Annotated in this window: 415 protein-coding genes, 10 tRNA genes, 3 rRNA genes, 2 other RNA genes and 1 pseudogene (2 of these 431 only partly in view); 198 read left to right on the top strand and 233 right to left on the bottom strand. The window is 64.8% G+C overall.

Annotation, left to right across the window (positions count from 1 at the left end; translation table 11 throughout):
- On the bottom strand, positions 1–200 hold the beginning of the coding sequence (pdhA, locus tag J1N60_RS03830; RefSeq protein WP_312910837.1) for a pyruvate dehydrogenase (acetyl-transferring) E1 component subunit alpha. 910 nt of this gene lie to the left of the window's left edge; 200 of the gene's 1,110 nt are visible here — the first part of the coding sequence; its start codon is at positions 198–200; its stop codon lies beyond the left edge, outside the window.
- 310 nt (positions 201–510) lie between these two features.
- On the bottom strand, positions 511–1,467 hold the full coding sequence (gene lipA, locus J1N60_RS03825) for a lipoyl synthase (protein WP_312910835.1): 957 nt from the start codon (positions 1,465–1,467) through the stop codon (positions 511–513).
- 137 nt (positions 1,468–1,604) lie between these two features.
- On the opposite strand from lipA, the gene J1N60_RS03820 reads away from it, so the two are divergent.
- Positions 1,605–3,002: an MATE family efflux transporter gene (locus J1N60_RS03820; protein ID WP_312910834.1), complete on the top strand. Its 1,398-nt coding sequence runs from the start codon at positions 1,605–1,607 to the stop codon at positions 3,000–3,002.
- A gap of 113 nt (positions 3,003–3,115) precedes the next feature.
- Here J1N60_RS03820 and J1N60_RS03815 read toward each other — a convergent pair whose 3' ends face one another.
- Together J1N60_RS03815 and J1N60_RS03810 are read right to left on the bottom strand one after the other, a co-directional pair.
- Positions 3,116–3,724 (bottom strand): DJ-1/PfpI family protein, encoded by a 609-nt coding sequence (locus J1N60_RS03815; RefSeq protein WP_312912529.1) that lies wholly within the window; start codon positions 3,722–3,724, stop codon positions 3,116–3,118.
- A gap of 164 nt (positions 3,725–3,888) precedes the next feature.
- The gene (locus J1N60_RS03810; protein WP_312910833.1) at positions 3,889–4,056 is read right to left on the bottom strand and encodes a DUF1059 domain-containing protein; all 168 of its coding nucleotides are present in this window, start codon (positions 4,054–4,056) and stop codon (positions 3,889–3,891) included.
- Between the two features lie 180 nt (positions 4,057–4,236).
- Between J1N60_RS03810 and J1N60_RS03805 the strand changes: the two genes are divergently transcribed.
- The 5 genes from J1N60_RS03805 to J1N60_RS03785 all read left to right on the top strand — a co-directional run bounded on the left by J1N60_RS03805 (position 4,237) and on the right by J1N60_RS03785 (position 8,791).
- Positions 4,237–5,988, top strand: a complete 1,752-nt coding sequence (locus J1N60_RS03805) for an excinuclease ABC subunit C (protein ID WP_312910831.1) — start codon at positions 4,237–4,239, stop codon at positions 5,986–5,988.
- Positions 5,989–6,083: 95 nt separating this feature from the next.
- The gene (locus tag J1N60_RS03800; RefSeq protein ID WP_312910829.1) at positions 6,084–6,578 is read left to right on the top strand and encodes a GNAT family N-acetyltransferase; all 495 of its coding nucleotides are present in this window, start codon (positions 6,084–6,086) and stop codon (positions 6,576–6,578) included.
- A gap of 76 nt (positions 6,579–6,654) precedes the next feature.
- Positions 6,655–6,948, top strand: coding sequence for an SUI1 family translation initiation factor (locus J1N60_RS03795; RefSeq protein WP_254158939.1), 294 nt, complete (start codon positions 6,655–6,657; stop codon positions 6,946–6,948).
- Between the two features lie 124 nt (positions 6,949–7,072).
- The gene (locus tag J1N60_RS03790; protein WP_312910826.1) at positions 7,073–7,342 is read left to right on the top strand and encodes a hypothetical protein; all 270 of its coding nucleotides are present in this window, start codon (positions 7,073–7,075) and stop codon (positions 7,340–7,342) included.
- Between the two features lie 264 nt (positions 7,343–7,606).
- Positions 7,607–8,791, top strand: a complete 1,185-nt coding sequence (locus J1N60_RS03785; RefSeq protein ID WP_312910825.1) for an MFS transporter — start codon at positions 7,607–7,609, stop codon at positions 8,789–8,791.
- Positions 8,792–8,895: 104 nt separating this feature from the next.
- Here J1N60_RS03785 and J1N60_RS03780 read toward each other — a convergent pair whose 3' ends face one another.
- Positions 8,896–9,360: a hypothetical protein gene (locus tag J1N60_RS03780; RefSeq protein WP_312910823.1), complete on the bottom strand. Its 465-nt coding sequence runs from the start codon at positions 9,358–9,360 to the stop codon at positions 8,896–8,898.
- Between the two features lie 134 nt (positions 9,361–9,494).
- On the opposite strand from J1N60_RS03780, the gene J1N60_RS03775 reads away from it, so the two are divergent.
- Positions 9,495–10,433 (top strand): DUF7983 family protein, encoded by a 939-nt coding sequence (locus J1N60_RS03775; protein ID WP_312910821.1) that lies wholly within the window; start codon positions 9,495–9,497, stop codon positions 10,431–10,433.
- Between the two features lie 58 nt (positions 10,434–10,491).
- Here the strand turns inward: J1N60_RS03775 and J1N60_RS03770 are convergent, their stop codons facing one another.
- The 4 genes from J1N60_RS03770 to J1N60_RS03755 form a co-directional block, all read right to left on the bottom strand.
- Positions 10,492–11,337, bottom strand: a complete 846-nt coding sequence (locus J1N60_RS03770; protein ID WP_312910820.1) for a hypothetical protein — start codon at positions 11,335–11,337, stop codon at positions 10,492–10,494.
- Between the two features lie 159 nt (positions 11,338–11,496).
- A complete protein-coding gene (locus J1N60_RS03765) occupies positions 11,497–12,072 on the bottom strand; it encodes a uracil-DNA glycosylase (protein ID WP_312910819.1) in 576 nt (191 codons plus the stop codon).
- A 67-nt stretch (positions 12,073–12,139) separates the two neighbouring features.
- Complete coding sequence (locus J1N60_RS03760; RefSeq protein WP_312910817.1) at positions 12,140–13,057, bottom strand: hypothetical protein; 918 nt, start codon at positions 13,055–13,057, stop codon at positions 12,140–12,142.
- Between the two features lie 67 nt (positions 13,058–13,124).
- Positions 13,125–14,213, bottom strand: a complete 1,089-nt coding sequence (locus J1N60_RS03755) for a saccharopine dehydrogenase family protein (protein ID WP_312910815.1) — start codon at positions 14,211–14,213, stop codon at positions 13,125–13,127.
- A 127-nt stretch (positions 14,214–14,340) separates the two neighbouring features.
- On the opposite strand from J1N60_RS03755, the gene hjc reads away from it, so the two are divergent.
- Complete coding sequence (gene hjc / locus J1N60_RS03750; protein ID WP_312910814.1) at positions 14,341–14,862, top strand: Holliday junction resolvase Hjc; 522 nt, start codon at positions 14,341–14,343, stop codon at positions 14,860–14,862.
- A 103-nt stretch (positions 14,863–14,965) separates the two neighbouring features.
- Here hjc and J1N60_RS03745 read toward each other — a convergent pair whose 3' ends face one another.
- The gene (locus tag J1N60_RS03745) at positions 14,966–15,172 is read right to left on the bottom strand and encodes a zinc ribbon domain-containing protein (RefSeq protein WP_312910813.1); all 207 of its coding nucleotides are present in this window, start codon (positions 15,170–15,172) and stop codon (positions 14,966–14,968) included.
- A gap of 60 nt (positions 15,173–15,232) precedes the next feature.
- On the opposite strand from J1N60_RS03745, the gene J1N60_RS03740 reads away from it, so the two are divergent.
- Positions 15,233–15,493: a DUF8143 family protein gene (locus tag J1N60_RS03740; RefSeq protein ID WP_312910812.1), complete on the top strand. Its 261-nt coding sequence runs from the start codon at positions 15,233–15,235 to the stop codon at positions 15,491–15,493.
- Between the two features lie 28 nt (positions 15,494–15,521).
- On the opposite strand, the gene J1N60_RS03735 is transcribed toward J1N60_RS03740, so the two are convergent.
- The 6 genes from J1N60_RS03735 to J1N60_RS03710 all read right to left on the bottom strand — a co-directional run bounded on the left by J1N60_RS03735 (position 15,522) and on the right by J1N60_RS03710 (position 20,861).
- A complete protein-coding gene (locus tag J1N60_RS03735; RefSeq protein WP_312910811.1) occupies positions 15,522–17,357 on the bottom strand; it encodes an acyl-CoA dehydrogenase family protein in 1,836 nt (611 codons plus the stop codon).
- 144 nt (positions 17,358–17,501) lie between these two features.
- Positions 17,502–18,131, bottom strand: a complete 630-nt coding sequence (locus J1N60_RS03730; protein ID WP_312910810.1) for an SWIM zinc finger family protein — start codon at positions 18,129–18,131, stop codon at positions 17,502–17,504.
- Between the two features lie 93 nt (positions 18,132–18,224).
- Positions 18,225–19,226: a M48 family metalloprotease gene (locus tag J1N60_RS03725; protein WP_312910809.1), complete on the bottom strand. Its 1,002-nt coding sequence runs from the start codon at positions 19,224–19,226 to the stop codon at positions 18,225–18,227.
- Between the two features lie 43 nt (positions 19,227–19,269).
- Complete coding sequence (locus J1N60_RS03720) at positions 19,270–19,989, bottom strand: rhodanese-like domain-containing protein (RefSeq protein ID WP_312910807.1); 720 nt, start codon at positions 19,987–19,989, stop codon at positions 19,270–19,272.
- 143 nt (positions 19,990–20,132) lie between these two features.
- A tRNA-Gln gene (locus tag J1N60_RS03715) sits at positions 20,133–20,205 on the bottom strand.
- A 65-nt stretch (positions 20,206–20,270) separates the two neighbouring features.
- Entirely contained in the window at positions 20,271–20,861 is a 591-nt protein-coding gene (locus J1N60_RS03710; RefSeq protein WP_312910805.1) for a cupin, read from the bottom strand.
- 151 nt (positions 20,862–21,012) lie between these two features.
- Between J1N60_RS03710 and J1N60_RS03705 the strand changes: the two genes are divergently transcribed.
- Positions 21,013–21,606, top strand: a complete 594-nt coding sequence (locus J1N60_RS03705) for an IMP cyclohydrolase (protein WP_312910803.1) — start codon at positions 21,013–21,015, stop codon at positions 21,604–21,606.
- Positions 21,607–21,685: 79 nt separating this feature from the next.
- Here the strand turns inward: J1N60_RS03705 and J1N60_RS03700 are convergent, their stop codons facing one another.
- Positions 21,686–22,279 (bottom strand): NAD(P)/FAD-dependent oxidoreductase, encoded by a 594-nt coding sequence (locus tag J1N60_RS03700; RefSeq protein ID WP_312910801.1) that lies wholly within the window; start codon positions 22,277–22,279, stop codon positions 21,686–21,688.
- A 234-nt stretch (positions 22,280–22,513) separates the two neighbouring features.
- Between J1N60_RS03700 and J1N60_RS03695 the strand changes: the two genes are divergently transcribed.
- Positions 22,514–22,975 (top strand): hypothetical protein, encoded by a 462-nt coding sequence (locus tag J1N60_RS03695; protein WP_312910799.1) that lies wholly within the window; start codon positions 22,514–22,516, stop codon positions 22,973–22,975.
- A gap of 228 nt (positions 22,976–23,203) precedes the next feature.
- Here the strand turns inward: J1N60_RS03695 and J1N60_RS03690 are convergent, their stop codons facing one another.
- From J1N60_RS03690 to J1N60_RS03640, 11 genes are all read right to left on the bottom strand, one after another.
- Positions 23,204–25,264, bottom strand: coding sequence for a DEAD/DEAH box helicase (locus J1N60_RS03690; RefSeq protein ID WP_312910797.1), 2,061 nt, complete (start codon positions 25,262–25,264; stop codon positions 23,204–23,206).
- A 233-nt stretch (positions 25,265–25,497) separates the two neighbouring features.
- A complete protein-coding gene (locus tag J1N60_RS03685) occupies positions 25,498–26,172 on the bottom strand; it encodes a hypothetical protein (RefSeq protein ID WP_312910795.1) in 675 nt (224 codons plus the stop codon).
- A 179-nt stretch (positions 26,173–26,351) separates the two neighbouring features.
- Entirely contained in the window at positions 26,352–27,671 is a 1,320-nt protein-coding gene (locus J1N60_RS03680; protein WP_312910793.1) for a DUF7345 domain-containing protein, read from the bottom strand.
- A 286-nt stretch (positions 27,672–27,957) separates the two neighbouring features.
- Positions 27,958–28,566 carry a hypothetical protein gene (locus tag J1N60_RS03675; RefSeq protein ID WP_312910791.1) on the bottom strand — a complete coding sequence of 203 codons (609 nt, stop codon included), beginning with the start codon at positions 28,564–28,566 and terminating at the stop codon, positions 27,958–27,960.
- 198 nt (positions 28,567–28,764) lie between these two features.
- Positions 28,765–29,838: an ABC transporter ATP-binding protein gene (locus J1N60_RS03670; protein WP_312910789.1), complete on the bottom strand. Its 1,074-nt coding sequence runs from the start codon at positions 29,836–29,838 to the stop codon at positions 28,765–28,767.
- Positions 29,839–29,840: 2 nt separating this feature from the next.
- The gene (locus J1N60_RS03665) at positions 29,841–31,004 is read right to left on the bottom strand and encodes a FecCD family ABC transporter permease (protein WP_312910787.1); all 1,164 of its coding nucleotides are present in this window, start codon (positions 31,002–31,004) and stop codon (positions 29,841–29,843) included.
- A 1-nt stretch (position 31,005) separates the two neighbouring features.
- Positions 31,006–32,190: an ABC transporter substrate-binding protein gene (locus J1N60_RS03660; RefSeq protein ID WP_312910785.1), complete on the bottom strand. Its 1,185-nt coding sequence runs from the start codon at positions 32,188–32,190 to the stop codon at positions 31,006–31,008.
- 67 nt (positions 32,191–32,257) lie between these two features.
- The gene (locus tag J1N60_RS03655) at positions 32,258–32,656 is read right to left on the bottom strand and encodes a cupin domain-containing protein (protein WP_312910783.1); all 399 of its coding nucleotides are present in this window, start codon (positions 32,654–32,656) and stop codon (positions 32,258–32,260) included.
- Between the two features lie 294 nt (positions 32,657–32,950).
- A complete protein-coding gene (locus tag J1N60_RS03650; protein ID WP_252701219.1) occupies positions 32,951–33,145 on the bottom strand; it encodes a cold-shock protein in 195 nt (64 codons plus the stop codon).
- 123 nt (positions 33,146–33,268) lie between these two features.
- The gene (locus J1N60_RS03645; RefSeq protein WP_312910782.1) at positions 33,269–33,508 is read right to left on the bottom strand and encodes a hypothetical protein; all 240 of its coding nucleotides are present in this window, start codon (positions 33,506–33,508) and stop codon (positions 33,269–33,271) included.
- Positions 33,509–33,675: 167 nt separating this feature from the next.
- Positions 33,676–34,437, bottom strand: coding sequence for a carbonic anhydrase (locus J1N60_RS03640; RefSeq protein WP_312910780.1), 762 nt, complete (start codon positions 34,435–34,437; stop codon positions 33,676–33,678).
- Positions 34,438–35,435: 998 nt separating this feature from the next.
- On the opposite strand from J1N60_RS03640, the gene hemL reads away from it, so the two are divergent.
- Positions 35,436–36,788, top strand: a complete 1,353-nt coding sequence (gene hemL / locus J1N60_RS03635) for a glutamate-1-semialdehyde 2,1-aminomutase (protein WP_312910778.1) — start codon at positions 35,436–35,438, stop codon at positions 36,786–36,788.
- 520 nt (positions 36,789–37,308) lie between these two features.
- Positions 37,309–39,786, top strand: a complete 2,478-nt coding sequence (locus J1N60_RS03630; RefSeq protein ID WP_312912528.1) for an ATP-dependent DNA helicase — start codon at positions 37,309–37,311, stop codon at positions 39,784–39,786.
- Between the two features lie 175 nt (positions 39,787–39,961).
- On the opposite strand, the gene J1N60_RS03625 is transcribed toward J1N60_RS03630, so the two are convergent.
- Positions 39,962–41,323: an extracellular solute-binding protein gene (locus tag J1N60_RS03625; protein ID WP_312910776.1), complete on the bottom strand. Its 1,362-nt coding sequence runs from the start codon at positions 41,321–41,323 to the stop codon at positions 39,962–39,964.
- A gap of 217 nt (positions 41,324–41,540) precedes the next feature.
- Here J1N60_RS03625 and J1N60_RS03620 point away from each other — a divergent pair, with 217 nt between their 5' ends.
- Positions 41,541–42,077 carry a DUF5518 domain-containing protein gene (locus J1N60_RS03620; protein ID WP_312910775.1) on the top strand — a complete coding sequence of 179 codons (537 nt, stop codon included), beginning with the start codon at positions 41,541–41,543 and terminating at the stop codon, positions 42,075–42,077.
- A 90-nt stretch (positions 42,078–42,167) separates the two neighbouring features.
- On the opposite strand, the gene J1N60_RS03615 is transcribed toward J1N60_RS03620, so the two are convergent.
- Entirely contained in the window at positions 42,168–43,481 is a 1,314-nt protein-coding gene (locus J1N60_RS03615) for an ABC transporter permease (protein ID WP_312910774.1), read from the bottom strand.
- Positions 43,481–44,398 carry an ABC transporter ATP-binding protein gene (locus J1N60_RS03610; protein WP_312910773.1) on the bottom strand — a complete coding sequence of 306 codons (918 nt, stop codon included), beginning with the start codon at positions 44,396–44,398 and terminating at the stop codon, positions 43,481–43,483. Before J1N60_RS03610 ends, J1N60_RS03615 begins: the two co-directional genes overlap by 1 nt.
- 150 nt (positions 44,399–44,548) lie before the next feature.
- Between J1N60_RS03610 and rpiA the strand changes: the two genes are divergently transcribed.
- Positions 44,549–45,262: a ribose-5-phosphate isomerase RpiA gene (gene rpiA, locus J1N60_RS03605; protein ID WP_312910772.1), complete on the top strand. Its 714-nt coding sequence runs from the start codon at positions 44,549–44,551 to the stop codon at positions 45,260–45,262.
- A 45-nt stretch (positions 45,263–45,307) separates the two neighbouring features.
- Here rpiA and J1N60_RS03600 read toward each other — a convergent pair whose 3' ends face one another.
- The 4 genes from J1N60_RS03600 to J1N60_RS03585 form a co-directional block, all read right to left on the bottom strand.
- The gene (locus J1N60_RS03600) at positions 45,308–45,736 is read right to left on the bottom strand and encodes a hypothetical protein (protein ID WP_312910770.1); all 429 of its coding nucleotides are present in this window, start codon (positions 45,734–45,736) and stop codon (positions 45,308–45,310) included.
- Between the two features lie 203 nt (positions 45,737–45,939).
- Positions 45,940–46,722 carry a methyltransferase domain-containing protein gene (locus J1N60_RS03595; protein WP_312910768.1) on the bottom strand — a complete coding sequence of 261 codons (783 nt, stop codon included), beginning with the start codon at positions 46,720–46,722 and terminating at the stop codon, positions 45,940–45,942.
- The gene (locus J1N60_RS03590; RefSeq protein WP_312910766.1) at positions 46,719–47,276 is read right to left on the bottom strand and encodes an OsmC family protein; all 558 of its coding nucleotides are present in this window, start codon (positions 47,274–47,276) and stop codon (positions 46,719–46,721) included. Before J1N60_RS03590 ends, J1N60_RS03595 begins: the two co-directional genes overlap by 4 nt.
- Before the next feature lie 298 nt (positions 47,277–47,574).
- The gene (locus J1N60_RS03585; protein ID WP_312910765.1) at positions 47,575–48,402 is read right to left on the bottom strand and encodes a helix-turn-helix transcriptional regulator; all 828 of its coding nucleotides are present in this window, start codon (positions 48,400–48,402) and stop codon (positions 47,575–47,577) included.
- Between the two features lie 167 nt (positions 48,403–48,569).
- Here J1N60_RS03585 and fni point away from each other — a divergent pair, with 167 nt between their 5' ends.
- Positions 48,570–49,637, top strand: a complete 1,068-nt coding sequence (fni, locus tag J1N60_RS03580; protein WP_312910764.1) for a type 2 isopentenyl-diphosphate Delta-isomerase — start codon at positions 48,570–48,572, stop codon at positions 49,635–49,637.
- Between the two features lie 153 nt (positions 49,638–49,790).
- On the opposite strand, the gene J1N60_RS03575 is transcribed toward fni, so the two are convergent.
- Positions 49,791–50,510 carry a DUF547 domain-containing protein gene (locus J1N60_RS03575; RefSeq protein WP_312910763.1) on the bottom strand — a complete coding sequence of 240 codons (720 nt, stop codon included), beginning with the start codon at positions 50,508–50,510 and terminating at the stop codon, positions 49,791–49,793.
- A 298-nt stretch (positions 50,511–50,808) separates the two neighbouring features.
- On the opposite strand from J1N60_RS03575, the gene J1N60_RS03570 reads away from it, so the two are divergent.
- From J1N60_RS03570 to J1N60_RS03560, 3 genes are all read left to right on the top strand, one after another.
- The gene (locus J1N60_RS03570) at positions 50,809–51,798 is read left to right on the top strand and encodes an AI-2E family transporter (RefSeq protein ID WP_312910761.1); all 990 of its coding nucleotides are present in this window, start codon (positions 50,809–50,811) and stop codon (positions 51,796–51,798) included.
- 90 nt (positions 51,799–51,888) lie between these two features.
- Positions 51,889–52,695: a prephenate dehydratase gene (gene pheA, locus J1N60_RS03565; RefSeq protein ID WP_312910759.1), complete on the top strand. Its 807-nt coding sequence runs from the start codon at positions 51,889–51,891 to the stop codon at positions 52,693–52,695.
- A gap of 122 nt (positions 52,696–52,817) precedes the next feature.
- Positions 52,818–53,237 carry an Hsp20/alpha crystallin family protein gene (locus J1N60_RS03560; protein ID WP_312910757.1) on the top strand — a complete coding sequence of 140 codons (420 nt, stop codon included), beginning with the start codon at positions 52,818–52,820 and terminating at the stop codon, positions 53,235–53,237.
- A gap of 73 nt (positions 53,238–53,310) precedes the next feature.
- Here J1N60_RS03560 and J1N60_RS03555 read toward each other — a convergent pair whose 3' ends face one another.
- Entirely contained in the window at positions 53,311–53,769 is a 459-nt protein-coding gene (locus J1N60_RS03555) for a hypothetical protein (protein WP_312910755.1), read from the bottom strand.
- Positions 53,770–53,855: 86 nt separating this feature from the next.
- On the bottom strand, positions 53,856–54,203 hold the full coding sequence (locus J1N60_RS03550; protein WP_312910754.1) for a hypothetical protein: 348 nt from the start codon (positions 54,201–54,203) through the stop codon (positions 53,856–53,858).
- A 267-nt stretch (positions 54,204–54,470) separates the two neighbouring features.
- Between J1N60_RS03550 and leuS (J1N60_RS03545) the strand changes: the two genes are divergently transcribed.
- The 5 genes from leuS (J1N60_RS03545) to lpdA (J1N60_RS03525) all read left to right on the top strand — a co-directional run bounded on the left by leuS (J1N60_RS03545) (position 54,471) and on the right by lpdA (J1N60_RS03525) (position 64,241).
- Complete coding sequence (leuS, locus tag J1N60_RS03545) at positions 54,471–57,134, top strand: leucine--tRNA ligase (protein WP_312910752.1); 2,664 nt, start codon at positions 54,471–54,473, stop codon at positions 57,132–57,134.
- A gap of 196 nt (positions 57,135–57,330) precedes the next feature.
- Positions 57,331–60,309 (top strand): leucine--tRNA ligase, encoded by a 2,979-nt coding sequence (gene leuS, locus J1N60_RS03540; RefSeq protein WP_312910750.1) that lies wholly within the window; start codon positions 57,331–57,333, stop codon positions 60,307–60,309.
- 292 nt (positions 60,310–60,601) lie between these two features.
- Positions 60,602–61,357, top strand: a complete 756-nt coding sequence (locus J1N60_RS03535) for a YqjF family protein (RefSeq protein WP_312910748.1) — start codon at positions 60,602–60,604, stop codon at positions 61,355–61,357.
- Between the two features lie 126 nt (positions 61,358–61,483).
- Positions 61,484–62,704: a threonine ammonia-lyase gene (ilvA, locus tag J1N60_RS03530; protein WP_312910746.1), complete on the top strand. Its 1,221-nt coding sequence runs from the start codon at positions 61,484–61,486 to the stop codon at positions 62,702–62,704.
- Between the two features lie 109 nt (positions 62,705–62,813).
- A complete protein-coding gene (gene lpdA / locus J1N60_RS03525; protein WP_312910744.1) occupies positions 62,814–64,241 on the top strand; it encodes a dihydrolipoyl dehydrogenase in 1,428 nt (475 codons plus the stop codon).
- Between the two features lie 126 nt (positions 64,242–64,367).
- Here lpdA (J1N60_RS03525) and J1N60_RS03520 read toward each other — a convergent pair whose 3' ends face one another.
- On the bottom strand, positions 64,368–64,850 hold the full coding sequence (locus J1N60_RS03520) for a halocyanin domain-containing protein (RefSeq protein ID WP_312910742.1): 483 nt from the start codon (positions 64,848–64,850) through the stop codon (positions 64,368–64,370).
- A gap of 985 nt (positions 64,851–65,835) precedes the next feature.
- Here J1N60_RS03520 and J1N60_RS03515 point away from each other — a divergent pair.
- The 6 genes from J1N60_RS03515 to J1N60_RS03490 all read left to right on the top strand — a co-directional run bounded on the left by J1N60_RS03515 (position 65,836) and on the right by J1N60_RS03490 (position 72,280).
- Positions 65,836–67,310: ribosomal RNA gene (locus J1N60_RS03515) — 16S ribosomal RNA — on the top strand.
- A gap of 117 nt (positions 67,311–67,427) precedes the next feature.
- Positions 67,428–67,499: transfer RNA gene (locus J1N60_RS03510), tRNA-Ala, on the top strand.
- A 211-nt stretch (positions 67,500–67,710) separates the two neighbouring features.
- Positions 67,711–70,629, top strand: a 23S ribosomal RNA gene (locus tag J1N60_RS03505).
- 137 nt (positions 70,630–70,766) lie between these two features.
- Positions 70,767–70,888, top strand: a 5S ribosomal RNA gene (gene rrf / locus J1N60_RS03500).
- The 16S, 23S and 5S rRNA genes sit together here with 2 tRNA genes alongside, the layout of an rRNA operon.
- 115 nt (positions 70,889–71,003) lie before the next feature.
- Positions 71,004–71,079, top strand: a tRNA-Cys gene (locus tag J1N60_RS03495).
- 217 nt (positions 71,080–71,296) lie between these two features.
- A complete protein-coding gene (locus J1N60_RS03490; RefSeq protein WP_312910740.1) occupies positions 71,297–72,280 on the top strand; it encodes an ICP22 family protein in 984 nt (327 codons plus the stop codon).
- Positions 72,281–72,637: 357 nt separating this feature from the next.
- Here J1N60_RS03490 and J1N60_RS03485 read toward each other — a convergent pair.
- Positions 72,638–72,711 (bottom strand) — tRNA-Lys (locus J1N60_RS03485).
- Positions 72,712–72,793: 82 nt separating this feature from the next.
- Here J1N60_RS03485 and J1N60_RS03480 point away from each other — a divergent pair.
- A complete protein-coding gene (locus J1N60_RS03480; protein WP_312910738.1) occupies positions 72,794–74,068 on the top strand; it encodes a M20/M25/M40 family metallo-hydrolase in 1,275 nt (424 codons plus the stop codon).
- A gap of 76 nt (positions 74,069–74,144) precedes the next feature.
- On the opposite strand, the gene J1N60_RS03475 is transcribed toward J1N60_RS03480, so the two are convergent.
- The 3 genes from J1N60_RS03475 to J1N60_RS03465 form a co-directional block, all read right to left on the bottom strand.
- A complete protein-coding gene (locus tag J1N60_RS03475) occupies positions 74,145–74,864 on the bottom strand; it encodes a DUF7119 family protein (protein ID WP_312910736.1) in 720 nt (239 codons plus the stop codon).
- Positions 74,865–74,948: 84 nt separating this feature from the next.
- Positions 74,949–75,140, bottom strand: coding sequence for a hypothetical protein (locus J1N60_RS03470; RefSeq protein ID WP_312912641.1), 192 nt, complete (start codon positions 75,138–75,140; stop codon positions 74,949–74,951).
- Entirely contained in the window at positions 75,137–75,316 is a 180-nt protein-coding gene (locus tag J1N60_RS03465; RefSeq protein WP_312910734.1) for a hypothetical protein, read from the bottom strand. The genes J1N60_RS03470 and J1N60_RS03465 overlap by 4 nt, the downstream gene beginning before the upstream one ends.
- A 214-nt stretch (positions 75,317–75,530) precedes the next feature.
- Here J1N60_RS03465 and J1N60_RS03460 point away from each other — a divergent pair, with 214 nt between their 5' ends.
- The 8 genes from J1N60_RS03460 to J1N60_RS03430 all read left to right on the top strand — a co-directional run bounded on the left by J1N60_RS03460 (position 75,531) and on the right by J1N60_RS03430 (position 82,741).
- Positions 75,531–75,905: a DUF8134 family protein gene (locus J1N60_RS03460; protein ID WP_312910732.1), complete on the top strand. Its 375-nt coding sequence runs from the start codon at positions 75,531–75,533 to the stop codon at positions 75,903–75,905.
- A gap of 45 nt (positions 75,906–75,950) precedes the next feature.
- Entirely contained in the window at positions 75,951–77,726 is a 1,776-nt protein-coding gene (locus J1N60_RS03455; protein WP_312912527.1) for a nitrite/sulfite reductase, read from the top strand.
- A gap of 4 nt (positions 77,727–77,730) precedes the next feature.
- Positions 77,731–78,033, top strand: a complete 303-nt coding sequence (locus tag J1N60_RS03450) for a DUF6360 family protein (protein ID WP_312910731.1) — start codon at positions 77,731–77,733, stop codon at positions 78,031–78,033.
- Between the two features lie 64 nt (positions 78,034–78,097).
- Positions 78,098–78,586, top strand: coding sequence for a DUF892 family protein (locus J1N60_RS03445; RefSeq protein WP_312910730.1), 489 nt, complete (start codon positions 78,098–78,100; stop codon positions 78,584–78,586).
- 5 nt (positions 78,587–78,591) lie between these two features.
- Positions 78,592–78,795 (top strand): hypothetical protein, encoded by a 204-nt coding sequence (locus tag J1N60_RS03440; RefSeq protein ID WP_312910729.1) that lies wholly within the window; start codon positions 78,592–78,594, stop codon positions 78,793–78,795.
- A gap of 43 nt (positions 78,796–78,838) precedes the next feature.
- Complete coding sequence (gene rimI / locus J1N60_RS03435) at positions 78,839–79,321, top strand: ribosomal protein S18-alanine N-acetyltransferase (RefSeq protein ID WP_312910728.1); 483 nt, start codon at positions 78,839–78,841, stop codon at positions 79,319–79,321.
- Positions 79,322–79,424: 103 nt separating this feature from the next.
- A complete protein-coding gene (locus tag J1N60_RS20580) occupies positions 79,425–79,553 on the top strand; it encodes a DUF7563 family protein (RefSeq protein WP_425499322.1) in 129 nt (42 codons plus the stop codon).
- Between the two features lie 101 nt (positions 79,554–79,654).
- A complete protein-coding gene (locus J1N60_RS03430) occupies positions 79,655–82,741 on the top strand; it encodes an MEDS domain-containing protein (RefSeq protein ID WP_312910726.1) in 3,087 nt (1,028 codons plus the stop codon).
- Between the two features lie 218 nt (positions 82,742–82,959).
- Here the strand turns inward: J1N60_RS03430 and J1N60_RS03425 are convergent, their stop codons facing one another.
- The gene (locus tag J1N60_RS03425; RefSeq protein ID WP_312910724.1) at positions 82,960–84,552 is read right to left on the bottom strand and encodes a preprotein translocase subunit SecD; all 1,593 of its coding nucleotides are present in this window, start codon (positions 84,550–84,552) and stop codon (positions 82,960–82,962) included.
- Entirely contained in the window at positions 84,549–85,427 is an 879-nt protein-coding gene (gene secF / locus J1N60_RS03420; protein WP_312910722.1) for a protein translocase subunit SecF, read from the bottom strand. Before secF ends, J1N60_RS03425 begins: the two co-directional genes overlap by 4 nt.
- Before the next feature lie 118 nt (positions 85,428–85,545).
- Here secF and J1N60_RS03415 point away from each other — a divergent pair, with 118 nt between their 5' ends.
- The gene (locus tag J1N60_RS03415; protein ID WP_312910721.1) at positions 85,546–85,947 is read left to right on the top strand and encodes a DUF7968 family protein; all 402 of its coding nucleotides are present in this window, start codon (positions 85,546–85,548) and stop codon (positions 85,945–85,947) included.
- Positions 85,948–86,100: 153 nt separating this feature from the next.
- Here J1N60_RS03415 and ddfA read toward each other — a convergent pair whose 3' ends face one another.
- The 3 genes from ddfA to J1N60_RS03400 all read right to left on the bottom strand — a co-directional run bounded on the left by ddfA (position 86,101) and on the right by J1N60_RS03400 (position 87,489).
- Positions 86,101–86,373, bottom strand: a complete 273-nt coding sequence (gene ddfA, locus J1N60_RS03410) for a DdfA family disk-determining factor (protein ID WP_312910719.1) — start codon at positions 86,371–86,373, stop codon at positions 86,101–86,103.
- A 121-nt stretch (positions 86,374–86,494) separates the two neighbouring features.
- Positions 86,495–86,980, bottom strand: coding sequence for an Lrp/AsnC family transcriptional regulator (locus J1N60_RS03405; protein WP_312910717.1), 486 nt, complete (start codon positions 86,978–86,980; stop codon positions 86,495–86,497).
- A 227-nt stretch (positions 86,981–87,207) separates the two neighbouring features.
- On the bottom strand, positions 87,208–87,489 hold the full coding sequence (locus tag J1N60_RS03400) for a WNWW family protein (protein ID WP_312910715.1): 282 nt from the start codon (positions 87,487–87,489) through the stop codon (positions 87,208–87,210).
- Positions 87,490–87,805: 316 nt separating this feature from the next.
- On the opposite strand from J1N60_RS03400, the gene J1N60_RS03395 reads away from it, so the two are divergent.
- A complete protein-coding gene (locus J1N60_RS03395) occupies positions 87,806–88,807 on the top strand; it encodes a lipid II:glycine glycyltransferase FemX (RefSeq protein ID WP_312910713.1) in 1,002 nt (333 codons plus the stop codon).
- A 102-nt stretch (positions 88,808–88,909) separates the two neighbouring features.
- Here the strand turns inward: J1N60_RS03395 and J1N60_RS03390 are convergent, their stop codons facing one another.
- Entirely contained in the window at positions 88,910–92,485 is a 3,576-nt protein-coding gene (locus J1N60_RS03390; protein WP_312910711.1) for a DNA polymerase II large subunit, read from the bottom strand.
- A gap of 1 nt (position 92,486) precedes the next feature.
- Positions 92,487–92,906, bottom strand: coding sequence for a PPC domain-containing DNA-binding protein (locus J1N60_RS03385; RefSeq protein ID WP_312910709.1), 420 nt, complete (start codon positions 92,904–92,906; stop codon positions 92,487–92,489).
- Between the two features lie 148 nt (positions 92,907–93,054).
- On the opposite strand from J1N60_RS03385, the gene yciH reads away from it, so the two are divergent.
- Positions 93,055–93,348 (top strand): stress response translation initiation inhibitor YciH, encoded by a 294-nt coding sequence (yciH, locus tag J1N60_RS03380; protein WP_253431440.1) that lies wholly within the window; start codon positions 93,055–93,057, stop codon positions 93,346–93,348.
- Between the two features lie 491 nt (positions 93,349–93,839).
- On the opposite strand, the gene J1N60_RS03375 is transcribed toward yciH, so the two are convergent.
- The 8 genes from J1N60_RS03375 to J1N60_RS03340 all read right to left on the bottom strand — a co-directional run bounded on the left by J1N60_RS03375 (position 93,840) and on the right by J1N60_RS03340 (position 99,425).
- Positions 93,840–94,253 carry a rhodanese-like domain-containing protein gene (locus J1N60_RS03375; RefSeq protein ID WP_312910706.1) on the bottom strand — a complete coding sequence of 138 codons (414 nt, stop codon included), beginning with the start codon at positions 94,251–94,253 and terminating at the stop codon, positions 93,840–93,842.
- Positions 94,254–94,304: 51 nt separating this feature from the next.
- Positions 94,305–94,892 (bottom strand): NUDIX hydrolase, encoded by a 588-nt coding sequence (locus tag J1N60_RS03370; RefSeq protein WP_312912526.1) that lies wholly within the window; start codon positions 94,890–94,892, stop codon positions 94,305–94,307.
- A complete protein-coding gene (locus J1N60_RS03365) occupies positions 94,882–95,313 on the bottom strand; it encodes a hypothetical protein (protein ID WP_312910704.1) in 432 nt (143 codons plus the stop codon). The genes J1N60_RS03370 and J1N60_RS03365 overlap by 11 nt, the downstream gene beginning before the upstream one ends.
- A gap of 668 nt (positions 95,314–95,981) precedes the next feature.
- Positions 95,982–96,392: a DUF5809 family protein gene (locus J1N60_RS03360; RefSeq protein WP_312910702.1), complete on the bottom strand. Its 411-nt coding sequence runs from the start codon at positions 96,390–96,392 to the stop codon at positions 95,982–95,984.
- A 25-nt stretch (positions 96,393–96,417) separates the two neighbouring features.
- Positions 96,418–96,906 (bottom strand): DUF5810 domain-containing protein, encoded by a 489-nt coding sequence (locus tag J1N60_RS03355; protein ID WP_312910700.1) that lies wholly within the window; start codon positions 96,904–96,906, stop codon positions 96,418–96,420.
- Positions 96,907–96,942: 36 nt separating this feature from the next.
- A complete protein-coding gene (locus tag J1N60_RS03350; RefSeq protein WP_312910698.1) occupies positions 96,943–97,539 on the bottom strand; it encodes a class I SAM-dependent methyltransferase in 597 nt (198 codons plus the stop codon).
- Positions 97,540–97,564: 25 nt separating this feature from the next.
- The gene (rnhB, locus tag J1N60_RS03345; protein ID WP_312910696.1) at positions 97,565–98,227 is read right to left on the bottom strand and encodes a ribonuclease HII; all 663 of its coding nucleotides are present in this window, start codon (positions 98,225–98,227) and stop codon (positions 97,565–97,567) included.
- A gap of 25 nt (positions 98,228–98,252) precedes the next feature.
- Entirely contained in the window at positions 98,253–99,425 is a 1,173-nt protein-coding gene (locus tag J1N60_RS03340) for an ATPase domain-containing protein (RefSeq protein ID WP_312910694.1), read from the bottom strand.
- Positions 99,426–99,535: 110 nt separating this feature from the next.
- On the opposite strand from J1N60_RS03340, the gene J1N60_RS03335 reads away from it, so the two are divergent.
- From J1N60_RS03335 to J1N60_RS03325, 3 genes are all read left to right on the top strand, one after another.
- A complete protein-coding gene (locus J1N60_RS03335; RefSeq protein ID WP_312910692.1) occupies positions 99,536–100,000 on the top strand; it encodes a hypothetical protein in 465 nt (154 codons plus the stop codon).
- 175 nt (positions 100,001–100,175) lie between these two features.
- Positions 100,176–101,522: a tryptophanase gene (locus J1N60_RS03330; protein WP_312910690.1), complete on the top strand. Its 1,347-nt coding sequence runs from the start codon at positions 100,176–100,178 to the stop codon at positions 101,520–101,522.
- Positions 101,523–102,038: 516 nt separating this feature from the next.
- Positions 102,039–103,373 carry an outer membrane protein assembly factor BamB family protein gene (locus J1N60_RS03325; protein ID WP_312910688.1) on the top strand — a complete coding sequence of 445 codons (1,335 nt, stop codon included), beginning with the start codon at positions 102,039–102,041 and terminating at the stop codon, positions 103,371–103,373.
- Positions 103,374–103,433: 60 nt separating this feature from the next.
- Here J1N60_RS03325 and J1N60_RS03320 read toward each other — a convergent pair whose 3' ends face one another.
- Both J1N60_RS03320 and J1N60_RS03315 read right to left on the bottom strand, forming a co-directional pair.
- Positions 103,434–103,799, bottom strand: a complete 366-nt coding sequence (locus tag J1N60_RS03320) for a hypothetical protein (RefSeq protein ID WP_312910687.1) — start codon at positions 103,797–103,799, stop codon at positions 103,434–103,436.
- 197 nt (positions 103,800–103,996) lie between these two features.
- Positions 103,997–104,440, bottom strand: coding sequence for a GNAT family N-acetyltransferase (locus J1N60_RS03315; RefSeq protein WP_312910686.1), 444 nt, complete (start codon positions 104,438–104,440; stop codon positions 103,997–103,999).
- Between the two features lie 182 nt (positions 104,441–104,622).
- Between J1N60_RS03315 and J1N60_RS03310 the strand changes: the two genes are divergently transcribed.
- The gene (locus tag J1N60_RS03310; protein WP_312910685.1) at positions 104,623–106,800 is read left to right on the top strand and encodes a CARDB domain-containing protein; all 2,178 of its coding nucleotides are present in this window, start codon (positions 104,623–104,625) and stop codon (positions 106,798–106,800) included.
- Positions 106,801–106,831: 31 nt separating this feature from the next.
- Here J1N60_RS03310 and J1N60_RS03305 read toward each other — a convergent pair whose 3' ends face one another.
- Together J1N60_RS03305 and J1N60_RS03300 are read right to left on the bottom strand one after the other, a co-directional pair.
- On the bottom strand, positions 106,832–107,155 hold the full coding sequence (locus J1N60_RS03305; RefSeq protein WP_312910684.1) for a DUF7521 family protein: 324 nt from the start codon (positions 107,153–107,155) through the stop codon (positions 106,832–106,834).
- Between the two features lies 1 nt (position 107,156).
- Positions 107,157–107,519 (bottom strand): helix-turn-helix domain-containing protein, encoded by a 363-nt coding sequence (locus J1N60_RS03300; RefSeq protein WP_312910682.1) that lies wholly within the window; start codon positions 107,517–107,519, stop codon positions 107,157–107,159.
- 105 nt (positions 107,520–107,624) lie between these two features.
- Between J1N60_RS03300 and J1N60_RS03295 the strand changes: the two genes are divergently transcribed.
- A complete protein-coding gene (locus J1N60_RS03295; RefSeq protein WP_312910680.1) occupies positions 107,625–108,008 on the top strand; it encodes a hypothetical protein in 384 nt (127 codons plus the stop codon).
- Positions 108,009–108,030: 22 nt separating this feature from the next.
- On the opposite strand, the gene J1N60_RS03290 is transcribed toward J1N60_RS03295, so the two are convergent.
- Together J1N60_RS03290 and J1N60_RS03285 are read right to left on the bottom strand one after the other, a co-directional pair.
- Complete coding sequence (locus tag J1N60_RS03290) at positions 108,031–109,020, bottom strand: YeiH family protein (RefSeq protein ID WP_312910678.1); 990 nt, start codon at positions 109,018–109,020, stop codon at positions 108,031–108,033.
- Positions 109,014–109,154: a hypothetical protein gene (locus J1N60_RS03285; protein WP_312910676.1), complete on the bottom strand. Its 141-nt coding sequence runs from the start codon at positions 109,152–109,154 to the stop codon at positions 109,014–109,016. Before J1N60_RS03285 ends, J1N60_RS03290 begins: the two co-directional genes overlap by 7 nt.
- 269 nt (positions 109,155–109,423) lie before the next feature.
- Between J1N60_RS03285 and J1N60_RS03280 the strand changes: the two genes are divergently transcribed.
- Positions 109,424–111,397, top strand: coding sequence for an aconitate hydratase (locus J1N60_RS03280; RefSeq protein ID WP_312910674.1), 1,974 nt, complete (start codon positions 109,424–109,426; stop codon positions 111,395–111,397).
- Positions 111,398–111,507: 110 nt separating this feature from the next.
- On the opposite strand, the gene J1N60_RS03275 is transcribed toward J1N60_RS03280, so the two are convergent.
- Together J1N60_RS03275 and J1N60_RS03270 are read right to left on the bottom strand one after the other, a co-directional pair.
- Positions 111,508–111,939 carry a hypothetical protein gene (locus J1N60_RS03275; RefSeq protein WP_312910672.1) on the bottom strand — a complete coding sequence of 144 codons (432 nt, stop codon included), beginning with the start codon at positions 111,937–111,939 and terminating at the stop codon, positions 111,508–111,510.
- 901 nt (positions 111,940–112,840) lie between these two features.
- Positions 112,841–113,401 (bottom strand): flavodoxin domain-containing protein, encoded by a 561-nt coding sequence (locus tag J1N60_RS03270; protein WP_312910670.1) that lies wholly within the window; start codon positions 113,399–113,401, stop codon positions 112,841–112,843.
- A gap of 445 nt (positions 113,402–113,846) precedes the next feature.
- Here J1N60_RS03270 and J1N60_RS03265 point away from each other — a divergent pair, with 445 nt between their 5' ends.
- Genes J1N60_RS03265 through J1N60_RS03250 form a run of 4 tightly spaced genes read left to right on the top strand, consistent with a single transcriptional unit; the run spans position 113,847 to position 118,809 of the window.
- Positions 113,847–114,956 (top strand): BMP family lipoprotein, encoded by a 1,110-nt coding sequence (locus tag J1N60_RS03265; RefSeq protein WP_425499321.1) that lies wholly within the window; start codon positions 113,847–113,849, stop codon positions 114,954–114,956.
- Between the two features lie 54 nt (positions 114,957–115,010).
- On the top strand, positions 115,011–116,591 hold the full coding sequence (locus J1N60_RS03260) for an ABC transporter ATP-binding protein (RefSeq protein ID WP_312910666.1): 1,581 nt from the start codon (positions 115,011–115,013) through the stop codon (positions 116,589–116,591).
- Positions 116,588–117,721 carry an ABC transporter permease gene (locus J1N60_RS03255; RefSeq protein WP_312910665.1) on the top strand — a complete coding sequence of 378 codons (1,134 nt, stop codon included), beginning with the start codon at positions 116,588–116,590 and terminating at the stop codon, positions 117,719–117,721. Before J1N60_RS03260 ends, J1N60_RS03255 begins: the two co-directional genes overlap by 4 nt.
- Positions 117,718–118,809 (top strand): ABC transporter permease, encoded by a 1,092-nt coding sequence (locus J1N60_RS03250; RefSeq protein ID WP_312910663.1) that lies wholly within the window; start codon positions 117,718–117,720, stop codon positions 118,807–118,809. The genes J1N60_RS03255 and J1N60_RS03250 overlap by 4 nt, the downstream gene beginning before the upstream one ends.
- Before the next feature lie 39 nt (positions 118,810–118,848).
- Here the strand turns inward: J1N60_RS03250 and J1N60_RS03245 are convergent, their stop codons facing one another.
- The 8 genes from J1N60_RS03245 to J1N60_RS03210 form a co-directional block, all read right to left on the bottom strand.
- Positions 118,849–120,096, bottom strand: coding sequence for an MBL fold metallo-hydrolase (locus J1N60_RS03245; protein ID WP_312910662.1), 1,248 nt, complete (start codon positions 120,094–120,096; stop codon positions 118,849–118,851).
- Between the two features lie 69 nt (positions 120,097–120,165).
- A complete protein-coding gene (locus J1N60_RS03240) occupies positions 120,166–120,564 on the bottom strand; it encodes a hypothetical protein (RefSeq protein ID WP_312910661.1) in 399 nt (132 codons plus the stop codon).
- A 230-nt stretch (positions 120,565–120,794) separates the two neighbouring features.
- Complete coding sequence (locus J1N60_RS03235) at positions 120,795–121,268, bottom strand: hypothetical protein (RefSeq protein ID WP_312910659.1); 474 nt, start codon at positions 121,266–121,268, stop codon at positions 120,795–120,797.
- A 298-nt stretch (positions 121,269–121,566) separates the two neighbouring features.
- Positions 121,567–122,532 (bottom strand): hypothetical protein, encoded by a 966-nt coding sequence (locus tag J1N60_RS03230; protein ID WP_312910657.1) that lies wholly within the window; start codon positions 122,530–122,532, stop codon positions 121,567–121,569.
- Position 122,533: 1 nt separating this feature from the next.
- On the bottom strand, positions 122,534–124,006 hold the full coding sequence (locus tag J1N60_RS03225; protein ID WP_312910655.1) for an MATE family efflux transporter: 1,473 nt from the start codon (positions 124,004–124,006) through the stop codon (positions 122,534–122,536).
- Positions 124,003–124,659, bottom strand: coding sequence for a TetR/AcrR family transcriptional regulator (locus tag J1N60_RS03220; RefSeq protein WP_312910653.1), 657 nt, complete (start codon positions 124,657–124,659; stop codon positions 124,003–124,005). The genes J1N60_RS03225 and J1N60_RS03220 overlap by 4 nt, the downstream gene beginning before the upstream one ends.
- A gap of 117 nt (positions 124,660–124,776) precedes the next feature.
- Positions 124,777–125,220 carry a DUF7112 family protein gene (locus tag J1N60_RS03215; RefSeq protein WP_312910651.1) on the bottom strand — a complete coding sequence of 148 codons (444 nt, stop codon included), beginning with the start codon at positions 125,218–125,220 and terminating at the stop codon, positions 124,777–124,779.
- 14 nt (positions 125,221–125,234) lie between these two features.
- On the bottom strand, positions 125,235–125,645 hold the full coding sequence (locus J1N60_RS03210; RefSeq protein ID WP_312910649.1) for a 30S ribosomal protein S6e: 411 nt from the start codon (positions 125,643–125,645) through the stop codon (positions 125,235–125,237).
- A gap of 127 nt (positions 125,646–125,772) precedes the next feature.
- On the opposite strand from J1N60_RS03210, the gene J1N60_RS03205 reads away from it, so the two are divergent.
- Positions 125,773–126,102 (top strand): DUF7130 family rubredoxin-like protein, encoded by a 330-nt coding sequence (locus J1N60_RS03205; protein WP_312910648.1) that lies wholly within the window; start codon positions 125,773–125,775, stop codon positions 126,100–126,102.
- Between the two features lie 209 nt (positions 126,103–126,311).
- Here the strand turns inward: J1N60_RS03205 and J1N60_RS03200 are convergent, their stop codons facing one another.
- The 4 genes from J1N60_RS03200 to J1N60_RS03185 form a co-directional block, all read right to left on the bottom strand.
- Positions 126,312–127,307 (bottom strand): ribonucleotide-diphosphate reductase subunit beta, encoded by a 996-nt coding sequence (locus J1N60_RS03200; RefSeq protein ID WP_312910646.1) that lies wholly within the window; start codon positions 127,305–127,307, stop codon positions 126,312–126,314.
- A 16-nt stretch (positions 127,308–127,323) separates the two neighbouring features.
- Positions 127,324–129,756: a ribonucleoside-diphosphate reductase subunit alpha gene (locus tag J1N60_RS03195; protein WP_312910645.1), complete on the bottom strand. Its 2,433-nt coding sequence runs from the start codon at positions 129,754–129,756 to the stop codon at positions 127,324–127,326.
- Between the two features lie 171 nt (positions 129,757–129,927).
- Positions 129,928–130,458, bottom strand: a complete 531-nt coding sequence (locus J1N60_RS03190; protein ID WP_425499320.1) for an acyl-CoA thioesterase — start codon at positions 130,456–130,458, stop codon at positions 129,928–129,930.
- A 510-nt stretch (positions 130,459–130,968) separates the two neighbouring features.
- A complete protein-coding gene (locus J1N60_RS03185; protein ID WP_312910643.1) occupies positions 130,969–131,448 on the bottom strand; it encodes an Lrp/AsnC family transcriptional regulator in 480 nt (159 codons plus the stop codon).
- 351 nt (positions 131,449–131,799) lie between these two features.
- Here J1N60_RS03185 and J1N60_RS03180 point away from each other — a divergent pair, with 351 nt between their 5' ends.
- Positions 131,800–132,702 (top strand): ketopantoate reductase family protein, encoded by a 903-nt coding sequence (locus J1N60_RS03180; protein ID WP_312910642.1) that lies wholly within the window; start codon positions 131,800–131,802, stop codon positions 132,700–132,702.
- Positions 132,703–132,718: 16 nt separating this feature from the next.
- On the opposite strand, the gene J1N60_RS03175 is transcribed toward J1N60_RS03180, so the two are convergent.
- Both J1N60_RS03175 and J1N60_RS03170 read right to left on the bottom strand, forming a co-directional pair.
- Positions 132,719–133,069, bottom strand: coding sequence for a NifU family protein (locus tag J1N60_RS03175; RefSeq protein WP_253431339.1), 351 nt, complete (start codon positions 133,067–133,069; stop codon positions 132,719–132,721).
- Between the two features lie 76 nt (positions 133,070–133,145).
- Positions 133,146–133,460: a DUF5783 family protein gene (locus J1N60_RS03170; protein ID WP_312910641.1), complete on the bottom strand. Its 315-nt coding sequence runs from the start codon at positions 133,458–133,460 to the stop codon at positions 133,146–133,148.
- A gap of 290 nt (positions 133,461–133,750) precedes the next feature.
- Here J1N60_RS03170 and J1N60_RS03165 point away from each other — a divergent pair, with 290 nt between their 5' ends.
- Both J1N60_RS03165 and J1N60_RS03160 read left to right on the top strand, forming a co-directional pair.
- Positions 133,751–134,128, top strand: a complete 378-nt coding sequence (locus J1N60_RS03165) for a hypothetical protein (RefSeq protein ID WP_312910640.1) — start codon at positions 133,751–133,753, stop codon at positions 134,126–134,128.
- Between the two features lie 1,093 nt (positions 134,129–135,221).
- The gene (locus tag J1N60_RS03160) at positions 135,222–135,977 is read left to right on the top strand and encodes a CehA/McbA family metallohydrolase (RefSeq protein ID WP_312910638.1); all 756 of its coding nucleotides are present in this window, start codon (positions 135,222–135,224) and stop codon (positions 135,975–135,977) included.
- 55 nt (positions 135,978–136,032) lie between these two features.
- Here the strand turns inward: J1N60_RS03160 and recJ are convergent, their stop codons facing one another.
- Positions 136,033–137,529 carry a RecJ family nuclease gene (gene recJ, locus J1N60_RS03155; protein ID WP_312910637.1) on the bottom strand — a complete coding sequence of 499 codons (1,497 nt, stop codon included), beginning with the start codon at positions 137,527–137,529 and terminating at the stop codon, positions 136,033–136,035.
- Between the two features lie 143 nt (positions 137,530–137,672).
- Here recJ and J1N60_RS03150 point away from each other — a divergent pair, with 143 nt between their 5' ends.
- On the top strand, positions 137,673–138,005 hold the full coding sequence (locus J1N60_RS03150) for a hypothetical protein (protein ID WP_312910636.1): 333 nt from the start codon (positions 137,673–137,675) through the stop codon (positions 138,003–138,005).
- A 74-nt stretch (positions 138,006–138,079) separates the two neighbouring features.
- Positions 138,080–139,873 (top strand): oligoendopeptidase F, encoded by a 1,794-nt coding sequence (gene pepF, locus J1N60_RS03145; RefSeq protein ID WP_312910635.1) that lies wholly within the window; start codon positions 138,080–138,082, stop codon positions 139,871–139,873.
- Positions 139,874–140,008: 135 nt separating this feature from the next.
- Here pepF and J1N60_RS03140 read toward each other — a convergent pair whose 3' ends face one another.
- From J1N60_RS03140 to J1N60_RS03130, 3 genes are all read right to left on the bottom strand, one after another.
- A complete protein-coding gene (locus tag J1N60_RS03140; protein WP_312910634.1) occupies positions 140,009–140,527 on the bottom strand; it encodes a GNAT family N-acetyltransferase in 519 nt (172 codons plus the stop codon).
- An 81-nt stretch (positions 140,528–140,608) separates the two neighbouring features.
- Positions 140,609–142,144, bottom strand: a complete 1,536-nt coding sequence (gene gpmI / locus J1N60_RS03135) for a 2,3-bisphosphoglycerate-independent phosphoglycerate mutase (RefSeq protein ID WP_312910633.1) — start codon at positions 142,142–142,144, stop codon at positions 140,609–140,611.
- A gap of 162 nt (positions 142,145–142,306) precedes the next feature.
- Positions 142,307–142,879: a cysteine hydrolase family protein gene (locus tag J1N60_RS03130; protein WP_312910632.1), complete on the bottom strand. Its 573-nt coding sequence runs from the start codon at positions 142,877–142,879 to the stop codon at positions 142,307–142,309.
- Between the two features lie 133 nt (positions 142,880–143,012).
- On the opposite strand from J1N60_RS03130, the gene J1N60_RS03125 reads away from it, so the two are divergent.
- The gene (locus tag J1N60_RS03125; protein ID WP_312910631.1) at positions 143,013–144,032 is read left to right on the top strand and encodes a DUF7972 family membrane protein; all 1,020 of its coding nucleotides are present in this window, start codon (positions 143,013–143,015) and stop codon (positions 144,030–144,032) included.
- Between the two features lie 67 nt (positions 144,033–144,099).
- Here the strand turns inward: J1N60_RS03125 and J1N60_RS03120 are convergent, their stop codons facing one another.
- Complete coding sequence (locus J1N60_RS03120; RefSeq protein WP_312910630.1) at positions 144,100–145,257, bottom strand: nicotinate phosphoribosyltransferase; 1,158 nt, start codon at positions 145,255–145,257, stop codon at positions 144,100–144,102.
- Between the two features lie 143 nt (positions 145,258–145,400).
- Here J1N60_RS03120 and J1N60_RS03115 point away from each other — a divergent pair, with 143 nt between their 5' ends.
- On the top strand, positions 145,401–146,204 hold the full coding sequence (locus J1N60_RS03115; protein ID WP_312910629.1) for a hypothetical protein: 804 nt from the start codon (positions 145,401–145,403) through the stop codon (positions 146,202–146,204).
- 4 nt (positions 146,205–146,208) lie between these two features.
- On the opposite strand, the gene rnpB is transcribed toward J1N60_RS03115, so the two are convergent.
- Positions 146,209–146,634, bottom strand: an RNA gene (gene rnpB / locus J1N60_RS03110) — RNase P RNA component.
- 200 nt (positions 146,635–146,834) lie between these two features.
- On the opposite strand from rnpB, the gene J1N60_RS03105 reads away from it, so the two are divergent.
- A complete protein-coding gene (locus J1N60_RS03105; RefSeq protein ID WP_253431304.1) occupies positions 146,835–147,014 on the top strand; it encodes a DUF7470 family protein in 180 nt (59 codons plus the stop codon).
- Between the two features lie 27 nt (positions 147,015–147,041).
- Here J1N60_RS03105 and J1N60_RS03100 read toward each other — a convergent pair whose 3' ends face one another.
- The 4 genes from J1N60_RS03100 to rnz form a co-directional block, all read right to left on the bottom strand.
- Positions 147,042–149,003, bottom strand: a complete 1,962-nt coding sequence (locus tag J1N60_RS03100; RefSeq protein ID WP_312910628.1) for a DUF460 domain-containing protein — start codon at positions 149,001–149,003, stop codon at positions 147,042–147,044.
- Between the two features lie 55 nt (positions 149,004–149,058).
- Positions 149,059–150,315, bottom strand: coding sequence for a thiol-disulfide oxidoreductase DCC family protein (locus J1N60_RS03095; RefSeq protein ID WP_312910627.1), 1,257 nt, complete (start codon positions 150,313–150,315; stop codon positions 149,059–149,061).
- Positions 150,312–150,977 (bottom strand): hypothetical protein, encoded by a 666-nt coding sequence (locus tag J1N60_RS03090; protein ID WP_312910626.1) that lies wholly within the window; start codon positions 150,975–150,977, stop codon positions 150,312–150,314. The genes J1N60_RS03095 and J1N60_RS03090 overlap by 4 nt, the downstream gene beginning before the upstream one ends.
- Before the next feature lie 228 nt (positions 150,978–151,205).
- A complete protein-coding gene (gene rnz / locus J1N60_RS03085; protein WP_312910625.1) occupies positions 151,206–152,141 on the bottom strand; it encodes a ribonuclease Z in 936 nt (311 codons plus the stop codon).
- 198 nt (positions 152,142–152,339) lie between these two features.
- Here rnz and J1N60_RS03080 point away from each other — a divergent pair, with 198 nt between their 5' ends.
- Both J1N60_RS03080 and J1N60_RS03075 read left to right on the top strand, forming a co-directional pair.
- A complete protein-coding gene (locus tag J1N60_RS03080) occupies positions 152,340–153,443 on the top strand; it encodes a DUF7282 domain-containing protein (RefSeq protein WP_312910624.1) in 1,104 nt (367 codons plus the stop codon).
- Between the two features lie 95 nt (positions 153,444–153,538).
- Entirely contained in the window at positions 153,539–154,543 is a 1,005-nt protein-coding gene (locus J1N60_RS03075; RefSeq protein ID WP_312910623.1) for an AAA family ATPase, read from the top strand.
- A 172-nt stretch (positions 154,544–154,715) separates the two neighbouring features.
- Here J1N60_RS03075 and J1N60_RS03070 read toward each other — a convergent pair whose 3' ends face one another.
- The 3 genes from J1N60_RS03070 to J1N60_RS03060 all read right to left on the bottom strand — a co-directional run bounded on the left by J1N60_RS03070 (position 154,716) and on the right by J1N60_RS03060 (position 159,034).
- Positions 154,716–155,642, bottom strand: coding sequence for a carboxypeptidase-like regulatory domain-containing protein (locus J1N60_RS03070; protein ID WP_312910622.1), 927 nt, complete (start codon positions 155,640–155,642; stop codon positions 154,716–154,718).
- A gap of 236 nt (positions 155,643–155,878) precedes the next feature.
- Positions 155,879–157,687 (bottom strand): glutamine--fructose-6-phosphate transaminase (isomerizing), encoded by a 1,809-nt coding sequence (gene glmS / locus J1N60_RS03065; protein ID WP_312910621.1) that lies wholly within the window; start codon positions 157,685–157,687, stop codon positions 155,879–155,881.
- 942 nt (positions 157,688–158,629) lie between these two features.
- Entirely contained in the window at positions 158,630–159,034 is a 405-nt protein-coding gene (locus J1N60_RS03060) for a helix-turn-helix transcriptional regulator (protein ID WP_312910620.1), read from the bottom strand.
- Between the two features lie 735 nt (positions 159,035–159,769).
- Here J1N60_RS03060 and J1N60_RS03055 point away from each other — a divergent pair.
- Genes J1N60_RS03055 through J1N60_RS03035 form a run of 5 tightly spaced genes read left to right on the top strand, consistent with a single transcriptional unit; the run spans position 159,770 to position 166,234 of the window.
- A complete protein-coding gene (locus tag J1N60_RS03055; RefSeq protein ID WP_312910618.1) occupies positions 159,770–161,176 on the top strand; it encodes a nucleotide sugar dehydrogenase in 1,407 nt (468 codons plus the stop codon).
- Positions 161,176–162,219, top strand: coding sequence for a glycosyltransferase family 2 protein (locus J1N60_RS03050; RefSeq protein ID WP_312910616.1), 1,044 nt, complete (start codon positions 161,176–161,178; stop codon positions 162,217–162,219). Before J1N60_RS03055 ends, J1N60_RS03050 begins: the two co-directional genes overlap by 1 nt.
- Positions 162,220–163,287 carry a DUF354 domain-containing protein gene (locus J1N60_RS03045; RefSeq protein ID WP_312910614.1) on the top strand — a complete coding sequence of 356 codons (1,068 nt, stop codon included), beginning with the start codon at positions 162,220–162,222 and terminating at the stop codon, positions 163,285–163,287.
- 6 nt (positions 163,288–163,293) lie between these two features.
- Positions 163,294–164,265, top strand: a complete 972-nt coding sequence (locus tag J1N60_RS03040) for a glycosyltransferase family 4 protein (RefSeq protein WP_312910612.1) — start codon at positions 163,294–163,296, stop codon at positions 164,263–164,265.
- Positions 164,258–166,234 carry a hypothetical protein gene (locus J1N60_RS03035; RefSeq protein ID WP_312910610.1) on the top strand — a complete coding sequence of 659 codons (1,977 nt, stop codon included), beginning with the start codon at positions 164,258–164,260 and terminating at the stop codon, positions 166,232–166,234. The genes J1N60_RS03040 and J1N60_RS03035 overlap by 8 nt, the downstream gene beginning before the upstream one ends.
- Before the next feature lie 566 nt (positions 166,235–166,800).
- On the opposite strand, the gene J1N60_RS03030 is transcribed toward J1N60_RS03035, so the two are convergent.
- Positions 166,801–167,379 carry a metal-dependent hydrolase gene (locus J1N60_RS03030; RefSeq protein ID WP_312910608.1) on the bottom strand — a complete coding sequence of 193 codons (579 nt, stop codon included), beginning with the start codon at positions 167,377–167,379 and terminating at the stop codon, positions 166,801–166,803.
- Positions 167,380–168,363 (bottom strand): DUF1616 domain-containing protein, encoded by a 984-nt coding sequence (locus J1N60_RS03025; RefSeq protein WP_312910606.1) that lies wholly within the window; start codon positions 168,361–168,363, stop codon positions 167,380–167,382.
- Between the two features lie 391 nt (positions 168,364–168,754).
- On the opposite strand from J1N60_RS03025, the gene J1N60_RS03020 reads away from it, so the two are divergent.
- Positions 168,755–169,345, top strand: coding sequence for a DUF7344 domain-containing protein (locus J1N60_RS03020; protein ID WP_312910604.1), 591 nt, complete (start codon positions 168,755–168,757; stop codon positions 169,343–169,345).
- Positions 169,346–169,476: 131 nt separating this feature from the next.
- Here J1N60_RS03020 and J1N60_RS03015 read toward each other — a convergent pair whose 3' ends face one another.
- Both J1N60_RS03015 and J1N60_RS03010 read right to left on the bottom strand, forming a co-directional pair.
- Positions 169,477–169,821, bottom strand: coding sequence for a hypothetical protein (locus J1N60_RS03015; RefSeq protein ID WP_312910602.1), 345 nt, complete (start codon positions 169,819–169,821; stop codon positions 169,477–169,479).
- 432 nt (positions 169,822–170,253) lie between these two features.
- A complete protein-coding gene (locus J1N60_RS03010) occupies positions 170,254–171,987 on the bottom strand; it encodes an asparagine synthetase B family protein (RefSeq protein WP_312910600.1) in 1,734 nt (577 codons plus the stop codon).
- A gap of 279 nt (positions 171,988–172,266) precedes the next feature.
- Here J1N60_RS03010 and J1N60_RS03005 point away from each other — a divergent pair, with 279 nt between their 5' ends.
- Positions 172,267–173,634 carry a polysaccharide deacetylase family protein gene (locus tag J1N60_RS03005; protein ID WP_312910598.1) on the top strand — a complete coding sequence of 456 codons (1,368 nt, stop codon included), beginning with the start codon at positions 172,267–172,269 and terminating at the stop codon, positions 173,632–173,634.
- A 216-nt stretch (positions 173,635–173,850) separates the two neighbouring features.
- Here J1N60_RS03005 and J1N60_RS03000 read toward each other — a convergent pair whose 3' ends face one another.
- Both J1N60_RS03000 and J1N60_RS02995 read right to left on the bottom strand, forming a co-directional pair.
- Positions 173,851–175,077, bottom strand: coding sequence for a PKD domain-containing protein (locus J1N60_RS03000; RefSeq protein WP_312910596.1), 1,227 nt, complete (start codon positions 175,075–175,077; stop codon positions 173,851–173,853).
- A gap of 153 nt (positions 175,078–175,230) precedes the next feature.
- Complete coding sequence (locus J1N60_RS02995) at positions 175,231–176,238, bottom strand: glycosyltransferase family 2 protein (RefSeq protein WP_312910594.1); 1,008 nt, start codon at positions 176,236–176,238, stop codon at positions 175,231–175,233.
- 140 nt (positions 176,239–176,378) lie between these two features.
- On the opposite strand from J1N60_RS02995, the gene J1N60_RS02990 reads away from it, so the two are divergent.
- Positions 176,379–177,671: a polysaccharide deacetylase family protein gene (locus J1N60_RS02990; protein WP_312910592.1), complete on the top strand. Its 1,293-nt coding sequence runs from the start codon at positions 176,379–176,381 to the stop codon at positions 177,669–177,671.
- Between the two features lie 229 nt (positions 177,672–177,900).
- Here J1N60_RS02990 and J1N60_RS02985 read toward each other — a convergent pair whose 3' ends face one another.
- From J1N60_RS02985 to J1N60_RS02950, 8 genes are all read right to left on the bottom strand, one after another.
- On the bottom strand, positions 177,901–178,350 hold the full coding sequence (locus tag J1N60_RS02985; protein WP_312910591.1) for a response regulator: 450 nt from the start codon (positions 178,348–178,350) through the stop codon (positions 177,901–177,903).
- A gap of 236 nt (positions 178,351–178,586) precedes the next feature.
- Entirely contained in the window at positions 178,587–180,221 is a 1,635-nt protein-coding gene (locus tag J1N60_RS02980) for a flippase (protein WP_312910590.1), read from the bottom strand.
- A 259-nt stretch (positions 180,222–180,480) separates the two neighbouring features.
- Positions 180,481–182,241 (bottom strand): asparagine synthase-related protein, encoded by a 1,761-nt coding sequence (locus J1N60_RS02975; protein WP_312910589.1) that lies wholly within the window; start codon positions 182,239–182,241, stop codon positions 180,481–180,483.
- A 123-nt stretch (positions 182,242–182,364) separates the two neighbouring features.
- Positions 182,365–183,996 carry a right-handed parallel beta-helix repeat-containing protein gene (locus tag J1N60_RS02970; protein ID WP_312910588.1) on the bottom strand — a complete coding sequence of 544 codons (1,632 nt, stop codon included), beginning with the start codon at positions 183,994–183,996 and terminating at the stop codon, positions 182,365–182,367.
- Positions 183,997–184,278: 282 nt separating this feature from the next.
- Entirely contained in the window at positions 184,279–184,938 is a 660-nt protein-coding gene (locus tag J1N60_RS02965; RefSeq protein ID WP_312910587.1) for a helix-turn-helix domain-containing protein, read from the bottom strand.
- Between the two features lie 85 nt (positions 184,939–185,023).
- Positions 185,024–186,712, bottom strand: a complete 1,689-nt coding sequence (locus J1N60_RS02960; RefSeq protein WP_312910586.1) for an alkaline phosphatase family protein — start codon at positions 186,710–186,712, stop codon at positions 185,024–185,026.
- Between the two features lie 333 nt (positions 186,713–187,045).
- Positions 187,046–188,548: a sulfatase gene (locus tag J1N60_RS02955; protein WP_312910585.1), complete on the bottom strand. Its 1,503-nt coding sequence runs from the start codon at positions 188,546–188,548 to the stop codon at positions 187,046–187,048.
- A 70-nt stretch (positions 188,549–188,618) separates the two neighbouring features.
- Positions 188,619–189,284 carry an HVO_2922 family protein gene (locus tag J1N60_RS02950; RefSeq protein WP_312910584.1) on the bottom strand — a complete coding sequence of 222 codons (666 nt, stop codon included), beginning with the start codon at positions 189,282–189,284 and terminating at the stop codon, positions 188,619–188,621.
- 115 nt (positions 189,285–189,399) lie between these two features.
- On the opposite strand from J1N60_RS02950, the gene J1N60_RS02945 reads away from it, so the two are divergent.
- From J1N60_RS02945 to J1N60_RS02920, 6 genes are all read left to right on the top strand, one after another.
- Positions 189,400–190,110 carry a DUF2270 domain-containing protein gene (locus tag J1N60_RS02945; protein ID WP_312910583.1) on the top strand — a complete coding sequence of 237 codons (711 nt, stop codon included), beginning with the start codon at positions 189,400–189,402 and terminating at the stop codon, positions 190,108–190,110.
- 116 nt (positions 190,111–190,226) lie between these two features.
- Positions 190,227–191,141, top strand: a complete 915-nt coding sequence (gene truA / locus J1N60_RS02940) for a tRNA pseudouridine(38-40) synthase TruA (RefSeq protein ID WP_312910582.1) — start codon at positions 190,227–190,229, stop codon at positions 191,139–191,141.
- 76 nt (positions 191,142–191,217) lie between these two features.
- Positions 191,218–191,457 (top strand): hypothetical protein, encoded by a 240-nt coding sequence (locus tag J1N60_RS02935; RefSeq protein ID WP_312910581.1) that lies wholly within the window; start codon positions 191,218–191,220, stop codon positions 191,455–191,457.
- A gap of 43 nt (positions 191,458–191,500) precedes the next feature.
- A complete protein-coding gene (gene eif1A, locus J1N60_RS02930) occupies positions 191,501–191,788 on the top strand; it encodes a translation initiation factor eIF-1A (RefSeq protein WP_253431206.1) in 288 nt (95 codons plus the stop codon).
- A 359-nt stretch (positions 191,789–192,147) separates the two neighbouring features.
- On the top strand, positions 192,148–193,725 hold the full coding sequence (locus J1N60_RS02925; protein ID WP_312910579.1) for a Na+/H+ antiporter NhaC family protein: 1,578 nt from the start codon (positions 192,148–192,150) through the stop codon (positions 193,723–193,725).
- Positions 193,722–193,997 carry a DUF7513 family protein gene (locus tag J1N60_RS02920; protein WP_312910577.1) on the top strand — a complete coding sequence of 92 codons (276 nt, stop codon included), beginning with the start codon at positions 193,722–193,724 and terminating at the stop codon, positions 193,995–193,997. The genes J1N60_RS02925 and J1N60_RS02920 overlap by 4 nt, the downstream gene beginning before the upstream one ends.
- 49 nt (positions 193,998–194,046) lie before the next feature.
- On the opposite strand, the gene J1N60_RS02915 is transcribed toward J1N60_RS02920, so the two are convergent.
- The 4 genes from J1N60_RS02915 to J1N60_RS02900 form a co-directional block, all read right to left on the bottom strand.
- Entirely contained in the window at positions 194,047–195,159 is a 1,113-nt protein-coding gene (locus J1N60_RS02915) for a pyridoxal-phosphate-dependent aminotransferase family protein (RefSeq protein ID WP_312910575.1), read from the bottom strand.
- 126 nt (positions 195,160–195,285) lie between these two features.
- Positions 195,286–196,314, bottom strand: a complete 1,029-nt coding sequence (locus J1N60_RS02910) for a DMT family transporter (RefSeq protein ID WP_312910573.1) — start codon at positions 196,312–196,314, stop codon at positions 195,286–195,288.
- Between the two features lie 268 nt (positions 196,315–196,582).
- Entirely contained in the window at positions 196,583–196,942 is a 360-nt protein-coding gene (locus J1N60_RS02905; protein WP_312910571.1) for a hypothetical protein, read from the bottom strand.
- A 180-nt stretch (positions 196,943–197,122) separates the two neighbouring features.
- Positions 197,123–198,349: an MFS transporter gene (locus J1N60_RS02900; RefSeq protein WP_312910569.1), complete on the bottom strand. Its 1,227-nt coding sequence runs from the start codon at positions 198,347–198,349 to the stop codon at positions 197,123–197,125.
- A gap of 161 nt (positions 198,350–198,510) precedes the next feature.
- Between J1N60_RS02900 and J1N60_RS02895 the strand changes: the two genes are divergently transcribed.
- From J1N60_RS02895 to J1N60_RS02880, 4 genes are all read left to right on the top strand, one after another.
- The gene (locus J1N60_RS02895) at positions 198,511–199,860 is read left to right on the top strand and encodes an O-acetylhomoserine aminocarboxypropyltransferase/cysteine synthase family protein (RefSeq protein WP_312910568.1); all 1,350 of its coding nucleotides are present in this window, start codon (positions 198,511–198,513) and stop codon (positions 199,858–199,860) included.
- A 4-nt stretch (positions 199,861–199,864) separates the two neighbouring features.
- Positions 199,865–201,106, top strand: a complete 1,242-nt coding sequence (gene metX / locus J1N60_RS02890) for a homoserine O-acetyltransferase MetX (RefSeq protein ID WP_312910567.1) — start codon at positions 199,865–199,867, stop codon at positions 201,104–201,106.
- 150 nt (positions 201,107–201,256) lie between these two features.
- A complete protein-coding gene (locus J1N60_RS02885) occupies positions 201,257–201,895 on the top strand; it encodes a DUF7978 family protein (protein ID WP_312910565.1) in 639 nt (212 codons plus the stop codon).
- Positions 201,896–201,976: 81 nt separating this feature from the next.
- Positions 201,977–202,987: a hypothetical protein gene (locus J1N60_RS02880; RefSeq protein WP_312910563.1), complete on the top strand. Its 1,011-nt coding sequence runs from the start codon at positions 201,977–201,979 to the stop codon at positions 202,985–202,987.
- On the opposite strand, the gene J1N60_RS02875 is transcribed toward J1N60_RS02880, so the two are convergent.
- On the bottom strand, positions 202,984–203,433 hold the full coding sequence (locus J1N60_RS02875) for a hypothetical protein (protein WP_312910562.1): 450 nt from the start codon (positions 203,431–203,433) through the stop codon (positions 202,984–202,986). The two genes, J1N60_RS02880 and J1N60_RS02875, sit on opposite strands and share 4 nt — an antisense overlap.
- 170 nt (positions 203,434–203,603) lie before the next feature.
- Positions 203,604–204,254, bottom strand: a complete 651-nt coding sequence (gene serB, locus J1N60_RS02870; protein ID WP_312910560.1) for a phosphoserine phosphatase SerB — start codon at positions 204,252–204,254, stop codon at positions 203,604–203,606.
- A gap of 323 nt (positions 204,255–204,577) precedes the next feature.
- Between serB and J1N60_RS02865 the strand changes: the two genes are divergently transcribed.
- The 4 genes from J1N60_RS02865 to J1N60_RS02850 all read left to right on the top strand — a co-directional run bounded on the left by J1N60_RS02865 (position 204,578) and on the right by J1N60_RS02850 (position 208,750).
- A complete protein-coding gene (locus J1N60_RS02865) occupies positions 204,578–205,438 on the top strand; it encodes a ParB N-terminal domain-containing protein (RefSeq protein WP_312910558.1) in 861 nt (286 codons plus the stop codon).
- A gap of 61 nt (positions 205,439–205,499) precedes the next feature.
- Positions 205,500–205,603 (top strand) — tRNA-Arg (locus J1N60_RS02860).
- A gap of 191 nt (positions 205,604–205,794) precedes the next feature.
- Complete coding sequence (locus J1N60_RS02855) at positions 205,795–207,402, top strand: hypothetical protein (protein ID WP_312910556.1); 1,608 nt, start codon at positions 205,795–205,797, stop codon at positions 207,400–207,402.
- A 256-nt stretch (positions 207,403–207,658) separates the two neighbouring features.
- A complete protein-coding gene (locus J1N60_RS02850) occupies positions 207,659–208,750 on the top strand; it encodes a putative sulfate/molybdate transporter (RefSeq protein WP_312910554.1) in 1,092 nt (363 codons plus the stop codon).
- A 79-nt stretch (positions 208,751–208,829) separates the two neighbouring features.
- On the opposite strand, the gene J1N60_RS02845 is transcribed toward J1N60_RS02850, so the two are convergent.
- Positions 208,830–209,948 (bottom strand): aminopeptidase, encoded by a 1,119-nt coding sequence (locus J1N60_RS02845; protein ID WP_312910552.1) that lies wholly within the window; start codon positions 209,946–209,948, stop codon positions 208,830–208,832.
- 184 nt (positions 209,949–210,132) lie between these two features.
- Here J1N60_RS02845 and ltaE point away from each other — a divergent pair, with 184 nt between their 5' ends.
- Entirely contained in the window at positions 210,133–211,149 is a 1,017-nt protein-coding gene (ltaE, locus tag J1N60_RS02840) for a low-specificity L-threonine aldolase (RefSeq protein ID WP_312910550.1), read from the top strand.
- 127 nt (positions 211,150–211,276) lie between these two features.
- On the opposite strand, the gene J1N60_RS02835 is transcribed toward ltaE, so the two are convergent.
- Positions 211,277–211,408 (bottom strand): DUF7859 family protein, encoded by a 132-nt coding sequence (locus tag J1N60_RS02835; RefSeq protein WP_256498863.1) that lies wholly within the window; start codon positions 211,406–211,408, stop codon positions 211,277–211,279.
- A gap of 534 nt (positions 211,409–211,942) precedes the next feature.
- Positions 211,943–212,458 carry a metallophosphoesterase gene (locus J1N60_RS02830; protein WP_312912525.1) on the bottom strand — a complete coding sequence of 172 codons (516 nt, stop codon included), beginning with the start codon at positions 212,456–212,458 and terminating at the stop codon, positions 211,943–211,945.
- Positions 212,459–212,562: 104 nt separating this feature from the next.
- Here J1N60_RS02830 and J1N60_RS02825 point away from each other — a divergent pair, with 104 nt between their 5' ends.
- From J1N60_RS02825 to J1N60_RS02805, 5 genes are all read left to right on the top strand, one after another.
- Entirely contained in the window at positions 212,563–213,126 is a 564-nt protein-coding gene (locus tag J1N60_RS02825) for a metal-dependent hydrolase (RefSeq protein ID WP_312910546.1), read from the top strand.
- Between the two features lie 67 nt (positions 213,127–213,193).
- Positions 213,194–213,562, top strand: a complete 369-nt coding sequence (locus tag J1N60_RS02820) for a universal stress protein (RefSeq protein WP_312910544.1) — start codon at positions 213,194–213,196, stop codon at positions 213,560–213,562.
- 2 nt (positions 213,563–213,564) lie between these two features.
- Positions 213,565–214,179: a GNAT family N-acetyltransferase gene (locus J1N60_RS02815; protein ID WP_312910542.1), complete on the top strand. Its 615-nt coding sequence runs from the start codon at positions 213,565–213,567 to the stop codon at positions 214,177–214,179.
- Between the two features lie 81 nt (positions 214,180–214,260).
- Positions 214,261–215,157 carry a phosphogluconate dehydrogenase (NAD(+)-dependent, decarboxylating) gene (gene gnd / locus J1N60_RS02810; RefSeq protein ID WP_312910540.1) on the top strand — a complete coding sequence of 299 codons (897 nt, stop codon included), beginning with the start codon at positions 214,261–214,263 and terminating at the stop codon, positions 215,155–215,157.
- A gap of 167 nt (positions 215,158–215,324) precedes the next feature.
- Entirely contained in the window at positions 215,325–216,086 is a 762-nt protein-coding gene (locus J1N60_RS02805; RefSeq protein WP_312910533.1) for a hypothetical protein, read from the top strand.
- Here J1N60_RS02805 and J1N60_RS02800 read toward each other — a convergent pair.
- Complete coding sequence (locus J1N60_RS02800) at positions 216,080–216,490, bottom strand: DUF7344 domain-containing protein (RefSeq protein WP_312910531.1); 411 nt, start codon at positions 216,488–216,490, stop codon at positions 216,080–216,082. The two genes, J1N60_RS02805 and J1N60_RS02800, sit on opposite strands and share 7 nt — an antisense overlap.
- Positions 216,491–216,869: 379 nt before the next feature.
- Here J1N60_RS02800 and J1N60_RS02795 point away from each other — a divergent pair, with 379 nt between their 5' ends.
- Together J1N60_RS02795 and J1N60_RS02790 are read left to right on the top strand one after the other, a co-directional pair.
- Positions 216,870–217,355: an Lrp/AsnC family transcriptional regulator gene (locus J1N60_RS02795; RefSeq protein WP_312910524.1), complete on the top strand. Its 486-nt coding sequence runs from the start codon at positions 216,870–216,872 to the stop codon at positions 217,353–217,355.
- Positions 217,352–218,557: a pyridoxal phosphate-dependent aminotransferase gene (locus tag J1N60_RS02790; protein WP_312910522.1), complete on the top strand. Its 1,206-nt coding sequence runs from the start codon at positions 217,352–217,354 to the stop codon at positions 218,555–218,557. The genes J1N60_RS02795 and J1N60_RS02790 overlap by 4 nt, the downstream gene beginning before the upstream one ends.
- A gap of 102 nt (positions 218,558–218,659) precedes the next feature.
- Here the strand turns inward: J1N60_RS02790 and J1N60_RS02785 are convergent, their stop codons facing one another.
- Positions 218,660–219,115 carry a DUF1467 domain-containing protein gene (locus J1N60_RS02785; protein WP_312910520.1) on the bottom strand — a complete coding sequence of 152 codons (456 nt, stop codon included), beginning with the start codon at positions 219,113–219,115 and terminating at the stop codon, positions 218,660–218,662.
- 200 nt (positions 219,116–219,315) lie between these two features.
- Here J1N60_RS02785 and J1N60_RS02780 point away from each other — a divergent pair, with 200 nt between their 5' ends.
- The gene (locus tag J1N60_RS02780; RefSeq protein WP_312910518.1) at positions 219,316–219,717 is read left to right on the top strand and encodes a hypothetical protein; all 402 of its coding nucleotides are present in this window, start codon (positions 219,316–219,318) and stop codon (positions 219,715–219,717) included.
- A gap of 13 nt (positions 219,718–219,730) precedes the next feature.
- Here J1N60_RS02780 and J1N60_RS02775 read toward each other — a convergent pair whose 3' ends face one another.
- Complete coding sequence (locus tag J1N60_RS02775) at positions 219,731–220,549, bottom strand: mechanosensitive ion channel family protein (protein ID WP_312910516.1); 819 nt, start codon at positions 220,547–220,549, stop codon at positions 219,731–219,733.
- A gap of 433 nt (positions 220,550–220,982) precedes the next feature.
- Between J1N60_RS02775 and J1N60_RS02770 the strand changes: the two genes are divergently transcribed.
- Complete coding sequence (locus J1N60_RS02770) at positions 220,983–222,200, top strand: GNAT family N-acetyltransferase (RefSeq protein ID WP_312910514.1); 1,218 nt, start codon at positions 220,983–220,985, stop codon at positions 222,198–222,200.
- Between the two features lie 45 nt (positions 222,201–222,245).
- Here the strand turns inward: J1N60_RS02770 and J1N60_RS02765 are convergent, their stop codons facing one another.
- The 5 genes from J1N60_RS02765 to J1N60_RS02745 form a co-directional block, all read right to left on the bottom strand.
- Complete coding sequence (locus J1N60_RS02765; RefSeq protein WP_312910512.1) at positions 222,246–223,310, bottom strand: ABC transporter permease; 1,065 nt, start codon at positions 223,308–223,310, stop codon at positions 222,246–222,248.
- Positions 223,307–224,575: an ABC transporter permease gene (locus tag J1N60_RS02760; protein WP_312910511.1), complete on the bottom strand. Its 1,269-nt coding sequence runs from the start codon at positions 224,573–224,575 to the stop codon at positions 223,307–223,309. Before J1N60_RS02760 ends, J1N60_RS02765 begins: the two co-directional genes overlap by 4 nt.
- Positions 224,572–226,164, bottom strand: coding sequence for an ABC transporter ATP-binding protein (locus tag J1N60_RS02755; RefSeq protein WP_312910508.1), 1,593 nt, complete (start codon positions 226,162–226,164; stop codon positions 224,572–224,574). Before J1N60_RS02755 ends, J1N60_RS02760 begins: the two co-directional genes overlap by 4 nt.
- Positions 226,165–226,169: 5 nt before the next feature.
- A complete protein-coding gene (locus tag J1N60_RS02750) occupies positions 226,170–227,294 on the bottom strand; it encodes a BMP family lipoprotein (protein ID WP_312910506.1) in 1,125 nt (374 codons plus the stop codon).
- A gap of 104 nt (positions 227,295–227,398) precedes the next feature.
- Positions 227,399–228,394 (bottom strand): nucleoside hydrolase, encoded by a 996-nt coding sequence (locus J1N60_RS02745; RefSeq protein ID WP_312910501.1) that lies wholly within the window; start codon positions 228,392–228,394, stop codon positions 227,399–227,401.
- An 854-nt stretch (positions 228,395–229,248) separates the two neighbouring features.
- Between J1N60_RS02745 and J1N60_RS02740 the strand changes: the two genes are divergently transcribed.
- A complete protein-coding gene (locus J1N60_RS02740) occupies positions 229,249–229,731 on the top strand; it encodes an Lrp/AsnC family transcriptional regulator (RefSeq protein WP_312910500.1) in 483 nt (160 codons plus the stop codon).
- A gap of 337 nt (positions 229,732–230,068) precedes the next feature.
- Positions 230,069–231,946 (top strand): sensor histidine kinase, encoded by a 1,878-nt coding sequence (locus tag J1N60_RS02735; RefSeq protein ID WP_312912524.1) that lies wholly within the window; start codon positions 230,069–230,071, stop codon positions 231,944–231,946.
- Between the two features lies 1 nt (position 231,947).
- On the opposite strand, the gene J1N60_RS02730 is transcribed toward J1N60_RS02735, so the two are convergent.
- Together J1N60_RS02730 and J1N60_RS02725 are read right to left on the bottom strand one after the other, a co-directional pair.
- Entirely contained in the window at positions 231,948–233,105 is a 1,158-nt protein-coding gene (locus J1N60_RS02730; RefSeq protein WP_312910495.1) for an MFS transporter, read from the bottom strand.
- Between the two features lie 135 nt (positions 233,106–233,240).
- Positions 233,241–234,422, bottom strand: coding sequence for a methyltransferase domain-containing protein (locus J1N60_RS02725; RefSeq protein WP_312912523.1), 1,182 nt, complete (start codon positions 234,420–234,422; stop codon positions 233,241–233,243).
- 163 nt (positions 234,423–234,585) lie between these two features.
- Between J1N60_RS02725 and J1N60_RS02720 the strand changes: the two genes are divergently transcribed.
- The 4 genes from J1N60_RS02720 to J1N60_RS02705 all read left to right on the top strand — a co-directional run bounded on the left by J1N60_RS02720 (position 234,586) and on the right by J1N60_RS02705 (position 236,730).
- Positions 234,586–235,146 (top strand): TATA-box-binding protein, encoded by a 561-nt coding sequence (locus tag J1N60_RS02720; RefSeq protein ID WP_252700267.1) that lies wholly within the window; start codon positions 234,586–234,588, stop codon positions 235,144–235,146.
- Positions 235,147–235,239: 93 nt separating this feature from the next.
- Positions 235,240–235,632: a DUF7473 family protein gene (locus J1N60_RS02715; RefSeq protein ID WP_312910492.1), complete on the top strand. Its 393-nt coding sequence runs from the start codon at positions 235,240–235,242 to the stop codon at positions 235,630–235,632.
- A gap of 279 nt (positions 235,633–235,911) precedes the next feature.
- Positions 235,912–236,316 (top strand): DUF7344 domain-containing protein, encoded by a 405-nt coding sequence (locus J1N60_RS02710; protein ID WP_312910490.1) that lies wholly within the window; start codon positions 235,912–235,914, stop codon positions 236,314–236,316.
- 165 nt (positions 236,317–236,481) lie between these two features.
- Positions 236,482–236,730 carry a hypothetical protein gene (locus J1N60_RS02705; RefSeq protein ID WP_312910489.1) on the top strand — a complete coding sequence of 83 codons (249 nt, stop codon included), beginning with the start codon at positions 236,482–236,484 and terminating at the stop codon, positions 236,728–236,730.
- 120 nt (positions 236,731–236,850) lie between these two features.
- Here J1N60_RS02705 and guaA read toward each other — a convergent pair whose 3' ends face one another.
- The 6 genes from guaA to J1N60_RS02675 form a co-directional block, all read right to left on the bottom strand.
- Positions 236,851–237,768, bottom strand: coding sequence for a glutamine-hydrolyzing GMP synthase (guaA, locus tag J1N60_RS02700; RefSeq protein WP_312910488.1), 918 nt, complete (start codon positions 237,766–237,768; stop codon positions 236,851–236,853).
- Positions 237,768–239,462 carry a CTP synthase gene (gene pyrG, locus J1N60_RS02695; RefSeq protein ID WP_312910487.1) on the bottom strand — a complete coding sequence of 565 codons (1,695 nt, stop codon included), beginning with the start codon at positions 239,460–239,462 and terminating at the stop codon, positions 237,768–237,770. The genes guaA and pyrG overlap by 1 nt, the downstream gene beginning before the upstream one ends.
- Before the next feature lie 79 nt (positions 239,463–239,541).
- On the bottom strand, positions 239,542–239,754 hold the full coding sequence (locus J1N60_RS02690) for a DUF8149 family protein (RefSeq protein WP_253431094.1): 213 nt from the start codon (positions 239,752–239,754) through the stop codon (positions 239,542–239,544).
- A 91-nt stretch (positions 239,755–239,845) separates the two neighbouring features.
- On the bottom strand, positions 239,846–240,082 hold the full coding sequence (locus tag J1N60_RS02685) for a HalOD1 output domain-containing protein (RefSeq protein WP_312910485.1): 237 nt from the start codon (positions 240,080–240,082) through the stop codon (positions 239,846–239,848).
- A gap of 144 nt (positions 240,083–240,226) precedes the next feature.
- Complete coding sequence (locus J1N60_RS02680; protein WP_312910484.1) at positions 240,227–241,336, bottom strand: pyridoxal-phosphate dependent enzyme; 1,110 nt, start codon at positions 241,334–241,336, stop codon at positions 240,227–240,229.
- A 1-nt stretch (position 241,337) separates the two neighbouring features.
- Positions 241,338–242,303 carry a succinylglutamate desuccinylase/aspartoacylase family protein gene (locus J1N60_RS02675; protein ID WP_312910483.1) on the bottom strand — a complete coding sequence of 322 codons (966 nt, stop codon included), beginning with the start codon at positions 242,301–242,303 and terminating at the stop codon, positions 241,338–241,340.
- A gap of 139 nt (positions 242,304–242,442) precedes the next feature.
- Between J1N60_RS02675 and J1N60_RS02670 the strand changes: the two genes are divergently transcribed.
- Both J1N60_RS02670 and J1N60_RS02665 read left to right on the top strand, forming a co-directional pair.
- Positions 242,443–243,840: an MFS transporter gene (locus tag J1N60_RS02670; protein ID WP_312910481.1), complete on the top strand. Its 1,398-nt coding sequence runs from the start codon at positions 242,443–242,445 to the stop codon at positions 243,838–243,840.
- Positions 243,841–243,952: 112 nt separating this feature from the next.
- On the top strand, positions 243,953–244,723 hold the full coding sequence (locus J1N60_RS02665) for a hypothetical protein (RefSeq protein ID WP_312910480.1): 771 nt from the start codon (positions 243,953–243,955) through the stop codon (positions 244,721–244,723).
- Positions 244,724–244,738: 15 nt separating this feature from the next.
- On the opposite strand, the gene J1N60_RS02660 is transcribed toward J1N60_RS02665, so the two are convergent.
- On the bottom strand, positions 244,739–244,987 hold the full coding sequence (locus tag J1N60_RS02660; protein WP_312910479.1) for a hypothetical protein: 249 nt from the start codon (positions 244,985–244,987) through the stop codon (positions 244,739–244,741).
- Between the two features lie 171 nt (positions 244,988–245,158).
- Entirely contained in the window at positions 245,159–246,397 is a 1,239-nt protein-coding gene (hmgA, locus tag J1N60_RS02655; protein ID WP_312910478.1) for a hydroxymethylglutaryl-CoA reductase (NADPH), read from the bottom strand.
- A gap of 232 nt (positions 246,398–246,629) precedes the next feature.
- On the opposite strand from hmgA, the gene J1N60_RS02650 reads away from it, so the two are divergent.
- A complete protein-coding gene (locus J1N60_RS02650; protein ID WP_312910476.1) occupies positions 246,630–248,234 on the top strand; it encodes an amidohydrolase in 1,605 nt (534 codons plus the stop codon).
- An 11-nt stretch (positions 248,235–248,245) separates the two neighbouring features.
- Here the strand turns inward: J1N60_RS02650 and J1N60_RS02645 are convergent, their stop codons facing one another.
- Positions 248,246–249,586, bottom strand: coding sequence for an outer membrane protein assembly factor BamB family protein (locus J1N60_RS02645; protein ID WP_312910475.1), 1,341 nt, complete (start codon positions 249,584–249,586; stop codon positions 248,246–248,248).
- Between the two features lie 223 nt (positions 249,587–249,809).
- Positions 249,810–250,499, bottom strand: coding sequence for a class I SAM-dependent methyltransferase (locus J1N60_RS02640; protein WP_312910474.1), 690 nt, complete (start codon positions 250,497–250,499; stop codon positions 249,810–249,812).
- Between the two features lie 120 nt (positions 250,500–250,619).
- Here J1N60_RS02640 and ygfZ point away from each other — a divergent pair, with 120 nt between their 5' ends.
- Positions 250,620–251,783, top strand: coding sequence for a CAF17-like 4Fe-4S cluster assembly/insertion protein YgfZ (ygfZ, locus tag J1N60_RS02635; RefSeq protein ID WP_312910473.1), 1,164 nt, complete (start codon positions 250,620–250,622; stop codon positions 251,781–251,783).
- Positions 251,784–251,905: 122 nt separating this feature from the next.
- Here ygfZ and J1N60_RS02630 read toward each other — a convergent pair whose 3' ends face one another.
- Entirely contained in the window at positions 251,906–252,298 is a 393-nt protein-coding gene (locus J1N60_RS02630; protein WP_425499318.1) for a nuclear transport factor 2 family protein, read from the bottom strand.
- 114 nt (positions 252,299–252,412) lie between these two features.
- Here J1N60_RS02630 and J1N60_RS02625 point away from each other — a divergent pair, with 114 nt between their 5' ends.
- Positions 252,413–252,808, top strand: coding sequence for a hypothetical protein (locus J1N60_RS02625; RefSeq protein WP_312910472.1), 396 nt, complete (start codon positions 252,413–252,415; stop codon positions 252,806–252,808).
- A gap of 228 nt (positions 252,809–253,036) precedes the next feature.
- Here the strand turns inward: J1N60_RS02625 and gfo6 are convergent, their stop codons facing one another.
- On the bottom strand, positions 253,037–254,116 hold the full coding sequence (gene gfo6 / locus J1N60_RS02620) for a D-xylose 1-dehydrogenase Gfo6 (protein ID WP_312910471.1): 1,080 nt from the start codon (positions 254,114–254,116) through the stop codon (positions 253,037–253,039).
- A gap of 174 nt (positions 254,117–254,290) precedes the next feature.
- Here gfo6 and nadA point away from each other — a divergent pair, with 174 nt between their 5' ends.
- Positions 254,291–255,424: a quinolinate synthase NadA gene (gene nadA, locus J1N60_RS02615; protein WP_312910469.1), complete on the top strand. Its 1,134-nt coding sequence runs from the start codon at positions 254,291–254,293 to the stop codon at positions 255,422–255,424.
- A 3-nt stretch (positions 255,425–255,427) separates the two neighbouring features.
- Positions 255,428–256,960 carry an L-aspartate oxidase gene (locus J1N60_RS02610; protein ID WP_312910467.1) on the top strand — a complete coding sequence of 511 codons (1,533 nt, stop codon included), beginning with the start codon at positions 255,428–255,430 and terminating at the stop codon, positions 256,958–256,960.
- Between the two features lie 39 nt (positions 256,961–256,999).
- Here the strand turns inward: J1N60_RS02610 and J1N60_RS02605 are convergent, their stop codons facing one another.
- Positions 257,000–258,148, bottom strand: a complete 1,149-nt coding sequence (locus J1N60_RS02605) for a mechanosensitive ion channel family protein (protein ID WP_312910465.1) — start codon at positions 258,146–258,148, stop codon at positions 257,000–257,002.
- Between the two features lie 192 nt (positions 258,149–258,340).
- On the opposite strand from J1N60_RS02605, the gene nadC reads away from it, so the two are divergent.
- Positions 258,341–259,210, top strand: coding sequence for a carboxylating nicotinate-nucleotide diphosphorylase (gene nadC, locus J1N60_RS02600; protein WP_312910463.1), 870 nt, complete (start codon positions 258,341–258,343; stop codon positions 259,208–259,210).
- Between the two features lie 14 nt (positions 259,211–259,224).
- Here nadC and J1N60_RS02595 read toward each other — a convergent pair whose 3' ends face one another.
- Both J1N60_RS02595 and J1N60_RS02590 read right to left on the bottom strand, forming a co-directional pair.
- Positions 259,225–259,755 (bottom strand): GNAT family N-acetyltransferase, encoded by a 531-nt coding sequence (locus tag J1N60_RS02595; RefSeq protein WP_312910461.1) that lies wholly within the window; start codon positions 259,753–259,755, stop codon positions 259,225–259,227.
- Between the two features lie 53 nt (positions 259,756–259,808).
- On the bottom strand, positions 259,809–260,072 hold the full coding sequence (locus J1N60_RS02590) for a hypothetical protein (protein ID WP_312910460.1): 264 nt from the start codon (positions 260,070–260,072) through the stop codon (positions 259,809–259,811).
- Positions 260,073–260,254: 182 nt separating this feature from the next.
- Between J1N60_RS02590 and J1N60_RS02585 the strand changes: the two genes are divergently transcribed.
- Positions 260,255–262,213 carry an ATP-binding protein gene (locus J1N60_RS02585; protein ID WP_312910459.1) on the top strand — a complete coding sequence of 653 codons (1,959 nt, stop codon included), beginning with the start codon at positions 260,255–260,257 and terminating at the stop codon, positions 262,211–262,213.
- Between the two features lie 117 nt (positions 262,214–262,330).
- Here J1N60_RS02585 and asnB read toward each other — a convergent pair whose 3' ends face one another.
- Positions 262,331–264,199 (bottom strand): asparagine synthase (glutamine-hydrolyzing), encoded by a 1,869-nt coding sequence (gene asnB / locus J1N60_RS02580; RefSeq protein ID WP_312910458.1) that lies wholly within the window; start codon positions 264,197–264,199, stop codon positions 262,331–262,333.
- A 310-nt stretch (positions 264,200–264,509) separates the two neighbouring features.
- Between asnB and ggt the strand changes: the two genes are divergently transcribed.
- Entirely contained in the window at positions 264,510–266,339 is a 1,830-nt protein-coding gene (ggt, locus tag J1N60_RS02575) for a gamma-glutamyltransferase (RefSeq protein WP_312910457.1), read from the top strand.
- Between the two features lie 535 nt (positions 266,340–266,874).
- On the opposite strand, the gene J1N60_RS02570 is transcribed toward ggt, so the two are convergent.
- Positions 266,875–266,958, bottom strand: a tRNA-Leu gene (locus J1N60_RS02570).
- A 396-nt stretch (positions 266,959–267,354) separates the two neighbouring features.
- Between J1N60_RS02570 and J1N60_RS02565 the strand changes: the two genes are divergently transcribed.
- The 3 genes from J1N60_RS02565 (at position 267,355) to J1N60_RS02555 (ending at position 270,804) form a co-directional block, all read left to right on the top strand.
- Positions 267,355–269,052, top strand: a complete 1,698-nt coding sequence (locus J1N60_RS02565) for a DUF255 domain-containing protein (protein ID WP_312910456.1) — start codon at positions 267,355–267,357, stop codon at positions 269,050–269,052.
- 79 nt (positions 269,053–269,131) lie between these two features.
- The gene (locus tag J1N60_RS02560; protein WP_312910455.1) at positions 269,132–269,935 is read left to right on the top strand and encodes a TrmB family transcriptional regulator; all 804 of its coding nucleotides are present in this window, start codon (positions 269,132–269,134) and stop codon (positions 269,933–269,935) included.
- A gap of 62 nt (positions 269,936–269,997) precedes the next feature.
- Positions 269,998–270,804 (top strand): ABC transporter ATP-binding protein, encoded by an 807-nt coding sequence (locus J1N60_RS02555; RefSeq protein WP_312910453.1) that lies wholly within the window; start codon positions 269,998–270,000, stop codon positions 270,802–270,804.
- Positions 270,805–270,833: 29 nt separating this feature from the next.
- Here J1N60_RS02555 and J1N60_RS02550 read toward each other — a convergent pair whose 3' ends face one another.
- Complete coding sequence (locus J1N60_RS02550) at positions 270,834–272,498, bottom strand: hypothetical protein (RefSeq protein ID WP_312910451.1); 1,665 nt, start codon at positions 272,496–272,498, stop codon at positions 270,834–270,836.
- 193 nt (positions 272,499–272,691) lie between these two features.
- A complete protein-coding gene (mptA, locus tag J1N60_RS02545) occupies positions 272,692–273,627 on the bottom strand; it encodes a GTP cyclohydrolase MptA (protein WP_312910449.1) in 936 nt (311 codons plus the stop codon).
- 422 nt (positions 273,628–274,049) lie between these two features.
- On the opposite strand from mptA, the gene J1N60_RS02540 reads away from it, so the two are divergent.
- The 3 genes from J1N60_RS02540 to J1N60_RS02530 all read left to right on the top strand — a co-directional run bounded on the left by J1N60_RS02540 (position 274,050) and on the right by J1N60_RS02530 (position 278,816).
- Positions 274,050–275,498 carry an ATP-binding protein gene (locus J1N60_RS02540; protein ID WP_425499316.1) on the top strand — a complete coding sequence of 483 codons (1,449 nt, stop codon included), beginning with the start codon at positions 274,050–274,052 and terminating at the stop codon, positions 275,496–275,498.
- Positions 275,499–275,731: 233 nt separating this feature from the next.
- Positions 275,732–277,822: a CocE/NonD family hydrolase gene (locus J1N60_RS02535; RefSeq protein WP_312910442.1), complete on the top strand. Its 2,091-nt coding sequence runs from the start codon at positions 275,732–275,734 to the stop codon at positions 277,820–277,822.
- A gap of 169 nt (positions 277,823–277,991) precedes the next feature.
- Positions 277,992–278,816 (top strand): MBL fold metallo-hydrolase, encoded by an 825-nt coding sequence (locus tag J1N60_RS02530; RefSeq protein WP_312910441.1) that lies wholly within the window; start codon positions 277,992–277,994, stop codon positions 278,814–278,816.
- A 62-nt stretch (positions 278,817–278,878) separates the two neighbouring features.
- Here the strand turns inward: J1N60_RS02530 and J1N60_RS02525 are convergent, their stop codons facing one another.
- The 3 genes from J1N60_RS02525 to J1N60_RS02515 all read right to left on the bottom strand — a co-directional run bounded on the left by J1N60_RS02525 (position 278,879) and on the right by J1N60_RS02515 (position 281,339).
- Positions 278,879–279,898 carry a DUF5787 family protein gene (locus tag J1N60_RS02525; RefSeq protein ID WP_312910435.1) on the bottom strand — a complete coding sequence of 340 codons (1,020 nt, stop codon included), beginning with the start codon at positions 279,896–279,898 and terminating at the stop codon, positions 278,879–278,881.
- Positions 279,899–279,923: 25 nt separating this feature from the next.
- On the bottom strand, positions 279,924–280,802 hold the full coding sequence (locus tag J1N60_RS02520) for a hypothetical protein (protein ID WP_312910433.1): 879 nt from the start codon (positions 280,800–280,802) through the stop codon (positions 279,924–279,926).
- A 204-nt stretch (positions 280,803–281,006) separates the two neighbouring features.
- Positions 281,007–281,339, bottom strand: a complete 333-nt coding sequence (locus J1N60_RS02515) for a BsuPI-related putative proteinase inhibitor (RefSeq protein WP_312910427.1) — start codon at positions 281,337–281,339, stop codon at positions 281,007–281,009.
- Between the two features lie 149 nt (positions 281,340–281,488).
- Between J1N60_RS02515 and J1N60_RS02510 the strand changes: the two genes are divergently transcribed.
- From J1N60_RS02510 to J1N60_RS02500, 3 genes are all read left to right on the top strand, one after another.
- The gene (locus J1N60_RS02510) at positions 281,489–281,665 is read left to right on the top strand and encodes a hypothetical protein (protein ID WP_312910425.1); all 177 of its coding nucleotides are present in this window, start codon (positions 281,489–281,491) and stop codon (positions 281,663–281,665) included.
- 45 nt (positions 281,666–281,710) lie between these two features.
- Positions 281,711–282,589 (top strand): DUF2797 domain-containing protein, encoded by an 879-nt coding sequence (locus J1N60_RS02505; RefSeq protein ID WP_425499315.1) that lies wholly within the window; start codon positions 281,711–281,713, stop codon positions 282,587–282,589.
- Positions 282,590–282,680: 91 nt separating this feature from the next.
- Entirely contained in the window at positions 282,681–283,100 is a 420-nt protein-coding gene (locus tag J1N60_RS02500) for a hypothetical protein (protein WP_312910423.1), read from the top strand.
- 150 nt (positions 283,101–283,250) lie between these two features.
- On the opposite strand, the gene J1N60_RS02495 is transcribed toward J1N60_RS02500, so the two are convergent.
- The gene (locus J1N60_RS02495; RefSeq protein ID WP_312910422.1) at positions 283,251–284,087 is read right to left on the bottom strand and encodes a phosphatase PAP2 family protein; all 837 of its coding nucleotides are present in this window, start codon (positions 284,085–284,087) and stop codon (positions 283,251–283,253) included.
- Complete coding sequence (locus J1N60_RS02490; RefSeq protein WP_312910421.1) at positions 284,087–285,883, bottom strand: ABC transporter substrate-binding protein; 1,797 nt, start codon at positions 285,881–285,883, stop codon at positions 284,087–284,089. The genes J1N60_RS02495 and J1N60_RS02490 overlap by 1 nt, the downstream gene beginning before the upstream one ends.
- 240 nt (positions 285,884–286,123) lie before the next feature.
- On the opposite strand from J1N60_RS02490, the gene J1N60_RS02485 reads away from it, so the two are divergent.
- The 3 genes from J1N60_RS02485 (at position 286,124) to J1N60_RS02475 (ending at position 287,651) form a co-directional block, all read left to right on the top strand.
- Entirely contained in the window at positions 286,124–286,399 is a 276-nt protein-coding gene (locus tag J1N60_RS02485) for a ribonuclease P protein component 4 (RefSeq protein ID WP_312910419.1), read from the top strand.
- 71 nt (positions 286,400–286,470) lie between these two features.
- Positions 286,471–286,725, top strand: a complete 255-nt coding sequence (locus J1N60_RS02480; protein WP_312910418.1) for a YhbY family RNA-binding protein — start codon at positions 286,471–286,473, stop codon at positions 286,723–286,725.
- On the top strand, positions 286,722–287,651 hold the full coding sequence (locus J1N60_RS02475; protein WP_312910417.1) for a mechanosensitive ion channel family protein: 930 nt from the start codon (positions 286,722–286,724) through the stop codon (positions 287,649–287,651). Before J1N60_RS02480 ends, J1N60_RS02475 begins: the two co-directional genes overlap by 4 nt.
- Positions 287,652–287,999: 348 nt before the next feature.
- Here J1N60_RS02475 and ffs read toward each other — a convergent pair.
- Positions 288,000–288,310, bottom strand: an RNA gene (gene ffs / locus J1N60_RS02470) — signal recognition particle sRNA.
- A 335-nt stretch (positions 288,311–288,645) separates the two neighbouring features.
- Here ffs and J1N60_RS02465 point away from each other — a divergent pair.
- The 8 genes from J1N60_RS02465 to J1N60_RS02430 all read left to right on the top strand — a co-directional run bounded on the left by J1N60_RS02465 (position 288,646) and on the right by J1N60_RS02430 (position 298,271).
- Positions 288,646–289,473 (top strand): chemotaxis protein CheW, encoded by an 828-nt coding sequence (locus J1N60_RS02465; RefSeq protein ID WP_312910416.1) that lies wholly within the window; start codon positions 288,646–288,648, stop codon positions 289,471–289,473.
- Positions 289,474–289,620: 147 nt separating this feature from the next.
- Entirely contained in the window at positions 289,621–289,983 is a 363-nt protein-coding gene (cheY, locus tag J1N60_RS02460; protein WP_253430991.1) for a chemotaxis protein CheY, read from the top strand.
- Positions 289,980–291,218 carry a chemotaxis-specific protein-glutamate methyltransferase CheB gene (cheB, locus tag J1N60_RS02455; RefSeq protein WP_312910415.1) on the top strand — a complete coding sequence of 413 codons (1,239 nt, stop codon included), beginning with the start codon at positions 289,980–289,982 and terminating at the stop codon, positions 291,216–291,218. Before cheY ends, cheB begins: the two co-directional genes overlap by 4 nt.
- Positions 291,211–294,957: an ATP-binding protein gene (locus J1N60_RS02450; protein ID WP_312910409.1), complete on the top strand. Its 3,747-nt coding sequence runs from the start codon at positions 291,211–291,213 to the stop codon at positions 294,955–294,957. Before cheB ends, J1N60_RS02450 begins: the two co-directional genes overlap by 8 nt.
- A gap of 122 nt (positions 294,958–295,079) precedes the next feature.
- Positions 295,080–295,685, top strand: coding sequence for a chemotaxis protein CheC (locus tag J1N60_RS02445; RefSeq protein ID WP_253430985.1), 606 nt, complete (start codon positions 295,080–295,082; stop codon positions 295,683–295,685).
- Positions 295,682–296,914 carry a chemotaxis protein CheC gene (locus J1N60_RS02440; protein WP_312910405.1) on the top strand — a complete coding sequence of 411 codons (1,233 nt, stop codon included), beginning with the start codon at positions 295,682–295,684 and terminating at the stop codon, positions 296,912–296,914. The genes J1N60_RS02445 and J1N60_RS02440 overlap by 4 nt, the downstream gene beginning before the upstream one ends.
- Positions 296,911–297,426 (top strand): chemotaxis protein CheD, encoded by a 516-nt coding sequence (locus J1N60_RS02435; RefSeq protein ID WP_312910402.1) that lies wholly within the window; start codon positions 296,911–296,913, stop codon positions 297,424–297,426. The genes J1N60_RS02440 and J1N60_RS02435 overlap by 4 nt, the downstream gene beginning before the upstream one ends.
- Entirely contained in the window at positions 297,423–298,271 is an 849-nt protein-coding gene (locus J1N60_RS02430; RefSeq protein WP_312910401.1) for a CheR family methyltransferase, read from the top strand. Before J1N60_RS02435 ends, J1N60_RS02430 begins: the two co-directional genes overlap by 4 nt.
- 259 nt (positions 298,272–298,530) lie before the next feature.
- Here J1N60_RS02430 and J1N60_RS02425 read toward each other — a convergent pair whose 3' ends face one another.
- Complete coding sequence (locus J1N60_RS02425; protein WP_312910400.1) at positions 298,531–301,092, bottom strand: methyl-accepting chemotaxis protein; 2,562 nt, start codon at positions 301,090–301,092, stop codon at positions 298,531–298,533.
- A 193-nt stretch (positions 301,093–301,285) separates the two neighbouring features.
- Entirely contained in the window at positions 301,286–303,844 is a 2,559-nt protein-coding gene (locus tag J1N60_RS02420; RefSeq protein WP_312910399.1) for a methyl-accepting chemotaxis protein, read from the bottom strand.
- Positions 303,845–304,128: 284 nt separating this feature from the next.
- On the opposite strand from J1N60_RS02420, the gene J1N60_RS02415 reads away from it, so the two are divergent.
- Positions 304,129–305,394 (top strand): hypothetical protein, encoded by a 1,266-nt coding sequence (locus J1N60_RS02415; protein WP_312910398.1) that lies wholly within the window; start codon positions 304,129–304,131, stop codon positions 305,392–305,394.
- A 49-nt stretch (positions 305,395–305,443) separates the two neighbouring features.
- On the opposite strand, the gene J1N60_RS02410 is transcribed toward J1N60_RS02415, so the two are convergent.
- The 7 genes from J1N60_RS02410 to J1N60_RS02380 are packed head-to-tail and all read right to left on the bottom strand — an operon-like array spanning position 305,444 to position 314,487.
- Entirely contained in the window at positions 305,444–306,190 is a 747-nt protein-coding gene (locus tag J1N60_RS02410; protein WP_312910397.1) for a DUF7289 family protein, read from the bottom strand.
- Positions 306,190–306,666 carry a DUF7266 family protein gene (locus J1N60_RS02405; RefSeq protein WP_312910396.1) on the bottom strand — a complete coding sequence of 159 codons (477 nt, stop codon included), beginning with the start codon at positions 306,664–306,666 and terminating at the stop codon, positions 306,190–306,192. The genes J1N60_RS02410 and J1N60_RS02405 overlap by 1 nt, the downstream gene beginning before the upstream one ends.
- A complete protein-coding gene (locus tag J1N60_RS02400; RefSeq protein WP_312910395.1) occupies positions 306,663–307,511 on the bottom strand; it encodes a DUF7261 family protein in 849 nt (282 codons plus the stop codon). Before J1N60_RS02400 ends, J1N60_RS02405 begins: the two co-directional genes overlap by 4 nt.
- Positions 307,511–308,149 carry a DUF7288 family protein gene (locus tag J1N60_RS02395; RefSeq protein ID WP_312910394.1) on the bottom strand — a complete coding sequence of 213 codons (639 nt, stop codon included), beginning with the start codon at positions 308,147–308,149 and terminating at the stop codon, positions 307,511–307,513. The genes J1N60_RS02400 and J1N60_RS02395 overlap by 1 nt, the downstream gene beginning before the upstream one ends.
- Before the next feature lie 2 nt (positions 308,150–308,151).
- Complete coding sequence (locus J1N60_RS02390) at positions 308,152–308,649, bottom strand: DUF7287 family protein (protein WP_312910393.1); 498 nt, start codon at positions 308,647–308,649, stop codon at positions 308,152–308,154.
- A 1-nt stretch (position 308,650) separates the two neighbouring features.
- Positions 308,651–310,705, bottom strand: a complete 2,055-nt coding sequence (locus J1N60_RS02385) for a type II secretion system F family protein (protein WP_312910391.1) — start codon at positions 310,703–310,705, stop codon at positions 308,651–308,653.
- Positions 310,702–314,487 carry an ATPase, T2SS/T4P/T4SS family gene (locus J1N60_RS02380; RefSeq protein WP_312910389.1) on the bottom strand — a complete coding sequence of 1,262 codons (3,786 nt, stop codon included), beginning with the start codon at positions 314,485–314,487 and terminating at the stop codon, positions 310,702–310,704. The genes J1N60_RS02385 and J1N60_RS02380 overlap by 4 nt, the downstream gene beginning before the upstream one ends.
- Positions 314,488–314,841: 354 nt before the next feature.
- Between J1N60_RS02380 and J1N60_RS02375 the strand changes: the two genes are divergently transcribed.
- Together J1N60_RS02375 and J1N60_RS02370 are read left to right on the top strand one after the other, a co-directional pair.
- The gene (locus J1N60_RS02375) at positions 314,842–314,973 is read left to right on the top strand and encodes a hypothetical protein (RefSeq protein ID WP_312910387.1); all 132 of its coding nucleotides are present in this window, start codon (positions 314,842–314,844) and stop codon (positions 314,971–314,973) included.
- A gap of 5 nt (positions 314,974–314,978) precedes the next feature.
- On the top strand, positions 314,979–315,224 hold the full coding sequence (locus J1N60_RS02370; protein ID WP_312910385.1) for a hypothetical protein: 246 nt from the start codon (positions 314,979–314,981) through the stop codon (positions 315,222–315,224).
- A gap of 610 nt (positions 315,225–315,834) precedes the next feature.
- Here J1N60_RS02370 and J1N60_RS02365 read toward each other — a convergent pair.
- Both J1N60_RS02365 and J1N60_RS02360 read right to left on the bottom strand, forming a co-directional pair.
- Positions 315,835–316,323: a DUF411 domain-containing protein gene (locus tag J1N60_RS02365; protein WP_312910383.1), complete on the bottom strand. Its 489-nt coding sequence runs from the start codon at positions 316,321–316,323 to the stop codon at positions 315,835–315,837.
- 140 nt (positions 316,324–316,463) lie between these two features.
- Entirely contained in the window at positions 316,464–316,709 is a 246-nt protein-coding gene (locus J1N60_RS02360) for a hypothetical protein (protein WP_312910381.1), read from the bottom strand.
- 110 nt (positions 316,710–316,819) lie between these two features.
- Between J1N60_RS02360 and J1N60_RS02355 the strand changes: the two genes are divergently transcribed.
- The 3 genes from J1N60_RS02355 to J1N60_RS02345 all read left to right on the top strand — a co-directional run bounded on the left by J1N60_RS02355 (position 316,820) and on the right by J1N60_RS02345 (position 319,533).
- Positions 316,820–318,073, top strand: a complete 1,254-nt coding sequence (locus J1N60_RS02355; protein ID WP_312910379.1) for a sulfatase-like hydrolase/transferase — start codon at positions 316,820–316,822, stop codon at positions 318,071–318,073.
- Between the two features lie 549 nt (positions 318,074–318,622).
- A complete protein-coding gene (locus tag J1N60_RS02350; protein ID WP_312910377.1) occupies positions 318,623–319,042 on the top strand; it encodes a type IV pilin domain-containing protein in 420 nt (139 codons plus the stop codon).
- A 2-nt stretch (positions 319,043–319,044) separates the two neighbouring features.
- The gene (locus J1N60_RS02345; protein ID WP_312910375.1) at positions 319,045–319,533 is read left to right on the top strand and encodes a type IV pilin domain-containing protein; all 489 of its coding nucleotides are present in this window, start codon (positions 319,045–319,047) and stop codon (positions 319,531–319,533) included.
- A gap of 154 nt (positions 319,534–319,687) precedes the next feature.
- Here J1N60_RS02345 and J1N60_RS02340 read toward each other — a convergent pair whose 3' ends face one another.
- The 5 genes from J1N60_RS02340 to J1N60_RS02320 all read right to left on the bottom strand — a co-directional run bounded on the left by J1N60_RS02340 (position 319,688) and on the right by J1N60_RS02320 (position 321,519).
- Positions 319,688–320,083, bottom strand: a complete 396-nt coding sequence (locus J1N60_RS02340; protein ID WP_312910373.1) for a hypothetical protein — start codon at positions 320,081–320,083, stop codon at positions 319,688–319,690.
- On the bottom strand, positions 320,080–320,334 hold the full coding sequence (locus J1N60_RS02335) for a DUF7563 family protein (protein WP_312910371.1): 255 nt from the start codon (positions 320,332–320,334) through the stop codon (positions 320,080–320,082). Before J1N60_RS02335 ends, J1N60_RS02340 begins: the two co-directional genes overlap by 4 nt.
- Before the next feature lie 246 nt (positions 320,335–320,580).
- Positions 320,581–320,655, bottom strand: a tRNA-Ile gene (locus J1N60_RS02330).
- 74 nt (positions 320,656–320,729) lie between these two features.
- Entirely contained in the window at positions 320,730–321,317 is a 588-nt protein-coding gene (locus J1N60_RS02325; protein WP_312910370.1) for a MogA/MoaB family molybdenum cofactor biosynthesis protein, read from the bottom strand.
- Positions 321,318–321,446: 129 nt separating this feature from the next.
- Positions 321,447–321,519: transfer RNA gene (locus J1N60_RS02320), tRNA-Asn, on the bottom strand.
- A 242-nt stretch (positions 321,520–321,761) separates the two neighbouring features.
- On the opposite strand from J1N60_RS02320, the gene cca reads away from it, so the two are divergent.
- Complete coding sequence (gene cca / locus J1N60_RS02315; RefSeq protein WP_312910368.1) at positions 321,762–323,192, top strand: CCA tRNA nucleotidyltransferase; 1,431 nt, start codon at positions 321,762–321,764, stop codon at positions 323,190–323,192.
- A 46-nt stretch (positions 323,193–323,238) separates the two neighbouring features.
- Here cca and J1N60_RS02310 read toward each other — a convergent pair whose 3' ends face one another.
- The 4 genes from J1N60_RS02310 to J1N60_RS02295 form a co-directional block, all read right to left on the bottom strand.
- The gene (locus J1N60_RS02310; RefSeq protein WP_312910366.1) at positions 323,239–323,892 is read right to left on the bottom strand and encodes a DUF6517 family protein; all 654 of its coding nucleotides are present in this window, start codon (positions 323,890–323,892) and stop codon (positions 323,239–323,241) included.
- Positions 323,893–323,998: 106 nt separating this feature from the next.
- Entirely contained in the window at positions 323,999–325,012 is a 1,014-nt protein-coding gene (locus J1N60_RS02305) for a histone deacetylase family protein (RefSeq protein WP_312910364.1), read from the bottom strand.
- Positions 325,013–325,016: 4 nt separating this feature from the next.
- Entirely contained in the window at positions 325,017–325,448 is a 432-nt protein-coding gene (locus J1N60_RS02300) for a histone (RefSeq protein ID WP_312910362.1), read from the bottom strand.
- A 60-nt stretch (positions 325,449–325,508) separates the two neighbouring features.
- Positions 325,509–326,954 (bottom strand): single-stranded DNA binding protein, encoded by a 1,446-nt coding sequence (locus J1N60_RS02295; protein WP_312910360.1) that lies wholly within the window; start codon positions 326,952–326,954, stop codon positions 325,509–325,511.
- A gap of 290 nt (positions 326,955–327,244) precedes the next feature.
- On the opposite strand from J1N60_RS02295, the gene J1N60_RS02290 reads away from it, so the two are divergent.
- Positions 327,245–327,317, top strand: a tRNA-Arg gene (locus J1N60_RS02290).
- A gap of 300 nt (positions 327,318–327,617) precedes the next feature.
- On the opposite strand, the gene J1N60_RS02285 is transcribed toward J1N60_RS02290, so the two are convergent.
- Entirely contained in the window at positions 327,618–329,117 is a 1,500-nt protein-coding gene (locus J1N60_RS02285; protein ID WP_312910358.1) for a hypothetical protein, read from the bottom strand.
- A gap of 340 nt (positions 329,118–329,457) precedes the next feature.
- On the opposite strand from J1N60_RS02285, the gene J1N60_RS02280 reads away from it, so the two are divergent.
- Positions 329,458–329,928 (top strand): carotenoid biosynthesis protein, encoded by a 471-nt coding sequence (locus J1N60_RS02280; RefSeq protein ID WP_312910357.1) that lies wholly within the window; start codon positions 329,458–329,460, stop codon positions 329,926–329,928.
- 28 nt (positions 329,929–329,956) lie between these two features.
- Here J1N60_RS02280 and thrC read toward each other — a convergent pair whose 3' ends face one another.
- From thrC to J1N60_RS02265, 3 genes are all read right to left on the bottom strand, one after another.
- Positions 329,957–331,237: a threonine synthase gene (thrC, locus tag J1N60_RS02275; RefSeq protein ID WP_312910355.1), complete on the bottom strand. Its 1,281-nt coding sequence runs from the start codon at positions 331,235–331,237 to the stop codon at positions 329,957–329,959.
- A 75-nt stretch (positions 331,238–331,312) separates the two neighbouring features.
- Positions 331,313–331,699: a helix-turn-helix domain-containing protein gene (locus J1N60_RS02270; RefSeq protein WP_312910354.1), complete on the bottom strand. Its 387-nt coding sequence runs from the start codon at positions 331,697–331,699 to the stop codon at positions 331,313–331,315.
- Between the two features lie 74 nt (positions 331,700–331,773).
- Positions 331,774–332,079 carry a DUF8001 family protein gene (locus J1N60_RS02265; RefSeq protein WP_312910352.1) on the bottom strand — a complete coding sequence of 102 codons (306 nt, stop codon included), beginning with the start codon at positions 332,077–332,079 and terminating at the stop codon, positions 331,774–331,776.
- Between the two features lie 139 nt (positions 332,080–332,218).
- On the opposite strand from J1N60_RS02265, the gene J1N60_RS02260 reads away from it, so the two are divergent.
- Both J1N60_RS02260 and J1N60_RS02255 read left to right on the top strand, forming a co-directional pair.
- Positions 332,219–332,716, top strand: coding sequence for a DUF6789 family protein (locus J1N60_RS02260; RefSeq protein WP_312910348.1), 498 nt, complete (start codon positions 332,219–332,221; stop codon positions 332,714–332,716).
- Between the two features lie 78 nt (positions 332,717–332,794).
- Positions 332,795–333,127, top strand: coding sequence for a DUF7126 family protein (locus J1N60_RS02255; protein WP_312910344.1), 333 nt, complete (start codon positions 332,795–332,797; stop codon positions 333,125–333,127).
- Between the two features lie 439 nt (positions 333,128–333,566).
- Here the strand turns inward: J1N60_RS02255 and J1N60_RS02250 are convergent, their stop codons facing one another.
- Positions 333,567–334,277: a 5-formyltetrahydrofolate cyclo-ligase gene (locus tag J1N60_RS02250; protein ID WP_312910342.1), complete on the bottom strand. Its 711-nt coding sequence runs from the start codon at positions 334,275–334,277 to the stop codon at positions 333,567–333,569.
- A gap of 231 nt (positions 334,278–334,508) precedes the next feature.
- Between J1N60_RS02250 and J1N60_RS02245 the strand changes: the two genes are divergently transcribed.
- The gene (locus tag J1N60_RS02245; protein ID WP_253430898.1) at positions 334,509–334,778 is read left to right on the top strand and encodes a thioredoxin family protein; all 270 of its coding nucleotides are present in this window, start codon (positions 334,509–334,511) and stop codon (positions 334,776–334,778) included.
- 179 nt (positions 334,779–334,957) lie between these two features.
- Here J1N60_RS02245 and npdG read toward each other — a convergent pair whose 3' ends face one another.
- The 3 genes from npdG to J1N60_RS02230 all read right to left on the bottom strand — a co-directional run bounded on the left by npdG (position 334,958) and on the right by J1N60_RS02230 (position 337,837).
- The gene (gene npdG, locus J1N60_RS02240; RefSeq protein WP_312910341.1) at positions 334,958–335,632 is read right to left on the bottom strand and encodes an NADPH-dependent F420 reductase; all 675 of its coding nucleotides are present in this window, start codon (positions 335,630–335,632) and stop codon (positions 334,958–334,960) included.
- A 178-nt stretch (positions 335,633–335,810) separates the two neighbouring features.
- Positions 335,811–336,098 carry a hypothetical protein gene (locus tag J1N60_RS02235; RefSeq protein ID WP_312910340.1) on the bottom strand — a complete coding sequence of 96 codons (288 nt, stop codon included), beginning with the start codon at positions 336,096–336,098 and terminating at the stop codon, positions 335,811–335,813.
- A gap of 176 nt (positions 336,099–336,274) precedes the next feature.
- A complete protein-coding gene (locus tag J1N60_RS02230) occupies positions 336,275–337,837 on the bottom strand; it encodes a midas domain-containing protein (RefSeq protein ID WP_312910339.1) in 1,563 nt (520 codons plus the stop codon).
- 249 nt (positions 337,838–338,086) lie between these two features.
- Here J1N60_RS02230 and tgtA point away from each other — a divergent pair, with 249 nt between their 5' ends.
- Both tgtA and J1N60_RS02220 read left to right on the top strand, forming a co-directional pair.
- Positions 338,087–339,574, top strand: a complete 1,488-nt coding sequence (tgtA, locus tag J1N60_RS02225) for a tRNA guanosine(15) transglycosylase TgtA (protein ID WP_312910338.1) — start codon at positions 338,087–338,089, stop codon at positions 339,572–339,574.
- Between the two features lie 82 nt (positions 339,575–339,656).
- Complete coding sequence (locus J1N60_RS02220; protein WP_253430884.1) at positions 339,657–340,238, top strand: 2Fe-2S iron-sulfur cluster-binding protein; 582 nt, start codon at positions 339,657–339,659, stop codon at positions 340,236–340,238.
- Between the two features lie 230 nt (positions 340,239–340,468).
- Here J1N60_RS02220 and J1N60_RS02215 read toward each other — a convergent pair whose 3' ends face one another.
- Together J1N60_RS02215 and J1N60_RS02210 are read right to left on the bottom strand one after the other, a co-directional pair.
- Positions 340,469–340,906: an SPW repeat protein gene (locus J1N60_RS02215; protein WP_312910337.1), complete on the bottom strand. Its 438-nt coding sequence runs from the start codon at positions 340,904–340,906 to the stop codon at positions 340,469–340,471.
- Positions 340,907–341,107: 201 nt separating this feature from the next.
- On the bottom strand, positions 341,108–341,929 hold the full coding sequence (locus tag J1N60_RS02210; RefSeq protein WP_312910336.1) for a manganese catalase: 822 nt from the start codon (positions 341,927–341,929) through the stop codon (positions 341,108–341,110).
- Between the two features lie 180 nt (positions 341,930–342,109).
- On the opposite strand from J1N60_RS02210, the gene J1N60_RS02205 reads away from it, so the two are divergent.
- Positions 342,110–342,565, top strand: coding sequence for a hypothetical protein (locus tag J1N60_RS02205; protein WP_312910334.1), 456 nt, complete (start codon positions 342,110–342,112; stop codon positions 342,563–342,565).
- A 90-nt stretch (positions 342,566–342,655) separates the two neighbouring features.
- On the opposite strand, the gene J1N60_RS02200 is transcribed toward J1N60_RS02205, so the two are convergent.
- Together J1N60_RS02200 and J1N60_RS02195 are read right to left on the bottom strand one after the other, a co-directional pair.
- The gene (locus J1N60_RS02200) at positions 342,656–343,879 is read right to left on the bottom strand and encodes a DHH family phosphoesterase (RefSeq protein WP_312910332.1); all 1,224 of its coding nucleotides are present in this window, start codon (positions 343,877–343,879) and stop codon (positions 342,656–342,658) included.
- Positions 343,880–343,933: 54 nt separating this feature from the next.
- On the bottom strand, positions 343,934–344,404 hold the full coding sequence (locus J1N60_RS02195) for a universal stress protein (protein ID WP_312910330.1): 471 nt from the start codon (positions 344,402–344,404) through the stop codon (positions 343,934–343,936).
- 238 nt (positions 344,405–344,642) lie between these two features.
- Here J1N60_RS02195 and J1N60_RS02190 point away from each other — a divergent pair, with 238 nt between their 5' ends.
- Both J1N60_RS02190 and J1N60_RS02185 read left to right on the top strand, forming a co-directional pair.
- Positions 344,643–345,101, top strand: coding sequence for a universal stress protein (locus J1N60_RS02190; protein WP_312910328.1), 459 nt, complete (start codon positions 344,643–344,645; stop codon positions 345,099–345,101).
- Between the two features lie 72 nt (positions 345,102–345,173).
- On the top strand, positions 345,174–345,617 hold the full coding sequence (locus tag J1N60_RS02185; RefSeq protein WP_312910326.1) for a hypothetical protein: 444 nt from the start codon (positions 345,174–345,176) through the stop codon (positions 345,615–345,617).
- Between the two features lie 61 nt (positions 345,618–345,678).
- Here J1N60_RS02185 and J1N60_RS02180 read toward each other — a convergent pair whose 3' ends face one another.
- Entirely contained in the window at positions 345,679–346,506 is an 828-nt protein-coding gene (locus tag J1N60_RS02180; protein WP_312910324.1) for a stage II sporulation protein M, read from the bottom strand.
- A gap of 307 nt (positions 346,507–346,813) precedes the next feature.
- Between J1N60_RS02180 and J1N60_RS02175 the strand changes: the two genes are divergently transcribed.
- The 6 genes from J1N60_RS02175 to J1N60_RS02150 all read left to right on the top strand — a co-directional run bounded on the left by J1N60_RS02175 (position 346,814) and on the right by J1N60_RS02150 (position 354,497).
- On the top strand, positions 346,814–348,286 hold the full coding sequence (locus J1N60_RS02175; RefSeq protein WP_312910322.1) for an ATPase domain-containing protein: 1,473 nt from the start codon (positions 346,814–346,816) through the stop codon (positions 348,284–348,286).
- A gap of 73 nt (positions 348,287–348,359) precedes the next feature.
- Complete coding sequence (locus J1N60_RS02170) at positions 348,360–349,511, top strand: sensor histidine kinase (protein WP_312910320.1); 1,152 nt, start codon at positions 348,360–348,362, stop codon at positions 349,509–349,511.
- A gap of 26 nt (positions 349,512–349,537) precedes the next feature.
- On the top strand, positions 349,538–350,827 hold the full coding sequence (locus J1N60_RS02165) for an amidohydrolase (RefSeq protein WP_312910319.1): 1,290 nt from the start codon (positions 349,538–349,540) through the stop codon (positions 350,825–350,827).
- A gap of 187 nt (positions 350,828–351,014) precedes the next feature.
- Entirely contained in the window at positions 351,015–351,836 is an 822-nt protein-coding gene (locus tag J1N60_RS02160; protein WP_312910317.1) for a hypothetical protein, read from the top strand.
- 334 nt (positions 351,837–352,170) lie between these two features.
- Positions 352,171–353,487 (top strand): adenosylhomocysteinase, encoded by a 1,317-nt coding sequence (locus J1N60_RS02155; RefSeq protein ID WP_312910315.1) that lies wholly within the window; start codon positions 352,171–352,173, stop codon positions 353,485–353,487.
- 218 nt (positions 353,488–353,705) lie between these two features.
- Positions 353,706–354,497, top strand: a complete 792-nt coding sequence (locus J1N60_RS02150; protein WP_312910314.1) for a DUF7089 family protein — start codon at positions 353,706–353,708, stop codon at positions 354,495–354,497.
- A 58-nt stretch (positions 354,498–354,555) separates the two neighbouring features.
- On the opposite strand, the gene J1N60_RS02145 is transcribed toward J1N60_RS02150, so the two are convergent.
- Positions 354,556–355,134: a DUF7090 family protein gene (locus tag J1N60_RS02145; RefSeq protein ID WP_312910312.1), complete on the bottom strand. Its 579-nt coding sequence runs from the start codon at positions 355,132–355,134 to the stop codon at positions 354,556–354,558.
- Between the two features lie 284 nt (positions 355,135–355,418).
- On the opposite strand from J1N60_RS02145, the gene J1N60_RS02140 reads away from it, so the two are divergent.
- On the top strand, positions 355,419–356,099 hold the full coding sequence (locus tag J1N60_RS02140; protein WP_312910310.1) for a class I SAM-dependent methyltransferase: 681 nt from the start codon (positions 355,419–355,421) through the stop codon (positions 356,097–356,099).
- A gap of 60 nt (positions 356,100–356,159) precedes the next feature.
- Here the strand turns inward: J1N60_RS02140 and J1N60_RS02135 are convergent, their stop codons facing one another.
- Together J1N60_RS02135 and J1N60_RS02130 are read right to left on the bottom strand one after the other, a co-directional pair.
- Positions 356,160–356,771, bottom strand: coding sequence for a DUF1684 domain-containing protein (locus J1N60_RS02135; RefSeq protein WP_312910309.1), 612 nt, complete (start codon positions 356,769–356,771; stop codon positions 356,160–356,162).
- 40 nt (positions 356,772–356,811) lie between these two features.
- Entirely contained in the window at positions 356,812–357,285 is a 474-nt protein-coding gene (locus tag J1N60_RS02130; protein ID WP_312910307.1) for a hypothetical protein, read from the bottom strand.
- 77 nt (positions 357,286–357,362) lie between these two features.
- Between J1N60_RS02130 and J1N60_RS02125 the strand changes: the two genes are divergently transcribed.
- The 10 genes from J1N60_RS02125 (at position 357,363) to J1N60_RS02080 (ending at position 366,550) form a co-directional block, all read left to right on the top strand.
- Positions 357,363–358,685 (top strand): MFS transporter, encoded by a 1,323-nt coding sequence (locus tag J1N60_RS02125; RefSeq protein WP_312910306.1) that lies wholly within the window; start codon positions 357,363–357,365, stop codon positions 358,683–358,685.
- Positions 358,686–359,041: 356 nt separating this feature from the next.
- Positions 359,042–359,920, top strand: a complete 879-nt coding sequence (locus J1N60_RS02120) for a homoserine kinase (RefSeq protein WP_312910305.1) — start codon at positions 359,042–359,044, stop codon at positions 359,918–359,920.
- Between the two features lie 110 nt (positions 359,921–360,030).
- Positions 360,031–360,639, top strand: a complete 609-nt coding sequence (gene trmY, locus J1N60_RS02115) for a tRNA (pseudouridine(54)-N(1))-methyltransferase TrmY (protein ID WP_312912640.1) — start codon at positions 360,031–360,033, stop codon at positions 360,637–360,639.
- A gap of 97 nt (positions 360,640–360,736) precedes the next feature.
- Complete coding sequence (locus J1N60_RS02110; protein ID WP_343233345.1) at positions 360,737–361,261, top strand: P-loop nucleotide/nucleoside kinase family protein; 525 nt, start codon at positions 360,737–360,739, stop codon at positions 361,259–361,261.
- A 58-nt stretch (positions 361,262–361,319) separates the two neighbouring features.
- Positions 361,320–361,392: transfer RNA gene (locus J1N60_RS02105), tRNA-Pro, on the top strand.
- Positions 361,393–361,629: 237 nt separating this feature from the next.
- A complete protein-coding gene (locus tag J1N60_RS02100; protein WP_312910304.1) occupies positions 361,630–362,994 on the top strand; it encodes an ABC transporter substrate-binding protein in 1,365 nt (454 codons plus the stop codon).
- 18 nt (positions 362,995–363,012) lie between these two features.
- Positions 363,013–363,897 (top strand): branched-chain amino acid ABC transporter permease, encoded by an 885-nt coding sequence (locus J1N60_RS02095; RefSeq protein ID WP_312910303.1) that lies wholly within the window; start codon positions 363,013–363,015, stop codon positions 363,895–363,897.
- Complete coding sequence (locus J1N60_RS02090; protein ID WP_312910301.1) at positions 363,894–364,943, top strand: branched-chain amino acid ABC transporter permease; 1,050 nt, start codon at positions 363,894–363,896, stop codon at positions 364,941–364,943. Before J1N60_RS02095 ends, J1N60_RS02090 begins: the two co-directional genes overlap by 4 nt.
- Positions 364,940–365,695, top strand: coding sequence for an ABC transporter ATP-binding protein (locus J1N60_RS02085; RefSeq protein ID WP_312910299.1), 756 nt, complete (start codon positions 364,940–364,942; stop codon positions 365,693–365,695). The genes J1N60_RS02090 and J1N60_RS02085 overlap by 4 nt, the downstream gene beginning before the upstream one ends.
- Before the next feature lie 150 nt (positions 365,696–365,845).
- Entirely contained in the window at positions 365,846–366,550 is a 705-nt protein-coding gene (locus J1N60_RS02080) for an ABC transporter ATP-binding protein (RefSeq protein ID WP_312910298.1), read from the top strand.
- 115 nt (positions 366,551–366,665) lie between these two features.
- Here J1N60_RS02080 and J1N60_RS02075 read toward each other — a convergent pair whose 3' ends face one another.
- Complete coding sequence (locus tag J1N60_RS02075) at positions 366,666–367,637, bottom strand: ornithine cyclodeaminase family protein (protein ID WP_312910297.1); 972 nt, start codon at positions 367,635–367,637, stop codon at positions 366,666–366,668.
- A gap of 107 nt (positions 367,638–367,744) precedes the next feature.
- Between J1N60_RS02075 and J1N60_RS02070 the strand changes: the two genes are divergently transcribed.
- On the top strand, positions 367,745–368,908 hold the full coding sequence (locus J1N60_RS02070) for an NAD(P)/FAD-dependent oxidoreductase (RefSeq protein WP_312910296.1): 1,164 nt from the start codon (positions 367,745–367,747) through the stop codon (positions 368,906–368,908).
- Positions 368,909–369,031: 123 nt separating this feature from the next.
- On the opposite strand, the gene J1N60_RS02065 is transcribed toward J1N60_RS02070, so the two are convergent.
- The 5 genes from J1N60_RS02065 to J1N60_RS02045 all read right to left on the bottom strand — a co-directional run bounded on the left by J1N60_RS02065 (position 369,032) and on the right by J1N60_RS02045 (position 373,096).
- Positions 369,032–369,301 (bottom strand): hypothetical protein, encoded by a 270-nt coding sequence (locus J1N60_RS02065; RefSeq protein WP_312910295.1) that lies wholly within the window; start codon positions 369,299–369,301, stop codon positions 369,032–369,034.
- Positions 369,302–369,444: 143 nt separating this feature from the next.
- On the bottom strand, positions 369,445–370,722 hold the full coding sequence (locus J1N60_RS02060) for a DUF2238 domain-containing protein (protein WP_312910294.1): 1,278 nt from the start codon (positions 370,720–370,722) through the stop codon (positions 369,445–369,447).
- A gap of 131 nt (positions 370,723–370,853) precedes the next feature.
- Positions 370,854–371,642, bottom strand: a complete 789-nt coding sequence (locus tag J1N60_RS02055) for a formate/nitrite transporter family protein (RefSeq protein WP_312910293.1) — start codon at positions 371,640–371,642, stop codon at positions 370,854–370,856.
- Positions 371,643–371,815: 173 nt separating this feature from the next.
- Positions 371,816–372,211 (bottom strand): HalOD1 output domain-containing protein, encoded by a 396-nt coding sequence (locus tag J1N60_RS02050; protein WP_312910291.1) that lies wholly within the window; start codon positions 372,209–372,211, stop codon positions 371,816–371,818.
- Positions 372,212–372,403: 192 nt separating this feature from the next.
- Positions 372,404–373,096 (bottom strand): helix-turn-helix domain-containing protein, encoded by a 693-nt coding sequence (locus J1N60_RS02045; RefSeq protein ID WP_312910290.1) that lies wholly within the window; start codon positions 373,094–373,096, stop codon positions 372,404–372,406.
- Positions 373,097–373,468: 372 nt separating this feature from the next.
- Between J1N60_RS02045 and J1N60_RS02040 the strand changes: the two genes are divergently transcribed.
- Positions 373,469–374,452 carry a DUF4397 domain-containing protein gene (locus J1N60_RS02040; RefSeq protein WP_312910289.1) on the top strand — a complete coding sequence of 328 codons (984 nt, stop codon included), beginning with the start codon at positions 373,469–373,471 and terminating at the stop codon, positions 374,450–374,452.
- Between the two features lie 108 nt (positions 374,453–374,560).
- Here the strand turns inward: J1N60_RS02040 and J1N60_RS02035 are convergent, their stop codons facing one another.
- Positions 374,561–374,836, bottom strand: coding sequence for a PadR family transcriptional regulator (locus tag J1N60_RS02035; protein WP_253430794.1), 276 nt, complete (start codon positions 374,834–374,836; stop codon positions 374,561–374,563).
- A gap of 181 nt (positions 374,837–375,017) precedes the next feature.
- On the opposite strand from J1N60_RS02035, the gene J1N60_RS02030 reads away from it, so the two are divergent.
- From J1N60_RS02030 to J1N60_RS02020, 3 genes are all read left to right on the top strand, one after another.
- Positions 375,018–375,584, top strand: coding sequence for an NUDIX hydrolase (locus J1N60_RS02030; protein WP_312910288.1), 567 nt, complete (start codon positions 375,018–375,020; stop codon positions 375,582–375,584).
- A gap of 150 nt (positions 375,585–375,734) precedes the next feature.
- Positions 375,735–376,691: an ABC transporter substrate-binding protein gene (locus J1N60_RS02025; protein WP_312910286.1), complete on the top strand. Its 957-nt coding sequence runs from the start codon at positions 375,735–375,737 to the stop codon at positions 376,689–376,691.
- A 107-nt stretch (positions 376,692–376,798) separates the two neighbouring features.
- Positions 376,799–377,224 (top strand): desampylase, encoded by a 426-nt coding sequence (locus J1N60_RS02020; RefSeq protein WP_312912638.1) that lies wholly within the window; start codon positions 376,799–376,801, stop codon positions 377,222–377,224.
- A gap of 415 nt (positions 377,225–377,639) precedes the next feature.
- Here J1N60_RS02020 and J1N60_RS02015 read toward each other — a convergent pair whose 3' ends face one another.
- The gene (locus tag J1N60_RS02015) at positions 377,640–378,827 is read right to left on the bottom strand and encodes an MFS transporter (protein ID WP_312910284.1); all 1,188 of its coding nucleotides are present in this window, start codon (positions 378,825–378,827) and stop codon (positions 377,640–377,642) included.
- Positions 378,828–379,037: 210 nt separating this feature from the next.
- Here J1N60_RS02015 and lpdA (J1N60_RS02010) point away from each other — a divergent pair, with 210 nt between their 5' ends.
- From lpdA (J1N60_RS02010) to J1N60_RS02000, 3 genes are all read left to right on the top strand, one after another.
- Positions 379,038–380,453 (top strand): dihydrolipoyl dehydrogenase, encoded by a 1,416-nt coding sequence (gene lpdA, locus J1N60_RS02010; RefSeq protein ID WP_312910282.1) that lies wholly within the window; start codon positions 379,038–379,040, stop codon positions 380,451–380,453.
- Positions 380,454–380,521: 68 nt separating this feature from the next.
- Entirely contained in the window at positions 380,522–381,166 is a 645-nt protein-coding gene (gene rdfA / locus J1N60_RS02005; protein ID WP_312910280.1) for a rod-determining factor RdfA, read from the top strand.
- A gap of 122 nt (positions 381,167–381,288) precedes the next feature.
- Entirely contained in the window at positions 381,289–383,076 is a 1,788-nt protein-coding gene (locus J1N60_RS02000; RefSeq protein ID WP_312910278.1) for an archaea-specific SMC-related protein, read from the top strand.
- 25 nt (positions 383,077–383,101) lie between these two features.
- Here J1N60_RS02000 and J1N60_RS01995 read toward each other — a convergent pair whose 3' ends face one another.
- Positions 383,102–383,578, bottom strand: coding sequence for an Lrp/AsnC family transcriptional regulator (locus J1N60_RS01995; RefSeq protein ID WP_312910277.1), 477 nt, complete (start codon positions 383,576–383,578; stop codon positions 383,102–383,104).
- A 301-nt stretch (positions 383,579–383,879) separates the two neighbouring features.
- Positions 383,880–384,962, bottom strand: a complete 1,083-nt coding sequence (locus J1N60_RS01990; RefSeq protein WP_312910275.1) for a zinc-dependent alcohol dehydrogenase — start codon at positions 384,960–384,962, stop codon at positions 383,880–383,882.
- A 162-nt stretch (positions 384,963–385,124) separates the two neighbouring features.
- Here J1N60_RS01990 and J1N60_RS01985 point away from each other — a divergent pair, with 162 nt between their 5' ends.
- On the top strand, positions 385,125–386,840 hold the full coding sequence (locus J1N60_RS01985) for a 2-oxo acid dehydrogenase subunit E2 (RefSeq protein ID WP_312910274.1): 1,716 nt from the start codon (positions 385,125–385,127) through the stop codon (positions 386,838–386,840).
- A gap of 64 nt (positions 386,841–386,904) precedes the next feature.
- Positions 386,905–387,387: a cupin domain-containing protein gene (locus J1N60_RS01980; RefSeq protein ID WP_312910273.1), complete on the top strand. Its 483-nt coding sequence runs from the start codon at positions 386,905–386,907 to the stop codon at positions 387,385–387,387.
- Positions 387,388–387,411: 24 nt separating this feature from the next.
- On the opposite strand, the gene J1N60_RS01975 is transcribed toward J1N60_RS01980, so the two are convergent.
- Together J1N60_RS01975 and J1N60_RS01970 are read right to left on the bottom strand one after the other, a co-directional pair.
- Positions 387,412–388,875, bottom strand: a complete 1,464-nt coding sequence (locus J1N60_RS01975) for an aldehyde dehydrogenase family protein (protein WP_312910272.1) — start codon at positions 388,873–388,875, stop codon at positions 387,412–387,414.
- A 129-nt stretch (positions 388,876–389,004) separates the two neighbouring features.
- Positions 389,005–389,259, bottom strand: coding sequence for a HalOD1 output domain-containing protein (locus J1N60_RS01970; protein WP_312910271.1), 255 nt, complete (start codon positions 389,257–389,259; stop codon positions 389,005–389,007).
- Between the two features lie 180 nt (positions 389,260–389,439).
- Between J1N60_RS01970 and J1N60_RS01965 the strand changes: the two genes are divergently transcribed.
- Positions 389,440–390,549, top strand: coding sequence for a zinc-dependent alcohol dehydrogenase (locus tag J1N60_RS01965; protein WP_312910270.1), 1,110 nt, complete (start codon positions 389,440–389,442; stop codon positions 390,547–390,549).
- Between the two features lie 109 nt (positions 390,550–390,658).
- A complete protein-coding gene (locus J1N60_RS01960) occupies positions 390,659–391,441 on the top strand; it encodes a cyclase family protein (protein WP_312910268.1) in 783 nt (260 codons plus the stop codon).
- A 52-nt stretch (positions 391,442–391,493) separates the two neighbouring features.
- On the opposite strand, the gene J1N60_RS01955 is transcribed toward J1N60_RS01960, so the two are convergent.
- The 6 genes from J1N60_RS01955 to J1N60_RS01930 all read right to left on the bottom strand — a co-directional run bounded on the left by J1N60_RS01955 (position 391,494) and on the right by J1N60_RS01930 (position 396,948).
- Positions 391,494–392,027: an OsmC family protein gene (locus J1N60_RS01955; protein ID WP_312910266.1), complete on the bottom strand. Its 534-nt coding sequence runs from the start codon at positions 392,025–392,027 to the stop codon at positions 391,494–391,496.
- A 127-nt stretch (positions 392,028–392,154) separates the two neighbouring features.
- Positions 392,155–392,772: a VOC family protein gene (locus J1N60_RS01950; protein WP_312910264.1), complete on the bottom strand. Its 618-nt coding sequence runs from the start codon at positions 392,770–392,772 to the stop codon at positions 392,155–392,157.
- A 66-nt stretch (positions 392,773–392,838) separates the two neighbouring features.
- The gene (locus J1N60_RS01945) at positions 392,839–393,723 is read right to left on the bottom strand and encodes a DMT family transporter (protein ID WP_312910262.1); all 885 of its coding nucleotides are present in this window, start codon (positions 393,721–393,723) and stop codon (positions 392,839–392,841) included.
- Positions 393,724–393,980: 257 nt separating this feature from the next.
- Positions 393,981–394,964: an amidohydrolase family protein gene (locus J1N60_RS01940; RefSeq protein ID WP_312910260.1), complete on the bottom strand. Its 984-nt coding sequence runs from the start codon at positions 394,962–394,964 to the stop codon at positions 393,981–393,983.
- Positions 394,965–394,967: 3 nt separating this feature from the next.
- The gene (locus J1N60_RS01935) at positions 394,968–395,972 is read right to left on the bottom strand and encodes an alpha-ketoacid dehydrogenase subunit beta (RefSeq protein ID WP_312910259.1); all 1,005 of its coding nucleotides are present in this window, start codon (positions 395,970–395,972) and stop codon (positions 394,968–394,970) included.
- A gap of 1 nt (position 395,973) precedes the next feature.
- Entirely contained in the window at positions 395,974–396,948 is a 975-nt protein-coding gene (locus tag J1N60_RS01930; protein WP_312910258.1) for a thiamine pyrophosphate-dependent dehydrogenase E1 component subunit alpha, read from the bottom strand.
- Positions 396,949–397,068: 120 nt separating this feature from the next.
- Here J1N60_RS01930 and J1N60_RS01925 point away from each other — a divergent pair, with 120 nt between their 5' ends.
- The gene (locus J1N60_RS01925; protein WP_312910257.1) at positions 397,069–398,646 is read left to right on the top strand and encodes a phytoene desaturase family protein; all 1,578 of its coding nucleotides are present in this window, start codon (positions 397,069–397,071) and stop codon (positions 398,644–398,646) included.
- An 11-nt stretch (positions 398,647–398,657) separates the two neighbouring features.
- On the opposite strand, the gene J1N60_RS01920 is transcribed toward J1N60_RS01925, so the two are convergent.
- A complete protein-coding gene (locus tag J1N60_RS01920; protein WP_312910256.1) occupies positions 398,658–399,056 on the bottom strand; it encodes a cupin domain-containing protein in 399 nt (132 codons plus the stop codon).
- 52 nt (positions 399,057–399,108) lie between these two features.
- A complete protein-coding gene (locus tag J1N60_RS01915; RefSeq protein ID WP_312910255.1) occupies positions 399,109–400,188 on the bottom strand; it encodes a zinc-dependent alcohol dehydrogenase in 1,080 nt (359 codons plus the stop codon).
- Positions 400,189–400,281: 93 nt separating this feature from the next.
- On the opposite strand from J1N60_RS01915, the gene J1N60_RS01910 reads away from it, so the two are divergent.
- Complete coding sequence (locus tag J1N60_RS01910) at positions 400,282–401,058, top strand: SDR family NAD(P)-dependent oxidoreductase (protein ID WP_312910253.1); 777 nt, start codon at positions 400,282–400,284, stop codon at positions 401,056–401,058.
- Between the two features lie 84 nt (positions 401,059–401,142).
- Positions 401,143–402,204 carry a zinc-dependent alcohol dehydrogenase gene (locus tag J1N60_RS01905; protein WP_312910252.1) on the top strand — a complete coding sequence of 354 codons (1,062 nt, stop codon included), beginning with the start codon at positions 401,143–401,145 and terminating at the stop codon, positions 402,202–402,204.
- On the opposite strand, the pseudogene J1N60_RS20570 reads toward J1N60_RS01905, so the two are convergent.
- From J1N60_RS20570 to J1N60_RS01895, 3 genes and pseudogenes are all read right to left on the bottom strand, one after another.
- Positions 402,201–402,365, bottom strand: a pseudogene (locus J1N60_RS20570) (hypothetical protein); the annotation flags it as partial. The gene J1N60_RS01905 and the pseudogene J1N60_RS20570 sit on opposite strands and share 4 nt — an antisense overlap.
- Positions 402,366–402,582: 217 nt before the next feature.
- A complete protein-coding gene (locus tag J1N60_RS01900; RefSeq protein ID WP_312912637.1) occupies positions 402,583–403,578 on the bottom strand; it encodes an NADPH:quinone reductase in 996 nt (331 codons plus the stop codon).
- Complete coding sequence (locus J1N60_RS01895) at positions 403,575–404,381, bottom strand: aldo/keto reductase (RefSeq protein ID WP_312910250.1); 807 nt, start codon at positions 404,379–404,381, stop codon at positions 403,575–403,577. Before J1N60_RS01895 ends, J1N60_RS01900 begins: the two co-directional genes overlap by 4 nt.
- 147 nt (positions 404,382–404,528) lie before the next feature.
- On the opposite strand from J1N60_RS01895, the gene J1N60_RS01890 reads away from it, so the two are divergent.
- The gene (locus J1N60_RS01890) at positions 404,529–405,761 is read left to right on the top strand and encodes a M24 family metallopeptidase (protein WP_312910248.1); all 1,233 of its coding nucleotides are present in this window, start codon (positions 404,529–404,531) and stop codon (positions 405,759–405,761) included.
- A gap of 11 nt (positions 405,762–405,772) precedes the next feature.
- On the opposite strand, the gene J1N60_RS01885 is transcribed toward J1N60_RS01890, so the two are convergent.
- The 3 genes from J1N60_RS01885 to J1N60_RS01875 form a co-directional block, all read right to left on the bottom strand.
- A complete protein-coding gene (locus J1N60_RS01885; protein WP_312910246.1) occupies positions 405,773–406,228 on the bottom strand; it encodes a universal stress protein in 456 nt (151 codons plus the stop codon).
- Between the two features lie 75 nt (positions 406,229–406,303).
- On the bottom strand, positions 406,304–407,665 hold the full coding sequence (locus J1N60_RS01880) for an ABC transporter ATP-binding protein (RefSeq protein ID WP_312910244.1): 1,362 nt from the start codon (positions 407,663–407,665) through the stop codon (positions 406,304–406,306).
- The gene (locus J1N60_RS01875; RefSeq protein WP_312910242.1) at positions 407,655–408,947 is read right to left on the bottom strand and encodes an ABC transporter ATP-binding protein; all 1,293 of its coding nucleotides are present in this window, start codon (positions 408,945–408,947) and stop codon (positions 407,655–407,657) included. The genes J1N60_RS01880 and J1N60_RS01875 overlap by 11 nt, the downstream gene beginning before the upstream one ends.
- Positions 408,948–409,277: 330 nt before the next feature.
- Here J1N60_RS01875 and J1N60_RS01870 point away from each other — a divergent pair, with 330 nt between their 5' ends.
- The 8 genes from J1N60_RS01870 (at position 409,278) to J1N60_RS01835 (ending at position 420,041) form a co-directional block, all read left to right on the top strand.
- Positions 409,278–410,291 (top strand): ABC transporter permease, encoded by a 1,014-nt coding sequence (locus J1N60_RS01870; protein ID WP_312910240.1) that lies wholly within the window; start codon positions 409,278–409,280, stop codon positions 410,289–410,291.
- Between the two features lie 65 nt (positions 410,292–410,356).
- Entirely contained in the window at positions 410,357–411,217 is an 861-nt protein-coding gene (locus J1N60_RS01865) for an ABC transporter permease (RefSeq protein ID WP_312910238.1), read from the top strand.
- Positions 411,218–411,326: 109 nt separating this feature from the next.
- Complete coding sequence (locus tag J1N60_RS01860; protein ID WP_312910236.1) at positions 411,327–413,039, top strand: ABC transporter substrate-binding protein; 1,713 nt, start codon at positions 411,327–411,329, stop codon at positions 413,037–413,039.
- A gap of 94 nt (positions 413,040–413,133) precedes the next feature.
- Positions 413,134–414,438 (top strand): MFS transporter, encoded by a 1,305-nt coding sequence (locus tag J1N60_RS01855; RefSeq protein WP_312910234.1) that lies wholly within the window; start codon positions 413,134–413,136, stop codon positions 414,436–414,438.
- Between the two features lie 60 nt (positions 414,439–414,498).
- Positions 414,499–415,587 carry an alpha/beta hydrolase family protein gene (locus J1N60_RS01850; protein ID WP_312910232.1) on the top strand — a complete coding sequence of 363 codons (1,089 nt, stop codon included), beginning with the start codon at positions 414,499–414,501 and terminating at the stop codon, positions 415,585–415,587.
- A 220-nt stretch (positions 415,588–415,807) separates the two neighbouring features.
- A complete protein-coding gene (locus tag J1N60_RS01845; protein WP_312910231.1) occupies positions 415,808–417,238 on the top strand; it encodes an aldehyde dehydrogenase family protein in 1,431 nt (476 codons plus the stop codon).
- A 190-nt stretch (positions 417,239–417,428) separates the two neighbouring features.
- Entirely contained in the window at positions 417,429–419,681 is a 2,253-nt protein-coding gene (locus J1N60_RS01840) for an NADP-dependent malic enzyme (protein WP_312910229.1), read from the top strand.
- Positions 419,682–419,774: 93 nt separating this feature from the next.
- The gene (locus J1N60_RS01835; RefSeq protein ID WP_312910227.1) at positions 419,775–420,041 is read left to right on the top strand and encodes a hypothetical protein; all 267 of its coding nucleotides are present in this window, start codon (positions 419,775–419,777) and stop codon (positions 420,039–420,041) included.
- A 475-nt stretch (positions 420,042–420,516) separates the two neighbouring features.
- Here J1N60_RS01835 and purB read toward each other — a convergent pair whose 3' ends face one another.
- Positions 420,517–421,905 (bottom strand): adenylosuccinate lyase, encoded by a 1,389-nt coding sequence (gene purB, locus J1N60_RS01830; protein ID WP_312910225.1) that lies wholly within the window; start codon positions 421,903–421,905, stop codon positions 420,517–420,519.
- 167 nt (positions 421,906–422,072) lie between these two features.
- Here purB and purH point away from each other — a divergent pair, with 167 nt between their 5' ends.
- The 3 genes from purH to J1N60_RS01815 all read left to right on the top strand — a co-directional run bounded on the left by purH (position 422,073) and on the right by J1N60_RS01815 (position 427,469).
- On the top strand, positions 422,073–423,698 hold the full coding sequence (purH, locus tag J1N60_RS01825; RefSeq protein WP_312910224.1) for a bifunctional phosphoribosylaminoimidazolecarboxamide formyltransferase/IMP cyclohydrolase: 1,626 nt from the start codon (positions 422,073–422,075) through the stop codon (positions 423,696–423,698).
- A 546-nt stretch (positions 423,699–424,244) separates the two neighbouring features.
- Entirely contained in the window at positions 424,245–425,381 is a 1,137-nt protein-coding gene (locus tag J1N60_RS01820) for a sensor histidine kinase (protein WP_312910222.1), read from the top strand.
- Between the two features lie 492 nt (positions 425,382–425,873).
- Positions 425,874–427,469, top strand: a complete 1,596-nt coding sequence (locus J1N60_RS01815) for a histidine kinase N-terminal 7TM domain-containing protein (RefSeq protein WP_312910221.1) — start codon at positions 425,874–425,876, stop codon at positions 427,467–427,469.
- Between the two features lie 28 nt (positions 427,470–427,497).
- Here the strand turns inward: J1N60_RS01815 and J1N60_RS01810 are convergent, their stop codons facing one another.
- From J1N60_RS01810 to J1N60_RS01775, 8 genes are all read right to left on the bottom strand, one after another.
- Positions 427,498–428,025 (bottom strand): PadR family transcriptional regulator, encoded by a 528-nt coding sequence (locus J1N60_RS01810; RefSeq protein WP_312910220.1) that lies wholly within the window; start codon positions 428,023–428,025, stop codon positions 427,498–427,500.
- Positions 428,026–428,082: 57 nt separating this feature from the next.
- A complete protein-coding gene (locus J1N60_RS01805; protein WP_312910219.1) occupies positions 428,083–429,369 on the bottom strand; it encodes a M48 family metallopeptidase in 1,287 nt (428 codons plus the stop codon).
- Between the two features lie 141 nt (positions 429,370–429,510).
- A complete protein-coding gene (gene lwrS, locus J1N60_RS01800) occupies positions 429,511–429,927 on the bottom strand; it encodes an LWR-salt protein (RefSeq protein WP_312910217.1) in 417 nt (138 codons plus the stop codon).
- 26 nt (positions 429,928–429,953) lie between these two features.
- Entirely contained in the window at positions 429,954–430,235 is a 282-nt protein-coding gene (locus J1N60_RS01795) for a 4a-hydroxytetrahydrobiopterin dehydratase (protein ID WP_312910216.1), read from the bottom strand.
- A 50-nt stretch (positions 430,236–430,285) separates the two neighbouring features.
- Entirely contained in the window at positions 430,286–431,626 is a 1,341-nt protein-coding gene (hemA, locus tag J1N60_RS01790) for a glutamyl-tRNA reductase (protein WP_312910215.1), read from the bottom strand.
- A complete protein-coding gene (locus tag J1N60_RS01785) occupies positions 431,623–432,276 on the bottom strand; it encodes a precorrin-2 dehydrogenase/sirohydrochlorin ferrochelatase family protein (RefSeq protein WP_312910213.1) in 654 nt (217 codons plus the stop codon). The genes hemA and J1N60_RS01785 overlap by 4 nt, the downstream gene beginning before the upstream one ends.
- 19 nt (positions 432,277–432,295) lie before the next feature.
- The gene (gene ahbB, locus J1N60_RS01780) at positions 432,296–433,414 is read right to left on the bottom strand and encodes a siroheme decarboxylase subunit beta (protein ID WP_312910212.1); all 1,119 of its coding nucleotides are present in this window, start codon (positions 433,412–433,414) and stop codon (positions 432,296–432,298) included.
- Positions 433,415–433,638: 224 nt separating this feature from the next.
- A complete protein-coding gene (locus tag J1N60_RS01775) occupies positions 433,639–434,040 on the bottom strand; it encodes a DUF5778 family protein (RefSeq protein WP_312910210.1) in 402 nt (133 codons plus the stop codon).
- A 168-nt stretch (positions 434,041–434,208) separates the two neighbouring features.
- Here J1N60_RS01775 and uppS point away from each other — a divergent pair, with 168 nt between their 5' ends.
- Positions 434,209–435,174, top strand: coding sequence for a polyprenyl diphosphate synthase (gene uppS, locus J1N60_RS01770; RefSeq protein WP_312910208.1), 966 nt, complete (start codon positions 434,209–434,211; stop codon positions 435,172–435,174).
- 119 nt (positions 435,175–435,293) lie between these two features.
- Here uppS and J1N60_RS01765 read toward each other — a convergent pair whose 3' ends face one another.
- From J1N60_RS01765 to J1N60_RS01740, 6 genes are all read right to left on the bottom strand, one after another.
- Positions 435,294–435,938 carry a DUF7344 domain-containing protein gene (locus tag J1N60_RS01765; protein WP_312910207.1) on the bottom strand — a complete coding sequence of 215 codons (645 nt, stop codon included), beginning with the start codon at positions 435,936–435,938 and terminating at the stop codon, positions 435,294–435,296.
- 573 nt (positions 435,939–436,511) lie between these two features.
- Positions 436,512–437,945 (bottom strand): ATP-binding protein, encoded by a 1,434-nt coding sequence (locus J1N60_RS01760; RefSeq protein ID WP_312910205.1) that lies wholly within the window; start codon positions 437,943–437,945, stop codon positions 436,512–436,514.
- Complete coding sequence (locus J1N60_RS01755; RefSeq protein WP_312910203.1) at positions 437,942–439,432, bottom strand: ATPase domain-containing protein; 1,491 nt, start codon at positions 439,430–439,432, stop codon at positions 437,942–437,944. Before J1N60_RS01755 ends, J1N60_RS01760 begins: the two co-directional genes overlap by 4 nt.
- 108 nt (positions 439,433–439,540) lie before the next feature.
- Positions 439,541–440,128, bottom strand: a complete 588-nt coding sequence (locus J1N60_RS01750; protein ID WP_312910201.1) for a response regulator transcription factor — start codon at positions 440,126–440,128, stop codon at positions 439,541–439,543.
- A gap of 179 nt (positions 440,129–440,307) precedes the next feature.
- Positions 440,308–441,615: a helix-turn-helix transcriptional regulator gene (locus J1N60_RS01745; protein WP_312910199.1), complete on the bottom strand. Its 1,308-nt coding sequence runs from the start codon at positions 441,613–441,615 to the stop codon at positions 440,308–440,310.
- A gap of 526 nt (positions 441,616–442,141) precedes the next feature.
- The gene (locus J1N60_RS01740; RefSeq protein WP_312910197.1) at positions 442,142–442,747 is read right to left on the bottom strand and encodes an undecaprenyl diphosphate synthase family protein; all 606 of its coding nucleotides are present in this window, start codon (positions 442,745–442,747) and stop codon (positions 442,142–442,144) included.
- 280 nt (positions 442,748–443,027) lie between these two features.
- Here J1N60_RS01740 and J1N60_RS01735 point away from each other — a divergent pair, with 280 nt between their 5' ends.
- Positions 443,028–444,341 carry a DUF92 domain-containing protein gene (locus tag J1N60_RS01735; protein WP_312910196.1) on the top strand — a complete coding sequence of 438 codons (1,314 nt, stop codon included), beginning with the start codon at positions 443,028–443,030 and terminating at the stop codon, positions 444,339–444,341.
- A gap of 27 nt (positions 444,342–444,368) precedes the next feature.
- On the opposite strand, the gene cgi121 is transcribed toward J1N60_RS01735, so the two are convergent.
- Positions 444,369–444,938, bottom strand: a complete 570-nt coding sequence (cgi121, locus tag J1N60_RS01730; protein WP_312910194.1) for a KEOPS complex subunit Cgi121 — start codon at positions 444,936–444,938, stop codon at positions 444,369–444,371.
- The gene (locus tag J1N60_RS01725; RefSeq protein ID WP_312910193.1) at positions 444,938–447,328 is read right to left on the bottom strand and encodes an ATP-dependent DNA helicase; all 2,391 of its coding nucleotides are present in this window, start codon (positions 447,326–447,328) and stop codon (positions 444,938–444,940) included. Before J1N60_RS01725 ends, cgi121 begins: the two co-directional genes overlap by 1 nt.
- Positions 447,329–447,473: 145 nt before the next feature.
- On the opposite strand from J1N60_RS01725, the gene J1N60_RS01720 reads away from it, so the two are divergent.
- The 3 genes from J1N60_RS01720 to J1N60_RS01710 all read left to right on the top strand — a co-directional run bounded on the left by J1N60_RS01720 (position 447,474) and on the right by J1N60_RS01710 (position 450,647).
- Positions 447,474–448,346: a TIGR01548 family HAD-type hydrolase gene (locus tag J1N60_RS01720; protein ID WP_312910191.1), complete on the top strand. Its 873-nt coding sequence runs from the start codon at positions 447,474–447,476 to the stop codon at positions 448,344–448,346.
- Between the two features lie 76 nt (positions 448,347–448,422).
- On the top strand, positions 448,423–449,973 hold the full coding sequence (locus tag J1N60_RS01715) for an FAD-dependent oxidoreductase (RefSeq protein WP_312910189.1): 1,551 nt from the start codon (positions 448,423–448,425) through the stop codon (positions 449,971–449,973).
- A gap of 89 nt (positions 449,974–450,062) precedes the next feature.
- Positions 450,063–450,647 carry an L-threonylcarbamoyladenylate synthase gene (locus J1N60_RS01710; RefSeq protein ID WP_312910187.1) on the top strand — a complete coding sequence of 195 codons (585 nt, stop codon included), beginning with the start codon at positions 450,063–450,065 and terminating at the stop codon, positions 450,645–450,647.
- 30 nt (positions 450,648–450,677) lie between these two features.
- On the opposite strand, the gene J1N60_RS01705 is transcribed toward J1N60_RS01710, so the two are convergent.
- Positions 450,678–451,415 (bottom strand): CRISPR-associated protein Cas4, encoded by a 738-nt coding sequence (locus J1N60_RS01705; RefSeq protein ID WP_312910185.1) that lies wholly within the window; start codon positions 451,413–451,415, stop codon positions 450,678–450,680.
- Positions 451,416–451,552: 137 nt separating this feature from the next.
- Positions 451,553–452,143 carry a conditioned medium-induced protein 4 gene (locus J1N60_RS01700; RefSeq protein ID WP_312910183.1) on the bottom strand — a complete coding sequence of 197 codons (591 nt, stop codon included), beginning with the start codon at positions 452,141–452,143 and terminating at the stop codon, positions 451,553–451,555.
- Between the two features lie 177 nt (positions 452,144–452,320).
- On the opposite strand from J1N60_RS01700, the gene J1N60_RS01695 reads away from it, so the two are divergent.
- Positions 452,321–454,468 (top strand): heterodisulfide reductase-related iron-sulfur binding cluster, encoded by a 2,148-nt coding sequence (locus J1N60_RS01695; protein ID WP_312910181.1) that lies wholly within the window; start codon positions 452,321–452,323, stop codon positions 454,466–454,468.
- A gap of 30 nt (positions 454,469–454,498) precedes the next feature.
- Here the strand turns inward: J1N60_RS01695 and J1N60_RS01690 are convergent, their stop codons facing one another.
- Positions 454,499–455,697, bottom strand: partial view of a multicopper oxidase domain-containing protein gene (locus tag J1N60_RS01690; protein WP_312910179.1) — the 3' portion only. 4 nt of this gene lie beyond the right edge of the window; 1,199 of the gene's 1,203 nt are visible here — the last part of the coding sequence; its start codon lies beyond the right edge, outside the window; it ends in the stop codon at positions 454,499–454,501.

Raw genomic sequence — 455,697 nt, 5'->3', positions numbered from 1 at the left:
AGCGGCGGATACGTCCCCATGCGACCCTGTCGCTGGAGACTCACCGCCCGCTGGTCGAAGTGGCGGGCGAGTTTCATCTGCTCGTAGAGCTCGAGGAACTCGGATTCGTCGAGATCCGGAACCTCGACGCCCTCGAGGACGCGACCGTCGTCGTCGAGTACCTGTACTCGATCGCTGGGGTCGTGCTGTAGCGTGCTCACGGGTATACCCACCTTCGCATACCCTAATGGTCTATCGCTCACGTTAAAGGAGTTTCGTAAATAATTTACTATCAGCACGATTCTTGCCATTGATTACCAAAGTTCGCCGTTGTTTTCGGGTAAGAGCGACCGACCGTCCAAATAAACCCGAGTATTCGCAAGAATAGTTTGGAGTATCGCGGATTATGTCCACGTTACTGGACGGATGTTGGTCGCTCGAGCGAGTTCCAGGAGCGAACCGCTCGTGCGGCGGCCCGGTACGATATCGAAACGCGTCGAAAGGTGATGGAATCGCGGGAAGAGAGACCGCTCAGTTCGACGCGGGGCTCTGACGAGCGCTCGCTCGAGCATCCTCGACGCTCTTGCCCTCCCGAAGCACGGCGTCGACGAACAGTTCCCCGGCCTTGTACGACGAGCGAACCATCGGCCCGCTGGCACAGTAAAGAAATCCGAGTTCCTCCTCGGCGACCCGTCGCCAGGTCTCGTACTTGTCCGGGTGGTCGTAGCGCTTGACCTCGAGGTGACTCAACGACGGCTGGAGGTACTGACCCAGCGTGACGATATCGACGCCGCGCTCGCGGAGGTCGGCCAGCGTCTGGTAGACCTCGTGGTCGTACTCGCCGTGGCCGAGCATGATCGACGTCTTCGTGTAGATGTCCGACTCGCGCTCGACCTGCTCGAGCACGCCCAGGCTCTGTTCGTAGCCGGCCCGGCGGTCCCGGACAGGGAACTGCAGGCGCTCGACGGTCTCGACGTTGTGGGCGATGACGTCCGGCTGGGCGTCGATGATCTTTCGGACGAGGCGTTCCTCGCCCTGGAAGTCGGGGATGAGGACCTCGACGAGGATGCCCGGGTGGCGCTTCTTGATTTCGCGAATCGTTCGCGCGAAGTGGCCAGCGCCCTGGTCGGGAAGGTCGTCCCGGTCTACGCTCGTCAGGACGACGTAGTCGAGGCCTATTTCAGCGATCGCCTTCCCAACGTTTTCGGGTTCGTCCGGGTCGAGCGGTTCCATCCCGCCGGTCTCGACGTCACAGAAGTTACACCCGCGCGAGCAGCGATGGCCCATCAGCATGAACGTCGCCGTGCCACCGCTATCTGATTCGTCTGCTCCGTTTCGGCCGCTCCAGCACTCGCCCAGATTCGGGCAGTTCGCCTCCTCACAGACGGTGTTGAGGTCGTGCTCGCGCAGCGTCTCCTTGATCCCGGTGAACTCCCGGCCCGACGGCGGCCGCATCTTCAGCCAGTCGGGCTTTCGCGAGCGACTCATACCTGATCCTGGACGGCGATGGTGAAAAGTCGTGGTGGTTCCGGGCGAAATTCGCCCGCCGTTCCGTTGAGACAAAGGGTCAACGTGAATGAACAGTTATATTACGACCCGTGTGCCAATGTAACAGGTCACTGACGATGCTATCCGCTTCGCGTGAGGAAATTTCGAACGGCTCTCTCCCGAAAGTCCTCCTCGTACTCGCCGCACCGCTGCTCGTCCAGAACCTCGTGCACGTCGCCAATCAGGTGATCGACGTCTTCTGGCTCGGTCGATTAGGTGGCAACGCCATCGCGGCCGTCGGGTTGAACTTTCCGATCATCGCCCTGCTGTTCACCGTCGCCATCGGCATCTCGGTGGGTACGCAGGTCGTCGTCGCCCAGCGCGTCGGAAGCGAGAACCTCGAGGGAGCCCGTCGCGTCGCCGTCACCGGCACCGTCGTCGGCCTGATCGGCGGAACGATCCTCGGCATCGTCGCGTTCGTCTTCGCGCGAGACGTGATGGGGCTGTTCGCGGCCGAACCACAGGTCATCGAAGCCGCCGCCGCCTACCTCGCGGTCATCGCGCTCGGCATTCCACTCGCGACCGCCAGCGACGCCCTCGAGTCGGGCTTCGTCGGCTGGGGCGACGCCCGTGCAGCGCTCTACATCAACGTCGCCACCGTGGTCGTCAACGTCGCTCTCGATCCGTTCCTCATCTTCGGCTGGTGGGTGTTCCCAGAACTCGGCGTCGAGGGAGCGGCCGCCGCGACCGCCATCGGCTACACGGCGGGCTTTTTCTTCGCGATCGGCCTCGCCGTCTACGGCCGGGACGGCTTCCGGATCGGGCTTCGTGATATCGGCTTCGACCTCGAGGACGCCCGCGAGATCGTCGACGTCGGCTGGCCGAACGCCGGCCAGTACGTCGCGAGCCAGTCCGTCCGCGTGCTGATGGTTGCCATCATCGCCGTCGCGGGCGGATCGGCCGCCGTCGCTGCCTACACCATCGGCGCCCGAGTCGCTTCCATCGCCTTCATCCCCGCCCAGGGCCTCCAGCAGGCCGCTCAGAGCGTCATCGGGCAGAACCTCGGCGCCGAGAATCCAGGCCGGGCAACCAGGACGACATGGGTCGGCGTCGCCATCGCCGCGGGTGCCCTCACCGTCGTCGGTGCCGTCCAGTGGCTCGTTCCCGAGACGCTGACGACAGTCTTCGTGCCCGACGCGACGCCCGACGAGGTCGCCCACACCGTCGCGTACCTCGAGATCCTCGCCTACGGCTACTGGGCCATCGGTGCGAACTACCTGCTGATGGCTGGGTTCAACGGCGCCCGCCGAACGCGGACGAGTTTCGTCGCCACGCTCTGTCAGTACTGGGCCGTTCGCCTCCCGGTCGCCGCGCTCGGGATCTACGTCCTCGGCATGGACGCGACCGCCGCCTTCTGGGCCGTCACGATCTCGAACGTCGCCGTGGCCGTCGGTCTAGGTCTGTACTACTGGTACGAGACCGGCTCCGGGATGAATCAACGTGCGGTCGACGTCGCGGCCTCGAGTACCGATTGATCGGATTTTATTCCCGGGTCGCTCGATGTTGGCCCCTCGAGTGGGCCCTCAGGCAGTTCAGCTGTTCAGGCCCGTTCAATCACTTCAGTTCCGTGTAGTCGCCCTATCTCCGTTCAACGGAAAACCACCTCGCCCCGACGCTCGTGTTCCATCTCCTCCGTGACCGCCGTCGCAATCCCCTCGCCGAACTCGCGCTCGAGGAACCATAGCGCCAGGTCGATGCCCGACGTGACGCCGCCCGCGGTCAACACGTCGCCGTCGTCGACGACACGCGCCGAGCGCACGTCCGCGACCGGCTCGAGGGCCTCGAGGGCGACCTGGTGGGTGACAGCGGGCCGACCGTCCAGCAGGCCCGCGTCGGCGAGTACCATCGCGCCCGTACAGATCGACGCGACGACGGTTCCGCTCGCATGACGGGTGGCGACGGCCTCCGGAAGCCGACCCTCGTCGATTACACGGCTAACGCCCCCGTCGTCGCTCGTCCAGCCCCCGCCCGGGACGACGAGTACGTCCGGGTCGCCCAGGACCCCGTCGGGCTCGACGCGCAGGCCGTGGCTCGCTCGAACCCGGTCCACGGACTCGAGGGTGACGAGTGTCGTCTCGAGGGGCGCACCGGCACGAGCACCGTTCTGGAAGACCTCGAAAGGGCCGATGGCGTCGAGTTCGTCGAAACCGGGAAAGAGGACGATTTCGACAGTGGTCGTGGATTCGGCGTCGGACATGTGCTCGAGGAGGGTCCTCGAGACGAAGCGTGTTTCGCGTTCGTCGGCGAGGTTTCGGTGTCGGCCCTCGCCCGTCGCTGGCCGGAGCGTTCGTCGCCGGGCGGGATGTTCGTCGCCGAACGGGCACGGGGTATCACCCCGACAAAAATGAGACCGTAGTCGTCTCAAACCTCGTGGATCAGCCCCTGGACGTCGTCTCGAGACACGGATTTGTCGTGGGTCCGCTCGGCGTGTTGCTGGACGAGGTCGACCATCTCGTCCTCGTTTTCGTCCCGGATGACGAAGTCACAGTCCTCGAACCCCGCGTCTTTGCATTGTACCTCTTTGACCATTGGAATCACTCGCCACGTACGGGCAGCGGTTTCCACACCATCGACCGGTATAACGGTTGTCGGACCGTGTGGTGACAGTCACACAGAGCGAAGACTCCAGAATCTTCTGGCGACGTGGCGGCACCGCCGTCCGAGGACGGTACACTGAAACCCCTCGCCCGACTAGGGGCGTCGATAGCGATGGACGTCGGGACGCTTCGCGAGCGAGCCAGCGACCTGCCCAGGGAGCCCGGCGTCTACCAGTTTCGAAACGGCGAGGCGACGCTGTACGTCGGTAAGGCCGTCGACCTCCGCTCGCGGGTGCGCTCGTACGCGGACCCGCGGAGCGCCCGCATCAGGCGAATGGTCGACCGCGCCGACGACCTCGAGATCGCCGTCACCGACACCGAGACCCAGGCGCTGTTGCTCGAGGCCAACCTGATCAAGCGCCACCAGCCCCGGTACAACGTCCGGCTGAAGGACGACAAGTCCTACCCGATGGTGCAATTGACAGCCCACGAGGCCCCGCAGATCGAAATCACCCGCGACCCGGCCGAGGCCGCGACCGTCTTCGGCCCGTTCACGAACAAGGGACGGCTCGAAACCGTCGTGAAGGCCCTGCGGGAGACCCACGGCCTGCGCGGCTGCTCGGACAACAAGTACGCGGGCCGCGACCGCCCCTGCCTCGACTACGAGATGGGGCTCTGCAGCGCCCCCTGCACCCGCGAGATCGACCTCGAGAGCTACCGCGAGGACGTGCAGTCGGCCGTCCGGTTCTTCGAGGGCGAGACGGGCGTGCTCACGGACCCCCTCCGGCGGGGGATGGAGACCGCCGCCGAGAGCAAGCAGTTCGAGCGCGCCGCTCACCTCCGGGACCGCCTCGAGACCGTCGAGGCGTTCCACGGGGACGCCGACGACGCCGTCCAGTCGATGGGCGAGGGACAGGAACACCTCGTCGACGTCGTCGGCGTCGCGATTCGCGGCGAGGACGCGACCGTCGCCCGCCTGCGATCCGACCGCGGCAAACTGGTCGACCGCGACCGCCACACGCTCGAGGTACCTGCGACCGACGACGAGGCGGAGAGCGCTGTCCCAGCCGTCCTTGCGGCCTTCCTGGTCCAGTACTACGCCGAGCGACAGCTGCCGGACGCGCTGTTGCTCCCCGAGCGCCACGGCGACCCGGAAGTAGCCGCCTGGCTCGAGGCCGAGGGCGTGGCCGTCCGCGTGCCGGGCGCCGGCCGCGAGGCGAAACTCGTCGAACTGGCGCTGAAGAACGCTCGCCAGAACGTCGGCCGGCGGGACGAGTGCGGCATGCTCGCCGACTCGCTGGGCCTCGAGCGCGCCAGGCGCCTCGAGGGGTTCGACGTGAGCCACGCCCAGGGCTCGTCGGCGGTCGGCAGCAACGTCGCGTTCGACGACGGAAGCGCCGACAAGTCGGGCTACCGCCGAAAGAAGCTCACCGACGAGAACGACGACTACGCCAACATGCGTCGGCTCGTCACCTGGCGCGCCGAGCGAGCCCTCGACGGGCGGGACGACCGGCCCGACCCGGACCTGCTGGTGATCGACGGGGGTCGAGGACAGCTGGAAGCGGCGCTCGAGGCCCTGGAGGACGTGGGCTGGGACGTCCCCGCCATCGGGCTGGCGAAAGCCGAAGAGCGCGTCGTCACGCCCGATCGAGAGTACGACTGGCCGCGGGACGCCCCGCACCTCCACCTGCTCCAGCGCGTGCGCGACGAGGCCCACCGCTTCGCCGTCCAGTACCACCAGACGCTACGCGACGAGGTCTCGACGGTGCTCGACGACGTCCCGGGAATCGGGCCGGAGACGCGAAAGCGGCTGCTGGGACGCTTCGGCAGCGTCGAGAACGTCCGGGCGGCGAGCCTCGAGGACCTGCAGAGCGTTCCTGGCGTGGGCGAGCGAACGGCGCAAACGGTCAAGGAGCGGCTGTGAGCGGTCGTCACTGTGAACGGTTGGTCAGCAGGTCGATTCCGACCGTCGATACGAACCCCGACCACCTCTTTGGTACTCGATAACGTAGACCGCGTATGGACGCCGACATCCGCCCGGCCACGGCCGACGACCGCGAGGCCATCCGCGAACTCGCCCGCGAAACCTGGCACGATACGTATACGGAACTCGATCCCGACGAGATCGACGAGACCGTCGACGCCTGGTACAGCGACGAGGATCTCGAGCGCGCGCTCTCGACGCCCGGCACGACGATGCTGGTCGCCGAAGCGGGTGAAGGTGGAATCGTGGGGGTCGCCCACGGCGTCGTCCAGGAGGACGAGGGCGACGTCCTCCGGCTGTACGTCCACCCCGACCACCAGCGCGAGGGCATCGGGACGGCCCTCCACGAGCGCCTCCGCGAGAACCTCGAGGACTTCAACATGCGCCGTATGCGGGCGATCGACCTCGCGTCGAACGCCGACGGGCGGGCGTTCTACGAGGACCTGGGGTTCGAGAAAACCGGCGAGGGCACGGTCGACATCGGTGGCGAGTCCCGTCGGGAGGTCGTCTACACGCTCAATCTCGAGTGACGTCTCGTTCCCTCGAGTGACAGTCAATTCGGGCGAGAGACAACGCTTTGGCACTCGAAGACGTAGCACACCTACCGTGTCAAACGACGACCTCGACGACCTGCTCGACGAACTCGACTCCCACGACGACCTCACCGTCGCCGAACAGGTGCTCACGATTCGCCTCGAGAAGCGCCGGTACGGGAAACCCGTCACGATTCTCGAGGGGTTCGACCTCTCGACGGCGGACCTGAAATCGACCGCGTCTGAACTCAAACAGGCGCTCGGGACCGGTGGCACCGTCGAAGAGGGCCGAATCGAGCTTCAGGGAGATCATCGCAGTCGGCTGCCGCCACTCCTTCGCGAGCGCGGGTTCCAGGTCCAAGAGTAGCGGTCGTATCGAATCCGCCTCGACAGCGTCGTCGAGCGTATATTTTCGAACGTGCACGTGGAAGTACCACTCGGTATCGGAAAATCCCGTTGAATTTTTGATGCTATCGGGAGTGGGTACCGGCATGGTAACCGACGAAGAATCGGCCAATTCTGACGTATCGTTCAGGACGCGCCTCGCAAGGGTGGTCGTCTCGGTCGTCGTCCTGACCGGCGTGACCGTCGTTCTCGGATACGGCGGTTGGCTCCTCTTAACGCTCACTGCCAGGGTCAGCGGATTCGATCCGAAGACGGCCGATGGCGAGTTACTCCGCGATCGGTTGCTGGCGTGGCCCGACCGCAACAGAGAGGTCATGCGCTCAGATGGCAGAACGAGGCTCCCGTGGAAACCGTAGGTGACGGCGTCGACGGCGATTCACGACGTGGTAGAACGGAGCCTCCCCCGGGTAGTTCAGTGGTAGGTATTCGTTCACCGTCTCGGCCCCGACGACCAGCCGGCGGATCACGGTCTGCCGCAACCGACCGTACTTTGTCGCGCGATTCAGTAGAGGTACACGACCTCGACCTCGAGCGACGGCGGAACAGACGTTGGAAGCTGCGACGCAGTCACCCGTGCTGCCTCGAGGGACCACTGACGACAAGAGACGAAACCGACGACGATGAATCTGCTGAATCGATGGCGCTACCGGGAGACCGTCCTCGCACTCTGTACGCTCGCGTTCTTCGCGACGATGGTCGCCCGCCTGGTGATCAGCCCGGTCGTCACCGACGTCACCGACGCCTTCGGCGTCTCGAACTTCGTCGTCGGCATCGCGCTCACCGGCCTCTGGATGACCTACTTCCTCGCGCAGTTTCCCAGCGGCATCCTGGCCGACCGCTTCGGCGAACGACCCGTCATCCTGGTCGCCGTCGGCGGCACGGCCGTCTCGAGCCTCCTCATCGCCGTCTCCCCGGCGTTTCCGATCTTCCTGCTCGCGACGCTCGTACTCGGCGCCGTCGCAGGCCTCCACTACAGCGTCGCGACGACGCTCCTGACCCGAACCTACGACAACATCGGCTCCGCCATCGGTGTCCACAACGGTGGCGGCCCGCTCGCCGGCCTCGTCGCCCCGGCCCTGGCCGCCTGGGTCGCCGTCGTCCTCGGCTGGCGCTACGCCATCGCCCTCGGCGTCGTCGCCGCCGTCCCGATATTCGTCCTGTTCTCCCGCTACGTCGAACCGACCGAGCCGCGCCGCCCCGACCAGCCGATGCGCGACCGGTTCGAACTCGAGCCCCTGCTCGAGGTGCTCTCGCGTCCGCCCATCGCGTTCACCGTCTGTCTGGCGATCCTCTCGGCGTTCGTCTGGCAGGCGCTGTCGTCGTTTCTCCCCACCTTCCTGATCGAACACCGCGGTCACTCCCAGACCCTCGCCGGCATCGTCTTCTCGGCGTACTTCGTCGTGCAGGCGATCACCCAGGTCGGCGTCGGCGCCGTCTCCGACCGCTACGGCCGCGACCTCGCCGCCGCCGGCTGTATGGTGCTCGGCTCGAGCGGTCTCCTGCTGTTCGTCTTCGGCCCCGGCTTTCCCTCGATCGTCCTCGCCGTTTTGCTCGTCGGGACGGGCCTGGGCTGGGGTGCAGCCCTGCTCCCTCGGATCATGGACAATCTCACGGACGAGGAGCGCGGGGCCGGCTTCGGCCTCGTCCGGACCGTCTACGGCGTCGTCGGCTCGCTCGGCTCCGTCGCGACCGGCCTCTTCGCCGACGTCCTCGGCTGGAACGTCGCCTTCACGATCCTGGCCGGTCTCCTGGTCGTCGTCCTCCTCGCGCTGGTCACGAATCGGGCCCTCGGCCTGGGTTACTGATCTGCCAGATCCCTCGAGAAGATCTCTTCGGGGATTCTATCGATTCGGGTTATTACTATAGAAATGTAGTTTCGTCGACCCATGGAGCCGAAGCGACGGAACCGTCAGTGCTCCTCGTTCAATTCCCGTTCCTTCGTGACCGTCTGGTCGCCCTCCGGCGGGGCGTCCTCGATGTCCGCGGGACGAGACGCGCCCGAATCCTCGGTTTTCGCCGTATCAGTACCAGCTCCGCCCCCGCGTGCGGCGTCGCCCGCCTCCCGCTCGTCCCAGGACGGCCCCTCGCTCGAGGGGAACGCCTCGAGTCGAATCGTCTCGTCGACCGCACGGACGTCGCTCTCGTGGAGCGGGACGGCGTCCTGGGGGTCGGACGACCAGCCGAGGGCTGCCCTGAGCGAATCCACGATTCCCGGGTCCGGTTCGACGAACGCGGTGTCGTCCTCGACCGAAACGACGACGCCGACCGCCGTTCCCTCGTCGTTTTCGACCGTCTTGCCGACGTCGTCAGCCGTGAAGGTGGCGCACATACACTGGGCTAGCCCCGCCTCGAGCGAATAGTGTGGTGCCTGCATCGGCTGGCAGGGCCGGGGAGGGGCGTCCCGTAGACGCCGTCCGTCGTCGGCGTCGCCATCCCATCGTCGGAAGCGGGTCGCCACCCGGCACACACGCGGCAATGGCTTTTCGAGGTGGCCGTCGACCGTTCCCTATGGACTGGAATGCCCTTCGCGACGCGTGTAGAAGCCTCGAGCCAGGAGCCGAACTCGTGACGCCGGTCTCCGAGCGTGCGTTCCGGATCACCGACGCCCTCGAGGATCGACTCGTGATCCAGTTCGTCGACAGCGGCGAGGAGCGCCCGCTCCACCGCGAGCAGTTCGACGTGCTGGCCGAGCAACTCGAGGGCGGCCCGATCCCGCTCGCGGAACTCCCACCGGGCGTCGAGCCGTACGCGAGCGTCCTGAGTCTCTCGGTCGAGCACGTCTCCGACGGCCAGACCCTCGAGCGTGCCCCGGAGGAGGCCGTCGCGGGCGAGAGCCCGCACCTCGTCCCGCCCGAAGACGCCCGGACGAGCCTCGAGCGGGTGCACGACGACGCCACCCTGCTCGCCGATCAGCTCGAGCGCCTCGAGCGGGATGGTCGCGAAGAGCCGTCGACGCTCGACACGGAGACCCTGACCGACCTGTACGTCCTGCTCTCGGACGTCCAGCGAGGGTCCGACCGGGTGCGGCGAACGACCAGTGGGACGCTCCTCGAGCGACTCGGCCCCGATCAACAACTCCACGGTCGCTTCGGGACGGTCCGGCGAACGACCCGCGACCGGCGCCAGCCGAAGGACGAGGACGTCGTCCTGGACGCCCTCGACGAGCACGGCATCCCCCACGAGTGGGTGCTCGGGGTCGACTCCGACAAACTGGACGTCGTCCTGGCGGTCACCGACCTCGAGCCCGACGCCGTTTACGACGTCGAGCAACAGGTGTACGTCCAGAAGACCGGCGTCGACGAGGGCGAGAAGTACTCCCGGCTGCAGGGGCTGGCCGAGCGCCTCGAGGACGTCGACGCGGAAACCGCCGGCCAGATCGACGAGTCGCTCTACGACGACCTCAGCGACCTCGAGCAACGGCTCGAGGAGGCGCTCTCGTCGGGGTGATCGGGTGGCGGTGCGACTGGTACCTCCTACCCCGGGCTAGAACGACGGAGGGTGTCTCCTACCGGTTCGATTCGTCGTCCTGCTCGTCGGTACCGCGTTCCGTTCGGCGCTCGTCCTCGTCGCCGCGTTCCGCCTCGGCGTCTTCGGAGCCCGAACGCTCCGAGCCCTCGAGTCCCTCGCGAACCGCGTCCGGTTCGACCGCCGCGTCGGTCCGCTGGCCGACGTCCTCGCCCGGACGAACCTCGGCTTCCGGGTCGCTGTCCGTGAGTTCCGTCGGATCCACCTCGAGTTCCCGGCGCTGGGCTTCCTCGATCTCCTCGAGTTCCTCGAGGTCCGCGGCCGGATCGACCGACCCGCTCGAGTCCCCGTCGGCGAGCGGATCCGTCTCGTCTGCGGCGTCGATTTCGCCGACGGGGTCCGTGACGTCCGCCGGATTGCCGGCTGGGTCCCCCCGTCGTTCCTCGTCGCCGTCGATTCGTTCGCCCGCGCCCGCCCCCGGGTCCGGATCCTCCTCTCCGGGCGGCGGCGACGGCTCCTCCTGGTCGCCTGTGACCGGTTCCCCCGGCGTGTACTCCTCGTCCGGAGCGGGGGTGTTCTTCCCCGAGGCTTCCGACGATGGCAACTCCGAGTCGGCCGGGTTCGCGTCGCTCGTCAGGTCCTCTCCGGGGAACGACGGGTCGAGTCGAACCGCGTCCTCCGTAACCCGGTCGACGGCGTCGTCCGCGAGGGGGACGGCGTCTTCCCGGCCGCCCCACCCGAGCGCGGCCCTGGTGGAGTCGGCCATCTCCGGGTCCGGTTCGACGTAGGCCGTTCCGGGGTCGACGGCGGTGACGATACCGACCGTGTCTCCCGAGGCGGTCTCGACCGACTTGCCGACGTCGTCCGCGGTGAATACTGGACTCATACGAGTCGGTCTAACACAGCCCGTTCGAAGTGGTTCGTGCCTGCATGGTCTTGCCTCGACCATCCCCTCTATTCGCGTTGTAATCGCCCTTCACGAACCGCCCTCAACGTTCCCCACGAACCGCCGTTCGTACCCCTCTCGAACCGCCATTCGCATCCCTCACGACTGCTCGAGCACCTGTGAGAACGCCCGCGAGAGCGCCGACTCGATTTCGTCGACCTTGCTGCGGTCATAGAGCGCCGCGGCCGGGTGAAACGCGGGGACGACGGTTCGCCCGTTCCAGGAGAGTGTCCGGCCGCTCAGCTCTGTGATCGTCTCGTCCGTGTCGAGCAATTCCCGCGCCGCGAAACTCCCCAGCGGCACGACGACCGACGGATCGACGCGCTCGAGTTCGGCGTCAAGCACCGGCCGCCAGGCCTCGATCTCGGCGACGTACGGGTCGCGATTCTCCGGCGGTCTGACCTTGACCAGGTTCGTGATGTAGCACTCCCCCCGGTCGTGCCCGATCGACTCGAGCGCCCGGTCGAGCTGGTCGCCGGCCTGGCCGACGAACGGTTCTCCCTGCTCGACCTCCTGTTTTCCTGGGGCCTCCCCGACGAGCATCACGTCGGCCGACTGCGATCCGACGCCGGGAACGAATCGCGAGCGATCGACGTGTTCGTCCGGAACCGCGTCGAGAACGTCTGCAAACGTCTCCTCGAACGCTCGATCGGTGTTCGTATCCGTATCGCTCATGTGCGGGTCGACGCGCTCGAACGAGAAACGGGTGGTCGCTGCTCACGCAACCTGCGGACCGCGGTGATCAGCGTGAGCCCTCGCCGTCCGAGTGCGAGTCGTCGTGGTCCGATCCAACGTCCCGATCCGATCCGACGTCCCCGGTCGCCGGGTCGTACCGAAGGACGAACGCACCGTCGGCGTCCTCGTCGCGCGAGACGCCGGGAACCTCGAGTAGCGGGGCCTCGAGCACGTCGCGTCGATTCTCGATCGCTACGCGTCGATGGGGTTCGTCGATCGACTCGAGGAGGTCGTCGATGCTCGTCCGCCCACGTTCGGCCAGCGTCACGAACGCCGAACGGGCGGCTCGTCGCTCGGCCGGCGAACGGTCGACGGTCTCGATGGCGTGTCGGGCGCTTCCGATCGACCGGCGGGCCGAGGCCGGATCCAGGACGTCCCGGCCGTCAGCGTCTTCCGGACGGTCGATCACGGGAGTTTCCTCGTAGCGCCACCGTTCGCCGAGGTCCTCGTCGCCCGAGCGCGCGACGGTCGGCAGGGCCCCGAGGTGATCGCGAACGCACTCGGACCACCACCGCTCGGCCGACTCGTAGCCCGCGGGGACCTCGCTGTAGGTCGCGTCGATTACCTCCGCGGCCGTGGCCTCTCCCCAGTACCGGAGGAACGAGAACGCCGCACGGACGGCCGACGCCTCGTCCGGTCGCAGGTCGCGCGACTCGAGCGCCCGTTCGACCTCGTCGGGGGTGTCAATCCGGTAATCGCGCGCGCCGACGGGGGTCGCCTCGAGGACGCGTCGCCCGCTGTCGGTGAGTCCGTACCCGTCGTCCCCGCGGTTCACGAGCGCGTTGTCCGCGAGGTGCTCGAGGCTGTCCGCGACCTCGTCGGGCCCCGTATCGAGGCGGGCCGAGAGCGCCTCGATTCCCGCGGGGCCATCCTCGAGTGCCTCGAGGATCGTTCGATCCCGATCGTCGAGCGTGTTCGACGGCACGCGAGAACGTCCACCGCCGGGGCACCTAAGTCGAACGCCGGCCGTCGAAAGGTAACGGTTTCGAGGATCACTCGGCGGGCATCGCGCCCGACTCGATCTGTTTCTCGTCGTCGTCGAACGACCCCGACGCGCGCTCGAGGTCGAAGACGAACTCGGGTCCGAACGCGCCCGCCGGCGTGCAGAATCCCTCGTCGGCGTCGCCGGCGAGCACCCGTCGGGCCGCCGCGACGGCGCCGTCGACGGTCACCACGTACGGGTCGGGCGTCTCGAGCCGCGAGACGACGCGCACGTCGCCCTCGCGCGCCTCGCCCCAGACGAGTGCCGACCCTCGCTCTCGCGCCCGCTCGGACGGCCCCTCGCGGACGAGGTCGGCGGCCGCCTTCAACGCCCGCTGGACGGGATCTCTCGCGAGCACCGGGGCGAGCAGCCGGTGCGATTTGAGACCGAGCCGGGCGGGCGGGGGCACCATCGCGTACACTTCGACGTTCGGCACGCCGGTCGTGTAGTACGCCGCCGACACGTCGCCCATGGGCACGGTGACGGCCGGTCGTTCGCCGTGCCCGAAGTCGAGCCATCGCGTCTGCCACCCGGCCGGGACGCGCTCGAGGTGGCCGTTCCGGCGAATCGCACCGCCGGTGTCGACGCCCTCGACGACCGTTCTGAGCGTGCCGACCGACGGCACCCGGATCGAATCGACCCCCAGCGCGAGCGCCGAGGCGCCGGGGAACCGCTCCGCGAGGTGGGCGGCGAGGCAGTCCATCGCGATCACGGAGAACCCCGCGGCCGGGAGCAGCGTCACGCCGGCCTCGCGGGCGTCCCCGTCGCGGTCGTGAATCGACTCGATGACGGGAATTTCGCCGGTGACGTCGACGTAGTCGGTTCCGGTGCGGATGCAGGCCTCGACGAGCGGGTCGGCGGTGTTCGAGAACGGTCCGGCGCAGTTCAACACGCACTCGATGTCGTCGAGCGCCTCGGCCACGGTCGACGGATCGTCGAGAGCGAACCGTCGGCCAGGGCGCCCGAGTTCGTCGACCTGGTCGACTACCCGATCGCCGTCTCGACCGGCGAGGATCACGTCGACGCCTCGATCGACGGCCGCCTCGGCGACGAGCGACCCGACGAACCCGTACGAGCCGTACAGCAGGAGCGACGACATACCGACGCGTTCCACGACCCGACGGTTAAACCGTTGGCTGGCGTAAGCCGACGGCGCCTTCGACGGGTGGTTGGTGGCCTCGGCTGCAGTCGGCCGGTTTATAACGATTCGGTGGCGAGAGGGGGACATGTCTCAGGCGAAGGGCGACCGCCGGGAACGCGAACTCGTCAACCTGCTCGACGAGGCCGGGTTCGCCGTCATGCGAGCGCCCGCCAGCGGCTCTGCGACCGAACGCGAACTGCCCGACGTGCTCGCCGGCGACGGCGAGACCTTCTACGCGATCGAGGCCAAATCGAGCGCCGGCAATCCCATCTACCTCACCGGCGAGGAGGTCGAGGCGCTCATCTACTTCGCGCAGAACTTCGGCGCGAAACCCCGTATCGGCGTCCGGTTCGACCGCGAGGACTGGTACTTCTTCCACCCCGGCGACCTCCACGTCACCGACGGCGGGAACTACCGCGTGAAAAAGGAGACCGCCGTCGCCGAAGGCACCGACTTCGACGAATTCGTCGGCCGCTCGACGAAGGTCACCCTCGATGAAGTCGGAGACGCCACTGATCCGGGACCGGATCCCGAAATCGTGCGCGTCCTCCAGGCGGTCGAGCAGGGCGTGATGGACGTCGAGGAGGCGGCCGCGATGCTCGAGTAAGGCAGGGACGGCGATACTCAAGTAAGCCGCCAGTCGGCGTCGATGCTCGAGTGCCGTCGAGTCGAGATGGAGGTCTCGAGTCGAAACGGTAACCTCGAGGCGCTCACCCCAGGAAGAGGTCGATCATGTCGTTGCTCGAGTTACCGCGGTACAGTTCGGAGTACCCGCAGTTGGTACACGAGACCACGCGGAACCGCCGGTTCTGGATGTCGAAAATCTTCGAGAGGCCGGTGCCGGAGGTGGCGATGTCGTCGACTTCCGTCTCGGTGTGGCCGCACTTCGGACAGCCCTTATCGCGATCGGAGACCATACGCCCCGTTCGTGACGGATGGTTGAATACTTTATTGTCGCTGGACGTCGAATCGTACCCATGACCGCCGGATTCATCGCCTTCGTGCTCCTCCTCTCGCTACTGGTTCCGCTCGTGCTCTACGTGCTGATCAGCGACGAAACCACGAACCCGGAGGTCGTCAATCGAGAGACGGCCGAACGCGAGGCGATGAGCCTCGGCGGACGCGGAAATCGGAGTCCCACGGAGGAAAGTGAAAACGATCGAGCCGGGTCGATAGCGGACTCGAGCGAGCGCGACGAAACCGACTCGTGGGGGTACAGCCGCCTGGAGGACGAGTGAGAGGAGGTCGGGGGATAAGGGACGACGGTCAGTCCTCGAGTGTCGTCGGATCGATCGACTCGTAGCCGACAATCGCGTCGAAGTGCTCGAGCACGAACCGGTCGCCGCTCGTGATCCCGCGGGCCGCCCGATTGTCGAACTGCCGGTCGACGAATCGCCGAGCGACGAGTGCGAGGCGGGCATCAGGACCGCCGCCGTCGCGTCCATCACGCCGACCCTCGAGCGCACGCTGGGCCTCCTCGAGCAACAGCGCTGCGGTGAAGACGTCGAAGACGTAGTGAGTCAGCTCCTTGGCCTGGAGTTGGGCGTACTCGCTATCCTTCGTCGCCAGGTCAGCGAGAGCGGTTCCGAGGTCCTGAAACTCCCTCTCGACCGCCTCGGCGGAATCAGCGAGGAGCGGATGGGAGACGGCCTCGAGACGCGCCTCCACGACTTCGAGGAACGGTTCGTGAGCGGCCTCACGCTCGAGCGCACGGAGCACGTCGAGCGAGAGGACGTTCTCGGTTCCCTCCCAGATGGGGAGCACCTGCGCGTCGCGCAGCAGGCGGTGCGTGACGAAGTCGTTCACGTAGCCGTTGCCGCCCTGGATCTCCATCGCGTAGGAGGCGGTGTCGACGGCCATTCGGCCCGTCCGGGCCTTCGCGATGGGGATCAGGAGTCGCATGAGTCGGTAGGCGTGTTCTCCTTCGGTCTCGAGTTCCTCGAGACGGTCGTCCGGAATTTCGAGGTCCCCACGCGCCGCCCGCTCGGCCCGCTCCCGGATCGAGAACAGCCGCGCGGCCTCCATCGTGAACGCCGTCGCCGCCTCGTGATCGACGGCCATGTCGACCAGATCGCGACGCATCAGCGGGTGCTGGTCGATCGGTTTGCCGAAGGCCTCCCGGTTGGCCGCCCTGACTTTGCTCTCGAGGAGCGCCCGGCCAATGAGGCCGCACGACGCTGCAGCGTTCGAGAGCCGCTCGAGGTTGAGCATCTCGGCCATCTGCCGGAACCCGTTCTCCGGTTCGCCGACGAGAAACGCCTTCGTACCCCGGAACTCGACTTCGCCCGTTGGAACCGCGACGGTCCCTAGCTTGTCCTTCAGCCGGCGGTACAGCTGATCGTTCAGTTCCCCCTCGAGTTCGTGTGGAACGAGAAACAGCGAGAGCCCGCTCGTGCCGTCGGGTGCGCCTTCGATTCGGGCGAGCGCGAGCGTCCCCTGGGCGTCGATATTCGAGCAGAACCACTTCTCGCCGGTGAGGCGGTAGCAACCCCCCTCCTCGTCCCACTCGGCGCGGGTTTCGGTGGCGCCGACGTCGCTGCCGCCCTGCTTCTCGGTGAGGAACATCGCCCCCTCGATCAGGTCGTCGTATGCGCGGCTCGTCAGGCCGTCGTAGTAGGACTCGAGGCTCCCGTCGTCGAACTTCTCGAGGACCAGTGCGGAGCCGGCGGTCATCGCGACCGGGCAGTCGAAGCCGACGTCGGCGTAACAGAGCAGGTACTGCATCGCGAGATTGTGCGCCAGGGGCATCGGGTCGTCGCGACCGGGTGGCGCCTCGAACGCGTCGGCGACGATTCCCGACTCGTAGACCAGGCGCTCGTTCTCGAGCTGTTCGGGCGGGTAGCGAACCCGGTTCTGCACCTCGCCGTGTTTGTCGTAGGGCTCGAGTTCCGGCCCGTGATCGTCGATCACGTCCGCGTTGTCGGCGACTGTGTGCCCGACGAGGTCGCCGAAGGACTCGAGGCGCGGGCGGGCCCACTCGAGTTCGTCCGCGGTGTAGATGCGGGCGACCTCGCGCTGGAGCGTCCGGTCGAGGGTCCAGTAGTTGACGTGGCGACCCTCCTCGAGGGCGCCGTAGTCGATTCGGTCGTCCGTGATCGTCATACTCGAGTACTCGGATTCGGACGACGATAAAACGGGGCGAAATCAACGGGTAGGGCGTTGCGCCTCGTTTTCGGCAGTCGCTGGCGCCCTCGGGGATGAGAACGGGTTCAGAGGAGGCCCAGGCTCGGACCTGGAGGCTCAGGCTCAGACCTTCTCGAGGCGCGTCCGCGGGAAGACGTACACGCGCAGCGACTCGGGAACGGGGCCGTTTCGAGCGACCGTTGCGTGGGGGTACACCGCGCCGACGACCGGCACGTCGGGGTCGTAGCGCCTGTTGGTGACGTAGTCCGCGACTGAGGTGTCGGCGGCGCTGATGTGGACGGCGTCCGCCCGAAGGTCCGAGACGTCGACGACCGTCAGGCGGTCGCCGGTTTCCCGGTCGCGGACGCGGTCGCCGGGGTAGACGGCGTGCTCGTCGCAGTAGGCCGGACCGTCGGCTTCCGGGCCGTCCTCGTCGACGAACGTCGGGTCGCCACAGTCGAAACAGGGGACGGCGAGCTGGCCCGGCGGCGGCGTCCGTCCCTCGGTAATCTCGATGGCGATTCGGCGGACGTGCTTACACCGGGCGTCCCGGAAGACGTGATCCGGGCAGGTACACCGGCCGGCCTCGAGGTCGACCAGGTAGGTTGCGCCGCTGCCGGCCTCGACCTCGTAGAGGCCGTCGCCGAGCGGGAGTACGGACATACGATCGGTTCTCGCCCGGACCGACCGGTCGTCGAGGTGTCGGCGGGGCGGGAGGGGGAGCGATGCTTTCGGTGACGCGACTGTGTTCATGGATGCGTCGATAGTGGTGGATTCGGTCGTCGGGCTATTCGACAGTAATAGGGGCTCGAGCACCCTAAACCCTCGGTCAGCCGATCTGACTGTTCAGGACAATTCGGTGCGCGGGCCGTCTCGAATCGACGCGGACGCGGAGAGGGCTTCGATGCGGTTCGCCGTCGGCGGGTGCGTCCCGAAGAACCGCCGCTCGAGGCGGTGCAGTCGCGCGCGGAGCCACCAGAACGACGGTTCGACGTCGCCCTCTGGCCCGAGCATGACCTTCTCGAGTTCCGCTGGCTCGAGGGGCAGGATCGACAGCGAGGATATCCCCGAAACGGCTCGCAGGTCGCGGTCGGGCGTCTCGGCGATCGATCGGTCGAGGCGTGCGAGGGCGCTGGCCAGGGCTGCAGGCGACCCGGTGACGTCGATCACGGCGCGGTCGGCGGCCCGTTCTCGTGCCCGCGAGAGGTGTGCCGTCAGGAACCGACCGACGAGCAAGACGACGGTCGACACGAGTCCCAGCGGGACGATGACGACGACGAACCAGCCGGGGTTCTCGAACGCCGTGATTCGCGACCGGACGCCGTCGGCAAGGACGACGGGGAGTGAGATCGCCGTCATCACCATCCCGTCCCGGTTCGCGACGTGGGCGAGTTCGTGGGCGATCACCGCCTCGAGTTCAGCGGGATCCTCGAGGGCGTCGAGCGTTCCCGTCGAGAGGACGAGGTGCATGGATCGGGGACAGAGTCCGACGAGAGTCGCCTCGGGGGCCGACCGTGGCGAGACGGCGATCGCCGGTGCAGGAACGTCGAGCTGGGCGGCGACTCGCGTCGCGACGCGGTAGAGCTCCGGCGCCGCCTCCCGGTCGACCGGGTGGGCGTCCGCCATACGCTCGATCGTTTCCCGCTGGTGGTACTCGAGGAACCCGATGCACAGGAGGGTCGCGACCGTCACGAGACCGGCGATTGGCGCCGCACCACCGAACCCGGCGGCGAGAAGCGCCCCGTAGAAGATCAGCCAGACGCCGGCCAGGAACGCGACGGTCACCGCGGCGAGCGCAACGACGGAGACCGCCATCCGGGTGGAGAGTACGAGTCGATCGGAGGGCATGCGAACCGGTACAGAATCCGAGGTGAAAAACGTTGAACGTCCGTCAGGCGTCCACGACGCCGCTCGTCAACTCGCCGAGGGTCGCCTCGAGGGCGTAGTCCGGTGCTTCGAGCGACAGAACGGTGTCCTCGTCGACGTCAGCGAAGCGGACGAGGAGTTCGTAGGAGCCGTCGGCCTCGACCTGCGAAATTTCCTGCTGGGACTCGTCGAGTGTCGAGAGCCAGACGTACTCCCCCTCGTGGTCCGGCGAGGATCGGCCGACGATCTCGTAGGTCGGGATGGACTCGGCGCTCTCGCCTTCGATCGGATAGCCCGCGTCGGTCCACCCGTTGTACCCCTCGTCGAGCGCGTAGACGTTCTCGAAGCCGTTCGCGAGCAGTTCGCTCGCCCGGAGGACGGCCAGCGAGTGCGGGCACCCGCAGTAGGTGACGATCCGGGTGTCCTCGCTCCACTCCGTCGTGGGGTCGTCCTCGACGCCGTCAGGCGCCGTGCTCAGGTGTGCCCCTTCGATGTGCGAGGCGCCGTACTGTCCCGCCCCGCGCGTGTCGAGGAACTCCGCCTCGTCGGCCTCGTACCACTCGTAGGCGTCCTCGAGCGGGACCAGCGGGACGGTCTGGCCGCCCTGCGATTCTGTCTCGTAGCCCTCGTCGGTCGTCGCGTCTCCACCGGGCGAGTCCTCGTCCTCGAGGATCGATCCGAGACAGCCCGATAGACCCGATATCGAAGCGATCCCGACCGCCTCGAGAACCGTACGTCGTCGCATACGGGTTTTCAGGTCGTGCCACCGTCTAAACCTTCTGGTGTACACCCCGCTTCTCGGCAGTAATTTCGATGAGAGAACCCCTTCATTTCGAGTGGAAACCGCTAGCAAGGGCTACGATCGAACTCGAGTCGAAGTGTGAGAAGTAGACCCACCAGGATTCGAACCTGGGTCGAAGCCCCCAGAAGGCTTCAGGATTGGCCGCTACCCCATGGGTCTGCGAGCGCAGAACCAGATTCGCGCGGCCACTACTTATGGCTGTCGTCTCGGGCCGGGCGGGACGATCATTGCTCGGAAAGGGGTGGCTCTTCGAACGTCTCCTCGCAGTCGCGACAGCGAACGACCGCCGACTCGATGCTGCCGTCGACGCCTGTTCCTCGAGCGAACGCGAGGTCCTCGCCCCCACAGACGGGGCAGCGGCCAGGGTCGAACGTCCTGTCGCAGTTCGGACACTCGAACGTGACCGTCCCCTCGTCGGTTCGCAGTCGCAGGGGTTCGTTCCCACAATCCGGACAAGAGGCAGGTACCCGGACGTCCTCGGATTCCCGTGGTGCGCCGAGTGCCAGCACCACCAGTTCCGCGTCACCACCGTTTTTGCCGGACTGAAAGGTTCCGCAACCGAATCGCACCGCCTCGTGTTCCGCGACGGTCACGATACCCGACAGCGTCTCGAACGTCGCAACGCCCGACAGGACCACGAACACCTCCTCCTGATCGAGGTGTGCGTGCAAGCCACCCGGAAACTCCCCGCCTGGCGGGATCCGGTACTCGTTGATCGCGAGGTCCGACGTTTCAAGTGCCCTCGAGAGTTCCCGCCGCCGGCCACCGTCGGCGAATTCGACGGGCTCGAGGGCGTTGATCTCGACGGGTTGCATACGCGAGCGTTTCGCTCACAGGATGATAAAATCGGGGGCGGGACGACTGACAGCGGGTGGGAGCGCCCGGCCGACATCGGTGGCGGTGCTGAAGCGGGACGGTCGTGCATACATCGACACCTATTTTCCCTCGAGATACACACGAACGCGTATGTACGTCGGACGATTCGTCGTCGTCGGCCCGGACGCGGGCGCCTACCGCGTCTCCTCCCGCTCGTTTCCCAATCGCCAGATTACTGCCCGCGAGGACGCACTCACCGTCGGCCCCACCCCCGACGCGCCCGAGACGGACAACCCCTACGTCGCCTACAACTGCCTGCGCGTCGTCGAGACGCCGACCGGCGAAACGGTCGCCTTCGGCAACGGCTCCCACGTCGACCCCATCGCGGAGAAACTCGAGCTTGGCTACCCCGCTCGAGACGCCCTCGCCACCGCGTTGCTCGCGCTAGACTTCGAGAAAGACGACTACGACACGCCCCGAATCGCGGCGACCATCGACGCCGACGGCGAGGCTCTGATCGCCACCGTCCGTCGGGACGCCCTGCTCGTCGAAACCGTCGAGGAGCCGACACTCGTGGCCACCTACGAGAAAAATACGCCGGAAGTGTTCGAGTTCGAGCCAACGGACGCCCTGGACGCGGCGAGCGAGGTACTCGAGGCCGAGTTCGAGTATGCGGTCTGTGCCGCTGGCGTCGTCCGAACCGACGAGGGGTTCGAGACGGCCATCGACAACGGCGAGAACTGAATAGAACGGGTGCAGTCTGCCCGAGTCTAGAACCGAATACGGAAGCGCGAGTCCGGAACTCGAGCGTTTCGAGAGTACGTTACTCGTCGCCGTCGTCCACCAGCGAGCCGAACAGCGACTTCGCGTCGTCCGGCACGTCGAAGTCGTGGTAGTGCTCGCCCTTCTCCTTCGTCAGGATGTTGAGCGCCGCCGCCGCACCGTCGCCCGCCGAGATGACCGCCTGCCACTCCTCGGCACGCCCCATCGCCCCCGTCGCGTAGGCGTTCTCGAGGCTGGTCTCCATCGTGATATCGACGTCGACGACGTCATCGTCCGTGAAGTCACAGCCCAGGTCCTCCGCGAGGTCGCGGTTGGCACCCGTCGCGAGCACGAGGTAGGGGGCCGTCTCCTCGCCGTCTTCGGTCGTGACGCGGTAGCCGTCGCCCGTGGACTCGACGCCCGTGACTTCCACGCCCTGCTGACGGTCGACGCCGAAGTCGTCGACCTGCTCGCGGAGGGTCTCGAGGTACCGGGAACCGTCCATCGACTGGACGCCCGGGTAGTTGAACAGGTGAGCCTTGTGCATCCACGTCGCGTCCGTGTCGTAGACGGTCGTCTCGAGGCCGTTCTTTCCGGTGAACAGGGCCGCGCTCAATCCGGCTGGACCGCCGCCGACGATCAGTACGTCCGTCATGGGTTGAAATTACACAGGAACGCGAATAAGCGTGTGGAAGGCGGCGAACTGGTCTCGAGTGTCCGTTCCTCCGATTTTTACGGCTTCCGTATCTCGAGGGGCCACACAGTGTACTCTTCTCGAAAGTGCAACTTAGTCCTCCATTTCGACTCCCATCTCGTACGGATAATGGTTGAATCCCACAGACACTACAGCTAGTAAACAAATATAGGAGAGTAGATGATATTTTACAGTATGAGTGATAAACCAGATGTTGTCCTCTTCGGAATAGCCTTCATTTACGGTCTGGTTGTTCCGGTTGGAATTCTTTATCTGATAATAAATAACAGTGATGTACCCTTGGTGTCCCCGTCTCTTTCGGTTGTGCTTCCAGCCGCCTGGTTTGCGCTGGTTACACTCGGGGTCGTGTTCTTGGGTCGCAGTCTTCACCTTCCGACGGATTCACACCTGGGAGGAGGTATTCTGGGAACGGTCGCTGGATTTGGACTGTTCGACGTTCTGGTTGGGTGGAGTTTCGTGATGTTCACCATTGCACTACTCGCAATACTGGCGGTTATTCTGGGTTCGTGGATTGCCTACGAGTGGAATCGACGCTCGAGAGAGGTTTCGGAACCGCCATACGGTACCTGGCGGCACATTTTCGTGCTGGTAGCGACACCGCCGATTGTCATCATATTCCTGTTGGTTTTGGTCTGATAGATTGGTCGACAGAGAGTTAGTAACTCACCTGCACTGATCGTTAGTCGGGAGCAGTCAAACGGAGAGATGGGAAGCGCTCGTCAGACGACCATCTCGAGCCTTTCGGACCATTCGAACAATTCGAGGAGTTTCGAGCCACAGCACGTCGTGCTCACTGAAACGCGGTCTCGAGAATCACAACAAATACACACAGACTGCTTCAGGCGTCGACAGACCCGAAAACCGTTACAGATCGGATTCCCGCAACTCGATGTCAGCGATCAGGTCGTAGGGATGGGCGTCCTTGCGGATGCCGTCGACGATGGCGAACGCCTCCCCCGGCGAGAGGAAGTGTTCCGTGACCACTCGCCCCAGCGGCGTCGGCGAGAAGCCGTCGATGAAGTCGTACTCGAGCAACTTGCCGATGGCGTGGGTCGTCGGCACCTCGCCGAGCATCCGGTCGTTGAGCGCCTTCGCCGCCTTCCCACCGACCGTAATGTTCGCCAGGGTCTCTTCGATGGCGCCGTCCTCGTCGTAGTGGGTCATCACCGGCTCCATCTCCCCCTTGAGGAGCTTGAAGGCCACCTCGTCCTCGGTCATCTCCATCGAGTTGTGGTAGCTGCAATCGGGTTCGACGAGGACGTAGACGGTCCCCTGGTCGTGGTAGTCCGGGCGTCCCGCCCGCCCGAGCATCTGGTGGAACTCCTGGACCGAGAGCCACTCGATGCCCATCGCCAGCGAGTCGAAGATCACCTGCGAGGCCGGGAAGTCGACGCCCGCCGCCAGCGCTGCGGTGGTGACGACCGCCGCGAGGTCCTGGTCGGCGAACATCTTCTCGACGCGCTTTCGCCGCCGGTAATCGAGCCCCGCGTGGTACGGCGCGGCGTTGTACTCGAGCTTTCGCGAAATTTCGTGACACCGCCTGCGGGAGTTGGTGAAGATGATCGTCTGGCCCCGATACCCCTTCGAGGACTCGGTGTCGAACTCGCGTCTCACGAGTTTGTTCTCGACGTTGACCTTTTCGCGACCGTCGGCGAAGGTGACGTGGCGTTCGATGGGAACCGGGCGCTCCTCGAACTCGATGAGGGTGGCCTCGAGCGCCGCCCCCAGCTGTTCGGCGTTGCCGACGGTCGCCGAGAGGTAGATCCACTGGGCGCCGCCGTAGTTCTCGCGGGCCGCCGCGCGCTTTTCGGCCGTGTACTTCAGCCTCGAGATGAGGCCGTCGAGGCGGTGACCCCGTTCTTCTTCCTTGAGCGTGTGAACCTCGTCGATGACGACGGTGCCGATGTCACCCATGTCCTTGCCCGTCCGGAGTGCGTGGTCGATTCCCTCGTAGGTGCCGACGATGACGTCTGCGTTCGGGTCGAACTGGTTGCCCGAGTCGGCAATTCGGCTCGCGCCGACGCGAATGGAGACGTCCACGAGGTGGCCGTACTCGTCCTGGAAGTCCTCGTACTTCTGGTTGGCCAGCGCGACGAGGGGCACGAGAAAGAGCAGTTTGCCCTTGCCGTTGAGCACGCGGTTGAGCCCCGCGAGCTCCCCTACGAGGGTCTTCCCGGTTGCCGTGGCGCTCACGACCAGCTGGTCGTCACCGTCGAACAGGCCGTTCTCGACCGAGAGGCTCTGGACCGGCAACAGGGTGTCGAACCGGTCCTCGAGCAAATCCTGCAGGCCCGGATGCAGATTGAGGGTGTCGACGCCCACCGGATCGACCTCGTCGGTCGTCGCCGAGATGGTGTCGAACTTCGTGAGGTCCGGATCGAGTCGCCCCTTCAGCAGGTTCGTGATCCGCTGGAGATCCTGCACCTCGAGCATCAGCTCCTCGAGGCGGTCCTTCGCCGCCCCCGTCACGTTCCCGACGTAGGAGAGTTCCCGCTCGAGTTCGCGGGCCGCACAGTCGGTGCAGATCCAGTCCTCGTCGTCCTTGATCGCCGTCTCGGTCGTGATTGGGGAGTATCGGCCCGAAGACGCACAGTACCGACAGGTCCGGACGACCTTCGTCTTCTCCTCGAGCTGATAGCCCGCGAACATGTCCTCGAGTTCCCGACGACTCCCCCGGGAGGTCTGCTCGGAGATGCGGATGCGGCCGGCGCGACGAGCGAGATCGACGAACTCGTCGGGCTGACGGGGCTCCTCGCTCGAGTTACGCTTGACGCGAAACTTCGCGGGTCGTGGTCCTGCCGAGGTCTCCGAGACGCCGAGTTTTGCCCGGAACAGCCGCTTTCCGTCCCGGGTGACCACCACGAGGTAGTCGTTCCCGGTCTCGTGACAAAAGAGCGTCTCGACCTCGGGGACCTGTTTTGACACGCCCGTCAGTAACAGCGTAGCGTACTTGAGCGGTTCGGACTCGGTCGATCGCCAGTGCATCCACACTATAATAACTATAGTTTAATCCGGGCGACTCAGTGACCGTTCTGTCAGCGCGCAAAAACCTCGAGTCGAGGCAAAATGCGAGGAGCGGTATCGAGAGCAGGTTTCGATGTCGAGTTCTCCCGCCGACGATTGCTCGAGAGTACTGTCCGTTCAGCGATTGCTCGAAATTACCGTCCCTGCGACGATCCCGTGTCGGCGCTCTCGTTCCCGCCGTCTCGAGCCGGTTCGTTGCCGCCGTCGGGCGACCGGTCGTCCATCGGCTGGCCGACGCCCTCGCCGGCAATCGACCGCGCCGTCGCTGCAGTGTCCGGTCCTCCGCGCTCGCCAGCACGCTCCCGGAGCGTCCGAATCTCCTCGACGTCGACGCCCTGCGCCGAGAGAACGTCGGTCGGCAACTCACCGGCGGCGTTCGCGGCGATCGCCGCACGTCGCTCGACGCTCCCCATCTCGGCGACGACCTTGGCGACCTCGGCGCGATAGCGCCCCTCGCTGATCTCGCCCGCCTCGCGGGACTCGTTGAGTGTTTCGAGTCTCCCCTCGAGGTCCTCGAGACGACTTTCGTCTGCTCCGTGGCGCTCGGCGATGATCGCCGCCTTCGCCTCGTCGGACTCGGCGTTCGCCAGTTCGAGACCGAACGCTCGTTCGGAGACGTCGCCCTCGAGGTCGGCGTCCTGGACGCCGACGGCGGCCGAGAGCTGTTCGCCGGGGGCGACCGATTCGTTCTCGGTGTCGGATTCCTCCTGCACGGCGCCGTTCGGGACGACGCTCGCCGCCGCGAATGGAACCGCTACCGCCACGACGAATAGGGCAATCGTCAGTGCCATCGATGTGCGTCGATTCATTGGTGGATATTGAACTGGTTCGACGATATACGTTGGAGTCGATGGCCCCGGATCAACGACCATCAACGCGATTCAACGCCGTTTTCGATTCGGTTCCGTCTATCGATTTCGTCGATTTGCCGGTTCTGGCGGTTCCGGCATTGCCATCGCCGCAGACTCGAGACGGACGGCCGAGCGGGTCACGGTCGTCCGTCATCTCCGTGACCTCCGTTATCTCCGTCGCCTCCGTCATCACCGTCACCACCGCCACCACCGGTTGCCGACGAGTCGCCACGCTCGGAATCCACCCCTCCCGGGCCCTCCACCTCCGGAAGCGAGAGCACGTTTTCCCGACCCAGTCGGAAGGACTCGAGTTTGCCCTCCTCGCGGAGGCCAGTGACGACTTTGCTGGTTTTCGCGTCCGTCCAGTCGAGTTCCTCGACGACCGACTGCTGTTTCATCCGGCCGCCACTGGACTCGAGGAGGTGGATGACCTGCTCTTCGTTGCTTAGAAGTTCCACGTCAGGCGTTCCGACGGCGGGCGACGTCGATTGTTCGGCCGGTGACGTTGGCTGATCGGCCGATGACGCCGACTGATCGAGCGGCGACGTCGACCGATCGGCCGGCGGTTCAGACGCTGGTCCGTCTCGAGTTCCCGATTCGTCCCCGGAGTCGCCGAGGTCGGCGCCGGTTTCGTCGACTCGATCCGCCGCCTGTACACCTGAGTGGGTGACCGTATCCCCGCTGCCGCCGTCCTGGCCGGCTGGCTGGTCGCGGTTTCGATACCACCAGGCCCCACCGGCGGCGAGTGCGACGACGACGAGCGCAGCAGCGACCATGGTCGTCGTGCTCGGGCCCCCACCGGCGGCGAGGACCACTCGAGGCTCCCCGGAGACGAAATCGGTCTCGCCGCCGCGCCAGATCACCGCGCGGTCGCGTTCGTCGTCGGGATCGGGTGCGACCGCGGTGCGTTCGTAGCCCTCCGGCCACTCGACGAGCAATCTCGTCCCCTCGTCGAGATAGATCCCTTCGATAGCGTCGCCGACGCGGATCTCGCCGTCTTCGACGGCGGCGAAGCCGTGCCAGTCGAACGTGTACCTGACGACGCCGTACTCGCGCGCGAGCGACTGCCGCTGGGTCTCCACATCGAACCCGTCGACGGTCATCTCCCGACCCGTCGCTTCACTCGCCGTCGCGGCCGTCTCGGTCATCCGGTCGGCGAACGATTGCGTGTAATTGTCGGGATCATCGCGGATGTCCTGGCGCAACGATTCGAATGCCGTCTCGCTCTCGTCGTCGTCGAGCCGAATCCAGAACTCGAGGGTCCACTCGGCGGTCCCGTCGGACTGAATAGCGACGTCCATCCGGACCTCGTCGGCGTCGATCTGGTCCTGCTGGAACGCGTTCGATTCGGGTTGCGTCGCTCCGGCCACGGTCGTCCCGAATACGCCTGCTGTCGGTCCGACGCCGGAGAAGCAGAGCAAGACCACCAGGACAATTGCGCCGACGCGACGGTTCATACGAGTCGATGCTTGCCACGTCGCTTAAAATACACGAAAGTGAGAACGAGAGAGGCGGCTAGTAACGGAGTTCGTATCGCAGCTATCGAGTCGGACTCGGACTGGAAAGGAACTGTCAGCCGGTTCGAGTCGCTTTGGTTATGTTTAAATTTTGTAAAACAGCCGGTCGAGACGGTATCGAACTGTCTCGAAGGTCGGAAGAACGTCTCAGGTTGGACGTGGTTCAGGATCCGTTACGTCCACCTCGAGAGTCGATGACTCCGTGGAGTGGGTCGAAGATTCAGTATTATTCGTCGGTGTCGTCCGACTTCTCGGCGTCGTCGTTAGCGTCTTCCGTGTCTTCGCGTCCTTCGTCATTTTCGTCGTTTTCGTCGTTTTCGTCGTCGCTATCGTCAGTATCGTCGTTTTCGTCGGCTTCCTGCTCGTCACCTTCGTCGGTGTCGTCGTCGGCCTCGTTACGTTCGTCGCGTTCGTCGGACTCCTGCTCGTCCGTCTCCTCCTCATCGTTCGGCGTCACGTCACGGATCGCCTCGCCGAGCGTGCCCTCGAGGCTGCCGTTCAGGAAGGCCGCGATTCGGTCGTGGATCGCGGAAACGTGATCGGAAACCTGCGCGGGGAGGTCGACGTTCGGACCCTGTCCCTGGCGAGCGTCCGCACTACGGTCGGCGCCAGCGGCGTTCCCGCGTCGGTCGTCGTCAGTATCTGCGTTCTCGCCGCGGTCCTCGGCTCGGTCGTCGACACGGTCGTCAGCACCGGCGCGATCGTCCGCTGGAACGTCGGAGCTGTCGTCGCCCGCACCCACGGACGTTGGCGCATTTCCGGGTACTGCGGCGGCGAAGCCGGTCGTTACCACGAGCACTGCCAGCACGGCTGCGATCAGCGTTGTTCGGTTCATGGCTGCACTCGACTCTGGTCGCCAGACCCACTTCAAGCAGCAACTCGGTGGAATCGGTTTTCCGGGGTTTGGCGCCATTTGGCGGCCGTTTTCCTCGGTTTTCTCCCGTTCAACGCGGCTCGAGCGAGCGTTGCGCGGCCGAGACGTCGAGCGGCAAACAGGCCGGTCCCGATGACCCTCGAGCGCACTCGCGCGTCGTCAGCGGTCGACCGGATGGTGGGGCTGGATGATCGGCCCCTCCTCGCCGTAGCCAACGGTCGCGACCACGCCGAAGACCTCCTCGAGCAGGACGTCCGTGACCACCTCGTCCGGCGGGCCCCAGTCGTAGACGCTGCCGTCTCTGAGTGCGACCAGGTTGTCCGCGTAGCGGGCCGCCTGACCGATGTCGTGCAGGACGACGCCGACCGTCACGTCGCGTTCGGTCGTCAGTGCGTCGACGACCTCGAGCACCCGAAGCTGGTGGTGTAAGTCGAGGTAGGTCGTCGGTTCGTCGAGCAAGAGGACGTCGGTCTCCTGGGCTAAGCTCATCGCGATCCAGACCAGTTGCTTCTGGCCGCCGCTGAGGCTCCCGACGTCGGCTTCACGGAGGTGGTCGACGCCAGCCAGGTCGATGGCGCGGTCCACGGCTTCCGCGTCCGCCTCGTCGACCGCGTCGAAGAACCCGCGGTAGGGATAGCGGCCGTGGTAAACCAGTTCCTCGACGGTGATGCTCCCCGGCGAGTCGTGTTCCTGGGAGAGGAGGCCGACCTGCCGGGCGAAGGCCTTCTTCCCGAATTCGTCGGTGTCGTCCCCGTCCAGGAGGACGGCGCCCCGGTCGGGTGCCAGCTGACGGGCGAGCGACTTCAGGAGCGTCGACTTTCCGCTCCCGTTGGGTCCCACGAGGGCCGTCACTTCCCCAGCGGGGAGGTCGATCCGCTCGCACTCGACGACCGGTTCGTCGGTGTCGGGGTAACCGATCTCGAGGTCCGTGCCGACGAGTTCGCTTCCCGTTCGTACAGGTCGGGCGGTGTTCGAGGACGCCCGCGTTGCTTCGGGGACGCTCGAGTCGTCCGATTCGACCGAGTCCTGTCCTGCTTCAACACCCTCGACCTCCTGTCCCTCCTCGGCACCATCGGTCGTCGAGGTGGATTCAAGACTCGACGTTCGTACGGAGCTCGAGCTGGTCCTTTCGTCGTCAGTCTCCGGGGCGTTTTCGGGTTCAGCGTCGGTTGCGTCCGTCGCGTCCGTCTCCTCCTCTCGATCGCTCCCACGGAAGGTTGGCAGGCGTTTCATGCTTAGAGATCACCCAGATGCTTGCGTCTACGCATCAGGTACAGGAAGTACGGGCCGCCGATCAGGCCGGTCAGGATACCGACCGGGAGCTGGTTGGTGCTGCCGAAGAGGACGGCCATGCCCAGTCGCGCACCGACGTCGGCGGCGACCAGCAACGCCGGACCGACGAACAGACAGCCCACGATCAGGCGTTTGTAATCCGAGCCCACGAGCGTCCGTACGGCGTGAGGGACAATGAGTCCGACGAAGCCGACGATGCCCGCCGCGGCGATCGACGACGACGCCGCCACGATAGCGATTCCCGAGAGGCCGAACCGGACGCGCTCGACGGACATTCCGAGCGCGCCAGCGGTTCGTTCTCCCAGCAGGAGGACGTTCAACTGCCTCGCGCCCGCCAGGGCGAGGATCGACGTGAGGATCGTCCAGGGAAGGACGAGTCGAACCTCGTCCCAGTCCGCGCCGGTGAGCGTCCCGGTCGTCCAGGAGATGGCCGTCTGCACGGTCGCCATGTCCTGAGCGAACAGGAGGAGGGCCGTCTGGAGCGAGTTGAAGACGGTGCCGACGATCACGCCCGCGAGTACGAGTCGCACGGGGTTGGTTCCGCCCTTCCAGGCGATAGCGTAGACGAGGACGAACGCGAGCGCACCGCCGAAAGCCGCGCTAATCGGGAGCAACGCCGTCATCCCCGAGAAGATCACGAGCGTAAGCAAGATCGCCAGCCCGGCGCCCGAGGAGACCCCGAGGATGTACGGACTCGCGAGTTCGTTGCGCGTGACCGCCTGGAAGATCGCCCCGGATATCGCGAGATTCGATCCGACCAGCACCGCCGCGAGTACCCGCGGCAAGCGGCCGTTCCAGACGATCGTCGTGTTCCGCGCCAGGTTGGGGAGTTCGTAACTCTCGGGCACGAACAGCACGGTCCGCATTAGGTCCTCGCCGAGGAGGAACGACAGCAACACCCGCTCGTCGTACCAGACGTCGGCGTCGAGGACGGCGTACCACGCCTCCGTGATGGACATCGAGTACACCCCAAAGCTCACCTGGACGAACAGCGAGACGAGCACGACCGCCACGCTCCCGATGGCGACCCCGACCAGTCGAGCGTCTATCCACTCGTAGCTCTCGAGTCGCGCGGATAGTTCCTGTGACGTCCTCGAGTCACCCATTTCAGGGCCCGTCAGTGACGATTTCGGCGACTCGCTCGCGGTCGAACAGGTCGCCCTCGAACCGATCGGGGAACAGTTCCAGTGCGGCGCGTTCCGTCGTGAACAGGTTGATGATGGGGCCCTGGTAGAGCGGACCACCGCGGAACACGCGCTCGTTCTGGACGGCGGCGAGATCGCTCGCCATGGGGTGATCCTGCATGAACGCGAGCACGGAGTCCTCGAATTCTTCGGCGGACTTGGCCTCGTGTCCGCGCACGAGGAGTACGTCGGGGTCGACCTCGAGCATCGTCTCGTAGTCGATCTGACCGCGGTCGTCCGTGCTCAGTCCGTCGACGCCGGTTCCCTCGAGGGCGTCTCCGATGCCGAGGTCGCGCCACTGTTTCTTGCTCGTTCCCTCGCCGAGCCGGTACGGCGAGAACGCTTCGGGCTCCTCGCCGCCCCAGACGAGCAGGGCGCTCGGGCGCTCGGATTCAGGCGGTAACTCCGCCTGGACGTCCGCGATGAACTCGTCGTGGAACGATTTGAACGCCTCGTAGCGCTCCTCGCGCTGGAAGATCTGGGCGACGATCTCGAAGGCCTCGTACAGCGAGTAGTACCGGTAGTCGTGCCACGGGTCGGTCTGTCGGAAAATGACGTTTCCCATGAACGGCGCGATTTCCGTCGAAATCTCGTCTACGTCGGACTGTTCGAGGTTGAACGCGCCGTTTTCGATCAGCCAGTTCGGGTCCATCAGGTGGAGGTCGGCCTCGAGTTCGTAGAACACCTCCTTGTCGATGCCGCCCTCGCCGATTAGCTGGACGAGGTCGTCCTTCTCGACGGAGACGCCCTCGAGTTCGTCGTAGTGCTGGGTGTGATAGCGGGGGAGATTCCCGACCGAGAGGAGACCATCGCCGACGCCGAGCGTAACACCCATGTCCGCGTACCCGGGGAAGTACGTCGCCCACCGTTCGGGCGGCTGGTCGAACTCGAGGGTGCCGACGGGTTCCATCGTGACCGAATAGGAACCGTTACCTTCGTTTTCATCAGTGTCGCTCGAGTTTTCGTTCCCTGTCTCGTTGCCGTTGCCGTTTCCGTCGTTAGAATCAGGATCTTCCTCCCGGCCGGTACCGCTCACGCACCCCGCGAGGCCGACGAGCGCCGCCGTCCCTGTCGCCAGAACCGCCCGTCGCGTTCGATTCGAAGTCATGCGTTTTAGGCTAGCCTAACAGTTTAAAAGTGCGTTGATTTAGGCCGGCCGAAACGAGTCGGTTCGCTTACTCGAGGAGTTCGATCTCGTCGTCGCCGTTGGGGACCGCACAGAGGAACGCGCCCTCGACGTCGGTTTCGTTGCGGTACCAGTGAACGGTTCCGGCCGGGATCAGGAGGGAGTCGCCCGCTTCGACGTCGTACTCTTCGTCGCCGATTCCGACGACGTACTCGCCTTCGAGAACGTACTGCTCGTGCTCGACGGCGTTCGTGTGCGGCGGAACCTCGGCACCTGGCTCGAGGGTGAACCGGCGAATCGCGAAGTTCGGGGCCCCGTGTTCGGCCGCGATGAGGACGCCTTTGGCGAGTCCGTCCGCAGCGTCGACGGATTCGTACTCGACGTCGTCGGTACGGCGAATCGTCGGTTCGGGGTCCGGGTTCGATCCGGCGGATTCGGTGTCGTCCATAGTGGTCGTGAGCGCGTGAGCGACAAAACGGTTCGGACTCAGCAACCCGGATCAGTTTGGGGTACGCTTGACCGCGTCGGCGAGGCCCCGGCGACGAAGGTTCTCGTCGATGAGGGCACCATTTCGTGTCGAGCGAGATTCGTCGTAGTCGAGGACCGTATCCAGGACTAGGACTTGAGTCGGGGCAGTGATGATTGTTCGTGGTTCGAACCGCGACCGCGACACGAGTACTGGCGTCGTCACTCGCGGTCGTAAAAATATAGTTCAAAAACGATACCTCAGTGAATTCCCGATTTACAGGCGCTCGACGTTCGTCGCGCGCGGGCCCTTGGGGGCCTGCTCGATGTCGAACTCGATTTCCTGGCCTTCTTCCAGGTCAGGACCGCCAACGTCTTCCATGTGGAAGAAAACGTCGTCGTCCGCGTCCTCAGTCTCGATGAATCCGTAGCCGCCAGTGTCGTTGAAGAAATCAACGGTTCCTTTCGCCATTGCTTCTGAAGAGAGTCGGGGAAGACGGATAACCGTTCCGATGTAGCCTCCAGCCAAGATGGGCGATTGACAGGGGTCGAGAGCCCTTCTACCGCCGTATTCTGGCGCCGCTTCGAATCGCGGTTACTCCTCGTCCTCGAGTCGCTGGGCGAAGATCGAGACGAAAAAGACCAGCATGAACAGTGAGAACCCGACGACGATTCCGAAGAAGCCGCCCTGGGTGAGATCCACCGAGCTGGTCAGCGAGACGGCGACGAACGCGACGACGAAGACGGCAATCGTCAGGAATCCAATGGCGTAGTAGAAGTTGGTGTCGTTCTCGAGGAAACCCCACAGCGAGTCCCAGATCGGGGGTTGTGGCATACTCGAGCGTTCGAACGCGAGGACGAATAACGTTCGGTCCGCGGGTCGTTTCGCCTCGAGACGAAATCTGTCGCGCGATCGAATTACTTCCGAGTACAGAATCGTTCGATAGCCGTCGGAACGTGGGTGAGAAGGATCATCCTCCGCATCGACTGCAGCGACCGCGATCAGTAGAGCAGGCTCGAGATGCTATCGGCGTACGCATCGGGAAGGTCCATCGCTATGGCCCGCGGGTCGGTTTCGCCGTCGAGGTTAACAAGGTACGCCCGCCCCGGCTCGGACCCGTAGGTTTCGTGAAAGTCGTAGACGAAGCCGTAGCAGGTGACCGAGGACGGAATCGATTCCGCCATTCGAAGGTAGGAGACCTGTCGGTGGACGTTGTACTCGACGAGCTGGTCGATAATCCCGGTGTCGGCGTCGGCGTTTTCGTCGGAACCGTTATCGGTATCGACCAGTTCGCTCTCGAGACCCGACTCGACGACGGGAACGAGCGCCTCGACCCACTTGGTGACCCCGCGCGGGCCCGGGGGTTCCTCGTCGCCCGACGCGACCTCGTAGGCGGCCGTAACGGCACCACAGCCGGTGTGACCGACGACGGCGACTGCCTCCGTATCGGTGTAGTGAATCGGGTACAGAACGCTCCCGTCGACGAATCGCTCGCCGTCCTCGACGTCCCAGATCTGGTTGCCGATCGTACTCGGCGTGAAGATGGCTCCAGGTCGGTCAATCGACCACATCCCTTCCTGTGAGACCCGCGAATCCGAACAACACATGGTGACGGCGTCGGGGTGTTGTTCGTCTCGAACGGCGTCGAAGTAGCCGTCGGGGAGAGAGTCGACGTGGCGTTCGTTCCCCTCGAGGAGGTCGAAGAGGACGGTTGCGTGATCGTCTCGAGCGTCCGTTGAATCGGAGTCGGAGTCGGATGTCATGGGAATCGTCCGGAGTTTCACGTAGACGAACGACGAGAACCGTATAATTGTGTTGGGGATTCCGATCATTGAGCGACCGGACGTCGGCGCCTCGAGCGGGTCGTGATGACTGGCTGCAGCTTGAAGTGGTTGGGGAAAGGCTCAATTTTGAACGGAGAGAGCAGGAGGAGGCGAGACGCGGAGGGTGAGAGGAATCAAGGGCAGAGAGTGGGAGAAGTCAAGGGCAGGAGTAGGAGAAGGATTGGAAGAAGGGGGTGTGCTAGGGAGCGCAGGTTTGGGAGAGGGAGAACCGGGTGACGTCGGGAGTCCCAACGAGATTGGAGAGTTGTGAGTGGAAAAGAGATGATTGTGGTTAGGGAGAGTTGTGAGCGGAAGCTACGAATCATGGGGTATGATACCGCGATCTCCCGGGAGGGAATTTGGAGGGAACCCCCCACCCCTTTGTTTCAGGTGGAGACCGAAATGGAGGGGTGGGGGTGGGAGGGGTTTCTAGGACGGGAAGGTTTAAGATACCTCCTGAGAAATTTGTCCGCAGCACTAGCAAATAACGCATCTTACTAGATAAGTTGGTTTTTGTTACTAGACCCTACTAGAAACGTCGTTCTAGACGGCTTGAGTTACTAGACCGCCTCTTCTCTTCGAATTCACGACTCTCACGGCTTCTCCTGCCGTCTCGAGCAGAGATCGTCCCCACTCAATCACCGAGCCAGCCCTCCCGACCCACGAAACCCACCACCCCTTCGACCATCTCCACCTGAAACGAAGGGGTGGGGGTGTTCTAACCCCGGCAAACCTCTCAGAATAATTCACTTTGCCTCTCTTCGTGATAATAACAAATATCTAATATCAACCTCTGTAGGGCCTAACACCCCTTCGTTTCAACTCGAGAATCACTTCGCTTTCAGGCACGGTCCAAACACTCTCACACCAGCCCAGATCTCGACGGAACCAGACCTCGGTACATCTTTGCCGTCCGCGACCAAAGCGCCGACCATACCATGAACGACGAACGCTCACGCGCGCTGTACGACCGGGCGCTGTCCGTCATGCCCGGCGGCGTCAACTCCGCCGTCCGGGCGGCCATCGAGCCGTATCCCTTTTTCGTTCGGAAGGGCGACGGCGGCCACGTCGTCGACGCCGACGGCAACCGACTCGTCGACTGGGTCATGGGTCTCGGCCCCCTGCTTCTCGGACACGATCTCCCCGACCCCGTCCAGGCGGCGATCCAGCGAGCGGCCAGCGAGGGTCCGATGTACGGTACGCCGACCGAACTCGAGGTTGACCTCGCCGAGTTCGTCGTCCGGCACGTCCCGAGCGTCGAGAAGATTCGGTTCGTCAACTCCGGGACGGAAGCGACCGTCTCGGCCGTCCGTCTCGCCCGCGGAACGACCGGCCGGAACAAGATCGTCATCATGCAGGGCGGGTACCACGGCGCCCAGGAGTCGACGCTGGTCGAAGGCGACGCCGAACATCCCGCTCCCTCCTCCGCCGGCATCCCGCAGGCGTTCGCCGAGCACACTCTTCCTGTCCCGTTCAACGACGAAGCGGCCGTTCGCGAAGTCTTCCAGGAACACGGCGACGACATCGCGGGCGTCCTCGTCGAACCGATCCTCGCCAACTACGGTATCGTCCACCCTGTCGACGGCTACCTCGAGACCCTTCGCGAGCTCACCGACGATCACGACTCGCTCCTGATCTTCGACGAGGTCATCACCGGCTTTCGCGTCGGCGGGCTGGGCTGCGCCCAGAGTCACTTCGGCATCACGCCCGACCTCACCACCTTCGGCAAGATCATCGGCGGCGGGTTTCCCGTCGGCGCCATCGGCGGCCGCGCCGAGTTGATCGAGGAATTCGCGCCCACCGGGGAGGTCTTCCAGGCCGGCACCTTCTCCGGCCACCCCGTGACGATGGCCGCCGGCCTCGAGACGCTCACGTTCGCGGCCGAAAACGACGTCTACGACCACGTCAACGGGCTCGGCGAGACGCTTCGGGCCGGTCTCACCGACATTCTCGCTGATCAGGCGCCGAATTACACCGTGGTCGGAATCGACAGCATGTTCAAAGTAATCTTTACGCGCGAGGGCCCCTCTCGAGACGAACTCGAGGCCGGTGACCAGTGCGAAGCCGGCTGTCGCCAGGATCCCGACTGCCCGCGCTACGAGTACTGTCCGAAGAACGCGGCCGACGTCAAACGAGCCGAAACCGAACGCTGGCGGCGGATCTTCTGGGGCGAGATGCGCGAACAGGGCATCTTCCTCTCCCAGAACCAGTTCGAGAGCCAGTTCGTCAGTTACGGTCACACCGAGGAGGACGTCGAGCGGACGCTCGAGGCGTACAAGGACGCGCTCTGATCGCGCCCGCGCCTCGGAGTCGCCGGCTGGCGTCGTTTCACTGTGTGCCTGGACACCAGTCGCTTCACTGTGTGAAAGCTATCCAAAGGTTTACGTTTCGAGCCATCGCCTCTTCGAGTGGCCACTGGGGGGTGGCCACCTGGGAATACAGGGTCGCGGCTGGTCGTTCCGATGGCCGGCCCGTGTCTTTTGTGGTGCGTTCAGTGGTGGGTTTCTGAATCGTCAGGTGGTGTTCTAGCGAGCCTCGCGTTTCAGCGCAGTGTTGCGCTCTACATCGCCTCGCGTTCCAACGTCGCTTTGCGCACTAGCACCACCCCGCGTTCCAGTCGAGGCGCCGATCCACCGGGCTCGCCCGACGAGTCGATTCGACTGCAAACTCGAGTGACGACGATTCATCTCGTCGCTACCGACCGACGATTCGTTTTCCGACTGCAAACGCCGCTGCCGATCCCTTATATACAATGGCGCGGCCAGATCAGTCCGTCAACGCTATGGACGACCGACGATGAGTACGGAGGAGATGACGGACTGGCGCCCAGTGTTCGGCCACGACGAACCCTACGACGAGCAAGTCGACGGGATCGAGACGGCCATCGAAACCGCTACCGAGGGCGGGTACACGGTTATCGAAGGAGCCTGCGGGACCGGCAAGACGATGATCGCACTCACGGCGGGCATCGACCTGGTTCGCGACCCCGACAGCCAGTACGAACGGGTGTTCGTCCTCACCAGCGTCAAACAGCAACTGCGCCAGTTCGAGACGGACCTCGAGACGATCAACGAGAACCTGCCCACCGACTGGAACCCGATTTCGGGACTCACGCTCGTCGGCAAAGCCGACGTCTGCCCGTACAACCGTGAAAATGCAGGCGGAATCAGCGACGACACCGTCTACGACCGATGCGAAACCCTCCGCGATCGGACGCGCGACCTTACCGGCGAGGGTGGCTCGACGACGGCCGGCGCGCTCGCTGCCCAGGCTCGGAGCCAGCAGCTCGGTCTGGCCGATAGCGGTCGCGGGAGCCGGCACGGGCGCAGCAGTTCCAGTGGAACCGAAGGGGGTACCGATGGCGGAAACGGCGGCGCAGGAACGGGCGGATCGACCGTCAGCAGCGCCGGCGCACGCTATCTCGAGACGGCCGGCGAACCGACGCCGTACCCACCGGAGATGCCGGAGTACAACACTGGCGGCCCCGCGGGAAGCGAGGTCGAGTACTGTCCGTTTTACGCCCAGTATCTCGAGGACCTGCCGGAAGAGGGGGGCGACGCCGATCCAGTCGAAGCGGCTCCATTCGACGTGACCGAAACCGGACTGCTCACGCCCGAAGACCTCGTCGCTGAGTCGGTTCGACACGGCACCTGCCCGCACTCGGTGATGGGGGCCGTGCTGGGCCACGTGGAAGTCGTCATCGGCAACTACTACCACGCCTTCGACCCGACGACGACCGCCGCGTTCACCGGCGCCTTGCTCGACGACTCGACGTTCGTCGTCTGTGACGAAGCGCACATGCTCGAGCCCCGGGTTCGCGATCTAGTGAGCGACAGAGTCGCGGATACCACGCTTCGCGACGCCGAAACGGAACTCTCGCGGGTGCTCCAGCCGGTTCGATTCGACCAGGAGGGTCGCCAGACCCAGGGTGGCTCGAAGACTGCCGATGCGGACCTCGTTCGCGCCGAACTGAACGACACCGACGTCTCGATCGAGGAACTCGAGCGTACCCTCGAGTTCGTCCAGGACCTCCGCGGGGAACTCGACCGTCGAGTTCGCGCCCACCTGGAGCGGACAAATCGGGCCTGGCAGACCGATCTGACGTCGCTCGAGGACGACGAAATCCCGCTTCGCGATCCGACGGTGCCGGCCGAGGACGAGATTTCCGAGTGGGCGACCGGGGCGGGGTACAGCGACGCGATCTGGGTGCGAGCCGAGTCGGTCGGCGCGGTCGTCGAACGGATTCTCAACGAGGCCGAGGACGAGGAGAAGACTCGGGCGTCGCCCGCCGTCGGCCGCTTGCTCGGGGAGTGGTACCGTCGCGATCACACGACGAACTTCCGAGAGATCGAACTCGAGCGAACCTGGGACGAGATGGAACCGGCCGACTCCTGGCGGCGAGCGTACACGGCTCGACTCGCGTTGCACAGCTGCGTTCCCAGCGACGCCATCGGGTCGCGACTGTCGGGGTTCGGCGGCGGGATCTTGATGAGCGCGACCCTCGAGCCGATGGACGCCTTCCGGGAGGTCACGGGCCTCGAGTACCTCGCGCGTGAGGAGGGGCGTCCGGTCGTCGAACGGCAGTACGGCTTGCACTTCCCCGAGGCGAATCGCGAGAGCTTCGCAGTGTCGGTGCCGAAGTTTACCTACGACAACCGGGGGCCGCCTGGCGAGGAGACGCCGACGCGAACTGCGTACGCGGACGCGCTGGCGCAGGTCGCCCGAGTTCCGGGGAACGTCCTCGTCGGAATGCCGAGCTACGGCGAGGCCGAGTGGGCCGCGTCGGTCCTCGAGGCACATTCGGGAGTCGACAAGCCCGTCTTGCTCGACGCCTCGAGCAGCGACGACGCCACGGAATCGCTGAAAGACGAGTTCTTCGCGGGTGGGGGGAAGGTACTCGTCACGAGCCTCCGCGGGACCCTGACGGAGGGCGTCGATTACAGCGGAGACCGGTTGGCGGCGGCAGCCATCTGTGGCGTTCCGATCGTCAACACGGCGAGCCCGCGGACGAAGGCGATTCGGCGAGCCTACGACGACGCGTTCGGCGACGGGTTCACCTACGCGCTGACGGTTCCGGCGGTTCGGAAGGCCAGGCAGGCGATCGGTCGGGTGATCCGATCGCCCGAAGACGTCGGCGTCCGGGTCCTGCTCGACGAACGGTACGCTCGCGACAGCTGGGATTCGGTCCGACAGTTCCTTCCGGACGACGACGAGTTTCAGCCGGTCAGTCCCGACATGCTCGAGTTCGGCCTCGAGCGATTTCGCGAGCGGCTCGAGTCGAGCCAGTAAGGTAGTCTAATTTTCGCGGCAAGATGTCCTCGAGTTCTCGCCGCGACGACTCTGACTTTCCGCCGTGACGCCCCGACCTCCCGTCGCGACGCCTCAACTTCTCGTCGAAACCCCTCAAACTTCTCGCTACTGGAAATTTCGGTAGCGCCCGCTTCAGTGCTCTCGCGGGGTGTTATCAGTAATCGAACTCCTCCTCCCAGGCACCGCGCCACGCTGGAAGGTCGTCCCGCCGGGTTTCGTACGAAAACGTCACGACGGATGGGGGGTCTTCGGCGTGGTCGGCGTAGACGTCGAACTCCTCGGAGAACTCGAGTTCGGCAATGGGTCGCACCGGGTACTGTCCGAGGCGTGGAGCGAGTCCGGCCTGAATCTCCGGCGAGAGCGCGAACTCGAGGAACGTGTAGGCCAGGTCGACGTTGATCGCGTTTTCGAAGATGGCCATCTGGAGGGGTTCGGCGTAGGCCTCCTCGTCGAGGTACGTGACCTGGTACTGATCGGGATCGCCGCCGACGTCGACCGATTCGTCGTCCGAGTCGTCGTCTGCGCTCGAGTCGTCGCCGTTGGAACCGCCGCCGTCCGCATCCGACTCGTCGTCGGCACCCGATTCGTTGGCGTCGTCCGTCCCCGAATCGGTGGAACCGTCGCCGTCGGCCTCGGTTCCATCGGTCGCATTGTCCGAGCCATCAGTTTCGTTTCGCTCGCTTCCCCGGGTTTCGTCGGTATCTGACGTCACTGCCCGGTCGATCGCCGCGAGCGCATCCGCCGCGTAGGCGACGGTCATCGGTCGAGTGCGCTCGGCGTAGGCCAGCAGCGTCTCGACCCAGGTGTCGTAGATGTCGAGTCCGTTGTCCTCGAGTTCGGCCCAGACGGTCAGCGCGTCGTCGGGACCGGCGGATTCGAACAGCCAGTCGAGGAAGGCGCTGCCGCGACCGCGGGATGGCGTCGGGGTGAGCAGCGAGTCGGCGTAGGTCGGTTCCCCGAGCTCCTCGAGTTTGGTCGGTGGGTCGATACGCGTCTCATCGACCATTAGACAGGAGTACTGCGTGCTGACCGGGACGATTCGTCCGGCGGGATCATCGAGGCCGAGTTCGTCGACGACGCCGTCGAGCGTCTCGATTCGATCCCGGTTGAGTTCGCGAAACAGGCCGCCCTCCTCGAGATTACGGTCGACGGTCGCGAGGTTGGCGGCCGAGAGGCCGACGTAGGCGTCGACGTCCGGGAGAAATCCGCGCTGCTCGCGTTCGATGTAGTGGCCGATGCCGGATTCGGGAATCACCCAGTCGACTTCGACGTTGTCGAACGTCTCCTCGAACTGGGTTTTGAGCCAGGCTGAGGCGGGATTCTCGCCATGGGCGAACGCGTCCGTCGTCGCGACTCGGAGGACGCCTTCGTCCTCAGGTTCGTCCGGTTCGTCGTCGCCGTTTGGCTCCTGTGGCTCTGGTTCCGATTCGCGGGTGGCACAGCCCGCGAGCGACGTCAGGGCGAGCGTCGTGGATCCGGTTGCGACGCGAAGGTACGACCGTCGATCCAGTCCCATCGTGCGAGATATCGACGTGCTGGTGCTTAAGTCCGATGTCAGCGCGTTCAAAGGTTTTCGCTCGAGACTGCGTTGCTTCTCGGTCCCCTGATATCGTATCGTTTCCTGACACCTCTCGAGAATCGACCTTCACGCTCACACTCGCCACGGGCGTCGGATCTACGATACCTCTCTCGGGGGCACGGTATTTTTCCACCTCGGCGTCCTACATGGGCGTATGGTCCGCTCGTCGACGCCAGTTCACGCGGTCATTGGAGCGATCGTCGGGGTCGTTCTCTCGTTTCTCCCGTTCTCGACCGTTCTGGGCGGTGCAGCGTCTGGCTTCCTCGAGGGCCGCGACGCTCGTAGGGGGACCGTTTCGGGTGCGCTCGCGGGAGCGATCATGACCGTGCCGATCGCCGGTGTGCTCTTCTTGTTCCTCGGACTGTTCGGCTTCGGTGCCGCCCTTAGTGGGTTCCCCGTTGAGGGATTCGCTCTGGTACTGTTCTTCGTCCTCACGTTCGGCATCGCCACCTGTCTCTACACCATTGGCGGTGCGGCCGTCGGCGGGTTCGTGGGATCGATGCTCGCTGCCGAATACCCGGACGAGCGGCGTCGACTCCAGCGATCGATCGGGCTCACGCCGGCGAGCGACGCGGACACCCTCTCTCGTGGGCCGGATCGTCGAGAACCCGATGCAGAATTTGAGGCAGAACGGCGAGGAACGGAGCTCGAGCCAGAATCGGAACGCCGACACGAGCGGGACCGCCGATAGTTCCGGTCCACCGGGCCAATACCGGCGATTGTTCCAGTCCGAACGGCTGCGACCACTGATAGTTCCGACGCGATTGGCCGCGACCGACGCTCACTCGTATCGAAGCGCGTCGATCGGATCCGTCCTCGCGGCTCGCCACGCCGGATACAACCCGGACACGACGCCGACCAGAATGCCGGCGACAATCGCGAGAGCGACGTACTCGAGTGGGTACACCAGCGGAATGTCGATGTACCTGGCTGCGAGTGCGGCGACGACGAGGCCGAGGACGGTTCCCAGAACCGCTCCGATGACGCCGAGGATCACGGCTTCGGTGAGGAACAGTCCGAGAACGTCCCGGTTCTGCGCGCCGACGGCTTTCATGATTCCGATCTCGCGGGTTCGCTCGGTGACCGACACGAGCATGATGTTCGCGATACCGATCGAACCGACGACGAGCGAGATGGCGGCGATGCCGACGATAAAACTCTGGAGGATGTCGAGGATGTCCTCGAGTTGCTGGAGTAACTCGGTGCTCGTCTGGAGCGAGACGGCGACGTCCTCGCCGAGGAACTCGCTCGCGTCGGATTCCTCGCTCTCGAAGTACGCAGTGGCGGCCTCTCGAGCGGCGTCGACGTCGTCCTCGTCGGCACTGGGAGCCTCGACGACGATGGCGAGGTAGCGGACGTCGGTTTCCGAACCTGTCTCGTCGTTATCCGATTCGCTATCGTCGTTCCCCTCACCCGAATCGCCACCTCCACCCGCCGGACCGACCGCCTGTTCGAGGTAGAACGGATCCGTCGGGACGTACATCCGTGGCGCTGCGTCGAACCCCTCGAACGGGCTCAGCCCCTCCGAAGTGTCGGTGATCCCGACGACGGTGACCGTCTCGGTTCCGCCAGTAGCGATCCGGACCTCGAGTTCGTCGCCGACGCTGACGTTCTCCTCGAACTGCTCGGCCGCGGCGGGATTGATGACTGCCTCGCGTTCGCCCATCTCGAACTGGCGTCCCTCGCGCAGGGAGGACTCGCGAATGTAGGACGGGCCGGCGGCGATCAGGCCGTTGCTCTGTAGCCTGGTCTCACCCTCGTGGGTCACCGACTGGGCGTCGATGGTCGCGTAGCCGTAGGCGGCGTCGACGGCCTCGAGTTCCTCGACGGCCTCGAGGTCGTCCTGGCTGAAGACGAACTGGGCGCCGGCGAGCGGACCGCCCTCGGTGTCCGGGTCGGCCGCCCAGCCGTAGAGGTTCCGCTGGTCGTCAGGGCTGATGTCGCCGATGATGCCGGCCTGTAGGCTCGCACCGAGGGCGACGAAGGCGATGACGGCGGCGACGCCGATGATCACTCCGAGCGTCGTCAGCGCCGACCGAAGTCGGTGACCGCGAATCGACCGCCAGGAGAGCCGGAGCGACTCGAGTGGACTCATCAGCGTTTCTCCTCGCTCGTGGTGGGGTCGTCATCGCTCGTGGTGGAACCCTGGTTACTTGCGGTGGGATCATTATTGCCGGAGGACACATCTTTGCTCGAGAGCACACCGTCACTCGAGGGTCGGCCAGCAGGACCTTCGTCCGCGACTCCGTCTCGACCACCCTCGCCAGACCCCTTCGTTTCCACTCGAGAATCGCCACCGGGGGACGCCTTCTCACCCCCACCTTCCAGGAGTTCGATTCGCTCGACGTTCCCGTCCAGAAGGTGGACGATGCGCTCGGCACGTTCGGCGACGTGGCGCTCGTGGGTGACGACGACGAGCGTCGTCCCGGCGTCGTGGAACTCCTCGAAGAGGTCGAGCACGTCCGCCTCCGTTTTGGTGTCCAGGTTGCCGGAGGGCTCGTCGGCGAGAACGATCGCCGGATCGTTCACCAGTGCGCGGGCGAGGGCGACCCGCTGGCGCTGACCGCCCGATAACTCGTTCGGGAGGTGATCGAGTCGGTCGCCGAGTCCGACGCGCTCGAGCAGGTCCTGCGCGCGGTCGTGGCGCTCCGTCCGACCGACGCCGCGGAACAGTTGAGGGAGGGCCACGTTCTCGAGGGCGTCGAGTCGCGGCATCAGGTTGAACGTCTGGAAGACGAACCCGACCCTGGTTCCTCGCAGGCGGGTACGTTCGCGTTCCGAGAGCGTCGAAATGTCCTCCCCGTCGACGGCGACGGTGCCCGACGTCGGGGTGTCGAGACAGCCGACGAGGTTCATCAGCGTCGACTTTCCCGACCCGCTCGGGCCCATGATGGCCGTGTACGATCCGCGCGGGATCGACAGCGAGACGCCGTCGAGGGCGTGTACCGGCTCGCCGACGCGGTACGTCTTCCGTACGTCGGTCATCGTCACCGCGTCGTCGCTCGGTCCCATCGTCCCTCTACAGGGCCGCTCGAGCCAAAAGCTTTGGCGGGTGTGGTTGGCTCGAACAATCGCCCGATTGAGTTGGTCTCAACTCGCTCAGCCGACCAGGGGTCGGCCTCGAGGGCTACGCTTTTCCCCCCGCCGCCCGCTCGTGACGGTATGAGCGCGAAATCGTCGGGCGGCGCCGACGCCCACAAGCGCCGTGCGGGGGAACGAGCAGCCGAGGAGATCGAAGACGGGATGGTCGTCGGCCTCGGCACCGGATCCACGACCGCCTACGCCATCGAAGCACTCGGCCGTGCAGTCGCAGACGGCCTCGAGATCCGGGGAATCGCGACCTCCTTCCAGTCCAGGCAACTGGCCCTCGAGGTCGGAATCCCGCTGACCGACCTCGACGCCGTCGACGGGATCGACCTGGCCATCGACGGAGCGGACCAGGTCGTCGACGACCCCGACTCCCCCGCCCACGGGGTACTGATCAAGGGTGGCGGCGCGGCCCATGCCCGCGAAAAACTCGTCGCCGCCGCGGCCGACCGGTTCGTCGTCGTCGCGGATTCCTCGAAACTTGTCTCCGCACTCGAGGCACCGGTTCCAGTCGAAGTGCTCCCCGCGGCACACACCGTGGTCGCGAATCGCGTTGCGGACCTCGGCGGTGAACCGACCCTCCGCATGGCGACGCACAAGGACGGCCCCGTGGTCACCGACAACGGGAACCTCGTCCTCGACTGCGCGTTCGGTTCGATCGACGACCCGGCCGCCCTCGGCCGCGACCTCGCGTCGATTCCCGGCGTCCTCGAACACGGCCTGTTCGTCGATCTCGCCGACGCGACGTACGTCGGAACCGACGACGGACTCGAGGTGCGGTCGTACTAACCCGTTCTGCGTATCGTGTCCCACGTACGTCGACGAGACCGGGCGCTACTCCGGGCGCGCATTCGACTTCGACCGGGAGTCCTCGGCGGGTGCCGACACGCGCCCGGCGACCGTGCCGAGGACGACGTAGCAGAGACCGATCGCTCGCGTCGCCGGAACCACCCACGGTTTCAACTCGAGGTCGTCCGGATTCCGGTAGGCGAGTTTGAGCGCCGTTCGAACGAATCGCTCCGGGGCCAGGAGGGCTGGTACGCCGAGGACGGCGAGCAGCCCGGCGACCGTGGGGGTCCGACGACGCCCGCCGAGGGCGAGCCACGCGAACAGCACGCCCTCGAGGCGAGCCATCGGCATGGTCCACGTGCGCAACTCGCCGTCGTTCGGATTCTCGAACGCTCTTCGTTCTCCCCAGGCGATGATCTGGTCGGGGAACAGGATTTCGACGACGGTGAACCCGAGGACGATTGCTCGCCACATGGTCACGCGTTTGACGGGCAGTCACAAAAACCTGAAAGGCGAATCGCCAGCCATGGAAACGTCGGAGCGCCAGACGTGTGCGATCGGCTCTGCTCGAGTGGTTTTCGAGTGGGTTCCGAACGGCTCACGAGGGGCTCATGGGTGGCTCCGGACGCTCGTGAGTAGAGTGTGGTCCACTCGAGCGAGCCCCAATTGGGGCCCGTTCAACGCTTGCGAGCCACCAGCGAGATACTCTTGACCCCGTAGGTCTGGCACGCGCTCTGTGCTCGATCCGAGGTAAATTCGTACCGATCGTTCGCTCGGCGGTCGACCACGTCGAACCCTGGCGTCTCGATGGCGTCGGCGTAGTCGTCGACTTGCACCGCTCCGCCGATACAGGCCGCCCAGAGGTCCGCGTTCGTCTTGATGGAGTCGGGCATCTGCTCCTCGCTGGTGATGTCCGACAGCGCGAGTCGGCCGCCCGGAGCGAGGACGCGACGCACCTCTGCGAAGACGCGATCTTTCTCGGCCGAGAGGTTGATCACGCCATTGGAGATGACCGCGTCGAACGACTCGTCGTCGAACGGCAGGTCCTCGATGTACCCCTTTTCGAAGCTGACGTTGTCGAACCCGCCGTCGTCGCGGTATCTCCGACCGTTCTCGAGCTGGTCGTCGGTCATGTCGATGCCGACCACCGTCCCCTCGTCACCGACGTAAATCGCTGCGACGAAGACGTCCATCCCCGAGCCGCTCCCGAGGTCGAGGACGCGCTCGCCGGGCTCGAGGCTCGCGAGGTTGAAGTGGTACCCGACGCCGGCGAAAGAGTCGATGGCCCGCGACTGGATTCGATCGAGCACCGACGGGTCGTAGCCGAGGCGCTCGGCCAGGTCGCGCCCCATTTCGAAGTGAAAGTCCCCGTCCGGCGACCGCGCGACGTCCTGGTAGACGGCTTTGACCTTCTGCTCGAGTTCGTCCGTGTCGAGCCTCGACGCATTCGTCTCGCTCATGGCTTCGTGGCGGCAACCAGGTCGGTCTCCACCGGAACCTCGTTCGTGATGCTGTCGATGAGCGGCGAGGTCGCTTCCGCGCGCTCGCGAAGTTCGACCAGTTCGGCTTCCGGGGCGTCGGCGTCGACGTATGCAGTGCAGGTGATCCCCTCGTAGCCGGGCCTGACGGTCTCGTCGATGCCGAGGAATCCCCGGAGGTCGACGTCGCCGTCCATCTCGAAGCGGATGTCCTCGAGGTCGATGCCCATCGCAGCGGCGTTCGCGGCGTAGCCGACGCTCAGGCACGAACCGAGGGCCGCGAGCAGGAGTTCGACCGCGTTCGGCGCGGTTCGCTGGCCGAGGATCTGCTCGGGTTCGTCGCCCTCGATAGTGAACTCGCGCGTCTGCACGCGCTCGCCCGCCTGGTCGAATTCGTCGATGGTCGTCTCACACCGGAGCCCGTCGGTCCACTCGGTTTCCGCGTGGAAGGTAAACTGGCCCACGGTCGAATCGTCGCTGATCGCGTCGATCGCCTCGCCCAGCGCGTCGACGTCGACGCCGTTCGTGGTGCTCATCGGGACCCGCCTCGAGGTGCTGTTCGGTCGGTAAAGTAGCTGTCAGTCATTGGTATCGCCTCCGCAATCTCTCCATGGAGCGGAAATGTCGTGTAGGCACCTAGTGAATTTGACCCGGTAACCACTGGAAGTGCACGTGCTGACCGGTGGTCACGTCGTGCAAGCACCTGACAGCTGCTGGATACGGAGGGCTACTCGAGGACGAACGTATTCTCGATGACTAGCGTCTACTCGAGCAATATTGTCTACTCGAGCGGTTCGACCACGGTCGACCCGCCATCACCGAGACGTGCCCGCTTTAGGGCTCGGACCCGGACCCGGAATCCGCCTCCGGCTCGGCTCCAGCCTCGAGCGCCAACGGCCGCGCTTCGTGGCGGTGTCGTTCGAACGTCCACTCGGCCCACGAGCGCACGGCCGGCGCGTCGGTGTCGATCAGCGAGCGCAGGGTTCCGGTCTCGGGCATGTAGATACAGAGGCCGACGCGGCGGTCGAAGAGGCTGAGTCCGTAAGACGGCGGATCGTCGTGGAGCAAGACGGTGAGATTCCCGCTCTCGAGAGTTCGCGTCGACAGGTCGGGGTAGCTCGACCTGATGTAGGTCGCGACGCTGGGTGGATCGATGACCGTCGCGTCCATGCCGTCGATGATTCGTCCGCAGAGTTCGTCTTTGCAGGGCTCGAGCAGCCCCAGTTCGAAGCCGACGAAGCGGAACGTGTCTGCCTCCTCGAGCAAGGAGACGAAGCGTGACACCGGCCGGTAGGGATCCTCGACCGTGGCCGGCGTCACGACGGCGTCGGCGAGTTCCTCGATCGGGACGTCGGCGTCGTCGACCGGTAGCCAGTCCCAGACGTCGCGGAGCTTGCGTTCCGTCTCGAGGCGCTCGAGTAAGTCCGCAACTCCTTCCGAGACGTAGGCTCCGAGCGGCGTGGCCTCGTAGTGGTGGCCGGTTCGGGCGATCCAGCGTCGCTCCTCGAGGGCTCGAAGGGTTCGACTGATCGTCGACGCCGACGCGCCCGTCACCTCACACAACTCGGCTCGCGTCCGAGGCCGTTCGCTAATCGCCGTAAGCACGGCGACACGGTGGGACGACCGTGCGAGATATTCGACGTCGTCGAGTGAGGATACCATGTTTGTTGGTAACACACGACGCATTATGAAGGGGGCGGTCACTCGACGCGACTGCTTCCTCGGCGCCGGTCGTCCGTCGCTGGAACGGACACGCCACGGTCAATGGACCGGACGCGAATGGACACCTTTTCAATACCGCCGGCGAACGTCACAGCAGAGACGAAGCGATGCCCGAGACATCCGACCGCAAAGACGATCACATCCGCATTATCGAAGAAGAAGACGTCGAAACCTCGGGGACCGGCTTCGAGGACGTCGAACTCGTCCACGAGGCGCTGCCGGAGATCCACCGGGACGAGATCGATACGAGCGTGGACCTGTTCGGCTACGAACTCGCGGCCCCCATCGTCATCGAGAGCATGACCGGCGGCCACCCCAACACCACGACGATCAACCGATCGCTCGCCGCCGCGGCCCAGGAAATGGGCGTCGCGATGGGCGTCGGCAGCCAGCGCGCCGGGCTCGAACTCGACGACCCGGACCTCCTCGAGTCCTACACCGTGGTCCGCGACGTGGCCCCCGACGCCTTCCTCTACGGCAACGTCGGTGCCGCCCAGTTGCTCGAGTACGACGTGAGCGACGTCGAGCGTGCCGTGGAGATGATCGAGGCGGACGCGATGGCGATCCACCTCAACTTCCTCCAGGAGGCGGTCCAGCCCGAGGGCGACGTCGACGCCCGCGGCTGTCTCGAGGCCATCGAAACGGTCGCGAGCGACCTCTCGGTGCCGGTGATCGTCAAGGAGACGGGCAACGGTATCGCCCGGGGCACCGCCGAGCGGTTGACAGCAGCGGGCGTCGACGCCATCGACGTCGCCGGAAAGGGCGGGACGACGTGGTCGGGCATCGAGTCCTACCGGGCTGCCGCCATCGGCGCGACCCGCCAGGAACACGTCGGCCGACGATTCCGGGCCTGGGGGGTTCCGACCGCCGTGAGCACGCTCGAGGCCGCGAACGTCCACGACACCGTGATCGCCAGCGGCGGCGTCCGCTCCGGTCTGGACGTGGCGAAGGCCATCGCCCTCGGTGCGCAGGCTGGCGGTCTCGCCAAACCGTTTCTCTCGCCGGCGGGGCAGGGAATCGAAGCGGTCGTCGACCTCCTGGAGACCCTCCGGGTCGAACTCGAGACGGCGATGTTCGTCACGGGATCGGAATCCGTCGCGGACCTCCGAGAGACGGAGTGCGTCGTTCTCGGGCGAACGAAGGAGTACCTCGAGGGTCGAGGGCACGGGAACTGAGGTCCTCGAGGCGGCAATGTTGCCGAGGTCTCCTGGGCAGCAATGACGCCGATGGCCCACCTGGGTCCGTTTCGACCGTTTCGACCGTTTCGACCCGTATCGACCCGATTTGGTCCGTATTGGCCTGCTCCGGCCAGCGAGGACTCCGACGAATCACTTTCGGCGATAATCCCCCAGATCCATCGACCAGTCGTACTCGTCGTACTGCAACGTCGGCGTCACGTCGGGCGGAATCACGTCGTAGCGCTCGAGGAACGACCGAATCCCGCTCGAACCGCCGAAATCACCGCGGTACCAGAGGAATACCCGCGGCACGCGGGCCACGCGCTCTCGTGGCTGGTAGCTCACGTTCTCCTCGAGGAACCAGTCGGTCGCGGTCTCGAGTTCGGCCTCGACGTCGGCGGGGCTGTAGACGGCGACCGGGGGACAGCTTTCGGTGCCGCAGTTCAGCGCGAAGTGTATCCGCGGATCGACCGACTCGAGTCGAAACTGGCGCTCGAAGGCCGTCGGGAACGGTCGCGGCAGGTACCCCATCCCCCAGGGATGCCTCGAGCCGCGAAGGAGCCCGTGTTGGATGTCGTTGAGACTTAGCCAGACGCCCGCGATCGGGACGCGATCCCTGGCGAAGAACTTCCAGCGGTCGAGCACTCCCCCCTCGAGCAGCGAGGGATCGTCGTCGAGGAGGATCTGCACGTATGCGTTGTAGCAGTTGAGCCAGAAAGCGAGTTTCTCCGCGCGGCCGCCGAGCGCCCGATCGAGTCGCGTTCGCTCGAGCGTGGCGAGATGGTCGCGGAGGGCGCCCCGCTCCCCGTCCGTCTTGACTGTGTAGAGGAGGTCGGCCGAGATCGAGAGCGGGTCGAGCTGGGTCGACATAACCGATACTAGGCGAACCACGGCCTTGAACCCGTGTGACGAGCGAGCGGAAAGTCGACACGGACGAACCGTTTACGCCGGTCAATCCCGCGTTTCTCCGGTTTCCCGGCAGAAATACCATCTTCTCGGCGGTAACCGGGTCTTCACGCGGGCGTCTTCGGCGTGCTGCTCGAGGTCGGCCTGCATCCTGCATTACGGCCGATCTATCGGCGTCTGGGCCGCCGCTCTCGACCGTACGCCGCCGTCGGCCTGTACCTGCCGCCACCGCTTTTAACCCCCTCCCCGTTGAGTTCGAGATGTGAACCGATCGAGAGGGACGCTGCTCGTTCTCATCGCCATATTGCTGTTGCTGTCAGCGCAACTCGTCTTCCCGTACATCCAGTACGTGCTGGCCGCCGTCCTCCTCGCGTTCGTGCTGACGCCGGTCCAGCGCCGCCTCGAGCGACGAACCTCGCCCGCGATCGCCGCGTTTTCGCTCGTCTTGCTGGCACTGCTCCTCGCCATCGTCCCCGTCGTGATCGTCGTAGCGTACGTCTTTCGCGACGCCCGGGCACTCGTCGAAGGCGCTGACGCCGATTCGCTTCCGCTCGAGCCCTTCCAGTCGGTCGCCCAGCGATTCGGGGTCGACCTCGAGTCAACGGCCATGGAGTGGGCCCGAACCGCGGGACAGACGCTCTTGGAACGGAGTCCGGAACTGCTGGCGGGGCTCACGCACACGGCCATCGGTATCGGCGTGGCGCTCTTCTTGCTTTACTATCTCCTCCGGGACGGCGACTCCCTGCTCAGGTGGCTTCGCGAGGTGACGCCGCTCCCGGACGCCGTCCAGACGAACCTCTTCGAGGCGCTCGAGAACGTGACGTGGGCGGTGCTGGCCGGCCACGTCCTCATCGCGCTGATCCAGGGCGGACTGGCGGGAATCGGCCTGTTCGTCGTCGGCATTCCCAACGCGCTGTTCTGGACGGTCGTCATGATCGTCCTCTCGTTGATCCCCATCGTTGGCTCGTTCCTGGTCTGGGGCCCCGCCGTGATCTACCTGCTCATGGTCAATCAGCCGACGTTCGCGATCGGGCTGGCGATCTACAGTATGGTCATCGTCGGCCTCTCGGACGACTACTTGCGACCAATCGTCGTCGACCGCTACGCCGAACTCAATCCGGCCGTGATAATTGTCGGCGTCCTAGGCGGGGTCACCGCGTTCGGGTTCATGGGGCTGTTCTACGGTCCCATCGTCCTCGGCGCGCTCGTCGCCACGCTCGAGGTGTTCAGCGACGATTACGGCTCGCTCTAGCGTCGAGTCGAAAGTGGAGTGTACCGACTGCGAACTCGAGGAATCGCCACCTTCGGCACGCTTTTCGGGGTTCGACTCCCACCAGCGGGTATGACAGCCGTCACGCTCGGCCCCGAAGGGACCTACTCGCATCGTGCGACGCGAGCGCTCGACGACGACGTGGTCTTCCGCCAGTCGGTCACCGACATCGTCGCCGCCGTCGCCGCCGGCGAGTTCGACCGCGGAGTAATTCCCATCGAGAACAGCATCGAAGGGAGCGTTACTGAGAGCCAGGACGCCCTCGCGGAGTACGACGTCGCCGTCGTCCGCGAAATCGTCACGCCGATCCGCCACGCCCTGCTCGCCCAGGGACCGAACTTCGACACCATCGCCAGCCACTCCCAGGCGCTCGCCCAGTGTCGCGCCTACCTCGAGTCCGAGTACCCCGACGCGACCCTCGAGGCCGTCTCGAGCACGGCTCAGGGCGTCGAGTACGCCCGCGAGAACCCCTCGGTCGCGGGCATCGCCCATCCCGCCACGGCAGGTGACGACCTCGAGGTCATCGCCGCCGACATCCAGGACCAGACGTCGAACGCGACGCGGTTCTTCGCGCTCGCACCCGCCTCCGAGCGTTCGGAGGCCGGCGGGAAGACCTCGCTCGTCGTCTATCCGAACGCGAACTACCCCGGTCTGCTCCTCGAGTTGCTCGAGCCCTTCGCCGACCGCGACATCAACCTGAGCCGGGTCGAGTCCCGCCCGAGCGGGGAGCGACTCGGCGACTACGTCTTCCACATGGACGTCGACGCCGGCCTCTACGAGGAGCGCACCCAGGAGGCTCTCGCCGACCTGGAGGCCCTCGCCGAGAGAGGGTGGGTTCGCCGGCTGGGGTCGTACGACCTCGAGCACGTCGTCGAGTGAGAGTGTACGGCCTCGCGTACGTCGTCGACTGAGAGTACGCGAGATACGCTCGACACGACCCTGCCAGTTCTGTCGTCCTCGCCGGGGCACAATTTATCCTCCTCGAGCGCCTATCGACTCCCATGCGACGCAATCCGTTCGACGACCTCGAGGAGATGCTCGACCGAGTCAGCAAGCAGTTCGAAACGGGCGTCGGCGGTAGCGGCCTCTCGTTTCCGGGTTCGGTTGCCGTCGACGTGGCCGACCACCGTGACGAGTACGTCGTGACGGCCGACCTCCCCGGTTTCGAGACCGAGGACATCGAGTTGACGCTCGTCGAGGGGACGCTCCGCCTCGAGGCCGAACAGGAGACCGACCGCACCGACGAGCACGACCGCTACCTCCGCCGGGAGCGGTCGCACAAGTCGGTCAGTCGGCGGCTGCACCTCCCCGAACCGGTCGACGAGGAGTCGATAACGGCCACCTACAACAACGGCGTGCTCACCGTGACGCTGCCGAAACTCGAACAGAGCGACGACTCGAAGCGAATCGACATCGACTAGCGAACCGCGAACCCCAGGTTCCGGAAGCGTTTTCACCAGAAATGTGCTCTCGAGCGGTCGCCTCGATCGGGACTCAGACGAGAACCGCGTCGAACGCCTCGAGCCGTTCGATCCGGTACGTCGCTCTCGCCGTGCGAATTTTGTACACCCACGGGTTCTCGCTGTGTGCCTCCCGGTCCCGCTCGGCGAGTTCGTCGACGTCGCCCAAGAGGGTCTGGAAGGCCGTCCCGCCAGTCTGATCGCAGGCCACTGCACCGTCGTTGTGCACCGCGAAGCGAACGAGTCGCTTCGATTCCTCGCCGAGACGGTCGTACGGGACGACGGCGGTGCCGAACCCGGAACCGGGCTCCGCCCTCGAGAGTTCCAGCGACCCCCACGCCCACTCGTCTTCGCACTGGCCGCGCTCCCGGAGCCACTCCGGCGGGTTCTCGACCGTCGCTGGCTCGCTCTGGGCCTCGTCGCTACTCGAGAGACAACCAGAACCCAGTGAGGCCCAGGCGAGGAAGCCGCCGAGGACGTGGCGTCGCCTCATTGACAATTACTTCACAACTTCTCGAAATAACTGTTCGGGTGGGGCGACACGTTTTGAGGACGAGACAGCGACCGCTCGGGACGCCCTCAGATCGGCACGCCGAACGCGCCGACGCCGAGTCCCAGAACCGCGTTGAGCACGAACAGGATGACGAGCGCCGACAGCCAGGCGACCACGCCGATGGCTGCAGCGGTCACCCAGCCGCCAGGGTAACGCCAGTTGATCACACCGATCCAGACGATCAGGGCGATGATCGGCCCCAGGAGCGGAATCCAGGACGTGAGCGCCCACGCGATGGCGCCGATGATAGCGGTCACGATTGCGTGCTCGTAACTGTGGGCGTCGATGACGACGCTCGCGGCGAGGTAGATTGCCAGGCCGCCAACCAGTAGTGCGACGATGAACGCGACCAGTGCGCTGATGAGTGGTGCCATTGTGGTCCGTAGTTCCGTCGGCGTACGTATATAAAGCCGCGACGGTTGCATCGGTTTTTGACCGTTCCATCTTGTTCCCGTTTCCCTGCCGCTATCTAGCGGTTTCACTCTCGAGAACGGTCCCACTTCGTCCCCTCGACCCGGTTCGAAAACGTACCGGAACGAAACTACTGGTTCGGGTGCTCGCCTCGAGGCGAGCGGGAACTGTCCGTTTGCCCGCCAATGGAAAGGTATAGAACCTCGCCTCCGCCAATCCTATATAAGCAAATGAGCGACTCGGGATACGACCACGCGACGGTCGAACGACGCTGGCAGGAGGCGTGGGACGACGCGAACGTGTACCGAACGCCCGACGACGTCGAGGATCCGACGTACGTCCTGGGGATGTACCCCTACCCCTCGGGCAAACTCCACATGGGTCACGTTCGAAACTACACGATCACCGATGCCTACGCCCGCTACCGACGGATGCGCGGCGACGACGTGCTCCACCCGATGGGGTGGGACGCCTTCGGCCTCCCCGCCGAGAACGCGGCTAAAGAGCGCGACACCAACCCGCGCGACTGGACGTTCGACTGCATCGACACCATGCGTGGGCAGATGGAATCGATGGGATTCGGCTACGACTGGGACCGCGAGCTCGCCACCTGCACCCCCGAGTACTACCGCTGGAACCAGTGGCTGTTCACCCGCTTCCACGAGGAGGGCCTGGTCGAGCGCCGGGACGCCGAGGTCAACTGGTGTCCCCACTGCGAGACTGTCCTGGCCGACGAGCAAGTCGAGGGCGAGGCGGAACTCTGCTGGCGCTGTGACACCCCCGTCGAGACCCGCGAACTCGAGCAGTGGTTCCTCCGAATTACGGAGTACGCCGACGAGTTGCTCGAGGCCATCGACGACCTGGAGGGGTGGCCGAACTCGGTCCGCCAGATGCAGCGTAACTGGATCGGTCGCCAGTACGGGACCGAACTCGATTTCGAAATCGAGGGCCACGGGGACGCCCGGGCGTTCACCACGCGCGTCGACACGGTGTTCGGGGCGACGTTCTTCGCGCTCGCACCCGATCACCCGATCACCCAGGAACTGGCCGAGGAGGACGAGGAGGTCCGCCACTTCGTCGAGCACGAGGCCGACCCCGAGGGCGACGAGCCGAACGGCGTCGCCACCGATCTGACCGCGACGAATCCCGCCACGGGCGAGGAGATTCCGGTCTACGTCGCCGACTTCGTCCTCTCGGACGTCGGAACGGGCGCACTGATGGCCGTCCCGGGCCACGACGAGCGCGACCACGCGTTCGCGACGAAGATGGGCGAGGACGTCGTGCCCGTCGTCGCTCCCGAGCCCAACGACTGGGACGGTGAATCGGTTCCCGATGCACCAGACGTCCAGGAGACGGCTTACACCGACGACGGTGTCCTCGTCAACTCCGGCGAGTACTCGGGCCTCGACAGCGAAACCGCACGCGAGCGCCTGACCGAGGATATCGAGACCGCCGAGCACGCCACCCAGTACCAGCTCAGAGACTGGGGCATCTCGAGGCAGCGCTACTGGGGGACGCCGATTCCGGTCGTCCACTGCCCCGACTGCGGTCCCGTGATGGTTCCCGAAGAAGACCTGCCCGTCGAGTTACCGGCGTTCATCAACACCACCGGCAACCCGCTGGACGCTGCCGAGGACTGGAAGCAGACGACCTGTCCCGACTGCGGCGGTCCAGCCGAGCGCGAAACCGACACGATGGACACCTTCGTCGACTCCTCGTGGTACTTCCTGCGGTACGTCTCGCCCGACCTCGAGGACGCTCCCTTCGACCTCGAGCGGGCCAACGACTGGATGCCCGTCGACCAGTACGTCGGCGGCATCGAACACGCCGTGATGCACCTGCTCTACTCGCGGTTCTTCACGAAGGTCCTCTCCGACCACGAGGGCCTCGAACACCGCGAGCCGTTCACGAACCTGCTCGCCCAGGGGATGGTCCAGCTCGAGGGCGAGAAGATGTCCAAGTCGAAGGGGAACACCGTCTCGCCTCAGCGGATCGTCGAGGAGTACGGCGCCGACACCGCCCGGCTGTTCATGATGCAGGCCGCCCAGCCCGAGCGCGACTTCGACTGGAGCGAGGAGGGCGTCCGGTCGACGTACGCTTTCCTCACGCGACTGAAGGAGATGATCGAGGACTACGTCGCGGACGCGCCCGCGGGCGCGAACGACGCCGTCGCGAGCTACGTCGAGAGCGAGATCGACGCGACGCTCGCCATCGCCACCGAGACGTACGACGACCTGCGGTTCAATCGCGCGCTTCGCGAGACCCAGGATCTCGTGCGCACGCTCCGACAGTACGCCGACTACGCTGACCCTCACGCCGAGACCTACGAGCGCGGGCTGTCGGCCGTCGTTTGTCTACTGGCGCCGGTCGCGCCCCACCTCGCGGAGGAACTCTACGCGACCCTCGTGGGCGAGGACGGCGGCTTCGTCGTCGATGCCGACTGGCCGACCGCGACGGTCGACCGCGACCACGTCGAGAAACGGCGCAAACTCGTCGAGAACACCCGCGAGGACGTCCGCCAGATTATCGACGTGGCTGGCATCGACGACCCGCAGGGGATCGATGTCGTCGTCGCCCCCGACTGGAAGTACGACGCCCTCGAGATCGCCGTCGAGAGCGACGCGAACAACCTGATCGGCGAACTCATGCAGGAATCGCACATCCGCGGGCAGGGCGACGCCGCCGCGAGTTACGGCCAGGACCTGCAAGTAGAGCGAGAGGCACTCTCGACAACGCTCGACCCCGACGAGGAACACGCGGCCCTCGAGTCGGCCGCCTGGCTGATCGAACGCGAGTTCGACGCGCCGGTTCGGGTAGTTCGAGCTGACGATGCCGACGAGTCGGTGCTCTCGAACGCGGAACCGGGGCGGCCGGCGATCGAGATCGAGGAGTAGCCGCCTGGGCTTCGGTGCTGGAATTAGTGACAGGGTGAGACTGTCAGCACACTATCTATTTTTCCGTCACCCGCGTAGGCTCGAGCATGAGACGACGGCTCGCCGACGACTGCGACGTCCAGCAGAAACGAATCCACCAGCCGCCAGCGACGGTACAACCACGGCCAATTGTCCGGTCGACCGCCGAGGGATCGGCGTGAGCCAGGACGCTCAAGGGTGGAAATCCCGAACAGCCACTGCTAAGAGCGATGGCTACGAGCCACAGGAACTCGAGGCGCGCTGGCGCGAACGGTGGGCGGAGTCGGGTCGGTACGAGGCCGATCCGGACGGCCGCTGTTCGAGAGAAGCGACGTTCGTGACCGTCCCCTACCCGTACCCGAACGGCGGCATGCACATCGGGCACGCGCGCACGTACACCGTCCCCGACGCGTACGCCCGCTACCGGCGTCAGCGGGGCGACAACGTCCTCTTCCTCATTGCGTGGCACGTCACCGGCACGCCCATCGTCGGCGCCGTCGAGCGACTGAAGCGCGGCGACGCCCACCAGCTCGACAGCCTGCGAAACGCCTTCGGGGTGCCCGAGTCCGACCTCCGGAACCTCGAGACGCCGATGGGATTCGCCCGGTACTTCATCGAGAACCATTACGAGGCGGGGATGCGCCGCCTCGGGCTGTCGATCGACTGGCGCCGGGAGTTTACCACCGAAGACGAGCGCTATTCGAAGTTCATCGCCTGGCAGTACGAGACCATGCACGAGCGCGGCCTCCTCGAGAAGGGGCTGCACCCGGTGAACTACTGTACGAACGAGGAGCAGCCGGTCACGACCCACGACATCTACGAGGGCGAGGACGTCGAGTTCCAGGAGTACACGTTGGTGAAATTCCGCGCCGCGAGCGACGACTCGAGCGGAGCGGGCGGCGAGGCGGAACCGGGACCGAACGGTGAGGATTCCGAACCGAAATCGGGGAACGAGGGCACCGTCTACCCGATGGCGACCCTGCGCCCCGAGACCGTTCGCGGGGTCACGAACGCCTTCGTCGACCCCGACGCGACCTACGCTCGAGCGACCGTGGACGGCGAGGAGTGGGTCGTCTCCCTCGAGGCGACCGAGAAACTCGCGTTGCAGGCGCGCGAGGTCGAGGTGCTCGAGACCGTTCCGGGCACCGCGCTGGTCGGCACCCGTATCCGGAACCCCGTCACCGACGAGGAAATCGTCGTCCTTCCGGCCGAGTTCGTGGACACCGACAGCGCCACCGGCGTCGTCATGTCCGTCCCCGCCCACTCGCCCAACGACTGGGTGGCGCTCGAGGCGGCGAAAGCCCGTGCCGACGACCTGAGAGCCTACGGTCTCGACCCCGAAGAGGTTCGAGCCATCGAACCGTGGGCCGTCCTGACCGTCGAGGGCTACGGCGAGTTCCCCGCGGCGGACGCCGTCGACGAGTACGACATCGAGTCTCCGGACGATCCCGAACTCAAGCTGGCGACCGAGGAGCTGTACACCCGCGAGTTCCACCGGGGCGAACTGCACGAGGACTACGGGGCGTTCGCCGGCAGGGTGATCGAGGACGTCCGCGAGGAACTCGACGCGCACTACCGAGAGCAGGGGGCTTTCCACGCGATGTACGACTTCGCCGAGACGGTCGTCTGTCGCTGCGGCGGACGCGTCGAGGTCGCCGAACAGGACACCTGGTTCCTGCGGTACGACGACGCGGCCTGGCGCGAGAAGGCCCACCGGGCCGTCGCGAACCTGGACGCGATCCCCGAGAACACCCGCGAGCAGTACGATCACACGATCGAGTGGCTCGAGGAGTGGCCCTGCATCCGCAACTACGGACTCGGGACGAAACTGCCGTGGGACGACGCGTTCGTCATCGAACCGCTGTCGGACTCGACGATCTACACGGCGTACTACACCGTCGCCCACCGGATCCGAGACGTCCCGGTCGAGGACCTGACGCGGGAGTTCTTCGATACGCTCTTGCTGGGTCCGGAGTCCGTCGACGAGCCCGACGAGCGCGCCCTGGACCTGCGCGAGGAGTTCGAGTACTGGTACCCCGTCGACTACCGGTGTTCGGGCAACGACCTGATCTCGAATCACCTGACATTTTTCCTCTCCCACCACGCCGAGCTGTTCGAGCAGGCGAAGTGGCCGCGGGGAATCACCGTCATGGGTATGGGCCTGCTCGAGGGCGAGTCGATGAGTTCCTCGCGGGGACACGTCGTGCTCCCCGGCGAGGCTATCGACCGCTACGGGGCCGACACCGTGCGCTTCTTCCTGCTCAACAGCGCCGAACCCTGGCAGGACTACGACTGGCGGGCCGAGGCCGTCGCCGCGGCGCGCGATCAACTCGAGCGTTTCTGGAACCGCGCCGTGGACCTGATCGAGGGACCGGCAGGCGAACGGGGCCTCGAGCGTATCGATCGCTGGCTCCTCGCCCACCTGCAGGAGACGGTTCGCGAGGTCACCGACGCGATGGACCGCTTCGAGACCCGGAACGCCAGCCAGACGGCCTTCTACCGCTTCGAGGAACGACTGAAGTGGTATCGCCGCCGGGCGGACCTCGACCGCCCGGGCGCACGATGGACCCTTCGTACTGTCCTCGAGACGCGACTGCGCCTGCTCGCGCCCGTCATCCCGTTCGCGGCGAACGAACTCCACGAGCGCCTGACGGGCGAACCAGCCGAGGACGTGCCGTGGCCCGAGCCAGTGCCCGAGTTCGAGGACTCGAGTGTCATCGCCGAGGAACGGCTGGTAACGGCGCTGGTCGATGACGTTCGCGACATCGTCGACGTGACCGACACCGACCCCGAGACGATTCGCGTCTACGTCGCGGCCGACTGGAAACGCGAGGTGTTCGAGACGGTCGTGGAAACCGGCCCGGACCAGGGAGCCGTGATGGAGCAGGTCATGCAACGTCCAGCCCTTCGGGAGCGAGGGGAGACGGTCAACGACCTCGTGGGCGACCTCGTCTCGTTCGTCCGCGAGCGCGAGAACGCTGCACTCGAGACGCTCGCCGGGATCGACGAACGGGCCGTCTACGAAGCGTCCGCGGACTTCCTCGAGACCGAGTTCGACGCCGACGTCGTAATCGACGCCGAGGACGCCGATCCGATCGATTCCGCCAGCAAAGCGAGCCAGGCCCGACCGTTCCGCCCGGCAATCTACCTCGAGTAGGCCGTTCTACGGACGCTCGTTCGCCTTGTCGAGCCGATTCACCAGCTCGAGACCGTGGCCCCGTGAACTCGCTCCCGGTCCGGGCTTCCAATCGAGGTCGTATAGCGCTTCGAGACAGTCGCCTGTACTAATTGGTTCCTGAGTGATTTATCTCCGCAGGTAACGTAGAGGCGCATATGAATAACGCCGCTGCGACCGACCAATCGGCGCCGACGAAAGCGCTCGGACCACTACCGCGCGGAATGCTCGCCCGACTGTTCTTCGAACGAGAGGTCGCTCCTTCGCATCGACCATGACCGAACAGCGAATCCTTCACCCTGATTCGACGACTGCCGAGACGGAGCCAGCGTCCCTCCCGTGGCTACCACACCCCTTCTCGATGGTGTGGCGCGAGGGGGCCTTCCTCCACTGGCCCATCGACCCGGACCGCCTCCGGCCGCACGTTCCCGATCGGTTCGACCTCGAGACTTTCGAGGATCGGGCCTGGCTCTCGATCGTCCCGTTCGTCCTCGCTCGAGCGGGCGTTCGAGACACGCCGAGCGCGATGCGCGTCACGCGTCCCGAACTCAACCTTCGAACGTACGTTCGTTACCGGGACGTCTCCGGGCTGTACTTCTTTAGTATCGACATCGACGGCCCGTTGCTGGCGTTCCTCGCTCGGAGGGGGCTCGACGTCCCCTGCTTCAACGCCCGCCAGCGCGTCGACGGCACCGACGGCCGGGTCGGGTTCTCGAGCGAGCGCGACGACCCGAGTGGGGGCCTCGCGCGCTTCGACGCGGAGTACCGACCGATCGCGCCCCCGACTCGCGCGAGACTCGACTCGCTTACCCACTGGCTCACCGAACGCCGACGGATGCTCGTCCCCTACGGCGATCGAACGCTCGTCGCCGAAATCGCCCACGAACCCTGGTCGCTCGCCCCGGCGGAGGTGACGATCCACGAGAACGACCTGTTCGAGGCGGCGGACGTGCCGACGCCCGCCGGCGACCCGCTCGCTCACTACTGCGAGCGACTCGAGATAACGGGGTCGATTCCGCGGTTCCTTTGATCGCCCGCTGACGTGGCTATCGACGCCCGCTGACGTGGTTATCGGCGCTCGAGGCGCTTCCGGGGTCCGGGGACAGGGCCACGACAAACCGAAGGTGAAATACTGCGCCATCCTGATTGTACCGCCATGGTCGAGGTCCGTTTCGAAGACGTGCTGGCGGCCCGGGAACGCTTCGACGACGAGTCGGTCGTTCGCGAGACGCCGCTCGAGTCCAACCGATCGCTGAGCGGAATGGCCGACGCGACGGTGTTCCTGAAGATGGAACACCTCCAGCGGACGGGCTCGTTCAAGACGCGCGGCGCCTACAACAAGCTCGTCCAGGTGGCCGAGGAGGGCACCGTCGACCGCGTCGTCGCCGCCAGTGCGGGCAACCACGCCCAGGGGGTGGCTCTCGCCGCGACCAAGACGGGCCTCGAGTCGACCATCGTCATGCCGAAGAACGCGCCGCAGGCGAAGGTCAACGCGACCCGGAGCTACGGCGGCGACGTCGAACTCCACGGCAACGACTTCCAGGCGGCGATGGCCCACGCGAAGACGCTCACCGAAGCCGAGAACGTCGGCTTCGTCCACGCTTACGACGATCCCGACATCGTCGCCGGGCAGGGGACGCTGGGACTCGAGATCCACGAGGCGCTCCCCGAGGTCGATACCGTCATCGTGCCGATCGGCGGCGGCGGCATGATCGGCGGCATCGCTACCGCCCTCGCCGGCCTCGACCCCGAAATCCGCGTCGTCGGCGTACAGGCGGATTCCGCCGCGACGGTGCCCGACAGCCTCGACAAGGGCTTCCCACAGGAAATCGACGACCCGAACACCATCGCCGACGGGATCGCCACGGGCGGCATCTCGGAACTCACCTTCGAGATCATCCGCGAGCACGTCGACGAGGTCGTCACCGTCACCGACGACCAGATCGCCCAGAGCACGCTCGTCCTCCTCGAGCGAGCCAAACAGCTCGTCGAGGGGGCCGGCGCGGCATCGGTCGCAGCGCTGCTCTCTCCCGACCTCGACGTCAGCGGCGAAACCGTCGTTCCGGTGCTCGGCGGCGGCAACATCGACATCTCCATGCTCCAGACGGTCCTCGAGCACGCGCTGACCGACCGCGACCAGCTGTTGCGACTGCAGGTCCGCATCGCCGACCAGCCCGGCAAGATGGAGGAAATTTCGGGCGTCATCTCGGATCTCGGTGCGAACATCCGGACGGTCCGTCACGACCGGGCCGTCGGCGATCTCCGGGTCGGGGAGGCCTACCTCGTCTTCCAGGTCGTCACCAGCGGCCGCGAACACGCCAGGGAGGTCCTCGACGCGATCGAATCTCGTGGGTACGACGCCACTCGAGTCGACTGACGCTGCCTCGCTCGAGACCCGCACGCCCCTTGTTCGAGCCTTCGCATACCCCGTCGGTCGGCGCAATACCTGCCCGTTTTTATATCTCGATTGGATTTGCTCTAGTATAATGGTCGTCGGAGACATTTCGACTGGAACGGACGTACTCGTTATCGGTGCGGGCCCAGCAGGCTACGTGGCCGCGATTCGGGCCGGCCAACTCGACCTCGACGTCACGCTCGTCGAGAAGGAGGCCTACGGGGGAACCTGCCTCAACCACGGCTGTATCCCCTCGAAGGCGCTCATCACCGCCAGCGACCTGGCCCACGAGGCCGGCAACGCCGAGGAGATGGGCATCCACGCCGACCCGGCCATCGACCTCGAGGGGATGGTCTCCTGGAAGGACGGCGTCGTCGATCAGCTCACGGGGGGCGTCGAGAAGCTCTGTAAGGCCAACGGGGTCAACCTCATGGAGGGCGTCGCCCACTTCGACGGCGAGAACACGGTCCGCGTCTCCCACGGCGGCGAGGGGCAGGGCAGCGAATCCATCGACTTCGAGCATGCGATCGTCGCGACCGGCTCTCGCCCGATCGAGATCCCAAACTTCTCCTACGACGACGACCCCGTGCTCAACTCGCGGCAGGCCCTCGCGCTCGACTCGGTCCCCGACTCGCTGGTCGTCGTCGGCGCCGGCTACATCGGGATGGAACTGGCGACCGTCTTCGCGAAACTCGGCACCGACGTGACGGTCGTCGAGATGCTCGACGAAGCGCTCAACGGCTTCGATCCCGACCTCGCTCGTCCGGTTAAAAAGCGCGCGAAAGACCTCGGGATCGACTTCCACTTCGAGTACGGAGCCTCCCGCTGGAGCGAGCACGGCAATGGCATTCGCGTCGAGGCCACCGCCGAAGACGGCGAAGACACGCTCGAGATCGACGCCGAGAAGGTCCTCGTGGCTGTCGGCCGGGCGCCGGTCTCCGATACGCTCGAACTCGAGGCCGCCGGCATCGAAACCGACAAACGGGGCTTCATCCCGACCGACGACCGCGGCCGGACGAACGTCGAGCACGTCTTCGCCGTCGGCGACGTCGCCGGCGAACCGATGCTCGCCCACGCCGGCAGCAAGGAGGGCCAGGTCGCCGCCGAGGTCATCGCCGGCGAGCCCTCGGCGCTCGACTACCAGGCGATGCCCGCGGCCGTCTTCACCGACCCCGAGATCGGCACCGTCGGCATGACCGAGATGGAGGCCGAGGAGATGGGATTCGAGACGGTCTCCGGGAAGTTCCCGTTCCAGGCCAGTGGCCGTGCGCTCACCACGGGCCACACCGACGGCTTCGTCAAGATCGTCGCCGACGAGGACGCCGGGTTCGTCCTCGGTGCCCAGATCGTCGGCCCCGAGGCCTCCGAACTGATCGCCGAACTCGGCCTCGCCATCGAACTCGGAGCCACCCTCGAGGACGTCGTGTCCACGATTCACACCCACCCGACGCTCTCGGAAGCCGTGATGGAAGCCGCCGAGAACGCGCTCGGACACGCGATTCACACGCTGAACCGGTAACCGGTATCAGATAGCCGCTAACCGTAGCCAATTGTCGCACGTCGCCGCTCTTCCTCACTCCTCTTTCTGCTTCCCCTCGAGTGACCGTTTGCTCCGTGGGTCGAAAAATTCGACAAGCCGTTGCACTTAGACGACCTCGAGTGCACCTTTCATCCCCCGGTGGCGGTGAGGGGTGCAGTAGTAGGTGTAGACACCCGGCTCGTCGAACGTGAACGAGAACGTCTCTCCCTCGCCGTATCGCTCGCCGCTGTCGAACACACCGTCGGTGTCGACCACGTCGTGTCGACCGCCTGCACCCGTCCACTCCCAGGTGACCGTCGAGCCGGCTTCGACGCGAACCGCACGCGGGGCGTATCCCATCCCCTCGCGACCGGTGCCGACCGCGACGACCAGCTCTTCCCCGCTGGCCCCCGTCCAGTCGACGGTCCCTGGATGATCGATCCCGTCGAGGTGTCCACCGAAACCGGGCTCGTCGTCCTCGGCGACGAACGATTCGCCCTCGTAGTAGTCGCCGTCGTCATCGCCCCCGAAGAGACACCCTGCTAGTCCTGCGGTTGTCACGAGTCCGATTCCCTCGAGAACTCGCCGCCTGGTCGCTCGCTCGCGCATATACCTAGGCGTTCGGCTTCGTGGCCATAGCTCTCTCGCTCTCCCTTGCACCGTTGCAGCGTATCCAACGTCTTCTTACGCGTGCACGCACGACCTCCACGTACGCGGGTACCACTCGATCCGACCCCACCTGCCAGGGAGGAATGACCGATCGACCTCCGCCCGCGGGACACCACTCGACGAGCAGCCACGCCGTTGGACTGACTCGAGGCCCGAGTCGAGGGATACATTTATTATCATTTTGACGTTCCTCGAGCACCCGTGGTCGGTGAAAAACCGTGCCATGGTAGCGGACTCCCACAGAGCTATCGGTTCGACGGCCTTATATACTAACCCTCTCCTCGAATAGAATGCAAACGACGTGGCCCACGCGGCCACGTCCCCTCTGGCCGTTTCCCGGCACGGAGGTTGGCACTGCATTCCACCCTTACACTGGGCGTCGAACTGATCCGACGACCTTAAGTGTATAAGCCAACTCGGATTGGACGCAAACGTGGTCGGCCTCGCCGGCCACACCAATCCAACGGCCTTATATACTTAGGGACGTTCAGATTGGAACGCGAACGCCTCGCCGGATGCGACTTCCGGCCGGGCCGCGATCCGATGCCCTTAAGTGTGTAAGGCGACTCGGATTGGATGTGAACGAGGTCGGCTTCGCCGGCTTCGATCCGATCCGACGCCCTTAAGTAAACGAGGGCATTCGGATGCAAACGCAAAGAACGCGTGATCGATGGGGCGTTCAACTCGCTCCATCATCTCGGACTCGGTTCGAAGGGGTTATGTACCCCGGACGACCTACAATGTAGTCCGAAGGAAATGAGGATCTCACCCCTGCGGTCCGCCGTACAGATGGGATCTGATGTTAGCCTTGGTAGTTCGGTGACGCTCGATCGGTTAATCGAGGCTGGTCACCGAACGGACCCATTTAGTGTGAGTGTGTACCTACATTCACCGCCAACTCCTCCAGCTCTGCTGGAGGGATAGCATTCCGGTTGATCCTGCCGGAGGTCATTGCTATTGGAGTCCGATTTAGCCATGCTAGTCGCACGAGTTCAGACTCGTGGCAGATAGCTCAGTAACACGTGGCCAAACTACCCTGTTGAGGGCGATAACCTCGGGAAACTGAGGCTAATAGCCCATACGGCTCGATGCCTGGAACTGGCTCGAGCTCGAAATGCTCAGGCGCGACAGGATGTGGCTGCGGCCGATTAGGTAGACGGTGGGGTAACGGCCCACCGTGCCGATAATCGGTACGGGTTGTGAGAGCAAGAGCCCGGAGACGGAATCTGAGACAAGATTCCGGGCCCTACGGGGCGCAGCAGGCGCGAAACCTTTACACTGCACGACAGTGCGATAAGGGGACTCCAAGTGCGAGGGCATATAGTCCTCGCTTTTGTGTACCGTAAGGTGGTACACGAATAAGGGCTGGGCAAGACCGGTGCCAGCCGCCGCGGTAATACCGGCAGCCCAAGTGATGACCGCTATTATTGGGCCTAAAGCGTCCGTAGCTGGCCGCACAAGTCCGTCGGGAAATCTACTCGCTTAACGAGTAGACGTCCGGCGGAAACTGTTCGGCTAGGGACCGGAAGACCTGAGGGGTACGTCTGGGGTAGGAGTGAAATCCCGTAATCCTGGACGGACCACCGGTGGCGAAAGCGCCTCAGGAAGACGGATCCGACAGTGAGGGACGAAAGCTCGGGTCACGAACCGGATTAGATACCCGGGTAGTCCGAGCCGTAAACGATGTCTGCTAGGTGTGACGCTGGCTACGAGCCAGCGTTGTGCCGTAGGGAAGCCGTGAAGCAGACCGCCTGGGAAGTACGTCCGCAAGGATGAAACTTAAAGGAATTGGCGGGGGAGCACTACAACCGGAGGAGCCTGCGGTTTAATTGGACTCAACGCCGGACATCTCACCAGCACCGACAGTATGCTGTGAAGCTCAGTGTGATGAGCTTAGTGGAGCTACTGAGAGGAGGTGCATGGCCGCCGTCAGCTCGTACCGTGAGGCGTCCTGTTAAGTCAGGCAACGAGCGAGACCCGCACTCCTAATTGCCAGCAACACCCTTGTGGTGGTTGGGTACATTAGGAGGACTGCCAGTGCCAAACTGGAGGAAGGAACGGGCAACGGTAGGTCAGTATGCCCCGAATGTGCTGGGCTACACGCGGGCTACAATGGTCGAGACAGTGGGATGCTACGCCGAGAGGCGACGCTAATCTCCTAAACTCGATCGTAGTTCGGATTGCGGGTTGAAACTCACCCGCATGAAGCTGGATTCGGTAGTAATCGCGCCTCAGAAGGGCGCGGTGAATACGTCCCTGCTCCTTGCACACACCGCCCGTCAAAGCACCCGAGTGAGGTCCGGATGAGGCCGGCGTAACGCCGGTCGAATCTGGGCTTCGCAAGGGGGCTTAAGTCGTAACAAGGTAGCCGTAGGGGAATCTGCGGCTGGATCACCTCCACAGACCGGGACTGGGGCGACGCCCCAGCCCACACGCGGTCCGTTCACCGACCGCTCGATCGGCCGAGCGAGCACCTTTGAACTACCAAGGCTAACGTTTGTGCCCCCGAGAGGGGGTGGGCCCATAGCTCAGTGGTAGAGTGCCTCCTTTGCAAGGAGGATGCCCAGGGTTCGAATCCCTGTGGGTCCATCTCTCGGGTGACGATCGTCGTACTCTTTCGAGTACGGCGTCTGATCCCGAATGAACCGATGCACCACCCCGCGCAAGCGTGGGTGGGAAGGGTCGATGTCGCCAGCCGTCTACTGGTGGCAGATGAGACCGTGTGTACGTGTAGTCCAGGCGTCCACTGGACCCGTTCCCGGGTCACAACCGCTACACTTCGTGTAGCAACCGATCCGAAAGAACGTGGCTACTGTGCCAACTGGTGGATCGCTCGGCTCGAGAGCCGATGACGGACGTGCCAAGCTGCGATAAGCCCAAGGGACCCGCACGGAGGGGAAGAACTTGGGATCTCCGAATAGGAATCCTCTTGCAATTGCTTTGCGCAATGGGGAACGTCGAGAATTGAAACATCTTAGTATCGACAGGAAAAGAAAGCAAACCGCGATGTCGTTAGTAACGGCGAGTGAACCCGACACAGTCCAAACCGAAGCCCTCACGGGCAATGTGGTGTTCGGACTGACCTGCAACATCCGACCATCGACGAGAAGTCTCTTGGAATAGAGCACGAAACAGGGTGACAGTCCCGTACCGTCGATCAGTACGATGGGAGTCAGCTCCAGAGTAGCGGGGGTTGGAATTCCCTCGTGAATCCCGCGGGCATTGACCGCGAAGACTAAACACTCCTCGAGACCGATAGCGAACAAGTAGCGTGAGCGAACGCTGAAAAGCACCCCAAAAAGGGAGGTGCAATAGGGCGTGAACTCAGTTGGCGATAGAGCGACGGGGCATACAAGGTCCCTCTCAGAATGAACCAGGTGCGAACCTGTAGTAAGCCGAGAGGGAAGCCGGTGTTCCGTCGTGCGTTTTGAAAAACGAACCAGAGAGTGTGCCTGTCTGACGAGTCTAACCCGAGTATCGGGGAAGGCAGAGGGAAACCGATATGACCGCAGTCTTACGACCAGGGTCACCGTGTTCAAGCGCGGGGAGTCAGGCGGGCACGACCCGAAACCGGATGATCTAGGCATGGGCAGGGTGAAGCGTGGCGAAAGCCACGTGGAGGCCCGCTAGCGTTGGTGTCCTACAATACCCTCGCGTGACCTATGTCTAGGGGTGAAAGGCCCATCGAATCCGGAAACAGCTGGTTCCAACCGAAACATGTCGAAGCATGACCTTCACCGAGGTAGTTCGTGAGGTAGAGCGACGGATTGGGGGACCGGACTCCGAGAGGAGTTCGCCCCCCTGTCCAACTCCGAACTTACGAACGCCGTCGACGTGAGGAGTCCGGTGCGCGGGGTAAGCCTGTGTACCGTGAGGGAGACAACCCAGAGCTGGGTTAAGGTCCCCAAGTATGGACTAAGTGCGATCGAAGGTGGTCGCAAGCCCTAGACAGCCGGGAGGTGAGCTTAGAAGCAGCTACCCTCTAAGAAAAGCGTAACAGCTTACCGGCCGAGGTTTGCGGCGCCGAAAATGATCGGGGCTCAAGTCCATCACCGAGACCTAGCGACGTGCGTCACCGCACGATTCCGTAGGTTGGCGTACTGTTCGGGTGGAAGCACGGAAGAGATTTCGTGTGGACCGTGCAGTAACGAAAATTCTGGTCATAGTAGCAGCGTTAGTCGGGTGAGAACCCCGACGGCCGAACGAGTAAGGGTTCCTCAGCAATGCTAATCAGCTGAGGGTTAGCCGGTCCTAAGTCAGCCCGCAAGTCGAAGCTGACAAAAGGGAAATAGGTTAATATTCCTATGCCAGTGTGCACTCAAAGCCGACGCTTTGGGGTCGCCTCTCCCGGGCTTTCGCCCGGGTGAACAGTCCAAGACCGTGGAAGCCGTAATGGCACGAAGCGGTCGAACGGCTGGATAACGCAAGAGAGGTCAACCCAGAGCCCGTGAAAAGGCAAGCACACTGTCCGTACCGAGATCCGACACAGGTACTCGTGGCGGCGAAAGCCAAGGTCTGTCGGGAGCAACCGACGTTAGGGAATTCGGCAAGTTAGTCCCGTACGTTCGCAATAAGGGATGCCTGCCACGGAAAGTGGCAGGTCGCAGTGACTCGGGCGCTCCAACTGTCTAGTAACAACATAGGTGACCGCAAATCCGTAAGGACTCGTACGGTCACTGAATCCTGCCCAGTGCAGGTATCTGAACACCCCGTACAAGGGGACGAAGGACCTGTTAACGGCGGGGGTAACTATGACCCTCTTAAGGTAGCGTAGTACCTTGCCGCTTTAGTAGCGGCTTGCATGAATGGATCAATGAGAGCGCCACTGTCCCAACGTTGGGCCCGGTGAACTGTACATTCCAGTGCGGAGTCTGGAGACCCCCAAGGGGAAGCGAAGACCCTATAGAGCTTTACTGCAGGCTGTCACTGAGACGTGGTCGCCATTGTGCAGCATAGGTAGGAGCCGTTACACAGGTACCCGCGCCAGCGGGCCACCGAGGCATCACTGAAATACTACCCGATGGTGACTGCGACTCTCACTCCTGGCGGAGGACACTGGTAGCCGGGCAGTTTGACTGGGGCGGTACGCGCTTGAAAAGATATCGAGCGCGCCCCAAGGTTTCCTCACTCGGGTCGGAGACCCGAGAAAGAGCGCAAGAGCATACGGAAGCCTGACAGTGTCCGGCACAACAACGGACGCTGACGCGAAAGCGTGGTCTAGCGAACCAATTAGCCCGCCCAATGCGGGCAATTGCTGACAGAAAAGCTACCTTAGGGATAACAGAGTCGTCACCCGCAAGAGCACATATCGACCGGGTGGCTTGCTACCTCGATGTCGGTTCCCTCCATCCTGCCTGTGCAGAAGCAGGCAAGGGTGAGGTTGTTCGCCTATTAAAGGAGGTCGTGAGCTGGGTTTAGACCGTCGTGAGACAGGTCGGCTGCTATCTATTGGGGGTGTAACGGTATCTGACGGGAACGTTCGTATAGTACGAGAGGAACTCCGAATGGGTGCCACTCGTGTACCGGCTGTCCGAGAGGGCACGTGCCGGGCAGCGACGCACCACGGGGTAAGAGCTGAACGCATCTAAGCTCGAAACCCACCCGAAAAAGAGATGCCACCGAGATCACTCGTAGAAGACGAGTTCGATAGACTCGGGGTGTACGCACCGAGGCAACGAGGTGTTGAGCCCGCGAGCACTAACCGATCGAGCCACCATTCATTTCGCATGGATCAACCCGTAAGAACGGGTCCAGGCGCTAATTGGACTACACGTACATAACGGTCACAGAGACCAAGACATCGGACACCGTACACCGACCCTGGCAGTATCGCGGTTCGACTCCGCGAGTCGGCGTTACGGCGGCCAGAGCGGCGGGGCACCACCCGTACCCATCCCGAACACGGCAGTTAAGCCCGCCCGCGTTTCGGCCAGTACTGGCGTGGGAGACCCGCTGGGAACCCCGGCTCGCCGCCGACACCACTCATACACTATTCAACCCTCACGAGCGACTGCGCTCGTGGGGGTTTTCGTCGTTACAGCGGGCACGTCGTACCGCTACGCTTAAACGAACGCGGAGGCTACATTCGAGCGCGCCAAGGTGGCAGAGTTCGGCCGAACGCAGTTGCCTGCAGAGCAACCCATCGCCGGTTCAAATCCGGCCCTTGGCTCTTTCCCGTTTCGTTCCCTGTTCCGTCCGAGTAGTCCGTTTCATCTCATCCTTCGAGCACGTCGATTTTCGATTCCTGTGGTCCAACTCCATCGAATCGTCGAGGGCCAGTCGATCGCGATCTCTCGAGTGGGTTCAGTTCGACCGGACGCTATCCCTGCCTCTGCTCTTTCGAGAACTTAGTAACCGTTATACGACGCGCGGACAACGCCTCATACATGCAATTACGCGCAGGGATCGTCTATGCCGTCCTGTTTATGGTGATCGCTGCGGGCGCGTACGCCGTTATCGCGACCGCGGAATCACCGCAGGTGACGATCGACGAAGCCGATGCGGATCATCAACTCGAGCAGGGTGACGAGATAACGGTCGAGGATCGGACGTACAACGTGTCCGAGCTGGACGGGGCTGCCGGAACGGGGACGTTGGAACACGTCAACGATTCCGTTCCGACGGACGTGACGTGGTCCGGTGCGAGTGCTGCGAACGGTGACGCCTGGGACGATGGCGATACGGTTCAGTTCGAAGAGGAGGGAACGGAGTACTACGTCTACATCTATGCGCCGCCGGGAGAGGATGCTGGTGATGATGGCGGTAACGAGAGCGAGGACAGCAACGAAACCGAGGATGGCAACGAAACCGGCGATGGCAACGAAAGTGAGGACGGCAACGAGAGCGACGAGGAAGCCCAACCCGAAACCTTCCTGCTGATCGAGGCAGTCGATTCCGAAGACGGAGAGGGATACACGTTCATCGAGCGCGCCGATGGCGTCTACGTGACCGTCGAGGAGGACGGCCAGGAGGTCGTTCGCCACGTGACAGAGGTCGACGATATCGACACTCAGGAGTACGCGGTTGGAGACGGGGTGACCTTCTACGAATCCGAGATGGAAGAACAGGTCGACGCCGAGGTGACGACGATCGAATCGGACGAGGTGACCCTCGAGTACACCGGTGAGGAAGTCACGGAGGTGTCGCTCGCCCACAACGAGGAAGTGATGATCGAGCAGACGTCCTACGGCGTTCACTTCCCGAGTGAGGACGTCGTTTATCTGACCGAGGATGTCGAGAGTTTCCAGGCTCAACACCAGGCAGTCGATGAGCACAACGAGCGAATTCACGGCTTCTGGTGGGCAATCGGGCTGTCAGTGATTGCGATCGTCCTGCTGTTTGGATTGGCGTTCATGCCGCTGCGAGGTTGAGGGCTCGAATTTATAGGCGATCGCGGTTCGCGTATCGGTTTGTCGACGTGATTGGTATGGGGTATTTTCGGTGTTCGGTGTCTGTGTGCGTTGGCCGTTCTGGAGTGACAACTGTGGCTGTTCGGTGCGGTCTGGGTCCGAATGGGGTGCATCCGATGCGGTTCGATACTCGAAAATCGCTCGTGTCGACGGCGCCGGATCGATCCGAACTCGCTGCTCACGAACGTGTTTGCGACAGGATAGCGGGCCGGGCGCGATTGTGAACGACGCCCAGAAATGCTCGCTTCGCTGTGCCTCTCTGATCTACTTCAAATCACGGGGCCGTTTTGCCACTCGCGAATGTGCTCGTGACAAAAGCGGGCCGGGCGCGATTTGAACACGCGACCGTCTGGTTAAAAGCCAGACGCTCTGCCGAACTGAGCTACCGGCCCCGTATGCTCCTCTTTCGGGGACGCGTGGTTAAACGTTTCTTTCTCCCACGGTATTATATCGGGGTCCGACGTGGTCTCGCACATGAATTTCCGCATCTGGGACGACGACCTTCGAGAGTTCGTCGATACGTGCTGTTCGTTCGAGACGACTGCAGGAAACGAGAAGTCGGCCCAGGTGTGGCTACGTGAGGAACTCGAGGCGGCGGGCTTTCGAACCTACACCTGGGAGGCCGACCCGGCCGTCCTGGCCGAGCATCCGTCGTTTCCGGACGACCCCGACGACATCGAGACGGCAGGTCGGCCGAGCGTCGCTGGAGTCCTCGAGTTCGGGGATCCTGACGCAGGGCCGACGCTGGTGTTGAACGGTCACGTCGACGTCGTTCCCACGGGGTCGGGGTGGGAGGGTGAGCCGTTCGAGCCCCGGTGGCGCGACGGTCGCCTGACGGCCAGGGGTGCGGCGGACATGAAGTCGGGGCTGGGGGTGTGCGTGTTTGCGGCGCGTCACCTGGCAGAGGGCGCTACGAATACTGGCCACGGCCCCGACTTGGACGGCCGAATCGTCGTCGAGAGCGTCGTCGGCGAGGAGGAAGGCGGGATCGGTGCGGCCGCGGCGGCCCTCGAGAATCCCTATCCGTTCGAGCGAGACGCGGCGATCGTCGCGGAACCGACGGAGTTGCGTCCGGTGACGGCGGTCGAGGGGAGCCTGATGGTCCGAATTGGCCTCGAGGGCCGGTCGGCCCACGCGGCGACACGGTGGCGGGGGGCGTCGGTGTTGCCGGCGTTCGAGCGCGTTCGCGAGGAGTGTGAGGCGTTCGAACGGGAGCGAAGCGAGGCCGTCTCCCATCCGCTGTACGACGAGTTCCCGATCCCGTGGCCGATCTGTATCGGGCGAGTCGAGGCAGGACGGTGGGCGTCCTCGGTCCCGGACGAACTGACGGCGGAGGTTCGTGTTGGCGTCGCGCCCGGGGAGACGGTGACGGACGTCGAACACGCGCTCCGAAGCCGCCTCGAGTCGCTGTCGGACGATCCGTCCTGGCCGGCGGGGGTCAGCGGGCCGACGATCGAGCGGTTCTCGGTGCAGTTCGAGCCGGCGGAAATCGCGGCGGACGAACCGGTGGTTTCGGCGCTCCAGGACGGGATGGTGGCGCGAGGGTTCGACGCCGAGGCGACCGAACCGCGCGGGGCGACCTACGGCGCCGACAATCGACACTACGTCGAGGCGGGGATTCCGACGGTCCTGTTTGGGCCGGGGAGCATCGACCAGGCTCACTTTCCGGAGGAGACCATCGAGTGGAACGAGGTTCTCGAGGCGGGGGCGGTCATTGCGGAGACGGCGCGGGCGTACCTGTCGCGGTGAGGAATTGTGACGCTCGTCCGGGACTGGAACTATCCGAGCGGATTAGCGAGTGCGTTCGCAACGCTTGCTCCAGAGGCTACTCGAGCGTGTTCTCGAGGGCGTCCGCGACGATCGTTCCCGGATCGACGCCCTCGAGTGAGGCTCGTCGCCGGAGGTCGCGGTAGGCCGACGCTGGGAGGGTGAGTTCGAGGCGGCCGAGGGTGACGTCGCAGTCGGCGAGTGCGTGCTCGACCGAGGTGCCGTCGTTGACCTGGCTGGCGACCTGGCGGACGTCGCGAACGGTGAGGTCGCCGTCGAGGACGGCCCAGGCGAGCAGGAGTCGGTCCTCGCCGCCGACGCGGGCGATGTGTTTGGCGGCGGAGGGGGCGATTTCGCCGAGGGCGACCTGTCGACGAACCGATCGGGGGAGGTCGTGGACGCGGGCCCACTTGCGGATGAACGAGACCGTGACCGTCCCGTCACCCTCGACCTGGTCGCTGGCTCGCTCGGCGGCGGTCTTGTAGGATCCTTCCCCGCGGACGAGGGCGGCACAGGCTGCGGCACCGCGGAGCATGTAGAGGTGATCTTCGTCGACGGGCCCGGTGGCGAACTGGGCGACGGTTTCGGCCGCGAGTGCGAGACTGTCCGGATCGTCGGGGTCGAACTGGACGGCCTGGCGAGCGTGGCTTCCCGTGATCGATTCGTCGCCCCGGATGACCGGTGCGCCGACTGGCGATTTTCGATCCGTCGGGACCGGAGCCTCGTCCCCGGGATCGCCGTCTCGAGCGCGGCGGTCTCCGGTGTGGTCGTCGGTCATGTACCGCTGATAGGGGCGACGTGCCTAAAAAGCGTTCCAGACGGTCCGCTGTGGTTCGTCGAGGAGTGCATCCGGGCCTCCTCACTACTCCTCGCGTCGCTCGGCGAGGTGCTCCCAGATTTCCGTACAGCCAGCGCCGACGTCGACGTCCTCGAGGTGGGCCGTGTCGTTCTCACCGCGAGTAGCCTCCGGGGTGGGTCGGCCGCCGTCGTTTCCTTCGTCGCTTTCGTCGTCGGATTCGTCCAGCTGGCGTCCGTCGGGTGACGCGTTCGTCATCGTGTGTCCTCCGTCGGATCGTCGGTCGGTACCGATCCCCACGCGCCGGATTCGATGGGAGGGAGGTGCAATTCCGGAGCCACGTCGGCGGAGACGTGCTGGCGACTCCGTACCCTGCGTTCGGAGGGCTGGCGGCGTGATGGGCGGTCGTGTAGCCGTGACGGATCGTCGGGCATACTCCCCCGTATGGTCGGCCATCGCTTAAGCACGGCTTCGGGTGCAAGCGATACCCCGGCTCCCGTTCTCGGGTAACGATTGCTGGTATCTCTGACGGGACGAAACGAAAGACGACGACGCCTGCTGGCGATCTCCGCCCAAACAGCCGTCACGACAACGGCGAAGCATTGCACGGGCCGATGGACGAAGGTGGCGTCCACCCGAAGCGAGGGTATGGCAATTTCGTTGCGTACCCTCGACGACGGGGCGTGGATCAGCGTCAACGATTCCCGGACGGTGGGCGCGAGCGACGTCTGGACCCTCGCTCGCGGCCGATTCTGTCGGTGCGAACCGGCGTACGTCCTGCTCGAGGGGTTCACGGACGTCGGCGTCGACGGCACCAGCGTGATCGCGGGGGCGGTCGGCCGGTGTCTCGAGTGCGGTCGCCACGACTCCCTCGAACGCCTCCCAGTAGGCCGGGTCGTCGACGGCGAGTTCGAGCGGTACGAGTCGTCGGCCGTCCAGTCGACGCTCGAGCCGTCGTCCCGCCGAGCGGGCGAATCGGCCCGGCAAATACCGCCGGAACGGGCGAGAGGCGGGGAGAACTGACGCCACGGCCGGGGCCTTGTAGGTGGTCCGCGTAGCCCGGTGCAGATGCCAAGCGACGTCGAGAACTGGAAAGACGAACTGTACGGGACCGATATCAGGGAGGCGATCGAGGAGTTCGCCGCGTCGGGGTGGGAGTCGATTCCCGAGGACGAACACGACGCCTGGTTCGAGCGCTTCAAGTGGTACGGGCTGTACCACCAGCGCGCCGGCCAGGAGTCCTATTTCATGCTCCGGGTCGGTCCGCCGAGCGGGGTCCTCGAGCCGGGACAGTTTCGCGTCCTGGCCGAACTCGCGAAGGAGTACTCGAACGGCCCCGCCGCCAATCCGGAGTTCGGCAACGGCTGGCTCGACGTGACGACCCGCCAGGCCGTTCAGCTCCACTGGATCAACCTCGAGGACGTCCCCGCAATCTTCGATCGACTCGAGGACGTCGGTCTCTCGGCGGTGCAGGCGTGTGGGGATTCCTGGCGAAACATCGTCGGCTGTCCGGTCGCCGGGAAGGACGAGCACGAACACGTCGACGCCGGCGCGCTGGCCGACGACCTCCACGATACGTTCAAGCGAAACGAGGCACACTCAAATCTCCCCCGAAAATGGAAGGTGTCGGTTACCGGCTGCGACGAGGGCTGTGGCCAGGGCGATATCAACGACCTCGCGTTCGAGCCGGCTGAGAAGGAAATCGACGGCGAGCGGGTCACGGGGTACAACGTCCGCGTCGGCGGCGGTCTCGCCCGCAACGAGCCCCGCTTCGCCCGCGGGATCGACGTCTTCGTCACACCCGAGCAGGCCGTCGACGTCGCTGGCGGCATCTCGGGCCTGTTCCGGGACTACGGCAACCGCGAGAACCGCTACGCCGCCCGGATGAAGTTCCTCGTCGACGAGTGGGGCCCGGAGAAGGTTCGCGACGTCCTCCAGGAGGAGTACGTCGACTTCGACCTCGAGACCGCGGGCGAGGACCTGCGCTCGTCGTATTCCTACAACGCCGGCGAGGCCACCGGCAAGCACGACCACGTCGGCGTCCACGCCCAGCCAGACGGCAATTCCTACGTCGGGCTGAACGTCCTCGTCGGCCGGATCGGTGCCGACGACGCCCTCGAACTGGCCGACATCGCCGACGAGTATGGCTCCGGCGAAGTTCGTCTCACCCAGCGCCAGAACGTCGTCTTCACGGACGTTCCCGACGAGAATCTGGACGACCTGCTCGCAGAGCCGCTGCTCGAGACCTACAGCCCGGACCCGCATCCGTTCCAGCGCGGGTCGATCGCCTGCACCGGGACCGAGTTCTGCTCGCTCTCGATCGTCGAGACGAAGAATCGGCAGGTCCGGTTCTCGCGCTGGCTGGTCGAGAATGTCGAGTTGCCCGAGGGCGTCGACGACTTCCACATCCACCTCTCGGGGTGTACCGCGTCGTGCGCCCAGCCCCAGATCGCCGACGTCTCCCTGCGGGGGATGAAAACGCGCAAGGACGGCGAACCGGTCGAGGCGCTCGACATCGGTCTGGGTGGCGGCCTCGGCGAGAACCCGCAGTTCGCCTCCTGGGTCGGCGAGCGCGTTCCTGTCGACGAGGTGCCGGGCGCCATCGCGAACCTGCTCGAGAACTTCGCCGACGCCCGGACGGGCGAAGAGAGCTTCCGCGAGTTCGTCGCCGCCCGCGACGACGACGAACTGGCCGACCTCATCGAACCCGAGGAGACCGACTACGAAGATCCGTACATGCACAACACCAAGCGGACCTGGTACCCCTACGCGGACCAGGACGCGCTCGACGAGAGCCCGGCCCCGGCGACGCCGGACGGGTCGCCGATTCCGTCGGACGACTGAGTCTATGGCCGACCGACTCATGCGCGTCACCGCGCACACGACGCTGGACCTCGCCGACGCGGTCGTGACGGGACACGACTTTGAGGACGAGCGGGACGCGGTGGTGGACGCGACTGCAGCCCGGAGACAGCCCGACCACGTCAAACTGCAATTCGAGCTGGACAACATGTCCGAGACGCACCTGCCGGCGCACATGGAGGAGGTGCGCCTGACGCCAGACCAGGCGCGGGCGCTGGCGGCCGACCTGGAAAAACATGCCGATCGCGTCGAGGAGGCTGCCGGCGAGACAGACGAGGCCGCCGAGTAACCCGCCTGCCATCGCAGGCTGACGACGTTTGTCCCTCCCCGGCGGAGTCCGACCTGGTGGTTCCATGACCGAAACGATCCAGGACCTGTTCGAGCACGGCCTCGAGGACATCTACCACGCCGAGCACCAGCTACTCGACGCGCTGGAAGACCTCGAGGAACACACCGAACGCGAGGAAATCGCGAACGCCTTCGCCGAACACCGCGAGGAGACCCAGACCCACATCGACCGCCTCGAGGAGGTGTTCGACGCGTTCGGCGAACCGCCCGAGAAAGAAGAGTGTGAGGGCATCGAGGGACTGATCGAGGAGTACGAGGAGTTCCTCGAGACCGATCCCAGCCAGGAGGTCCTCGACTATCACAACATGGCGGCCGCCGAGAAGACCGAACACTACGAGATCGCGGCTTATGGCAACCTGATCCCGCTGGCGGCCCAGATGGACATGCCCGAGGCGGCCGACCTGCTCGAGGAGAACCTGCGGGAGGAACAGGACGCCCTCGAGGAGTTGAAGACGCTCACCGAAGAGTTCGATATGGAAGCGATCCCGGCCTGATACGTATGGCTGACGACGAGAACGAATCTGGATCCCGAGACGAGAGCGAATCCGGGTCCGGGTCCGAATCCGACGACGACGGAAGCGAACTCTCGAAGGAGGAACAGACGCAGTACGGCGGTACGGAAGATGCGAACGACGAGGACGAGAACGAAAGCGAGGACGAAAACGAGAACGACGGCCAATCCGAAGCTGACGAAACCGGCTGAACGGTCGCGTACTTCTTTTACCCCCACGTCGATACTCCCTCCTGTGACGACCCCGACCGAGTCGACGCGGACTCGAGACGGCGTGACGATCCGCCAGGCCGAGCGGGCCGACCTCCTCGCGGTCGTGCGGATCGAGAACACGTCGTTCCCCCAGCCGTGGCCCTACGATGCGTTCACCCAGTTTCTGGGCGAGCCCGGGTTTCTGGTCGCCGAAACCGGCGACGGGCGGGTCGCCGGCTACGTCGTCTCGGACGTGACGCCGAACTACGGACGCGACATCGGCCACGTCAAGGACGTCGCCGTCCATCCCGACTGGCGCGGTTCGGGTATCGGTTCGGCGCTGCTGGGCCGGTCGCTCGCCGTCCTCGCGAGCCAGGGTGCTCACTCGGTCAAACTCGAGGTCCGGGAATCGAACGACGGGGCGAAACGCCTCTACGACCGGTTCGGGTTCGACCCGCTACGGCGGGTGCCGCGGTACTACGAAGACGGGGAGGACGCCATCGTGATGGTTCGCGAGCTTTCGTAACGCGTTTGCGATACTCGCGACACCCCGCGGGCTCGTGGCGTTCGCGAACCACCTTGCATACCCACCCACAGCCGCTATTCTCACGCTCCACAGAGCCTCGAGTATGGACTTCACACCGGAGTCGAGTACCTGTCAGCACTGCGGTCGCCCCGTCTCGATCGACTACCGTCGAACCCACGGTGACGAGAACGGATTCGTGGAGACGTGTCCCCGGTGTCGGCGCTCTGGGTGACGCGAAACCTAGCATTTGCTAAAACCAGTAGCAGATGGACGATAGATCACCTGGTCTAATTGGGGACCAGAGTTAAGAATCTCCGTGAATAACCTGATTTAGTGAGTAACCAGGTCAAGCGCGGTACGCGACAGCGAGAACCGGACCGCGAGGGTGGGCCGGGGGCACTGCATCAGCACTCGGAATTTCGGGGGCCGGTCGAGCCCCAGGACACCCACGACCACTCGAACGACCATTTTGCACTCATCTACGAGCGCCGTGAAGACCAATTTGCATCTGCGATCCCGTTCATCTGCGAGGGGCTCGAACGTGGCGAACAGTGTCTGTACGTCGCCGACGACAACTCCAGAGAAGAAGTCGTGGAGGCGATGCGGGACCACGGCATCGACGTGAACACCGCCCTCGAATCGGGTGCGCTCTCCGTCCTCACACCAGCGGACACCTACCACCGAACCGGCGAGTTCGATCGGGCCACCATGCTGGAATTCTGGGAGGAGTCGCTCGAACAGGCGAAAGACGAAGACGGCTATACGGGACTCAGAGCGGCCGCCGAGATGACGTGGGCACTGGAGGGAGACACGAGTGCCGACGAACTGGTCGAGTACGAGGCCGTGCTCAATTCCCTCTACCAGGACGAAGACTACGCCGTCATGTGCCAGTACAACCGAGAGCGATTCCCGGCGTCAGTTATCCACGACGTCATCAAGACGCACCCACACATCGTCTCCGACAGCACCGTCTCACAGAACTTCTACTACACACCACCCGAGAAGTTCTTCGGCTCCGAGAAGGCGGAGGCGAAGGTCGATCGTATGATGCAGACGCTGCAAGAGCGGACGGAGGTGAAGACGGCATTAACGGAACGACAAGAATATCTGGAGCGAGTTTTCGAGAGCAGTCACGACGGCATCCTCATCGTCGACCCCGAAGCGGACGAGATCGTCGATGCGAACCGGGCCGCAACCGAGATGCTCGGCTATACGTACGACGAATTGGTAGCCCTGGCTCCTTCCGACATACACCCCAGCGAACTCGACGCGTTCCGGGAATTCGTCGAGTGGGTGTTCGAAGACGGCACCGGGTGGACTGATGAACTTACCTGTCACACCAAGAACCGGGGCCAGATTCCAGCAGAGATTTCTGCGTCTCGAATGGAACACAACGGCCGTCCGGTCCTGCTCGCGGTGGTCCGCGACAATAGCGAGCGCAGGAAGTGGGAACGGGCCCAACGGCAATTGTACGAGATAACGTCCGATCCCGATCGGCCGTTCGATGAGAAACTCCAGGACTTACTCGACCTCGGCTGTGAACACTTCGATATGGAACTCGGCGGTATCGCCGTCGCTGAACCGGACACTGATCACTTCGAGGTGGAGATCACGAACGGTGAGCACGAACACCTCGCTCCGGGCAAATCGTATCCTCTCTCCGAAACGTACTGCCGTGTGCCTGCGGACGAAGGGGGAACCTGTGCGATTACCGCTCCGACGAGCGACGGGCTCGAAGGCAAGCTGTGCTACGACCAGTTCGGTGTGCGGACGTACCTCGGAACGTACCTCGAGTTCGAGGACGACAGCAACCGGACGTTCTGGTTTGTTTCGACCGAACCGAGAGCGGACGCGTTTTCGGAGGCCGAACGGACGTTTCAGCACCTGATGGGGCAGTGGGTAAAATACGAACTCGAGCGCCGCCACCGCGAGCAGGAACTTCGCGAGCGCACAGAGCACCTGAGTGCGCTCGTCGAGACCGCGCCCGAGTGTATCAAGACCGTTGCCGACGACGGCACTCTGCTCCAGATGAACTCCGCCGGGCTCGACATGGTGGGGGCCAACTCGGAATCGGCGGTAATCGGCGAATCTGTCTACGGACTGATCGCCCCCGAACACCGCGAGACGTTCCGCGAGTTCAACGAGCGGATCTGTCGGGGCGAGCGAGGCGTCCTGGAGTTCGACATCGTCGGGCTAGACGGCACGCGCCGGCACATGGAAACGCACGCGGCGCCGCTGCATCGCCCCGACGGGACGACGTCTCAGCTTGCGTTGACGCGCGACGTCACCGAACAGGTCGAGCGCGAACGTGAACTCGAACGGACGCTCGACTTACTCGAGAAAACCGAACGCATCGCGGACGTCGGCGGCTGGGAGATCGACCCGGAAACGATGGGCGTGTTCTGGACCGACCACATCTTCGAGCTTCTGGAAGTGGATGCCGACGAGGAACCGCCGCTGGAGGATGCCCTCGACATGTATCACGAGGACGACCAGGTGATCGTCGAGGACGCCGTCGAGAACGCGCTCGACTCGGGCGACCCCTTCGACGTGGAGGCACGGATTCGTACGAACAGCGGCGACATACGGTGGCTGCGGCTGCAGGGTGTTCCGGAGATCGTCGATAACGAGGCCGCCTCGCTCCGCGGAGCGGTTCAGGATATTACTGAACGCAAGCAGCGCGAGCAACGGTTAGAGGAGGTGATCGAGCGACTCGAAGCGTCGAACGAACGGCTCGAGCAGTTCGCCTACGCCGCCTCCCACGACCTGCAGGAACCACTCCGGATGGTCTCGACGTACCTTCAGCTGCTCGAACGACGGTACGAGAACGCGCTCGACGAGGACGGCGAGGAGTTCCTCGAGTTTGCGGTGGACGGGGCCGACCGCATGCGCGAGATGATCGACGGGCTGCTCGCCTATTCGCGGGTCGAGACGCAGGGCGATCCGCTGGAACGCATCGACCTCGACGCCGTGTTCGACGACGTGTTGGCGGATCTTCAAGTCCAGATTTCGGAGAGCGACGCCGAGGTCGCCACCGACGACCTTCCTCGCGTCAGCGGTGATGCCAGCCAGCTCCGCCAGGTATTCCAGAACCTGCTGGAGAACGCGATCACCTACAGCGGCGACGAGAAGCCCCAGATCCACGTCTCGGCCGAACGCGATGGAGCCGAGTGGATCGTGTCGGTCCGCGACGAGGGCATCGGCATCGATACTGACAATCAGGACTGCATCTTCGAGGTGTTCCAGCGCCTTCACACCCACGGCGAGTACGACGGGACCGGCATCGGACTCGCACTATGTGAGCGAATCGTCGAGCGCCACGGCGGGGAGATCTGGGTCGAGTCAGCGCCGGGCGAGGGAGCGACGTTCTCGTTTACGCTGCCAGTAACGGCTGGCGAGCGACGGGAAGTACAGGTGTAAGCGGATAGCTGGAAGCGATCCAACAGTCAAACACGACTGCACACGGGCGCCAGTTCTGTCTTCTCGAGGAGTTAGTTGTGCCGAACTCGGCGCTCCTCTATCCGCGTATGCAGCGCGGACTCAACCCGAATTAGTCTCCTTCGCCAGAGCCGACCTGAGCGTTCGGTATTGGTTACAAAACTCGAGCCGACTAGCGGGAAAAACGCGAAAACGGCGATTTACTTGTCGGTCAGCAACCGGCGCAGGATGTCCCCGTAGGCCGGCCGCGTGATGAGGACTCCGACGAGCACGCCCAGGATCGTGATGATGGCGAACCCCCGGAGGTCGCCCAGGCTGAGTACGGCCAGCGGCGACATGGCGATGATCGTCGTCGCCGCTGCGGCCCCGATGACCCAGAACGCCTTCCGGAACCGGGACTCGAAGACGCGCCTCGAGTTGACGTCGCCTTCGTCTAACACCTCGTCGGCGATGATGACCAGGTCGTCCACGCCGGTCCCGACGACGGCGATAAATCCGGCGACGTGTGAGAGGTCGAGGGGCATCCGCAACAGGGCGGCGACGCCGAGGAGGATGACGACCTCCGAGAGGGCGGTGACGATCATCGGGAGGGCGACGCGACGGTCGCCGTAGCGCACGTAGACGACGCCGCTGACGGTGAGCACGGCCAGGATTCCGATCAGCAGCGAGTAGTTCTTGAACTGCTCGGCCAGCGCGGGGCTGATCATGTAGGTCTGGGCCCGGTCGAAGTCGAGGGGGGCGCGCAGTTCGCCGGCCCGGAGGTTGATCGAGAGGGTCTGGGCGTCCTGCTGGCTGGGCGTGATCATCTGGAACTGCCCGCCGTTTGCCCACTCGCCGCGTTCCATGCTCGAGGCGAGCGTCGGGGCGACGCTGTGGGCGTCGATGACCTCACCGTCGACCACGGTCAGGAGGCAGTAGTTCGACCCTCTGGCCTCGGGGTTCCCGTAGTTACAACTGCTAGGATTCTGGGTGAACCCGTTCTCGACCATCGCCTGCTGGTACTCCTCGGCGGGACCGGGGTTGACCGTGACCGGGACGTAGTCGTACCCATCCTCGCTGTTGTAGGAGGCCGTCCCGATGCTCCCGAAGTCCTGCTGGACGAGCGCCGTCTCGTTTTGCTGACCGCCCTCGCCGTCCGGGTAGTGCATCACGATCTCGACGATTCCGCGGTACTCGAGCAGGGCTCGAAGCTCCTCGGTGGTCATCGCGGGCGCCTCGGTGACGATGTAGTAGGTGCCGTCCATCTCGGCCTGGGAGACCTGGCTGCCAGAGAGGCCGGCCTCGTTGATCCGCAACTCGATCGTCATCTGGATGTCGTCGCGAGTCGCCTGGGTGACGCCCTGCCTGACGTCGTCCTCGGTGACGTCGAGGCCGGCTTCCTGGAGCGCCGCGGCGAACTCGGCTTCCGAGACGTTCCCAGTGAAGACTTCGACGCTGACCTCGCCGTTCTGGTGGTCCGTCCGGACGAGGGCGTCGCCGGTCTCGAGGTCGAGTTCCTCCGAGACGGTTGCCTGAATCTCCTGGCCGCGTCGATCCAGCTGGGTGCCCTCGGCGTCGACGCTGACTTCCTCGACGGTCATCCCCGTGACCGGGGCGCTGATCTTCGTCCCGCCGTCGAGACCGAGGCCGAACTCGAGGTTGTGTATGCTCGAGTCGGATTCGTTGGTGGCGTAGGCTTCCTCGCTGTCCCCGACGACGCCGGGTGGGACGAACAGCGCGAGGAGCGCCGCCGTGAGGAAGACGACCAACAACAGGACGCGCCAGTTCGCCTTGATCGATCCGATGGCGCTCATCGGGCCACCCCCTCGAACTTGTACCACCGAAGCAGGCTGAGGTTCAGCAGGTAGGTGTTCATCAGATCGGCGGCCAGTCCGACGGTGAGGATCAGGCCGATCGAGAGCAGGAGTTCGACGCCGAGCGCCCACGCGGCGACGGCCATGACCAGCATCGCCGCCATTGACGTGACGGTCATGGTGATCCCGGTGCGCATCGCCCGGTGGGTGCTCTCGTAGAAGTCACCGCTGCGCCTGAGAATGTGGTTGTTCAGCAGGATGTCCGAGTCGACGGAGTACCCGACGATCAACAGGAGTCCGGCGACGGTCCCGAGCGAGAGCGGAATCCCGAGGACGTTCATGAACGCGAGCGGGATAACGAGGTCGGAAAACGCCGAGATGACGATAGCGATGGAGGGAACGAACGTCCGGAAGAGGACGAACGCGATGACGCTCATCCCGACGAACGCGGCTCCGAGGCCGAGCAGCGCCGTTTGCTGGGCGGCCGCCCCGAAACTCGCCGACGTCTCCGCCGAGAGCTGGACGACCCGGTCGTTGCCGGAGACGGGCTCGAGGTTCGACTCTGCCTCCGACTGTACGTCCGCGTCGGTCGGCGCGAACTGGACGAGGTACTGGTTCTCGGTGGCCTGGACCGACTGCACCGACTCGGGCTCCTCGCTGAAGGCGGCCTCGATCTCCGCTTCGGAACTCGTCGTCTCGATCGTCAACTCGGTTCCGCCGGCGAAGTCCATGCCCAGTTCGACCGGCGTGCCGTAGACGACGTAGCCGCCGAGGAGAACGAGCAACGCGAACGCAAGGACGGCGAGTGGAACCGCCGCCAGCTGGCGGTTGGTGTACCGGGTGTAATCGATTTCCGGTACCGCGAAAGTCCCCATATACCCTGGGTGTTGCCGTCGGTGAAAGTAAGCCTTCTCAATTCCATCACGATATTTCAGGTGGTGGTTCGGTGAACGAAATGGAACCCGTCATCACGCTCGAGCGCGTAGCCGTCGTATGGAACACTCGAGTGACGCGAGTACAGCACGCGATGGGACTTCGGGGAGCGACGCGGTTGTGGAGCCGAACGCGGACGGGACCGGCGGACGGGCGGCCGCTCGGCTCGTCCTCTCGTACCCCGAGGACCTCTCGGACTGGGGGCGGTTTCAGGTCGAGAAACCGGCGTTTCGGGCCTTCCTTCGCAAGACTCGCGAGCGGGCCGAACCGGGAGACGTCTGGGAGGAGTTCGTCGGCGTCGGCTGCTGCGGGAACACCCTCGACGTCCCTCTGCGCGTCGAGTCCGTCGACGGCGGGGCGCGAATCGGGCCGGAGACCGAAATCGACTACGAGGTCCGGGAAGCCTGCGGCCTCGAGGGGAGCTGGCGCGTCCAGAGCGCGGGCGGTCCCAGCCGTTCGTGAGTGGTTTCGAGTCCGGTAGCGCAGTGACCAGCCGGGACATAGCCGGGCGTCGGGCCGAGGGACATCTGGCTATCGGACGCTCACTCACCGCTGTGGGCGTGCGAGACGAGTGAATAATGGATCCAGTCCGACCGCCACGATCACTCGTGGTCGCTACCGTTCGGTAGTGTCTCTCACGGAAACGTCCCCGTCCCCCCGGACGGTGACGTCGTACCCCAGGTACTCGAACGTAACTTCGCCGGATTCGCGCGGTCGGCCGCGACTGGTCGGCGCGAAGAGCGCGTTGAGCGCCTCGGGATCGATCACGTCGTAAAGCGGCGGTTGTAGCTCCATCGGGTCCGTTCCTTCTCGGTCGGCGACGAGTTCGACGACGGTCGTGACGGGCGAGCTGGAGGAGACTGATTGCGTGGGTGTCGCGGTTTCCATCACCGCTAGGGAGCCGATGGATACGTATAAATCCCTCCACCAGTTCCGGGAGACCTGGATTTTACCGCCGAACGCTGCTTATTCCACAGAAAACAGATTGAAACTTGAGGGCGACCGTTTCTCAGTCCTCTCCCGAGGGAACGTCCTTGCCGAAGTGATCGAACGGCTGGACGTACTCGTCGTCCAGCACCTCCGATCGAACGATCTCGAGGCCGCACTCGCGGATCGAGTTCGCGATGTTCGACACGTCGTTCGTGTCCGTGCCGACGACTCTGATGTGATAGTTCTCTCGACCGGCGAGCAGTTTCCGGACGGAGACGACGCCGTGTTTCTCCAGTAAGTCCTCGGTGAGGGGTTCGGATGGATTGTTCGCGGTGCAGGTGAAGAGGATCGACAGCTGATAGCCCGCCCGCTCGTAGTCGATCTTCGGAACGTATCCCCTGATCACGCCCTCGTCCTCGAGCGCTTCGATTCGATTCCGGACGGTGCTCGCGGAGACGCCCACGGCCTCCCCGATCTCCCTGGCTCTGTTGTTCCGGGCGTCTAGTTGGAGCATGTGGAGGATCCCCCGGTCGGTCTCGTCGAGTGCTGACTGTCGTCCACCCATACCTGCCGGTACCGGCGAGACGGAGATGTATCTTGTGTGCGCAGGCGTCTGGTCGTCTTCACGGGTAGCTCGACTCCGATATTCTGCTGTTTACGTCACTCTCGAATCCCGTCGTTCGCGCCGCTCTCGAGGTACTCGATGGCGTGATGCTCGACCCGGCTGCCGACTCAGTCTAAAACTATATTTTCTATAGTAATACTGGCGACCGCCGTCGTCCAGGCCGTGTCTCAGCCGTCGCGGTAGCGCTGAATGCCGAACTGGCCGTACCCCCCGTAGGCGACCTCGAGCGACCCGATCCACCAGTTCCACCGGTCCGCGGGCGTGCCGTGGGGCGCGTCCGCGAGTTCCTCGAGCACCGCCTCGGTGGTCAACTCGGCACCCACGTCGGCCTCGTACTGTCCGGAGTCCGCGAGGTCGACGGCCTGGCGGATGACGACGCGGGACTCGCCTACCGTCCCGCCGAAGCGGTTCCGGAGGCGGACCTCGAGCGGGCCTGGCTCGACGGTCACGGTCGCGAGCTCGCGAAACCGGATTGGCACGCTGTACGCTTTCTCCGGTGCAGGTGACGACGGGTAGCGATTCCGGTAGTGTCTGTAGGTGTCATGTGTAGTAGTACTCCCGCATTCCTCGCGAATGATTGAAAAACTGGTCACTGGTTCGTCTCCGTTCGCGTCGCTACTGGTCACGACTCCGGTTGTTTCAGGCCAACAGGAGTGAAAACGGCGACTGCGACACTTTTCAGCGAAATGCGTGAAAGAACTTTACACGGGGTTCTCGTCCGTAGGAGTGCTGCGTGCCGTCCAGTACGCCGATACGGTGAGGAAAATGACCATCGACGTGTCCCCCGTAGACGACCCGGACGAGTGGAATAGCCTGGTCGAACAGTCACCCCATCGGACGCCCTTCCACCGCTACGAGGCCCTGGAAGTCATGGAAGACTACGCCGGAACGCTGTATCCGTACGTCGGGTACAAAGGTAACCAGCCGGTCGGACTCTTTCCGGTGTTCTCCAACTCGAAAGGTCCCGTTCAAACGGCCTATTCCCCGCCGACCGGTTTGCGAGTTAACTACCTTGGGCCGATACTGCTCAACCAGGACTCGCTGAAAGAACGAAAAGCGTTGCGGCGCCACAACCGCTTCGTCGCGTCCGTCGACGAGGCGATTCGGGACACGATCGGTCCAGCGTACATCTACGTCCAGACCGCCACGGAGTACGGCGATCCGCGGCCGTTCTTCTGGAACGAGTACGCCGCACGCAAGCCGTACTTCACGTACGCCGTCGATCTCACGCCGTCGGAAGAGGATTTGCTGATGACGTTCAGCAGCGACCTCCGGCAAAACATTCGAAACACGCCGGACGACAGCTACGAAATAACGGAAACGAACGGTGCAGAGATACCCGCTATCATCGACGGGCTACGGAAACGACACGACGAGTACGCCGCACCGCCGGCGTTCTTTTCGGCCCTATACGGCGCACTTCCCGACGGGCTCATGCGCGTGTACCGGTTCGACGCCGATGGCGAACTCGTCGGTGGTCAGATCACCCTGGAAGACGATAGAACGCTGGTCACGTGGCAGGGGGTTAGCAATCGCGACCACAGCGTCCCGGTGATGGACCTCATGCTCTGGCACGTCATCTGCCAGGCGCGCGACCGCGGCCTCGAGCGCCTCGACCACGGCGGAGCGAATCTCTACGGGCTCTCCGAGTACAAGGCGAAGTTCGCCCCAGAGGTTCGAATGTACCACCGACTGAGCTGGTCGAGCCCACTGGCTGCCGTGTACAGCGGATTCAAAACGAATATCGTCGACAACCTCCGGAGTTAACCGGTCCGCCGCCGAGCGCCGAGCCAGAGGTGTGCGACGCGAGCCAGAAGCACGGTTGATCCGACGAGACGTCCGAACAGAGACGCTCACCACTAGCCGCGGTCACATGAAGTCGGCGATGCCACTTTGCTTGTTCTTGTCGTTCTCGAAGACGCTCTCCAGGGACTTCTCGAGCACTTCCAGCCGTTGTTTGGTGTAGTCTCGACAGCCGTACTCCTCGGCGACGTCGATGGCCGTCTGCATATACTTGTTGACCGACCCCTTGTGGACAGTCAGGTTGACGCGGCCGCCACACTCCCGGCAGACCTCGGTGAGGGGCATCCGTCGGAACTTCTCCCCGCAGTCGAGACACCGCGTCTCCTGACGCGAGAACGCCCGCAGGTTGCCGATGAGGTCGGGCAGGAAGTGGTACTCGATGACCCGCTCGGCGACGTCCGTCTCGTCGACGGCCTCGAGTTTGCGCGCCAGCTCGAGCTGGGCATCCATCTTGTCCATCATCGACCCGAGCGTCTTGTAGGCAGAGAGATCCGGCCCCATGGCGATGTCGGTGGTGTCGTGGGTGTGCCCGAAGCCGGTGTACTCGCGGTCGGTTCCCAGCGTATCTTCCGCGATTTCGACGATGTCCTCGACGTCACCGGGGTCGGCCTGCTCGAGGGTGGCCTCGTAGAATTCGTGGGGATAGTGGGAGACGACGTCCATGTTGTGGGCCTCGTCGTCGATCTCGGAGGGGTCGATCCTCGAGGACATGACGAGGGGGGCGTCCATGCGGCCGCCCCGTTTGTCTGGCAAGAAGCTAATACTAAAGTTCAGCAATCCGTCCATGAGAAGCATCACACAATCTTCATCTCCGTCACAGTTGCGTCTTTTTGCTGCATGGAAAAACGGGTGCGCGTAGCCGACGGCGGCGCTCGTGAAACCGATCACTCTCCCGACAGTAGCTGCGGAGGTGTGCGGTGCCATACCAAATACTAGCTCGCCGACGAGTTCCTGGCGATCGTCAATCTCGTAGAACGGCTCGAGCCCGTAGTACTGCGCGAGCAGGTCGTCGATGAAGTCGGCGGTCTGCATCATGTGCTCGGCCGCCCCGTCCGAGAGGACGATGTCCTGGACCTTGAGCTCGACCAGCTGGTCCTCGTGGGTCAGCGGTTCGCCGTGGACGTCCTCCTCGTATCCCAGGGCCTCGAGCTGGCCGACGGTAATGTCGAGTTCGCTGGCTCGGACCGAGGTGACGGGGAGGTCGGTCATGTCGTAGCGAACCGTGCCGTCCTTGAACGTCGAGACGTCGTGTTTCGCCCGGAGCACTCCTTTCTCCATCGGTTCGGGCACTTTGGTCGTCGAGGTGAGCCCCTTGACGCCTTTCAGGATCTCGAAGGCGTTCTCGCGCTCGCCGACGGCCTCGAGGGCGTCTCGATACACCTCGTGGACGTCGATCTCCGTGTGTTCGACGCAGGTCGCCTCGATCTCACAGCGGTCGCACTCGACACGGCCCGCCTCGTCGGGGTCGACCCGGGACTCACAGGAGGGACACTCGTAGTCCGGGACGGTCCGCTCGCTGCACTCGGGACAGCGATTCTTGAACGTGGTCTCGCCGCAGTCCTCACAGCGCTTGCGCCCGATCTCGAGCTCGACGACGCCGGGCGTGTCGCTCATCGTCTCGGCGTACTTGCCGGCGTCGGCGACGTTGCGCTGGGCGCCGCCGGCCTCGCCGATGGGAAAGAGGGTGTGGACGGGCGGGCTGAGGTCCCGGCGCTCGGACTTCTCGGGTCGTCCCATTCGCGTGCCGATGCGGGTCGGGGCCCGTTCGCGGACCGCGACGGGGGCGACCTCGTTGACCGCCTCGATGGCGTTGTCGCCGTCCTCGTCTACTCCCCAGGTGCGTGCCCGTTCGCTCAGGTCCTCGAGCGACCAGGTGCGCTCGAGGTCCGCCGTCAGCCCCAGGCTGCGTACGAACGGCTCCCAGTCGTCGACCTCGATTCGCTCGGGGCGCTGACGGTGTTCGATGACGATGGTCTCGAGCGCCTCGCGGGTAGCGTCGGTGTGCTCCAGGACGAGTGCCTCGCCACCTGTGCCTTCGCCCTCGACCGTCCCGTCGCTCACGGCCTCGGCCAGCCCGTTGAACGCCGCGACCGAAAGGTCGTGCCACTGGTAGGTGTATGTCGGATGGAGCGGGGCGTCGTACTCGAGCGCCCACTCGAGGACCTGCTCGGCGGGCGGGTCCTCGAGGTCGATCCGGGGGTCGTCCTCGAGCGCCTGGACGTCCGCGCCCGCGGCCTCGAGGTCCTGGACCCACCACTCGACGGCGTAGGCGGCGGGCGCGAGCGCGTGGTTGTTCTCGACGAACTCGCCGTAGTTGACCAGGTACTCGCCGGCGTCCAGGATCTTCTCGATTCCGTTGCGGACCTCGAGGGCCTCCTCGACGTCGTCGATCCGGCGGACATCGCCGTTGGCCAGGCGGACGGTGGGCCCCTCGATGCTGTCGACCGGGATCACCCCGGCGGCCTTGCCGGGGCGTTCGGTCTTGATCTGGGTGCCCGTCGCGAGGAAGTCGTCCAGGATGTGCATCGAGGCGGGGTGGACGCCCGCGGTCGCGAAGCCGTGGTTTCGCGCGCGGCCGTAGCGCAGGCGAAAGCCTCCCTCGGCACAGGGGTGAGAGAAGACCGGGCGACCGGCGATCAGGTCCCGGAGGAACTTCGTGGCGGGTTCGACGCGCGGGGGGCCCGCGTGCTGGTCCTCGTCGGGTTCGGGACTCGAGTCGTCGGTGCTTGCCCCCTCGTCTCTGTCCCCGTCTCCGTCGCCCTCATCTCCGTCCTCGCCTTCACCCGCCGACGCCTCGTCGTTGTAGTAGGTCCCGTCGATCAGATCCTGGAGCCACGGCCAGTCGATCTCGTCGAGCTGGGACGTATAGCGCTGGATCTTGGGCGCCTTCAGCGCGATTCCTTCGGCCATCACCAGACACATCCCGCCGCGCGCGGAGTTGGTGTCGACGCGCTCGAGGTCCCGAAAGCCCGAGACCTCCTCGTCGCCCGTCGCCTCCCCGTCGAGCATGATCGGGAGGTGTTTAGCGATAAACTTCGTCTCCTCGTCCTTCGGGGAGTACTGCAACCCGGTTTCCTTGTCGTAGAGGCCGACCTCCTCGGCGTAGCGTTCGATCTCCTCCTGGCGGGCCTCGTAGGTCTCGAGGCCGACCAGTGCGCGGGTGTAGTCCGCGACCAGCACCGAGAGGGCCTGGGCGGTCCCGCCCGCGGAACGAATCGGCCCTGCGTAGTAGACGTTGACGAACTCGGTGCCGTCGTCGTTGGTGAGGATCTCGACCTTGTCGATGCCCTCGATCGGTGCCGCGACGACCCCTTCGGTCAGGAGGGCAACTGCGGTCCGGACCGCCCCCTCGACCTTCCCGGCTTTCGTCTCGTAGTCACCGACGGAGCCGTCGGCGAAATCTTCTGCGAGCGCGAGGGCGGCCTCCTCGCGGGACATCTGCCCCTCGAGTTCGCGCACGCGCTCGGCAACGCCGTCGATTCCGAGAATGTTCTCGACGCGGTCGGCCATGTCCTTCGCGACCGGGATTTCGACCTCCGGTTTCGGGTCGTCGCCCCGCTGTTTGGCGGTTTCGGCGACGTCCATGGCTTCCTCGAGCTGGGATTCGAGCGTCTCGAAGTAGCGCTCGTCCTCGGCCCGCATGTTAGAGCCAGAGGTCGAGGTCGGTGGTCTCGTCGTGCTCGCGCTCGAGGGACTCCTCGAAGGTGCGCATGTACACTTCGCCCGCGAAGACGGTCGCGGCGTTCAGGTGGCCCGCGAGGGCCGTCCCGTCGGGTCGCGAGAGGACGGCGTGGGTGTGGGCGAACCGGTCTCCCTCCAGCCAGGAGACGTTCCCCACGCAACTGGCCACCTCGAGCGGCTCGTCGAAGGAGACGGGTTCGTACTCGAGGGTGTCCTGATCGTAGAACCAGAGTTCGGCGTCCTGGACGGCCCCGAGGGCGGTGAACCAGGCGGCGTCGGCGTCGACCTCGGTCGCGAGCGACTCGATCTCGGCCCGCCAGTCGGCGCCGTGGTCGAGGCTGGCGACGTACTCTCCCGTCGGTTCGACTGCGCGATAGTTCATGCCAACACCCTGGACGCGCAGACGGGAAAATCCCATCGGTTGTCAGGCGACTTCCGGCAGCGGCGGCTCGAGCGTCCGACCGCTGGAGGGGGAAGACGGTTGCGGTCCCGATAGTGTTTAATATGCTCATTCCGTACGGGCGAACGTAATGTCGGAAGTCTGCTCGACGTGCGGGCTGCCCCAGGAACTCTGCGTCTGCGAGGACGTGGCCAAGGGCCAGCAGCAACTCACCATCCGCATTGACGAGCGCAGATACGGTAAAGAGGTAACGGTCATCGAAGGATTCGACCCCAAAGACGTCGATCTCGACAGTCTGTCGTCGGATCTGAAATCGAAGTTCGCCTGTGGCGGGACCGTCGAGGACAGCCACATCGAACTCCAGGGTAACCACCGCGGCCGCATCGAGGACTTCCTCCGCGATCGCGGGTTCAACGTCGCCTGACCGTCGATGCGCTGACCGGACTTCCGATCCACGGTGGGTCGCGAACCGAACGAAAATAGCACCTGCGGTGCGGTTTTTCGTTTTCGTATGCCTCGAGCGGTGACGCCGCTCTCCCGTTTTTCGTGTGACGCGTCCGAACACGCCTCGAGTCGTACAACTCGAGTAACGACGCCATCTTCGGACCAGTCCCTCGAGGATTCGAATACGCCGACAGCAAAACCGGCCACGTGGGGGGTGTGGCCGGGTGCTGATGCGGCTCTCAGCCCGCTGAAATCCTGACGGTCTGTCCCATGTGGTGCGATGCGGAACCAGACCATCCGCATGTGCATCATTCACAGGGATGATTGTTCGGCCGTCATAGTCAGGGTCGTTACAACGGGGTGGTCGTCGTTCGACACTCGTTCCGTTCGAGTCGCGTCTGCCAGATCGATTCGGCAACTGGTACAGTAATTGCCCCCGCGACGACCGCGAGTGGATACCTACCCGTAGAATCAGAACGGCGCACTCGAGTCGGCGTTCCCTCGAGTACCGTGTTTGCCCTCGCCGCGCTCGTCTCGCCCGTCTCGCTCGCTGCTCTCGCCGTCGTCGGCCGCCAACTCGTAGGCCTCGGCCCAGGCCTCGAGTCCCCCGGCCATGCTCTCGACGCGGGCGTCCGCGCTCCCCTCGTAGGAGCCGATGAGCCGTGCCGCCTGGACGCTCGCCTGCCCGTGCGGGCAGACGGTGACGATCCGGTCGGCGCCGTCGAAGTCCTCGATTTTCGCCGTTAGCTCGTGAAACGGGACGTTCTCGCTGCCGGGAATGTGGCCGCGTTCGAAGCTCGTCCGGTCGCGAATGTCGACGATCCGCACGTCGGCGTCGGACTCGAGCAGTGCCGAGACGTCGTCAGTGGAGATTTCGCCGTCCATCGTGTTGGTCGGGATTGGGCCTCGAGCGGGTTAAACGATACTCATAGTCCTCTAGAGCAACCCGTCCTCGCGGGCCAGCAACAGCGCGCTCAGCGTCGAGTCGTTCGCCGGCTCCTCGCGCGCTCGAGCCAGCGCCTCGCCCTTCGGGATCGTCCGCACCTCGAGGAACTCGTTGCCGTCGAGGTCGCGCTCGCCGGGTTCGAGCCCCTCCGCGTACACGACGCCGCGGTCGTGGCGAAGGACGCCAGTCGCGACGCGGTACTCCTGTAAGAGGGCGAGACTCGAAGGGCGAAAGCCGGTCTCCTCCTCGAGTTCGCGCGCGGCTGCGGCGGTGTAGGACTCACCCGCTTCGACGATGCCGGCGGGCAACTCGAGGTGGGTTTCCCGGATTGCGGGACGGTACTGCTCGACGAACAGGATCGACTCCTCGGTCGCCGCGACGATCACCACTGCCGGGGGGAGGTCGGCCCAGTAGTAGCGCTTCTCGGAGCCGTCGGGCTGTTCGACCAGATCGTAGCCGCCGTCGTACCAGCCGGTTTCGTACTCGGTCTGCGACTCGAGCACGGGCCACGCCGGTGCATCCTCGGTAGTACCCGAGTTGGCGTCGGCACCCCCGTCGTCCGCGTCGTCAGGGTCCATCGACATCGCTAGCTGGTGTGATCTCGAGGCGGTAGTAGGTACCGTTTCGCTCGAGGTAGACCACGTCCGCCTCGGGGTCGGTCGCCGCGCGATTCCACGTCTCGAACTCGCTGAACTCGTCGAACGGCGTGTGGGTGAACGCCGACTCGAAGCCGAACCGCCCCTCCTCGTAGGCCGCCGAGCGGCCGTCCTCGAGCGCGCCCGTCGTGTACGGGAAGCGGTTCTCCGAGAGGTTCTCGGCGGCGATCGTCCCCGTGACGTTCGCCTCTGGCGGTTCGCCGTCCTCGAGGTTGACCTCGTTCGCGACCACGTAGTAGACGTCCCCGCCGCCGATCAGCGCGGGGACGGCGCCGAGGACGACCAGGAGGGCGAGCAGCACGAGAACGAAGATCGAGACGAGGAGGAGGGTCCGTCGGCGCATTAGTCGACCATCGGGACCGACGGAGGATACGCGTTTCGCCGGCGCTTCGTCGGCGTTCCGCCGTCACTTCGTCGTCTCGATAACGCTTTCGCGCAGGCGGGAGTGGATGGAGTCCGCGAGACGCGCCAGCACGCTCATATAAACGCCCTCGAAATTACCGCAGGGTTGCTATCCTGGTGTGGTCCCTCTAGGGGCCCACATGGACGACCAGGTTGCGGGAGACGACGCCGCCGAACCGGTGTCAAACGAAGTCGCAGGTGAAGACGAAGGTGGTGTCGATAGCGAGCACGAGCGCGAACGCGTGCAGAAAGTCGCGGCGATCTGTACGTCTTGCGGGGCGGCGTACGCAGCGGAGCGGTGGTCCGACGAAAAAATCCGCCCGATTGGGCGACGAGAGGGCTGCCGGTGCGGCGGAACGTCGTTCGAGGTGGTCGACGACTCGAGTTCGGATTTGGGGTCGCGTTCGGATTCGGATTCGAGTTCAGGTCCAAACTCATCCTGATTGCCGTCCCTACGGGCGCCGGTCTCCGCGTCGCTCCACGAACGCCGCGATCTCGAGACGCTGGTGCACGCGCTCTTCGCCGCTCACCCGGGATGGTTCGCTCGAACGTTCTCACCAGATGACGCGCTACGTCCACCCGGTCGCCGATGCGACACTTGAAAAGATCCTATAGCTGGTCGCGGTACAGTCGGCCGAACGCCTGACGCCGAAGCGTCGCGATGGCGGCTTCCTCTTTCTCGTGGAAAGTCGCGGCGACGGCCTCGCCGGTCGGGGCGGCGTGCCAGACCACGTGATCGACGTGCTCGCTCCCCGCCTCGACCACCTCGCCGTCGTACGTCTCGCGCCAGTCCTCGTACTCCTTGCGGGTGCCGACGCGAACCTCGAGCAAACTCGCGAACAGGGCGTCTCGAGCCGTCTCCACGACGTCGCTCGAGACGCGGTCGGCGTACTCCTCGCGGTCGAAATCCATGGCTTTGGCGACCTCGCGGACGACGGTCTGGGCGGCGGGGCCCACCGATTCGTACTGGTCGCTCGCGTCCTCGAGCGTCTCGGGGGCGAAGGTACCGGCGGTGTGCATGTCGAGAGGGTCGGCGGGCGGACAGTTACGCGTTTTCGTTTCCAGTTTCGTCCTCGAGGCGTGTCTCCGGGTCGCCCTCGTCTCCCGTAGCGCCGCCCTCCATTCGATCCGTCAGCGCCATCGCCTCCTCGAGGACGTCCCTGGTTTCGGCGGTCACGTCCCCCCGTCCAGGCCCACGCGCCTGTCGGGCGATGGCGTCCTCGAGCCTGGGATCTTTCGGGTCTTTCGGGTCCCTCGAGTTCTGCTGGGTCCTCGCGCCCGCCCCCCGCTCCGACTGCGCGACCGAACCCGGCCCCTCGGGAGCGTCTTTCGAGACCGGCAACTCCACCTCGAGCGCGTGCGGGGTGACGGCGTCGGCGAGTTCGTCCCGCGTTCTCGAGTCCCAGTTGGGAGCGTGCTCCTCGAGCCACTCGAGGTGGGCGGTGCGACCGAGCGACGCGGTGACGGCGAGGTGGTCGGCGAGCTGGCGGCCGTCGGTGACGCCCGCCTCACAGATTGGACAGACGTATCCCATGGGTCATGCTACGACGCGCGAGTCAAAAGTTAATTGCTATTCGGCAGGCGTACGAGCGATCGCGGAGACCCACCCGTCTAGCTCGGTCACCGTCACCCGTTCGAACCCGGCCGCCTCGAGCAGGTCGCGAATCTCCGCCGATCGGTAGGGCTCGAAGTGGCGGTCGCTCCCGTCGCGGGCGGCCAGGTCCGGTCGTTTGACGGAGAGGTACAGAACGGCGTCGGCGTCGAGCACCCGTCGGAACTCGCGGAGCGTCGCGGGCGCGTCCGCCCGTGGGACGTGGAGAAACGATGCGCACGCCCAGAGGCCGTCGACCGCGCCGGTCGCGACGGGGAGCGCGCGCATGTCGCCTCGAAGGAACGACGCCGACGGGACGGCCGCCGTCGCCGCCCGGAGGAACGACTCGGTCGGATCCAGGCCAACGGCGTCGTAGCCGCGGGCCTCGAGCGCCGCCGAGTCTACGCCGGGGCCACAGCCGACGTCGAGGACGCGCGTCCTGCCAGTGGCCTCGAGCGCCTCGAGGAACGCCTCGCCGTACCGGGCGAGCACCGACTCGGTCCGGTACTTCTCGACGTAGGCGTCGGCGTCCGATTCGTAGGCCTGCAGGGTTCGAGCGACCTCGTCTTCGCTCATACCGGCGTCTTTCGGGCCGGATATATCAAAATTGCTCGAGGCCCGTCTGTTCGGCGTCGGCGAGCACGTCGGCGCAGGTCGACCACGACGCGCGGGCGAACGGCGGCAATTCATCGTATCTCGCGACGTACTCCTCGAGAAACGCCCGCGTGGTCGGGTCGGAGGGGTAGCCGCTGCCGACCTCGCCGTACTCGTCGGCGATAGCGGCGACGTGGGCGTCGCGGGCGACCTTGGCGACGATGCTCGCGGCCCCGACGAGCAGGTCGTCGTCGTCGGCGCCGTGGGTCGCCTCGATCGTGGTCTCGAGGGTGCAGGCATCGGTGACCCGGCGGGCGAAGCGGTCTGCGTCGGTGTCGCACGCGTCGCAGTGGGCCGTCGTCGATTTCGGAAGGGGTTCGTCACACCCGGAAGCGGCCCCCTCGAGCGCGCTCGCGTGAGCCTTGACGGTCAGGCCGTTCATGTCGGTGTCGGGGGCGTCGATACGGTCAGTGGAAATTTCGGCGACGCCGACCCGAAGTCGAGCGTCCGCGCGGATGTTCTCGGCCAGGGTCTCCCGTCGCCCCGGCGAGAGGCGCTTGGAGTCGGCGACGCCGTCGGGGAGGGCGTCTCGAGTCGGGGCCCAGACCGCGGCGGCGAACATGGACCCGAAGACGGGGCCTTTGCCGGCTTCGTCGACACCAAAGGGCATTGGCGGAGGGTTTCGGCTGGAGCAGTTAGCTGTTCCGTTCCTCGACGTGGGGCTCGTCGATGCGTTCGCCTCCATCGACGTCGTCTCGAGGGTCGTTCGTCCCGCCCGTCTCGTCGTTTGTCCCACTCGCTTTGTCGGCGCCCTTCCCGCTCGTTTTCTCGGCGTCTGCCCCTTCCCCACCCTCGCCCTCACCGTTGCCGTCCTGCCCTCCACCACCGTCACCGCGCTCACCCTCGAGTTCCTCGAGCGGATCGAAGGTCACCATACCGAGCCCGCTCGTGTACTCGTAGGTGTGCCACTCGCTGATCGCGAGGACGCCCCGGAGCTTGCGCACCCGGAGTCGACGAAAGAGTGTGTCCTCGACGATCGAGTTGTCGAGTGCGAGGTCGATCACGCCGTCGACGGCGTACGCGAGGTTCCGGGGGAAGACCTCCTCGCCGCCCGCGACCGTTCCCCCGGCGATCAGCGGCACGAACCGGCCCTTGCAGACCTCGGCGCGGGCGTCCCGGACGAAGTCGTAGGCTTGGACGGGCTGGACGAGCGAGGCGAACTCCGCGATGGAGTCGACGACGACCAGCCCCGTCTCGATCATTTCGAGGTCCTCGAGGCCGTTGTCGAGGACGTTCAGTACCTCGTGGGCGTCGCTCGGATCGCGGACGGTGGCCGTCTGGGGCTCGACGACGCGCCGCAGGTGTGTGTTCCACTCGGTCATCCGGTCGTGGAGGCGCTCGGGGTCGTCCATCCTGGAGGTGAAGCAGTCGAGGACGCGAAGTTGGCCGGACTCGAGGTAGGGGAGGACGTTCCAGTCCATCGCGAGGAAGTTCTCGACGACCGACGTGGGCGGTTCGGTGAACGCCACCACGATTGCCGGTTCGCCGCGCTCGAGCGCGCGCCAGACCAGTTCGGCCTGGATGGCCTCCTCGCGCGTCCCGGAGTTGCCCACCAGGAGGACGAACGAGTTGCGCGGGAGTCCCTGCGGGAGGCTCGCCTCGAGGGCGGCGACGCCCGTCTCGAGCGTTCGGTGTCCCGCCTCGCGTCGGGACCCGTCTTCGTTCTCCCGAAAAGCGTCGCGGCAGGCGCGCGAGCAGAAGACCCGGTCCGGGTCCGCTCCCTCGTCGTCTTCGGTAACCGGCTCGAGCGGGCACGCGTGTCCACAGAACGCACAGCGAGTGTCGTCCGTCGCCGACGCGTCGTTCATGCGGTGCGTTTTGCCTCCCTGGCACAAGAAAGTGGCCGCGTCGACGGTGAGGAACGGTGGTGTCCGTGGCTCGTCGGATTTATATTCGTGCGTGGCATTGACAAACAGTAATGAACGTACGGGATGCCCTCGAGGCCGATGCCGACGCGATTGCCTCCATCGCCGACGCTCCGACTGACGTGGCCCGGAACCTCGTCCACGACCGGACGGTGCGCGTGGCCGAGGACGGTACTCACGACCCGAACGCCGACGTCCCACCTGCGGACGGCGCGAACGACGCGGACGCCTCGCAGTACGGGAAGTCCGATCCCGAGGACCTCCTCGGGTTCGTCAGTTTCGACGCCCAGGGCGACACCGTCCACGTCACCCAGATCGACGGCACCGAGGCCGCCTGCGAGCGCCTGCTGGCCGAACCCGTTCGCTTCGCCGAGTGTGAGGGAATGGCCGTCGAAGTACTCGTCCCGGACGGCCACGGGGCGGTCGAAGATGCCGCCGAGGAACTCGGCTTCGGCGACACCGGGTCGGGCCCCCGGTTCGACGGCGCGCGGACGATCCGGTATCGCCTCGAGCCCTGAGCGCGGGCCTACTTTGGCTCGACTGGTCGACGTCTCGAGCGTGCCGACCACGCTACCTCCCGCGACGACGGGACGTGCTTCGAAGCCCCAATTCGTCGCCCGGTGTACGGTCGGGGCGGATAACCCCCAGAAACCCGCAGATGCATTGAACTACCGCCGCGCCCGAGAACGGGATATGGTACACTACAAGTCGACGATGGTCGAACCGATCGACCTCCCTTCTCGCGGCGAGCGCGAACGCGCCCTCGAGGACGCGGGCTACAACGTCTTCAACCTCGACGCCGAGGACGTCTTCATCGACCTGCTGACCGACAGCGGCACGGGAACGATGAGCGAGGACCAGTGGGCGGCCCTGATCCGGGGCGACGAGTCCTACGCCGGCTCGAAGAGCTTCCGACGGCTCGAGGCGGCCGTCGAGGAGGTCATGGGCTTTCCCCACGTCGTCCCGGCCCACCAGGGGCGCGGGGCCGAGAACGTCCTCTATGGAACCCTGCTCGAGGAGGGTGACGTCGCCCTGAACAACACCCACTTCGACACGACGCGGGCACACGTCGCCAACCAGGGCGCCGACCCGGTCGACTGCCCGGTCGAGGTGGCGACCGACCCCGGGGCCCCTGGAGACTTCAAGGGCGACTTCTCGCTCGAGCGCGGCCGCGAGGTCGTCGAGGAGGTGGGCGCCGACCGCGTCCCCGTGGTCATCCAGACGATCACGAACAACTCGGCGGCGGGTCAGCCGGTGAGCGTCGAGAACACCCGCCGGGTCGCCGAGTTCGCCGACGAGATCGACGCCACGTTCGTCGTCGACGCCTGTCGCTTCGCCGAGAACGCCTACTTCGTCGTCGAGCGCGAAGCTGAGTTCGCCGAGGCGTCGGTCGCAGAGGTCGCCCGCGAGCAGCTGGGCTACGCCGACGCGCTGGTCATGAGCGGCAAGAAAGACGGCCTCGCGAACGTCGGCGGGTTCGTCGCCACGCAGGACGAGGCGCTGGCCGACCGCTGCAAACAGCGGGCGATCCTCTACGAGGGCTTCCCGACCTACGGCGGCATGGCCGGTCGAGACATGGAGGCCCTGGCGGTCGGCCTCCGGGAAGCCGTCGAGGAGGCTTACGTGGCCGACCGCGTCGGGAGCATTCGGACACTCGCGAGCCTGCTCGAGGATCGCGACGTCCCCGTCTACACGCCGACCGGCGGCCACGCGGTCTACCTCGACGCCGAGGCCGTCTTCCCGCACCTCGAGTCGAGCGACTTCCCTGGACAGGTGCTGGTCTGTGAACTCTACCGCGAGGGAGGCGTTCGCGGCGTCGAACTCGGGAGCTTCGCGTTCCCCGGCACCGACCGCCCGGAACTCGTCCGGCTGGCGGTCCCTCGCCGGACCTACCACCGCGAGCACTTCGAACACGTCGCCGACGCTGCGGCGGCCGTCCTCGAGCGCGCCGACGAGGCAACGGGGCTCGAGATCAAGCGCGAACCCGAGGTGCCCGAACTGCGCCACTTCACGGCCGAACTCGAGCCGGTTTCGAGATAGCTCCGCGGTCGCGGCCGCTTTTCCGCTCCTCGAGGGAGTTGCTAGTCGCTCTCCCCCGAGCGCTCGAGCCCCGCTCGAGAAGAAAGTCTAAACGAAAAGCAGCGCGAGTTCCCTGCCCCACCGTGGGCGGGGGTGAAGCGCGTCCGCTCGGCTGCGTCCCCGTTTTTAAGTATCGGAACGCCGTACTGTTGATTGGAACCCACGTTATCGGCCTCGCAAAACCCGCGCACCCATTTCGGGGTAAGACGCAGTGCGCCGGGCCTGTGTCGCGCCCTCGTGAAGGGGCGGACGCCCACGGACACACCCGCCACGGCAGCAACAGACGACCTCTGTTGCAGTGGCACTCCCAGTGTGTTCGGGTGTTACTGGTTCTACGCGAGTCTCGCCAGAGACGAGCGCGGGCGGAATTAAATTCGCCACCGGTCGTTCCGCTGGCCTCGTGCCAGAGACCATGGCGAAGCCACGGGCCACCGCGCCCGTGGTACTTCACGCCACTCGCGTAAGACTGCTGTCGTAATGTACGACCTCTCCCGACGACGTGTCCTCCGACTCGGCGGCGCGAGTCTCGCGTCGTCGACCGCGGGTTGTCTCGACCAGTCGGAATCCGACGACTCGACGCCGAACGCCGGTAATAGTGACGGCAACGACAACGGCAACGCCCCCGAAGACGACCCCCTGATCGAGTCCATCGACAATCCACTCGAGGCGACCTACCCCAATGGCGTTACCCAGTTTCGGGGTTCGCTCGAGAACTGGGGATACCGTCCCCAGGAAACGATCCCCGACGCGGTCGAGCAGGCCTGGCGCCTCCCGGAGGTAAACACCGGCGATCACAGCGCGGCGAAAGCGAGCGCGACGCCGACGCCAGACGGCGGTCTCGTGATGCCAGGCGACACCGGCGTCGTCACGGCGCTCACCGCCGATGGCGAGGTGCTGTGGGAAGCCGACACCGAGACGGACGGCAACGGCATCCACGGGACGGCCGTCGTCACCGCAGATACCGTCTTCATCGGTGCTTACGACGGCGTCCTCTACGCGTTCGACCTCGAAACCGGCGACGAGGTGTGGGCCGAGAAGCTGGGCGGGTCGATCGGCTCGAGTCCGATCTTCGACGGCGAGCGCGTCTTCGTGGCCGTCGAGTACCCCGATCCCGAGGGCAGCATGTTCGCCGTCGACCCCGACACCGGCGAGGTGCTGTGGGAGGACGCCGAGCGCCGGCCCACCGACCACCCCCACTCGACGCCCGCGATCGATCCCGACGCGGGGCGACTGGTCGTCGGCGCCAACGACGGCGTGCTCTACGGCTGGTCGTACCCGGACCTGGAACTCGAGTGGACGTTCGAGACCGACCCCGACAACGGCACCGACGGCGAGATCAAAGGGCCGGTCGCCACCTACGACGGCGGGGCCTACTTCGGCTCGTGGGACCAGCGCATCTACCGGGTCGACCTCGAGGACGGCACCGAGGACTGGTCGGTCGAGACAGGCGGGCTCTCGATGACGGGCCCAGGGGTCGATCCGAGCCTCGGAGTCGTCTTCGCGGGGAGTCACGACGGCAACCTCTACGCGCTCGACGCCGCCACCGGCGAGGAGTACTGGCGATTCGGAACCGACGACCCGCTCACCGGGTGCCCGACGGTGTGTGCCGACCGGGTGGTCTTCGGCTCGAAGGACCGGACGCTGTACGCCGTCGAGAAACAGACCGGCGAGGAAATCTGGCACGTCGACCACGACGGCATCGTCACGAGCACGCCGCTGGTCGCCGACGGCGCCATCTACTACGCCGAGCGGGCGCCCGCTCCCGAGGACGGCGAGACTGACGGGGGTGCCTACAAGCTCGTCGAAGCCTGACAACGAAGACGAGAGGTGCGACGGTTCGAGTCGATTCGACGCTTCTACGGGCCTACGAACCTACGAGCGAACGAATCCCGTCGCTCGATCCCGCAGCGAGGGTTCGGGTTCCGGCTCCGACTCGCCGCCGAGTCGTTTCTTGGCCATCGACGCGAAGTCGGTGCCGCTCCCGTCGCCCTCGAGCGCCTGGAGGAGCACGTCTGGGACGGACTCGCGCAGTTCCTGTTGTTTCTGCTCTCTGAGGCTGCCGTACTTGCGCAGTGCGAGTCCGACGCCGAGGAACAGGGCGGCGTCGAGCAGTTCGCGTTTGAAGCGCCGCTTGTCGTTGCGGACCGCCAGCGCTTTCAGCAGCGAGATGGCACCGATCCCGAGGTAGAGCATCGAGCTCCGCTTCGGATTGCCGGTGAGGAGTTGTCTGGAGTTCATGCCGGGGCCACCTACCACACTCGCCGGTATAAAATGTGAGCATGATCGCTATCACTGACAGGCGGGCGTGTCAGCCATCACACTCGAGGATCGGCTTTCCCGCCGGAAGGTATCCGATAACGGTGATCGAGGGCGGAGTTGTCGGCTACACTCCGCCCGGATTGATCGTCATCGAAGTCGCAATGAACCTGGATCCTTCAGCCGTCAGTCCGTGCCCCCGCGCCTCGTTTCACTCCACGATACCGCCCCTCCGCGATCGACTCGACGTCGAAGCCGAGCGACTCGTAAAACGGCCGTACGTCCGCGTCGAAGTTCGCCGTCAGCGCCCCCGCCCGCTCGAGCGCCGCCTCGAGCAGGTCAGTTCCGATGCCGCGGCCGCGGTGGCGGCGATGGACGGCGATTGCCGCGACGTGTGCCCCCTTCGTTTCGCCTCGAACCGGCGCCTCGAGGACGACTGCGCCGAGGATTCGTCGCGTCTCGCCGGTGGCACCAGGTCGAGGCCGCGGTTCCGTCGCGACCAGCACCGAACCGTCGTCGATCCGGGACTCGACGTCGCCGACCTCGAGCAATGCGCCGTCGACGAGTCGACGGACGGCCAGGGCGTCGTCCGGCGTCGCCCGTCGGACGCGGCGATCGGTCACGGAGGCCCCTCCGACTCGCTACCCGTTCGGACGGTGGCTGGTCGCTCGTACACGGTGCCAGTTATGTTCTCGGGAACGAAAACGGTCCGGCTTTCGTCGACGGACTGCCAGGACGTCAGCTTTCATCGATGGACCGTCAGGAAGCCAGAACAGTCTTGCTCGCGCGGGAGAGAAGGAGACGTGTGACACGCCGGTTCGTCGCTGCCCTCCTGATCGTGGTCGTCCTCGGAAGCGTACCCGCGAGCGCTGGCGCGGGGGCGTTCGCCGCCAGCCCGGCGTCCGCTTCGCCGTCTCCATCGCTCGAGAGTCATGTCGCGAACGTGGACGGTTCGGGGCTCGAGGCGTCAGACAACGGGCCGGATGCAGTTCCGTCGGGTTCGCTCGCAGCAGGCGCGACTGACGTCGACGGGTTGACTGCAGCGGGTGCGACTGACGTCGACTTGAACGCGGCCGCGAACGCCATCCCGGCCTCGGATGCCGAACCCGACCTGATTCGCGAATCCGTCGTCCTCCACCAGCGACCTGACCGCCCTGGCGAGTTCGAGGCGGTCGTCACCTACGACGTACCGGAACCAGTGACCCGGCTCACGGTGACGCCCGGGTCCGAGGCGACCGTCCTCGAGACGAGCGAGTTCGAGGAGACCGACGACGGCGCCTACCGGTGGGCCGAGAGCGACCACGAGGGGCGTTCACCCCAACTCACGCTCAGGCTCCCGGCGAACCGGACGGATGTCGGCCGCCACGGCCACGATGGAAGCGGCTACACGTTCGTCGAAACCGGCGAGTGGGGCATCGTCGCGACGCCCCAGCTCCAGTTGCGCTGGCGCGAGCGCTCGAGCGTCGACGTCCACCGCGAGGTCGCCGTCGACGGCGAGGGGGTCGCCGGGAAACACGTCGCGTTCTTCGGACCGCACGAAGTTCACGAGACGACCGCCGGAAGCGAGACCATCCGCCTGGTCGTGCCCGAGGCCGCCGACCTCGAAGAATCGCCCGGCGACGTGCTTGAGGCGCTCGCTCACGCCAGCGAACGACTCGGCGTCGGAAACCACCACAGCGAAGTGATGATCGTCGCCGCCCCCACGGGGTCGGTGGAGTGGGGCGCCAACGGCATCCAGTACGGCGAGCGGGACGCCTGGGTGCGCGACGACGCCCGCCTCGACGTGGCGGGCAGCGTCTGGCTCCACGAGTACGTCCACACCCGCCAGCGGTTCGCCCGCTCGAACCTGGACCGGGCCAGCGGCTGGCTCGTCGAGGCCCAGGCGGAGTACTACGCCAGCCTGCTCACCTACGAGCGCGGCGACCTCGACTACCTGACGTTCCGACGCTCGCTCGGCGAGGGCCGGGACTCGCCCTATGCCGAGGGCGTCCTTACGGACCCTACCACCTGGCAGGACCCGCTCACCGACTACGTCAAGGGTCCGCTCGTCTACGGCGCAATCGACCGCCAGCTGCGCCTCGAGAGCGACGGCGAGTCGACCATGGAGGACGTCTTTCGGGCACAGAACCAGGGCGAGACGGCCACGTTCGAGGACTGGCTCGCGGACCTCGAGGACCGCGGCGGGAGCGACGTTCGCGAGTTCGCCGAGACCTACGCGCGAACGGCGTCGGCCCCCGACACCTGGAACCGATTCGAACACGCCGACGCGTTCGACCAGCCGACGCCGGTGATGGCGTACGGACTCGCAGACGGCGAGGGGGTCGAACTCGAGGGCCTCCGCGAAACGACTACCGACGGCGTTCCCCGGACGCTCGTCGTGGGCGAGACGGTCACGTTCCCGGTCGCGGTCGACAACCGCGGTGATCGAGAGGGGCCCTACCGGGCAACCGTCCTGGTCGACGACGCCATTGCGTCCGAAGCGACCGGCCGCCTCGAGCCCGGCGAGGCGACCGTCGAACGGCTGTCGTGGACGCCCGAAACGGCCGGTCGATACGCGCTCCACGTCGGCGACGAGCCGTTCGTCGTGGACGTCGTCGACCCCGCCGAACTCACGGTGACGGCCCTCGAGGCCAACCCCGACCGGGTCGAACGCGGGGAGTCGATTACGGTGACGGCGACGGTCGAGAACGAGCAGTCTCGAGTCGGGCGAACGACCGTCGAAATCCGCACCGTCGACGGCGTCGTCGCCGAGGAGACCGTCACCCTCGGTCCGGGCGAGTCGACGACCGTCGAGACGACGCTGTCGTTCGAGGACCGCGGGCGCCACGAGATCGGGGCCGGCGACCAGCGGGTGACGGTAACCGTCGAGTCCGGGATCGAGTCGCGGGTTTCGGAGGGGGCAGAGTCAGTTCCAGGATTCGGCGTTAGTGCGGCGATCGTCGCCGTCGCTCTGGCGCTCGTTCTCGGACGGCGCTCTCGGTAGGGCGGCCTCGAGTTCACCTTCATCCTCACTCTCAGGTCGGCATCCACAGCGCGTAGAGGATCGCCAGCAGGCCCGCTACCTGGCTCGACTGTGAGGCGACGACGACGGCGGATTGGGGGATTCCCGGAATCGCGGCGTACAGGACGAAGAGACAGAACGGCACGGCGAGCACGAGGACGAATCCGAGCGCGAGAAACAGCATCGGTCGACTGTCGTTGCGTCGGTAGCCACGGTAGGCCTGGTAGGCGATGAACACGCCGATGAGCACGCTCACGACCTGCGTCACCTGCTGGAACGCGATCACCCAGTCCGGTGGCATCGCCGGATCCCACAGCTGGAGTGGCTGGAACGCCATCTCACATCCCCTCGATCAGCCGCGTGAATCGGTCCGCGGGGTCCTCGCGGCGGTCGACCCGTAACTCGAGGTGTCCGTCGCACAGTTCGACCGTGAGTCGTTCGAAGTTCGTCGCGTACATGGTTCGGTGGTGGCCGCGTTCGGGGTCCGGTTTCGTCCGCTCGACGAGCAGGTCGCACTCGCGAAGGTCCTCGAGGCGACGGTAGATCGTGGGTTCAGAGACTCCACACCGTTCGCTCAGGGTTCTCGCCGACAGTGGTTCCTGGCTCGTCTCGGTGAGGATGGTCCGTGCTGTCGGGTCTTCGAGCACGGTCGCCAGCCGCTCGATGTCGGCGTCAGCCGCGACGTCCGCATCCTCACTCACGATGGTCTCATTTCGACCCCACACCCGTATAGCATTTCCCACGACTGCAGGGTTTGAAGCCGTGCTCGAGTCGTTTTACTGGTCCCGGCCGTCTCGAGAGGCGCCATGGTCACGACTACCCCTGGCCGACCGGATGGCTCGAACCTCGAACGCTCGCGACCGCTCTCGCTCGGTGGTCTCGTGATCGTCCTCGCGAGCGTCGCGTTGAGCGCCGTCTCGTACGGACGCCTCGCGGGCACCGTCCGAATTCGGTGGACGATCGGCACCTACTACGGACCCGAACACGCGCCGACGCTGGCAGTCCTGGTCGCATTTCCCGTGGGGCTGATCGGGCTGTACGCCGGCGCTCGGTGGCTCCGATCCTGGCTGGTGCACCGGGGAGCGATCGACGAGTTCGACGAGTTCCGGCTCGTCTACGACGCCTGCGCGCTGGCGACCCTCGGCGTGATCGTCGCGTGCCAGCTCGTCCTCGTGGTCCTGAACCTCTAGCTCGAGTGCTCGCCGTCACGCGTCACAGCACCGCAAGGGCGACCGCGAGCGACACCACGCTCGCGACCACCACTGCGGCGATTACGACGAGTGCGGGAGCGATGCCAGCTCGCCTGAGGTCCGCCACCCGGATCTCCGTCCCGAGGCCGACGAACGCGAGCAAGAACAGCCAGTCGACCGCGTTCGCGAGCGATTCCTGCTGGGCCGGCGAGAAGACGCCCGCGCTCGAGAGCGCGACCAGCGCGAGAAAGCCCAGCACGAACTTCGGGACGTTCGACCACAGCAGCCGCAGGGACGTCGATTCGCCGGCGTCTCGACGAGCGTAGTAGCTCGCGTAGCCGACCGCGACGACGCCGATGAGGGCATTGCGGGCGAGTTTCGTCATCGTCGCCCACTGCCCGGCGGTCTCCGAGTGAGCGAACCCGACGGCGACTACCGGGCCGGTCGAGAGCATGCTGACGCCAGCCCAGACGCCGAAGACCTGTCCGGAGAGATCGAGCACGGAACCGACGACCGGGTAGACGACGAGCGTGATCGCGTCGACCAGCAACACGGTGCCCGCCGCGTAGGCGATCTGGGTCTCTCGAGCACGGATCCCGCCGCCGACGGCGACGACGGCTGAGACGCCACAGATTCCGGCACCCGCCGCGAGCAACGATCCGAAGCGCTCGGAAAGGCCGCCAACGGTTCGAGCAATCGCCTCGACGGTGAGGAGAGTGAGCGTCACCGTCGCGACCAGCAACAAGAGAACCGTCACCCCCGTCTCGAGGATCGACTCAAGGGTCACCGACGCGCCGAGTAACACGATTCCCGCGGCGAGCCAGATCTTGTGCGTTGCCAGTCCTGGACGAAGTTGTTCGGGAACGCCGACACCGTTTGCCAGCACGGCCCCGAGGGCGATGGCGAGGAGCAACTCGTTCGGGCCCGCGAGCGTCGAGAGACCGCGGGCGAGCACCGCTCCGAGACAGAGGGCGAGCAAACCGGGAAGCGTTCTGGCGGCGGCCGCTACCATGCGACGTCCACGCCGAAACCGCCGACGAGGGCGACGATCGCCAGGCCGACGACAACACCTTGCCAGTCGGTATCGAGTGCGGTCCAGCGATCGACCGTCCCCTCGAGCAGTCTCCCGACTCGCTCGCCGTTCATGCCAGTGGCTGATTTACCCGAGGTTGTATAGCTACTGGTTCCTGTCGTAGATCGCGGCAATTATTGCTGTCCCCCGCTCGACGCCGTCGGATACACATTTGGAAGGAATATGTACACGAACTCGAGTACCGGTTTCTCGTCACTGTCTCGAACGCATACCTGTGGACGCAATTATTGCAGAATGAACCGTTTTACAACCACATTTTGGACGCTCACCCACTCGGAAACACGCTGGATTTATCAGGCAGGATAGCCCAGTTTGGGATGCTATGGGACAGACGCTTACCGAGAAAATTCTCGACGACCACCTCGTCGAGGGCAATCTCGAGACCGGCGAGGAGATCGGGATCGAGATCGACCAGGTGCTGACACAGGACACGACCGGCACGATGGTCTGGCTCCAGTTCGAGGCGATGGGCCTCGACGAAGTGCAGACCGAACTGGCCGCCCAGTACTGTGACCACCAGACTTACCAGTTCGACTTCAAGAACACTGACGACCACCGCTTCCTGCGATCTGCAGCCGGCACCTACGGGGCCCACTTCTCTCGCCCCGGCAACGGCATCTGCCACAACGTCCACCGCGAGAACTTCGCCGCGCCCGGCAAGACCCTGCTCGGCTCGGACAGCCACACCCCGACGCCGGGTGGACTGGGCGAACTCGCCATCGGCGCTGGCGGGATCGACATCACCGTCGCGATGGGCGGCGCCCCCTACTACATCGAGATGCCCGAGGTCGTCAACGTCCGCCTCGAGGGCGAACTCCCCGAGTGGGCCACCGCGAAAGACGTCATCCTCGAGATGCTCCGTCGCCTCACCGTCAAAGGCGGCGTCGGCAAGATCCTCGAGTACACCGGTCCTGGCGCCGAGAGCCTCAGTGCTCCCGAGCGCATGACCATCACCAACATGGGGACGGAACTCGGCGCAACGAGCTCGATCTTCCCGACCGACGAGCAGACCGAGGACTACCTCGAGCGCGTCGGTCGCGGCGACGAGTACGTCGAGCTCCAGCCCGACGACGACGCCGAGTACGACGACGAAATCGTCGTCGACCTCTCGGATCTCGAACCCCTGATCGCCAAACCGTCGATGCCCGACAAGGTCGTGCCCGTCAGTGAGGTCGCGGGCACCGACGTCGATCAGGTCATCGTCGGCTCCTGTACCAACGGCGCCTTCGAGGACATCCTCCCCGCAGCGAAGATGCTCGAGGGCCGCGAGGTCAACAAGACGACCGAGATGATCGTCGCCCCCGGCTCGAAGCAGGCTTCCGAACTGCTGGCCCGCCAGGGATGGGTCGCCGAGATGATGGCCGCCGGCGTCAACTTCTCCGAAGCCACGTGTGGCGCGTGTATCGGCATCGGTCACGTGCCCGCCTCTGACTCGGTGAGCCTGCGGACGTTCAACCGCAACTTCGAGGGTCGCTCGGGCATCGAAGACGACAACGTCTACCTCTGCTCCCCGGAGGTCGCCGCCGCCGCGGCGCTCAAAGGCGAAATCGTCGACCCGCGCGACCTGGCAGAGGAACTCGGGGACCTCGAGGATCCTGGCTTCGAACTCGCCGAGGAGTACAACGCCTCGAAAGCCGACCTCATCAGCCCGGACGAAGCCGTCGACGACGAACTCGTCAAAGGGCCCAACATCGGCGACGTCCCGCTCAAGGACCCCCTCGAGGCCGAACTCGAGGGTCCGGCGCTGCTGAAGATGGAGGACAACATCACGACCGACCACATCATCCCCGCAACCCAGGACATCCTGATGTACCGGTCGAACGTCCCCAAACTCTCCGAATTCACGCTCAGCCGCGTTGACGACACCTTCGCCCAGCGCGCGCTCGAGTCCGACGGCGGCTTCCTCGTCGCCGGCGAGAACTACGGGCAGGGTTCCTCCCGCGAGCACGCGGCCCTGTGTCCGATGTATCTGGGCGTGGAGGGCGTCCTGGCCCAGAGCTTCGCCCGGATCCACCGCGCGAACCTCTTCAACTTCGGCCTGCTCCCGCTGACCATCGACGAGGAGACCTACGACGCCATCGAGCAGGGCGACGACATCGAGATCGTCGAGGACGTATCCGAGGCCGTCTCGAGCGGCGCCGAGGAGTTCACCGTTCGCGTTAACGGTGAGGAGGAGTTCACCGCCACGCTGGACGCCTCCGAGCGCGAGCGCGACATCCTCGCTGCCGGCGGCAAACTCGCCTGGACGAAGGCCCAGGCCGAGGACGGCTCCGGGGCGGCGCCGGCTGACGACTGAGGAACCGCGACTGCCGTCGCTGTCGCCGACATCTTCTCTCTTTCATCGCTCGAACAGCCTCGGCTCGATCGAGGTCGCTCGACCTTCGCGGTCTCGACTCGCTTCTCGAGCTACTCGTCTTTCCACCCTTCGGCTCGCTCGCGCCACCGTCGCTGTTGCTCGCGCTCGGTGACGTGTCCCTGGCCGTCGGCGAGTTCGTCCCGGACGGTCGCCTCGAAGTCGGTCAGCTCTCGCAGGAACCCGTCGGAGAACTCCTCGATCAGCTCGTAGGTCCACCGGTCGCCGATCGAGCCGGCGGGGAGGTACTCGTCCCTGAGGTCGTTCGCCCAGGTCTCGTGGTCTGCCTCCCGGAGACGGTCCTCGGCGTCGGCCACCTGATCCATCGCGTGGCCAACCTCGTGGTGACACTCGAGCAGGGCGCCGTAGCCCCGGTGGAGATGCTCGACGGCAAGCTGGAGGTCGTGGAGGGCGTCTTTTTCGGCGTCGCTCAACTGGAGACCGGCCGTCGTCGAGTCATCCGTGTTCTCGGCGTCTGGATCCATACGTGCTCGACACCGGATGGCCGAAAAAATGTTTTTGGGTGCCAGATCGTCATGCTCAGAGATTCCCTTTCTCGACTCAGACGTTGTACCACAGTATCGCCGCTCAGAGCCAATCGAAAGTCTCGGTGCCCTTCAAAGTGCGTTTTATATCTTCATAATCGGGGGAGGCATCCGGAAGAGTAGTACAATCCTGATTCGGGAGGCCAATTATGAAAATCGTCGAGGGGAGTGTGCATGAGAAGGTTCTCCTTTGAGGACGTGGCTCACGCTCCAATCTCCAAATATGGGCCTTTCGAGACTGCTTGGGCGTATCTGCCTGTCTCGAAGTGGGTGCTTAGAGTGGACAGTGAGCGTAGTCGGTCTCGTGGTCGGCACTCGCTACGTCGAACTAATCTCGAGCAGCCAGACAGGCCTAACCGGCACGAGAGCCTCTCTAGGGCGCTTTTTCTCTCTTACAGGGCGTCGCGCCTTTTTCGGCTATTTCGGTGTTGTCTCCCCTCTCAAAACCGATAGCAGAGAACCGATTATGAACTTTCAGACAGTCCGCTGAGGCCCCATTCGTTCGTCTCGTGTGGACGAACGCGATCCCCGCAGAGAAGGCTCTAAACCTCCAAATTCGACTTCGAGATTCCAACCCGAGGCTATCTTCGTCTCCCTTTCCTTATGAGGGGCTACCAACATAGAAACCGCAATACGGAAACCGATTATGAACATTCGAGCATACGATTTGCCACCGCTTTTTCGGATCTCTCTCCATTCCTTTTCTCCTCTCTTATGACGCCTTACAGTGGCTAACCGCTATCTCGAGCATCCTCCCGACTACTCAACCACATCTTCCTAGTTCCGACCCCCCAACTCACGTTCCTACGTTCTTCCGGATACTGTGTCTGACTATGAAGGGTTACTGGGCGCTCGAGCTATGATCGTCCACCACCGTCGCGAACTCCCGCACAAACGCCTCGAGGTCGTCCCAGTCGGTGTACTCGTGGTCTCGGCTGGTGTCGGTCGCCAGCCCCTCCTTGCCGGCGATGCGACGCACGATGAAGCGCGTAAGCAGTCCGTAATCGCGGTACTTCAGCGCGCCGGCGACGACGTGGGTTCGCGTCGGCGACCAGCCCGTTTCCTCGAGAAATCCCTCGACGTACGCCTCGGTCGTCCGGTCGGCATCTGTATCCCCGGTCGCCGCCGTCAGGCTCACCGAGACGAACGCCGAGGGGACGCGCTCGAGTGCGTCCAGGTTCTCGCGAACGAACGACACGGCGTCTGGCTGGTGGTCGCCCATGTGGACGGATGCGGCGACGACGACCCCGTCGTAGCGCCCGATATCGATCTCTGGTGGCGGGTGTTTCGTGCTGATCACGAGCGGATCGTGACCGGCGTCGGCGAGCACGTCACCAATCCGATCGGCGATGGCCGCCGTCTGTCCCTCGCTCGAGCCGTAGGCGACGAGGATGCGTCCCATCAGCAATCACCGTGTTGCTCGTCGAGAGTCGGGAGCGGGAGTGCGTGTCTCGGCGAACGGTGGGGTCGTGTACGCGTAGTCATCAGGAAAGCCACCACATCGATCCCTATCAAGCCACCAGTGGTGTTCCACGCCTGAATCGGTGGGCGAAATCGATAGCGTTCGTCCGGTTTCACGCGTCAGTCGACGCCTGGAGGGACTAGCGGAACTCACCTGACGATCGTTCGGTCCGCTGAAGGTACTACTCTCCAGTCTGTATTTGCCGACCCGACCACAACTGTACGTGCCGACCAGTCACTCTAACGTATATTATAGTAATTAGATAAATAAGGATACAGAATATAAAATACAACCTGAATTCCGGCCTATACAGCTCTTTTAACGGCAAGAGTGACCTGTTGGGTCTAAATGATTTTATAGTAGGAGTCCCATATCTGGTAGTGACATGTTTTCCAGAACTGGTGGACGTGATGGGTCTGGAGAGTCGCGCAATAGAACCGTACCGGTCGATCGGCGTTCCGTCCTTCGATCGGGTGCAGTCGTCGGTGGGATGGCCCTCGCCGGGTGTATCGGCGGAAACGGCGGAAGCGACGCCGAGTACCAGATGACCATCATCTCGAGCCCGGCGGGCTTCGACGACCAGGCGTTCAACGACAATGCGCTCGAGGGGCTGGAGGAGGCAGCCGACGAGTGGGACATTAGCGTCAATACGATCGAAGAGACCAACCAGGGCGAGTACGGCCAGCGCCAGGCTGACGCCGCCGAATCCGAGCCAGATCTGATCGTCCTGGTCGCCGACCAGCACACCGAACCGCTCCAGGAGAACGCCCAGGAGTACCCGGACGTGAACTGGATGCTCATCAACAACGTCGTCGAGGCAGAGAACGTCTCGGGGTGGATCGAGATGAACAACGAAATGTCGTTCCTCGCCGGTGTCGGTGCCGGGACGCTGACCCAGGAGGAGATCGAACACGAGGGGAGTTCGACCAATCCGGACGAGAGCGTCGTCGGCTTCGTCGGTGGCGAAGAAATCCCGCTGATTGAGGCGTTCGAGGTCTCGTACGAACAGGGCATCCACTGGGTCGACGACAGTATCGAGGTGCTCACCGGCTACGGCGGCAGCTTCAACGACCCGTCGGGGGTCAACGATCAGGCCACCTCACAGATCGAGAGCGGGGCCGACATCGTCTGGCACGCGGCCTCGGCCGCCGGTGAAGGGGCGTTCCAGGCCGCCGAAGACAACGGCCGATTCGCCCTCGGCGTCGACAGCGACCAGTCGGTTTCGTTCGACAGCTACCAGGACGTGATCCTCGGATCGGCCATCAAGGCGCTCAACGAGGCCACCTACACGGTCGCAGAAGCCGTCGTCAACGACGACTGGGAGAGCGTGCAGGGCGAACAAAACCTCTCGACCGAAGGTGGACAGATCGACTGGGTGACCGGACAGGCGTTCGAAGACAGCATGCCCGACTCCCTCGACCAGAACATCGAGGACGCAAAGCAGGCCATCATCGACGGCGAGATCGACTTCGAGTGCGGGCCGACTGGATGCTAGTCGACGAGAGGACCGTGCAGTCAGGTTTTCCGTTCTCACGTCTTTGACCACTTCATGACTTCGCACACGCACAACCCACTACCGGCCGTCCGCCTGGAGGGGATCACGAAACGGTTCGGCGACGTCGTCGCCAACGATAGCGTCGACTTCACGCTAGAGGCCGGCTCGATTCACGCCCTTCTCGGCGAAAACGGCTCCGGGAAGACGACGCTGATGAGCGTCCTCTACGGGCTCTACGATCAGGACGAGGGGGCAATCTTCGTTGACAGCGAGGAACGGACGATCGACACGCCTCGTGACGCTATGGACGCGGGGATCGGCATGATCCACCAGCACTTCCAGCTGGTCGAACCGATGACCGTCCTCCAGAACGTCATCCTCGGCCACGAACCCGTCGAGAACGGCTTCGTCGACGAGGAGGCCGCACGAGAGTCGATCGAGGACATCAGCGACCGGTACGGATTCGAGGTCGCCGACCACCTCGACACCCCGATCCAGGACCTCGACCTCGGAACGAGACAGCGCGTCGAAATCGTCAAGAGCCTCTACCGGGGCGCGGACGTCCTCATCCTGGACGAACCGACGGCCGTCCTCACGCCACAGGAGGTCGACGGGCTGATGGCCGTCATGGAAGACCTCAGAGCGGACGGTCGCTCGCTCATCTTCATCTCGCACAAACTCGACGAGGTCATGGAAATCGCCGACGAGATCACCGTTCTCCGCGACGGGAAGGCGGTCGGCACCGTTCCCGCGTCGGAAACCTCCGAACAGGAGCTGGCCCAGATGATGGTCGGCCGCGAGGTACTGTTCGATCGTCAGCCTCGCGAGACCGAACCAGGCTCGCCGCTCCTCGAGGTCGAGGAGGTGCGAGTCACGGGCGACCGCGGGCTCGAGAAGGTCTCCGGGGTCGACCTCAAGGTCCGAGAGGGCGAGATCCTCGGCATCGCTGGCGTGCAGGGAAACGGCCAGACCGAGTTAGTCGAGGCCCTCACCGGACTCCGGACGCCCGATTCGGGGGCGGTCCGCTTTGATGGCGACGACATCACCACGCTGTCGCGACGCGACCGCATCGAGGCGGGCATCGCCTACATTCCCGAGGACCGCCACGCCGAGGGGCTGGTGATGGACTACGACCTGGTCCGCAACGGGCTGCTCGGGAATCAGACCATCGAGCCGTTCGCGAAAAGCGGGTTCATCGACTGGGCGCACGTCCGTGACCACACCGAGGAGATCATCTCGGAGTTCGACGTCCAACCGCCCGACGCCGACGCCAGAGCGGCGTCGCTGTCCGGCGGAAACCAGCAGAAGTTCATCGTCGGTCGAGAGGTCGGTCACGACCCGTCGCTGTTGATCGCCTCGCATCCGACCCGGGGCGTCGACATCGGCTCGATCGAGTTCATCCACAACCGGCTGATCGAACTCAGAGACGAGGGGCTGGCGATCGTCCTCGTCTCGTCGAAACTCGAGGAGATCCAGAAGCTCTCTGATCGGACCGCGGTCATGTACGAGGGGTCGTTCATCGACACCGTCGATCCGGCCGCAGTCACCGAGGAGGACCTCGGTCTCCTGATGGCGGGCCATCGCCTCGCCGAGCAAGACGAGCTGTCAGAGCCCGATAGCGAGGTTCAGCCATGAGCTCGGCCGACCAAAGCGGCCCCCGTTCGATGGCGGATCGCGTCGCCGGTCGACTCCTCGAGGCGACGGTCCTGGAACGCCTTGGAATCGCGCTCGCGTCGGTCACGACGGCGATTCTCATCGGTCTGGTGCTGGTGGCCGCCGCCGGGTACAATCCGATACTCTTCCTGAACAACCTGATCGTCGGCGCGCTCGGCAGCGAGCGCATCCTGGCGCGAACGTTGCGGCTCTCGACGTTCTTCATCCTGACGGGCGTCGCCGTGGCGATCGCGTTCAGAGCCGGCGTGTTCAACATCGGCGTACAGGGACAGTTCGTCGTCGGCGGCCTGTTCTGCACCGTGTCGATCCTCTGGACGGCCCCGTTCTTGCCGACCGGGACCGTCGGTGGAATCGGCCTGATGCTCATTGGGACGGTCGCCGCCGCCGTCGGCGGTGGCCTCTACGGGGCGCTTCCCGGCGTGTTGAAGGCGTACGCCGACGCGAACGAGATCATCACGACGATCATGCTAAACTTCATCGCGATCGGCGTCGTTAGCTGGCTGCTCACGAACCCGCTCCGGGCGGAGGGCTCGACGAACGTGCAAACCGAGCGGCTCCCGGATTACGTCGGCCTCCCACCGATCGTCTTCGGCGATTCGTCGTTCTCGATAATCGGCCTCCTGTTGACGCTCGCGCTCGTCGCGGTCGTCGCCATCGCGATGACGCGGACGGGGATCGGGTACGACATGGTGACCAGCGGCTACCAGGCCGGGGCGGCGGTGTACTCCGGCGTCGATGCGAAACGGACGATCGTCGCGACGATGACGTTCTCCGGGGCCGTCGCCGGTCTCGCGAGCGCGGTCTACGTCATCATGTTCCAGGGGCGGTTCATCGAACCGGCCAGCATCCACACCTACGGCTACGACGCGATCGCCGTCAGCCTGCTCGCCGCGAACAATCCGCTCGGGGTCGTGCCGGCCGGGCTGTTGTTCGGCGGCCTCAACTCCTCGAGTTCGTACATTCAGACCTACAGCGACGTGCCCGTCCAGTTGATCGACGGCATCGTCGGCATCGTCATCGTCTTCGTGGCCGCGCCGGAGCTGTTCCGAATGGCGGCCAAACGAGCCGGTCTCGGTGGTGAGGACCGATGAGCGGCCTCGACAGCCTCGAGTACGCTCGTCACCCTGGCGTCCGACTCGTCGGCCTCGTGCTCGCCGTGCTGGCAGCCCTCGGGGTCGTCGGGGCCGTCGTCTTCGACGTTCCGCTCGCCGAGGTGCTGTCCGACGGCCTCGAGACCCTCGCCAGCGTCGTGACGCCCGGCTACGTCGCCCGATCGATGGAGATGGCCGCCCCCATCACGCTCGCCGCGATCGGCGGGCTGTACGCCGAGAAGAGCGGCGTGTTCAACATCGGGCTCGAGGGGTTCATGATCTTCGGCGCCTTCTTCGCCGCCGCCGCGACGTACTTCGTTGGCGCCGGCGGGGCCGTCCACGCCTGGGTCGGGATCGGCATTTCGGTCCTGCTCACGATGGGACTGGCCGTCCTCTTCGCCGTGTTGTTGATCCGATACAAGGCGGACCAGATCGTGGCCGGACTGGGGGTCTGGTTCATCGGCCTCGGTCTCGTCCCGTTCACGGCGGCCGTCATCTGGGGGAGCAGAAACAGTCCGCGTCTCCCCGGCGTCGGGCGGTTGACGGTTCCGGTACTCAGCGAGATTCCCTTCCTCGGTCGAGTCGTCTTCGACCAGTCGCCGCTGGTCTGGCTCACCGTCCTCATCGTGGTCGGGGCGTGGATCTTCCTCTACCGCACGCAGTACGGGTACTGGATCCAGGCAGCCGGCGAGAATCCGGAGGCGCTCGACACCGCCGGTATCGACGTCAACCGCGTGCGTTACGCGACGGTAATCTTCTCCGGTGGACTGGCCGGCCTCGGCGGCGCGGTGCTTCTCGCGCACAGTTCGTCGTTCGTCGGGACCGGCCAGACGATGGTCGACGGTCGCGGCTGGCTCGGCATCGTCGCCTACCTGTTCGGCAACTACAACCCGCTCGGAGCGGCGGCCGCCGCCCTCCTCTTCGGCGGCGTCGACATGCTGCAAGGCCAGTTCCAGACGCTCAACATCGAGGCTTCTTCGAAGCTGCTGGGGCTGCTTCCGTACGTGGTCGTCATCGTGGTCCTCACGGGCTGGGGAAAGACGCAGGTTCCCTCGTCCGTCGGCGAACCCTACGAGTCCGAGGAGTGACCGCGTGACGACGGCTGACGAGCAGCCTGCGCACAACTGCTACTCCAGGACCACGCGCTCGCCCAATTCGGGGGCGGACGCGTCGAAGCCGTTGGCCCGGAGTTCCTCGGCGAACCACTCACAGCGATCACCGTGGTTCACGAGTACCCGCGAATCGCGGTAGGACTCGAGGAACGACTCGAGGCCCGCCCGGTCGGCGTGCGCCGAGAAGTCGTACTGCTCGACCTGGGCGCTGATCGGCATCACTCTGCCGTCGATCTCGGCGCTGCCGGTCTCGAGGAGGTCCCGTCCGGGGGTCCCCTCGACCTGGTAGCCCGTCATGGCGATCTTGTTCGCCGGGTGGCTTCGGATCGCGGGGACGTACGTCATCGCGGGGCCGCCGTGGAGCATCCCGCTGGTCGTCACGATGACGGTGTTCTGGTCGGCGATGCGTCTTCGCTGGCCGTCCCTTCCGTCGACGAATCGAGCGTTGCCCTTCGCCCGGCGCAGTTCGTCGGGGTCTCGAAGGAAGTCACGATTTCGCGGGCGCAAGAACAGATCGGCGACGCGGGTTCCCATCCCGTCGACGTAACACTCGAGGTCGTGTTCGGCGCAGATGCACATCACTTCCTGGGTACGGCCGATCGCGAAGGCGGGGACGACGACCGTGCCACCTTCCCAGATCGTCGCTTTCAGGCTGTCGACGAACGCGCGCTCGATCTCCGCCCTCGGGGGACGGGTCGTGTCGGCGTACGTGCTCTCACAGACGACGACGTCGGCGTCGGGACGGGCCGTCGTCCCCGCCAGGAGGTGCTGGTCCTCGGTGTGGAAGTCGCCGGTGTAGAGCAGGCGGGTGTTACCATCGTCGACCAGGACGTGAGCGCTCCCAGGGACGTGACCGGCGTCGAAGAAGGTGACCTCGTAGCCAGCGGCCTCGAAGGGCTCGCCGTAGCCGTGGGTCTCCGACACCTGCGTCAGGCGGGCGAGTTCGGCTTCGGTAAACGGACAGTCGTAGCTCCCGCCGTGGAGTTTCAGCGTATCTCGAGCCAGCACCATCGCGAGGTCGGAGGTCGGCTGGGTCCAGTGGATCGGCGGGCGAGCGTCGCCCGACAGCAGCGCGGGCAGGGTCCCAACGTGGTCGAGGTGGCCGTGGGAGACGACGACTGCGTCGGGGTCGAGGTTGGGTTCCCGGAGCGGGAACGAGGGCGGGTTCCCCGAGTCCATCCCGAAATCGAGTAGTAGAGAATCGTCCACTAGGAGGGCACTCCGCCCGATCTCGCGGGCCCCGCCGAGAAACTCGAGGTGCATCTCTACCCTGTCTGGGGACTCGAGCGATTTGGCTCCGGCGATCCGATTGAGTGCGTCCCGACATGGTACTCACGGGCACGACTCGAGGCCACCCACGGCGAAGTTAATGCTCTTTGCTTCGAAAACCGCGTCCAGAAAATAGCACTCGTTTGCTCCCCAGTCCGAGAAAAACTCGTTCGCGTCGCGTGTCGAGAAGCTATTCTGATGATCTCCGTCAACCGTGATTTCGACGTTGTACGGCGTTTTCTCGTCCATCCACTCTTCGACGATCGCTATCCGTCCCAGCGATCCGTTCGCCGTTCCCTCGAGCGCGTGTTCTTCGGTGTACACTGTCCTCCCTTCCTTCTCGACAGTGACAACGGTCGAGATACGGTTCTCGCTATAGTTCGTCACGTTGATTTTCCCCAGTCCGACTTCGTGGGAGTCCTCTTCGAGACATCCGCCAAGTGTAGACGAAGACACGAGCACCGTCGCGAGAAACGATCGCCGATCCATACAATAGCATAGATGTGGCTTAAAATAATGACTTGGATTATGAACCGAGGCGTCAATTCCGATTGTTTGGTCGGTTGAAATCACCTCTCTCAGAAAGAGCAATTCGTACAATCAACCAGTAGTTATGAGTGCAAACTGACAATCAGCGTAGCCTCCGAACCCTCATTCGGCTATTCTCATAAACGAGGACCAGTGAGCTGGAATTACGGAGATACCCCGTTCACGTTGACGAGATTGCCCTGGCCATCGAACCGGGCCCGCACCTCGTACCAGTTCCCCTCGTCGTCGGTAAGGTAGAGCACTGCCTGTCCGCGGTGTTGGATTTCGTGTTGAATACCGTCTTCGTCCGGGGCACTGACGCCGAACCAGAACGCGTTTCCACTCCCCGACAGTCCATAGACGTCGGGCCCAGTGCGAGCGGGCTCACGGTACTCTTCGAAGGTGTACTCTCCCGGGAATCGAACGACGTAGTAGGTAAACTCCTCCTCGAAGTTCGCCGCTTCAGGGTCGGACGTTTTGGTTTCGACCATCACGCCCTCTAAGAGTTCGGCGTCGCGTCGACGGCGATTGTCGCGCCCCTGGCCCCCCTGGTCTTGCCGTGCGAGGACGCCTGTCGTCCCCAAGATGCTCGCTCCCGCGATCCCGCCTGCTGTCTGTAGTACGTGTCGTCGATTCATGAGTTCTCCCCCGTTGATGGGGCGGTTCACGTGCAATGGGGGATAGCATAAGGGTACTCACCGTTTCCGGCGCAATCCGACTTTTCGTGACTGCCTGTTAGCCAGAGCTTCGTCAGTTTCGTACCCTCGTCGGTATAATGAGATATTTCTGATATCTGACTTGTGGTTTGAGTTACGATAACAAATATCCATTACGCAACTGAACTTTAACGCCTGATACACCTCGTAATCTACTCGATCGACGGCTTTTCTGTACTTTTGACCCGCTGAGGCTCTTTTCAGGGGCCGGCGACCGCGATCAGTAACGCCGATTACCGGTCGCTCCGAACCCATCTCCACGGTCCAGTTCGTCCCCGAGCCAGCGAAGCGGACGCTCGAGTCGACCTAGCGCGGTCTCGTCGAGATGATCAGCGAGGCGTTCGTGGGTGGCCGCCGCTTCCTCGAGCCGTGGGTCGAGCACTGTTCGAAGACGGGGGTCGTCGGGGAGCGAACCAGTGATCGCCTCGCCTCGAAGGCCGCGAACCATCGCCTGTCGGACCGTTCTCTGGTGGTCTCGAGCGAGGTGGTCGGACGGGCTCGCCGTGTCGTCGAGCGACCCGTCCGGGACGGCGTCGAGGAGGGTCCCGAGGTGGCGCCCGTACGCTCGAAGCGGGTCGGCCGCGTCGAGTCGGTCGCCGACGATGGCGCCCAGGACGCAGCCACAGCCGGCGAGGACGGCCAGTGGGCCTGTTTCGACGGTCGATTCGGGTGCTAGTTCCGATCCCGGTTTCGATTCCGATTCCAGTTTCGACGCCGATTCCACCTCCCCGTCGCCCGCGCTCCCGCCACCACCGATCGCCGCAGGCAACTCGCTCGAGGCATGGGTGAACGCACGAACGCTCGCGACCGCTCGTTCGGACTCGAGCGGGGCCGCCCCGACCGTCCCGTGGGCGCGGGCGAACAGGTAATCGCTCGCCAGCAGCGCCGTCTCGCGGTCGTCGACTCCGTCCATCAGCGTCGCGCGTCGCAACCGGACGTACCCCTCGAGGGCGACCAGCGCGGTGGCCAGGGGCTCGAGCGCTGGCACCTCGGCCGCGACGCTCGAGTCGGCGTCGACGGTCGTCGCGACGGTTCGACAGAGGACGACCGGAATCGAGTCGTCCGGAGGCGGACAGGCGCGCAGTGAGAGCGCCCGGACGGACGGGGTGAGCCCCGTCCCTCGAACGGGTTCGGCACCGTTACCGTCGCCGTCACCGTCATCGACGAAGGGATTCGACCTGGTCATCTCAATCACCGGCGGGCGCCGACGCGACGTCCTCGGTCACGACGTTGTCGGTCCAGGTCCCCCGCAGGAACCAGCCGGCGGTGACGATGGCCGAGAGGACGTACGAGAGGGCGATGGCGTACCAGACGCCGTAGATGCCCAGCCCGAAGTGGAGGATGGCGATCGCCGAGATGGGGATGCGATACATCCAGAGCTCCTGGATCGAGAGGAACATCGCCGCGCGGGTGCTGCCGCTACCCCGGAGGCCGCCCAGCAGCACCTGGAAGACGCCCATGAAGATGTAGGAGGGCCCGGCGATCAGGATGAACGCGGCGCCGTAGGTGACGACCTGCTCGCTCCCCTCGCCCTGGATGAAGACCGCCGTGATCGGTTCGGCCAGCGGGTACGCGACCGCGACGACGGCGACGAAGATCCCGACGACGACGACGGAACTCAGCTTGACGGCCTTCCAGGCACGGCTCACCTGCTCGGCACCGAGGTTCTGCCCGACGACGGCTTCCGTGCCACGGGCCAGCCCGAGCGCCGGCAAAAAGAGCAGCGAGGAGAGCCGGTTGGCGATCCCGTAGGCCGCGACTGCGTCGGTTCCGGCGATGGCAACCAGCGCCGTCAGCAGGGCGATCCCCGAGGAGCGAAAGCCCTGTTCGGTCGCGATGGGCCCGCCGATCTCGAGGATCTTCTTCACCGTCGGCAGTTCGAGGCGCAGGTTCGCGAGGGTTGGTTCGAGCCCGACCCGGCCCGAAAAGAGCAGGTAGAGGCCGACGAGGGCGGCGACGCCGCGGGAGAAGACCGTCGCCACCGCGGCGCCCTCGACGCCGAAGCCGGTGAAGCCGGTCATCGCGTAGAGCGTCGACTCGAGGCCGGTCGCGCCGACCCAGGCGAAGAGTGGGTTGTCGGCGAATCCCAGGATGAGGATCGGATCGAGAACGACGTTCATCGTCACGCTGAGCGCCATCAGGTACATCGGCGTCCGGGTGTCGCCCCAGCCCCGCGAGAGGGCGTCGAAGATGAAGAACCAGAACATGAAGCCGACGCTGACGAAGATGATCCGGGTGTAGTTGACCGCGTAGGTGTAAGCGGCGGTGCCCGGTTCGGCGCCCACCAGCTGGATCAGCCAGGGCGAGAGCGCGAAACCGAGCGCGCCGAAGACGAAGCCGACGACGGTCACGAACGAGAGCGTCTGTCCGGCGACGTGGTGGGATTTCCGAAAGTCCTTCGCGCCCTTGTACTGGGAGACGAGGACAGTCCCCGCGGCGGTGAGGCCGCCCCCGATACTCACCATCAGGAAGACGATGGCCCAGGAATACGAGAGCGCGGCGACGGCGTCGCTCCCGAGGCGACCGACCCAGAAGGTGTCCGCGAGGTTGTAACCCACCTGCAGGAGTTGTGAGAAGACGATGGGGGCCGACAGCACGAGGAGGGGCTTGAACAGGTCGCCGTCCGTGACGTTGACCGATCGATCGCGTTTTCGACTCATTCGGGGGCATCACCGGCCGCCGCGTCCGCGGCCTCGAGCGAGACGGTCCCTCGTTCGGGGAAGGATTCGCCCTCGACGAGCAGGTCCGCGACGACGACGTTGGCGATGCCCGACCGCACCTCCTCGAGGTAGGCGTCCCGGTCCATCGTCAACTGCCGGATGCGCGCGCCGTCGAGGGCGGCGATCAGCACCGTCGCCGTCTCCGCGGGATCGTGGTCGCGAAAGACGCCGGTCTCGAGGCCGTCCTGGAGGATTCCCTCGAACGCCGCCCGGAGCGCGTCGTCGCTGCGTCGGAGGTGCGCCTGGAACCGCTCGTCGTAGGGGGCCTGGGCACGCAATTCGAGCATCGCTGTGTGAAAGGAGGCGCGTTCGTCGTCGTCGGGATCGTAGAGGAACCAGTCGACGAGCGCCGCGAGGCGTTCGACCGGCGATAGCTCCTGGCTGGCCGCCAGTCGCTCGTCGAAGTGCTCGAGCAGGAAGTCGAAAAATGCCGAGATGATGTCGTCTTTGGAGTCGTAGTGATAGAACAGCAGGGACTTGCTCTTGTCCGTCTGGTCGGCGATAGCCTGTGTGGTGAGCTCGGTGTAGCCGTGTTCGCACAGGGCCTCGTAGGTCGCCGTCATAATTTCGTCGCGGGCGCTCTCGTCGGTCACTAACTAACCGGTTAGTCAGCGAGCTACAAGGGGGTTTCGGTTCGAAACGATATAGAATCGTCGAACTCTCAATTTACCGCCACGCTCGCCCCGATGCTGCGCTCGACTCGTCGCGTACTACTGATCCTCGAGCCCCTTCGCAATGTCCTGCAGGCTCGTAGACGGCGGTTCGTGGGCCTCGTAGACGGCAGTTTCGCCGGGTGCGCGAACGCCGTAGAGGAAGTCGGGTTCGACGACGTCGAGCAGGACCGACCCGTCGCGGCGAGCGCCGTGCTCGTCGATCCACTCGGGTAATGCGTCGACGCCGTCGCGCGGATCCCGCGCCTGATCCGGCGTCTCGTAGAGGCCGGGGACGACCAGTTCGTCGCCGGTCAGACCGCGATCGACTCGGCCGAAGTGCTCGGTTCCCTCGAGGACGAACCGGGCGACTTCGCCGGCCTGATCGGGAAAGTGCCCCGTCTCGTCACCGGGGATTTCGATGCGAACGCCGGTAGCGGTCTCCGCCAGCGTCGCTCGAACCGTCTCGACGCTCGGGTTGTCACTCGAAATTCGGTCGGGCATAGAAGCGAGGGGGATTACTCGTCGTCTCCGTCCTCGTCGGCCTCGAGGCCCAGCAGGCTCTCGACGCTCTCGGAGCCGCGCTCGGTGATCGTCGCGTTGATCTGGGCGGTTTCGTCGGAGATCTCGCGTCCGCGAGCGGTGATCCGGCGGCGCTCGCCGTCGCGGCCGGGATTGTAGCCCGTCTGGCGTTCGTTCATCAGGACTTCCTGAAGCCGGGAGCCCGCGACCGTCTCGTTGTGCGGGCGGCCCGCATTGTCCGAGCCACCGGTGATCTCGAGCGTGTAGCCGTCGAGGCCGACGGCGCTCCCGTCGACTTCCTGGCCGATCTCCTTGCCGATGAATCGGTTCGCGTCCTGACCCTCCGCCTCGAGCTGGTGGGCGAGCCCCGATTCGGGGTCGCCGACGACGACAGTGAAACTTGCCATGAGCGGGCAAAAACGGTCTGCGGTGAAAAATACGTCGATCGACCGTTTCTCGGGGCCGGGCGTATCGTTGGCGAGCCACGATGGTGGGCGTTGTAGTTTTATGCCCGTCCTCGTGGGAGCCTCGCTCATGGGAGAAACACCGGCCAGAGAGGGCGACGAAGAAGCCGTCGAGGACGTCCACGAGGTTCAGTTCGGCCAGGCCGTCTACGGCGAAGACGGGGAGAAACTCGGAACCGTCCGCGGATTCGACCTCGGCGGCTTCTTCGTCACGACCCGGGAGGGCGTCGAGGCGATGAGCGTCGAACACGCCCGCTCGGGCCACGAGTTCGGCGAAGCCGAGTTGATGTGGCGCTGTACCGAGTGCGGCGAGATGGGGGCGATCGACGAGGGCCTTCCCGACACCTGCCCGAACTGCGGCACCGAGAAGGAGAACCTGATGTACTGGACGGAGGACTGACGGCCAGAGGCCGGAGGACAGCGGACTGACGGCCGGACGGAAAATTGAGTCCGATCTGTCGCTCGAACCATCCCTCGGGTTCAATCCACCCCTTCGGGCCAAATCCCAACTCCGACTCGAGTCACCACTCCAGACTCGAGCCACCACTCCGTACTCGAGGCCGGCCTCCAGCAGGCGACCAGAGGCCTTCCGACCGGGTGGTGGGCGGCCTAATCCCACTCGAGGCTAGCGCCGCTGCGGTACTCGGTCACCTGCGTCTCGAAGAAGTTCTTCTCCTTGTTCAGATCGACCTGTTCGGAGAGCCACGGGAACGGGTTCTCGACCCCGTACTGGGTCGGCAAGCCGAGTTGCTCGAGGCGGCGGTCGGCGACGTGTTCGACGTACGTTGCGAACTGGTCGGGCCCCATACCGAGTATCTCGTCGGGACAGGCCTCGTGTGCGTAGACGCGCTCTAACTCGACGGCTCGGGTGATCAGGTCGATCACCTCCTCGCCGAAATCGTCGGTCCAGGCGCCCGGGTGTTCCCGGCGGAGCTGAGTGATCAGGTCGACGCCGAAGCCGACGTGGAGCGATTCGTCCCGCATGATGTACTCGAACTGCTGGCCGACGCCGACCAGTTTCTGCTGGCGTTTGAGCCCGAGCATCATGGCGAAGCCGGCGTAGAAGAAGATGCCCTCCATGATGACGTAGAAGCCGACGAGGTCCCGGAGAAATTCCCGAAGGTCGTCGTCGGTGTCGATGGTGAACGTCGGCCGATCGATGGCTCGCGTCAGGTCGACGACGAAGGCGTCTTTCTCCTCGATCGCCGGAATTCGGTCGTACATCCCGTAGAGGTACTCGGGATCGAACCCCAGCGAGTCACAACAGTAGATGAAGGTGTCCGTGTGAATCGCCTCCTCGTAGGCCTGGCGCAGGAGGTACTGTCGGCACTCGGGGGCGGTCACGTACTCGTACAGCGCGAGGACGATGTTGTTCGCCGTGAGCGACTCCGCCGTCGAGAAGAAGCCGAGGTTCCACTCGACGAGTTGTCGTTCGGCCGCGGAAAGGGCGTCACCGTTCCACTGGGTGACGTCGTCCTGCATCGGAATCTCGGCGGGAACCCAGTTGTTGTCGACGCCGGCTTCGTAGTACTCTCGCGCCCAGTCGTACTCGATGGGGAGGATCTTGTTCGGGTCGTGTTCGCTGTCGGTGTTGATGAGTGTCATTGGCGGTGAATACGGGTTACTGGCAGGCCTCACAGCTCGGATCGTCGAGGGAGGGGAGGTCGTCGCTCGATCCGTCGTCTCTGGGACCCGATTCGCTCCCTCCGTCCCCCCGCTCGTACCGGTGCTGGGTCTTCCCGTATTCGGCCATGTCGAGGGTCGACTTCTCGATCTGAGAGGCGCCGAGGGTGCGCAGGTAGTACGTCGTTTTCAGCCCCAGTTCCCAGGCCGTTTTGTACACGTCGTCGAGCAACGTACCGTCGGTCGACGGGAAAAAGACGTTGTGAGAAACTGACTGGTCGATCCACGTCTGGCGGTGGGCCGTGAGTCGAAGCTGGTGGCGCGGATCGATCTCGAACGCGCCCCGGTACAGCGCTTTGAGGTCGTCAGGAACCGCGTCGAGCTCCTGGACTGAGCCGTCGTGATACTTGAGCCGATCGACCAGGTCGTCGTCCCAGCACCCTCGCTCTCGCAGGTCCTCGACCAGGTGCTCGTTGATGATCGTAAAATCACCCGACATGTTCGACTTCACGTAGAGGTTCGAGTACAGCGGTTCGATCGACGGCGTCGTCCCGTTGATCGTCGAGATGGTCGCCGTCGGCGCGATCGCCATCGTATTCGAGTTTCGCATGCCGTGTTCGGCGACGTGCTCGCGGACGGTCTCCCACTCGAGGGTCTCCTCACGTTCGGTCGGAATCGCGCGGCCGCGTTCGTCCTCGAGCCGGTCGACTGTGTCCTGCGGCAGGAGGCCGCGGTCCCACTTCGACTCCTCGTAGGACGGATACGTCCCTCGTTCGGCGGCGAGTTTCGAGGAGTTCTGTATAGCGTGATACGATACAAACTCCTGCCAGCGGTTCGCTTTCTCGACGGCGTCCTCGCTGCCCATCGGGACCCCCAGGTCCATCAGCGCGTCGTGAAACCCCATCGTACCCAGACCGACCGGGCGATGGCGCATGTTCGAGCGCTCGGCTGCGTCGGTCGGATAGAAACACAGGTCGACGACGTTGTCGAGCATCCGCATCGCGGTTTCGATCGTCGAGGCGAGGTGCTCGCGGTCGAGTTCGCCGTCCGCGACGTGGGTCGCGAGGTTGACGCTCCCGAGGTTGCACACGGCGTGTTCGTCGGCGTTCGTGTTTAGCGTAATCTCCGTACAGAGGTTCGAGGAGTGGACGGTACCGACGTGGTCCTGCGGCGAGCGGACGTTGCACGGATCCTTGAACGTCAGCCACGGATGGCCGGTTTCGAACACGCGGGTGAGCAACTGCCGCCAGAGCGACTCGGCGTCGACGCGCTCGTACTGGCGGAGTTCGTCCGCGTCGGCCAGGCGCTCGTACTCTCGATATCGCTCCTCGAACGCCGCGCCGGTGAGTTCGTGGAGGTCGGGTACGTCGTCGGGACTGAACAGCGTCCACTTGCCACCGTCCTGGACGCGCTTGACGAAGAGGTCCGGGATCCACGCGGCCGTGTTCATGTCAGGGGTTCGGCGTCGCTCGTCGCCGGTGTTGCGCTTGAGGTCGATGAACGCGGGGAAGTCGAGGTGCCAGCACGCCAGGTAGGCACAGGCCGCCCCCCGACGTTTCCCGGAGCGGTTGATCGCCGCCGTCACGTCGTTGCTGATCCGGAGGAAGGGGACGACGCCGGTCGACTCGACGCCGGTCGACTCGATCAACGCGCCCTCGGCTCGAACGTTCGTCCAGTCGTTTCCGAGTCCGCCGCTCCACTTCGAGAGTTGCGCGTGGTGCTTGTAGGCGTCGAAGATCCCCTCGAGATCGTCCGGAACGGTCGTCAGGTAACACGAAGAGAGCTGTGGATGGGCTGTGCCGCTGTGAAAGAGCGTCGGCGTCGACGGCGTGAACTCGAGTTTCGAGAGCACCTCGTAGAACTCTATGGCCCGCTTCTGCGGGTCGTCCTCCTCGAGAGCGAGGCCCATCGCCACCCGCATCCAGAACGCCTGCGGTAACTCCAGTGGTTCGCCACCCTGTTCGATTCGAAGGACGTACCGCTGGACGAGCGTCTCCATCGCCATGTACTCGAGGTACTCGTCCCGGCCGGGGTCGAGCGCCTCGGCGAGTTCCTCGAGGTCGAATCGCTCGAGCAGTCGACCGTCGAGACGGCCCGCGTCGACCGCCCGCTCGAGGTTGGTCACGAACGTTGCCCGATAGGCCCGGTCGAGTTCGTCCCCGGAGACGTCCGTGCCGAGGACGGTTCGGTAGTATCGGTGTCGGGCGACCGTTCCGGCGATATGTTCGAACGCGGGATCGCGCTCGATTCGGGCCGTAAACGCCTGGATGACGGCCTCGTATTGTTCGTCGACCGTCGCTCCCTCGTAGAGGGAGCGATCGATCGCATCGAGAAGCGATTCGTCCGCGAGCAGTGACGGCCCGTCGGTAGGCTGTGCGCGTTCGAGGATCGACCGGACGTCTGGAATCGATGTCGGCGTGTGGTAGCTCATAGGTGAATTCGTCGTTCGTTGCGGGACGACGGCACCCGAAATCGGCAGCGTCGCCACTGTCGACGGTAGTGCGTGGTTCCTTCGAGCCCGCGTCGCCTCCGCAGTACCGGTATCCGACCGGACTCACATAAACGCTTCCCAATAAAATTGTAGTAGTGAAAATTTAGTTGTTTATTCGCTCGCTCGGCCCTCACCGTCGGCGGGTTCCTCGAGTTCGCGCGCGAGTTCGCGCCGCCGGGAGCGACGCGCCTCGAGTGCCCGGTCGCGAAGGTCGGCCTCGGCCGTCGTTGGACAGCGAAGCGCCGGCACGGCCGTCGGCGTTTCCGACTCGTCGAGTGCGATGAAGGTGAAAAACGAGGTCGCCGTCTCGTTCGCTTCGCCGTGTTGGGGGCGCTCGGCACGGACGTCGACTCGGACGTCCATGCTGGTTGCCCCCGTGTCGAATACGTAGCCGGTCACGGTCACGATGTCGCCGAGTTCGATCGGCGCGATGAAGTCGACGTGGTCCATCGCGGCCGTGACAACCTGCCGTCGAGCGAACCGTCTGCCGGCGATTGCCCCACAGATGTCCATCCAGTGGAGCACGGCGCCGCCGAGTGCCCGCTCGAGGTTGTTCGTCTCGTTGGGCATCAGAATCTCGCTTACTTCGGTATACGACGTTTGAAGGGATCTCGCCCTGCTTACGGACCACTCGCGGTTCATGTAGCGTTCTGGAGTCCCGATTCACTAATGCCTATCTAATTTTCACTACTACAAGTGAACTTTACCACCGGGGGTGGTGCCGCGACGCTGCCGATGATCGTCCGCACTCGACTGTTCCTCGACTATCGGTACGCGATCCCTCGAGACGACAAATCCGGCGTTCACGCCGAATCTCAGTCACGCTGCCGATAGTAGGCGAGAAACTGGACCCCACAACTACGGCAATTGACCCAGACTTTTCCCCCCGCGTTTGCCTCGTCGCCCACGATCTCGCTATTCTTCGGTACGATCGCGAACGTCGTTTCGTTGCACTCCGGGCACGATACTGACTTTCCGGTGGGGGTATCGCTCACGTTTTCACCTGTTGCCGAATCTATGTGTGCTTTTCTCCTTCGGGTATAAGTAGGTGTTGGGAAATTTCTAATCCGGCCGACGTACCCTCCTTTCGAAACGACTATCCGAAAAGCGTTCAGGTTCCGCTCGTCTCGACGGACGGCGTCTCTGGTTCGATTAGTGATCGTCTGCCAACTCCAGCCCGCGCACGTACTCGAAGGGACGCGTGTACTCGGCCCGGATGAGGTTCTCGTCGTCGATCTCCAGCGCGAGGTCGTCGAGTTGTTCGGCGACGTGGGTGATGTCCGCGTCCTCGGCGCCGACCGCTTTGATGTGGAGGTTCTCCTGACCGGTCATCAGTTCCGTCACTTCGACGACCTGTGGGAGCGCCAGTGCCTCTCCGGCCACGGCGGACCGCTCGCTGATCCGGGTCGTACAGGTGAAGTGGAAGTAGAGTCGAAGCCCGGTCGACTGGTAACCGATAGCCGTCGTGTAGCCGGTGATGATCCCCTCTTCCTCTAATCGAGCCATCCGGTTGTGGATAGTGTTGTCGGAGACCCCAATCTCCTCGGCCAGAGTGGTCGCCTTGTATCGCGCGTTTTCCTGTAACAGGTCGAGCAACTGTCTGTCCGTTTCGTCGAGCGGGCACCACGTCATACTCGATATCTCCTCTCCTCTCCAAAATTATTTCTGATTTTTGGCCCTATTCTCAATTTCACGTAGATATCTCCCATTTTAGGGGGATGGGTTAGAACTCTCTAATTTGAACGCACGTTCCTTAAGTACGATTCGAGCCCAATGAGAAATTCGACTATCTCCGCCGTCTCAGTTCGAGAGTCAACACAGGAACGGTAGCACACCACATCTCGATCCATCCTGTCGACGGCGGTCGCACGCTGGCGTGGACTGAGTTGCTGCCCAGCGAGCCGGCCCGCTCTCGCCTCCTGCGGAGTACCGTCGTGAGGTCGGAAGGGAACCGTTTTACTCCTTCCTCGAGCCATCTCCGCTATGGACATCGTCGTCTTCGGGGCCGGCAGTCTGGGCAGCCTCGTCGGCGGCCTGCTCGCGCGCGCCCACGACGTCACGCTCGTCGCTCGAGAGCCACACGCGAGCGTCGTCGCCGAGGATGGCCTCCAGATTGCGGGCGCCCTCGAGGAGACTACCCATCCGGCTGCGAGGACCGACGGCATCGACCTCGAGGCCGACCTCGTCGTCGTCACGGTCAAATCCTCCGCCACCGAGGAGGCCGCCAAAACCCTCGCGACGGGTGCGTTCGGGGCCGCCCTCTCGCTGCAAAACGGCATGAGCAACGAGGAGACGCTCGCCGAGCACCTGTCGTGTCCGGTCCTCGCGGGGACGGCGACCTACGGAGCGATTCTCGAGAAACCCGGCGTCGTCACCTGCACCGGCCTCGGGGAGATCGTCCTCGGCGCTCGAGACGGCGGCCCGTCGTCGGTCGCCGACCGCGTTGGCGAGGCCTTCTCGCGCGCGGGACTCGAGACGGCCGTCTCGTCGTCGATGCCACACCGATTGTGGGAGAAACTGGCCGTCAACGCCGCGATCAACCCCGTGACGGCCCTCGCTGACACACCGAACGGGGCCGTCCTCGAGACCCCCCTTCGTGACCTGTCGCGGGCCGCGGCGCGCGAAACGGCTCGAATCGCCCGCGTGAACGGAGTCTCGCTCGCCAACCGGCAGGCGCTCGCCGCGCTCGAGTCGGTCGCGACGACGACGGCGACGAACACGTCGTCGATGCGCCAGGACGTTCGCGCCGGGAGACGGACGGAGATCGACGCGATAAACGGCTACGTCTGTGACCGGGCCGCCGCCTGCGGTCTCGCCGTTCCGACAAATCAGACGCTCGCGGCGCTTGTGCGGGCGTGGGAGCGAGAAAACGTCGACGGGAGGTAGTTACGACGCGACGGAATCAGAACGGGGCCTGGGGGCCTTCGTCGTCCTCGCCATCGTCGACGGTCTCGCCGGGGAACGAGGGGCTCATGCCGGCGCCACCGGCGCCGTCCATACCCGTACCCGCGTGGACCTTCGTGACTTCAGGGATCTCCTTGACCATCCGACTCTTGATCGCCTGGATCGTCATCGGGGAGATGCCACAACCGCTGCAGGCACCGCCGAGCTGGATGTACACCTCGCCGGTCTCGCGGTCGATCTCCTGGATGGCCGCGCTCCCGCCGTGCATCTGTATCTGTGGGAAGTTCCGTCGCAGGAAGTTCGCCACGCGCTCTTCGAGGTCGTCGCCTTCCTGGGTCTCCGTACTCATATGCACTCGTTGGGCGTCGGCCTCCCTAAACCTTCCGTCGACAGTGTTCGGCCAGCGTTCGGATTCCGGTCCCGTTTTAGACGTCGAAGACGCGCTCGAGCTCCGACTCGATTGCCTCGACGTGGGCCTCGAGCACCGTCTCGAACCGCTCTCGGTCGACGACGACGCCGGTGATCCGGTCGTAGGGATCGTCGGGGAGTTCGATCCAGAAGCCGTCCTCCTCGTCGTAAAAGGGCTCGCTCTCGTTGAGCACCTGCTGGTCGATCGCGTGGACGAGCGAAGAGTCGTAGCGCTCGTTGATGCGGCTGAACGCGTTCTTGTAGGCCTGCTGGAGTTCGGGGAAGTAGTGGACGTACTTGTCCTCGAACTTTGCCGGATCGAACTCGGTCATACCCGGGCAGTTGGAACTCGAGGGTATAGTAGTCGTTGCATCGATTCGTCTGTGTTTGTGTCCGCATTCGTATCCGCGTTCGAAATCGGGGGCCGACGCCGACCGTTTCGTCCGTCGTTCCGGACCGGTATTTCCCGGATACGAACTGCCGAGACGGCGACGAAACGTCCCCGACGAGTTTTCACCCGAACCGACTCTCAAAAAACACGAGGCGGCGCGGAGTCACTATTAAGGGAGTTTACTTACGCAAGCCCAATCCACTCGTAAGGCAGCGGCCTCCCATCGGCTGTATGTCACTGGACCACCACCCCATCCCGCACGAAGCGTTGCCGCCAGGATGGGGGCCGGCCACCGTCAGCGACGGCCGGTTCGTCTACCGCCGTCACGAGCCGTTCCTCGAGGTTTCCGCCGAGCAGACCGACGGCGATCAGGCGAATCCACGGCTCGGCCTCGGTCGGTGCTGGAAACTCCAGCTTCGCCACCAGATCGGTGAACTCGAGGTCACCGAGTCGATCGGTCACGTCTCGACGAAACGCGCAGCGCTAGACGGCTTGCTCGAGTGCTTGCACCGAATCCACGACACCGTCGAGACGCCCGACGATCCGATTGCGGTCCAGGCGGCGCTCGACGAGATCGATCTCGGGGACACTGTGCCGGGCCCGAAGTGAGTGTAGGCGATCCTTTTCGTTCTTCTCCCGTCCAATCGAACGAACGGCGTCAGCGGGAGCTGCGTCTCGAGTTCTTAGAGAACCGGCCACGACCGCTCGTCTCGCTGGAATCGCCATCGAGGCGTCGAGGCGTCTGATTTCGTGACTGGCGAGTTCGTAGCGAGCGACGGATCGCCATCTGTCTAATACTGCAATTTCTGTATACCATTATTTGATATATGGCTGCTCGGGAGAGGCGTGAGAGCTGAATACAACCACCAACGACTGGATCGGCGGCTGACTCTGTTCGTTGTCCCCTCGTCGGTCGTCTCTAACCGTTCCCCGAATCCGCCGTCACTCCCTCTTCCGTCCGGAGCCCGCACTTTTCTCGGACTCGCTCGAGGACGACGCGAAATTGACCGGTCCACCTGCGTCACGTTCGCGACGGCACCTCCGCACCCGATCTCACCGCTCCGAACTCCGCTCGCCATCGCCAACGAATGGTGGCCCACCGAGTCGTCGATTCGAACGGGGTGGTTCGTTCGCGTGTCCACCAGTTTATCGACCACCACGACGAGGGATCGAAACGGAGCAGTCCGCCCTGGACACCGTCTCCTCGCGCTAGAGTTAGGCCCACGAGTCCGGTCCACTCCGAGAGGCTAGTATGCGACTCGGGGTGTGTCGCTGTTCCTCTGGAGTCCCTGGCTTCTCGCTCGTCGATCGGCCCTCGCTCGGTGACGTAGGATCAGCATGGTTCGGTGTCTCGCCCCTCTCGTCGATCGCGCGGCGGCGTCGGGTGCGTCCTCGAGGCGCTCATCGCCGTAGATCCTCCTATTCATCGTCGAGCGAGTCCCGCTGACGGTGGAATTCGAATTTGAGCCGTCAGCTCCCAACGAAACCCGACTGACGGCCGCCTGAGGGCTCTTACAGAGGATCTGTCTCGAGCGCCGATTAATGACATATACTACATGACGATATATGGAATTAGTCGAACGTGGGTAGTCGGTTCACTGGAGCGACACCGAACCGCCGGTCGTCAATGTTCTCTCTTCGCTGGAGTAGAAAGTTTATAACGCGCAACCGGCTATCTCACACCGAGAGCTACTCTCCTCGTATGTCCGCTCACATCCCCTTCGCCATCGACTTTCACGTCCACTCGGAGTCCTCCTACGACGGACACGAGCCCGTCGAGCTCATCCTCGAGCACGCGGCAGACATCGGTCTCGACGGCGTCGTCATCACCGACCACGACGAAATCGATGCGTCCCTCGAAGCGGCCGAACTCGCCTCACGCTACGGGCTCGTCGGAATCCCCGGCGTCGAGGTGTCGACGGCACAGGGCCACCTCCTCGCGATCGGTGTCGAGGAGCGACCCGAACCGGGCCGGCCGTTCCAGACGACCGTCGAACGGGTTCGCGAACTCGGCGGCCTCGCCATCGTTCCCCACCCGTTCCAGCGAAGTCGCCACGGGGTTCGGCGGCGCCACATCCTCGACGTGGACGCCATCGAGGTGTACAACTCGATGCTCTTTACGGGCTACCAGAACCGCCGAGCACGCCGGTTCGCGCAGCGACGCGAGTACCCGAAGGTCGGCGGTAGCGACGCCCACTACCTCCCGAACGTCGGTCGCGCGTACACCGAGGTGATCGTGACGAGTACCGACGAGGACGTCACCAGGGCGACCATCGACGGCGACCACCTCGTCGACGCCATCCTCGAGGGTCGAACGCGCATCCAGGGGAAACGGACGCCGATCCGAAAGAGCACCGTCCAGTACGCGAAGGGTGCGGTGCGGAAATCGTCGTACGTGATCACGAAGCGAACGCCGCTGGTGCCGACGGTGCCGGCGTCGATGGATCGCACACAGTAGCTGTCGGGGTGGAACTCGCGTCAGTTCTCAGCCGTCAGTTACCAGCGGTCAGCCATCAGCTACCGCCGAGTTGCTCGCCCACGATTTCGTCGGCGCGCTCGACGAACTCCGCTTGCTTCCCTGCGGGTACCGTCGCCCCGGCCGCGACGTCGTGTCCACCGCCGTCCCCGCCGACTGCTCGGGACGCCTCGCCCATCACGACCGAGAGGTCGAGCCCCTTTCTGACGAGGCTGTGGGTCCCGCGGGCGGATACTTTGACCTCCTCGTCGTTCTTGTTCGCGAACGCGAGGATGGGCATGGACCGGCTGATGCCAGCGTTGCCAACGGCCATCCCGGCGACGATGCCGACGATGGTCTCACGGATGCGGTCACCCGCGTCGAACCACTGGACGTGGTCCGCTTTCGTGACGCCCTCCCGCGTCACGAGGTCGATGCCGTTCGAGAGGTTTCGGCGGTGTTCCCTGAGCAGTTGGCGAGCGCGCTCGAGGGCTTCGCCTCGGTCACCGAGACAGACGCCGAGACCCACGTCGGCGCGCTCGTAGCGCGCGGTGGCGTTGAGCAGGGTCGAGAATTCGCTGGCGTCGCGGAGTTCGGTGCCGACGGGTTCAGTTGAAAGAACGTAGCTCGTGCCCACGAGGTCGTCGATCTTGTGTGCCGGGACGCCGCTGGTGACGGCCTTTTTGACGAGCGCACTCGCGACGATCTGTTTCTCCTCGCTCGTGAGATTTGCCCAGCAGCGCCACTCGCCGTCGCGTTTCAACTCGAGGTCGAGGCTGTCCAGGAAGCGGAGCGCGCCGTTGCCGTCGTTCGAGATTCCCGGAATGTCGACGTCGCTCGCGTACTCGAGCAGTTTCGGGAGGGGACGGGTCTGTTTCCCGTAGAGGGCGAGGTCGGTCGCGGTCTCGAGGACGCCGGCCTCGACGCCCTCTTCGACGATCTTCGCATTGGCACCGTGGAGTTCGCCGCCGGAGGCCTGCATGTCGCCGACGGCGCCGACGACGGCCAGCGCGGCGAGGTCTCGGTTGTCCGCTCGTGCGGTGGCGCTGCCGCCGTCCGTTGCCGTCGGCTCTCCTGTCGTTTCGGCCGCCCCAGCCGTTCCTGGCCCCCCACCTGCTTCCGCGAGCGCCCGGGCGAGGACGTAACTCGCGCCAGCACCCGAGAGTTCGGAGGCGCCGTTGATCCCGAACAGAAGGGGGTTGAGGTGGTAGGCCGTGTCGGCCTCCGCGGGCTGGTGATGGTCGGCGATGACTGGCGTGAAGTCGCCGCCGTCCTCGTGGTTGGCGATGACGTCGAGCTGGCCGCTCCCGAAGTCGGTGAACAGGACGGTGTCGTGGTCGGTGTCGGCGATTGCCTCGATCGCCTCGGCGTCGAGTTGCTTCTCGAAGACGGTCTCGAAGGGTAGCCCCGCTCGTTCGAGGGCGCTCGCGGCGACCGCAGCGCTCGTCAGTCCGTCGGCGTCGATGTGGGAGGCGAGGAGCACGCGGTCGCACTCAAGCAGGTGCTCGGCGCAGGCGGTGGCGCGTTCCTCGAGGGCGGGGATCGGGCCTGCCATCGTATCGGTTGGTGGTTGGGTCGGCTTCCGGGATAAACCTGCGGGTGCCCTATCCCTGAAGTCGAGCTCGACGGCGGGCCCGCTCGAGTCCCCTGACGCGAGAGTCTCAACGGTTATGACCCGCCCGCCCCTGGTCGTGAACGATGGTACTCTGGCGCGAGTTGCTCAGGTGGAGCGCGTTCGTCGCGATTGCCGGGGTGACCTTGCTCGTGCCCGCGTTGCTCCTCGAGTTCGGCTACACGCACGGTCGATTCGCCCTCCTCGCGGCGCTCGTCCTCTCGGGGTGGGTCGGCGGCTACGGTGTCCACACCGGGCGGACCGGGCCAGCGTACCTGGGCGCACTCGGCCTGGTGATCTTCTCGATCTGGGATGACGTGATCCAGCTTGCGGCGCTCCCGGCCGCGGTGCTGGTCGTGCTCGGGGCGCTCGCGTCGCGGCCCGCGAGCGAGCCGGCAGACGACGGCGACAGCGACTGACACCTGACGACTGACGGCGAGCATCTGGGGTCGCTTCGATACCCTTTACCACCTTCGTTCCGAAACGTTGTCCCATGAGTTCCGTTCCCACGCGCTCGGAGATCGAGGAGGAGTACACCTGGGATCTCGAGAGCATCTACGCCACCGACGACGACTGGGAGGACGCCTACGAAGCGGCCACGGACCAGGTCGAGGAGCTGGCAGCCTACGAGGGACAGACGACCGAGAACGCCGAAACGTTGCTCGAGATTCTCGAACTGCGCGACCGGCTCATGCGCCAGATCTCGACGATCGCCGCCTACGCCCGGATGCGAAGCGACGAGGATACGACCGATCAGGAGTACCAGGCCCTGAGCGCACGGGCGCAGTCGCTGGCCGCCGACGCCCAGTCTGCGGCTTCGTTCGTCGAACCGGAACTGCAGGAACTGACCCGAGAGGAGTTCGATGAGATGGTCGCGGACGAACCCGACCTCGAGACCTACGCTCACTACGTCGATGACGTGTTGCGGATGAAACCGCACACGCGCTCGGCCGAGGTGGAGGCGCTGCTGGCCGATCTGAGCGAAGTCACCGGTGCACCCGGGGAGGTCTACAGCATGCTCTCGAACGCGGACATGGGCTTTCCAACGGTCGAGGACCCGGACGGCGAACCCGTCGAGATCACCCAGAGCAACTTCGTCAACCTGCTCAAGCGACCCGATCGGGACTTCCGACAGCGGGTCTACGAGGCCTACTTCGACGAGTGGGAGTTGGTCCGAAACACGGTCGCCGCCTCCTACAAGAACAGCGTGAAGGCAGACGTAAAACTCGCGTGGGCCCGAAACTACGACACCGCCCGCGAGGCCGCCCTCGACGGCCCGAACGTCCCCGTCGAGGTGTACGACACACTCGTCGACAGCGTCCACGACAACCTCGAGCACCTCCACCGTCACGCCGAACTCAAGCGCGAGGCGCTCGACGTCGACGAACTCCGAATGTGGGACGTCTACATGCCGCTCACGGGTGAAGAAGGGCCGGACGTCGAGTACGACGACGCGACCCAGTACGTCGTCGACGCCGTTGCGCCCCTTGGCGAGGAGTACCAGTCTCGCGTCGCCGAAGGGCTGAAGTCCCGGTGGGTCGACGTCTACGAGAACGAGGGCAAGCGCACGGGCGCCTACTCTGGGGGTACCTACGACACCCAGCCGTTCATCCTGATGAACTACCAGGACGACGTCGCCTCGATGTACACGCTGGCGCACGAACTCGGCCACTCCATGCACTCGGAACTGACGAAGGACGAACAGCCGTACATCTACTCGAGCTACGAGATTTTCACCGCCGAGGTCGCGAGCACGGTCAACGAGGCCCTGTTGACCCACCACCTGCTCGAGACCGTCGAGGACCCCGAGTTCCGCAAGGCCATCCTCAATGAGTTCCTCGAACGGGTGCGTTCGACGCTGTACCGCCAGACGCTCTTCGCCGAGTTCGAACACGAGGCACACGAACTCGAGGAGGCGGGCGAACCGCTGACGGCCGACCGCCTCGACGAACTGTATGGCGACCTCAAGGCCCGATACTACGAACCCGCCGAGATGGACGACCGGATTCCCCGCGAGTGGATGCGGATCCCGCACTTCTACCGCGCGTTCTACGTCTATCAGTATTCGACGGGCATCTCCGCGGCACTCGCAATCGCCGACGACATCGTCGAGAACGGTGCCGATGCGGCCGCAGACTACCTCGCGTTCCTCCGCCGGGGTTCCCGGGAATACCCCCTCGAGTTGCTCGAGATCGCGGGCGTCGACATGCGCTCGCCGGAACCGATCGACCGGGCGCTGTCGACCTACCGCGACCGCTTAGAGGAACTGGACGACCTGCTCGAGTGAGGGCGCTCGGATAGCAACTCCGTTTCTGCCGACAGATCCGGCTCATCCGAACCCGATCCAATCACCAGTGACGGAGCCCAAGCAACAGAACTCGAGCGACGGAGTTCGTTCGCGAGGCCGAACGTGCGCGCCGGGCTACAGCTCCTTTTGCATGTGCAACACGTCGAACGGCGCCCCCTCGAGTTCCCGAACTCGTACGTCGCGGTAGCCGCGTCGGCGGTAGAGCTCGGGGAGAAACGGGTGGCCGGCGAACGTCCGCAATCGCATGCGGTCGTGGTCTTCCCGCCGGGCGAGCGTCTCGACGCGCTCGATCAGCACCCTGCCGATTCCCCGGCCTCGAGCGCGCGGGGGGACCGCGAGGCGACCGAATTCGGGGGCGTCGGGGTCGTACTTCCCTTCGTCGCGGTAGCGGATGGCGCCGACGAGTTTGCCGGCGGCGGGCCGGTCGTCAGCCCTGCCGTCGGAGTCCGCGCCAGCGGCGACCGCGACGAACACGCGACTCTCCCGAATCCAGGCCTCGAGAGCCCCACGGTCGGCACGCGCCGCTCGCGAGGGAAATCCGAGGTCAACGTTGATCGCGTAGGCGTCCCGGTAGAGTCGCGCCAGCGTCGGGGCGTCGGCGAGCGTCGCCGGGCGGATGGACGCTGCAGGCATCACACGTCGTGATGGTGCCGTGGGCGAAATGAACGCATCGACTGCCGACGGCCGATTGCCGATGCTGGCCGTCGATCGCGGCTACTCTCGCACGAGCAGCGACTCCCCGGTCATCTCCGGGGGCTGCGTAAGACCGATGCACTCGAGCAGCGTGGGCGCGAGATCGGCGAGCGTCCCGCCCTCGCGAACCCGAGTCCGGACGTCGCCGGCGCTCGAGTCTCCGTCGGGCGCGACGTAGAAGAACGGCACGTCGTTGTAGGTGTGGGCCGTGTGTGGCTCCGCTTCGGTCCCCATGTCGTCGGCGTTGCCGTGGTCGGCGGTGACGAAGACGTGTGCGCCGTGAGCCTCGAGGGTCTCGAGCAACCGACCGAGCTGGGTGTCGACGGCCTCGACGGCTTCGACGGCCGCGCGGTAGTCGCCGGTGTGGCCGACCATGTCGGGATTGGCGTAGTTCAGCACCAGCACGTCCGGATCTTGGCTCTCGATGGTGTCGATGGCCGTGTCGGTCACCTCGGGGGCGCTCATTTCCGGCTGAAGGTCGTAGGTGGGCACGTCCGGGCTCTCGACGATCTTCCGGATCTCGCCGCCGAACTCGACCTCGCGGCCGCCGTTGAGGAAGTAGGTGACGTGGGCGTACTTCTCGGATTCGGCGATCCGGAGTTGGGTCTTGCCGGCGTCGGCGAGCACTTCGCCCAGGACCTTCGAGGGCTGGGTCGGCGGGAACGCTACCGGGAGGTCGAACGTCTTGTCGTACTGGGTCAGCATGACGACCTCGACGTCGGGTGGATGCGTCTCGAATTCCCACTCCGGGCGAATGTTGGCGAGCATCCGGGTCAACTGGCGAGCGCGGTCGGATCGGAAGTTGAACCAGACCACTGAATCGCCGTCTTCGAGCGCCGGCTGTCCCGCGATGACTGTCGGCTCGACGAACTCGTCGGTCTGGCCGCGTTCGTAGGAGTCGGTGACGGCCTCGACGGCCGAGGACGCCTCGAAGGCGGCATCCCGCTCGACGATGGCGTCGTACGCCCGCTTCGTCCGCTCCCAGTTCTGGTCGCGGTCCATCGCGTAGTACCGCCCGGTGACCGTGGCCACGTCGCCCGTTCCCGCCTCGTCGATCACGGCCTCGAGTTCCGCGAGGTAGCCCTCGCCGCCGTGGGGCGAGGTGTCCCGCCCGTCGGTGATGGCGTGGGTGACCGCCTCGACGTCGCGGTCGGCGGCCATCCCGATCAGCGCGTGGAGGTGTTCGTGATCGGCGTGGACGCCGCCGTCACTGACGAGACCGAGGAAGTGGACTCGCCCGTCGTTCTCGAGCGCGTGGTCGAAGGCGCCATCGATGGCGTCGTTTTCGCGGAAACTGCCGTCGCCGACGGCGTCGGTGATGCGGGTGTACTCCTGTAAGACGACTCGGCCGGCGCCGATGTTGAGGTGGCCGACCTCGCTGTTGCCCATCTGGCCGTCCGGGAGGCCGACGCGTCGGCCGGCGACCTCGAGGCTGCCCGACGGCCCCGTTCGAGTCAATCGGTCGACGACGGGCGTGTGCGCCGCTTCGACCGCGTTGCGGCCGCCGTCGTCGCGTCCGAGGCCCCAGCCATCGAGGATAATGAGTGCCGCGTCCATGCTCGAGGGGTACCGGTCCGGCCGTATTTAGCTGTCGCTCGGTGGGAATCGTTGCCGGCGAGAAGCGACGCGGCTGGCGTCTCCCCTTAACTATAACTAGTGTAGTATGGGGAGACGACGGTCGCGCTGTTCCCGCCTACCGGAGAGTCGTCGCTACGCCGATCACTCGAACGAGAGCTCGTCGCTCTCGAGGACCTCACCGAACAGCCAGTCCGCGTGCTCGAGGGCGTACTCGTGGTGGTCGTCCTCGAGCGCCCCGATGCAGTCCGAAACCATGAGCGGGCGGTAGTCGCGGAGCCCCGCGCTCCCGCCCGTGTGGAGGACGCAGACGTTCGCGAGGGTGCCGCAGATGACGAGGTCCGAGATTCCGCGCGCGGAGAGCCAGCCGTCGAGCTGGGTCTGATGGAAGGCGTCGTAGGTGTGTTTCTCGACGACGAGGTCCTCGTCGTGAACGTCGAGTTCGTCGACCAGTTCGGCCTCCCACGATCCCTCGAGGACGTGTTCGCCCCACCGGTCGAACTCGTCGTAGTAGTGATTGCCCTCGAACTGCTCGGGGGGATGGACGTCTCGTGTGTAGACGATTCGACTCCCCGTCTCCCGCGCTCGCTCGACCAGGATCGTGATCGGCTCGATTACGGACTCGCTGCCTGGCGCGTACAGCGACCCGTCGGGGTGACAGAAGCCGTTTTGCATGTCGACGACGACCACCGCCGTGGTGTCTGGCTCGAGGTGCATAGATAAAACTAGCCGCCCTCGAGCCATAAATCCACGCACAGAGGGTCGATCCAGGCGGAGATCACGCTCGAAACTCGAGCCATCGACTGCAACGAAGACACACGCTTTTTTCGACGGTCGTTGACCCCGACCCATGGGCGCTGAGCGAGCGATCGACGAGACGAAGACCCAGAGCGACCTCGTCCACGAACGACTGCGCGAGTCGCCAGCCCAGCGCTGGATCTTACTCGACGGGAATCGCTACGTGCTGACGGCCCTCTGTGCCGGACTGGTGTTCACCGTCTGTCTGGCGATCGGCGCCGCCGGCTGGATCCCGGTCACGAACCCTGACACGGCGACGACGCTCGTCGGTGCCATCGTGGGCGGCACGCTGCCGTTCATCACCATCGTCCTCGCGATCAACCAGCTCGTCCTCTCCCAGGAACTGGGGTGGACCGGCGACCTGCAGGAACGCTACGAGGCGATGACCGACTTCCGACGAACGGTCGAAGACGCGACCGAGACGCCGGTCAGTCCGGCCGCGCCTGCCGAGTTCCTCCGGCTCATCGTTGACGCCGTCGTGGCAGAGGTGGGCGACCTCGAGTCGGCTGCGACGGACGCCGACGGTGCCGTCGCCGCGAGCCTCGAGACGTTCGCGGGAGCCGTCACGGAGGAAGGCGAGACCGTTGCGAAAACGCTCGAGACTGCGGAATTCGGGACGTTCGATGCGCTCTCGGCGGTCCTGGGTCACTTCAACGGGGCGCACCTCCATGCCGCCCGGACGATTCGAGCCCGGTACGCGGACGAACTTTCGATGGAGGCCCTCGAGACCCTCGACTCGCTGATCGAGTTGCTCGGCTACCTCGCCGTCGCTCGTCAGTCGTTCAAGACGCTGTACATGCAACACGAACTCGCCCACCTCTCGAAGCTCCTGTTGTACGTGGGGTTCCCGACGCTGCTCGGCGGCGGCCTGTTCATGATGACGTACCCGGCGATAATCGCGGCCCTCGAGAGCACGCTCGCGCTCGTCGTCGTCGTGAGCGTCGCGGTCACGCTCGCGTTCCTGCCGTTCGTCGTCCTGCTGGTCTACACCTTCAGAATTGCGACGATCGCCAGCAAGACCGCGGACTTCGGCCCCTTCGTCCCCCGGGTGGACGTCCAGGTCGACGAGTGAGCGGGCCTCGAGGCGGCCAGTAACATAGACGAGCGATCGACGCGAGTTCGAGACTGGGAGTAGCCGCTCAGCCGTCGTTCCTGAACCCGACCGCTTCCGCATCGGCGAGACACCGCTCGGTCGCCGCCTCGAGGTCCGCCTCGCGGACAATCTCGCCGTCGCGAACCAACGGCTCGAGCAGCGCATCGCCGTTCTCGGGAACGGGCTGGTCAGCCAGCCGGACCTCGTGGCCGCCCTCGGCGGTGCGGTAGACCTGCTTGTCCCCCGAGAGCTTCCCGCGTTTCGAGGTCATCTCGCCCTCGATTTCGACGATGTCGAGCGCGAAGTCGACGCTGTCGGCGCCCGTCACGTAGCTCCCAATGCCGAAGCCGTCGGCGACGTCCCGGAGTTCCCGAATCGTCTCCGGGGTCAGCCCGCCGCTACAGAAGATGTCGACGTCCTCGCGACCGCGGGCGTCGAGTTCCCAGCGGACCTCGCGGGCGATGTGCCGGAAGTCGCCACGTCGTGAGCCCGTGGTATCCAGGCGAACCCCGTCGAGGCGGTCCCCGAGGGTCTCGGCGGCGAGCAGGGTCTCGGTGCTCTCGTCCCAGAAGGTGTCGACTAGGGCGACTCGAGGGACGTCCTCGGGGACGGCCTCGTCGAAGGCTGTCCAGGCGTCGTCCTGGTTCCCCTCACCGAAGATCAACAGCAGCGCGTGGGGCATCGTCCCCCCGGCCTCGCGCTCGAGGATGTCGCCCGCGGCGACGTGGGAGAAGCCGTCGAGTCCGGCGAGCAGGGCCGAGCGTTCGACGCTCCCGGCGATAGCGGGGTGGACGTGGCGCGCGCCGAACGAGAGGACCTGGGAGTCGGGCGCGGCGAATCGGGCCTCGAGCGCCGCCGTCGCGAACCCGCTGGGCTGGGAGAGAAAGCCCAGCAGGGAGGTCTCGAGTTCCGCGAACTCGAGGTACGGTCCCTCGATGCGCATGACCGGACCGCCGTCGAACAGCGTGCCCTCGGGGAGGGCGTCGACGTCCACGTCGCGGCCCTCGAAGAGCGTCGCGACGTCGTGGACGCCCGCGAAGACCTCGAACTCCCCTGTTGGAAACTGGTCGGCCGTCACTTCCGCGACGACGCGGGGATTTCGATTCGCGTGCTCGAGGGTCGCCCGCGTGCGCTCGAAGTAGGCGTCGGTGGCTCGTCCCTCGAGGATGGCCTCGTCGGGGACGATTCCGAACGGATTCGACATACCCTCGCTTTCCGGCGCGAGGCGTTAAAGCTCCCGTCTCGCGTCGGGGCGGGTAGCAGGCTACGACTTCCGGGGCTACTGTAGGTGCAACCGAAGTTTGAGATTGAGGTGCCCTTTTCTACCATCGTGCTATAGTTTACGTCGTGAAACGTCGACCGTACCTCGCGACGCTCGGGTCTGGTCTCGTCGGAGGGTGTCTCTCGAGCGTCCCCGACCTCGGTGACGACGACGCGACCAACGTGACCAGTTCGGCACTCGCGCCGCCGGAAAATTGGTCCGACGAGGTGGTCGCCGAGGAATCGTTCGACCGGTCGGCGACGCCGATCTGCGTCGACGGCGAGGATCGCAACGGGCGCATCGAGAGTAATCCGGATGGCACGATCGCGGATCACCACTTCTTCGACGACAGCGCGACCGATCGATACGGGGTTCGCGGACGCATCGAGTTCGACGGTCCCGGTAGTCACATGGAAACGGTACGGGCGACGTTCGAACGCAGCGACGGCGAGCGTGTCATCGAGAGTCGGTCGCTCTTCAGGCGGAGTCGGGAGACGTACCTCTTCGAGATCGTCACGACGGAGGGGAACGCGGACGCCGTCGACCGATACACGCTCGCGGAACCGGACGGCGGAACGTCGGGTCCGGGCCCGACAGTCGAAGACGGGTCGACGCTCGTCGAGAAGGGGTGGGGTCAGCTGGGGACGGCCGACGGCGACCCCGTCTACGGGGCTGCGGTCACGCTCCGGAACGCGACGGAGGCGAAAACCGGCGATGCCGGAGTCGTCGTCGAGGCGCTGCTCGAGGATGGGACCGTCGTGTTCAACGATTCGGCCGGTGCCGAACTCGAGCCGGGCGAAACGCACACGTTCTACTTTCCCTATTTGCGGTGTGACCCGGGTGCCATAACCGAGACGGTGGTTCGACACTGGTTGCTCTCGAGGGTGTAAAACTGGGTGAGAGGAGTAAGCCCCCTTCTGTTCGACCCGGCATTCGGCTGAGCGTCCGCGCCGCCCGCCTGCGGCGGTCCTGTCGGGCTACCTCGACGCGGACTTGCACCGGTGAGGATTCGCCGTTCCATCGATCCTCGGCCGTCCGTAGGGCGGCTGTCCGCCCCACCGTGGCCGCAAGGCGGCCACGCGCTCTCTGCGGGTTAGCTCCCCGTCCTCGCGGTTGGGTTCGCGCGCATCATCGATCGGGCCGAGACGTGTCGTTGCTGTTCCAGAGCCAGCGGTCTCCCGCTCCGGACTTGCGTCCGGTCACCCGCCCGACGGGTGGGGGGACTTTCCTCGCGGGCGCGAGCGCCCGAAAACGAGGGCTCGCGTTGGGTGGCCGACCCGTTTCCGGACCGGCCATCGCGGCAGCCAGGCTCTCTCTCCCATCGGTTCTAGGGTCGGTCGTCGGTTAAGTGTCTCGCTTACGCGCATTCGCGTTCGGGGGCTGACGCTCGGTGCTCGAGGTTCGACGCTCGAGATTCGACATTCGGCGGTCGGAATCGGGTTCCGAAAACCGCCCCTCGTTTCGACTCGAGCACGCTCACAAACCACCGTGATTAAGAGTATCGACTGTCCACAGCGGGTATGCGCAAAAATCTCGGTCCGCTCGGGATCCTCGGCGTGATCCTCGCGATCGCCGGAATCGCCCTGATCGCCACCCAGAATTACCTGATCGCTGGCGGCCTCGCCCTCATGCTCATCGGGGTCGCCCTCGTCGTCAAGTCGCTGGTGACGGGCGTGCTCCAGTCGTTCGGGATGGTCTAGAGCTCGAGACTGACACGCCGAGCCCGGTCAGGCCTCGTTATCGCCCGCTCGGTGCTCGCTGATGAGCCGATCGACCATCTCCGCTTTCTGATCGCGCTCGCGCTCGAGCGCCCGGTCGTGCCAGTCCTCGATGACTGCCTCGACGTCCGATTCGCGGGCGACCGCGAGTTCGTCCACCTCCTGCATTGCCACGGCGTCGGCGGGACCCACGGGAATCTCGCGGTCGAAGAGGATCGCGTCGGCGATCTCCGAGAGGTTGCCGTTCTTCAGGACGACTCGCGGTTCGAAACTCGCCAGGAGCTCCGCGGTCGAGCGTCCCGCGCCGCTGGCGTCGCGCACGTAGACCACGTCGCCGGCCGCGATACCGTAGGCCTCCTCTGCCGCCCGGATCGCCCCCTTCGTGAACTTTTCGATCACCTTCACGGGCACGAGGCCGGCCTTCTTCTCGGAGACGTCCGCGAAGTTCGAGTGATCGAGCTTCCAGAGCGTCTTCATCCGCTCGACTTTCTCCTCGAGGGCCTCGTCGCGCTCGCTCTCGAGGCGGTCGGCCTTGCGCTCGAGGCGGCTCACCTCGCGCTCTTTACGGATCTGGCGGCGTTCCTCTCGGCGGGTGACGGCGAGTTCCGCCTCGAGGTCCTCGATCTGGTCGTCCCGGTCCTCGATTCGGCCCTCGAGGGTCTCGACGTGGCCCTCAAGACGTTCGACCTGGCGCTCGAGGTCGCGGATGCGCCGTTCCTCGGCCGTCAGCTCTCGAGGCTGGTGTTCGTTCTCCTCTTCGTCGCCCTCTTCGTCCTCGATCAGGTCCTCGAGGACGGTCTCGACGGTCTCGCCGCCGGCGACGACCCGGGCGGTCACCTCGCCGCGGTCGATTCCGGCGGGGAGTTTGCGCGCGATGCGCTCGAACTGATCCTCGTGGGCGTCGACGGCGTAGAGGGCGGCGGCCATCGCGTCGCGCTGGTGGTCGTCGTCGTACGGTTCGTCCGCGGTGCGGTGCTGTTTCTCGTCGACGGGCAGGTCTCGCTGGGGCGTCCAGCCCGCCGCATCGAAGCTCCGGCGGATCTTCTCGACGGTTTCGGGCATGGGCGTCACGTCCGCGGCGACGATCACCGGACGGCCGCGCTCGACGATCCATTCGATCACGTCGGCCATGGTATTCGTTCGCGAACTCCAGACGTCGAGCACCTCGCCCTGGAGGCCGACGATGGCGACCGCGGTGGTCGTCCCGGGGTCGACGCCGACGACCACGTGATCGCGGCGCTTCGCGAGCGGGCGAAACTCGATCCCGTCGCGTCGTTCCCGTTCGATCTCGACGCGCACATCGCCCGAGCGCTCGTTCGACACCGGAATGTCCTGGGGGCGGGCGTCGACGGTGAACACCGCGTTGGCGAACCCGCCGTAGGCCTCCCGGACTTCGCGCTCGAACGCGAGGCCGGCGTCCTCGAGGGCGCTCTCGACCTCGCGGGCGCGGCGCTTGACGGAGCCGTGGATTCGGCGGGTGTAACGATCGGCGCTCCAGCCGCCCTTCCCGGTCGAGCGGCCCCTCGAGACCTTGACCTCGGTGGTGTCGGTGAAGGCCGACACCTCGTGGCCGACGCTGTGTGCCGCCAGGCGGGCCGCGGCCTCGGCTTCTTTCATGGGCTCCTTGCCGTAGGGGACCCCGTGACGCTTCGCGACCCGCGAGAGCGACTCGGGTCGTTCGTCGCCGGTCACCTGGACGAGTTTGGTCCCGGCGGGAAGCGACCCGAGAAAGTGGATCAACTGGTCCTTGTCCGCGGCCAGTTCGTACATGTTGTCGGTCGCGACGATGGCCGGCTCGACGTCGGCGATCAGGCGGCGCAGTTTCCGGTGGGAGACGACGTCTCGCTTGAGGCCGTCCTCGTCGCCGTCGTGGACGACGAGTGCGTAGGAGGGCGCGTCGCCGCGAACGTCACCGCTCTGAACGTCGACGCCGAAGACGACCGCGTCGAGTGCGTTCGTTCGCGTACTCACGGCGCAGTATAGGGCGGAACGACGTATAAATCCGACGCGAGGACGAAAAAACGGCTCAGGACTGCTCGGCGTCGATACTGCAGACGAAGTGGCGACTCCGGTTGCGCGCGATGTAGGCGTAGACGCGGTTGCCGACCATCCTGACTGGCGGGAGTGCCATCAGGAGGGTGACCGGGGCGAAGATTCGGAACTGTTTGAACAGCTGGCGGAACGCCTCGTAGCCGCCGTAGGCCTCGTCGTCACGGAACAGGTACATCTCCTCGTCGAGGTCGACGCCGTCGCGGTCGACGAGTTCCCGCGGCGCGTCCGACTGCGAGCGGAATCGAACGGAGTCGTTGACGTCGAGGTACTTGAAGAGATAGAGGCTCCGGGCGCAGAAGTAACAGCGCTCGTCGTACACCAGCGTGACACGGTCGTCCGCGTCCGCGGCGAGCCACCGGTAAGCGACGTCCCAGGCGGCGAACAGCGAGAGGACGAGGATCATGTCGATGAAGTACAGCCCCAGCGTCGCGACCACGGCGAGGTGGAAGCCGATCAGGCCGAGCGCGGACAGCGTGATCGGCAGGCCCAGCAGGACGACGACGATGAGCGACACCTGGACCAGGCCGGTGCCGAGGAACCCGAGCCAGGCCAGCACGTCGTACTCGAGGATGGGCTGGGCGAGCGGCCGTACCATGCCGGTCATCTCCTGACCGCGAAGGATGTCGCGCTGGAGGTCGGTGCCGGAGAACCAGATGTCGATCGGCCCGTTCATGAACTTGCCCCAGGCGGATCCGAAGTAGAGCACACCGATGACGAGCAGGCCCCACTTCAGGGCACGTGCCCGGTGGGTTGCGTCGCTCCCCTCTTTCAGGAACGTGTTCAGCTGGTCGATCGACTTCTCCTTCGTTTCGATCACGGTGTCCGCCGACAGCACGTCGTCCTCGCAGAACAGTGCGAACAGGAGGATCATGTACGCACAGGCGAACAGCGACTCGATGGTCCCCGACAGGTAAATCGTCGACTTGACTGCCAGCATGTGCATCATCAGGAGACTGGCGAACCCACCGGACCACCGGGTCTTGTAGCCGACGATGAACAGGATCAACAACCCCGCGAGAACCCACCGCAGGTACGGCAGCAGGGTGAAGAAGATGTCCTGGTGGAGGTAGGCGATCGGCGGGTTGAAGTGGCGGGGCCACTCTCCGTAAAAGTTCCAGTCGAGCGAGACCATCCGCCAGAGCACCCACGATCCGAGAAGGACGCGAACGACGGCGAGGTTGATCGGCGTGGATCGGGTATCGTCGTCGAAGTAGTTGACGAACGCGCTCATGCAGACTCACCCTCGATTGCGGTCTCGTTCTCGGTAATTGTCTCGTTCGCGACGTTGATCGTCACGAGGTGCGTTTCCTCGTTGCGCTCGACCGCGTCGCTCTCCTCGTTGACGACTATGGTCCGTTCGTAGATTCGGATCGACTCGAACTCCTCGTAGGTCTCGAGTTGCTCGGCGGTCCACTGCTGGTCGTCGACGTAGCGCGGCGGCTTCAGCGCCTCGTAGGCTGGCGGCCCGCCCGATTCGATCGTCTGTCGATAGTCGTTGACGCTCTGCATGTAGAATCTGCCCATCTCCATTCGTTCCTCGTCGGTGTAGTCGTAGGCCATCGACCCGGCGACCGACGACGTTCGCGACCCGGTCATCGGCGGGGTGGCGCGGTCGTCGAGCTCGAGTTCGTTCCCGGCCGAGTCGACGATGCGAATCTCGTAGTACGTCATCTCCTCGCTGTTGGGCTGGGAGAACTTGTGCATCTCGACGGCAGGCATGACTGTCATCCCGACGACCGTCACTGCCAGCAGCAAGGCGAAAAAACACGCCAGCCAGGCCTTCCTGACGAGGCGACGGTTAGCGAGCGCCAGGGTGGCGATCGTCCCGACGAAGAACAGAATGTACACCGCCGGAAAGGCGATGTCGGTGAAGGGTTTGATGTACTCTAACACTGCGTACTCACCATATCGGCCGGTCGACGATGAGTTATATAGCAATTACGAAGGTAAAGTCGATGAACTGAATCTAAATTCGCCTACCGTCTTGTTAAGATCCTATCAATTTTTCGACGTGTTTGGTTTATGCGCTTGTTAGTAGCCGAACGCTTCCCGCCATCGGCTCAATGAATCGCCCTCGCTCGTCGCCTCGAGTGGTCGACTCGTCGCTTCTCGAGCACCGCCTCACTCGTCCGGATACGGAATCTTCAGGGAGTCCCCGTCGTCGGGGATTGAGACGGCCTCCGGATCACCGTCGAAGGCTTCCCTGGCTTCCGCGAGGTGGGGCGTCGGTTGGCCGGCGTACCGCGAGGAGAGGTGGACCAGCGCGAGCTGTTTCGCCCCGGCCTGGCTGGCGACCCGGCCGGCCTGTCGCGCCGTCGAGTGAGCGGTGTGGTCGGCGCGCTCGGCCCAGTCGTCGGCGAACGTCGCGTCGTGGATCAGCAGGTCGGGTTCGTCGACAACCTCGAGAGTCGCCTCGGTCGGGCGCGTGTCGCCGGTGTAGACGAGCGACCGGCCGGGACGTGGCTCGCCGACGACCTGTTCGGGCCGGACGACGGTGCCGTCCTCGAGTTCGACCGGCTCGCCTTCGTGGAGTCTGGAAAAGGCGGGGCCGACGGGGACGCCGAGTTCCTCGGCTCGCTCGCGGTCGAAGCGGCCCTTCCGGTCGTCCTCGACCAGCGCGTAGCCGACCGATCGGGTGTCGTGGTCGGTGTCGAACGCCCGCACCTTGTAGTCGTCACCGCGGTAGGCAACGCTCCCGTCGTCGACCTCGTCAATGCGGACCGGAAACGAGGGTCGGTTGCCGAGCAGCGAGACGAGCGACCGAAGGTGACGGCGCGTCCCGCGCGGGCAGTGAATCGCCAGCGGATCCTCGCGGTCGTTGAACGCCATCGTCTGGAGGAGGCCCGGAATCCCGAGGACGTGGTCGCCGTGGGTGTGCGTGACGAACAGGTGCGAGACCGAGAACCCGGTTCCGAAGCGCATCATCTGGCGCTGGGTCCCCTCGCCGGCGTCGAACAGGAATTGCTCACCTTCGCGGGCGACGAAGAGGCTGGTCGGGTTCCGACCGGTCGTCGGAATCGCCCCGCTCGTCCCGAGGAACGTCACGCACAGTGTCATTGGTCCGTGATCAGTCCGCTGGGGCTAAACCCGCTTCGGATCCGAATCCGGCCGTCGGCGCATCCGACCTCGAGAGCGGGGCGATGGAGTCGACGTAACCGATCGACCCGGTATCCGACGACTACACCGACAATTCGATGGGAACGAACCGGTCATTTTACCGTGTGTGTCTCGTATGACAGTGTACCCGAAGCTTCGATGAGTTCGAACCTCTCCCTCGGAACGGCCAAACTGCTGCTCGCGCTACTTGTCGCTATCGCCGTCGTTCTCGCCGCCGGACTCGCCGTTGGCCAGGCGCCGGCATTGTTCGGCGTCGAAGAAGAACCCGAGGCGTCGATCACGTTCTCCGATCAGACGACCAACGGCTCGAGCGTCGAAGTCGAGTCGGTCACGCTCTCCGACGGGGGGTTCATCGTCATCACGAACAGCGCCGGCGAGACGGTCGCGGTCTCCGACCGCCTCGACTCCGGCACACACGAGAATGTCACGATCGCGCAGGACGACGAGGACAGCGGCGACCTCGTCGGGCAGCTCACAGCGACGGTCCACCAGGACACGGCGAACGAGGGGACCTACATGTTCGAAGAGAGCGACCGCGAGGAGGACCGACCGTACATCGGGGACGGCTACCCGGTCAGCGACACCGCGAGCGTCACCCTGAACGAGAGCGAGGGCGACGCCCCGACCGGCTCGTTCCAGGTGGAATCGCTCTCACTTCCCACGACGGCGACGACTAACGAAACCGTCACCGTGGAGGGCGAGATCCGCAACCCACGGGACGTCGAGAATCGCCAGCACGTCGAGATTCGCGTCAACGGCGAGGTGCTCGAGCGAAAGATCGTCTCCCTCGAGGCCGGGGAGACCACCACCGTCAGCTTCGAACTCGAGACGGCGTCGCTCGAGCCCGGTGACCGGACGATTGGCATCTATACGACCGACCACGGCCAGCTCGACACACTCACCATCCAGTACGACACGCCCCCCGAACTCGAGGTACTCGAGGCGAACGAGTCGACGGTAACCGTCAACGTCACGCTCCCCGAAGACGGGTTCCTGACGGTCGAAAACGAGTCCCAGGCCGTTCGTGGGATGAGCGAGAACCTCTCGGCGGGGACCCACGAGAACGTCACCCTCGAGTTCGACGCCGAGGGCGAGGAAACCCTGTTCGTCGTGCTCTACTCGGGCGAACCGGACGAGTACGACGAGGAAGAGGGATTCCCGAACGCCGATCCGATCGTGATCGACGGCGATCGCATTCAAGCGGCGCTCCCGTCGGACGAGGACCAGATCCAGGAGAGGTAGCGTCCGAGGCGCTGATCGCGACAGCTAATTACTAACTGTTACCCGCTACCCGCTAACCGACCGATTCTTACCTCGTCCCTCCTTACGGGCAGGCGATGGACGCGCCGCTGTGGACGGAAACGTACGCGCCGACTCTCGAGGAGTTGCCCCAGGACGACGCTCGTGCGTACCTCGAGCGCGCCGTCGAGGAGCCGATCAACCTCATCCTGCAGGGCCCGCCTGGAAGCGGGAAGACGGCGGCGGCGAAGGCACTCGCAGCGGCAGCACACGACGACCCGGACAACGACCTGATCATCATCAACGTCGCGGACTTCTTCGGGCGGACGAAGACCGAGATCAAGAACGACCCCCGGTTCGCGCACTTCCTGACCGGCCGGTCGTCGATGTCGAAACGCGACATGATCAACCACGTCCTCAAGGAATCGGCGAGCTACGCCCCCGTCTCGGGGTCGTACAAGACCGTCCTCCTCGACAACGCCGAGGCCGTTCGCGAGGACTTCCAGCAGGCGCTACGCCGAATCATGGAACAGCACCACCGGACGACCCAGTTCGTCCTCGCGACGCGCCAGCCCACGAAACTCATCCCGCCGATCCGGTCGCGGTGTTTCCCCGTCTCGATGCGCGCGCCCTCGAGCGAGGAGACGGTCACCGTCCTGGAGCGGATCGTCGAGGCCGAAGACGTCGACTACGACCGAGACGGCCTCGAGTTCGTCGCAGGCTACGCCGACGGTAACCTCCGGCGGGCGATCCTGGCGGCCCAGACGACCGTCGAAACCGAGGGCGAACTCACCATGTCGACGGCCTACGAGACGATCGGGACCGTCGGCTACGGCGACGAGGTCGAGTCCATGCTCGACGACGCCGAGGCGGGCGCGTTCACCGACGCCCGGTCGACGCTCGACGAGTTGCTCGTCGACGAGGGACTCGACGGTGGGGAGGTCCTCGAGGAAATCCTGACCGTCGCCAGGAAGCGCTACCAGGGCGAGGCGCTCGCGCGGATGCATCGCCTCGCGGCGGACGTCGAGTTCGAGATGACCGAAGGCGCGAGCGATCGCATTCACGTCGGCCACCTGCTCGCGGAACTGGGGCGGGACGCCTGATTTCAGGGCCGTCGGCGGCTGATGATCGGTGGAGATCCCTGATATTTCTCGATGTAGACCCCTCGAGCGACGTCTCTCGAGTCGATTCCGTAACTCGTTTCGAAAGCGATCGAATTACTGCGAGAATAGACGCTCGAGTGCGATCGGTTACCAGATCCGAAATTATCTGGTGTTAGCTGTCGGTTTCGTTGTCATCGGTCGTCTCATTGTCTCCGTCACTATCGCCTGACTCCTGGAGCGTGGCGATGAGCATCTCGTCGTCGCCGGACATCTCGATGGTGGTCTGGGCACCCTCGTAGCCGTCCGCGGTCACGGTGACCTCGTACTCGCCGTCCTCGAGTTCGAACTCCGCGAACCCGTTTCCGTCGGTCGATTTCTCTTCACTGTATCCGAAGATCATCCCGTCGTCCTCGACGTTGACGGTGGCGCCTTCGATCGGGTTGCCGTCCTCGTCTTCGACGATGAGGCTGAGGGTCGACGTGTCTCCATCGCCACCGTCGCTGCCGTCGTCAGTGTCGTTGTTGTCGCCACCGTCGCTGTCGTTATCGTCGCCGCTGTCGCCGTCGCCGTCGCCGCTGTCACCGTCGCTGCCATCATCATCACTACCGTCACTACCATCGCTGCCGTCACCGTCGCCACCGTCGTCATCACTACCGTCACTACTATCCTCGTCGCTGCCGTCGCCACCGTCGTCATCACTGCCATCGCCGTCACTGCCGTCTCCGCTGTCGCCGTCACTGCCGTCTCCGCCGTCTCCGCCGTCGCCGTCGCCGCTGTCACCGTCAGTATTCGTCCCATCACCGTCCGATCCGTCTTCGGTCTGCTCGCCGCCATCGCTATCACCATCGCCGCTCGAGTCGTCACCCCCGTCGGAATCCCCATCCTCGGCAGGCTGCTGGAATTCGTCATCGTCACCCGAAGAGCCCGAATCCCACGGTGCGAGCCCGCCAACTGGCCCATCCGATCCGATGAGGCTCGACCCGCCTGCGGCGAGTACCAGCCCGGCGACGAGGAAGGCGACGCCGATGAAGACGAGTAACAGCTGTACGCCGGTGTGGATCGATCGCGTCTCGTTCGTCTGTTGGTCGTAATTTCCCATGGTTCTTACCTCTGGTGTGTCGGTCGATCGTGGCTCGAGTGCGAACTCGAGACGGCTGTATCCATACTTCTCGTACCGACCGTCAGCCTTTCATTATACGGCTACTAAGCCGCTCGCGACTCGAGCCGTACAATCGCTGTGAGCGGTACTCGTCGACGGTTCCTTGCTGTGGGTTCGATGACAGAGTAGCTGTGGTGCTGAGTGCAACGTCACGCGGGTGGAGAGAAAAAGAGAGACTACTCGACCGTGACGCTCTTCGCGAGGTTCCGTGGCTTGTCGATCGGTCGACCGAGTTGGTTCGCCGCGTGGTACGACACCAGCTGGAGCTGTACCGTCGCCAGCAGCCCCGCCCAGACGGGGTGAGTCTCCGGAATCTCGAGCTGGGCGTCGGCGACGTCGGTCAGCGGATTCCGCTCGGGGCCGACGGCGATAATCGGTGCCCCCCGGCTCTGGGCTTCGATCGCGTTCGTCTTGGTCTTCTCGTCGTTTGCCCCCGTACAGGTGGCGAAGATCGGCGTCTCGTCGGTCACGAGCGCGAGCGGTCCGTGCTTGAGTTCGCCCGAGGCGAACCCTTCCGCGTGCTCGTAGGTAATCTCCTTGAACTTCAGGGCCCCCTCGAGCGCCACCGGGTGACCCAGGTCGTTCCCGATGAAGAAGTACGACGGGCTGTCGACGTACGTCGCCGCCAGTCGTTTCGCGTCGGTCGACTCGAGAAGCGTCTCGACCTGGCCCGGAAGCTGCTCGAGGTCCTCGAGGAGTTCGGCCTGGTCATTCCGGGGCGTAGCAGCGGATACGTCGGCGGCGAGCCGCTGGCCGAGCAGGGTCAGCGTGACTGCCTGCGAGGAGAACGTCTTCGTCGCGGCGACGCCGACTTCCGGCCCCGCCCGAATGTACAGCGCGTCGTCTGCGGTTCGCGCCGCCGTCGAGCCGACGACGTTGGTGACGGCGAGCGTTCGCGCCCCCTGTTCGGCGGCGCTGCGGAGCGCCTCGAGCGTGTCGGCCGTCTCGCCGCTCTGGGTGACGGCGACCGTCAGGGTTCGCTCACAGACCGGTCCCGCGGTCGAGTCGTACTCGCTCGCGCGGACGACTTCCGTCCGGATCCCGGCCTCGCGGAGTTGCTGGGTGCCGTACATCGCCGCGTGGTAGGAGGTTCCACAGGCGACGAACTGGACGTACTCGACTTCGGCGAACGTCCCCGCGGGGAGGTCCTCCAGGACGACCTCGCCGTCGTCGACTCGCCCCTCGATGGTGTTGGCGAGCGAGATCGGTTGGTTGTAGATCTCCTTGAGCATGTAGTGGTCGTACTCGCCCTTGCCGGCGTCTTCGGGGTCCCACTCGACGGTGTCGACGGATCGCTCGACCGACGCCCCCTCGAGGTCGGTGATTCGGTAGCTGTCGGGCTCGAGTACGACGACGTCGCCGTCCTCGAGGTAGATCACCTCGTCAGTGTGATCGAGGAACGCTGGGACGTCGCTCGCGAGGTACCACTCGTCGGCGTCGAGCCCGAGGACGAGCGGGGATCCCTTTCGGGCGGCGTACACGGCTTCTTCCCCGTCGACGATGGCGGCGATCGCGTAGCTTCCCTCGAGCGTCGAGACGGCGCGGCGAACGGCCGTCTCCGTGTCGGGGGTCTCGGCCCGGTACTCGTCGATCAGGTGCGGGATGACCTCGGTGTCGGTGTCGCTCCTGAAGACGTGGCCCTTCGCCTGGAGTTCGTCCCTGAGTTCGTCGTAGTTCTCGATGACGCCGTTGTGAACGACGGCGACGTCACCCGCGGTGTCTGTGTGGGGGTGGGCGTTCGCGTCCGTTGGCGGCCCGTGGGTGCTCCAGCGGGTGTGGCCGATTCCGATGTTCCCGCTCGGTTTCGTCTGGAGACGGGACTTGAGGTCGGCGACCTCTCCCGAGCACTTGTGGACTTTCACGCCGGAGCCGTTCTGGACGGCGATCCCGGCGGAGTCGTAACCGCGGTACTCGAGGTTCTCGAGCGACGAGAGGAGCGTCTCGGTCGCGTCGTCGCGACCGACTCGCGCAATGATCCCACACATTAGCCGCTCACCTCTGGAGCCGACGCGCCGGTCGGCGGTGCCGTGACGGACGAACGAGACGACCGACCAGCGGTCGACCGGACCACTGCGTCGGTGTCGGTGGTCGTGCTCGTCGAGACAGCGGTGCGTAGATGGCGGCTAGTTCGTGTCATGGATGTGTGGTACCCGTGATCCTCCGCCAGCTGGCGGGTGGGCATCTACTCGTTCACCAGACGGAATGACGGTATTACTATACCTCAGGTAAGACGCATCCTGGCCCCTCATAGCTCCCTGTTAAAACTGTTTCACAGGATACGAACGTACGTTCTACCGATCAGTGGTGCCGGTATCAATGGGTTAGACCCGATCAGACCGCCGATTTCGTTCGGGGGTCGGCTCCCCGACGAGTCGTCAGACGGGTGGCTGACGGCCGATATTCCTTCGAGCAATCATTACATCACCGAGGTATCGAGAGGAGTTCGCAGATCGTGTCGACACGCCGGATAATTCTCTCCGTCTCGTGGCCTAGTCGTCCGTGACAAGATGGACGCGTTCGTCGAACCCGGCCGGGTCTCGAGCGCGTTCTCGAGGTCCTCGACATGGGTCGACGGACGTACGCCGGAGGAGCCGCTTCGGGTTTCCTAGAGCCCTTTCCGGAGGGTACTCCGAGCCGTTTCGTCGCTCGAGCGACGACTGCAGACGGGCTCAGAAGTGTCGGAGCGCTCTTCGGTGATACTGTGAGCCAGGCCAGTAGCGGAACGCAACCAGAACGAAGCATCGAAAGAATGGAAGCCGATACCGGCGGTCGCTCCGACGATTCGTTCGACGCGTACCGAGAAAACGCTGGACCGGAGCACTCAGTCGTGGTGTGTATTGGTGGTGAGTGCGATTGCGGTGGTGGTTTGGTGGTGCGATTGAGATCGACAAAACGGCGACCGATACGCCGCACAGACGCGCTGTCTGTTATTCCTGTTGTGCCTCCGGAACCAGCGTGATGTGATTCTCGCGACCGATCGAAATCTTCTCTATCACTCCCTCGTCGTGCATATCCGAGAGAATGCGACTGACCTTCGACTTCGACCATCCCGTTTCCGACGCGATCTGGTGTTGACGGAGCGTTCCGTCGTTCTGCATAAGCAGTTTGATCACTTCTCCCTCGTCGCTCAGGAGCAACGAAGGAGTGGAAGCCGAGACGGCGTGGTGGAACTCGTGCCCGGTGCTGTGCTGGTCGTCCGTCGGTTCGTCGCCCGCCGGGTCCGAGAGTGAACCCCCCAGGGTGACGCTAATCTCTCGAGCGGACAGGACGTACGCGAGACGAATACCGACGAGACCACCGACGAGCAGCGAGAGCACGGTCACCAGAACCATATCCCAGTCCGATGCGGGCCGGTTCGTGAACCAGTTCACGAACGCGACCGCGGGTGCCCCGTTACCGATCGCCGCCACCCCCGCTGACAACCCAATTCCGTGCGTGCGGTAGTCGCACTCACGGGACGAGGATGGACGACTGACGACGTCGGGACGAGACGCACACACCGACTCGGAGCGTGCGGTTGAACCACGGTCGGTAGTGCTGTCGTCTGTCGACCGCACGTTCGCAGGCGCTGGCTGTGGAGTCGAATCGGTCGACTCCCCAGTGTCGGCCCGGGAACGCACGACCCCGGACGGGGCAACATCGATCTGAGAGGTGGGTGCCGTCATATCTTCGGTCCTTCGGAGCTGGTTGGTGATCGGTTTCGGTATCGGTGATCGGATGATCACGCACGGCCGAGCCGACCGATCGAAACGACGATCGGGGACGACCGTACGTCCACTAACACGAGACTCCCTTTTCATTATAAAGCGCTACAGGCCCGCTTAACGGCAGGCTAAGCCCTCGAGGCGCTTTTTTGGCTCAATTTCGGCTAATACCCCGGTGACTGGCCGGTACCGGCCCTGAGAACGACCGTCTTCGCCGCTGCAACAGTTTTATCAGCGGTATAGTAAACGGAGGGAGGCTGGAAAGGGGAAATAGCGCGTCCCGCTCCCGGGATCGCCACATGAACGACCTTCCGATCGGTCGGACCCGGTCGGCCGGCACACGAAGAAGACGGTGATGTACCTATGAATCCACCACTCAGCAATACTGAATCGCGAAGCGAGAATCGATCGAACGTGCCCGTCGTCACGGACTACTCCCAGCGGGGCCAGGAGGGAACGCTCGAGGAGCCAGCGATCGAACGCGCACGTGAGGCGACGATCTGCGTCGTCGGGCTGGGCTACGTTGGCCTGCCACTCGCCGTCCGATTCGCGGAGGCCAACTTCGACGTCGTCGGCTTCGACGTCGACGAGTCGAAGGTCGAAACCCTCCAGAACGGCGTCGACACGACTGGCGACCTCACCGACGAGGCCGTCGCGGAGAGCGGCGTTTCCTACACGACCGAGGCCAGCCAGATCGCCGACGCCGACTACGTCATCATCGCGGTTCCGACGCCGGTCGACTGCGACAACCGCCCGGACTTCGACTTCGTCGAGGCCGCCGCGAGCACCGTCGGCTCGAAGATGACTGCGGGGGCGACGGTGATCCTCGAGTCGACCGTCTACCCGGGCGCGACCCGCGAGGTCATGATTCCCGCGCTCGAGGAAACCTCCGGGATGACCGCCGGCGAGGACTTCTTCGTCGGCTACTCGCCCGAACGAGCGACCCCGGGAGACGAGGAACACGGCCTCGCGGACGTCGTGAAGGTCGTCAGCGGACAGACAGACCAGGTACTCGAGGACGTCGCCGCCCTCTACGAGTCGGTCGTCGACGCCGGCGTCCACCGGGCCCCTTCGATCGAAGTCGCCGAGGCGAGCAAGGTCGTCGAGAACACCCAGCGGGACCTCAACATCGCCTTCGTCAACGAGCTGTCGATGGCTTTCGAGCGACTCGACGTCGACACCCGAGCGGTCCTCGAGGCCGCCGGGACGAAGTGGAACTTCCACGACTACCGGCCGGGGCTCGTCGGCGGACACTGCATTCCGGTCGACCCGTACTTCCTGGCCTACCAGTCCGAGCAGGCGGGATTCACGCCGGAACTCATCCAGACAGGTCGTGCGGTCAACGAACAGGTACCCCAGCACGTCGCCGACCTGACGATCAAGGCGCTCAACGAGTGTCAGAAGACCCTCTGTGAGAGCCGCGTCCTGGTGCTGGGCCTCTCGTACAAGGCCGGCGTCGGAGACATTCGAAGTTCGAAGATCGCGAACGTCGTCGAGAAACTCAAGGAGTACGACATCGGCATCGAAGGATACGATCCGTTCGCAGACGCCGACGCCATTCACGACGAGTTCGGGATCGACGTCCAGACCGAACTCGACTTCACCGACTTCGACGCGATCCTCCTCGGTACACCGCACGAGGAGTTCGTCGAGATGGACCTCGAGCACGCCGCCGCCGAACTCAACGAGAAACCGGCGCTGGTCGACGTAACTGCGGCACTCGACGAGAACGCCGTCGCTGACGCTGGCTTCGTCTACCGGAGGGTATAATGTACCGCGGACACACCATCGGCGTCATCGTACCGGCGTACAACGAGGAAACGCACGTCGGCAGCGTCCTCGAGACGATGCCCGATTTCGTCGACCGGATCTACGCCGTCGACGACCGGTCGACCGACGACACCTGGCAGATCATCCAGGAGTACGCGGCTCGCTCGAGGCGGTCGACCGACGAGCGCCGCGTCGATCCGGCTACCGACGAGCGGGTTGCACCGCGCGCCCTGCTCTCCGACGGCGGGGCGATCGGGGGGACTGAGATCGTCGCGATCCGCCACGAGGAAAATCAGGGCGCCGGTGGGGCACTCAGGACCGGATACGTCCGCGCACGCGACGACGGAATGGACGTCGTCGTCACGATGGACGCGGACGGCCAGATGGACCCCGACCAGCTCCCGAAACTGCTCGATCCGATCGTCGAGGGTGAGGCCGACTATGCAAAAGGCAACCGACTCGCCGACCGGGAGAGCCGACGGGAGATGCCGCCGTTTCGCCTGTTCGGCAACTGGGTCTTGACGCAGTTGACGAAGGTCGCCAGCGGGTACTGGAGCCTCCAGGACCCACAGAACGGGTACACGGCGATCACCAACGAGGCACTGTCGGCGGTCGGCATCGAGTCGCTGCCGGACGATCACGAGTACACCAACGACTTACTCGTCAGGCTCAACATCGCGGGGATGCGCGTCGCCGACGTCTCGATGCCGGCGAAGTACGCCGACGAGGAGAGCACCATCGACTACAAGCGATTCATCCCGATCACGTCGGTGACGCTGCTACGTGGCTTCCTCCAGCGAATGCGAGTGCGCCTCGCCGACGATCGTAGCGATCCGACCGCGCTCGGGTACCTGATCGGCGTCGCGTCGCTGGTTGGAGCCGTCGCGTTCGCCGGCGGCGCTACCGCGAACGCCTTCAAGGGAGAGACGTCACTTCGCGAACTGTTCACGACCGGGCTCGCGTTCGTCGCGAGTGCGGTCGTCTTCCTGGTTGCGATGGTGATCGACGCCGGTGAGAACGCGGAGAAGGGGGTGCGTCGCTAGATGCGCGTCATCGTGACGATCCAGCACCCCGGACACGTCCACTTCTTCAAGCACGCGATCGCCGAACTCGAGTCCAACGGTCACAGCGTCCACGTCTTCGCGCGCGAGAACGAGGTGGTGACGGACTTGCTCGAGTGCTACGACATCGACCACGAGATCCTGGCCGGCGAGTCGACCTCGCTGCTCTCGTTGGCGGCGGTCCAGGCGACCTACGAGGCGAAACTGCTGGCGCGAGCGCGTCGCATCAAGCCCGACGTCATCACCGCGATCGGCGGCGTCGCTGCCGCTCACGTCGCGAAACTCGTCGGTGTGAAGAGCGTCGTCTTCTACGACACCGAACACGCGACGATCATCAAGGCGCTCGCGTACCCGTTCGCCGACGTCGTCTGCACGCCGAAGTGTTACGACGGCGACATCGGTTCGAAGAAGGTCGAGTACCCGGGCTATCACGAACTCGCGTACCTCCACCCCGACCGGTTCGAACCGGATCCCGGAATCCTCGAGGAAGCCGGGCTGGAACCCGACGACACGCTCGTCGTGATGCGCCTGAGCAGCTGGGACTCCTCGCACGATATGGGACAGGGCGGCTTCGACGATCCGGTCGAGGCCGTCGAACGACTCGAGGACGCCGGCGCCGAGGTCGTGCTCACGTCGGAGGTCCCCCTCCCCGAGGAACTCGAATCGAACCGGCTCACGACGTCACCCGACCGGATGCACGACCTGCTCGCGTACGCCGACTGTTTCGTCGGCGAGGGCGCGACGATGGCCGCCGAGGCCGCAGTGCTCGGTACGCCGGCGGTGTACGTTAACTCCCTGTCGCTCGGATACACGACCGAACTCGAGGAGGAGTACGGCCTCGTGTTCAACTTCAACGGGTCGGACCGCCACGCTCGCTCGCTCGAGAAGGCGATCTCGGTTATCGAGGAAGACGACCCCGAGAAGTGGGCCCGTCGACGCGAACGACTGCTCGCTGACCGGATCGACGTGACAGACGTCATCGTCAGGGAGGTCGAAACCGTCTCCGGGACCAGGCCCGACCGGCCGACGCTCGCCGCTAACGCTGACTGACACGACATGCACGTCTTACACCTCATCACCTCTACGCGTTCGTTCTTCGAGCAGCAGATTTCCGTCCTCGAGGAACGTGGCGTCGAGTGCACCGTCATCGGCGTTCCCGGCGAATACGCTGCCGACTCGCCGCGGACGCCCGTTGACTACCTGCGGTTTTATCCGAAGGTGCTCTCGCACGTCTGGTCGGGCGAGTACGACCTGATCCACGGCCACTACGGTCTCGTCGCGCCGTTCGCGCTCGCCCAGCCGACGCGTCCGGTGGTGATGAGCCTGTGGGGAACCGACCTGATGAGCGACATGCGCTGGCTCGAGTCGATTAGCCGCTATGGCGCCCGCTTTGCGGACGCCACGATCGTTCCGAGCCCCGCAATGTCGCGCGAACTCGGCACCGACCACGTCGAGATCCCGTTCGGCGTCGACACCGAGCAGTTCAGACCCGTTCCGCGCGAAGAGGCCCGCGAGCGCGTGGGCTGGGACTCCGACGAACGCATCGCACTCTTTCCGTACGATCCAAACAGGGACGAGAAGGACTATCCGCGGGCCGAACGCATCGTCGAGCGCGCCGACGCCGACCTCGAACTGCGAACGATCGACGGCGTCCCCTACGAAGAGATGCCCTACTACATGAACGCCAGCGACGTCCTCCTCGTGACCTCGAAGCGCGAGGCCGGCCCGATGGTCATCAAGGAGGCCGCCGCCTGCAACGTGCCGGTCGTCTCGACCGACGTCGGTTTCGTCCGCGACACGATCGGCGAGGTCGACAACTGCGTCGTGAGCGACGACGACGCCGACCTCGCCGCGGGCCTCGAGACGGTCCTCGACGGCGACCGGCGGTCGAACGGCCGCGAGGTCGTCGACGGACTGAGCCTGGACGCGATGGGCGACCGTCTGCTCGAGTGCTATCGCGACGTTCTCGGACGGCGGTCCCGACCCAGGGGCCAGGGCAGCGGTCTCGAGGTGACGGAGAATGCGTAACTCGTCGTTTCTGTCGGGAATCCGGCCGTTGCGTCTCGATACCGTCGCCGCGATCATCGGACTCTTCCTGGCGCTGGCGATGTTGCCACTCCGGTTGCTCGCGTCCCAGATCTACATCAAAACCGTCCCGATCGTCCTCGGGCTAGCCTGTGGGCTGTACCTGCTGTCGCTGTATGCCCAAAACGACAATCCGGCGATGCCGACGCTGTCGAGACCGGCCCTGATGGCGCTGCCGACGCTCGTCTTGTTCGGCCTGTCCGCGCTCGTCGCACTGTCGTTCGTACAGGGCGAGCGGACGCTCGCCTTCTTCGTGTTGTCGGGTGTCGTTGGCACGCTGTTGATCGCCCAGATCGTCTTCTCGGAGGACGAGACGTTCAATACGGGACTCGTTTTGCTCCAGCTCGTCCTCTTCGCGTTCGTCTTCCGGTTTACGGCGCTGTACGCGACGCCGGGATACATCGGCATCGACATCTGGACGCACATGGATCTGGCCGGAGCGATCCTCGAGGAGCGGTCGCTGAGCGCCATCTCCCACGACAAACACTACGGTTCACCGCTGTATCACCTGCTCGTGGCGTCGAGCGCGCTCGTCTTCGACGTTCCGTTGCGGGCAGCGCTGTACCTGACCGTTGGCGTAGTGATGCCGCTCTCGATCCTGCTCGTCTACGCGACGGCGAACCTGCTGATCTCGCCGCGCTGGTCGGCGCTCGCAGCCGGCCTGTTCGCCATGGCGAGTTACGTCTCCATGTGGGGAATGCACCTGATCCCGACCAGCATGGGACTCGTGTTCTTCCTCGGCGTCCTCTACGCGCTGATTCGCGTCATGCGGATCGAGTACACGATCCGGGACTTCACGTTACTCCTGGTGTTGAGTCTCGCGGTCATCCTCACCCATCAGGTGTCGACGTTCATCATGCTCGTGGTGCTCGTGACCGCGTTCCTCGCCCAGCTCGTCTTCATGATCGGCCCGTTCGGCCTCGACCGCCTCGATACAAACACGTTCCGGACGAAGAAGCCGGTCAATCTGATCGGCCTGGTCGTCTTCAACTTCGGACTGACGATTTTCGTCTGGTCGCTCACGCCGTATCGCCAGGATTCGTTCCTGGGGACCGTCCTGAGCTACTTCACGCAGACGATCGAGGAGAGTGCCGGCTTTCTCAACATCGCCAGCGGGGCGGGGAGCGAGGACTCGGCTAGCGAGGTCGCAGCACCGACGCTCCTCGATCAGGTCGTTCCGTACGTCGATTCACTTGGATTCTTGCTCCTGCTCGGACTGACGTTCGCGGGCTGTCTGTACGTCGTTCATCGGAAACGGGCGGAGCAGTCCGTCTTCACTCTGCTGCTCGCGTCGGCGTTCATGCTCGTCTTCGTGATGGGGCTGCCGATGTTCGGGATTCGGAACTTCATCCCGACGCGATGGTTCGCCTTCCTCTACGCACCAATGGCGATCCTCGGAGCGATTGCGATCCGGGTATTTATCCGCGACCTCGATCCCCGGCTCGCAGTCGTCACCGTGCTCCTGGTGGTCCTGGTCTACCCCGGAGCGATGGCATTCGCCGCGGAGACCAACACCGAGAATCCGATATTCGACCAGCAACACGAACAGCTGGCCTACGACGAATCGGAACTCACCGCCGTTTCGTCGATCGGTGAGATGACTGGCTCCCCGTCTGGCTCCGAAATCCGACCCGATCAGCAACTACACACCGACCATCCATACTTCACGGTCTTTGGCCGAACGGGCGCCTATCCGTCCTCGTCGTACGTCACGATACCCGAAGACGGCGTCGCTGAACACGACTACACGGTCTACCGGACAAGTCAGACGGAGTCCGTGGTCTACTTCGTCGAAGACGAACGGGCGCAACTCAAGTCGGTCGACCGCGCACAGATCTGTCGTCCGACCCAGGCGACGGTGTACGATAACGGCGACGTCAATTTCTGTACGCCGTCGCCGGTTTCGAACTGACAGAACGGCTACACCGTCTGCGTGCCGCCGACTTTTCCCTCGACCACGGCGTCACGAGCGCTCGAGACGCTATCGGCTGAGTGACTTGACTCGAGTCGCTTCCACTCGAGCGAGCGCGTACGTGTGCGTGTACACACACCAGGATGGGAAGCACAACCCCTGCTCGAGTGGAAGTCATTCAGGCAGCGTGTCCTCCATCTCGAGTTCGTGAGTGACGGTATGACTGGACCCGCCCGCAGACCGCGCCACGAACGTCTCGGACGGTTTTGGACGGATTCCACAAGACGTGTCTCGGACGGTTTCAACGAACGCCACACGAGACGTGAGAAGCGGTTGATTACTTCCATCTTCCTCGCCCAGTACAGGTGTCGATCTTCGTTCTGGCAGGCGAACAGTGTGACCTCCTCACGGGTTGGACGCCGTTGCAAGGTGGACTGTTCGTTTCGGTTGGGCGTCTCTCGAGCATCTTACTCGTCGTCCCTCTCGCTGTTACGGACGGCGTGCAGGGTTACAGGAGCGTGAGCGGACGACCGAAGACGTGCCGGGCGTGTGTGGACGGACTCGAACTACGTTCGTCGGGACACCCACCGCCAGCAGTCGGCGGCGACCGGCGCTCCGTCGTAGATCCACAGGACGACGGTGAGAGCCAGCAGACCGAGCAGCACCGTCAACTCCTGGGGGAGCTCGCCGCTGAGAAACAGCTCGAGAGATCGGTGGCCGTAGATGACGACGTGATCGAGGAAGCTCCCTTGATCGGCCGTTGGCGGCGAAGTGACCGGCCACGTGACGGCTCTCGGATTGAGGTGGCCTCCCGTGAGCCACGGATAGACGATGTCCCCGGCGAGGTGGGACAGAATCGCGATCGAGAACGCGGTCGCCTGTCGGACCGATCCATGTTCCCAGCGGTGGAGGAGAACGTACACAGCCAGACAGACGAACGGAACCACAAATATCGAGTGAGCAACCGAGTAGCCGGTCTGGGTGACGTCGAACGTCCAGGCCAGTGGCTTATCGACGAGATCCGGTAGCTGTGAGCCAACGGCGACCGCGAGCGTCTCAGGCCCCGACGGACTGCGTCTCCGAACGACGTTGGTGTAGAGCGAGTACAGCAGGTACGCGAACAGCAAATGCTCCCACGGCCACATTCACTCCACCACGATCGGTGCGTGCACCGCTCGATAGGCGTTTTCGATCGAGGGGTCGGACGGCGGCTCCCCTTTGTACAACAGCACTGTTAGCCGGACGTCGTCCCCTTGCATCGTCGGCGTCATCTCGAGCGTCTGTTGTTCCTCTTGGCCGTCTGCGAGTGTAATGGATTCGCTCGTGAGCTGTTCTCGTTCCTCAACCGTGGCGTCTGACTCCCCGTAGCTCACCCGTTCGAGAAGAACCACGGTCGTGTACGTTTGCTCCGTTCCCTCGTGGTTCGTGATCGACACGGTCACGTCCGAGGCCTCGCCCGCCGCGTAGTTGGCCTGGTACACCGTGTCGGTATCGCCAGTGATGGGTTCGGTCTCGAACGCGAATTCAGTGTACGATTCCGAGGTCGGTGGGTTGGCGACCGCGAAGCCGGTCGTCGCGACGAGAACCAGGAGTGCGATGACGATCGCTATGTTGAACGGTCGCGGGGACACACCGGTGGATCGGCTCGATCGACTGAACAGGAGACCGGACATACCGACCGTCAACACGAACCGGCGATCGGGTGCGCATCGGTACCGTGCGATAATCGCGAAAAGCGTCAATAATCCTGTCAATCCTGCAATACCGAGGATGACCGTTTCCGGAGCAATACCCCTAGGGGCTACGCTTGCAAGAAGGGCAATCACGGGAACGAGGAAAATACTCGCGACGATTGATAGGATAATCCGCTCCGTGGACGCCAGGCCGCCAGAGACTAAAAGCGGGTTTCGAAGCCCAGTGCGGTCGATATCGAACGGTTGGTAGTCGTCGCTCGGCGCGTCCGGGAACAGTACGGCGATCAGCGCGTATCCCGGCAAGAATAACACGAGCGGCAAGGCGAATGCCACTCGAGCGACGCCTGGAACGCCGAGTAGGAGGCCGAACGAGAGGAATCCGGTCGCCGCGATGACGGCGGCCAGATCGAGAAACCACCAGTTGTTGTCGCTCATTGCTTCTCGAGAGGTTTTCGCGGTCATTTATTATCTGGACGGTAATTCTCGAGGGTCACAGGCGGAAAAAACGGTAGATGCGACCCGGAATGTAATGTTCCAGACACTGTTTTGCTATCTTCAGCCCCTTCTCGAAACTTGCCTCTCACATGACCGAAAAATGGTCTTGAACAGTGGCTAATACCGTCCTATCTTGAGCGAAATCAATTACTAATTGGATGTTTTATATAAAGGCAATTCTGGTGGTATTGGGTCTGTAATTGCTGATATAGGTGTATTAAAAAGACAAAAAATGTCTGGGACGGCCCGTGAATTCAACTAAAATAAATCGTTCATCGCTGGACGGTTTCTATCCTTTATTACCCGGAACTGTTTCCAGAAGACTGGTGCGATGAAGTCCGAATATATCAGCCCTGAAGAAGAGAACGAGCAGACGACTGATGGGAGCACCGATGCTCCGGAAGAGGACGTCCCATTTTCGAAGGACGAACTCTTTCATCTACTGCAAAACGAACGTCGCCGGCTCGTGCTCGAGTATCTGCGCGATACGGAGGGAAGCGTTCGCATGCGCGACGTAGCAGAGCAAGTCGCCGCGTGGGAACACGAGACGACCGTCGACCAGCTCACGTCTGCACAGCGCCAGCGCGTGTACATCCCGCTTTACCAGTCACACCTGTCGAAACTGGACGAGGCCGGCATCATCTCTTACCAGAAGAACCGGGGGGTCGTCGAGCGAGAGCCGCTGGCCGATTACGTCGATCAGTACCTCCAGGTTGGAGAGCCGACGGACGAGGAGTCCGCAGAGCCCAGCGCGAGCGGCGGCTGGGACGATTACTATCTGGGAGCAACTGCGCTGTGTTACCTGGTCTTCCTGGGCGCGATCTTCGAACTGCCGTTCGTCTCGCTGCTCTCTGGCATTGGCCTGAGCGCGTTGATACTGCTCTTGTTTACGGTACTGACTGCTGGTCGATTCGTCAACTGAGTCTCCCGTTGATCGGACGACGGTCGTCTCACCGTGCTGACGACGGCACTCCTTTCTGTGACAGCTACGTTTTCTCGAGAACACCGTCACCGTCGCGAGTACGCTGAGAAGTTCGTCGGATGCTACGGGCGTTAGAACGGAGCCGCCGTGACGACACCAGTCGAGACGAGAAATAGCGTCGTCGCGAGCAAGACGAGCGAGAGTAATCCGAGGACTGGTCGAGAAAACCAGACGCCTTCGGCGTGATCTTCGGTTTCTCGGACGTGTTCGATCATCCCTTTCTCGGCGTCGAATTCCAGTGCTCCTCCCGCTTCGAGCTCCGGAAGCCGTTCGTCGTAGAGGAGTTCGTGGACGTCGGCCCACGTTTCGATCGGCGGATCAGCCGGCCAGATGAGATTGTCCGCGAGTTCATCGACCGTGACAGGTGCTTCTAGCTCGGCGATTTCATCGAGGAGCGCCCTATCGGATTCTGGCACGAACGAGGCAGCCGATACCGGCGGAGTCGACGACGAACCCGTCGACTCGTCGGTCGCGTAATAGATTGGTACCTCGGGTGCGGGTGAAGCGCTGTCGTCGGGAGCGGACTGGGTGCCCGAAGACGCGTCTCGCGACGAACGAACCCAAGACGGCGTCAGACGCATATTCCAACCAAACAAGTGATGGGTTATAAGTATTCTCCTCATTTTTGGTTTCTGAACAGTACTACGACCCCATTAGAGAGCGTTGAGGCGAGCAAAACCGAGTAATGACTCATCGGTCCGTACGTTCACCAATTCGGACACCTTCGCGAACGAATGTGTGTGAAAGACGGTGACAGAACCGTTGTTGAGAAATTTGAAACCGACTACAGAGCATTTTTTGGGCTATTACTCACCGAAACAGTCCACTACTGTCACACGTACGGCCCGTTACTGGGGAAGTGGCTGCGTCGGGCGGTCGTCGTTTCCGTTTTCGTCTCTCGCTACTGACTTCGGGTGAAGCCACGAACGAGCACTGTCGACGTCGTCGGTCGAAGCACCGATCCACCGGTTGAGATCGTTCAGTCGTAATTTGTGTCTCACCGGTAGCCCGTGTACGTGCTCGAGATGGGGGAGGAGTTTTCGGTCGAGTCCGTAGTGGTCGAAGATCCACTCGCGGTCCGGCCACGGCGGTTCGAACGGCTCGAGCAGGGGTGTCTTCCGGCGGACGAACCGTTCGGCCTCGTTGAGCAGGGTCACGTCGTGCGGGCGATCGGGCGGGCGATGGTGGAGGAGATCGGGATCGAGACGTTCGCAGGCCTTCAGGAAGGTATCTGTCGTTCGGTGGGCCGGCGGCGTCTCGAGATGCCACCGGACGAGTTCGATGTCGGCCGCGAGGAACGACGCGAAGAAGTTATCCGCAAGGTGATTGTGAAACGGGATCGACGGCTGGTTAGCGATTCCACAGCACGTCAGCGAGTTCTGGGTCGTCACGGCCCGATCGCCGACGGTGTCGAACTCCGCTGCGATCGCGTCCCGGACGAACGGGTCGGGGTCCTCGTCGAAGGCGATGTGCTCGGTGAGGGCTTCACTCGAGTTCCGGTCGTATCCGAACTTTCCGAGGAGGGAGGCGACTGGATCGGGGTCTGGATCGAGTCTGTTTCGCGGAACCTCCGTTCCGAAGAGTTCGATCGTGTCCTGTGCGGTGAAGTGTCCCCGGAAGAACGTATCACAGAGCAGGCCGTGATACATCGTATCGACGTTCATCTCGTCGGTGTACCCGGCGTGGTGGATGTGGAGCGACTCTTTGATCCCCTGTCCGTACTGGGTCTTCGACTCCTCGGCCAGCAGGTACCGCTCGTCGGGTTTGAAGGCGACGTGATCGACCCCGTACTGGGTCGCGACGCGCCGTGCGCCGGTGACCTCCTGGGCTGATGGCGTTCCCACCGTGTAACAGCGCTCGATGTCTGGTATCGTCGGCAGGAACACGCGAGAGTCGTAACCGGCAGACAGGAGCAGCCCTTTCCGTCCCGGGAGGATGGATCGTCGTTCCAGTGCCCGTTTCAGCCGAGTAGCCAGCTCGTCGACGTAATCGAACTGGTGGGGCTGGTAGACGAAGCGTTCGAACGATTCCACCCCGGATTGGGTCAGTCGGCTATCTATCGGCAGTCGCGAGAGTTCCTCGAAGGCAGCCTTTTCCCCGAGGGTCACGCCCAGGTGGAGGTACTCGAGGACTGCGTTTCGGTTCACCGACGGTTCATCGACCGTCCGGGCGACGCTAGCCGCGTCAGTCCCGAACGTGCGGACTCCCGGCTCGTCGGTGTAGAAACACTCCCGAGAGCGAACCGGGTCGGTCGCCACGAAGGCGTCGTCGTCGACCGGATCGACGACGGCGAGGTAGGATCCGTTCAGCACGTCGAACGCCGCGTCGTCTTCGGAATCGTACTGCTCGAGCAGCCAGCGAGCCGCGTTGGTTTCGTCGCCGGGAACGTAAACTTCCCCCCAGACGACACAGATACCACGTTCGTCGGCGTAGCGGGCGCTCCAGCCGGGCGTACCGAGACCGGGATCTCTGATACCGACTGTGATCTCCGTTCCTGCGAGTACGTCGTCGAACGCCTCTACAGACCGGTGACGTTCGAACGCCTCGATGCTTCCAAACACGCCGAATAGTTCTTTGTTCATCGTCGAATGTCTCCCTCGAACGAACCGTCGACGGCGTCCCACCGATCGTGGTGGGGCCGTCGCGCGTTCGCCTGTGTACCTACCAGTATCTGGCGCCGCGTCGTTTACTATGGCGTCATTAAGCCTCGAGCGAGTGACGGACTTGGTTCGAGTCGCGCCCGATTTCGGGGATTCCGGGGTCGGAACCTGTTGCGGTGGTCTGCTGCGGTATTGGATGAGTGCTCGAGGGGTCTATCGCGTCTATAATAATGGGGCTGTTGCCGGTACTGCCGGGTACCAATGACGCGAGACAATACGACGCGGCGACGCTTCCTGGCCACCTCGGGTGCGACTGCGATGGCGGCCGGGCTCGCGGGCTGTACTGATCGCCTGAACTCCTTGCGGAGTAACGAGAACGGGGACGGGAACGGTAACGGGAACGATACTGGCAACGGCAACGACTCCAACGGGAGCGAAGACGGCAACGACTCCGACGGAAACGAGGACGGCAACGGCGTGCCGGCCCTCGAGACCGAGTACAACAGCCGTGAGGAGTATCGCCAGGCGGGCGATTCCCTCGATGACTTCGAGGACCTCGGTCCGTGGGAGGTCGTACAGGGGTCGGGCGAAGCCGACGAGGAGGTCGTCTTCGACGGCTCACAGAGCTTCCATCTCACGGCGGGCGAAGACGAGAACATCGTCGTCGAGCGCGAACTCTCCGACGTCGACCTGACCGACTTCGACCTCTCGTTCGCCGTGCGAACGACGACCCCAGATCGGATCACCATCAACATCCGTGTCGTCGACTCCTACGGAAGCGAGCGAGTTTACTCCCTCCGAGAGATTACCTACCGCGCGCCCGACGTCGGATGGTTCCGCTCGAGCCCCGGCGTGTTCGAAGAGAGCTCGATCGAGCCGATGATGGACGACATCGCCACCCTTCAGATCCAGGTGCTCCACTCGATGCCGGAGGCGGAGGTGTGGGTCGACGACCTGCGCGCGGTCCCGACGGCCGACACGGGGTACGTGATGCTGTCCTGGGACGACGCGTCTCTGGACTTCCTCGAGAAAGCGAGCCCACTCCACGACGAGTACGGCTTCAGTGCGGTCCAGGCCGTCGTCCCCCGGTGGTCCGAGGAGGCACGCGAGGGGATCATGTCGACCTCACAACTCAAGGAGCGACAGGAAGCGGGTGACCAGATCGTTACCCACGGGACCCACTCGCGGATGCACGAGTACGATGACGAGGAACAGCTGGAGGGGCGCCTCCGCGGGGACAAGAACTGGCTCATCCAGCACGAGTTCATGGGCGCAGATTTCATCGTCTACCCGCACAACAGCTACGACGCCACCAGCCTCGAGTACATCTCGAAGTACCACTACTGTGGCGGCTTCAATCAGGCCGGGAACGTCAACCTGACGAACGTCCACGGCTTCGATCCGCTGGCGCTGCCCCGGACGATCGGACACGACCTCGACATTTCGAAGCGTTGCGTGGACCTCGCCGCCGCGTACAACCAGTGTACGATCCTGAACTTCCACGAGTTCTCCGCGAACAACACCATGCCCAAGGAGGACTACGAGGAACTGCTCGCGTACATCGACGAGTCCGACGTGGAGGTCATCACGTTCGACGAGCTCTGGGAGATGCGTACGTCCGGAAACTGATTCGATCGAACTACCAGGAGTCACTCGTCTCGCCATTTATCGTTTGACGACGCTCGAGCGAGCACCATTCCTTCGAAAGATAACGTGTATCGTGTAAGACAGCCCGCTCGATAGCGAGTACGCTCCCGTCCGAACGAGCCGTCTCGAGGCGCCAGACCGCGCCACCTCACCACACGAGCGGAGGTAGTGCAGCCAGTCGCTCTCCTCGAGTGGAAATCAGGAACTCTCCGCCGAGAGCGTGATTTCCGCGCTATCGGTTCGTCCGCCGTCGTCTTCGACACGGAGGACGATGGGATGGTCGCCCTCGCCGCTGATCGTGACGTCTATCGTTCGTCCGGTCTTGTCGAAACTGCCCTCGTCGTAGACGCTCCACTCGTATCGAACGATCTCCCCCTCCGGCGCGCGCGAACAGGAGGCGTCGAGTTCGACGGTATCGTCGACCGAGAGCGTCCGCTCGGCCGCGTCTTCGGGTGTCGTTCGGATTTCGGCGACTGGATCACGACCCGGCTCGCCTGCGTCGGGGTCGTCGGGTTCGGGTTCGGGCTCCGGTTCGGGCTCTTCCGGCTCGTCGACGTCCGGGTCTTCGACGTCGGTCTCGTCGTCTTCGCCACCTTCGTCGTCGTCCTCAGCGAAGAGCCCGTCTCCGACGAGCGACTCGACGATCGCCAGGTGCCACTGGACCCGCGTCTCGAGGCCGACGTCGACCGAGAGCGTCTCCACCAGGAAGGCAGGTATTTCGAGCTCGCGCGCCGCCTTGTGCGCGACCAGGCCCGACGGCGAGGCGTCCGGCCCTGCGAAGTCGTCGGTCTGGAACGCGAGGTCGGCGTCGTCGACGTAGTCCTGGTTGACGAGGGCCGCCGCTTCCTCGGCGGTAGCCGCCGCCTCGTCGTCGCTCGAGTGGAAAATCGCTTGCCCGACCCCGTCGACGTCGTCGCCGGTGTAGATCCCAACGGACTCGTGAAGGTCGATGAGGGTGTCGGGTTCGTACTTGAGGAGCACGTTCCAGATTGCGCGCGCAAGCTCGGTTCGCGGCTCTTCACCTTCGGGGAACTGCCGATTGAGGTCGGTGCCTTCCTCGTCGGTTCGCGTCCCGCGTTCGATGGCGGCAGCGTTCACTTCGGGGATCGTCACGAGCGTTCCGGCCGTAATCTCCCAGTCAGCGATCTTGCCGGCGGCCGTGTATCCGGCCACCTCGTTCCCGTGGATTCCGCCGAGAACGACGACCGTCGGTCCGTCTGCCTCCGCCTGCGTGACGTACCCGGTTGTCTCCCGGTCGGTGCCGGACAGGATGGTGAAGGTATCGCGAGAAACGGCCGATCCGTCGGCCGCTGTGCTTCCCTCGTTCGCGGTACCTCTGCTCGCGTACGCGACGCCGGCACTCGCCAGTGCGCAACTGCCAGCAGCAGTCAGTAGCGATCGTCGTGAGATTGAACCTCGATCCATGCCGGTCCGGACTGGCGCCCAGAGTGGCTTTACTATCTCGACGCTAACGCTAACGGGAGGCGGGGATGCTCGAAACGCACGTTTTCGAGCGAATATTTCCTCTGGTGAAACGTTCGGCCGAATCGCTCCCAGCGTACGGACGGCTCGCAGTCGCTACCGCGACGACGAACGATCGAGAACGCGGTTCGTGAGCGTTCGTCGGCCAAGCGTACTGGCGACTAAGACCAGCGCGAGCGAGGCGACGATCGGAAGCGGCCGCCGTCGGACGCCCGATCCCGTCGCCCAGAGGAGGCCGGGGTAGTGCCGGGCGGAGACGGCGGCCTTTCGCAGGTGCCAGGCCCCTCGGAGCAATCGTCCCTCGGCGAGGTACCGCTTCGCGAGGACGAGTTGGTGTCTCGAGCGAATCTCGTACCCCTCGGCCTCGTAGCGCTCGACCAGGTCCTCGTGTTTCGAGAGGTACTGCTGATCGGCTCGACGGACGACGTCCGCTGGCGGGTGGCCCGTCTCCTCGCGGACGACGAGCTTCTCGTCTACGTACGCGAGTTTCCCCTGCTCGAGGACGCGGAGACAGAACTCGGGATCCTGGAAGCGATCCAGGTCCTCGTCGAAGCCGCCGATCTCGCGGGCGACGTCGGTTCGAACGAGCAGCGTCGAGCCGGCTCCCGGCTGGACGCCGTCGGACAGAATCTCGCCAATCAGGTCGTCGTTGCCCTCCATCGTCGGCTGCTCGTCCGTCCGCGAGAGGAGGCTCGCGGTGACTCCCCGGAGCCGACCACTGGTCCCCTCGAGGTCGAACGCCGTGTCGCAGTAGGCGCCGATCCAGTCGTCGCCGCGGCCTTCGAACGCCGCGAGCTGTTTCTCGAGTTTGGTGGGATCCCACTCGTCGTCCGAGTCGAGGAACGCGACGTACTCGCCGCGCGCGTGCTCGATGCCGGTGTTGCGAGCGACGTTCGCCCCCTGGTTCGTCGCGTGGACGACCGGACGAACCCGTGGGTCGTCGTACTCGGCGAGGACCAGTCCGGTATTATCCGTCGAGCCGTCGTCGACGACGACGACCTCGAGTTCGTGGTCGTCGATCGTCTGCTCGAGTGCGCTGTCGATTGCGCGCACGAGCGAGCCTGCCCGATTGTACGTCGGGATGATAACGCTAACGCGTGGCATCTACCCCGGATAGTGACCCTGCGTCCATTATTATCGAGTGGATAAGCGCCGTATACGGCGTATTTCCACCACATAAGGTGTTTCGCTCGAGCCACCTATTACCTCTATAAGAAAGGTGCAACGTGTTGACCACTCTGGTGATGACGAACCGAAATCGACGATCGTTCATTCGTACTGCTGGGACGGTTGGTGCACTCGGACTGGCGGGCTGTCTCTCGAACGACGGGGATTCGTCTCCGTCCGACTCGAGTGACAACGAGACGAACTCGTCGGACGGCTCTGACACCAGCAACGGTAACGAGACCCCCCAGGATTCGGCCAGCGAACTCGATCACCTCCCGGGCGAGACGCTCGAGGACTTCGAGTCCCTCGACAACTGGGCCACGTTGCTCGACGGCGGCTCCATCGAGGCGACGACCGACGACCCCTACGCGGGCTCTCAGTCCGCCCGACTGCACGCCGATGAGGGTAACGAGTCCGCCGGTTCCTCGTTCATGCTCCCCGAGAGCATGGACCTGTCCGATGCGGCCTTGTCGATGGCTGTCAAGTACTCGGGTCGAGAACAGCTGATGATCACGCTAGAAGTCCTCGCACCGAACGCACGGAACAAGGTGACGTTGCGTCGGGTGCTCACCGGACCGGTCGACCGCTGGGTTCGCGTCGACTTCGGGACGACGAACGTCGACACCTCACCTGACCTCACGGACGTTCGCGAGTTCCGGGTCATCGCTCACCGACGCGGCTCGAACGAGGGGCCGATCGACTTTGCGATCGACGACCTTCGCGCGACCGAGCGCTCGGGCCAGGGATCGGTGCTGTTCCTCTTCGACGGCACCCTCGAGTCACACCACGCAACCGCCTTCGAGCACATGGAGTCGTTCGGCTTCGCTGGTGTCGAGGCCGTCATTCCCGAAGCAGTCGACGAGACCGGACGCCTCACGCACGATCAGATGCAGGACCTCGCGGAAGCCGGCTGGGACATGGCCGCTCGCCCGCGAACCGGCTCCAGAAACATCAACGAGTTCACGCGCGAGCAACAGGAGGGCGCGATGGAACGGACGAACAAGTTCCTCGAACACCGCGGGTTCGAAGACGGTGCCAACTACTTCGTCACGCCGCGGAACATCATGGGACCGAACACCTACGACCTGGTCCAGGAACACTACGAAGTGGCGTTCCGCTACGGGGGTGGCCCGAACGGTCTCCCGCTCACCGACCCGCACAACGTCGGCACGTTCTCGGGAACGGCTGGTTCGGAAGTGACCCAGTACGTCGACTACACCGACCAGTACGGTCAGCTCGCCGTGATCCGCTTCGAGGAGATTGGCGGTTCCGACGGGATGTCCGAGGACGCGTTCGTCGACCTGCTCGAGTACGTTGATTCGACCGACGTCCAGGTCGTGACGGCCTCGGCGCTGGCCGGTGACGCGTGATTGGACGTACGGATTGCCGTCCGTGATCGGATCGAAGCGTCGATCGTTGACCGTCGACCCTCGACCGTCGACTGAAAACGTGACCTCGACCCCGGCCACGACCACGAGCCTCCTGATGACTGAAATCGACGCGGCGCCCGTGCTGTTGGCGATGATTTTCACCGTGTTCGTGCTTATGCTCGTGCTCGAGCGCGAACACCTCGAACACCGGATCGAGTGACTGCCGGGTTCACCCTCGAGTGTCGGGAAGTCTGGCAGTCGACAGCCAGAACTCCCTGACCGACTCGATGATCTCGAGGAATGCGTCGGGGTCGATTGGCTTCGTGAGAAACGCGTTTGCACACTTGTCGTACGTCCGCAGTACGTCCTCGCGCGCCTGTGAACTGGTGAGCACGACGACCGGAATTCGACGAAGCGTCGGTTCGTTCTTCATCTCCTCGAGGATTTCGTCACCGTTCTTCCGCGGGAGGTTGAGGTCGAGCAAGACGAGGCCCGGAGTGGGACTTTCGGCGTACTCCCCGCGCTGAAAGAGGAAGTCGAGCGCCGCGATCCCGTCGTGGACGACGGAGAGCGTCACGTCTTCGCTGTGTGCCCCGAAGGCTTCCTCTATCAGGCGGATATCGCCAGGATTGTCTTCGATCAGCAGCACGTCGGTGTGTTCGTTCCTGGTAGCGTTCATTGCAATCTCTTCACGGTGATGCGTCTGCGGGCATCCGGGACTCCCCGCCACCCCGGCCCACCAATCGGTTCCCCTGGCGTGTCTCGGTCGCTGGTCCAACCGGTCACGGGCACCACACCCGCTTCGGCCAAAGGTCCATTGTGGAAACTAGGAACGTCCCTCCTGTAAACCTTTCTTCCAAAAATATTCGTGTCTGTTGGTCAGACGACGGTTGTGACCCCGTGAGCGCCCGCCGATCAGGGGTGGGCCATTCCGATTCCCGGGCCGACAAGGCTGAGAACGAGCCCGGAAACCAGCAGTGACAGTCCGATCGCGACGAGTAGACTCTGTCCCATCGCGATTGGCGAATCACCCGGCGTCGTCTGGAGGCGCCGACAGAACTTGCTCGCGACGGACCCGATCGGGTCTGGTGCGATCGCGAGAATTTCGAACGGTTCGGCGGGGTCGAGTGCGCCGAGTAAGACCGCAAATCCGAGGAAGATGGCGAGCCCGACCGGTGGGACCACGACGAGCGCGAACCACGGGTTCTGGATGGCGGTCGCGAGTGCGAAGATTGGCAGCCCTGCGAGTCCGGCGGTCGCCATGGCCTGGCTGAGTCGTGCGTCCGAGAGCGGGTTGAATCCGATCGTACGAGCACTCATGATGTGGAAGGCGAACATCGAGCCGTAGCCGACGCTCGTGGCGACCGCCGCGCCGTGCATGCCAAATCTGGGGATCAACAGGAAGTTGAGGACGACGTTGATTATGGCGGCGAGACCGGTTGCAGCGACGGGATATCGAAGCTGTCCGTTCCCCTGTGAAATCGCCAGCACGGGACGGGCGAGTGCGAATCCGAGCGCGCCGGGCAACAGGAGGATGAGCGGCTCGACTGCGGGTTCCGCATCGGACCCAAAGTAGAGCGGTACGGCGACATCTGCCAACGCGGCGAGACCGACGGCCATGACGGCCGTCAGGAGGAACGTGTACCGGGTCGTTCGGGACGCGAGCGACGATATCTTCTCGAACCGGTTTTGCGACCAGAGTTCCGAGGTCGAGTGGACGTAGACCGTCTGCAGGGCGAGCGGGACGAACCACAGGAACTCGGCGAGGGTGAGTGCCGCCTTGTAGTTCCCGACATGTGAACTCTCCCCGAATCGCTGTAACATGATGATATCGACGTGGTAGAGCGACATCAGGAGGAAGACGAGAACGATGCTCATCGAGTTGAACGTCAGCATCTCGCGGCGAGGGAAATTCGGCGGCGGCGACGAGAACACGCTGGCCAGGGATGTCTGTCTGTTGACAAGGAACAGCCCAATCAGGGCCACGAGAATACTCGCGACTATGTGTCCAACGAGCACGCCCATCACGCCGAATTCGAGGTAGACGAGCGGGATAGCGACGGCGACGAAGGCCACCTTATTGAGAACCTTCAGTGGCTCGGAGTAGCGCTCGAGGCCGAACCCCATGAGGGTTTTTCGAGCGTAATCCCGGAACTGGGCGAGAACGACGAGTAACGCGAGGACGTAGAAGTACGCCGAGTACGTGTCCCCAAACGTAGTCGAGATGACCTCGAAGTACGCGGCCACGGCGAGTAACGCTGCTCCAGCGACTGCGAATCCGGTCGCCAGCCGAAAGTAGAAACCGACGACGTGGCCGCTCCAGTCGTCGGTGTTTCGATCTTCGGCAAGGTACTTTCGAACTCCGTCGGTGATCCCGGAGCTGACGAAAATCATGTAAATCGCGAACACCGACATCAGAAACGCGTAGTCACCGAACGCTGAGACACCGAGCAAACGGTAGAGTAACGGCGTCGTAATCGCCGTAATAACGAGTACGAGGACTTTGGTACTGACGACCGAGAGGACACCACTTGCGATGCTTCGGTTCATCTGTTCACCTGAATCCAGCCGAAATGATCGTCGACGACGTCGTCCGCTCCGCCCCATTCCCACGTCCCACTTCGACGACCGTCCAGCACATTCACAGTACTGGAACAGTGACTCGGGTCGGGCCTTATTATACGGCTCTTAAACGGACGCAACGGTAAATCGGGCCCCGGCATGCCGACTTCGTTGCACCGAATCGCCCGACTGAACGGACTGTCTAACGATCTGGCAGTAATCTCACCGGCGTCTCCACGTATCCTCGCTACGCCGCTTCGAGCTCGTCGTTCGTAAGCGCCGCAATTGCAGTATACAGGACGTACCGGTGCTGGCTGGTGTGTGCACCGCCGCTCCAGGCGATTCGGTTGATCGCCTCCTCCGAGAAGTATCGATCCAGATCCGTCGACGTCCGCACCGCTTCGGACAGGGCGTGGACGGGACGCTCGTCCGCTCCGTTGCCGTTTCGCTTCAACAGACTGGTAACGCGCGATTTCAGCTCTGGATGGTTGGTGAGCCAGTTGTACCCGTACTGCTTGATCCGGAACTCGAGCGAGTCGATTGGTGCCCCGAAGTCGACGTAATCGATCCCGACGACTGCTGGCGACAGACCGGAGAGAAACTCGCGGTAGAGTTCGTTCCCCTGCTTCTGTTCAGGCGGGCACGCCATCGCTTCCTCGAAGAACGGCAGCGCGTAGAACGGGGTCGTCGACCACAGGTAGTGCCGGGTTCGGTCCTCGCCGTGATTGAGCCAGTTGACCCCCCGTTCGCGCACGAGAAAGTGGACGTGTTTGGCCTCGAGCGTCGTCTCCGGGTAGGACGCGACCCGCTCGCGAACGGAGTCGACGAGGTCCTCGGCGGTCACGTTGACGATGTCGGCGACTTCCTCGGGCGAGAAGAGTTGCTGGCCGTCGAGGAGTGCCTCGACGAGGTCGTCCGTCGTGTCGACTTCTCGTGCGGGGGTCAGATCCGGAATCGCCTTGTCACCGCCGTCTCCGGTCACGAACACGGCGTTTTCGTGTCGTTCGGCCACCTGTTCGGCGAAGTCGAGCCCGATCGACATCCCCAGGTTGTTCATCCCCTGCGTCGTCTCGAGGAGGAACGACTGGTGGTGTTCCGTCCGGTCGGCGATGTACGACGACCACGGGACGTCGAGCGCGTCCGCGACCTGCCTGGCGACGTCGACTTCGGCAGTGTTGCCGCCGTCGGCCCTTGCGGACGTCGCCGCGTACAACTGGCAGTCGACGCGGTTGTAGCCGGCGATCACTGCTCGCGAATCGAGTCCACCGCTCAGCGAGATGACCGTTTCCTCGCCGACGCTGGCACGATTTTCACAGGCTTCGACGAACCGATCCCGGAGCCGAAGCGCGTTCGCCCGGACGCTCCGATCGGCGTTGGCGTGGCTATCGAACCGGAACTCGTGCAGCGACGTGATTTCACCGGTCTCGACCTCGAGAAGCGACCCTGGGGGCAAGTGTTCGACGTCCTCGTACAGCGACCGGGTCCCGAGGGGATACCCGAAGAGCAACTGCTGTCCGAGCGCCAGCCGGTTCGGCTCGAGGCCGTCCTCGAGGGTCCGGGCGAGTTTCCGAACCGCTTTGAGTTCGCGCGTGACGAGCGTCGTGTCGCCGATCGTCGCCCGATAGGTCGGCAGTCGGCCGAATGCGTCGTTGAGGATCCACAGCGATCCCGTCTCCCGGTCGGCGACGACTAACAGGAACTCGGCGTCTCTCTCGGCGAGCCACGACGACAGCTGTTCGGTCTGGTCCTCGCGAACGTACGACGCCGCTTCCGTCACGGCGGCTTCGACGTCGTCGGTCCCGTAGAGGTGGCCCTCGAGCACAATCGTGCAATCGTCGGTTTCGAAGACGTCGACGGGATACTGCTCGTAGCCGGTGGCCGCGACGACGAGTTCGTCCGCCAGCAGAAAATCCTCGCGTACGTAATCGTCAGTAAAACAGACGGTGTCGAGCATCTCGTCGAGAACGTCGGTTGCCGGTGGCGTTTCGACGGCCGTGATTCCAGGCATACGCGAACCGACTCTACCGAGGCGGTTTATTATCGAGGGGTTAAATAACTCGTCGACCTGGCTTTACCCGACAGTGACGGCGGCGTCGGTCGAATAGATGGAGATTCGGAGTCTATCGCTCGATCAGTAGCTGTTGTTGTACAGTACGAGCTCGTCGGAACCGAAGTCGCGGATGCCGTTTTTCATTCGGCTGCTCTTGATAGCGACGTCGTAGCTCTCGTCGTAGAGGCAGGCCGCCTCACGGCCGCTGTACGATTCAGCGTCGACGTCGAGATACAGTGTATCGTTACCGACTTCGACGATGGGGTACTGGCTCGCCTCGAGGGTCGACTTGTAAATCGTCAGCCCCTGACCGAAGTTGGTGACCGCGTTTCGAGCAGCGCCGTTTTTGCCAGACTGAGCGATCTCACACGCGTTCAGCCGGCAGTTGTCCCGGTCGATGCGAACGGCGTCGCGGAAGCCGCTCTCGGCGCCGGCCCGACCGTCGATCGTAAGGTATTCACAGAGAAGGCGGTCGTCGTTGCCGGTGCCCCGTGCCCAGAGGGGGTAGCCACCAGCGGAGGTATGTGTGATGTCGGTATCGACGATGACAACTTCACCACAGCCTGCGGAGGTAACGATTCCGTGTTGAACGGCGTTACCGGATAGGTTGATCTTCACACCCTCGATCCAGGCGTCGCTGCAGGAGTTCATCACGCTGATGGCGTAGCAATTCTCCTTGTCGAGGGAGATGTCGATCGCGGCACCTTTGACCGTGGCGCCGCCGCTCTCGAGGCGGATCCCTCGCTGGGACGTGTTCCGGCCGGAATCCGTGTCGACGATCACCTGGGGCCACCGGATAATGCTGTCCGTGCCGCCGACGCGGAGGCTGGCGGAGGAACTGTTTTTGTAGACGCCGCCGTGAACGATGATCTGTCCGTCTCCGTTGATCGCGTAGAGGCCGGATCCGGGGAAGTCGTACAGGTGACACCGCCTGAACATGAGTTCCCCTTCGGTTCGGTTCGCGACGATGCCGATCGGTCCGCGAGAGGATCGGTGCTCGGCGTGCGGGGTGTTGTCCGTCCACTCGCCACCGTCTTTCGCGTGGAAGTCGACGACGCGACCGGTGCCGTTCGGGTTGACGACGTTGAATCGGGCGGGACCCCAGGTGCCGCTGTCGTGTTTCCCGTAGATCTTGATGTCCTCGACGTCGAGTCGGGTCGTGACGTTGGCCTCGATCGCTCGAATGCCGGTGTCGGGAGCCGTCTGATCGACTCGCAGTCCCTCGACTCGCACCTTGCGGCCGGGATTTTTGACCGTTCCCAGCCGGAACAGTCGGTACTGTGGTCCATCGAAGTTGTAGTAGTTCGCCGGAACGATCGTCGCGTTGTTGCCGACGATTCCAAAGTTATCGAAGTTCGTGAACCGGAACTGTTCGTCCATGTAGTATCGGCCCTCGGGGAAGACGAGGAGCGTATCGTCAGCCCGGAGGTCCTTGAGAACCGGGGTAATCGATTTCGAACCCGTGTTATCTGCGCCCGCATCGACGATGTTGACGACGTTGTCGTACTCGTCGGCGTACCCGTGGTACGCGCTCGCGCTCGAACTGAACGCGGCGAGCGAGACGCCGGTAGCGGCAACGCCACCGATAAACGCTCGCCGTGACCGACCACCGGCGGTTGAAGAACGACACTCGTCCCCTGCCTGTACTTCCGCTTCGGAAGGATCGAAAGAACCCTGAGTGGGTGAATACTGCGTACCGCTTCGTTTCGCCATTGATATTCACTTTGCTAAGAGTAACGTTCCGGGCCAATATCTATGGATTCGAATAGACAGCTTTTAAGTCAGTCTGGATTATTTGTCTGTTAAGCGCGGAAATGCTGAATTACGACTGTTCTATCGAGCGCAACATTGGCTAAAACCTCTCTTCAAGCGTCCAGGCTGCTGAAAACACGAACCGGTGTCGCTATGAGTTATTCGGACCGAGTGCTCGGGGTAATCTTCTCAGCAACAGTCCTACCGCGAGTATCCCATTCAATCCCGCCCACTTTCACGCCGTTATCGGTCGGGCGTTCGGCTGTTCTCGAGGGTCGACTCGATGAGTTCGGCAACGGCACGACGGATCCGTTGAGAGACCGCTGACGTCGAAATTCCGAGCTGGTTTGCCAGGTCGTTCTGGGAGGCACGGCGTGGAATTTCAAAGTATCCCGAGTAGTACGCTTTCGAGAGAATCTCGTGTTGCTGCTCCGTGAGAAAATAGGTATCGTCGTCGTCCTCGGCCGTCGACTGGGACAATCGATTGACCCGGAACGTGATCGACCAGGATCGACAGTACTCGCGAAACGCCGATAATGCCTCTCGGTCCGGAACGTGTATACGGACCGTCCACCCCTTCTCGTTGCTGATCGTCTCGAACACGAAAACACCTCTGGCGGCACATCGATACGGGACGATTTCGAGGTTCGTATCGATGGCTAGCTGGTAAATCGCACGTCCTTCGAACGTGGCCACCCGGGTTGGATTCGAAATGGTGTGGTCGCCGGCCATTGCCGCCTCGATCCGCTCGAGGTCGTCGCCAAACACTGAGACGAAGCACCGCTCACCTCCGTCGGCCACGACGCCGTACTCGTATCGTATCGTTACATCCGGATTTGCCCGAATCGTGGGTGCGAGAACGAGATCAGGATGCGACAGTGAAACGTGTGCTACGAAGCCCATGTACCAGTATACGTGTGCTATCGGCGGCGGGGACAATACTTATGAGTAAAATAAGATCGAATGACTGTTTCACCGACTGAAACGGTTAGTTCATATACCCGAGATCGGCGAGACGAGCGGTTACCGTCTCGTCTGCACCGTCTCGGCGCGCCGGTGTCGACTCGCTGGCGGTTGGATACGCCTCGGTCCCGGAGGAGTCGACGATTGAAAGTACCGTTCCATCCATCCGGTCGCTCTGGGGCACGCCCAGCGCGGCTAACACGGTCGGTGCCACGTCGTAGATGGTGGGGTGTCCGAGCGCTGCGGTCTCGTCGATCCCTGCTCCGCTCGCGGCGAAGACGCCGTCGAGTTTGTGATTCCACGGTTCCACGGGGCCGAACTGCTTCCCGCACAACTCCTCCGAGAGCGCGTGTTCGAAGTCGGTTGGAATCGTCACGACGTCGACGGCGTGTTCCTCGTAGGGTCCGTGGAAGTACTCCTCTCGGGGGGCGACCGTCTCGAAGACCGGCTCTCCGTCGGGCGTCTCGACGGCCCGGAGATCCGCCATCAAGGATTCGCGGAGGGCGTCGTACTCAGACGGTGAGACGACGCCGTTGGGCTCTCGCCCCTCGAGGTTGATACGAACGCCGAGTTCCGTTCGAGCGCGGACGTACGCCTGCGAGGCGGCGAAGTCGACTTGCCTGTTGGCCGTCCGGGCGACGTTCTGCGGAGCGTACTTGATGACGTGATCGGCGAGACCGATTCGTTCGAGGGCGAGTCGAGCCCGCCTGGCGGTGATGCCGAACCTGGCAGCGACGGCGGCCGCTCGTTCGGTCATCGTCGGCTCCCAGCTATCGCAGTCTTTCCCCTCTCGAAGCTGGTGACGCATGGGCTGCCAGGAGGGCATCCCCTTCCCGCTGGTCGTCGCCTCGAGGTATCCTGCTTCCTCGAGGAATTCGTTGATTCGGAACTCGTAGCCCTCGTACGGGCCCATCCCGTGATCGCTCACGACGAAGACGGTGTCTGGATCACACTCCTCGAGGATCTGCCCGATCTGGTCGTCCGTCGCCTCGTACACCGTCTCGACCTTGTCGGGGTCGCCCGCGAACTCGTGAAAGACGGTGTCGGTCTTCTGGAACTGGACGAACCCGAAGTCCGGCTCGTGCTTGCCGACGAGATATCGGAACGCCTCCCCACGCATGCGAATGAGGCGCTGGTACTCGGCCATCTTCTCGCGGTCGGAGATCGATTCGTCGCCCCGGGTGTAGGCTGGATAGACGCGGTACTCGCCGATGGCCTCTCGAACCTCTTCGAGCGTCCCTTCAGGGTGGCACTTCGGATTCTCCGGACCGATGAACCCGGGGATGATCGCACCGTCGAATTCGTCCGGCGGGTGGGTCACCGGAACGTTGACGACGACGCTCGAGCGACCGTGGTGGTCCAGGAGCGACCAGAGGGAACGTTCGTGGACGTCGTCGTTGCTGGAGACGTGCCAGTCGTAGCCGTCGTAGCCGACGAAGCCGACGACGCCGTGTTTGCCGGGATTGACGCCGGTGAAGATCGACGGCCACGCGCTCGGCGTCCACGGCGGAATCTGTGACTCGAGCGGGGCCGAGACGTTCCCGGGCCCGGTACAGAGTCGCTCGAGGTTCGGAATACGCCCTTCCTCGTAGAGTCGTTCGAAGACCGGTTGGCAGCCAGCGTCGATACCGATTAGCAGTACGTCGAGACCCGAGTCGTCGGTCGTTCGCCCCGTCGCCGATGCCCCATTCGTTCGATTGTGTCGTCCTGTCATCCTCTCACTGCCTCCCAATTAGTTGTTGTTTCCGGCCGTCCACATCCACTGTGTCTGGACAGGGCTCGATTCGAAGTGGCTTCATACGGATGCCAATACGCGGAGCGCCCTTCATTATCGAGGTGTTAAACCCTGCAATTCACGCCATAAACCGATCTGGCAGCGAATTCGGCCGGCTCAGACACTTCTGCAGGCTGACTGTTTTCGCTCGTTGACGTGTCCTCGAACGCTGAACGGCGTTCGATCGCTCGCCCGGGTCGCCGATCCTGGTTGAGCCCGCTTTACAGCGCCGAGTAACCCGTTGTTTCTTCGTTTCGAAAATGAAACGCCCGCCTAGAGGTACCCGAGGTCGGCCAGCCGATCCTTCGTCGAGTCGGTCATCTCCGGTGTGGCTCCCTCGGTAGGGCGTTCGACGGTTTCGACGCCCTCGAAGTGTGCCTCGAGTCGCTCACGCAGCGTCTCGACGCGATCAGGTTGCCGGTCGGACAGATCGACCGTCTCGGTCGGGTCGCTCGAGATGGCGTGCAGGCGCTCGAATCCGTCGTCGCCACGGACGTACTTGTACTGGTCCGTGCGGATCGCTCGTAGCCGGCGGTCGTAGGTGTAGACCTGCTCCGGGAGCGATCCAAATCGGGCCTCGAGGCGTTCGATCGACGGCTGAGGGGCGACGTACTCGGCGAATACTGCGTCCCTCGTCTCGGTGATCGCGTCGGGATGGAACGACCGCCCCCGACTCTGGGTTTCCATCTCGGGATCTGACACGCCAGTCGCCTCGAGCACCGTCTCGGGCAGGTCGAGCAACTGGACGAAATCCGTCCGTCGCCCGCCGTCGGTAAACGCCCCACCGTGAACGACCAGTGGGACGTGGATCAGGGTGTCGTAGAGGTTGTACTGATGACCGAAGAAGCCGTGGTCGCCGACGTTCTCGCCGTGGTCGCCACAGACGACCAGCAGCGTCTCCTCCCAGACACCGGCCGACTGGAGCGCGTCCCGGAGGCGCTCGAGCTGGCTGTCGACGTAGGCGAGTTCGGCACGGTAGAGGCCGTGGAGGGCGGCGAACGCCGACTCAGAGAGGTCGTAGTCCTCGCAGTCGTAGGCCCGGGGGTCCTGGCGGATGTCCGTCGCCGTCTCGTAGTCCCATCCGTCGGGCAGGAATCGCTCGGCGAATTCTCGAGGGGGGTCGTACGTGATGTGGGGTTCGATGTAGTTACAGAACAGGAAGAACGGCCGGTCGTCCTCCCGCGACCGGATCCAGTCGGCGACCCACGTCGTCGACCGGTCGGCGCCGTCGTCGCCGCTCGGCTGGAGGACTTCACTGTAGAGGACGTTCGCGGCGTTGATCAGCGGGTTCCCCTCGAAGAGGCGGTCGCGCGTCGCCTCGAGTTTCTCGCGGAGGTCCTCGCCGCGAACGACCGTCCCCATGTCGACCTCGGACTGGATGTACTGCCAGCCGCGACGGAGGTCGTCGAACCCCCGATCGAAGCCAAATTCGTCGGTGATCCAGGTGTTGTTCGAGACCCCGACGGTCTCGTAGCCGGCGTCTCGAAAGGCCTCCGGGAGCGTCCGGAGGCTCGAGTCGAGGTAGGTGTACCCGCCGTGGGCGCCGTGTTCGCTGGTGTAGGTGCCGGTAAACAGGGACGCGTGCGATGGCAGCGTCCAGGGGGCCGTCGCGAACGCGCGTTCGAACGTCGTTCCCTGCTCCGCCAGGTGGGTGAGCGTCGGCATCGTCTCCCGCGAGACGCTCGTTTTTCGCGCCGTGTCGAGAACGACGAGAACGACGTTCCGCGGGTTTTGATGGGTCTGTACATCACGCTCGTTAGCGTCGCCCGTTACCATACGATTCATGCACCGTAGATGGAGAAGGCCATCGGGCCGGCGTATGCAGGTTCTCAGCGTCCGAATCGAGTTACTCGGGGCGTCCCTCGAGCACGCTCGCGCCCGGCGCGTTCCGTACGACGCTTCGAATGCCGTTGCGGGCGCTCTGCTTCGTCGTGTACCCCTCGCCGCTATCTGCGATGATGTTCCCGTTCTGGTGACGGAGGTGCCAGCGCCACTCGCCCGCCCGATCCTCGAACAGTCGGAACTTGGCGAGCGATTCGGGTGGTGGAGCGATGGCGACCACTTCGTGGGGGCGGTCGGGATCGACCCGATCCGTCTCGCCTGCCGGTTCCACCTCTTCGCTCGACTCGGCCGTCGATACTACTTCGACGGCGTCCGCGCCGGCCACCGGCCACTCGAGTTCGATCTCGAGTTCGACCTCGGGCTGTTTCCCCTCGTCTTCGCTCTCGTTCTCGCTTTCGCTCGCAGCCTCGTTCACAGCCTCGCCTCCGTGTTCGTCTTCACGCTCGCCCTCACGCTCACTCACACTCTCATTCTCGCCCTCGTCCACACCCTCGAGTTCCAGCCCCACCTCGAACGCGACCGAGTCGGGAAGCGGAACGGCTACCCGTCTATCGGTTCCTTCGAGTCGCAGTTGGTTACCGCGCTCGAGCTGGTCGGCGATCGCTCGCAGCGTCTCCGCGGCGGCGGTCAGCGATCTCTCGTCGGTCACGGTCAGGAGGTCCTCGTCCATACGCATCGTCCACCAACTTTGCGTAAATAGGTGTCACCGGGTGAGCGTTCGTCGAAGGTGAGAGTCAGGTTGACGGCCAATAGCCCGTTACCCGTCTGGGGACCCAACGACGTGTATGAGAGGCAGTGATCGCACTGATCGCGCGAACTCCCCGCTCGAGCGCGAAGACCAGGAAATCGCCGCCGAGGCTGCCGACGACGGAGACTCACTCCTCGCGCTCTTACCCCACTACTACCGGGGCGAGGTCAGCCAGGCCAACAACGCACAGGACCGGATCGATCAGACGACCAACTGGGCGATTACGGTCATCGCGGCGCTGCTGTCGCTGGTGTTCTCGAGCCGCGAGATGCCGGCCTACCTGCTGTTGATCGGCCTCGTCGTCCTCTGCGTTTTCCTCTCCTACGAGGTTCGACGCTACCGCTTCTACGACATGTACCGGGCTCGAGTCCGGTTCGTCCAGGAGAACGTCTTCGCGAACGCCTTACAGCCGGTCGGCGTCGAGCACCCGCAGTGGCGCGAGGAACTGGGAACCGATCTGCGCGAGCCGACGTTCAAAGTCTCGCTCCTCGAGGCGCTCTCCCGTCGAATACGTCGCATCTACGGGCTGTTGTTCGTCATCGTCGGACTCGCGTGGGTCGCGAAGGTGACGCTCTTTACGCCGGAGGCGCAGTGGACCGAAGCAGCCGAGTTGCCGGGTGCCAGCGGGTTCGTCGTCGCCGGTGTCCTCGGAGCGTTTTACCTCGCGGTCGCGGTGCTCGCACTGTGGCCGGGACGACGGCGGGCGAAGGGCGAAATCCACGGCGAGAATACAGGGGATTGGAAGTAGCCGTCGAAACTCGAGGCTCGAGCGCTAGCCACATCTCATTTGACACTGAGCGCCGGAATCGGAACCAGAACCGACGGGCCTAACCTCCACAGCCCCGTCTCGACGCTCGAGAACCGATGCGCGCCTACCGGATCGCCTACGACGGGACCGGCTACTACGGCTTCCAGCGCCAGCCAGACGTCCCGACCGTCGAGGACGCCATCTTCGACGCCCTCCGGGATCTCGAGGTGCTCGGCGACGACCCCAAACCCGCGGGGTACGCGGCGGCCGGGCGGACGGACGCCGGGGTCTCGGCGCTCGCCCAGACGATCGCGTTCGAGGCCCCCGACTGGCTCACCCCACGGGCGCTGAACTCGGCGCTTCCGGCCGACGTGCGGGCCTGGGCCAGCGCGGACGCGCCGACGGACTTCCACGCGACCCACCACGCCACGCGCCGGGCGTACACCTACCACCTGTACGCGCCTCGAGCCGACTCGAACGTGGCAGCCGAAGAGACCGTCGACGACGAGCGCTTCCACGCCGCCATCGAAGCCCTCTCCGGCACCCACGACTTCCACAACCTCACGCCCGACCAGGAGGGGACTCGCCGGTCGCCGACGCTCGAGGCACAGCGAGACGGGCCGTTCCTCGAGGTTACCGTCAGCGCACCTGGGTTCGCGCGCGAACTCGTCCGCAGACTCGTCTCCCTCGCTCGCGCCGTCGGGACCGGTGAGGAACCCCTCGAGAAAATCGACCGCGCACTCGAGCCCGAACCGCTTCCCGGACACGAGGGCATCGCTCCCGCGGCGCCGGAGCCGCTGGTCCTTTCGCGGGTCGAGTATTCGAACCCGAATACGGCCCTCGAGTTCGCCGTCGACACGGAGGCCGCTCGACGGAGCCGTGAGATCCTCGAGACCCGGCGGATCGACCGGTTGGTGGGGGCTCGCGTGGCGAGACAGATGCGGGACGGGCTCGAGTCGGGTACGTCAGGTGTGTCGAGTGTGTCGGGTTCGTCGGGCGACTCGAGCGAATCCGGATCCTCGACGCAGTGACGAGTGACGAGCGTCGCCGACCACCGGAAGTTATCACCTGCGAGCGCCACCTCGAGCCAGAGGGACAGACACGAACATGGAGGTCTCCCCCGAGGAGTACGGCGCGTACTGGCAGGCCGCCATCCGAATCGCCATCGGCGTGATCGTGCTCGTCTTCGGCTACCGCTTCAGCGCACCCTTCCTCGAGTACACGGCGCTCGGGGCTCGAGCCCTCGGCTTCGTCCTCTTTTCGGGACTCGCACTCGTCGGCTCGGTCGCGATCACGATGGGCCTGGCTCGAGTCGTCAGAACCGCGGTACGGGCCGAGCGCCGGTGAGAAACGATAAAACCTTAACCGTACCGGGAGCAAACGCCGGCATATGAGCGACGACGAGGGTGGGCGCAAGAACCTCCGAATGCCCGACGACGACGAGGTCTTTGCGACCGTCACGAACATGCTCGGGGCGAACCGCGTGAAAGTGCGGTGTGCCGACGGCGAGGAGCGCACGGCCCGCATTCCGGGGAAGATGCAAAAGCGGATCTGGATCCGCGAGGACGACGTCGTCCTCGTTTCCCCCTGGGACTGGCAGGACGAGAAGGCCGACATCACCTGGCGCTACGAGAAGGCCGACGCCGATCAGCTCAGGCGGGAAGGCCACATCCAGTAAAACGACCTTTTGCGCTGCGTTCGTATTGCGACGGGAGCGCCAGTGGCGCTCCACGTCGCGTTGACACTCGGCAAAAGCTCGACCAAAAGCCTCCTCTTTCCCCTCCCCTCACTTCGTTCGTTCCGGGTCAGTCGTCGGCCCGCTCGGTCGGCCGTTGGCCTCCCTCGCGGTGAGCGGCAGTGAAACGCCTGCCCTTCCCCGGGGAACCCGCCTCTCGCGTCGCTCGAGTCGCGTTCCCGGCCACTGTGCGCGAGGGTTCGTCCGACGTCTGGCTTACTCGTGTAGCCGTACCAGCAAAACCGCCGGACGACTCCGTGAATTATATTGCACATTGGTAACAACGTCCGCGCGGTGATGAAATGTCACGCAGGGACGACCCACCAGACGACGAGGATATAGCCAGCGAACAGTTCGTCGATCCGACCGACGAGGAACCGGCAATCACGTTCTACGGCGGTCGCGGAATGAGCGCGCTGCCGATCGCGTTCTTCGTCCTCTGGGCGATCGTCCAGACCGCGCTGTTACGCATCTCGAGCGAGGAGGGGCTTGTGCTCGGGATCCTCCTGGGGCTCATTATCGGGATGTTCTTCGTGAAGGGCTCCTGGAAGGGCTATGCGAACACCATCTTCGAGGGGATGACCCAGCCGGTCGCGGTGACGGCGATCGTCGCCTGGGTCTGGGCGGGGATGTTCGCGGAGACGATGCAAACTGGCGGGTTCGTCGAGGGGCTGGTCTGGCTGGCCGACCTCACGGGGGTCGGCGCGGCGCTGTTCCCCGCGATCACGTTCGTGCTGGCGGCGCTCCTCGCGACCGGCATCGGGACGGGCTACGGGACGACGATTGCGTTCGTCGCCCTGTTTTTCCCAGCGGGCGTGCTCCTGGGAGCGAACCCGGTGTTGCTGTTCGGGGCGATCCTGTCGGGCGCGATCTTCGGCGACAACCTCGCGCCGGTCAGCGACACGACGATCGTCAGCGCCGTCACGCAGGACGCCGACATTGGCGGCGTCGTTGCGTCCCGGTTCAAGTACGCGATCATCGCCGCGGTGCTCGCGTTCATCGGGTACATCGTCGCCAGTTCCGTGCTCCCCGGCGCCGAGATCACCAACGGGGCCGAGGCCCGACAGCTCTTCGTCGCAGAGAGCACCCCGGTCGGGCTCGTTCACCTGCTCTCGATGGGCGTCGTCATCGCGACGGCGGTCGCCGGGCGACACATCGTCGAGGCGATCTCCTGGGGGATCGTCGTCGCCGTGGCGTCGAACCTCCTGTTCGGCCTCACGGCACCGAGCGCCATCGTCAACTTCGAGGCGCCCGCTGACGCGCCCGCGATCGACCTGCTCGAGTGGCTGCCGATCGTCGAAATCGTCGCCCAGGGCGACGATCCGGCCGTGACCGGCAGCCTCGTCGAGGGCGCCGCCGGCTTCTTCACGCTGTCGATCCTCGTCCTGTTCATCATCGGCGCTGCCCAGATCATGATCCGCGGCGGCGCGTTCCAGGCGATACTCGACTGGTCACTCGACACCCTCGCGACGAACGTCAGAAACGCCGAACTGACGATGGTCGGATCCGCCGCGCTGATCAACGCGACGATCACGATCAACACCGCCGCCGAGGTCGCGATCGGTCCCTACATCTCGAAGGTCGGCGAACGCTTCAACATCAACGGCTACCGACGCGCGAACATCTTAGACGCCCAGACGGCCGCGCTCGGCTACATCTTCCCGTGGTCGGGCGGGGTCCTGGTGGGCTTCTCCGAGATGCAGGACCTGCCGGACACGTACGACTGGTTCGGCGAGTCGCTGATCGTCAACCCGATCGACGTCGTCCCGTTCGTCTTCCACGGCTGGCTGCTGGTGGCGGTGTTCGTCCTCGCGGCGATCACCGGCTTCGGCCGCGAGTACGTTATCGACCGCGAATCGGAGGAGGTGGCCCGCGTATGAGCGTCCTCGAGAAGTTCCTCAGCGGGTGGCACTTCCGGACGACCAGGCCGACGCTCACCCCGGGAACCGAGGTGGACGTCTTCCTCTCGGAGTTCGACGCGGACGACACCGGCGTCGCCCGCATCGGTGACACCGTGCTGTACGTCGAGGGGGCCAGCCCCGGACACGTAGAAAAGCGCGTCCGCGTCCGTGTCATCGACTTCGACGACTCGAGTTCGACCGGTCGCGGCGAGTACGTCGAGACGGTCGGCGAGAGTTCCTACACGCAGTAACTGGCGGTGACCGGACGACGGCTGCGAGGCCGTCCGTCCCACCGCCGGCTCACAACCCGGCGACGTCCTCGATCGCGTCGGTCAACGCCTCGATCGACTCGAGGTCGTGTTCGCCCATGTGGCCGATGCGGAACGTCTGCTCGCCCAGTGCCGAGCCGTAGCCGTTCGAGAAGACCATGTCGTACTCCTCGGAGACGGCCTCGATGGTCCCGGCGACGTCGACGTCCCGGGTGTTCTCGATGCAGCTCACCGTCTGGGACTCGTAGCCCTCTTCGGGAAACATGTCGAAGTGCTCGCGGGCCCACTCCTGGGTGTACTCGGCCATCTTCCGATGGCGCTGGTCGCGGGCGTCGTGGCCCTCCTCGAGCATGTATTTCATCTGTTTTCGGTACGCGAGCATGACCGGAATGGCGGGCGTCGAGTGGGTCTGGCCCTTCCGGTCGTAGTAGTCGATAGTGCGCTGGAAGCCGCCGTACCACGACGCGGATTCGCTCTCGAGTTCGCGTTCGTAGGCGTCCTCGCTGACGACGCAGACGGCGAGTCCGGGCGGCATGGCGAAGGCCTTCTGGACCGAGGTGAAGACGACGTCGATGCCGTGGGCGTCGATGTCGACGTAATCGCCACCTAGCGCGGAGACGGCGTCGACGACGAAGGAGGTGTCCGGGTACTCGGCGACCACGTCGCCGATCTCCTCGAGGGGATTGCGGACGCCGGTCGAACTCTCGTTCATCACGCAGGTGACGACGTCGTAGTCGGCGTCGCTCTCCTCGAGACGCTCGCGTACGTCTTCGGGTTTCACCGCCCGACCCCACTCGTACTCGAGGGTGTCGACGGTCTTGCCCAGGCGCTCGGCGATGTTGGCCTGTCGCTCGCTGAAACTGCCGCAGGTCGTGACGAGGACGTTCTCGTCGACGAGGTTCAGAATCGAACTCTCCATGAACCCGGTTCCCGACCCCGTGAGGACGATCACGTCGTTGTCGGTGCCGAGGAAGTCCTTCGTGTCCTCGACGATGGTCGTGTAGAGGTCGGTCATGCGGTCCATCCGGTGGCCGAACATCGGCTCACACATCGCCTCGATGACGTCCTCGCGCACTTCGGTCGGGCCCGGGATGTACAGCGTCTTGTCGGGGTAGTCGTCTCTGTATTCGCGTTTCTCGGTCACGGGACTCACCTGATGAGGAGTAGTGCGTCGCGGGAGGGTATGGTCCTTGTGAATGGCACAATACCACCAGGGGCGGGCGATCAGGCGTGACAGTCGCGAGAAGGGACTCGAGACACGTACCGATCCCTAGTCGGCGGCGACGGCGTCGCCTCGAGTCGCCCGCGTCGATTCGTAGTTCCGATCCTCGTCCACGAGGTAGACGTTTCCGCCGACGACGACCCCGTCGGGGTCGCTGGGGCGGTAGGGGCCGTAGCCGATCGCGGGCGCGGCCGTCTGCCAGAGGGCACCGAGTTTACACAGCGCGAAGCCGACGATGATCAGCGCGAAGCCTGCGACCGTGCCGGCGGTGAGCGACTCGCCCAGCGCCGCCCAGCCGACGACCGCTGCGACGACCGGCACGGCGTAGTTGACGAGGCTGAGTTCCGTCGCCCCGATGCGCTCGAGGAGGACGAAGTAGACGAAGAAGCCGCCACCGGTGGCGACGACGGCGAGGTACGCCAGGGCGAGCACCGCGTCGGTCGTGACCTCGAGGCCGATCAGGGTCTCGGCGGGGTGGAGGCCGCTGAGGGTGTGCAGGACGATTGCTCCGAGACCCATCGCCCAGGCCTGCTGGGAGACGATCGGCAGCGTTCCCCGGGTGCGTTCGGTGAGCACCGAACCCAGGGCGAAGACGACCGCCGAGGCGAACAGCAGGCCGACGCCGAGAGCCTGGCCGCCGAACGAACCGCCCTCGAGCGCGATCGTGCTGACGCCGACCAGTCCCAGCACCAACCCGACGACGGCCTGCGGGCGAATCCGCTCACGGGGGAGCAAGGCGAGCGCCAGCGGTGGTGTCACGATGGGCGTCAGGCTGAGGACGACCGCCGCGACGCTGCTCGAGACCATCGACTGGCCGAGAAAGAGCAGCGCGAAGTGAGCGCCGACGAGGAGGCCGCCGCCGACGGCGATCAGGAGCCAGTCGGCTCGAACGCTCGGTCGCCAGGACGCGCCGGTGAGGGCGACGGCGGCGACGAAGAGGAGTGCCGCGACGTCGAATCGAAACGCGGCGAAGAGGATCGGGGGCACGGTCGCCAGGCCGATCTCGATCGCCGCGAACGAGGTGCCCCAGACGAGCGCGAGCCCGAGAAAGAGCCCGATGTCTCTCGTATCAGTCATTATCCTCAAAATGGGTCGACCGTATATCTATGTTGCTATTCACACTTCTCGAGGCCCATAGATGGATAATTCGGAGGTGTATGATAGCATTCGACAATGGGTCGAGTGGGCGTGTTACTAACTCACGTGACAGCTATGTAGAGTCGAGGCGATCGACTTCGTCCACAGAGGCAGCCGCGAGCGGGAGCCTCGTGACTCAGCGACTCGCCAGTCCGTCGGCTCGAGCGGTGCTCCAACTGATCGGCAAAAACGGTCGATGCGCGACGAATTATTCGTCTTCGGTTTCGTTGTCGTCGCCGACGTCAGTTTCGTTGTCTTCGGTTTCGTTATCTTCGGTCTCGTTGTCGTCACCGATGTCGGTCTCGTTGTCTTCGGTTTCGTTATCTTCGGTCTCGTTGTCGTCACCGATGTCGGTTTCGTTGTCCTCTTCGTCGTCGCCGACGTCAGTTTCGTTGTCCTCCTCGTCGCCAGCGCCGGTATCGGTTTCGTTGTCGCCGCCAATATCGGTCTCGTTCTCTGGCGCACCCTCCTCGTCGCTCGGCCCGCCACATCCAGCGAGGACGGCCGAAAGCGCAACGCCTGAAATACCGAGTATTCGTCGTCGTGAGTAGGGTTGTTTTGATCCCATACTCACCGGTTCATCAAACGGATGGATATAACGATGACCTGCAACTGCCGGTTTTTTGTTACGAACCGACACGTCGACCGGACGATTCTCGACGGCTGAAGCGCCGATAACCGGTCGGTTCCGTCGCTACCTGACGCTCATCCGACGAGAGCTCACTCCTCGAGAGAGGGTTCCGGTCGGCTAGACGTCTCGACCGTCGAGCGACAGCGACTCCCGTCCGAGCGAGAGGCGTACGAACGCGGGTGCGGCGACGACGGCGATCGCGATCTCGAGGCCGCCGACGACGAGGAACGCCAGTTCGTAGCCGTACTGGCTGGCGACCGTGCCCCCGATGAGGAACCCGCCGAGAAAGCCGAGGCTGCCGGCCAGGTTGAACCCGGCCATCGCCAGTCCGCGCTCGCCGTCGGCCGCGAGGTCGGTGACGAGGGCCATCGTGGCCGGCGAGATGAGTGCTCCCAGGATGCCGACGACGACCATCATTGCAGCGGCGAGAGTTACCGAGGGGGCGGCGCCAACCGCGAGAATGCCGACGCCGTAACAGAGCGACCCGACGACGATGGGGATGGTCCGGCCGATCCGATCCGAGAGCGCGCCCATGGGGTACTGCAGGAGGGCGAACGGGGCGAAAAAGCACGCGAGCAGGAGTCCGGTCGTGGCCGCGTCCACCTCGAACGTCGCCTGGAAGTACAGCGTCCCGACGAGGGCGAAAAAGCCCGCCGTCAGCCGGTCGATGAAGCCGAACGCGTAGGGGATCGACAGCGTCGGCCGTCGTCGGACGCCCTCGAGGATCGCACTCGCTCGTCGGCGCGTGCTGGGTGCGCGGTCGGTCGCGAGAGTCACGAGGAGGCCGACCAGGCCGAGCAGGACGGCCGCGGCCGTGAGCGGGGCGAGAGGGTCGACCGCCGTGAGCTGGCCGCCGACTGGCGCGCCCATCGCGGCGCCGAGACCGATGGCGATCCCGGCCGCGCCCATGTTTCGCCCGTGGCCGCCTTCGAGGTCCATGAGCATCGTCATGGTGAGCGAGAGCGCGCCGACGGTCATCGCCCCCTGGAACGCGCGCAGGACGAGCACGCCCCCGAAGGAGAGCGAGGCGAACGCGCCGATGAGCGCGAGAGCGGCGTAGCCGACGCTCCCGGCGAGGGCACTCGCGACGATGAACGGCGTCCGCTTGCCGGTCGCGTCGCTGGCGAGTCCCCAGGCTCCGACGAAGACGACGTAAGCAGCGAACTCCGCGACCAGGAACCACATGCTGGCGTCGAGGGTGGTTGACGTCAGCGGCGAGGTGGTTTCCCCTGCGCCGAGCGCCTCGACGAGGTCCGCGATCCCCGGGTAGAGCAGGAGCTGAGAGAAGAGCACGGCGAAGACGACCGTCGCGAGGACGATCCGATCCCGGTCGTTCGAGTGCACGCGGACGTGTTGGCACTCGATACCTATGAAACCGTCAGTTCCGGGGCAGCTCGAGTCTCGGACACTCGCTCGGCCATTATGCGAGAGAATCACTCGCTCTCGATGGCCGTATTTGCCGTTACTGCTGTGCATAAGTCGACACAGAAGTATGCATACGAAACATGAGCAACGACGAGAGCGACGGCCCCTCGAGGCCCGGGTTGGCCACCCGGAGCGTCCACGCTGGCTACGACGGCGATCCGGCCACTGGTGCGGCCGCGGTACCAATCTACCAGACGACCTCCTACACCTTCGACGACGCGGATACCGCCGCCGACCTGTACGCCCTCGAGCGGGAGGATCACATCTACTCGCGGATCAGCAACCCCACGGTCGAGGTTCTCGAGGAGCGCCTCGCCTCGCTCGAGGGCGCGAGTGGCGCCGTCGCCAGCGCGAGCGGGATGGCCGCGCTGGACTCCATCGTCCTGGTGCTCGCCGCATCCGGCGACAACGTCGTCTGCTCGACGGACACCTACGGGGGGACGACCGCGTACTTCGCGAAGACGGCCGCTCGGCGCGGGATCGACACCCGGTTCGTCCCGACGCTCGAGGCGGACGCCTACACCGAGGCCATCGACGAGGACACGGCCTTCGTTCACGTCGAGACGGTCGGCAACCCCTCGCTCGTCACCCCGGACTTCGAACGACTAGCTGAGCTCGCCCACGAGAATGGCGTTCCGCTGGTCGTCGACAACACGTTCGCCTCGCCCGCGCTGTGTCGGCCGCTCGAGCACGGCGCCGACGTCGTCTGGGAGTCGACGACGAAGTGGATCCACGGCTCCGGGACGACGGTCGGGGGCATCGTCGCCGACGGCGGATCGTTCGACTGGGGGGCCCACGGCTACGAGGAGGTCGCCGGCCCGAACGACGCCTACCACGACGTCGACTTCTCGCGGGACTTCGCGGACGCACCGCTGGCCGCTGCCGTCCGCTACCGGTCGACGCGCAGCCTCGGCAACCAGCAGTCGCCCGTCGACGCCTGGGAGACCCTCCAGGGGCTCGAGACGCTTCCCCTCCGGATCGAGAAACACTGCGAGAACGCGGCCATCGTCGCCGACTACCTCGCCGACCACGACGACGTGGCCTGGGTCACCTACCCGGGGCTCGAGAACCACCCCACCCACGACAACGCCGCGACCTATCTCGCGGACTACGGGAGCATGATCGCGTTCGGCCTCGAGGGTGGTGCGGCGTCGGATTCGGACGACGCGCGCGGCGGCTACGAGGCCGGCAAGCGGTTCTGCGAGTCCGTCGAGGTCGCCCAGTTCCTCGCGAACATCGGCGACGCGAAGACGCTCGTCATCCACCCGGCGAGCACCACCCACGGGCAGCTCACGCCCGAAGAGCAGGCCGACGCCGGCGTCACGCCAGACCTCGTTCGACTGTCGGTCGGCATCGAAGATCCCGAGGACATCCTGGCCGACCTCGAGCAGGCGATCGAGACGGCGACGACACCGGCGGGAGGCGAGTGAGTCGATGACCACCAGGGACACGGTCGACCTCGGCGAGTTCTCTTTCGAGTGCGGGGAATCCATCCCGTCGCTCGAGGTCGCCTACGAGACCTACGGTGAGTTCGACGGCTCGAACGCGGTCCTAGTCTGTCACGCGCTCACGGGAAGCGCCCACGTCGCCCGTCGACCCGACGCCGGCGACGAGACCGCCGGACAGGCTCGAGCCTGGTGGGGAGACGTCGTCGGCCCCGGAAAGGCGATCGACACGACGGAGTACTACGTCGTCTGTGCGAACGTTCCGGGCTCGTGTTACGGCACGACGGGGCCCTCGAGCGAGAACCCCGATACCGGACGGCCGTACGGGACGGACTTTCCCCCCGTGACGGTCGGCGACTGGACCCGCGCCCAGCGGCAACTGCTCGACGAACTCGGCGTCGGTCGCCTGCGGGCGGTCGTCGGCGGCTCCGTCGGCGGGATGAACGTCCTCGACTGGCTCCGGCGCTACCCCGACGACGTCGAGTGCGCTGGCGCCGTCGCGACCGCCCCTCGGCTCGATCCGCAGTGTCTGGCCCTCGACGCGGTCGCTCGACGGGCGATCACGAGCGACCCGGACTGGAACGGCGGGCACTACTACGCGGTCGAGGACGACGGGACCGAGGCTGGCGACGGCTCGCTCGAGGCCGGCCCGGCGAACGGACTGGCTCGAGCCCGCCAGATCGGCCACATCATGTACCTCTCGAAGGCCTCCATGGACCGGAAGTTCGGTCGTCGAGCGGCCGGCCGCGAGGCGACTCGAGACGGGCCGACGGACCCGGCCGGTGCGTTCTTCCCGTATCGCGAGGTCGAATCCTACCTCGACTACCAGGCCGAGCGCTTCGTCGACCGGTTCGACGCGAACAGCTACCTCTACCTCACCCGGGCGATGGACGACTTCGACCTCGCCGCCGGCTACGAGTCCGACGCCGACGCGCTGGCCGCCTTCGAGGGCGACCTGTTGCTCCTCTCGTTTACCGGCGACTGGCACTTCACCGTCGAACAGGCCGAAGCCCTCACCGAGACCTGTCGCGAGGAGGAGATCGACGTTGCCCACCACGTCGTCGACTCCGACCACGGCCACGACGCGTTCCTCGTCGAACCCGAGAAGGTCGGCCCACCGCTGTCGGGACTGCTCGAGGCCGGCCTCCAGGGGCGAGCGATTACGGACACCGTCGAACGGCCGGCCTCGAGTCCGTTCGCGCCCGTTCACACGAGCCTCTTTTCGCGCTGACGGAACACAACACGTAATGTGACGTCAAACCATACTGTATACTAATTTAACCTATATTCTCGTATATTTATTGAGTTACTATCATTACCCAATTAATGATTCTATAGTGATGTAGTAAATTATAAGGTAGTACTGTGGAATAGGTCGATGATGGCAGTCGATAGCCAACTCGAGTACGACGATGCACAACTCGCGGACGAACAGCCACAACAGGCAACGACGACCGAGCCAGCCCTGCCGGCCAGGGAAGGGGCGATATTCGGCGTCAGTGCGTTCTTGTTGAGTTACTTTGCCTCGCTCACGTTCGTCAAGGGCGTACTGACGATGGGCGGGTCGACCCCCGACGACATCGCTGCGACCTGGAAACTTGCGACCTGGGCGCTGCTCTCGGGGCTCGGTGCGGGCATCGAAGCAGACGGCGAGGCAGTGGCACTTGGTCAGGCAGCCGGTTCCGAACTGCTCTTCATCGCCGCTCCGTTTCTGATGCTCGTTCCGCTCGTCGCGCTCGTCGCGGTTGGCTACAGCATGGCGAAGTACACGAACGCCGCCGACGCCACGGAGGCAGCCAAAGCTGGCGTGCTGGTCGTTCCTGGCTGGCTGGCCCTGACGGTTGGGTTCGCGTTCCTCTCAGGATGGGAGAGCGAGACCGAAGTTGCCTTCGAGCTGGCGACCCAGGACGCAATCCTCTTTGCGGGCGTCCTGATCCCGGCCGTGTTCGCGATCGCCGGTGGCCTGCTCTACAGCTGGCCCGACCCCGCCGAAAAAGTGCTGGCGAAGATCGACGGCTAAACCGAGTCATTATCCCCGCCTTCACGACGTCATACCCTAACCAATCACAAAACTTACTATTCGTCACAGACACCTGGCCGTATGGCCCTCGACCGCCGCCTCGAGTACGACGTGTCGCCCCCTGCTAACGGTGATCCGCCCGATGACAACTCGCAGGCGACGAACCCGGGGGACGACGGAGCCGGAAACGACGTACGAACTATTCTCTCGATAGGGTCGGCAGTCGGCCTTGGCGCCTTCATCGCCGTCTATCTCGTCGCCTATCAGCTCTCGCTGGCCGCCCGGAACGGAATCTCCTGGTCCGAGGGTGAGCCGGGGGCCTGGATGACGGCCGGAATCGTCACACTCACGAGCCACGGCGGCACGTTCGTCGAGGACCCCGAACGACTGCCGTACGTGGCCGCCGCCGGTGCACAGACTGCTACCCAACTCTTGCCACTGGTCATCGTAATCACGCTGGTCGTGGCGGGAGTTCTCGTGGGTCGCGTCCTCGAGCCCTCGACCCCGAAAACGACCGCCGCCTACGCTGGCTCGATCATCCCGGCGTACGTCGCCTCGCTCGCGGTATTGACCCGCCTCGCGAGGTACACGCCCCCGGACGACCGTCCGCAGACCGGTACTCAGAACGTCTGGTTCTTGTTCGAGGTGGAGACGGTCGCCGTCTCCCTCGACGCCTCGTTTCTGCTCACGACGGCGGCCCTCGCGTTCGTGTTCGCGTTCGCCGGAGCTACGTTCGCGCGGCGCGCCGTCCTCTTTCCGTCGACGTTCGAGCCTCGAGTCGAGCGGACAGTCACTCTTCCCACGAACGAGGCCGGAGAACCTTCCAACACGGTCGAACGGGAGACAGGTGCAATGCCCACATCGTCGGCTGGAAACGGAAATGCCGACTCGTCGGGATTGCCTCAGAATCTCTCGGGGGAAACGGACGAATCGGACACGAAAACCGCTCGAGGGCATCGAAACGATGGAACCGAGGACGTCACGAGCGGCGATCACACTCGATACCGGCCCGGTGGCGCGTCCGACGGCCGAGCGAATCGAGACCGAAATAGCGACCACGACCACGACCGCTACCGTCCGTCAGACGATTAGTCGTCAGTTGGGCGTGCCTGATCGAACCGATTGCCACCATCGGCGAGACCGTTTCCGAAACTCGAACGACCGAGCGAAGCGTCGGTCCCCGGCTGGTCGAAGACGAACTGGTCGGACGCAGTGGACTGACCGACCAGGCCCTCGAGCCAGCGCTGTGCGTCTCGAGCGAAGAGCGTGAGACCGTCGACGCGAGTAATCGGTGCTGACTGACTCCCGGGAGAGCGGAAAAGGGCGATTAACGCCCACATCATGCCGGCACTGAGAGCGCCCATCGCCGAGAACGTCATGCCCATCGTCGAAAACGTGAAGCCGTACACCATTCCGATTCCCATGGAAGGGAGACTCGTTCCGAGCGGTACCCGCGCCGTCGCATCCCGCAGCGTCGGGGCGAGGAAGAATATCGACAGGCCGCTCCCAAGCGTGAAAATCAAATCTTGCCACATCATCACCAGTACTATTTCGGAGCCGAGTAAAAGTCTGTTGGTATCAGAAATGGGTGGTTGGAATTAACTTAGCGTGGAATTGACTATCATCCGAGTTAATTTGTAATCTCGCCAGGGAAAGAACGGGCTTCACCTCCCCCGTGCCCTCTTTCGAGGGATGAGCACCCGAACGATCACTCGAGTATGTCTGCCTTACGGAGTTCCGAGCGAACGCCGTCCATAGACGTCACGACGACGTCGCAGTGGGGCTCGACGGCTGGCTTCGGATCGAAGCCGATAGCGAGGCCGGCCACCCGAAGCATCGGCAGGTCGTTCGCCCCGTCACCGACGGCGACCGTCGACTTGAGCGGGACGTCGACGGTTTCGGCGAGGTTCGCCAGTGCGTCGTCTTTCGTCCCCTCGATCAGCGGGCCCTTGACGTCGCCGGTCAGCGCCTCGCCGTCAGCGTCGAGCGGCAGGCGATTCGACACGACGTGATCGACCCTCGTACCGTCACGCTCGAGGGCCGCTTCGACGCCGCGCTGGAAGCCGCCAGTGAGAATCGCCGTCGTGATCCCGGCTTCGTTCAGGTCCCGTATCAGACCCGCCGCCCCCTCGCGGAGGACCACGCTCGCGTACGCGGCCTCGACCTCGTCGCGCTCGAGTCCCTCGAGCAGGGCCGCCCGCGAGCGCAGGCTCTCGGCGTAGCCGATCTCGTCGTTCATCGCTCGCTCGGTAATCTCGGTCATTTCGTCGGCGACGCCGAGTCGATCCCCCAGCAGGACGGTCATCTCCGAGTCGGAGAGGGTGCCGTCGAAGTCGAACGCAACGATCGTTTCGCGCATCACTCCTCGATTGCCAGTCCCGGGATAAACCAGTTCAGGTTCCCGCGAGTCTGGTCGACACGCACCGCGAGGGAGACGGACTCCGGTGACGGAGTCGCTGGAGTGACGGGGTCGCTGGAACGCGTCCGACCGACTCGAGCGACGCCGTTCGGTGCCGGCTCGTCGGACCTTCGACGACCGGAACCTCGTCACGTTCGTCTCCGCGACGCCGGACAGCGAGCGGTACCAGCGACGCTCGCAGTGTGGCTCGCCCGACGGTACGGATGCGCTACCGGCGTCTATCCCCCGATTACTTACGCTCCTGCTCGAGGCCTACGCATTCGATGTGGTGGGCCGACTCGGGGTTCGTTTCTCGATTCGTCGGTGAGCACGCCGCAATCTCGATCGTTCGTCGGTACCACCGACAGCGCATTCGGTTCCAAACCTGGTGGACCTGCGGCCGGCACTACGCGGCCCCGATCGACCCGTTTCGCGTCGTCGACGTCGCTCCGGATCGGATACGATACGTCCTCGAGCCACCCCAGCGCAGAGCGCTCGAGTCGAAGTCGCCGACGCACGTGCCCGCCGTCGTCCCCGGCACGTGGGACCTCGAGAGCGCCCGGGTCAGGGAAATCGATCGCTATCGTCGCGTCGTCCAGTGGTTCACTGGCGAGAGGTGTCCGTCGTCGCCACTCGCGGGCGACCCGCTCGCCGTTGCCGCGGACGGCGGCCCTCGACCCGAAAGTGACCAGGGTGCGAACCCGCGAGCACTCCCGGTGCTCGACCGGACAACCTCGTCCGGCGACCGGAGCGCACTCGAGTGGTACCTCGCCGACCTCGCAACCCAGGGCTGTCCGCGGATCAGCGACCGTCGCGACGGGCGATTGTCGGTTCTCGAGGAAGGATCGATCGTCGATCCCTATCCGTCGTTTCCGGCCGCGACGGGCGAGATTCGGGTCGACGTCGGTCGCGACGGCCGGTGGATCCTACACGACGGGCTCGAGCGCCTGGCCGTCGCGCAGTTACTCGGACTCGAGACGATTCCGGTTCGCGTCTCCGTTCGCCATCGACGGTGGCAACGCCGCCGCGACCGGGTGGTCCTGACGGGAGCCGATGCGGGTGATCATCCCGACCTCCTGGATCTGGACTCGAGGTCGGAGCGTCGACCGGAGGGGTCGGTAGGCGGTCACGCGTGGGCTCGATAGACGCGTTTCGTCCGTCGAAATCCCCACTGCTTATACTGGTTGACAGACGACAGGGACTCGAGGGCACGTAGCTCAGTCTGGATAGAGCGTCGGACTTCTATCCCCGTCGCGGTTGCGGTGGGGGAAGACATCCGACGGTCGTGGGTTCGAATCCCATCGTGCCCGTGATTCTGCGACGAACGGACGTGAGGAGCGAATCACGAACCACGATGGGTTCGAATCAGGGAGCAGCTTTGCTGTGACCGTGGTTCGAATCCCATCGTGCCCCTTGATCTACCGCATCAAGTGCGTGGCACCGTGGTGACGTATAGTTCCTGTGGCCAATCTATATGTGTACGTAATCTAACCAGTGTCTAATGAACCGCCGGGATGTTCTGCTCGCTGGAGGGGTAACGGGTGCAACGATGATTTCGGGTTGCTCGAGCGTCGGAGAACGTAGCGGGAAAACGACCGAAGGAGATGACGCGAGCGACGGCGCGGAGACGGGTGTCAAAGACACGTCTACTGGCAGCGGCGAACCCGATCCACCAACGTTCGAGATTACCGAATTCGACAGCGACGAACGCGTCGCGTACGACGACGTGCTCGAGGTCGACACTATGGTGACGAACACTGGAGGAAAGCTCGGTGACGACACGGTGACCCTCGAGTTTTCGGGTACTGTTATCGATACCGGTGAGGTCTCGCTCGAGCCCGAGGAGACGGTTAGAACGATGTTCACTCTCGATGCAGCAGCTCATAACAGTGGGGTACACGAAATCGAAGTATCGACAGCGGACGATGTCGAACGAAGGTCAGTTACGATCGAAAGGGAACCGGAGCCGGCAGCGTTCGATATAGATAATGTGCGTCTTCCATCGGAGGTGAATCACGACGAATCGATCGATATTGTGGTGGCGGTGACTAACGTCGGCGAACGTCCCGGGGAAGATACGATGACGGTTTCGTTTGCTGGTACTGAAGTGAGTCGACGATCAATCGAGGCCGACGCGGGCGCCATGACGGAGATTGACGTGTCCGTCGGGGCGGAACGCACCGAACACGGCGTACACGTCGTCGAAGTTAGAACAAGCAACGACGCGACGTCATCGACTATTACCGTCGAAAACCCCAACCCGTGGCGAAAGGAGACGCTTACAGTCGGTCTCGAGCAACGTGTTCCCGCTCGTCACGACATTCATGATATCGTCCGTGACGCACTCGAATACTGGGACGTGTATGCGTCGAATTTCACCGAATTCGACGTTTCCTACGAGTTCCGTGCCAATGCCGGTGATCCAGACATAATGATCGTTCTCGTCGAAGAAATCGACAGGTGTGGGGAACATACGGGAAACATCGCTGGCTGTGCGCCACTCGTTCGGGGTCGAGCGCCGGAAACTGCAGAGGTCCGAATCGTAGAGGGGTACCGGCCGGAGTGGTTGACCTCGACGCTGAAACACGAACTCGGCCACACGCTCGGATTGACTCACGACGACGAGCCAGCACACATCATGAGCAACGAGATTGAGGATCGGATCCCGAATTATGATATACGGATAGAAGCGGTCGAGCGATACGCGGATTCGATCGGACCGTTCGGTGACGGCACTCGATCCTGGAGTGCAGCGATAGATGCGTGGAGCGACCAGGACCTGATCGCGACGGAGGAATACGCCGTCGACGCGTACAACGAACTGGGGAAAGCGAAGACACAGATCGATCGTTCGAAGAATCTCGTCGACGGTCTGAAGGACGAGACAGACGCAATGTCCCTTCTTTCGGAGTCACACACCCGTATCGACACGCTCCAGTCGGCGGCCGATGAGGCGATCGACATGGCTCGGGAGGCCCGGAACGGAAATTACGGTGCTGCAGAGGACCACCGAAATCGAGCGAACGAGTACCTCGACGAATCGAACTCCTTCGAGTTCGAATCCCCGTCAGAATTGGCGTTCGCGCTCGGCTTCCGCAGGCAGGATTGACGATCGGCCGTCCTATCGAACCACGATTGGCGACCGTATCTGTGACCGCGATACACAGATTAACGTGGTCTCGATCGACGACTGACTGTCTCCGGAATCACACCGACACTGGCGTCAGCTTCGGCACAACATTGCTGACCAGTAGGACCACGGATCGGAGAGGCGAGATAACCAATTATAGTTACCTTCGGCAGCCAATACTATCGTGTTCGATTTCTAGACATATATAAAAACGCTGCGTACTTACGGTCTGAGAATGGCGCCAGGCGTCCGCTCGAGTCACCTCGAGTTCACGTCGAACGAGGTAACGGGAGCGATAGGAGATTCGATTACGGTCCTCCCGCTGGTCGTCGCGCTGGCGCTCGTCACGTCGATCTCGTTGCCACACGTCCTGGTCGCCTTCGGCGTCTTCCAGATCGTCTGGGGGCTGAGGTACGGACTCCCGATCTCCGTCGAACCGATGAAGGCGCTCGCGGCCCTCGCAATCGCGGGCGCGATGACCTACGGCGAGCTCGCCCTCGCGGGATTGCTTCTCGGCGTCGTCCTGCTCGCTATCGGCGTCACCGGGACGCTGGCGAGCGTCGAGCGGTGGATCGGCGAACCAGTCATCCGCGGGGTCCAGTTCGCGGTCGGGTTGCTCCTCCTGGAGACCGGCGTTCACCTCGCGCTCGAGGACGTCGTCTTCGCCGGCGTCGGCGTGGCGATCGTCGCGACGGCCGTCGTGCTCGGATACAGACGATCCAGCGCACTCGTGGTGCTGATCGTTGGACTGGGAGTGGCCCTCGTCGTTGCCGGCGTGCCCTCGCCCCGATGGCCCGGCCCACCGCCCGTCCCGCCGCTCGGCCAGTCGGTCTCGAGAGCCGCGGTCGACGGGGCGTTCGCCCAGCTCGCGATGACCATCGGCAACGCGGCGCTGGCGACCTCGCTGCTCGTCGCCGACCTCTTCGACGAGACGGTTTCGCCGGACGAACTGGCGACGAGCATGGGAGCGACGAACCTCCTCGCGATTCCGGCGGGCGGCATCCCGATGTGCCACGGCTGTGACGGCGTCGCCGGAAAGTACACGTTCGGCGCGCGATCTGGCGGTGCGAACGTCATCCTGGGCGGGTTCTACCTCGGCGCCGCCGTCTTCGCCTCGGCGACCCTGCTCGAGGCGTTTCCGCTCGCGATTCTCGGGGTCTTGCTGGTCGTCGTCGCCGTCACGCTGGGCTCGAGCGTTCGCCAGTCCGAACACCTCCCGCTGTCGGTCGGGATTGGGCTTCTGGCGCTGGCGACGAACATCGGACTCGCGTTCGTCGTCGGAATCGTCGTTCACCTGGCCTATCGACGCATCTCGAGCGAACGCTGATTGGTCGTCTCGCTCGTCGCTCCTGCGACGCACGTCACTTCGTGACTCGCTCACAAAAGATGGACCAAAACGTTTCAGCTCACGCCTCGAAGCCGTCCTCGAACACGAACGTCCCGTTTCGCTGTACGACGTCGCCATCCAACTCGATGAACGACTCCTCGCTCATGTCGACGATCATGTCGACGTGGACCGCGGAGTCGTTCGCCTCATTACCCTCGCCGACGGTCTCGTCGTAGGCGCGACCGACCGCCATGTGAACCGTATCGCCCATCTTCTCGTCGAACAGCATGTTGTAGGTGAAGCGATCGATGTCGCGATTCATGCCGATGCCGAGTTCACCCAGTCGGCGAGCACCGTCGTCCGTCTCGAGCACTTCCGTCAGCAGGTCCTCGTTCTTCTCGGCCGCGTGGGAGACGACCTCGCCGCCCTCGAACTCGAGGTACGCGTCGGTGATCTCCCGTCCCTGGTGATACAGCGGCATGTCGAAGAGCACCTCGCCCTCGACGCTGTCGGGGACGGGTGCGGTGAACACCTCGCCGCCGGGGAGGTTGTGCTCGCCGTAGTCGTTGAGCGTCGTGTTCCCGGCGACTGACATCGTTACGTCCGTCGTGTCGCCGCTGACGATGTGTACCTCTTCGGCGGGGTCGAGGATCTCGACCATCTGTTGCTGGTGTTCGCGCACGGCGTCCCAGTCCTTGTTGACGGCGTCCCAGACGAAGTTCTCGTAGCCGTCGCGGGACATCTCGGCCAGTTGTGCGTTCGCGGGCGCGGGGAACTGTGTGAGACACCAGCGCTTCGAGAGGCGCTCGTCCTGGACGGGGCGGTAGGCCTGTGTGTAGGCCGCGCTGACCTCGGGATCGACGTCGCTGGTCTCGGTTGCGTTGTCGCCCGCGCGGATCGCGATGTAGACGTCCGTGTTCTCGATCAGCGCGAGTTCGTGTGATGGGGTGTCGAACTCGAGGTCGTCACCGTCACCGTCGCCGTCTGCCGCCGCGCGAAGGAACGCCCGGTGCTGACGTTTGCCCGCCCGCTTGCTCGTCGTGAGGGGGTTCGCGCCGGCGTCGCCGACGACCTCGTGGAGGGCGACGACCAGGTCCTCCGCGACGGGGTGGGCGTCGATGACGACGTTGTCGCCGGGCTGGAGGTCCACGGAGTGGTCGGCGATGATCTGTGCGTGCTCGCGGATTCGCGGATCCATGCTCGGCTATTTCGATTAGAAGTCGAATATCCTTTCGTTCCGGTCCACTCGAGATACTGGCAACCGAACCAGCGAGACGCCACTCGAGGTGCGGGCAGCCGAAACCGATGGGTCGCGACGCGTTCACCCGGCACCGACCGGGAGCGTCGCCTATTTCTTCGGCGAGACGAAACGGATACCTACCATGATCGATCTGCGCTCGGACACGGTCACGAAACCCGACGACGCGATGCGCGACGCCGCCCGCGACGCCGACGTCGGCGACGACGTCTACGGCGAAGACCCCACGGTGAACGAACTCGAGGAGCGCGCCGCCGACCTCGTTGGCAAGGAGGCGGCCCTCTACGTGCCGACGGGGACGATGGGCAACCAGATTGCCGTCCGCGAACACACCGAGCGTGGCCAGGAGGTACTCGCCGACCGGGAGAGCCACGTCGTCAAGTGGGAACTCGGCGGGATGGCCCAGCACGCCGCCGTCCAGGTGCGGATGGTCGACGGCGAGCGCGGCGTTCCCTCAGCCGACCAGGTCGAGGCGGGCTACGTCGCGGAGGACCTCCATCGCCCCGGAACCGGGCTACTCTGCCTCGAGAACACCCACAACGCGCGCGGGGGACTGGCCATCGAACCGGTCCGGATCGCCGAGGCTGCCGAGGCCGCCCGCGAGCGCGACGTCGCGGTTCACCTCGACGGCGCGCGCGTGTTCAACGCTGCGACGGCCCTCGACGTCGACGTCACCGACGTCACTCGGCACGTCGACTCCGTGATGTTCTGTCTCTCCAAGGGGCTCGGCGCCCCCGTCGGCTCGATGCTCGCCGGCGACGCCGACTTCGTCGAGCGCGCGCGCCGAACGCGAAAACTCTTCGGCGGCGGAATGCGCCAGGCCGGAATCATCGCGGATCCCGGCCTGCAGGCCCTCGAGAACGTCGACGACCTCGAGGCCGACCACGACAACGCCCGCCTCCTGGCGTCGGGGCTGGACGACGTTGCGGGCCTGTCGGCGCCCGAACCGGAGACCAATATCGTCGTCGTCGACGTCACCGGGACGGGACTGGACGTCGAGAGCGTCCTCGAGCGCCTGCGCGAGCACGACGTGCTGGCGACCGCGTTCGGGCCGACGACGATTCGGTGCTGTACCCATCGAGACGTCTCGCGCGAGGACGTCGAGCGAGCGGTCGAACAGGTTGCCGGGGCGCTCGTCTAGGTCGTGTTCACCCATCCGTCGATACTGGTGTCACTCATCGATTTTCGACTCTCGAGCACCAGTCGCTCCGCGGTTTCATCTCCCGGGTGAATCAGCTCCCGACGCCAGTCAGTCGGGAGAAACGGCGCTACCGACGCTCCATCCCATCTCGAAACTCGAGGACGGTCCGGCGAAGCAGGAGGTAGAGAAAGAAGATGAGCGACAGCAAAATGACTACCATCGCGATGATGACCGGATCGTCGGGGATGAGGTCGAACATACGTCGTGGTTACACGGGCGGTCGCAAAACCGTTTCGACGCCTCGAGGACGGTGAGACTCGAGGACCTGTAGGCCGAGAACTGGCTTTGGGGCTGGAAACCGGATAGCTAAAATCGATTTTTTAGCTTGCGGTGAGTCTTTTTATACCCGACACGTAGGTGATGATGGACTTCGGTCGCACACGTTCCCGTGACATCCACTGGTGCGACCGGTACAGTCCACCCACCGTCCGGGGCCGACCTAGCGCTCTCCCCCAGCGCGGAAGTCACAATTGACCGACCGATCGACCGACCGACCACTCACGGTCGGCCCTACTCGTCCCCTCTGATGCTTCGGCGGTCGCCCGAACCGCCGTTCGTTCACAGTCGCGTGCCCTCCCCCGTGGTCGTTTGGATTTTCTCACGTACGTCGCGTCCTCCTCAGTTCCTGGTCCCGCTCCTTCCTTCGCTTCCGTTCCCATCTCCCTCTCGTCCCCGCTACGACTCCTTTCCGTTCGCACTCCTGGTTTCGTTTACACTCTTGCCCCGCTCTCGCTCACTCCGACTCGAGCGCGAACGACTCGAGTAACGTACCATCCGGCTCTCGAAGTTCGCCACGAACCGTCTCGTCCTCGTCTCGCTCGAGCGTCGCGAACCCCGGCCGGTTTCCGCGTGGCTGAGCGTGGCTTCCGGGATTGAGCAACAGGACGCCCTCCGCGTCGACCACCGACGGGCGGTGGGTGTGTCCCGAGACGACGACGTCCGCCTCGCGTGAGCGGCCGAACATCGCCAGGCCGACGTCGCCGCCGTCGCGTCGGTGCGTGACCGCGATCCGGATTCCTTCACAGTCGACGATTCGAACGGGCGGTAGCTGTTCGGTGACGGTCGCGTCGTCGGCGTTGCCGTGGACGGGATAGAAGACGGGGCAGAGCGAGCGAAACGCCTCGAGAACCCCAACGTTGGTGAAGTCGCCGGCGTGGATCACGGCGTCGGCCTCGCGGGCGGCCTCGAGCGCCGCGCCCTCGAGGTTGTGACCGCCGGTGCTGTGCGTGTCGGAGAAGATAGCGAGCATCGGGACACGGTAGGCCGCGAGGGAGTACCACTGTTTCGACATCGACCGGACGCCTGCAGTCGCATCGTTTATACTCGTCCCCATCTTCGGACGAGACAGTACGCATGTGGCCACTCGGACACGCCGCCCTCGCTTACCTCCTGTACTCGCTCTGGACGCGCCGTCACCCGGCGCGGGTCCCGAGCGCGGTGGCGGTCGTCTGCGTCCTCGTCGGCAGCCAGTTTCCCGACCTGATCGACAAACCGCTCGCCTGGTACGCGACGATGCTTCCGACGGGCCGATCGCTGGCACACTCCCTGCTGTTCGTGCTCCCGGTTTCGCTCGCCGTCTTCGCCATTGCGAGCCGGTACGACCGTCCGACCTACGCGGTCGCCTTCGCTATCGGCGCGTTTTCACACCTCCTCGCCGACACCGTGCCAGCGCTCTGGGGCGCCGAAGCATTCGGGTATCTGTTGTGGCCGGTCGTCCCGGTCGAGCCATACGAGGAGGGCCCACCGAGCATCCTCGAGCTGTTTTCCAGCTCCCTGGGCGACCCCTACTTCCTGCTCGAGTTCGTGCTCGCTGCGGCGGCCCTGGTCGTCTGGCGCGCGGACGGCTATCCGGGACTCGACCTCGTGACGGACTGGCTCGGATGGGCTTCCGACGAGCGCGAACACCCCTCGCGCTGACGGGATCTGCGGCGAAACCGACGGAACCGGCGCAACGGTTTTCCACCGGGGCGTCGCACACGAACGCATGCACGTCCTGCTGGGACTCGACGGAAGCGACGAGTCGGTGAAGACGCTCGAGACGACGATCGAGCGCGTCACCGAGGTGGGCGACGACCTGCTCGTCGCCGTCCTCGACAAGCCGGAGGCGGACCGAACGGTCGAGGAGATGCACGAGCTGGCCCAGGAACGACTCGTGGCGGCCGGGATCGACGCCGAAATCCGGACGCTCGAGGGCGATCCCGGGAGCTCGCTGGTCGCCCTGGCCGAGCGCGAGGACGTCGACCAGCTGGTGATCGGCGGCGGGACCAGGAGTCCGATGGGGAAAGTTCGCCTCGGGCCGATCACCGAGTTCGTCCTGTTGAACGCGACGATGACCGTCAAACTCGTTCGATAACGATGACGAAGACTGAGAGACAACGACGAGTGTACCCGGACGAACCGGCCGGCCCGTTCTCGACGCCGCCGACGACCTACACCGATCCGGATGGGCGAGACATCGAGATCGGGCCACTCGACCTCGGCCTCGGTACCGGGCCCGAACCGGCCGACGGAGCGCTCGAGGCGCTCACCCGAATGTACGTGCAGTTCGACCCCGCCGACCGCGCTCAGGGTATCCCGCCGACCGGCGAGGACCGCATCCGCCAGTGGCTCGAGCCGTTGCTCGAGGATGGGATCAACGTCGTCGCGCGACACGAGGAAGGGGTGATCGGTCACGCGACGCTGGTTCCAGACGTCGACGACCCGGAGACGGTCGAGGATCTGAGCGAGGTCGAGTGGGAACTGGCGATCTTCGTCCTGCAGGCCTACCAGCGCGGCGGCATCGGAACCCAGTTGCTCGAGCACCTGCTCGGACACGCGGCCGAACGCGGCGTCGAGTGGGTCTGGCTCACCGTCGAGCGCTGGAACGGCCCGGCCATCGCGCTCTACGAACGCGTCGGTTTCGAACTGTGCGGGACCGAGAGCTTCGAACAGGAGATGTCGATCCACCTCGCTCGCAACGGGAAGCCGTAGCGCCCTGCTCGCGACGGAAGCCGTATCGACGCTCGACGGGAAACCGCAACCCCTACCACGCCCCTGCGCGCACGCCTATCCATGCAACTGGGCGTAATCGGACTCGGACGGATGGGCCGGATCGTCGTCGACCGAGTGCTCGCCGCGGGCCACGACGTCGTCGCCTTCGACCTCGACGAGGACGCGATCGATGCCGCGGCCGCCGCGGGGGCCAGCCCCGCCGACTCGATCGACGACCTGTGTGACCAGCTCGGCGAGGACAAGCGAGTCTGGCTAATGGTTCCCGCGGGCGCACCCGTCGACGCGACCCTCGAGACGCTCGAGCCCCGCCTCGAGGCCGAGGACGTGGTCGTCGACGGCGGCAACTCGAACTTCCACGACACGCTTCGGCGCGCCGAGTCCTGTCCGGCGGCGTACCTCGACTGCGGCACCTCCGGGGGCCCTGCCGGCGCCGAACTCGGCTTCTCGCTCATGGTCGGCGGCCCCGAGTGGGCCTACGACGAACTCGCCCCGGCGTTCGACGCCGTGGCGACGGGGCCGGCGGGCCACGCCAGGATGGGGCCGTCGGGGTCGGGTCACTACGTCAAGATGGTCCACAACGGCGTCGAGTACGCGCTGATGCAGGCCTACGGCGAGGGCTTCGAACTGCTCCACGAGGGCCGGTTCGACCTCGACCTCGAGGCTGTCGCCTCGGTGTGGAACAACGGCGCGGTCATCCGGTCCTGGCTGCTCGAACTCTGCGAGGAGGCGTTCCGCGAGGAGGGGGCCGACCTGGGCGACGTCGCCGACCGGATCGAGGGCGGCTCGACGGGCACCTGGACCGTCCAGGAGGCTCTCGAGCAGGAGGTCCCTCTCCCGCTGATCTACACGGCGCTCGCCGAGCGGTACGGCTCGCGGGCGGACGAGGGACGGTTCTCGAGGCGGCTCGCGAATCGTCTGCGGTACGGGTTCGGTCGCCACGAGGTTCAGCGGCGGTAGGCGGTTTGAGGGGCGGAAGTCGCCGACGCGGTGTTCTGGCGTTCTGGCTATTTAGCGCGTTAGTGCGCTGGTGAGCTGGCGTTTTGCAGACCTGTCAGCCCGACAGCTCGAAACGCTCACCGACTGACGCACCCACCTATATGTACCCCTCGCCACATCGGTCAGGTATGCAGACAGTCGAGGTCACGGACGAACAGTACGCGGTGATCCAGCGATTGCGAGCGGCCATCTCCGAGGACGTCGTCGGCAGGTACGGCTTCGTGCGCGAACGCGACGCGATCCAGTTTCTGATCGACAATCTCGAAGCGGGCGAGGACGGTGAAGACGGTCTCGAGGTCGACTTCGAGACCGACACCCCGGGTCGAACGGCGACGGACGACGTGGTGGCGGCCGTCGAGTCGGCGATCGAGTCGGGCTCGCAGGCTGATGGGTCCGACGAGGTGGCGGAAGTCAGTTACGACGAGGAGGCGGAGACGAGCGCTACCGACGACGGGGGTGACGGCGACACCGATGCGGACTCGGCGGAACCCGAGTCGGATGCAGATGCCGAAACCGAGGACTCGAGCGATGACGACACCGGGGACGACGAGGACACAGACGATGTCGACGCCAGCGAGGGTGACGGTGAGAGCGTGGACGATGACGACGACGAGGACGATACCGAGGACGAGGATACCAGCGAGAACGAAGACGAGGCGGACGGAGACGCAGACGACGAAAACGAAGACGAGGATGCGGGCGACAGCAGCGGCGCCGCCGACGACGACGACATGCTGAACAAGATGATGAACCTCCTCGAGACCCACGACGACAAGTGGGACGAATCACCCGCTGCGGACTATCGCTACCGGGTTACGCTCCCCGACGACTCCACCGAGGACGTGCAGACGAAAGACGACGTGCGCGCGCTCCTGTTCAAGAACTACTGACCCGCGTTAGCGGTAGCCGTCGGTTCACCTACCGACGCGCTGAGGTGTGGACGGAACCGCTGTAGCTGGTCGGTCGGGTACACCAGCCCGCGGGACTTGTCGTACTCGAGGAGCCCGTGCTGGTCCAGTTTCGGGAGGACCGACGTAGCAAGCGAGACGTACACTCGCTCGCGCTGGCCGTCCTCGAGGTCAGCGACCGTCGTCCCGTATTCCCGGGCGGCGACCCGTTCGGCGAGGGCCCCCATCTTCACGGGCCCGGTCGTCCCATGTTCGAGCAGACAGGTGACCGTCTTTCGCTGACGGGGCGTCTCCAGGACTCGTCCGCCGGCGTTGTGTGGACCGTCCGGGCTGTCGGTGGTGGCCGGTCGGTCGTCCGTCGAATCGCTCCGCTGGGGTCCTTTCACCAGGGTGACTGGGCTGGAACGGCGCACCGACGTCTCGACGTGGCGTGCAACTCGTTTGATCGTCTCGTTTTTGGGTACGGTATCTTTCATTGACAGCATGGTGGCCTCTGACGATGTGGTGGGCCTGGTGCCCGAGTCGGTGAGAGTGCCGTATCGTCAACGGTCTTGCGTATAGGATACTCAAATAGTCCTGTCGTTATGCACATTGTCCCAAAACACGTTGGGTAAATATTGGCGAATTAACACGCTGACGAATGTGGAATATCTCCCCAGAACGCCGATTCCGGCCCGCTCGAGGACGAAATCGGCGAAACTCGTCGAGCCGTCAGGTGTTGCACGTGACACAACGCTTTTGCCGGCGCTCGCGCTTCGGAGGGATATGAGCGAACGCGAGGTGCTCGAGTTGCTTCGTGAGAACGCGCGATACGACACGGCCGACATCGCGCGAATGACCGACCTCGACGAGGACGAGGTAGCCGACGCCATCGAGGCGCTCGAGGCCGCCGGAATTGTTCGTGGCTACCAGGCCGTCGTCGACTGGGACCGCCTCGAGGACGAACGCGTTCGCGCCGAGGTCGAACTCAACGTCACCCTCGATCGCGAGACGGGCTACGACGACATTGCCGAACGACTCGCTCGCTTCCCGCAGGTGAAAGCGCTGCGGCTGATCAGCGGCGACTACGACTTCGATATGGAGGTCGAGGGCGACTCGATCCGCGAGGTCTCCCGGTTCATCAGCGAGAAGGTCGCTCCGGTCCCCGAGATCACCCAGACGGTTACCCACTACGTGATGGCCTCCTACAAGGAGAACGGGATCGAACTCGGGGATGGCGAGGACGACGACCGACTCTCCGTGTCGCCATGACCGGGAGCCTCGAGCCAGCCGAACGCGTCCAGGCGGTCGGCCCCTCGGGTATCCGTCGCTTCTTCGAGATCGCCGAGGAGCGTGACGACGTCATCTCCCTGGGCGTCGGCGAACCCGACTTCTCCGCGCCGTGGGCGGCACGGGACGCCGCCATCCAGTCCCTCGAGCGGGGGAAGACCTCCTACACGGCCAATCGCGGCATGTACGATCTTCGCGAGGCCATCTCGAGGTACGTCGGCGACCGCTTCGGCCTCGAGTACGGCCCCGACGAGGAGATTCTCGTCACCGCGGGCGCGAGCGAGGCCGTCGATCTGGCCTTTCGAGCGTTCGTCGACCCCGGCGACACCGTCGCCGTCGCTCAGCCGGCGTACATCTCCTACGGACCAGGCGTGACCTTCGCGGGCGGAGAGGTACTCCCCGTGCGAACGCGAGAGGAGGACGACTTTCGGCTCACGGTCGAAGCGCTCGAGACCGCCGGGGCCGAGACCGCAGACCTGCTCGTTCTCTGCTATCCCAACAACCCGACCGGAGCCGTGATGTCGCGGGCCGATCTCGAGCCTATCGCCGCGTTCGCCCGCGAGCACGACCTCGCGGTCCTCTCGGACGAGATTTACGCCGAATTGACCTACGACGAGCGTGATACCGCCGCCGACGCCAGCCCCGGCACCGCCACTCACGCGTCCATCGCGACGCTGCCAGGCATGCGCGAGCGCACCATCGTCTGCAACGGCTTCTCGAAGGCCCACGCGATGACTGGGTTGCGACTGGGCTACGCGCTCGGTCCCGGCGGGGCGATCAACGCGATGAACCGCGTCCACCAGTACGGCATGCTCTCGGCGCCAACGACCGCCCAGTACGCAGCCCTCGAGGCGCTCGACTCCTGTGGTGACGACGTCGAGGCGATGGTCGACCAGTACAATCGTCGACGCCGGTTCGTCATCTCGCGGTTTCGCGAGATCGGAATGCCGTGTTTCGAGGCGAAGGGGGCGTTCTACGTCTTCCCCGAGGTGCCCGACGGGTGGGACGGGATCGCGAATGAGTTCGCCGAGCGACTGCTCCGCGAGCGCGGCGTCGCGGTCGTCCCCGGAGACGTCTTCGGTGTCGGCGGCGAAGGCCATCTCCGGGTCTCGTACGCGACGGGGCTCGAGGAATTGCGCGAGGCGCTGGCGCGGATCGAGTCGTTCGTCGACCAGCACGTCTGAAGCCCGGTTCGTATACGGCATTCTGGTGGCTGTGTGGCGAGTAGGTGACGCCCTCGAGAGAATTCGTTACCCAACTTAATCGAATCGCGACGAGAATTCGCGTCAGTCGTCGCCCTCGACCAGAATCCGTTCTTCGGGTCGCGGCCGCCCCGGGTGAACGCCGTAGCGCGCCATCGCGTAGAGCGTCGTTACCGCAGTCGCACACAGGAACGCGCTCCCGGCACCGACTTCGAACGCGACGAGCGGAATCGCAGCGGACAGGGAGTCGGCAACCGTCATCGCCCCCTCGCTCGAGGGTGCCGCCACGAGTCCGTAGGGGAGGAAGGTGACGAACGCGACCGCCCACCAGCGAACTGTCGCCCGGTGAACGCCCTCGAGCGGACGCTCGCTCACCTCGCTCGCGATGCCGGCGAGCCCGATCGCGACGAGACACAGTGCCGCGATGGATCGGACCGAGGGGGCCAGAGTCCAACCGCTGCTGATGGCGACGCCAGCGGCGACGAACGTTGCCGACGTGACGGTCACGAACCGCGTCGACTCGAGGAGACGAGTGGACATTGCGTGGCGGTAGTGAGCAATTACACATAGCTCTCTCGAATCGTCTATCGTCACGAAAAACTGACTCTCAGGGTATCGAGAGCGACGAACAACAAAGGACGTATTACCGGTGGCGAGAAGTCACGGCCAAGGATGGCGAGCGTACGTGATCGGACGAGAGGCGGGGATAAATCCGACGCCGGACTCGAGGTGACCGAACTGTGCTGAAACGCCTGTGGAAACGATACGTCGCGGAACGGCCGGACGAGTACCAGGCGTACATCTCCCTGCCGACGGAATCGTCAGCACCGACGATGGGTGCGCTTCACGGCCTGATCGAGGACGCCGAGTTCGCGTTCGAGGGTCGACTCGACGTCTACGCGCGGCGTCGACGCCTCGCCGTCGTCACCGACCGCGTTCCGCGCGAAACGTTCGACACCGCCGCGTTCGACGCGCTGCTCGAGTCGCTCGAGTCGCTGTACGATGCCTACGCTGTCGCCCGTATCGAGAAGTGGCGCTCGGTTAACGGTCGATTGGTGAAGACGTACGTCGTCGTCCCGGTCAAGCCGCTCTTCTCGACGTTGGCGGACCGGCCGAAAGCGGCGCGGCCGGTCGTTCAGTGACCGAGGTCCGGAATCAGTCGTCCGAGTCCGCTCCGGGTCCCGGCTCGGAACCGGGTTCGCGGTCCGATCGGGTTCTGGACCCGCTCCCCGTTCCAGCACCACTCTCGCTCCGTCGCTGATCGGACGATTCATCGGACGGCTTCATCGAGTTCGTCCGGCGCATCCAGCGGTCGATGTTTTCGGCGACGTAGTCCTTGCCGCCCCAGCCGAAGGCGACGCCGGCACCGATCGCTACGGCTGCGGCCAGGCCCCACGCGAGCGCTCGCGCGAAGACTAGCAGGATGCCAACGTCGATGCCCATCGTCCCGAGGCCGATCACGATGGCCGTGAAGTAGAGGAACACCCGGGCACCGTCGGCGAACCAGGACGTGTACACCGTCTGGGTCGCTGCTCGAGTCCGCTCGATCATGTCGCCGACGAAGTCAGCGACGATGAACCCGAAGACGATGACGAGCAGGCCCGCGATGAACGCCGGCAGGTACGAGACCGCGGTCGAGATCCACTCCGACAGGAGTGCGATCGCGAGGGCGTTCGCGGCCGCGAGAATCGCGAGGGCGTACACGAACCACTTCGCCAGTTTGCCGAAGGTTCTCGAGACGGCCTGTTCTGTTCCGCCGAGGATGCGTCCCAGTGGCGTCTCGAGCACCATGCGGTCGAGTTCGATGCCGTCGGCGATTCGCATGACGACGCGGCCGGCGAGGCGGCCGATGATCCAGCCGATGAACAGGATGACCAACGCGCCAACCAGTCGCGGCAGGAACGTCACCAGTTCAGCGATCGGATCCTGGAGCCAGTCGGGAACCGTTACCTGTGCGGGTTGTGTGTGAACCATACCCGAACGGTGGTCCTCACCCGACTTTACGCTAGACGTCGCTCTCGATGGAAATATCCTGTTTCCGGCGTCGTCCTCCACTCAGCAACCAAGACGTACCTCTTCGAGAGCGCGCGTCCGGAATCGGAACGAGCGAGACTGGCACTGGCCGTGTCGTCCTCGACTCGCGATTTTCGTCGGTCGATGCGGATAGCAATTGCGGATTTCAATCGCTCTCTCGCCGCGTCACCAAACCGGGTTACGGCGTGCCGTTCAGATGGAGAGACCCGGTTCGTGCTCGAGGCCGAAACGGTCGTCTACTGGCCGCTCGGTAATCGACCATTAGCGTCTCGGACGATCTCGGAGAAAACCTGTAATACCGCAGAAACGATTGCGTGTTATAGTATCACATGGGACACGAACATTCTTCGAACTGGCCTCTCGCTCATCGATTATGACGATCTATCGGGCACTCTCCGAGGACGAGCGCGATCGATTCCACGAGTACGTCTCCTACGCGTTCACGCCCACCGACGGCCCACCGACGTACGATCCGGCGGAACACGACCGGCCACGAGCACTCCTCGGCGACCGACGAGGACTGTTCGCGGACGGCGATGGAGACCTGCTCTGTGTCTGCAAACACTACTGGTTCGACGTTCACGTCCGCGGCGACGAACACTCGATGGCTGGTCTCGCCTCCGTCGCCTCGCCGCCGGAACACCGTCGGAGCGGCCACGTTCGAGACCTGCTCGCCGCCTCGCTCGAGGAGTACCGCGACAGGGATGCGACGCTCGCCGCCCTCTGGCCGTTTCGCCACCGGTTCTACCAGCAGTACGGCTGGGCGACGGCCAACCGCCAGCTTCGAGTCGAGTGCGACCCCGCGGACCTCTCGTTCGCCCGGACGCGCCTAGAGGAACGAACCACCGAACACGGCCGATACCGGCGCCTCGAGGCCGACGAGTACGAGTCTCTCGATCCGGTCTACGAGCGCCACGCCGCGCGCTACGACCTCTCGATCGATCGCGACGCGGACTGGTGGTGCTACCGCGTCTTCGAGAACTGGGAGACGGACCCGTTCGTCGCCGTCTGGGAGCGCGACGGGGAGCCGGCGGGCTACCTCGAGTACACGATCAACGGCGACTGGGGCGACCGGACGATGGACGTCGCCGAACTCGCCTACACCGACGTCGAGGCGTTCCTGGCGCTCCTGTCGTTCTGTCGTGACCACGACTCGCAGGTCCAGACCGTTCGCCTTCGTCTGCCCACCGACACGCCGCTTTTCGACATCGCGAGCGATCCTGACGAACTCGAGACCGAACTCGAGGGTGGCCCGATGGTCCGGATCGTCGACGTCTCGCGGGCGCTGTCAGCGCTCTCGTATCCGACCGTCGACGGTAGCGTGACGCTCGCAGTCGACGACCCGCTGGCCCCGTGGAACGACGAGGCGTTCGAACTCTCGGTCGAGAGGGGCGATGGTACCTGCGAACGCGTAGCCGTGGCGGACTCAAACATCGCACTCGACGTTGCGACGCTGTCACAACTCGCCGTCGGCGCCCGTTCGGTTCGAGCACTCGAGCGCGCGGGCCGTCTCGATGCATCTCCGGGAACGCTCGAGACGCTCGAGACGCTGTTTCCCGAACGGGCGGTGTACCTGCGAGACGGGTTCTGATCGTAACGCGAAACCGCGAAACGTAAAACTCGGATTGGCGAACGACTACTCGTCGGAGTCGTAGTGTTCGCCCGCGGCCGACGGCATGCGAGTTCGGCCGACGAACGTGAGCACGACTAAGACGGCGACGTAAGGGATGATACCAACGAGCGTCGAGGAGAGGTCGTAGGCTGCGATCTGTTGCAGTTCGATCTGGAGCGCGTCGAGGGCCGCGAAGAGGAACGACGCGAGGAACGCGCCGACCGGGTTGTAGTTCCCGATCAGGTACGCCGTCAGGCCGATCCAGCCGCGGCCGTCGATCATGGTGTCGCCGGTGCCCGTGAACTGGCCCACGTTGAGCGCCCAGCCGGCGCCGCCGATGCCACAGTAGACGCCCGAGAGCAGGACGCCAGCGTAGCGCACCTTTCGGACGTCGACGCCGGCCGTGTCGAGCGATTTGGGGTCCTCGCCGCTGGCCTCGAGCCACATTCCGAACGTGGTTCGGTTGAGGAGGTACCACGAGACGGGGACGGCCACGAGCAAGAGCAGCACCTGCGGCGAGAACTCGAAAATCTGGCCGACGCCCGGCAGCGAGGAGAGTCCCGGAATCGAGATGGACGAGAACGTACCGACGTTCCCCGGACTGCTTCGTCGGTCCCAGATGACGACGCTGAGGAACGGAGCGGCGCCCAGCGCGATCAACCAGACGGCGAGGCCGGCGATAATCTGGTCGGCCTTGAATTCGATGCAGACGATGGCGAACAGGAGGGCGATCAGCGTGCTCGCGAGGATGGCCCCCAGCAGCGCGAGCCACGGATTCGGCTCGATCGGGACGGAGTCGGAACCGAGGGCGTACATGGTCGCGATCGAGCTGAACGCGCCGACGATGAGCAGCCCCTCGAGTCCGATGTTGATGACGCCGGATTTCTCGGCGAAGATGCCGCCCATCGCGGCGAACGCGATCGGGACGGTGAACCGGAGCGCCGAGCCGAGATAGGAGATGCTGACGACGTCGGCAATCTCCCCGACGAACTGGCGTCCGCCGTCGACGACGAGGCCGAGCGCGAGCACGCCGAGGAGTCCCGCGCCGATGGCGAGGCCCTGTCGACGGGTGACGGTCGGCGCGCTCATCGACGCTCACCTCCGTCGGTCGCGACGGGTTCGCTGCCGAATCCGTAGTGCTTGCCGAGTAGGCGGAAGAACTCGGGCATGGCGATGAAGAGGATGATCAATCCCCTGAGCACCTCGACGAGTTCGTTCGGGATGCCGAGTGAGAGGTCGACCGCCACGCTGCCGGTCTTGAGGGTTCCAAAGAGCAGGGCGGCCGGGATCACGCCGATGGGGTTGTTCCCGGCGAGGATGGAGACGGCGATGCCGTCGAAGCCGAGCGGCGGGATGCCGGCCTGCCAGCGGTACTGGACCATCGTGACGTATATCGCCCCGGCAATGCCGCCCAGGACACCGGATAGCGTCATGCTCGTGACGACGTTTCGTTTCGCGTCGACGCCGCCGTACTCCGCCGCGGCCTCCTGGATGCCGCTCGTGCGCAGATCGTAGCCGATGACGGTTCGCGAGTACAGGAGGGCGATGCCGACGGCGATCGCGAGGGCCCCGACCAGGGCGATCAGCGAAAACCGGCTTCCGTCGATCGACGCCGGGAGTCGGGCGACCCCCGGGATCGGTTCCGTCTGCACCGAATCGCTCGCCAGGTCGCCGATGTGGACCTGTACGAGCCAGTAGGCGACGCCCGCGGCGACGAAGTTGAGCATGATCGTCGTGATCACCTCGTGGGCGTTCGCGTAGGCCTTCATCAGGCCGGGAATCATCCCCCAGACCCCACCGACGAAACCGCCGACGACGATCCCGATCGGGATCACGACGAGCGAGCCGACCAGCGTATCCGGCACGAACTCCCCGACCGTGAGCACCGTCATCGCCGTCGCCAGCGCGCCGAGCACCATCTGCCCCTGCGTCCCGATGTTGAACAGGCCGGCGCGAAACGCGACGGCGACCGAGAGCCCGGTGAACAGCAACAGGGTCGTCTGCAACAGCGTCTGGCCGAGGTCGGTGAACGAGCCGAACGCCCCCTCCAGGATCGTCCAGTACATCTCGAGCGGGTTGTAACAGCCGTATCCGAGCCCCGGCAGGTAGATGAAGGGGCTCGAGCACTCGGCGACGAACCCGGAGACGAACACCAGGACGGCGCCGACGACGAGCGCGAAGACGAGGGAGGCGAGGCTGATCGCGACGCGTTCGGCCGCCGAGGCGTCGACGAGGCGGTCGAGGGTTGCTCCGCCGCGTTCACGCCAGCCGCCGTCCCCGCTGCCGTCACCGCTGCTGGGACTCGAACTCGAACTCGAACTCGAACCCGAACCCGAACCGCCGTCGCCGCTCATACCACCGACCTCCCGACTCGAGCGCCGTCGACGTCGAGTCCGTCGGGTCGTTCGCCGGCCATGAGCAAGCCGAGTTCCTCCTCGGTGACGGCGTCGGGATCGACGACGGCGACGAGTTCACCGTCGTGCATCACCGCGAGTCGATCTGAAAGCTGGGTCACCTCGTCGAGTTTCGAGGAGACGAGGAGGATGGCTTTCCCCGCCGAACGGAGGTCGAGCAGTCGGTTGTGGATGAACTCGATGCTCCCGATGTCGACCCCACGAGTCGGTTGCGCGGCGACGACCAGCGAGGGGTCGCGTTCGAACTCGCGGCCGACGATGAACTTCTGCTGGTTCCCGCCCGAGAGCGAGTGCGCCGTTGCGGAGGGGTCGGGTGGTCGTACGTCGTACTCCGCGATGATCTCGTCGACGTACTCGCTGGTCGCCTCCCAGTCGATCACGCGACCGTCCGAGAACGGCGCGAGGTGCTGACGGCCCAGCAGGCCGTTTCGCCGAAGATCGTAGTCCATCACGAGGCTCCGTTTCTGACGGTCCTCGGCGACGTAGGCCATCCCGGCGGAGATGCGCTCGCGACGCGGCGACGCGGTGATCTCGCGCCCGTCGAACGTGATCGTTCCGTCGGTCGTCCGACGGAGCCCCGTGATGGCCTCGACGAGTTCCGACTGGCCGTTCCCGTCGACGCCGGCGACGCCGAAGACCTCTCCCTCGTGGACGCGGAACGTCGCCTCGTCGACCGCGACGACGCCCCGCTCGTCCGTGACCGTGACGCCGTCGACGTCCAGAACGACGTCTCCACGCGTGGTGGCGGGTTTGTCGACCTCGAGGAGCACGTCTCGACCGACCATCATGCGCGCGAGTTCCTCGCGGGTGGCGTCGGCCGCCGGGACCGTCCCGACGAGTTCGCCGTTTCGCAGGACGCTAATCTCGTCGGCGACCTCGAGGGCCTCGCCGAGTTTGTGCGTGATGAAGATGATCGTCTTGTCCTCGGCGATGAGTTCCTCGAGGACTTCGAGCAGCGCGTCGACCTCCTGTGGAGTGAGGACGGCGGTCGGTTCGTCGAGGATCAGGACGTCCGCGCCGCGGTAGAGCGTCTTCAGGATCTCGACGCGCTGTTGTTCGCCGACGCTGACGTCCTCGATGCGCTCGGTCGGGTCGACGTCGAAGCCGTAGCGGTCGGCCAGCGCCCGCGTCTCCTCGTTGGCTCTGGCGCGGTCGGTCGCGAGGCCGCCCCACTTCGTCGGTTCGTCGCCCAGAACAACGTTCTCGGCGACGGTCATCGTGTCCACGAGCATGAAGTGCTGGTGGATCATGCCGATGCCGACGGCCATCGCGTCGCCGGGGTCGTCGAACGTTCGCTCCCGGCCGTCGATCCGGATCCTCCCCTCGGTGGGTTCGTACAGCCCGTAGAGGACGTTCATCAGCGTCGTCTTCCCGGCCCCGTTCTCGCCGACCAGGGCGTGGATCGAGCCGCGCTCGACGGTGAAGTCGACGTCGTCGTTCGCGACGACGCCCGGGAACCGCTTCGTGATCCCCTCGAGGGCCACCGCCGGCGGCGTCTCGCCGTCCGTCCCGCGCTCGTCAGGTACCATCGCGTCTAGAGGTCGTCGGTGTTGTCGGGAACGTCGATTTCGCCGTCGATGATCGCCTGTCGGGACTCCTCGAGCGCGTCGACGATGTCTTCGGGGAGTTCGCCCTCGAAGTCCTGGCCGATGGTCGCGCTCACGCTGCCGTCGTCGTCAAGCCCCAGATCGTTCATGCCGCTCTCGAACTCGTCGTTGACGACGGCCTCGACCGAGTCGTAGACGGCGTTGTCGACGCGCTTGACCATGCTCGCGACGATCACGTCGCTGAAGTCCTCGGCGCTGATCGACTGGTCGTCGTCGACGCCGATGGCGAACCGACCAGCGGATTGGGCGGCCTGGAAGACGCCGCCACCGGTGCCGCCCGCGGCGTGGTAGACGACGTCCGCGCCGTCGTCGTACATTCCGCTGGCAATCTCCTGGCCTCGGGATGGGTCGTTCCAGCTTCCGGCGTACGCCGACGGCGTCTCGATGCTGTCGTCGGCGTGGCGAACGCCTGCGATATAGCCCGCCTCGAATCGATCGATGAGGGCGGTCTCCTGGCCGCCGACGAAGCCGACGACGGTCTCGTCGGTGTTCGTCTCGCCGCCGCCGTGGGCGTAGTCGGTCGTCGTCAACAGGCCAGCGAGGTGACCGACCTGGAAGGAGCCCTCGTGTTCTCGGAACGTGTAGTTGGCGACGTTGTCCGCCTCGACGACCGCGTCGACGAGCACGAATTGCTGGTCGCTGAACTCCGCGGCGTTCTCCTCGAGGTCGGTTGCGTGGTCGAAGCCGATACAGCAGACGAGGTCGATCTCGTCTTTGCCCGCGAAGTTCCGCTGCATCTGGTTCATGTCGGCGGGGGCGTCGGGTTCGGCGTCCTGGTAGGAGATGCCGAAGTCCTCCGCCGCTCGCTCGATGCCGGCGTGGGCCATGTCGTTGAACGAGTCGTCACCGAGGCCACCGGTCGAGTAGATGATGCCGACGGTGATGTCGGATTCGGCGCCACCGTTGCCGTTGCCGTTGCCGTCGGTCGTATCATTTCCGTTGCCGTTGCCGTTGCCGTTTCCGTTCCCACCGTCACCGTCGCCGACGAGACACCCGGCCAGTCCTGCCGTTACCCCTGCACCTGCTGTCGTGAGAAACCGTCGTCGTTGCATATCCGTGCAAGTGCACGCGACCGGTTTATAGATTCGGTTTCGAAAGGAGATAGCAACTTTACGTGAATTACCTGAGGATTCGGCGGAAGAGAGTTACTGATCGGTCACTCTTCCTTCCCCTCCCCTTCCCTCCGATGGGGATTCTCGTACTGAAACGCGTCGAGCAACATCCGCCTGAACCGGTCGCCATCGACCGACTCGATCACCCTCGTCTTCGCCTCGCCGTCGGTCACGCCGAGTTCGTCGACCAGGCTGTACCCGCGGGTCATCCCCTCCCGGTCGTCGACAGCCACGTAGTACGTGCTCGCCGCCTCGACGATGTCCGGCTCGAGTACCGTCGCGATCGCCAGCGAATCGGGCTGGGTCGTCACGTCCGCACCCAGGGCGTCGTGGTCGGACTGGCGGTTGAACGCGCGGACGGCGTCGGTGACGGTCAGGTAGAAGTCAGCGAGCGGCGTGTCCATCGCCTCGATCGTCTCGAACACGTCGGTGCCGAACGTCGAGTCCCGGAGCGTCAACCCCCAGTCGACCAGCGTCGTCTCGAGGGCGTCCATCACGACCGCTGCGGCGTCGGGGTCGACCCAGAAGTTGTACTCCGCCGCGGGCGTGACGTTTCCGAGCGTATTGACCGCCCCACCCATGATCACCACTTCGTCGAGCAGCTCCGGTAGAGCGGGTTCGCGCTCGAGCGCCAGGGCGACGTTCGTCAGCGGGGCGATGCAGACCAGGGTGATCTCGCCGGGGTTCTCGCGGGCGGTCTCGACGATGAAGTCGACGGCGTGTGCCTCGGCCGACGGGATTCCCGTCTCGGGAAAGAGGTCGCCGCCTAGGCCGCCCTCGCCGTGGATGTACTCCGCGAACTCGTGTTCTTTCTCGAGCGGCTCGCGAGCGCCCTCGTAGACCGGCACGTCGCCGGCCCCAGCGAGGTCGAGGGTGTACTTCGCGTTCTCGACCTGGTACTCGAACGGGACGTTCCCTGCACAGATCGTCACGCCTTCGAGGGCGACCCGGTTCGAGCAGGCCGCGAGGACGAGCGCCTGCGAGTCGTCGCCCGCGGTGTCCGTATCGACGATCATCCGCGTCGGGTCCGAATCACTCATCGGCCGACGGTTCGCGGCGGACGAGGAATACCCTGTCGCACCTTCGAAGTCAGATGGTGTTTGCTCGACGAACTGGCGCGAGTAGCACGCGCGTACACGGCGCAGACGCCGTCCGATTAGAACGGACGACGAATCGGATAGTAGGGCGTTCTCGCCAGAACACTCCAAAGAACTAGTCGCTGGTCCACGACCCTTTGCACTCGTCGCTACAGAACGATATCGGAGAGTGTTCGCCGGCGTCGGTGACCACGTCAACGATCGGTGGAGCGTCGGCGGTGCTGTATTCGGTCCCGCACTGGGCGCAATAGTTCCAGAAATCCGGTCTGTCGTTACTCATCGTACCCTCCCGTCGCGACTCGCCTCTCACCGGAATCGCCCGCCTGCCTGCCACCATTGGCGCCCTCGTCAGCCACGTCTTCCACAGCTCGAGCGAGGGCGTGGCGGGGGTCCGGATCGATCACCGTGGCCAGCGGTGGTGACGGAGACAGTGACGTCCCGTCTGTCTCGGTAACGAAACTGACAGTGGCTTCTGTGGCCGCGTCAGGCCCGTGGGAAGTCACCCTCGAGGCCGGAACAGGGAGGCCTGGTTTCACAGTGGTACGTTGGCGGCCACGTATAAAAACCCCTGGTTGTGTTATTCGACACTTCCCGAAAATATTGAAATAAAGATGGATAATCGAAACATATTGGTGATACTATTCGATTTTCCATACCTCAACACCGGTTCTTTTAAGTGCCCGATGGGATGCCTCGAGAATACCGCGTCGAACCCCAAATCTCGAATTTCTCGAGAGGCAGCCCTGAGATCCGTGGAGTATCGATACGCTCATGGAGGCGGCCCGACAAGCCCGATTGTGACCGAGTACGAACTCGACGACGTAGACAGGCGGTTGCTCAATCTGCTTCAGGAGAACGCTCGGTCCAAGGCGATCGGCCTGGCCGAAGAACTCGGGGTCTCCGACAACACCGTTCACAATCGGATGGAACGGCTGGAGGAAGCCGGCATCATTACCGGTTACACGACGAGCGTCGACTACGACCGGACGGGGCTCCGTCTCTACTTTCACTTCAGCTGTACGGCCCGCATCAGCGAGCGCTCCGACGTAGCCGAGAAGGCGTTGGCACTCCCCCAGATCACCGAAGTGACCGAACTGATGACCGGCCAGGAGAACCTCCACATCAAGGCGGTCGGGACCGAAAACGAGGATATCACCTACGTAGCCGAACAACTCGACGACCTCGCGCTCGAGATCAACGACGAGAATCTCATTCGGACCGAACACGCCGCCCCCCTCGACTACGTGACGGTGAAAGAACTGCTTCCGGTCGAACGGTGAGGCGCCGAGAAGCACTGTACAGAGCGCTTCCGCGGTCAGCCACGCTATTCTCGACGGAAACTGGGTCGGGTACGCCCCATCACGTTCCATCGGTCACCTGTACCGGTCGGCCGTCTCACGGTGAAATTTCTCAATAGCAGTCCCAACGGGACCAAACGCCGTCTCGAGCCCGAATCGGACGTCTATCGGCCACGACACTAAAATACCGGGTGGGGTAACTATGAGTCAACGGAATGAGAGACAGGCGGGTTCGATCAGTGGAGCGGGCGAGTCGGCTGGCGCCGCGAGTCACGACGCCTCGCCGCCGGTCCGTCGCCGCCGACGCGGGTGGTCGCCGGTGACGCTCCGCACCGTTCCCATGATCGACCGCGTCCGCGACGCCTTCTTCGCCCTCGACACCGACTTTCGGTTCACCTACCTCAACGAACGCGCCGAGGCGCTCCTCGAGCGCTCCCGGGAGGACCTCGTCGGGCGGGTCATGTGGGACGAGTTCCCCGAGACGGTCGAGACCCAGTTCCCCGACGGCTTCTACCAGGCGATGGACGAACAGGTGCCAGTCTCCTTCGAGGTGTACCACACCCCGCTCGAGACCTGGTTCGAGACCCGTGCCTGGCCTGCCGAGAACGGCCTCTCGGTGTCTATGCGCGATATCACCGAACGAAAGGAGCGGGAGACGAAACTCGCCCGGAACACGGCCGTCGTCGAGGCGATCCAGGACGGGGTGGTCACCCTCGACGACAACAACCGGGTCCTCTCGATCAACGCCACAGTCGAGCGCGCCTTCGACGTCGACGCGAGGGTGCTGCGGGGCGAACACGTCGAAACCCTCCTTGACCTCGCCGCCGTGGACGCCGACGACGCCGTCCGCGTCGGCCGCGCGCTCAGCGACGTCGACGTCGGCAACACGGCCCAGCGGACGCTCGAGTTGGCCTACACCGACGCGACGGGCGCCGGTCGGGTCGCCGAGGTCAGTGTCGTGTCGGTTGACCACGGCTCGGCCAACCTCGCGTGTATCGCCCGCGACGTCACCGACCAGCGCGAGTACGAGCGGGTCGTGACCTCGCTGCACGAGGTCACGCGCTGGCTCTTGCAGTCGAGCGACCCCGAGGAGATCTGTGCGATCGCCGTCCACGCCGGGAGCGACCTCCTGGACCTCCCGATCAGCGGCGTCTGGTTGCTCGACGACGAGTACGGCTACCTCGACCCCGTCGCCGGCACCGCGGGCGCACACGACGAGTTCGGCGGGCTCCCCCGATTCCACCCCGGTGAGGGCCTCGTCTGGGACGTCTTCGAGGCCGGTGAGACCAGACACATCGAGAACCTGCAGGAGGTCGAGGGGCTCTACAACCCCGACACGCCAATCCGTTCCGAGATCATCGCCCCCATCGGCGCCCACGGCATCCTGATGACGGGCTCGAAGCGGGTCGCGAAATTCGAGAGCACCGACGTCGAGTTGCTCTCGACGCTCGCCGAGAACACTCGCGCGGCGCTCGACCGGGCGATCCGCGAACAGGTGCTCGAGGATCGGACGACCCAGCTCGAACACCAGACCGAACGCTTAGAGAGCGTGGCGAACGTGCTCTCGAGCGACCTCAAGCGCCACCTCGAGGCCGTCGCGACGGCACTCGAGGAGGAACCCAACCGGCCCGGCGAGTGGGAGTTTCCGCTCGCCGAAGACGCCGTCTCGACGACGCTCGACCGCACGGAACGCCTCGTCGACGACATCCGGGAGTTCGCCCGAAACGCGACGGCGGTCGGCCCCCGGACGCGGATCGACCTCACGTCGGCCATCGAACATGCAGTCGAGGACTCCCGCCTCGAGCGCCCCGCCGTAGTCGTCGATGCCGACGCGACCCTCCGGGCCGATCGGGAGCGATTCGATCACTTCCTCCAGACGATCTTCGACGACGCGGCTGCCCGCGCCGACGGATCGGTCACGATCCAGGTTGGACTGCTCGGCTTCGACGATCCTCGCTCGAGCGAACGCGGCTTCTTCCTCATGGACGACGCCGCCGAGATTCCGCCGATCGATCACGACCGGGTGATCGACCCGGAGTCGCGCGGCGAGGACGCCGACGAGGAGCGCGGCCTCGGTCTCGCGCTCGCCCGGGCGATCGCCGACGCCCACGACTGGTCGCTGACGGTGACCAACGGACAGCACGGCGGGACGCGAATCGAGGTGTCCGACGTGACGACGCTCGAGCGTCACCCGTAGCCTAGCTCGGGAGTTTTCCGACCCGCTCGAGGACGACGAGGGCGACGACCGTCGCACCGAGAAACAGCGCGGCGACGGCGAACACCTCGTCGTAGGTGTAGTTCCCCTCGACGAAGACGCCGAGGACGTACGAGCCGAGCGACTGGGAGAGCATCCAGACGGAACTGAACACGGCGTAGGCGCTCCCTCGAGTCGAATCCGGGAGCGTATCGAGCAGGTACGTGTCGACGGCCGGAAACAGCGCGTGGATCACGAACCCGATGACGATGGTGAGCGCGACCAGTGAGATCAGCCCCTCGACGAGCGTCAGCGCGAGGAGGGTCGCGGCGAACACGCCGACGATCCCGAGCAGGTACGGAATCTGCGGGAGACGGTCGGCCAGGTCGCCGCCGAAGAAGAACGCGGGAACGCCGGCGGCGAAGACGACGGTGAGCATCATCCCGGCTGCCCGGTCAGAGAGCCCCTTCGACTGCATGTACAGTTCGTAGAAGTTGAACACGCCCTGCCAGATGAACACGGCGACGCCCGCGATCGCCAGCGCGGTCACGATGAGGCGCCACTCCGAGAGTGCGCCGGCGACGAAGGCCCGATCCGACCGCCCCGCGTCCGGCATCTCGGTTCGCCTCGCGGTGAGCCACGTGTAGGCCGTGACCACGGCCCCGCCGACGGCGATCGCCCACAGCGACAGGCGCCAGTCGACGAAGAGCGTGAGCGCGACGAACGGGGCGGCGATCACCGCGGCGACCTGATTCGCCGCCCCGTGGATTCCCATGACGCGCCCGACGCGGTCGGGGTACAGCTCGCTCAAGAGCGGGTTCGCCGAGACGAAGTACACGCCCGACGCGATCCCCATGAGGAAGGCGCCGCCCATGAGGTGGGCGATCGAGGTGGCGGTCGCAGCGATCGCGGACGAAGTCGCGAGAACAACGCCCGAGGCGAGCACGACGTGCTGTCTCGGGACTTTCGTGAGCACCCACCCGGTCGGCAGGCGAGGGAACGCGCTGCCGACCCACACGAGGGTGACGATGAGGCCCGCGGTCGCCTCGCCGATCCCGAACTCGGCGATAAACACGTTCAGCAGCGGTGCGAAGACGATTCTGGCGAGATTGATGAGAAAGACCAGTCCACAGAGGGAGCCGAAGAGACGAGCGCGGGCCACAGTGGGTCTTTTCTGCAGATCGTCTCAAGGCTTCCGAAAGCGGAATCCTCCGCCTCGATCGGCGGCGCTGTACCGGCGGAACCCGGCCCCTCGAGCCACCACCCGGTCCCTCGAGCCATCCTCGTCCCCCCCAACTCAGGAGAGAACCAGCACGTACCGCGTCAGCGATCGGTGGACCCGGCGTTCGAAGGCCGCCTCGAGCGTCCAGCCCGCGTCTCGAGCCTCCCTCGCCCACGACCGATCGGCGACCACGACGGCCCGGTCGGCCACCCGGCGGGATTCCGCGAGCGCGCCCGAGACCAGATCCGCCAGCCGGTGGGTCTCGATCTTCGACTGGCGGCCGTAGGGGGCATCGAAGACGACGGCGTCGACGGCACCGTCCTGGAGCGGGAGCCGGGTTCCGTCGCCGCGGGCGACGTGCCACGACCCGCGTGAGACGCCGGTCGGCGACGGGTCCTCGTCGTCGAGGAAGTGCGCGAGGTTCGTCCGCGCACCGGCGACCATCTTCGCCTGGGCGTCCGTGCCGACGACGTTCGCCCCGACCAGTCCCGCTTCGACGAGGACGCCGCCGGTTCCACACATCGGGTCGAGGATCGTTCGCCCGGGTTCTGCGCCGGCGAGGTTGGCGACCGCCCGTGCCAGGAGCGGGTCCATGCTTCCGGGCTGGAAGAACGGCTTGTCGGTTGGCGCCCGCGACCCGAAGTCGCGGACGCTCTCGGCGGCGAGCCAGCCGAGAGCACAGACCGACACCCGTTCCCCGGATTCGTCGACTCGTTCCCCGGTTTCGTCGTTTCGCCCCCTGGCTTCGTCGATTCGTTCTCCGGACTCACCGACTCGCTCTTCGGTTTCGACGGTCGCGACCGACTCGAGCAACTCACCGCGGCCGTCGTCGGCGTTGGCGTCCGCGTCGGCGTCGGACTCGAGACGCCCCTCAGAGAAGACCGCGCGGAGGACGTGATCGGGATGCTCGAGGTCGACGTCGAACCCGCGGTCGACGAGGACGCTCCCGAGTTCGCGTTCCGCGTCCGTCGTGGAGACGCCGCTCGAGCCGTGGACATCCGTCGCGCGGACGGCGACCGTCCCTTCTCGATCGATCGAGGCCGCCTCGAGCAGAGCCCGTGCGCTCGCGGTCGAGGCGTCGGTCCGTCCCACGAGGTCGCTCGCCGCGCGGGTGTAGGCCAGCCCACGGACGCGCTCGGGGACGAGGGCGTTCGCGACGGCCAGTCCCGGTGCGATCCGGGTGACGCCGGTGGCGGCGTGACGGCTCTCGACCGCCGCGAACGCGTCGTCTTCGCCGCCGTACTCGAGGAGATACACGTGTCTCGAGTGACGCTGGACGAGCAATGATACTGTCGGTCCGCTCCCGGGCGATTTTTTGACCAGGAACGTCATCCACTCGTCTGACACACTCAAAGAACCGGACAAATCAGCACGCAGTACCAAGCTTTATAAACCTTAAATACGTCTTTTTAAGCGACTTATGACGGATCCGAAGGACACCATCAACATCGAAAACGTGGTGGCGTCGACCGGCATCGGGCAAGAACTCGACCTCCAGAGTGTCGCGATGGACCTCGAGGGGGCCGACTACGACCCCGAGCAGTTTCCCGGTCTCGTCTACCGAACCCAGAATCCGAAATCCGCCGCGCTGATCTTCCGCTCGGGGAAAATCGTCTGTACCGGCGCGAAGAGCACCGACGACGTCCACGAGAGTCTGCGGATCGTCTTCGACAAACTTCGCGAACTCCAGATTCAGGTGAACGAGGATCCGGAAATCGTCGTCCAGAACATCGTCACCTCGGCTGACCTCGGCCGCAATCTCAATCTCAACGCGATCGCTATCGGTCTCGGCCTCGAGAACATCGAGTACGAACCCGAGCAGTTCCCCGGCCTGGTCTACCGCCTCGACGAACCGGAAGTGGTGGCGCTGCTGTTCGGTTCGGGCAAACTCGTCATCACCGGCGGGAAGAAACCGGCCGACGCGGAACACGCCGTCGACAAGATCGTCTCCCGCCTCGAGGACCTCGGCCTGCTCGAGTAGCGGTCCGACTCGCGAACCCGATTTTCGATCGAATCTCTCCATCGAGCGACGCGAATTCAGCACACACAAACCGCGTGACATCGTCTCTCGAGTATGCACGCTCAACCGTTTCTCGCCCAGGTCCCCGGCGGGATCGATCCGGCCGGAGGTGGCCCCCTGGCGTATCTCGGGACCTTCCTGCTGGCGACGGTCTTCTACGGCGTCACGCTCCACATCGCCGCCCGATACGTGCTCGGGACGGTCCCGGTCAAACGCGCGTTCACCATTGGGCCAGTACTGGCGCTCGTCTCGGTCATCCTCCAGCGGTGGGGCCCGCTGGTGGTCGTTCCGTTCATGGTCGCCGTCGCCTACACCGCGATCCTGATCGTCTACGACCTGGACTACAAACTCGCGGCGCTGGTCGCGGTGGCGTACTACACCGTCGCCGTCATCGTCGGGTTCACGATCTTGAACCTCTGGTTGTTACTCGGGACGGCGCCCACCTGATTCGTCTGTCGTTCGCAACGACACCCGCATGACGCCAGCGACCGTTCGCTTACCCTCGAGATAACCGATCAGCGTTCGTGGTACTCGAGTCGAATTCAGCCCGAATTTACGATCGACGGACCGATTTTCACGTGTGGCAACGGTCCGTCGAACGGGTCCTTGCAGCGAGTAATATCATTTTACCGCCGGCTAAACGATTCGACCGAGTTGCGATCGGTGACGAACGACGAAACGACTACGCCGCTTTATACGTACTATTCCAGTGAGTGGTTATCACCCATGACGTTCCGCGTTCCGACCAAATCGGCGAACCCGAGTGATCACGGCTCGACCGCCGCTACGCACCCCGGCGCCGGCAATCGCGACACGCTCGCTCGCACCGAAGTCGCTCGCGTGCTGTCGTCGGACCGTCGCCGGACGCTTCTCGAGCACCTGCTCGATGCGGGAACGGCACTCGACGTCCACACGCTGATCGGCTGGCTCGCCGACGACGAACACGAGCCGACGGTCGAGACGACGATTCACCAGCTCCGCCAGCGCGTCCACGTCTCACTGCGCCGGACGCACCTCCCGTTGCTCGAGGAGTACGGACTCCTCGTCTACAATCAAACGGAGGAACTCGTCGTCCCGACGTGGCGCCTCGACCTGTACGAATCGGTGCTCGAGGCGGAGGATCGTTCGTAGGAGGCGAATAGGGGCGAATAAGAGGCGAACGACGGACGAACGTCCGCTTGAGGTGCGCGTCTACCGACTCGAGCGAAGAATCGGCTCGGACTCGGAACGACAGCTGCCCGGACTCTCCGCTCGAACCACGAGAACTCTTTTGTGCACGCTCGCTCGACCCCGTTCATGGCCACGCTGATTCTCGCCGAGGCGGCCCTCGCGATCGCCGGGTTTCTCGACGACGCTCTCGCGTATCTGGTTCAATCGAGCGGCGTTCTGGGCCATCCCGTCCGACGACGCGTGATGTCGTTGCTCGTCGACCGCGAGATAGCCACCCGGGAGGAACTGGTGGCGGCGCTTTCGGACGACGAGACGCGCTCGGAACGCGAGGTCGAGCGACTCGAGACGATGCTCCACCACGATCACCTGCCGTGACTCGAGGAGGAACTCCTCGTCGAGTACGACGATCGAAACGGCGACGTCGTCCTCCGAACGGAGCCGGCGGAGGCGCGCGAGTTGCTCGAATCGACCCCGGAAAACTGACCGCAATCCCCGCTACTCGTACTCGATCGTCGCCGGCGGCTTGTGCGTTACGTCGTAGACGACGCGCGCGACGTTCTCGTTTTGCCCGGTGATCCGCGACTGGATGCGCTGGAGGGTCTCCCAGTCGAGTTCCTGGGCACGGGCGGTCATGCCGTCGCGGGACTCGACCGATCGCACGGAAACCACCCAGCCGTGGACGCGGTTGTCGCCCTTGACGCCCGTCGCCTTGCCGATGACCGCGGCGAGCGCCTGCCAGGGGTCGTACTCCTCGAGTTCCTTCTCGACGACGTGACAGGCGTCGCGGGCGACCTCGAGTTTCTCCTCGGTGACCTCGCCGATGACGCGCACGGCGAGTCCGGGGCCGGGGAAGGGCATCCGCTCGGCCACCAGTTCGTCGAGGCCGAGGTGGCGGGCGACTTCACGAACCTCGTCCTTGTAGAGGTCGCGAACGGGTTCGACGATGCCGTCGAAGTCGACGACTTCGGGGAGGCCGCCGACGTTGTGGTGGGACTTGATCCCGCCCTCGCTCTCGATGCGGTCGGGGTAGATCGTCCCCTGGACGAGGTAGTCGGCGTCGGCCTCGCGGGCCTCGCGCTCGAACTCGCGGATGAACTGCTCGCCGATAATTTTGCGCTTCTCCTCCGGATCGGTGACGCCGGTGAGTGCCTCGAGGAACCGGTCTTTCGCGTCGACGACCTCGAGACTCTCCATGAACGAGAAGGTCTCGCGGATCTGGTCGGTCTCGCCCTTGCGCATCAGGCCGGTGTCGACGTAGACCGGCGTGAGTCGGTCGCCGATGGCCTCGTAGGCCAGCGCGGCGGCCACCGAGGAGTCGACGCCACCCGAGAGGGCGATGACGGCGTTCGAGTCGCCGATTTCGTCCTCGATCTCTGCGACTGCTTCGGGAACGAAGGTGTCGGTGTCGACCATCAGTGGGTCACCTCGGTTTCGTCCGCGTCGTCCGTCCGATTCGCGTCATCTGTTCGGGCCTCACCGTCGGCTCGAGCCGCCTCGAGTACGCTCTCGACCAGCCCCACGAACGGCGGACTCGGGTCGCCCGGTCGGGAACTGTACTCGGGGTGGTACTGCGTGCCCAGGAAGAACGGGTGGTCCTCGAGTTCGAGGATCTCCATTCGGTTCCCTGCCGTTCCGGAAAACGTCAGCGGCTCGTCCGCGAACGCCTCGAAGTACTCGGGGTTGACCTCGTAGCGATGGCGGTGGCGCTCCTGACACGAGGTGTCCTGGTAGAGCTCGTAGGCGAGCGTCTCGGGCTCGATGACGGTCGTGTGTTCGCCCAGACGCATCGTCCCGCCCATGTTCTCGACCTCGTACTGCTCGGGCAGGATGTCGATGACGGGGTGGGGCGTCTCCGCGTCCATCTCCGTCGAGTGTGCACTCTCGAGGTCGAGGACGTGGCGGGCGTACTCGACGACGGCCATCTGGAAGCCCAGACAGAGCCCGAGGAAGGGCACGTCGTGCTCGCGGGCGTAGCGGATCGCCTCGATCTTGCCCTCGGTGCCACGCATCCCGAACCCGCCGGGGACGACGACGCCGTCGACGCCCTCGAGCTGGCCGTCGTGGCCGTCAGCGAGGTCGTCGGCGAACACCCACTCGACGTTAACCTCGGCGCCGATTTCGAACCCGGCGTGTTTCAGCGACTCGTGGATCGACATGTAGGCGTCCTCGAGGTCGTACTTGCCGACCAGCGCGATGTCGACTGACTCGGTCTTTTCGGTGGTGACGACCTCGCGCCACTCGCGAGTGCGCTCGCCTGGCGGGAGCGCCTCGTCGGCGAGGTCGAAGTGCTCGAGGACGTACTCGTCCAACCCTTCTTCCTCGACAACCAGCGGGACGTGATAGACGTCCTCGACGTCGGGGTTCGAGAAGACGGCCTCGGTCGGGATGTCACAGAAGAGGGCGATCTTCTCTTTGGTACTGGGCTCGAGTTTGTCGTCCGAGCGGCCGACGATCACGTCTGGCTGGAGGCCGATCGACCGAACCTCCTTGACCGAGTGCTGGGTCGGCTTGGTCTTCTGCTCGCCGTTTTTCGAGTACGGAACCAGGGTCACGTGGACGAACAGCACGTTCTCCTCGGGTTCCTCGTGGGCGAACTGGCGTAAGGCCTCGAGGTAGGGCATTCCCTCGATGTCGCCGACCGTGCCGCCGACTTCGACGAGACAGACGTCCGATCCCTCGGCGGCCTCCCGAATGCGGCGCTTGATGTCGTCGGTGATGTGGGGGATGATCTGGACGGTCTTGCCCAGGTAGTCGCCCGCGCGCTCCTTCTCGATCACGTGCTTGTAGGTCTTGCCCGTGGTGACGTTGTGATCGGAGTGCATGTCGACCCCGAGGAAGCGCTCGTAGTTCCCGAGGTCGAGGTCGACCTCGCCGCCGTCTTTGAGGACGTACACCTCTCCGTGCTGGTAGGGGTTCATCGTCCCGGCGTCGACGTTCAGGTACGGGTCGATCTTGACGGCGGTGACGTCGAAGCCCGCGTTCTTCAGAAGCCGGCCGGTGCTCGCGGCCGTGATTCCCTTCCCGAGGCCTGACATCACCCCGCCGGTGACGAAAATGAATTTGCTCCCCAGCGAGGAGTCGTATTGGGTGTCCGGTTCCGTCGGCATACCGAGTGTCCGGGTGAGGGGATCAAAACCATTTCGGGACGGACCTGCCACGGCACGGACTGGCAGTCGCCGCTGCCGATCAACCCTCGTCCTCGAGCAACCCCAGGTCCTCGACAACGAGGTCGGCCAGTTGCGCCTTGAGGTCCGGATCGACCTCCGCGATCGGTTCGCCGTCGTGAACGGTCTCGTTGTGACGCTCGATCGATTCGGCGAGTTCCGACAGCGGCACGCGGGTTCGCGTCTCGCACGCGGAACACTCCACCGGAACGCGGGCCTCGTCTGAATCCGTCATCACGTGGACACTCGAGGGGCACCCTCAAAGTGGTATCGTCGCCCGTGATCGAAGTGGCGACGTGGCATCGTCGCTCGCGAGGGGATCGAGGCTACACCCGCTCGGTCAGGCACACCTCCTCTGGCGTCACGTCGACGTCGAAACCCGCGAACTCGAAGCGGACGCGAACGTCGTCACCACCCTCGAGAACCTCGTTCAGGGCATCACCGTCGACGAAGTCGTACAGCGGCTCGAGGTCCTCCGGCTGACGGCCCGCAGCGGCTGCGACAGCCTGTACGACCGCGAGCGTCGGCGATTCCCCATCGACCGGCCAGTAGTGGTTCCCCATGTCTATCTCCGTTCTTCAAGAGTCGCTCGATACTGACTCTCGCGCCGGTTCCCACTTCTCGGGAACGATCGAGTGCGACGTTGTCTGGCTAGTCGACAGTCGCTGGTCCTCGAGTCTAGGCACACAGGAACACAGGAACACATCCTACATCGTCTTCAGCCCACTTCCTGTGAGCGGGACGACTACGTCATCGTCGTCGTCCAGGACGCCCGCCTCGCGGTACCGACGGAGGGCCGCCGGGGCCGCCGCGCACGTCGGCTCGACGTAGTAGCCGTTCCGGTGGAGCCGATCCAGGGTCGTCTCGAGGACGTTGCTCCCAAGCGCGATGGCGTCGCCGTCGGTCGCCTCGATGGCCTCGAGGATCTGGGTGCCGCGGGCGGGTTCGGCGATCTGGATGCCGTCGGCGATGTCGGTTCGTTCCCCGTCCTCGCCAGTGGTGTCGCCGCCGAGGGCGGCGACGATAGGTGCGTAGCCCGCCGCCTGGGCCCCGAGCAGGCGAGGCATCGACTCGACGATCCCGGCGTCGTTGAGTAACTTGAACCCCCGGTAGGCGCCCAGGAAGAGCGTTCCGTGGCCGATCGGGAGCACGAGCGCGTCCGGGACGGTCCACCCGCGCTGGGCGGCGATTTCGAACGCGAACGTCATCGTCCCCGCGTAGAACGCTGGGTTCCAAGCGTGGGAGGCGTACCACCCCTCGCCGCGCTCGACGGCGTCGAGACAGGCCGCCGTGACGTCCTCGCGACTCCCTTCGACGCGGACGGGGCGTGCGTCGACGCGCTGGATCGCCATCAGCTTCGACTGCTTGACGTCCGCTGGAACGTAGATGTCGGCCTCGAGGCCGGCTTTCGCCGCGTAGGTCGCGATGGCCGCTCCGGCGTTGCCCGAGGAGTCCTCGACGACCTTCTCGACGCCGAGTTCGACCGCCCGTGAGAGGGTCGTCGTCGCGCCGCGATCCTTGAACGAGCCCGTGGGGAAGACGTACTCGAGTTTGAACTGGGCGTCCCACTCGGGAGCGTCGACGAGCGGAGTGAACCCCTCGTGGAACGTCACGTGCTTCTCGATGGGGAGGAACTCGAAGAACGTCCACAGCCCCTCGGTGGTGTCGAGCTGGGAGAGCGGGAGCGGGTTCCCCTCGGGGTGGGGGCGAGCCGCGAACTCGAGGCCGTGCCCGCAGGTACAGCGCCAGGGCTCGGCCGGGCCGGCGGCGTACTCGGCCCCGCAGTCGGGACAGACGAGGTCGCTTGGTGTACCCACGTCAGATCACCTCGAGGTCGGTCCCGACCGAGCAGACGTACTCGCCGGTCGCGACCTGCGGGAGGCGCCGACTTCGCCAGAAGATGCCGTCGTTGTCGGCCGTCACGGTCGCCTTCGACTCGCCGAAGGGCGTCGTCACCTCGAAGAGGGTGTCGCCGGCCGCGACGCGCTCGCCCAGCGATGGCTCGAAGCGGACGAGGCCGCCGACCGGCGAGCCGTACTGGTCGAACCCGGTCGCTCGCGTCTGCTCGACGAGTTCGCCTTCGTCCTCGAGGAAGCCGTAGTACCGGAGGACGTTGAACAGTCCTGCGACGCCCTTCTCGATGCTCCCCTCGTCCCAGCCGACGGCTCCGCCGAGTTCGGGGTCGATCGTCGGGATGCCCTCGTTCGGTGCCGCGCGGGCGAGCTGTCCCTCGGGGCCTTTCTGGTCGAGAATGTGACCGCACTCGAGGGCGAACACGCGCGCGAGTTCGAGACACGACTCGTGGAGGCGGTGACGGTGACCACAGCGGACCCGCACCTCGTCGATCATGCGGCTGGTCGACCCCTGGTGGAGGTCCACGATGAGGTCGGCTTCGCGGGCGATCTGGAACGTGGCGTGGGCGATGCGCTCGCTCGAGGTGCCCGACTCGTTGCCGGGGTAGGTCCGGTTCATCTTCGTGTCGTCGATCGGGTTGCGGTGCTCGGCCACCTGGAAGGCGTGGTAGTTGACGACTCCCACGGCCAGGATGGTTCCCGACAGGTCGGTGGGGTCGACCCGTGGAACGGCGCGGCTGAGCACGCCGATGCCGTTCAACTCGTCGCCGTCGCTGGCTGCCTGCACGTAGAGCGTCTTCCCCGGTTCGGCGCCGTTGATCACGGCGACCGGGAGGCCGAACGGGCTGCCGTCTCGGGTTTCGCCGACCTCGAGTCGGCCCGTGTCGATCTCGCCGGGTGACGCGCTCGCCGTCCCGAGCGTCGTCGTCATGTGCCCGAGGAAGCGCCCGCCTGCCTTTACTGGTTCGGTCTTTCGGTGCGGGCGGGAGACGGCGTGACGCCCCGGGCGCTCGGATTTCGGCTCGCCAGGAGGGAAATGGCCATAGCGGTAGAACCAGAACCGGGACCGTATGAGCCTCGAGGACTCACAGACGGAGGCGGCCGATCCGCTCGACGCCTGGCGCCAGTTCTTCGCCCTCGAGCGAGACGTGATCGTCCTCTCGCTCGCCATGTTCGCGTTCAGCCTGAGCTTCCAGATGACGAGTCGCTACATGGCCGAGTACATGGTCGCGCTGGGGGCGACGGGCGTCGCCGTCGGGCTCTTCGGCACCTTTGGCAACGTGATCAGCGCCGTCTACCCCTACCCCGGCGGGGCGATCTCGGACCGAATCGGCTCGCGGTACGCGCTCACCGCGTTCGGCTTTCTCGCGACGGTCGGGTTCGGGATCTGGCTCGCGGCGCCCCTCCTCGCCGACGTCGCCGTCGGCCCTACCAACCTCGCCATCGTCGCCATCTTCCTCGGACTGATCCTCGCCCAGGCCTGGAAGTCCTTCGGCCTCGGGGCCACCTACGCCATCGTCAAGCAGGCCGTCCCGCCCTCACAGTTGGCGGCGGGATTCGCCAGCACCGAGAGTTTTCGACGCACCGCGTTCCTCGTCGGCCCCCTGATCGCCGCCCTCGTCTTCGCCCCCTTCACCAGCGCCAGCGACGAGGTGGTCTTCGCCTTCCAGCTGATCCTCGTCATCGCCGTCGCCTTCGGCGTCTTTGGGACCCTCGTCCAGCACCGGCTGTACGACTCGAGCGATGACTCCTTCGGCAAGGAGTTCGAGGGCATTTCCCAGCTTCTCGACGACCTCCGGAACCTCCCCGGCCCGCTGCGGCCGCTCCTGGTCGGGGACACCCTCGTCCGATTCGCCAACGGGATGGTGTACGTCTTCTTCGTCCTCGTCGTGACCGACTTTCTCGCGGTGGGTCTCGAGCTCCCGACGTCGGTTCCAGTCGTTGGGAACTCGCTCTCTCCCCAGGCGTACTTCGGATTGCTCCTGAGCCTCGAGATGGCGGTCGCCCTGCTGGTGATGATCCCGGCCGCGAAGGCCGCCGAGCACGTGGGACTGAAGCCGGTGGTCGCGCTCGGCTTTCTCGTCTATGCGGTGTTCCCGATCATGCTGATCTCGGTGCCCGAGGGCGGGGTTGGCGCGCTCTCCACGGCGGGGGTCCTCGCGGTCCTGTTCGCGTTCTCGGGCCTCCGATTCGCGGGTCTGCCGGCCCACAAGGCCCTGATCGTCGGCCCCGCCGAGATGGGCGCTGGGGGTCGAGTCACGGGCGCGTACTACCTCCTGCGGAACGTGATCGTGATCCCCAGTGCCGCCCTCGGGGGGTTCCTCTGGGCGGGGCTGTCGAATCCCCTGACGGGGGAGCCGATCCTGACCGGCGATCCGGTCCTCGCCTTCACCATCGCGACCGTCATCGGCCTCGTCGGGACGGGCTACTTCCTCGTCTTTGGCGAGGAGTTCGAAGCCTATCGGTAGCACGTGAACGAAGCGGGCCTTCTTTCGTCTCCTCCTTCAACCGGCGAACCAACGTACGGTAATGTATTTAACACATCACGACGCGGTTCCGACGTAACAGGTGGCGATACCCGTGACACGAACGACGGCGGCTGTGATTGGCGTGCTGATTATCGTCGGTGCCATCACGCTCCTGGCTCTTTACCCGTTTGCACCGGCGGACCACGAGGCGCCGTTCGATCCCGCCGATCCGGAGCGCTACGAGGCGTCGGGGACGATCCTGCTCGACGGCGAGACGTACGTCGACTACGAGGGTGCGGTCGCCGCCGACGGAACTGCGTATTTCCGGGCCCGGTCGGGCGACGGCTACGAGCGGGAGGTGTACGAGGAAGACGGCGTCGTCTACGCGAGACTCGAGACGACGGACGAATCGCGGATCGACGACGTCGAACGGGTCGTCGGCGGCGAGGTCGTCAGCCGGGAGGAAACCGACGGTCGCACCGTCGCGATTATCCGCGCCGAGGAACCGGACCAGCGCGTCGACGACTTCCTGATCGAGTGGAACCGCGTCGTGGTCGACACCCTGCAGTACTCCGCGTACGAACGCGTCGACGACGGCGTCCACGAACCGCAAAACGGCTGGGTCGACTCGAGTCGGGACTATCGAATCACCGGGGCGTCCGGCAAGTTAGTCGTCGACTCGGACGCCGGGACCGTCAGCCGGGCAGACGTCACTTTCGACAGGACCGTGGCCGGATCGTCGCTCGCGTACCTCCGCGAGCGCGACGACTCGGTCCGGTACGACCTCGAGTACGAGATGCGGGCTGGCGCCTCGAACGTTGAGGCTCCTGGGTGGGTCGAAAACGTTCGTTTGGGTGAGACCAGCGGAACCGACGATCGGTGACGGTCGGTCCATCGACTACCCGACGAGCGACTCGAACACACGTTCGACGATCAGTCCGAGCACGACAACCCCGAAACAAAAGAGTGCGTACAGCCCCACGACCTGGGCTATCTCGAGCGGCGTCGACCCTCCGACGAGTATCGCGAGCGCGGCGACGATCCCGCCCATGAATCCGATGGGGACGACGAACCACCGAAGAAACGGGTGGGCCTCGAGGAACGAACTGGCCCGGTGGACGTGGTCTGAAACCGACTGCGAGATCATGTACTCGTGCTAACTATATTCGAGCATATATCACTAACGGCGAACGTCATCGAGCGGTCGGGAGCCATCCGTGCGGAAGATTCATCGTTCGAAATCGTTCTCGGGGAGGGCTTCGGCGCCTCGAGACGCCGTCGACCGCTAGCAACGTCGTCGATCGCCACCGAGGACGACCTATCGGCCCAGATCCGCGTGTGCGCTCGCGAGGTGTCTCGAGGCCAGCGCCGCCAGCAGGGAGAGTTCGCCCGCCAGTGCACCGACCGCGATGACCTCCGCGAGGGCGTCGGCGTTGGACCCGGCTGGGTCGCCGCCGCCGCGCAGACCCAGCACGTCGAGCGCCTCGGACTGGGTCGGGAGTTTCGTGCCGCCGCCGACGGTGCCGACCTCGAGGGAGGCGAGCGAGACGGAGGCGTAGAGGTCACTCGAGCCGTTCTCGTCCCCATCGTCGTTCGGGCGGGCGTCCATCGTCGTAATCGCGTTCGCCCCCTCGACGACCTGGGCCTCGTCCTGGCCGGTCGCGAGGAAGGCCGCGCCGACGACGTTGGCCGCGTGGGCGTTGAACCCCAGGCTGCCCGCCTTGGCGCTCCCGATCAGGTTCTTGCGGGTGTTAGCCTCCGCGATGGCGTCGGCGGTCGTGTGCAGGCGGTCCTCGACGACCTCACCGGGGATCACAACGTCCGCCGTGACCGAGCGACCGCGGCCCTCGATGGCGTTGATCGCTGCGGGTTTCTTGTCCGAACAGAGGTTCCCCGAGACGGCGACCAGCGATGCGGGCGTGTGTTCTTCGACGACCGCACACGCTTCATCGGTGGCGATCGTGACCATGTTCATCCCCATCGCGTCCTTGGTGTCGTAGGCGAACCGCAGGAAGACCGAATCGCCGACGACGTACGGCTCGACGTCGAGCAACTGGCCGTGGCTCGTCGTGGACTCGGCGGCCTCGCGCAGGGCCTCGAGGTTCTCGCCGACCCACTCGACGGTCTCGGCGGCCTCGACGACGCCCTCGACCCGAAACACGGGGGCGCGGGTCATACCGTTCTTCGTCACGCGGGCGTTCGCGCCGCCGGCCGACTCGATCACCGAGAGGCCGCGATTGACCGAGGCCAGCAGGGCGCCCTCGGTTGTCGCCAGCGGCAGTCGGTACTGCCCGCTCGCGGCGCCGCCGTCGACGGTGACGGGGCCGGCGACGCCCATCGGCACCTGAGCCGCGCCGATCATGTTCTCGATTGCGGATTCGGCCACCTCGGCGTCGAAGGCGTACTCGCCGACCGTCTCGAGGTCGGCGTCGGTCTCGGCCTCGAGCAGGGCGCGACGGGCCGCGGTGGCGGTGTCGTGGTCGGCGTGCTCCTCTAGTTCGTGCAGTCGCAACTCGCCCGTCCGGACGCGCTCGGCAAGGGTCTCGGCGTCGGTCATGTGCGGGGAGTCGGTGCGGCGGGTGCTAAGGGTTGCTGATTCTCGGCAGGGACGTCGAAAGCCTGGGGGATGCACGTCCGAGCGCTAGAGTTTCACTATACTTTATATAGCAATGTCTGTGGATGGCGAGGACTCGAGTCCGGGCCCGAGCACGGCGAGTGCGTCCGCGTCCATAGACGGCCAGGTGCCCGCTTTCCCAACCGTTTTGCCCTCTCCGTACGCGCACTCGAGTATGACTGAAGCTGCCGACACGGTGCTCGTCGACGCCCGCGTCTACTCGCTGGCGGACGTGGACGGGACCGACCCCGACGCACCTGAACCCGATCCGGCGGAAGCGCTGGCGATCCGCGACGGCGAAATCGTCCGCGTCGGCTCCGAGTACGAGGTTCGCTTCCTCGAGGGCGTCGAAACCGATGTGATCGACTGTGAGGGCCGCCCCGTTCTTCCGGGATTCATCGACGCGCACACGCACGTGGAGAACATGGGCCAGTACCTCGTCCACGTCGACCTCTCCGCCGCCGAGACGCTCGAGGGTGCCCTCGACGCGCTCGCGACCCACGCCGATGACGCGAGCGACCGCGAGTGGCTCCTCGGCTTCGGCTACGACGAGAGCGCGTGGCCCGAGAACCGCTACCTCACTGCAGCCGATCTGGACGCCGTCAGCGAGGACCGTCCCGTCGTCGCGATGCGCGTCGACATGCACACTGCCTCGCTGAACTCGGTCACGCTCGAGCGCCTGGCCGGGTCGATGCCGGACGCCGACGTCGAAACCGAAGGCGGCGAGCCAACCGGCGTCGTGGTCGAGGAAGCGACCGAGGCCGTCTGGGAAGCCATCGAACCCGACTACGCGGAGACGCGCGACCTCGTCACCGCCGCCCTCGACCACGCGAACGCGCTGGGCGTGACCGGCGTTCACGACAAGGTCCGTCAGTCCCACGCTCCGCGAGTGTACCGGGATCTCGAGGCCGCGGACGCGCCTACCTGCCGGGTGCGACTGGATTACTGGAGCGACCACCTCGAGAGCCTGCTGGATGCCGGACTCGCGACGAACGGCGGGAGCGAGTTCGTCCAGGTCGGCGGGATCAAGTCCTTTACCGACGGGAGTTTCGGCGGCCGGACGGCGAAGCTGTTCGAGCCCTACCTCGACCGCCCAGAGGGCGGGACTGAGGGAGCGAATGATGGTCGCGGCCAGTGGGTCGTCGACCCCGACGAACTCGAGGCAATCGCCACGAAAGCCACTGCTGAGGGCGACTATCAGCTCACCGTCCACGCCATCGGCGACGAAGCGGTCGAGGAGACGATTTCGGCGTTCGAGGCGACGCCGAACGTCGAGTCGGCGCGCCACCGGGTCGAGCACGTCGAACTCACGACCGACGACCACCTCGAGCGGATGGCCGACGCGGGTATCGTCGCCTCCGTCCAGCCGAACTTCCTCCAGTGGGCGGACGAGGGCGGGATGTACGACCGGCGACTCGGCGAGGAGCGACGCCGACGAACGGACCGCTATCGGTCGATGCTCGAGGCGGGCGTTCCGCTGGCGTTCGGTTCGGATTGCATGCCGCTCGACCCGTTACTGGGGGTTCACCACGCGGTGAACGCGCCCGTCGAAGCCCAGCGGCTCTCGGTGACCGCCGCACTCCGGGCCTACACCGCGGGCGCAGCCTACGCCGGGTTCGACGAGGACCGACTGGGGACGCTCGAAGTCGGCAAGAAGGCGGATATCACGGTTCTCGAGGCGTCGCCGTGGGATCAGCCGGAGAAAATCGACGAGATCGACGTCGCGACGACGCTCGTCGACGGGGCCGTAGTCCACGACGCGGGGCTTGAATCGAACTGACGATCGGAGCGTCAGCAGACCTCGTCTTCGTCGGGTGCGTCGTCCTCCACACCGTCGTCCGCACCGTCTCCGTCATCGGGGTCGTCGCCGGACGATCCGTCCTCGCGACCGTCCCCGGAACCAGTTCCCGATTCATCGTTTCCGTCTTCGTTCTGGTCTTCGTTCTCACCCTCGTCCGTTTCGGCCGGACGCAATGCCCGGATTCGGTCGCGACCATAATTGCGTCCGTAATCGTACAGCGTCTCCTCGTCGACCGCTCGCACTCTGAACACGTCGATATCGGCCTCATCGGCTGGCATGTCCCATCGCACTGTGCCGTCCTCGACGTCGAATCCAGACGCCGTTCGCCCCTCTCCCCACATCGTCTCGCTCGTGACGACGAGCGTGTCGCCGACGAGCGTCACGCTCCCGCCGTCTCCAAGTGCCGCTTTGGAAGCGTAGCCATCGCTCCACCCACCTTCCTCGTGACTCACGTAAACCCCCAAATCGTCGTGGGAGGCCCTGGTCTCACCGGTCGCGGCGATCGGGCTGAATCCCGGGCGAGTGCTCGTCTCCCCGGTTTCCGGGTCGAACTCCAGACTCTCGACACCGGATCCGTGGAATCGGATGTACACCGCCTGTTCCGTTGCCGTCACCGGCCCATGCATTCGCGTTCCCAGGACACCGGATGATGTCCACGCCGTCTCGCCGGTGGTCGCGTCGAAGGCCGCGATGTTCCCCTCGGCAGTTATCGCATAAGCCTGCTCACCCGCGACGGCCACCGGCTCCGTCTCGAGCGCCTCCCCATCGTCGGAGATTTCGACAGTCTCGCGCTGCCAGTCGATCGAGCCGTCCGCCGGGTCGAGTGCGTAGAGCGTCCCGTTCGCGACGGTGTACAGGCGTCCGTAGACGACCGTCGGACTCGAGACGGTCGGGTCGTCGGCCTCGAACTCGCGCGTCCAGCGGACCGAGCCGTCCGCGGCGTTGAGCGCCGTCAGCTGTTCGCCGCCGACGTAGACGGAATCGCCGGCCACCGCGGGCGTCCCGTCGGCGGGCAGTCCCTCGCTCACCCACTGGACGGAGCCGTCCGCCGCGTCCAGGGCGTGGACCTCGGAAGGGCCTTCGGCGGCAGTCGTGCAAACGTAGACGCGGCCGTCGACGACGGCGATGTCTCCGCCCTGGTCGTACTCCCAGGCGACTCGCTCCGGTTCCGGAAACTCGCCGTCCGTGGGTAGGTATCTGGCGTTCCCGGGGTTCCCACCGTAGGACGACCAGCCGGTCGGTTCCTCGAGGCCGGCTTCGGCCGTCCCCTCCGATGTCACTCCTGCCGTAGCGAGGACACTTCCAGCGACGAGCGTTCCACCGGCTGCCAATACGGATCTTCGATTCCAGTCTGGCATACTCCATTCGCCGACAGATAGTATGATTACTAACAGGTCATTAGAGCAGAATTGCGAATGAGCCAACTGTTGCAACCAGCTAAAAAACGGCATCGACTGGTGTTTTGGTCGGGACGTTCCGGTTACCCGGACTGGACATTATGGTGACTGGTTCGGGTCGAACTGACGCCGCGAGCGTCAGCCGACCGGCTGACGATCAGGCCCGATCGAGTCGAGCGACGAAGAACGTCCACGGGTGGCCCTCGTCTTCTCCATCGCCTTCGCTGCCGTTGTCCTCTCCGTACTCGTCTTTCCCTTCGCCGTCGTTGTCGGCGAACTCCTCCGGCACACCCCACTCCTCGAGCACCTCGAATCCCGCCTCCTGCAACTGACCCCGCGTCGCCTCCGCGCCCGCGATCTCCCAGGCCATCTCGACGCCGCTCTCGAGCCAGTCCGGGTTCTCGCCGGTCCAGGCGTTCGTCCCCTCACACAGGAGGAGTCGTCCGCCCGGTCGGAGGACGCGCGCGAACTCGTCAATCACGTTTCCATGGGCCTCGAGCGGGACGTGGATCAGCGACCAGTAGGCGACGACCGCATCGAACGACGACTCCTCAAGCGGGAGCGTCGTCATGTCCCCCTGGAGGAGGTCGGCCCCGGGCGCGGCGTCGGTCGCCAGTCGCAGCTGTTCGCGCGAGAAGTCGAGCCCGACGGCGGTCGTCGTCTCGGCCAGCCGCGACAGTACGGGGGTTCCCTGGCCACAGCCCGCGTCGAGAACGCGTTGGGGGTTCTCGAGCGAGCCCAGAAAGCGCTCGAGGACCCTCGTCCCGGGGCCGTCGTCCGATCGCTGGGCCGCGTAGACCGGGGACAGTTCGTCGTAGCTCCGGCGAACGGCGTTCCTGTCGGCCATTTCGATAGTGTCTCGAGGCATCCCTGTTGAACTTTTTCGTGCCGTGTTAGCATCGATTGTGCGGCTCTCGAGCGCGCCCGAGACCGAAACGGCCGTAGGGGCTCGCCACCAGATACCGGTATGCACGCGAGCGTCATCGAGTCGATCCACGACGACCACGGCGCGACGTTCACTGAACGCGGCGGGCGCCGCGTCGTCGACCACTACGGCCGGCCCGAACGCGCCCACCGCGCCGTCAGGAACGGCGTCGGGCTGATCGAGGCCGCCTACGGCGTGATCGTCGTCGAGGGCGACGATCGCCTCGAGTACGTCGATAACGTCGTCTCGAATCGAGTCCCTGGCACCGACGGCGAAGGGTGCTACGCCCTGTTGCTCGATCCCCAGGGTCGAATCGAGTCCGATCTGTACGTCTACAACGCGGGCGAGCGCCTGCTCCTCTTCACGCCGCCCGGTCACGCTGCGGACATCGCCGCCGACTGGTCCGAGAAGGTGTTCATCCAGGACGTCGAGATCCGCGAGGCGAGCGACGAGTTCGCCATCTTCGGGGTTCACGGCCCGAATGCGACCGAGAAGATCGCGAGCGTGCTCAACGGGGCCGCCGCGCCCGAGGATCGGTTCACGTTCGTCCGGGGCTCGATGGGTGACGCCGGGGTTAGCGTCGTGCGAACCGACGACCTCGCCGGCGAGGAGAGTTACGAGGTCGTCTGCGGCGTCGACGTCGCACCCGACGTCTACGAGGTGCTCTCGATCCAGGGGCTCAACGCGGCTCCGTTCGGCTACCGAACCTGGGACACCCTCACGCTCGAGGCCGGCACCCCGATATTCGAGTCGGAACTCGAGGGGACGATTCCGAACGTACTCGGACTGGACCTGGCGCTGGACTTCGAAAAGGGGTGTTACGTCGGCCAGGAGGTCGTCTCGCGGGTCGAGAATCGGGGACGGCCGAGTCGCAAGTTGATCGGGTTGATTCTCGAGTCCGGTTTCAGTCCGGATTCCGATTCCGGTCTCGAACCCGATACCAACCCGGAGTCCGAATCGCCGACCGACGCCCTGCCGACAGCGGGGGCGACCGTCTTCGACGGCGACGCCACCGTCGGCGAGATCACCCGCGCCGCGGTCAGCCCCATCCTCGAGGAGCCGATCGCGCTCGCGCTCGTCGAGTACGACCTCGAGGCTCTCGAGCTCTCGGTTCGGGTGGGCGGCGAGGAAGTGGACGCGACGTCGATGGAGCTCCCGTTCGTGGAGGGATCGGAGCGATCCGCGCGTATGCCGGGTTACGAGTGAGTCTCTCGGAGTGAACGCGTCGGAGGGGGTGTCTCGGAGTGGAAACCACGGAATAGGCTTCTCGAGGTCCGAGCGAGACGGATTCGAGAATCGACCGATCGTCTCGCGTCCCGCGTCCTACGTCACCGAAGCCGCGTCTCGAGGTGGACGATCGACCCCTTCTCGATCGTGAACGTATCGACGAACGCGAACAGCGCGTCGCCGTCGCCCCCGTCTTCGAGTACGCGTCCCTCGACCACGACGGTGTTCCCGTCGCCGGTACTGTCGTCGATGACGTGGGCGGTGTCGGGGCTCGGTCGCTCCTCGCGCATGAACCGAACGAAGGCGTCCCGTCCCTCGAACCGACGGTCGGGCCGTTCCTGGACGAACGTCGGGCTCAGGATCGACTCGAGGGCGTCGTACTCGTGGCGATCGAGGGCGTCGTAGTAGCGCTCGACCGGCGTCGGCGTGGGTGGGTGGCTCGAGGGCATGTAAGCGCGTATCGGTGCCGAGCCAGCTGTCGGGAGATCAGACAACGCGCGGCACCTCCTGTGAACGGTTCGTCGTTGTGGACGATTCGTTGTAGTTCCACCGACGTCCTTGACGGCGGGCCGAGAGGAACAAGAACCTCCGACCCAAACGTTCGGGCGATGAAAAACCCGGGCATTCTGTGGATGCTGCAGGTCGGCCTCGGCCTCTCGCTGGCCGGGCCGATGTTCGTCGCCGGCGTTCTCTTCGTCACCGACGGGCGATACCTGTTCGGCGGCTTCGTGTTCGTCTGCGGACTCGCTGCGCTCTTCGCGCCGAATCTCCTCCTGCGACGGGTCGGGGGCCCGCGATCGTGGATCGGACGACTCACCAGCGGTCCGCGAACGAGGCTTCGGCGCCGGCTCCCCGGTCGCAGCGACGACCCGTCCGACGAGAGCGAGGAAGAGAGCTCGAGCGTCGAGTCAGCCGAAGAGGGCTCGAGTGCGGAGTCAGCCGAGGACGGGACGACCGAGACCAGCGGGGTAGATGGGGTACTCGCGCGACTTCGAAACCGCTGATTGCGGATCGTCGTCAGCCTCGTGCCGGCTCCGTTCGACGGTTCGGACCTGGACGTCGACGCGCGAACGGTCGATCTTCGCTCACGCTTGCATTCGCTCTCATACTCCCAACGTGTACTCGCACTCGGGTGCTCGAGTAGCGGACTCCCGATCGAACGACGGACCTTACGCTCGAATGATGGTCCACGAACGCTCGAGCGAAGACCCGCGAACGCTCGAGTGATGGCCTCACGTCCGATCGACGTCGACCGAAACCTCACACCGCTCGTCCGCGGACTCGTAGGCCGCCTCGACCACCGCGAGGTCGGCCACGCCGTCCTCGCCGTCGGGCTCGGGCGTCGTCCCGGTGAGCACGCAGTAGCCGAAGTAATCGAACTCCTCGCGAACCTCGTCGGTGGGCTCGCCGGTGTACTCCATGCATACGTCGTCGTACTCGACGCGAATCTCGTGGGGGACGACGCCGCCGAACGGCGAGGAAACCAGGACCGATCCATCGGTGCCGACCAGTTTCAGTTGACTGCTCGCGTGAGCGTCGTAGCTGGCGGTACAGGAGGCCGTCGCGCCGGTCTGTAACTCGAACTGGAAGGCCACGTCCCGGTCGACGGGCTCGAACGGGGGCTCGGTGTACGTGTTCGCGTAGACGCAGACGGGTTCGCACTCGAGCAGGAACCGGATGCCGTTCAGCGGATAGATGCCCAGGTCGACGAGCGCGCCGCCGCCGGCCAGTTCCGGATCGAGGCGCCAGGTGTCGGGGTCGGTCTCCTCGAGTAGCGGGTGTGAGAAACTGGCGTGAATCTGGACGATGTCGCCGACCACCCCGTTGGCGACGACCTCTCGCGCCCGGCGAACGATCGGTTCCGTCTGGTGGCGGTAGGCGGTCATGAGCGTCACGCCGGCGTCCTCGCAGGCGTCGACGATCGCCTGGGCGCGCTCGACGCTCGTCTCGAGCGGTTTCTCGCAGATGACGTGAGCGCCCTGCTCGGCGGCCGCGATGGCATACTCGCCGTGGCGCGCGTTGGGCGTCGAGACGTAGACGGCGTCGTAGGCGTCGGCGTAGTCGCCCGACTTGAACGCGTCGTAGTCGATGCAGTGGTCGACGTCGGCGGCGATCGATTCCGCCGCCACCGACTCCGGCGAACTCGTGACCAGGGCGGTCGTCTCGCAGTACTCGCCGGCCTCGATTCCCGGGAGCGCCCGGTTGCGCGCGAACCCGCCCACGCCGACGATGGCGATCCTGACCGTCCCGTCGACCGATTCCTGCTCCCAGTCGCGACGGGTGATCTCCCTGAAGTGTTCCTCGAGTTCCATAGCGGGTGTTGGTGAGCCAGGGAAATAGGCGCAGTGCCCTCGTGTCCGACTGACACCCGACCAGTCCTCGGGGCTGGCGAACGTTATCGGAACATAGGTCTGCACTCGACCTCTTTGAAGGAAAAATATTTTCAATACTGGGGTATGAGCTCTCTCTAGAGACGAGAGACGATTATGGTTACACTAGATACGGCAGACCTCGATACCGAACTCAGTCTGTTCAAGTACGACAATCTCGAGCAATTACCACCGAGGTATCGCGACCTCGAAGCCGATGAGCGAACGGCGCGGATCGAGGCGGCGCTCGCGGAACTGGGCGACGACGTGGTCGTCCTCGGGCACAACTACCAGCGTCGAGAGATCGTCGAGCACGCGGATTTCGTGGGCGACTCCTACCAGCTATCGGTCGAGGCCGCCGAGAGCGACGCGAAGTACGTCGTCTTCGGCGGCGTCACCTTCATGGCCGAGAGCGCGGACATCATCACCGACGACGACCAGACCGTGATCCTGCCGAGCATGGAGGCGTCGTGCCCGATGGCCGGGATGGCCGAAGCCCTCCAGGTCGACGCCGCCTGGGCCGAAATCACCGCGGCCGCACCAGAAGCGAATATCATCCCGATCACGTACATGAACTCCTACGCCGACCTGAAGGCGTTCTGTGCCGATCAGGGCGGCCTCGTCTGCACCTCCTCGAACGCCCATCGTGCCTTCGAGTGGGCGTTCGAACGCGGCGACAAGGTGCTCTTCTTGCCCGACAAGCACCTCGGAGAGAACACGGCCTACAGGCTGGGAATGGAAGACCGGATCGCCGAGTGGGACCCCTGGGACCCTGCGGGGAAGGATCCGGCCGAGGTCGCCGAGAGCGACATTATCTGCTGGGAGGGTTACTGCCAGGTCCACGAGCGCTTCCGGGTCGAGCACATCGAGCGGGTTCGCGACGAGAATCCGGATGCGAAGGTCATCGTCCACCCCGAGTGTCGCCGCGAGGTCGTCGAGGCGGCCGACAAAGCGGGCTCCACGGCGGAAATCTGCCGGACGGTCGAAAGCGCCGCCCCCGGCGACACCTGGGCCATCGGTACCGAAATCCACCTGACGAACCACCTCCAGCGCTGGCACCCCGAGGTGAACGTCCTCCCGCTGTGTGGCGAGGCCTGCATGGACTGCAACGCCATGCGTCAGATCGACCCCAACTACCTCGCCTGGGTCCTCGAGGAACTCGTCGAGGGCCGCGAGCGCAACGTGATCGAGGTCGCCCCCGAAGAGAAAGCGCTGGCGAAGGTCGCCCTCGATCGGATGCTCGAGGTGTGAGCGATGGGTGACGAATCAGCCACACCGGATACCGCGGACGTCCTCGTCGTCGGCAGCGGCATCGCGGGCTGTGCGGCCGCCCTCGCCGCGGTACGGGAAGGCGCCGACGTGTGCCTCGTGACCAAAGCCGCACGACCCGACGACGCCAGCACCGACTGGGCCCAGGGCGGTATCTCGACGACCCGCGGCAATCCCCGGGCGCTGAAAGCCGACATTCTCGCGGCCAGCGACCGCACTGCCGATCCCGACGCGGTCGACGTCCTGGTCGAGAACGCCGACGCTGCCGTCGAGGACGTGTTGCTCGAGACGCTCGAGATCGACTTCGACTCGACGGGCGACGGCGCCAGCGGAAGCGACGGTGCCAGCACGTTCGACTACGCTCGCGAGGCCGCCCACTCCGAGGAGCGAATCCTGCACGTCGACGCCGCGACGGGAACGCACATCCTCCGGCCGTTCCTCCAGTACGTCGACGACCACGAGTGCATCGAGGTCCGGGACGACACCGCCGCCCTCGAGTTGCTCACCCACGAGGGGCGGGTCCACGGCGTCGTCACCGACAGCGACCCCACGGGCCACCCGATCTACGCAGGAACCACGATCCTCGCCACCGGCGGCGTCGGTTCGCTGTACGCTCGCTCGACGAATCCCGAGGGGGCGACCGGCGACGGGATCGCGATGGCCGCCCTCGCGGGGGCCGACGTCGCCGACCTCGAGTACGTCCAGTTTCACCCGACGGCGTACGCGGGAAGCGGCGAGCCCTTCCTCCTCTCGGAGGCCCTCCGCGGCGAGGGGGCACTGTTGCGAAACGGCGACGGTGAGCGATTCATGCCGGAGTACCACCCCGACGCCGAACTCGCCCCGCGTGACGTCGTCGCCCGCGCCGTCGCCACCGAACGCGAGGCCACGGGCGAGGTCGTCCTGGACGTAGGGCCCGTCGCGTTCGAGACGGAGTTCCCCGCACTCGCCGAGAAGTGTCACGACCGCGGCGTCGCCGACGACGAGATCCCGGTCGCCCCCTGCGAGCACTTCCTCTGTGGCGGGATCGACGTCGACGACCGCGGGCGAACCTCGCTCGAGCGCCTCTACGCCGTCGGTGAGTGCGCCCGGACGGGCGTCCACGGCGCGAACCGACTGGCGAGCACGAGCCTGCTCGAGGGACTGGTCTGGGGACTTCGTGCGGGCGAGCACGCGGCGGGGCTCGACGCCGACGCCGAAATGGTGGAGGCACCGACCCTTCGAAACAGCGACCCCGCCCTCCCGCCACGGTTCGCCGCCGAGAAGTTCGCCCGCCTGCAGCGGACGATGGACGAGCACCTGGGCCTCGAGCGCGATCTCGAAGACGTCGCCCGCGCCGCCGGCGTCCTCCGACGGCTCAAGGGCGAGGTCGACGCCTACGTCCGGACGCGCACGGCGCGAGACCTGTACGAACTCCGGAACGCGAGCGTGACCGCGCTTCTGATCGCCCGCGCAGCCCGGGAAAATTCCGAGTCGGCGGGGTGTCACTACGTCGTCGACGACGCGCCGCTCGCACGGTAGTCGACGCGCTCTCGAAAACCTCTGCCTCGAGTCCGGCGTCTACCGTTCCGAAGCGACCGTCCTGGTGCCGCTCGTAGACGGCGGCGATGGATCTGGCACGTCGCTCTCGCCGGGGACGGGAACGGCGGCCTGGTGGACGGTGACGTCGCGCTGGGGGAACGGAATCTCGATCTCCGCGGCGTTCAGCGCCTTGTACATCGCTCGATTGAGTTTGTGTCGGGCTTTGTTGGCGCGAGTCGGTGACGCCACCCAGCAGAGCAGTTCGTACTCGAGCGCCGAGTCGCCGAACGAACGAAATCGCATCCGGGGCTTCGGCGAGTCGAGGACGAGCGGTTCCTCGTCTGCCAGTTCCAGGACGAGTTCCTCGAACGCGTCGATGTCCGTCCCGTAGGCGACGCCGATCGGGACTTTGAGCCGCCGCCGACGGTTGGGAGCCGACTGGTTGATGACCTTCGCGGCGTTCAGCGCCGCGTTCGGCACCGTGATCAGCACCTCGTCGCGCATCATCAGTGTCGTCGACCTGACGCCGACTTTGACGACCGTGCCGGCCTCGCCGGTATCCAGTTCGATGTAGTCGCCGAGTTTGTACGTATCGTCGAAGTACAGCGCGATCCCGCCAAAGAAGTTGGCGACGGTGTCCCGGGCGGCGAAACCGACGGCGATGCCGGCGACGCCCGCCGCGCCGAGCAGCGGCGAGATGCTGTACTCCCACAGCGACAGCAGGATACCGATGGTGCCGACGACCACGATCAGCGTCCAGACGTTCGAGAAGACCGGCGCGAAGTCGAACCGCGAGCCCTTGTCCTTGACCTCCTCGACGAACCGGTTGACGAGACGATTCGACGCGAACGCCCAGGCGACGACGATGACCGACAGCGACGGCTTCCCGAAGAACGTGTCGAGTTGTGCCGTCGTAAGCAGGACGTTTTCGGTGACCGACGGGATCTGCGTGAGCACGTAGACGCCCGCCAGCGCGGCCGTCAGCACGACTGGCGCCCGAAGTTCCTGGACGAGGATGTTGTCGTACTGGGTCTTCGTTCGACTGGTGTAGCGCAGGAGCGTCCGGAGGATCACGACCTCGAGGAGGGCGGCGATACCGAACGAGATGCCGACGAGCAAGAGGGTCGCCTGCCAGGCGGGGACCTCCTCGAACAGCGCAGCGAGCGAACCGAGGAGCGCGTCTATCATGACAGAGACTGGGTGGTGGTGGACGTAACTGTTTCCTTCCCCTGAACGTAAGGATTTTCGAGTTGTCAGCCAAATTGTCAGCTCTGAGAGTGTGATGGAATCGCCGATCTTCGAACTGTCGACGCGCCTGCCGACCCGCCGAAAACGGGCGCTTTTATTCGCCAGGAACGCGCAGCCGCGAACGACACTCGCATGATCTCCGACCTACACATCGACCGCTGGCTCCGCGAGGACCTCGGCCACCACGACGTGACGAACGACGTTCCAGGCGAGACGACCGGTCGCCTCGTCGCCAAGGAGGCGGGCACCGTCGCTGGCCTCGAGGCCGCGTGCGGCGTGTTCGAGTACCTCGACGTCGACGTGCTGGAGGCTCTCGAGGACGGTACCGAGGTCGACGTCGGCGACGTCGTGCTCCGCGTCGAGGGTCCGACTCGCGACGTATTGCGCGGCGAACGCGTCGCCGTCAACCTCGCCGGTCACGCCTCGGGGATCGCCACGCGGACGGCTCGCGCGGTCGAGGCGGCCCGCCAGGGCGGCGAGTCGGGGCGCACCCGAATTGCGGCGACCCGGAAGACCACGCCCGGTCTCCGGGGACTCGAGAAGCGCGCCGTCGTCGCCGGCGGGGGCGACACCCACCGCCTCGACCTCTCGCACATGGTCATGGTCAAGGACAACCACGTCGCCGAGATGGGGCTCGATGCGGCCGTCTCCCACTTCCGCGAGCGCGTCTCCTTCGCCACGAAGATCGAGGTGGAAGTCGAGTCGCCCGCCCAGGCAGTTCGGGCGGCCAAGGCTGGAGCCGATATCGTCTTGCTCGACAACATGGATCCCGAAACGGTCGAGGAGGCACTGGCGGCGCTCGAGGACGGCGAGTTCCGAGTTGGGGACGGCGACAGTACAGGTGCCAACCGCGTGCTGACCGAAGCCAGCGGCGGGATCACCCTCGAGACCGTGCCCGCGTACGCGGCGACGGGCGTCGACGTGATCTCGATGGGGTCGCTGACGCACTCCGCGCCGTCGCTCGATCTCTCCTTTCGGACGGGACCTTCGTCTCCGTCGTAGGTGCTTGACGCCGGTCATTCGAGCGCCTTTTCCATCGAGACGAACGCGTAGTCGTGACGCGAGGACTCGTGGTACTCGGTCGGTTCGTACCCGCGCTCGCGGTACCACTCGAGGAGGAACGGGTGTTCGTCGAACGTCGTCAACTGGACGCAGTCGTACTCGCGCTCGCGAGCGAGTTCCTCGACGCGGTCGACGAGCATCGTCGCCACCCCTTCGCCCTGCCAGTCGGGATGAACCGCCAGCCGCTCGAGGTACGGTTCGTCGCGTTCCTCAAGGAGACGGACGGTGCCGACGAACTCGTCTTCGTCAGTGGAGGCGTCGGAGCCGGTGGAGGCTGCCGCAGGGCCGGTGGCTGCCGTGCCGTCGGCGCTCGCGACCAGCGTCACGGCCTCGCGCTCGAGCCACTCCGCGACGGTTTCGGCGTCAATTTCGGTCATTCGCGAGGGGTACCCGAGTTGAGCGGCGCTCGCGTAGGCCTGCCGGTAGAGCCGCGCGATGGCGGGGGCGTCCGCGCCCGTCGCCCGTCGGATGTCGAGACGGGACATACTCGAGGCACGGTCAGGAGAGCGGAAAGAGCCGTCGAATCGCTCGCGAGCGGTCACCTGAGCTCGAGTATCGCGCCGAGCCGCCAGAGGCTCCAGGCGACCACCACGACGACGAGACCGCCGAGCAATACGAACAACGGGAGGTCCTCGATCCCCGGCGGCCGAAGGTCGGTGAGATCGAACACGCCGAGCCGGTCGAGCAGCCAGCTCGCGACGGCGACGGCGAGCGCAGTCCCCACGACGGCGACGGCGGTTCGGTTCTCGCGGATTCGATTTCCGCTCGTCGTCCGTTCTGATCCGCTATTTTGGTCGTCCATGGCGTTTTCGACTCGTTTCATCGTGAAGATAGGCGCGGTGGCCGTGAAACCGTCGTCCCTGCAGATTCCGGCCGCGGCCTCGGTTCCGGGGCCAGAGAGACGACTCGCCCCGGACGCCGGAACTGACAGGTTCTGTCGCTGATGCAAGTGCTTTTACGCTTCGCGGCGGTCTTTAGGGGTGAATGCCGTCATCTCCGTACGGAGACGCAGATCCGGCACTTGCCGCCTACATCCGCCAGCAGGAAGCCATCGCCGAACTCGGCCAGCAGGGGCTCGAGACCGACGACCTCGATCGACTGATGCACGACGCGACGGTCGCACTCGTCGAGACGCTCGACGCCGAGTACGCCAAAGTTCTCGAGTTGCTTCCCGACGGGGAGGCGGTCTTGCTTCGACAGGGGGTCGGCTGGGACGACGGACTGGCGGGAACCGCGACGGTGCCGACCGACCAGGACTCCCAGGCTGGCTACACCCTCCTGACCGAAGAACCGGTCGTGGTCGATGACCTCCACACGGAGGAGCGATTCTCCGGGCCGGACCTGCTGACCGATCACGACGTCCGCAGCGGCGTGAGCGTCGTCATCGGGTCGGTGGACGACCCCTGGGGCGTCCTGGGTGTCCACACGACCGACGCGCGCGAGTTCACCGAGCACGACGCGACCTTCGTTCAGAGCGTCGCCAACGTGCTCGCGACGGCGATCGAAAACACGCGGACACAGCGGCGATTCCAGGCCATCTTCGAGGATCCCAACATCCTGGTCGGGCTGCTCGAGCCGGACGGGACGGTGATGGACATCAACCAGACGGCGATGGAGTACATCGACGCCGACCTCGCCGACGTGACCGGCGAACTGTTCTGGGAGACGCCGTGGTGGGGTGAGGGAGACGACGTCCGGGCCGACGTAAAGGAGTGGACCGAACGCGCCGCAGCGGGCGAGTACGTCGAGTTCGAGGCCGACCTCACCAGGCCAGATGGTGAACGCTACACCCTCAACGGGACTTTCAGACCGGTGACCGACGACGACGGCGACGTCGTCTCGATCATCGTCTCCGATCGAGACGTCACCGAGCGCAAGCGACATCAGCGACGGCTCAGGAAGTCCGAACAGCGCCACCGCACCCTCGCCGAGAACTTCCCGAACGGGATCGTCACGATGTTCGACGACGACCTCCGGTACACGCTCGCGGCGGGACGGGGGTTCGAGGACCTGCCCGTCTCCTCGAGCGACCTCGAGGGGCAATTCGTCAGGGAGGCGTGGCCGGACGAAGTCGGCGAGACGCTCGAGTCGGCGTTCCGGGACGCCCTCGAGGGCGAGACGCGAACGGTCGACGTGGAGTACGCCCATCGGGAGTGGATTATTCGTGCCGTTCCGCTCACCGACGACGGCGGCGCGGTGTTCGGCGGGATGACCATCGCTCAAGACGTCACCGAACAGGTCGAACGCCAGCGAAAACTCGAGGAATCGAACGAGCGCCTCGAGCAGTTCGCCTACGCCGCCAGTCACGACCTCCAGGAGCCCCTGCGGATGGTCTCGAGCTATCTCCAGCTGATCGAACGGCGCTACGGCGACGACTTCGACGAGGACGGCGAGGAGTTCCTCGAGTATGCCGTCGACGGTGCCGATCGGATGCGCGAGATGATCGACGGTCTGCTCCAGTACTCCCGGGTAGATGCCCAGGGCGATCCGCTCGAACCGGTCGACCTCGAGGCGGTCGTCGAGGACGTGATCGAGGACCTCCATATCCAGCTCGAGGAGAGCGGAGCCGAGCTCGCGGTCGGTCCGTTGCCTCGCGTCGAAGGCGACGCCAGCCAGTTACGGCAGGTGTTCCAGAATCTCCTCTCGAACGCGATCGCCTACAGTGGTGACGAACCTCCGAGCATTCGCGTGACGGCCGATCGACGCGGCCAGCGATGGCTGGTCTCCGTTCGCGACGAGGGGATCGGCATCGATCCCGAGGATCAGGATCGGGTCTTCGAGGTGTTCCAGCGCCTCCACAGTCACGACGAACAGGCCGGAACCGGGATCGGCCTCGCGCTGTGTCAGCGAATCGTCGAACGTCACGGCGGGCGTCTCTGGGTCGAGTCCGAACCCGGCGAAGGCTCGACGTTCTCGTTTACGCTTCCAGCAGTCGAGGAGTAACTCGAGACTGTCCGAAATCGTTTTGGGTCAGACGATGGCGTCCCCTGTCGGTGAGGTCAGACGATGGCGTCCCCTGTCGGTGATGTCAGACGATAGTCGTCTCCTCGTCGATGAGGCTCAGACGATAGCCGTCTCCTCGTCGATGAACGTGTGATACCACGCGACGTAGGTGAGGATCAGCCAGAGCGTTCGTCCGACCGACTCCTCGCCGCGACGGTGGCGATCCCGCAACCCCGTAGCCCTGTCCGCGTCGACGTACGGCGTCTGTTCGAGGCGCCTGCGGTCGAACCACCGTTCGATCGCGTCGTGGTCCCCCCGGAACCAGTCCTCGACGGGCGGTCGCATCCCCATCTTCTTTCGTTCAAGGATCTCCCTGGGAAGTAGGTCGCTGACAGCACGTTTGAGCACGCGCTTGACGTCCTGGTCGGTCGCCTTGTACTCGATCGGGAGCGAGTGGGCAAACTCCACGACGTCGGTCGACAGGAACGGAACCCGGAGCTCGAGTGACTGGGCCATGCTCGTGTGGTCGGCCTTGAACAGGTGGAAGTTCGGGAGCGTCTGGCTCGTCTCGAACGCCGAGATGTGCTGTTCGGGCGTCGGGTCCTCGACCCGGCTCGTCACCTGACTCACGCTCGAGCGAAGGCCCGACGTCTCGGCGGTCTCGCCCGTGGTGAGGAAGTCGTCCGGCTCGGGACGGAACGGCATGAATCCGCAGGTGTTGTGGAGGACGAGTTCGGTGTTGTCCTTCAGCCAGGCGTAGTACTGCAGGTGTTTGGAACCGACGGGCGCCACCGTGGCGACGGCGCCGGCGACGTCGTGGGTGAACTTCGGGAGGAAGTCGACCTTCCGCTTGTACTGGGGAGCCTGCTGGTACCGCGAGTACCCCGCGAACAGTTCGTCGGCGCCCTCGCCGGCCAGGGCGACCTTCACGTCCTCGCGGGCGCGCCGGGAGAGCAAGAAGAGCGGCAGCATCTGCAGGTGCCCGGTCGGTTCGCCGAGGTGGCGAATCATGTCGTCGAACACGTCCATCGAGGAGAGGTCGACGTGCACCTCGTGGTGGTTCGTCCCAAAGTGATCCGCGACGAGGCGAGCCTCCGCGCTCTCGTCGAAGCGTTCGTCGCTGAAGGCGACGGAGTAGGTGTCGAGTGGCTCGTCCCGGAGGCTCGAGGCGATGCCGACGATTGCCGAGGAATCGAGGCCACCCGAGAGGAACGCCCCGACGGGGACGTCCGCCATGAGACGCTGTTCGACGGATCGCTCGAGTAAGGTCGACAGTCGGTCGGCGGCGTCCGCGAAACTCGTCGCCGCGCTGCCGGTCTCGACGTCGAGGAAACTCCAGTACTCGCGCTCTCGAACGCCGTCGGGGCCGATCTTCACGGTGTGCCCCGGCTTCACCTTTCGGACGTCCCGCAGGAGCGTTTGGGAGCCCGGCGCGTACTCGAGCGAGAAGTGGTTGAAGACGGCCGCGGGGTCGATGGATCGATTCACGCCGCCGATCAGGAGCGCCGGGAGCTCGCTCCCCCAGACGTAGCCCGCGTCCGTTCGCCCGTAGTACAGCGGTTTGATGCCCATCCGATCGCGAGCCAGAAAGATCGTTTGCGACGTAGCGTCCCATATGGAGAAGGCGAACATGCCCTCGAGGTGATCGAGCATCCGGTCGCCGTACGCCTCCCAGAGGTGGACCAGGACCTCGGTGTCGGACTGGCTCTCGAAGCGGTGGCCGTTCCGCCGGAGGGCTGCTCGCAACTCGTCGTGGTTGTAGATCTCGCCGTTGAAGACGACGCAGACGGTCTCGTCCTCGTTCCACTTCGGTTGGGAGCCGCCCTCGAGGTCGACGATTGCGAGGCGTCGCGCCCCCAGCATTACCCCCGCGTCGCGGTCGATATACTTGCCTTCGTCGTCGGGTCCTCGGTGTTCGATCCACTCGAGCATCGACGAGAGCGTCTCCTCGTCGACCCGACCGTACGCACCAACGATGCCACACATACGAACGGCATTCGGCGTTTCGGTCGTTGTTATGTCGTCGCTACCGCGTTGTAGTCGTTACCTGATATGTGTTCGACGGGTGACTGTGGGTTCGAGATGAAGGACCGAACGTCGCGTTCCTCGAGCACCGTTCGCAAAACGCGATCTCCCTGGTTCAAACTCCGCGTCTCGCACTCGTCACTCACCAGCGTTCGTCACGGGTGCGAGAGCTCGGATCCACGCCCTTCCTGTCATCTATCGATCGTATATTTATCAACGATTGTGTTCTGACAAAAAAGTTTTCATTGTCGATAATGTCTGTGGTCGTATCATGTCGAGAGAGCATGAGCGACGCGAGGCGGAGCAGCGAAGCGGGACCGACGCAGGGCTCGACCGCCGACGGTTCCTTGCGCTCACGGGAGCGACTGCAGGTGCGCTCACCGTCGGCACCCAGCCGGCCACCGCCACCACAAAGAAGGTCACCGACGTCGCCGGGTTCAGCTGTGATCACCCCCATTTCACCTGTGGCCGCGAGGTCACCGCTGCCGACGGAATGGTCTCGACGGTCGATCCGATCGCCGGTGGCGTCGCCGCTCGCGTCCTTCGGGAGGGCGGGAACGCGATAGACGCGGCGATCGCCCTCCAGTACACGCTGAACGTCACCCAGCCCCACGGGTCGGGTATCGGTGGTGGCGGCTTCATGGTCGTCTACGACGCCGAATCGGATACGGTCGAGGCCGTCAACAGCCGCGAGCGCGCTTCCCAGGGGGCGACCCCCGAGATGTTCCTCGACGACGACGGGAACGAACTCCCCTTCGGGGAGGCGATCCAGACGGGCGAAGCGATGGGCGTCCCCGGGACGTTGAAAGGCCTCGAGACGGCGCGTGAACGCTACGGGAGCTGCTCGCGTCAGCGCCTGATCGAGCCGGCGATCAAACTCGCCCGCGACGGGTTCACGGTCGACTGGTTCCTCGCCGAGCAGATCGCCGCCAACACCGAGAAGTTCAACGAGGCAGCCCTCGAGACCTTCAGCGACGAGTCCGGGGCGCTGTACACCGCGGGCGACACCATGACCAACCCCGACCTGGCCGAGACGTTCGAGCGCATCAAACGCGACGGCGCCGAGGCTTTCTACGAAGGGCCAATCGGTGAGGATCTCGCCGCCGAGATCCAGCGCCACGCTCGCGAGCCCGAGCACGCCGTCGACGAGGCTGACCTCGCCCAGTATGACGTCACCATCGATGACCCTGTCCGCGCGGAGTGGTACGACGTCGAACTGGTCGGCCAGCCGCTGCCCAGTTCCGGACCGACCATCGTCTCGATGATCCTCAAACTCCTCGAGTTCCTCGAGATCGACACCTACGAACGTCGATCGCCGGAGATGTACCATCTGCTCGCCGAGGCGATCATCGTCGCCTGGGGCGATCGAATGGAACACATGGGTGACCCCGAATTCGTCGACGTCCCCATCGATAGCCTGCTCTCGGATGCCTACCTCCAGGGGCGCGCGGACCTGATCGAACTCGGGCAGTCGGTCTTGACCGAGGGCTGTTTCGGAGGTGGAGAGCCCAACCGAATCAGTACCGACGGACAGACGACTCACTTCTCGGTCGTCGACCGATGGGGCAACGCCGTCTCTTATACCTCGACGATCGAGCAGTTCATGGGTTCGGGGAAGATGGTGCCCGGCCGCGGCTTCATGATCAACAACGAACTCACCGACTTCGATCGCACGCCGGGCGGGCCAAACGAGCCCGAGCCCTGGAAGCGCCCGATGAGCAGTATGAGCCCGATGATGGTCCTGCGCGACGGCGTTCCGGAGTTCACCGCCGGCTCACCCGGCGGGTGGCGGATCATCACCTCGACGATGCAGGCGATCCTCTTCCGGTACGTCTACGGGCTCGAGCCGCTGGCCGCGATCACGGAGCCGAGCATCTACACCCACTACTGCGGGGGGATCAGCTGGGACGCGGGCGTCCCCGAAGAGGCCCGTCAGACCACAGCCGAGTGGGGTCAGGAGTGGGACGCCACCCCCAGTAGCCTCGGCAACGTCCAGGTGATCGATATCGGGACGGACGCGTTGACCGGTGCGGCCGATCCCAATCGCGATGGCCAGGCCGTCGGCCTCGAGCGTGCTGGAGGTGGGCAGAGACGGACCTAAAGGCCACTGCGAGACGGTACCCCCATCGACTTCGACGCCGCCTTGTCACCGACACGATTTTTTAAACCTCGCCGAGTGAGGATCGGGTCGAGGGGACGGCTGGACAGCCCGCCTTGCCTACTGGACATCCCGGCTAACGCACACGTAGCTGGGGCGGCCACGACGCTTCTGGTATGGGGTCGGAAATGGGGGTAGGGGATACGATAGTCGACCCCTTCGACCAGCTTTTCCGAAACTACTACGCCGACGAAACCCAGCAATTGGTAGAACGGTATCCGGACGAGCAACGCTCGTTAAACCGATCGTCTTCGCTTGGATTCGACGGTGGCACGCCTCGAGTTGCTCGGCGCTGCTACTTCTCTACTTCAAATCCCGCGTCTCACACTCGTCACTCACCAGCGTTCGTGACGAGTGCGAGGGTTGGGATTTGAACCACGGTCGGACGTTCTCGCTCACTTCGTTCGCGAGACTGCGACCTCCCTGATTCAAACCCAATCGGTCGATCGCTGTTGCTCGCGAGTTGCTCGCACAGCGATGCGAGGGTTGGGATTTGAACCCAAGGACTCCTACGAGAGCGGGTCTTAAGCCCACCGCCGTTGGCCTGCTTGGCTACCCTCGCACAGAATGCACTCGAGGATTGCCACCGATAGGGGTTGTGCGTTTCGGTGTCGGTTTCGTCTCGTTGGTCGCTCCCCGCGAGCGACGTGAGCGAGCGGGCCGAGGAACCCTCGAAGAGGGTGACGACGGCTTTTGGTGGAGCTTTTGCCAGCGAAGCGAACGGAGTGAGCGATGCGCAGCAAAAGGTCCCGGCGTTGTAAGCCCACCGCCGTTGGCCTGCTTGGCTACCCTCGCACAGAATGCACTCGAGGATTGCCACCGATAGGGGTTGTGCGTTTCGGTGTCGGTTTCGTCTCACTGGTCGCTCTCCGCGAGCGACGCGAGCGAGCTACGCCGTCGACCGACCCGCCTACCTGCGTTCGAAGCCCTTACACCCGCGACGAGTCACTGCTCGAGTATGGAAACGGACGACGTCACGCGGGTCGAGTGGCGCGAATGGGGGACCGACGCCTTCGAAGAGGCGGCCGACCAGGACGTCCCAGTCTTGCTCTCGCTCACGGCGACCTGGTGTGACCACTGTCACGAGATGGACGCCGAGACCTACGCCGTCCCGACGCTCGCGGCCAACGTCAACGACGGGTTCGTCCCCGTCCGCGTCGACGTCGATTGCCATCCGCGGGTGCGCGACCGGTACAACATGGGCGGGTTTCCCTCGACGGTCTTTCTCGCCCCCGACGGCTCGATCCTGACGGGCGCGGGCTACCTCGGTCACGACGGCCTGCGGCAGGTACTCGACAGCGTCCGGACGACGTGGAAGACGAAGGGTGCCGAGGCGGGGTCGATCCCGCGGCCGCTGCAGGACACCGAACCGCCGGCGGGGCAGCTCACGGCGGACGTCGAGCGCCAGATGCTGGGCCAGCTCACCGACCAGTACGACGAAGTCGCCGGCGGTTGGGGCGAGGAGCCGAAGTTCCCGCTGCCGGACGCCCTCGAGTTCGCGCTCAAGCGCGACCGGGAGATGGCGTTGCGGTGCTTCGACGCCGTCTCGGCCAACCTGCTCGACGAGTACGAGGGCGGATTCTACCGCTTCGCGACGGGCAGGGACTGGTCGGGCCTCCAGCACGAGAAGCTCCTGGACTCGAACGCAGCGCTCTTGCGGGCGTTCGCCAATGCCTACCTCTACACGGGCGAGGACAGCTACCGAAAGCCGGCCGAGCGCGCGCTCGAGTACCTGACGACGACGCTGTGGGTGCCAGAAAGTGGCGAGGACGGGGACGACCAGTTCCTCGGCGGCGCCTTCGCCGGCAGCCAGGCCCCTGGCGACCCCGAATCCCACGTCCTCGAGGCGAGCGACCGCGAGGCTGCCGACCAGCCCCCCGTCGACGAAACCGTCTTCGCGGGAGCGAACGCGCTCGCGATTGACGCGCTATGCACCTACCGGGCCTACACCGACGACGAGCGCGCCGGCCGGTACGCCGAACGCGCCCTCGAGACGCTTCGAGACGGGCTGCTCGAGGACGGCGTCGTCACCCACTATCGATCGGCCGGAGCCGACGGTGGATGGAACGTCGAGAGCGAGCGCGGACTGCTCGCCGACCAGGCCCGGGTTCTACAGGCACTGACGAGGGCGCGAGCGATCCTCGGTGCCGACACCGTCGACGACGCGGTCGCCGTCGCCGACGCGACGATCGACCGGCTCCGGGTCGGCGACTCGTTCGTCGACGGCCCTCAATCCGGGGCGGGATTGCTCGAGCGCCCCCTGCGGCCGCTCGACGCGAACGTCGAATTCGCGGACGCCCTGCTCGACCTCGCGGCGATCACGGGCGAAGACCGGTACGAACGGGTGGCTCGCGAGACGCTCGAGGCGTTCGCCGGGGCGAGCGATCGCTTTTCGGTACAGGTCGCCCGCTACGCGAGCGTGGCAACGCGCGTGCTCGAGGGATCGCTCGTAATCAGGATCGGAGCGCCGGCGGGTTCGGACCTCCACCGGGCGGCCTGTCGCATCGCGGATCACGAGAAGGTCGTCGTTCCCGGCGCCGCTGACGTCTCGGACGTGCCCGAGGGTGCGGCGGTCGCCGAACGCGGGTCGCAAGCAACTGACCCCGCGACAACGCCCGAGGAGTTGAGCGATCGCGTCTCAGACCTCCTGGTGTAGGTTCTCTCCCCTTCGCGGGAACTCGACGGACGGTCAAACTATCCAAGCGTTTATGGACGTCGCCTCTCGAGGACGTAGTATGGCCACACTCAGGGACCTCGGCCTCTCGGAGTACGAAGCACGGGCGTACCGGGCCCTGCTCAACACCGGTCCCACAACGGCGAAGGAGTTGTCGCGCGCGAGCGACGTACCGATGGGGCGAATCTACGACGTCCTCAACAGCATCGAACAGTACAACCTCGTGCGAAGTCAGACGGCCAGCCGACCCAAGAAGTACGTCGCCGTCGAACCGGCGACGGCCCTCGACCGCCTGCTCGAGGACAAGAAGCGCGAACTCGAGGAGAAGGCCGACCAGTACGAGTCCATCGTCGACGACCTCGCGAACGAACTCGACGCGGCCGAACCCGTCGAGGAGCAGTTCTGGACGGCCGCCGTCGGTCCCGACGAGACGATCGACCTCCTGCTCGAGCGCCTGGCCGCGGCCGACCGAAACATCGTGATGGTCGCCGCCGACCCCTCCCCGCAGGTGGATATCCGGACGGTCGGCGACGAGGTGCTGGCTCACCTCGAGGCGGCCCTCGACCGCGGCGTCTCGGTGAACGTGCTGATGAGTCGGAGCCTGGTCAACGCCCTCTCGCCGACTGTCGGGCGCCGATACCAGGAGGCCCTGCAAGAGCGCGAGGACTTCGCGGTTCGGACGAACGAGGACGTCCGTGGGTCGTTCAACGTCATCGACGACGTCGAGGTGGTGATCCAGGTGCCGAACCCGCTCGGATCGGGCGAGGCGTTCGGCATGATCGACCTCAAGGACCCGGAGTTTGCCGCTGACGTCCACGAAAAGTTCCTCCCCCGGTGGGAGGAGGCGACGCCGCTCTCGTTCTGAGTCGGGACCCAAATCGGGTAACATCAGCAACACTTTAGGACCGAACGCGCGAACGGCGGCGTATGTCCCCCACGTCACCCGCCGACTCGTCGATCCCTCCCTCTTCCCCCGCAATCGAGGCTCGAGGCCTGACCAAGCGCTACGGCGAGGAGACCGCCGTCTCGGACCTCGACCTCGAAATCGCCCGCGGCACCGTCTACGGCTTTCTCGGGCCGAACGGAGCCGGCAAAACGACGACGATGCGGATGCTGACGACGCTCACCCGTCCCACGTCCGGGACGGCCCGCGTCGCCGGTCAGGACGTCACCGACCGGAACGCCGTCACCCCGCACATCGGCTACCTGCCCGAGGAGCCGCCGATCTACGACGAACTTAGCGGCCGCGAGCAACTCCAGTACGTCGCGGGCCTGCGGGACCTCCCGAAAGCGGAAGCGAGCGAGCGCATCGAGTCCCTCCTCGAGCGCTTCGACCTGCTCGAGGACGCCGACAAGCGCATCGACGCCTACTCGAAGGGAATGCGCCAGAAAGTCGGCGTGATCCAGGCGGTCCTCCACGAACCCGCCGTCGCCTTCCTCGACGAGCCGACCAGCGGGCTGGATCCGCGTGCGGCCCGTACGATGCGGGACACCATCGCGGACCTGGCCGACCAGGAGATGACCATCTTCCTCTCGACGCACATCCTCTCGGTGGTCGACGAACTCGCCGACACCATCGGTGTCCTCCACGAGGGAACCCTCGTCGCCGAGGGCGACCCCGAGACGCTGAAGTCCCGGGCCGAAACTGGCGAGAGCGGGAGCCTCGAGGACGCCTTCCTCGAGATCACCGACGACAGCGAGGCGGCGGTTCGGGGTGCCGAGAAACGAGCCTGAGTCTGGATCCGATCCTGGCCTGACCGCGATCAGCTGACGTACTCGTCGAACGTGCGAACGGCGTAGCCGGCCGACAGCGCCGGTCCGGCGAGCCCCGCGAAGAGCGCGAGCCAGGCGAGCGCGAGGACGGCGGCGTTCGGGACGGAGAGTTCGACGACCGGTGCCATCGCGACCAGTGCCGTCGCGACCGCCGCGACCGTGTCGGCGGCGTCGGTGTAGATGATGCCGAACGCCCCAATGGGGATTGCGAGTGCGAGCGTGTAGGCGACGAACGCGGACTTGCTCGGCATGACCGCCTCCCGGTTCGAGGAGATGGTGACGCTGCCGAATCGGGGGAACAGCGAGCCGATTCCGACCGCCAGCGCGGGCGCGGCGAGGGCGCCGACCACCGTCGCGGGAACCAGCAGGGCGACCCGCTCGAGCGACAGTGGACTCACGAGGCCGACGGCGAGGCTGACGACGACGGCGACGGGGACGGCGACGAGCGCGCTCGCGACGAGTCGACCGGCGACCACCTGTCGACCCGAGACCGTCGACGTGAGGACGGCCGGGAGCGCCGGCCCGAGGTCGCCCAGCGGGTTGAGCGAGACGAACGCGCCGGCGCCCCAGACGACGTACAGGCAGGTGAGCACGGCGATATAGGATGGAATCGTCCCCGCTCGAGCGATCTCCTGGACGAAGAATGCCGCCATGAACAGCGGGTAGGCGACGTACAGCAGGCGCACGGGCGCGCGTTTCGTCCGGCGGAGGGCCGTCACGGCGACGGTTCGAACCGGCTGGCTCAGCCCTGGCTCGAGCAGGCTCGCGAGTCGACTCTCGCCGGAGTGGTCCGCGACGACGCGTTCGTCTTCGTCCTCGCGGAACGGATCGGATCGCCAGTGGATCGCGGCCAGACGGGTGCCGACGACGATAGCGAGTGCGGCGAGCGCCCCCGAACCGACGACGCCGGCGACGGCGTGTGGCATCGAGAACGTGACGTTCGGGAGTCCCGCCAGCAGGAGGTGGCCGGGCCAGCCGAGGGGCGTCCCGTCGAGGAGGTCGAACAGGACGCCGGTGACCTGGTCGAACCAGCCGAGGGCGATCGATCCGAAGTAGGCCGCGCCGATGAGGACGAGAATTGGGGTGCGGTAGCGCGCAATCGGCTCGTAGACGGTGATGAGGTGGCGGATTCCGACGCCGAGGGCGAACCCGACTGGGAACGCGGACAGGAACAACACGGCGACGGTCGCCGGGGCGACGAGAACGGGCCAGACCGTGCCCGTTCCGTAGGCGAATGCACCCGACAGCAGCACCGAAATCGGGAGCAACCAGGTTCCGAAGGCCAGCAGTTCCGAACCGACGAGGCCGACGACGAGCGTTCGAATAGGGGTTGCCGTCAGGACGAGTGCAGGCTCGTCCAGGTCGGCCACCGTCGAGACGACGCGGATTGTCGCGAACGCGACCAGTCCGACCCACGCCGTCGCGATGCCGCCGGTGACGATGTCCGCGACAGTGAACCCCGCGATCGGTTCGATCGGTCCCGCGGCCAGTGCTTCGCCCGCGACCGGCAACAGGAGGAGGCCGACGGCCATCATTGGGCCGAGCGCGACCAGGATGATTCCGACGCTCAGGAGGAGCTTCGTTCGGTCGCCGACGACCGTTCGAACCGTTCGCCGGTACTCCGTCGTGGCGATCGTGAGGGGAACGAACCCCATCAGATCGTCACCTCGAGCGAACGGGGGCCCGCCACGTTCGGATGAGGTTCTGCTTCGAGCGGATGGAGTCCCGGCTCAAGCGATCGAGAACTCGGCTCGAGCGACCTCCGAAGTGGGCTCCGAATCAGGGGGCGGCACATAGGTCCCCGTGTGCGGGCCGCCCGCGTAAATCGTTCGGTCCGCTGTCACCTCGCTACTGGTCGTCGCCGTTCGCTTCCGCCCGCAGGGCCGCGAAGTCGACGACGCGCTCGGCGTGTGCGTTGTGCTGATGGATCGACTCGTCGTTCGACTGGGACATGCGGACGACCGCGTCGTCCGGCAGGTGGCCGAACTGCTCGAGGACGCCCTCGGCCATCGCGCGGACGCAGTCCTCGACGAACTTCGCGTCGCTGTGGGCCTCGTAGGTCATGTGGTCCTCGTCGGGGCGCTTCGCGAGATTGTAGATGTGCGCGCTCATCGAGTCCCGGGCGACGTCGATGACGTCGTTCAGGTCCACGTCCGGCGCACCCTCGGATTCGATCGTGAGCGTCGCGTGCCCGCGCTGGGAGTGACCCGGCTGGGGCACCTCGTCTAAGAACTCAGTGATCTTCGCCTCGGGGACGTCGAGGTCCTCGAGTTTCTGCTTCGCTCGCGCGACGGACATCCCCTGGGAACACGGACAGACGGTCATGCCGACGACGCGGGCGCCGACTTCCTCGCGGGTTCCCTCCTCGGTGGCCGTCGCGGAGGCGATGACGTCGACGGTGTGCTGGGTTTCGCGGTCGCTCGCCGGCGTCTGTTCGCGGCGCATGAACTCGGCCTCCATCGAGACTTCAGCCTTCGAGGTGTAGTCGTGTTTCTCGAGCAGGCGCTCGGCAGCGTCGCCGCAGACGTCCTCGACGCGGTAGGCCTCCTCGCGGGTGGCCTCCTCGAGGGTCTCGTCGATGACCTCCATGTTGCGGCTCATGTCCGCGCCCTTGCGCCAGGCGGGGAGGTCGACGAAGACCTCGAACTCCGCCGTGAACACGAGCGGGCGTTTGTCCTCGCGGGCGATCTTGACGAGTTTCTCGACGCCGGTGACGCCGACCTGGCTCAGTCCGACGGTGACGTCGGGCGCGTTTGCCTGCACGTCGGGCAACTGGTGACTCATTGGTTGCACTCGGGCCAGAACGCGATTAGGCCTTTCGGAAGGGGCTAGCCTGTCGAACTCACGGACGGGGACTCCGGTACGCTCGACCCCTCGCTTTCGGGCGAGCGAGAGCTCCGGTCGTCCCTTTAAGTACTTCTGGTCACAAGGTAGAGCTATGAAGGGCATTTTGGCGTCGTTCTCTATTGCGAGCCACTGCGCTGGGCAGCCCGTGTCCCTCGGTAGCACTCCTCTCCCCTTTAAGTGGTTCTGGTCACAAGGTAAAGCTATGAAGGGAATTTTGACGCCGTCACGTTCCTCGAGCGACGGCGTTCGTGGACTCTCGGACCGTCGATAACGGGAACAACCTCCCAAGACTCGACGACGGCCGTCGCGTCGCGGCCGTGACGACGGGATTAAGGGCGTGTGGTGACTAGGTGCAGCGAATGAGTACTCCGGCGCTCGAGGTCGTCGAGTTCCTGCTTACGGCGAGCATCTACTCGAACGACCGTTCTCTCGACGAAAACGACCTCCCGCCGGCGATCCGCCGGGTCTTCTGGACGGGCGCCGCCGGTGGGACTGACGACACCGACGACACATCCAATTCGGGCGACGCCGCGAGCGCAGGCGCGGGTTCCGGCCGCGACCGACGTCACCGTGGTGGCATCTCCCGCCCGCTGTCGGCCACCACCACGACCATCCGCGAGGCGACCGGCGTCGACCGCCCGTGGCACGCCGTTAGCGACCTCATGTTCACCGAGCGCGACGACTTTTCGGGGTCGATCTCGCTCACCGAACGCGACCTCGCCGAGCGCTGGTACCTCGAGCGAACCGACGCCGACCGCATCCAGGCGAACCCGACACTCGCGAAGCACTTCGAGGGACGCGAGGGGCTCGCCTTCGACGTGGACTACGAGGCTGCCCGCGAGCAGAACCGTCCGATCCAGGCCGACCGGGTGTGGATCGACGGCCTGCTCCAGGAGTACTTCGCCGACGAGGAAGAAGAGGAGATGCTCGACTTGGTCGAGGTGCGCGCCCCCGAGGAGGTCGATATCACCCTCGACGACCTGGTGTTGACGCCGAACCAGGAGTCCGAAATCGAGAAGATCGCCAAAGCGATCGAGCATCGCGACTACCTCGCCCAGATCGGCCTGCGCGAGATCGGCAAACTGCTGTTCGTTGGGCCGCCGGGCACCGGGAAGACGTCGACGGCCCGCGCGCTGGCTCACGACATGGACCTGCCGTTCGTCGAGGTCAAACTCTCGATGATCACCAGCCAGTACCTCGGCGAGACGGCCAAGAACGTCGACAAGACGTTCGAGGTGGCAAAGCGGCTCTCGCCGTGTATCCTGTTCATCGACGAGTTCGACTTCGTCGCGAAAACCCGACGGAGCGACGAACACGCCGCGCTCAAGCGGGCGGTCAACACCCTGCTCAAGAGCATCGACAACGTTTCGCTCATTCAGGACGACGTCCTCCTGATCGGGGCGACGAACCACCCCGACCAGCTCGACGCCGCGGCGTGGCGGCGCTTCGACGAGATCGTCAACTTCCCCAAACCTGACACCGGAATGCGTTCGGACATCCTCCGGGTCATCACCCACGCGATGGACATCGACGAGTTCGACCCCGACGCGGTCGCTGACGCGACCGAGGGGATGACCGGGAGCGACCTCCGGATGGTCATGCGGGAGGCCGTCCTCGAGGCCCTGACCGAGAACCGGACGACGCTCACCCAGGACGACCTGCTCGAGGCCGTCCAGGACTTCGAGGAGCGCGACAACCTGAAGAACATGGACATGATCGACGGCGATCACGAGGCGCTGGTCGCCGGCGGAGATCTGGGGGCGGCGAGCGACGGTGGGCACTCGCACGACCACGATCACGATCACTGATCGTAACCACTGACTGCGATTACGACCACTCACCGCGACCACTGACTGCGATCACGACCACGATCACTGGCCGCGACGTATTCCCGACTCGAGATACCGTACCTCGTATCGACGTGTGAGCGCCCGCTTCGTCGCGGCGTTCGCGGCCCCAATCGACCTGGCTCGAGAATCGTCACGAACGTTTTGACGGGATTGTCAACACACTCTTTATGGCGACTGTTGTGCTCGAGCGTATGTCACGGCAGCCAGTCGATCGGCGATCGATTTTAAAAGCGTCCGGCGCCCTGGCCGGAGCGAGCGTGCTCGGTCTGTTCGGGTCCACGCCCGTCGCGGCGACAGGCGGGATCGAAACCACCAGCGGAGAGACCGAACCCCGCTACGACCTCGATGATCCCGAATCGCACTCGATCGAAGTCGAGTTCACCTTCGAAAATCGCGACGGCGAGGAGGTGACGGAGGCACCGTCGCTGTACGGCGAGATAATCCGTCCCGTCGACGCGAGCGGCGAGCCCGTCTCCGACGTGCCGGTGATCCTCACGTACTCGCCGTACAACGACCTCTACCAGGCGCTCAACGGCGGCGAGAGCCCGGCGAAGGGCGCCATTGCCGACTTCTTCGTGCCGCGTGGCTACGCCCGCGCCCAGTTCGACCTCATCGGGACGCGCAACTCCGGGGGCTACTACGACTACGGCGGCATCCGCGAGCGCCTCAGCGGGCGGGAACTGATCGATGCGCTCGGCGAGGCGGAGTGGACCAACGGGAACATTGGGATGATCGGGGGCTCCTACGACGGGACGACCCAGCTGGCGGCCGCGATCGAGGCCCCCGAACACCTGCAGGCCATCGTCCCGCAGGTCGCCATCGACCGCTGGTACGACTACCGGTTCCACGGCGCCTGCCCATGGGACACCTACGGGACGCCGACGCTGTTCGACTTCGGCTTCGGGCTCATTCCACCGGCGGCCGTCGAGTACCCCGAAGAACTGCTCGACTCGCTCACGACCCGCGTCGAGCCCAGCAACCGGCTCGAGCACGAAATTCGGTCCTACGAGTACGATCCCAATTACGACGAGTTCTGGATCGAGCGCGATTACCGCCGACGCGCCGAGAGCGTCGAGTGCGCCGTCATGATGGAAGCCGGCTGGGAGGACCGCAACGTCAAGCGCTGGGGGACGACGCGGTTCTACGAGGCGCTCCCCGACGATCACCCGAAACGGCTCGTGGTCGGCGACTGGGGCCACGCCGCCGGACAGTACCCCGACAGCCCGGCACTGTATCACGCGTGGTTCGACCACTGGCTGGTCGACGGCGTCGAGACCGACGTGATGGACCTCCCGCCGGTCGACGTCCAGTCGGCGTCGTCGCCGCGGACGCAGTTCGACGTCTGGCCACCCGACGCCGCCGAGAAGACGGCGCTCCCGCTCGTCCGCGACGACCCCACAGCGGGCGAACTCGAGTTGCTGGGAACTGGCGTCTCGAGTTTCGAGGACGCCTCGCCGCCCGCGGACGAAGACGGAATGTTCGCCGAGCGGTCGTCCGGTCCCGATCACCTCATGTTCGAGAGCCGGCCGCTCGAGGAGTCGGTGCGAGTCGCCGGGCACGTCACCGCGGATCTGCTGGTCGCCTCGAGCGACGATACCTGGTTCACGGCCGCGGTCTACGAGCGACGACCTGACGACAGCACCCGGATCTTCGCCCGGGGCTTCTGGAACTCGCGATTCCGCGACGGGATCGACGACGAGTCCCCGACGCCAACCGACGGCGCCTACCGCGTCCCGCTCGCGTGCTGGGACATCGACTGGACGCTCGAGGCCGGGTCACGACTCGGCGTCGTCGTCGCCTCCGACAACGCCGACTGGGTCAGACACGACCCCGACAACGAGTCGACGAACCAGGTCGTCCTCTCGGAGTCGTGCCTCCGGTTCGACGCCATCGCCGAGGGCCTCGACGCGCCGACGTTTCCCACCGCGACGTTCTCGCGCGAGCAGGATTCGTCGGCCTACACCGCTGGCCAGACGGCCAGAATCGATCTCACCGTCGACTCGACGACGGAGGCGACCCTGGTTCGCGACCGCCTCCCCGACGGGTGGACAGTGGTTGGCGGCGACGACCACTCGGTCATCGAGGTCGAGGGGGCGACCTACGTCGAGTTCGACGACCCGCTCGAGGCAGGTGACTCGGTGCGCTACTACGCCGAGGTTCCCGCCGAGACGGGCGAGCACGAGTTCGGGCCGTTCGAGTACAGCGCGAACGGCGACCTCTGGGCGAGCGCGGACGGGACCGCGGCGTCGGTCACCGTGGTCGGTCTCGATACGTCCCTCTGAGCCTCTCGAGATCGCTCGAGGCTTCCGGACCGGGTGCTCGAGGCCTTCGGACTGAAATCGATCGACGAGTCCCTGAACGGAAGCGGTAACACCCTTATCCCCCACGGCCGTATTTCCCGGCGATGACGTTCCCTCGCTCGAGCGACCGGCTTCGGAGGTGCCCCTGATCGTGAAGGTCACCCTGCTCGGTACCGGCGACACCACCGGGACGCCCACCGTCGGCTGTGACTGCGAGACCTGCCGGCTGGCTCGAGAACGCGGACTCGAGCGCACCCGATTCTCGGTTCACGTGGAGAACGAGCGAACGGGCGAGTCGCTCCTGATCGACGCCAGCCCCGACTTTCGCTACCAGTTCCTCCGCGACGAGGTCTCCCTGCCCGACGCCGCGATCATCACGCACATCCACTTCGACCACCTCGACGGGCTGGGCAACGTCTTCCGGGTGATCGACGAACTGGACGTCTACGCCGCCGACGAGACCGATCCCCAGACGGGAAAGAGCGTCGCCGAAACCGTCGACGCGGACTACCACTACCTTGACGCCGTGACCGTCCACCCGCGGACGCCGTTCGAGCCCTTTTCGACCTGCGGGCTCGAGGTCACGCTGGTTCCGGTCGTCCACCCGCCGCTGGTCTGTTACGGACTGGCGATCGAGGACCCGGAGACGGGCGCGAAGCTGTCGATCACGGGCGACACCAGCTACGCGATCCCGAACGACTCGCGGGCCGTGCTCGCCGACCCCGACCTCCTGCTCGCGGAGGCCATCGTTCCGGCACACCTCGCCGAGAAACACCCCATCGGTGGCCGCCACGAGGGTCCGGACGGGGTTCCGCGGACGTTCGGTACAAAGCACATGACGCGCGAGGGGGCGCTCGCGCTGGCCGACGAACTCGCAGCCGAGCGCACGCGGCTGGTGCACCTCGCGCACTTCTACCCGGCCGAAGAGGCATTCGAGGAGCCGTTGGCGGTGGATGGTGAACGGTACTCGCTGTAGTCCTCTTTCCCCTGCTCGAGCGCCTGCGTTCGCTCGGTGATCTCCCGCCACCCGTTCAGTGATCAAGAGAACCGATCCAGTCCCGACTGTCGGCGTCGCTTTCCGGCCGGATCAGCCACCCACGGCGTCCGCTCGTCGCGCTCGGCCTCGAGGTTCACCTGAATATCGCACTCTTCGACCGGCTCGTAGCCCGGACACGCCGGCCCGCACTCCGAACTCGCGTCCACGACGCGTCCAGCCCACTGGCAGTGCGGCAGGGTCGCCCCGTCCCGCTCGAGTGGCCCGCAGGCCGCACACGCGGGAAACTCGTAGGTTCGCCACCCCTTCCCGTACGCTCGTTCGGCGAGTCGGCGCCTGGCTCGAACCTTCCGCTCCGGCGAAACCACCGCGACGTCGGTCCGTCCGGGGTGGTACTCGAGCGGTTCGATCCCGGGCTTCGCGGTCGGTAACGGCGTGGGCTCGCGTATTACTTCAATTTCTATAGTATCGTCTACAGACCCCGTATCGCCACCAGTCGGCGCTGCCGGCGCGTCGCGGTGTACTCGCCAGACGCCTACTTCCTCGGGGATTCGGTTGAGATGCGCTCGCGTCACGTAACTCTCCGTCGCCAGCACCGCCTCGTCGACCAGCGCGAGGCTCACGTCGAGGCGCAACTGGGTCTCGAGGTCGCCCGGACGTCCCAGGTCGGGCTTGTTCTCGATTCCTATCAGTTTCACGTACCAGTCGGGGTAGCGAGCCACCTGCCGGACGTACTCCCGGCCGTTTCGACGCTCGGACTCGAAAAACCCGATCTCGACGGCGCGTTCGACCGCCCGGCGGGCGCGTTCGGGGTGGCAGTCGAAGCAGTCCTTCCAGTAGCGCGCTCGGCCCGTGCCCACGTCGGCCTCGAGCGCCGCGTCGGGGATCGAATCGGCGGTGATCGCCGTGCGCCGGTCGAACTCGGGGCCCGGCTCGACGCAGACGACGTCGAGGATGCGGGCGCCGGGGCTGGCGACGCTCCCGCCGAGTTGGCGGGCGAGAATTCCCGCTCGACGCGCCTCCAGGGCCGCACACAGCTCGAGTTCGAACGCAAACTCGCTCACTGTCTGGGCTGGGGGCGGGACGGGCTTAAGCCTGTGGCGGTTCGGTCTCGGGAGCCGTACTCGAGTCGAGTTCGACGTTCGGGTCAGCGGAGGCGGTGCGAGCGCCGTACTCCGCGAGCGCGACGAACGCGACGGCCCAGGCGATCACGGCGAGTGACCCTGCGGTCCCGAGACTCGAGCCCTGCTCGGCGCCCGGGAACGCGAGCGAACCGACGGCGAAGAGCGCTGCGAGCGCGGCGCTCCCGTAGACGAGCGCGCGCCAGCCGGCGGGCCGAAGGGCTCCCAGCAGCGCGAACAGTCCGATCGACGCCGCCGCGAACGAGAGGAACTCGTAGTGGCCGAAGACGACGTGTTCGTTGGTCAACGTCGTGTGGTTCGTGAACTCGCCAGCGGCGACGACGGCGAAGCCGAGGGCGCCGACGGCTGCGAGAGCGAACAGCCGCGCGTCGAATCCTCGCCGCTCGAGGGACGGAATCAGGTCGCGACGGGCCGGGTGCAACAGGGCGATGGCGAACACCGGGACGACGAAGGCCACGATCTCGCCGGCGGCCGCTAGCCCGGACACAGCGACGGTGATGAGAAACGCCGCGATCACGAACGCGAGCGCCGCCTGCAGCGCTCCGACGCGCCTCGTCGGCCGGTACAGTTGAACGGCGATGGTCGCGGCGAACACCGTCAAGGTGGCGCCGATCATCACGTGGTGGACGCGGTGACCCGGAAACGCGTACCCCGCGGTCCACGCCCGGCCGACCATGAGCATGGAGTCCCGGAGCGCGAACAGGAGAAACGCGAGAAAGGCCGCCGTGATGAAGTAGAACGCGGGCGTGCGTAGCCGTCCCGTGCCGTGGCCGACCGATCCCATCAATCGGTTGCCGGCGGCCCTCGTGGACGAAGCGAAACTCATCGCCCCACCTTCCGGGCGATGGAAACTGTCTGTACTGTCTGCTCACACGTTGGTATCGACGTCATGATCCTCGAGGAACGATACGCTCCCTCGGCCAATAAACATATTTAATAATCATTAATAATATCTGGCTACGGGAACGATGCTATCGGTACCTCTATCGAACGTCGAAGGCCCACGTGTCCGCGTACGGACGCCCTCGCCTCAGACCGCGAACTCGGCTCGAGCCGTGCAGTCGTAGTTGTTCGCGTTCAACTCGCCGACGGCCACGTACTGCCCGGGCTCGAGCTGGTCGCCCGTCGCCTCGAACGTGGTGGTCTCGCCGGCGTCGAGGTCGGCCTGGGAGAGCACCTGCGTGAACATGCGGGTGTTCGTGAGTCGCCAGCGCTCGGCGCCGCCGTCTTCGACCGCGAAGTCGGCCTTGCAGCCGTTTCGAAACTGGAGCGTGACGTCGTCCGGACCGGTGTTTGCGACCGTCAGTTCGAACGTCGGAACGCCGTCCGTCACGGTCACGTCGAGCGTGCCCTCGAGTGTCATGACCGGTGGTTCCGTCCCTGGGTCTATATTCCTTGTGATATCGACGAAATATAGTCTCCGTTCCGGCCTGGCTGTTGCGACACAGCTGTCGACGCTCCCGACGAGCGCCGCGGGGTAACACCTTCCTCCTCGCCAGTCGATAGAAGGGTATGGCCACCGACTGCACCTACTGCGGCAGCGACGTGGAGCGTCACGACCCCGTCTTCGTGGACGAGGCGACGGACGACGGCCGCGAACGGGCGGGCCAGTTCTGCAATTACGCGTGTCTCGCGGCGTACATCGACGAGCAGGCGTTGACCGTCGGCGCCGCCTGCGAGTGGCCCTGACGGGGCGAGCGTCACGGCTTTCTATCGCGGGTTCGAAAGACGACCGTGCAAGTCGTCGGGTACAGACCGCGCCGGCCGGTGTCGGCGGCGGTCGATGCGGAGTCGTCGGGCAGAGCCTCGAGTGCAGCCGACGAACCGACCGAACCGACGCCCCTGAACGACGCCGTCTTGCTGCTCAGCGACCCCGAATCGACCGTGGGGGACGACCGAACCGTCACCCCGCTCGCCCTCGAGCCAGGCACCGTCCTCGAGTACGCCCTCAGAACCCGCCACTGCGCCGGCTCGATCGAGGGCGATGTCCACCACCCCTGTGACCGCCCAGCGGCACCCTACTGCGAGTACCACACGAGCACCTGGATCTGTGCCCGATGTACCGGCACCTGCCTGAAAGACGAGATGGACTGCTACGAGGAGCACGCGGTCTACCTCGCGGCGTTCGCCCCGGCGACGTTCAAGGTCGGCGTCACCCGCTCGTGGCGCCTCGAGACTCGGCTTCGCGAGCAGGGGGCCGACCGCGCCGCCCACGTCCACACCGTCTCGAACGGCCGCATCGCCCGCGAACTCGAGGCCGAAATCGCCCGCGAGCAGGGGTTAGTCGACCGCGTGCGAACCGACGCGAAGATCGAGACGCTGGCCAGCACGGTCGACGGCGACGCCTGGGACGCGTTACTCGCCCGCGACGCGTTCGACGTCATCGATCGATTCGACTTCGCATATGGTATGGGTCTCGATCATCGCCCCGTCCGGGAGACCATCGCCGCGGGGACCGTCGTCGGCACGAAGGGACGACTGCTCGTCCTGGAGCGCGGCGGAACGACCTACGTAGTCGACATGCGAGACCTGGTGGGGTACGAGCTCGAGGCCGCCGATACCGGGGGCCGACGGCTCCAGTCGTCGCTCGGGTCGTTCGCTACCCGGCGGTGAGTGCATCAGTCGAGGCCGTGCTCGACCGGGGTTCCGGTGCCCAAACTCCCGAGATAACAATCCTTTTCCGCCGTGCTCGAGAATGACGGGTATGGCAGACGATCACGATAACGACGCCGGCGCGGGGGAGGAGACCGACGTCGACGTCGACGTCGATAACAGCGGAGACGACGACAGCGACGGCGAGGAAAAATCCTTCCGCGAGCGCGTCGAAGAGATCCGCGAAAAACGCGAGGCGGAAGCCGAGGAGGGCGAGGGGCCGCCGGAGAGTCCGTTCGGCGGTGGCGGTGGCGGCGGACCCGGCGGCATGGGCGGCAACCCGCTCGCCCAGATGATGGGCGGCATGATGGGCGGCGGACCCGGCGGGCCGGGCGCAGGCGGTCCCGGTGGTCGCGGCGGCGACGAGGTCGGTAACGAGGAACTCGTCCGCGAGGTTCGACAGGTCCGCGACGAACTGCGCGACCAGACCCGCGCGCTCAACCGTATCGCCGACGCGCTCGAGGACGACTGAGCGTCGATTTCGGCAGTTCTTTTCTCATTTCCGACTCGAGAGCGACAGCCTCGACGGTGGCGTCAGCGTCGGCGTCGGCGTCGCCGAGTTGGTAGCTCGGGCTCCCGATTTGCTGGATCTGCTCCCCTGAACCCGCTTCTCTGAAGTCCTTCAGCGACTCCGATTCCACAACCCGCGACGCTCGAGGCCGTCGTAGACCGACCAGCGACCCACGAGGTGCGTCGAGAGCTCGACGGCGAGCCAAGCGAGGCCGATGCCCGCGACCACGTCGATGGCCCAGTGGATGCCCAGGTACATCGTCGAGAGGGAGACGCTGACGGCCAGCCAGGCGGCGAGCCAGAACCAGCCGCGGTAGACCTTGCGAGTCCGGTAGGCCAGCAGGGCGACCGTCGTCGACAGCGAGGCGTGGAGCGACGGGAAGACGTTGGTGTTGCGGTTGACCTGGCGGGTGAGGTGCTGGTACTGCGGGTACGTGTCGTACAGCAGCGCCTGGATGAGTTCGGGCATCATGTTTCGGGGACCGAAGGCGATGACGAACACGTAGCAGACGAGGCCGAGGGTGTAGTTGAGGGTGTAAGCTGCGAGCAGTTCCCGGAGGGGGCGCGTGTTCGGGAGCAGGAAGTAGGCGATTACCGGAAACACGAGGACGAAGACGTAGCCGTAGATGTAAATGAACGAGAAGTACCCCGTCAGTTCGGGAGTCGCCTGGGCCTGCAGCCAGAGGATGAAGTCACCCTCGATGTCGTAGATCATGCCGGTGAGTTCCCAGCCGATGATCCAGGACACCTCGGGGGCGAGGTCCCTGGCGACGCTATTGAACAGCAAGACTGACACGAGGACGAGCACGATCGGGAGGATCGCCGCAACCCGTCGGCGCCAGTCTCTGGCGGTTTCGACCAGTCGCTGCCGACCCGCGAACGCCGCCGTCGAGACGACGATCATGGCGGCGACGACGACGACCACCTGTGTGAGCGTCTGGAGGAACATTACTGTCTCACCACCAGGGCGTCGCCGTCGTAGTGGTACCCCGCGTCCTCGAACGCCGCTCGAGCGGCGTCGACGTCGAGTTCACCGTCGAAGCCGTGGAAGGGGACGACGGGGTCTTCGTTTTCGTCACCGAACGCCAGCGACGCCGGCGTCCACGCGGGGGACAGCGGCGTCGCGATCGGGTCGGCGTGGCCGTGGAACACCGTCTCGGCGAGCCACGCCTCGTCGATCACGCCGGCGACCGCCCGACGGAAGTACGGGTCGCCGAACGGCGCGCGTCGGACGTTGAACCCGAGGTGGTAGAACGCCGCCGTCTCCGACTCGACCCGTTCGACGTCTCCCGTTCCCTCGAGGTCGTCCAGGACGTACGTCTCGAGCGGCGAGATGGTGACGTCGGAGTCGCCGCCCCGGATCAGCGAGATGGCGGATGTGCTCCGCGGGTCGACCTGGACTCGGAACGAGTCGGCGGTCGGCGCCGGCAGCTCCACGTCCTCCCGGGTCGTGAAGTGGTCGGCGTAGCGCTCGAGGGTGAGGTGCTGGCGGTCCTCGTGGTCGGCGTACTGGTAGGGGCCGCTGCCGACCGGCGGGAAGTTGTTCGCGACGAGCGCCTCGGTCGTTCCCTGCGCGAGGCGAACGCCGGGGACGGTCGGCGGGTCGGCTCGCGATTCCCAGACGTGTCGCGGCAGGATGGGTGCCACGAGTGCCCGCTCGGCGATGGCCTCGGTGCCGTCGACGACGAACTCGAGCGTTCGTTCGTCGAGCACGTCGACCGACTGGACGGCCGAGGTTCGGCCCCGGTACCGCGGGGCGGGGGCTGGAACGTCGCTCGATCCCATCGAGGTGTCCGCGAGGAACTCGTAGGTGAATTCGACGTCGTCCGCCGTCAGCGACTCGCCGTCGTGAAAGGCGTGCTCGCGGAGGGTGAGCTCGAGGGTGCCGTTGTTGTTGTCGTCGCCGTCTCCGTTCTCGTCGTCATTACCGCTACCGTCACCGTCGCCACCACCCTCACCACCGTCCCAGGTCCAGTCCTCGGCGAGCCACGCCACGACCTCGTCACCGCCCGGTGGCTCGACGGCGAGCGGATCGTACACGAGGTCGACGACGGGATCCGGCCCCCGGTAGGCCGCCGAGAGCGGATTGACGTTCTGTGAGGGCGAGGCGTCCATGATCGTGCCGCGTAACTGTCCGCCCTCCTCGACCGGGTCGAGGTCGAGGTAGCCCAGCCGGCTCGGGAGTTCGTCGGCGCGCCAGCCGTCGAATCGACTGGTTCGGACCAGTCGAACCTCGTCGGGTCGGCAGATGGGGACGAACGGCTGTTCGCGGGCGACCAGCGTCGCCAGTTGCTCGACTACCTCGCGTCGGTCCGCGCCCGCGACCCGCCGCTGGCGCTCGAGCAGGTCGTCGATCGCCATGTTCGTGACGCCGAACGGGTTCTGCCAGCCCGACTCCTCGGCGTACCGGGAGTAGAGCGCTTCGTACAGGAAATCGGGGTCCGCACCGCCAGGGTGGCGGTCCACCACCAGGTCGAAATCGTGGTTGACCAGGACCTGTCGGCGGAGTTCCTGGGGCGACCGGAGTTCGACGTGGACGTCGATGCCGACGGCCTCGAGGTTTGCGGCGATATCCCGGCTGAGCTGAATCGACTGTCGATCGCCGTCGGCCGGCTGGGTCGTAATCGTTACCGAGAGCGGCTCGAGTCGGTCCCGGTTGACCGCGCTCCGAAGCTCGCGGACGCAGCCGCTCAGCGACAGCGAACAACCGGCGGCGGTCGCAACGAGCAGGGATCGTCGGTCCATCGCGGTCGCGTCTCCGCCGTCGGCGGTCGCTGTCCCTCTGGGAGTCACGGTCTGTTCTCACGGGTAGTTACCGGGAGCCGTATAACAGTATTGCGGCATCGACACGCGGATGCGGTCGCCGCCTTTCCGGCTCGACCCCTGTCGTCGCCTTTCCGCCGCGACCAAAGTCACGGCTGATACCGTACTCGAGGCCGCCGGATTCCGGTACCTAGTTACCCGTGACGGGCAAACGAAGCGATCATGAGCGTCGCCGCCGAGCGAATCGACCGTCTCCACGCTCTCGCTCGAGCGGCCGCTGCCGACGGCGACGACGAGCGGGCGAGCGCCTACGTCAGGCTCGCTCGCCGAATCGCCGAACGAAATCGGCTCGAACTCCCACGACAGTTCAAGCGCTTCACCTGCGACGCCTGCGACGCCTACCTCCGTCCGGGGAAGAACGCCCGGGTTCGCCTGCGCGACGGCCACGTCGTCGTCACCTGCGACTGCGGGAATCAGGCGCGCTATCCGTACGAGTGAGGCCGTTCGGGCGTTTCTCGGAGTTTTTCGAATCGCGAACATTGAAACCGCCCGCCAACATAGAGCGGTCCATGAACGATCACGAGCAGGAACTCAAGCGCCGTGCACACGACCTCGACGTCACCGTCTGGGTCGGGAAGAGCGGCGCCGACGCGGTGGTCGACGAACTCAACGACCAGCTCGCGAACGAGAACCTCGTCAAGGTCAAGTTCCTCCGGGCGGCTCGAGCGGGAAGTTCCACGGAGGAGAAGGCAGCCGACCTCGCCGAGCGGGTCAACGGCCAGTTGATCGATACGCGAGGGCACACGGCAGTGATCCATCGATGAGCGTGGGCGAAGTCGGGGCGAGAACGCTCCTACAGGGCGGACTCGGCCCGATCGGCCAGCAACTCGACCGACTCTCCTGGGTCGACGAGACGCTCGCGGCGACCCTCGAGAGCGGCCTGGTCTTCCTGGTGACGTTGCTCCTCGTCTGGCTCGTCGGCCGGGCAGTCGTCGTCCCGCTGGTCGAGCGGGCGATGGATCGCCGCGGCCTCGACCGGCACGCCCAGACGCCGTTGCTGGTGGTCACCAGGTTTGCGATCCTCTTTCTCGGCGTCGCCATCGCGTTCGGCGCCGCCGACTACGGAAACTTCCTCGTGTCGATGGCCGGAATCGCCGCCGCCGGGGCGCTCGCGATCGGTCTCGCCCTGCAGAACGTCATCTCGAACTTCGTCGCCGGGATCTTCATCTACACCGACAAACCGTTCCGCATCGGGGACTGGATCGAGTGGGACGACGGCACCTACTCGGGCGTCGTCGAGGATATCAGCCTGCGCGTCACTCGCGTTCGCACCTTCGACAACGAACTGCTGACGGTGCCGAACAGCCTTCTCACCGAAGACGTCCTCAAGAACCCCGTCGAGGCGGACAAACTCCGCCTGAAGTTCGTCTTCGGAATCGGTTACGGCGACGACATCCAGGAGGCGACGGACATAATCATCGAAGAAGCCGAGAACCACCCCGACATCATGGACGAGCCCGGCCCCTCGGTACGACTCACCGAACTCGGGGACTCCGATGTCGGCCTCCAGTCGCGATTCTGGATCGCGAACCCCTCGCGGTCCGACTTCGTCCGTACCCGCGCGGAGTACGTCACGAGCGTCAAGGAGCGGTTCGACGAGGCAGGCATCGACATCCCCTACCCCGTCCGGACGCTCGATGGCGGGTTGCACGTCAGTAATCCGGCAACGCTCGAGGCGGCGGACGACTGACCTGGTTTCAATCGCTTTCGATCGCTTCGACTGCTTCGACAGTTCTCCTGCTCGAGACTCGAGTTGTCTGTTGACTCTCGAGCCGTGCCACCGACAAAGAGGACCCGCGACAAATGGCCGGGAGCGTTCCGCGAGCATCGCGAGCGGGACGAGACCCGGGGGAGGGCAGGCGGTCACCAGTTTGCTACCGTGAGCGAACGCCGTGAGCGAGCGGGCCGACGAGTGACCCGAACGCAGTGAGGGGAACGAGGAGTGCTTTTGGTCGAGCTTTTACCGAAGGACGCCGAGCCATGCGTCAGCACTGCTGGCGCTGGCGAGGTAGACTGCAGTGTAAAAGGTCGGTATGAATGATGGACCCCGCGGTTGCCCGGCGTTCCGGCCGGGGGAATCCCGGTTGCCTCCTCCACCCCGCGACCCGTCGAGCGACAGGTGTCCGGCGGTCCACTGCTCGCTTCCGCGCCTGATGGGCTGTCGCCGGCTAACGACGATGAGTCGTCCCTGCGGACGGTCATGGTCGACCGCTGTCCCCGACGGACGAGGCTTCCACGTTGGCTCCCGGGGCCCCGGCCGGTCTGACCGGACGCCCGCGGGCTTCGGTCCCCACTGAAGGCCATACCGTGGGTTGTGAGCAGGGCCTAACTGCCCGACCTAGTCCACGCCTGGATAGTCGACCGTACCTTAAGGCCCTTTCGTCTCTCGTTCTCGTTTTTCGTTCTCACCCTCGAGTTCGTGCCTTTGGGCCTTCGTCTCCCAAGTCTGTGCCTTCGAGCCCGCGCCCCCTCGACTCGCGAATTCCTCGTCGCTCGAGTTGGTGGCGTTTCGGATTCGGAACTCGGTGTTCGGTTCGTGGAAAACCGGAAACCAACCTCCAGACCGCCTCACAGACGATGTGACGGCCTATTGACTCCGACGAGGAACCTCCTCGAGTCCCTCTCTCGAACGACCCCTCGGAGAGGCAACGTTTTAGTGGTGGACTGAGATAGTCGACCAGACAATGACTCCGGAGCTACCCGATAGACTCCTCGGGATCAGTATCGAGGACCCGAGCGAGCGGCAGTCGGCCGACGAGACGACGGCCGAGGAAGAAGAGCGCGTGCGGTTCATCTTCGTTCGACTGGGCGAGCACCGTCTGGCGATCCCCGTCGACGAAGTGAAGACGGTCACGGACCCGCCGGCAGACGAGGACCTCACGCGGGTGCCCCGGTCGCCGCAGGCCGTCGAGGGCCTGGTCGACCTCCGCGGGGAGATCACGGCGATCGTCGACACTCGCGTCCACTTCCCCGTTGGGCCAGCGCCGGACGCACAGCGACTCGTCGTACTCGACCGGCCCACCGACGAGCAGGCGGCGGCACTTCGCGTCGACGAAGTGCTCGGCGTTCACAACGTCACCGAAGACGACGTCTTCGAGCCCGACGAGGTCGAGGACCCCGGGGTTGCCGGCGGCGCAATCGAGCACCCGCTCGTCTGCGGCCTCGTCGAACGCGAGCGCCGCTCGCGCCAGGAATCCCGGACGCGGCGCGGGGGTCGGTCGTCGCGCTTTTCGAGGAGTCGGTCGAAGCCAGGCTCCGGGTTGGCTTCGTCCGCCGCGGTGGGGGCAATCTCGCGTCGCGGTTCGGTAGCTGCGGACGCCGGCGCGGAAACGGACGCTGGCGAAGGTGCAGACGAGACCGTCGTGAGCGACGAGTTCGTCCTCGAGGACGAGGATGAAAACGAGGACGGAGCATCCGAAACGACGTCTCGAGCGGAGGGGACAGTCGTCATCGAGGCAACCGGGGTCCTCGACGTCCCGGCGCTTTTACTAGCAGCCGGGAAGAAGTCGTAAAAAACCACCGTCGAACGGCCGGTAGACCTATTCCTGTTCGCCCGAAAACGCGGAGAATTCGGCCGCTGCCACCGGTTATCATGTCTGATAATCGAGAGACAGCATTTATGGTAGTTGTATCTCTATCGGAATTTGGTGTACAATTGAATGTCGACAGGGGTGCTCATCGTAGACGACTCCCATTTTATGCGTAATCTACTGCGCCAGATTCTCGAGCAGGATTACCATATCGTTGGAGAAGCGTCGAACGGCGCTGAGGCGGTAAAACTCTACAAGGAACAGAACCCAGACATCGTCATGATGGACATCGTGATGCCGAAGTGTAACGGCATCAAGGCGACCGCGGCGATCAAGAAACTCGATCCCCGGTCGCGGGTCATCATGTGTACGAGTGTCGGGCAACGAGAGAAGATGAAACTCGCCGTAAAGGCTGGTGCCGACGGCTACGTCACGAAGCCGTTCGAGGAACCAAGCGTACGGAAGGCACTGGCTGACGTCGTCGCGGCATGACGGGCGTACTCGTTGTCGACGACTCGCAGTTCATGCGAACAGTCGTCGGGAACGCGCTCGACACCGCCGGGTACGACGTACGGACCGCCGACACTGGCGAGGCGGCGCTCGAGGCCGTCGCGTCCGTTGGAGGCGGCGAAGGCAACGAGGGCGACGCGATCGACGTGATCACGATGGACGTCGAAATGCCGGGCATGGGCGGTATCGAAGCCGTCGAGCGCATCATGACGCACGACCCCACGCCGATTCTCGTGCTCAGTGCCCACACGGAGGCCGAGGCGGATGCGACCCTCGAGGCGCTCGAGCGCGGCGCGCTCGACGTCCTCCAGAAACCCGACGGCACGGGGACGCAGAACCTCGGTCACCTCACGGACGCCGTCGTCGCGAAGGTCGACGAGCTCTCGGCGGCCCCCGTGTCGGCGCTGGCGCTCGCACGTGCGACGGCCGCGGTCACGGCGACCGAGCGCCGGCAGGTGAACGCGACGCGGTCGGCGAGTGGCGTCAGTGTCAATGCCAGTGCCAGTGCCAGTGCCGGGAGCACTGAAGTCCTCGAATCCGGGAACGCGGGCACGCTACCCGCTCGTGGTCCGTCCGCCCTGCCGACGATGGACGCGCCGACCCCTGTCGACGGTGCGTCCCTCGATCACCCGACGGTCGTGATCGGTGCGTCGACTGGTGGCCCGAAAATCATCGAGCGACTGCTGGCGCACCTGCCAGCCGACCTCGAGGCGAAGGTGCTGATCGTCCAGCACATGCCGGCGGATTTCACTCAGCGACTCGCCGCTCGCCTGGACGCGATCTGTGCCTACGACGTGTTCGAGGCGAGCGACGGCGACCGGATCGCCGCCGGCGACGTTGCCATCGCCAGAGGCGGTCAGCACCTCCGGGTCGTGAACAACGTCAACGGATCACTTCGCGTTCGCCTCGACGACGGTGAGCGCGTTCACGGGGTTCGCCCGGCGATCGACGTGACGATGGAGACCGCCGCAGCGCGCGTGGTCGATCCACTCTGTGGCGTCGTCCTGACCGGAATGGGCCGGGACGGTGCCGCGGGCATCGAGGCCATCGCCGACGCCGGCGGTTACACGATCGCCCAGGACGAGGCGACGAGTCCCGTCTTCGGTATCCCCCAGCAGGCGATCCGGACGGGCCGCGTGGACGAGGTCGTTCCCGCGCCGGCGCTCGTCGATCGGATCGTCGGCGCGTTCGTCACGGACGGTGAGACCGATGAGTGAGTACTGGACGGACTTCGCCCAGGAGAGCGACGAACAGATCACGGAACTGAACAACTCCCTGCTCACGCTCGAGCGAGACCCGGACGACGACGACGCGATGGAGGCCATCTTCCGGACCGCACACACCCTCAAGGGGAACTGCGGCGCGATGGGGCTCGCTCGTGCGAGTGACCTCGCACACGCCATCGAAGACCTCCTCGATGCCGTCCGACGGGACGACCTCGAGATCACGCCCGAGGTCATGGACGCCATCTTCGCCGGCGTCGACGAACTCGAGGCGATGCTCGACGAAGCGCCCCCGAACGGCGACATCGATCGTGATCCGGCGGCGGAAATCGAGACACTTCGGAGCTTTCTGGACGATTCGACGAGGACGAGGACGAGCGAGGACGTTTCGGCGCCAACGGATGCCGAAATCGACGCCATCCTGGCCCGGTTCGATCCCCCGAAGGACGCCGACCACGACGCGTTTCTCGTTCGGCTCGCGATAACCGACGACTCGCAGGTCAATAACGGCCAACTCGTGGTCGAGGCACTCGTCGACGCGTTCGATCTCGTCGGTACCGATCCCTCGCGCGAGGCGATCGAAAACGCGGAGTACGGCGTCGGATTCGATGCCGTATTCGGAAGCGCCGTCGGCAAGGAGGCGATCGGGGCGGCCCTCGAACCAGTCGATGCCGTCGAGGCGTTCGAGATCGTCGAGGTGACGGACCGGTTCGCCTCGAGCGGTGACACGTCCGGGACCGGACCTGGGGCCAACGCAGTCGACGCAGCTGACGAGTCGCTCACCGCAGCCGACGCCGCCGAGGGACTGTCCTCGACCGACGCGCAGAACCTCTCGGTCGACGAACTGCTCGAGGAGTTCGACGAGTTCGACGACCTCGACGCGATGGTCGAGGAGGTCGAGGGCGAGGACCTCGATGCGTTCGACGAGATGGGCGACGCAGGGTCGTTCGAGGACCTGCTCGGCGAGTCGGCATCGGCGTCGGCGGACGTTTCACCGGGGGAGGGCGTCGACGATCCGGAGACGGAATCGGACCCCGCCGATGGGGTTACCGCCGCCGAGTCAGCGGATGCGGAATCCGCGAGTGGTGGTGTGGACGTCGACGGCGCAGACGCAAAGGTGGACACTGACACAGACGATGTCGGAGACGCCGACGACGCCAGTGCGGTGTTCGCTGAACTCAAAAACGAGGTCGAGATGGTCGGCTTCGACGAACTCCAGGACGAACTCGACGAACTCGAGTTCGACGAGTTCGACAGCGACGACGAGGTCGACATGGACGAATTGCTCGGCGACGACGTCGACGTCGACGACAACAGTTTCCTCGAGGTCGAAGACGAGTTCGGCGAAGAGCTTGCCGACGAGTTCGACGACGTGGACCTCGAGAGCGATGCCGAGGAGACCAGTGACGAGGGCGTCGAACGGACGGACGTCGATAGCGAGGTGACGGCCACTGAGTCGTCCGATCTGGACGATGTCCCGGTGGAGCTGTCGTCGGATGTGGGTGTGGAATCGGATGCGGAAGCACAGTCAGATGCGGAGACGGAGACGGAGACAGAGACAGGTTCGACACCGGCTGACGCCGACGATTCGATCGTCCCGACTGACGACGACTTCGAGGCGTTCGCGTTCGACGATGCGGACCTCGACCTGGACACGGACGACAGTGCCGCAGAGCAACCCGTCGAGGCGTCCGACGCCGACTCGCTCGAGGCGCAAGCGACGGACGCCGAGGAGGTCGACGAACTCGGGGAGGCCGACGTCGCTGCCCTCGATGGTGTCGACTTCGGTGAAACCGACGACGAGGCGGCCGAGTCCGAATCGAGTTCCGGCGACGATTCCGTCGTCGACGATTTGGGAGCGGAATTCGACGTCGAAGGTGTTGCTCTCGAGGACGAGGATCGGGCCCTCGAAGATGAGGAATTGCGCCTCGAAGATGATGCTCTGGGCCTGGAGGATGAAGATCTGGACCTCAAGGACGACCTGGAACTCGAGTCGATCGATCGGGACGAGGCCGAAGACGACTTCGCGGTTGATTTCGGATTCGATCCGGTCGACGACCTGGCACTCGAGGACGAGCAGGACGTCTCGTTCGACGACTCGGCGCTCGAGGCTGACGCCGACGTCGATAAGGACCCCGATCCCGCCCACGATCTGGACGAGGGCCTCGATCTCGAGACGCCGGACGATACCGCATTTGTCGACGACCAGCCGGCACCGACGGCGTTCGACGTCGACGCGGACGACGACGCGTTCGCGTTCGAGGACGACGCCGGACTCGAGGCCTCTGCGATGGATACCGACGACCTCGGGGGCTTCGACGAGTCCGACGACCTCGATACTGTCGACGACCTTGGCGACCCCGACGACTTCGACGACCTCGACGTCGACGCTTCTGCCTCTCCTCCAGAGGACGGCTTCACGGCCGGCGCGGACGCGTCGAACACCGCTGCCTTCGGCGCTGCAGAGAACAGAGACGGCGGGGACGCGACCGCCGCGGAATCGAATCGCGTCTACGAGGACGTTCCGCCGATGCCGATTCAGGACGTCGACGCACCCGAAACGGACGAGGAGGCGGATTCGGAATCGAACGCCGACCAGGCGCAGTCGATCCGCGTCGACGTCGATCAAGTCGACACGCTCCTCAACCTCGTCGAGGGGCTGGTCACCGCCCGCGTCCGCCTCCGTCACACCATCGAGCAGGACGACGATCCGAAGACGCTCCGTCGAGAACTCGACGACCTGGACGACATCACCGCCGAACTCCAGGACACGGTGATGGACGTCCGACTGGTCCCCCTCGAGACGGTCGCCAACCGATTGCCCCGGACGGTTCGGGACATCGCGCGCGACCAGGAGAAGACGGTCGCCTTCGAGACCGAGGGCGAATCGGTCGAACTCGACCGCAGTATCCTCGACCGGATCGGCGACCCGCTCATCCACCTGGTTCGGAACGCCGTCGATCACGGTATCGAAGCGCCGTCGGTCCGCGAGGAGGCCGGGAAACCCCGTGAGGGGACGGTCAGACTCACGGCCGAGCGGGCCCGCGACCGCGTGCAGATTCGGATTCACGACGACGGTCGCGGCCTCGACGCCGAGGAGTTACGCGAGGCGGCGGTCGAATCCAACGTTCTCACGGCCGAGGAGGCCGCGGACCTGGACGACGAGGCGGTCTACGACCTGGTGTTCCACCCCGGACTCTCGACGGCGACGGAAGTGACCGACGTCAGCGGCCGCGGTGTCGGGATGGACGTCGTCAAGCGGACGATCGAGGACCTCGACGGCACCGTCTCGGTCGACAGCGAGCCCGGCGAGGGGACGACGATCACGATGGAACTCCCCGTGACGGTCGCCATCGCCGACGTCCTGTTCTTCGAAATCGGCGGCGAGGAGTTCGGCGTCCCGATCAAGGCCGTCCAGGACATCGACGACGCGCGGATCGTCGAGACCGTCGACGGCGACCCGGTGATTCCCTCGAGCGACTCGCCCGTTCCCGTCGTGGAACTCGCCGAGCGACTCGAGACGCCGGCGTCGTCCGACCCCCACGACGGAATGGTGATCCGAATCCGTGACGACGTCCGGTCGGTCGCCCTTCACTGCGACGTCGTCCACGGCCAACAGGAGGTCGTCATCAAACCGTTCGAAGGGTTCATGAGCGGGCTTCCAGGCCTGAGCGGGGCGACGGTTCGTGGCCGGGGGGAAGTGGTTACGATCCTCGACGTCAATACACTATGAGCATGAGCATGCACACCTACATCGAGAGCGACGGACGGTCGAACGCCAGCCCCCACTCGACGGAGACACCGGCTACGGACACGACGAACGAACTCGACAACGCACACGGAGGTACCTAATCTATGACGATGATGGTCGACATTCGGAAGCTGAGCTTTATCAACGAAATGGCGAAAGTCGGGACGAACGGCGTCGCCGACAACATGAGCAAACTAACTGGCGAAGACGCCCAGATGGAGGTCACGAAGACGAACTTCATCGACGTCGACGACATTCAGAGCCAGCTCGAGCCGGGCAAGCGCGTCGGCGTTCGAGTCCGGTTGCTCGACCCGCCCCACGGACACATCCTCATCCTCTTTCCCGAGGCGAGCGCGAAGAAGATCACCGCGATCATGCTTCGGGACGTCGTCGACGACATGTCGAACGTCTCCGGGAAGATGGCCCGAAGTGCCGTCGAGGAGATGGGCAACATGATGGCCAGCGGGTTCATCGACGGCTGGGCCGACGTGCTCGGGCGCGCGATCGACATCGCCGCACCACAGCTCGTCTACGCGCCGGCCGGCGACATCGTCGTTCGAACGGCCGGGCTCGGTGGCGACGACCTCGCGCTCTTCTTCGACTCCGACCTCTCGGTGCCGAGCTATCAGATCGAAGCGGAAATCTACGCCTTCCCGGAGCTCGAGGAGTTCGTCGAGATGGTCAACGGCATCGACGTGCACCCCGCATGAAACTCGACGTCAACGCCCTCGGCACGTTCTACCGGATGGCCCGCGAGGGCGCCGGGCTGGCGGCCGGTCGGCTGACGAAGATGACCGGCGTCGAGACGCAGGTCGGGGTCACGAAGCTCAACTTCATGCGCGGCGAGGAGATTCGACACGACTTCGAGGACGGCACCGAGAAGGTCGGGATCCGCGTCGAACTCAGCGGCGGTCTCGACGGCCACTCGGTCGTCGTCTTCGACCGCAACAGCGCGCTCCGCATCGTCGAGATGCTGATCGCCGAGGCCGACGTCGAGGAGTTCGACGAGATGAGCATGAGCGCCGCCACCGAGGTCGGCCAGGTGATGAACAGCGGGTTCATCGACGGCTGGGCCGACGTTCTCGAGACCGTGATCGACGTCTCGACGCCGCAGTTCATCGAGGGAACGACCGCCGAGCCCTTCTTCGGCGACATCGACGAAGCGCCTGGCGAGGGGGACATGGCCCTGCTCTTCCAGAGTCACATCAACGCCGTCGGCACCGAACTCAGCTTCAGCCACTACCTGTTCCCCGCGCGCGACTCCATGGCGAGCCTGCTCGAGCGACTGCGCACCAGCGACGGGATCGAGTACGACAAACTCGACGGCTTCGACCGGATGGCCGAGCAGGGCGCCGAGGAGGTGGCGAAGACGGCGACGACGCTCACCGGCATCGAGACGAGCGTCGAGATTCGACGCCTGAACTTCGTCTCGCTCGAGGCTATTCCCGCGTCCGTCCCGAACGAACGCCTCGTCGGGGTCGCCTTCGAGTTCGACGGCACGCCGAGTGGGTACCTCCTGTTCCTGTTCGACGAGGAATCCGCACACGAAATCGTCGACGCGATGGTGCCGATGGAAACCGACGATGGGGATGGATTCGGCGAGATGGAGCGAAGCGCCATCACGGAACTCGGGAACATCATGGCCAGTGGCTTCCTCGACGGCTGGGCGAACGTCCTCGACACGACGATCGATCACTCGCCGCCGGAATTCATCCACGACATCGGCACCGCCGCCGTCGACCCCGTCATCATCCAGCTGGGCGAGAACCAGGAGTTCGCGTTCGTTTTCGACACGCAGGTGATGGCCGACGGGCGCGAGTTCGACTGTGACATCTACGCCATCCCCGACGAGCGGGACCTCGAACGCGCGCTGAACGACCTCGACGTCGACCGCATCGAGGAGACGCCGACGACGGCCGAATTCGGAGACGTAGAATGAAGACGTACGGAACCGAACCGGGGGTCCCCGAACCGGTGCAGGTCGGAATCTCGGAACTCGTCGTCAGCGAGGGCGAGGATACGCTGAAGTCCTACGGGCTGGGTTCGTGTCTCGCCGTCGCGCTGTACGACCCGGACTCCGATATCGGCGGCCTCGCACACGTCATGCTCCCGGACGGCGACGCCGCCGACAACAGCGACGTCAAGCCCGGAAAGTACGCCGATACGGCGATCCGGGCCCTCCTGCGGCGGATGGTCGAACGCGGCGCCAGCTACACCTCCGTCGAAGCCAAGATCGCCGGCGGGAGCGACATGTTTCAGTTCGAGAGCTTCGGCGACGGCGTCGGCCAGCGAAACGTCGACGCCGCGAAGACCGAACTCGAGAAACTCGGCGTCCCGCTGATTGCCGAGGACGTCGGCGGAAAACACGGCCGGACGGTTGAATTCACCCCCGGCACCGGTACCCTTATCGTTCGGACGGCCAACGGTGAGCACGGAGTGACCGAGTTGTGAGCACCGACCCGGCGTTCGAACGCCTCCTCGAGTACGTCGAGGCGGAGCTGGCGTTCGCGACGAGCCACTACAACACGAGTTACCTCGACCGGCGGGTTTCCTCGCGGATGCGCCGAACCGGCTGTGACAGCTACGAGGAGTACTTCGAATTGCTGCAGTCGGAGGCGGACGAACAGCGGGCGCTGCTCGACTCGCTGAGCATCAACGTCACGGGCTTCTTTCGTAACCCCGACGTCTGGGAGGGGATTCGCGACGTGCTCCGGACGCTGACCGAGCGCCACGAGAGCGTCCACGTCTGGAGTGCCGCGTGTGCCGACGGTCGCGAACCGTACTCGCTGTCGATGCTCGCCCACGACGACGTCCAGATCGACGAATCATCGATCCACATTCTCGCGACCGACATTAGCGAACCGGCCCTCGAAACCGCGCGCGAACGGACGTACACCGAATCCAGGACGGTCGACCTCGGCGACCAGCTCGAGTTCCTGGACGCCTACGAGCAATACGTCGACCACGACCCGGCGAACGAAACCTACCGGGTGCGCGAGTCCATCGCCCGACCGATCACGTTCGAGCGACACGACCTCATCAACGGCGAGGCGAAGTCTGGCTTCGACCTCGTGATCTGCCGGAACCTGTTCATCTACATCGACAACGCGTACAAGCAGTCGATGCTCGAGACGATCGCCCGATCACTTCGAGCCGACGGCTACCTCGTTATCGGCAAGGCCGAGACGATTCCGCCGACGCTCAAGTCCGCGTTCGCGATTACCGACGGCAGACTTCGGATCTACCAGCGTGAGGGCTCGGTAGGGGTTTCGATGAACTCCGAGTCGTCCAACTGACCTCTTCCGGTGTCGAGCTGACTACCGAAGCAACGTCCGGACTGACGTGTTCGTCTCGACAAACCTCTCGACGTCGTCGATGACGGGGGAGACAGATATGGAGTTCGTTCTGGAATCGCACCCAGTCACACGGCTACGGGGCTGCTATTTCCCGTTTCTTCAATAATACAATAATTATACTAATGGGTCCGGTCACATCATCGCGGTGCTCGACTGTATCGCCACGATACTCGAGCGGAGCTTCGAACGTGACGTTCCGCTAGTTCTCCCCGCCAAAGGTGAAGACATCCGATGGGTCGTCATCGCCCTGGTCATCGCCCGACGCAGTGTCGTCCGCTCGTTCGACGTCGCCAGTTTCGTCGGCGTCGACTCGCTGGTCTTCGAGGGACTCGGACGTATCGTCGACCGATTCGGGCGTCGTTTCGTCCTCGAGCGATGGATCCGATCCGGTCTCGGGAAGCGGTGTCGGGTCGTTTGTTCCCGCGACGGGGACCGCCGTCTCGGCGTCGACAACCTGCCTCGGTCCGATATCAGTATCGAACCGGTCGAGCGCCTCCGAGAGCCGTGTGGCCTGATCGGACAGATTACTCGCGCTTCGGGAGACTTCGGTCAGGGCCGTGGTCTGTTCCTCGGCAGCGGCGGCGACGTTCTCGCTCTCGGCGGTGGTCTCCTCGGAAATCGTCGCGGCCTCGTCGACCATCGAGACGACCTCCTGGGTCGACGCCGCCTGCTCCTCGGTCGCTGCGCTGATCTCCTGGACGCCCACGTTGGTCTCCTCGGCGTGGTCGGCAATCTCGTCCAGCGCGGCGACGGCGTCCTCGATGGCGTCGCGGTTCGCCTCGACGCGCTCGCTCGTGTTCGTCACCGACTCCGCGGTGTCGGCCGTCCGGGCCTGGATCGCCTCGAGTCGCTCCTCGATGTCCTCGGCGGCGTCTTTGGTCTCCTCGGCCAGGTTCTTGACCTCGCCGGCGACGACCGAGAAGCCGTCCTCCCCCGCGTTCGAACGCGACGCCTCGATGTTGGCGTTCAGCGCCAGCATGTTCGTCTCCTTCGCCACCTCGGAGATGAACTCGATGAGTTCGTCGATCTGTTCCATCTCCGCCTCGAGCGCCTCGATGTCGGCCACTGCGGCCTCGGATTCGGTCTCGATGGCATCCATCCCCTCTATGGCGTCTTGGGCGGCGTCGCGCCCACGCTTGCCCGTCTGGGCCGTTCGCTCGGCGATGTCGGCCACCTGGTTCGAGGAGGCCGCGATTTCCTCGGTGGTCGTCGAGAGGCCGTTCATCTCGTGGTTGACCGACTGGAGGCTCTGGTTCTGGCGCTCGGCGCCGTCGGCGATTTCCTGGATCGACCCGGTCACCTGCTCGGAAGCTGAACGAACTTCCTCGCTCGAGGCGGTGACCTGTTCGCTGGCGGTCGCGACGTCGGTCGCGAAGGCCTTGACGCCGGCGGTGGTCTCCTCGAGTTTGGCGACCATCGCGTTGAACTCGAGGGCGATGTCCTCCATCGCCTCGTTCTCGGTTTCGGCGTTCATCCGGGCGGTGAGGTCGCCCTCGGCGGTCTCTTGCATGACCGCGCGGTACTCGTCGGCTTTCGCCTCGAGGTGGCGGTTGATCGCTTCGGTCTCCGCGCGGGCCTGTTCGGCCTCTTCGCGGGCGTTCTGGGCGTTCTGGATCTGGTTCTTCAGCGAGTTGCGCATGCTATCGAATCCGGCGTAGAGCCGACCGATACTGTCGATCCGGGGCGACTCGAGTTCGACGTCGAGGTCGCCTTCCTCCATCCGCTCGGCTTTCGTCGTGAGCCGGTCGATCGAGCGCGAGGTGTTGAACCCCAGGGCCGTGCCAACCAGGACGACCAGCAGGACGATGCCGAGGGTCGCGTAGATCCCGTACTGCTGGATGTTCTGTACGAAGCCGTACGCGCTGTTCGACGGCGTGTGGACGAGGGCGACCCAGTCGGTCCCCGGAACCGGCGCGGCGCCGACGACGTACTCCTCGCCGGCACCGATGCTGTAACTGGATCGGCTGGTCAGGACGCCCTGGGCGCCGTCCTCGACGAGCATCCCCTCGCCCTGTCCAGCCGACAGCGAGCGCGCTGTCTCGAGTGGCCGAGTGGATTCGTCGTAGTTCGCCCACTTCGCTCCGGTCGGACTCGAGGCGATGACGCGATCCTGGCCGTCGACGAGCATCACGACGCCGGAGTCGCCGTCTCGCATCTGTTGTTCGTAAAACGAGAGCGGGACGGTGTACGCCAGCAGGTAGCCGTCCTGGAGGTCGCCGGCGTCGGTCACGTACGCGACCCGCTCTTCGTTCCCGCCGAACGTCCCACTCTGGTAGGCGCCGGTCGTCACCGTTCCGCTGATCGACTCGAGGTCGTCGAACCACTCGCCCTCGAGTTCCGAGACGGGGTTCAGATCCTGGTCCGTCTTCGTGCTGGCGACGATGTCGCCGGAGTCGGCGTCGATGTAGTGGATGTGTGGGTACGTCCGGCCGGCGCCCGAATTGTACCGACCGGCGATTTCGTCGTCGAGATACGTCTGGATGGTTTCGGCGTCTCCACTCTCGATCGCACTCGAGCGAGCCATCGCCTCGACGGTCTCTTCGTTGTTCGCATTCCAGTTTCTGATGCCCTGTGCCTGCTGAACCGCGAGCGTCCCGTGGTCCTCGTGCACGATCGATTGCACCTCCGTCTGTACTTCCTCGGTCGCGACCAGTCCGATTGCCCCGACGGCACACCCCAGAACGAGCAACACGATGGCGAACTTCAGCGCGTAGCTTCGTCGTATCACTCGTGGAACCAGTCTGCGGACGATACTCACCATACGACCTATAGATCAGCTATCCGTAATAAATGTTTGCTGTGAAAGTTCATCACGAATATGGGTCGAATTCGAGACGTCGAAAGAATCGGACGAATGCCAGGCTCGAGAACGGTGTTACTACTCGAACTGGCGAAACACGGGAGAACGACACAGAAAAACGCCGAATTCGATACGGATCCGCTGATCGAGCCGCTCAGGAGCTGTTGCCGAACGTGAACATGTCGTCACTGTCGTCGCTGTCGTCGGATTCGTCGTCGCCGTCGTCGGCTTCGACTTCCGACTCGAGAGCCAGCGTCGACTCGTTTGCGCCTGCTGTGTCGACGGTATCGACGGCATCGATGTCATTGGACTCGCCGTCGTCGCTCGCTCCATCTTCGCCCATTCCGGTCTCGCTTCCGGTCCCGATCTCGACGGGGTTCGATTCTTCGGTCTGTTGCTCAGACTGGTCGGTAGTTGGCGCCTCCGTCACCGACGGGGTCGCGTCGTCGAACGCGATTCCCTCGCTCTCGAGGTCGTCAACGTCCCCAGATTCGAGCGCCGGCTGGGCGTTGGTGTCGAACCGGTCGAGCGCCTCCGAGAGCTGTGCCGCCTGGTTCGCGAGGTCGCTCGCGCTGCGGGAGACCTCGGTCAGGGCCGTGGTCTGCTCTTCGGCCGCAGCGGCGACGTTCTCGCTCTCGGCGGTAGTCTCCTCGGAAATCGTCGCGGCCTCGTCGACCATCGAGACGACCTCCTGGGTCGACGCCGCCTGTTCTTCACTCGCCGCCGAAATCTCCTGGACGCCCACGTTGGTCTCGCCGGCGTAGTCGGCAATCTCGTCCAGTGCAGTGGCCGCCCGCTGCACCGAGTCGGTGTGTTCGGCCACCCGGTCACTGGTCAACTGCACCTCGGTCGCCGTCTGCTCGGTCTGGTGCTGGATTGCCTCGAGCCGCTCCTCGATGTCTTCGGCCGCGGTCTTCGTCTCCTCGGCCAGTTCCTTGACCTCGCCGGCGACCACGGAGAACCCTTCGCCGGAGTCGCCCGAGCGAGCGGCCTCGATGTTGGCGTTCAGCGCCAGCATGTTGGTCTGCTCGGCGACCTCGGTGATGAACTCGATGAGTTCGTCGATCTGTTCCATCTCCGCCTCGAGCCGTTCGATCTCCTCGACTGCGGACTGGGACTCGGATTCGATCTCGGCCATGCCCTCGATGGCGTCCTCGGCGGCGTCGCGTCCGCGCTTGCCCGTCTGGGCTGTGCGCTCGGCGATGTCGGCCACCTGGTTCGAGGAGGCTGCGATCTGCTCGATCGTCGTCGAGAGGCCGTTCATCTCGTGGTTGACCGACTGGAGGCTCTGGTTCTGGCGCTCGGCACCGTCGGAAATCTCCTGGACGGATTCGGTGACCTGTTCGCTGGCGGAGCGAACCTCCTCGCTCGAGGCGGTGACCTGTTCGCTCGCCGTTGCGACGTCGGTCGCGAAGGCCTTGACGCCGGCGGTGGTCTCCTCGAGTTCGGCGACCATCGCGTTGAACTCCAGTGCAATCTCTTGCATCGCCTCGTTGTCGGTGTCGGCGTCCATCCGGGCGGTGAGGTCGCCCTCGGCAGTCTCTTGCATGACCGCGCGGTACTCGTCGGCTTTCGCCTCGAGGTGGCGGTTGATCGCTTCGGTCTCCGCGCGGGCCTGTTCGGCCTCTTCGCGGGCGTTCTGGGCGTTCTGGATCTGGTTCTTCAGCGAGTCGCGCATAGTAGCGAACCCGGCGTAGAGTCGACCGATGCTGTCGACACGCTGGGTTTCGAACTCGACGTCGAGGTCGCCTTCTTCCATCCGCTCGGCTTTCGTCGTGAGTCGGTCGATCGAGCGCGAGGTGTTGCGCCCGATGACGCCGCCGATGAGCATCACGAACAGGATGCCGCCGATGGAGGCGTAGATGCCGTACTGCTGAACGTCCTGTACGAAGCCGAAGGCCTCGGACTCGGGCGTGTGGATGACGACGAGGAACGGACTATCCTCGGTGACGCGAGCCGCCGCGCCGATGTACGGTTCGTTTCCGTAATTGCCGCCAACGGCGGACGCGAGTGCGTCGTTCGGTTTCTCGATCGAGAAGTGCTGACCCTCGAGGCCGACTGCACTGAGGTTAAAGTCCTCCGTCGAATCCTTCGTCGAGTACTCCTCGAGGTAGACGTTTTCACTCGGGTCCATGACGACCTGGGCGTCGCCGCCGCCGGTCTCCATGACGATGAACGAGATTCGACCCTCGTTTTCGTTGTGGATCATCTCGTCGGTGTACGCGCCGATCTCGAGCGACACTACCAGGAACTCGTTTTTCCCGTCGACGCTCGAGACGTAGCTCAACACCGGCGTCCCGTCGGCGGCGACGTGTGGTACGATCGCCGTTCTGGTATCGAAGTTCGACACTGGCTCTCCGAAGACCGTACCGCCTGATTGCAGCGTATCACGATTGCTCTCGTACTCGGGTTCGATTTTGCCTAACTCTGCTGCCCAGGCGATTACCCCGTCCTCGGAACTGTGGTCTCGGGCGATCTCTGCCGGCGCCTTCCCGTGAAGTTCCTCCACCGTACTGTTCGTCACGTTCTCGTTGAGGTTGACGTAGTGGACGCTATGGCCGCCGGAGATGGAATTCCGGGCGGCGACCAGCCGTACCTGTTCGCCCGTTCCCACCGAGGACTCCAGTGACTGGTGTTCCTGTATGTTCAGTTGATTCCACTTGTCGACGTTCCGGGCCTCCTGCTGTGCCAACTCTGCGGAATCGTTCTGCACCTGCGATTGTACTTCACTCGCGATTTGATTCGTCCCTAGATACCCCATAGCCCCCACAGACAGACCGATGACGAGAAGCACGATAGCGAACTTGAGTGCGTATCGCTGTCTGATGAATTTGGGGATGACTTTCCGGACCGGTCCTAACATACGGTCATAGACAGGTATCACTCACAATAAATCCTCTCCCGTGATTATCACGACTGAGAACAGGTCTCTGCCGAACAGTGTCGTTTAAGTTATCGGCCCGGGATACCTACCCGAGTATCCGCCACTGAGCGCACATGTCTCCCCATCCCCTCGAGACGTTCGTTACCCGGACGCGGCTCCTGTGTGAAGCCGCGCCGCCGGAGACGCTGGCCGAAACCACGCCGATCGTCGACATGCTGTTGAGCGCCCTCGGCTGGAACACCGTCCAAGACTGCCGGCGAAACGTCCCGGTGGCGGGAACTACACTCGAGTACGTCTGTTCGATCGAGACGACCCCCGCGCTGTTCGTGGCCGTCGATCCGGCGAGCGCGTTCCCCTCGAGCGATCGCCTCTCGGCACTCGGGACGTGCCTCACCGAAACCGGAATCGATCGAGCGATTTACACCGACGGCCGCGAGGCGGTGTTGCTCGCCGGAACGGGCTCGATTGACACCCACCGCTGCGATCTCCGTCGCCTGGAGACGCTCGAGCCGCTGCTCGAGCACTACCAGCGACGGGCGCTCGAGCGGCGGCTTGGGCGCCACTCCAGAGCGACCGTCGCTCGTCGGCTGGCCGTCGAGCGAGCCGCGGTGCGAGAGACGCTCGTCGACGACCTCGAGGCGGTCACCGGGTCGGCCTACACCGACGAACTCGAGGCTGCCGTCGGCCGACTCCTCGATCATCTGGTCGGTTCGTTCTCGGGGACCGACGCCGCGTCCGCGTCTCCGTCCACGTCCGGGAACGCCGACGGCGGGACCCCGACGTTCGAGAGCGAGGTTGGCGAGGACGAGAGCGGGAGCCAGATCGAGGTCGAGGACCAGAGCGGAAGCGAGAGCGACCCCCTCGAGAAACCGACTCGAGACCGCGTCCAGTACCGCGAGCGGTCGCTGGACGGTCCTCCCGACGAACGACCCGACGCTGACGACTCCGGTGACGGCGACGCTGGCGATGACACTCCCAGCAACACCACCCCATCCACCGACCGAAACGGACCGACGACACGATCGGGCGGCGAGTACGTCGCCCGGTTCTTCGCCGACCACGGCTCGATCGGCGCTATCGGTCACGGTTCGTCGACGGGAGCGCTCGTCCACGCCGCCGAGTTCCTCCTCGAGCGGGGGCTCTCGGGCGTCCGCGTTCCGTGGCCCGAATCGGAACCCGAGGCCCACGAGGCCGGCGGCACCCTGGACCTCCCGGTTCTCGTCGACCGGGATGGTGCATCGCGCCTCTCACGGAGCCGGGAACTCTCGAACGGCTACCACCTCAATACCGCGGGTTCTCCGACCGACCACGCCGCTCGAGTCGAGGCGCTGGGCGCTCGAGCGGGGTATCGGGTGATGTTGACGGGCGACTGGAAGTGAGCAGTACTCGAGGTGGGCGTGATGATCAGTACTCAGTTTGATGTAACGTTCAGTACTCGAGGTCGGCGTAGACGACGTGAATCGTGACGCGGCCGTCGCCGCCGAGACTGCAGTCATCTTCGCCGAACCCACGCTCCTCGAGCGTTCGCTCCCAGGCCATCTCGTAATCGGATTCGACGACGTCAACCGTCACCTCGTCGACGCCGGTGTAGGTCCGTCGGGTCGTCTTCGACGTGTTCTCCGTGAGCCGAAGTTGGTTGATCTCGCTGCTCTGGAGGGTCCGCGGTTCGGCCTCGATGACGAGCAATGAGACGACAGCGGTATCGTCCCGACAGCGGAGCATGGGCTCCTCGAGGGCGACGTTTCCGGTGTGGTCGCCACGGAAGATGGCGCCGCCCTCGTAGGCGATGGTGTCGGTGCCGCTGCCGGCTTCGTAGACGAGGCCGCCGGTCGTCACGTCATACTCCGCGTCTGGAGATCCACTGCGTTTGATCTCGATAGTCAGCTCTGTCCCCTGATGCGCCGTCGACACCGACCCACCGCGAAGGTTGAGTTCCCCCGCTCGAGCCGTCACGCCGTCGTACCGGACCACGTCGTTGAAGTTGTCGCTTAGGGCGTCCATCGCCCGCTCGGCGTTTCGAAGTTGCTCACCCTCCTGGTAGCTCGTCAGCGACTGCATCCCGAAGACCGACACCATCGTCACCGAGCCGATGATGATGGTAAACACGAGGATGAACGCCAGGACCTCGGAGACGGCGCGATCCTCGCGGTCGTGAGTTGTGGTGCGGTCGAACATTAGCGATCACGCTCGAGTGTGACTTTGTCGCCGTCGTGGACGATCCGGATGGTGCCGCCCGAAACCGAACTCCCATCGTTGACGGGGGCGGTCACTGGCACGTAGACGTCTATGTCCGCGCTCTGAGCGCTCAGTCGCATACAATTCGTCGCGTTCGTGAGCAACGGCTGATCCGCACAGGTTTCGTTATCCAGTAACGTCACCGTATACCGATTCGAGGCGACCATCGACGGATGGTCCACGGTCAGGTTGGTCGTCCCGTTCCCGGCCGCCATTCGATCGACAGCCGATATCTCGCCCGAGAGCCGTTCCCCGATGGTCTCGAGCGATTGCTGGGCGCTACGATCGGTCTGGGACTCGAGAAGTGTCCCGGCGGAGATGAGGAGTCCGGCGACTAGGACGGTCGTGATGCCGAGGGTGAGGACGTGGGTGATAGCGATGGAGACGCCGCGGTCGTTCGATTCGGGCCCAATCACGAATCGGACACCCCCAGCGGTAGCGGCACCTCGAGCGTTCGAGACTGCGTGAGGTCGTTCGTGGTGTACTCGAGACCAATTTTGATTGCGACGACGGCGTCTTCATCGGTTTCCCAGTCGTCGGACGCCGACCCGTCCATGAACACCTCGAGCTGAATGCCGTCCGCGCCCGGACTGGGCGTAACGGCAAGATCGGCGTCCGTCGTTACCGGGAGCTTGCTCGCCGAACACGTCGTCCGTTCGGCGCCGTGGATCGTTCCCGTGACGAAGTCGATCGTCGTCGGTTCTCCGCCGGTTTCTATTGCACAGCTAGTTCCGTTTCGCTGGATCTTGAGCATGCCACCGCCATCCTCCGATATCGTGACGTCCGCGCTCCGGTCCAGTTCGACGGTGAGGTCACTGCCGTTGAGATCCCCGCTCTCCAGCGTAACCGCTACCCCGTAGATATCGGCGCCCGACACGTTTCGCTCGGCAGAGAGATTCGCGGTCGCGTACGTTCCATCTACTGTCGACGTATTACTCGAGATGATCGCCGGTCGATTTGTCGCCGTCCGGTTCTGATACTGGTCCAGGAACGCCTCGACGTCGTCGAGGAGCGGGCCGCTGTTACTCGAGTTGACGGCCACCTGGTCTCGCTGTTCGGCGACCGTCAGCACACCCTGGGTCACCTCCGCCGCCGTCCGTTCGGCGTCCGAGACGGTCTGCCCCGACGCGCTCGAGGAGAGCGTCTGCGTGTAGAGGACGCCGTTGAACACGACGACGACGCCGAGGAGGATGAACGCGATGGTAACCGCGGAGATGAGGACGAGTTGACCGCGTTCGCGGTCTCTCGTCTCCTGAGCCATCACCATACGACCACCCGTACCTCTACGACGTTGTAGAGGCCGCTATCGTCGTCGATATCGGGGATGTATCCCTCCGTACCCTGGATTTTCCCGAGGGTTCGATCGTCGTGATCGGGCGAGGTCAGATTCTGATCGTCGTGCAAGACGACCGTATAACTCGCCGTCACAGCCGTACTCGAGGGCGGTCCCTGGTTGACGAGTTTGATCGGCGACGCTGCCTCTCCGGACTCGTTTTCGTAGTGTAACTCCACGTTGTAACTCTGTCCGGCGTCGAGGTGTTGATTCAAAATCGCACCCAGCGTCGATACGTTCTCGAACGCCGCTGTCGAGTAAACCCCCTGGACGCTGCTCGAGTGGTTGTGGAACTCCTCGAACTCGTCGCTCGAGTCCAGGTCGACGTACCGAACGGTTTGCGAGAGGTCGTTCTCCCGCTGGGCGACGATCAGCGCGTCCTGGACCTGTTGTTGTTGCTGGGCCTGTGCCGTCCGGTCGACCGCACCGCCCGAAGACGGGGTGATGACCACCGACTGCACTGCGAAGAGGACGGCGATCAACAGGATGAACGCCGCGATGAACCCTTCGAGCGTGTACGCCTGGCCACGATCGGTCGTTCTCGAATTCGGTGTATTCCGTCTCATGATTACCACACCCTCACGACGAGTCGACAGGCGGGGTCGCAGTCGACGCCGCCGGGCATCGCCGACGTATTCGAAACCGTCACGATTCGCGTCGCGCTGCCGGCAGACTGGCCCCGGTACTCGTCTCCAACGCCAAACTGGGGATCTCGAGTGGCGTTCACGACCGTCACGTTGATCCGGTCGATCCGAACCGACCCGGTGTCTCGCAGTCCCAGTTTCTCCAACTCGTCGGGATCATCGTCCTCGAGCGCCGCCAGATCGAGGTCGTTCGGCTCTCCACTCGAGTACTCTGTGACAATCTCGCCGGCGATCCGGTCGGCCTGAGCCGACTCCGGCGCCGTCGACGCCGAAAACGGCGTGATCAGCGACGGGACGAACGAGAACACGAACGCGACCGCGAGCAGGAACACCCCGATCCCGACCGCGAAGTCCTGGGTGGTCTGGCCTCTCGAGTCGCGTGAGATCGAAACCGAGACGGTACGGGGGCGTCGACGCGTCATCTCAGGTCACCAGCGCCCAGGCGACCAGGGCAATCGTCGAGAGGATGATCACGTACTTCAACCCGCTCAGCAGGTCGGCATCGCGGATGTAGCCGCTGATGAACCCCGAGAGGACGGCTTGTAAGGTCACCGCGTGGAAGAACAGCAGCGACAGCTGATCGATGTCGACGTTCTCGCTGAAGTTGGCGTCCGCGAGCTGGCTGTTCGCCCCGGCGTCGACGTCGCTGCCGCCGGTCTCGAGCCCCGCCATCGTCCCGATGAACTGGGTCTGGAGGATGGCGATCACCGCGAGCAACGTCATGAACGTCATGATGATGATGACGACCTGCATCCGCGTCCGGGATTTTCGCTCCCGTTCGATGTCGTCGTGGTTCTCGCTCGAACGGGCGGCCGTCCGCAACACCGCCGAAATCTGGTTCGACGCCTCCTGGGACTTCGTGATGAGCTTGACTGTCCGGGCCAGTCGCGGAATGTGGTACTTGTTGTTGAACTCGACGAGCGCCTCCGAGAGGCTCATCCCGTAGTTGACCTTGGTGTGCATCAACTCGAGTTCGCGAGCCAGCCGCCCCGAGGTCGTTTCGGAGACGGACTTGAGCGACTCGAGGAGCGTGAGGCCGGTGTCGTTCGCGCTCGCGAGTTTTCGCAAGTCTTCCGAGAGCGTCTTGACGACGGCGTTCCGGGAGATGACGTTCCACTCCCGGAAGACCGAGAGCGGGACCATCGTGATGTAAAGCGGCGCGTAGAGGTAGATGAACGTACCCCAGACGGGCCGTGCTTTCATCCCGTCCCACGAGGTCGGTGCACTCCCGTTGACCATCGCCGTCGTCACGACGACGAGGGCGGCCGGCACAGTCAGTGCGAGCGTGTACAGCGGGTTGTCCCGGAAGAAGAGGTGCGGTGCCTGCAGAACCTTGACGGTCTCGTGGGTGCCCTCACGGTTCTTGATCCGGTCGAAGACGCGGTGGGCGCCGGTGTACTGCTCGACGAGACCCAGGTTGAGGAGGCCGCTGTCCTGCTCGTGCTTGATCCGGCTGTCCCCGCTCGAGGTCCCGAGGTACCCGTCGCCGGGTTCGTCGTGTTTGACCGTCGAGACGAGGACGATGAAGCCCGCTCCCGTGAGCGGGATCAGTCCGTAGACGGACATGTACAGCAGGTTGGGATCGACGTCCGCGTCCGGCACCATCTGCATGATCACCAGAATGATGATCAACAGGAGCGGAAACAGCGAGAGCGTCATGTACATCTCGCCGAACAGCTCGAGCGTCTCGAGGGTGAGTTCCTGCTCCTGCTTGGCGGTTCGCATGTGTTTTTCCTTCTTGTCCTCGAGGAAGCTCTCCATGTCGCCGCCGCTGTTGACGATCGAGAGCATGTCGGTCAGGAACTGCGAGAGGTCGTCGCTCGGAGTCTCGATCGCCTGCTTTCGGATGGCCGTCCGGTAGTCTACGTCGAAGTACTCGGTCTCCTGGACGATGCTCTGGAACTCCTTCGAGACCTCGCCGTAGGTGTCGTCGGCCTCGGCCATCGCTTCGAGGATCTCGAGCTGGTTCAGTCCGCCGACCGAGAGGGCGTACATGTAGGAGACGGCGTCCGTCAGGAGCATGTTGATCTCGCGTTTGCGTGTCGACGCTCGCGAGTACGGAATCGCGACGAGCGAACCGAAGCCGAAGGCGAACCCGAGGCTTCCGAAGAACAGGCCCGTCGTGACGATCAGTGTCGGAATCCGCAGCGTGTCGATGATCGCGAGGATTGTTTCGCTGCTGACGGGGAATCCGATGATCGTATCGACCTGGATCACCCCGGTGGCGAACAGGCCGTACCCCAGCATCAGTCCCATGAGCCAGAGCACGAGACCGGCGATGAACCCGATGCCGAGCGACCGCGAGAGGTACATCTCGACGGTGTCGGTCATCCGTGCCTGGGCGAGTTTCGTCTCGAGGTCGGAGACGAACTGGCTGTCCTCGCTGAACAGCCAGTCGTAGAGCGGGTAGAACGTCTCGCCGAGAAGGTCGGAACTGCTCGCGATGCCGCCCGGTCCGTCGCTCGACTGGAGGCTCATGCGTCGTCTGCCTCCGCGTCGTCGTCAGCCGCCTCGTCGTCTGCGTCCTCGGAGAAGATTGAGCTCGACATGCTCCCGTCGCTCCCATCGTTGGCGTCGTCGTCATCGTCCGAGAATATCGAATCGCCACCGTCGTCATCGAAGATCGACCCGCTTCCATCGGTCGAGTCGGCGGGATCTGTCTCGCCGCTCGAGTCAGCGGGACCGTCATCCGCGCCAGCGTCGGTGGTCTGATTCTCGTCGTCGAAGATCGACCCGTCGTCCTCATCGAAGATCGACCCCTGGGGGGCTTCCGCCGGGGTGTCGTCGCTCGAGCCGTCAGTATCGGTGTCAGCGTCGTCGCTCGGGCTGTCGTCGCCGGTCGTCGGGCCGGACCCGAAGATCGAGTCCAGATCCCGGTCCGGGAACATCGCGTCGAATCCCGACGTGTCGGGGCCCGGCTTGGAGTGCGTTTCCGTCCGTGTCTCCGTGCTCGGCCCTTCCTCGAGGCGCTCGAGTGTCGACCCCATGTCGGAGAACAGTCCCTCGAGGGTGCCGTCTCCCTCCTCGGTCGTTTCCTGGGTAGTCGTGGTCGAAGTGCTGCTCGTGGCGGACGTATCGGCTGTAGCTGACGTATCGGTCGTGGTGGATGTGTTAGCTGTGGTGGACGTATCGGTCGCGGCTGACGCATCGGATTTGGCGGACGTGTCGGCTGTGGTGCTCGACGTCCCTGCCGTACCGTGATCAGCGCTCGAAGCCGTCCCTGTGTCTGCCTGCTGAGCCGTTACTTCCTCGCTTTCGTCTTCTGGGCCGGGACCGGACGCCGACTGACTCGCCTGGCTCCCCGCCGCGTCGGACCTGGTCGCTGGCTGGACCTCGTCGGTGGATCGACTGGACGTCGATTCCGCCGGCGCAGTCGTCGATGCCTCCGCCGGCCCGGCCTCGAGTTCTGGCGCGGACGCCGAAGCCGTCGGCGTCCCGCTCGTCGAATCGGCGGGTGTCGACGACGCGTCCGCCGTCGCCGTCTGACTCTGATCGCTCGCGTCGCCGGTGGCGAAGTCCTCGTCGTCGTCGAGCCACGCGGGGCCATCGCTCGAGTCGAAGGCGAACTCGGTCGAGCCGTCGCCGAGGTCCCACTCGTCGTCCGGGACGTCCTCGTCGACCTCGCCACCGAAGTCGAACTCGTCGACGTCGGCCCGGTCGACCTCGATCGGGTCTGCCTGCTCGACGTCGCCGAGCGCGCTCGCGAGGCCGCTCGGAACCTGTCCCCGGTACTCCTCGAAGAGCGACTCCTCGGCCCGCTCGAGGATGTCCGTCGAGAGGTTGTACGTCTCGGTGGTCGAGTCCGGCCGCGGGACCAGTTCCTCCTTCTCGGGGTCGACGTCGATCAGGACGCTCTCCATCTCCTGGAGGTCTTCGAGGCTGTTCTCGAGCTGGCCGTTGGCGATCAGCGTCAGGATGGTCTCCTGGTCGTTGATGAACGCCTGGACGGTCGCGGCGACCTCCGAGTACGTGTTGAGGCCGTTCTTGATCAGGTACGCGAGGATGACCTGGCGCTTGAACAGTTCGGTCCGGAGCTTCTCGTCGTTCCAGCCGCGGTCGAACTTGATCTCCTCTAACGTGTTCGAGTCCCCCATCTTGAGGTACTCGTCGGTCTCGGCCTGCCACTGGTAGACGTCCTGAACGTTGATCTCGTCGTGTTCGGCCTCGTAGTGGTTGATCTCGGTGAGCGATTTGTTTCGGCGGACCTTCTTGCCCTGCACCCGGGTCTGGGTCTGAATCGAGACCAGGTCCAGCGCCGTGAACATCGTCTTCGAGACGTTAATCGGGTCCGTCGTGAACCGCTTGAGCACCTCGTCGACGGAGTCGGCGTGGAAGGTCGTGTACGTCGTGTGCCCCGTCGACATGACCTGGAACAGGGTTCGCCCTTCCTCGCCTCGAATCTCACCCATCACGAGGTAGTCGGGACGTTGACGCAGTGCGGCGCGTAGCAGGTCGAACTCGTCGACGTCGCCCTGGTCGTCGTCGGCGAACGACGGGCGGGTGACGGAGGCGATCCAGTTTCGCTGCGGGAGTTCGACCTCGCGGGTGTCCTCGATGGAGACGATCTTCGTGTTGCTGGGAATGAACAGCGAGACCGCGTTCAGGCTGGTCGTCTTCCCGGACGCCGTCCCACCGGCGAAGATCAGGCTCTTGTGGTTCTCGATGGCGAGCCAGAGGTAGGCCATCTCGTCGAGGCTGAAGGTGTTCCAGTTGATCAGGTCGACCGGGGTGAACGGGACGTCCTTGAACTGTCGGATCGTGTAGTTGGTCCCGTGGTCGGAGACCTCCTTGCCGAGGGTCAACTGGGCGCGCGAGCCGTCGGGGAGGGTGGTGTCGACCTGTGGCAGTCGCTTGCTGATCCCCTTGCCCGAGCGCTGGGCGAGTTTGACGACGAAGTCGTCGAGTTCGCTCTCGCCGTGGTAGATGTTCGAGATGACCTGCTCGTACCCCGAGTGGTAGACGAACACCGGCGAGTTGTAGCCGTCACAGGAGATGTCCTCGACGTTGATGTCGTGTTTGATCGGGTCGATCCGCTCGTAGCCGAGGAAGTTTCGCTTCAGGAGGTAGAGCAGCTTCTCGACCTGATACTCGGTCAGCGTGTCCGGGTCGTCCTCGAGGATCGCCGGCTCCGGCCTGGCCGCCGTGCCCTCGAGGTAGAGGTCGGCCGTTGTCGGGGTCTCGTCCTCGTCCTCGAGCAGCGTTCGCAGGGATTCGATGATGCCCTTCGTGGTCTTCCCGCTCGACTTCTCGAACAGGTCGTAGCGTTTCAGCAGCCGACGGGTTTCCTCCTCGATGACCTCGCGGCGGCCGTCCAGGTCGGCGGTGTGTTTGATCCCGTCGTCGGAGTACTTGATCGCCGTTCGCAACTTCCCGCCGAGGAAGTCCCGTAGCTCCTCTTCGATCGGATTCAGGTGGGGCTCGACGGCGTAGTACTTCTTCTCGTTTTCCTTCTCTGAGTGGAAGATGATGACGAACGCGTAGGGTTTGTTGACCCAGTAGCGTTCGACCTCGCGGTAGTGGCGCTTCTTGGCGAACGGAACCGCCTTCTCGAGGTCGTACCGGTTGACGACCGTCGTGTCGCCGATCTCCGTCGAGAAGAACTTGTCCTCGTCGAGGTCCTCGCTGACGTTGACCGTCCGCTCCTCGACGACGTCGTCGAGTTCCATCGCGGCCTGCCCGCCCTGGTGGAGCTTCCGGCGGATGTCGTCCGGGTCGAACCCGAGTGCCTCTTCCTCGTCGAACGACTCGATTTCGCCAGACCCGTCGCGGGGGCGGCTGCCGTCCTCGTCGTAGTAGTACTCCCACTTGTAGTGTTCCCAGGTGTAGAAATCCTTCAGAACCGGGGTGGTTTCGGGGTCGACGTAGGTGAGAAAGATATCCTGGAGACGGTCCCCGTTCGGCTGAAACACCTCACCGATCAGGTCCGGCAGTTCGTCCGGGTCGTAGCCCAGGTGCGGCTCCGGCTCGAACTCGACGCGCTCCCAGTCGGCACCGTAGGGCGCGGTCGACTCTGTCGAGCCGTCGGTCTCGAGCCCGAGCTGATCGTCGGGGCCGTTCACCCCGTGGGGATAGAGAATCGAGATTTCGTCCTCGTATCCGTACTCCGTCATGAAATCGGCCCACGTGTACGCTCCGACCCGAACGTCGGCGCCTCGAGTCGGTTCGTGTGTCGTCTGTGTATTCGACCCCGACGCCGATCCCGAGTCACCACCCTCAGTGACCGCACCCGGATCGGTCTGGTCGACGTCCTCAGTAGCCATTGACGTCCTCCAATCTCTCATCCATCAAAAGTTTCATCCAGAAATTACCACTTCTGATAATCTCGAGCGATGCCGTCCGTGTCACTGTCTCTCGCCCCGTCGATTGTCTCGGTCTCACGCGCATGTCAGCACCTCCACTGTATCTACCGCCCGTTTCGACCCCGTTTATTTTTGTCTTGTGGTTAACGTTAAAATACTATCACTTGCGACCGACAGTCGACGATTCGTCAGGGAGTGGGGCCTACGGTCCCGTTCGCCCAGTGTCACGAGTTCTGATCACCGAACACGTTCATCGGCTGAACAAACCGCTTATTTTATTATTGGATGCGGCCCTCTCTCACCAGAACAGGCACTATGGCACTTCCTCGTCTGCGCGACGAACTCAGTCCGCTCGCGTGGTGGATACTCGTCCTCTCGACGATCGCCGTCGGGATCGCGCTCGTCGGGACGATCATCCTCGCCGCCGAGTTCGGAGCCATCTTCTAACACCCATGCAGCACACTTCCCTCATCCCCTCGAAAACGGCCCTCTACCACGCCGCTGGGCTCTTCCTCCGCGTCTATATCACCATCGTGATCGTGACCACCGTCTACAGCCTCCTCTGGTTGCTCGAGATCGCGGGCTACCTCGACGAGCAGATCATCGGCGTCATCTGGATTTCGATCGCGGCGATGGGGTCGGTGTTTCTCGTCCTCTTGATCCCGCTCTACTGGTCAAGTCGGTCGAAGAGCAGGTAGTCGAACGATTCTCGTACACGAGTGATACGCGTCACGGGCTGACTGATCGGACTCGTTCTGGTCGGGTGATCGAACGCACGTCCGACGCACTCGACGCGAAGCAGCGATCGGTACGTGTGACTTCCTTGAGGCGACCTTCGACCCTGCAGGCTCCGGGACCCGGCATCCGACGAGGCTGCCGTTCTCTCCCGATGATTTTCGAATTCCTGATAAATGGGTTTGAATATGCGCGCCAGTGTATGATAGGCTATGGCTCGAAGGGATGAGGACTCGAACAGGGTGGTCGCGATCTGCGTCGAGTGTGGATCCTCCCACGCGGCAATCGTCTGTGAGGGCGGACGGATTCGCCCAATCGGGACGGACGCGTGTCCCTGTGGCAGTCGCGACTTCGAGATAATGGAGTGACGAATCCCGCTCGAGGGCTCTGCTATCGTCTGGTCGCTCCAGGTTCGTACCCTGGACGCTAGAACCGACCCGGTCGCTGCTCGAGCGTCGTCTTCGCGTTGGTGTAGTCCGGACACCGTCGAAACGTGGACTCCCGCGTCACATACGTCTCCGTCGATTTCGCCGTTTTGCAGCCGCTCGTTCGAGGGACTGGACTGCTGGCCCCTCACCGCTCGGTATATACTGCCGAGTCCCCTCCGACCCGGATTTCGTAAACCGACCACGTCTCGTCTTTCTTCCCGCCCATTCCCGGCGACCCGGGCGGCATTCCCGGTAATGCGATTCCAGCGATGTCGGGTTCGTCTTCGAACAGCGCGGCGATGGTTTCGGCTGGAACGTGACCTTCGACGAGGTAGCCGTCCAACTCGAGGGTGTGACAGCTTCGAAGGTCGGGTTCGATTCCGCGGTCAGCCTTGACGGCCTCGAGGTCGTCGGGAACGACCGTCTCCAGGTCAGTCGTGAGTGAGTCGTCGAGATACTCCGCGTAGCCGTCACAGCAATTGCAATTCGGTCCCTTGTACATCGTCGCGGCGGTCACCGGAATCGCCTCGTCCGTCTCCCACCCGTCAGTTCCATCGCTCAGGCATCCTGTCAGCGCAACGGCGAGTGCACTCCCACCGGCCAGCAAAGCCGCACGTCTCGACGTCTCTCTCATTCGTACTTCGAGAGTCTCTCTCGAGAGCCATCTCTGTGTCGGCAATTCCAGACGAACGGGGATTGCCTGTTCGTCGATGGTTTCGTCGCCCGCAAACGAGTGGGCGAATCGAGTTCCCGATAAGGGCGGCGACCGGAACGTTACTCGAGGTAACCCAGCGACTCGAGACGCGCTTCGACTTCGTCCTGGGCCGCCCCCTCGTAGTCGTCCGTCTCGGTTTCGGCTTCGACGGCAGTGAGTACTTCCTGCATGACGAACGCGACGTACTCGTCGGCTGAGTCGAAGTCGCTTCTGGGGAGGCGAGCTTCGATCCTCGAGACGAGTTCCGGTGGAAGTGCAATTGATTCGCGTTCGTCACGTTCTAGCGCAGCGTGGTCCGAACTCATTAGCGTGAGTTAGACCGCGAAGCGTATTATTATCGGGTGTATAAGCCATCATAGCGCCTTCGTAGAATACCAAACGTTGATTGGGGAGACCATAGACCGTAGCGACAGTAATGGGAGATCAACGGAACGTCATACTCGTCACGATCGACAGTCTTCGACTCGACTACTGTAGCTATGCAGACGACCTGTCGGACGCGATGCCGACGTTGAAGCGCCTCGCGGACGACGGTCTCGCGTTCGAGAACGCGATCGCGACGGGACCTGCAACTCACGAATCGGCGACGACGTTCATGACCGGCGAACACGCGGTCGAGCGACCGGGGAGCACCGAGATCACCAAATCTCAGATGCGAGAGCACATCCGGGCGCATCTCCGATCACAGCGAACGCTCGCCGAACGGATGTCGGCGGCCGGCTACGAGACCGCGGGATTCACTGCGAACCCGTGGACCTCGCGCCACTTCGGGTTCGATGCCGGGTTCGACTACTTCGAGGACTTCATGGACGAGGACCTCTCGAAGGGACTCATCGAGGGCGGGCGGCCGGACAACACCGTTCGCTACGCGCTCGTCCAGGCGCTCAACTGGTGGCAGGGCCAGGACATGTTCATGTCGTGGGAGAACTACTACGACGAAATCGCCACGTGGCTCGAGGGCGCCGACGACCCGTACTTCGCGTGGGCGTTTCTGGTAGACCCCCACCTCCCGTACATTCCAGGCGACGAGTATCGCTCGCGGTCGCGACCGATGACGTACCTGGCGAACATGTGGATGTACGCCGGGCGGCCGGACTGGTTCGACGAGCGGTTCCGCGCGGCGCTTCTGGACGCGTACGAAGACACCGTGCGACACACCGACGCGTTCCTCTCGCGGCTCTTGGACGACCTCGAGGAGATGGACGACGACCCGTTGCTCGTCGTTCACGCAGACCACGGCGAACTGTTCGGCGAACACGGACGATACGGCCACGGCGGGTATCCCCACGAGGAACTGGCTCACGTTCCGCTGGTCGTCGGCAACGGGCCGAACGACACCGTGACGGAGCCGTTCTCCTTGCGACGCCTCCCGGAACTCGTCTCGACGCTGGCGGCGGGTGGGGACTACGAAGCGCTAACGGAGCCGTGGGTGGTCACGCGGAACAGAAACCCGACGACCTGCATCCGCGGGAAGAACTGGAAGTTCGGCAGACGACACGACGGCGAGGAACTCCTCCACGCACTACCGGGCGACGAAGACGAACAACTGGACAACGACGAACTGCGCGCAATCGGTCGCCAACTGGTCGACGACTGGGAGGAAGCCAAACGAGAGCGCGAGCGAATCGTCCGCGGCGTCGACGAGCTGCCGATCGGCAGCAAAGTCTGAACGGACCGACTCATCAGGCGGTTCCGGGGAATCTAGCGACGGCTCGAGGGGCGATCGCTAGTTAGTAGCAGAAATACGGGATACAAACGCTGTATCCAGGCGACGACGTCCTCGAGGTGATGCTCGACAGCGTCTCAGGCGCCGGCGTAGCTACTGCCGTCGAAGGTGCGCGCGAGGGTTTCGAGGGTGACGAACACCGGCTCGATCATTGTGTGAGTGACAGCAGTACGGAATCGTGTAGATTTCAGTTCTGGGACTGTTAGTTTGAAATCGCCAGACGGTGGTACTTCAAGGGGGTGCTGAAAGGGTTCTATGGGTCGCTGATTATCAGTTTTGAAAACGATTAATCGAGGTTGAGAGTCATTTATTCAGAACTGGCCGATGTGTTTATTAGGGATGGTTGAGGTTCCACTATCAGCATCCGACGAAACGATGAGAAGCTGACGGAGTGGTTGACGCGGTGTATACCCCCTAACCCGTCCGTCGATTGTGGGAATTATTCCCCTGTCAATAAATCTTCCCATCGTTCACACGGTGCTGTGATTCGACATGCAAATGGAAAGCAAAATTCAAACCGACAACGAATCGTCCAGCCGGGCGGTATCGCCGGTTATTGGGGTTATCCTGATGGTCGCAATTACCGTTATTCTGGCTGCAGTGATTGCAGCGTTTGTGCTCGATCTTGGTCAAGGCCAAAGTGGAACCGCCAATGCAGGTGTTTCGATTTCTGACGGAGAGATTCAGCTGACTGATAAAGGGAACTCTGACAAAGTGGTAGTGACCGTTAAAGGCGCAAGTGCCGACGACGTTAACACTTGTTCCGGTGGAAGCTGGACTGCTTCAGGTAGCGACCAAGAATGTGAATTGTCGAGTACCGGAGACAGAGCAACGTTCGACGAATCATTTGATGCAACTGCTGTCGCCGTTTCTGGTGACGATGAAAACGTCGTCGGCAATCACGAGGGATAACCATGAAAATGGAGAGCAAACTCCCAACTGAAGACAAGTCAACTAGCCGTGGTGTATCCCCGGTTATAGGGGTTATATTGATGGTCGCAATTACAGTAATTCTTGCTGCCGTTATTGCGGCGTTCGTTCTTGACCTTGGTCAAAGCCAGGGTGCGAACGTTAACGCTGGTGTATCGGTGGATGCCTCTTCTGAGGATGTTGGAATCCAGCTAACCGACAGCGGGAACGCTGAAGATGGTGTCGAAATTAGAGCCGAGGTCGAAGATTCCGGCTCGGCGTCAGGCACTATCACTGCAGAACCAAGCAGTGGTACACTCTCATCTACTGGTGATAGTATCACTATCAAGGCTGGTAGTGATGACGCAACCGATGTTTCTAATTCCGAAGAAGTTGAAATCGCAGTAACTGCTGTAGCAGTCTCTGGAGATGATGAGAACGTAGTTTCATCCAACACGTACACTATTGAGGTTACGGTCGACAACTCTCCATAGTCCATCTACTTACTTCCTCTGTTTCTATTATTCTACTCTTCACCGAGAGAATCACAAATGACATTGTCTGAGAACAGTTGATACTGTAATGCAACTCAAAGCAACTGTCAAATAACAGCTGAATCTTAGACGTGAATCGGCCAAATCCGGACGGTCACCCACCAGACCACTCACTATCCACCGGGTTGCCGTCCACCTTATTCGCAACCCGGACGTGGATCTCCAGCAACATCGCAACCGCGACGACATGAAAGTCTGGCTCAGCCAGGCCGAAGCTGCACAGCTCTTCGAGGCCGCCACTAACACCCAGCAGCGACTCGCTTACTCTTTGGGCGCGTGTTGTGGGCGCCGGTCGCACGAAATTCTCGACGTCTCGCCCGAGGACGTCGTCGACGAGCGTCTGTCGCTCGATGGACTGTGATCCCTTCGAGTTCGCGACCGGATGGCCGCACTCCGCACAGATCGGGATTTTCTGCGCGTCTCGAGCCGGTTCACGGACGATCGTCGGTGCGACGACGCCGAAGCGCTCGAGGCCCTTTCTAGTGCTCACGCACAGTCACCTCCGTGGCGACCGGGCGCGAGCTCGGGATCGGGAATCGCGACGTCGACACCGGCGCCGGTTCCCCGGCTCAGGCGACGGAACGAATCGCACTCGCCGCATCGGTGGGCGCGGTTCGACGAGTCACCGTATACTCGACGGAACTGCTCGCTGACGTGGCCGCCGCAGTGGTCACAGGTCGAACTGCTCTCGGGTGACCAGTGGCTTATTGCCACGCGGACCACCGTTTCGGCTACGAACATCGCACGACAGAGTTGACTCGGAACCAGTGATTAGTTCGGTTCCAGTTTCGAACTCGCTCAACTCGAGAACGAATTTTCGCTTTTCGGGTTGGTGAGAATACGACTACCGGCTGAATCGCTATCGGCCACGAATCGGCCTATCCGAGGAGGCCCTGACGGATTCGAACCTCGGTCGGAGCAAGCTCCTCCCTGCTTCGAATCCGCAGGGGTTATTCCGTGCTGCTCGCCTCTGCTCGCAGCACACCATGGGCCCTGACGGATTCGAACCATCGACCACTCGGTTATGAGCCGAGCGCTCTAACCAGACTGAGCTAAGGGCCCCTTTCAATCGGGGGAAAACGGGCAGGCTAATTAACGCTTGTTGTCCGGGGTTGCCTCGAGCTTCGGGTGACGTCTCATTCCCCGTCGAAATCCGCGAGCATCTGCGTGTCCGTCCCGGCGCGGTGTTTCGTCGCCAGTCCCGCGAGGTGGGGCGCCTCGGGGACGATCAACTGCTCGCAGGCCGTTCGGCAGGCGTTCGTACTCCCCGGAAGGCAGAACACGGGGGTATCCGCGGCGATCCCCGCCGTCGCTCGCGAGGCCATCGCTCGCGTGCCGACCTCGTCCCACGAGAGCGACCGGAAGAGCTCCCCGAATCCGGGCAGGTCGCGTTCGAAGAGCGCCGAAGCCGCGTCCGGGGAGACGTCGTCGGCGGTGACGCCCGTGCCGCCGGTCGTGAGCACGACGTCGATCCCGGGCTGGACGACCAGACTCCTGACGGCCGTCCGGATCGCCGCGTAGTCGTCGCGGACGAGTTCGCGGGCCCGGACCTCGTGACCCTCGGCCTCGAAGCACTCCTGGATGGTGTCGCCGCCGGGGTCGTCCGGATCGGGGTCGTCGCTCGCGGCTCTCGAGGACGAGACGGTGACGATTCCCACGTGCAGTGGATCGATGACGTCGTGTCCGTCGTCGTCGGTCGTTCGTCTGTCGGCGGGTGTCGACATGGACGTCTCTCCGGTGGGCGGAAACTAATAGCCACTCCTCGAGACCGATAGTACGCTCGCCGTTCGAAGCGACTGTCGCGTCCTCGAATTACGGCGTGGGTGCTCCTCGAGCGAGAATTCGAGAGAAGGCGCCGAAGCCAGGACTCGAACCTGGGACCGCCTCGTTAACAGCGAGGTGCTCTACCAACTGAGCTACTTCGGCTTAGGCATCTGCTGGTTGTCGGGTTGATTTGATAGGGCTTTCGCTTTTCGCCGGGTCGTGCCTCGAGTTCACGTCGCACACGGGTTTGCTTCCGTCGTTGTGTTCGGCACTCCACCCCGTCCTCTCCTCACCCTCGCGTTCGCTGTCGCAGGCGCGCTCACCCTCGTCGTCACCCTCCAGCTCCAGTGAGCGCGCGTCGTCGTTCGATACCCTTTCGGCCGTCGCTCGAGTACGTCTCCCGTATGAGCGACGATACGGGGGAGGGCGAACCCGAACCCGAACCCGAACACGGGGCTGGCGGAAAGCCCGACGAGGCGGGTAGCGCGAAACTCGAGACCGTCACCGAGCGCGTCCTCGAGCGAATCTGCCCCGACGACGACGAACGAGCGACCATGCGCGCGGTCGCCGAGGAACTCCTCGCTCGGGCGAGCGCCGCGGCAACCGACCGCTGTCCGGACGCCGACGTCGTCCAGGTCGGCTCCACGGCACGCGATACGTGGATCAGCGGCGACCGAGACATCGACGTGTTCGTCCGATTTCCGCCGACGCTCGACCGCGAGACACTCGAGACCTACGGCCTCGAGGTCGGCCACGAGACGCTCCCGGAGGGCCACGAAGAGTACGCCGAACACCCCTACGTCAAAGGCGAGTACGACGGATTCGACGTGGACGTCGTCCCCTGTTTTCGACTCGAGGCCGCCACCGACATTCGCTCGGCGGTCGACCGGACCCCTTTTCACAACCGGTATCTCGAGGCCCGACTCGACGAGGCGACCGTCGACGACGTTCGCCTCGCCAAGCAGTTCCTCAAGGCGATCGGTGCGTACGGATCGAACCTCCGGACGGAGGGATTCAGCGGCTACCTGACCGAGTTGCTCGTCGTCGAGTACGGCGGCTTTCGCCCGCTGCTCGAGGCGGCAGCCGACTGGCACCCCCCCGTCGAACTCGATCCCGAAGACCACGGCCGAGCGACGTTCGACGACCCGCTTGTCGTCATCGACCCGACCGATCCCGAACGCAACGTCGCCGCGGTGTGCTCGGCGGCGAACGTCGCCCGGTTCCAGCACTACGCGCGCGCGTTGCTCGAGTCGCCCCGAATCGAACTGTTCGAACCGGACGAACCGGAGCCGCTCGAACCCGCCGAACTCGCGGCCCACCTCGACCGACGCGAAACGATGCCCGTCGCGATCCGATTCGATGCCCCTGCTCTCGTCGACGATCAGCTCTATCCGCAACTCCAGAAGTCCCTCGACGGCATCGCAAGCGGTCTCGAGCGTCGCGAGTTCGACGTCCTCAGAGCCGAGGCGTTCGCCGACGTGAGCGCCGTTCTCCTCGTCGAACTTGCCGTCGCCGAGCGCCCCGCCGTCGAGCGCCACGAGGGGCCGCCGGTTCACGTCAGGGAACACGCGGAGGGGTTTCACGACGCCTACGCGGACGACCAGACGGTGTACGGCCCGTTCATCGACGGTGCCCGGTACGTCGTCGAACGCGACCGGGAGTTCACCGACGCCGTTTCGTTCCTCGAGAGCGACCGACTGCTGGACGTCGGCCTCGGCGCCCACGTCGAGACGGCACTCGAGGGCGAGTACGAAGTGCTGGTCGGACCCGACGTGAGCGCGTTGCTCGAGGAGTTCGGGACGGCGTTACGAACGTACTTCGAACCGACACCGTGATCGATTCGGCGTCGACTTACTCGGTGTCGTCTCAACCGGCGCCACCTCACTTGTCGCCGCTCGCGTCCTCGACGACGCCCTCGATGAGTGAGAACACGTTTGCCTCCTCTCGCCCCTGGGTCTGTTCCGGGTAGACGCCGATCGCCACGAGGTGATCCTCGCTGGTCTGGATCGCTTCGGTGACGTGGATGAACACGTCGAGGTCGACGCCGTCGAACCTGGCGCTCGCACTGAAGCGTGACATCGTCGTCTCCTGTCCGAGCACCGACACCGACTCGTCGGCTTCGTGGGTGACGTCACCGAACCCGTCGTAGTTGTTCTTGACGAGCTCCATGACCTCCTCCGTCGACATCTCCTCGATCGGGTTGAGTTCCTGCCCGAGGACGTCGACTTGCGGCGTCGTTACCACGTTGAAGACGGCTGCGCGCAGACTCCCCAGGGGGCCGAGGTCGACGCTCTTGTCGTACTCCGTCAGGTAGTTCGTCACGGTCACCGTTTCGCTGTAGAGGAGCAGGTCGACCTTCTCGTCGACACCCAACGGTTCGGTCCTGATCTCCTGGTAGCCAGTCTCCTCGAGCACCGACTGGTCGACGCCGGCCGGCGCCGATTCGTGTTCGTCGAGTCCCAGTACACCCAGACACCCCGAGAGACTCGCGAGACCGACGACACCGGTCCCCGCGAGCACGTCTCTACGATTCATCGTGTACTACCTGGCGAGTCAGTTCTAATGAGTGTGTTGGCTTCTATCCAGTCGCTCGAGTGGCACGATCCGACTCTCACCGGCGAACCGATCTGTTCCCGTGGCGCTACTTGAGCTCGAGGTCGTGTGCCTCGCGTACCTCCTCGAGCACCGCGGCGACGTCGTCGCTCACCGGATCGTCCGGGCCGAGCGGGTCGCGCCCGTCGAACGTCTCGTGGACCAGCGCGACGCTGTCGGCGAGCACCTCCAGTCCGTAGCCTCCTTCGAGGACGAACGCGAGCGCTGCGTCGACGTCTTCGGTCAGCGTGCGGAGCCGATTGGTCATGAGTGCGTACGCTTCGGTCGACAGGCGAACGCGCGAAATGGGGTCGTGGCGGTGGGCGTCGAAGCCGGCACTCGTGAGCACGAGTCCGGGATCGTAGGCCTCGAGCACCGGGGCGATGACGCCGTCGAGTGCCTTGAGGTAGTCACCATCGTGGGCGCCGGCGGGCATCGGGACGTTCATGGTCGTCCCCTCGCCCGCGTCGGTCCCGATCTCGTCGACGTCGCCCGTCCCCGGATACAGCCCCTTCTCGTGGAGCGAAACGAAGAACACGTCGTCGCGCTCGTAGAACAGGTCCTGGGTTCCGTTGCCGTGGTGGACGTCCCAGTCGATGATCGCGACGCGGTCGACGCCGTACTCGTCGATGGCGTACTGGGCCGCGACTGCGACGTTGTTGACGAAACAGAACCCCATCGCGTCGTCGTAGACGGCGTGGTGCCCTGGTGGCCGACCCAGCGAGAACGGTGTCTTTCGACCGTCGTCGCCCTCAAGCGCGCGTTCGGCGGCCCAGCACGCGAGGCCGGCGCTGGTTCGGACCGCGTCCCACGTCTCCTCGACGGCGCTCGTGTCCGGGTCCCAGTTGCCGCCGCCATCGGCACAGAACTCGCGAACCTCCTCGAGATACGAGCGGTCGTGAATCGCGGCGATGGTGTCTATCGACAGCGGCTCGACGTCGACGTACTCGACGCCGTGTTTCCGCTTCAGCCCCTCGCGAATCGCCCGAAGACGGTCCGGCGTCTCCGGGTGGCGCGGGCCGGGGTCGTGTTCGAGGCAGGTGGTGCTGTACCCAAAGCGCATGTGATTACTGGAAGAGCGCGAAGTACGTCTCGATGTCGTCGGCCGTGATCGTCCGTCGGTCGGCGTGGTGGGCGAGCGTCGCCGCCGCGCGGGCGACGTTGTCGGCGTAGTCCTCGAGAATGTCTGCGAGCGCGATGCGGGCGTCCATGGAGACGCGATAGTGGTCGTCGATGTCGATGCGCGCGATTCGGTCGACCGGGGCGACCGGCAACTCGAGGTCGTCCTTGTCGACGACGGTTTCGACCTCGAAGTCCTCGGCCATCAGCGTCTTCCGGCCGTCCGCGGTCGCTCGTTCGGCCGCGTCGATCGCCAGCCGGGCGCCGTGGGCCTGAATCTCCCTGGCCAGTTCCTCTGCTGCACCGGCGCTCACCCGAAGGTCCCCCGCGTTCCGTCGAATTATCGTGTCCACCGGAGCGAACGGGAGTTCGACGTTCATACACAGATAGCCGAAGTTGACCTTCTTAACGCTTTTCGTACAGGCTACGGGCGTGCCCGCTCAGAAGACCTCGTCGGCCTCGAGTCGCCCGTCGATGACCTGTCCGCGTGCCGTCACTTCTTTCCCGAGGCCGACGTCGGCGCTCGTCTCGACGCTCATCGTGGTCTCGCCGTCGTCGAGGACGACCGGGTCGCCGGCCTGGACGACGACGCCGGTGAACTCGATCTGTTCGCCGTCTTCGGGGTCGTCGGCGTCGTCGGCATCGTCGCTGTCCTCCTCGCCGTCGACAGTTTCCGCGTCGTCGGTAGCACTATCGCCGGCAGCTCCATCAGCGAACGCCGAGAGTCCGGCTGACTCGCTCCCGCCGTCGGCTGAACTCGAGTCGGCGCTGGCACCACCGCCACCCTCGCCGAGTACCGTCACGGTCGAGCGCCACCCGGCGGAGGCCTCGAGGTCGTCCTGCCAGCCGTCCTTGATCTCGACGTCCGCCAGGGCAACCTCGTCGCCAGGGCCGACGTCGACGTCGGCCTTCTCACTCCACATGGCGACGCGAATGTCGCCCGTCGCGTCCTGGACGCGAATGTTTCGAACCTGCCCCTCCGAGCCGTCGTCCCTGTCGAACGTTCGTTTCGGGTCCGCGGATCGAACGACGCCCGCGATGTCGACCGTGTCGCCGATCTCGAGGGACTCGATCGGCGTGCTCTCGGGGACGTACTCGACGTCCGCCTCGACTTCCTCGACGGCGCCGCGGTTGCCGACGTGGAGCTCGAGCGAGCCGTCGCGGTCGCGCACGTAGCCGTCGACGACCTCGACGGTGTCGCCGGGGGCGAACTCCTCGGCGAGGTCCGCTCGCTCGTCCCAGAGGGTGACCCGAACGCGTCCGGTCGAGTCGCCGAGCGTGAGGTTGGCCACCTTCCCCTCGGAGCCGTCGTCTCGGTCGAAGGTTCGGACGGCGTCGGTATCCAGGACGACGCCGACGAGGTTCACGTCCGAGAGGCCGAGCGAGAGCGCCTCGACGGTGTAGGTGTCGGAGATCTGGACGTCGATTTCGGTGTCGTCGTCCGGCTCGACGTCGTCGACGCTCACTTCGACGCCGCTGAATCCCTCCTTCGGGCGGCCTTTGACCTTCAGCACCTGGCCCTCCTCGAGTTCGTCGACGGCCGCCTGGGCGTGTTCGTCCCAGAAGGCGGCCCGGACGCTCCCGGTCTCGTCGGCGACTTCGACGTTGACGACGCGGCCGTCCTCGTCCTCGCCGTCGCGTTCGAACGTGCGGAGGTCGCCGATTTTCACGACCTTGGCGGTGAACTTCGCCTCCTCCATCCCCGGTTCGATGTCCGCGACGCCGGTGACCTCGCTCTCGCCGAGTTCGTGTGCGATGAGCATCGCCGCCGTTTCCTCGTCGGCGAGTCCTCCCATCTGCTCGACTTTGGCCTCGACGGCCTCGCGAAACTCCTCGAGGGAGACGTCGGCCTCGAGGTCCTCGTAGATACCCTCGATCTCGCTCATTCTATGCTCGTGCATGGGTAGCCCGCGCATAAGCATTGTCCATTTGCGGTCGTCGCCGGATTCGGTCGTTCATACCGGGACCTGCCGCGGGATCGTATTTAAATCGTCGGCCGCCGTCGGTGTGTCGAGCGTGCGCTGGTGCTCGAGGTGGCGTCGGGAAAACCGCCTCGAGTTCGCGTCCCGAGAAAGCGTCTCGAGAGCTATGCGTTACGGTCACGTCCCACGGAATCGACAACGACCCGCCTCCCTTTCGAAAGGGCTTTAACCGACTCCGGGTAACGAAGAGATGAGTCCTGGTAGGGTAGTGGACTATCCTCTTGGCTTGCGGAGCCAGGGACCGGAGTTCAAATCTCCGTCAGGACGTTTCTGTCGACACCAACCCGCGAGCGGAGCGAGCGGCCGGTGTCGACGAAACTCACACACGGAGATTTGAGCAGACGAGTCGCAGCCCGGGAAGCGAACGCCGTGAGCGACCCGGACCGTCTCGGCGCGTTCAAATCTCCGTCAGGACGCTCGCTGCGGGTTCGGTCCTGACGTGCCTTTCGCCCGCTTCGCTCGCGAAAGACTCCGTCAGGACGCTCTTAGATGTGACTCTCGAGCGAAAGACCCATCACTCTCTACGAGCCCTCCAAAAAACGCAGGCCGACAGCGATCCAACCGCCGTTACCGTTTGTCTTTCACGCCGCCGGGGAAGTCGTTGTTCTGAAGCGAGACGTTACTCGAACCGTCGAGGATGAGCAAGGAGGCGCGATCCCCGTAGGATTCGCTGTAACTGTCTTCGATCACCACGTCGTCGGAGCCGTTGACGACGACCGGGATGTGATCGGTCCGGAACTCACTCTCGGTGATCTGGTAGTTGTCACCGCGGAGCTCGAGTCCGCCGCGGTCTTCGCCGGGCTGGTCGATCGAGAGGTTGTGGAACCGGCAGTTACTCCGCTCGCAGAAGACCGTGTGTCGGAGCGGCGAACCGCTCGCGTCGCCGGTAATCGCCACGTCTCGAAGGGTGACTACGTCTTCGTCGTCGCCGAGGAGGCGGAAGGCGTAGCCACTGCCGTCAATGTCGATATCTACGTTCTCTGCGGACATCGGACCCCCACCGGAATCGAGCCGTATTCCCGAATTCTCTCGATTCCCGATCGAGATGCTGGTGTTCGCGATCGATGTCGAGTTGACGCCGTCCATGATTCTGATCGCGTCGCCGTTGGGCTTGGGCATCCTGATCTCGACGCCGTCGATCTCGAAGGTTCCCCCCTTGTCGACTCGAATCGGGTGTTGCCCGGCTGCATACGATGGATTATCGTCGACGACGATGACCGCGTCGTTGATGGACGCTCGCGCCCCGGCGAGCCGGATCGACGCCGTGGCGCTGTTCTCGAAGTATCCGCCCTGGATGTCGAGTGCGCCGTTCTCAGTGGACTCGTACAGTCCGGTTCCGGGGAAGCCCCCGAGCGTACAGTCCCGAAGGACGAGCGACCCGTGATGGTTGTTGACGTGGATCCCGGTGGGTCCGCGCCACATGTTTCCGCTGTTGGGCGTCTCGTCGACGTGGATTCCCCCGCCGTACGCACGGAAACACTCGACGAGCCCCGTCCCACTGGGCTCGAGGACGTTGAATAGTCCGGGACCCCACGTGCCGCTGTCGTGCAGGCCGTAAATACCGATTCTGCCGACGTAAAGTCCGTCTTCGACCTCCGCGTTGATCACGCGGATGCCCGTGTCTTTGGCACGCTGGTCGACGGTAAATTTCTCGAAGTGCAGGTCACGTCCGGGGTTTTTCGCGGTCCCGAATCGAAACAGCCGATACTGCGGGCCCTGGAAATTGTGGTAATTCGCCGGTACCAACGTCGCTCTGTCACCGACGAGTCCGACGTTCTCGAAGCTGGTGAACCGGACCTGCTCGTCCATGTAGTACCGCCCCTCGGGGAACTTCAGCAGCGTGTCGTCGTCGACGAGCCGCTGTATAACGGGTGTCACCGATTCGTTCCCGGTGTCGTCCGCCCCCTCCTCCGTGACGTCGATAACCGTCCGGTACTGGTCCTCGAGTGTATCGTCAGACGCGGACGTCACCCCCGAAAGAGCGAGCGCAGAACCGGCGCCGACGAGACAGCCTTTCAGATACGATCTCCGACCGAATCGAGCCGACTGTGGTTCGTTGGAACTCACGGGAGGCCCTCAGAACAGTGACTATTTGGCTATAGGCTCTGTAAAGTTTCACGCTTGAATTTCAGGAATAAAATAATAGAGTTGCAATTATTCGAACCAATAACGCTCCCCCAGAAACGACATTCACGCACGCGAGGGGGTCAATGGGTTACTCGCCAACTAACTCCGTTCGGACCAGTGAATTCGTCGATCGGCCGCTCGAACGGGCGCTAAGTATGTGAACTGGGTTAGTTAATCCGGATTGATCACAGTTCGTGGGTTTCTCTCGACGGAACCGTGTGCCCTCACCCGCTCCAGTAGAGAGAGCACGTATTTGTTCCTGGCGTGAAACGAACGACGTATGCCAGGTAGTCGCCAGTTCGCACTCACGACGGTATTCGTCGGTGTCATTGCCCTCTTACACGCCACGTTCACGTGGCCAACACGCGCGACGATCGCGTTCTTCGTCGGCGGCGCGCTGATCGCGTTCGTCGCGGAAGCACTCGTCATCGGCATCGGCTGGCTCGAGCACCACGTCGGCCCGAAAGTCGCGGGCGTGCCGCTCTACGTGCTGTTCGGCTGGACCGGCGTAATCTACGTCGCGCTTCGGCTCGCGTTTTTCACGGTCGACGGCTGGAGTGCCGTCGTCCTCGCGGCCGCGCTCGCGACCGGGTACGATCTGTTAGTCGATCACCAGGGCGTCGAGGAGGGGTACTGGACCTACACCGACAATCTCCCCGGACCCCGTCGCCGCGGGGTTCCGTGGTGGAACTTTCTGGGGTGGTTCGTCATCAGCGGACTGACGGCGGCGATTGCCGTCTCGTTGCTCTAAGTCGGCCTCCCTTTCGGCGACTAGCGAGTCAGGACTCGAGAACCTCGAGGACGCCCGCGGTATCGGCGGGAACCGGCTCCGGCTCGCGACCGGCCGCGGCGGCCGCGTCGGGATCCTTGAGCAAGTGTCCGGTGGTGAGGCAGGCGACGCGTTCGTCCGCGGCGACGACGCCCTGTGCACGGAGTTTTCGAAGGCCAGCGACCGACGCGGCCGAGGCGGGTTCGACGCCAATCCCTTCCTCGGCCAGGTCGCGCTGGGCCGCAGTGATCGCCTCGTCACTGACGGCGACAGCGGTCCCGCCGGTCTCCCTGATCCCGGGGAGGGCCTTCGGCGCGTTCACGGGATTGCCGATCCGGATCGCCGTCGCGCGCGTCTCGACTTCGTCCCAGCGGCGCACCGTCTCCGCGTCGTTTTCGATCGCTTCGACCATCGGCGCGGCCCCCTCGGCCTGCACGCCCGTCAGTTTCGGCACGTCCTCGACCGCGAGTTCGCCCGCCTGCACCAGTTCGCGGAAGACCTTGTACAGCGCCGCGGTGTTTCCCGCGTTGCCGACGGGGAGGACGATCCGGTCGGGCCAGGTCCCGTAGTCGGCCTGGAACCCCTCGAGGATCTCCAGCCCAATCGTCTTCTGGCCCTCGAGGCGGAACGGGTTCAGCGAGTTGAGGAGGTAGGTTTCGCCACGGCTTGCCAGCTCCTGGACGATGTCGAGACACCGGTCGAAGTTGCCGTCGACCTCGAGGATGCGCGCCCCGTGGAGGCTGGCCTGGGCGATCTTGCCGGCGGCGACCTTGCCCGCGGGGAGGAGGACGAGCGTCTCCATGCCGCCGCGAGACCCGTACGCCGCGAGGGCGGCGCTGGTGTTGCCCGTGGAGGCGCAGGCGAGGCGGTCGACGCCGAGTTCGCGGGCGACGGCGACGCCGACGGTCATTCCCCGATCTTTGAAGCTCCCGGTCGGGTTCATCCCCTCGTGTTTGATCCGGAGGGTCTCGATGCCGACGTCGGCCTCGAGTCGGGGAACCCGGTAGAGCGGCGTGTTCCCCTCCTGGATCGTGACGCCCGCGTCGAGCGGGAGCGATTCGGCGTATCGCCAGACCCCGGTTCCGGAGAAGTCATCGAATGTCGGGAGGTCGTCGGAGCGTACCTCGAGCAGTCCGTCGCAGGCGTCGCAGGTGTAGCGGATCGCCTCGAACGGGGCGAACGTCTCGCCGCAGGCGACGCACTCGAGCCAGCGTCCGTCGACCGTGGCTTCGGGTGACTCCCAGTCGGCCGTGAGAGAGAGAGTGTGCGAAGCATCGTGGCTGTCGGTCATTACCGGCGGAAGGGAGGGGATGGGGAAAAGTGGGTGGGTTGCTGCGGATGCTGCCGTCGGATCGCAGTTCGTCGATCACGGAGTCGATTCCCGAGAAAACCCGTCGATGACCTCGTGAACGCCCGCGGTCCAGGTATCGAGCGCCTCGTGGAGCGCTTCTTTCGCCTGGGGGAGGGGGACGGCGGTGTACTGGTAGACGTATCCACCGCCGTCGAGGAGTCGCCGGTCTCGCTGTGCGAGTCCGCGCTCGACGAGCGCCGACAGCGACCGGTTGACCGTGCTTCGATCTCGATCGAGCACCGACGCCAGTTCCGCGATCGTACTCCCGGGATGCTCGAGGAGCGTCAGGTAGGTCCGCGTTTCGTGGGTTTCGATGCCGAATACGCAACTCATCACGGTGTGGAATTGCGGATCCGACTGCTCCATCAACTCCTCGAGTCGATGGCGTGGATCGTTCGACATGCGCTTACGTGCGGGCGGTGGCGCCAAAAACGCTCGCCCGGTCGTGCGGGGTTGTGCGGGCTCGCGGCCGGGGATCAGTCTTCGTCGTCGCTGTCCAGGTCCGTCGATTCCGCGTCGCCGCTCGAGCCGACTGAATCCGTGGTATCCGATTTCGCGTACCCCATCTTTCGAATGCAGGCGCGCATCTCTGCGAGCGTCTCGTGACGGTGAAGGCGGGTCGGCGTATCGCAGTAGTACGTGCCGTCGACGACGCGGAGCGTGACGTCGTGGCTCTCGCCGAGCGCCCGGGTGGTGATCACGACCCGGCGTCCGTCTCGAAGCGCCTCGAGAATCGTTTCGGGCGGATGCTCCCCGGCCGCGATTCGCAACGGCGTCGTCATTCGTCCGCAGTTCGAGGACCACGGGAAAAACGGTTTCTCTCCGTCACCCCATCCTCCCGTCGTCGCACACGCGCGGTCGTGTGTGGGCGAGTCCACACCGGGATAGACGTAGTTCCTCGAGAACTGTACGTCCTCTCGCATGGCATCTGATACCACATCACAGACAGCCGTCGCGAATCGTACGTCGATCCAGCCCTGGCAAGCCGGGGCCGTCGGCGGGGTACTCGGCTCCGTCGTCTTCGGCGCGCTCATGATGACGATGATCCCGGACCCCGTCCTCGAGGTCGCGATTCCGAATATGTACGGCATCGAGGCCACGCCCGCGAACCCTGCGGAACTCGCAGGCTGGGTGATCCACCTCTCACACGGCGCCGTTATCGGCGTCGTCTTCGTTGCGCTGGTCCACCGCGGACCGATCGCTACCTGGACGGACTCGAGTCTCAAGACCGCGCTGACCGGACTGCTGTACGGCGTCGTCGTGTGGGCCACCCTGGCGGTCCTCGTCATGCCGGTCTGGCTCGACGCGGTCGGCTTCCCGGGCGCCCCGCCGCTTCCGAACGTCAGCGAACTCAGCCTCGTGGGGCACGCCGTGTACGGCCTCGTTCTTGGCACAGTCTACGCCCTGATCCGTCCCTGATCGAGTCACGGCTTCCCTCGCTCGATTTCACGCCGCTTCGATACACACAAACCCCCGGGGCCCGTTGCCTCAGCCACGATGAACGCGATTGTCACTGCTCCCGACGAGGACGGTATCGCCGACGCGCTCGAGGCCGTCGGTGCCGACGTGAAGCGGCTCGAGGGCCCCCTGACCCGGCCGATACTGGAGGAAGCAGGCATCGTCGACGCTGAATTGTACGTCCTGACTGACGTCGGCGAGTCGACGACGATCCCGATCGTGTGTGATCTCACCGACGACGTTCGGACAGTCGTCTACGACCGAAACACGGTTCCGGAATTCGTACGCGGCCAGCTCGACCTCGCGGTTGACCCGGCCCTGATCGCTCCCGACGTGCTCGCAAGTGAACTCGTCCGGGAGCCGTCGTCGTGACCACTCGTCGCTAGTTCCCCCGGGATTGGCACATTTTGCCTGCAACTGGAATAAATTCGTTGCAATTGATCGTGTCGATTCGAAATATGCCGCTAATGAACTTTCCACCCCTCGAATTCGGCCGATTAAATCCGGGTAAAGTGTGGTAGAATCCGACCGAATCGGGTGGACCGACACCGGCGTTGAAGTAACTACCACTCGTTGTCCTCAATGGAGGTCGACGGGCGAATCCCACCACAAGAGGCACCCCAAGCCTTAGTCGATCCCGTGACTTCCAGCAACCCACCACAGCACCCTTCCCCACCATTGCCGCGCCACGTTCGCGGACGGAGGCCTGCACCTCCTCCGGCCGGTTCGTGGCTGTCGACGATGGAGGCTCTGCACCGGCCTCCTTCGTCCCTGCAATTTTCCACCCTCGAGACCGATCTCTGACCGATCTCTATCCGTCGATGTCGCCTCGAAGTGCCCGCAGTATCGGCATCTCGTCGAGCCGTTCGTCAGCGAGCGCGTTCCAGTCGATACCCGTCGGTCTGTCCGCCGGGTCCGGTCGGAGAACGCGTTCGGGCGTGACGATCAGATCCATCGGGACGTCGTGGGCGTCCGCCTCGAGACCCGAGACCAGCTGTCGTTCGTGGACGGTCGTCGCGACGACTGTCTCGTCGTCGACCAGACTGAGTTCGCGAAGGATAGCGTACTCGAGGTCGCTGTAGCCCTCGCCTTTGCCGATCCGGGTTCCCGTTTCGTCGACGGCGACGCTCCCGGAGACGATCAGGTCGATGTCGGGGACGGCTTCGGGCCGAACCGCGGTGCCGTGAGCCGACGATCCGGAGACCGTCGTCGCCGCGTCGTAGTCCTCGAGCGTCTCTGGATCGAGTTCCAGGAAGCACCGCTCGTCTCGAAGGCGCGGCACTGCCATGAAGACCGTCTTTCCGTCTCGAAGCGCTCGCCGCCGCACGGGTAGCTGTGGCGCGTCCGGATTGGCCTTGATCGTTGCTGCGGCCCGCCACTCCGGTTGGTCGGCCAGCACCGCCGCGGCCTCTTTCGCCCCCTCGAAATTCGGAATTCGGCCGTGTGGCGGGTAGGGAAATCGGGCCGTTCCGGAGGACTCCAGGTCGTCCCAGATTCGTTCGCGGATCGCGTCTTTCTCCATACTGGTCGTTCGTCTCACCGTTCCTATGGTGATGGTGATTTCGACCGATTGCCGCTGTCGCTCGCCGCTGTTTCCGGTGGCCGTCGATGATTTCGGTGGTCTCCGAACACGATCGACCGCTTCCTCACTACCGCATATGGACCTCTTACACAGCTAACACCCGCACTTCCGGCAAGCATACACAGGTGGGAAACCCTTATGCGCGGCGGGCGGAAAGATCCGATGAACGGCATGACTGTTACGCTCAAGGACTTCTACGCGGACTGGTGTGGCCCCTGTAAGACCCAGGACCCGATCCTCGAGGAACTCGAGGACGACTGGGACGGCCGATTCGAAGTGGAGAAGGTCAACGTCGACGAGGAACAGGACGTCGCAAACGAGTATCAGGTTCGCTCGTTGCCGACGCTCATCATCGAGAACGACGACGGCGTGGTCGAACGCTTCGTCGGCGTTACCCAGCGCGAGGACATCGAGGACGCCCTCGAATCGGCCGGCGCGTAAGGGCCGCGACCGAGCGTAGGCCCGAGCGATCGTTTCGCCTTCCTTCTCGAGGCTCGAGGTCGATCCATCGACGAGTGCTACGTTCGCGCCCGGGAGAGGGAGTTGTCGAGAATCAGCGTCGTGACGCCGTCGTATCTTCCTCCCGTTGCAGGGTGACGACGTGCTCGTTCTGAGGCTGGTCAGTGGAATCGAACGCCGACGTCGCGCATGTCGTCGTTGTACCGGGCGACGTTGATCACGAGCGGCGTCACGCTCTCGACTTCGGGTGCGTTGGCGATTGGGCCGGCGTCGAGCGCCCGGAGGCCGTCGATCTCCGTCGCCAGTCGTCGCACCGTCTCCTTCGCCGAGGCGTCGTCGCCAACGACGAGGGTATCGACGTCCAGGTCGGCCTCGAGGTTCGACAGTTTCGCGGCGGCGAGGTTGTGGAACGCGCCGACGACCGGTACGTCGTCGGGGGCGCGCTGGGCGACGAGCGCCGTGACGCTCCCGGTCCCGGGCGGGTGATAGTGCAGGCCGTCCTCGTCGCCTTTCATCCCGACTGCGGGGCTGACCAGGATCGAGTCTCCGTCGAGTTTTTCGGCGACCGCTTCGACCGTGTCGCCGACGTGGTACGGCGGCACCGCGAGCACGACGACGTCCGCGCGGTCGGCCGCCATCTCGTTGGCGAAGCCCTTGACCGTCGGCTCCCCGCCGCGGGACTGGGATTCGATCGCGTCGACGTAGGTTTCGGCGGCGTCTCGAGCCTTCTCCGGGTCGCGAGACCCGATCAGAATCTCGTGGTCGGTGTCTCGAGCAAAGCGCAGCGCCAGTCCTTCGCCGATGTCGCCGGTCCCACCGAGGAGTGCGATTCGCATATCCGATTCTGGGATCGGCAGGGTGATTAATCGCTAGGTGTTCGGCCGGCCCTGCCGGTTTCGGTGCGCGTTCACTCGAGAACGAAAAAGGGCCGAAGACGGGTGTCCGCCTCACGGTTCACGGTTCATGGTTCACGTCCCAGGGTTCATGGCTCATGGCGGCCCCGGGGTTCATGGCTCATGGCGCGTCGTCGTCTTCCGGGTTCATCGCCGACCCGAGACCGCCGTCGTAAGCGTCACGTTCCTCGATTTCGCGGATTCGCTGCTCGATTCGCGTCTTCAGGGCTTCCCGAGGCGATGCGTGGGCCTCGAGGTCGACGTCCAGGTCCGCCTCCTGGAGTTCCGAATCGTCGAGGTCCGCTAGCGTTCGTCGCGCGTCTTCGAGGACCGCGAGCGCCGCCTCGTCCTCGAGGTCGGTCGCGCGCTCGAGGGCTGCCTCGATCTCGTCGAGGGAGTGATCGACCATACGGTCGCTACGGGGTGGGGCGGTATCAAGGTCGGGCCGGCTGGTTTCGGCTGGGTGTGGAGGCGCTCGGCGGCGTCGGTCGACGAGCACTGTCCGTCGAACGCTGTTGCTCGCCGGCACTCGAGTGTGCGAAAAAACGAAAGATCACGTGGACTGCGTCCACCGATCGCGGCTTCTCAGCCGAGGAACGACAGTGAACGCTGGTCGGTTTCGGTGTCGGTGGTGTCGTTCTCGGTGTCCGTGTCGTCTGTGTCGTTTCCAGTCTCGTTGTCGTCAGTGTCAGTACCGGTGTCCGTCTCGTTGGCATCGTCCTCACCGAGTGCCTCCTCGAGTTCGCTGGTGTCGCCGAGCGTGACCGTTTCCGCGGTGGAGTTCTCGACGGTTACCTCGCTGGCGGAGACGAACTCGATGGTCTCACCGGTGTCGTTCATCTCATCGTCGGTGCCGACGTCAGTCTCGTTATCTTCGCCGTCGGTCCCGATGTCAGTCTCGTTGTCTTCGCCATCGTCGGTTCCGATATCGGTCTCGTTGTCTTCGCCATCGTCGGCCCCAACGTCGGTTTCGTTGTCGTCACCGTCGTCGGTTCCGACGTCCGTCTCGGTCTCGTTATCGTCCTCGGCGTCGACGCCCGCTTCGTCGCTACTCTCGAGCGACTGGATGGTCATCGACTCGAAGGTGAGTTCCTCGATTTCGAAGGTTTCGATGGTGAGTTCCTCGATCTCCTGCGTGTTTTGTTCGTCCGTTTCGTTGTCGTCGTCCATGCCGACATCAGTCTCGTTGTCTTCGTCGTCGGTCCCAACGTCGGTCTCGTTGTCGTCGTCCGTACCGACGTCAGTCTCGTTGCCGTCCTCATCGTCGGTCCCAACGTCAGTATCCGTCTCATTGTCGTCGTCACCGTCTAACAGCCCCTCGAAGAAGCCACCGAGTTGCTCGAGGATGCCCTCCTCGTCTTCTTCGACGATGAGTTCCTCGATGGTGAGCTCTTCGACGTTCATCTCCTCGATCGTGACGTTCTGGACGACGAGCTCGTCGGTATCCTCCTCGATGACGTTCTCTCCAGTGGTTTCGTTGTCGTCGTCCGTACCGACGTCAGTTTCGTTGTCTTCGTCGTCGGTACCAACGTCAGTCTCGTTGTCTTCGTCGTCCATGCCGACGTCAGTCTCGTTGCCGTTGCCATCGTCGGCCCCAACGTCGGTATCCGTCTCGTTGTCGTCGCCCATCTCTTCTTCCTCGAAGCTAAGATCGCTCATCGAGACGTTCTCGAGTTCGAGCGATTCGATCTCGACATCCGAGATGGTGATCTCCTGGGAATCCGTACCGAGCTCGTCACCGTCGCCTGCGTCGGTGCCGACGTCGGTTTCGTTTTCGTCGTCGCCGTCGTCCGTCCCGACGTCCGTGTCATTCTCGGTGTCAGTCTCCGTCTCTGTATCGGTGTCGTTCGCCCCCGCATCGTCCGTTTCGTTGTCCTCATCGAGTGCCTGCTCGAGTTCCTCGTCCTCGACGTTCAGCGTCTCGACGTTCAACTCTTCGATCGTCACGTTCTCGAGGGTGACGTTCTCCAGTTCCAGGGTGCCGACCTGGACGTTCTCGATCGATACGCTCGTGTCTCCCGTCGTCGCGTCATCATTCGCACTCGTCGACCCTGTGGCCGCCGCGGCCAGTGCAGGACCGCCGCCGATCGCGACGGCGACCAGGGCAGTGACGAGGATGACGGTCAGCTTTTGTGCTCGTGAAACCATGCGATCCGACTGACGGCGACGGTGGGAGTAAAACGAAGAGACCGTTACGGGGTTTCTTCGCGCGAAACCAGCGTTGTACCCTCGAAACGGTCGATAATGGTGATTTTATCGATAGCGTCGTCTTCGATTGGCTTCGCTGGGGTTCAATGGGGCGGCGGCAGTATTGGCGCATCGCTTGCATACGCTGACCACCCGGTCCCAGCGCTTCGGAACGGAACGTTTACCGGCGCGCTCGCCAACACTCGGTCGATGCGCGAGTGCTTCGAAATCCGGGCGACGGACGCCGGCGGCCGCCTCGGCGAGTTGACGGTCCCGCGGGCCGACACCGTAGTCGAGACGCCTGCCCTTCTCCCCGTCATCAACCCCCACCTCGACACCGTCGAGCCGGGCCGCCTGCGCGAGGACTTCGGCGCGGAGATCCTGATCACCAACGCCTACATCATCCACAACAGCCAGGACGTCCGCGAGCGGGCGCTCGAGGACGGCCTCCACGACCTCCTGGATTTCGACGGCGCGATCATGACCGACTCCGGCTCCTTCCAGCTGTCCGAATACGGCGACATCTCCGTCACGACCGAGGAAATCCTCGAGTTCCAGCGCGCGATTGGCTCGGACATCGGGACGCCCGTGGACATTCCGACTCCGCCGGACGTCTCCCGCGAGCGTGCCGAGACGGACCTCGAGACCACCCAGGAGCGCCTCGAGGCCGCCGAAGCCGTCGACACCGGCGAGATGCTCGTCAACGCGCCCGTCCAGGGCTCGACCTATCCCGACCTGCGCGAGCGGGCGGGCAGACACGCCGACGGGACCGACCTCGACGTGTTTCCCGTGGGCGCGGTCGTCCCGCTGATGAACGACTATCGCTACGACGACATGGTCGACGTCGTGGCCGCCGCGAAGCGGGGGTTGGGCGCCGATGCACCGGTCCACCTCTTCGGGGCGGGCCATCCCATGATGTTCGCCCTCGCGGCCGCCGTGGGCTGCGACCTCTTCGACTCCGCCGCCTACGCCCTCTACGCGCGGGACGATCGGTACCTCACCGTCCGGGGGACGCGCCACCTCGACGATCTCACGCACTTGCCCTGTCCCTGCCCCGTCTGTACGAGCCACGATCCCGACAGCCTGGCCGCGCTCGGCGATGACGCCCGCGAGACCGCCCTCGCCGAACACAACCTCCACGTCAGTTTCGCCGAGATCCGGCGAATCAGGGACGCGATCCGCGCGGGTCGCCTCCTCGAGCTGGTCGAACAGCGCGCTCGTTCACATCCAACGATGCTCGACGGCTACCGCGCCCTCCTGGATCACGCCGCACAACTCGAGCGGACCGACCCCATCTCGAAAGGGACGTTCTTCTACACCTCTCACGAGAGCGCTCGCCGACCCGAGGTCCTGCGCCACCACCGGCGCCTCGAGCGCCTTTCCGTACCCGACGCTGTCTTCCTCACCGAGGGCGACGCCTCGAGCGAGGACCGATACGACGCCTCCTGGCGCGTCTTGCCGCCGTTCGGCCCGTTCCCGCGGGCGCTCTCGCGAACCTACCCCCTCGCGGCCGAGGTGCCCGACCGTCGGGATCGGGCGGCCCTCGAGGCGGCGGTTGCAGGGATCGCCCGCCTGGTCGATGCCAATCCCGACAGCGAGTTCACGCTGGGCCACCGCCACTGGCCGGCGAGCGTCCTCGAGTCGGTGCCCGAGGACGTGCGGTGTCTGGACCTGACGACCGATCGCTCGCCGCGCTGATCGTCGGCGTCCAGACCGCCCTCGAAACGCCGTTCGAGGAAAGAGCAACACACATAAATCACTGCACCCAAATCCCACGCATATGGACTACAGCCAGATGGGGCTCATCATCGGGCTCACCCTGACCCTCGGGGCGACCGTGCTTCACTTCGCCCGCGGGACCCCGTGGCGCCCGACCGAGGACATCTCCCAGGACGTCCTCGAACATCGTGCGAAGAGCGTCCCCGAGACGGACTTCCCGGAGCCGATGAACCGGGCCATCGGCGGTGGTGGCGCCGTCGCGGCCGTCGGCGGCGGCGAAGCCGGTGGCGAACTCGAGGGCGGTGAGGGCGAGAGCGAGGCCGCCTCGGGCCCGGGCGACATCCCCGAGGACGAAATCGAGTACTACGAGGTCGAGTGGGTCAAGGAAGGCGAGACGATCGAGGTCGCCAACAACGAACCGCTGCTCGACCAGGGTGAAGACCAGGGCTGGGACCTGCCCTACGCCTGCCGCGAGGGGAGTTGCGTCTCCTGTTCGGCCAAGATCTCGGGTGACGCGAACGAACTCATCGAACACGACAACCAGCAGATGCTCGACGAGAACGAGATGGGTGAGGGGTACGTCCTCACGTGCGTCGGCTACCCGCGCGGGGAGTTCTCGATTGAGACGAACGAAGCGCCGTAGTCGGTTCGACTCTGCTTCCCGACTCGTTTCGCGGTCGCTATTCTTTCGCTCGTTGCGTGATTTCGACGCCCTCCTCGAGCGAGCTGAGTTGACTCGAGAAGCGCTATAGAAACTATAGCATGCTCGAACTCTCCACTGTTTCAACCTGCTTCTTGGACGTCTCGATGTGCGAATCGCCCGCTCGCGGTCGGAATCGTTGCTCGTTCACTACAAACGGAAGACCGATCGTCTCAGGCGCGAACGCGAGCACGGTCGGGCGCGTCGGCCTTGTTGTTGGCGTACGCGTTGTACGCCGAGAGGAGGGCCACGAGCGCGCCTGAGATGGCGGTACCGGTCGCGAGTTGATCACTCCCCATCTCGATGAACGAGGGCGCGATCAACAACCACAAGCCGAGCAGGACGGTCAGCGATGCGGCGCCGACGCTCGCCAGCCGATCCCTCGAGAGCCGGTAGAAGTTGTACCCGGCGAGCAGGAAAATCGCCGTTCCGATGAGCGTGTCGTTCCAGATCGCCGTCTCCGTGGCTTCGAAGATGAACGGCGACGCGACGACGTACAGGCCGATCAGCGCAACCAGGGCGCTCAGCCATTGCATGACGTCCGTGTTTATCGTATTTCGCGTGGTTTCGCGGCGACCGGTCGGTTCGGTGTCTGTTGGTGTATCGCTCATGATGAACTCCGTTCGGACCTGTAGCCCAGTCAAGAATAACGGCGGTGCTTGCACCCGTCGGGACGACGAAAACTTGCGGACGTAAGTTCGGGTTACCGCGTCCACACTCGCAGCAGGCCGCCCGGAGCACGGACGGCGTTTTTGTTCTTTACCGCGCGTTCATCGCCGATTGGAGGGCTGGCGCGTGGCTGCGCGACGAACTCACTTCGATTCGTTAGGATCGTTGTGCGTCTTCGGATCGGGCTCCGGAGCGACGACCTCGCCGTCTCCGGGTTGTTCCGCGAGGTAGGAGAACTCGCCTTTTCCGTCGGGCGAGTCACCTTCCGTCCACGGGTAGCCGGGGTCCTCCTGGGGCTCTCTTCGAGTCGACATGAACGCGTAGTTGAACTCCTGATTCTCCTCTTCCTGCGGAAAGCTCGCGGGAACCGGAACCGGGTCCTCGAGCGACTCCAAGGCCTCGAGCCACTGGTTCTGGTGCATGGTGTCGCGGGCGATGAGGTACGAGAGCATGTCCTTCATCCCGGGGTCGTCGGTGTACTCCCAGAGGCGCGTCGCGAGCGTGCGTCCGGTCGCCTCGGCCATCACGTTCGCGTACAGGTCGCCCGCGAGGTTACCCGAGGCGGCGATATAGCCGCCCGTGAAGGGAACGCCGTTACTGTCGACGGGCATCGCCGAGAGCCCGGCCGAGAGGAACTGGCGCGGATTCTGGCCGGTCATCGCCGCCGCGGCCGCCGCGGCGTTTTCGCTCTCCTCGCGCATCTGTTTGGGCGAGCCGCGGAGGTTCTTCGTGACGGCCGTGGCGAGCATCTCGATGTGGCCGAGTTCCTCGGCGGCGGTTTCCATCAGGAGATTCCGGTAGGCTTCGTACTCCTCGGGCAGCGCCCACGCCTGGAACATGTACTGGAGGGCGACGCGCATCTCACCCTCTTGCCCGCCGATCGCCTGTTGGAGCAGTTTGGCGAAGTGCGGGTCCGGTTCTTCGACGATGACCTCGTACTGAAGTGTTGGTTCTTGAAAGAACATCGTTTCTCAACTCCCTCGACACCATCACCCGGGATAAATATTTCATACGTAGTGGATATTGTAATTATATGGTGTCCGAGAGACCGACGTGAGAGAGATACAGCGTCGGCGGAACGTCAGCACCGTCGGCAACACTCCTTTTTCTCGGCGCCCGTGGTCCGTGCGGTGGCTCGAGTTTCTATGACTTCCAACACCCTCGACGAGCGAACGACGACGAGACGGCGAGTGCTACAATCCGGAACCGTTGGGGCGGCCAGCGGGCTGATCGGACGGGTCGAGAGCGCGGACGAATCCGAGACGGCGACCGAACGCGGGCCGCCTCGGTCGGACCCCGTCCCCGCGCACGGTGCGATGTTCTCGTACCAGTACGCGCCCGGATCGCGCTGCTCGCTCGTCGAACGCGAGCTCGACTGGCGACCGCGAGCGCTCGAGCAGACCTACGTAACGAACGTCGTCACGTTCCACGGCTCCCGGTCGTTTCGCGCCTTTCTCTTTACCGACTCCGACCTGCCTCGGCGAGACCGAACGATCACGCTCGGCTCGCCTCGTCGTTCCGGCTCGACAGCCGCCAGAAACGTGATCGACGTCGAGCTCGAGTTCGACGAGGAATCTGCGCCTGCTTCCGTGAACTCGTAAACTCGTAAACCCGTGAACCCGTGAACGAAACGACGAACGACGGGTGGCCGTCCACCTGGTCGGCGGAGAGAAGGTCGATCCGCAGTCGTCTCACTCCTCGAGTTCCGTCTCTGCGGTCTCCGCACTCGAACTCTCGACGACGTCCTCGAACGCCTCGAGGATGACCTGCTTCGTGACCGCACCGCGGGTCGTCCAGTGGTGGGCGTAATCGAGCATGTCGTCGTAGATGTCGGGCTTACAGCCCGCGGCTTTCGGGTGGCCGCCGCCGTTGACCCGTCCCGCGACCTCGTGGCAGCGGTCGAATTCGTCGGTGCCGCGAATCGAGGCCGACCCGGCGGGTTTGACGACGACGGAGGCGTCGGCGCCTTCCTCGCGCATGGCCTCGGCGACTTCGTTTTGCGAACAGCGGCCGTAGGTGACGCCGACGGTGTAGCCGCCGACGTCGTGGAACTTCGCGCGGCCAACTGCCTGCTCGATTAGGGCCTCCTTCTCGACGCGGCGCTCGGTGATGAACTCGCGCACCCACGCGGGGAAGTCGACGCCGTACTCCCTGACGACCTCGACGTACTCCGCGGGGTTCGTCCAGTAGGCGTAGTCGGCCAGGTCGTCGCTTCGCGGGTCCTCGCGGAGCCAGAGGTCGTGGTCGCGAGTGACCGCCGCGAGGGTCTCGTACTTGTCGTCGAAGTCGTAGGCGAGCGACCGGAGGGTCACGTCGGCGGTACACTCCTCCTCGGAGTCGCCGACGACGAGGTCGACGCCCGCCTCGCGAACCGCCGAGGCGACGGCGTCGTCCCACTGGTGGTGGTCGAACCACGAGACGTCGCCGGCGACCTCGAGCAGCGCTGCGAGTTCGTCCTCGACGTACTCGTAACGATCCGGGCAGAGGTCGCAAACGTAGCAGTCGATGCCGGGGTCGGCGTAGGCGGCGACGCGCTCGAGGGCCTCCTCGACGTTGTGGGGGCTCGCGGGGAGCAGGGCGACGCGGTGGGGAGTCGGTTCGGGTTCCTCGAGGGGGTCGGCATCGGGCTCAAGGTCTTCACCAACCCCGGCACCGTCTTCCTCGTCCTGGTCGTCCGTCGGCGGCTCCGGAACCACCTGCACGTCGTCGTACGCCTCGCGAATCATGGCCACGCAGGCCAGCCCGTCGGCGTCCGGGTCCGCGACGACGGCGACGTCGGCACCCTCGAGGGCGGCCCGTGCTTTCTGCTCCTCGAGGCCGTCCTCGACGTCGTCGGGTAGGAAGAAGCCGGTGCCCGGGAGTACGGATTTGCGAGCCAGTGGGAGATCGGAACTCGAGATGAGATCGGCGTCCATACTCCTGCTGTGGGGGCGAGAGGGAAGTAACCGCCGGATGTCGCTCGAGTCCGGTCAGGTCGTCGCCTGACTGCTCCCGGCGGCCGTCTCCTCGCCTTCCGCGTCGGGGAGTTGTCTGACCGTCAGGACCGGAATCGGCGACGTGCGGACGACGCGCTCGGCGACGCTCCCCAGCAGGAGGCGGTTCTCCCCATGGCGACCGCGCGTGCCGGTGACGATCAGGTCCGCGTCCTGTTCGCGCGCGTACGCGACGACCTCGGGGGCCGGACGACCCTCCCGGACTGCGGTCGTGATTCCGGGACCGGCCTCGTCGCGAACGCTCGAGAGAGCGCCTTCGGCGTGGGTCTCGAGGGCGGTTCGGAACTCCTCGCGGAGCTGTTCGGGCGAGGCGTCGACTTCGCTGGCGTCGACGACCGAGAGGGCGTGTACGTCGGCGCCGAATCGGGCGGCGAGGTCGATACCGACCTCGACGGCGCGCTCGACGCTCTCGGACCCGTCCGTCGCGACGACGACCGTGTCGAACATGGTCGTACGTTTCCCCTCCGGACCTATAAACGCATTCGAACGTCGCTGGTGCGGTGTCAGTCGGAACCGATCGGTCAGAACTGATGCCTCGAGCGAACGGCGCGTCTCGATATTTCCGAGATGGACGGCGCATCTTGATATCCGGTGACCGTGGGCGCGTCTCGACACCCCGGCCGACGGACGCCCGCCCGAGCGTGGAGACGGTTGGTTTTTTGCCACCGGCACGCCCACTGGCCGTATGGACGTCAGCGATCCGCTCACCGTCGACACCGTGCTCGCCCCGGTCGACGGCAGCGAGGACTCCGCCACCGCCGTCGAGTACGCCGTCGCCATCGCCGACCGATACGACGCGACCGTCCACGTCCTGTTCGTCCTCGGCCGGGAGGTCGTTCACGGCATGGATTCGGGCGTCGTCTCCGAGACCGACGTCGCCGAGAACACCCAGGGCTTCCTCGAGGAGGTTGCGGGCGTGACCGACGCCTACGACGTCAAGTTCTCGACGTCGACGGCGCACGGCTTCTCGCCGTCGATCAAGACGCGCCACCCCGGAAGTGTCGTCCTCGACGCCGCCGAAGCCGTCGACGCCGACTTCATCGTGCTCCCGCGCGAGTCCGTGACCGACGCGCCGACGGAGGTCCTCGAGAAGGCCGCCGAGTACGTTCTCTCGTACGCGAGCCAGCCGGTGTTGTCTGTCTGACCACGGTCGCGGACGGCCGACCACGCGATAGCACGCCGAGGAACTACGGCGATGACGCTCGAACGATAGCCCATGCCCATTCCCGGCTACGATCCACAGGATATCACCGAACGGACGCTCGAGCGGACTGCTCCCGGAACATCCGCGCGTCTCGAACTGGTCGCCTCCTCGGTCCCCGACGCCGTCGAGATCGTCGAGGCTGAATCCGACGTCGAGGTCCCGCCAGGCGCGCTGGGCGACCCCGTCGAACTGTACGCCGTCGACGAGGTCGAGGGGCTCGTGGCCTGCCGCGTCGAACTCCCGTACGACCCCTCGGAACTACCGCCGGGGGCCAGTCCGACCGACGTCGCGGTCGCCGTCGAGACGGACGACGGTTTCGAGATGCTCGAGTCGGACACCGACCTCGAGGAGACGACGGTGGCGGCGACGGTGACCGACGCGCCGCCGGGCTCGGTGGTCGTGCCGGTGACGACGTACGACAGGGAGGTGCCGGTGGACGATTCGCCTCGAGACTGATCGGTTCGGCTGTATCGATAGCTGACGCCGTCTCCCCCGACTCCGTCCCGTCGATAGCCGATCAGATCTCGAAGAGCGCCTCGACAATGGTGATGGTCACGTACGCCTCGACGAACGCCGCCAGCACCAGCAGGAACCAGCCGAAGCACGTCAGGAGCCCGGTCCGATAGAGGTACCGCTTCGTGAGAAACGAGTCACGGCTTCCGCGAAGGCGCTGACCGAAGCGGTGGACGAGTCGGAAGCCGATGCCGGCGGCGACGAAGAGCGCCGTGAGTTCGAACACGCCGTGGGGGACGAGCAGGGCGACGAACTCGGCGTACCCCATCTGGCCGCCGAGGCCGGCACCGAGATTACCGATGAGGATGCCGTTGAAAACCATGATGAGGAGCGTGAACGCCCCGAGCGAGACGGCGCCGAGAATGGCGAGCACGTAGGGGCCCGAGTTGTTGACGACGAACAGTCCAGCCGTCAGTTCGATCGACGCGCCTCCGGACCCCGGTTCGCCACCGGGCTCGAGTTCCTCTCCTGTAAACTCCTCCCCGAGGGCCTCGAGCACGAACTCGAGCAGGTCGACCCCGAGCGCGTAGAGGAGAACGCCCAGGAGGATACCGACGGCGAAGGTCGCGGCAGCGAAGCCGACGTAGGGTCGGTGCTCGCGCCACGCGGCCTCGAGGGACGCGAGCACTCGCCGCTCGCTCAGCCGGTCGACGGCAGCGAACGCGGCGAACCCGCCCGCCAGGAGTGACGCGCCAACGGCCGGGCGAACCGACGATTCCGTGATCAGGAGATACAGCGCGGTCAGGAGCGACAGGGCCGCCAGCGCGAGCACGAGTACGAGTGTCCGTCGACTCCGTCTCGAGTCCGTCGCCGGTCGCGAACGTGTCGCCATATGCCACGTTCGGTTAGCAAAGCGATAAATCCGCCGACCACGACAGCGAGGGTGGGCGACATTGGACTGAGGAGGTGGGGTTGGGTGGGGGGGGGAGGGGGTGGCTAAACCGGGTGGGCGGCGATACCCGGACTCGAGTTCGCCATCGGACGGTCGACGGTGGCTCGGCCGATGGTGGCGGTCCGTTATATTGCACCGATTCCCGACCGATTGTACCGAATACCGGTGACAATCGTCGTCTGTTGCGATTTTCAGGCTACGGAGTACTCAGCTTTTATCTCACCCCTCCCGTAGTGTCTCGCCGTCTATGTCGGCATCCATCTCTACGATCCGATCGGGAATTGATGGCCTCGATACTCTTCTGAACGGCGGACTCGTCCGTGGCCGTATGTATCTCGTCCAGGGTGAACCGGGAACGGGGAAGACGCTTCTCGGTATGCACTTCCTCGAGGCGGGACTCGGGGAGGGAGAGACCGTGCTCTGTATCCACGGCGAGGAGTCCCAGGAGGAAATCGTCTCGAACGGGCTGGCCGTCGGAATCGACGTCAGCGATGCCGAGTTCCTCGACCTGGGGCCCGAATCAGACTTCTTCACCCAGGACGAGGCCTACGACCTGGTCCACCCGAGCGACCTCGAACAGGAGCAGTACACCCGCGACGTTCACGACGCGATCAAGGAGATCGATCCGACGCGCGTCGTCCTCGACCCGATCACCCAGCTCCGGTACGTCGAGTCGAGTGGCTATCAGTTCCGCAAGCGGATGCTCGCGTTCATGCGGTTCCTCAAACAGCGCGACATCACGGTCGTCGCCACGGCGCCCACGGCCTACGACGAGAAGTCCGACGCCGAAGTTCGTTCGCTGAGCGACGGGATCATCGAACTCACTCGCGGAGTCGATGGACGACGCATCACCCCCGCGAAACACCGCGCGCTCGGACAGATGGAGGGAGAACACGGCCTCGAGATTCGGCAGAACGGGATCGAGGTCTACCCGGACGTCGTTCCCGTGCACGAAGAGACGACGTTCGACCCGACCCCGCTTCGGTCGGGAGTCGGCGAACTCGACGACCTGCTCGAGGGCGGATTCGAGCAACGGACGGTCACGTTCATCAGCGGCCCCTCCGGCGTCGGAAAGACGACCCTCGGCACGCAGTTCATGGTCCAGGCGATCGAGGAGGGGATGACGTGTGCGGCCTACCTCTTCGAGGAGGGCCTCGAGACCTACTGCCATCGAACGAGGTCGATCGGGTTTCCCATCGACGAGCTGCGCGAATCTGGGACGCTCACGATCGAGCAGGTCGAACCGCTGACGCTCTCGAACGAGGAGTTCGCCCACCGGATCATCGAACAGGTCGAAACCCAGGGAACCGACGTCGTGTTCATCGACGGCATCGACGGCTACACGATTTCGGTTCAGGGCGAGGAGTCGGAACTGATTCGAAAACTTCACGGCCTGACTCGCTACCTCAAGAACGAGGGCGTGACGGTCATCTTCACGAACGAGATCTCCGAAATCACCGGCATCTCGACGGCGACGAGCCCGAACATCAGCTACCTGGCTGACAACCTCACGTTCATGAGCTACGTCGAGCTGGACGGTCGACTGCGGAAGGTCATCGGCGTCCTGAAGAAACGAACCGGCGGGTTCGAGCACAGTCTCCGTGAGTTCGAGATCACCGACGACGGTATCCGGGTCGGTGACCCCCTGTCGGGACTCCACGGCGTGCTCCAGGGCAACCCACGCATGAGCGACATTCGCGACCTCGCACAGGATGAGTGACCGGCACTCGAGTCGATCGACGACCACCGACGCTCGAGTCGATCGATGCCCCTCCAACCGATACCCCTGACCAATGAGTGACTCGAACCGCGTCGAGCGACGACGGTCCGAAAGCCGCGTTCAGCTCCTGATCTCCCAGGAGCGGAATCGAGCCGCCGTCCGGCGCCTGCTCGAGGACCGTTACGAGGTCGTCACCGACGAGTCGGTCGTCGAGGCCGACGCCTATCTGGTCGACGACTTCTCGTTTCCCGACTACCACGCGGCCCTCGAGGAGCGCGTCGAGGAGAGCGATCCGGCGTTCTGTCCAGTCGTCCTCGTTCGGCGGGAACGGACGAACCCCCGGATCGTCCTCCCCGACCCGGACGAGAACGACGGCTCGCTCCTGGTCGACGAGATCGTCACCGCGCCGATCGAACGCGAGCCGCTGGTTCGACAGCTCAACTCCTTGCTCGCCCGCCGTCAGCAGTCCCTCGAGTTGATGCACAACGTCACCCGACTCGAGGAGTCCAACCGCGCACTCGAGCAGTTCGCTTACGCCGCCAGTCACGACCTGCAAGAACCCCTGCGGATGGTCTCGAGTTACCTCCAGTTGCTCGAGAATCGATACGGCGACGACCTCGACGAGGACGCCGAGGAGTTCCTCGCGTTCGCCGTCGACGGCGCCGAACGCATGCATCGGATGATCAAGGCGCTCCTCGAGTACTCGCGGGTCGACACCGAGTCGGGGTCGTTCGACCCGGTGGACCTCGAGACGGTCGTCGAGAACGTGCGTTCGGACCTGCGGATGAAGATCGGAGCGTCACAGGCGGAGCTCACGGTCGGCTCGCTTCCGACGGTTCGTGGCGACGCCGAGCAACTCCGACAGCTCTTCCAGAACCTGTTGAGCAACGCCCTGGAGTACACCGACGAGGAGTCGCCGACCGTTCGTATCGACGCGGAACGGGACGGAGAGCGGTGCCGGGTGAGCGTGACGGACGACGGACTCGGGATCAGCCCGGAGAACCAGAATCGGATTTTCGACGTGTTCGAGCGACTGCATACCCGCGACGAACATCCGGGGACGGGGATCGGACTGGCGCTGTGTAAGCGCATCGTCGACCGCCACGACGGGCGTATCTGGGTCGAGTCCGATCCTGGGGAGGGGTCGACGTTCGTGTTCACGCTTCCGCTGGCCGACGAATCGGCGGAGAGCGAGGCGGCGTCGAAATCGGAGACGGCAGATTAACACCTCCCCCACCGAAACGTCGCGTAATGACCACGCTGGCAATCGTCGGCGGGGACTGCCTCCGCCCCGATGGAACCGTCGACCGCGCGGACGTACTGATCGATCAATCGACCGGCGAGATCCTCGAGATCGGCGAAGGTCTCACGGCCGACGAGACGCTCGAGGCGACCGACTGTCTGGTGACGCCGGGCTTCGTGAACGGCCACACCCACGTCGCGATGACGCTCCTGCGGGGGTACGCCGACGACAAACCCCTCGACGCCTGGCTGCAGGAGGACATCTGGCCCGCCGAGGCCGCCCTCTCCGCCGAGGACGTCCGGGCAGGCACCGAGCTAGGGTTGCTCGAGTTCATCAAGGGCGGCGTCACCGGCTTCGCCGACATGTACTTCGAGATGCCCGAGGTCGCCGCCGCGGTCGAGGAGGCCGGCCTCCGGGCGCGACTCGGCCACGGCATCGTCACCGTCGGCAAGGACGAAGCCGACGCGCGAGCGGACGCCCAGGAGAGCCTCGACGTGGCCCGGGAGTTCGACGGCGCGGCCGACGGCCGCATCTCGACGGCGTTCATGCCCCACTCGCTGACGACCGTCTCTCAGGAGATTCTCGAGGAATTCATCCCGAAGGCCCGTTCCGCGGACGTCCCGATTCACTACCACGCGAACGAGACCACCGACGAGGTCCACCCCATCGTCGAGGAACAGGGCGTTCGCCCGCTCGAGTACGCGGACGACGTCGGGATGCTCGAGTCCGAGGACTTCGTCGCCCACGGCGTTCACCTGAACGAGCGCGAGATCGAGTTGCTCGCCGAGACCGGGACCGGCGTGATCCACTGCCCGGCGTCGAACATGAAACTCGCCAGTGGCATGGCGCCGGTCCAGGAACTCCTCGACGCGGGGGCCACGGTCGGCCTCGGAACGGACGGCGCCGCCTCGAACAACGACCTCTCGATGCTCGACGAGGCCCGCGACGCCGCGATGCTCGGCAAACTCGCCGCGAACGACGCCAGCGCGGTCCCCGCCGAGGCTGTCGTCGAGATGCTCACCCGGGGGAGCGCCGACGCCATCGGTCTCGAGAGTGGCCGCCTCGAGGTCGGGGGCGCGGCCGACCTCGCCGTGATCGACCTCGAGGCGCCCCACCTGACGCCCCGTCACGACCTCGTGAGCCACCTGACGTACGCGGCCGCCGCGAACGACGTCCGTCACACGGTCTGTGACGGGCAGGTGCTGATGCGCGACCGGGTCGTCCAGACGCTCGACGAGGCCGCCGTTCGACGACGAGCGACCGAGCACGCTGCGGCCGTCCTCGAGCGGGTGGCCTGACCGGGGTCGGTCGTACTGTTCAACGGAACGAACGGTCGGCCCAGGTCCGTCCTAGTCGTGAACGTACGTTGAACACTCAGCTTATTCTATAAACGCTATAAACGATTCTCGGACGGCTAAAACGACCATCAACGGATCCGAACTGCTGACGGGGTTTATCAGTACTCTCGAGGGTGGTCCAGCCGGGATGAGACGCTACACACTCACCGCAGCGGTACTGGCTGCGGCGATGATCCTCTCGGTGCTGGCCCCGCTCGGTGCGGCGGCCATGGCCAGCGAGGACACGACTGAATCGCTGCTCACGATCGACGTCGACCAGACCGACGACGTCGTCGTGACGATCGAACGAAACGGAACGGCAGCCGACAACGCCACGCTCGAGGTCGCCCCGAGTGACGAGAACGACTCCTACGCGGGTAACGGAACGTACACGGCCGACGAGAACGGGACCGTCGCGTTGCCGACCCCCGAGGAGAACGTCTCCGTCGATCTCACGGCGTCCGCCGACAACGTGACGGCCACCACGAGCGTGACGCTCGAGGCGGCCGACGACGAAGACGGTGACGACGACGAGTCGGCTGACTCCTTCGGTGCCCTCGTCTCGCAGTTCATCGAGGAAAACCGTAACGACACGGACGGTCCGTTCGGAATCGCCGTCGCGAACTTCGTCGTCCAGAACAACCCCGGGAACGCCCCGGATCACGCCGGTCCACCGAGCGACGACGAGCGCGGCCCGCCAGCCCACGCGGGTCCTGACGGCGATGCAGACGACGATGGTGACGCCGACGACGAAGGCGATGACGCTGATGACGACCGTCGCGGCTCGCCGGACAGAGACGAAGACGACAAGCGCGGCCCGCCAGCCCACGCGGGTCCTGACAGCGATGCGGACGACGATGGGGAAGAAGTTGACGGGATCGACGAAGCTGACGAAGACGACGACAATGACGATGAAGACAGTGACGACGGCGAAGACGTAGACGAAGACGAGGACGGCGACGACAGCTAACCCCGCTCTACCACGATCGAACCCGAATCGAGCCCGAACCAGCACCCGAACCCGGACTAACCCCCCCAACCGGCTTCGGGTCGAACGCGCTGCTGGGGGAGCGTACCGGACGCGGTCGCTGTCAGAGGCACCCACTACGCTCCTCGCCGGATACCCTGCTCTGAACTCCCCCGCGAATTGCGACCTCCTCGAGCCGTCTACTCCACACCCAAACCGACAGGTTTCTTCGGACTCGTCGTCGTTCGAGGTCCGATTACGCCGTCGAAACGCCGACTCCCTCGCAACCCGACCCGCCTTCGGTAGGGTTTTGAGCGCCCTCCGTCTCTATCGGAACATGACCGACTATCCACCGATCAGCGACCAGCTATCGGCCGCCGCCGCGGACCCCGACTCGGACGTCCAGGACCTCGAGTCCGCGCGCAAGGAGGGCCGTCGCAAGATGGACTGGGCCGCCCAGCACATGCCGATCCTCACCGCGCTCCGGGAGGAGTTCGAGGCCGACCGACCCCTCGAGGGCGAGCGCATCGCGATGGCGATGCACGTCGAGGCCAAGACGGCGAACCTCGTCGAGGTGCTGGCCGACGGCGGCGCCGAAATCGCCATCACCGGCTGTAATCCCCTGTCGACCCACGACGACGTGAGCGCGGCGCTCGACACCCACGAGCACATTACGAGCTACGCGAAACGCGGCGTCGACGGCGACGAATACTACGACGCGATCCACGCGACCCTCGACCTCGAGCCGACGATCACCGTCGACGACGGGATGGACCTCGTCGCGGCCGTCCACGAAGACTACCCCGAACTCATCGACGGCATCGTCGGCGGCGCCGAGGAGACGACCACGGGCGTTCACCGCCTGCGCGCAATGGACGAAGACGGCGCGCTCGAGTATCCCGTCTTCGCGGTCAACGACACGCCGATGAAGCGGCTGTTCGATAACGTCCACGGCACCGGCGAGTCCTCCCTCGCGTCCATCGCGATGACCACGAACCTCTCCTGGGCCGGCAAGAACGTCGTCGTGGCCGGCTACGGCTACTGCGGGAAGGGCGTCGCGAAGAAGGCCGCCGGCCAGAACGCGAACGTGATCGTCACCGAAGTCGAGCCCCGCCGGGCACTCGAGGCCCACATGGAGGGCTACGACGTGATGCCGATGGCCGAGGCCGCCGAGGTCGGCGACGTCTTCCTCACGACGACGGGCAACCGAGACGTCATCGTCGAGGAGCACTTCGAGGTCATGCAGGACGGCGTCTTGCTGGCCAACGCGGGCCACTTCGACATCGAGGTCGACCTCGATGGGCTCGCTGACCTCGCCGTCGACACCTACGAGGCCCGTGACGGCGTACAGGCCTACGAACTCGCGGACGGCCGCCGCCTGAACGTGATCGCAGAGGGACGACTGGTCAACCTCGCAGCCCCCATCGCGCTCGGCCACCCGGTCGAGGTCATGGACCAGAGCTTCGGCATCCAAGCTGCCTGCGTCCGCGAGATGGTCGAGAACGGCGATGCGTACGGGCCGGGCGTCCACGACGTTCCGGACGAACTCGACAGGGAGATCGCCGAGATCAAACTCGCCGCCGACGGCGTCGCGTTCGACGACCTGACGGACGTCCAGCGCGAGTACATGGGTTCGTGGGACCACGGGACATAGACGCCCGTTGCCGGTGGCGGCCGATGTATCGGTCGTCGGACCGAACGCTCGAGTCGCTGCTCGAGCGGGATCGAAGACCAGACAGATGGTTTTAAGCGAATCGCTCGCCGAGTTGGCGCCATGAGCACTGCAACGAAGGTCGTCGTCACCACGATCGCCGCCTCTACCCTGTTGGCGCTGCTGTTCGTCGCCCAGTCGATCGTCGCCGCGTGAACGCGATGTTCGAGGAGCGCCGCCTCTCACCGGCCGTCGACGCCGTTCGCGAGGAACACGTCCCCGACGCACTCGTCCTTGACGCAGGGAGGGACTTCGAGACGCTCCCGCCGGCCCAGGCGGAGGACCTCGGCTTGCTGGTCGAATCCCTCGAGCCGTCGACCTACCCCGCCGAGTGGCTCCCCGAGGACGCCCCGCGACTGCTCGCTCGCTACGCCGGCCGCGACTTCACAATCGGGATGCCCGGCGACGGGAGCATCGTCTGGACGCGCCAAACCAGGCCGCCGGTCGTGCTGGTCAAGAGCCGCGTTCAGGGCACTCCGGAACCGTTTCTGGACTTTTTACTCGCGGAGGCGCTCGTCGAGCTCGGCCTCGAGGTGCCCGAGCACTTCCTGGGGTTCTTCGAGGAGACGTATCGAGACCTCGACGCGGCCGTCCCGCTCGAGCCCAACGCCACCTACCAGATCGCCGCGGCGCTGTACGACGGCTGGACAGGGCTCCAAACGCGTGAGGTCTTTCGGTCCTGGACGGACGCGGACACCCACCCCGAACTGGCGGAGGCGTGGAAAGACGCCGGGACGCGACTCGAGGGGCGGGTCGCCGAACTTCCGGGGGCCGTCGCCCGCGGCGAGACGGACCTCGCTGACGCGACGGAACTCGCGTGTGCGGCGATCAAACACGGCCTCGAGTTACCGGCACCGTTCGCGGCCCTCGACACGAGCGCCTACCGCGACCACGGCCCGTCCTACGCGGTCCGGTGGGCCGAGAAGACGTTCGCGGCGCTCGAGGGAGCGTAACTCCTCGAGTTGTGAGTGTTCGAAGTTCGAATACAGACCCGCGCTCGCGAACCGCCGTTCAGAACTCCGCCGTGACGGTCCCGTCCTCGTCCAGGTCGACGATCCCGGCGAACAGCTCTCGGAACTGATCGACGACGTCGGCGTCGTGGACCTCCTCGGAGAGGTGAAACAGGCCGACGGCGTCGTGTTCCTCGAGCAATCCCACCAGCCGTTCGACGGTCTCGAGGGCGGCGTCTTCGCCGGCGTAGTAGGCGAGTTCGGTAACCGAGTCGAAACTCAGCCGTACCTTTCCGTCGTTTTCCTCGAGGAAGCGCTCGACCTGGCGAACGATGCCGTCGACGTCGTCGGGGGCGGCGACGTAGTGGACGTCGTCGCTCGAGCGCCGGGAGTAGCCTCGCTCGATGCTCAGCGTGTCGAGGATGACGGCGCGGGACTCGTCGACGTCGTAGTACTCGAGTTTCTGGGTGACCTCACGAGCGGTGGTTCGCGTCGAGATGACGAGGAACGAATCGGTGTCGGTCTTCAGGAAGTCGGTGTCGATGCGGTCGGTTTCGCCGGTGCTCGGGTGCAGGAGGAGAATCCCCGTCCCCCCTGGTACGGTCTCTGGCGTCCCCTCGATTTCGAGCGCGTACTCCATACTGGCGTGAACAAGTTCCGGGATTGACTTAAGGATGCGGATGTGCGTCGGCGGTCGGTTTCCGACTTCCGACCGGTCCGACGTACCCGGTGGTCTCCGTTGGACGAAATGGGACAGAACGGAGGGCTTCGATGGACGGCCGACGCGCACCCGATGCCCACGGGTTCGGCTGTACTGGGTCCCTCCACCAGTTCTTTTTTAGGCCGTCCTAAAAAACGTGTTGGTCGCGCCTCGCGCCCGTCGCGAAACGAAAATTCTTCCCACACTCGCGCTCGAGTAGGCGCATGAGCGTTCGCGAGGAGTTCGACGAGTGGGCGGCCGACGGCCGCGATAAGGGGATGGAGGCGCGCCACTGGCACACGGCGAAACACGCGCTCGCGCGGATGCCGGTCGAAGCGGGCGACACAGTACTCGACCTGGGGTGTGGCAGCGGCTACGCCGGACGCGCCCTCCGGGAGACGAACGACGCTGGAGCCGTCTACGGGCTCGACGGGGCGCCCGAGATGGCCCGCAACGCCGCGAGCTACACCGACGATTCGCGCGTCGGCTACGTCGTCGGCGACTTCGGCTCTCTCCCGTTCGCCGACGACAGCGTCGACCACGTCTGGACGATGGAGGCGTTCTACTACGCCGCCGACCCCCACGAGGCGCTCGCGGAAGTCGCCCGGGTGCTTCGCCCGGGCGGGACCTTCTACTGCGCCGTCAACTACTACGAGGAGAACGTCCACTCACACGGCTGGCAGGACACCATCTCGGTCGAGATGACCCGCTGGAGTCGCGACCAGTACCGGGAGGCCTTCCAAGAGGCGGGGTTGTACGTCGCCGAGCAGGATTCGATTCCGGATCGCGAGACCGAGATCCCGGACGAGAGCGCCTTCCCCACCGACGACTGGGAGACGCGCGAGGCTATGGTCGAACGGTACCGGGAGTACGGGACGCTCCTGACGGTGGGCGTCGCGCCCTGACGCTCTCGATTCCCGCTCAGTACGGTTTCCTCGCTGCTCAGGATGCTTTCTCCTGGCCCCTCAGTACGCCTTCTCTCCCGCCGGAATCGCCACCTCGAGCCAGTTCTCCTCGGGCGGGAGCGGGCAGTCGAACGTCTCGCTGAACGCACAGAACGGTGAGTACGCGAGGTTGAAGTCGACGACGAGGTCCTGGCCGTCCTCGAGGTCGCCGTCGACCTCGAGTTCCATGTACCGGCCGCCGCGGTAACTCTGCTGTCCCGTCGTCTTGTCCCGGAACGGGACGAACAGTTCGTCGGTGCTTCCGTCCTGACTGTAGGCGGCGAGTTCGTACCGTCCCCCCGCGAGGTCCGAATCCGCGCGCTCGAGGTCGAACGCGAGGGTGGCGACCCGGAGGTATCGCACTTCGCGTCCCGCGGTCGTTTCCATCGCGACGGGGTCGGCCTCGAGCTCGACCGTCGCCGTCACCCGGTACTCGAGGTCCGGTTCGAAGTACGCGAGACCGTCGAAGCCCTCGCGGTCTTCGGGTGGGATCGGCGACTGGGGGTGATCGCCGAAGAATCGGTCCTTCTCGGCGCGTTTTTCCTCGAGCGCCCGGCGGTACTCCTCGCGGTCGACGTCGGTGGCGGCTCCGCGGTCGCTCGCGGAGCCAGGGTCAGGGTCGTCGGTCGTCATAGCCGCCGATTGGCCCGCCGGACGGGTATGCCTTCCGTACTCAGGGACTCCCCGGCCCGTCGTCGACGTCGGGGAGGCGGGAGGGGTCCTCCTTCGCGGCGCGATACGCGACCAGGAACTCGTAGCCGAACCAGCCGACGACGGTGAGGGCAGTGAGGCCGACGATCGCCAGTCGCTCGAGTCCCTGGGAACCCCCCACGAACAGGAACCCGAAGACGACGGTCAGGAAGACCACGATACGTAGCCGGGTGAGGGGGGATCGGTCGTCGTCGGTGCGCGCGAGGTACAGTTGGGGCGCGGCGACGCCGAGTCCGACGATCACCAGGAAGCCAAAGAGCGGACTCGACCAGCGAGGCAATCCGAGTGCGTCCGTCACGAGGTCCAGCCCGAGGATGACGACGGCGACGAGCGCCATCGACCCCAGTAAGACGCGACTCTCTCGAGAGATCATACGCGGGGATTCGTCCGCCAGCGAGTAGCCGTTTTGGTTCTCGACCGCTCCCGAGATGAGCACGGACTCGAGAGCACCCCATTCCAGAAAGCGAACCCGGTTCCGGAACGATTACTCGGCTGTACCTTGGAGGTGGGGGCATGCTATCGATCGTCGGTCGCTTCCTCGCGCTCTTTCGCGTCGACCGGCGAGTCATGGCGCTCGCGTTCGCCCGGATGGCCGACGGTGTCGGCAACTCGTTTCTGATCATCGTCATCCCGCTGTACGTCGGCAGCGACCTGGTCGGCGGGAACGCCTTCGGCCTCGAGGAGGCCGTCGTCATCGGCACGATCCTCTCGCTGTACGGTTTTCTCAACAGCAGCGCCCAGCCGTTCACCGGGCGGTACTCCGACCGAACGGGCAAGCGAAAGGCCTTCATCCTGGTCGGCCTCGCCGGATTGGCCGTGACCAACCTGGCGTACGTCTTCGCCGACACGTACGCGCAGCTGTTCCTGATTCGCGGCCTGCAGGGCGTGAGCGTCGCCTTCATCGTCCCGACGTCGATCGCGCTCGTGAACGAACTCGCGACCACGCGGGATCGAGGCGGCAACATGGGCGTCTACAACACCTTTCGGCTGATCGGTTTCGGCGCCGGTCCAGTCGCCGCCGGGGCGGTCGTCAGTGCAGGTCCGTACGCGCTATCGGTCCCCGGGACGAACGGCCTCGGAGTCGCCGTCAACGGGTTCGACGCGGCCTTCTACGTCGCGACGGTCACCGCGGCGGTGAGCTACCTGCTGGTCACCGTCCTGGTCTCCGATCCCGAGTCGACGGTGGCGGACGCGGGGTCGGACCTCTCCATCGCCGCCCTCGACCGATCGGGCCGTCACCTCCTCGACCCGGTCTTCACCCTCGGTGTCGCGACGCTCTTTCTCGCGGGCTCGATCGCCCTGTTCGCGACGCTTCAGCCCCAGATCAACGCCCGCCTCGAGCAGGGATCGACCTGGTTCGGGCTCCAGTTCGCCGGCTTCGTGATCGCGCAGATCCTCCTCCAGACGCCGATCGGCCGGGCCAGCGACCGGTTCGGGCGGCGACCGTTCATCGTCGCCGGCATGGTGCTGTTGATTCCGACGACGATCGTGCAGGGGTACGCGTTCACCCCCGAGACGATGTTCCTCGCCAGACTGGCCCAGGGCGTCGCCGGCGCGATGGTGTTCGCCCCCTCGCTCGCGCTGGCGGGCGACCTCGCGGGTGCGGGCGAGTCCGGGACGAAACTGTCGGTGCTGACGATGGCCTTCGGATTCGGCATCGCTCTCGGCCCCTTCGCCTCCGGGACGCTCGTCGGCTACGGCTTTCGGGTGCCGTTTCTCTTCGGCGGCGCAATCGCTGCAGTCGGTGCGGTACTCGTCGTAACGCAGGTCGAGGAGACGCTCGAGGTCGACCGTATCGACGAGCAGGACGAACGCGGCGAACCGACCGACGGGTAGCGCCGACTGGGGGACTTGAGGCGTACACATATCCAGCCGTGGGATTGTACCACCCAGGTCGCAAGTGTTTGGTGATGGACCCTCTCCCAGCCGTACTCGAGGTCGTGATCTACGCCATCTTGATCGCGATCGGGCTCGCGGGACTCTCTCTGCACGTCCACTTTCGACGACTCGGCGAGCAACGCTAGTGGGTTCGCGGCGGAGCGAACCCGCTTTCAGGCGGTCCGATAGTTCCCGATAGGTGCCGGCTGACTCCGGACCGGTAGCCACCGATAGGTGCCGACCGGCTCACAGCCCGGGCGGCGATCATCGCGCGCTTCGCTACCTTTTTGCCGCCGCTGTGGGTACGACACGGCATGCGAACCGTGCGAGCGCCCGCGACGAGCGCGAACCTCGGCAGTGGCTACGACGTGTTCGGCCTCGCACTCGAGACACCCGCGGACGTCGTGCGCGTCGAGTGCGCCGAGGAGACCTCGATCTCCGTCACCGGCGCCGGCAGCACCTACATCCCGGAAGATCCGAAGTCGAACACCGTCGGGGCGGTCGCGGAGGCGCTCGGGGTGACCGCCCACATCCACATCGACAAGGGCGTCCGCCCGTCGTCGGGGCTCGGTTCCTCGGCCGCGAGTGCCGCCGGTGCCGCCCTCGCGTTGAACGCCCTCTACGACCTCGGACACAGTCGAACGGACCTCGTCTCGGCGGCCGCCGAAGGTGAGGCGCTCGTCTCCGGGGAGGCTCACGCCGACAACGTCGCCCCGTCGTTGCTGGGCGGGTTCACCGTCGTCACCGAGAACGGCATCACGCAGGTCGACGCGTCGCTCTCGCTGGTCGCCTGTCTCCCCGAAACCGTGGTTTCGACGCGTGACGCCCGCGAGGTCGTCCCCTCGTCGACGTCGCGAGCGGCCGTCACCGAAACCGTGGGCAACGCGGCGACGCTCGCCATCGGGATGACGCGCAACGATCCCGACCTCGTCGGGCGGGGGATGGACGACCCTGTGGTCACGCCCGCTCGAGCGGCCCTGATCGACGGCTACGACGACGTCAGGGCGGCGGCCCTCGAGGCCGGCGCGACGGGCGTGACGGTCAGCGGCGCCGGCCCGTCCCTGCTGGCGGTCTGTCGGGCCGGCGACCAGCGGGCGGTGGCCGACGCGATGCTCGAGACGTTCGACGACGCGGGCGTCGAGAGTCGTGCCTATCAGACCCGGGTGGGGCAGGGTGCGACGCTGTACGACTGAGGCGAGGTTCGGCAACCTGCCGACCTGATGTGACCAGACAACCTGTCGACCGGGGAAGCCTGGCGATCGATACCCATACACGCGAGGCGCCTCGAGTGTCGAGTATCCGCATGCGCCAGTTCGTCCTCATCGCCCACGACGTCCCCACCGACGCCGACTTCTCGCTCGACGACCTCGCCGGCGGCGCCGGCCGACTCGACGCCCTCTGCCGGTCGATCACCGCCTCGTTCGTCACCTCACACGGCATCCGAACCGACGTCCAGGTCCACCTCGTCGTCCAGGACACCTACACGATCACCTTCGACGGGCGCGACCTCCGGAACCTCAACCCCGACGAACGAAGCACCGCCGCGCTGGTCCGGACGGCCCTCGAGCACCGCGAGGAGGCCATCGGTGCGCTGCCCGCCGAGCCGAGTCCCGGCGTCGAACTCTATCGACGCGGGTTCGCCGAGACGCTCGAGGCGGTCGCCGAGGACGCTCGAGGCCCCATCGTTCAACTGCACGAGGACGGCGATTCTATCGTCGACGCCGATCCACAATCGCTCGCCGACCCCACCTTCGTCCTCTCGGATCATCACGACTTCACCGAGGAGGAAGCCGACCTGCTCGCCGAGGCGGCCGACCGACGGCTCCGACTCGGGCCGACGCTGCTCCACGCTGACCAGGCAATCACCGTCGCGCACCACTACCTCGATACCGAGGGCTACGAGCGGGTCTGAGGTCCGGAACGAGTCGTCGCGAACGCCCCGCTCGCACGAACCGAATCGAAGCGCAAAGGCCAAACCCCCACCGTCCCATTCACTCATCGAACCCGAAATGTCCGAACGGAAGCGTCTCGTCGTCGTCTGCGGGCTCCCCGGCACCGGAAAAACGACCGTCGCGTCGGACCTCGCGGCCCGGCTCGAGGCCGACCTCGTCCGCACCGACGTCGTACGCAAGGATCGGTTCTCCGACCCGGAGTACACCGAGACGGAGACGCAGGCGACCTACGAGGCGACGCTCGCTCGCGCGGCCAGGGCGCTCGAGCGCGACGGCGTCGCGGTCGTCGACGGGACCTTCCGCCGGAAACCGCTCCGCGAGCGAGCGCGGGCGGTCGCCGACGACGTCGACGCCCGGTTCGAACTCGTCCGCGTCGAGTGTGACACGGCCGTCGTTCGCACGCGCATCGCGGAACGTGAGGGCGACGAAAGCGACGCCGACTTCGCCGTCTACGAACTCCTCGAGTCGGAGTTCGAACCACCCGAGGAGCCCCACCACCGGGTGGACAACTCCGGTTCGCTGGCGGAGACCCGTCGTCAGCTGTCCGCGATCTGCGAGACGCTCGAGGCACGGGTTTCCTGAGTCGGTTCCGCAACCCATTCGCAAACGTTAAACTGTCGGCGGGCCTCGACTCGAGTGCGGGCCGGTGGGGTAGCTTGGTATCCTTCGGCCTTCGGGTGGCCGTAACCTCAGTTCGAATCTGAGCCGGCCCATACTACTCCCGCACGTCAAACCGCCGAGCGGCGCGTGCGCGCCGCGAGGTACTCGAGGTGCAGGAGTCGACGACGAGGCGAAGGTTCGAACTCCCGCGCTCACCGTCGGTGATCTGCCTGACGAGGAACGGTAACGCCGACCCGGGCGCTGCGGTCGCTGTCCTGTCGGGCGAATTACTCTGAGCAATACTTTTATGCTTGCCTGGTATCGATACGCACCAGAGAGGGTGTGAAAGAATGTCACGCAAGGAAACAGTCGGGACCGATCGCCGAACCTTTCTGAAGGTCACTGGAACGGGTGCACTGACGACAATCACTCTGGCAGGCTGTATCGGGACCGAAGGCGACGGGAACGGTGGCAACGGCGGGAACGGTGGTAACGGGGGTAACGGCGACAACGACAGCAACGGCGGCAACGGCGAGTCGCCCGACACCGTCGTGGTTGGACAGCCGGGGTCGTTGACCGGCACGTGGGACTTCCTGCAACCGGCAGCCTCCGACGCGACGGATCTGGCGGTACAGCAGATCAACGACGCTGGCGGGCCGCTCGATGCCGAGTTCGAGGTCAATCGCCAGGACACCACGGTCGACCCCCAACAGGCTCGCGAGGTGCTCAGGCAGTTCATCGACAGCGACGGTGTCGCCGCCATCAACGGCCTGTACTCGAGCGAGATCGAACCGCTCTGGGAGTTCATCCAGGAACAGCAAGTCCCGATCATCACGCCGTGGCCGGGCTCGACGTACCTCGACACCAGAGGCGGGGACAAGGGAACCGACGAGACGGACGACGACGAGTGGCTCTGGCGAACCGTCATCGGCGACACGGTCCACACGGCAGGCGCCGCGGAGGCGATGATCGACCAGGCCGGCGTCGAACGAATGGGCATCCTCAGCGCCACGAGCGCCGGCGAGGAGGGCTGGACGCGGCAGTTCACCAGCTGGTACGAGGAACTCGGCGGCGAAATCGTCGAGGTCATCTCGGCTGACGAGGGCCAGTCGTCCTACCAGAGCCAGTTGAACGAACTGTTCAGCAACGACTTCGACGCGTGGGCGCTGTCGTTCGCCCTCGAGGACGCGATCACGATCCTCCGCAACTGGGAGGACGGCGGCTACGGCGGGCAGTTGCTGATGGAAGACGGCCTCCGGGACGACTCCCTCATCGACGAAGTCGGCGAACAGGCCGAAGGCGCCTGGATCGCCGCCGGCAGTACGGAGGGGCCGAACTACGACCAGTTCCTCTCGAGCTACGAGGAGGTGAGCGACGAAGGACTTCACCCCTGGGCGGTCGCGGCCTACGACGCGACGAACATCATCGCGCTGGCGATTCACCACGCTGGCGAGACGTCTCACGAGGCTATTCAGCAGAGTATCGGCGCGGTGTCTCGCCCCGACGGAACGACCGTGACGACGTTCGCCGAGGGAAAGGACGCGCTCGACAACGGCGACAAAATCAACTACGAGGGTGCCGTGACCGACTGTGATTTCACCGAACACGGAAACGTCTGGGGGGACGTGGTCGTCGAGCGGGTGACGCCCGACGGCTTCGAGACGGAGTTCACTATCAGCGGCGACGACCTGCAGGACGAGATCGACGAGTACTGACGAGTCGTAGAACTATCTATGGAAATTCCACTCGCACAGGAGATCATCTTCGGTCTGGTTATCGGTTCGTACATCGCACTCGGCGCGATCGGGTTTACGCTGGTGTACGGCCTCGTCAACATGATCAACTTCGCCCACGGCGAGTTCATCACGGTCGGGGCGTTCGTCGGGTATCTCGCGGTCGTATTCGGCGGGCTCTCGATCCCGGTGGCCGTCGTCGTCGCCCTGGCGATCACGGCAATCGTCGGCTGGGTCATCGCCCGCGTCACGTTCGAACCCATGAACGAGGCGGGCGCAGTCCCGTTGCTATTGATGTCCATCGGGCTGGGTCTGGTCTTGCGCAACGGGTTCCGGGTGATCGCGGGACCGTCGCGTCGGACCCTTCCACGAGACGTCACAACGTACCGCTTCGACGACTGGGGCTTCTTCGTCACGAGTCAACAGCTGTTCATCATCGGCGTGACGCTCGTCGCCGTCGTCGTCCTCCACGTCTTTCTCAGCCGGACGATGCTCGGCATCGCGATGCGCGCGACCTCGGACAACGAGGACCTCGCGCTGGTCTCCGGGATCGACACCCGTCGAATCAGAAACGCGGTCTGGCTCGCCGCGTCTGGACTCGCGGGCGTCGCGGGCGTCATGCTCGCCGTCTCGCAGTCGGCCAACCCCAACGTGGGCTTCGGACAACTCCTGTTGATCATCACCGCTGCCATCCTCGGCGGCGCGGGCAGTCCCTACGGGGCGATCGTCGGATCGTACCTGCTTGGTATCGGTATCACCGTCTCCGTCGCGTTTCTCCCGTCCGGGCTGACGGAACTCAACGCGACCATGGCGTTCGTCGTCCTCATCGTCGTCTTGCTCGTTCGTCCCGGCGGCCTCGTCAACGCGGAGGTGCGGACGTCGTGAGCGCTCCGACGACCCGACTCGAGAACCTGCCGATCGACGCAGTCCACGTCGGACTCGCGTTGCTGGTGCTCTCGATAGTGTTCGTGCTGAGTCCGCTCTTCGTCCAGCCGCCGAGCGGCTCGTTCGTCTTCTTCGAAGTCGGCGTCCTCTTCTTCCTGTACGCGATGATCCTGGTCGGGTTGAACCTCCAGTTCGGCCACGCGGGACTGGTCAACTTCGGCCCGGTCGCCTTCTTCGCTGTCGGCGGTTACGCCGCAGCAATTCTGACCGCGAACGATCCGTTCCAGGCCGTCGGGCTCGGGTTTCCGTGGCCGGTCGGGGTGGTCGCCGCCGTCCTCGCCGCGGCCGCACTCGGCGTCTTGATCGGCGTCTCGACGCTCAGGCTTCGCGACGACTTCCTGGCCATCGTCACGCTGGCCGTCGCCGAAATCGTCCACGGGTTGATCGTCGCGTTCCGCGACGTGACCGGCGGAACGGTCGGCCTCACCAGCGTGCCGCGGCCGATCGCCGGGACCACCGACGTCGGCGGCGGCGCGGCGCTCGTGTCGACGATCATCGTCTTCGCGGCGCTCGCGGTGGTCTTCTACGGCGTCTTCCGCCGGCTGTCGGCCTCGCCGTACGGGCGCGTCCTCCGCGCGATTCGCGCCGACGACCAGGTGACCGAGACGCTCGGCAAGCGCGTGTTCCGGTACAAGGTCGCCGTGTTCGTCTACGGCGCCGCGATAGCGGGACTGGCGGGTGCGCTGCTGGTCTTCTACAACGGCGCCGCCGCGGAGGGTTTCTTCACCATCGACGTGACCGTCATCGTCTGGGTCGGGATGCTCATCGGCGGAGCGGGTAACGACCGCGGCGTCATCGGCGGGCTCGCGATCATCATGGGCTTTCAGCTACTGACGCGCTTTTTCAACGACGCGATTCCGTTCATCACCCAGGACCAGTTCGCCTCGATCCGGCTGATGTTCGTCGGGCTCCTGTTGATGCTCATCATCAGGTACCGCCCGGAGGGTCTCTGGGGCGACGCCGACAGGCTGGGGGTGGAGTCGTGACGCTGCTCGCCGTCGAGGACATTCGCCGGTCGTTCGGCAGTCTCGTCGCCGTCGACGGCGTCACCTTCGAGGTCCAGGCGGGTGAGATCGTCGGCATGATCGGCCCGAACGGCGCCGGGAAGACGACCACGTTCAACTGCCTCTCGAGCGTCATCGAGAGCGACGCCGGCACCGTCACGTTCGACGGGGAGGACGTCACGACGCTTCCGCCCCACGCCCTCGCGCGGCGGGGCCTCGTCCGGACCTTCCAGCGAACCCGCGAACTGGAGACGCTGACCGTCGAGGAGAACGTCCTCCTCCCGGCGCTCGACCACCCCGGTGAGCGGGCCTGGCACGCCGTCGGCCGGACGGACGCGAGCGAACGTCGCGAAGCCGAGGCCCGGCGACGGGCGCTCGAACTCCTCGAGGTGTTCGACCTCGAGACGATGGCCGACGAGTACGCCGGCACCCTCTCCGGGGGCCAGCGCAAACTCCTCGAACTCGCCCGATCGCTGATGCTCGAGCCGAAGATGCTCATGCTCGACGAGCCGTTCGCGGGCGTCAATCCGTCGTTGACGAAGGAGATCGTCGCGCACATCGAGGCGCTCAACGAGGACGGTCTCACGCTGCTCGTCATCGAGCACGAACTGGAGACGCTGACCGAACTGGTCGACCGCCTGGTCGTCCTCGCGGACGGGCGGGTTCTCGCGACCGGGACGCCGGCGGAGATCATGGAACACGAGGAGGTCATCGATGCCTATCTGGGCGGATGAGCTACGAGGTGATGCGATGAACGAGACACTATCCAGCCAGGACGGCTCGAGTGGACGAGGCGAATCGAGCGGACGAAACGGGTTGAATGAACGAGCCGATTCGTGCAGACGAGGCGAGTCGAACGGCACGCGACGAGGACGGGGTGGCCGATGAGCCTGCTCGAACTCACCGACCTGGACGCGGGCTACGGCGAGCTACAGGTGCTGTACGGGATGGATCTCCACGTCGACGACGGCGAGTACGTCGCCATCGTCGGTCCCAACGGCGCGGGGAAATCCACCGCGATGAAGGCCATCGTCGGGCTGGCGACGCACATGGGCGGGGACATTCGATTCGACGGCGAGACCGTCGCCGGACTGGAGCCACAGGCGATCATCGACCGCGGCGTCGGCTACGTTCCCCAGACCGAGAACGTCTTTCCGTCGCTGACGGTCGAGGAAAACCTCCGCATCGGCGCGTACCTGCTGGGCGACCTCCCGGACGATCGGCTGGCGGCGGTCCTCGAGCAGTTCCCGATCCTCGAGGAACGGCTCGACCTGCGGGCGGGGAACCTCTCGGGCGGCCAGCAACAGATGCTCGCGATGGCGCGGGCGCTGATCCCCGACCCGCCCCTGCTGTTGCTCGACGAGCCGTCGGCGGGGCTCGCCCCGGATCTCGTCGACGAGATGTTCGACCACATCGACGCGATCAACGACCGCGGCGTCACGATCCTCATCGTCGAACAGAACGCGAAGACGGCGCTTCGCCGCTGTGATCGCGGCTACGTCCTCGCTCAGGGGGAGAACCGGTACGTCGACGAGGGCGAGGTGCTGTTGAACGATCCCGAGGTCCGGCGACAGTTCCTCGGCGGGTAGCGAGACGTTCGAGTCGTCATTGCTCAGGTGGTGTCGCTCGAGTCGTCGTTGCTCGAGCACCGGTTCCTTTCGGCGATCACCCCCCCCCTCCTCGCCGGCTGCAACGCGAGACGCGTCACAGCGAAATCTCCGTTCCGGCACCGCGCTCCAGCGCCCGCCGGTAGACCGTCGCCCCCGCGGCCGCGTCGAGCGTCGCGGAACCGACGCTGTCGACGACGATCACCTCGTCCGGGGATCGACGCTCGTAGCCGTCGGCGACCAGTTCGCCGAGCGCCACGAGGTCCTCGGCGCCGAGGCTGGTGGCGAGGACGTCACCCGTTTCGGCGACCTCGGACGGGACGTCGGCGAACACCGCACCGGCGCTCTCGAGAACGGCTGGCTCGACCTCCTGCATCTCGGCGGTGAACGCGCCGACGGCGACGACGAGCGCGCCCGGCTCGAGCGCGTCGGCCGGGAACACCGGTGCGGTGGCGGTCGTCGCGGTCACGACCACGTCGGCTCCGTCGACGGCGGCCGCCGGGGTGTCGACCGCTCGAGCCGGAATCCCCTCGTCGCTCAGATCGGCGGCGCAGGCGTCCCGGGACGCACTCGGCGAGTAGATTCGCACGTCCTCGAGCGAGGCGACCGTCTCGATGGCCCGGGTCTGCCAGCGCGCCTGCGCGCCCGCGCCGACGACGCCGAGCGTGATTGCATCGAGGGCGAGTTCGCGGACTGCAAGCGCGCCGAGACAGCCCGTTCTGGCGTTCGTGATGGTCGTCCCGCCCATAAATGCCTCGGGAACACCGGTCCGGGCGTCCGTGAGGACGATCTGTGCGTGAATCGTCGGTAGCCCCCGGTCTGCGTTTCCCTCGTGGACCCCGACGAGTTTCGTCGCGTACTGGTCGTCGCCGTGGACGTAGGCGGGCATCGCGATCGCGGTTCCCAGCGGTTCGTCCCCCTCGAGCCCCGAGCCGACGGGGAAGTGCGGTCTGTCGGGCCGTTCGACGTCACCCGCGGCCTGTTTGACGAGCGCGTCCCCGACCACGTCGACGAGGTCGGCGAGGTCGAGCGTCTCCTCGACCGCTGCTTCGGAGAGGACGAGTACCATGGGCGGCCATCGCCGTCTTCGGACTTAGCTTTTGGTTACGGGCCATCCGAATCGGCGGGTGCCTCGAGTCGGCGAACGATTATGCTCCCCGGGGCCGATGGAGGGGCATGGACGTAGTCGTCGTCGGTGGGGGCATCGTCGGCCTCTCGTCGGCACACTATCTGGCCGAGCGTGGCGCCTCCGTGACGCTCTACGAGCGCGGATCGCTCGGCGCCGGGAGTACCGCCCGTGCGGCCGGCGGGATTCGGTCGCAGTTCTCGACGGCGGTCAACGTCGAACTCTCGCTCGCCAGCAAGCGCGTCTGGAATGCGTTCGAGGAAACCTTCGGCGTCGACATCGGGCTTCGAAAGAACGGCTACCTGTTTCTCGCCCGCACCGAGCCTACGGCCGACGAGTTCCGCAAGAACGTTCGCATGCAACGGCGTCTCGGGGCGGAGAGCGAGTATCTTTCGCCGGCGGCGGCGACCGACCACTGCCCCGGTCTGGACCCAGACCCGTTCGTCGGCGCGACGTTCAATCCCGACGACGGCGTGGCGGATCCGAACCTCGCCGTACAGGGCTATGCGGCGGCGGCCCGGGAACTGGGCGTCGAGATACGAACGGGGACGGCCGTCACGGACGTTCGCCTGGATGACGGCCGAGTCGTGGGTGTCGACGTAGAGGGACCCGATGGCCGCGAACGTCACGAGACGGACTACGTGATCAACGCCGCCGGGGCGTGGGCGGGCGAACTCGCCGAACTGGCGGACGTCGAGTTGCCCATCTCGCCGCGACGGCGACAGGTCGCGGTCGTCGATCCGACGCCGCCGATGCCGGAATCGATCCCGCTGACCATCGATCTGGAGACGGGGTCGTACTTTCGCCCCGAACGCGAGGGAATCGCCCTCGTCGGGGGCCACTTCCCCGAGGACGACGACCCGGGGATGGACCCGAGCCACTTCGACGAGGGGATGGACCTCGAGTGGGCGGCCCGCGCCGTCGAGTACGCGGCCGACTACGCCGAGTACTTCGGCCCGGAAACCCGCATCAGGCGGGGCTGGGCGGGACTGTACGCGGTGACGCCGGATCACCACCCGATCCTCGAGGAGACGATTCCCGGTTTCGTGACCGCCGCGGGCTTCTCGGGACACGGATTCCAGCACGCCCCGGCGACTGGGCAGGTCGTCGCGGAGATCGTGCTCGATGGCGAACCCACTCTCGTCGACGTCTCGACGCTCGATAGCGGCCGGTTCGACCGTGGTGAGGCGCTCGCCGAACGGAACGTCGCCTGAGGTCGCTGAACTCGGTGCCCCCTCGATAGTCCGAAACCGATAGAATCGTCATGCGGCGTCTCGTTCTCGAGTTCCGAATATCGCGGATCCGAACGGTCGAGCGCTCGACCGCTCGAGCGCCCCTCAGGACTGGATCTTCTCGACGATGTCTTTCGCCTGCTCTCTCGCTTTCTCCTCGCCGACCGACTTCTTGATCAGGACGCTCTGAACCTCCCAGTCATCGTCGCCTTCCGTGTTGCCGGTTCTGACCTCCGCGCCCTCCGAGACCGACTCCGCCGGGTTCTGCGCCCAGTCGGGGGTACGAATCTCGTCGAACTGGTCGGGGTCGCGAAACCGGACGTGGATGTAGTCGTCTTCGGTCTCGACGGTTTCGATGTCGGGTACGTCTGCCATGCGAGAAAGGACGCCGTGGAGGGACAAAAACGGCGAGCCAGCAGGTTCACGCTGGCTGGTCGATTCCTCGAGCGGGTAGTGGGTCGATCCACTCGAGGTGAGTAGCCCACCGAGGGTCCCGTGGGATGCGTTCCACAGGCGGCTCAGACGACGTCGCTGGAGTCGTCGAATCGATTCGTGAACACCCGGGCGAGCCCGTCGAAGTACCCGGTCCCCCAGAGACCGACGAGGACGGCGCCGACAGCGTTGAACAGGAGGTCGAGCGCGATGTCGTCCGTCCCGTACTGGGTGAGGACCGCGTCGCCGCCGACGAGACTGGCGAGGCCGCCCGCCGCGAACTCGAGGATCTCCCAGGCGACGCCGAAGGCGAGGACGAAGATCACGAGAAACACGAATCGAAACTCGGTGGGGAAGTCCACGTCGCTTTCGGTGCGCTCGAGCGCGTCGACGACGGCGTATCCCAGGCCGGCGACGAGCGTCGCCGAGAGGGTGTGCGTGAACTGGTCGAACCACCCGAACGCCGTATACAGACCGATCGCACCGACCGTGTGGAGGAACGCGGCAGCGGCGATCCAGAGCGCGAGTCCCGCCCCCATCTCGTGGCCGGACGTTCGACGGACGAGGGCCGGGGCGAAGGTGAGCGCGAGCGGGAGCGCGGCGTTGACGAACAGCGCCGGGTCGACGGTGACGACCGCGTAGCCGACGAGGAGCGCGAGCCCGCCCTGGAGCAGTCTAACACCCTGCCAGCACTGCCGCTTGGGAAGCCCGAGGACGGTATCGCTGTCGGTCGTCTCTGGCTCGCTCGAGGAGCGGTGATCCCCTCTCTCGTCGCGATTTCCCTCACCGTCCTGCTCCTGCGTCAGATCACCGTACCCCGCGTCGTCACGCTTGAAGAAGTAGAGGACGAAGAGCACGCCGGCGAGTCCACCGAAGGCGGTCGCGTAGACGATGTCCCACATCACGTCGACGACCCCCGTGAGATGGGCCGTCCCGAGCAGGGCGTCACTGGTCCACTGGAGAACGACCCAGCACCCGGCGACGGCCATCGTCACGAGGACGACGAACGAGACGGCGAACCGCGACGTCATTTCGACCGAAGTGTACGCATCGAGTTCCACGGCGATGAGCAGTGCGATCGTGGCGACCGTGAGAAATCCTGCGATGGGAACCGACGCGACCAGACCCACGACCAGCGGTGCCGCCGCGAGCGCCAGCACCTCCCACGGAAGCATCACGAGCGGGTCCCACCGACGCAGGGTCGGGACGAGCGCGAGAACGGCGGTCGTCGTCGCGAGAGCGGCCCAGACGTACGTCCCTGCTCGAGCGCTCACGATTGCCGTGACGACGATCGCGGCAACGATCGACCATGCGAGCGCAGCGTTCGCTCGCTCGCTCTCGACGATAGCCGCGAGCACGTTCATGGGTGATATACGTACTCAACCTCCCTCAATTGACCACCTGATATGTGCCCGTGAACGTGCTGTCGAACCGCCTCTACTCGAGCATCGATACGAGAAGTGCAGCGAGGCGTCCCCGGTACCTTGCGCCGGAGTCACGTGTCGGACTCGCGGGCACCGATGGCCTGGGCGACGTGACTGAGCGTGACCAGTCCGAGTCCCCCAACGAGGTTCCCGGCCGTCGAAACGATCGTTATCAATGTCAGGGTGGCGACGCCGATGTCCGCTCCGAACCGCATTCCGAAGAGCACGTGCAGGACGGTGACGACGACGTGATCGAACGGTCCGAGGGCCAACAGGGCCCCGACGATATAGGCGACGGCGATGCGACCGCCGTCGCTATCGACGGACACGAGGAGGTGAGAGAGCAACGCCACGAGAACACCGCCCGCTATGGCGTCCGCGAACATTCCCGCGCCCTTCCGGTGAGCGAGTTCTTCGGCGGTCGTACTCATCGCCGCTCCCGACCCGGGGGGCAGCGCGCCGTCGACCGACATGACGAGGACGAAGAGCGTACCACCGACGAGATTGAACACGAGGGTGAGCGACCACAGGCGAAGCAGCGGTCCGACGAGCCACGAATCTGATCGTTCGACGGCCGCCGCGACCGGATCGAAGAAGTTCTCGCTGAACAGTTCCGCGCGACCGACAACCAGTAACACGACGCCCACGCCGAACGCGAGCGCGCCTACGACTCTCGCCACGTCGCCGAACTGTGGCTCGATCGCCGCGTGTACGATGCCGAGCGCTACGATACCGAAGACGATCGTGAACCCGGCGATGAACCCCGTCGCGGCGAGTTCGAGCAACGGCTGCTCGAGACGTCGTCTCCCTTCCTCGGCCGCCCGATGAAAGATCTCCGAAGGGTCCGGAACGCCGGACATATTTCGATAACCGTTCGATTCTGTGCGGGAAAAAAGGAGGGCTTGCCCGTCCGAGGGGAAAATCACGTGAAACTCGTCTCGAGTCAGCCGGTCCGTTCGGTGGCGGAAGGCGACCCCGATCGTCCAGCCTCTACGATCGGGAGTAGTCCCTCTGATATGACAATTTGGCCTCTCTACGGCTCGAGGACGATCTGGTGGTTGGCGTCGACGGTAACGAGCCAGCCGCCGTACTCGAAGGAGAGCGCCCAGGACCGTCGTGCTGACCCCGACCGGGGTTGGGCCACGAGTCCGTTCAGTGCGTCTGGATCGATCGCATCAAAGAGCGGCGGGAGCGAGAGCGGATCGCGGCCGTCGGCAGCGGCGACGGCGTCGATGATCGCCTGTGCGGGCGTTTCCTCCGGATCGAACGTGTAGGCGAGCGGGGCCTCGGCGGTCGATTTCAGGTGATCCGGACTGACAGCGGATCCCGGCGTTTCGACGGCGCCCGTCGTCGCCGACTCCGTTTCCAGACCTCCTCGACCGCTCGTGTCGGACCTCGAGTTTCCGTCCTCAGTTCCTGGCCGTATCATCAGCACTACACAGACGACGCCAACGGAAGAAGGGCCGTTTTGACGACGAAACAGGCTTATATAGGGGATGGTCTCGACACAGCTGTCGCGACAGTCACGGCTGCGACGACAATCGCAGCGACGACGATTACGGCGACGATTTCCTGGAGGCCTCGAGACGAGGCGGTTCAGCTAGCACAGCCAGCGATATCGCTACGCCGGCTGGTTCGGTTCGGGCTTCGAGGCGTCGTCTTCCGGGTGCGTGGGATGGGTCCCGTTGAGCGCGGTCAGGACGAGTTCCCGGTAGGCACGGCGGAAGCGCTCGGAGAGCGCCTGGTGGGAGATGCCGAGTTCGTCGGCGAGTTCCTCCATCGACGTCTCGCGCGGGATAGTGAAGTAGCCCTGTTCGAACGCCGTGAGCAGCGTTTCGTACTGTTTCTCGGTGAGGCGGTCCGTCGTCGATGGGGCCTCTCGCAGCTCGGTCAGTCGCTTGAGCGTCGAGTTCGCTTCGCTCTCCTCGAGTCGATCGTAGAGTCGACTCGCGTCGTCGTGGTCGATGAACCGGACGCGGAGGTGCCAGCGGCCCTCGTTCGCGGACGCCGACAGGACCGTGCCGCGCTCCTCGAGGATGAGCTCGAACACGTCGAGCGCGTCGTCGCCCATGGTCACGTCGTAGAGGAGTTGTCCGTCGGCCTTGTCGGCCGCGATCAACGCCACGTCGTCGACCGTCGGGTCGTCCTCGAGGGCTGCCTCGAGTTCCGAGCGGTCGGCACCCTCGAACCAGAGGCCGCGATCCGCGGCCGCGATGACCTGCTCGACCGAACAGGTCAACTCCGGCAGGGTGTCGAAGGTCTCACCGAGGGCGACCGTCGACGCGTCGATCTCGAAGTCAGCGATTGTCGTCATGAGTACGTATCGGGTACTGCTACGAAAGGGATAACGACCATTCCAAAACATTTAGCTTCGGATTTCCTGACTGTAAGAAATAAAATCATTAGTAAAATGATTGGTGTTGCCGACAATGGAAAAAACGACGACACAGTGTGAATGGTGTATCAACTCGACCGACAATATTCGTCGCTGATCAAAGGCGAGTGGCGCCGTCGACGGCAGTCGAGTCCGGCGTTCTGGTCCATCGTCCCGTCGTCGCCATCGTTGTACGGTGCGCTTTCTGTTCGGTATCGTCACCCTACACGCCCTCACCGCGAGTAAATCGAACACACGGGCGCCACAACCGACTGGGCGCTTTATCCAGTCGGCAGTCACGATTCAGGCCGCATGACCAGCACACGACACACGGCACTCGAGTCGCTCGAGGGCACGAGCCGCTCGAACCAGGTCGCGGGTTCCGTTGGCGAGCGCGTCTTCGCGGTGAACGAGCACGGAGACGAGTCGGACGTCCCGGTGGCGGGCGTTCGCGTCACCCACCTCGCACCCGACGCGCCGGCCGTCGACGTCGCCGTCGACGGGGAGTCGGTCGTTTCGGGAATCGCTTTCGAGCGGACGACCCCATATTTCGTCGTCGAGCCGGGTACTCACGACGTCACGATTACGGCGACCGGCGACGAGGAGACCGTCCTCTACGACGAATCCATCGCGGTCGAAATGGCGTTCTACACGGTCGCCGTCCTCGACGCTCCGGAGGAAGCGGCCCGGGTCGAGTTGCTGTCCGACGCGGGATCGGCGCTACTCCGACTCGTTCACGCCGCCCCCGACGCACCGGCTGTCGACGTGCGCGACGCCGAGAGCGGACGGGCGGTATTTGGCGGCGTCGGGTTCGGCCGGGGGACGAACTACATCGCCCTCCCGTCGGGATCGTACACCCTCGAGGTGGCGCCCGCGGCGACCGGTGAGGAGACGTCGGCTGATGGAGAGACGCCGGGTACCGGCGGCGAGGACCGTACCGACCGAGGTGAAGACGCCGTCGCCACCGTCACCGTCGAACTCGAGGCGAACACCGCCTACACGGCGTTCGCGGAGGGCTTCCTCGAGCCCGGTACCGACACCGGCCGACCCGATCGTGCGTTCGCGGTGCAACTGACCGAGGACGGGCCGGCGGCGCTCGAGGAGTCGGACGCGGAACCAGAACAGGAACCGGATTCGGGAGAACGTGCGCCGGGTGACGACGATTCCGACGGTGGTGACGATGCCGACGAAGCCGGGATGGACGACACCGACGGAGACGAATCCAACGGAACCAACAGTATCGATGAAACCAATAGTACCGACGGAACCAACAGTACCAGCGAATCGGACTCCTGAACCCACACTCTCGACAGAAGAAGTCAGCCGACGTGACGCCACTCGGTCAGGGAGGCGCACGTCGCGCGTCCCTGTCCGTCGGCCGTGTCCACCGTCCGGCGCCGACGCCTAGACGTCGACGTATCGCTGTACCCACTTCTGGCGCCGCTCGAGGACGCGCCGTCCCTTGGGGGTGAGCGCGTAGTAGTTCGTCCGCCGGTCGAGCTGTCCCTTCTCGACCAGTTCGCGTTCGACGAGCGTATCGAGGTTCGGATAGAGCCGGCCGTGTGTCACCGGCTGATCGATGTACTCGTTGATGTCGTCGAGAATCTGCTGTCCCGACGGACGGTCCATCCCGGCGATGACGTACAACAAGTCGCGTTGGAAGCCTGTTAGTTGATCCATGGATCACCCTCTGAAAACGAACCTTCACCGATCTGTGGCTTTGTTATAGAGCGGGTACGTCAGTGGAACGGTCGGCGTAGCAACGGCGTAGCGACGAGGCCAGGACGGCCCGTTCGACCAACCTCGATTCGAGCCGGGGCGGAACCGGACGCTTTTGACCAAGACGCCCATACTGGCGGGTATGCCGGCTGATCCCCTCTCCTGGGAAACCGTCGAATCCGATGTAGCCTACTCCTGTCCGGGCTTCGACGTCGTTACTCAGACCGTACGGCTCCCCGACGGCAGCGAAACCGATTTCGATTACCTCTCCGAACCCGCGAGCGTCTGCATCCTTCCCCTGACCGACGACGGACAGGTCGTCTGCATCGAGGAGTGGCGCCAGGCCGTCTCCCGGATCTGCCGCGGGCTACCCGTCGGGACCACCGAACCCGACGACGACGACCTCGAGTCCGCGGCCCGTCGCGAACTCGCCGAGGAAACGGGCTACCGGGCCGAGACGCTCGAGGCGCTGGTCACCGTCGAGCCCGCGAACGGCCTCGCCGACTCGGTGATGCACTTCTTCGTGGCCCGGGGCTGTGAGCCGGCAAGCGAGCAGCAACTGGATCACGACGAGAGTATACGCGCGTCGCCGACGCCCTACGAGACGTTTCTCGAGTCCGTCCGCGAGGGGACGATTCGCGACGGACGAGCCGTGCTCGCGGTGGCCTATTACGAACTGTTGTCGCAATCGAAACGGTCGTCCGATTGACGACAGGCGGTCCCTGAGGCCGACCGTGCAGGTGGTCTCTGTAGCCGGACCGTGCAGGCAGTTCCTGCGTCGACGGTCGATCGGTACGCGATCGCCGACCGGACGCCGGAGGCAGGTGGGCTTTTGGCCCACCGCACACAACTGCTGGCTATGCGCATCGTCACCACCCTTCCCTCGGCGACCGAGATCGTCTGTGCCCTCGGTCTCGAGCCCGTCGGCGTCTCTCACGAGTGTGACTTTCCACCCGCCGTCCGGGACTGCCCGTCGGTGACGGCCTCGCGGATCGACGCCGACGCCTCGAGCGGTGCCATCGACGAACAGGTGCTCGAGGCCGTTTCGGGGACCGACGACGGCGCCGGGGACGGCGTCTACGACGTGGCCGTCGATACCCTGGACGCGCTCGATCCGGACCTCGTCGTCACCCAGGGGATGTGCGACGTCTGTGCGGTCGACGAGGTCGTCGTCGAACGCGCCCTCGAGGAAATCGCGGCCGACCCCGAGGTGCTGACGACGGATCCGCACTCGATCGCGGACGTGCTCGCGGACGTCGAACGCGTGGGCGAGGCGGCGGGCGTTCCGGAGCGCGCTCGAGACGCGGTCGCCGCCCTCGAGGAGCGCATCGACGCCGTTCGGACTCGAACGGCCGACCTCGCGCTAGATGAGCGTCCGCGAGTCGCTGTCTTCGACTGGACCGACCCCGTCATGATCGCGGGGCACTGGACGGCCGAACTCGTCGAGTGGGCCAGCGGCCGGTACGGCTTGGCCGACGTAGGCGAGCCCTCTCGGCCGCGAGCGTGGGACGAGATACGCGCCTACGACCCCGAAATCGCGGTCGTCGCCCCGTGCGGCTTCGACCTCGAGCAGACGGCTGCCAACCTCACGGATCTCACGGACAGGGAGGGGTGGGACGACCTGACCGCCGTCCGCGAGGGGTGCGTCTGGGCGCTCGACGGGAACCAGTACCTCAACCGGCCCGGCCCGAGGCTGGTGGACACGCTCGAGGCCCTCGCCCCGATCGTCCAACCCGACCGATTCCCGGATCCGCCGGACGAATCCGTCGCCGTCCCGCTCGAGGTCCTGGATCGAGGGCCCGAGGTCGACGCGTGAGCGCCGGAGGTGACGGCGACGGCGATGGAGATGGGGGCGGTGAAAGCGGTCGCGGAGGGCCGGGCGAGGATTCGTCCAGGACGGCGACGCTCGTCCTCCCCGGTTCGATCGAACGGGCGATCCTCGAGGCCGCTCGAGCGAGCGCTCCCGGGGAGTGCTGCGGCGTTCTCGGCGGCGAGTTCGACCCCGACGTGAGTCACGCTCGGTCGCACTACCCGGCCCGGAACGTCGCCGACGACCCGCGAACCCGGTATCGAATAGACCCTGAAGAACAGCTCGCTATTTTCGAGCGACTCGAGGCTCGTGGCGAAGACATCGTCGGATTCTACCACTCTCATCCGCACGGACCGCCAGGACCCAGCGCGACCGACGCCGAGGCGGCCGCCTGGCCCGATCGGTCGTACGTGATCGTCAGTTTCGAGGGCAATGGTGGCGACGACGATGCGGTCGTCAGGTCCTGGCGGTGGCGAGACGCGAGTGGCGAGGACGGCCAGTTCGAGCGTGAGCAGCTCGAGCACTCGGTCGGCTTTTGAAGATCATATCGCAAAAAATAATATGCTGTGAAGTTGTCGGATTCCGTCGATTCATTACTATTATTTCTATATCATTACTCGAGTGGTAGCGCACATTCGAGGAAGTGGCGAATGTGCCAAACCCGCCCGTGTCGTGGCTCTTTCGCTGGAATGTAGTCGACCGGAAAACGGACGGACGATCGTGACTTGCGGGTGAGACTCGTCCACGGGCGGACGGGGCATTCTCACACGACAATGCTCGAGACGTCGGTTCGTGGGGGTATAGGGCGTATGAGGCGTGGTCTCGCCGCCTCTCGCTACAGTCGGTGGAGCTCGAGGGAGTAGAATAGTATGGATTCTAGAACAAAGAGTAATGTACCAGATAAATTACTAAACCAGGCGAAGGTGGAGTCCGGCGCAGTCCGGAACTTCCCAGTCACCGTGTGAACGCGACGACCGCTGCCGTCACGCCGAGGGTGAGCACGCCGGCGGCGAACAGCAACGACGAGTAGCCGACGAACCCGGCAACCGTCGTGAAGACCACCGGCGCGAGAGTTTGTCCGAGGCGGATCACGCTGGTTCTCACGTTCATCACGCCAGCCCGGAATCCCGCGGGGGAGAGTTTGCTCAACTCCGTGTCGAGCAGTGGCATCGCCAGCCCCTCGCCTGCGCCGAAAAAGAGAATGGAGGCCCCCACGTACACCGGTGTGGGCGCGAGTCCGATGCCGACAAGTGCAATGCCGTAACAACAGAAGCCGGTGACGATCAGCGTCCGGGTCGAAAATGAGAGCGTCAGCCGTCCGCTCTGGGTCGCGATGGCCGCGTTGGTGATCGATGCGGCGGCCAGGAGCACGCCGATTTCGAACGGACGCAGGGCGAAGGCGTCGCTCAGCAAGAGCGGCAGGGAGGTGAGTAGGGCTCCGTACAGCAACACGATCGAACTGAAGACCGCGACGTACAGCACCATGGCCTCCCGGATCGGTAACGCCGAAACCGCTTCCCTGAGGTAGGAGAAACCCGTGGATTGCTGTTCGATCGCTTGGGTCTCGAGCGCGTAAAGGGCGAAGAATCCGACGCCGACGCCGACGAAGTAGACGAGAAACGGCGCGTACCAGGCCAGAATCGCCAGCGCGCCGCCGACTGTCGGGTACAGCGTCGCGCCGATCGAAAGCGCGCTCCGGTTGACCCCCATCAGCGTGTTGCGTTGCGTTCCCTCGTAGCGGTCGCCGACCAGCGTGACGGCGAGGCCGATCAGGGCGCTCGAGGTCGCGCCCTGGAGAAACCGGAGCACGAGCAAGGCGGTGAAGTCGTCGACGAAGGCGATCGAGCCGCCGGTCACGCCGAACCCGACGAGACAGGGGACGATGATCGCGCGGCGGCCGACTCTGTCGGCGAGGGCGCCGAACAGCGGGGCGAGGACGATGCCGGGAAGCGTGAATACCGTGATGATGAGTCCAGCCTGCGCGTCGGTGAGGTCGAACTGCGTCTGCAGGACGGGTAGGATCGGACTGATCAGCGACACGCCCATGACGCCAACGAGCGTGGTCGCCAGGATCACCTGGAACGTCGGCGACGCCCAGGGGATACTCCGGAGTCCCGACTGCTCGAGTGACGGCTCGCTCATTGGGTGTCTTACCTCTTTGGTGGTCACGTAAATAATGTTTCTGACGGGTGGTCGGCGCAATCGATCATCGGTCGGCTGCCTCGGGGTTCGACCGGCGTCGACGATGACGGTGGCGAACAGCCAGCCGCGTCGAGTTCTGGAACTGGCACGTACTGTGGTAACAGGTATCTTTATCCCCGGTTCGTCGAGAGTAGAAACCGAATACGAGCCATGGGTTCAAGAGGTATCCCTGCAGAGACAGACGTACTGATCGTCGGCGCCGGCCCGGGTGGCTACGTCGCCGCAATTCGTGCCGGTCAACTCGACCTCGATGTCACGCTCGTCGAGCGAGATGCATACGGCGGGACCTGCCTCAATTACGGCTGTATCCCCTCCAAGGCACTGATCGAGGCCAGCGGAACGGCGCACGAGGCTGCAAACGCGACCGAAATGGGCATCGACGCCGACCTGACCGTCGACCTCGAGCGAACGCAGGCGTGGAAGCGCGGCATCGTCGAGCAACTCACCGGCGGAGTCGAGAAGCTCTGTAAGGCCACCCAGGTCTCACTCGTGGACGGTCTCGCCCGGTTCGAAGACGAGCACCGCGCTCGCGTGATCACCGACGGCGGCGAACACGAGCTCGCGTTCGACCACGCGATCGTCGCGACCGGATCAAGACCAATCGAAATCCCGGGCTTTTCCTTCGACGACGAGCCGATCCTGAGTTCTCGAGACGCGCTCGCGCTCTCGGAACGTCCGGACTCGCTGGTCGTCGTCGGCGCCGGCTACATCGGGATGGAACTCGCGACCGTCTTCGCGAAGCTGGGTACGGACGTCCAGGTCGTCGAGATGTTGGACGACGTACTCCCCGGCTTCGAATCGGATCTCTCGCGGCCGGTAAAGCGTCGCGCGAAGGAACTGGGCATCTCGTTCGCCCTCGGCGAGGCGGCCAGCGACTGGCACGACGCGGGGGACGAGATCGAGGTTCGAACCGAAACCGAGGACGGGGACGGCTCGACGTACGCCGCGGACAGGGTGCTGGTCGCCGTCGGGCGAACCCCGGTCACCGATACGGTCGACCTCGAGGCCATCGGCCTGGAGACGACCGACCGGGGTTTCATCGAGACCGACGACCGCGCTCGAACCGACCTCGAGCACGTCTTCGCCGTCGGGGACGTCGCTGGCGAACCGTTGCTCGCACACGAGGCGAGCGCCGCGGGACAGGTCGCCGCCGAGGTCATCGCAGGCGAGCCCTCGCGACTCGATCACCGGGCGATTCCCGCCGCGGTGTTCACGGACCCGGAAATCGGGACGGTCGGGCTGACGGCAGAGGCGGCCGAAGAGAGCGGGTTCGAACCACAAGTCGGAACGTTCCCCTTCCGGGCTAGCGGCCGGGCACTGACGATGGGGCGGTCGGACGGGTTCGTCAGACTCGTCGCGGCCGCGGAGACCAGTCGCGTCCTCGGCGGGCAGATCGTCGGTCCCGAGGCCTCGGAACTGGTCGCCGAGATCGGACTGGCGATCGAGACCGGAACGACCCTCGAGGAGCTCGGGGGAACGATTCACGCCCACCCGACGCTCTCGGAGGCGGTCATGGAGGCTGCGGAAAACGGTCTGGGGCACGCCATCCACACGCTCAACCGGTAGTTCAGGGGGTGCGGTTGTTTTCGCGACGAGTCGAAAGATATGAGATTGGCAGTCACCAAGGGCCGCTCATGAGTACGGATTCGTCGTGTTGCAAGGTTGGCGCCGCCCTGGACAGATACGACCTCGACGGTACGTCCACCCGACACGAGACGTTCGACGACCTCCTCGTCGCTCGCTGGACCGGGACCGACCGCGGGACCGCGCAAGGGTACCGGCCGCTCACCGAGTGGTTCAACAAGCGGATACTGAAACGCGTCTACGACGATCACGGCCTCGAGACGGGGGGCTCTCGACTCGACCGGGAGTACGATGCGCTCACGGGAGACGACGAACTGTACGCGGAGGAAGTACGGGATTCGTTGCGAAGTGAGGGCGTGGCCGTCGACGAACTCCAGAAGTCGTTCGTCTCTTGGAGTACGATGCAACGTCACCTCAACGACTGCCTCGAAGCCGAGAAGGAGCGCCAGCGGGCGCGAACTGACTGGGAGCGAAACAGTGTCGACATCGCTCGCGAACAGCTGGAGTCGAAGATCGACGACGCGCTCCGATCACTGTCCTCGAAGGGGGAGATTCGACAGGGCGAACGCGCGGCCGTCTCGGTGTCGATCGAACTCGAGTGTCCAGAGTGTCCGATTCGCATTCCGCTGACCGAAGCGATCGATCGGGGATACGTCTGCCGAGAACACATGACCGACGATCCCCCGTCGGAATAAGACAAACGCCGTGAAATCCGACGACTCGCCGACCGAAGCGGCTTCGATACCGGCATTCGCCGACCACCGTTCATTGTGCCACACCATCGCCATTAAATACGAGTAGATAGAAACAGGGACTAATGACATGGACACTGGAGATCGAAAACATCGCGGGAATACGCTCGGGGGAGGCTGATATCAAACCGGGGGTCAACGCGGTTCGCGCCTCGAACTGGCAGGGAAAATCCAGTTTTATTCGGGCAATCAAGACGGCGATGGGTACCGATCGGCCGCTCACCGAGGGCGAATCCCGCGGGCGAGTTCAGTTACAGACCACGGAGGGGCCGGTTGACGTGCAACTCCGTCGACAGGGGCGATCGGTCAGCCTCGAGGGAACTCCGTACCTGACCGACGCGTACGCCCAGCGGTGTGCGGAACTCTACGCTTTTCTCGACGAAGATAACGCCGTCCGGAGAGCGGTCCGGAACGACGAAAACCTTGAGGCCGTCCTCACTGAACCACTCGACCTGGAGAACATCGACGAAAAGATCGGGAACCTGAAACACGAACGGGAGCAGGTCGAATCGGAACTCGAGCGGGCGACGAAAGCGGGAAACCGCGTTCCCTCCCTCGAGGGACAGATCGAGGACCTCGAGTCGGAACTCGACGCCCTTCGAGAGGAACGCGACGCCATCACCGAGGGCGACAGTGGGAACGACGACGTCGGCTCGTTACGCCAGGAACTTAGCGAGAGCCGGAGCGAAAAGGCGAAGGTCGACGACCTCATCGACCGAACCGAGAACGCGATCGAGCGCACGCGCGAGAAGCTGAGCGAGCGATACGAACAGCTCGAGTCGATCGAATCGGGCGAGGAGACCGACGTCGAAACCGAGATCGCGGAGGCGAGAGATGGGCTCTCGGAACTCGAGCGGGACAAGGAATTGCTCGAATCCCTCTACTCGGTCAACAGCCGCATCCTCAACGAGGATCGCGTCGAACTCGTGAGCGACGTCGACCACGGACTGATGGGCGACGAACACGCCTGCTGGGTTTGTGGCCAGGAGACGAACACCGAGGCTATCGAAACGCGGCTCGAGGCGATCCGTGACGAGATTGACTCCCTCGCGTCGACCGTTGCCGAGCGACGCGACCGCGTCGAGACGCTGCAGGAAAAACGCGACGAGCAAAAACGGATGCGACGGCGCGAACGGGACCTCCAGCAGGAGATCCAGCGACTCGAGGACACGCTCAACGACCGCGAGGACAGTCTCGAGAGTGCACGCGAGCGTCACGATATCCTGATCGAGCGCGTCGAGGAACTCGAATCCCGCGTCGACGAATCCGACGACCGACTCACGTCGCTCGAGAGCGAGATCAAGTACAAGGAGAGTGAACTCGCGGACCGCCGGGAAGAACTCGAGACGTGTCGAACCGAGGTGGACCGTCGAGACGCGCTCGAGGCGGAGCGAGACGAGTTGACGGCGGAGATTGAGTCGCTTCGCAACCGCAAGGATCGCATTCGGGCGGAGACCAGGGAGGCGTTCGACGAGTCGATCGCCGAGGTCGCGTCGATGTTCGACACGAGCTTCGAATCGGCGCACCTGACGGGTAACTTCGACCTCGTCGTGGCCCGCGACGGTCGCGAGGTGAGCCTCGACGCGCTCAGCGAGGGCGAACTCGAACTCGTCGGACTCGTCGCCGCGCTCGCCGGGTACGAAGCCTACGACGTCGACGAACTCGTCCCGGTCATGCTGCTCGACGGCCTCGGCGGACTCGCCGACGAGAACCTCCGGACGCTCGTCGACTACCTCGAGGAACGGACCACGTTCCTGGTGCTGACTGCCTACCCCGAGAACACGTCGTTCGGCGACTGGGAGATCGATCCGCAGGAGTGGTCCGTCGTTTCGAACCCCGTTACCGCTGCCTGAGCGTGAACGGCGAGGTCGATACTCGTTATTCCTGGTCTTCCTCCGCCGGCAGGACGACGCTTCCCTCGGAGAGGGCAGACTGGGTGACGATCGACGACTCGTATCGAACGATGCCGTCGATGTTGTGGAGAATGTCGTGGCTGAACGCCTGGAAGTCCGTGATGTCGCGGAAGCTCGAGTGGATGATGATGTTGTGACGACCCGAGAGGATCCAGATCTTGTAGACGTTCTTGTGATCTTCGAGCTGCTGGGCGATGCTATCGGTCTTGGTGGGGTCCGTCGTGATGCCGAACGCGACCGAGATGTAGCCCAGCTTCGTGGGATCGGTCAGCGCCGTAAAGCGCGTGATAACGCCTTCCTCTTCCAGCGCCTCGACGCGCTCGCGGACCTCAGATTCGGAGAGGCCGACCTCGGCCGCCAGGGCGTCGTACGGCATCCGACCGTCCTCGTGTAACCGCCGCAGGAGTTTTTCGTCGATTTCGTCGAGTGTAGTGGATTCCATACCCTATCCTACGAATAGTAGGGATATAAACGTCCTGTTATTTTCACACGGTCTCGTGCCTAACCGTCCGGCCCGATGACGATTCGGTCGATCGGTACCTCGAGATGGGTGGTCGACGTACGACCCCCGCTCGACGCCTGGACCTGGTGCATCGCGCGCGACGAGTCCTCGATTGGCTCCGGGTTCGTGGTTCGTGGTTTGAGTCGAAGCACGGAACGTTGCGAGGGTCGCCTCGTCGACCGATCCGCGGACTCCCCGCGTGGGCGACTGCTGCCCTGGGCGTGTCGGTCGTCCGTCTCTCTCAGAAGTTGAGCGCGACCTTGATGGCGCCGTCCTTCCGCTCGGTGAACGTCTCGAACGCGTCCTCGAAGTCTTCGAAGTCGAACTCGTGAGTGATCAGCGACTCGACGTCAGTCTGTCCGTTTTCGACCAGCCTGGCGCTGGCCTCGGCCTTGTTCGCGTGGGCACGAGCGCCGCGGAAGTCGATCTCCTGCTTGACGATGTCCCCGACCTGCACCTCCTGATAGTCGGATTTGGGAATGCCGTCGAGGCTCACCGTCCCACCTTTCCGGGTAATCTCGACGGACTGCTGAAAACTCGCCTCGCTGCCGGCGGCCTCGAGCGTCACGTCGACGCCGGTACCGCCGGTGAGGTCGCGAACCTGTTCGACCACGTCGTCGTCCCGGTAAGAGATGGTGTGGTCCGCCCCGAGGTCCTCCGCGAGCGGGTTGCGCGCCGGACTGCCGATGGCGATGACCTGGCCGGCGCCCATCGCGACCGCGTGCTGGAGACAGAGCAGGCCGACGGTGCCGGTTCCGATCACGGCGACGTCATCGCCTGGGTCGACGTTTCCGCGAACCGAACACTGGAGCGCGATCGCGTTCACGTCGAGTAACGCCGCCTCCTGCCAGGAGAGGCTCTCGTCGAAGCGATACAGGCTGTCCGCTGGCACTGAGACATACTCGGCGAACGCACCGTCCATCGTGTGCCCGATCTGGCGGTGTCCGGTGGCGAAGTCGCCGTAGTTGTCACACAGGTTGTACCGACCGCGACGACACATCTCACAGAAGCCACACCCTGAGTGTGTTTCACCGAAGACCCGGTCGCCCGGTTCGAACCGGGAGACGTTCTCGTGGACCTCGACGATTTCGCCGGACCACTCGTGGCCGGGGATGAACGGGAACTCCGGCGGCCAGCCCTCGGCGTGACCGCCGAAGATTTTGGGATCGGTGCCACAGATGGACGCGGCGTTGACCTTGCAGATGACGTTCTCGACGTCATCGAGTTCCGGGCTACTGATCGTCTCCATCGACCAGTCGCCTGGTCCGTGGAGGACGATAGCCTTCATACTGTCCGGTACGGCATCCTCTACTTCTACTGCCATACCCCCTGCTACTGAAGACACGATTATAATTGTTTCGCTGGAAGCGATTCAACAGGAATCCCGTACCGACGACTCATCGTGGCTGCTCGTGACTGCTCGCCGCTACAACCTCCGTTGAGGCTACAGTCATATATATTACCCCGTAGCATCTAACGTGTTACCATGGGTTACACAGTCCGCATGCCCCAGCTAGGGATGACGATGGAGGAAGGGGTCGTCGTCGAGTGGTCCGTCGACGCCGACGAGGAGTTCGAATCCGGCGACGTCATCGCCGTCATCGAATCCGAAAAGACCGCGAACGACGTCGAAGCCCGCGAGGGCGGCGTCTTGCTCGAGCGATTCGTCGACCTCGAGGAAGCGGTCGAGCCCGGTGCACCGATCGCGTACGTGGGTGATCCAGGGGCGAGCGTGCCCGACGACGTCCTCGCAGAACTCGAGGGCGACGACGGCGGGGGCGACGACGGAGAACCGGCAGACGGGGAACCAGCTACGACGACGGAGGGCGCGGGTGGCGGCGCAGCGCTCGCAGTCGAGGGGAAGGTGTCGCCTCGAGCCAGGTCATACGTGCGCGACAACGATCTCGATGTCGACGAGTCGGCGCTGGCCACACTGGACGGAAGCGGTCCGGACGGGGCCGTCGTCGAACGGGACGTGATCGACGCCGTCGAGGCGGGGACGCTCGGGGAAGCGGTTGAACCGGCCATCCCCGATACACCGGCTGCGGCCGGTCGGGGAATCTACGAGGAGCGCCAGGGATCACAGCTCCGTCGATCCGTCGCCAGGCAGATGACGACCTCGGCCGAACAGGCGCCGCAGGTGACGCTCAACCGGTCGGCGTCCGTCGAGTCGCTCCTCGCTCTCAAGGACAGTCTCTCGGCTGATCGCGATCTACAGGTCTCGCTCACCGACTTCCTGCTCAAGGCCGTCGCCAGGACGCTCCGGGACCATCCCGAGTTCAACGCCGTGTACGAGGGCGGCGTCCACAAACTCGCGGCCAACGTCAACGTCGGCGTGGCCGTCGACGTGGACGACGGACTGGTGACGCCGGTTCTCGATAACGTGGATGAACTCGACTTAGTCGGCATCAACGCGGCCCGCAGCGAGCTGGTCGACCGCGTCCAGAGCCGGGAGTTCACCATGGAGGATCTGTCGGACGGTACGTTCACGGTCACGAATCTCGGCCACTTCGGCGTCGAGACGTTTGACCCGCTCTTGAACGTCCCCGAGGTCGCTATCCTCGGCGTTGGGACGATCACGCAACAACCGACCGCCGACGGCGACGTGGAACCGCACCTCGGCCTCTCGCTGACGTTCGATCACCGCGCGGTCGATGGGGCCGACGCGGCGAAGTTCCTCGAGGCCCTGGCGGACGAACTCGAGCACCCGACGCGCCTCCTCTCGCTCGGGGGCGGGTCCTCGAGCGAGAGTGTGGACCAAGCCGGCGCGTTCCGGGAGCGCGCGGACGAACTCGAGGGGCGTCGTCGCGCGAGGGCGGTCTCGGACGGGAGCATGCGCGGTACCGTCCAGTCGCGACGCTTCGAGTGGGACGTGGACGAACCCGAGGATCACGGCGGCGACGACACGGCGCCGACGCCGGTCGAGCAGTTCCTCGGGAGTCTGTCGTCCTGCTTGACGCTCATGATCGGCTCGATCGCGGAGCGACGCGACGTCGAGATCGATCGGGTCGAGGTCGAGGTCGACGCGGAACCGGACCACGACGCCATCGAACGACTCGAGGTCGATATCACCGTCACCTCCCCCGCCGACGAGTCCGACGTCAAGCGCGTCGTCCAGACGGCCGAACGAGCGTGTTACGTCAACCGGATCGTCAGCGACGACCTCGAACAGTCGGTGACGATCACCGTCGAGCAGTCCTGAACGTCCGTCCTTCGGTCGTCGCGACGTGAACACTTTTGTGCTCCCATGTGAAAGGACAGCATGCATGGCAGACTCCGAGAACTCCATCGCGCACAGCGACCTGTCCGACTCGGCGATCGACGCCGAAGACCTCCGCGAAGCGGGGGACGGTACGAGGATTTACCACGAGTCGGCGACCGGCGAGATGGACAGTCAACACGACGGCCGATCGAAACACATCCTGATCAACAAGGGGCTCGTTCCGGATGCCGGGGATCTCCTCGTCGACGTCGTCACCTACGGGCCCGAAGTCGCCTGTCCGGAACACTATCACGAAGGAACCGACCACTTCTTCTACATCCTCGAGGGTGACGGCGTCCTCGAGGTCGAGGGCGAGGAACACGACATCGAGGCCGGGACGATTGCCTGGATCGGCGAGGGAGACAGACACCGACTGTTCGCCCGAAAGGGCCAGCAGATGAAGGTCTTCGAGTACTTCTCGAACGGCGATCACGACACCACGTTCTTCGGCGAGGAGTGTACGTGGAAGCCGGAGAGCGCCGACTGAGCGTCCACCTCGACGGGTTCGGACCTATAGATCGAAGTGATCGTCGGTGAGGTCGATCCTGATTGACTTCGGCTGGGTGAACTCGCGCATCGTCTCGGTGAAGTCCTTCTTGCGGCCGATTCCACTCCGCTTGTAGCCGCCGAACGGGATGCCGAGGCCGCCGCGGTTGGGGTTGTTGACCGCGACGAGCCCGATCTCGAGCTGGGCCGCCACGCGGTGAGCCCGGCTCACGTTGCCGGTCCAGACCGACCCGGTGAGGCCGTAGTCGACGTCGTTCGCGAGGTCGACCGCTTCCTCCTCGGACGTGAACGGGACGGCGGCGATCACTGGGCCAAAGATCTCCTCCTGGAAGACGTCCATCGAGCGGTCGGCGTTTCCGAGGAGTGTCGGCGGCGCCCAGTAGCCGTTCTCGAGGTCGGACTCGTCGGGGAGGTCCGCCTGCGCCAGCACCTCCGCGCCCTCCTCGCGCGCGGACTCGAGCGCGTCCAGGACCTTCTCCTCCTGGGCCTGGTTGGCCATCGGCCCGACCTGCGTGTCCTCGTTTCGGCCGTCGCCGACGACCAGGCTCGACACCGCATCGGCCATCGATGAGACGAACTCGTCGTAGACGTCCTCGTGGACGAGCAGGCGCTCGCTCCCCGAACAGGCCTGTCCGCTGTTGTAAAAGGCGCTCCGGACCACCCCGCTGACCGTTCGCTCGAGGTCGACGTCCGGGAAGACCAGCGCGGGGTTCTTGCCGCCGAGTTCCATCATCGTCGGCGTGATGTTGTCCGCGGTCGACGACAGCACCTTCTCGCCGTTGGCGTCGCTCCCGGTGAACGTCACCATGTCCACGTCGGGGTTACTCGTCAGTTCGATTCCTGGCTCGAGGCCGCCGGTGACGACGTTGAAGACGCCGTCCGGCACGATGTCCGCAGCCAGTTCCGCGATCCGAATCGACGACAGCGGGGTGTCGGGGGCCGGCTTCAGGACGACGGTGTTGCCGGTCGCCAGCGCGACGGAGACGAAGTCCGCCGTGTGCATCGGCGGCCAGTTCCAGGGAATGATGGCGCCGACGACGCCGTAGGGCTCGTACGTGGTCTGACGCACCTCCTCCGGTGTGTGTGTCATCGTGTCGCCGTAGAATTTGTCGACGCCGCCGGCGTAGTACCGAAACGTCTTCTCGGCGGCGGCGACGTCGTTTCCGGACTGGTACAGGGGCTTGCCGTTCTCCAGGGTCTCGAGTTCGATCAACTCGTCGCGGTGAGACGCGATTTCGTCCGCGATTCGATTCAGGAGCGCGGCGCGGTCCGTCGGGTCGCTCCAGCGCCACTCCTCAAACGCGTCGCGGGCGGCGTCGATGGCCGCTCGAGCGTCCGCTGCCGTTCCGTCGGGCGCCGTCGCGAACGACTCACCCGTAGCCGGGTTCACGACGTCCATTCGATTCTCGGATTCCGATTCGACGAACTCGCCGTCGACGTACAGTTGCCAGGCTCGGTCGAAGCTCATACCTGGTCGATAGCGCGTGCTATATCATAACGTTTGTTCATCGGTGAGGAGAGTCGACGCCGGCACCTCGACCAGTTCGACGCCGGCACGACCGCTGACCGATTATAGCCGTCGCTGCTGGCTATCACGTCACTCGCTCGCTTCAGCGCTCGAGAGCGCGCGCACAGCACCGTCGCTCCGGACTTCGAGGCGAACGCCAGCGTAGGTGAACGTCACCGAAACGTCGTTCGCCGGAGTGCTCAGGAGTCGTTCGAGTGCATCCGCGTCGACGAACTCGTAAAGCGGCGGCAGCGCCAGGGGATCGGTTCCGGCGTGCTGAGCGACCGAGGAGACGACGTCGGCCACGAGGGTGGTAGACGATCGGTGGTGATCTCGCTGTTCCATGCTCGAGTTTCACTGTGACACGGAATAGCTTAATCGTTGCCGTCGTCCGAGCCGGTCGCAAACTGCCGGGTTCGGTCGGAGAGTTGCCCACGCCGGAGCGCTTCTTCCGCCCAGACCGTCCTATCACGAAACGATGACATCGTTTAACTGTGTCACTCGAGAAGGGTGTGATAGACACCCATGGAAGCAGTAGTCTTTCCGGAACCGAACGAAGTCGACGTTCGTGACGTGGACCGGCCCGAACCGGGGCGCGGGGAAGCGCTCGTTCGAGTCGAGTCGACGACGATCTGTGGCAGCGACCTGAAAATCCTCCGCGGCGAGTACCCGGCGACGACGTATCCGCACATCCCCGGTCACGAGTGGGCCGGTGAAGTCGTCGATCTGGGTGAGGGCGTCACCCGACTCGACGTCGGTGACCGCGTCGCCGCCGAACCGCACGTCGGCTGTGGCGAGTGTCCGCGGTGTATGGAGGGACTCTACAACCTCTGTGAGCACTACGGGGAGACCGACCGCGGTCACGCCCATATCGGCTTCACGACCGACGGCGGTCTGGCCGAGTACGTCGCCGTCGACACGCGGGCATTGCACGTGATCCCCGAAAACATGGACTACGATCAGGGGGCGTTCTGCGAGACCGCCGGGGTCGCGCTCCACGCCATCGAACGCGCCGGGATCAGCGGCGGCGACGACGTCGTCGTCATCGGTCCCGGTGCGATCGGCCTTGCCGCAGTGCAGATCGCGCGCCACCAGGGCGCCGACAACGTGATCCTCACGGGGACCAGGGACGAGCGCCTCGAGCCAGCGAGGGAAATGGGGCCGGATCACCTGATCAATATCCACGAGGTCGACGACGTCGTCGAGCACGTGACCGACCTGCTCGGTGGCGGTCCGGATCTGGTCGTCGAACTCGCCGGCTCGGAGGCCGCGAGCGCCCAGGCGGTCGAGATGGCGCGTCGTGGGGGCTCGGTCGTCCTCGCCGGATCGACGAGCCCCGGCCGGAAGCTGAACGTCGACCTGCGAGAAATCGTCGTCGGTCACAAGAACATCTACGGGAGCGTCGCGAACCCAAAGTGGATCTGCCGCGAGGGGTTCGACATGATCGCCCGCGACCAGATCGACGTGGACCCACTCATCACCCACCGGTTCGCGCTCTCGGAGTTCGAGGACGCGATCGAGGCGTTCCGCGAGCGCGAGGGCGGTGCATTCCGCGTCATGCTGTACCCCGGCCGCGATCCGGACGAGGTCGACCGGACGGCAATCCAGCAGGAACTCGCGGGCACGACGAACTGACCGGACAGATCCGTCTCGGACACCAGAAAGCGCCACGTGAGCCCTATCGTGCGTGCCTCACTTTGTGACGGTGCTAAGGTTTAATAGGGGCGATTGCGATTCGAGAGACATGGTCGAATTATACGACCTCAATCAGCCGTGGGGCGCGAATACGTGGCCGTGGCCGTACTTCGACGATCCCGAAGTACAGGCCGTACACCGCTTTAGCAAGGACGTCAATCACTCGCTAAAGATCAACACCGCGATACACATCGGCACCCACATTGACGCACCGCTTCACTTCGATCCGGAGGGCTGGGACATCTCCGAGATTCCGATGGACCGACTGTTCGGCACCGGACTCGTACTCGACATCTCCGACAAGGTCGGCGAGTACGACATCATCAAACCCGAACACTGCCAGGAGGCGGCCGAGGAGGCCGGCCTCGAGATCAAGAAGGGAGACATCCTCGTGCTCTACACCGGCTGGAAGGAGTACTTCCAGACCGGCGAGAACCCGAACGAACTCACGTACTTCGCGAAACACCCCGGCCCGCACAAGGAATTCACCGACTGGTGGGTCGAGATGGACTTCCCGTGGGTCGGTAACGACACGCCGGCGATCGAACATCCACTCAACACGGCGATTCGGAACTACCGTCAGGACCTCGACCTGCCGGGCGAGATGGAAGAGAAACTCGGAGCGCCGATCGAGGAGCTGCTCCCCGACGACGAGTGGCTCTACGTCCACAAGAACTCGCTCTCGGAGAACCTGATGATGGTCGAGAACCTCGGCGGCGACATCGACCACCCGGACGTGCTCAACGAACGCGTAACGATCGGTTCGTTCCCCTGGAAGTGGGACAACGGCGAGGCGGCGTTCTGCCGGACGGTCGTCTTCAAAGATCTCTAATTCTCGACTCTCTGAAACACCCTTAGGGCATACAGAATACGTTTTCCGTCGCCTACTCGGCGACGTCGTCGTCCAGGACGAGGCGTTTTGCGACCTTGAGGTCGATCCCTCGCTTCAGCGTCTCCCCGACGACGCACCCCTTCTCGTAGACCTCGAGACAGCGGTTCGCCCGCGACTCCTCGGCCTCGGGAACGCTCAAGGTAATCCGGAGGTCGATCTTCTGGACGCGCTTGACGTCGTCCTCGAGGAACGTGTAGCCCGTGCACTCGGCGTCGATCTCGTACTCGGTCAGCCGAGCCTTGTGGAGCATCTGCTCGAGGGAGTTTACCTGACAGCCCATCGCGGCCGTCAACAGGTAGCCGAGCGCGCTCGGGGCTTCCCCTCGGCCCCCTTTCTTGAACGAGTGCGAGAGGTGTTCGGGTTCGTCGATGTACAGGGCATGGTTCTGGACGCGGACGTAGTTCGTTCGATCGTTCGAGGCGACCATCGTCGCGGTCGGTCCGTCGTCGAGGTCGTCGTCCGAATCCGCTATCGCGTCGTCTTCGGGGCCGTCCCAGGGATACCGGTGGTACTCGGAATTCGCCATGTTCGTGTCTACTTCGCTACCACGTTATAGGTTTGCATGGTCCTCGCCTCGAGGGAGGGGGGGGGGGGGGGGACGATCGACCAGACGCTCGACCCTGGGCGGACCTCGAGGAACGGCCGACTCTCGATCACTCGGACGACCACGACGGCTCGGCATCCCACTCCGGCGCGGGACCGAACGCTCGAGCGTCGGTCGACTTCGTGTATCCTACGTCGTCGGGCGTGAATATGAGCTCTAACTGCAGTCCCCACGGGGCTCTGAAGTAGACGAAGACCTGCCCTTCCTCGGGGCCCTCCTCGTTGTACCGCGGTTCACCCTGCAGTTCGACGCCGTCAACGTCCTCGAGGTAGGCGACGGCCGCGTCGACGTCCTCGACGAAGAACGCGAGGTGGGCCGCGCCTGCGTCGCTGTTTTTCGGGTGCTCGTCGGTCTGGGTCGGGTCGTCGTACTCGAGCAGTTCGACGTTCGTCGTAGGGCCACACCGGAGTCGCGCGAGTCGCATCGTGGATTCGGGGTGAACGCCGAGGTTTCGGTGCATCCAGTCCTGAACCGAGTCGTCGACCGGGGGCGTCGCTCGGTAGATGGTCTCGCAGCCGAGGGCGTCCTCGAAGAATGCGATCGCTTCCTCAAGGTCGGGGACGGTAATTCCGACGTGATCGACGTTCCTGGCGGTAGGGATTCCGTCGCTGGTACTGCTACTACCGCCATCACTACCGTTGTCACTTCCGCGGTCACTGTTCGCCATAGCGGAGCGTCACGCCGAATCGACAAAGCGTTTTCCGACCACCCGATCGTCGAATCGCTCGAACGCTTACGCCGTCGTCACCAGCACCGCACCGAGGACGATCGTGGCGGCGCCAGCGACGATGCCGACGGTCACGCGCTCGACGTCCCGGAGGAGGAAGTACCCGAAGACGGTCGTGAACAGCGGCGCCGTCCCGTACAGGGGATCGACGATCGACACCGAGCCGCGGTCGAGCGCCTCGAACAGCGCCATGAACGCCGCCGCGGTGAAGAGGCCGCTGACCGCGTAGTAGCCCGCCGACCGGCGCGGCAGGTCCACGATGTCCCGTCCCTGGGTCGCCATCGCGTACGCCGCGAGCGCGACGAATCCCGCCGTCTCGTTGAGCGCGACGGCCTCGAGCGCCGTTACGGGGGATTCCGTCAGTCCGTACCGACGGATGACGTTCGAGACGCCGAACGCGGCGGCGCCCACCAGCGGAAAGACGACGTGCCAGGAGGTCCAGCCCTCGAGGTCGCCGCCGCGTGCGGTCGTGAGAATCGTGAGACCAACGACGATGACGACGATGCCGACGGCCTGCTTGAGGGAGACAGCTTCGCCGAGAAACGCTACCGCGACGATCGTCGCGAACAGTGGGCGCGTGCTCAACACGGCGTTGTTGATGCTGGCTCCGAGGTGATCGATTCCGAAGAACAACGAAAGCCGCCCCAGCGCCGTACCGACGAAGCCGGCGACGACGAACAGGCCGACGATGCGGAGGGAAACGCCGTCGAACGGCGTCCGTGATCCCGAGAGCGCGGCGATAGCGATCCAGTAGACGGAGCTGTCGACGATGACGACGACGATCGACGCCTGGAGCGGAGTGCCGCCGCCGAGCATCCCCCGCTTGTCGAGAATCGGCGTGAATCCCCACAGCAGCGCGGTCAGCAGGGCGAGGGCGTAGACGTCGATCATGGCCCCGTAACTGGCCCCTCGAACGAGGTGGCCATCGCTCTATCACACATCGAGACCTTCGACGGACGCATCATTGCTACCTCCTACCGATCCAACGTAGAAAATAGTTTAGGTCTTTTTGATCACGGCTCGACTGTGCTTTCGCTCAGGGCTTCAGCGAGCGCAAACACTCGTACCAACACGTTCCAGCCGATGAACAGTATCGACTTGCTCCGACCGGTGGACGGTCGACTGATACTCGTGCCGGGAGCTCCGGTTCAGAGATCGAAGAGCGTCGCCGCCGTCTCGCCCATGACGCCCGCCCGCACTTCGTCTTCTAGCTCGAGTCCCTCGAGGTCGTCGAGCGTCTGATCGGCCTTCTCCATCCCGAATGGATAGTCCGTGCCGAATAGGAGGCGCTCGGCACCGACTGTCTCCACCGCCAGGTCCATCGCCGGCGGGTGAAACGAGATGGTGTCGTAGTAGAACTCCCGGAGGTACTCGACGACGGGCCGTTCGGGGTGCTGGTCCGGACCCGGTCGGAACTGGTCGCGACCGCGCTCGAGCCGCCCCACGAGATAGGGGAGCGCACCGCCCATGTGATAGACCACGAGGTCGAAGTTGTGACGGTCGAAGAAGCCGTCGAAGATAAGCCGGGCGACCTGGATCGTTGTCTCGGTCGGGAAGACGGCGAGCGGGTTGAAGATCCACTCCTCGTCCTCGAAGGTGTGGCTCACCTCGTTTCGCCCAGGATGCACCACCGCGGTCAGGTCGAGGTCGTCGAGTCGGTTGAATACCGGCTCGAGGTCGGGGTGAGATAGTTTCGTGCCGCGGATGGTCGTCGGCAGCGCGACGCCGGCGAGGCCGAGGTCCGCGATGCGGTCCAGTTCGGCGACCGCCTCGTCGGGTTCGCGGAGCGGAAGCGTCCCGAGTCCGGCGATATGGCCGGGATACTCGTCCTGCAGGTCGGCGAACCCGTCGTTGATCGCCCGGACCAGGGTTCTGGATTCGTCGACCGAAATCGGCCCCTCGTTCGGGTTCGGCGTCGAGACGGACGCGAGCGTGGTGTCGACGTCCTGGTCGTCCATCCATTCGAGGCGCGCCTCGGGATCCCGAAAGCCGGGAAAGAGGGGGAACGACCCGGTCGTATGACAGACGAACTCCTGGTCGCCGCGGCGCTCGATACGAACCTCGCCGTCGGCCTCCCGCAGGCGGTCCCGGAAGGGCGACGGCAGAAAGTGGGTGTGGCAGTCTACTCGCATTGCTCAGAGGGTGTTCCGGATCGCCGTCACGATGTCGCCGCTATGCGGAATCACTTCCTGCTCGAGCGGCGGGCTGAACGGGATCGGGACGTTTGGCACACCGACGCGCTCGACGGGGGCGTCCAGTCGCCAAAACGCTTCCTCGTTGATCTGGGCGGCGATCTCGCCCTGGGCGCCAGCCATGAGCGGCGTCTCGTCGACGACGACCGCGCGCCCGGTTTTGTCGACGCTCGCGGCAATCGTGTCGATGTCGAGGGGATCGAGGGTGCGAGGACTGATGAGTTCGACGTCGACGTCGCCCTCAAGTTGCTCCATCGCGTCCATCGCCTCGTACAGCATCGCCTGGGTGGCGACGACGGTCACGTCCTCGCCCTCCTCGAGCACGGCGGCTTCACCGAGCGGGACCGTGTACTCCTCGACGGGTACCTCGCCTTTCTTGTTGAAGACGTTGGCGTGCTCGAAGAAGAAGACGGGGTCGTCGTGGCGGATCGCGCTCTTGAGCAGGCCTTTGGCGTCGTATGGCGTCGAGACGGCAACGACGCGGATGCCCGAGAGGTGCATTGCCAGCGAGTGGAGCGTCTTCGAGTGCTGTGCAGCCGCCGAAAAACCGCCGCCGTCGACGGTCCGGATCGTCAGCGGGATGTCGAGTTTCCCGCCGAACATGTAGCGCATCAGCGCGACCTGGTTCATGATCTGGTCGAACGCGACACCCATGAAGTCGGAGTACATGATCTCGACGACCGGGCGCATTCCAGCGGCGGCGGCTCCGAGGCCGGTGCCGACGATGGCCGATTCGCTGATAGGGGTATCCCGGACGCGGGTCGGCCCGAATTCGTCGAGTAATCCCTCAGAGACGCTGAAACTGCCGCCACGATCGGCGACGTCGATTCCCTGCAAGAAGACGTCCTCGTCGCGGGCCATCTCCTCGTGCATCGCTTCACGGAGTGCTTCCGTGACGCTGATCTCCTCGGTCTCGCCGTCGGTGTCGACGGTCGGTGTCGTTGCCATGTTAGAGTTCCTCCGCGTACAGTCCCTCGTACGCCGCGTCGGGTTCCGGCAGCGGCGAGTCCTTCGCGAACTCGACTGCCTCGTCCAGTTCCTTCTCGATCGATTCGCCCAGTTCCTCGTACTCGTCCTCGGAGATGACGCCCGCGTCGATCAGTTTCTCGCTGTAGGTCTCGACCGGGTCGGCCGTTCGCCAGTCGGGCAGGTCCTCGTTCTCCTTGTACCACTGTGGGTCGCCCTCGTAGTGGCCCTTGTACCGGTAGGTCTTGGCCTCGATGACGGTCGGCCCGTCGCCGTCACGGGCGCGCTCGACGGCCTCCTGGGAGGCCTCGTACATCTCCTCCACGTCCTGGCCGTTGACGATCTCGCCGGGAACGTCGTAGGCGTCGGCCTGCTTGACGAGGTCGCTGACCGGGTGCTGGTCGTGGACACTGGTCATCTCGCCGTAGTGGTTATTTTCGACGACGTAGATTTGGGGGAGGTCCCACAGCGCCGCCAGGTGGAGCGCCTCGTGGTACGGGCCGTTGGAGGTGGCACCGTCGCCGAGGAAGGAGACGGCGACGTCGCCGTCGCCGCGGATCTGGGAGGCCAACGCCGCCCCGCCGCCAATCGGCGTCCCGGCCGCGACGATGCCGTTGGCGCCGAGCATCCCGGCGTCGACGTCCGCGATGTGCATGCTCCCGCCCTTGCCGTTACAGTACCCGGTCGTCCGACCGTACAACTCGGCCATCATCTTCTTCGGATCCAGCCCCTTCGCGAGGGCGTGTCCGTGCCCTCGGTGGGTGCTCGTGATGTAGTCCGACTCCTCGAGCGCGGAGCACGCGCCGACGGCGACGGCCTCCGACCCGATGTAGAGGTGAACGAACCCCGGAATCTCGTTGTCGGCGAACAACTCGCCGACGCGCGTTTCGAATCGGCGGATCAACTCCATTCGTTCGAGGAGAAGCGATTGATCCACGTCTGTGGTAGATTCTGCCATCCACTTCATACCAACCAGTCCGACGTATTATAGTTGACGGGGACGGTTTCTCTCGACTCGAGGCTGCAGTCACTGGCGAGAGGTGTAGATTTATGGGACCACAGAGACCACTACTGGTGTATGCCAACGCACGACATAGTAGTGGCAGGTGCCGGACACAACAGTCTCATCACCGCCGCCTACGCCGCTCGTTGCGGGTTCGACGTGGGTGTCGTCGAAGCCCAGGAGACCATCGGCGGCGACACGGCCACTGAGGAGCTGACTCAGCCTGGATTCAAACACGACTCGTGTTCGACAGCCCACAACCTCATCCAGGCGAGTCCGACGATCAAGGACGACGAGCTCGAGCTGTTCGATACCTACGGACTCGAGTACATCAGGCCCGACCCCGTCGTCACGATTCCCTTCGACGACGGGACGAGCCTCACGATGTGGCGCGACCGCGAGCGGACGACCGCGGAGTTCGCAAAGTTCTCGGAAGCCGACGCGCAAGCGTACCTCAATCTCCTCGACGACTACGCCGAGATCGCTCCTTACTACACACGAGCGCGGTACTCGCCACCCTCCGAGGGAACGATTCCGGAGACGCTCGCTAAGGCACCGGACGGCGAGGCGTGGATCAGACGGAGCCTCGAGAGTCCGCTCGACATCCTCGAGCGGCGCTTCGAGCACCCCAAGACGCGCGCGTTCCTGGCGTGGATGGCGTTCATGACGATCAAACCGATCGATCGCCCTGGTGGCGGATTGCGGGCCTTTTCGCTGACCTACGGCCGTCAGAAGAACTCCTGGGTACTCCCGAGGGGCGGGTCGGCCGCGCTGCCGGAGGCACTCGAGTCGTGCCTGCTCGACCACGGTGCGACGGTCTACACGGACCAGCCGGTCGTCGAGTTTCTCGTCGAGGACGGGACTGCCGTCGGCGTCGAAACGGCCGACGGAACTACCTACCGCGCGACCCAAGCAGTGGTCTCGACGGTTCACGTCACCGACCTCGTGGACATGATCCCCGAGGCGGACCTCCCCGAGGCGTTCGCAGATGGCGTGAAAAACTGGAAAGCCGGCCTCTCGATGTTCGCGGCCCACTACGCCGCCGAAGAACCGCCTCGGTATCGGACCGAGGACGGTGACCTCGAGAGCGTCGCGATGGGGACGGTCGGCAGCGTCGAGAACCTCCTTGACGCGACGGTCGCGTTCGAGAAGGGCGAGATTCACCTCGATGACCCGTTCATCCTCTCGCTGTGCCCGTCCGTGGCCGACGACACGCGAGCTCCGGAGGGCAAACACACCTACAAACTCGTCGGCGTGTTCCCGTACGACCACGCCGATGGCCCGGAAACCTGGGACGAGCGCAAGGAGGCCGTCGCCGACGCCCTGCTCGAGCACCTCCGGACGCACGCCCCGAACTTCACCGAAGACGTTGTCATCGACTCCTACGTCGAGAGCCCACTGGACCTCGAGCGGCGCAACCCGCACAACTACCGCGGGTCGTGCCACGGCGGGGACTACACACCAGACCAGTACGACGACCGCCGTCCGGCCGCCGGGTTCTCGGACTACCGCGGTCCGGTCGACGGACTCTACCTGACCGGTGCCTGCACCCACCCGGGTGGGAGCGTCAGCGGCGCGCCCGGACGGAACTGCGCGACGGTTCTGCTTGAGGACCTGGGTCCAGGGCTCGAGTCCGGTATCGCCAAAAAGTAAGTCGCCTACTCCTACTGTTCCTCGTGCGCGACGTCGCCGCCGACGAACGAGGCGAACATCGTACAGCCGTCGGGATACTCCATCGGGCCGTGAGGGACGTTTTGCCCGTAGTAGTAGTCGCCCGGTGTGAGTTCGCGCCCGTCCACGAGCATTCGGCCCTCGAGGACGAGCGAGGCGTGGGCGCCCTCGTGGGTGTGCTCAGGTTCGACGTAGCCGGGTGGGAATTTGACGAAGAAGTCCGTCCGGGCCTCGGCGTCGTTCTCGTTGACGATCTTCATTCGAACGCCCTCGGGGAGGGTGAGGACGTCGCCGGCCTCCCAGTCGATGCCGTCGCGGGCGATGGCAAGTTCGACGTCCGTCTGGACGATGGTCGGTTCCTGCGGGTCGATCTCGGGAAATTGTCGGGTCATGGGTTCGTGTTCGTGATTCGTTGGTCGTGGGTCGTCGATCGAAGAATACTCGTCAGCCGTTACGCAGCGCCACCCGCACGGCGAGGTCGTCGCCCCCGGTGAACGTCTCGTAGGCCTCGGTAAACGCCTCGAGGGGGAACTCGTGGGTGACCAGCGAGTCGAGTTCGACGGCACCGCTTCGAACCATCCGTTCGCTCGCCTCGGCGAGGTTCGAGTGGGCGCGACAGCCCCGGACGTCGATCTCGCGCTTGACGATGTCGGCCACGGGAAGCCGAAAGTAGTCGTCGGTCGGCATCCCGTCGAGGCTGACCGTCCCGTCCTCCCTGGTCACATCGATCGCCTGTTGGACGCTCTCCTCGACGCCGACGGCCTCGAGGGCAACGTCGACGCCGGTGCCGTCGGTCAGGTCGTGGATTTCGTCGACGACGTCGGCGTCGTACGGAACGGTGTGATCGGCACCCAGTGAGGCCGCCAGTTCGTTGTTCCGGGGGTTTCCCGTCGCGATAACGCGATCCGCGCCGAGGGCCTGTGCCTGCTGGACGCAGCAGAGACCGATGATGCCGGTGCCGAAGACGGCGACGGTGTCGCCAGGATCGATCTCGCCCCGGACGGTGCAGTTGAGCGCGATGGCGTTCGTGTCGATCAGGGCCGCCGCGGGCCAGGAGATCGAGTCGTCGAGGTGGTAGAGCAGGTCCTCAGGGACGGCCACGTACTCCGCGAACGAGCCGTTCAGGGTGTGGCCGATCTGGCGGTGGCCGACCTCGTTGTTCCCGAAGTTCTCGCAGAGCTGGTAGTTGCCGCGGCGACACTGCGTGCAGAATCCGCAACCCGAGTGGGTCTCGCTGAACACGCGGTCGCCGGGTTCGAAGCGGTGGACGCCCTTGCCGACCGCGACTACCTCCCCAGCCCACTCGTGGCCCGGAATGAACGGATACTCGGGCGGCCACGGGAGCCTCCCGGCGAACATCTTCGGATCCGAGCCACAGATCGTCGTCGCACGAACGCGACAGACGACGTTCTCGACGTCGGTCAATCCGGGTGCCTCGACTGTCTCGAGCGACCAGTCATCGACGCCGTGGAGCACCACTGCCTCCATCCGTTCCGGTACCTGGTCGCCGTTCCTCGCAGCCATGTCCTGTCACTCGTCGGCATGCGACGAAAACCTTTCTATCGCTCGAGGGCGAGCGACGCGAACCTATTTTATGGTCCCTTCCATGCTTCGACCATGGGATTCGATCTGACCGCCCGAACCGCAGTCGTGACCGGCGCCGGACGCGGCATCGGCGAGGAAATCGCGCTGTCGTTCGCCGACGCGGGCGCGGACCTCGTGGTGACCGCCAGAACGGAGTCCGAGATCGAGAACACGGCCGAGGCGGCCCGCAGCTGCGGTGTCAAGGCCGTCGCCGTGCCGACCGACCTCGGAGACGAAGCGCAGATCGACGCGCTCTTCGAGCACCCGCGGGCCGAACTCGGGACGCCCGACGTGCTGGTGAATAACGCAGCGGCCAACCTCGCGAACGACCCGCTCGAGCAGACCCTCGAGGAGACGCAGACGATGCTCGACGTCAACCTCCGAGCCGCGTTCACGTGCTCTCAGCGATTCGCCCGCGGCGTGATCGACGACGAGTCGGTCGACGACGCCCGGATAATCGGCATCTCGAGCGTCGTCGCCCACGTCGGCGTCCCGGCGATGAGCCTCTACGGGGCGACCAAGGCCGGGCTGATCGGCCTCTCCCGGTCGCTCGCGGTCGCCCTCGGCGAACACGGGATCACGGTCAACACCGTCAGTCCCGGCATGACCCGCGTCAAGCGCATCGATCGACTGCTCGAGGAGAAAGGCGATCTCTACGACCTGGACCGAATTCCGCTCGACCGACTGGCGGAACCGGCGGACATCGCCTCCGCGTGTTGCTTTCTGGCCTCCGATCACGCGAGCTACGTCACGGGCGAGGACCTCACGGTCGACGGCGGCGTGAAGGCGACGGCCGGGCTGTATCCCTGAGTCAGGCGGCCGGTCGCCGCACGGTAGTCCGCTGGACGTCAGCACGTACCACACGTTTATGACCGATCGGACGGAGGTGTCCGTATGGCTAGCCAGCGGAGGATGCCGGCTGCGGTACTGAACGAACCGGGCGACCTCTCGATCGAGGAGGTCCCTGTCCCCGAGCCCGAGTCGGGAGAAGTGCTCGTTCGAATCCGCGCTTGCGGGGTGTGTGGCACTGATCTGAAGATGCGCGATCACGGGTGGCCCGGCGCAGAATACCCCGTCGTCCTGGGCCACGAGTGGACCGGTGAAGTCGTCGCACTCGGGCCGAACACGCACAAATTCGAGGTCGGGGATCGGGTCGCCGACGAGACCCACGACGCCTGCGGGTTCTGCAAGAACTGCAAGGTCGGCCGGTACACCGCGTGTCTGAACTACGGCGACGAGTCGATGGGGCACAAACACCACGGGTTCACCGTCGACGGCGGATACACCCGTTACTGTGCGATCGGCGAACGAAATCTGCACCACCTCCCCGACGAACTGAGTTTCCGCGAGGGGACGCTGATCACGACCGCAGGCTGTTCGCAGTACGCCGTCGAGAAGGCCGACGTGCAGGCCGGGGACTTCGTCGTCGTTATCGGGCCGGGCGCGATCGGTCTCACCGCCGTCCAGTGCGCCAACTTCAGGGGTGCGAGCGAGGTGGTGATGACCGGGACGCGCGAGGACCGCCTCGAGGTCGCCCGCGAGGTCGGCGCGGATCACACGGTCGACGTTACCGAGGAGGACCCCGTCGAGCGCGTCATGGAACTCACCGACGGACAGGGAGCGGACGTCGTGATCGAGACCGCCGCTCGCCACGACACCATCGCCGAGGCCGTCGAAATGACCGCCCCGGCCGGAAACGTCGCGCTCCTGGGGAATCCGGGCGAGGGGACCAGCCCGATTCCGACCTCGAAACTCGTCGCCGATGACATCGACCTCCACGGCGTCAAAGCCCAGGGAACGAACAGTGCTCACCGCGTGACGCAACTGCTCGCGAAGCGCGACTTTCGGACGAATCCGATCCTCACCCACGAATTCGAGTTCGAGGACTTTTTCGAGGCGATCGACACCTTCGAGAACCGACACGACGGTGCGATCAAAGTCGTCGTCCGGTTCTAACCCGTCTGATGTGCCACTCGGTGTACGTCGACGTTCTGTGACATAGGCTTAGCGCGTTTCACTCCGTTCACTCGCAATACTCGTCGGCCGAGCGGTCCCTCCTTCAGCTCGTTCTCGAAATCCACCTCGAGTAGCCATCCCTCGCCGTATGTGTCCCTATCGAGGAGTTCCGGCTCGGATACGAGGCGCTCGTTGACGGCGACGACTCCCCGTCACCGGTGAATACAGGTTCGAGGTGGCCTTGCTGCTCTCGACCGTGCCGAACCGGGCTTCCTGCTCGAGTCTCTCCGGATACGTCAGCACCTCCGGTACGTCAAAGCACATCGTGACTCGACTGACTCCGGACGCGGAAAGAGCGTTCTGCTTCGAACGACAGCCTCAGCGATCCCCCGAGACGTCGAGAACGACCTTGCCGACCGTCCCCCCGTCGAGACACCGGCGCTGGGCCTCGCCCGCCTCCTCGAGCGGGTATGTCGCGGCGACTTCGGCCGAGACGTCGCCCCGACCCAGCAGCCGGGCCGCCGTTTCGAGCCCCTCCCCGTGGTGGTCAGTCGCTCGCATGTGAGAGCTGAAGGCGAGGTCGGCCTGCTTCGCCTTCGCAGCCCCGGCGACGGGTTTCTCGATTGTGATCGGGCCGTCCTCGCCCAAAACGACGACGGTCCCGCCGCCGGCGAGGACGTCGACGTCCGTTGCGACGTTCGCCGCCGCGTGGGTCTCCATGACCACGTCCACAGGCCGACCGTCGGTCGCCTCGAGGATTCGATCAGCCAGATCGTCGCCTCGGTAATCGACGGCCGCATCGACGCCGAATCGTCGGGCGTCGTCCGTCGCGCCAGCCCGACACGTGCCGACCACGAACGCGCCGGCCTCGCGGGCGAGCTGAGCAGTCGCGTGGCCGACGCCGCCGGTCACCCCCTGTACCAGACAGACGTCGTCCAGCCCGAGATTGCCGCGTGCGAGCGCCTGGAGCCCGGTCGTGACGGGCTCGGCGGCGGCCGCGCCCTCGAACCAGCCGACGGTTTCGGGGAGGTGGGCAACCCGGTGGTCGGGCACCGCGACGTACTCCGCGTACGTGCCCGGACGGTCGAGTCCGAGACCGGTGGCGAAGACCCGGTCGCCGGGCTCGAAGGCGGAGACGTCCGTGCCGACGGCGGCGACGACCCCCGACGCATCCCCGCCGAGAACGTGCGGGAGTCCGTCGTCGGGTTCGACGAGTCCTTCGCGGACGGTCGCGTCGAACGGGTTGACGGCGGCAGCACGCACCTCGATCAGGACCTCGGTCGGGTCCGGGCTCGGCCGCTCGATGTCCTCGAGTCGCAGGACGCTCCCGTCGCCGAACTCGTGGATGCGCATCGCTCGCATAGCCCGGGTCATCGGTTCCACGGCGCTTTCTCCGGCGGATCGACCACGCGGTGCTCGCGGTCGATCGCGTCCAGTCGCTCGAGAACCGATGGTGAGAGCGGATCCGTCGCCGCGTAGTTCTCCCGGAGGTGGTGCTCCCCGGTCGCCTTCGGAATCGGCACTACGCCCTTCTTCGAGGCGAGCCAACCGAGACAGAGTTCGACGACGGAGTGTCCGGTGTCGGCGGCGATTTCGAGCAGTTCCGGCGTGTCGAACGCCTTCCCTCGCATCAGCGGACAGTACGCCACCAGCGTCGTGTCGTGTTCGAGGGCGTCTGCGTGGAGTCGCTCCTGGTGGAGCAGGGGATGCATCTCGACCTGATGGGCGACGATCGGCACCTCGAGAACCTCCCGCGCTTCGGCGAGCAGGTCCGACGAGAAGTTCGCGACGCCCACGGCGTTGGTGACGCCATCGTCGACGAGGCGGTCGAACGCCGGGAGCGTCTCCTCGGGATCGTAGGTCACGCCGGGCCAGTGGACGTACAGCAGATCGACCGACTCGAGGCCGAGTCGATCCAGACTGGCCGCGGCCGTCTCGATGACGTCGTCGTACGCGAGGTTCGTTTCCTCGATTTTCGTCGCGACTGTGAGGTCCTCGCGAGGAACGTTCGCCGCCTCGATTCCCGCGCCCACGGCGGCTTCGGTGCCGTACTTCTGGGCGGTGTCGACGTGCCGGTAGCCGAGTTCGATCGCGGTTCGAACGCTCTCGGTGCAGGCGTCGGGCGTTTCGAACCCCATCGTCCCGAGGCCGGGCGACGTGACGGCTGTCGGATCCATGGCGAGTACTCTTGCGCCGTCGACAAAACCGTTTGCCTCATCCGAGGATCGTTCTCGCCACTGCCGTCGCTCGAGTAACGGGCTCCCTGACGGACCACGGTGGCTCGAGGGGTATCTTGATACCTCGACCAATCGAATGCGAGCCTGATGGCACGATACAGACTGGGTCAACAGAACGACCGCCAGGCCTACTACGAGCGCTTCGACGACGCGGAGTTCGACCGCCGCTATGCCGCCGTTCGAGAACTCCTTGAGGAGCGCGACCTGAAGGCGCTCGTCGTCTACGGCGACGGCGGGTTCCACGCCGACACGATCGGATACCTGCTCGACTACCGGCCGCCGTTCGCGACGTACCTGCTCGTCTTCGCGGACCCCGACGAGCCGACGACCGTCCTCGTCGGCATCAGCAACCACGTTCAGTACGTTCGGGAATCCAGCGTTGCCGAAGACGTCGATACGATGCTCCCCGACCCGGCCGGGACGGTTATCGATCGGCTTCGCGAGGCGGGCGTCGACGGCGACCGGATCGGCCTCTCGACCGGCGATCCCCGATACGGCCTCTCCGTCCCGCACGACCACGCGATGCAGTTCGAGGCCAATCTCGATGGCGAACTCGTCGACGTCACCGCGGACGTCACCCGGCTCATCAGCGTCACCGGTCCGGCCGAACGCGAGGTGCTCGGCCGTTCGGCGACCCTCCTGGACGAGGCGATGACCGCCTTCGAGACGGCGCTCGAGCCCGGCGTCACGGAGCGAGAACTGGCCGGCGTCCTCGCCGACGCCTGCGCGAAAGCGGGCGGGGCTCTCGGTGCGACGTTTATTTCCTCGGCTCCGCAGGAGAGCGCGGGACCGGGTGAACCACTCCCGTGGAAACAACCGTCCGCTCGGACGGTTGAGGAGGGCGATGTCGTCACCACAGAGATTTCGGCGGGCTTCAGGGGCTACAAGACGCAGATTCACCGACCCTACGTCGTCGATTCGGAACCGTCTCGCGAGTACGCCGACGCGTTCGCCGTCGCTCGAGAGACGTACGACGGCATCCTCGACGCCCTTCAACCGGGAAACACTGCCAGGGACGTCGCCGACGCGATGGCGCCCCTCGAGCACTCGCCCTACAAGAACTACGACGTGCTGGTTCACGGTTACGGGAGCGGCTATCGCCACCCCTTCATCGGCGTCGAGGAATCGAACTACTGGCCCGGTATCGACGATTCACTCACGGAAACGTGGACCTTCGAACCCGGACAGGTCATCGTCGTCCAGCCAAACGTCGCCACGCCGGACGAACGGGTCGGCCTGCAGTTCGGGACGACCGTCGTCATTCGCGAGGACGGGCCGGAAAATCTCCAGACGTACCCGGCCGAGTTCGTCCGGGTCTGAAACGGAGGTGCTCAGTCTTCGTACGTCGTCACCGTGACGGGCACGTTCGAATTCAGGATGACGCGCTGTGCCGTGTCGCCGAAAATCGCCTTCCCACTCGGTGAGCGTTTGCGACCGGCGATGAAGATGTGGTCGCACTCGCGGTCTTCCGCTACCTTGAGCACCTGCGACGACGTGTCACCGACGCGCCCGACGGACTCGAAGGACGGGCCGTTGGCGCCGAACACGTCCCGACCGACCTCCTCGGCGAGTTGCTTCGCCCCGGCTTCGGCCTGGGAAACGCCGTACGAGCCACCTTCGCTGGTATTGAGGTCGTTTAACGCCTTCTGTGTCTCGTTGTACTCCGATTCGCTCGTGACGTGGAGGAGGAGGAGCTCGGCTCCTACCGCGTCTACGATTTCACCGGCCTCTTTGACGAACTGCTTGGTCGGGTCGATCGGGTCGACGACGAGTAGTGCTCGGTGCATACGTATCGATGCCGACCGAAGATATTTAGTGATATCGACCATCCCGAACGGAACAGTCGACGGACCGACGACGCGTCACTTGTAGAGGTAACACGCGACCGCGTGATTCTCCTCGTCCAGACGCAACGCGGGCTGGTCGACCTGCTGGAACTGGATCGTTACCTGCCGGTTCGATGCGTCGGCCGACCTGATCGCGTCGAACAGCATCGGCTTGTGTGCACGGAGATGGTCGGATTCCCCGGTCAACACGTGGTATGCCCGGTCGACGTCGACGTCGTCGGCGAAGTCGAACGCGGCTTCGTAGCCGTCGAACGACGTCGATTCGATCCCGTCGTAGAGCCGTCTCAACTCGCCCTCCTCGCCGGCGTGGCGGTCGAGCAGGTCGTACAGGTCCCGTCCGCTCCAGCCACAGAACGACTCCACCTTGTGACACCGAGTGTGGAACCGGCACCCGGTCGGCGGATTCTCCGGTTCCGGAACGTCTCCCTCGAGGTGGATAACCTCGTTCGTCTCGATCGCCGGACTCGAGGAGATCAGCGCCTCGGTGTAGGGGTGTTTCGGGGCCGAAAAGAGCCGATCGGTCGACGTCCGCTCCACGATCTGTCCGAGGTACATCACGGAAATCTCGTCCGCCATATGCCGGATGACACCGAGGTCGTGCGTGATACAGAGGAACGTCAACCCGTGTTTCTCCTGCAGGTCCTCAAGCAGGTTGAGGATCTGCGCCTGGACGCTCACGTCCAGCGCGCTCGTCGGCTCGTCGAGGACCACGAGCGACGGGTTCGGAGCGAGCGACCGCGCGATCGCGACACGCTGTTTCTGGCCGCCCGAGAGCATGTGCGGGTACCGGTACATGAAGTCCTCGCCCAGACCGACCTCCTTGAGCAAGTCGACCACGCGAGCCTCCCGCTCGTCGATCGACAGCTCGGTGTGGAGTTTGAGCGGCCGGGCGACGATGTCCTTGATCAACTGGCGCGGGTTCAGCGACGACGTTGGATTCTGGAAGACGAACTGCGCGTTGCGACGGAAATCGGCCTGTCTATCGTCGCGCAGGGAATTTATCTCGTACTCCTCGCGAAGCGTCTCGAGGCGGTCCTGTTCGGCATCGGAGCGGTGGTCGACGGTCTCGAGGTCGGTAATTTCGTCGGCGACGTCGCTGGGAACGTCGAAGTAGATGTGGCCGTCGGTCGGTTCGTCGAGCCTGACCAGCAGTCGGGCCAGCGTCGACTTCCCACACCCGCTTTCGCCGACGAGTCCGACCGTTTGCCCGCTCTCGATTCGAAGGTCGACCCCGTCGACCGCCTGTACGTCACCGACGTGGCGGTTCAGGATTCCCGCCCGGATGGGGTAGTACTTCTTGAGGCCGAACCCGAGGACCATCACGTTCGACTCCGTGCTATCGGTTCGTTCGTCCATCTGTAGGTCGCTAGTGCTCATCGGTCTCCTCCATTGGATCGTACGCCTCCCTGACGACCTGGTGTTGCTCTTCGGGATACAGGTGACAACTCGCTCGGTGCCCCGGTTCCTGTTCGACGATTGGTGGAACCGTGGTCGAGCAGTGGTCCATCTCCTCGGGGCAACGGGTGCAGAACCGGCACCCAGTCGGCGGCTGCGTCAGATCGGGGATGGATCCGCCGATTCCCCGGAGCTCCTGGCCGAGGTTCGCCTCGTTCGGGATTGAGTTGAGCAGCCCCCACGTGTAGGGGTGCATCGCGTTGTTGTACACCTGATCGACCGTTCCGATCTCGGCGATCGAACCGGCGTACATCACGGCCACTCGATCGGCGATGTCTTCGACGAGCGTCAGGTCGTGCGTGATGTAGATGAGACTGGTGTTGTACTTCTCCTTGAGGTCGTTCATCAGGTCCAGCACGCGCGACTGGATCGTTACGTCGAGCGCGGTCGTCGGCTCGTCACAGATCAGCAGGTCCGGCTTGGAAACGAGTCCCATCGCGATCATCACACGCTGTTTCATCCCGCCGGAGAGTTCGTGTGGATACTTCTTGATGACCTCCGGGGGATTCGGAATGTTGGTGTCGTTCAGAATCTCGACGACACGGTCACGGAGCTCAGCCCGGATCGCTTTCTTGTGTTTTCGCAGGGGCGGAATTTCGCTCAACAGCGATTTGACGACCGACCGCTCGTTCGAACACTGGTTCTCGAGGACGTAGTACATCGCGGCGTTGACGTTCTCCGGGGCGACGCCCGCCGCTCGCATCACCTCTTCGCCGTGGTGAGAGAGGATGCTCTCGGCGATCTGATCGAAAATTCGTAGCGACGGATTGAGCGCGGTGTCCGGATCTTGGAACACCATGGAGATGCGCTTCCCGCGAAGCTGTTGCATCTCTCCTGGAGTCCGCTCGAGGAGGTCTTCAAACGCCTTCCCTTCCCCGAAACACTCCTCGCAGCCAGTGCCCCCACAGGCGGCGCAGTCCTCGGTGGTTCGAAAGAGAACTCGTCCCGAGACGTATCGTCCTGGAGGCGTCGGAACGAGTTGCATGAAACTTCGCGCGGTGATCGTTTTTCCGCAGCCGGTCTCGCCGACCAGAGCGAGCGTTTCCCCCTCGTAGACGTCGAACGACACGCCGTCGAGCGCCTTGACGACGCCGCGATTCGTGTCGAAGTGCAGGTGCAAATCCTCGACGCGGCCGATCAGCGGTCTCGACTCGCTAGGGGCGTCGGTCGTGGCCGTCCCGGTAACGCGTTCTTCGGTACTCATTGGTGGACGGTGAACCGTACGACCCTGCCTGCGCGTGGATCACTGGTTCTCGGACGAACGCTAGACATTATCATTGTCATCGGTCTCTGTTGGTGTCGATGGGAGCAATTGTTATTAATGTTATCTCGCTTTTCTCCTCGAACACCGGTTACTCGTTCACACTCGTTGATTGAAACACACTAAGCCTATATCGAAATGAGCGAGCGACACCAGTACCGGGTAGGCCGGTGGAGACAGTCGCGTTGCCGCCCTCCGACCGCTCCATTCTCGTCGTCGCTCGCGAACGAAGCACCACAAATTTATAGTGGTGTGAATGGTATCCACTAACACATGGAAGTTCGAGACTACGTAATCAGACGTATCCTATACCTCGTGCCCACAATCTTTCTCGTTACGCTGATAACGTTCGGACTAACCCGTATCTCGGGGGTGCCGATCGGAGCATACGTAAACGTCGCCTCCGGCCAGGAACAGGTCGAGGCCGCGCGAGAGATGTACGGGCTGGACGAACCGCTGTGGAAGCAGTACCTCATCTGGATGCGAGGGATACTCACGGGCAACTGGGGGTGGTCAACCGAAGCGTCCGCCCCGGTCACCTCCGCGTTGCTCCAGAAGGCGCCTGCCTCGTTCGAACTGGCGATCGCCGGCATCATCGTGGCCGGTATCATCAGCATAACCCTGGGGACCCTGGCCGGCAAGTACCAGGACACCTGGATCGATCACTTCTCGCGTGCGCTCGCGATAGGTGGCATGTCGACCCCGCAGTTCTGGGCCGGTCTCATGTTAATCCTGGTCGGCTACGTCTACCTGGGATGGTTCCCGCTCGGCCGTTCCGACCCTGCTATCTACGCGACGATATCGCACCCGACCGGCTTCTACACGCTCGACGCCCTGTTGAACGCGAACCTGGCTGCGTTCTGGGACGCCGTCTGGCACCTGTTCCTCCCGGCACTGACGATCGGTTACGCCGAGTCGGCCGTGATCACCCGCCATCTTCGCTCCGAAATTGTCGAGAAGAAACGCGAGGAGTACGCCGACGCGGCTCGCGCTCGCGGCGTCAAAGAGGGAATCGTGTTCGCGAAACACATTCGTCGAAACGCGCTGATTCCGACCGTCACGGTCGCCGGACTGAGTTTCGCGTTCCTCTTGCGTGGAATCGTCGTCGTCGAACTGGTCTTCGCCTGGCCGGGGCTGGGGAGGTGGGTCGCTAACGCCGCGGTTGCCGGCGACGCACCGGCTATCATGGGCTTTATCTTGCTCGTCGGGGTGTCGACGATCCTCGTCAACCTCGGCGTGGACGTCACGTACGCGTATCTCGACCCGCGGGTCGAACTGGGTGAATAACGATGGGGGCAATCATGTCAATCGTACAAAACTGGACGCCGGATCGACGAAGTATCGAGATGCGAATGGACCGAGTGCGGTCCGTCTTCGAGGAGATGATCGAGAATCCACTGACCCTGATCGGGGTCATCGTGGTCGTCAGTTTCATCCTCCTCGCGCTGTTCACGCCGCTGCTGTTCCCCGCACAGGGACAGGACGCCTATCAGATGCCTCGAGACTGGCAGAACGCGGAGGAACCACCGTTGTCCGAGGGTCATCTGCTGGGGACCACCCAGACCGGGGGGGACGTTCTCTACGGCATCGCCTGGGGATCGCGGCTGTCGATCGGATTATCGATTGCCGTCGTAACGGTGACGGCGTTCATCGGAACGATCGTCGGCGGCGTCGCCGGGTTCGTCGGCGGTTGGGTAGACGACTTGCTCATGCGGGTCGTCGACGCTCTCATCGCTATTCCACCGTTGATCTTCGCGCTGGCGTTCGTCGTCGCCGTAGGGCCGGCTTACCAGAACATTGCGATCGCGTTGATGGTCATGATGTGGGGCTCGTACGCGCGCATCATTCGCGGCGAGGTCATCCACGTCAAGAACAACGAATACGTCGACGCGGCTCGCGTCGCTGGCGTGAGCGAGCTCTCGCTATTCGTCCGCGACGTGTTACCGAACGCGATCCCGCCGATCTTCGTCCAGTCGACGCTTTACTTCGGTCGTGTCGTCCTGATCGCCGCCAGTCTCGCCTTCATCGGCCTGGCACAACCGGGCATTACCGAGTGGGGCGTCATGATTTCGAACGGCCAGAGTGACCTCGTCGCCGGCCGCTGGTGGACCTCGGTCTTCCCGGGCATCGCGATCTTCCTGTGGGCGTTTGGCTGGAACATGATTGGAGACGGACTCCGCGACGTCCTCGACCCGCGCGCGCTCTCTGAATAGGACTTGGCCACCCGATCGCCCGTTTCTGACACCGTTTCAATTAATCATAGTTATTATCGCTGTACGAATCGCCGCAACGTTTATTATGATTTAATATGCATATGTGAACATGTCCCAGAGGACACGACGGCAGTTACTCACAGCAGTGGGCACAGGCAGTGGTATCGCACTCGCAGGTTGCGTCGGGGGTGGGAATGGCGACGGCAACGGCGGCAACGGGGGTAATGGCGACAACGGCAATGGTGGTAACGGCGGTGGAGGCGGTACGCTGACGTTCGTCGACGTCGAGGATCCCGAGAATCTCGACCCACACGTCGTCGACACGACGAGCGACGTCTCGTTCCTCGCGTTCCCCGGAAACGCCTACGAAACGCTCCTCGGGTTTCCTGGGGAAGGTGGCGAACTCGAGCCGTGGCTCGCGACGGAGGTTCCGTCCGACGACAACGGGTTAGTTTCCGACGACGGGTTGACCTACGAGTTCCCACTGCGAGAGGGCGTCGAGTTTCACACCGGCGGCGAAATGACGGCTGACGACGTAGTGTTCTCCATCGAGCGCGCACAGACGATCGGCCTCAGCCCCGACGTCGGGCAACTGGACCGAATCGAGTCAGTTGAGGCCGACGGCGACTACACGGTCGTCCTCACACTCTCTGAGCAGTTCGCCCCGTTCCTGACGAACGTCGTGACGCGACCGGCGATGGCCGTCGTTAGCCAGGAGGCGGTCGAGGAAAACGGCGGCGTACAGGAGGGTCAGCGGAACGACTGGATGGTGCAGAACACGGCCGGGACGGGACCGTACGAAGCCGGCGAGTGGAACCAGGGTGAACGCATCGAGTGGATTGCCTTCGACAACTACTGGGACGACCAGTACCCGAACATTGATCGGATCGTCCAGCAGGCGGTCCCCGAGATCGGCACCCGGGCATCGATGATCGAACGGGGCGATGCTCTCGTCGCCGAGGCGCCCGCGGCGGAACTCAGCAACGTCGAGGGGACGCCGAACGCCGAGTTCTTCTTCAGTCCCCTGTTCGACCCGGCCCACATCACGTTCAACTTCGACATTCCGTACGACCTCGACAATATGCCCGACGAGGACACCGTCGACTCGGACTTCTTCCAAGATCCGAACGTCCGGCGGGCCTTCGGGTTCGCGTTCGACTACGACACGTACATCGAACAGATCTGGAACGGCCACGCGACGCGCATGAAACAGTACCACTTCGAGGGAATGCTCGGTTACGACGAGAACGCGCCGAACTTCGAGTACGACCCAGAGCAAGCCGAAGAACTCCTTCGTGAGGCAGGGTACTGGGACGGTGGGTTCACCATCACGTGTTTCGATGAGGGTATCCCGGAGTTCTCCGAGGGCAACTTGCTGCTCAAGGACAACCTCGAGGCGCTCAACGACAACATCACGATCCGAGTCGAATCTATCACGGAGTCGCAGATGACGGAGCGTCACACCGCCGAGCAGTTCCAGTTCCCGATGGAGTTCCACGGCTTCCTGCCCCAGGGTCCCGACCCCGATCCGTACTACCGGGCGATTCACATGGAGAACGGATCCGTCGGCTCGCGCAGCAGGGCGTACGAACACGTCGACTCGAGCATCCTCGACAAAATCGAGGCGGCGGCCAACGAACCGGACCAGGAGGATCGAGCCGAGATCTACACCGAACTGCAGCAGCAGTGCTTCGAGGATCCGGCGGTGCTCGCGCTCACTCAGGAGGAGGGGATGGTCATGCACAACGGCTGCGTGGAACCCGTGTGGAACCCAGCGTGGCTTCGCTGGCATATGAAACACTGGACTGCAGACGGCTGCTGATTGGATCGAACGACCGTCGACCGATCGATCAGTATCTCCACAGCCGCTCAACCGGCGATACTTTCATTTCTACCCGCAGAGAGTGACACCGTAGATGCGCGTTCGCCAGCTCCGTCCGTCCGTCCCTCGAGAGGTCGAACTCACGGTCGCGCTCGTGAGCGGGTCACACGCGATCAATCACCTGTATCTGGTCTTGTTGCCGCCAATTTTCGGCATCCTCGCTGGCGAGTTCGACGTGGGGCTCGCGACGCTCGGCCTCGCCGTCGGCACGCAGGGCGCGTTCAACATGGTGTTCCAGCTTCCCTTCGGCTACGTGTCGGACAATCACAGCCGACTGCTGGCACTATGTTCGGGGCTCGGGCTGGCATCGGTCGGCGTCCTGGTGACCGCGTTCGCGCTGACGATCGAGTGGGTGTTCGTCGGACAGGCGATACTCGGCATCGGCATCGCGGCCCACCACCCGGCGCACTTCCCGATGCTCTCGGCGGCGACCAGCAGCGAGAACCGCGGGCGCGTGTTCAGCATCCACAGTTTTTCGGGAAATATCGGCTACGCCGCGGCCCCGACACTCATCGTCGCGCTTACACGCCTCAACGGGGTCACCTGGCGGGCCGTCTTCGTCTTTGCCGCCGTCCTCGGCGCCGGATACGGACTGCTCTGTTTGCTCGTCTTCGGCCGGTACGTCGGGTCGACGATTACGCGCAGGGAGGAGACCGGTGGCGGCGACTCGTCCGACGCTTCCCTAGCGGACGAAACACGTCACGCGACGGCTCGAGAACGCGTTCGCAACGGCCTCGAGTCGTTGACCACCTCCCCCGCCATCGTCGCCCTGGCGGTCCTCGCGCTCGTGACCGGCATCGCGAACTGGGGCATCCGCTCGTACGCCGTCGTGTTGCTCACCGACGGGTACGGACTCGACCTCGGCCTTGCGAACGTGCTGTACACCGCGATGTTCGTCGTGACGGCGATCATCATCCTCGTCGGCGGTGACCTCGCCGATCGGATTTCGGCGGAGTCGATCCTGCTCACGAGTTACGGCGGGTTGCTCGTCGCCGCACTCGTGGTCGGGTCGTTCCTCCTGCCTCCCTTGCTGGCGGGCGTCGCGGTGATCCTCGCTGGCGGGAGCATCGGATTTGGTGGCCCGGCCCGATCGAAACTGACGGACAAACTGTCCGCACAGGCCGACCTCGGAACGAACTTCGCCGTCATCACCGTCGGAATCACGCTTGCGGGAAGCGTCGCACCGCCGGCGTTCGGTGTCATCATCGATCACACCAGTTTTTCGACGGCGTTTCTCGTTATCGGCAGCGTCGGGGCGGTCTGCATCGCGTTGACGCTGGCTATCCTGCAACGCTACGGCACCGGGTTCGAGCGGGAATCCCCGATCGAGGCTGATTAGGCGGCCGCCGAGGCCGTGACCGTCCATAGAACTTTGCTGGTGCACGTCAGTGGGTAGGGTATGTCGGAGGAGACACTCGAGCGAGGGGAATCGTTCGTCACGGAATCGCTGACCAACTGGACGCCCCGGTTCGTCGCGAACGGCATCGACTACAACGACATGGCGCGACTCGAGACCGCAATCGACGACTGGAGCGAATGGCTCGGTGCCTTCCAGCGCGTCGGTCGAGAGTACGAGACCCTCGGCGACGAGGCGCGCGACCGTGGGGACGAGGAGAGCGCCGGAGATCACTACACCCGGGCGGCGATGTACTACCACTTCGGCTCGCACGTCTGGCACGAGGACGACGACCGGAGCCGCGACGTCCACGCGGACGCCGTCGACGTGTTCAGGCGCGGTGCCGAGCTGCTCGAACCGACGTTCGAACGCATCGAGGCGCCGTACGACGCCGGTGGGTTCGACGTCCCGGCCAACCTCCGAACGCCGGTGGGAAGCGAGGGCGCGCCGCTCGTGGTCCTGATCCCTGGCCTGGACTCGATCAAGGAGGAACTCTCGACGTACGCCGCCGAGTTCCACGACCGCGGGCTCGCGACGGTCGCCGTCGACGGCGCCGGCCAGGGCGAGACCTGGCACGAACAGGGCATGACGCCCGAGTATCCAGCGCTCGTCGGAAGCGTGCTCGACGAACTCGAGCGCCGAGATCCCGACAGCGTCGACACGTCGCGGATCGGCATCTACGGCGTTTCACTCGGCGGGTTCTACGCCCCGTACGTCGCGGCCAACGAAGATCGGATCGACGCCTGTGTCGGCATCTCCGGCCCGTTCACTGTCGGTCCCGTCAGTACGAGAGGTGGCGGACTCCTCGCCGAGCAGTTCGCGTGGGCCTGCAAGACCGACTCGCTCATCGAGGTCGACGAGATCACCGAGCAACTCACGCTCAGTCGAGACATCGAGAACCTCACCGTGCCGACGCTCGTCGCCACTGGCGCGAACGACGTGATCATTCACCCACGCCAGTCGGAACGAATCGCCAGGCGGGCGCCCAACGGCGAGTTCCTGCTCTACGACGAGGGCAATCACGTCTGTAACAACATTCCGCACAAGTATCGACCGCGGACGGCCGACTGGTTGCGCGCTCACCTCGAGTAGCGGCGCTCGCTCGGGCGTGACTGGTCCGTCACCTCGTGCCGCGCGTTCGTCTACGAGAATATGAAACACCCTAAGTCTATATTTCGTGTCGTCGTCGATTCCAGGCAAACTGGTCGATGGGAGCATTTATTACTCGAGGCGACGCTCGTTAGAGCAGGCGGTATGTGGGCACGCCACATACGTAGCGATTGCACGACACGAGTCACCGAGGGTACACCGAATGTCACTACACATCGAATCCGACTGGATCGAAACCGAGGAGACGATCCCGGTCAGGAACAAGTACGACGGAACCGTTATCGAGGAAGTGAGCAAGGCGACGCCGGCGGACGTGGCGGACGCCATCGCCGCCGCCAGGGAGGCGACCGAGACGATGAGAAAGATGCCGGCTCACGAACGCGCCGACATCCTCGAGGAGACGGCACAGCTGATCGAGGAGCGAACCGACGAGTTCGCCGAGGTCATGGCTGCCGAGGCGGGGAAGCCGATCGGGACGGCCCGCGGCGAGGTCGGCCGCGCCGTGAGCACGTTCACCTTTTCGGCGGAGGAGGCAAAGCGCCTGGGCGGCGAGGAGATCCCACTCGACGCCCAACCGGGGAACGGTAACCGCATCGCGTTCACCAAGCGCTTCCCGAAGGGCGTGATCGGAGCGATCTCGCCGTTCAACTTTCCGCTCAACCTCGTCGCGCACAAACTCGGGCCGGCCTTTGCCGGCGGGAACACCGTCGTCCTGAAGCCAGCGACGACGACGCCGTTGACCGCAATCAAACTCACGGAGACGCTGTTCGACGCCGGACTCCCGCGAGACGCGCTCAACCTCGTCATCGGGAGCGGCTCGACAGTCGGCCAGGCGCTACTCGACAGCGATGACGTCGATCACTACACGTTCACCGGCAGTCGCGCCGTCGGCAAGCAGGTTACCGCGAATGCCGGCCTGGCGTCGGTCTCGCTCGAACTCGGCAACAACTCGCCGGTGATCGTCCACGAGGACGCCGACGTCGAGGACGCCGCGGATCGGATCATCGACGGCGGGTTCTCCTACGCGGGCCAGATGTGCATCAGCGTCCAGCGCGTCCTCGTTCACGAGGCGGTCCACGACGACCTCGTTGACGCGCTCGTCGCCCGCGTCGAGGACCTGACCGTCGGCGACCCGCTCGAGGAAACGACCGACGTCGGCCCGATGATCGACGAGGGAGACGCCGAGCGGATCGAGGAGTGGATCGCAAATGCGACCGAACAGGGCGCCGAACTCGTCGTTGGTGGGGATCGTGACGGGGCCGTCCTCGAGCCGACCATCGTCGACGGCGCGACCCAGGAGATGGACGTCGTCTGCCGCGAGGCGTTCGCCCCCGTGCTCGCGATCCAGACATACGACGACGTCGACGACGCGATCCAGCTGGCCAACGACACCGACTACGGCCTGCAGGCGGGCATCTTCACGTTCGACCACCGTGTCGGTTTGAAGGCGGCGACGAACATCGACTGCGGCGGCGTTATGATCAACGACATCTCGACGTTCCGGGCCGACCACCAGCCCTACGGGGGTAGCAAGGCGAGCGGTATCGGCCGCGAGGGGCCGAAGTACGCCGTCCACGAGATGACCGAGGAGCGCGTGATCGCGTTCCGACCGAACGAGGATCTGTTCCTCTGACGCGCTCGTCCCGCTGCAGGACTACTGATTTACCTGGTCTTCAATTCCCGATTCTCGATTCGGCCGTGGGCACGATCGAATCTCCCTCTGCTTCGACGCCGCCACTGCGATCGACCGCGAGCAGCGCATCGCTCGAGACACGAACGACGTCCAGCCACCTTTATATCGACGTCGGCGAAAGCATCAGGGCATGGGACTAGACGAGGATTCGCTCGAGTACCACCGATCGGATCCCCCGGGCAAGATCGAGATTTCGACGACCAAGTCAACAAACACCCAGCGAGACCTGAGCCTCGCATACTCGCCGGGGGTCGCCGCCCCCTGTCGCGAAATTCGCGACGACTCCGAGGACGCCTACACCTACACCGCGAAGGGGAACCTCGTGGGCGTCGTCTCGAACGGGTCGGCGGTGCTGGGGCTCGGAAACATCGGTGCCCAGGCCTCGAAACCCGTGATGGAGGGTAAGGGCGTGCTGTTCAAGCGCTTCGCGGACATCGACGTCTTCGACATCGAACTCGATTACGACGACCCCCACGAGTTCGCGGACGCCGTCGTCGCCATGGAGCCGACCTTCGGCGGCGTCAACTTAGAGGACATCACCTCTCCGGATTGCTTCGTCATCGAGAAGCGCCTCCGCGAGGAGATGGACGTCCCCGTCTTTCACGACGACCAGCACGGGACGGCCATCATCAGCGGCGCGGCGCTGCTGAACACGGCGGAGATCACCGGAAAAGCCCTCGAGGACCTGCGAGTCGTCTTCTCTGGCGCCGGTGCGAGTGCGCTCTCGACAGCTCGGTTCTACGCCTCTCTCGGCGTCCGGAAGGATAACATTCTGATGTGCGATTCGACTGGAATCGTGACAACCGACCGCGTCGAACGCGGCGAGATCAACGAGTACAAAGAAGAATTCGCTCGGGACGTGCCCGGGGGCAACCTCGCGGACGCGATGGACGGCGCGGACGTGTTCGTCGGGCTGTCGGTGGGCGGGATCGTCGACGAGTCGATGATTCAGTCGATGGAGCGGGACCCGGTCGTCTTCGCGATGGCGAATCCGGATCCCGAAATCCCGTACGAACGGGCGAAAAACGCCCGTGACGATACGGTCATCGTGGCCACCGGACGCTCGGACTACCCCAATCAGGTCAACAACGTCCTCGGTTTTCCGTTCCTCTTCCGCGGCGCCCTCGACGTTCGCGCGAGCGAGATCAACGAGGCGATGAAAGTTGCGGCAGCCGAGGCACTGGCCGACCTCGCCCACCAGGACGTTCCCGACGCCGTCGTCAAGGCCTACGGCGACCAGCCCCTCCAGTTCGGGTCCGAGTACATCATCCCGAAACCGCTCGATCCACGTGTCCTGTTCGAGGTCGCACCCGCGGTCGCGCGGGCGGCGATGGAAAGCGGGGCCGCCCGCATCGAGATCGATCTCGAGGCCCACCGCGAGCGACTCGAGGCTCGTCTGGGAAAGTCCCGGGAGATGATGCGCGTCGTCCTCAACAAGGCCAAGAGCGACCCAAAGCGCGTTGCGCTCGCCGAAGGAGGCGACGAGAAGATCATCCGGGCGGCCTATCAGCTCGTCGAGCAAGAAATCGCCAAACCGGTGCTGATCGGCGACGAGGACGAGATCGCTCGTACGGCGGCGAACCTCGGCCTCGAGTTCACCCCGGAGGTCGTGGACCCGACCGGCGGGACCGACGAGGCGTACGTCGAACGCCTCTACGAACGCCGTCGGCGTAAGGGTATCACGCGCAGCGAAGCTGAGGAACTGATTCGCGACAGCAACTACTTCGCGTCCGTGATGGTCGAGTCGGGTGACGTGGATGCGATGCTCACCGGGCTCACCCACCACTATCCCTCGGCCTTGCGGCCGCCGCTCCAGATCATCGGTACGGCCAGGGACGCCGAGTACGCCGCCGGCGTCTACCTCCTCACGTTCAAAAACCGGGTTCTCTTCGTGGCCGATGCGACGGTCAACCAGAACCCGGACGCCGAAATCCTCGCGGAAGTTACCCGACACACGGCTACCCTGGCGCGTCGTTTCAACGTCGAACCTCGCGCCGCCTTACTCTCGTACTCGAACTTCGGCTCGGTGACGAACGAGGGGACGCGAAAGCCGCGGCACGCGGTCGAACTGCTCAAGGCTGATCCAGCCGTGGACTTTCCCGTCGATGGCGAGATGCAGGCCGACACGGCCGTCGTCGAGGACCTGCTCCAGGGAACCTACGAGTTCTCCGCGCTCGACGCGCCCGCGAACGTGCTCGTCTTCCCGAACCTCGAGTCGGGCAACATCAGCTACAAACTCCTCCAGCGCCTCGGCGGGGCGGAGGCCATCGGCCCGATGCTCGTCGGGATGGACAAACCGGTCCACGTCCTCCAGCGGGACGACGAGGTCAAGGACATCGTCAATCTGGCGGGCGTGGCGGTCGTCGACGCCCAGCAGGGCTGAGAGACGTCGCTCGAGCGGGCCCAAACTCCAGCTCCGCGTGCAGTAGTGCTCGCCCGGCGAGAGAGATAAGGTACCTCGCCTGCAATGACGGATATGCCCGAGCAGATACGCTGTGAGTCGTGTGACGTGCAGGTCCGAGCGACCGCGAGTGAGTGTCCACACTGCGGAGAACGGCTCGCGCTCGTCAATCGAACGCTGGTGATGATGGTCATTGGGGCCCTGTTGCTCCCGGTGACCGTAGCCGGCCTGGTCGGGGTCGTCACGAACGGCTCGTTCGGCCTCGAGACCGTCGGACTCGTCGTCGTCGCGTGTCTCGGTCCGGGACTGCTCGTCGCGGGCTATCGACGGAGTCGAGAATGACTGGCTCGAGACCGATTGGATATATAAGATACAATAGGATTTATGAGATAGATCATCTATATTGAGATACTTCGAGGATAGTTGACTATTTCTGACGATTTTGATATAGTTACTAGTAGCGCAAAAAAGCGGAGAAGTTAGGGGATATAATGAATATAAATTGAGTATCAACAATACTATAAAAACTATACTAAACAGATCGAAGCTGTTGATCAATATTGGAAATATAAATAACTGTTCCTAGTGATAGAACAAGAATTGATATATCGGGTCGATGAATGCGAGGGAAGCCGGTCGTCGCCTCCAGCCAAGCCAGCCGCTTTCGAGACAACGCTTCGGCTACGGGGCTCGCCCATCGATCGTTCTGGATTGTCGTCGAGTCACGCTCGAGACCGTGGCCGAGGCGCGGTCCGCCGAACGCGATGGGGCGTGTCCCTCTCGACGAATAGTCGTCGCGAGGTTGTCGCGTGCTCCGTTACTCCTCGAGGTCGTCGACCAGGTCGTTCGCGACGCCGACATACGTCTCCGGGCGCAGCGCGAGCAGTTCCTCGCGAACCTCGTCGCTCACCTCGAGGTCGGCGAACAGGTCGTGGAAGTCCTCGAGGGTGACCTCGCGGCCGCGAGTGAGCGCCTTCACCTGCTCGTAGGCGTCGTCTCGACCTTCACGCCGGAGGATTGTCTGGACAGCCTCGCCGATGATCGCGGGGGTCTTCCGAAGAGCGTCGCGCATGACCGTTTCGTTGGGGACGACCTTCTCGAGGCCGGCCTGCGTTTTGCCGTACCCAATCAGGCAATGGGCGAACGCCGCCCCGACGTTGCGCTTGACCGTCGAGTCCGAGAGGTCGCGCTGGAGACGGGAGGTGGTGACGTAGTCGGCGAGGAACGTGAGGTCGGAATTGGCCTTCGAGAGGTTCCCCTCGCTGTTCTCGAAGTCGATGGGGTTGACCTTGTGGGGCATCGTCGACGAACCGGTCTCGCCTGCGACGGCCTCCTGGCCGAGGTAGCGGTCGGAGACGTACAGCCAGACGTCGAGGTCGAGGTCGAGCAGGACGTTGTTGACCCCGCGGAACGCGTCGAAGACGGCGGCGAGGTCGTCACACGGATTCACCTGCGTGGAGAGGGGCGTGAACTCGAGGCCCAGTCCGGTGACGAACTCGCGGGCGAAGCCCCGCCAGTCGACGTCGGGGTAGGCGGCGACGTGGGCCGCGTAGGTGCCAGAGGCCCCGCCGAGTTTTCCGGAGAGCGCGTCGGTCGCCGTGCTCACCCGAGCCGTCGCACGGCCGAGGCGGGCCGCGTACACCGCGAGTTCCTTCCCGAACGTCGTCGGCGTCGCGGGCTGGCCGTGTGTTCGCGCGAGCATCTGGACGTCTCGGTGCTCCTGGGCCATCCCGGTCAGCGAATCGCGGAGGTCGTACAGCGCCGGCAGGAGGACGTCCTCGACGGCGCCCCGGACCAGCAGGCGGTGGGCCAGGTTGTTCACGTCCTCGCTGGTCAGTCCGAAGTGAATCCACGGCGACGCTTCGCTGTCGTTTGGCAGGTGGTAGCGAACGAAGTACTCGACGGCTTTCACGTCGTGGTTGGTCGCGTCGAATCCGGCGTAGCCGTCGGTCTCGAGGGTCTTGATCAACTCGGCGTCCTCCTCGTCGAAGTTCTCGTAGAGCCCGCGGAGGTGGGCTCGCTCGTCGGATGCGAGGTCGAGGGGCGTCGCCTCGAGGTCGGCCAGCACGAGCAGGTACTCGACTTCGACGCGGACGCGGGCGCGCATGAGCGCGGCCTCGCTCGCGTATGGCGCCAGGGGTCTCGTCCGAGAGCCGTAGCGGCCGTCGAGCGGCGAGACGGCGTAGAGTGCGTGGGTGTCAGTCATGTGCGTGGCTGCACGAGCGGCGTGCAAAAGCGTGTCGGAACGAGTCCCACGGCCGTGCATATCGTCTGGACTATTGTGCGTTTTCCGGCTGGCTTCACGGCACGTTCGTGCATACTTCACGCCTCGAGACCGCAACCACTTTGCCGTTCGCGGGCGCCCCATCACGTATGACACGACTCGCCGGACTCGCCGGCAACCGCGGCCGGAACCTGCTGAACGTCGCCGACCGTGCGCCCGGTGGCGCCGAACTCGCCGTCGTCCTGACGAACGACGCCGACGCGCCGGTGCTCGAGGCCGCCGCCGAACGCGGAGTTCCGACGGAGGTCGTCCCGCTCGAGGACGATATGAGCCGACGCGACCACGAGGAGGCCGTCAACGTCGCACTCGAGGGCTACGACTACGACCTGGTCTGTCTCGACGGCTACATGCGCATCCTCTCGGATACCTTCCTCGAGGCTCAGCCCACGACGCTCAACGTTCACCCGTCCTTGCTCCCGGCGTTTTCCGGCATGGACGCCTGGGGCGACGCCCTCGAGGCTGGCGTCGCCGTCACGGGCTGTACGGTCCATGTCGTCACCGACGCCACCGACGAGGACGGCGAGGTCGTCGAGAGCGAGGTCGACATGGGTCCGATCGTCACCCAGGAACCGGTGCCGGTCTACGACGGTGACACCCGCGAGACGCTCAAGGAGCGCGTCCTCTACGAGGGCGAGTTCCGCGCGTACCCGCGCGTGGTGAAGTGGTTCGCCGAGGGTGCCGTTGACGTGGATCTGGACGCTGAAGAGGCTACGGTCGACGCCGACGCAGCCGACGACGAGGGCGGCCTCCCAACTCGCCGACTCACCTCGAGCGATCGCCTCGACACCCTGCGATACGGCGAGAACCCCCACCAGAACGCGGCCGTCTACGCCGACTACACCTGCGAGGAGGCATCCGTCGTCCACGCCGAGCAGTTGAACGAGGGAGCGAAGGCGCTCAGCTACAACAACTACAACGACGCCGACGGTGCCCTGAACCTGATCACGGAGTTCGACGAACCCGCCGCCGCGGTCATCAAGCACACGAACCCGGCCGGCTGTGCAACTGCCGACACCGTCGCCGAGGCCTACGAGCGCGCGCTCTCGACTGACCCCATGAGCGCCTTCGGCGGCATCGTCGCCCTCAACCGGGAGTGCGACGCCGACACCGCTGCGGCGATCACCGACTCGTTCAAGGAGGTCGTCGTCGCTCCCGGCTACGCCGAGGACGCCCTCGAGATTCTGTGCGAAAAGAAGAACCTGCGCGTGCTCGACGTCGGCGACCTGGACGGCGCCATCGAACGGTTCACCGAGAAACCCCTCGTCGGCGGCCGACTCGTCCAGGAGCGCGACGATCAGCGGCTCTCGACGAGCGATCTCGAGGTCGTCACCGACCGCGAACCGACCGACGAGCAACTCGAGACGATGGTCTTCGCCTGGCAGACGCTCAAACACGTGAAGTCGAACGGTATCCTCTTCGCGACGGGCACGGAGACGGTCGGCGTGGGAATGGGCCAGGTTTCTCGCGTCGACGCGGTACGACTCGCGGCGATGAAGGCGGAGGAACACGCCGAGGGCAAGTCCGCCGAGGGCGCGGTAATGGCCTCGGACGCCTTCTTCCCGTTCCCGGACGGGCTCGAGGAGGCGGCGAAGGCGGGGATCGAGGCGGTGGTCCAGCCCGGCGGGTCGGTCAACGACGAGGACGTGATCGAGGCGGCGAACGAACTCGGCATGAGCATGGTGTTTACGGGGCAGCGGTCGTTTCGGCATGACTGAGTGAAACGAAGGCATGCCGATATCTCGACGGACGAGCGAAGCGATGTCCTTCGTTGGTTTCGGCACGACTAAGCCGCGAGTGAGCACAGTGAACGAGCGGTTTTTAGTCCAGATTTTTGGAGACGGGTGATCGAAGAGAACCCGTCGAGAAAAAGGTGGATGCAGGATGGTGTTTACGGGGCAGCGGTCGTTTCGGCATGACTGAGTGAAACGAAGGCATGCCGATATCTCGACGGACGAGCGAAGCGATGTCCTTCCTTGGTTTCGGCACGACTGAGACGCAAGCAATTGGGTCGGCACACAGAAGTCTGTCGACGATTCGCGACCAAACGCGGATCGCCGTCCGATCTGGTCGACGCCCGAACTGATCTCGAGTGAGTAGACTACGAATTCATATGGATGATAACATCTCTCAGGTGGACATGCTCGAGTCCCGTAGGAATCAGCCGTAAGCGCTTTGCCTTGCGATCGACAACTAGTCGAATTTTTGATGAGTTAGCCACAACCCATAATAAGATCCCCTCCAGTTCAATGACCGGTATAGGTATGCACGAAACACTTCCTCGGCTGTTACGGTGGTTTGGCGCCCTGCTACTCGCCGTCCTGGCCGGGGAGGTGTTGACACATTGGATCCTCGGTGCGAACGTCCTCCTCAACGGCGCGTTCGCGATGGGTGCGGCCTCGACCGCTATCGCCGCTATCGGGATTATCTACGGCGGGTACTGGCTGGAAGGGGCTCGGGTGTCGTCCCGTCGGTATCCCCGCATCGCCTGGTGGTGGATCGGCGGGTTCGTCACGTTCACCCTTCTCAACGTCGGATTCATGGCCGTCATGCCGACCGAATCGTGGGGCATCGTGGTGGGCTGGACGCGGTGGTCGGTCGCCTTCGGCGCCGGTGTCGGCGTGTTGCTCGGCATCCTCGAGGGACGGGCTATCGACCAGGCGATCGCCGCCGAACGAGCGACGGTCCGATCCGAGCAGCTCGAGGAGCAACGGACGATGCTCGACTACCTGAATAGCGTGCTCAGACACGAGGTTCTCAACTCTGCAAACATCATCGACGGATACGCGACACAGATCCTGGAAGCGGAGTCGGAACTGGATCCAGCGCACAGGGAGTACGCCACCATCATTCACCAGGAGGCAAACGAGATGAGCACGGTCATCGCCGACGTTCGCGTCCTCCTCGAGGCGGCCTCCGGGACGCACGAGCTGTACCCGGTGGACCTCACTCGGGTTCTGGCCGACGAAGTGACCAAGCTCACGAACCGATACGGCGATGTCGAGGTTCGGACGGACGTCCCGGACGAACTCGCCGTCCAGGCCGACGAATTGTTGCCTCGCGTCTTCGGGAACGTGCTCTCGAACGCGGTCACGCACAACGACGCCGACACCCCGGCCGTGAGCGTCAGTGCTGAACGGATGGACGACACCGTCCGCGTTCGGATCGAAGACAACGGACCCGGGATTCGAGCGGACGCGATCGACTCGCTCTTCGAGCGCAAGAAAGGACGAGGAACCACCCACGGGCTAGGGTTGTACCTTGTCGAAGAACTGGTCAGTACCTACGGCGGCACCGTCGAGGTTACGGAGACGGGACCCGACGGAAGCCAGTTCACGATTGAACTCCCGCTCGCGCAATCGTCGGACGACGAGACGATGCCTGAACCGATCGCGGCGTAAGCGACATCCCCTGAACGGCCGAAAGCCTCGAGACGTCCTTTGGCGCCCGAGCGTCCCTCGAGGTCCGATTCGATCGTGACTGAGCCGACGTCGACGTAGAGTGCGCGCAACTACTCCGCCTGGCCGCCATCGAACTCGCCGAGCACGTGCGAGAACCCGAAGCCGGCCTGCAGGGTAGGGGGAGGGGAAGTGGCCTCTCTTCACGTGCCATCTCAACGTTTGATTCGAGTCGTTACAGAAGTCGCGCTCGCAGAACCAGCGCGAGCCACAGCTGATGGGGAAACGAAACGAGTCAATCGGCCACCTCGAGGGAACCCAACGGGGTGATTCTTTCCTGCCACGTCGTCGTTGAACGCCCCGAAATCTGCCAGTACACTCATGTGGTATGCTCTCCCTCTCTATCCTGTGAGTTGGCAATACACGCCAGTCGTACTCCCAATTCTCTTTGCAACGATAGTTACGTTTATAATCGTTGTTTACACGCTGTTTCGCGTGCGAACCCGGGGAGCGGACCCGTCGGTCGTCCTCTTCTTCGGCCTCTCGTTCGGTGCGTTCCTGTGGACGGAATTTTCGGCCCTCAAACTGCTTCACACCGACCCGGACGTGAAACTGCTGTTCTACCAGCTCCTCCACGTCGGCGTAGCGCTCGTCTCGCCACTGCTGTTCCTGTTCGCCCTCGCCTACACTGACCGCCATCGGTGGCTTCGATGGGACGTCGTCGCTGGCGTTATGGCTATTCCAACGCTGTTCGTCGTGTTGCTCTTCGTCGGACCCGACGACGCCGTCATCGCTGGCGTAAACGTCATCGAAGGGGACTTGACCCTGGTTCGCGTCGAGGACGGGCCTGTATTCTACGTATTTAGTCTGTACAACCTCACGTTGACGGTCGCCGCGATCGTCGTCATCGGCCTCGAGGCGAGACGCGTCGGACCGTCGTATTACCAGCAGGCGGGCCTGCTCACCGTCGGCGCCACGAGCCCACTCGTGTTCGTGATTCTGTCGAGAGTTGGCGTGCCACCGTTCGGATTCGAGACCATAAACCTGGTCCCGGTATCGGGCGCGATCGCCGCCACCGCGTTCGCGGTCGCCATCTTTCGCTACCGCCTCTTTTCGCTCCCGCCGCTCGCCTACGCCACGGTCATCAAATACTCGCCCGACGGCACGTTCGTCCTCGACGCCGATGGTCGGATCGTGCATGTGAACGAGCGGGGACGAACGCTGCTCGAGCACCTCGATGGCGACTTCGGGTCGCCGCTCGCGTCGGTGCTCCCCTCGTTCGACCTCGAAACGCTCGCGAGTGAGGACGATCCGATTCCGATCGACGTCGACGGCGAGATCCGATACGTCAGACCGCTCGCCGAACCGCTCGAACGAGGAAACCGACGGGTCGGCTGGGTCGTCGTCTTGCGCGACGTCACCGAGAGTCAACGTTCCAGGCGCCGACTCGAGGCGCAGTACGAACAGATGGACGCGTTCGCGGCGACCGTTTCCCACGACCTCCGGAACCCGCTGGCAGTCGCCCAGGGATACCTCGAACTCGCTCGTGAAGACGCAGACGCAGACAGCGAGGCACTCGAGAACGTCGCGATTGCACACTCGCGAATGGAGAGCATCGTGACCGACATCCTCGCATTGGCCCGGCGAGGCGACCGAGTCGGCGAGCGAGAGAACCTCTCCCTGGGGAGCGTGCTGGACACTGCCTGGAGCACCGTCGACAGGAAGGAGGCGACCCTCGTCGTCGAGACCGACCGGACGATCCACGCCGACCCGACGACGATCCAGCACGTGTTCGAGAATCTCCTGCGGAACGCCATCGAGCACGGCGGCCCGGACGTCGAAATAACCGTCGGTGACGTCGACGGTGGAATCTTCGTCGAAGACACCGGCACCGGTATCCCTGAAACCGAGCGCGAGGCGATCTTCGATCCAGGGTACACGACCTCGCCCGATGGCACGGGGTACGGCCTCGAACTCGTTCGAACGATCGTCGACGCCCACGGATGGACGCTCTCGCTCGATGACGGATCGACTGAGGGCGCACGCTTCGAAATTACGGGGCTACCGTCCGAGCAGGCACGCGGGTCGTGATCTGTCGAGGGCCTCGAGAGCCCGACGTTCAGGAGTCGGACTCGTCGATTCCCTGTCGCTCGTAGAACTCCTCGGGCGTGTCGTCGATTCGCTCGAACGTCGCATCGAAGTAGTGCTCGTGGTGGCGAACCACCTGCTCGACGACCCACGCGCTGAACGTCTCGTCGAAGCGCCACTGTCCCTCGAGTTCCGGGATTTCGAACCGTTCGTCGGTCGAGAAGGCAGCGTAGACGTGGAAGAAGCCCAGGATCACGTCCGCGAAATCGCGCGCCTTCTCCGCGCTGTCATCCCGTCGGTTCTCGAGTTCGGCCCGGCCATCGTCGGTCAGTTCGAAGTACTTCCGGTCGGGTTCGTCCTCGCGTTCGATGCGCTCGGCCCACCCCTTCTCCTCGAACTTGTAGAGGATCGGGTATACCGACCCGTAGGACGGTTCCCAGTGGCCACCGCTGATCTCGCGGATTTCCTTGAGAATTTCGTAGCCGTATCGGGGTTTCTCCTCGAGCAACTCGAGGACGAGGTACGCGATGATGCCTTTCGGCGGCCCACTTTTCCGCATTATGCTCCTGATTTAAACCGGCGGGCATAAATGGTTTCGGTCGGCGGAAGGTGACGTTCAGGAACCGTCTGCCGCCGCCGGATCCGTCGGTTCCGGCGACCCGCCGTCGAGGCCCTGGATGTAGCGAATCCGGTCGGGAATCGGCGGGTGGGTGTAGTGGAACGTCGCGTACCACGGGTGTGGGAACGGGTTCGAGAGGTTCTCGCTGGTCAGCCGACAGAGCCCGTCGATCAGCGGCTGGCCGCTTCCCATGACCTCGGTCGCGAACGCGTCGGCCTCTCGCTCGTGGGCCAGTGACAGTTTGTTCTCGAGTGGCCGAGTGAGTTTCGCCAGCGGCTGAATCCAGAGGGCGCCGACCACGAGGCCGACGTAGGCCGTCTCCGGGAGGCCGAACATCGCGTACAGCCACGAGGTCTGGAGAAGTGCCCAGAGCGCGACGAACATTGCACCCACGCGGAGGGTACCGACGCCGAACTGCTTCCAGATGTGCGCGCGCTTCCAGTGGGCGAGTTCGTGAGCCAGGACGGCCTCGACCTGCTCGAGGGTCATCTGGTCGACCAGCGTGTCGAAGAGGACGACCCGTTTGGTCCGTCCGAAGCCGACGAAATAAGCGTTCGAGTGCGAGGAGCGCTTGCTCGCGTCCATGAGGTAGATGCCGTCGCAGGTGAAGCCCGCGCGTTCGAAGACGCGCTCGACGGCCTCCCGGAGGTCGCCGGTCTCGATGGGCTCGAAGTCGTTGAACAGCGGGGCGATCACACGCGGGTAGACGACGAGCATCGTGAGCGAGAAGGCGACGTAGAGGGCGACGGCGGCGAGGGGCCAGTAGGTCGGGACGGTAGCGATAAACCAGAGGACGCCGGCGGCGAGCGCAGCGGTGATGCAGAGGCCGACGAGCGTCCCGAGGACGAGGTCCTTGACGAACAGGGCCGGCGTCTGTTCGTTGAAGTCGAACCGCTCCTCGATCACAAACGTGTCGTAGGCGTCGAAGGGGAGCGAGAACAGCTGGAGGGCGACGACGACGCCGGCGAAGAAGCCGACGCCGGTGATGACCGGGCCGTAGCCCAGTCCCTCGAGTGCGTCCACGACGGCGGCGAGCGCCCCGGAGTAGAGCGCGGCGAGGACGAGCGCGAGGGTGACCCAGGTCTGGACCTGCGAGAGCCGGGTCGTCGCCCGCTGGTAGGCGGCCACGCGGTCGAGGTCGTCGAAGTCCAGACGCGAGGTGACCCACTCCCGCTCGCGCTCGAGCGCCCGTTCGCCGTAACGGACGTTCAGGAACGAGAGCGCGCTGAAGAATGCGGTCGTCCCGACGACCAGGACGAGAAACGCGAGGTGATAGCCGAGCATACCCGACTTCTGTCACGCAGGTGGGTTAACGCTGTTGGTGAGGTCGAGGTCGAAACGGTTGGCACCGGGTTCGAATCTGGTGGCAACAGGCTCGGACCTGGTCGCGACGTTGCACTCGGCCTCGAGTTCGATTCGACGGCGTCAGTCCGTGCCGGAGTTGCCGGACCCGTCGGGCCCGCCCATCGGATCGACGCCAACCTCGAGCGATGACCCGAAGTACTTCGAGAGGACCTCGGTGACGTCGTCGGCCTTGAACGACTCGAGGTCGTCCCTGATTGCCGATTTCAGGGCTTCGAGGTAGGGTTCGTCCGCGTAGAACGCCCGAAACTCGACGGCCTCGACCGGCTGTCCGAGTTTCTCGGCGATCAGCGCTCGAGCATGGCGCTCGTCGCCGAGTTCGCCGCGCCAGAGGAGGTCGCGAAACAGTCGCCACCCCTGGTCGCCGGGTTCGGCCGCCGCGAGCAGACAGCGGCGCTCGACGACCGGCGAGTCGATTGTCAGCCCGGGGTCGACGGGCGTGAGTCTGGCTTCGACCAGGAACGCGTAGTGTGCCTCCATCGTTTCGTTCTGGTACAGAGCCGATTTCAGGCCCCGTGTTCGGACTCGATCAACTCCGCCATCTCGAGGTCGTCTTCCGTGATCCCACCCGCGTCGTGGGTCGTGAGTCGAATTTCGACTTCGTCGTAGCGGATCGTTATCTCGGGGTGGTGGAACTGTGATTCGGCGATTTCGCCGACCATCTGGGCGAAGTTCACGCCGCGCAGGTAGTCGTCGAACTCGTAGACGCGAACGATTTCGTCGCCCTCGCGGTCCCACGCTGCCGGGAGTCGGTCCGAGATCTCGTCGTCGGAGAGTACGTCAGCCATAATCCCTCGAACGCAAGCCAGTGAAATAACGATTGTGCCGACGACCCGCCTCAATCGTCGTCGAGTGCGCCGATCGAGGCGTCGTGGTCGGCGGTCGTCTCACTCGTGACCGCCGCCGTTCTCACACCGGCCGTACCGACCCCGTCGTCGCCGAAGTCCGGATCGAACAACTGCAGGGCCGTGTTGATCGTCGCCCAGTCGTCCTCGGCGGCGGCCTCCCGCAGGCTCTTCGTCGGCGGTGCGAGCAACTGACCGACCAGCGCGTCGGCCATCGCCTCGAGGACCTCGCGCTGGTCGTCGGTGAGGCCCTCGTCCGTCGCCTCGAGTCGCGAGAGTGCCGTCTCGAGTTCGCGTCGTTTCAGTCGCTCGGCGGACTCGTACATCGCCGCGATCACTTCGTCGGCGCGGGCGCGCTTGTACTGCGCACAGAGGTGGTCGAACTCCGCGTCGACGATGGCTTCCACGTCGCGAGCGGCGTCGAGGCGCTGCTCGCGGGTTTCCGCGGTGAGTTCCTCGAGGTCGTCGAGGTCGTAGAGCGTCACGGTCTCGAGAGAACCGGCGGCAGGGCGGACGTCGCGGGGCTGGCCGAGGTCGACGACGACCTGCTCGCGCGCGCCGAGGTGGGTCGGCTCCAGGACCGGGTCGGCGCTTCCGGTCGCCGCGACGACGACTCCCGCGTCGGCCGCGACCGACTCGAGCGCCTCGAGGGGAACAGCCGCTCCCTCGACTGAGAGGTCGTCGACCAGGTGTTCGGCGTGTGGAACGGTTCGGTTGGCGACGACGACCTTATTGACGCCCGATTCGGCGAGACTGCGGGCGGCGAGTTGCCCCATCTCGCCGGCCCCGACGACGAGGGCGGTTTCGCCCTCGAGGTCGAGGTCCGTGGCGGCGAGTCGGGTCGCGGCCGAGCCCAGGGAGACGACGCCCTCGTTGATCGCCGTTTCGGTGCGTGCACGTTCCCCGACCCGGATCGCTTTGGTGACGGCCCGTTCGAGCAACTCGCCGATGCCGCCCCCGGTACGGGCGTCCTCGTAGGCAGCCCGCACCTGCCCGATGATCTGGTCCTCGCCGACGACGACCGACTCGAGGCCGGCGGCGACCCGGAGGAGGTGTCTGAGACTCGATTCGTGGTCGCTCGCGAGGAGGGCATCCGCGTCGACGCCCTCGAAGAACGCCTCGAGGGCTGCCCGTCCGTCGGCCGGATCGGCGGTGACGACGTAGGCTTCGACCCGATTACACGTCGAGAGGACGTACGCCTCTTCGACGGCCGGCGCGGACACCAGGGTGTGTACGGCCAGTCGCTGGCTCTCGGGGCTGGCTGCGGCGATGTCGTCGACGCCGCCGCTCTCGTGGGTCACCCGCATCCCGGAGACCACGCCCGCGCGGATCACCGTGACTCACCACCCAGTCGTTCCTCAGCTAGCACGTCGTCGATCACTTGCCGGTGGTTGGTGGTACCCGTACGTAAAGCTGTCCAAACCGACGACGTATTGACGACGTCTGTGACGACCTGCCGACGTCGCTCGGGCTCGACCTCGCGGACCTTCAGTTCCGCCCGCAGTTCCGCGAGCACCGTCGCCATCTCGCCGGCGCCTGCCAGCGGGTCCTCGAGTTCCTGCCTGAGGTACTTGCTCAGCGCGGGTGCGGTTCCCCCGGTTCCGATCGCGACGGTCACCGGCGGGTCCTCGACGGTCGCGGGCACGACGACGCTCCCCGGGTCGCGCGATCCGGCCCTGTCGGCTCGGTTGACCAGGACGCCGCGGTCTCGAGCGGCGGCGACGACGGCGTCGTTGACCGTCTCGTCGTCGGTCGCGGCAACGACGAGCGCGGGGTCGTGGCGCTCGAGCCAGCCCGCCACGTCCACGGGGTCGGGAGCCGCTCGAATCCGCTCGGCGTCGCCGAAGTCCGCGTCGCTGAAGTCGGGACTGACGACGTACACCTGCGCCTCGCGGGCGAACCGCCGGGCCTTCCGGGCGCCGACGGGACCGCCGCCGAAGACGAGCACGGTCGTATCCGTGAAGTCGTGAAACAGTGGGATCATCGGTAGCGTCTCGAGGGGGTTATCGTGGCTCCGGCTCGGATTGCGTCTGCGTGTCCGTGTCCGTCTCTGCTCCCGTCTTCGCCTCGGTGTTCGCGTCCGCTCGCTCCGCGAGCCTGATTCCGGTCTTCTTCAGGATCTGCGTCGAGAACAGGGTGTCCCAGTCGTCGTCCGCGACGTCCCAGTACTGAGCCATCGTCTCGCGAACCTGCTCGACGCGACGGTCGCTCTCGACCTCGCTCCGGCCGTGGGTCATCGCGAAGACGTTGTACGGCCAGACGCCCTCGTGGCGCGGGCGCTCGTAGCAGTGGGTGACGAACGGCAGGGCGGCCACCTCGGGACCGACCTCGGAAACCACCTCGTCGGGGACGTTCCAGACCGTCATCCCGTTTTCCGTGTAGCCAAGCGCGTAGTGGTTCGGGATCACGCCGATCCGACGGATCTTCCCCTCCCGGTCGAACCGGGCGAGCGTCTCGAGCGTCCACTCGAGGTCCTGCTCGATGGCCTCGGCCACGTCGGCGTAGGGCGTCTCGGTGATCGGGAATCCGTCCTGGACCTCGAGGACGAGGTCGCGCTCCGCGGGAGTGAGCGAGTCGCGGTCGGTCGGCTCGACGGCGGGGCCCTGGTGAGTGAGGTCGAGGCCGCCGTCCTGGAGGGGCCCGTCGACGTAGAATTTTGCCTCGACGCGGAACTCCTGCAGTTTGGGTAGGTTGTACGTCTCCTGACGGGTTTCGGACTCGATTTCCTCGAGCACTCGCTCGACCTCCGCCTCGTCGGCAACCGAGACGACGAACCAGACGTTCAGGTGCGGATGCTCGCGCTCGTAGTTGTGCGCCACCTCTCGATGGCTGTTGACCGCCTCGACGACCTCGTCGAATCGGTCTTCGGGGGCGTGCATTGCGACCAGCGTTGCCGCGCCGCCGATCTCCTGGGCGTTCACGAGGGGGCCGAACCGGGAGAGGACACCACGTTCGTCGAGGTCGGCCAGGGTCTCGAGGAGTTCGCTCGCGGTGAGCTCGACCCCAGCCTCGCGCATGGCGTTCGCCGCCGGTTCGAAGGGCGATTCGACGACCGGAAACCCGCCCTGGAAGGCGTTGACGACCGCCCGTTCGCGCTCGGTGAGGTCGACGTCCGTGTTCATACACGGGTGTCGGGACGGACGGGACATAAGGGCCTCGGGACCGCCGATCGACCGGATAGCCGATGGCAACGAACGTACACTCGAATACCGCGGCCGTTTACGGCGCCGAAAGTGGACGAGTTCGCGGAGTACCGAACGATACTATACATTCTATAGCTATAATGACGAGAGCCAGAACGGTAGCGGTTCGACGAAACACGCTGAAACAGGGACACCGTTCCGAACTAGCCTTCGACGCCAGTCACGTCGTAGCCTAACTCCTCGATATCCTCGAGGATCGCCTCGTGGTCGGCGCTCGCCTCGTAGTAGATCACGACGTCGAACGTCCCCTGGCGCAGTAGTTGCTGGCACTCCCAGACGAAGTCCTCGTCCTCGAGGGTCAGCCCCTGGTGCTGGTTCGAGGAGAAGTTCGGGTCGTCGTTGCCCGAGTAGACGAAGCAGTCTTTCGGGTCGTGACCCGCGTGCTCGGCGATGACGTCGCCGACGTCGATCGTCGCCTGCATCATCTGGACGTCCTCGTCGGAGCCGTACTCGGTGTGGACGACTGCCCCGTTGAGCTGGATGTCCCCCGGCTCGAGCAACGCCTTCGTCCGCTGGTAGAGGTCCTCGTCGATCGTGTTTGCCATGCCTCGAGGGTTCGTGTGCCGACGGATAGCCGTCACGGTTCTCGTCGATACCTCTCCTTCCCCGGCCCCGTGCGACTGCGATACCGAACCGACCTCGCGACTCGAACGAGCTGTTTGCGGACGAAACACACACAAGAACCATAACGTTAGCCATTCTTGGTATCGACGATGAGGAGTTGGCTTCGCCGGCGGATCAACTGGGGCTACGAGCGGCTGCTTTCGAGCGAGGTCTCCGGCGCGCCGACACACGTCGCCGTGATCCAGGACGGAAACCGCCGCTACGCCCGTCAACGCGGCGACGACGCCCCCGATGGACACCGCGCCGGCGCCGACACGACCGAGCGGGTCCTCGAGTGGTGCCAGGAAATCGGCGTCGAGGAACTCACCCTCTACGCGTTCTCGACGGAGAACTTCTCCCGACCCGAACACGAACGGGAGGCGTTGTTCGACCTGCTCTGTGAGAAACTCCGGGAGTTCGCCGACGCCGACCGCGTCCACGACAACGGCGTTTGCATCCGCGCCATCGGCGACATCGAACGCCTGCCTCCCCGGGTTCGCGAGACGATCGACTATGCGGAGTCGCGGACTGCCGATTACGACCGGTTCGTCCTCAACATCGCACTTGCCTACGGCGGTCGGACCCACCTGCTCGAGGCCGCCCGGAGCGTCGCTCGAGACGTCGAGGCGGGCACGCTCTCGCCGGCGGACATCGACGTCGAGACGATCGACGAGCGCCTGTACGGCCAGTCGGTTCGTGACGTGGACCTGATCATCCGAACCGGCGGCGACGAACGAACCTCGAACTTCCTGCCCTGGCACGCCAATGGCAACGAGGCTGCGGTCTACTTCTGTGCGCCGTACTGGCCGGAGTTCTCCAAAGCCGACTTCCTGCGCGGGATCAGGACCTACGAACACCGCGAGGAATCCTGGCGACGGACGCGTGCTCGACGGGCGCTGGCGCTGCTGGGTGCCGTGAGCGAACCCGAACTCGCCGACGCGCGGGCGATCCTCTCGCGGTTTCGCGATTCCTTGCCGACGGCCGAACAGTCGGCGGTCGACGAACTCGAGAACCTGAGCGGCGATGCCGACGGACGAGTCGAAACGGTCGACTCGAGCGGGCGGGTGGCGGACTGATCGACGCTCTGGCAGGAACCTATCCGCGTGACGGCGAGTCAGCGTACGGGCTGGAATCTCAGTACGGTTGCAACTCGCGTAGCCGGAGCGTCACCGCGACGAGCGACGATAAAAGAGACTTAGGACTGGTCGGTTCGGCCGAAGACGCCGTCGTTGAACTTCTCTGCCGTCATCAGGGTGTAGCCCAGGAGCGCGACGGCGAACAGGATGGCCATCGAGAGCGGCGAGAAGGCCGTGACCTCGAGGACGGCACCGAGGAACACCATCGCCGAGACGCCGGTGAAGCCCACGAAGCGACCCGACGCGAAGTCGGGACGTGCGCTGGCGTCGGGCCCCTGCCCGTCGCCGTCTCGTTCGGCGTCGATGTATTGGTCCATCTCGTCGGCGAGGGGTTTCCGCTCGACGATGCCGCGACTCTGGTTGTAGTCGATGATCCCGGCCTTGTCCAGCTTGGGCAGGTGGGACTGGTAGAGCGGGATGTACACGCGCTGGCGCTCCTGGGAGGACAGTTGCTCGACCGTCGTGTCGTTCTCCCAGGCGGCTACCTGTTCTGCGATGTCGGGCATGCGCACGGACTCGTCTTTCCCCTGCAGGTACTGCAGGACGAAGCGACGACGCTCGTTTTGCAGCAGGTGGAAGATTTCATCCTTCGAAAGGGTGGGCTCTTCCTCCGTGTCTGCGTCTTCGGGCGCGGAGCCGCTGATGGGGGATTCGTCGACGGCCGGTGTGTCGTGCGTCGTGGATGCGGTTCGTGACTGACTCATCATCAGGTACGATAGCGGAGAGGGTAATAAAGCGATAAACCCCGTCCGGTAGATTTCGAACAGTTGCAGTGACCTCTACAATTGTTTCCGCCGTTCGAAAACTGTTGCAGAATCCAAAACCCACAGCAGTGGCGACAATACCTGGAAATCGTAAACGGTGCTTACCGAGGTGTAAACGTTGCTTGCAATTTGCGTTTTTCGCGCCATTTCACGCTCTTTCACGGGTTGCCGTGCAATCGCCCGGGACGGCCAAAAGTTTTATTAGTGGCTTTCGGATCGAGCGCTATTCGTCAGTGTTCCTGTGTGAGGCGCGCGTGCGGCCCGCCGTCTCCACGTGTCGCGACAGGCGTCTCACGGTGGAGCCACGCCCGCCCTCGAGGAGTGTCGAATCCGTCTTGCCGCGTTCTCGAGTTGCAACTCACACATCGTTGCACGCGGCGATGGATCGGCACTGTACAGTACGAACTCTCTCGAGACGACGCCACTCGAGATTCGAGAGACGAGTTCTCGGCCCCACCGTGCCGTGCCAGGGTACTCGCTCGTAAGGGTCTGCCGTCGAAGCCGAGGCTCCTCTCAGGAAGGATGCAGTCCGCCGATCTCGAATCGAGCACCGGTTTCGCGCTCGCTGTCGACCGCTTCGATCTCCCACCCGTGTGCCTCGACGATTTGCTTGACGATCGGGAGGCCGAGGCCGGTCCCGTTGCCTCCGGTCGTGAACCCCCGGTCGAAAATCGTCTCGCGGTCGTCGGGGTCGATGCCGGGGCCGTCGTCCTCGACAAACACGCCCGATCGTCCGTCCTCGAGCACCCCGACCCGAACGGTCACGTCGTCCCCCGCGTGCTCGATAGCGTTTCGAAACAGGTTCTCGAACACTCGCTCGAGTCGATCGACGTCCGCCTCGACGGTTCCCGATAGCGACTCCGTTCGGAGCGTTGCCTCGGGCGCGGCCACCTGTGACCAAGCGTCGTCGACGACGGCGTCGAGCGAGACCCGTTCGGTGACGTCGAGCGTCTCGCCCTCTCTGGCGAGCGAGAGCAGTTCGTCGATCATCTCACTCATCCGCTCGAGTGAGTCGTCGATCTGCTCGAAATCCTCCGGTTCGTAGCTCTCCCGAGCGATGGAGAGGTACATCTGGGCGATACCGAGCGGATTTCGAAGTTCGTGAGCGAGAATGCTCGCGAACTCGTCGAGACGCTCGTTCTGGCGCTCGAGTTCGAGCTTCTGTCGGCGTTGCTCGGTCACGTCGCGAAACGTTCCGATGATCTCCTCGGGTTCGTCCGCGGTGCCGATCCTGGCGGTGTTGATCTCCGCAATTCGGCGGCGTCCGTCGACGGTTCGGTACGCAACTTCGCGTTCCTCGTCCCCTGTCTCGTCCACTGGACGGAGCTGTTCGAGAACGTCGTCCGAAAACGTGTCCAGGTTCTGTAAGCGCTCGCCGACGACCTGCGCGGGCTCGAGGCCCGTCTTCGAACAAAACGCCCGATTGACCTCCCTGACGAGGCCGTCGGCTCGAAAGACGAACGCTGGATCCGGTGCCGTGTGAAAGAACGTCTGGAATCGCTCGCGACTTTGTCGCTTTTGCTCGGTGAGCGCGACCGACTCTCGCCGTTTGGCGAGGAGGTCGTCGATCTGCTCGCGCAACTCGGCTTTCCTGACCGGGACCGTCACGATCGCGTCGATACAATGACGGTCCAGCGCGGACGGCGTGTGGGATCGATTCGTGACCAGCAGGTACGGCAAGAACGTCGGCCGGACGGCTTCCTTACGGGACGTACACCACTCCTCGAGCCGTCTAAACGCCCCTTCGTCGACGATACAGAGGTCGAACGCGACGTCGACCGTCTCCACGACGTCGGGGACGACGACGTCGTACCTCGGCGTCAACCAGTCGACGAGCAACTGCCGGTTCCGGTCGTGATCGACGAGTAGTAAGACTCGCGTTCGGGGCGTGACGGCCGACTCGTCGCCGCTCGCTCCCTGCCGTTCTCCGGTCGACGATGGCGTCATTCACCTGAGTGGAGGGTCGAATCGGGATGAGCAGGTCGCTCGTCGGTTCGCGTCGGAATCCCGCTGAGAATGCCCTGGAGGTTCCTGAGCGGCTCGCCGACTTTGATGCCGTGACTCGAGATCTCGAACTCGCGCATCGTCCGCTCGAAGTCGCTCGTCCGCTTTTTCAACACGCCGATGACCTTCTTCATCTCACCATCGACCTCGATGTATCGAAGGAAGATGATGTTATCGGAGAGGTAGCTGATGTCGACGTCGGTCGCTTCGAACTGACTCGTCACCGTCCCGACCTCCTCGACGAGAATCACGGTTACCCCCCGAGACTTCAGGTATCGGCCCAGCGAGTGAAGCTTCCGAATCAGCCGTTCACGCTCGCCACGCAGCGAGAGTCGGTACCCGTTGATGCCGTCGATCATCACGATTTTCGTGTCGTTTTCCTCGACCTCGCGCCGTACCTCGTGTGCGAACTCTTCGGCGGAGCGGTTGAGCGGTTCGACTTCCTCGACGGCGAGCGTCCCGTGTTCGACCATGTTCGTGACCGGGATGTTGACGTTCTCAGCTCGCGTGAAGAACGTCTTCTTGGTCTCTTCGAACATGTAGATGACAGACCGCTCCCCGCGACCGGCGGCCTCTTTCATGAACTGGGCACCGGTCGTCGTCTTGCCGACGCCGGTCGGCCCGCTGATGACGGTGATCGTCCCCCGGTCGATACCGCCCATCAGCAGTTCGTCGAACGCCGGGACGCCGGACTGGACCGTTCCCAACCCATCGTCGCCGGTCTGCTCCGGAATCGTGAGGCGGGGAAACACGTCGACGCCGTCGTCTCGAATTCGAAGCGAGTGTGGGCCCCGCCTGGCGTTCGAACCGCGAAGTTTCGGGACGGAAATCGTCCGCCCGTGCTCGGAATTTTCGAGGTGAAAGGTCCCGTCGCTCAGGAACTGGAGGTCGTCGTCGGAAGTCCCCTCCATGTGCTGAGAGGTGAACATCACGGTGGTGTCCATGTTCTGTAAAAATCGCATGAAGGAGATGACCTGCTGGCGGAACTGGTACTCGTCGGGGACGAGGTGACGAAGTCGCGTGATCGGATCGATGAACACGCGACTGGGCTCGATCTCTTCGATTCGGGCGGTTACTTCGTCGGCAAACGACTCCTGGTCTACCTCGTCGGGGGAGAAGATGCTGTAGTTCTGTGACTCGCGGAACAGATCCGAACTCGGACTCATGTCCAGAAACTCGACGGGGGACAGATCGAGACCGACGGATTCGGCGTTTCGTTCGATGTCCGCAGTGGACTCCTCGAGATTGATACAGAGGACGTCCTCGGGATCGCCGTTTTCGGCTCCTGCGAGCAGGAAGTGCAGGCCGATCATCGTCTTCCCCGTTCCGGGGCGTCCTCGTATCAGGTAGCTTCTGTTCGGGATCAATCCGCCGTCGATAATCGTGTCGAGACCGGCGATTCCGGTCGAGATTCGATCTGCTGGTGGCATGGATACGCTCGTTTCGTCGGTGGTGTAGGTATTCGTCTCTGTGTCGATCAATCCTCGAGCGGTCTCACGAGACCCGATGCGTTCGGCGTCCGATGACCGACGGACGAATCAGTGGTTGTGGAACTCCGCACGGAGATCTTCGTCGTCCAGCTCTGTCGCTGTGGCCGAGAGGTCCTCTCGCAGAGAATCGACCTGTTCGGCGAGTTTCTGGTACTCCTCGTTCGAAGAGAGGTCGTCTTCGGCCTTTTTCGCCTCGAGGGACGCCTTCTTGGAGGCGAGCGAGAGGAACTGTTGCATCTGTTCGTCGTACGTCGACCGGTCCAGCAGTTTCGAGACCGTCTCCCGGAGTTCGTTCGGCTCCGAAACCGGTTTTTCGAGGTACATATCGAATCCCATGTCGATGATGTCGAAGTCCGGCTCGACGGCCGAGACGATCGCAACCCGACAATCCAGGTCGCGCTCCCGAATTGTCTCCAGGAGTTCGTCGCCGGAGACGTCCGGCATGCGTCTGTCGAGCAGGACGACGTCGACCCTCTCGTCGAGGTTCTCGAGCGCATCCGGGCCGCTGTTTGCGGCTCTGACCTCGTAACTCCCCTCGAGCCACCTCGCGTATGCACTGGTAATTGCGGGCTCATCGTCGACGATGAGCACCGTCCCCCCATTCGAGTCGTCCGATGTGTTTGTTGATGTCGCCATGTATTATACAGGAAAGATGGTGTCGCTCGTCTCGTATATTGACGCTCTTTGGTATCTGCTTCCGTACCTTAGTAATTTCGGCCATCCCAACCAATCCCGTTCCGTCCCATCCAGCGTTACCGGCGCGTACAGCCACTCTCGAGCACGGTCGTGCAACCGTCAGACTGATGGCAGACGACCTATTCGCCTCTCAGCGGCGTCGTTCGTTCGCTCGACGTGCCGGATGGAGAGACGGCCGCGTCGGGTTCGTAGCCGGCGAGGAAAACGAGATTGCCGCGGCCAACCTGCACGCGCGTGATCAATCCATCTTCTTCCATGCTCGAGAGCTTGCGGCTGACGGAGGAACTCGACCATTTGGTCTCGTCGACGAGGTCCGACTGCCGCATTCGGCCGCCGGACTGGGCGATCAACTGCTGGATCTGTTCCTGGTCCGTCAGCAGCGGATCGTCCGACTCGGGTGTCGTTGACGATTCGATCGATTCGCTGGTTCCGCTCGATCCGTTCTGGGATGGTGTTGGCGGTTCGGTGTCGGCATCACGGGATGGCTGGTCCGTATCGACCGATCCGTTAGTTGTGGGGCCGGTTTCGCCTCCGTCGAGCGTCCGGTCGCGTGTGTGTGTCTGAGCACTGCCATCTCCACCGTCTCCGTCGCTTCTTTTGCTTCCATCGCCTGACCAGAGCGAGCTAACCCAGGTCTTGAACTCGGTGAGCGGCGAGTGTTCGTCTCCGCCGCTGTCCCGTCGCGGTTCGTGGTGGCGTTCGACGTCGGGCGCACGTTCGTGGGTCGATTGATCCACCTCCTCTCGCTCCGATTTCAACGCTGCAGCGTCCTGATCGTGATCGGGCTCGTGAGGGGCGTCCGCACGCGACTTGCTTCCGACGAGCGTCCAGTCGTCTTCACCGGTTTCGGTCTGACTGACCTCGGCGACGACGTCGAAGAGCACCGAGAGCGTGTTGATCGTTTCCTCGTCGTGGATCGTAGGATCCATCTGGTAGTACCCGATCGCTCCAGCAGCCTGCACGCGGTGGATGAGAATGTGCAGATACCGAAATGCGGTGTCGAAATCGATGTACTCGAGCAGGATCGTCAACGTCTGGACGGAGATGACCGACTGCCTGCCCTCGTCTTGCCAGCGTTTCAGTTCGTCACCGAGGTGGGTGACGACGTCGATGGGGTCCTGTGGGCTCGTACGGACCGTGTTTATCGTTCTCGGTCGCTGCTGGTCGGTACTGATCTCCTCGCCAGGTTCCGATCCGTTGTGGATGAAGGTAATTTCGTTCGGTGGGCCGTTGTTGGCCGCTTCCCAGTCGGTCAACCACATGCTCGGTGGCTGCGTGTACGTCACGACGGCCATGTTCGTCCTGGATGGGTTGGTCGTCGAAAGCAGCTCCGTGAACGCTTTCGTCCCATGGGGGGTGAGCGGCGAGAGAACGAGAACGTTCGTCCCCTCCCGAATGTGCTCTCGTTTGAATTCCTCTAATTTCATGCGCGTATTAGGTGCCGTTTGTCATCTGTTTACCATCTTGATCGGGACCAGGTGCCGTGTGCCCCTCGTCGTTGCCTCTGACCGAACATCACTCGTCGGTTCCGCCGATAGCCGTCGCAATCGACCGCGGCCGTACCGTCGTTCCCTCCCACGGTACCTGGCCGCTGCTGAAGTACGTCGTCCATCGTTCGGTGGACGACTCGACTGAACCGCGCTACCGTTACGTTTTCTTGCCATTTGTCCAGACAGCACGCGTCTTGTCGTGATTGTGCTCGTGTAGCCGTTCTCCGACCGTCGAGGATTGGTTGCACCGCCAACCTGATTCGGATACACGCTTCCCCGGCCCACTCACGGCGTCGTACGGGGTGCTCGATATTCGTGAGGGGACCCTTCCGATAGACTTGCTATCTCTGTTCCAATTCTGGGAACTGAGGGGGCTTTGTCCTTGTCCCAAAATACTTCGGTATGGTCGAAAGTGACATCGCCCGTCCCCCGACGCAAACACGGATCGAACCGTGCTGACCGATCACCGCCCGAACCGCCTCGAGCGATTGCAGAACTCCCGGACCGCCCGGAGGAAGTCCCGCTTTCGAACGTTGCGCCAGTTGACGTCGGTGAAGTACAGTTCGGAGTAGACCGACTGCCAGATCATGAAGTCCGAGAGCCGCTCGGCACCGGTCTTGATCACGAGGTCGGGTTCGTCCGGAAAGATCAGGTGTGCTTCGACGTCGTCGTCGTCGATCATCGACGGCTCGAGGTCGCCCGATTCGACGTGTTCGGCGAGCGTCCGGACTGCACTCGTAAATTCGTGTTTTCCACCGAGCCCGATTCCGATCTGGATGGGCGTATCCGCCGATTGTCGGTCGTCCGGTCCCCGGACGGCCACCGCTCGAGGGGCGTCGATTTCCTCGAGTTCGCGTCGCAACGTCGGTACGGCCGCCGCGTCGAGCACGCTCACGTAGACGGTGACGCGTTCGGCGTACTCGAAGGCCCAGCGGAAGAACTCCGCGAGGGTCTCGTAGGCGCCGCGCTCGAGGAGGTCACGCTCGGTGATCACGAGCGCGACGTGAGCGGGTGGCTCCCCCTCGTGATGGCGAATTCGTGCGGCGAGATACCGTTCGTACAGGCCCACGGCGTCTCGTATTCCCGGCCGGTAGATACGGATTACGGTGTGGACCCGTTCGTCACGTAGGCTGGCAGTGGGGGAGCGCTGGTAGTGGAGCGAAGGCTGGTAGTTGGACGAGAGTAGACCAAGAGTGAGCTGATAGTGGGACGATAGTAGGGCGATATTCGAATCGACCAGACCACCCATCTGATCCGCCTGAGCACTCGAGCGGCCGAATGCGTCGTCTCTATACGCCCGGGGCCGTTGACGAACCTTCAAGTACCCCCCACAGAAAGGAATCGACACCGTGACGACACCGGTTCGACGGGCAGGAGCCTTCGCCGCACTCTGTACGCTCTCGTTGGCCGTGCCGATCCTCGGCCCGGAGCTGTCGGCCCCGATCGCCCTCGTCCTCGCGCTGGTGGCCGTCGCCGTCACCGACGGCCCCGTCTTCGACCTCTTCGCGTTTCCGGATGACTACGCCGAGGGACGCCTGTTCGGGCTCCTCACGTTCGTCCTCGCCGTGACGACGCTCGGCCTGCTCGCCGTCAACTGGTCGCTCCCGCTCTCGATCTTCGTCGGCGTCGTCTTTCTCGTGGGATACGGCAGTCTGGCGGAGACCCTCGCTCGAACGCGAACCGACGCCGACATTCTCCAGACGATCGCGTTCGGAGCAGTCGGCTCGATCGCCGCCATCGCCGGACAGCTCGGCGCTCGACTGGCTACCGATGCCCCGCTCGAGAGCGCGTTCCCGGTGGTCGTGTTTCTGGCCGTGAGCGGGACGTTCCTCGCAGCGTTGCTCCGCGACGTGCTGATTAGCTACGACGATCCGATCGTCCTGCTCACCGTCGGCCTCTCGCTGTGGCTCCTGTACGAACTCGAGCCGAGCGTCGGCGTTGTGGGGATATTCGTCGCCATCGCGATCACGATGGCGATCGGCTACGTCTCCTACGCGCTGGGTGCGGCCTCTATCGCCGGAATGCTCACCGGTATCTTGCTCGCGCTCTTGACCATCGTTCTCGGCGACTACGGCTGGTTCGCCGTCCTCATCACGTTCTTCGGCGTTGGAAGCGTCTCGACGCGATTTCGATACGATCAAAAGACCGACCGTGGCGTCGCCGAGGAAAACGACGGCGCGCGCGGGAGTTCGAACGTCATCGGCAACACCGCGGCCGCGCTCGTCGCCGTTGTCGGCTTCGCTGCCAGCGAAGCCGACCTGCTCGCCGTCGACCCCGACCTCTTTCTGTTCGCGTTCGCCGGCTCGATCGCGACCGCACTTAGCGACACGCTCTCGAGCGAAATTGGAAGCGTCTTCGATTCCCCGCGGCTGATCACGACACTCGAGCCCGTCGAACCGGGAACCGATGGCGGCGTCACTTGGCAGGGCGAACTCGCCGGTGTCGTCGGCGCGACGGCGGTTGCGGGCGTGAGCTACGTGGCGTATCCCGTCGTTGGGCTCACGGGAGCGCTCGTCATCGGCGTCGCCGGCTTCCTGGGGATGACCGCCGATAGCGTTCTGGGGGCGACGCTCGAGGGCGACCTCCTCGGCAACCAGAGCGTGAACTTCCTCGCGACGGTCGCGGGTGCGCTCGCGGGTGCGGTGCTGTATGTCGTCGTCTGATTTCGCGAACGTCGTCCGAGCTACGTCTTACTTCTCGACCTCGAGCAACGCAACCCGCTCACACACGAGATCCTCGAGGCTCGCCGCCGTCGCCGCCCGTTCGGCGTCGCTGATTTCGAAGAACGAACGCAGGGTGTTCAGGTTCGGGTCCACGTTCGTGTTTGCGTTCACGTCTACGTCTACATCTCCATTCGCGTCTGCGCCCACGCCTCCTTCTACCGTCTCGAGCGCCGACACGGACTCGAGCCCGAACCGGTCCTCGAGGTGGGCGCGAGCCGCCAGTTCGTCGCCTGGTCCGTCGACCAGCACGATCACGTCGGATTCCCCCTCGTCGACGCCCATCTCGAGGGCGCGATCGATCTGGCGTCGTCCGGCGGCGTAGCACAGGAGCTCGACGGCCCGGTCACGGGCGACGTTCTCGCCGCGCTCGATGGCCCGATCCGCGAGAGTGACGGCTCGCTCGAGGTGGCGCCGACCCGCGACGTACTGGGGGTCGAACGCCTGGATCGTCACGTCGTGTGCCTCGCCGATTTCGCCGAGGTCCGCGACGAACGAATCGAGGTCGGCCACGTGGAGTCGGCCTGCGAGGAGCTCCATCAGAAATCCCCCAGGGAGGCCTGCGTTTCGTCGTCATCGTCTTCTCCATTGCCGCCGGCGGATTCGATGGCTTCGCTCTCGTTGGCGCGACTGCCACTGCCGCCACTTCGGGGCGACCCGTCCGGCGCTCGCGGCTCGACGCCGTCCATCGACGGGTCCTCGCGACCGGCGTTCTCGAGGATCGTCTCGGCGGTCTTCTCCCCTCTGAGCGCTCCGAGCACGATACCCTTGTCCGCTGCCCGGAGATCCGCGGGCGTCTCGAGCCCCGCGGCGTACAGCTGCCGGGCGCGCTTGCGACCGACGCCGCGGATCCCGACCAGTTCGAGCAGGTCCTCGCGGACGCCGTGTTCGACGCGGGCGCGAGCCTCCCGCACCGCGACCGTCCACTCGCTGCCGATCTCGCCGGCCAGCGATTCGGCGGCGCCCAGGAGCCACTCGGCGGTGTCGACCTTCCCGCGAAGGTCACCGGGTCCGATCTTGTAGCGATCGGTGAGCCGATCCTCGTCGTCCTCCTCGGCCCAGTCCTCGAGCAGTTTTCCGGTCTTGAGGGCGGCGAGCCAGTCCTCGAAGCGGGCGTCCTCGTACTCGCTCGGGGCGTCGCCGAGCAACTCGGCCTCGCGTTCGTAGAACAACTCGCCGAACTTCTCGTCCTCGCCCGACCGGAGGTAGAGTTCGTACATGTCCGGCGTGCGGGCGATCAGCTGGTACAGGCCGAGGGGCGTGGGTCGTTCGTCGGCGGACTCGAGCCCGTGGACGATTTCGGCGGCGCTCATCGGATCGAGGTAGAGCCGCGAGACGGTGTGGCCGAGGCTCGTCGCTCGAAGCGTCACCGCCTCGTCGCTCGAGTCCGATTCGGCGAGGTCGGCCGCGGAGACGAACGCGCCCTCGTCGGCGGGTTCTGTTTTGCTCCCGTTCCCGCTTTCCCTGCCTTCGCGCTCGATGAAGTCGTTTCGCTCGAGATAGCCCAGCACGTCGTCGGTGACGGTCTCGAGGCGACCGGCCTCACCCGACTGGCTGGCGTAGAGCGTATCCGAGAGAAACGAGAGCAGCCCCTCGCGCGTGGTGGCGAATCCGGACGCGACCGTGGCCAGCACGTGCGTCCGGAGGGCGGGCTCGGCGGCGAGCTTCGAGCGGACGTCCTCGGGCTCGGCCCAGACGTAGCGCTCGAAGAGGTCGTCCATCTCGTCGTGGTTCTTCGCGAGCAGGACGGCTTCGCCGTAAGGATCGAGCCCCGGACGGCCCGCCCGTCCCATCATCTGGTGGACCTCGAGGACGTTCAGGGGGGCCATCCCGCCCGCGGTCGCGTCGAAACGCCGCCAGTCCCGAACGACGACGCGGCGCGCGGGGGTGTTGACGCCAGCGGCGAGGGTCGGGGTCGCCGAGATGACCTTGAGCAACCGATCTCGAAAGGCGTCCTCGACCAGCGTCCGGTGCTCGCTCGCCAGGCCGGCGTGATGAAACGCCGAGCCCTGCTCGATGCAAGTCGCGAGGTCGTCGCTCGTCTCGGTGTCGCTCACGTCCCGAATTTCGGTCGCCAGGTCGGCGAGTCGTCCTCGCTCTTCGGGCGTGAGCTGGGGACCGCTGGTCCGTGCTAACCGGCGAGCCGCTGCCTCCGCGTTCCGCCGCGAGTTGACGAACACGAGCGAGGAGCCCCCCTCCTCGAGGATGTCCCTGACGAGGGCCTCCTCTTGCTTTTCCGAGCCCTCGACGGGTACCTCGCGTGTCGTCCCGTCGTCGAAGTGTAGCGCGCTGCCGTAGTGGACCCCCGTCTGGAGGTCGATCGGCCGCCAGTCGCTGTCGACCAGTTCGGCGCCGAGCCAGCCGGCGATCTCGTCGGCGTTGCCGACCGTCGCCGAGAGCGCGACGACCTGCAGGGCCGGGTTGAGTTGCCGCAGTTTGGCCAGCGTCACCTCGAGCGTCGGTCCCCGGTTGCGGTCGTCGATCAGGTGGACCTCGTCGCTCACGACGCAGGTCAGTTCCGAGAGCCAGTCGGCGCCGTTGCGCACGAGCGAGTCGACCTTCTCGCTCGTGGCCACGATCAGGTCCTTCGTGGCGAGCCAGTCGCTCGTGGACTCGTAGTTGCCCGTGGTAACGCCCGTCGTCACGCCAAATTGCTCGTAGGTGTCGAACTCGGCCTTCTTCTCGCTGGCGAGCGCCCGGAGCGGGACGATGTACAGTGCCTTCCCGCCACGTTCGATTGCCGATAGCATCGAGAGGGCGGCGATCATCGTCTTCCCGCTCGCGGTCGGCACCGCGGCGACGAGGCTGTCGCCCTCGAGGATACCCGCCTCGACGGCCGCGGCCTGGGGCGGGTACAGCTCCTCGATCCCTTCCTCGTGGAAGTGTTCGCGGGCGCCGGGGGGCAGTCCCGAGAGGTCCTCGACGTTCATTGCCGTTCGTTGGGCCGTGCTCGGGTTTAAAGTGTCGTCTCTGGCCGGGGAAACGACGCTGGCCAACGCTCGCGCGCTCGAGTGTCGACGGCGCTCGACGTCGAAAGTCGATACGTCCATACGGGAGGCCGCCCAGGAATCAGCCATGCACGCAGACGCCGTCGTCCTCGACATCGACGGAGTGATCGTCGACGTCGCCGACTCCTACCGCCGGGCCATCGTCGAGTCCATCGACCACGTTTACGGCCGGACCATCGAGAAAGCCGACATTCAGCTGTTCAAGGACGCGGGCGGGTTTAACAACGACTGGGAACTCACGTACGCCGCGGCGCTCTACCTGCTGGCTACCGGCGAGGGGTTTCAGCGATCGCTCGAGGACTTCACCGACGCTATCGCCGCCAACGGTGGCGGCCTCGAGGCCGCCGAGTCCGTCGTCCGCGAGGAGTGCGGCGCTCGAGCCACCGAGCGAATCAAGCAGCGATGGGATCGCCAACGGCTCCGGGACGTCTTTCAACAGCGCTACCTCGGAAGCGACCTCTACCGCGGACTCGAGGGCGGCGACCCGGATCCGGACCTGGAGACCCACGGGTTCATCCACGACGAACCGCTGTTGCTCGCCGACGAGACCCGCGAGCACCTCACCGGGCGATACAACGTGGGGATCGTCACCGGCAGACCGGCCGCCGAAGCCGAGATTGCCCTCGAGCGCGCGGGGCTCGACGTTCCGGCCGAGCACCGCTTCACGATGGACGACTGGGAGGAGGGCAAACCGCACCCGCGGGCCCTGACGACACTCGCCGAACGCTTCGACGCCAACGAGGTCGTCTTCGTGGGCGATACGCTCGACGACGTCCGAACCGCGACGAACGCCGACGAGGCCGACCCCGACCGCGACTACTACGGCATCGGCGTCCTCACCGGCGGACTGACCGGCGAGGAAGGCCGCCGGAAGTACGACGCCGAGGGGGCCGCCGCAGTTCTCGAGACGATCGACGAGTTGCCGGATCTGCTCGAGTAATCGTATCCAACCAGGTCGCCTCACCACGGCGCACACCCGTTTTTTCTCCCTCGACGACGAGTATCGAGGCGAGACGATGGTTGAGCCTCCATCCTTCCACGACGACGAGACCCTCTCCGGCGAACCGACCTCCCCGTGGCTCGCGACGACCCCCGATGCGACCTACCCGGCGCTCGAGGGCGACGCGACGGCCGACGTCTGTATCGTCGGTGCCGGCATCACCGGCCTCTCGACGGCGTACGAACTCCGAGAGCGCGGGCTGTCGGTAATCGTCCTCGAGCGCGACCGGATCGCGTCCGGCGTGACGGGCAAATCGACGGCGAAGGTCACGAGTCAGCACGGTCTGTGCTACGATCACCTGCGCCGGGAGTTCGGCCGGGAGACGGCGCGGACGTACGCCCGGGTCAACGAGGCCGCTATCGACACCGTCGAGTCGCGGGTGAACGCCCTCGAGATCGACTGCGGGTTCGAACGCCAGCCGTCCTATTGCTACGGCGACGACCCCGACGAGTTCCGGCGAGAGGCCGACGCCGCTCAGCAGGTCGGCCTCCCCGCGTCCTTCGTCAAATCGGTACCGCCCTTCGAGCGCGCCGCCGCAGCCGTCAAGTTCGACGACCAGGCGTGGTTTCACCCGCGGAAGTACCTGCTCGGCCTCGCCAGCGCACTCGAGGCGGACGACAAGGCTCGAATACACGAACGAACGCGCGTGACCGACGTCGCACCGGGGAACCAGCCACGCGTCGAGACCGACGGAGGAACCGTGCGAGCAAACCGGGTCGTCCTCGCCACCGGCTTTCCCCTCCTCGATCGGGTCGGCTTCTTCACCCGACTATACCCGAAACGGTCGTACGTCCTGGGCGTCCGCCTCGAGGACGAGCCACCCGAGGGGATGTACTACCGGGACGACGACCCGTATCGGTCCGTCCGCACGTACCGCGGCGACGACGAGACGCTGTTGCTGGTCGGCGGCGAGAACCACAAGACTGGACAGGGGGGCTCGACCGCCGACCGGTACCGCCGACTGGCCCGCTGGACGCGCGAGCACTTTCCCGTGGCGTCGATCGAGTACCGCTGGTCGACGCAGGACTACGTCTCGGTCGATAACCTGCCGTTCGTCGGCTCCGCGGGTCCGGGAGCGAAACGCGTCCTCGTCGCGACCGGGTTCGGGGGCTGGGGGATGACCAACGGCACTGCTGCCGGTCGGTTGCTCGCCGAAACCATCGCCGACGACGCGGCGACACCACAGTCCCTCGAGACGTTCGACCCGCTCCGATTCACGCCGAAGCCCTCGCTCTCGAAGACGCTCACCGAGAACGCCGACGCCGCGAGCCAGTTCGTCACCGACTGGGCACGGACGCTCCTCTCGCCGGCCGTCGCGTCGATCGAATCGGGGGAGGGACGAGTTCTGCGGCGGGGACCGAAACCAATCGCGGCCGCTCGCGACGACGAGGGCGACCTCCACGCGGTGTCGGCCGTCTGTACCCACACCTACTGCGTCGTCGACTGGAACGACGCCGAGTCCACCTGGGACTGTCCCTGTCACGGGTCGCGCTTTTCACCGGACGGAACCCTGCTCGAGGGGCCGGCGACCGAGGACCTCGAGCCCGCGAGTCGCGACCTCGAGTAACCCCGTAGCGCTCGATCGATCGTCGAGCGAATCGACGGTCCCGGGACGGTACGTTTTTGCACTCGACGACCCGACGCTCGCACACGCACATGTCCGACCTCGAGCGAGCGGCGACGGCTATTCGGACCGGGAGCCTCGTCGTCTACCCGACCGAGACGGTGTACGGCCTCGCAGCGAACGCCCTCGACCCCACGGCCGTCGAGCGCGTCTTCGAGGTCAAACGCCGGGATCGATCGAAGCCGATCTCGTTCGCCGTCCCCTCGGTTCCGGCGGCCCTCGAGCACGTCAACGCGAGCGACCGCGAACGTCAGTTCATGGCGCGATTTCTCCCCGGTCCAGTGACGGTGCTCTGTCGTCGCCGCGAGATCGTCCCCGACGTGCTCACCGCCGGCGACGAGCGCGTGGGCGTTCGCGTTCCGGATCACGACCTCGCACTCCGTCTCTGTGAACGCGCGGAAACACCGATCACGGCGACGAGTGCCAACGTCAGCGGCCGTGGGAGCGTTCGCCGTCCCGCCGATCTCGATTCCGAGGTCCGAGAGGCCGTCGCCGTCGTCCTCGAGGTCGGTGAGACGGCCGGCACCGAAAGCACCGTCGTCGACGTCGCCTCGGGGACGATCCACCGGCGTGGCGCGCTCGCCGACGAGATCGAGGCGTGGCTCGCCGCCCACTGACGACGCCCACGTCCTCACCGCCGGATCGCGTCACCCGAACCCAAGCAACGACCGGAGGCTCCGCGTCCGGACGCTGCAGGTGTCGGCGTACTCGCAGGCGGTGCACTTCTCGCGGTTGCTGAGTCGCGACGGTGGCTCCTCGAGTTCGCGGACGGTTCGGAGTGCCCGTCGGTACTCTGCCTTTCGGCGCGTCGTCATCGGCACGTACCGGATCTCTCCGTAGGCCGGATACTCGAGCCAGGCGCCGCCGACCGGCCGCTGGTGTTCCCAGGCGAGGGCCTTCGCGGCAGCGACGGCGTGGACGCGCTGGGATTTCCAGACGCCCTGGTCGGGCGGTTTGCCGACGGAGACGAGCGCCGGTTCGAGCGGATCGGTCAACACCTTGTGTACGATTCCGCGGCACTCTCGACCGGTGACGAGGGCGTCAATGGTGGCAGGGTCACAGGTCGCCGCCCACCGATTCCCGTCTACCGCCGTCGCGCCGTGGTCGCGATTCGGCGGCGGCTGGAACCGCGTCTCCTCAGTGGCGTTCGTCAGTCGGTCGCGCGTTCGACAGAGCCTGGCACGATAGACGGACGGCTCGAGGTCGATCGGCTCGTCGGCGAGTGCCTCGTCGGTCGCCGCGAGGAGGGAGTCGTACCGGGTCGCGAGGTCGCGGACGGCGGCGACTCCGGGTGGCGGCTCGCGGTCGTCGGCGCGTCGGGCGTAGTAGAGCTTTCGCGGACAGTAGGTGGCCGTCCGGAGGTCGCTGAACGCGACGTGCGTCATGGTCGGTCTGGTCGCGTATTGGTATATAAACCATCGGCTCGATGGGGACGGGACTGTGCCGCACAGGGGTAGCGCGGTGAGGAGGAAACAGCGGTCGGTTGGCCAATCAGAGGTAAACAGCGGTACGGTGTGACTGATTAGAAGGAGACGTCCGTTTCCATGCCTTCGGTCGCGTCCTCGAGGCCGTCCTCCCGGACGTCGCTCGCCATCTTGGAGGCGAGTTCCGAGTCGGCAAGCAGGCTATCGAACTCGTCGCGGTAGCGGTCGTTCGCCGCTCGTGATTCCGCTTTCGCGGCCGCGACCAGGCGATAGCGCCGGATCGTCTTCGGGTCGACGCCGTACTCCTCGGCGAGGGTCGCGTCGGCCTCGTCCCGTTCGCGAATCGCTACCAGGTCGATCTCGTCGGCGTCGCCCTCGTCAACCAGGTGCAGGGCACACCGGGCCTCGAAGACGTCTTGCGGGTCGACCTCGAGGTCGGCGGCGATCTCGTCGTCACCGTCGCGTTCGTAGTATCGTCTCGCGACGGTCTGTAGTTCCGCCTCCGATAACGGCGTCTCGAAACCGTAGCGTTCGCGCATCTGTGCGATCACGTTCTCGAGGCGCTCTTCGACGGTTCGCTCGTCCTTCTCGAGCGATCCACGGGTGTCTTCCTGGGATTCGGTGACGGTCTCTTCGCCGTCGGTGACGCTCGTGAAGATGTCTCGGAGTTCTTCGGTTTTCTCGTTCATGGATGCACACTGGCGTCGGGTGGATATTTAAGCCTGTTGCCGTATAGCGTTGGCCGACGAGTGAGCGAATCGTTCTCAATAAACTTTCAACGGCATATCGATTCTCGGACGACGGCTCCGGGACACCCCGTGGACGGTGTGACAAGAGTTAAGTACGTTCTCTCCGCGTCATAGTACATGAACGTTGTCGCACAGACGGAGGTGACCAGGGAAACGTACTACGGCATCTCCTCCGTGGAGAAGGTGCTGTTTTACTTCCTCGCCGCCGTCGCCATCCTTGTCTTCCTGTTCGGCGTCTACGCGCGGTTCGCGCGCTACGCCGAGGGAGACGACGACCCCTTCCCTCGCGTCGACGACCTCGCGAGTCGCGTCGTCGCCGCGGCGAAAATCGTCCTGACGAACGAGAAGCAGTTCAATCGCGACCTCTATGGCGGGTTGATGCACGCCTTCATCTTCTGGGGCTTTCTCTCGCTGTTCATCGCGACCTCGATTCTCGCCTTCGACGAGTACGCCTTCGGCGCTCTGCTCGCGACTTCCTTCTGGCACGGCGACTTCTACCTGGCCTACCAGTTTATGGTCGACGCGATGGGTTTGCTGTTCGTCGTCGGCCTCGGGATGGCGATGTACCGCCGGTACTGGGTACAGAACGAACGCCTATGGGGACGACACACCTCCCTCGAGGACACCGCGTTCGTCTGGATTCTCTTCTTACTCGGCCTCGGCGGGTTCGTTCTCGAGGGGATTCGGATCTACGCGACCGGCATGCCCGAGTTCGAGGTGGTGAGCTTCGTCGGCTACGGCCTGGCGATGGGTCTCGGGGCGCTCGAGTCGATGGGTATGACCGAGTCGCTCGCGACCTCGATGCACTGGTGGGCCTGGTGGTCGCACTCGCTGCTCGCGTTCTTCTTCATCGCGTGGATCCCCTACGCGAAGCCGTTCCACATGCTCTCCTCGTTCGCCAACGTCGTCACGCGCGACGAGAAGGCCGGCAAGCGCCTGCCCGGCGTCCCCGCCGACCTGGACGCGACGAACGCCGAGTCCATCGACGACTTCACCTGGAAGGAGATTCTCGACCAGGACGCCTGTACCAAGTGTGGGCGCTGCTCGGCAGTCTGCCCCGCGAAAGCGTCCGACCGGCCGCTCGACCCGCGGAACGTCATCCTCGATCTGAAGTCCTACCGCGAGAGTCTCGACGCCGGCGGTGAGGAACGTCCGATCATCGCCGACGGCGGCACGAGCGTCATCGACGCGGAGACGATGGAATCGTGCATGGCCTGCATGGCCTGCATGGACGCCTGTCCCGTCGAGATCGAGCACCTCCAGTCCTTTACGCGACTCAACCGCCAGCTGGTCGACCAGGGTGACGTCGACTCGAACATGCAGGACGTCTTCCAGAACGTCATGCAGAACGGCAACACCTTCGGCGACTCGCCGCGAAATCGCGCCGACTGGGCTGACGACCTCGAGTTCGACCTCGCGGACGCTCGCGATGAGGAGGTCGAGTACCTCTGGTACGTCGGCGACTACCCGAGCTACGACGAGCGCAACAAGCGAGTCGCCCGCTCGCTGGCAACTATTCTGGAGGCCGCCGACGTCAGCTTCGGCATCCTCTTCGAGGACGAGAAGTACGACGGCAACGACATCCGCCGCATCGGCGAGGAGTTCCTCTACCTCGAGCTGGCGGGCCACCACGTCGAGTCCTTCGAGGCCTGTGACTTCGAGAAGCTGATCTGTACCGACCCACACAGCTACAACACGTTCGAGAACGAGTACCCCGAGGTCGACTTCGAGGAGTTTGCCGACGATCCGATGATGCCGTTCGAGTACGACGAGTACTGGAACCAGGACGGCGACGTCGAGGTACTTCACTGGACGCAAGCCGTCGAGGAGCTGGTCACCGACGGGAAGCTGGCCCTGTCGGGTACCGAACTCGACTACACCGTCACCTACCACGACCCCTGTCACCTCGGGCGGTACAACGACGAGTACGAGGCCCCGCGCGAACTCATCCGGGCGACCGGCTGTGACCTCCAGGAGATGCCCCGAAACCGCGCCGACTCGTTCTGTTGTGGTGGCGGTGGCGGCGGCCTCTGGATGGACTTCGACGAGGAGCCGAAGCCGAGCGAGGAGCGGCTTCGCGAGGCGCTCGAGGACACCGACGCCGGCGCTGGCGTCGAGAAGTTCGTCGTCGCGTGCCCGATGTGCATGACGATGTACGAGGACGGGCGCAAGACCGGCGGCTTCGAAGAGGACATCGAGATCGTCGACGTCGCAGAACTGCTCGTCGAGGCAATCGGCGAGCGAGAGACGGCGGGCCTCGAGTGAGACTGACAGGCCCCGTCGTCGCGTGCGAGGTCAGCCCTCGTACCCTGCGCTCTTCATCAACGCCGCGAACTGTTCGGTCTCGAGGGCGTCCTCGTAGACGATTCCGGTGAGCATGCCGCCGGGATAGCGTTCGCCGTTCATCACGTGGTTGACTCTGTGACAGTGCATCGCGTAGATGCCGGGATCTGCGTCGGCGGTGAACTCGATGGTCTTTCGCTCGGCGGGCGAGATCGGGACCACGTCCTCCTTGTATCGGGCCGTCTCGGGGACGACGCTTCCGTCCTTTTCGACGACCTCGAAGCGGTGGTTGTGGGTATGCATCGAGTGAGGCTGATAACCGTTGTTGGTGATGTGAATGCGGACCCGGTCACCTTGCTCGACGATCATGGGTGACCCCTCTTCCGGATGGAGGCTGTACGGTGCGACTCGCCCGTTGACGGTGAACACGTCGGGGTTCCGGTCGCGATGACTGAAGGTGACGTCACCGCCTGCCATCGAGGCCGAGAGTCGACTGTCCCAGTCTTTGATCGTGAGGAAGAACTCCTTGTCCGGTGGGTCGTAATCGACGGGATCGACGCGGAGAATGCCGTACATTCCCATGTCGAGGTGATTCTGTGTCTGGAAGTGGCAGTGATAGAGGTGGGTGCCGGGCACGTTGGCCGTGATTTCGTAAGTTCCCGTCTCCCCGGCGTCGACCTGCCGGCCGGTCGTCGTCGGGGCTCCATCGTCCATCCAGTTCTTCTTCAGGGCGTGGACGTGGAAGGTGTGCGGGCGGTTGTGTTCGGTGTTGTCGTAGGTGATCTCCATCTCCGTTCCCTCGGTCACCCGGAGCAGCGGGCCCGGCACGCTCGGGCCGCCGTCGGCCGTCTTCCAGGCCCACACTTCGGGGAGTTCCCACGGTCCGCCGCTGGCGTCGTCCCCCAGCAACTGGTGGCGAGCGGCCTCGGTCGTCAGCGTCACCGCGCCGTCGGTTTCGTCGAGGTCGACGATTTCGGGGGACGAAGTGTATGGGTGGTCGGTTTCGACGTCCGTTGCGTCCGCGCCACTCCAGTTGTCGGTCGAACTGGATGCCCCGCTGGAGCTGCTGTCCGACTCAGTTCGATCCTCTCCCGGTTCTCGGCTACTCGTCGGCGACGTACAGCCGGCAAGCGTTGCGAGTCCGGCGACGCCGGCGGTCGAGAGCACCCGTCGTCGCGATACCGTTCGTTTGCCACTCGAGTGAAACGATC

It is taken from the genome of Natronosalvus caseinilyticus (genome assembly GCF_017357105.1).
Classification (GTDB): Archaea; Halobacteriota; Halobacteria; order Halobacteriales; family Natrialbaceae; genus Natronosalvus; species Natronosalvus caseinilyticus.
This window is presented reverse-complemented; position numbering and strand designations above follow the sequence as displayed.

Coding starts and splice junctions, on each gene's coding strand:
- lipA (WP_312910835.1), bottom strand. CDS start 1,467: ATGAGTCGCTCGCGAAAGCCCGACTGGCTGAAGATGCGGCCGCCGTCG.
- J1N60_RS03820 (WP_312910834.1), top strand. CDS start 1,605: ATGCTATCCGCTTCGCGTGAGGAAATTTCGAACGGCTCTCTCCCGAAA.
- J1N60_RS03815 (WP_312912529.1), bottom strand. CDS start 3,724: ATGTCCGACGCCGAATCCACGACCACTGTCGAAATCGTCCTCTTTCCC.
- J1N60_RS03810 (WP_312910833.1), bottom strand. CDS start 4,056: ATGGTCAAAGAGGTACAATGCAAAGACGCGGGGTTCGAGGACTGTGAC.
- J1N60_RS03805 (WP_312910831.1), top strand. CDS start 4,237: ATGGACGTCGGGACGCTTCGCGAGCGAGCCAGCGACCTGCCCAGGGAG.
- J1N60_RS03800 (WP_312910829.1), top strand. CDS start 6,084: ATGGACGCCGACATCCGCCCGGCCACGGCCGACGACCGCGAGGCCATC.
- J1N60_RS03790 (WP_312910826.1), top strand. CDS start 7,073: ATGGTAACCGACGAAGAATCGGCCAATTCTGACGTATCGTTCAGGACG.
- J1N60_RS03785 (WP_312910825.1), top strand. CDS start 7,607: ATGAATCTGCTGAATCGATGGCGCTACCGGGAGACCGTCCTCGCACTC.
- J1N60_RS03780 (WP_312910823.1), bottom strand. CDS start 9,360: ATGCAGGCACCACACTATTCGCTCGAGGCGGGGCTAGCCCAGTGTATG.
- J1N60_RS03775 (WP_312910821.1), top strand. CDS start 9,495: ATGGACTGGAATGCCCTTCGCGACGCGTGTAGAAGCCTCGAGCCAGGA.
- J1N60_RS03770 (WP_312910820.1), bottom strand. CDS start 11,337: ATGAGTCCAGTATTCACCGCGGACGACGTCGGCAAGTCGGTCGAGACC.
- J1N60_RS03765 (WP_312910819.1), bottom strand. CDS start 12,072: ATGAGCGATACGGATACGAACACCGATCGAGCGTTCGAGGAGACGTTT.
- J1N60_RS03755 (WP_312910815.1), bottom strand. CDS start 14,213: ATGTCGTCGCTCCTGCTGTACGGCTCGTACGGGTTCGTCGGGTCGCTC.
- hjc (WP_312910814.1), top strand. CDS start 14,341: ATGTCTCAGGCGAAGGGCGACCGCCGGGAACGCGAACTCGTCAACCTG.
- J1N60_RS03745 (WP_312910813.1), bottom strand. CDS start 15,172: ATGGTCTCCGATCGCGATAAGGGCTGTCCGAAGTGCGGCCACACCGAG.
- J1N60_RS03740 (WP_312910812.1), top strand. CDS start 15,233: ATGACCGCCGGATTCATCGCCTTCGTGCTCCTCCTCTCGCTACTGGTT.
- J1N60_RS03735 (WP_312910811.1), bottom strand. CDS start 17,357: ATGACGATCACGGACGACCGAATCGACTACGGCGCCCTCGAGGAGGGT.
- J1N60_RS03730 (WP_312910810.1), bottom strand. CDS start 18,131: ATGAACACAGTCGCGTCACCGAAAGCATCGCTCCCCCTCCCGCCCCGC.
- J1N60_RS03725 (WP_312910809.1), bottom strand. CDS start 19,226: ATGCCCTCCGATCGACTCGTACTCTCCACCCGGATGGCGGTCTCCGTC.
- J1N60_RS03720 (WP_312910807.1), bottom strand. CDS start 19,989: ATGCGACGACGTACGGTTCTCGAGGCGGTCGGGATCGCTTCGATATCG.
- J1N60_RS03710 (WP_312910805.1), bottom strand. CDS start 20,861: ATGCAACCCGTCGAGATCAACGCCCTCGAGCCCGTCGAATTCGCCGAC.
- J1N60_RS03705 (WP_312910803.1), top strand. CDS start 21,013: ATGTACGTCGGACGATTCGTCGTCGTCGGCCCGGACGCGGGCGCCTAC.
- J1N60_RS03700 (WP_312910801.1), bottom strand. CDS start 22,279: ATGACGGACGTACTGATCGTCGGCGGCGGTCCAGCCGGATTGAGCGCG.
- J1N60_RS03695 (WP_312910799.1), top strand. CDS start 22,514: ATGAGTGATAAACCAGATGTTGTCCTCTTCGGAATAGCCTTCATTTAC.
- J1N60_RS03685 (WP_312910795.1), bottom strand. CDS start 26,172: ATGAATCGACGCACATCGATGGCACTGACGATTGCCCTATTCGTCGTG.
- J1N60_RS03680 (WP_312910793.1), bottom strand. CDS start 27,671: ATGAACCGTCGCGTCGGCGCAATTGTCCTGGTGGTCTTGCTCTGCTTC.
- J1N60_RS03675 (WP_312910791.1), bottom strand. CDS start 28,566: ATGAACCGAACAACGCTGATCGCAGCCGTGCTGGCAGTGCTCGTGGTA.
- J1N60_RS03670 (WP_312910789.1), bottom strand. CDS start 29,838: ATGAAACGCCTGCCAACCTTCCGTGGGAGCGATCGAGAGGAGGAGACG.
- J1N60_RS03665 (WP_312910787.1), bottom strand. CDS start 31,004: ATGGGTGACTCGAGGACGTCACAGGAACTATCCGCGCGACTCGAGAGC.
- J1N60_RS03660 (WP_312910785.1), bottom strand. CDS start 32,190: ATGACTTCGAATCGAACGCGACGGGCGGTTCTGGCGACAGGGACGGCG.
- J1N60_RS03655 (WP_312910783.1), bottom strand. CDS start 32,656: ATGGACGACACCGAATCCGCCGGATCGAACCCGGACCCCGAACCGACG.
- J1N60_RS03650 (WP_252701219.1), bottom strand. CDS start 33,145: ATGGCGAAAGGAACCGTTGATTTCTTCAACGACACTGGCGGCTACGGA.
- J1N60_RS03645 (WP_312910782.1), bottom strand. CDS start 33,508: ATGCCACAACCCCCGATCTGGGACTCGCTGTGGGGTTTCCTCGAGAAC.
- J1N60_RS03640 (WP_312910780.1), bottom strand. CDS start 34,437: ATGACATCCGACTCCGACTCCGATTCAACGGACGCTCGAGACGATCAC.
- hemL (WP_312910778.1), top strand. CDS start 35,436: ATGAACGACGAACGCTCACGCGCGCTGTACGACCGGGCGCTGTCCGTC.
- J1N60_RS03630 (WP_312912528.1), top strand. CDS start 37,309: ATGACGGACTGGCGCCCAGTGTTCGGCCACGACGAACCCTACGACGAG.
- J1N60_RS03625 (WP_312910776.1), bottom strand. CDS start 41,323: ATGGGACTGGATCGACGGTCGTACCTTCGCGTCGCAACCGGATCCACG.
- J1N60_RS03620 (WP_312910775.1), top strand. CDS start 41,541: ATGGTCCGCTCGTCGACGCCAGTTCACGCGGTCATTGGAGCGATCGTC.
- J1N60_RS03615 (WP_312910774.1), bottom strand. CDS start 43,481: ATGAGTCCACTCGAGTCGCTCCGGCTCTCCTGGCGGTCGATTCGCGGT.
- J1N60_RS03610 (WP_312910773.1), bottom strand. CDS start 44,398: ATGGGACCGAGCGACGACGCGGTGACGATGACCGACGTACGGAAGACG.
- rpiA (WP_312910772.1), top strand. CDS start 44,549: ATGAGCGCGAAATCGTCGGGCGGCGCCGACGCCCACAAGCGCCGTGCG.
- J1N60_RS03600 (WP_312910770.1), bottom strand. CDS start 45,736: ATGTGGCGAGCAATCGTCCTCGGGTTCACCGTCGTCGAAATCCTGTTC.
- J1N60_RS03595 (WP_312910768.1), bottom strand. CDS start 46,722: ATGAGCGAGACGAATGCGTCGAGGCTCGACACGGACGAACTCGAGCAG.
- J1N60_RS03590 (WP_312910766.1), bottom strand. CDS start 47,276: ATGAGCACCACGAACGGCGTCGACGTCGACGCGCTGGGCGAGGCGATC.
- J1N60_RS03585 (WP_312910765.1), bottom strand. CDS start 48,402: ATGGTATCCTCACTCGACGACGTCGAATATCTCGCACGGTCGTCCCAC.
- fni (WP_312910764.1), top strand. CDS start 48,570: ATGCCCGAGACATCCGACCGCAAAGACGATCACATCCGCATTATCGAA.
- J1N60_RS03575 (WP_312910763.1), bottom strand. CDS start 50,510: ATGTCGACCCAGCTCGACCCGCTCTCGATCTCGGCCGACCTCCTCTAC.
- pheA (WP_312910759.1), top strand. CDS start 51,889: ATGACAGCCGTCACGCTCGGCCCCGAAGGGACCTACTCGCATCGTGCG.
- J1N60_RS03560 (WP_312910757.1), top strand. CDS start 52,818: ATGCGACGCAATCCGTTCGACGACCTCGAGGAGATGCTCGACCGAGTC.
- J1N60_RS03555 (WP_312910755.1), bottom strand. CDS start 53,769: ATGAGGCGACGCCACGTCCTCGGCGGCTTCCTCGCCTGGGCCTCACTG.
- J1N60_RS03550 (WP_312910754.1), bottom strand. CDS start 54,203: ATGGCACCACTCATCAGCGCACTGGTCGCGTTCATCGTCGCACTACTG.
- leuS (WP_312910752.1), top strand. CDS start 54,471: ATGAGCGACTCGGGATACGACCACGCGACGGTCGAACGACGCTGGCAG.
- J1N60_RS03535 (WP_312910748.1), top strand. CDS start 60,602: ATGACCGAACAGCGAATCCTTCACCCTGATTCGACGACTGCCGAGACG.
- ilvA (WP_312910746.1), top strand. CDS start 61,484: ATGGTCGAGGTCCGTTTCGAAGACGTGCTGGCGGCCCGGGAACGCTTC.
- lpdA (WP_312910744.1), top strand. CDS start 62,814: ATGGTCGTCGGAGACATTTCGACTGGAACGGACGTACTCGTTATCGGT.
- J1N60_RS03520 (WP_312910742.1), bottom strand. CDS start 64,850: ATGCGCGAGCGAGCGACCAGGCGGCGAGTTCTCGAGGGAATCGGACTC.
- J1N60_RS03490 (WP_312910740.1), top strand. CDS start 71,297: ATGCAATTACGCGCAGGGATCGTCTATGCCGTCCTGTTTATGGTGATC.
- J1N60_RS03480 (WP_312910738.1), top strand. CDS start 72,794: ATGAATTTCCGCATCTGGGACGACGACCTTCGAGAGTTCGTCGATACG.
- J1N60_RS03475 (WP_312910736.1), bottom strand. CDS start 74,864: ATGACCGACGACCACACCGGAGACCGCCGCGCTCGAGACGGCGATCCC.
- J1N60_RS03470 (WP_312912641.1), bottom strand. CDS start 75,140: ATGACGAACGCGTCACCCGACGGACGCCAGCTGGACGAATCCGACGAC.
- J1N60_RS03465 (WP_312910734.1), bottom strand. CDS start 75,316: ATGCCCGACGATCCGTCACGGCTACACGACCGCCCATCACGCCGCCAG.
- J1N60_RS03460 (WP_312910732.1), top strand. CDS start 75,531: ATGGCAATTTCGTTGCGTACCCTCGACGACGGGGCGTGGATCAGCGTC.
- J1N60_RS03455 (WP_312912527.1), top strand. CDS start 75,951: ATGCCAAGCGACGTCGAGAACTGGAAAGACGAACTGTACGGGACCGAT.
- J1N60_RS03450 (WP_312910731.1), top strand. CDS start 77,731: ATGGCCGACCGACTCATGCGCGTCACCGCGCACACGACGCTGGACCTC.
- J1N60_RS03445 (WP_312910730.1), top strand. CDS start 78,098: ATGACCGAAACGATCCAGGACCTGTTCGAGCACGGCCTCGAGGACATC.
- J1N60_RS03440 (WP_312910729.1), top strand. CDS start 78,592: ATGGCTGACGACGAGAACGAATCTGGATCCCGAGACGAGAGCGAATCC.
- J1N60_RS20580 (WP_425499322.1), top strand. CDS start 79,425: ATGGACTTCACACCGGAGTCGAGTACCTGTCAGCACTGCGGTCGCCCC.
- J1N60_RS03425 (WP_312910724.1), bottom strand. CDS start 84,552: ATGAGCGCCATCGGATCGATCAAGGCGAACTGGCGCGTCCTGTTGTTG.
- secF (WP_312910722.1), bottom strand. CDS start 85,427: ATGGGGACTTTCGCGGTACCGGAAATCGATTACACCCGGTACACCAAC.
- J1N60_RS03415 (WP_312910721.1), top strand. CDS start 85,546: ATGGAACACTCGAGTGACGCGAGTACAGCACGCGATGGGACTTCGGGG.
- ddfA (WP_312910719.1), bottom strand. CDS start 86,373: ATGGAAACCGCGACACCCACGCAATCAGTCTCCTCCAGCTCGCCCGTC.
- J1N60_RS03405 (WP_312910717.1), bottom strand. CDS start 86,980: ATGGGTGGACGACAGTCAGCACTCGACGAGACCGACCGGGGGATCCTC.
- J1N60_RS03395 (WP_312910713.1), top strand. CDS start 87,806: ATGACCATCGACGTGTCCCCCGTAGACGACCCGGACGAGTGGAATAGC.
- J1N60_RS03390 (WP_312910711.1), bottom strand. CDS start 92,485: ATGCGGGCCGAGGACGAGCGCTACTTCGAGACGCTCGAATCCCAGCTC.
- J1N60_RS03385 (WP_312910709.1), bottom strand. CDS start 92,906: ATGAACTATCGCGCAGTCGAACCGACGGGAGAGTACGTCGCCAGCCTC.
- yciH (WP_253431440.1), top strand. CDS start 93,055: ATGTCGGAAGTCTGCTCGACGTGCGGGCTGCCCCAGGAACTCTGCGTC.
- J1N60_RS03375 (WP_312910706.1), bottom strand. CDS start 94,253: ATGGACGGCGAAATCTCCACTGACGACGTCTCGGCACTGCTCGAGTCC.
- J1N60_RS03370 (WP_312912526.1), bottom strand. CDS start 94,892: ATGGACCCTGACGACGCGGACGACGGGGGTGCCGACGCCAACTCGGGT.
- J1N60_RS03365 (WP_312910704.1), bottom strand. CDS start 95,313: ATGCGCCGACGGACCCTCCTCCTCGTCTCGATCTTCGTTCTCGTGCTG.
- J1N60_RS03360 (WP_312910702.1), bottom strand. CDS start 96,392: ATGCACACCGCCGGTACCTTCGCCCCCGAGACGCTCGAGGACGCGAGC.
- J1N60_RS03355 (WP_312910700.1), bottom strand. CDS start 96,906: ATGGGATACGTCTGTCCAATCTGTGAGGCGGGCGTCACCGACGGCCGC.
- J1N60_RS03350 (WP_312910698.1), bottom strand. CDS start 97,539: ATGAGCGAAGACGAGGTCGCTCGAACCCTGCAGGCCTACGAATCGGAC.
- rnhB (WP_312910696.1), bottom strand. CDS start 98,227: ATGCCCTTTGGTGTCGACGAAGCCGGCAAAGGCCCCGTCTTCGGGTCC.
- J1N60_RS03340 (WP_312910694.1), bottom strand. CDS start 99,425: ATGAACGACGCGTCGGCGACGGACGACACTCGCTGTGCGTTCTGTGGA.
- J1N60_RS03335 (WP_312910692.1), top strand. CDS start 99,536: ATGAACGTACGGGATGCCCTCGAGGCCGATGCCGACGCGATTGCCTCC.
- J1N60_RS03330 (WP_312910690.1), top strand. CDS start 100,176: ATGGTACACTACAAGTCGACGATGGTCGAACCGATCGACCTCCCTTCT.
- J1N60_RS03325 (WP_312910688.1), top strand. CDS start 102,039: ATGTACGACCTCTCCCGACGACGTGTCCTCCGACTCGGCGGCGCGAGT.
- J1N60_RS03320 (WP_312910687.1), bottom strand. CDS start 103,799: ATGAACTCCAGACAACTCCTCACCGGCAATCCGAAGCGGAGCTCGATG.
- J1N60_RS03305 (WP_312910684.1), bottom strand. CDS start 107,155: ATGGCGTTCCAGCCACTCCAGCTGTGGGATCCGGCGATGCCACCGGAC.
- J1N60_RS03295 (WP_312910680.1), top strand. CDS start 107,625: ATGGTCACGACTACCCCTGGCCGACCGGATGGCTCGAACCTCGAACGC.
- J1N60_RS03290 (WP_312910678.1), bottom strand. CDS start 109,020: ATGGTAGCGGCCGCCGCCAGAACGCTTCCCGGTTTGCTCGCCCTCTGT.
- J1N60_RS03285 (WP_312910676.1), bottom strand. CDS start 109,154: ATGAACGGCGAGCGAGTCGGGAGACTGCTCGAGGGGACGGTCGATCGC.
- J1N60_RS03280 (WP_312910674.1), top strand. CDS start 109,424: ATGGGACAGACGCTTACCGAGAAAATTCTCGACGACCACCTCGTCGAG.
- J1N60_RS03275 (WP_312910672.1), bottom strand. CDS start 111,939: ATGGATCCAGACGCCGAGAACACGGATGACTCGACGACGGCCGGTCTC.
- J1N60_RS03270 (WP_312910670.1), bottom strand. CDS start 113,401: ATGGGACGCATCCTCGTCGCCTACGGCTCGAGCGAGGGACAGACGGCG.
- J1N60_RS03265 (WP_425499321.1), top strand. CDS start 113,847: ATGTTTTCCAGAACTGGTGGACGTGATGGGTCTGGAGAGTCGCGCAAT.
- J1N60_RS03260 (WP_312910666.1), top strand. CDS start 115,011: ATGACTTCGCACACGCACAACCCACTACCGGCCGTCCGCCTGGAGGGG.
- J1N60_RS03255 (WP_312910665.1), top strand. CDS start 116,588: ATGAGCTCGGCCGACCAAAGCGGCCCCCGTTCGATGGCGGATCGCGTC.
- J1N60_RS03250 (WP_312910663.1), top strand. CDS start 117,718: ATGAGCGGCCTCGACAGCCTCGAGTACGCTCGTCACCCTGGCGTCCGA.
- J1N60_RS03245 (WP_312910662.1), bottom strand. CDS start 120,096: ATGCACCTCGAGTTTCTCGGCGGGGCCCGCGAGATCGGGCGGAGTGCC.
- J1N60_RS03235 (WP_312910659.1), bottom strand. CDS start 121,268: ATGAATCGACGACACGTACTACAGACAGCAGGCGGGATCGCGGGAGCG.
- J1N60_RS03230 (WP_312910657.1), bottom strand. CDS start 122,532: ATGACCAGGTCGAATCCCTTCGTCGATGACGGTGACGGCGACGGTAAC.
- J1N60_RS03225 (WP_312910655.1), bottom strand. CDS start 124,006: ATGAGTCGAAAACGCGATCGATCGGTCAACGTCACGGACGGCGACCTG.
- J1N60_RS03215 (WP_312910651.1), bottom strand. CDS start 125,220: ATGCCCGACCGAATTTCGAGTGACAACCCGAGCGTCGAGACGGTTCGA.
- J1N60_RS03210 (WP_312910649.1), bottom strand. CDS start 125,645: ATGGCAAGTTTCACTGTCGTCGTCGGCGACCCCGAATCGGGGCTCGCC.
- J1N60_RS03205 (WP_312910648.1), top strand. CDS start 125,773: ATGGGAGAAACACCGGCCAGAGAGGGCGACGAAGAAGCCGTCGAGGAC.
- J1N60_RS03200 (WP_312910646.1), bottom strand. CDS start 127,307: ATGACACTCATCAACACCGACAGCGAACACGACCCGAACAAGATCCTC.
- J1N60_RS03195 (WP_312910645.1), bottom strand. CDS start 129,756: ATGAGCTACCACACGCCGACATCGATTCCAGACGTCCGGTCGATCCTC.
- J1N60_RS03190 (WP_425499320.1), bottom strand. CDS start 130,458: ATGAACCGCGAGTGGTCCGTAAGCAGGGCGAGATCCCTTCAAACGTCG.
- J1N60_RS03185 (WP_312910643.1), bottom strand. CDS start 131,448: ATGACGTGGTGCCCGCTCGACGAAACGGACAGACAGTTGCTCGACCTG.
- J1N60_RS03180 (WP_312910642.1), top strand. CDS start 131,800: ATGGACATCGTCGTCTTCGGGGCCGGCAGTCTGGGCAGCCTCGTCGGC.
- J1N60_RS03175 (WP_253431339.1), bottom strand. CDS start 133,069: ATGAGTACGGAGACCCAGGAAGGCGACGACCTCGAAGAGCGCGTGGCG.
- J1N60_RS03170 (WP_312910641.1), bottom strand. CDS start 133,460: ATGACCGAGTTCGATCCGGCAAAGTTCGAGGACAAGTACGTCCACTAC.
- J1N60_RS03165 (WP_312910640.1), top strand. CDS start 133,751: ATGTCACTGGACCACCACCCCATCCCGCACGAAGCGTTGCCGCCAGGA.
- J1N60_RS03160 (WP_312910638.1), top strand. CDS start 135,222: ATGTCCGCTCACATCCCCTTCGCCATCGACTTTCACGTCCACTCGGAG.
- recJ (WP_312910637.1), bottom strand. CDS start 137,529: ATGGCAGGCCCGATCCCCGCCCTCGAGGAACGCGCCACCGCCTGCGCC.
- J1N60_RS03150 (WP_312910636.1), top strand. CDS start 137,673: ATGGTACTCTGGCGCGAGTTGCTCAGGTGGAGCGCGTTCGTCGCGATT.
- pepF (WP_312910635.1), top strand. CDS start 138,080: ATGAGTTCCGTTCCCACGCGCTCGGAGATCGAGGAGGAGTACACCTGG.
- J1N60_RS03140 (WP_312910634.1), bottom strand. CDS start 140,527: ATGCCTGCAGCGTCCATCCGCCCGGCGACGCTCGCCGACGCCCCGACG.
- gpmI (WP_312910633.1), bottom strand. CDS start 142,144: ATGGACGCGGCACTCATTATCCTCGATGGCTGGGGCCTCGGACGCGAC.
- J1N60_RS03130 (WP_312910632.1), bottom strand. CDS start 142,879: ATGCACCTCGAGCCAGACACCACGGCGGTGGTCGTCGTCGACATGCAA.
- J1N60_RS03125 (WP_312910631.1), top strand. CDS start 143,013: ATGGGCGCTGAGCGAGCGATCGACGAGACGAAGACCCAGAGCGACCTC.
- J1N60_RS03120 (WP_312910630.1), bottom strand. CDS start 145,257: ATGTCGAATCCGTTCGGAATCGTCCCCGACGAGGCCATCCTCGAGGGA.
- J1N60_RS03105 (WP_253431304.1), top strand. CDS start 146,835: ATGCGCAAAAATCTCGGTCCGCTCGGGATCCTCGGCGTGATCCTCGCG.
- J1N60_RS03095 (WP_312910627.1), bottom strand. CDS start 150,315: ATGAGCGCGTTCGTCAACTACTTCGACGACGATACCCGATCCACGCCG.
- rnz (WP_312910625.1), bottom strand. CDS start 152,141: ATGACACTGTGCGTGACGTTCCTCGGGACGAGCGGGGCGATTCCGACG.
- J1N60_RS03080 (WP_312910624.1), top strand. CDS start 152,340: ATGAGTTCGAACCTCTCCCTCGGAACGGCCAAACTGCTGCTCGCGCTA.
- J1N60_RS03075 (WP_312910623.1), top strand. CDS start 153,539: ATGGACGCGCCGCTGTGGACGGAAACGTACGCGCCGACTCTCGAGGAG.
- J1N60_RS03070 (WP_312910622.1), bottom strand. CDS start 155,642: ATGGGAAATTACGACCAACAGACGAACGAGACGCGATCGATCCACACC.
- glmS (WP_312910621.1), bottom strand. CDS start 157,687: ATGTGTGGGATCATTGCGCGAGTCGGTCGCGACGACGCGACCGAGACG.
- J1N60_RS03060 (WP_312910620.1), bottom strand. CDS start 159,034: ATGGTTCTGGTGACCGTGCTCTCGCTGCTCGTCGGTGGTCTCGTCGGT.
- J1N60_RS03055 (WP_312910618.1), top strand. CDS start 159,770: ATGAATCCACCACTCAGCAATACTGAATCGCGAAGCGAGAATCGATCG.
- J1N60_RS03050 (WP_312910616.1), top strand. CDS start 161,176: ATGTACCGCGGACACACCATCGGCGTCATCGTACCGGCGTACAACGAG.
- J1N60_RS03045 (WP_312910614.1), top strand. CDS start 162,220: ATGCGCGTCATCGTGACGATCCAGCACCCCGGACACGTCCACTTCTTC.
- J1N60_RS03040 (WP_312910612.1), top strand. CDS start 163,294: ATGCACGTCTTACACCTCATCACCTCTACGCGTTCGTTCTTCGAGCAG.
- J1N60_RS03035 (WP_312910610.1), top strand. CDS start 164,258: ATGCGTAACTCGTCGTTTCTGTCGGGAATCCGGCCGTTGCGTCTCGAT.
- J1N60_RS03030 (WP_312910608.1), bottom strand. CDS start 167,379: ATGTGGCCGTGGGAGCATTTGCTGTTCGCGTACCTGCTGTACTCGCTC.
- J1N60_RS03025 (WP_312910606.1), bottom strand. CDS start 168,363: ATGAGCGACAACAACTGGTGGTTTCTCGATCTGGCCGCCGTCATCGCG.
- J1N60_RS03020 (WP_312910604.1), top strand. CDS start 168,755: ATGAAGTCCGAATATATCAGCCCTGAAGAAGAGAACGAGCAGACGACT.
- J1N60_RS03010 (WP_312910600.1), bottom strand. CDS start 171,987: ATGAACAAAGAACTATTCGGCGTGTTTGGAAGCATCGAGGCGTTCGAA.
- J1N60_RS03005 (WP_312910598.1), top strand. CDS start 172,267: ATGACGCGAGACAATACGACGCGGCGACGCTTCCTGGCCACCTCGGGT.
- J1N60_RS03000 (WP_312910596.1), bottom strand. CDS start 175,077: ATGGATCGAGGTTCAATCTCACGACGATCGCTACTGACTGCTGCTGGC.
- J1N60_RS02995 (WP_312910594.1), bottom strand. CDS start 176,238: ATGCCACGCGTTAGCGTTATCATCCCGACGTACAATCGGGCAGGCTCG.
- J1N60_RS02990 (WP_312910592.1), top strand. CDS start 176,379: ATGACGAACCGAAATCGACGATCGTTCATTCGTACTGCTGGGACGGTT.
- J1N60_RS02985 (WP_312910591.1), bottom strand. CDS start 178,350: ATGAACGCTACCAGGAACGAACACACCGACGTGCTGCTGATCGAAGAC.
- J1N60_RS02980 (WP_312910590.1), bottom strand. CDS start 180,221: ATGAACCGAAGCATCGCAAGTGGTGTCCTCTCGGTCGTCAGTACCAAA.
- J1N60_RS02975 (WP_312910589.1), bottom strand. CDS start 182,241: ATGCCTGGAATCACGGCCGTCGAAACGCCACCGGCAACCGACGTTCTC.
- J1N60_RS02970 (WP_312910588.1), bottom strand. CDS start 183,996: ATGGCGAAACGAAGCGGTACGCAGTATTCACCCACTCAGGGTTCTTTC.
- J1N60_RS02965 (WP_312910587.1), bottom strand. CDS start 184,938: ATGGGCTTCGTAGCACACGTTTCACTGTCGCATCCTGATCTCGTTCTC.
- J1N60_RS02960 (WP_312910586.1), bottom strand. CDS start 186,712: ATGACAGGACGACACAATCGAACGAATGGGGCATCGGCGACGGGGCGA.
- J1N60_RS02955 (WP_312910585.1), bottom strand. CDS start 188,548: ATGGTAACGGGCGACGCTAACGAGCGTGATGTACAGACCCATCAAAAC.
- J1N60_RS02950 (WP_312910584.1), bottom strand. CDS start 189,284: ATGGACGAGGACCTCCTGACCGTGACCGACGAGAGATCGCTGACCGCC.
- J1N60_RS02945 (WP_312910583.1), top strand. CDS start 189,400: ATGAGAGGCAGTGATCGCACTGATCGCGCGAACTCCCCGCTCGAGCGC.
- truA (WP_312910582.1), top strand. CDS start 190,227: ATGCGCGCCTACCGGATCGCCTACGACGGGACCGGCTACTACGGCTTC.
- J1N60_RS02935 (WP_312910581.1), top strand. CDS start 191,218: ATGGAGGTCTCCCCCGAGGAGTACGGCGCGTACTGGCAGGCCGCCATC.
- eif1A (WP_253431206.1), top strand. CDS start 191,501: ATGAGCGACGACGAGGGTGGGCGCAAGAACCTCCGAATGCCCGACGAC.
- J1N60_RS02925 (WP_312910579.1), top strand. CDS start 192,148: ATGTCACGCAGGGACGACCCACCAGACGACGAGGATATAGCCAGCGAA.
- J1N60_RS02920 (WP_312910577.1), top strand. CDS start 193,722: ATGAGCGTCCTCGAGAAGTTCCTCAGCGGGTGGCACTTCCGGACGACC.
- J1N60_RS02910 (WP_312910573.1), bottom strand. CDS start 196,314: ATGACTGATACGAGAGACATCGGGCTCTTTCTCGGGCTCGCGCTCGTC.
- J1N60_RS02905 (WP_312910571.1), bottom strand. CDS start 196,942: ATGGGATCAAAACAACCCTACTCACGACGACGAATACTCGGTATTTCA.
- J1N60_RS02895 (WP_312910568.1), top strand. CDS start 198,511: ATGAGCAACGACGAGAGCGACGGCCCCTCGAGGCCCGGGTTGGCCACC.
- metX (WP_312910567.1), top strand. CDS start 199,865: ATGACCACCAGGGACACGGTCGACCTCGGCGAGTTCTCTTTCGAGTGC.
- J1N60_RS02885 (WP_312910565.1), top strand. CDS start 201,257: ATGGCAGTCGATAGCCAACTCGAGTACGACGATGCACAACTCGCGGAC.
- J1N60_RS02880 (WP_312910563.1), top strand. CDS start 201,977: ATGGCCCTCGACCGCCGCCTCGAGTACGACGTGTCGCCCCCTGCTAAC.
- J1N60_RS02875 (WP_312910562.1), bottom strand. CDS start 203,433: ATGATGTGGCAAGATTTGATTTTCACGCTTGGGAGCGGCCTGTCGATA.
- serB (WP_312910560.1), bottom strand. CDS start 204,254: ATGCGCGAAACGATCGTTGCGTTCGACTTCGACGGCACCCTCTCCGAC.
- J1N60_RS02865 (WP_312910558.1), top strand. CDS start 204,578: ATGTGGTGGGCCGACTCGGGGTTCGTTTCTCGATTCGTCGGTGAGCAC.
- J1N60_RS02855 (WP_312910556.1), top strand. CDS start 205,795: ATGAACCGCCGGGATGTTCTGCTCGCTGGAGGGGTAACGGGTGCAACG.
- J1N60_RS02850 (WP_312910554.1), top strand. CDS start 207,659: ATGGCGCCAGGCGTCCGCTCGAGTCACCTCGAGTTCACGTCGAACGAG.
- J1N60_RS02845 (WP_312910552.1), bottom strand. CDS start 209,948: ATGGATCCGCGAATCCGCGAGCACGCACAGATCATCGCCGACCACTCC.
- ltaE (WP_312910550.1), top strand. CDS start 210,133: ATGATCGATCTGCGCTCGGACACGGTCACGAAACCCGACGACGCGATG.
- J1N60_RS02835 (WP_256498863.1), bottom strand. CDS start 211,408: ATGTTCGACCTCATCCCCGACGATCCGGTCATCATCGCGATGGTAGTC.
- J1N60_RS02830 (WP_312912525.1), bottom strand. CDS start 212,458: ATGCTCGCTATCTTCTCCGACACGCACAGCACCGGCGGTCACAACCTC.
- J1N60_RS02825 (WP_312910546.1), top strand. CDS start 212,563: ATGTGGCCACTCGGACACGCCGCCCTCGCTTACCTCCTGTACTCGCTC.
- J1N60_RS02820 (WP_312910544.1), top strand. CDS start 213,194: ATGCACGTCCTGCTGGGACTCGACGGAAGCGACGAGTCGGTGAAGACG.
- J1N60_RS02815 (WP_312910542.1), top strand. CDS start 213,565: ATGACGAAGACTGAGAGACAACGACGAGTGTACCCGGACGAACCGGCC.
- gnd (WP_312910540.1), top strand. CDS start 214,261: ATGCAACTGGGCGTAATCGGACTCGGACGGATGGGCCGGATCGTCGTC.
- J1N60_RS02805 (WP_312910533.1), top strand. CDS start 215,325: ATGCAGACAGTCGAGGTCACGGACGAACAGTACGCGGTGATCCAGCGA.
- J1N60_RS02795 (WP_312910524.1), top strand. CDS start 216,870: ATGAGCGAACGCGAGGTGCTCGAGTTGCTTCGTGAGAACGCGCGATAC.
- J1N60_RS02790 (WP_312910522.1), top strand. CDS start 217,352: ATGACCGGGAGCCTCGAGCCAGCCGAACGCGTCCAGGCGGTCGGCCCC.
- J1N60_RS02785 (WP_312910520.1), bottom strand. CDS start 219,115: ATGTCCACTCGTCTCCTCGAGTCGACGCGGTTCGTGACCGTCACGTCG.
- J1N60_RS02775 (WP_312910516.1), bottom strand. CDS start 220,549: ATGGTTCACACACAACCCGCACAGGTAACGGTTCCCGACTGGCTCCAG.
- J1N60_RS02770 (WP_312910514.1), top strand. CDS start 220,983: ATGACGATCTATCGGGCACTCTCCGAGGACGAGCGCGATCGATTCCAC.
- J1N60_RS02765 (WP_312910512.1), bottom strand. CDS start 223,310: ATGAGCGCGCCGACCGTCACCCGTCGACAGGGCCTCGCCATCGGCGCG.
- J1N60_RS02760 (WP_312910511.1), bottom strand. CDS start 224,575: ATGAGCGGCGACGGCGGTTCGGGTTCGGGTTCGAGTTCGAGTTCGAGT.
- J1N60_RS02755 (WP_312910508.1), bottom strand. CDS start 226,164: ATGGTACCTGACGAGCGCGGGACGGACGGCGAGACGCCGCCGGCGGTG.
- J1N60_RS02750 (WP_312910506.1), bottom strand. CDS start 227,294: ATGCAACGACGACGGTTTCTCACGACAGCAGGTGCAGGGGTAACGGCA.
- J1N60_RS02745 (WP_312910501.1), bottom strand. CDS start 228,394: ATGAGTGATTCGGACCCGACGCGGATGATCGTCGATACGGACACCGCG.
- J1N60_RS02720 (WP_252700267.1), top strand. CDS start 234,586: ATGACGGATCCGAAGGACACCATCAACATCGAAAACGTGGTGGCGTCG.
- J1N60_RS02715 (WP_312910492.1), top strand. CDS start 235,240: ATGCACGCTCAACCGTTTCTCGCCCAGGTCCCCGGCGGGATCGATCCG.
- J1N60_RS02710 (WP_312910490.1), top strand. CDS start 235,912: ATGACGTTCCGCGTTCCGACCAAATCGGCGAACCCGAGTGATCACGGC.
- J1N60_RS02705 (WP_312910489.1), top strand. CDS start 236,482: ATGGCCACGCTGATTCTCGCCGAGGCGGCCCTCGCGATCGCCGGGTTT.
- guaA (WP_312910488.1), bottom strand. CDS start 237,768: ATGGTCGACACCGACACCTTCGTTCCCGAAGCAGTCGCAGAGATCGAG.
- pyrG (WP_312910487.1), bottom strand. CDS start 239,462: ATGCCGACGGAACCGGACACCCAATACGACTCCTCGCTGGGGAGCAAA.
- J1N60_RS02690 (WP_253431094.1), bottom strand. CDS start 239,754: ATGACGGATTCAGACGAGGCCCGCGTTCCGGTGGAGTGTTCCGCGTGC.
- J1N60_RS02685 (WP_312910485.1), bottom strand. CDS start 240,082: ATGGGGAACCACTACTGGCCGGTCGATGGGGAATCGCCGACGCTCGCG.
- J1N60_RS02675 (WP_312910483.1), bottom strand. CDS start 242,303: ATGACGACGACGCTCGGGACGGCGAGCGCGTCACCCGGCGAGATCGAC.
- J1N60_RS02670 (WP_312910481.1), top strand. CDS start 242,443: ATGAGCCTCGAGGACTCACAGACGGAGGCGGCCGATCCGCTCGACGCC.
- J1N60_RS02660 (WP_312910479.1), bottom strand. CDS start 244,987: ATGATCTCGCAGTCGGTTTCAGACCACGTCCACCGGGCCAGTTCGTTC.
- hmgA (WP_312910478.1), bottom strand. CDS start 246,397: ATGACCGACGCCGAGACCCTTGCCGAGCGCGTCCGGACGGGCGAGTTG.
- J1N60_RS02650 (WP_312910476.1), top strand. CDS start 246,630: ATGACTGAAGCTGCCGACACGGTGCTCGTCGACGCCCGCGTCTACTCG.
- J1N60_RS02640 (WP_312910474.1), bottom strand. CDS start 250,499: ATGGCCGACAGGAACGCCGTTCGCCGGAGCTACGACGAACTGTCCCCG.
- ygfZ (WP_312910473.1), top strand. CDS start 250,620: ATGCACGCGAGCGTCATCGAGTCGATCCACGACGACCACGGCGCGACG.
- J1N60_RS02625 (WP_312910472.1), top strand. CDS start 252,413: ATGAAAAACCCGGGCATTCTGTGGATGCTGCAGGTCGGCCTCGGCCTC.
- gfo6 (WP_312910471.1), bottom strand. CDS start 254,116: ATGGAACTCGAGGAACACTTCAGGGAGATCACCCGTCGCGACTGGGAG.
- nadA (WP_312910469.1), top strand. CDS start 254,291: ATGGTTACACTAGATACGGCAGACCTCGATACCGAACTCAGTCTGTTC.
- J1N60_RS02610 (WP_312910467.1), top strand. CDS start 255,428: ATGGGTGACGAATCAGCCACACCGGATACCGCGGACGTCCTCGTCGTC.
- J1N60_RS02605 (WP_312910465.1), bottom strand. CDS start 258,148: ATGATAGACGCGCTCCTCGGTTCGCTCGCTGCGCTGTTCGAGGAGGTC.
- nadC (WP_312910463.1), top strand. CDS start 258,341: ATGATCTCCGACCTACACATCGACCGCTGGCTCCGCGAGGACCTCGGC.
- J1N60_RS02595 (WP_312910461.1), bottom strand. CDS start 259,755: ATGTCCCGTCTCGACATCCGACGGGCGACGGGCGCGGACGCCCCCGCC.
- J1N60_RS02590 (WP_312910460.1), bottom strand. CDS start 260,072: ATGGACGACCAAAATAGCGGATCAGAACGGACGACGAGCGGAAATCGA.
- J1N60_RS02585 (WP_312910459.1), top strand. CDS start 260,255: ATGCCGTCATCTCCGTACGGAGACGCAGATCCGGCACTTGCCGCCTAC.
- asnB (WP_312910458.1), bottom strand. CDS start 264,199: ATGTGTGGCATCGTTGGTGCGTACGGTCGGGTCGACGAGGAGACGCTC.
- ggt (WP_312910457.1), top strand. CDS start 264,510: ATGTCGAGAGAGCATGAGCGACGCGAGGCGGAGCAGCGAAGCGGGACC.
- J1N60_RS02565 (WP_312910456.1), top strand. CDS start 267,355: ATGGAAACGGACGACGTCACGCGGGTCGAGTGGCGCGAATGGGGGACC.
- J1N60_RS02560 (WP_312910455.1), top strand. CDS start 269,132: ATGGCCACACTCAGGGACCTCGGCCTCTCGGAGTACGAAGCACGGGCG.
- J1N60_RS02555 (WP_312910453.1), top strand. CDS start 269,998: ATGTCCCCCACGTCACCCGCCGACTCGTCGATCCCTCCCTCTTCCCCC.
- J1N60_RS02550 (WP_312910451.1), bottom strand. CDS start 272,498: ATGGGGTTCGTTCCCCTCACGATCGCCACGACGGAGTACCGGCGAACG.
- mptA (WP_312910449.1), bottom strand. CDS start 273,627: ATGAGTCACCAGTTGCCCGACGTGCAGGCAAACGCGCCCGACGTCACC.
- J1N60_RS02540 (WP_425499316.1), top strand. CDS start 274,050: ATGAGTACTCCGGCGCTCGAGGTCGTCGAGTTCCTGCTTACGGCGAGC.
- J1N60_RS02535 (WP_312910442.1), top strand. CDS start 275,732: ATGTCACGGCAGCCAGTCGATCGGCGATCGATTTTAAAAGCGTCCGGC.
- J1N60_RS02520 (WP_312910433.1), bottom strand. CDS start 280,802: ATGAGTTTCGCTTCGTCCACGAGGGCCGCCGGCAACCGATTGATGGGA.
- J1N60_RS02515 (WP_312910427.1), bottom strand. CDS start 281,339: ATGACACTCGAGGGCACGCTCGACGTGACCGTGACGGACGGCGTTCCG.
- J1N60_RS02510 (WP_312910425.1), top strand. CDS start 281,489: ATGGCCACCGACTGCACCTACTGCGGCAGCGACGTGGAGCGTCACGAC.
- J1N60_RS02500 (WP_312910423.1), top strand. CDS start 282,681: ATGGCAGACGATCACGATAACGACGCCGGCGCGGGGGAGGAGACCGAC.
- J1N60_RS02495 (WP_312910422.1), bottom strand. CDS start 284,087: ATGTTCCTCCAGACGCTCACACAGGTGGTCGTCGTCGTCGCCGCCATG.
- J1N60_RS02490 (WP_312910421.1), bottom strand. CDS start 285,883: ATGGACCGACGATCCCTGCTCGTTGCGACCGCCGCCGGTTGTTCGCTG.
- J1N60_RS02485 (WP_312910419.1), top strand. CDS start 286,124: ATGAGCGTCGCCGCCGAGCGAATCGACCGTCTCCACGCTCTCGCTCGA.
- J1N60_RS02480 (WP_312910418.1), top strand. CDS start 286,471: ATGAACGATCACGAGCAGGAACTCAAGCGCCGTGCACACGACCTCGAC.
- J1N60_RS02475 (WP_312910417.1), top strand. CDS start 286,722: ATGAGCGTGGGCGAAGTCGGGGCGAGAACGCTCCTACAGGGCGGACTC.
- J1N60_RS02465 (WP_312910416.1), top strand. CDS start 288,646: ATGACTCCGGAGCTACCCGATAGACTCCTCGGGATCAGTATCGAGGAC.
- cheY (WP_253430991.1), top strand. CDS start 289,621: ATGTCGACAGGGGTGCTCATCGTAGACGACTCCCATTTTATGCGTAAT.
- cheB (WP_312910415.1), top strand. CDS start 289,980: ATGACGGGCGTACTCGTTGTCGACGACTCGCAGTTCATGCGAACAGTC.
- J1N60_RS02450 (WP_312910409.1), top strand. CDS start 291,211: ATGAGTGAGTACTGGACGGACTTCGCCCAGGAGAGCGACGAACAGATC.
- J1N60_RS02445 (WP_253430985.1), top strand. CDS start 295,080: ATGACGATGATGGTCGACATTCGGAAGCTGAGCTTTATCAACGAAATG.
- J1N60_RS02440 (WP_312910405.1), top strand. CDS start 295,682: ATGAAACTCGACGTCAACGCCCTCGGCACGTTCTACCGGATGGCCCGC.
- J1N60_RS02435 (WP_312910402.1), top strand. CDS start 296,911: ATGAAGACGTACGGAACCGAACCGGGGGTCCCCGAACCGGTGCAGGTC.
- J1N60_RS02425 (WP_312910400.1), bottom strand. CDS start 301,092: ATGGTGAGTATCGTCCGCAGACTGGTTCCACGAGTGATACGACGAAGC.
- J1N60_RS02415 (WP_312910398.1), top strand. CDS start 304,129: ATGTCTCCCCATCCCCTCGAGACGTTCGTTACCCGGACGCGGCTCCTG.
- J1N60_RS02410 (WP_312910397.1), bottom strand. CDS start 306,190: ATGTTCGACCGCACCACAACTCACGACCGCGAGGATCGCGCCGTCTCC.
- J1N60_RS02400 (WP_312910395.1), bottom strand. CDS start 307,511: ATGGCTCAGGAGACGAGAGACCGCGAACGCGGTCAACTCGTCCTCATC.
- J1N60_RS02395 (WP_312910394.1), bottom strand. CDS start 308,149: ATGAGACGGAATACACCGAATTCGAGAACGACCGATCGTGGCCAGGCG.
- J1N60_RS02390 (WP_312910393.1), bottom strand. CDS start 308,649: ATGACGCGTCGACGCCCCCGTACCGTCTCGGTTTCGATCTCACGCGAC.
- J1N60_RS02385 (WP_312910391.1), bottom strand. CDS start 310,705: ATGAGCCTCCAGTCGAGCGACGGACCGGGCGGCATCGCGAGCAGTTCC.
- J1N60_RS02380 (WP_312910389.1), bottom strand. CDS start 314,487: ATGGCTACTGAGGACGTCGACCAGACCGATCCGGGTGCGGTCACTGAG.
- J1N60_RS02375 (WP_312910387.1), top strand. CDS start 314,842: ATGGCACTTCCTCGTCTGCGCGACGAACTCAGTCCGCTCGCGTGGTGG.
- J1N60_RS02370 (WP_312910385.1), top strand. CDS start 314,979: ATGCAGCACACTTCCCTCATCCCCTCGAAAACGGCCCTCTACCACGCC.
- J1N60_RS02365 (WP_312910383.1), bottom strand. CDS start 316,323: ATGAGAGAGACGTCGAGACGTGCGGCTTTGCTGGCCGGTGGGAGTGCA.
- J1N60_RS02360 (WP_312910381.1), bottom strand. CDS start 316,709: ATGAGTTCGGACCACGCTGCGCTAGAACGTGACGAACGCGAATCAATT.
- J1N60_RS02355 (WP_312910379.1), top strand. CDS start 316,820: ATGGGAGATCAACGGAACGTCATACTCGTCACGATCGACAGTCTTCGA.
- J1N60_RS02350 (WP_312910377.1), top strand. CDS start 318,623: ATGCAAATGGAAAGCAAAATTCAAACCGACAACGAATCGTCCAGCCGG.
- J1N60_RS02345 (WP_312910375.1), top strand. CDS start 319,045: ATGAAAATGGAGAGCAAACTCCCAACTGAAGACAAGTCAACTAGCCGT.
- J1N60_RS02335 (WP_312910371.1), bottom strand. CDS start 320,334: ATGTTCGTAGCCGAAACGGTGGTCCGCGTGGCAATAAGCCACTGGTCA.
- J1N60_RS02325 (WP_312910370.1), bottom strand. CDS start 321,317: ATGTCGACACCCGCCGACAGACGAACGACCGACGACGACGGACACGAC.
- cca (WP_312910368.1), top strand. CDS start 321,762: ATGAGCGACGATACGGGGGAGGGCGAACCCGAACCCGAACCCGAACAC.
- J1N60_RS02310 (WP_312910366.1), bottom strand. CDS start 323,892: ATGAATCGTAGAGACGTGCTCGCGGGGACCGGTGTCGTCGGTCTCGCG.
- J1N60_RS02305 (WP_312910364.1), bottom strand. CDS start 325,012: ATGCGCTTTGGGTACAGCACCACCTGCCTCGAACACGACCCCGGCCCG.
- J1N60_RS02300 (WP_312910362.1), bottom strand. CDS start 325,448: ATGAACGTCGAACTCCCGTTCGCTCCGGTGGACACGATAATTCGACGG.
- J1N60_RS02295 (WP_312910360.1), bottom strand. CDS start 326,954: ATGAGCGAGATCGAGGGTATCTACGAGGACCTCGAGGCCGACGTCTCC.
- J1N60_RS02280 (WP_312910357.1), top strand. CDS start 329,458: ATGCCAGGTAGTCGCCAGTTCGCACTCACGACGGTATTCGTCGGTGTC.
- thrC (WP_312910355.1), bottom strand. CDS start 331,237: ATGACCGACAGCCACGATGCTTCGCACACTCTCTCTCTCACGGCCGAC.
- J1N60_RS02270 (WP_312910354.1), bottom strand. CDS start 331,699: ATGTCGAACGATCCACGCCATCGACTCGAGGAGTTGATGGAGCAGTCG.
- J1N60_RS02265 (WP_312910352.1), bottom strand. CDS start 332,079: ATGACGACGCCGTTGCGAATCGCGGCCGGGGAGCATCCGCCCGAAACG.
- J1N60_RS02260 (WP_312910348.1), top strand. CDS start 332,219: ATGGCATCTGATACCACATCACAGACAGCCGTCGCGAATCGTACGTCG.
- J1N60_RS02255 (WP_312910344.1), top strand. CDS start 332,795: ATGAACGCGATTGTCACTGCTCCCGACGAGGACGGTATCGCCGACGCG.
- J1N60_RS02250 (WP_312910342.1), bottom strand. CDS start 334,277: ATGGAGAAAGACGCGATCCGCGAACGAATCTGGGACGACCTGGAGTCC.
- J1N60_RS02245 (WP_253430898.1), top strand. CDS start 334,509: ATGACTGTTACGCTCAAGGACTTCTACGCGGACTGGTGTGGCCCCTGT.
- npdG (WP_312910341.1), bottom strand. CDS start 335,632: ATGCGAATCGCACTCCTCGGTGGGACCGGCGACATCGGCGAAGGACTG.
- J1N60_RS02235 (WP_312910340.1), bottom strand. CDS start 336,098: ATGGTCGATCACTCCCTCGACGAGATCGAGGCAGCCCTCGAGCGCGCG.
- J1N60_RS02230 (WP_312910339.1), bottom strand. CDS start 337,837: ATGGTTTCACGAGCACAAAAGCTGACCGTCATCCTCGTCACTGCCCTG.
- tgtA (WP_312910338.1), top strand. CDS start 338,087: ATGCGCGAGTGCTTCGAAATCCGGGCGACGGACGCCGGCGGCCGCCTC.
- J1N60_RS02220 (WP_253430884.1), top strand. CDS start 339,657: ATGGACTACAGCCAGATGGGGCTCATCATCGGGCTCACCCTGACCCTC.
- J1N60_RS02215 (WP_312910337.1), bottom strand. CDS start 340,906: ATGAGCGATACACCAACAGACACCGAACCGACCGGTCGCCGCGAAACC.
- J1N60_RS02210 (WP_312910336.1), bottom strand. CDS start 341,929: ATGTTCTTTCAAGAACCAACACTTCAGTACGAGGTCATCGTCGAAGAA.
- J1N60_RS02205 (WP_312910334.1), top strand. CDS start 342,110: ATGACTTCCAACACCCTCGACGAGCGAACGACGACGAGACGGCGAGTG.
- J1N60_RS02200 (WP_312910332.1), bottom strand. CDS start 343,879: ATGGACGCCGATCTCATCTCGAGTTCCGATCTCCCACTGGCTCGCAAA.
- J1N60_RS02195 (WP_312910330.1), bottom strand. CDS start 344,404: ATGTTCGACACGGTCGTCGTCGCGACGGACGGGTCCGAGAGCGTCGAG.
- J1N60_RS02190 (WP_312910328.1), top strand. CDS start 344,643: ATGGACGTCAGCGATCCGCTCACCGTCGACACCGTGCTCGCCCCGGTC.
- J1N60_RS02185 (WP_312910326.1), top strand. CDS start 345,174: ATGCCCATTCCCGGCTACGATCCACAGGATATCACCGAACGGACGCTC.
- J1N60_RS02180 (WP_312910324.1), bottom strand. CDS start 346,506: ATGGCGACACGTTCGCGACCGGCGACGGACTCGAGACGGAGTCGACGG.
- J1N60_RS02175 (WP_312910322.1), top strand. CDS start 346,814: ATGTCGGCATCCATCTCTACGATCCGATCGGGAATTGATGGCCTCGAT.
- J1N60_RS02170 (WP_312910320.1), top strand. CDS start 348,360: ATGAGTGACTCGAACCGCGTCGAGCGACGACGGTCCGAAAGCCGCGTT.
- J1N60_RS02165 (WP_312910319.1), top strand. CDS start 349,538: ATGACCACGCTGGCAATCGTCGGCGGGGACTGCCTCCGCCCCGATGGA.
- J1N60_RS02160 (WP_312910317.1), top strand. CDS start 351,015: ATGAGACGCTACACACTCACCGCAGCGGTACTGGCTGCGGCGATGATC.
- J1N60_RS02155 (WP_312910315.1), top strand. CDS start 352,171: ATGACCGACTATCCACCGATCAGCGACCAGCTATCGGCCGCCGCCGCG.
- J1N60_RS02150 (WP_312910314.1), top strand. CDS start 353,706: ATGTTCGAGGAGCGCCGCCTCTCACCGGCCGTCGACGCCGTTCGCGAG.
- J1N60_RS02145 (WP_312910312.1), bottom strand. CDS start 355,134: ATGGAGTACGCGCTCGAAATCGAGGGGACGCCAGAGACCGTACCAGGG.
- J1N60_RS02140 (WP_312910310.1), top strand. CDS start 355,419: ATGAGCGTTCGCGAGGAGTTCGACGAGTGGGCGGCCGACGGCCGCGAT.
- J1N60_RS02135 (WP_312910309.1), bottom strand. CDS start 356,771: ATGACGACCGACGACCCTGACCCTGGCTCCGCGAGCGACCGCGGAGCC.
- J1N60_RS02125 (WP_312910306.1), top strand. CDS start 357,363: ATGCTATCGATCGTCGGTCGCTTCCTCGCGCTCTTTCGCGTCGACCGG.
- J1N60_RS02120 (WP_312910305.1), top strand. CDS start 359,042: ATGCGAACCGTGCGAGCGCCCGCGACGAGCGCGAACCTCGGCAGTGGC.
- trmY (WP_312912640.1), top strand. CDS start 360,031: ATGCGCCAGTTCGTCCTCATCGCCCACGACGTCCCCACCGACGCCGAC.
- J1N60_RS02110 (WP_343233345.1), top strand. CDS start 360,737: ATGTCCGAACGGAAGCGTCTCGTCGTCGTCTGCGGGCTCCCCGGCACC.
- J1N60_RS02100 (WP_312910304.1), top strand. CDS start 361,630: ATGTCACGCAAGGAAACAGTCGGGACCGATCGCCGAACCTTTCTGAAG.
- J1N60_RS02095 (WP_312910303.1), top strand. CDS start 363,013: ATGGAAATTCCACTCGCACAGGAGATCATCTTCGGTCTGGTTATCGGT.
- J1N60_RS02080 (WP_312910298.1), top strand. CDS start 365,846: ATGAGCCTGCTCGAACTCACCGACCTGGACGCGGGCTACGGCGAGCTA.
- J1N60_RS02075 (WP_312910297.1), bottom strand. CDS start 367,637: ATGGTACTCGTCCTCTCCGAAGCAGCGGTCGAGGAGACGCTCGACCTC.
- J1N60_RS02070 (WP_312910296.1), top strand. CDS start 367,745: ATGGACGTAGTCGTCGTCGGTGGGGGCATCGTCGGCCTCTCGTCGGCA.
- J1N60_RS02065 (WP_312910295.1), bottom strand. CDS start 369,301: ATGGCAGACGTACCCGACATCGAAACCGTCGAGACCGAAGACGACTAC.
- J1N60_RS02060 (WP_312910294.1), bottom strand. CDS start 370,722: ATGAACGTGCTCGCGGCTATCGTCGAGAGCGAGCGAGCGAACGCTGCG.
- J1N60_RS02055 (WP_312910293.1), bottom strand. CDS start 371,642: ATGTCCGGCGTTCCGGACCCTTCGGAGATCTTTCATCGGGCGGCCGAG.
- J1N60_RS02050 (WP_312910291.1), bottom strand. CDS start 372,211: ATGATACGGCCAGGAACTGAGGACGGAAACTCGAGGTCCGACACGAGC.
- J1N60_RS02045 (WP_312910290.1), bottom strand. CDS start 373,096: ATGACGACAATCGCTGACTTCGAGATCGACGCGTCGACGGTCGCCCTC.
- J1N60_RS02040 (WP_312910289.1), top strand. CDS start 373,469: ATGACCAGCACACGACACACGGCACTCGAGTCGCTCGAGGGCACGAGC.
- J1N60_RS02035 (WP_253430794.1), bottom strand. CDS start 374,836: ATGGATCAACTAACAGGCTTCCAACGCGACTTGTTGTACGTCATCGCC.
- J1N60_RS02030 (WP_312910288.1), top strand. CDS start 375,018: ATGCCGGCTGATCCCCTCTCCTGGGAAACCGTCGAATCCGATGTAGCC.
- J1N60_RS02025 (WP_312910286.1), top strand. CDS start 375,735: ATGCGCATCGTCACCACCCTTCCCTCGGCGACCGAGATCGTCTGTGCC.
- J1N60_RS02015 (WP_312910284.1), bottom strand. CDS start 378,827: ATGAGCGAGCCGTCACTCGAGCAGTCGGGACTCCGGAGTATCCCCTGG.
- lpdA (WP_312910282.1), top strand. CDS start 379,038: ATGGGTTCAAGAGGTATCCCTGCAGAGACAGACGTACTGATCGTCGGC.
- rdfA (WP_312910280.1), top strand. CDS start 380,522: ATGAGTACGGATTCGTCGTGTTGCAAGGTTGGCGCCGCCCTGGACAGA.
- J1N60_RS02000 (WP_312910278.1), top strand. CDS start 381,289: ATGACATGGACACTGGAGATCGAAAACATCGCGGGAATACGCTCGGGG.
- J1N60_RS01995 (WP_312910277.1), bottom strand. CDS start 383,578: ATGGAATCCACTACACTCGACGAAATCGACGAAAAACTCCTGCGGCGG.
- J1N60_RS01990 (WP_312910275.1), bottom strand. CDS start 384,962: ATGGCAGTAGAAGTAGAGGATGCCGTACCGGACAGTATGAAGGCTATC.
- J1N60_RS01985 (WP_312910274.1), top strand. CDS start 385,125: ATGGGTTACACAGTCCGCATGCCCCAGCTAGGGATGACGATGGAGGAA.
- J1N60_RS01980 (WP_312910273.1), top strand. CDS start 386,905: ATGGCAGACTCCGAGAACTCCATCGCGCACAGCGACCTGTCCGACTCG.
- J1N60_RS01975 (WP_312910272.1), bottom strand. CDS start 388,875: ATGAGCTTCGACCGAGCCTGGCAACTGTACGTCGACGGCGAGTTCGTC.
- J1N60_RS01970 (WP_312910271.1), bottom strand. CDS start 389,259: ATGGAACAGCGAGATCACCACCGATCGTCTACCACCCTCGTGGCCGAC.
- J1N60_RS01965 (WP_312910270.1), top strand. CDS start 389,440: ATGGAAGCAGTAGTCTTTCCGGAACCGAACGAAGTCGACGTTCGTGAC.
- J1N60_RS01960 (WP_312910268.1), top strand. CDS start 390,659: ATGGTCGAATTATACGACCTCAATCAGCCGTGGGGCGCGAATACGTGG.
- J1N60_RS01955 (WP_312910266.1), bottom strand. CDS start 392,027: ATGGCGAATTCCGAGTACCACCGGTATCCCTGGGACGGCCCCGAAGAC.
- J1N60_RS01950 (WP_312910264.1), bottom strand. CDS start 392,772: ATGGCGAACAGTGACCGCGGAAGTGACAACGGTAGTGATGGCGGTAGT.
- J1N60_RS01945 (WP_312910262.1), bottom strand. CDS start 393,723: ATGATCGACGTCTACGCCCTCGCCCTGCTGACCGCGCTGCTGTGGGGA.
- J1N60_RS01940 (WP_312910260.1), bottom strand. CDS start 394,964: ATGCGAGTAGACTGCCACACCCACTTTCTGCCGTCGCCCTTCCGGGAC.
- J1N60_RS01935 (WP_312910259.1), bottom strand. CDS start 395,972: ATGGCAACGACACCGACCGTCGACACCGACGGCGAGACCGAGGAGATC.
- J1N60_RS01930 (WP_312910258.1), bottom strand. CDS start 396,948: ATGGCAGAATCTACCACAGACGTGGATCAATCGCTTCTCCTCGAACGA.
- J1N60_RS01925 (WP_312910257.1), top strand. CDS start 397,069: ATGCCAACGCACGACATAGTAGTGGCAGGTGCCGGACACAACAGTCTC.
- J1N60_RS01920 (WP_312910256.1), bottom strand. CDS start 399,056: ATGACCCGACAATTTCCCGAGATCGACCCGCAGGAACCGACCATCGTC.
- J1N60_RS01915 (WP_312910255.1), bottom strand. CDS start 400,188: ATGGCTGCGAGGAACGGCGACCAGGTACCGGAACGGATGGAGGCAGTG.
- J1N60_RS01910 (WP_312910253.1), top strand. CDS start 400,282: ATGGGATTCGATCTGACCGCCCGAACCGCAGTCGTGACCGGCGCCGGA.
- J1N60_RS01905 (WP_312910252.1), top strand. CDS start 401,143: ATGGCTAGCCAGCGGAGGATGCCGGCTGCGGTACTGAACGAACCGGGC.
- J1N60_RS01900 (WP_312912637.1), bottom strand. CDS start 403,578: ATGACCCGGGCTATGCGAGCGATGCGCATCCACGAGTTCGGCGACGGG.
- J1N60_RS01895 (WP_312910250.1), bottom strand. CDS start 404,381: ATGGATCCGACAGCCGTCACGTCGCCCGGCCTCGGGACGATGGGGTTC.
- J1N60_RS01890 (WP_312910248.1), top strand. CDS start 404,529: ATGGCACGATACAGACTGGGTCAACAGAACGACCGCCAGGCCTACTAC.
- J1N60_RS01885 (WP_312910246.1), bottom strand. CDS start 406,228: ATGCACCGAGCACTACTCGTCGTCGACCCGATCGACCCGACCAAGCAG.
- J1N60_RS01880 (WP_312910244.1), bottom strand. CDS start 407,665: ATGAGCACTAGCGACCTACAGATGGACGAACGAACCGATAGCACGGAG.
- J1N60_RS01875 (WP_312910242.1), bottom strand. CDS start 408,947: ATGAGTACCGAAGAACGCGTTACCGGGACGGCCACGACCGACGCCCCT.
- J1N60_RS01870 (WP_312910240.1), top strand. CDS start 409,278: ATGGAAGTTCGAGACTACGTAATCAGACGTATCCTATACCTCGTGCCC.
- J1N60_RS01865 (WP_312910238.1), top strand. CDS start 410,357: ATGGACCGAGTGCGGTCCGTCTTCGAGGAGATGATCGAGAATCCACTG.
- J1N60_RS01860 (WP_312910236.1), top strand. CDS start 411,327: ATGTCCCAGAGGACACGACGGCAGTTACTCACAGCAGTGGGCACAGGC.
- J1N60_RS01855 (WP_312910234.1), top strand. CDS start 413,134: ATGCGCGTTCGCCAGCTCCGTCCGTCCGTCCCTCGAGAGGTCGAACTC.
- J1N60_RS01850 (WP_312910232.1), top strand. CDS start 414,499: ATGTCGGAGGAGACACTCGAGCGAGGGGAATCGTTCGTCACGGAATCG.
- J1N60_RS01845 (WP_312910231.1), top strand. CDS start 415,808: ATGTCACTACACATCGAATCCGACTGGATCGAAACCGAGGAGACGATC.
- J1N60_RS01840 (WP_312910229.1), top strand. CDS start 417,429: ATGGGACTAGACGAGGATTCGCTCGAGTACCACCGATCGGATCCCCCG.
- J1N60_RS01835 (WP_312910227.1), top strand. CDS start 419,775: ATGCCCGAGCAGATACGCTGTGAGTCGTGTGACGTGCAGGTCCGAGCG.
- purB (WP_312910225.1), bottom strand. CDS start 421,905: ATGACTGACACCCACGCACTCTACGCCGTCTCGCCGCTCGACGGCCGC.
- purH (WP_312910224.1), top strand. CDS start 422,073: ATGACACGACTCGCCGGACTCGCCGGCAACCGCGGCCGGAACCTGCTG.
- J1N60_RS01820 (WP_312910222.1), top strand. CDS start 424,245: ATGCACGAAACACTTCCTCGGCTGTTACGGTGGTTTGGCGCCCTGCTA.
- J1N60_RS01810 (WP_312910220.1), bottom strand. CDS start 428,025: ATGCGGAAAAGTGGGCCGCCGAAAGGCATCATCGCGTACCTCGTCCTC.
- J1N60_RS01805 (WP_312910219.1), bottom strand. CDS start 429,369: ATGCTCGGCTATCACCTCGCGTTTCTCGTCCTGGTCGTCGGGACGACC.
- lwrS (WP_312910217.1), bottom strand. CDS start 429,927: ATGGAGGCACACTACGCGTTCCTGGTCGAAGCCAGACTCACGCCCGTC.
- J1N60_RS01795 (WP_312910216.1), bottom strand. CDS start 430,235: ATGGCTGACGTACTCTCCGACGACGAGATCTCGGACCGACTCCCGGCA.
- J1N60_RS01785 (WP_312910213.1), bottom strand. CDS start 432,276: ATGATCCCACTGTTTCACGACTTCACGGATACGACCGTGCTCGTCTTC.
- ahbB (WP_312910212.1), bottom strand. CDS start 433,414: ATGAACACGGACGTCGACCTCACCGAGCGCGAACGGGCGGTCGTCAAC.
- J1N60_RS01775 (WP_312910210.1), bottom strand. CDS start 434,040: ATGGCAAACACGATCGACGAGGACCTCTACCAGCGGACGAAGGCGTTG.
- uppS (WP_312910208.1), top strand. CDS start 434,209: ATGAGGAGTTGGCTTCGCCGGCGGATCAACTGGGGCTACGAGCGGCTG.
- J1N60_RS01765 (WP_312910207.1), bottom strand. CDS start 435,938: ATGAGTCAGTCACGAACCGCATCCACGACGCACGACACACCGGCCGTC.
- J1N60_RS01760 (WP_312910205.1), bottom strand. CDS start 437,945: ATGACGCCATCGTCGACCGGAGAACGGCAGGGAGCGAGCGGCGACGAG.
- J1N60_RS01755 (WP_312910203.1), bottom strand. CDS start 439,432: ATGCCACCAGCAGATCGAATCTCGACCGGAATCGCCGGTCTCGACACG.
- J1N60_RS01750 (WP_312910201.1), bottom strand. CDS start 440,128: ATGGCGACATCAACAAACACATCGGACGACTCGAATGGGGGGACGGTG.
- J1N60_RS01745 (WP_312910199.1), bottom strand. CDS start 441,615: ATGAAATTAGAGGAATTCAAACGAGAGCACATTCGGGAGGGGACGAAC.
- cgi121 (WP_312910194.1), bottom strand. CDS start 444,938: ATGGAGCTCCTCGCAGGCCGACTCCACGTGGCCGACCTCGATTCGTTC.
- J1N60_RS01725 (WP_312910193.1), bottom strand. CDS start 447,328: ATGAACGTCGAGGACCTCTCGGGACTGCCCCCCGGCGCCCGCGAACAC.
- J1N60_RS01720 (WP_312910191.1), top strand. CDS start 447,474: ATGCACGCAGACGCCGTCGTCCTCGACATCGACGGAGTGATCGTCGAC.
- J1N60_RS01715 (WP_312910189.1), top strand. CDS start 448,423: ATGGTTGAGCCTCCATCCTTCCACGACGACGAGACCCTCTCCGGCGAA.
- J1N60_RS01710 (WP_312910187.1), top strand. CDS start 450,063: ATGTCCGACCTCGAGCGAGCGGCGACGGCTATTCGGACCGGGAGCCTC.
- J1N60_RS01705 (WP_312910185.1), bottom strand. CDS start 451,415: ATGACGCACGTCGCGTTCAGCGACCTCCGGACGGCCACCTACTGTCCG.
- J1N60_RS01700 (WP_312910183.1), bottom strand. CDS start 452,143: ATGAACGAGAAAACCGAAGAACTCCGAGACATCTTCACGAGCGTCACC.
- J1N60_RS01695 (WP_312910181.1), top strand. CDS start 452,321: ATGAACGTTGTCGCACAGACGGAGGTGACCAGGGAAACGTACTACGGC.